General features: G+C 53.3%; 449 protein-coding genes, 9 tRNA genes, 1 other RNA gene, 4 pseudogenes, 1 riboswitch and 1 other annotated feature (1 of these 465 only partly in view). Of the genes and pseudogenes, 207 read left to right on the top strand and 256 right to left on the bottom strand.

Annotated features, from left to right (window positions below):
• Window positions 1–1767, top strand: the 3' portion of a protein-coding gene (locus KE671_RS14980) for an alkyl/aryl-sulfatase (protein ID WP_206163581.1). The gene continues 210 nt to the left of window position 1, outside the view; only the last 1767 of its 1977 coding nucleotides appear in the window; its start codon lies beyond the left edge, outside the window; it ends in the stop codon at window positions 1765–1767.
• Between the two features lie 40 nt (window positions 1768–1807).
• On the opposite strand, the gene pptA is transcribed toward KE671_RS14980, so the two are convergent.
• Together pptA and KE671_RS14970 are read right to left on the bottom strand one after the other, a co-directional pair.
• Window positions 1808–2035, bottom strand: coding sequence for a tautomerase PptA (gene pptA / locus KE671_RS14975; protein WP_206163580.1), 228 nt, complete (start codon window positions 2033–2035; stop codon window positions 1808–1810).
• Between the two features lie 65 nt (window positions 2036–2100).
• Window positions 2101–3105 (bottom strand): LacI family DNA-binding transcriptional regulator, encoded by a 1005-nt coding sequence (locus tag KE671_RS14970; RefSeq protein WP_206163579.1) that lies wholly within the window; start codon window positions 3103–3105, stop codon window positions 2101–2103.
• A gap of 317 nt (window positions 3106–3422) precedes the next feature.
• Between KE671_RS14970 and KE671_RS14965 the strand changes: the two genes are divergently transcribed.
• Both KE671_RS14965 and KE671_RS14960 read left to right on the top strand, forming a co-directional pair.
• Window positions 3423–4619, top strand: a complete 1197-nt coding sequence (locus KE671_RS14965) for an L-talarate/galactarate dehydratase (protein WP_042318970.1) — start codon at window positions 3423–3425, stop codon at window positions 4617–4619.
• 72 nt (window positions 4620–4691) lie between these two features.
• Window positions 4692–6002, top strand: a complete 1311-nt coding sequence (locus KE671_RS14960; RefSeq protein WP_206163578.1) for an MFS transporter — start codon at window positions 4692–4694, stop codon at window positions 6000–6002.
• A 102-nt stretch (window positions 6003–6104) separates the two neighbouring features.
• Here KE671_RS14960 and KE671_RS14955 read toward each other — a convergent pair whose 3' ends face one another.
• Window positions 6105–6722, bottom strand: coding sequence for a glutathione S-transferase family protein (locus KE671_RS14955; RefSeq protein WP_206163577.1), 618 nt, complete (start codon window positions 6720–6722; stop codon window positions 6105–6107).
• 402 nt (window positions 6723–7124) lie between these two features.
• On the opposite strand from KE671_RS14955, the gene KE671_RS14950 reads away from it, so the two are divergent.
• A complete protein-coding gene (locus KE671_RS14950; RefSeq protein WP_206163576.1) occupies window positions 7125–8666 on the top strand; it encodes a methyl-accepting chemotaxis protein in 1542 nt (513 codons plus the stop codon).
• Between the two features lie 226 nt (window positions 8667–8892).
• Complete coding sequence (gene ansP, locus KE671_RS14945) at window positions 8893–10335, top strand: L-asparagine permease (RefSeq protein ID WP_206163575.1); 1443 nt, start codon at window positions 8893–8895, stop codon at window positions 10333–10335.
• 120 nt (window positions 10336–10455) lie between these two features.
• Here ansP and KE671_RS14940 read toward each other — a convergent pair whose 3' ends face one another.
• Window positions 10456–11517, bottom strand: coding sequence for a YncE family protein (locus KE671_RS14940; RefSeq protein ID WP_206163574.1), 1062 nt, complete (start codon window positions 11515–11517; stop codon window positions 10456–10458).
• Window positions 11518–11780: 263 nt separating this feature from the next.
• Between KE671_RS14940 and pqqU the strand changes: the two genes are divergently transcribed.
• Window positions 11781–13901, top strand: coding sequence for a TonB-dependent receptor PqqU (gene pqqU, locus KE671_RS14935; RefSeq protein WP_206163573.1), 2121 nt, complete (start codon window positions 11781–11783; stop codon window positions 13899–13901).
• 56 nt (window positions 13902–13957) lie between these two features.
• Here pqqU and KE671_RS14930 read toward each other — a convergent pair whose 3' ends face one another.
• The 3 genes from KE671_RS14930 to KE671_RS14920 all read right to left on the bottom strand — a co-directional run bounded on the left by KE671_RS14930 (window position 13958) and on the right by KE671_RS14920 (window position 16521).
• On the bottom strand, window positions 13958–14623 hold the full coding sequence (locus KE671_RS14930; RefSeq protein ID WP_206163572.1) for a GntR family transcriptional regulator: 666 nt from the start codon (window positions 14621–14623) through the stop codon (window positions 13958–13960).
• Window positions 14624–14850: 227 nt separating this feature from the next.
• The gene (locus tag KE671_RS14925; RefSeq protein WP_206163571.1) at window positions 14851–15888 is read right to left on the bottom strand and encodes an NADP-dependent oxidoreductase; all 1038 of its coding nucleotides are present in this window, start codon (window positions 15886–15888) and stop codon (window positions 14851–14853) included.
• Window positions 15889–15945: 57 nt separating this feature from the next.
• On the bottom strand, window positions 15946–16521 hold the full coding sequence (locus KE671_RS14920) for a helix-turn-helix domain-containing protein (protein ID WP_206163570.1): 576 nt from the start codon (window positions 16519–16521) through the stop codon (window positions 15946–15948).
• A gap of 37 nt (window positions 16522–16558) precedes the next feature.
• On the opposite strand from KE671_RS14920, the gene KE671_RS14915 reads away from it, so the two are divergent.
• Together KE671_RS14915 and KE671_RS14910 are read left to right on the top strand one after the other, a co-directional pair.
• Window positions 16559–17077, top strand: a complete 519-nt coding sequence (locus KE671_RS14915) for a GNAT family N-acetyltransferase (protein WP_206163569.1) — start codon at window positions 16559–16561, stop codon at window positions 17075–17077.
• A complete protein-coding gene (locus KE671_RS14910; RefSeq protein WP_206163568.1) occupies window positions 17074–17523 on the top strand; it encodes a DMT family transporter in 450 nt (149 codons plus the stop codon). Before KE671_RS14915 ends, KE671_RS14910 begins: the two co-directional genes overlap by 4 nt.
• Window positions 17524–17595: 72 nt before the next feature.
• On the opposite strand, the gene KE671_RS14905 is transcribed toward KE671_RS14910, so the two are convergent.
• Together KE671_RS14905 and KE671_RS14900 are read right to left on the bottom strand one after the other, a co-directional pair.
• A complete protein-coding gene (locus tag KE671_RS14905; protein WP_206163567.1) occupies window positions 17596–17829 on the bottom strand; it encodes a YdcY family protein in 234 nt (77 codons plus the stop codon).
• 9 nt (window positions 17830–17838) lie between these two features.
• Window positions 17839–19437, bottom strand: coding sequence for an ABC transporter substrate-binding protein (locus KE671_RS14900; RefSeq protein WP_206163566.1), 1599 nt, complete (start codon window positions 19435–19437; stop codon window positions 17839–17841).
• Between the two features lie 259 nt (window positions 19438–19696).
• Here KE671_RS14900 and KE671_RS14895 point away from each other — a divergent pair, with 259 nt between their 5' ends.
• The 3 genes from KE671_RS14895 to KE671_RS14885 are packed head-to-tail and all read left to right on the top strand — an operon-like array spanning window position 19697 to window position 26131.
• Window positions 19697–20998, top strand: coding sequence for an SrfA family protein (locus KE671_RS14895; protein ID WP_206163565.1), 1302 nt, complete (start codon window positions 19697–19699; stop codon window positions 20996–20998).
• A 4-nt stretch (window positions 20999–21002) separates the two neighbouring features.
• On the top strand, window positions 21003–23984 hold the full coding sequence (locus KE671_RS14890; protein ID WP_206163711.1) for a virulence factor SrfB: 2982 nt from the start codon (window positions 21003–21005) through the stop codon (window positions 23982–23984).
• Window positions 23981–26131, top strand: a complete 2151-nt coding sequence (locus tag KE671_RS14885; RefSeq protein WP_206163564.1) for a virulence factor SrfC family protein — start codon at window positions 23981–23983, stop codon at window positions 26129–26131. Before KE671_RS14890 ends, KE671_RS14885 begins: the two co-directional genes overlap by 4 nt.
• A 34-nt stretch (window positions 26132–26165) precedes the next feature.
• On the opposite strand, the gene ortT is transcribed toward KE671_RS14885, so the two are convergent.
• The gene (gene ortT / locus KE671_RS14880; RefSeq protein ID WP_042318948.1) at window positions 26166–26339 is read right to left on the bottom strand and encodes an orphan toxin OrtT; all 174 of its coding nucleotides are present in this window, start codon (window positions 26337–26339) and stop codon (window positions 26166–26168) included.
• Window positions 26340–26532: 193 nt separating this feature from the next.
• Here ortT and yncL point away from each other — a divergent pair, with 193 nt between their 5' ends.
• Window positions 26533–26628 carry a stress response membrane protein YncL gene (yncL, locus tag KE671_RS14875; RefSeq protein WP_071887673.1) on the top strand — a complete coding sequence of 32 codons (96 nt, stop codon included), beginning with the start codon at window positions 26533–26535 and terminating at the stop codon, window positions 26626–26628.
• 120 nt (window positions 26629–26748) lie between these two features.
• Here the strand turns inward: yncL and KE671_RS14870 are convergent, their stop codons facing one another.
• The 7 genes from KE671_RS14870 to KE671_RS14840 all read right to left on the bottom strand — a co-directional run bounded on the left by KE671_RS14870 (window position 26749) and on the right by KE671_RS14840 (window position 34286).
• Window positions 26749–27060: a hypothetical protein gene (locus KE671_RS14870; RefSeq protein ID WP_206163563.1), complete on the bottom strand. Its 312-nt coding sequence runs from the start codon at window positions 27058–27060 to the stop codon at window positions 26749–26751.
• Window positions 27061–27188: 128 nt separating this feature from the next.
• Window positions 27189–28613 carry an aminobutyraldehyde dehydrogenase gene (gene patD / locus KE671_RS14865; RefSeq protein ID WP_206163562.1) on the bottom strand — a complete coding sequence of 475 codons (1425 nt, stop codon included), beginning with the start codon at window positions 28611–28613 and terminating at the stop codon, window positions 27189–27191.
• Window positions 28614–28634: 21 nt separating this feature from the next.
• Window positions 28635–29441 (bottom strand): ABC transporter permease, encoded by an 807-nt coding sequence (locus KE671_RS14860; protein WP_206163561.1) that lies wholly within the window; start codon window positions 29439–29441, stop codon window positions 28635–28637.
• Window positions 29431–30375, bottom strand: coding sequence for an ABC transporter permease (locus KE671_RS14855; protein ID WP_206163560.1), 945 nt, complete (start codon window positions 30373–30375; stop codon window positions 29431–29433). The genes KE671_RS14860 and KE671_RS14855 overlap by 11 nt, the downstream gene beginning before the upstream one ends.
• Window positions 30376–31389, bottom strand: a complete 1014-nt coding sequence (locus KE671_RS14850) for an ABC transporter ATP-binding protein (protein WP_206163559.1) — start codon at window positions 31387–31389, stop codon at window positions 30376–30378.
• Between the two features lie 17 nt (window positions 31390–31406).
• Window positions 31407–32552, bottom strand: a complete 1146-nt coding sequence (gene ydcS, locus KE671_RS14845) for a putative ABC transporter substrate-binding protein YdcS (RefSeq protein ID WP_206163558.1) — start codon at window positions 32550–32552, stop codon at window positions 31407–31409.
• A 324-nt stretch (window positions 32553–32876) separates the two neighbouring features.
• The gene (locus tag KE671_RS14840; RefSeq protein ID WP_206163557.1) at window positions 32877–34286 is read right to left on the bottom strand and encodes a PLP-dependent aminotransferase family protein; all 1410 of its coding nucleotides are present in this window, start codon (window positions 34284–34286) and stop codon (window positions 32877–32879) included.
• A gap of 170 nt (window positions 34287–34456) precedes the next feature.
• Here KE671_RS14840 and KE671_RS14835 point away from each other — a divergent pair, with 170 nt between their 5' ends.
• From KE671_RS14835 to KE671_RS14820, 4 genes are all read left to right on the top strand, one after another.
• Window positions 34457–35860 (top strand): cytochrome ubiquinol oxidase subunit I, encoded by a 1404-nt coding sequence (locus tag KE671_RS14835; protein WP_206163556.1) that lies wholly within the window; start codon window positions 34457–34459, stop codon window positions 35858–35860.
• Window positions 35860–36870 carry a cytochrome d ubiquinol oxidase subunit II gene (gene cydB, locus KE671_RS14830; RefSeq protein ID WP_206163555.1) on the top strand — a complete coding sequence of 337 codons (1011 nt, stop codon included), beginning with the start codon at window positions 35860–35862 and terminating at the stop codon, window positions 36868–36870. The genes KE671_RS14835 and cydB (KE671_RS14830) overlap by 1 nt, the downstream gene beginning before the upstream one ends.
• Window positions 36870–36998, top strand: coding sequence for a DUF2474 domain-containing protein (locus KE671_RS14825; RefSeq protein WP_206163554.1), 129 nt, complete (start codon window positions 36870–36872; stop codon window positions 36996–36998). Before cydB (KE671_RS14830) ends, KE671_RS14825 begins: the two co-directional genes overlap by 1 nt.
• A gap of 126 nt (window positions 36999–37124) precedes the next feature.
• Window positions 37125–37361, top strand: coding sequence for a DUF2554 family protein (locus KE671_RS14820; protein WP_206163553.1), 237 nt, complete (start codon window positions 37125–37127; stop codon window positions 37359–37361).
• Between the two features lies 1 nt (window position 37362).
• Here the strand turns inward: KE671_RS14820 and KE671_RS14815 are convergent, their stop codons facing one another.
• Window positions 37363–39324, bottom strand: coding sequence for a peptidase U32 family protein (locus KE671_RS14815; protein WP_206163552.1), 1962 nt, complete (start codon window positions 39322–39324; stop codon window positions 37363–37365).
• A 77-nt stretch (window positions 39325–39401) separates the two neighbouring features.
• Window positions 39402–39938, bottom strand: coding sequence for a helix-turn-helix domain-containing protein (locus KE671_RS14810; RefSeq protein ID WP_206163551.1), 537 nt, complete (start codon window positions 39936–39938; stop codon window positions 39402–39404).
• 91 nt (window positions 39939–40029) lie between these two features.
• Between KE671_RS14810 and KE671_RS14805 the strand changes: the two genes are divergently transcribed.
• Complete coding sequence (locus tag KE671_RS14805) at window positions 40030–41196, top strand: benzoate/H(+) symporter BenE family transporter (RefSeq protein ID WP_206163550.1); 1167 nt, start codon at window positions 40030–40032, stop codon at window positions 41194–41196.
• Here the strand turns inward: KE671_RS14805 and KE671_RS14800 are convergent.
• A complete protein-coding gene (locus KE671_RS14800; RefSeq protein WP_206163549.1) occupies window positions 41173–42048 on the bottom strand; it encodes a helix-turn-helix domain-containing protein in 876 nt (291 codons plus the stop codon). The genes KE671_RS14805 and KE671_RS14800 overlap by 24 nt on opposite strands.
• A 171-nt stretch (window positions 42049–42219) precedes the next feature.
• On the opposite strand from KE671_RS14800, the gene KE671_RS14795 reads away from it, so the two are divergent.
• Window positions 42220–43113: a DMT family transporter gene (locus KE671_RS14795; RefSeq protein WP_206163548.1), complete on the top strand. Its 894-nt coding sequence runs from the start codon at window positions 42220–42222 to the stop codon at window positions 43111–43113.
• A gap of 37 nt (window positions 43114–43150) precedes the next feature.
• Here KE671_RS14795 and KE671_RS14790 read toward each other — a convergent pair whose 3' ends face one another.
• The 3 genes from KE671_RS14790 to tehA form a co-directional block, all read right to left on the bottom strand.
• The gene (locus tag KE671_RS14790; protein ID WP_206163547.1) at window positions 43151–43819 is read right to left on the bottom strand and encodes a DUF3313 domain-containing protein; all 669 of its coding nucleotides are present in this window, start codon (window positions 43817–43819) and stop codon (window positions 43151–43153) included.
• Between the two features lie 156 nt (window positions 43820–43975).
• Window positions 43976–44572, bottom strand: coding sequence for a tellurite resistance methyltransferase TehB (tehB, locus tag KE671_RS14785; protein ID WP_206163546.1), 597 nt, complete (start codon window positions 44570–44572; stop codon window positions 43976–43978).
• Entirely contained in the window at window positions 44569–45573 is a 1005-nt protein-coding gene (gene tehA / locus KE671_RS14780) for a dicarboxylate transporter/tellurite-resistance protein TehA (RefSeq protein ID WP_206163545.1), read from the bottom strand. Before tehA ends, tehB begins: the two co-directional genes overlap by 4 nt.
• Before the next feature lie 112 nt (window positions 45574–45685).
• Between tehA and ydcK the strand changes: the two genes are divergently transcribed.
• Complete coding sequence (gene ydcK, locus KE671_RS14775; protein WP_206163544.1) at window positions 45686–46666, top strand: YdcK family protein; 981 nt, start codon at window positions 45686–45688, stop codon at window positions 46664–46666.
• Here the strand turns inward: ydcK and rimL are convergent.
• Window positions 46658–47203, bottom strand: a complete 546-nt coding sequence (gene rimL, locus KE671_RS14770; protein WP_206163543.1) for a 50S ribosomal protein L7/L12-serine acetyltransferase — start codon at window positions 47201–47203, stop codon at window positions 46658–46660. The genes ydcK and rimL overlap by 9 nt on opposite strands.
• A gap of 184 nt (window positions 47204–47387) precedes the next feature.
• Between rimL and KE671_RS14765 the strand changes: the two genes are divergently transcribed.
• From KE671_RS14765 to KE671_RS14735, 7 genes are all read left to right on the top strand, one after another.
• Window positions 47388–48509 (top strand): M42 family metallopeptidase, encoded by a 1122-nt coding sequence (locus KE671_RS14765; RefSeq protein WP_206163542.1) that lies wholly within the window; start codon window positions 47388–47390, stop codon window positions 48507–48509.
• Window positions 48506–48784, top strand: coding sequence for a PTS sugar transporter subunit IIB SgcB (gene sgcB, locus KE671_RS14760; protein ID WP_206163541.1), 279 nt, complete (start codon window positions 48506–48508; stop codon window positions 48782–48784). The genes KE671_RS14765 and sgcB overlap by 4 nt, the downstream gene beginning before the upstream one ends.
• 12 nt (window positions 48785–48796) lie before the next feature.
• Complete coding sequence (gene sgcC, locus KE671_RS14755) at window positions 48797–50110, top strand: PTS sugar transporter subunit IIC SgcC (protein ID WP_206163540.1); 1314 nt, start codon at window positions 48797–48799, stop codon at window positions 50108–50110.
• A gap of 11 nt (window positions 50111–50121) precedes the next feature.
• Window positions 50122–50928: a BtpA/SgcQ family protein gene (gene sgcQ, locus KE671_RS14750; RefSeq protein WP_206163539.1), complete on the top strand. Its 807-nt coding sequence runs from the start codon at window positions 50122–50124 to the stop codon at window positions 50926–50928.
• Between the two features lie 117 nt (window positions 50929–51045).
• A complete protein-coding gene (sgcA, locus tag KE671_RS14745; protein ID WP_206163538.1) occupies window positions 51046–51477 on the top strand; it encodes an SgcA family PTS sugar transporter subunit IIA in 432 nt (143 codons plus the stop codon).
• 11 nt (window positions 51478–51488) lie between these two features.
• Entirely contained in the window at window positions 51489–52121 is a 633-nt protein-coding gene (locus KE671_RS14740) for a ribulose-phosphate 3 epimerase family protein (RefSeq protein ID WP_206163710.1), read from the top strand.
• A gap of 15 nt (window positions 52122–52136) precedes the next feature.
• Window positions 52137–52913 carry a DeoR/GlpR family DNA-binding transcription regulator gene (locus KE671_RS14735; protein ID WP_206163537.1) on the top strand — a complete coding sequence of 259 codons (777 nt, stop codon included), beginning with the start codon at window positions 52137–52139 and terminating at the stop codon, window positions 52911–52913.
• Between the two features lie 48 nt (window positions 52914–52961).
• Here KE671_RS14735 and KE671_RS14730 read toward each other — a convergent pair whose 3' ends face one another.
• The 4 genes from KE671_RS14730 to hglS all read right to left on the bottom strand — a co-directional run bounded on the left by KE671_RS14730 (window position 52962) and on the right by hglS (window position 58126).
• Window positions 52962–53186 carry a YdcH family protein gene (locus tag KE671_RS14730; protein WP_042318909.1) on the bottom strand — a complete coding sequence of 75 codons (225 nt, stop codon included), beginning with the start codon at window positions 53184–53186 and terminating at the stop codon, window positions 52962–52964.
• Between the two features lie 166 nt (window positions 53187–53352).
• Entirely contained in the window at window positions 53353–55008 is a 1656-nt protein-coding gene (locus tag KE671_RS14725; RefSeq protein WP_206163536.1) for a glucan biosynthesis protein D, read from the bottom strand.
• 220 nt (window positions 55009–55228) lie between these two features.
• A complete protein-coding gene (locus KE671_RS14720; protein ID WP_206163709.1) occupies window positions 55229–56737 on the bottom strand; it encodes a carboxylesterase/lipase family protein in 1509 nt (502 codons plus the stop codon).
• A 45-nt stretch (window positions 56738–56782) separates the two neighbouring features.
• A complete protein-coding gene (gene hglS, locus KE671_RS14715; protein WP_206163535.1) occupies window positions 56783–58126 on the bottom strand; it encodes a 2-oxoadipate dioxygenase/decarboxylase HglS in 1344 nt (447 codons plus the stop codon).
• Between the two features lie 237 nt (window positions 58127–58363).
• Here hglS and pcaH point away from each other — a divergent pair, with 237 nt between their 5' ends.
• On the top strand, window positions 58364–59104 hold the full coding sequence (pcaH, locus tag KE671_RS14710; protein WP_206163534.1) for a protocatechuate 3,4-dioxygenase subunit beta: 741 nt from the start codon (window positions 58364–58366) through the stop codon (window positions 59102–59104).
• Window positions 59101–59721, top strand: a complete 621-nt coding sequence (gene pcaG, locus KE671_RS14705; RefSeq protein ID WP_206163533.1) for a protocatechuate 3,4-dioxygenase subunit alpha — start codon at window positions 59101–59103, stop codon at window positions 59719–59721. Before pcaH ends, pcaG begins: the two co-directional genes overlap by 4 nt.
• A gap of 18 nt (window positions 59722–59739) precedes the next feature.
• Here pcaG and KE671_RS14700 read toward each other — a convergent pair whose 3' ends face one another.
• Window positions 59740–60660 (bottom strand): manganese-dependent inorganic pyrophosphatase, encoded by a 921-nt coding sequence (locus tag KE671_RS14700; RefSeq protein ID WP_206163532.1) that lies wholly within the window; start codon window positions 60658–60660, stop codon window positions 59740–59742.
• A gap of 125 nt (window positions 60661–60785) precedes the next feature.
• Here KE671_RS14700 and KE671_RS14695 point away from each other — a divergent pair, with 125 nt between their 5' ends.
• Window positions 60786–61709, top strand: a complete 924-nt coding sequence (locus KE671_RS14695; protein WP_206163531.1) for a LysR substrate-binding domain-containing protein — start codon at window positions 60786–60788, stop codon at window positions 61707–61709.
• Window positions 61710–61762: 53 nt separating this feature from the next.
• Here KE671_RS14695 and KE671_RS14690 read toward each other — a convergent pair whose 3' ends face one another.
• The 4 genes from KE671_RS14690 to cybB all read right to left on the bottom strand — a co-directional run bounded on the left by KE671_RS14690 (window position 61763) and on the right by cybB (window position 65752).
• On the bottom strand, window positions 61763–63451 hold the full coding sequence (locus KE671_RS14690; protein ID WP_206163530.1) for a methyl-accepting chemotaxis protein: 1689 nt from the start codon (window positions 63449–63451) through the stop codon (window positions 61763–61765).
• Between the two features lie 165 nt (window positions 63452–63616).
• Window positions 63617–64735 (bottom strand): S-(hydroxymethyl)glutathione dehydrogenase/class III alcohol dehydrogenase, encoded by a 1119-nt coding sequence (locus tag KE671_RS14685; protein ID WP_206163529.1) that lies wholly within the window; start codon window positions 64733–64735, stop codon window positions 63617–63619.
• Between the two features lie 32 nt (window positions 64736–64767).
• Window positions 64768–65043, bottom strand: coding sequence for a metal/formaldehyde-sensitive transcriptional repressor (locus KE671_RS14680; RefSeq protein WP_003833178.1), 276 nt, complete (start codon window positions 65041–65043; stop codon window positions 64768–64770).
• A gap of 181 nt (window positions 65044–65224) precedes the next feature.
• Window positions 65225–65752 carry a cytochrome b561 gene (gene cybB, locus KE671_RS14675; protein ID WP_206163528.1) on the bottom strand — a complete coding sequence of 176 codons (528 nt, stop codon included), beginning with the start codon at window positions 65750–65752 and terminating at the stop codon, window positions 65225–65227.
• A gap of 187 nt (window positions 65753–65939) precedes the next feature.
• On the opposite strand from cybB, the gene gap (KE671_RS14670) reads away from it, so the two are divergent.
• Window positions 65940–66941, top strand: a complete 1002-nt coding sequence (gene gap / locus KE671_RS14670) for a type I glyceraldehyde-3-phosphate dehydrogenase (protein ID WP_206163527.1) — start codon at window positions 65940–65942, stop codon at window positions 66939–66941.
• 39 nt (window positions 66942–66980) lie between these two features.
• Here gap (KE671_RS14670) and aldA read toward each other — a convergent pair whose 3' ends face one another.
• Complete coding sequence (aldA, locus tag KE671_RS14665; RefSeq protein ID WP_206163526.1) at window positions 66981–68420, bottom strand: aldehyde dehydrogenase; 1440 nt, start codon at window positions 68418–68420, stop codon at window positions 66981–66983.
• 197 nt (window positions 68421–68617) lie between these two features.
• Window positions 68618–69412: a YdcF family protein gene (locus tag KE671_RS14660; RefSeq protein ID WP_206163708.1), complete on the bottom strand. Its 795-nt coding sequence runs from the start codon at window positions 69410–69412 to the stop codon at window positions 68618–68620.
• Window positions 69413–69801: 389 nt separating this feature from the next.
• Between KE671_RS14660 and KE671_RS14655 the strand changes: the two genes are divergently transcribed.
• Complete coding sequence (locus KE671_RS14655; protein ID WP_206163525.1) at window positions 69802–71121, top strand: MFS transporter; 1320 nt, start codon at window positions 69802–69804, stop codon at window positions 71119–71121.
• A 108-nt stretch (window positions 71122–71229) separates the two neighbouring features.
• Here KE671_RS14655 and hrpA read toward each other — a convergent pair whose 3' ends face one another.
• Window positions 71230–75132, bottom strand: coding sequence for an ATP-dependent RNA helicase HrpA (hrpA, locus tag KE671_RS14650; protein ID WP_206163524.1), 3903 nt, complete (start codon window positions 75130–75132; stop codon window positions 71230–71232).
• Between the two features lie 201 nt (window positions 75133–75333).
• On the opposite strand from hrpA, the gene azoR reads away from it, so the two are divergent.
• Entirely contained in the window at window positions 75334–75939 is a 606-nt protein-coding gene (gene azoR, locus KE671_RS14645; RefSeq protein WP_043000613.1) for an FMN-dependent NADH-azoreductase, read from the top strand.
• Here azoR and KE671_RS14640 read toward each other — a convergent pair.
• From KE671_RS14640 to KE671_RS14620, 5 genes and pseudogenes are all read right to left on the bottom strand, one after another.
• Window positions 75887–76382, bottom strand: a pseudogene (locus KE671_RS14640) (GFA family protein). The gene azoR and the pseudogene KE671_RS14640 overlap by 53 nt on opposite strands.
• Window positions 76383–76402: 20 nt before the next feature.
• Complete coding sequence (locus KE671_RS14635; RefSeq protein ID WP_206163522.1) at window positions 76403–77275, bottom strand: aldo/keto reductase family oxidoreductase; 873 nt, start codon at window positions 77273–77275, stop codon at window positions 76403–76405.
• Window positions 77276–77390: 115 nt separating this feature from the next.
• A complete protein-coding gene (locus KE671_RS14630) occupies window positions 77391–77714 on the bottom strand; it encodes a YdbL family protein (protein ID WP_206163707.1) in 324 nt (107 codons plus the stop codon).
• A gap of 7 nt (window positions 77715–77721) precedes the next feature.
• Window positions 77722–77913, bottom strand: coding sequence for a YnbE family lipoprotein (locus KE671_RS14625; protein ID WP_206163521.1), 192 nt, complete (start codon window positions 77911–77913; stop codon window positions 77722–77724).
• Window positions 77910–80549: a YdbH family protein gene (locus KE671_RS14620; RefSeq protein WP_206163520.1), complete on the bottom strand. Its 2640-nt coding sequence runs from the start codon at window positions 80547–80549 to the stop codon at window positions 77910–77912. The genes KE671_RS14625 and KE671_RS14620 overlap by 4 nt, the downstream gene beginning before the upstream one ends.
• 197 nt (window positions 80550–80746) lie before the next feature.
• Here KE671_RS14620 and KE671_RS14615 point away from each other — a divergent pair, with 197 nt between their 5' ends.
• Both KE671_RS14615 and hslJ read left to right on the top strand, forming a co-directional pair.
• The gene (locus KE671_RS14615; protein ID WP_206163519.1) at window positions 80747–81736 is read left to right on the top strand and encodes a 2-hydroxyacid dehydrogenase; all 990 of its coding nucleotides are present in this window, start codon (window positions 80747–80749) and stop codon (window positions 81734–81736) included.
• Window positions 81737–81845: 109 nt separating this feature from the next.
• Complete coding sequence (hslJ, locus tag KE671_RS14610) at window positions 81846–82265, top strand: heat shock protein HslJ (protein ID WP_206163518.1); 420 nt, start codon at window positions 81846–81848, stop codon at window positions 82263–82265.
• Window positions 82266–82275: 10 nt separating this feature from the next.
• Here the strand turns inward: hslJ and KE671_RS14605 are convergent, their stop codons facing one another.
• Window positions 82276–82548, bottom strand: coding sequence for a putative hemolysin (locus KE671_RS14605; RefSeq protein WP_206163517.1), 273 nt, complete (start codon window positions 82546–82548; stop codon window positions 82276–82278).
• Window positions 82549–82704: 156 nt separating this feature from the next.
• A complete protein-coding gene (locus KE671_RS14600; protein WP_241029873.1) occupies window positions 82705–83055 on the bottom strand; it encodes a C40 family peptidase in 351 nt (116 codons plus the stop codon).
• Between the two features lie 739 nt (window positions 83056–83794).
• Between KE671_RS14600 and nifJ the strand changes: the two genes are divergently transcribed.
• The 4 genes from nifJ (at window position 83795) to uspF (KE671_RS14580) (ending at window position 89691) form a co-directional block, all read left to right on the top strand.
• Window positions 83795–87319 (top strand): pyruvate:ferredoxin (flavodoxin) oxidoreductase, encoded by a 3525-nt coding sequence (nifJ, locus tag KE671_RS14595; RefSeq protein ID WP_206163515.1) that lies wholly within the window; start codon window positions 83795–83797, stop codon window positions 87317–87319.
• Window positions 87320–87681: 362 nt separating this feature from the next.
• Entirely contained in the window at window positions 87682–88806 is a 1125-nt protein-coding gene (ompC, locus tag KE671_RS14590) for a porin OmpC (protein ID WP_206163514.1), read from the top strand.
• Window positions 88807–88962: 156 nt separating this feature from the next.
• Complete coding sequence (locus KE671_RS14585) at window positions 88963–89175, top strand: KTSC domain-containing protein (protein WP_043000601.1); 213 nt, start codon at window positions 88963–88965, stop codon at window positions 89173–89175.
• An 81-nt stretch (window positions 89176–89256) separates the two neighbouring features.
• Window positions 89257–89691 carry a universal stress protein UspF gene (gene uspF, locus KE671_RS14580; protein WP_061077624.1) on the top strand — a complete coding sequence of 145 codons (435 nt, stop codon included), beginning with the start codon at window positions 89257–89259 and terminating at the stop codon, window positions 89689–89691.
• Between the two features lie 70 nt (window positions 89692–89761).
• Here uspF (KE671_RS14580) and KE671_RS14575 read toward each other — a convergent pair whose 3' ends face one another.
• Window positions 89762–90955, bottom strand: coding sequence for a zinc-dependent alcohol dehydrogenase (locus KE671_RS14575; RefSeq protein WP_206163513.1), 1194 nt, complete (start codon window positions 90953–90955; stop codon window positions 89762–89764).
• A 39-nt stretch (window positions 90956–90994) separates the two neighbouring features.
• A pseudogene (locus KE671_RS23085) lies at window positions 90995–91102 on the bottom strand (NAD(P)-dependent dehydrogenase); the annotation flags it as partial.
• Between the two features lie 615 nt (window positions 91103–91717).
• Here KE671_RS23085 and KE671_RS14570 point away from each other — a divergent pair.
• From KE671_RS14570 to ttcA, 6 genes and pseudogenes are all read left to right on the top strand, one after another.
• Complete coding sequence (locus tag KE671_RS14570) at window positions 91718–91903, top strand: general stress protein (protein WP_043000597.1); 186 nt, start codon at window positions 91718–91720, stop codon at window positions 91901–91903.
• 148 nt (window positions 91904–92051) lie between these two features.
• Window positions 92052–92156 (top strand): annotated as a pseudogene (locus KE671_RS23080) (hypothetical protein); the annotation flags it as partial.
• Window positions 92157–92241: 85 nt separating this feature from the next.
• Window positions 92242–93648: a cytochrome ubiquinol oxidase subunit I gene (locus KE671_RS14560; RefSeq protein WP_206163511.1), complete on the top strand. Its 1407-nt coding sequence runs from the start codon at window positions 92242–92244 to the stop codon at window positions 93646–93648.
• Window positions 93648–94658 carry a cytochrome d ubiquinol oxidase subunit II gene (cydB, locus tag KE671_RS14555; protein ID WP_206163510.1) on the top strand — a complete coding sequence of 337 codons (1011 nt, stop codon included), beginning with the start codon at window positions 93648–93650 and terminating at the stop codon, window positions 94656–94658. The genes KE671_RS14560 and cydB (KE671_RS14555) overlap by 1 nt, the downstream gene beginning before the upstream one ends.
• Window positions 94659–94819: 161 nt before the next feature.
• A pseudogene (locus tag KE671_RS22835) lies at window positions 94820–95029 on the top strand (site-specific integrase); the annotation flags it as partial.
• A 47-nt stretch (window positions 95030–95076) separates the two neighbouring features.
• The gene (gene ttcA, locus KE671_RS14550; RefSeq protein ID WP_206163509.1) at window positions 95077–96012 is read left to right on the top strand and encodes a tRNA 2-thiocytidine(32) synthetase TtcA; all 936 of its coding nucleotides are present in this window, start codon (window positions 95077–95079) and stop codon (window positions 96010–96012) included.
• 42 nt (window positions 96013–96054) lie between these two features.
• Here the strand turns inward: ttcA and dbpA are convergent, their stop codons facing one another.
• From dbpA to KE671_RS14535, 4 genes are all read right to left on the bottom strand, one after another.
• Window positions 96055–97428, bottom strand: coding sequence for an ATP-dependent RNA helicase DbpA (gene dbpA / locus KE671_RS14545; RefSeq protein ID WP_206163508.1), 1374 nt, complete (start codon window positions 97426–97428; stop codon window positions 96055–96057).
• A 23-nt stretch (window positions 97429–97451) separates the two neighbouring features.
• Window positions 97452–97640: a hypothetical protein gene (locus tag KE671_RS22830; RefSeq protein ID WP_241029872.1), complete on the bottom strand. Its 189-nt coding sequence runs from the start codon at window positions 97638–97640 to the stop codon at window positions 97452–97454.
• Between the two features lie 275 nt (window positions 97641–97915).
• Complete coding sequence (zntB, locus tag KE671_RS14540; protein WP_206163507.1) at window positions 97916–98899, bottom strand: zinc transporter ZntB; 984 nt, start codon at window positions 98897–98899, stop codon at window positions 97916–97918.
• An 89-nt stretch (window positions 98900–98988) separates the two neighbouring features.
• Entirely contained in the window at window positions 98989–100122 is a 1134-nt protein-coding gene (locus tag KE671_RS14535) for a methyl-accepting chemotaxis protein (RefSeq protein ID WP_206163506.1), read from the bottom strand.
• 435 nt (window positions 100123–100557) lie between these two features.
• Between KE671_RS14535 and KE671_RS14530 the strand changes: the two genes are divergently transcribed.
• Both KE671_RS14530 and KE671_RS14525 read left to right on the top strand, forming a co-directional pair.
• Window positions 100558–100863, top strand: a complete 306-nt coding sequence (locus tag KE671_RS14530; protein WP_349291238.1) for an MHYT domain-containing protein — start codon at window positions 100558–100560, stop codon at window positions 100861–100863.
• A 71-nt stretch (window positions 100864–100934) separates the two neighbouring features.
• Window positions 100935–102167 carry a sensor domain-containing diguanylate cyclase gene (locus KE671_RS14525; protein WP_206163505.1) on the top strand — a complete coding sequence of 411 codons (1233 nt, stop codon included), beginning with the start codon at window positions 100935–100937 and terminating at the stop codon, window positions 102165–102167.
• A 47-nt stretch (window positions 102168–102214) separates the two neighbouring features.
• Here the strand turns inward: KE671_RS14525 and pcaC are convergent, their stop codons facing one another.
• The 6 genes from pcaC to KE671_RS14495 are packed head-to-tail and all read right to left on the bottom strand — an operon-like array spanning window position 102215 to window position 107278.
• Complete coding sequence (pcaC, locus tag KE671_RS14520; RefSeq protein ID WP_206163504.1) at window positions 102215–102604, bottom strand: 4-carboxymuconolactone decarboxylase; 390 nt, start codon at window positions 102602–102604, stop codon at window positions 102215–102217.
• Entirely contained in the window at window positions 102594–103358 is a 765-nt protein-coding gene (gene pcaD / locus KE671_RS14515) for a 3-oxoadipate enol-lactonase (RefSeq protein ID WP_206163503.1), read from the bottom strand. Before pcaD ends, pcaC begins: the two co-directional genes overlap by 11 nt.
• Window positions 103336–104700 carry a 3-carboxy-cis,cis-muconate cycloisomerase gene (locus KE671_RS14510; protein WP_206163502.1) on the bottom strand — a complete coding sequence of 455 codons (1365 nt, stop codon included), beginning with the start codon at window positions 104698–104700 and terminating at the stop codon, window positions 103336–103338. Before KE671_RS14510 ends, pcaD begins: the two co-directional genes overlap by 23 nt.
• A gap of 9 nt (window positions 104701–104709) precedes the next feature.
• Window positions 104710–105912: a 3-oxoadipyl-CoA thiolase gene (gene pcaF / locus KE671_RS14505; RefSeq protein ID WP_206163706.1), complete on the bottom strand. Its 1203-nt coding sequence runs from the start codon at window positions 105910–105912 to the stop codon at window positions 104710–104712.
• 9 nt (window positions 105913–105921) lie between these two features.
• On the bottom strand, window positions 105922–106578 hold the full coding sequence (locus KE671_RS14500) for a 3-oxoacid CoA-transferase subunit B (RefSeq protein WP_206163705.1): 657 nt from the start codon (window positions 106576–106578) through the stop codon (window positions 105922–105924).
• A gap of 10 nt (window positions 106579–106588) precedes the next feature.
• Window positions 106589–107278, bottom strand: a complete 690-nt coding sequence (locus tag KE671_RS14495; RefSeq protein WP_206163501.1) for a 3-oxoacid CoA-transferase subunit A — start codon at window positions 107276–107278, stop codon at window positions 106589–106591.
• Window positions 107279–107448: 170 nt separating this feature from the next.
• Here KE671_RS14495 and KE671_RS14490 point away from each other — a divergent pair, with 170 nt between their 5' ends.
• Window positions 107449–108255, top strand: coding sequence for an IclR family transcriptional regulator domain-containing protein (locus KE671_RS14490; RefSeq protein WP_206163500.1), 807 nt, complete (start codon window positions 107449–107451; stop codon window positions 108253–108255).
• On the opposite strand, the gene smrA is transcribed toward KE671_RS14490, so the two are convergent.
• Window positions 108252–108815, bottom strand: a complete 564-nt coding sequence (gene smrA / locus KE671_RS14485; RefSeq protein ID WP_206163499.1) for a DNA endonuclease SmrA — start codon at window positions 108813–108815, stop codon at window positions 108252–108254. The genes KE671_RS14490 and smrA overlap by 4 nt on opposite strands.
• Window positions 108816–109240: 425 nt before the next feature.
• On the opposite strand from smrA, the gene ogt reads away from it, so the two are divergent.
• The 3 genes from ogt (at window position 109241) to uspE (ending at window position 111804) form a co-directional block, all read left to right on the top strand.
• Window positions 109241–109756, top strand: coding sequence for a methylated-DNA--[protein]-cysteine S-methyltransferase (ogt, locus tag KE671_RS14480; RefSeq protein ID WP_206163498.1), 516 nt, complete (start codon window positions 109241–109243; stop codon window positions 109754–109756).
• 194 nt (window positions 109757–109950) lie between these two features.
• Window positions 109951–110703, top strand: a complete 753-nt coding sequence (fnr, locus tag KE671_RS14475; RefSeq protein WP_003020397.1) for a fumarate/nitrate reduction transcriptional regulator Fnr — start codon at window positions 109951–109953, stop codon at window positions 110701–110703.
• Between the two features lie 150 nt (window positions 110704–110853).
• The gene (uspE, locus tag KE671_RS14470) at window positions 110854–111804 is read left to right on the top strand and encodes a universal stress protein UspE (protein ID WP_206163497.1); all 951 of its coding nucleotides are present in this window, start codon (window positions 110854–110856) and stop codon (window positions 111802–111804) included.
• A 47-nt stretch (window positions 111805–111851) separates the two neighbouring features.
• Here the strand turns inward: uspE and KE671_RS14465 are convergent, their stop codons facing one another.
• Entirely contained in the window at window positions 111852–112112 is a 261-nt protein-coding gene (locus KE671_RS14465; RefSeq protein ID WP_206163704.1) for a DUF2534 family protein, read from the bottom strand.
• Between the two features lie 242 nt (window positions 112113–112354).
• Here KE671_RS14465 and KE671_RS14460 point away from each other — a divergent pair, with 242 nt between their 5' ends.
• A complete protein-coding gene (locus KE671_RS14460; protein WP_206163496.1) occupies window positions 112355–113398 on the top strand; it encodes a mechanosensitive ion channel family protein in 1044 nt (347 codons plus the stop codon).
• Between the two features lie 122 nt (window positions 113399–113520).
• Window positions 113521–114078 (top strand): LuxR C-terminal-related transcriptional regulator, encoded by a 558-nt coding sequence (locus tag KE671_RS14455; RefSeq protein WP_206163495.1) that lies wholly within the window; start codon window positions 113521–113523, stop codon window positions 114076–114078.
• A gap of 59 nt (window positions 114079–114137) precedes the next feature.
• Here KE671_RS14455 and KE671_RS14450 read toward each other — a convergent pair whose 3' ends face one another.
• On the bottom strand, window positions 114138–114521 hold the full coding sequence (locus KE671_RS14450) for a VOC family protein (protein ID WP_206163494.1): 384 nt from the start codon (window positions 114519–114521) through the stop codon (window positions 114138–114140).
• A 98-nt stretch (window positions 114522–114619) separates the two neighbouring features.
• On the opposite strand from KE671_RS14450, the gene KE671_RS14445 reads away from it, so the two are divergent.
• On the top strand, window positions 114620–115390 hold the full coding sequence (locus tag KE671_RS14445; protein ID WP_206163493.1) for a DeoR/GlpR family DNA-binding transcription regulator: 771 nt from the start codon (window positions 114620–114622) through the stop codon (window positions 115388–115390).
• Between the two features lie 34 nt (window positions 115391–115424).
• Here the strand turns inward: KE671_RS14445 and KE671_RS14440 are convergent, their stop codons facing one another.
• Window positions 115425–117038: a peptide ABC transporter substrate-binding protein gene (locus KE671_RS14440; protein ID WP_206163492.1), complete on the bottom strand. Its 1614-nt coding sequence runs from the start codon at window positions 117036–117038 to the stop codon at window positions 115425–115427.
• 183 nt (window positions 117039–117221) lie between these two features.
• Here KE671_RS14440 and mpaA point away from each other — a divergent pair, with 183 nt between their 5' ends.
• The gene (mpaA, locus tag KE671_RS14435) at window positions 117222–117950 is read left to right on the top strand and encodes a murein tripeptide amidase MpaA (protein WP_206163491.1); all 729 of its coding nucleotides are present in this window, start codon (window positions 117222–117224) and stop codon (window positions 117948–117950) included.
• Here the strand turns inward: mpaA and ycjG are convergent.
• A complete protein-coding gene (gene ycjG, locus KE671_RS14430) occupies window positions 117925–118890 on the bottom strand; it encodes an L-Ala-D/L-Glu epimerase (RefSeq protein WP_206163490.1) in 966 nt (321 codons plus the stop codon). The two genes, mpaA and ycjG, sit on opposite strands and share 26 nt — an antisense overlap.
• A gap of 121 nt (window positions 118891–119011) precedes the next feature.
• Here ycjG and tpx point away from each other — a divergent pair, with 121 nt between their 5' ends.
• On the top strand, window positions 119012–119518 hold the full coding sequence (tpx, locus tag KE671_RS14425) for a thiol peroxidase (RefSeq protein ID WP_206163489.1): 507 nt from the start codon (window positions 119012–119014) through the stop codon (window positions 119516–119518).
• Between the two features lie 40 nt (window positions 119519–119558).
• On the opposite strand, the gene tyrR is transcribed toward tpx, so the two are convergent.
• The 3 genes from tyrR to KE671_RS14410 all read right to left on the bottom strand — a co-directional run bounded on the left by tyrR (window position 119559) and on the right by KE671_RS14410 (window position 123702).
• A complete protein-coding gene (gene tyrR / locus KE671_RS14420) occupies window positions 119559–121100 on the bottom strand; it encodes a transcriptional regulator TyrR (protein ID WP_206163488.1) in 1542 nt (513 codons plus the stop codon).
• A gap of 146 nt (window positions 121101–121246) precedes the next feature.
• A complete protein-coding gene (locus tag KE671_RS14415) occupies window positions 121247–122308 on the bottom strand; it encodes a YcjF family protein (protein ID WP_206163487.1) in 1062 nt (353 codons plus the stop codon).
• Window positions 122305–123702, bottom strand: a complete 1398-nt coding sequence (locus KE671_RS14410) for a YcjX family protein (protein WP_206163486.1) — start codon at window positions 123700–123702, stop codon at window positions 122305–122307. Before KE671_RS14410 ends, KE671_RS14415 begins: the two co-directional genes overlap by 4 nt.
• 212 nt (window positions 123703–123914) lie before the next feature.
• Here KE671_RS14410 and KE671_RS14405 point away from each other — a divergent pair, with 212 nt between their 5' ends.
• Window positions 123915–124925, top strand: coding sequence for a LacI family DNA-binding transcriptional regulator (locus tag KE671_RS14405; protein ID WP_206163485.1), 1011 nt, complete (start codon window positions 123915–123917; stop codon window positions 124923–124925).
• Window positions 124926–124955: 30 nt separating this feature from the next.
• Here the strand turns inward: KE671_RS14405 and KE671_RS14400 are convergent, their stop codons facing one another.
• The 15 genes from KE671_RS14400 to pspA form a co-directional block, all read right to left on the bottom strand.
• Entirely contained in the window at window positions 124956–125861 is a 906-nt protein-coding gene (locus tag KE671_RS14400; protein ID WP_206163484.1) for an OmpG family monomeric porin, read from the bottom strand.
• A gap of 73 nt (window positions 125862–125934) precedes the next feature.
• Window positions 125935–127014, bottom strand: coding sequence for an ABC transporter ATP-binding protein (locus KE671_RS14395; protein WP_206163483.1), 1080 nt, complete (start codon window positions 127012–127014; stop codon window positions 125935–125937).
• Window positions 127015–127024: 10 nt separating this feature from the next.
• Window positions 127025–127687 (bottom strand): beta-phosphoglucomutase, encoded by a 663-nt coding sequence (pgmB, locus tag KE671_RS14390; RefSeq protein WP_206163482.1) that lies wholly within the window; start codon window positions 127685–127687, stop codon window positions 127025–127027.
• Window positions 127684–129960: a glycoside hydrolase family 65 protein gene (locus tag KE671_RS14385; RefSeq protein ID WP_206163481.1), complete on the bottom strand. Its 2277-nt coding sequence runs from the start codon at window positions 129958–129960 to the stop codon at window positions 127684–127686. Before KE671_RS14385 ends, pgmB begins: the two co-directional genes overlap by 4 nt.
• Complete coding sequence (locus tag KE671_RS14380; protein WP_206163480.1) at window positions 129957–131012, bottom strand: Gfo/Idh/MocA family protein; 1056 nt, start codon at window positions 131010–131012, stop codon at window positions 129957–129959. Before KE671_RS14380 ends, KE671_RS14385 begins: the two co-directional genes overlap by 4 nt.
• A 9-nt stretch (window positions 131013–131021) precedes the next feature.
• Complete coding sequence (locus tag KE671_RS14375; protein ID WP_206163479.1) at window positions 131022–131810, bottom strand: sugar phosphate isomerase/epimerase family protein; 789 nt, start codon at window positions 131808–131810, stop codon at window positions 131022–131024.
• A 19-nt stretch (window positions 131811–131829) separates the two neighbouring features.
• Entirely contained in the window at window positions 131830–132882 is a 1053-nt protein-coding gene (locus tag KE671_RS14370; protein WP_206163478.1) for a zinc-dependent alcohol dehydrogenase, read from the bottom strand.
• Window positions 132883–132910: 28 nt separating this feature from the next.
• Window positions 132911–133753, bottom strand: coding sequence for a carbohydrate ABC transporter permease (locus KE671_RS14365; RefSeq protein ID WP_206163477.1), 843 nt, complete (start codon window positions 133751–133753; stop codon window positions 132911–132913).
• Complete coding sequence (locus tag KE671_RS14360) at window positions 133740–134621, bottom strand: carbohydrate ABC transporter permease (RefSeq protein ID WP_206163476.1); 882 nt, start codon at window positions 134619–134621, stop codon at window positions 133740–133742. The genes KE671_RS14365 and KE671_RS14360 overlap by 14 nt, the downstream gene beginning before the upstream one ends.
• A 20-nt stretch (window positions 134622–134641) precedes the next feature.
• On the bottom strand, window positions 134642–135934 hold the full coding sequence (locus tag KE671_RS14355) for an ABC transporter substrate-binding protein (RefSeq protein ID WP_206163475.1): 1293 nt from the start codon (window positions 135932–135934) through the stop codon (window positions 134642–134644).
• A gap of 12 nt (window positions 135935–135946) precedes the next feature.
• Entirely contained in the window at window positions 135947–137656 is a 1710-nt protein-coding gene (locus KE671_RS14350) for a sugar phosphorylase (RefSeq protein WP_241029870.1), read from the bottom strand.
• Between the two features lie 161 nt (window positions 137657–137817).
• Window positions 137818–138042 (bottom strand): phage shock protein PspD, encoded by a 225-nt coding sequence (pspD, locus tag KE671_RS14345; protein WP_206163473.1) that lies wholly within the window; start codon window positions 138040–138042, stop codon window positions 137818–137820.
• A gap of 19 nt (window positions 138043–138061) precedes the next feature.
• Window positions 138062–138421, bottom strand: a complete 360-nt coding sequence (gene pspC / locus KE671_RS14340) for an envelope stress response membrane protein PspC (RefSeq protein ID WP_206163472.1) — start codon at window positions 138419–138421, stop codon at window positions 138062–138064.
• On the bottom strand, window positions 138421–138645 hold the full coding sequence (pspB, locus tag KE671_RS14335) for an envelope stress response membrane protein PspB (protein ID WP_042318763.1): 225 nt from the start codon (window positions 138643–138645) through the stop codon (window positions 138421–138423). The genes pspC and pspB overlap by 1 nt, the downstream gene beginning before the upstream one ends.
• Before the next feature lie 54 nt (window positions 138646–138699).
• Window positions 138700–139368, bottom strand: a complete 669-nt coding sequence (pspA, locus tag KE671_RS14330; protein WP_102601724.1) for a phage shock protein PspA — start codon at window positions 139366–139368, stop codon at window positions 138700–138702.
• Window positions 139369–139536: 168 nt separating this feature from the next.
• Here pspA and pspF point away from each other — a divergent pair, with 168 nt between their 5' ends.
• The 13 genes from pspF to osmB all read left to right on the top strand — a co-directional run bounded on the left by pspF (window position 139537) and on the right by osmB (window position 154089).
• Complete coding sequence (gene pspF / locus KE671_RS14325) at window positions 139537–140511, top strand: phage shock protein operon transcriptional activator (RefSeq protein ID WP_206163471.1); 975 nt, start codon at window positions 139537–139539, stop codon at window positions 140509–140511.
• A gap of 112 nt (window positions 140512–140623) precedes the next feature.
• Window positions 140624–142267 carry an ABC transporter substrate-binding protein SapA gene (gene sapA / locus KE671_RS14320; RefSeq protein ID WP_206163470.1) on the top strand — a complete coding sequence of 548 codons (1644 nt, stop codon included), beginning with the start codon at window positions 140624–140626 and terminating at the stop codon, window positions 142265–142267.
• Complete coding sequence (gene sapB, locus KE671_RS14315; protein ID WP_061077654.1) at window positions 142264–143229, top strand: peptide ABC transporter permease SapB; 966 nt, start codon at window positions 142264–142266, stop codon at window positions 143227–143229. The genes sapA and sapB overlap by 4 nt, the downstream gene beginning before the upstream one ends.
• Window positions 143216–144106 carry a peptide ABC transporter permease SapC gene (gene sapC / locus KE671_RS14310; RefSeq protein WP_043000550.1) on the top strand — a complete coding sequence of 297 codons (891 nt, stop codon included), beginning with the start codon at window positions 143216–143218 and terminating at the stop codon, window positions 144104–144106. Before sapB ends, sapC begins: the two co-directional genes overlap by 14 nt.
• Entirely contained in the window at window positions 144106–145098 is a 993-nt protein-coding gene (gene sapD, locus KE671_RS14305) for a putrescine export ABC transporter ATP-binding protein SapD (RefSeq protein WP_206163469.1), read from the top strand. Before sapC ends, sapD begins: the two co-directional genes overlap by 1 nt.
• A gap of 1 nt (window position 145099) precedes the next feature.
• A complete protein-coding gene (gene sapF / locus KE671_RS14300) occupies window positions 145100–145906 on the top strand; it encodes a putrescine export ABC transporter ATP-binding protein SapF (protein WP_206163468.1) in 807 nt (268 codons plus the stop codon).
• Between the two features lie 122 nt (window positions 145907–146028).
• Window positions 146029–146817, top strand: a complete 789-nt coding sequence (fabI, locus tag KE671_RS14295) for an enoyl-ACP reductase FabI (RefSeq protein ID WP_206163467.1) — start codon at window positions 146029–146031, stop codon at window positions 146815–146817.
• A gap of 196 nt (window positions 146818–147013) precedes the next feature.
• Entirely contained in the window at window positions 147014–148153 is a 1140-nt protein-coding gene (locus KE671_RS14290) for a carboxymuconolactone decarboxylase family protein (protein ID WP_206163466.1), read from the top strand.
• 89 nt (window positions 148154–148242) lie between these two features.
• A complete protein-coding gene (locus KE671_RS14285; protein WP_206163465.1) occupies window positions 148243–150177 on the top strand; it encodes an exoribonuclease II in 1935 nt (644 codons plus the stop codon).
• Window positions 150178–150423: 246 nt separating this feature from the next.
• A complete protein-coding gene (gene pdeR, locus KE671_RS14280) occupies window positions 150424–152415 on the top strand; it encodes a cyclic di-GMP phosphodiesterase (protein WP_206163464.1) in 1992 nt (663 codons plus the stop codon).
• Between the two features lie 179 nt (window positions 152416–152594).
• Window positions 152595–152777 carry a YciZ family protein gene (locus tag KE671_RS14275; protein WP_206163463.1) on the top strand — a complete coding sequence of 61 codons (183 nt, stop codon included), beginning with the start codon at window positions 152595–152597 and terminating at the stop codon, window positions 152775–152777.
• A gap of 85 nt (window positions 152778–152862) precedes the next feature.
• Entirely contained in the window at window positions 152863–153612 is a 750-nt protein-coding gene (locus tag KE671_RS14270) for a DNA-binding transcriptional regulator YciT (RefSeq protein WP_206163462.1), read from the top strand.
• Window positions 153613–153870: 258 nt separating this feature from the next.
• Window positions 153871–154089 (top strand): osmotically-inducible lipoprotein OsmB, encoded by a 219-nt coding sequence (gene osmB / locus KE671_RS14265; protein WP_042318738.1) that lies wholly within the window; start codon window positions 153871–153873, stop codon window positions 154087–154089.
• A gap of 122 nt (window positions 154090–154211) precedes the next feature.
• Here the strand turns inward: osmB and yciH are convergent, their stop codons facing one another.
• The 5 genes from yciH to pgpB all read right to left on the bottom strand — a co-directional run bounded on the left by yciH (window position 154212) and on the right by pgpB (window position 157848).
• Window positions 154212–154538: a stress response translation initiation inhibitor YciH gene (gene yciH, locus KE671_RS14260; protein ID WP_206163461.1), complete on the bottom strand. Its 327-nt coding sequence runs from the start codon at window positions 154536–154538 to the stop codon at window positions 154212–154214.
• Window positions 154538–155275, bottom strand: a complete 738-nt coding sequence (gene pyrF / locus KE671_RS14255) for an orotidine-5'-phosphate decarboxylase (RefSeq protein WP_206163460.1) — start codon at window positions 155273–155275, stop codon at window positions 154538–154540. Before pyrF ends, yciH begins: the two co-directional genes overlap by 1 nt.
• Before the next feature lie 174 nt (window positions 155276–155449).
• Entirely contained in the window at window positions 155450–156619 is a 1170-nt protein-coding gene (gene lapB, locus KE671_RS14250) for a lipopolysaccharide assembly protein LapB (RefSeq protein WP_206163459.1), read from the bottom strand.
• Window positions 156620–156625: 6 nt separating this feature from the next.
• Window positions 156626–156934: a LapA family protein gene (locus KE671_RS14245; RefSeq protein ID WP_042318731.1), complete on the bottom strand. Its 309-nt coding sequence runs from the start codon at window positions 156932–156934 to the stop codon at window positions 156626–156628.
• Between the two features lie 140 nt (window positions 156935–157074).
• Window positions 157075–157848: a phosphatidylglycerophosphatase B gene (gene pgpB, locus KE671_RS14240; protein ID WP_206163458.1), complete on the bottom strand. Its 774-nt coding sequence runs from the start codon at window positions 157846–157848 to the stop codon at window positions 157075–157077.
• A gap of 196 nt (window positions 157849–158044) precedes the next feature.
• Between pgpB and ribA the strand changes: the two genes are divergently transcribed.
• Entirely contained in the window at window positions 158045–158635 is a 591-nt protein-coding gene (gene ribA, locus KE671_RS14235) for a GTP cyclohydrolase II (RefSeq protein WP_044257729.1), read from the top strand.
• Window positions 158636–158684: 49 nt separating this feature from the next.
• Here the strand turns inward: ribA and acnA are convergent, their stop codons facing one another.
• The 5 genes from acnA to topA all read right to left on the bottom strand — a co-directional run bounded on the left by acnA (window position 158685) and on the right by topA (window position 166212).
• Complete coding sequence (gene acnA, locus KE671_RS14230) at window positions 158685–161360, bottom strand: aconitate hydratase AcnA (protein WP_206163457.1); 2676 nt, start codon at window positions 161358–161360, stop codon at window positions 158685–158687.
• Between the two features lie 201 nt (window positions 161361–161561).
• A complete protein-coding gene (ymiC, locus tag KE671_RS22825) occupies window positions 161562–161657 on the bottom strand; it encodes a small membrane protein YmiC (RefSeq protein WP_241029869.1) in 96 nt (31 codons plus the stop codon).
• A 305-nt stretch (window positions 161658–161962) separates the two neighbouring features.
• On the bottom strand, window positions 161963–162103 hold the full coding sequence (locus KE671_RS14225) for a YmiA family putative membrane protein (protein ID WP_212807457.1): 141 nt from the start codon (window positions 162101–162103) through the stop codon (window positions 161963–161965).
• 321 nt (window positions 162104–162424) lie between these two features.
• Entirely contained in the window at window positions 162425–163399 is a 975-nt protein-coding gene (gene cysB / locus KE671_RS14220) for an HTH-type transcriptional regulator CysB (protein ID WP_206163456.1), read from the bottom strand.
• 215 nt (window positions 163400–163614) lie between these two features.
• The gene (gene topA / locus KE671_RS14215; protein ID WP_206163455.1) at window positions 163615–166212 is read right to left on the bottom strand and encodes a type I DNA topoisomerase; all 2598 of its coding nucleotides are present in this window, start codon (window positions 166210–166212) and stop codon (window positions 163615–163617) included.
• Between the two features lie 395 nt (window positions 166213–166607).
• On the opposite strand from topA, the gene KE671_RS14210 reads away from it, so the two are divergent.
• Window positions 166608–166859: a YciN family protein gene (locus tag KE671_RS14210; protein ID WP_042318668.1), complete on the top strand. Its 252-nt coding sequence runs from the start codon at window positions 166608–166610 to the stop codon at window positions 166857–166859.
• Between the two features lie 48 nt (window positions 166860–166907).
• On the opposite strand, the gene sohB is transcribed toward KE671_RS14210, so the two are convergent.
• Window positions 166908–167954 carry a protease SohB gene (gene sohB, locus KE671_RS14205; protein WP_206163454.1) on the bottom strand — a complete coding sequence of 349 codons (1047 nt, stop codon included), beginning with the start codon at window positions 167952–167954 and terminating at the stop codon, window positions 166908–166910.
• 214 nt (window positions 167955–168168) lie between these two features.
• Here sohB and KE671_RS14200 point away from each other — a divergent pair, with 214 nt between their 5' ends.
• The gene (locus KE671_RS14200) at window positions 168169–168930 is read left to right on the top strand and encodes a YciK family oxidoreductase (protein ID WP_206163453.1); all 762 of its coding nucleotides are present in this window, start codon (window positions 168169–168171) and stop codon (window positions 168928–168930) included.
• Window positions 168927–169517, top strand: coding sequence for a cob(I)yrinic acid a,c-diamide adenosyltransferase (gene cobO / locus KE671_RS14195; RefSeq protein ID WP_206163452.1), 591 nt, complete (start codon window positions 168927–168929; stop codon window positions 169515–169517). Before KE671_RS14200 ends, cobO begins: the two co-directional genes overlap by 4 nt.
• An 84-nt stretch (window positions 169518–169601) precedes the next feature.
• Here cobO and rluB read toward each other — a convergent pair whose 3' ends face one another.
• From rluB to rnm, 3 genes are all read right to left on the bottom strand, one after another.
• Window positions 169602–170477 (bottom strand): 23S rRNA pseudouridine(2605) synthase RluB, encoded by an 876-nt coding sequence (gene rluB, locus KE671_RS14190; protein WP_043000531.1) that lies wholly within the window; start codon window positions 170475–170477, stop codon window positions 169602–169604.
• A gap of 100 nt (window positions 170478–170577) precedes the next feature.
• Entirely contained in the window at window positions 170578–171198 is a 621-nt protein-coding gene (locus tag KE671_RS14185) for an L-threonylcarbamoyladenylate synthase (protein WP_061077676.1), read from the bottom strand.
• Window positions 171195–172076 carry an RNase RNM gene (gene rnm, locus KE671_RS14180; RefSeq protein WP_206163451.1) on the bottom strand — a complete coding sequence of 294 codons (882 nt, stop codon included), beginning with the start codon at window positions 172074–172076 and terminating at the stop codon, window positions 171195–171197. Before rnm ends, KE671_RS14185 begins: the two co-directional genes overlap by 4 nt.
• A gap of 158 nt (window positions 172077–172234) precedes the next feature.
• Window positions 172235–172329, top strand: a sequence feature (Trp leader region).
• A gap of 23 nt (window positions 172330–172352) precedes the next feature.
• On the opposite strand from rnm, the gene trpE reads away from it, so the two are divergent.
• The 5 genes from trpE to trpA are packed head-to-tail and all read left to right on the top strand — an operon-like array spanning window position 172353 to window position 178882.
• Window positions 172353–173915, top strand: coding sequence for an anthranilate synthase component I (trpE, locus tag KE671_RS14175; protein ID WP_206163450.1), 1563 nt, complete (start codon window positions 172353–172355; stop codon window positions 173913–173915).
• Window positions 173915–175510, top strand: coding sequence for a bifunctional anthranilate synthase glutamate amidotransferase component TrpG/anthranilate phosphoribosyltransferase TrpD (gene trpD, locus KE671_RS14170; RefSeq protein ID WP_206163449.1), 1596 nt, complete (start codon window positions 173915–173917; stop codon window positions 175508–175510). Before trpE ends, trpD begins: the two co-directional genes overlap by 1 nt.
• A 3-nt stretch (window positions 175511–175513) precedes the next feature.
• Window positions 175514–176872, top strand: a complete 1359-nt coding sequence (gene trpCF / locus KE671_RS14165) for a bifunctional indole-3-glycerol-phosphate synthase TrpC/phosphoribosylanthranilate isomerase TrpF (RefSeq protein WP_206163703.1) — start codon at window positions 175514–175516, stop codon at window positions 176870–176872.
• A 10-nt stretch (window positions 176873–176882) separates the two neighbouring features.
• Window positions 176883–178076, top strand: a complete 1194-nt coding sequence (trpB, locus tag KE671_RS14160) for a tryptophan synthase subunit beta (RefSeq protein WP_206163448.1) — start codon at window positions 176883–176885, stop codon at window positions 178074–178076.
• The gene (gene trpA / locus KE671_RS14155) at window positions 178076–178882 is read left to right on the top strand and encodes a tryptophan synthase subunit alpha (RefSeq protein ID WP_206163447.1); all 807 of its coding nucleotides are present in this window, start codon (window positions 178076–178078) and stop codon (window positions 178880–178882) included. The genes trpB and trpA overlap by 1 nt, the downstream gene beginning before the upstream one ends.
• Window positions 178883–178918: 36 nt before the next feature.
• On the opposite strand, the gene KE671_RS14150 is transcribed toward trpA, so the two are convergent.
• Window positions 178919–180382, bottom strand: a complete 1464-nt coding sequence (locus KE671_RS14150) for a GGDEF domain-containing protein (RefSeq protein WP_206163446.1) — start codon at window positions 180380–180382, stop codon at window positions 178919–178921.
• Window positions 180383–180962: 580 nt separating this feature from the next.
• Here KE671_RS14150 and KE671_RS14145 point away from each other — a divergent pair.
• From KE671_RS14145 to KE671_RS14130, 4 genes are all read left to right on the top strand, one after another.
• The gene (locus KE671_RS14145) at window positions 180963–181145 is read left to right on the top strand and encodes a general stress protein (protein WP_044257720.1); all 183 of its coding nucleotides are present in this window, start codon (window positions 180963–180965) and stop codon (window positions 181143–181145) included.
• A gap of 84 nt (window positions 181146–181229) precedes the next feature.
• Window positions 181230–181730: a ferritin-like domain-containing protein gene (locus KE671_RS14140; RefSeq protein WP_206163445.1), complete on the top strand. Its 501-nt coding sequence runs from the start codon at window positions 181230–181232 to the stop codon at window positions 181728–181730.
• A 64-nt stretch (window positions 181731–181794) separates the two neighbouring features.
• Window positions 181795–182301, top strand: coding sequence for a ferritin-like domain-containing protein (locus tag KE671_RS14135; RefSeq protein ID WP_043000521.1), 507 nt, complete (start codon window positions 181795–181797; stop codon window positions 182299–182301).
• Between the two features lie 20 nt (window positions 182302–182321).
• Window positions 182322–183200 (top strand): manganese catalase family protein, encoded by an 879-nt coding sequence (locus tag KE671_RS14130; RefSeq protein WP_206163444.1) that lies wholly within the window; start codon window positions 182322–182324, stop codon window positions 183198–183200.
• Between the two features lie 75 nt (window positions 183201–183275).
• Here the strand turns inward: KE671_RS14130 and ompW are convergent, their stop codons facing one another.
• Window positions 183276–183914: an outer membrane protein OmpW gene (ompW, locus tag KE671_RS14125; RefSeq protein WP_206163443.1), complete on the bottom strand. Its 639-nt coding sequence runs from the start codon at window positions 183912–183914 to the stop codon at window positions 183276–183278.
• A 358-nt stretch (window positions 183915–184272) separates the two neighbouring features.
• On the opposite strand from ompW, the gene KE671_RS14115 reads away from it, so the two are divergent.
• The 4 genes from KE671_RS14115 to yciA all read left to right on the top strand — a co-directional run bounded on the left by KE671_RS14115 (window position 184273) and on the right by yciA (window position 188471).
• A complete protein-coding gene (locus KE671_RS14115; protein ID WP_206163442.1) occupies window positions 184273–185016 on the top strand; it encodes a YciC family protein in 744 nt (247 codons plus the stop codon).
• A gap of 55 nt (window positions 185017–185071) precedes the next feature.
• On the top strand, window positions 185072–185611 hold the full coding sequence (locus KE671_RS14110; protein ID WP_046481035.1) for a septation protein A: 540 nt from the start codon (window positions 185072–185074) through the stop codon (window positions 185609–185611).
• 175 nt (window positions 185612–185786) lie between these two features.
• Complete coding sequence (locus tag KE671_RS14105; RefSeq protein WP_206163441.1) at window positions 185787–187973, top strand: TonB-dependent siderophore receptor; 2187 nt, start codon at window positions 185787–185789, stop codon at window positions 187971–187973.
• 99 nt (window positions 187974–188072) lie between these two features.
• Window positions 188073–188471, top strand: a complete 399-nt coding sequence (yciA, locus tag KE671_RS14100; RefSeq protein ID WP_206163440.1) for an acyl-CoA thioester hydrolase YciA — start codon at window positions 188073–188075, stop codon at window positions 188469–188471.
• Window positions 188472–188519: 48 nt separating this feature from the next.
• Here yciA and tonB read toward each other — a convergent pair whose 3' ends face one another.
• Window positions 188520–189236 (bottom strand): TonB system transport protein TonB, encoded by a 717-nt coding sequence (gene tonB / locus KE671_RS14095; protein WP_206163702.1) that lies wholly within the window; start codon window positions 189234–189236, stop codon window positions 188520–188522.
• 212 nt (window positions 189237–189448) lie between these two features.
• Between tonB and KE671_RS14090 the strand changes: the two genes are divergently transcribed.
• Complete coding sequence (locus tag KE671_RS14090) at window positions 189449–189745, top strand: YciI family protein (RefSeq protein WP_046481037.1); 297 nt, start codon at window positions 189449–189451, stop codon at window positions 189743–189745.
• 41 nt (window positions 189746–189786) lie between these two features.
• Here the strand turns inward: KE671_RS14090 and KE671_RS14085 are convergent, their stop codons facing one another.
• Window positions 189787–189960, bottom strand: coding sequence for a YciY family protein (locus KE671_RS14085; protein ID WP_086512586.1), 174 nt, complete (start codon window positions 189958–189960; stop codon window positions 189787–189789).
• Between the two features lie 141 nt (window positions 189961–190101).
• On the opposite strand from KE671_RS14085, the gene cls reads away from it, so the two are divergent.
• Window positions 190102–191562, top strand: a complete 1461-nt coding sequence (gene cls / locus KE671_RS14080) for a cardiolipin synthase (protein WP_206163439.1) — start codon at window positions 190102–190104, stop codon at window positions 191560–191562.
• 34 nt (window positions 191563–191596) lie between these two features.
• On the top strand, window positions 191597–191926 hold the full coding sequence (locus tag KE671_RS14075) for an HI1450 family dsDNA-mimic protein (RefSeq protein WP_061077689.1): 330 nt from the start codon (window positions 191597–191599) through the stop codon (window positions 191924–191926).
• A 37-nt stretch (window positions 191927–191963) separates the two neighbouring features.
• Here the strand turns inward: KE671_RS14075 and KE671_RS14070 are convergent, their stop codons facing one another.
• The 7 genes from KE671_RS14070 to ychE all read right to left on the bottom strand — a co-directional run bounded on the left by KE671_RS14070 (window position 191964) and on the right by ychE (window position 199864).
• Window positions 191964–192800: an ion transporter gene (locus KE671_RS14070; protein ID WP_206163438.1), complete on the bottom strand. Its 837-nt coding sequence runs from the start codon at window positions 192798–192800 to the stop codon at window positions 191964–191966.
• 47 nt (window positions 192801–192847) lie between these two features.
• The gene (gene oppF / locus KE671_RS14065) at window positions 192848–193852 is read right to left on the bottom strand and encodes a murein tripeptide/oligopeptide ABC transporter ATP-binding protein OppF (protein WP_061077691.1); all 1005 of its coding nucleotides are present in this window, start codon (window positions 193850–193852) and stop codon (window positions 192848–192850) included.
• Window positions 193849–194862 (bottom strand): ABC transporter ATP-binding protein, encoded by a 1014-nt coding sequence (gene oppD / locus KE671_RS14060; RefSeq protein ID WP_206163437.1) that lies wholly within the window; start codon window positions 194860–194862, stop codon window positions 193849–193851. Before oppD ends, oppF begins: the two co-directional genes overlap by 4 nt.
• A gap of 11 nt (window positions 194863–194873) precedes the next feature.
• Window positions 194874–195782, bottom strand: coding sequence for an oligopeptide ABC transporter permease OppC (gene oppC, locus KE671_RS14055; protein WP_206163436.1), 909 nt, complete (start codon window positions 195780–195782; stop codon window positions 194874–194876).
• A 14-nt stretch (window positions 195783–195796) separates the two neighbouring features.
• On the bottom strand, window positions 195797–196717 hold the full coding sequence (oppB, locus tag KE671_RS14050) for an oligopeptide ABC transporter permease OppB (protein ID WP_206163435.1): 921 nt from the start codon (window positions 196715–196717) through the stop codon (window positions 195797–195799).
• Window positions 196718–196836: 119 nt separating this feature from the next.
• On the bottom strand, window positions 196837–198465 hold the full coding sequence (gene oppA, locus KE671_RS14045; protein ID WP_206163434.1) for an oligopeptide ABC transporter substrate-binding protein OppA: 1629 nt from the start codon (window positions 198463–198465) through the stop codon (window positions 196837–196839).
• 751 nt (window positions 198466–199216) lie between these two features.
• Window positions 199217–199864, bottom strand: a complete 648-nt coding sequence (gene ychE, locus KE671_RS14040) for an NAAT family transporter YchE (RefSeq protein WP_042318631.1) — start codon at window positions 199862–199864, stop codon at window positions 199217–199219.
• Window positions 199865–200336: 472 nt separating this feature from the next.
• Here ychE and adhE point away from each other — a divergent pair, with 472 nt between their 5' ends.
• The gene (adhE, locus tag KE671_RS14035; RefSeq protein WP_206163433.1) at window positions 200337–203012 is read left to right on the top strand and encodes a bifunctional acetaldehyde-CoA/alcohol dehydrogenase; all 2676 of its coding nucleotides are present in this window, start codon (window positions 200337–200339) and stop codon (window positions 203010–203012) included.
• A gap of 135 nt (window positions 203013–203147) precedes the next feature.
• On the opposite strand, the gene tdk is transcribed toward adhE, so the two are convergent.
• On the bottom strand, window positions 203148–203765 hold the full coding sequence (gene tdk / locus KE671_RS14030) for a thymidine kinase (protein WP_044257707.1): 618 nt from the start codon (window positions 203763–203765) through the stop codon (window positions 203148–203150).
• Between the two features lie 603 nt (window positions 203766–204368).
• On the opposite strand from tdk, the gene hns reads away from it, so the two are divergent.
• Window positions 204369–204782 (top strand): histone-like nucleoid-structuring protein H-NS, encoded by a 414-nt coding sequence (hns, locus tag KE671_RS14025; protein ID WP_042318627.1) that lies wholly within the window; start codon window positions 204369–204371, stop codon window positions 204780–204782.
• A 139-nt stretch (window positions 204783–204921) separates the two neighbouring features.
• Here hns and galU read toward each other — a convergent pair whose 3' ends face one another.
• The 3 genes from galU to rssA form a co-directional block, all read right to left on the bottom strand.
• Window positions 204922–205830, bottom strand: a complete 909-nt coding sequence (gene galU / locus KE671_RS14020; protein ID WP_206163432.1) for a UTP--glucose-1-phosphate uridylyltransferase GalU — start codon at window positions 205828–205830, stop codon at window positions 204922–204924.
• Between the two features lie 200 nt (window positions 205831–206030).
• A complete protein-coding gene (gene rssB, locus KE671_RS14015) occupies window positions 206031–207044 on the bottom strand; it encodes a two-component system response regulator RssB (protein ID WP_206163431.1) in 1014 nt (337 codons plus the stop codon).
• Between the two features lie 92 nt (window positions 207045–207136).
• Complete coding sequence (gene rssA, locus KE671_RS14010; RefSeq protein ID WP_206163430.1) at window positions 207137–208045, bottom strand: patatin-like phospholipase RssA; 909 nt, start codon at window positions 208043–208045, stop codon at window positions 207137–207139.
• Between the two features lie 111 nt (window positions 208046–208156).
• Between rssA and KE671_RS14005 the strand changes: the two genes are divergently transcribed.
• The 6 genes from KE671_RS14005 to KE671_RS13980 all read left to right on the top strand — a co-directional run bounded on the left by KE671_RS14005 (window position 208157) and on the right by KE671_RS13980 (window position 210918).
• Window positions 208157–208612 (top strand): YchJ family protein, encoded by a 456-nt coding sequence (locus KE671_RS14005; protein WP_206163429.1) that lies wholly within the window; start codon window positions 208157–208159, stop codon window positions 208610–208612.
• A gap of 55 nt (window positions 208613–208667) precedes the next feature.
• On the top strand, window positions 208668–209510 hold the full coding sequence (purU, locus tag KE671_RS14000; protein ID WP_206163428.1) for a formyltetrahydrofolate deformylase: 843 nt from the start codon (window positions 208668–208670) through the stop codon (window positions 209508–209510).
• A gap of 297 nt (window positions 209511–209807) precedes the next feature.
• Window positions 209808–209892: transfer RNA gene (locus tag KE671_RS13995), tRNA-Tyr, on the top strand.
• Between the two features lie 35 nt (window positions 209893–209927).
• Window positions 209928–210012, top strand: a tRNA-Tyr gene (locus KE671_RS13990).
• A 43-nt stretch (window positions 210013–210055) separates the two neighbouring features.
• Window positions 210056–210186: non-coding RNA, RtT sRNA (locus tag KE671_RS13985), on the top strand.
• Between the two features lie 183 nt (window positions 210187–210369).
• Window positions 210370–210918, top strand: coding sequence for an AAA family ATPase (locus tag KE671_RS13980; protein ID WP_206163427.1), 549 nt, complete (start codon window positions 210370–210372; stop codon window positions 210916–210918).
• A 44-nt stretch (window positions 210919–210962) separates the two neighbouring features.
• On the opposite strand, the gene narI is transcribed toward KE671_RS13980, so the two are convergent.
• From narI to KE671_RS13955, 5 genes are all read right to left on the bottom strand, one after another.
• Window positions 210963–211640 carry a respiratory nitrate reductase subunit gamma gene (gene narI / locus KE671_RS13975; RefSeq protein WP_206163426.1) on the bottom strand — a complete coding sequence of 226 codons (678 nt, stop codon included), beginning with the start codon at window positions 211638–211640 and terminating at the stop codon, window positions 210963–210965.
• A complete protein-coding gene (narJ, locus tag KE671_RS13970; protein WP_206163425.1) occupies window positions 211640–212350 on the bottom strand; it encodes a nitrate reductase molybdenum cofactor assembly chaperone in 711 nt (236 codons plus the stop codon). The genes narI and narJ overlap by 1 nt, the downstream gene beginning before the upstream one ends.
• On the bottom strand, window positions 212347–213882 hold the full coding sequence (gene narH / locus KE671_RS13965; RefSeq protein WP_206163424.1) for a nitrate reductase subunit beta: 1536 nt from the start codon (window positions 213880–213882) through the stop codon (window positions 212347–212349). The genes narJ and narH overlap by 4 nt, the downstream gene beginning before the upstream one ends.
• A complete protein-coding gene (locus KE671_RS13960) occupies window positions 213879–217622 on the bottom strand; it encodes a nitrate reductase subunit alpha (RefSeq protein ID WP_206163423.1) in 3744 nt (1247 codons plus the stop codon). Before KE671_RS13960 ends, narH begins: the two co-directional genes overlap by 4 nt.
• A 391-nt stretch (window positions 217623–218013) precedes the next feature.
• Window positions 218014–219405: a NarK family nitrate/nitrite MFS transporter gene (locus KE671_RS13955; RefSeq protein WP_206163422.1), complete on the bottom strand. Its 1392-nt coding sequence runs from the start codon at window positions 219403–219405 to the stop codon at window positions 218014–218016.
• A 352-nt stretch (window positions 219406–219757) separates the two neighbouring features.
• Between KE671_RS13955 and narX the strand changes: the two genes are divergently transcribed.
• Together narX and narL are read left to right on the top strand one after the other, a co-directional pair.
• Entirely contained in the window at window positions 219758–221554 is a 1797-nt protein-coding gene (gene narX, locus KE671_RS13950) for a nitrate/nitrite two-component system sensor histidine kinase NarX (protein WP_206163421.1), read from the top strand.
• The gene (narL, locus tag KE671_RS13945) at window positions 221547–222197 is read left to right on the top strand and encodes a two-component system response regulator NarL (RefSeq protein ID WP_042318615.1); all 651 of its coding nucleotides are present in this window, start codon (window positions 221547–221549) and stop codon (window positions 222195–222197) included. Before narX ends, narL begins: the two co-directional genes overlap by 8 nt.
• On the opposite strand, the gene KE671_RS13940 is transcribed toward narL, so the two are convergent.
• Window positions 222198–223604 carry a YchO/YchP family invasin gene (locus tag KE671_RS13940; RefSeq protein ID WP_206163420.1) on the bottom strand — a complete coding sequence of 469 codons (1407 nt, stop codon included), beginning with the start codon at window positions 223602–223604 and terminating at the stop codon, window positions 222198–222200.
• Window positions 223605–223814: 210 nt separating this feature from the next.
• Here KE671_RS13940 and KE671_RS13935 point away from each other — a divergent pair, with 210 nt between their 5' ends.
• Window positions 223815–224168, top strand: a complete 354-nt coding sequence (locus KE671_RS13935; RefSeq protein WP_206163419.1) for a DsrE/DsrF/TusD sulfur relay family protein — start codon at window positions 223815–223817, stop codon at window positions 224166–224168.
• A 263-nt stretch (window positions 224169–224431) separates the two neighbouring features.
• Window positions 224432–224677 carry a DUF1883 domain-containing protein gene (locus tag KE671_RS13930; protein WP_205612099.1) on the top strand — a complete coding sequence of 82 codons (246 nt, stop codon included), beginning with the start codon at window positions 224432–224434 and terminating at the stop codon, window positions 224675–224677.
• A gap of 48 nt (window positions 224678–224725) precedes the next feature.
• On the opposite strand, the gene KE671_RS13925 is transcribed toward KE671_RS13930, so the two are convergent.
• Together KE671_RS13925 and chaB are read right to left on the bottom strand one after the other, a co-directional pair.
• Entirely contained in the window at window positions 224726–225421 is a 696-nt protein-coding gene (locus tag KE671_RS13925) for a gamma-glutamylcyclotransferase (RefSeq protein WP_206163418.1), read from the bottom strand.
• A gap of 196 nt (window positions 225422–225617) precedes the next feature.
• Window positions 225618–225848, bottom strand: coding sequence for a putative cation transport regulator ChaB (gene chaB, locus KE671_RS13920; protein ID WP_206163701.1), 231 nt, complete (start codon window positions 225846–225848; stop codon window positions 225618–225620).
• A 273-nt stretch (window positions 225849–226121) separates the two neighbouring features.
• Between chaB and chaA the strand changes: the two genes are divergently transcribed.
• A complete protein-coding gene (gene chaA, locus KE671_RS13915; protein WP_206163417.1) occupies window positions 226122–227222 on the top strand; it encodes a sodium-potassium/proton antiporter ChaA in 1101 nt (366 codons plus the stop codon).
• An 80-nt stretch (window positions 227223–227302) separates the two neighbouring features.
• On the opposite strand, the gene kdsA is transcribed toward chaA, so the two are convergent.
• The 6 genes from kdsA to hemA are packed head-to-tail and all read right to left on the bottom strand — an operon-like array spanning window position 227303 to window position 232605.
• Window positions 227303–228157, bottom strand: a complete 855-nt coding sequence (kdsA, locus tag KE671_RS13910) for a 3-deoxy-8-phosphooctulonate synthase (protein WP_206163416.1) — start codon at window positions 228155–228157, stop codon at window positions 227303–227305.
• 36 nt (window positions 228158–228193) lie between these two features.
• The gene (gene sirB1 / locus KE671_RS13905; RefSeq protein ID WP_206163415.1) at window positions 228194–229003 is read right to left on the bottom strand and encodes an invasion regulator SirB1; all 810 of its coding nucleotides are present in this window, start codon (window positions 229001–229003) and stop codon (window positions 228194–228196) included.
• Between the two features lie 3 nt (window positions 229004–229006).
• Complete coding sequence (sirB2, locus tag KE671_RS13900; protein ID WP_206163414.1) at window positions 229007–229399, bottom strand: invasion regulator SirB2; 393 nt, start codon at window positions 229397–229399, stop codon at window positions 229007–229009.
• Window positions 229396–230229: a peptide chain release factor N(5)-glutamine methyltransferase gene (gene prmC / locus KE671_RS13895; protein ID WP_206163413.1), complete on the bottom strand. Its 834-nt coding sequence runs from the start codon at window positions 230227–230229 to the stop codon at window positions 229396–229398. Before prmC ends, sirB2 begins: the two co-directional genes overlap by 4 nt.
• Window positions 230229–231311, bottom strand: coding sequence for a peptide chain release factor 1 (gene prfA, locus KE671_RS13890; protein WP_044257688.1), 1083 nt, complete (start codon window positions 231309–231311; stop codon window positions 230229–230231). The genes prmC and prfA overlap by 1 nt, the downstream gene beginning before the upstream one ends.
• Before the next feature lie 37 nt (window positions 231312–231348).
• Window positions 231349–232605 carry a glutamyl-tRNA reductase gene (hemA, locus tag KE671_RS13885; RefSeq protein ID WP_206163412.1) on the bottom strand — a complete coding sequence of 419 codons (1257 nt, stop codon included), beginning with the start codon at window positions 232603–232605 and terminating at the stop codon, window positions 231349–231351.
• A 201-nt stretch (window positions 232606–232806) separates the two neighbouring features.
• On the opposite strand from hemA, the gene lolB reads away from it, so the two are divergent.
• From lolB to KE671_RS13825, 12 genes are all read left to right on the top strand, one after another.
• Entirely contained in the window at window positions 232807–233430 is a 624-nt protein-coding gene (lolB, locus tag KE671_RS13880; protein WP_061077715.1) for a lipoprotein insertase outer membrane protein LolB, read from the top strand.
• The gene (ispE, locus tag KE671_RS13875; RefSeq protein WP_206163411.1) at window positions 233427–234278 is read left to right on the top strand and encodes a 4-(cytidine 5'-diphospho)-2-C-methyl-D-erythritol kinase; all 852 of its coding nucleotides are present in this window, start codon (window positions 233427–233429) and stop codon (window positions 234276–234278) included. Before lolB ends, ispE begins: the two co-directional genes overlap by 4 nt.
• Window positions 234279–234427: 149 nt before the next feature.
• Window positions 234428–235375 (top strand): ribose-phosphate diphosphokinase, encoded by a 948-nt coding sequence (gene prs / locus KE671_RS13870; protein ID WP_001518537.1) that lies wholly within the window; start codon window positions 234428–234430, stop codon window positions 235373–235375.
• A gap of 124 nt (window positions 235376–235499) precedes the next feature.
• Complete coding sequence (gene dauA / locus KE671_RS13865) at window positions 235500–237179, top strand: C4-dicarboxylic acid transporter DauA (RefSeq protein WP_206163410.1); 1680 nt, start codon at window positions 235500–235502, stop codon at window positions 237177–237179.
• 145 nt (window positions 237180–237324) lie between these two features.
• Complete coding sequence (locus KE671_RS13860) at window positions 237325–237816, top strand: GNAT family N-acetyltransferase (protein WP_206163700.1); 492 nt, start codon at window positions 237325–237327, stop codon at window positions 237814–237816.
• Window positions 237817–237994: 178 nt separating this feature from the next.
• Window positions 237995–238222: riboswitch (cobalamin riboswitch) on the top strand.
• A 219-nt stretch (window positions 238223–238441) separates the two neighbouring features.
• On the top strand, window positions 238442–239494 hold the full coding sequence (locus tag KE671_RS13855; RefSeq protein WP_206163409.1) for an ABC transporter substrate-binding protein: 1053 nt from the start codon (window positions 238442–238444) through the stop codon (window positions 239492–239494).
• Window positions 239495–239559: 65 nt separating this feature from the next.
• Window positions 239560–240627: a FecCD family ABC transporter permease gene (locus tag KE671_RS13850; protein WP_206163699.1), complete on the top strand. Its 1068-nt coding sequence runs from the start codon at window positions 239560–239562 to the stop codon at window positions 240625–240627.
• Window positions 240624–241439, top strand: a complete 816-nt coding sequence (locus KE671_RS13845) for an ABC transporter ATP-binding protein (protein WP_206163408.1) — start codon at window positions 240624–240626, stop codon at window positions 241437–241439. The genes KE671_RS13850 and KE671_RS13845 overlap by 4 nt, the downstream gene beginning before the upstream one ends.
• Window positions 241440–241450: 11 nt before the next feature.
• Window positions 241451–241891 (top strand): pseudoazurin, encoded by a 441-nt coding sequence (locus KE671_RS13840; RefSeq protein ID WP_206163407.1) that lies wholly within the window; start codon window positions 241451–241453, stop codon window positions 241889–241891.
• Window positions 241892–241905: 14 nt separating this feature from the next.
• Window positions 241906–242454: a ubiquinol-cytochrome c reductase iron-sulfur subunit gene (gene petA, locus KE671_RS13835; protein ID WP_206163406.1), complete on the top strand. Its 549-nt coding sequence runs from the start codon at window positions 241906–241908 to the stop codon at window positions 242452–242454.
• 1 nt (window position 242455) lies between these two features.
• Complete coding sequence (locus KE671_RS13830) at window positions 242456–243595, top strand: cytochrome b (RefSeq protein WP_206163405.1); 1140 nt, start codon at window positions 242456–242458, stop codon at window positions 243593–243595.
• Between the two features lie 5 nt (window positions 243596–243600).
• The gene (locus KE671_RS13825) at window positions 243601–244404 is read left to right on the top strand and encodes a cytochrome c1 (protein WP_206163698.1); all 804 of its coding nucleotides are present in this window, start codon (window positions 243601–243603) and stop codon (window positions 244402–244404) included.
• Between the two features lie 71 nt (window positions 244405–244475).
• Here the strand turns inward: KE671_RS13825 and ychH are convergent, their stop codons facing one another.
• Window positions 244476–244754, bottom strand: a complete 279-nt coding sequence (gene ychH / locus KE671_RS13820; RefSeq protein WP_012132144.1) for a stress-induced protein YchH — start codon at window positions 244752–244754, stop codon at window positions 244476–244478.
• 275 nt (window positions 244755–245029) lie between these two features.
• Here ychH and pth point away from each other — a divergent pair, with 275 nt between their 5' ends.
• Complete coding sequence (gene pth, locus KE671_RS13815; RefSeq protein ID WP_206163404.1) at window positions 245030–245614, top strand: aminoacyl-tRNA hydrolase; 585 nt, start codon at window positions 245030–245032, stop codon at window positions 245612–245614.
• Window positions 245615–245730: 116 nt separating this feature from the next.
• On the top strand, window positions 245731–246822 hold the full coding sequence (gene ychF, locus KE671_RS13810; RefSeq protein ID WP_043000470.1) for a redox-regulated ATPase YchF: 1092 nt from the start codon (window positions 245731–245733) through the stop codon (window positions 246820–246822).
• A 44-nt stretch (window positions 246823–246866) separates the two neighbouring features.
• Here ychF and KE671_RS13805 read toward each other — a convergent pair whose 3' ends face one another.
• On the bottom strand, window positions 246867–247013 hold the full coding sequence (locus tag KE671_RS13805; protein WP_211986789.1) for a hypothetical protein: 147 nt from the start codon (window positions 247011–247013) through the stop codon (window positions 246867–246869).
• A 99-nt stretch (window positions 247014–247112) separates the two neighbouring features.
• On the opposite strand from KE671_RS13805, the gene KE671_RS13800 reads away from it, so the two are divergent.
• Together KE671_RS13800 and gap (KE671_RS13795) are read left to right on the top strand one after the other, a co-directional pair.
• Window positions 247113–248093: a GlxA family transcriptional regulator gene (locus tag KE671_RS13800; RefSeq protein ID WP_206163403.1), complete on the top strand. Its 981-nt coding sequence runs from the start codon at window positions 247113–247115 to the stop codon at window positions 248091–248093.
• Between the two features lie 78 nt (window positions 248094–248171).
• Window positions 248172–249182: a type I glyceraldehyde-3-phosphate dehydrogenase gene (gene gap, locus KE671_RS13795; RefSeq protein WP_206163402.1), complete on the top strand. Its 1011-nt coding sequence runs from the start codon at window positions 248172–248174 to the stop codon at window positions 249180–249182.
• Window positions 249183–249322: 140 nt separating this feature from the next.
• Here the strand turns inward: gap (KE671_RS13795) and dhaR are convergent, their stop codons facing one another.
• Window positions 249323–251227: a dihydroxyacetone kinase operon transcriptional regulator DhaR gene (gene dhaR, locus KE671_RS13790; protein ID WP_206163697.1), complete on the bottom strand. Its 1905-nt coding sequence runs from the start codon at window positions 251225–251227 to the stop codon at window positions 249323–249325.
• A gap of 240 nt (window positions 251228–251467) precedes the next feature.
• Between dhaR and dhaK the strand changes: the two genes are divergently transcribed.
• The 4 genes from dhaK (at window position 251468) to KE671_RS13770 (ending at window position 256434) form a co-directional block, all read left to right on the top strand.
• Window positions 251468–252538, top strand: coding sequence for a dihydroxyacetone kinase subunit DhaK (gene dhaK / locus KE671_RS13785; RefSeq protein WP_206163401.1), 1071 nt, complete (start codon window positions 251468–251470; stop codon window positions 252536–252538).
• 10 nt (window positions 252539–252548) lie between these two features.
• Window positions 252549–253181 (top strand): dihydroxyacetone kinase subunit DhaL, encoded by a 633-nt coding sequence (gene dhaL, locus KE671_RS13780; RefSeq protein ID WP_206163400.1) that lies wholly within the window; start codon window positions 252549–252551, stop codon window positions 253179–253181.
• 10 nt (window positions 253182–253191) lie between these two features.
• Complete coding sequence (dhaM, locus tag KE671_RS13775; protein ID WP_206163399.1) at window positions 253192–254625, top strand: dihydroxyacetone kinase phosphoryl donor subunit DhaM; 1434 nt, start codon at window positions 253192–253194, stop codon at window positions 254623–254625.
• Between the two features lie 102 nt (window positions 254626–254727).
• Window positions 254728–256434: an alpha,alpha-trehalase gene (locus KE671_RS13770; RefSeq protein WP_206163398.1), complete on the top strand. Its 1707-nt coding sequence runs from the start codon at window positions 254728–254730 to the stop codon at window positions 256432–256434.
• A 53-nt stretch (window positions 256435–256487) separates the two neighbouring features.
• Here the strand turns inward: KE671_RS13770 and KE671_RS13765 are convergent, their stop codons facing one another.
• Window positions 256488–258599, bottom strand: coding sequence for a TonB-dependent siderophore receptor (locus KE671_RS13765; protein WP_206163397.1), 2112 nt, complete (start codon window positions 258597–258599; stop codon window positions 256488–256490).
• A 119-nt stretch (window positions 258600–258718) separates the two neighbouring features.
• The gene (locus tag KE671_RS13760) at window positions 258719–258973 is read right to left on the bottom strand and encodes a GlsB/YeaQ/YmgE family stress response membrane protein (protein ID WP_061077751.1); all 255 of its coding nucleotides are present in this window, start codon (window positions 258971–258973) and stop codon (window positions 258719–258721) included.
• A gap of 203 nt (window positions 258974–259176) precedes the next feature.
• Here KE671_RS13760 and ycgR point away from each other — a divergent pair, with 203 nt between their 5' ends.
• Window positions 259177–259911: a flagellar brake protein YcgR gene (gene ycgR, locus KE671_RS13755; RefSeq protein WP_206163396.1), complete on the top strand. Its 735-nt coding sequence runs from the start codon at window positions 259177–259179 to the stop codon at window positions 259909–259911.
• Here the strand turns inward: ycgR and emtA are convergent, their stop codons facing one another.
• Window positions 259912–260523 (bottom strand): membrane-bound lytic murein transglycosylase EmtA, encoded by a 612-nt coding sequence (gene emtA, locus KE671_RS13750; RefSeq protein WP_195293670.1) that lies wholly within the window; start codon window positions 260521–260523, stop codon window positions 259912–259914.
• A gap of 138 nt (window positions 260524–260661) precedes the next feature.
• Here emtA and ldcA point away from each other — a divergent pair, with 138 nt between their 5' ends.
• Together ldcA and KE671_RS13740 are read left to right on the top strand one after the other, a co-directional pair.
• Window positions 260662–261576 (top strand): muramoyltetrapeptide carboxypeptidase, encoded by a 915-nt coding sequence (ldcA, locus tag KE671_RS13745; protein ID WP_206163395.1) that lies wholly within the window; start codon window positions 260662–260664, stop codon window positions 261574–261576.
• Between the two features lie 98 nt (window positions 261577–261674).
• Window positions 261675–263408, top strand: coding sequence for a potassium/proton antiporter (locus KE671_RS13740; RefSeq protein WP_206163394.1), 1734 nt, complete (start codon window positions 261675–261677; stop codon window positions 263406–263408).
• Between the two features lie 105 nt (window positions 263409–263513).
• Here KE671_RS13740 and dadX read toward each other — a convergent pair whose 3' ends face one another.
• Window positions 263514–264584 carry a catabolic alanine racemase DadX gene (dadX, locus tag KE671_RS13735; protein ID WP_206163393.1) on the bottom strand — a complete coding sequence of 357 codons (1071 nt, stop codon included), beginning with the start codon at window positions 264582–264584 and terminating at the stop codon, window positions 263514–263516.
• Window positions 264585–264596: 12 nt separating this feature from the next.
• Window positions 264597–265895, bottom strand: coding sequence for a D-amino acid dehydrogenase (locus KE671_RS13730; protein WP_206163392.1), 1299 nt, complete (start codon window positions 265893–265895; stop codon window positions 264597–264599).
• 328 nt (window positions 265896–266223) lie between these two features.
• Here KE671_RS13730 and KE671_RS13725 point away from each other — a divergent pair, with 328 nt between their 5' ends.
• Window positions 266224–267756, top strand: coding sequence for a SpoVR family protein (locus tag KE671_RS13725; protein ID WP_061077757.1), 1533 nt, complete (start codon window positions 266224–266226; stop codon window positions 267754–267756).
• A 37-nt stretch (window positions 267757–267793) separates the two neighbouring features.
• Here KE671_RS13725 and fadR read toward each other — a convergent pair whose 3' ends face one another.
• Entirely contained in the window at window positions 267794–268513 is a 720-nt protein-coding gene (gene fadR, locus KE671_RS13720) for a fatty acid metabolism transcriptional regulator FadR (protein WP_042318544.1), read from the bottom strand.
• 222 nt (window positions 268514–268735) lie between these two features.
• On the opposite strand from fadR, the gene nhaB reads away from it, so the two are divergent.
• Both nhaB and dsbB read left to right on the top strand, forming a co-directional pair.
• On the top strand, window positions 268736–270280 hold the full coding sequence (gene nhaB, locus KE671_RS13715) for a Na(+)/H(+) antiporter NhaB (protein ID WP_206163391.1): 1545 nt from the start codon (window positions 268736–268738) through the stop codon (window positions 270278–270280).
• A gap of 141 nt (window positions 270281–270421) precedes the next feature.
• Window positions 270422–270952 (top strand): disulfide bond formation protein DsbB, encoded by a 531-nt coding sequence (gene dsbB, locus KE671_RS13710; RefSeq protein WP_206163390.1) that lies wholly within the window; start codon window positions 270422–270424, stop codon window positions 270950–270952.
• A 98-nt stretch (window positions 270953–271050) separates the two neighbouring features.
• Here the strand turns inward: dsbB and KE671_RS13705 are convergent, their stop codons facing one another.
• From KE671_RS13705 to KE671_RS13695, 3 genes are all read right to left on the bottom strand, one after another.
• A complete protein-coding gene (locus tag KE671_RS13705; protein WP_206163389.1) occupies window positions 271051–271497 on the bottom strand; it encodes a YcgN family cysteine cluster protein in 447 nt (148 codons plus the stop codon).
• A 92-nt stretch (window positions 271498–271589) separates the two neighbouring features.
• Window positions 271590–272249 (bottom strand): fumarylacetoacetate hydrolase family protein, encoded by a 660-nt coding sequence (locus KE671_RS13700; protein ID WP_206163388.1) that lies wholly within the window; start codon window positions 272247–272249, stop codon window positions 271590–271592.
• A 67-nt stretch (window positions 272250–272316) separates the two neighbouring features.
• A complete protein-coding gene (locus KE671_RS13695) occupies window positions 272317–272610 on the bottom strand; it encodes a YcgL domain-containing protein (protein WP_043000439.1) in 294 nt (97 codons plus the stop codon).
• A 126-nt stretch (window positions 272611–272736) separates the two neighbouring features.
• Between KE671_RS13695 and minC the strand changes: the two genes are divergently transcribed.
• From minC to minE, 3 genes are read left to right on the top strand one after another with little or no spacing between them, the layout of a single operon-like run.
• Complete coding sequence (gene minC / locus KE671_RS13690; protein WP_206163387.1) at window positions 272737–273444, top strand: septum site-determining protein MinC; 708 nt, start codon at window positions 272737–272739, stop codon at window positions 273442–273444.
• A 23-nt stretch (window positions 273445–273467) separates the two neighbouring features.
• Window positions 273468–274280 carry a septum site-determining protein MinD gene (gene minD, locus KE671_RS13685; protein WP_043000437.1) on the top strand — a complete coding sequence of 271 codons (813 nt, stop codon included), beginning with the start codon at window positions 273468–273470 and terminating at the stop codon, window positions 274278–274280.
• A gap of 3 nt (window positions 274281–274283) precedes the next feature.
• Entirely contained in the window at window positions 274284–274550 is a 267-nt protein-coding gene (gene minE / locus KE671_RS13680; protein WP_043000436.1) for a cell division topological specificity factor MinE, read from the top strand.
• Window positions 274551–274655: 105 nt separating this feature from the next.
• On the opposite strand, the gene KE671_RS13675 is transcribed toward minE, so the two are convergent.
• Together KE671_RS13675 and zinT are read right to left on the bottom strand one after the other, a co-directional pair.
• A complete protein-coding gene (locus KE671_RS13675; protein ID WP_206163386.1) occupies window positions 274656–275453 on the bottom strand; it encodes an aminoglycoside adenylyltransferase family protein in 798 nt (265 codons plus the stop codon).
• A gap of 86 nt (window positions 275454–275539) precedes the next feature.
• Window positions 275540–276187: a metal-binding protein ZinT gene (gene zinT, locus KE671_RS13670; RefSeq protein WP_206163385.1), complete on the bottom strand. Its 648-nt coding sequence runs from the start codon at window positions 276185–276187 to the stop codon at window positions 275540–275542.
• A 168-nt stretch (window positions 276188–276355) separates the two neighbouring features.
• Here zinT and uspF (KE671_RS13665) point away from each other — a divergent pair, with 168 nt between their 5' ends.
• On the top strand, window positions 276356–276784 hold the full coding sequence (uspF, locus tag KE671_RS13665) for a universal stress protein UspF (protein WP_206163696.1): 429 nt from the start codon (window positions 276356–276358) through the stop codon (window positions 276782–276784).
• Between the two features lie 29 nt (window positions 276785–276813).
• Here uspF (KE671_RS13665) and sedR read toward each other — a convergent pair whose 3' ends face one another.
• Window positions 276814–277674, bottom strand: a complete 861-nt coding sequence (sedR, locus tag KE671_RS13660) for a beta-lactamase transcriptional regulator SedR (RefSeq protein ID WP_241029862.1) — start codon at window positions 277672–277674, stop codon at window positions 276814–276816.
• A gap of 192 nt (window positions 277675–277866) precedes the next feature.
• Here sedR and cdiA point away from each other — a divergent pair, with 192 nt between their 5' ends.
• The gene (cdiA, locus tag KE671_RS13655) at window positions 277867–278751 is read left to right on the top strand and encodes a CdiA family class A beta-lactamase (RefSeq protein ID WP_206163384.1); all 885 of its coding nucleotides are present in this window, start codon (window positions 277867–277869) and stop codon (window positions 278749–278751) included.
• Window positions 278752–278810: 59 nt separating this feature from the next.
• On the opposite strand, the gene KE671_RS13650 is transcribed toward cdiA, so the two are convergent.
• A tRNA-OTHER gene (locus KE671_RS13650) sits at window positions 278811–278885 on the bottom strand.
• Window positions 278886–279085: 200 nt separating this feature from the next.
• On the opposite strand from KE671_RS13650, the gene KE671_RS13645 reads away from it, so the two are divergent.
• Window positions 279086–279544, top strand: coding sequence for a hypothetical protein (locus tag KE671_RS13645; protein ID WP_206163383.1), 459 nt, complete (start codon window positions 279086–279088; stop codon window positions 279542–279544).
• A gap of 5 nt (window positions 279545–279549) precedes the next feature.
• On the opposite strand, the gene alaE is transcribed toward KE671_RS13645, so the two are convergent.
• The 4 genes from alaE to KE671_RS13625 all read right to left on the bottom strand — a co-directional run bounded on the left by alaE (window position 279550) and on the right by KE671_RS13625 (window position 282176).
• A complete protein-coding gene (gene alaE, locus KE671_RS13640; protein WP_241029861.1) occupies window positions 279550–280014 on the bottom strand; it encodes an L-alanine exporter AlaE in 465 nt (154 codons plus the stop codon).
• A 79-nt stretch (window positions 280015–280093) separates the two neighbouring features.
• A complete protein-coding gene (locus KE671_RS13635; RefSeq protein ID WP_206163382.1) occupies window positions 280094–280723 on the bottom strand; it encodes a helix-turn-helix transcriptional regulator in 630 nt (209 codons plus the stop codon).
• Window positions 280724–280775: 52 nt separating this feature from the next.
• Entirely contained in the window at window positions 280776–281756 is a 981-nt protein-coding gene (locus KE671_RS13630; protein ID WP_206163381.1) for a threo-3-hydroxy-L-aspartate ammonia-lyase, read from the bottom strand.
• 30 nt (window positions 281757–281786) lie between these two features.
• A complete protein-coding gene (locus KE671_RS13625) occupies window positions 281787–282176 on the bottom strand; it encodes a RidA family protein (protein ID WP_206163380.1) in 390 nt (129 codons plus the stop codon).
• A gap of 228 nt (window positions 282177–282404) precedes the next feature.
• Here KE671_RS13625 and KE671_RS13620 point away from each other — a divergent pair, with 228 nt between their 5' ends.
• A complete protein-coding gene (locus tag KE671_RS13620) occupies window positions 282405–283241 on the top strand; it encodes an MBL fold metallo-hydrolase (RefSeq protein ID WP_206163693.1) in 837 nt (278 codons plus the stop codon).
• Window positions 283242–283304: 63 nt separating this feature from the next.
• Here KE671_RS13620 and KE671_RS13615 read toward each other — a convergent pair whose 3' ends face one another.
• From KE671_RS13615 to KE671_RS13590, 6 genes are all read right to left on the bottom strand, one after another.
• Window positions 283305–284570 (bottom strand): Y-family DNA polymerase, encoded by a 1266-nt coding sequence (locus KE671_RS13615; RefSeq protein WP_206163379.1) that lies wholly within the window; start codon window positions 284568–284570, stop codon window positions 283305–283307.
• Window positions 284571–284960: 390 nt separating this feature from the next.
• Complete coding sequence (locus KE671_RS13610) at window positions 284961–285380, bottom strand: translesion error-prone DNA polymerase V autoproteolytic subunit (RefSeq protein WP_206163378.1); 420 nt, start codon at window positions 285378–285380, stop codon at window positions 284961–284963.
• Window positions 285381–285635: 255 nt separating this feature from the next.
• Entirely contained in the window at window positions 285636–285818 is a 183-nt protein-coding gene (locus KE671_RS13605) for a DUF1869 domain-containing protein (RefSeq protein WP_012132688.1), read from the bottom strand.
• 2 nt (window positions 285819–285820) lie between these two features.
• Window positions 285821–286183 carry a DUF1971 domain-containing protein YeaR gene (gene yeaR / locus KE671_RS13600; protein ID WP_206163377.1) on the bottom strand — a complete coding sequence of 121 codons (363 nt, stop codon included), beginning with the start codon at window positions 286181–286183 and terminating at the stop codon, window positions 285821–285823.
• Window positions 286184–286359: 176 nt separating this feature from the next.
• Complete coding sequence (gene leuE / locus KE671_RS13595; protein ID WP_206163376.1) at window positions 286360–286998, bottom strand: leucine efflux protein LeuE; 639 nt, start codon at window positions 286996–286998, stop codon at window positions 286360–286362.
• Between the two features lie 96 nt (window positions 286999–287094).
• Window positions 287095–288012 (bottom strand): LysR family transcriptional regulator, encoded by a 918-nt coding sequence (locus KE671_RS13590; protein WP_206163375.1) that lies wholly within the window; start codon window positions 288010–288012, stop codon window positions 287095–287097.
• A 103-nt stretch (window positions 288013–288115) separates the two neighbouring features.
• Between KE671_RS13590 and KE671_RS13585 the strand changes: the two genes are divergently transcribed.
• Window positions 288116–289195, top strand: coding sequence for a tartrate dehydrogenase (locus KE671_RS13585; protein ID WP_206163374.1), 1080 nt, complete (start codon window positions 288116–288118; stop codon window positions 289193–289195).
• Between the two features lie 90 nt (window positions 289196–289285).
• Here the strand turns inward: KE671_RS13585 and rnd are convergent, their stop codons facing one another.
• The 5 genes from rnd to KE671_RS13560 form a co-directional block, all read right to left on the bottom strand.
• Window positions 289286–290413, bottom strand: coding sequence for a ribonuclease D (gene rnd / locus KE671_RS13580; protein ID WP_206163373.1), 1128 nt, complete (start codon window positions 290411–290413; stop codon window positions 289286–289288).
• 230 nt (window positions 290414–290643) lie between these two features.
• Window positions 290644–292329 carry a long-chain-fatty-acid--CoA ligase FadD gene (fadD, locus tag KE671_RS13575; protein ID WP_206163372.1) on the bottom strand — a complete coding sequence of 562 codons (1686 nt, stop codon included), beginning with the start codon at window positions 292327–292329 and terminating at the stop codon, window positions 290644–290646.
• A 204-nt stretch (window positions 292330–292533) separates the two neighbouring features.
• Window positions 292534–293118 (bottom strand): Slp family lipoprotein, encoded by a 585-nt coding sequence (locus KE671_RS13570; RefSeq protein WP_206163371.1) that lies wholly within the window; start codon window positions 293116–293118, stop codon window positions 292534–292536.
• 58 nt (window positions 293119–293176) lie between these two features.
• The gene (tsaB, locus tag KE671_RS13565; RefSeq protein ID WP_206163370.1) at window positions 293177–293872 is read right to left on the bottom strand and encodes a tRNA (adenosine(37)-N6)-threonylcarbamoyltransferase complex dimerization subunit type 1 TsaB; all 696 of its coding nucleotides are present in this window, start codon (window positions 293870–293872) and stop codon (window positions 293177–293179) included.
• A 57-nt stretch (window positions 293873–293929) separates the two neighbouring features.
• A complete protein-coding gene (locus KE671_RS13560) occupies window positions 293930–295840 on the bottom strand; it encodes an ATP-dependent DNA helicase (protein WP_206163369.1) in 1911 nt (636 codons plus the stop codon).
• Between the two features lie 128 nt (window positions 295841–295968).
• Between KE671_RS13560 and KE671_RS13555 the strand changes: the two genes are divergently transcribed.
• Window positions 295969–296313: a RidA family protein gene (locus KE671_RS13555; protein WP_206163368.1), complete on the top strand. Its 345-nt coding sequence runs from the start codon at window positions 295969–295971 to the stop codon at window positions 296311–296313.
• Window positions 296314–296320: 7 nt separating this feature from the next.
• Here KE671_RS13555 and KE671_RS13550 read toward each other — a convergent pair whose 3' ends face one another.
• On the bottom strand, window positions 296321–296500 hold the full coding sequence (locus KE671_RS13550; RefSeq protein ID WP_043000413.1) for a YoaH family protein: 180 nt from the start codon (window positions 296498–296500) through the stop codon (window positions 296321–296323).
• Between the two features lie 73 nt (window positions 296501–296573).
• Between KE671_RS13550 and pabB the strand changes: the two genes are divergently transcribed.
• The 4 genes from pabB to KE671_RS13530 all read left to right on the top strand — a co-directional run bounded on the left by pabB (window position 296574) and on the right by KE671_RS13530 (window position 301817).
• Window positions 296574–297935 (top strand): aminodeoxychorismate synthase component 1, encoded by a 1362-nt coding sequence (gene pabB / locus KE671_RS13545; RefSeq protein WP_206163367.1) that lies wholly within the window; start codon window positions 296574–296576, stop codon window positions 297933–297935.
• 3 nt (window positions 297936–297938) lie between these two features.
• On the top strand, window positions 297939–298517 hold the full coding sequence (locus KE671_RS13540; RefSeq protein WP_206163366.1) for a CoA pyrophosphatase: 579 nt from the start codon (window positions 297939–297941) through the stop codon (window positions 298515–298517).
• A 185-nt stretch (window positions 298518–298702) separates the two neighbouring features.
• Window positions 298703–300067: an L-serine ammonia-lyase gene (sdaA, locus tag KE671_RS13535; RefSeq protein WP_206163365.1), complete on the top strand. Its 1365-nt coding sequence runs from the start codon at window positions 298703–298705 to the stop codon at window positions 300065–300067.
• Between the two features lie 151 nt (window positions 300068–300218).
• A complete protein-coding gene (locus KE671_RS13530; RefSeq protein WP_206163364.1) occupies window positions 300219–301817 on the top strand; it encodes an EAL domain-containing protein in 1599 nt (532 codons plus the stop codon).
• Window positions 301818–301823: 6 nt separating this feature from the next.
• Here the strand turns inward: KE671_RS13530 and yoaE are convergent, their stop codons facing one another.
• On the bottom strand, window positions 301824–303383 hold the full coding sequence (gene yoaE / locus KE671_RS13525; RefSeq protein WP_192479141.1) for a CNNM family cation transport protein YoaE: 1560 nt from the start codon (window positions 303381–303383) through the stop codon (window positions 301824–301826).
• Entirely contained in the window at window positions 303371–303454 is an 84-nt protein-coding gene (locus KE671_RS23075) for a hypothetical protein (protein WP_404979085.1), read from the bottom strand. The genes yoaE and KE671_RS23075 overlap by 13 nt, the downstream gene beginning before the upstream one ends.
• A 371-nt stretch (window positions 303455–303825) precedes the next feature.
• Here KE671_RS23075 and manX point away from each other — a divergent pair, with 371 nt between their 5' ends.
• The 5 genes from manX to mntP all read left to right on the top strand — a co-directional run bounded on the left by manX (window position 303826) and on the right by mntP (window position 308182).
• Window positions 303826–304794 carry a PTS mannose transporter subunit IIAB gene (gene manX, locus KE671_RS13520; protein WP_206163363.1) on the top strand — a complete coding sequence of 323 codons (969 nt, stop codon included), beginning with the start codon at window positions 303826–303828 and terminating at the stop codon, window positions 304792–304794.
• Between the two features lie 58 nt (window positions 304795–304852).
• Window positions 304853–305653, top strand: a complete 801-nt coding sequence (locus tag KE671_RS13515; protein WP_042318487.1) for a PTS mannose/fructose/sorbose transporter subunit IIC — start codon at window positions 304853–304855, stop codon at window positions 305651–305653.
• Between the two features lie 12 nt (window positions 305654–305665).
• Entirely contained in the window at window positions 305666–306517 is an 852-nt protein-coding gene (locus tag KE671_RS13510) for a PTS mannose transporter subunit IID (protein WP_042318485.1), read from the top strand.
• A gap of 222 nt (window positions 306518–306739) precedes the next feature.
• Window positions 306740–307198: a DUF986 family protein gene (locus KE671_RS13505; RefSeq protein WP_206163362.1), complete on the top strand. Its 459-nt coding sequence runs from the start codon at window positions 306740–306742 to the stop codon at window positions 307196–307198.
• Between the two features lie 417 nt (window positions 307199–307615).
• Entirely contained in the window at window positions 307616–308182 is a 567-nt protein-coding gene (gene mntP / locus KE671_RS13500; RefSeq protein ID WP_206163361.1) for a manganese efflux pump MntP, read from the top strand.
• Here the strand turns inward: mntP and rlmA are convergent.
• The 6 genes from rlmA to mgrB form a co-directional block, all read right to left on the bottom strand.
• The gene (rlmA, locus tag KE671_RS13495; RefSeq protein ID WP_206163360.1) at window positions 308179–308988 is read right to left on the bottom strand and encodes a 23S rRNA (guanine(745)-N(1))-methyltransferase; all 810 of its coding nucleotides are present in this window, start codon (window positions 308986–308988) and stop codon (window positions 308179–308181) included. The genes mntP and rlmA overlap by 4 nt on opposite strands.
• A gap of 63 nt (window positions 308989–309051) precedes the next feature.
• On the bottom strand, window positions 309052–310797 hold the full coding sequence (ftsI, locus tag KE671_RS13490) for a peptidoglycan glycosyltransferase FtsI (protein WP_206163359.1): 1746 nt from the start codon (window positions 310795–310797) through the stop codon (window positions 309052–309054).
• A gap of 220 nt (window positions 310798–311017) precedes the next feature.
• Window positions 311018–311227, bottom strand: a complete 210-nt coding sequence (gene cspE, locus KE671_RS13485) for a transcription antiterminator/RNA stability regulator CspE (protein WP_001062678.1) — start codon at window positions 311225–311227, stop codon at window positions 311018–311020.
• A 12-nt stretch (window positions 311228–311239) separates the two neighbouring features.
• A complete protein-coding gene (locus KE671_RS13480) occupies window positions 311240–311383 on the bottom strand; it encodes a DUF2627 domain-containing protein (RefSeq protein ID WP_043000402.1) in 144 nt (47 codons plus the stop codon).
• Window positions 311384–312038: 655 nt separating this feature from the next.
• Window positions 312039–312326, bottom strand: coding sequence for a YebO family protein (locus KE671_RS13475; RefSeq protein WP_206163358.1), 288 nt, complete (start codon window positions 312324–312326; stop codon window positions 312039–312041).
• 74 nt (window positions 312327–312400) lie between these two features.
• Window positions 312401–312544, bottom strand: a complete 144-nt coding sequence (mgrB, locus tag KE671_RS13470; protein WP_042318479.1) for a PhoP/PhoQ regulator MgrB — start codon at window positions 312542–312544, stop codon at window positions 312401–312403.
• 160 nt (window positions 312545–312704) lie between these two features.
• On the opposite strand from mgrB, the gene KE671_RS13465 reads away from it, so the two are divergent.
• Window positions 312705–312944, top strand: coding sequence for a YobH family protein (locus KE671_RS13465; RefSeq protein WP_043001907.1), 240 nt, complete (start codon window positions 312705–312707; stop codon window positions 312942–312944).
• 109 nt (window positions 312945–313053) lie between these two features.
• Here KE671_RS13465 and kdgR read toward each other — a convergent pair whose 3' ends face one another.
• Window positions 313054–313845, bottom strand: coding sequence for a DNA-binding transcriptional regulator KdgR (gene kdgR, locus KE671_RS13460; RefSeq protein ID WP_206163357.1), 792 nt, complete (start codon window positions 313843–313845; stop codon window positions 313054–313056).
• A gap of 176 nt (window positions 313846–314021) precedes the next feature.
• Here kdgR and KE671_RS13455 point away from each other — a divergent pair, with 176 nt between their 5' ends.
• Entirely contained in the window at window positions 314022–315395 is a 1374-nt protein-coding gene (locus KE671_RS13455) for an MFS transporter (protein ID WP_206163356.1), read from the top strand.
• A gap of 44 nt (window positions 315396–315439) precedes the next feature.
• Here KE671_RS13455 and htpX read toward each other — a convergent pair whose 3' ends face one another.
• From htpX to KE671_RS13435, 4 genes are all read right to left on the bottom strand, one after another.
• Entirely contained in the window at window positions 315440–316321 is an 882-nt protein-coding gene (gene htpX, locus KE671_RS13450) for a protease HtpX (RefSeq protein ID WP_206163355.1), read from the bottom strand.
• A gap of 193 nt (window positions 316322–316514) precedes the next feature.
• A complete protein-coding gene (gene prc, locus KE671_RS13445; protein WP_206163354.1) occupies window positions 316515–318563 on the bottom strand; it encodes a carboxy terminal-processing peptidase in 2049 nt (682 codons plus the stop codon).
• Between the two features lie 19 nt (window positions 318564–318582).
• On the bottom strand, window positions 318583–319269 hold the full coding sequence (gene proQ / locus KE671_RS13440; protein ID WP_043000397.1) for an RNA chaperone ProQ: 687 nt from the start codon (window positions 319267–319269) through the stop codon (window positions 318583–318585).
• Between the two features lie 97 nt (window positions 319270–319366).
• Window positions 319367–319864, bottom strand: a complete 498-nt coding sequence (locus KE671_RS13435) for a GAF domain-containing protein (protein ID WP_206163353.1) — start codon at window positions 319862–319864, stop codon at window positions 319367–319369.
• A gap of 130 nt (window positions 319865–319994) precedes the next feature.
• Between KE671_RS13435 and yebS the strand changes: the two genes are divergently transcribed.
• From yebS to KE671_RS13410, 5 genes are all read left to right on the top strand, one after another.
• Window positions 319995–321278, top strand: coding sequence for a paraquat-inducible protein A (yebS, locus tag KE671_RS13430; RefSeq protein WP_206163352.1), 1284 nt, complete (start codon window positions 319995–319997; stop codon window positions 321276–321278).
• Window positions 321247–323880 (top strand): PqiB family protein, encoded by a 2634-nt coding sequence (locus tag KE671_RS13425; RefSeq protein ID WP_206163351.1) that lies wholly within the window; start codon window positions 321247–321249, stop codon window positions 323878–323880. The genes yebS and KE671_RS13425 overlap by 32 nt, the downstream gene beginning before the upstream one ends.
• Before the next feature lie 77 nt (window positions 323881–323957).
• Entirely contained in the window at window positions 323958–325397 is a 1440-nt protein-coding gene (rsmF, locus tag KE671_RS13420; protein ID WP_206163350.1) for a 16S rRNA (cytosine(1407)-C(5))-methyltransferase RsmF, read from the top strand.
• Between the two features lie 113 nt (window positions 325398–325510).
• Window positions 325511–325747, top strand: coding sequence for a YebV family protein (locus KE671_RS13415; RefSeq protein ID WP_167382411.1), 237 nt, complete (start codon window positions 325511–325513; stop codon window positions 325745–325747).
• 101 nt (window positions 325748–325848) lie between these two features.
• Window positions 325849–326040, top strand: coding sequence for a YebW family protein (locus tag KE671_RS13410; RefSeq protein WP_043000391.1), 192 nt, complete (start codon window positions 325849–325851; stop codon window positions 326038–326040).
• Here the strand turns inward: KE671_RS13410 and pphA are convergent, their stop codons facing one another.
• The 4 genes from pphA to yobA form a co-directional block, all read right to left on the bottom strand.
• Window positions 326041–326703, bottom strand: a complete 663-nt coding sequence (pphA, locus tag KE671_RS13405; RefSeq protein ID WP_206163349.1) for a protein-serine/threonine phosphatase — start codon at window positions 326701–326703, stop codon at window positions 326041–326043. It abuts the gene before it with no gap.
• Window positions 326704–327112: 409 nt separating this feature from the next.
• Window positions 327113–327451 carry a YebY family protein gene (locus KE671_RS13400; protein WP_206163348.1) on the bottom strand — a complete coding sequence of 113 codons (339 nt, stop codon included), beginning with the start codon at window positions 327449–327451 and terminating at the stop codon, window positions 327113–327115.
• A 16-nt stretch (window positions 327452–327467) separates the two neighbouring features.
• Window positions 327468–328340, bottom strand: coding sequence for a copper homeostasis membrane protein CopD (gene copD, locus KE671_RS13395; RefSeq protein ID WP_206163347.1), 873 nt, complete (start codon window positions 328338–328340; stop codon window positions 327468–327470).
• A gap of 2 nt (window positions 328341–328342) precedes the next feature.
• A complete protein-coding gene (yobA, locus tag KE671_RS13390; protein ID WP_206163346.1) occupies window positions 328343–328717 on the bottom strand; it encodes a CopC domain-containing protein YobA in 375 nt (124 codons plus the stop codon).
• Window positions 328718–328854: 137 nt separating this feature from the next.
• Here yobA and KE671_RS13385 point away from each other — a divergent pair, with 137 nt between their 5' ends.
• The 3 genes from KE671_RS13385 (at window position 328855) to exoX (ending at window position 330537) form a co-directional block, all read left to right on the top strand.
• Window positions 328855–329085 (top strand): DNA polymerase III subunit theta, encoded by a 231-nt coding sequence (locus tag KE671_RS13385; protein ID WP_042318454.1) that lies wholly within the window; start codon window positions 328855–328857, stop codon window positions 329083–329085.
• A 109-nt stretch (window positions 329086–329194) separates the two neighbouring features.
• A complete protein-coding gene (locus KE671_RS13380) occupies window positions 329195–329851 on the top strand; it encodes a carbon-nitrogen hydrolase family protein (RefSeq protein ID WP_206163345.1) in 657 nt (218 codons plus the stop codon).
• Window positions 329852–329874: 23 nt separating this feature from the next.
• The gene (exoX, locus tag KE671_RS13375; RefSeq protein ID WP_206163344.1) at window positions 329875–330537 is read left to right on the top strand and encodes an exodeoxyribonuclease X; all 663 of its coding nucleotides are present in this window, start codon (window positions 329875–329877) and stop codon (window positions 330535–330537) included.
• Here exoX and ptrB read toward each other — a convergent pair.
• From ptrB to yebG, 4 genes are all read right to left on the bottom strand, one after another.
• Complete coding sequence (gene ptrB, locus KE671_RS13370) at window positions 330519–332594, bottom strand: oligopeptidase B (RefSeq protein ID WP_206163343.1); 2076 nt, start codon at window positions 332592–332594, stop codon at window positions 330519–330521. The two genes, exoX and ptrB, sit on opposite strands and share 19 nt — an antisense overlap.
• 87 nt (window positions 332595–332681) lie before the next feature.
• Entirely contained in the window at window positions 332682–333341 is a 660-nt protein-coding gene (locus KE671_RS13365; RefSeq protein WP_206163342.1) for a tellurite resistance TerB family protein, read from the bottom strand.
• Between the two features lie 94 nt (window positions 333342–333435).
• Window positions 333436–333789 (bottom strand): protein YebF, encoded by a 354-nt coding sequence (gene yebF / locus KE671_RS13360; RefSeq protein WP_206163341.1) that lies wholly within the window; start codon window positions 333787–333789, stop codon window positions 333436–333438.
• A gap of 73 nt (window positions 333790–333862) precedes the next feature.
• On the bottom strand, window positions 333863–334153 hold the full coding sequence (gene yebG, locus KE671_RS13355; RefSeq protein ID WP_206163340.1) for a DNA damage-inducible protein YebG: 291 nt from the start codon (window positions 334151–334153) through the stop codon (window positions 333863–333865).
• Window positions 334154–334284: 131 nt separating this feature from the next.
• Here yebG and purT point away from each other — a divergent pair, with 131 nt between their 5' ends.
• Window positions 334285–335463, top strand: coding sequence for a formate-dependent phosphoribosylglycinamide formyltransferase (gene purT / locus KE671_RS13350; protein WP_206163339.1), 1179 nt, complete (start codon window positions 334285–334287; stop codon window positions 335461–335463).
• 105 nt (window positions 335464–335568) lie between these two features.
• On the opposite strand, the gene kdgA is transcribed toward purT, so the two are convergent.
• The 3 genes from kdgA to zwf form a co-directional block, all read right to left on the bottom strand.
• Window positions 335569–336210 carry a bifunctional 4-hydroxy-2-oxoglutarate aldolase/2-dehydro-3-deoxy-phosphogluconate aldolase gene (gene kdgA / locus KE671_RS13345; protein WP_042318438.1) on the bottom strand — a complete coding sequence of 214 codons (642 nt, stop codon included), beginning with the start codon at window positions 336208–336210 and terminating at the stop codon, window positions 335569–335571.
• 35 nt (window positions 336211–336245) lie between these two features.
• A complete protein-coding gene (gene edd / locus KE671_RS13340; RefSeq protein ID WP_206163338.1) occupies window positions 336246–338057 on the bottom strand; it encodes a phosphogluconate dehydratase in 1812 nt (603 codons plus the stop codon).
• Between the two features lie 233 nt (window positions 338058–338290).
• Window positions 338291–339766, bottom strand: coding sequence for a glucose-6-phosphate dehydrogenase (gene zwf, locus KE671_RS13335; RefSeq protein ID WP_206163337.1), 1476 nt, complete (start codon window positions 339764–339766; stop codon window positions 338291–338293).
• Window positions 339767–340096: 330 nt separating this feature from the next.
• Here zwf and KE671_RS13330 point away from each other — a divergent pair, with 330 nt between their 5' ends.
• Window positions 340097–340966 (top strand): MurR/RpiR family transcriptional regulator, encoded by an 870-nt coding sequence (locus KE671_RS13330; protein ID WP_206163336.1) that lies wholly within the window; start codon window positions 340097–340099, stop codon window positions 340964–340966.
• Window positions 340967–341089: 123 nt separating this feature from the next.
• Window positions 341090–342532 (top strand): pyruvate kinase, encoded by a 1443-nt coding sequence (pyk, locus tag KE671_RS13325; protein WP_206163335.1) that lies wholly within the window; start codon window positions 341090–341092, stop codon window positions 342530–342532.
• A gap of 43 nt (window positions 342533–342575) precedes the next feature.
• Here the strand turns inward: pyk and lpxM are convergent, their stop codons facing one another.
• From lpxM to znuA, 3 genes are all read right to left on the bottom strand, one after another.
• The gene (lpxM, locus tag KE671_RS13320; RefSeq protein WP_206163334.1) at window positions 342576–343547 is read right to left on the bottom strand and encodes a lauroyl-Kdo(2)-lipid IV(A) myristoyltransferase; all 972 of its coding nucleotides are present in this window, start codon (window positions 343545–343547) and stop codon (window positions 342576–342578) included.
• A gap of 121 nt (window positions 343548–343668) precedes the next feature.
• Window positions 343669–344991, bottom strand: coding sequence for a murein DD-endopeptidase MepM (gene mepM / locus KE671_RS13315; protein ID WP_206163333.1), 1323 nt, complete (start codon window positions 344989–344991; stop codon window positions 343669–343671).
• 15 nt (window positions 344992–345006) lie between these two features.
• On the bottom strand, window positions 345007–345951 hold the full coding sequence (gene znuA / locus KE671_RS13310; protein WP_206163332.1) for a zinc ABC transporter substrate-binding protein ZnuA: 945 nt from the start codon (window positions 345949–345951) through the stop codon (window positions 345007–345009).
• A 78-nt stretch (window positions 345952–346029) separates the two neighbouring features.
• Between znuA and znuC the strand changes: the two genes are divergently transcribed.
• A complete protein-coding gene (znuC, locus tag KE671_RS13305; protein WP_206163331.1) occupies window positions 346030–346785 on the top strand; it encodes a zinc ABC transporter ATP-binding protein ZnuC in 756 nt (251 codons plus the stop codon).
• Complete coding sequence (znuB, locus tag KE671_RS13300) at window positions 346782–347567, top strand: zinc ABC transporter permease subunit ZnuB (RefSeq protein ID WP_206163330.1); 786 nt, start codon at window positions 346782–346784, stop codon at window positions 347565–347567. The genes znuC and znuB overlap by 4 nt, the downstream gene beginning before the upstream one ends.
• A 124-nt stretch (window positions 347568–347691) precedes the next feature.
• Here znuB and ruvB read toward each other — a convergent pair whose 3' ends face one another.
• From ruvB to aspS, 6 genes are all read right to left on the bottom strand, one after another.
• Complete coding sequence (ruvB, locus tag KE671_RS13295; protein WP_206163329.1) at window positions 347692–348702, bottom strand: Holliday junction branch migration DNA helicase RuvB; 1011 nt, start codon at window positions 348700–348702, stop codon at window positions 347692–347694.
• 8 nt (window positions 348703–348710) lie between these two features.
• On the bottom strand, window positions 348711–349322 hold the full coding sequence (gene ruvA, locus KE671_RS13290; protein WP_043000358.1) for a Holliday junction branch migration protein RuvA: 612 nt from the start codon (window positions 349320–349322) through the stop codon (window positions 348711–348713).
• A gap of 77 nt (window positions 349323–349399) precedes the next feature.
• Complete coding sequence (ruvC, locus tag KE671_RS13285) at window positions 349400–349921, bottom strand: crossover junction endodeoxyribonuclease RuvC (RefSeq protein WP_000022509.1); 522 nt, start codon at window positions 349919–349921, stop codon at window positions 349400–349402.
• 34 nt (window positions 349922–349955) lie between these two features.
• Window positions 349956–350699: a YebC/PmpR family DNA-binding transcriptional regulator gene (locus tag KE671_RS13280; protein WP_206163328.1), complete on the bottom strand. Its 744-nt coding sequence runs from the start codon at window positions 350697–350699 to the stop codon at window positions 349956–349958.
• Window positions 350700–350727: 28 nt separating this feature from the next.
• A complete protein-coding gene (gene nudB / locus KE671_RS13275; protein ID WP_206163327.1) occupies window positions 350728–351171 on the bottom strand; it encodes a dihydroneopterin triphosphate diphosphatase in 444 nt (147 codons plus the stop codon).
• Between the two features lies 1 nt (window position 351172).
• A complete protein-coding gene (aspS, locus tag KE671_RS13270; RefSeq protein WP_206163326.1) occupies window positions 351173–352945 on the bottom strand; it encodes an aspartate--tRNA ligase in 1773 nt (590 codons plus the stop codon).
• Window positions 352946–353210: 265 nt separating this feature from the next.
• On the opposite strand from aspS, the gene KE671_RS13265 reads away from it, so the two are divergent.
• The 5 genes from KE671_RS13265 to cmoB are packed head-to-tail and all read left to right on the top strand — an operon-like array spanning window position 353211 to window position 356788.
• Window positions 353211–353777, top strand: coding sequence for a hydrolase (locus KE671_RS13265; protein ID WP_206163325.1), 567 nt, complete (start codon window positions 353211–353213; stop codon window positions 353775–353777).
• Window positions 353774–354592: a DUF72 domain-containing protein gene (locus KE671_RS13260; protein ID WP_206163324.1), complete on the top strand. Its 819-nt coding sequence runs from the start codon at window positions 353774–353776 to the stop codon at window positions 354590–354592. Before KE671_RS13265 ends, KE671_RS13260 begins: the two co-directional genes overlap by 4 nt.
• 51 nt (window positions 354593–354643) lie before the next feature.
• Window positions 354644–355039, top strand: coding sequence for an MAPEG family protein (locus tag KE671_RS13255; protein ID WP_206163323.1), 396 nt, complete (start codon window positions 354644–354646; stop codon window positions 355037–355039).
• A gap of 40 nt (window positions 355040–355079) precedes the next feature.
• Window positions 355080–355823 (top strand): carboxy-S-adenosyl-L-methionine synthase CmoA, encoded by a 744-nt coding sequence (cmoA, locus tag KE671_RS13250; RefSeq protein ID WP_206163322.1) that lies wholly within the window; start codon window positions 355080–355082, stop codon window positions 355821–355823.
• Window positions 355820–356788: a tRNA 5-methoxyuridine(34)/uridine 5-oxyacetic acid(34) synthase CmoB gene (cmoB, locus tag KE671_RS13245; protein ID WP_206163321.1), complete on the top strand. Its 969-nt coding sequence runs from the start codon at window positions 355820–355822 to the stop codon at window positions 356786–356788. The genes cmoA and cmoB overlap by 4 nt, the downstream gene beginning before the upstream one ends.
• A gap of 222 nt (window positions 356789–357010) precedes the next feature.
• Here cmoB and cutC read toward each other — a convergent pair whose 3' ends face one another.
• Together cutC and KE671_RS13235 are read right to left on the bottom strand one after the other, a co-directional pair.
• Entirely contained in the window at window positions 357011–357757 is a 747-nt protein-coding gene (gene cutC / locus KE671_RS13240; RefSeq protein ID WP_206163320.1) for a copper homeostasis protein CutC, read from the bottom strand.
• A gap of 2 nt (window positions 357758–357759) precedes the next feature.
• Window positions 357760–358329, bottom strand: coding sequence for a VOC family protein (locus tag KE671_RS13235; protein WP_206163319.1), 570 nt, complete (start codon window positions 358327–358329; stop codon window positions 357760–357762).
• Between the two features lie 238 nt (window positions 358330–358567).
• On the opposite strand from KE671_RS13235, the gene argS reads away from it, so the two are divergent.
• Window positions 358568–360301 (top strand): arginine--tRNA ligase, encoded by a 1734-nt coding sequence (gene argS, locus KE671_RS13230; protein WP_206163318.1) that lies wholly within the window; start codon window positions 358568–358570, stop codon window positions 360299–360301.
• A 231-nt stretch (window positions 360302–360532) separates the two neighbouring features.
• Window positions 360533–361102, top strand: coding sequence for a lysozyme (locus KE671_RS13225; RefSeq protein ID WP_206163317.1), 570 nt, complete (start codon window positions 360533–360535; stop codon window positions 361100–361102).
• Between the two features lie 441 nt (window positions 361103–361543).
• On the opposite strand, the gene KE671_RS13220 is transcribed toward KE671_RS13225, so the two are convergent.
• The 16 genes from KE671_RS13220 to KE671_RS13145 all read right to left on the bottom strand — a co-directional run bounded on the left by KE671_RS13220 (window position 361544) and on the right by KE671_RS13145 (window position 379896).
• Window positions 361544–362683 carry a glycoside hydrolase family 88/105 protein gene (locus tag KE671_RS13220; RefSeq protein ID WP_206163316.1) on the bottom strand — a complete coding sequence of 380 codons (1140 nt, stop codon included), beginning with the start codon at window positions 362681–362683 and terminating at the stop codon, window positions 361544–361546.
• Between the two features lie 4 nt (window positions 362684–362687).
• Entirely contained in the window at window positions 362688–364271 is a 1584-nt protein-coding gene (locus KE671_RS13215; protein ID WP_206163315.1) for an MFS transporter, read from the bottom strand.
• 262 nt (window positions 364272–364533) lie between these two features.
• Entirely contained in the window at window positions 364534–364926 is a 393-nt protein-coding gene (flhE, locus tag KE671_RS13210; protein WP_206163314.1) for a flagellar protein FlhE, read from the bottom strand.
• On the bottom strand, window positions 364926–367004 hold the full coding sequence (flhA, locus tag KE671_RS13205; RefSeq protein ID WP_206163313.1) for a flagellar biosynthesis protein FlhA: 2079 nt from the start codon (window positions 367002–367004) through the stop codon (window positions 364926–364928). Before flhA ends, flhE begins: the two co-directional genes overlap by 1 nt.
• Window positions 366997–368145 carry a flagellar biosynthesis protein FlhB gene (gene flhB, locus KE671_RS13200; protein WP_206163312.1) on the bottom strand — a complete coding sequence of 383 codons (1149 nt, stop codon included), beginning with the start codon at window positions 368143–368145 and terminating at the stop codon, window positions 366997–366999. The genes flhA and flhB overlap by 8 nt, the downstream gene beginning before the upstream one ends.
• A gap of 146 nt (window positions 368146–368291) precedes the next feature.
• Window positions 368292–368936 (bottom strand): protein phosphatase CheZ, encoded by a 645-nt coding sequence (gene cheZ, locus KE671_RS13195; RefSeq protein ID WP_206163311.1) that lies wholly within the window; start codon window positions 368934–368936, stop codon window positions 368292–368294.
• A gap of 10 nt (window positions 368937–368946) precedes the next feature.
• Window positions 368947–369336, bottom strand: coding sequence for a chemotaxis response regulator CheY (gene cheY / locus KE671_RS13190; protein WP_043000338.1), 390 nt, complete (start codon window positions 369334–369336; stop codon window positions 368947–368949).
• Window positions 369337–369353: 17 nt separating this feature from the next.
• A complete protein-coding gene (gene cheB, locus KE671_RS13185) occupies window positions 369354–370403 on the bottom strand; it encodes a protein-glutamate methylesterase/protein-glutamine glutaminase (RefSeq protein WP_206163310.1) in 1050 nt (349 codons plus the stop codon).
• On the bottom strand, window positions 370400–371266 hold the full coding sequence (cheR, locus tag KE671_RS13180; protein WP_042318377.1) for a protein-glutamate O-methyltransferase CheR: 867 nt from the start codon (window positions 371264–371266) through the stop codon (window positions 370400–370402). The genes cheB and cheR overlap by 4 nt, the downstream gene beginning before the upstream one ends.
• 19 nt (window positions 371267–371285) lie before the next feature.
• Window positions 371286–372887, bottom strand: coding sequence for a methyl-accepting chemotaxis protein IV (gene tap, locus KE671_RS13175; RefSeq protein WP_206163309.1), 1602 nt, complete (start codon window positions 372885–372887; stop codon window positions 371286–371288).
• Between the two features lie 44 nt (window positions 372888–372931).
• Window positions 372932–374593 carry a methyl-accepting chemotaxis protein II gene (gene tar, locus KE671_RS13170; protein WP_206163308.1) on the bottom strand — a complete coding sequence of 554 codons (1662 nt, stop codon included), beginning with the start codon at window positions 374591–374593 and terminating at the stop codon, window positions 372932–372934.
• 81 nt (window positions 374594–374674) lie between these two features.
• Window positions 374675–375634 carry a Csu type fimbrial protein gene (locus KE671_RS13165; RefSeq protein ID WP_206163692.1) on the bottom strand — a complete coding sequence of 320 codons (960 nt, stop codon included), beginning with the start codon at window positions 375632–375634 and terminating at the stop codon, window positions 374675–374677.
• On the bottom strand, window positions 375634–377988 hold the full coding sequence (locus tag KE671_RS13160; protein ID WP_432759335.1) for a fimbria/pilus outer membrane usher protein: 2355 nt from the start codon (window positions 377986–377988) through the stop codon (window positions 375634–375636). Before KE671_RS13160 ends, KE671_RS13165 begins: the two co-directional genes overlap by 1 nt.
• Window positions 377989–377999: 11 nt before the next feature.
• Window positions 378000–378755 (bottom strand): fimbrial biogenesis chaperone, encoded by a 756-nt coding sequence (locus KE671_RS13155; RefSeq protein WP_206163306.1) that lies wholly within the window; start codon window positions 378753–378755, stop codon window positions 378000–378002.
• Between the two features lie 16 nt (window positions 378756–378771).
• A complete protein-coding gene (locus tag KE671_RS13150) occupies window positions 378772–379314 on the bottom strand; it encodes a Csu type fimbrial protein (protein ID WP_206163305.1) in 543 nt (180 codons plus the stop codon).
• Between the two features lie 12 nt (window positions 379315–379326).
• The gene (locus KE671_RS13145) at window positions 379327–379896 is read right to left on the bottom strand and encodes a spore coat protein U domain-containing protein (protein WP_206163304.1); all 570 of its coding nucleotides are present in this window, start codon (window positions 379894–379896) and stop codon (window positions 379327–379329) included.
• A gap of 421 nt (window positions 379897–380317) precedes the next feature.
• Here KE671_RS13145 and KE671_RS13140 point away from each other — a divergent pair, with 421 nt between their 5' ends.
• Window positions 380318–381589, top strand: a complete 1272-nt coding sequence (locus KE671_RS13140; RefSeq protein ID WP_206163303.1) for a dicarboxylate/amino acid:cation symporter — start codon at window positions 380318–380320, stop codon at window positions 381587–381589.
• Window positions 381590–381747: 158 nt separating this feature from the next.
• Here the strand turns inward: KE671_RS13140 and cheW are convergent, their stop codons facing one another.
• The 6 genes from cheW to flhD form a co-directional block, all read right to left on the bottom strand.
• A complete protein-coding gene (gene cheW / locus KE671_RS13135) occupies window positions 381748–382251 on the bottom strand; it encodes a chemotaxis protein CheW (protein WP_061077846.1) in 504 nt (167 codons plus the stop codon).
• A 21-nt stretch (window positions 382252–382272) separates the two neighbouring features.
• Entirely contained in the window at window positions 382273–384285 is a 2013-nt protein-coding gene (gene cheA / locus KE671_RS13130; RefSeq protein ID WP_206163302.1) for a chemotaxis protein CheA, read from the bottom strand.
• A gap of 4 nt (window positions 384286–384289) precedes the next feature.
• Window positions 384290–385219 (bottom strand): flagellar motor protein MotB, encoded by a 930-nt coding sequence (motB, locus tag KE671_RS13125; RefSeq protein WP_206163301.1) that lies wholly within the window; start codon window positions 385217–385219, stop codon window positions 384290–384292.
• A complete protein-coding gene (gene motA / locus KE671_RS13120) occupies window positions 385216–386109 on the bottom strand; it encodes a flagellar motor stator protein MotA (protein ID WP_043000329.1) in 894 nt (297 codons plus the stop codon). The genes motB and motA overlap by 4 nt, the downstream gene beginning before the upstream one ends.
• A gap of 125 nt (window positions 386110–386234) precedes the next feature.
• The gene (flhC, locus tag KE671_RS13115; RefSeq protein ID WP_042318680.1) at window positions 386235–386813 is read right to left on the bottom strand and encodes a flagellar transcriptional regulator FlhC; all 579 of its coding nucleotides are present in this window, start codon (window positions 386811–386813) and stop codon (window positions 386235–386237) included.
• Between the two features lie 2 nt (window positions 386814–386815).
• Window positions 386816–387166, bottom strand: coding sequence for a flagellar transcriptional regulator FlhD (gene flhD / locus KE671_RS13110; protein WP_042318359.1), 351 nt, complete (start codon window positions 387164–387166; stop codon window positions 386816–386818).
• Between the two features lie 794 nt (window positions 387167–387960).
• On the opposite strand from flhD, the gene uspC reads away from it, so the two are divergent.
• On the top strand, window positions 387961–388389 hold the full coding sequence (gene uspC, locus KE671_RS13105) for a universal stress protein UspC (RefSeq protein WP_206163300.1): 429 nt from the start codon (window positions 387961–387963) through the stop codon (window positions 388387–388389).
• A gap of 13 nt (window positions 388390–388402) precedes the next feature.
• Here uspC and otsA read toward each other — a convergent pair whose 3' ends face one another.
• The 6 genes from otsA to KE671_RS13075 form a co-directional block, all read right to left on the bottom strand.
• A complete protein-coding gene (gene otsA, locus KE671_RS13100; protein ID WP_206163299.1) occupies window positions 388403–389824 on the bottom strand; it encodes an alpha,alpha-trehalose-phosphate synthase in 1422 nt (473 codons plus the stop codon).
• The gene (gene otsB, locus KE671_RS13095) at window positions 389799–390599 is read right to left on the bottom strand and encodes a trehalose-phosphatase (RefSeq protein WP_206163298.1); all 801 of its coding nucleotides are present in this window, start codon (window positions 390597–390599) and stop codon (window positions 389799–389801) included. The genes otsA and otsB overlap by 26 nt, the downstream gene beginning before the upstream one ends.
• A gap of 164 nt (window positions 390600–390763) precedes the next feature.
• Window positions 390764–391756 carry an L-arabinose ABC transporter permease AraH gene (gene araH, locus KE671_RS13090; protein WP_206163691.1) on the bottom strand — a complete coding sequence of 331 codons (993 nt, stop codon included), beginning with the start codon at window positions 391754–391756 and terminating at the stop codon, window positions 390764–390766.
• Window positions 391757–391770: 14 nt separating this feature from the next.
• A complete protein-coding gene (gene araG, locus KE671_RS13085) occupies window positions 391771–393285 on the bottom strand; it encodes an L-arabinose ABC transporter ATP-binding protein AraG (RefSeq protein ID WP_206163297.1) in 1515 nt (504 codons plus the stop codon).
• Window positions 393286–393370: 85 nt separating this feature from the next.
• Window positions 393371–394360, bottom strand: a complete 990-nt coding sequence (araF, locus tag KE671_RS13080) for an arabinose ABC transporter substrate-binding protein (RefSeq protein WP_206163296.1) — start codon at window positions 394358–394360, stop codon at window positions 393371–393373.
• Between the two features lie 317 nt (window positions 394361–394677).
• Complete coding sequence (locus KE671_RS13075) at window positions 394678–395235, bottom strand: DJ-1/PfpI family protein (RefSeq protein ID WP_206163295.1); 558 nt, start codon at window positions 395233–395235, stop codon at window positions 394678–394680.
• Between the two features lie 521 nt (window positions 395236–395756).
• Here KE671_RS13075 and KE671_RS13070 point away from each other — a divergent pair.
• Window positions 395757–396260, top strand: a complete 504-nt coding sequence (locus KE671_RS13070; RefSeq protein WP_206163294.1) for a non-heme ferritin-like protein — start codon at window positions 395757–395759, stop codon at window positions 396258–396260.
• A 127-nt stretch (window positions 396261–396387) separates the two neighbouring features.
• Here KE671_RS13070 and KE671_RS13065 read toward each other — a convergent pair whose 3' ends face one another.
• Both KE671_RS13065 and azuC read right to left on the bottom strand, forming a co-directional pair.
• Window positions 396388–396639, bottom strand: coding sequence for a DUF2766 family protein (locus KE671_RS13065; protein ID WP_206163293.1), 252 nt, complete (start codon window positions 396637–396639; stop codon window positions 396388–396390).
• Window positions 396640–396760: 121 nt separating this feature from the next.
• Window positions 396761–396844, bottom strand: a complete 84-nt coding sequence (azuC, locus tag KE671_RS13060) for a stress response protein AzuC (RefSeq protein ID WP_014229869.1) — start codon at window positions 396842–396844, stop codon at window positions 396761–396763.
• Window positions 396845–397057: 213 nt separating this feature from the next.
• Between azuC and KE671_RS13055 the strand changes: the two genes are divergently transcribed.
• The gene (locus KE671_RS13055; protein ID WP_206163292.1) at window positions 397058–398476 is read left to right on the top strand and encodes an MFS transporter; all 1419 of its coding nucleotides are present in this window, start codon (window positions 397058–397060) and stop codon (window positions 398474–398476) included.
• Window positions 398477–398522: 46 nt separating this feature from the next.
• Here the strand turns inward: KE671_RS13055 and KE671_RS13050 are convergent, their stop codons facing one another.
• Entirely contained in the window at window positions 398523–399161 is a 639-nt protein-coding gene (locus KE671_RS13050) for an RpiB/LacA/LacB family sugar-phosphate isomerase (protein WP_206163291.1), read from the bottom strand.
• Between the two features lie 259 nt (window positions 399162–399420).
• Here KE671_RS13050 and KE671_RS13045 point away from each other — a divergent pair, with 259 nt between their 5' ends.
• Complete coding sequence (locus tag KE671_RS13045) at window positions 399421–399756, top strand: YecR-like lipofamily protein (RefSeq protein WP_206163290.1); 336 nt, start codon at window positions 399421–399423, stop codon at window positions 399754–399756.
• A gap of 182 nt (window positions 399757–399938) precedes the next feature.
• A complete protein-coding gene (gene ftnA / locus KE671_RS13040; RefSeq protein WP_206163289.1) occupies window positions 399939–400436 on the top strand; it encodes a non-heme ferritin in 498 nt (165 codons plus the stop codon).
• 33 nt (window positions 400437–400469) lie between these two features.
• Here ftnA and KE671_RS13035 read toward each other — a convergent pair whose 3' ends face one another.
• On the bottom strand, window positions 400470–400709 hold the full coding sequence (locus tag KE671_RS13035) for a YecH family metal-binding protein (protein ID WP_206163690.1): 240 nt from the start codon (window positions 400707–400709) through the stop codon (window positions 400470–400472).
• A gap of 253 nt (window positions 400710–400962) precedes the next feature.
• On the opposite strand from KE671_RS13035, the gene tyrP reads away from it, so the two are divergent.
• Window positions 400963–402114, top strand: a complete 1152-nt coding sequence (tyrP, locus tag KE671_RS13030; protein ID WP_241029881.1) for a tyrosine transporter TyrP — start codon at window positions 400963–400965, stop codon at window positions 402112–402114.
• A 27-nt stretch (window positions 402115–402141) separates the two neighbouring features.
• Here the strand turns inward: tyrP and KE671_RS13025 are convergent, their stop codons facing one another.
• The 4 genes from KE671_RS13025 to KE671_RS13010 all read right to left on the bottom strand — a co-directional run bounded on the left by KE671_RS13025 (window position 402142) and on the right by KE671_RS13010 (window position 404958).
• Complete coding sequence (locus tag KE671_RS13025; RefSeq protein WP_206163689.1) at window positions 402142–402807, bottom strand: YecA family protein; 666 nt, start codon at window positions 402805–402807, stop codon at window positions 402142–402144.
• 111 nt (window positions 402808–402918) lie between these two features.
• The gene (locus tag KE671_RS13020) at window positions 402919–403383 is read right to left on the bottom strand and encodes a hypothetical protein (protein WP_206163287.1); all 465 of its coding nucleotides are present in this window, start codon (window positions 403381–403383) and stop codon (window positions 402919–402921) included.
• Complete coding sequence (locus tag KE671_RS13015) at window positions 403380–404153, bottom strand: winged helix-turn-helix domain-containing protein (protein WP_206163286.1); 774 nt, start codon at window positions 404151–404153, stop codon at window positions 403380–403382. Before KE671_RS13015 ends, KE671_RS13020 begins: the two co-directional genes overlap by 4 nt.
• A gap of 289 nt (window positions 404154–404442) precedes the next feature.
• Entirely contained in the window at window positions 404443–404958 is a 516-nt protein-coding gene (locus KE671_RS13010; protein WP_206163285.1) for a LuxR C-terminal-related transcriptional regulator, read from the bottom strand.
• Between the two features lie 565 nt (window positions 404959–405523).
• Between KE671_RS13010 and KE671_RS13005 the strand changes: the two genes are divergently transcribed.
• Complete coding sequence (locus tag KE671_RS13005; RefSeq protein WP_241029858.1) at window positions 405524–405934, top strand: RidA family protein; 411 nt, start codon at window positions 405524–405526, stop codon at window positions 405932–405934.
• 114 nt (window positions 405935–406048) lie between these two features.
• On the opposite strand, the gene KE671_RS13000 is transcribed toward KE671_RS13005, so the two are convergent.
• The 10 genes from KE671_RS13000 to uvrY form a co-directional block, all read right to left on the bottom strand.
• Window positions 406049–406669, bottom strand: coding sequence for a LysE family translocator (locus tag KE671_RS13000; RefSeq protein ID WP_241029857.1), 621 nt, complete (start codon window positions 406667–406669; stop codon window positions 406049–406051).
• Between the two features lie 83 nt (window positions 406670–406752).
• Window positions 406753–407559 carry an AraC family transcriptional regulator gene (locus KE671_RS12995; RefSeq protein WP_206163284.1) on the bottom strand — a complete coding sequence of 269 codons (807 nt, stop codon included), beginning with the start codon at window positions 407557–407559 and terminating at the stop codon, window positions 406753–406755.
• 182 nt (window positions 407560–407741) lie between these two features.
• A complete protein-coding gene (locus tag KE671_RS12990; RefSeq protein ID WP_241029856.1) occupies window positions 407742–410024 on the bottom strand; it encodes an autotransporter outer membrane beta-barrel domain-containing protein in 2283 nt (760 codons plus the stop codon).
• A 1424-nt stretch (window positions 410025–411448) separates the two neighbouring features.
• Entirely contained in the window at window positions 411449–412363 is a 915-nt protein-coding gene (locus tag KE671_RS12985; protein ID WP_206163283.1) for an alpha/beta hydrolase, read from the bottom strand.
• Window positions 412364–412571: 208 nt separating this feature from the next.
• Window positions 412572–412658 (bottom strand) — tRNA-Leu (locus tag KE671_RS12980).
• Between the two features lie 12 nt (window positions 412659–412670).
• Window positions 412671–412744 (bottom strand) — tRNA-Cys (locus tag KE671_RS12975).
• A gap of 49 nt (window positions 412745–412793) precedes the next feature.
• Window positions 412794–412869: transfer RNA gene (locus KE671_RS12970), tRNA-Gly, on the bottom strand.
• 150 nt (window positions 412870–413019) lie between these two features.
• Entirely contained in the window at window positions 413020–413568 is a 549-nt protein-coding gene (gene pgsA, locus KE671_RS12965; protein ID WP_042318323.1) for a CDP-diacylglycerol--glycerol-3-phosphate 3-phosphatidyltransferase, read from the bottom strand.
• 56 nt (window positions 413569–413624) lie between these two features.
• A complete protein-coding gene (uvrC, locus tag KE671_RS12960) occupies window positions 413625–415457 on the bottom strand; it encodes an excinuclease ABC subunit UvrC (protein WP_206163282.1) in 1833 nt (610 codons plus the stop codon).
• Window positions 415454–416110, bottom strand: a complete 657-nt coding sequence (gene uvrY, locus KE671_RS12955; RefSeq protein WP_178823572.1) for a UvrY/SirA/GacA family response regulator transcription factor — start codon at window positions 416108–416110, stop codon at window positions 415454–415456. Before uvrY ends, uvrC begins: the two co-directional genes overlap by 4 nt.
• A 393-nt stretch (window positions 416111–416503) precedes the next feature.
• On the opposite strand from uvrY, the gene KE671_RS23070 reads away from it, so the two are divergent.
• Window positions 416504–416551, top strand: coding sequence for a hypothetical protein (locus KE671_RS23070; RefSeq protein ID WP_418656714.1), 48 nt, complete (start codon window positions 416504–416506; stop codon window positions 416549–416551).
• A gap of 19 nt (window positions 416552–416570) precedes the next feature.
• Entirely contained in the window at window positions 416571–416795 is a 225-nt protein-coding gene (locus KE671_RS12945; protein WP_042318315.1) for a DUF2594 family protein, read from the top strand.
• A 66-nt stretch (window positions 416796–416861) separates the two neighbouring features.
• Here KE671_RS12945 and sdiA read toward each other — a convergent pair whose 3' ends face one another.
• The 8 genes from sdiA to KE671_RS12905 form a co-directional block, all read right to left on the bottom strand.
• Window positions 416862–417584, bottom strand: coding sequence for a transcriptional regulator SdiA (gene sdiA, locus KE671_RS12940; RefSeq protein WP_206163280.1), 723 nt, complete (start codon window positions 417582–417584; stop codon window positions 416862–416864).
• A gap of 234 nt (window positions 417585–417818) precedes the next feature.
• Window positions 417819–418571, bottom strand: coding sequence for an L-cystine ABC transporter ATP-binding protein TcyN (gene tcyN / locus KE671_RS12935; protein ID WP_206163279.1), 753 nt, complete (start codon window positions 418569–418571; stop codon window positions 417819–417821).
• The gene (gene tcyL, locus KE671_RS12930; RefSeq protein WP_206163278.1) at window positions 418568–419236 is read right to left on the bottom strand and encodes a cystine ABC transporter permease; all 669 of its coding nucleotides are present in this window, start codon (window positions 419234–419236) and stop codon (window positions 418568–418570) included. The genes tcyN and tcyL overlap by 4 nt, the downstream gene beginning before the upstream one ends.
• A 15-nt stretch (window positions 419237–419251) precedes the next feature.
• Window positions 419252–420238, bottom strand: a complete 987-nt coding sequence (gene dcyD / locus KE671_RS12925) for a D-cysteine desulfhydrase (protein WP_206163277.1) — start codon at window positions 420236–420238, stop codon at window positions 419252–419254.
• Between the two features lie 107 nt (window positions 420239–420345).
• Window positions 420346–421146, bottom strand: a complete 801-nt coding sequence (gene tcyJ / locus KE671_RS12920; RefSeq protein ID WP_206163276.1) for a cystine ABC transporter substrate-binding protein — start codon at window positions 421144–421146, stop codon at window positions 420346–420348.
• A gap of 87 nt (window positions 421147–421233) precedes the next feature.
• The gene (gene fliZ / locus KE671_RS12915) at window positions 421234–421785 is read right to left on the bottom strand and encodes a flagella biosynthesis regulatory protein FliZ (protein ID WP_206163275.1); all 552 of its coding nucleotides are present in this window, start codon (window positions 421783–421785) and stop codon (window positions 421234–421236) included.
• A gap of 59 nt (window positions 421786–421844) precedes the next feature.
• Window positions 421845–422564, bottom strand: a complete 720-nt coding sequence (locus tag KE671_RS12910; RefSeq protein WP_042318303.1) for an RNA polymerase sigma factor FliA — start codon at window positions 422562–422564, stop codon at window positions 421845–421847.
• A 162-nt stretch (window positions 422565–422726) separates the two neighbouring features.
• On the bottom strand, window positions 422727–424250 hold the full coding sequence (locus tag KE671_RS12905) for a flagellin (RefSeq protein WP_206163274.1): 1524 nt from the start codon (window positions 424248–424250) through the stop codon (window positions 422727–422729).
• 255 nt (window positions 424251–424505) lie between these two features.
• Here KE671_RS12905 and fliD point away from each other — a divergent pair, with 255 nt between their 5' ends.
• The 4 genes from fliD to amyA all read left to right on the top strand — a co-directional run bounded on the left by fliD (window position 424506) and on the right by amyA (window position 428262).
• Entirely contained in the window at window positions 424506–425912 is a 1407-nt protein-coding gene (fliD, locus tag KE671_RS12900) for a flagellar filament capping protein FliD (protein WP_206163273.1), read from the top strand.
• A gap of 15 nt (window positions 425913–425927) precedes the next feature.
• A complete protein-coding gene (fliS, locus tag KE671_RS12895; protein ID WP_206163272.1) occupies window positions 425928–426335 on the top strand; it encodes a flagellar export chaperone FliS in 408 nt (135 codons plus the stop codon).
• Window positions 426335–426706, top strand: coding sequence for a flagella biosynthesis regulatory protein FliT (gene fliT, locus KE671_RS12890; protein ID WP_206163271.1), 372 nt, complete (start codon window positions 426335–426337; stop codon window positions 426704–426706). The genes fliS and fliT overlap by 1 nt, the downstream gene beginning before the upstream one ends.
• A gap of 68 nt (window positions 426707–426774) precedes the next feature.
• Complete coding sequence (gene amyA, locus KE671_RS12885) at window positions 426775–428262, top strand: alpha-amylase (protein WP_206163270.1); 1488 nt, start codon at window positions 426775–426777, stop codon at window positions 428260–428262.
• 39 nt (window positions 428263–428301) lie between these two features.
• Here the strand turns inward: amyA and yedD are convergent, their stop codons facing one another.
• Complete coding sequence (gene yedD, locus KE671_RS12880; protein WP_206163685.1) at window positions 428302–428715, bottom strand: lipoprotein YedD; 414 nt, start codon at window positions 428713–428715, stop codon at window positions 428302–428304.
• A gap of 185 nt (window positions 428716–428900) precedes the next feature.
• On the opposite strand from yedD, the gene yedE reads away from it, so the two are divergent.
• On the top strand, window positions 428901–430106 hold the full coding sequence (gene yedE / locus KE671_RS12875; RefSeq protein ID WP_206163269.1) for a selenium metabolism membrane protein YedE/FdhT: 1206 nt from the start codon (window positions 428901–428903) through the stop codon (window positions 430104–430106).
• Window positions 430103–430336, top strand: coding sequence for a sulfurtransferase-like selenium metabolism protein YedF (gene yedF / locus KE671_RS12870; RefSeq protein WP_012906226.1), 234 nt, complete (start codon window positions 430103–430105; stop codon window positions 430334–430336). The genes yedE and yedF overlap by 4 nt, the downstream gene beginning before the upstream one ends.
• A 76-nt stretch (window positions 430337–430412) precedes the next feature.
• On the opposite strand, the gene fliE is transcribed toward yedF, so the two are convergent.
• Window positions 430413–430727 (bottom strand): flagellar hook-basal body complex protein FliE, encoded by a 315-nt coding sequence (fliE, locus tag KE671_RS12865; RefSeq protein ID WP_206163268.1) that lies wholly within the window; start codon window positions 430725–430727, stop codon window positions 430413–430415.
• A 216-nt stretch (window positions 430728–430943) separates the two neighbouring features.
• Between fliE and fliF the strand changes: the two genes are divergently transcribed.
• The 14 genes from fliF to rcsA all read left to right on the top strand — a co-directional run bounded on the left by fliF (window position 430944) and on the right by rcsA (window position 442456).
• The gene (gene fliF / locus KE671_RS12860; RefSeq protein ID WP_206163267.1) at window positions 430944–432638 is read left to right on the top strand and encodes a flagellar basal-body MS-ring/collar protein FliF; all 1695 of its coding nucleotides are present in this window, start codon (window positions 430944–430946) and stop codon (window positions 432636–432638) included.
• Window positions 432631–433629 (top strand): flagellar motor switch protein FliG, encoded by a 999-nt coding sequence (gene fliG / locus KE671_RS12855; RefSeq protein ID WP_042318283.1) that lies wholly within the window; start codon window positions 432631–432633, stop codon window positions 433627–433629. The genes fliF and fliG overlap by 8 nt, the downstream gene beginning before the upstream one ends.
• Window positions 433622–434326: a flagellar assembly protein FliH gene (gene fliH / locus KE671_RS12850; protein WP_206163266.1), complete on the top strand. Its 705-nt coding sequence runs from the start codon at window positions 433622–433624 to the stop codon at window positions 434324–434326. Before fliG ends, fliH begins: the two co-directional genes overlap by 8 nt.
• Entirely contained in the window at window positions 434326–435696 is a 1371-nt protein-coding gene (gene fliI, locus KE671_RS12845; protein WP_206163265.1) for a flagellar protein export ATPase FliI, read from the top strand. Before fliH ends, fliI begins: the two co-directional genes overlap by 1 nt.
• A gap of 21 nt (window positions 435697–435717) precedes the next feature.
• Window positions 435718–436161, top strand: a complete 444-nt coding sequence (fliJ, locus tag KE671_RS12840) for a flagellar export protein FliJ (RefSeq protein WP_061078061.1) — start codon at window positions 435718–435720, stop codon at window positions 436159–436161.
• On the top strand, window positions 436158–437369 hold the full coding sequence (fliK, locus tag KE671_RS12835) for a flagellar hook length control protein FliK (RefSeq protein WP_206163264.1): 1212 nt from the start codon (window positions 436158–436160) through the stop codon (window positions 437367–437369). The genes fliJ and fliK overlap by 4 nt, the downstream gene beginning before the upstream one ends.
• Before the next feature lie 104 nt (window positions 437370–437473).
• Window positions 437474–437938, top strand: coding sequence for a flagellar basal body-associated protein FliL (gene fliL, locus KE671_RS12830; protein ID WP_043000286.1), 465 nt, complete (start codon window positions 437474–437476; stop codon window positions 437936–437938).
• Window positions 437939–437942: 4 nt separating this feature from the next.
• Window positions 437943–438947, top strand: a complete 1005-nt coding sequence (gene fliM / locus KE671_RS12825; protein WP_206163263.1) for a flagellar motor switch protein FliM — start codon at window positions 437943–437945, stop codon at window positions 438945–438947.
• Window positions 438944–439357 carry a flagellar motor switch protein FliN gene (fliN, locus tag KE671_RS12820; protein ID WP_042318274.1) on the top strand — a complete coding sequence of 138 codons (414 nt, stop codon included), beginning with the start codon at window positions 438944–438946 and terminating at the stop codon, window positions 439355–439357. The genes fliM and fliN overlap by 4 nt, the downstream gene beginning before the upstream one ends.
• Before the next feature lie 2 nt (window positions 439358–439359).
• Window positions 439360–439734, top strand: coding sequence for a flagellar biosynthetic protein FliO (fliO, locus tag KE671_RS12815; protein WP_206163262.1), 375 nt, complete (start codon window positions 439360–439362; stop codon window positions 439732–439734).
• Window positions 439734–440471: a flagellar type III secretion system pore protein FliP gene (fliP, locus tag KE671_RS12810; RefSeq protein WP_043000284.1), complete on the top strand. Its 738-nt coding sequence runs from the start codon at window positions 439734–439736 to the stop codon at window positions 440469–440471. The genes fliO and fliP overlap by 1 nt, the downstream gene beginning before the upstream one ends.
• Window positions 440472–440479: 8 nt before the next feature.
• Window positions 440480–440749 carry a flagellar biosynthesis protein FliQ gene (fliQ, locus tag KE671_RS12805; RefSeq protein ID WP_044257593.1) on the top strand — a complete coding sequence of 90 codons (270 nt, stop codon included), beginning with the start codon at window positions 440480–440482 and terminating at the stop codon, window positions 440747–440749.
• 8 nt (window positions 440750–440757) lie between these two features.
• Window positions 440758–441552, top strand: coding sequence for a flagellar biosynthetic protein FliR (gene fliR, locus KE671_RS12800; RefSeq protein ID WP_206163261.1), 795 nt, complete (start codon window positions 440758–440760; stop codon window positions 441550–441552).
• A 280-nt stretch (window positions 441553–441832) separates the two neighbouring features.
• Window positions 441833–442456 carry a transcriptional regulator RcsA gene (gene rcsA / locus KE671_RS12795; RefSeq protein ID WP_046481259.1) on the top strand — a complete coding sequence of 208 codons (624 nt, stop codon included), beginning with the start codon at window positions 441833–441835 and terminating at the stop codon, window positions 442454–442456.
• A gap of 55 nt (window positions 442457–442511) precedes the next feature.
• Here rcsA and dsrB read toward each other — a convergent pair whose 3' ends face one another.
• Window positions 442512–442700: a protein DsrB gene (gene dsrB / locus KE671_RS12790; RefSeq protein WP_042318262.1), complete on the bottom strand. Its 189-nt coding sequence runs from the start codon at window positions 442698–442700 to the stop codon at window positions 442512–442514.
• 129 nt (window positions 442701–442829) lie between these two features.
• On the opposite strand from dsrB, the gene yodD reads away from it, so the two are divergent.
• Window positions 442830–443057, top strand: coding sequence for a YodD family peroxide/acid resistance protein (gene yodD, locus KE671_RS12785; RefSeq protein WP_042318260.1), 228 nt, complete (start codon window positions 442830–442832; stop codon window positions 443055–443057).
• A 290-nt stretch (window positions 443058–443347) separates the two neighbouring features.
• Complete coding sequence (locus KE671_RS12780) at window positions 443348–444163, top strand: mannosyl-3-phosphoglycerate phosphatase-related protein (protein ID WP_206163260.1); 816 nt, start codon at window positions 443348–443350, stop codon at window positions 444161–444163.
• Here the strand turns inward: KE671_RS12780 and dgcQ are convergent.
• The 3 genes from dgcQ to KE671_RS12765 all read right to left on the bottom strand — a co-directional run bounded on the left by dgcQ (window position 444160) and on the right by KE671_RS12765 (window position 447147).
• Window positions 444160–445854, bottom strand: a complete 1695-nt coding sequence (dgcQ, locus tag KE671_RS12775; RefSeq protein WP_206163259.1) for a cellulose biosynthesis regulator diguanylate cyclase DgcQ — start codon at window positions 445852–445854, stop codon at window positions 444160–444162. The two genes, KE671_RS12780 and dgcQ, sit on opposite strands and share 4 nt — an antisense overlap.
• A 117-nt stretch (window positions 445855–445971) precedes the next feature.
• Entirely contained in the window at window positions 445972–446154 is a 183-nt protein-coding gene (locus KE671_RS12770) for a YodC family protein (protein ID WP_206163258.1), read from the bottom strand.
• Between the two features lie 75 nt (window positions 446155–446229).
• Window positions 446230–447147 carry a DUF808 family protein gene (locus tag KE671_RS12765; RefSeq protein ID WP_206163684.1) on the bottom strand — a complete coding sequence of 306 codons (918 nt, stop codon included), beginning with the start codon at window positions 447145–447147 and terminating at the stop codon, window positions 446230–446232.
• Window positions 447148–447318: 171 nt separating this feature from the next.
• Between KE671_RS12765 and yedA the strand changes: the two genes are divergently transcribed.
• Window positions 447319–448239, top strand: coding sequence for a drug/metabolite exporter YedA (gene yedA / locus KE671_RS12760; protein ID WP_206163257.1), 921 nt, complete (start codon window positions 447319–447321; stop codon window positions 448237–448239).
• Here yedA and KE671_RS12755 read toward each other — a convergent pair.
• From KE671_RS12755 to drpB, 4 genes are read right to left on the bottom strand one after another with little or no spacing between them, the layout of a single operon-like run.
• Entirely contained in the window at window positions 448231–448698 is a 468-nt protein-coding gene (locus tag KE671_RS12755) for a very short patch repair endonuclease (protein WP_206163256.1), read from the bottom strand. The genes yedA and KE671_RS12755 overlap by 9 nt on opposite strands.
• The gene (locus KE671_RS12750; RefSeq protein ID WP_206163255.1) at window positions 448679–450112 is read right to left on the bottom strand and encodes a DNA cytosine methyltransferase; all 1434 of its coding nucleotides are present in this window, start codon (window positions 450110–450112) and stop codon (window positions 448679–448681) included. The genes KE671_RS12755 and KE671_RS12750 overlap by 20 nt, the downstream gene beginning before the upstream one ends.
• A 50-nt stretch (window positions 450113–450162) precedes the next feature.
• Complete coding sequence (locus KE671_RS12745; RefSeq protein WP_206163254.1) at window positions 450163–450861, bottom strand: phosphohydrolase; 699 nt, start codon at window positions 450859–450861, stop codon at window positions 450163–450165.
• Window positions 450862–450913: 52 nt separating this feature from the next.
• Window positions 450914–451183 carry a cell division protein DrpB gene (gene drpB / locus KE671_RS12740; protein ID WP_206163683.1) on the bottom strand — a complete coding sequence of 90 codons (270 nt, stop codon included), beginning with the start codon at window positions 451181–451183 and terminating at the stop codon, window positions 450914–450916.
• Between the two features lie 648 nt (window positions 451184–451831).
• Between drpB and ompC (KE671_RS12735) the strand changes: the two genes are divergently transcribed.
• Window positions 451832–453019, top strand: coding sequence for a porin OmpC (ompC, locus tag KE671_RS12735; RefSeq protein WP_206163253.1), 1188 nt, complete (start codon window positions 451832–451834; stop codon window positions 453017–453019).
• A gap of 52 nt (window positions 453020–453071) precedes the next feature.
• Here the strand turns inward: ompC (KE671_RS12735) and KE671_RS12730 are convergent, their stop codons facing one another.
• Window positions 453072–453434: a winged helix-turn-helix transcriptional regulator gene (locus KE671_RS12730; protein ID WP_206163252.1), complete on the bottom strand. Its 363-nt coding sequence runs from the start codon at window positions 453432–453434 to the stop codon at window positions 453072–453074.
• 101 nt (window positions 453435–453535) lie between these two features.
• On the opposite strand from KE671_RS12730, the gene KE671_RS12725 reads away from it, so the two are divergent.
• Complete coding sequence (locus KE671_RS12725) at window positions 453536–454285, top strand: SDR family oxidoreductase (protein ID WP_206163251.1); 750 nt, start codon at window positions 453536–453538, stop codon at window positions 454283–454285.
• Window positions 454286–454430: 145 nt separating this feature from the next.
• Here KE671_RS12725 and KE671_RS12720 read toward each other — a convergent pair.
• Window positions 454431–454520, bottom strand: a tRNA-Ser gene (locus KE671_RS12720).
• A gap of 93 nt (window positions 454521–454613) precedes the next feature.
• Here KE671_RS12720 and mtfA point away from each other — a divergent pair.
• Both mtfA and KE671_RS12710 read left to right on the top strand, forming a co-directional pair.
• The gene (gene mtfA, locus KE671_RS12715; protein WP_206163250.1) at window positions 454614–455411 is read left to right on the top strand and encodes a DgsA anti-repressor MtfA; all 798 of its coding nucleotides are present in this window, start codon (window positions 454614–454616) and stop codon (window positions 455409–455411) included.
• Window positions 455412–455511: 100 nt separating this feature from the next.
• A tRNA-Asn gene (locus KE671_RS12710) sits at window positions 455512–455587 on the top strand.
• Between the two features lie 36 nt (window positions 455588–455623).
• Here the strand turns inward: KE671_RS12710 and cbl are convergent.
• Complete coding sequence (cbl, locus tag KE671_RS12705; RefSeq protein WP_206163249.1) at window positions 455624–456574, bottom strand: HTH-type transcriptional regulator Cbl; 951 nt, start codon at window positions 456572–456574, stop codon at window positions 455624–455626.
• 101 nt (window positions 456575–456675) lie between these two features.
• Window positions 456676–457593, bottom strand: a complete 918-nt coding sequence (nac, locus tag KE671_RS12700) for a nitrogen assimilation transcriptional regulator NAC (RefSeq protein ID WP_061069981.1) — start codon at window positions 457591–457593, stop codon at window positions 456676–456678.
• A 327-nt stretch (window positions 457594–457920) separates the two neighbouring features.
• Here nac and KE671_RS12695 point away from each other — a divergent pair.
• Window positions 457921–457996, top strand: a tRNA-Asn gene (locus KE671_RS12695).
• Between the two features lie 1050 nt (window positions 457997–459046).
• On the top strand, window positions 459047–461373 hold a 2327-nt coding region (locus KE671_RS12690; protein ID WP_206163248.1), incomplete at its 3' end, for an Ig-like domain-containing protein.

The following is a 461373-nucleotide window of genomic DNA, read 5'->3' as shown; positions in this document are numbered from 1 at the left end:
ATTAAAGGTAAGCAAGGCAATGTTATCTGGGATCCTAAGCAATATGCGTTCATTAAAGAAGGCGATAAATCTCCCGACTCCGTAAACCCCAGCCTCTGGCGTCAGGCGCAGTTGATTAATATTAGCGGCCTGTTTGAGGTGACGGACGGGGTTTATCAGATCCGTAATCTTGACCTGTCAAATATGACGATTATCGAAGGTAAAGAAGGCATTACCGTTGTCGATCCGCTGGTTTCGGCAGAAACAGCGAAAGTGGGCATGGATTTGTACTTTACGAACCGGGGTAAGAAACCGGTTGTGGCGGTGATTTACACCCACAGCCATGTTGACCACTACGGTGGCGTTCGTGGTGTGGTCGATGAAGCTGATGTGAAGGCGGGTAAGGTGAAAATCTACGCCCCTGCCGGATTCCTGGAGGAAGCGGTATCTGAAAATATCATGGCCGGGAACGTGATGAGCCGTCGCGCCAGCTATATGTATGGCAATCTGCTGAAACCGGATGTTAAAGGCCAGGTCGGCGCGGGTCTGGGAACCACCACCTCCGCCGGTACGGTGACACTGATCGCGCCGACTCATTACATTACTCAAACCGGGCAGAAAGAGGTCATTGACGGATTGACCTATGATTTCCTGATGGCGCCGGGTTCTGAAGCCCCATCCGAAATGCTGTGGTATATCGAAGAGAAGAAAATTATTGAAACCGCAGAAGATGTCACCCACACCCTGCACAACACGTATTCGCTGCGCGGCGCGAAAATTCGCCAGCCGCTGCCGTGGTCCAAATACATTAACGAGGCGCTTAACCTGTGGGGTGATAAGGCCGAAATTATCCTCGCGCAGCATCACTGGCCGACCTGGGGCAATGATAAGGTGGTCAAGCTGCTGAAAAGTCAGCGTGATTTGTATCGTTATATCAACGATCAGACGCTGCGAATGGCCAACCAGGGGTTAACCCGTGATGAGATCGCGGCCAGTTTTACCCTGCCGCCCTCGCTTGCCAATACCTGGGCAAACCGCGGTTATTATGGTTCGGTCAGCCATGATGTGAAGGCAACCTATGTGCTGTATCTCGGCTGGTTCGACGGCAACCCGGCTACGCTGGATGAACTGCCGCCGGAAGAAGGCGCGAAGAAATTTGTGGAATACATGGGGGGTGCCGATGCCATTCTGCAAAAAGCGAAACAGGACTACGACCAGGGCAATTATCGTTGGGTTGCGCAAGTGGTCAGCAAGGTCGTGTTCGCCGATCCGAATAATCAGGCAGCGAGAAATCTGGAAGCGGACGCGCTGGAACAACTGGGATACCAGGCTGAATCCGGCCCGTGGCGTAACTTCTACCTGACCGGCGCGCAGGAGCTGCGTAACGGCGTCGTAAAAGGGCCTACGCCAAATACCGCCAGCGGTGATACCGTGCGTGCCATGACGCCGGAAATGTTCTTTGACTACCTCGCCGTCCATATAAATGGTCAAAAAGCAGCAGATGCCAAAGCGGTACTTAATTTTGACTTCGGTGACGACGGCGGCAAGTATAAAGTCGAGCTGGAAAATGGCGTACTGAACCACACCGCGAATGGAGAAGACGCCAACGCTGATGCCACGATCGGCCTGTCGCGCAATACGCTAAACCGCATTGTGTTGAAAGAAGAAACGCTGAAAGAAGCCACGGATAAAGGTGACGTAAAAATCACCGGCAATGCAGAAAAACTGAACGAACTGCTTGGCTATATGGATAAATTTGATTTCTGGTTCAACATCGTCACGCCGTAACCCGACACTGCCCGGTCAGTTTTCGTGACCGGGCGTTTTATTACATGCTGTAGCCTGGCTTTTTAATCAGTACATCCATCTGCGGTTCAATCTCGCTATCCCAAATCTCCTGCCACTTATCCTGCGGGATTTCGGTCAACGCCACGCTCACCGAACGCTCCTTGCTTTTCAGATGACGAATGATCACCTCAGTAATATCATCGGCCAGCGCCGCTTTTTGTTGATCGTTCAGATCGCGCGGAAAACATTTAATATCAATGTGTGGCATAGCAGGTTCCTTATTGTCAGTGTGACGTTAACGCCAGCACACGCGTCAACATGCGTGTGTCCGGTTTAGGCGGATTCGCGCTCAATCAGATGAAAACCGATATCGATGATGGCCTCTTCTACTGCCGTCTGTTCAATGCGATTTGCCAGCAGCGTGGCGGCACGCTGACCAATGGCGCGGCGGTCGACGCTGACGGTCGTTATCGACGGGCGATTGCTGGCGGCAAAATCGAGATCGCCAAAACCGATGACGGCCAAATCCTGCGGAATACGTAATCCACGGCTTTCCGCTTCCATCATTGCCCCCTGCGCCAGGGTATCGGAACTGCAAACAATCACGTCAAACTCCCCTTCACTGAAGAGTTGCGAAAGTCCACTTCTACCCAGCGACAGCGATGCAGGGAGCGGCACATCCACCTGCGGCACATCATGAATCTCGTGACGTGCCAGAACGTTGCACAACCCCTGCTTACGCTGACCGGCACGGCGATCGGCCGTCCACAGCAAACCGGGTCGATGATACCCTTTACGCAACAAATACTCGCCGGTGGCCTGCCCAACTTTTTCATGGGAGAAACCGACCAGCATATCGAGCGGCGTTGGCGTGAGATCCCAGATTTCCACCACCGGAATGGCCGCATTCAGAATCACTTTTTTCAGTTCACTGGTGTGATGGATCCCGGTTAATACCACGCCGTCAGGGCGTCGGGAGAGCAGCGTTGCCACCAGTTCCGCTTCCGTCTGTTCGGTATAACCGGCCACGCACAGGAGAATATGATAGCCGCGCCTCGCCAGCTCATCGCTCAGCGACTGGATCGTATCGACAAACATATTGTTGTTGATTTGCGGCACCACGATGGCAATCAATTTACTGCGCCGTGATGCCAGCCCCCCCGCCAGTGCGTTGGGAATATAGCCGGTCGCCCGCACCGCCTGCATCACTTTTTCAACCGTTTTGGGGCGTACAAGCTGTGGCGTATTAAGCGCCCGACTCACCGTCATGGGTGATAGTCCGGCACTACGGGCAACATCTTCCAGCGTCGGCGCGCGAGGTGGTTTTGTGCTCTTCACTGTGGATGCCCCTGCAAAATTCACTGATTTATCTGTGCATTATTCATCATGCGTGTGGCTATTGCCAGCTTCAGACCCGGAAACGCCGCAAATACAGCAGCTTACTTTTTCGTTCGCATCTTTAAATGTTAGCGCCATCATTTTGTGTTGTGCATTTTACCAGAATGTTTTGGATCGTGACCTGTTTTGCAGGAATTACCCTTTTTTATTCGCCATATGTGATCGATTGTTCAATTCAACACCAACTCGCTGGATTAATTCTCACCATAAGAATAGAAATGTTAGCGCAATCATTTTATATCAATCAGGAGAATCACATGTCTTTAAGCGCGAATTCTGACGCCGTAACCTATGCCAAAGCGGCCAATGCCAGAACGGCAGCGGAAACCGGCGATCGTATTGAATGGGTGAAGCTGTCACTGGCGTTTCTGCCGCTGGCAACCCCGGTGAGTGACGCCAAAGTGTTGACCGGTCGCCAGAAGCCGCTGACCGAGGTGGCGATTATCATTGCGGAGATCCGCAGTCGCGATGGATTTGAAGGCGTCGGTTTCAGCTATTCAAAACGCGCCGGTGGTCAGGGTATTTACGCTCATGCCAAAGAGATCGCCGACAACCTGCTGGGTGAAGACCCGAATGATATTGACAAAATCTACACTAAGCTGCTGTGGGCGGGCGCATCCGTTGGCCGCAGCGGAATGGCGGTGCAGGCCATCTCCCCTATCGACATCGCCCTCTGGGACATGAAGGCCAAACGCGCTGGCCTGCCATTGGCAAAACTGCTGGGCGCGCACCGGGATTCCGTGCAGTGCTACAACACCTCCGGCGGCTTCCTGCACACGCCGCTCGATCAGGTACTGAAGAATGTGGTGATTTCGCGTGAAAACGGTATTGGCGGGATCAAGCTGAAAGTCGGACAACCCAACTGCGCCGAGGATATCCGCCGTTTAACCGCCGTTCGCGAGGCGTTGGGTGATGACTTCCCGTTAATGGTTGATGCCAACCAGCAGTGGGATCGCGAAACAGCGATCCGCATGGGACGCAAAATGGAGCAATTTAACCTCATCTGGATTGAAGAACCGCTTGACGCCTATGATGTTGAAGGTCACGCCCAGCTTGCCGCCGCGCTGGATACGCCTATCGCCACCGGTGAAATGTTGACCAGTTTCCGCGAGCACGAACAGTTGATTCTGGGGAACGCCAGCGACTTCGTTCAGCCAGACGCCCCGCGCGTGGGCGGTATCTCTCCGTTCCTGAAAATTATGGATTTGGCCGCCAAACACGGCCGTAAACTGGCGCCGCATTTTGCCATGGAAGTTCACCTGCATCTGTCCGCCGCCTATCCGCTGGAGCCGTGGCTGGAACATTTCGAATGGCTGAACCCGTTATTTAACGAACAGCTTGAATTGCGCGATGGACGTATGTGGATTTCCGATCGTCATGGTCTGGGCTTCACCCTTAGCGAACAGGCGCGCCGCTGGACGCAGCTAAGCTGCGAGTTTGGCAAACGCCCCTGATCCCCGTTGGCGGGATTGCTTCCCGCCCTCTGGCCTTACAGAACGCTTTCTGCCCTTACCGAGGAGTGGAGAATGAACACAATGATAAAACGCACTAAAGTGCGTTACAGCATTCTTATCTTTTTATTTCTTGCCACCGTATTTAATTATGCCGACCGGGCAACGTTATCCGTCGTCGCGCCCATTATGAGTAAAGAATTAGGCTTTGACCCGGAAGCCATGGGGCTGGCTTTTTCCTCTTTTGGGATTGCATACGTGATTATGCAATTACCCGGCGGTTGGTTATTAGATCGCTACGGTTCGCGCCTGGTTTACGGCTGCGCGCTGATCGGCTGGTCACTGGTTACCATGTTTCAGGGCACCATTTATCTGTATGCAAGCCCACTGATCGTACTGATTATTCTGCGTTTATTGATGGGTGCAATCGAGGCTCCCGCCTTCCCGGCCAACAGCCGCTTAAGCGTACAGTGGTTTCCGAATAATGAACGCGGCTTTGTCACCTCGGTTTATCAGGCAGCACAATATATCTCGCTGGGGATTATTACCCCACTGATGACCATTATTCTGCATAACTTAAGCTGGCATTTTGTCTTTTATTATATCGGTGCCATCGGCGTGATTCTCGGTGTCTTCTGGTTAATTAAAATTAAAGATCCAATGCACCATCCCAAAGTGAATCAACAGGAAATCGACTATATTCGCGAGGGCGGTGGTGAACCGATGCTTGGCAGTAAAAAGGAGCCGCAGAAGGTCTCGTTCGCTCAGATCAAAAGCGTCTGCGTCAACCGGATGATGATCGGTGTCTACATCGGGCAGTTCTGCGTCACCTCTATCACCTGGTTCTTCCTGACCTGGTTTCCAACCTATCTCTACCAGGCCAAGGGGATGTCGATTCTGAAAGTGGGTTTTGTCGCCAGTATCCCGGCGATTGCCGGATTTATTGGCGGCCTGCTCGGTGGCGTCTTCTCCGACTGGTTACTTAAGCGCGGCTACAGCCTCACTACTGCGCGTAAACTGCCGGTGATTTGCGGCATGCTGCTCTCTTGCGTGATTGTTATTGCGAACTATACCTCTTCGGAGTTCGTGGTGATTGCCGCGATGAGCCTGGCCTTTTTTGCCAAAGGGTTTGGCAACCTTGGCTGGTGCGTCCTCAGCGATACCTCGCCGAAAGAGGTGTTGGGCATTGCAGGTGGCGTCTTCAATATGTGCGGCAACATGGCAAGTATCATCACCCCGCTGGTGATCGGCGTGATTCTGGCCAATACCCAGTCGTTTGATTTCGCCATTCTGTACGTCGGCTCAATGGGCCTTATTGGCCTTATTTCCTACCTGTTTATTGTTGGACCGTTGGATCGCATTACGCTAACCCCGTCTGCTGCCTGATCGTCCGTATGGCGACGCTTTCGCCCCGCTGTTCCGGGACTGCACTCCCCTGGAACAGCGTTTTTTTATTACGCGTTGGCCTGCGGCAATTGTCACCGTCTCTCAGATGATCTCATTGTTTTTCAGCACCCGACGTAATTCAGCTCGCTGACACACGGCGTCCGCTATCGCGCTGATATTCGGCGTATTATCCTGAAACCAGTCATGACCCGGCCCCCAGGTGCGCATGACGCACAGATAACAATCGATCAGCGTTAACTGCTCACCAAAAGCATAGGGTTCCGCGCTGAGCTGCTCGTTGAGCCAGAGATAGAGTGATTTACGGTATTCAATACAGTTCTTTTTCAACTGTACGGGAGCATCCGGAACCCAGCGCTCAGGGTAGTCGGCATACGTAAATGTCGGATAGATATTGGCCACCAGCCAGATCAACAGACGCTGAAACTGCTGACGCTCGGTACGTCCGATGGGGGGCGCCAGATCGGGACGACGATCGAGCACCATCAGCGCGATGGCTGCCGTTTCGGTCATCACCTCACCATTTTCAAGCATCAGGGTGGGAACCTGGCACAGCGGATTGATTTTTTGCAGCAGGTCGCGCTGTGGCCCCTCGCTGTTAAAACCGCTGACATCAACAAAACGGTAAGGAATGTCCGCCAGCGTAAGCATCAATTCGCTGATAGCAGACCCCCATCCAGGCGCACCATAGACCTTAATCATACTGCCTCCTGCAGGTTAAAACTCTAAGTGTAGAGTAACCTGCATTTCTGGCATGGCTTTCTGACCGTTCCTTGCGGCCGATCCCTACAAAAATTAATAGGTCTGTAAAACTTATGATGTTGACCGTAATAGCGCAGCCCTATTTTCTTTTTGTCATCGTTTTATCGGCCTGGTTTTACTTAAGAGAGTGCGCAATCCTTTTCAGGTTACACAATTGTATTTATTTTTCATTTTAATGGCATCGCGATTTAATTAAAGCAGGTAAATTTTATTTTAAATACTTTCGTCATTCTTATGTTTAGTAGAGAATGCAGCATTCTAAATACATCAATCTCTATTATCCGTCAGTTCAGGCTGATGGACTTTTGTGTTTATTCTGCGCAGCATCACCAGGAGTCTTTCATGAGAAGTAACATTCCAGTTACACAGAAAGAGTATTTACTTAACGAGAAAACGACGCTGTTATCGACAACGAATACGCAAAGCCATATTACTTATGCGAATTCAGCGTTTATCGACGCCAGCGGGTTTGGCGAAAATCAACTGATGGGCGAACCGCACAATATCATCCGTCACCCGGATATGCCGCCCGCCGCGTTTGCCGATATGTGGTTTACCCTGCAACAAGGCGACAGTTGGACCGGTATGGTTAAGAACCGCCGTCACAACGGCGATCATTACTGGGTTCGCGCCAACGTCACCCCCGTCTGGCATAACGAACGATTAACCGGATACATTTCGGTGCGCACCGTTCCTGCTCGTCAGGAAATTGAACAAAGTGAGCAGCTTTATCAGAAAATAACTAATAACAATTTCAAGGGGTACCGTTTATTTAAGGGGATTATTATTCGCCGTGGCGTGCTGGCTTGCTTATCGGCATTTAAATGGTTATCCATCCGTCAACGTGTCAATTATGCTATTGGCATCAGTCTGTTTCTCGCGTTGGGTATTATTTTATTAGTGATTAACCCGCTTATTCAGGCTGGTATGTTTACTCTTCTATTTTTGTTGCTGGCTATTTACCTTAAGTATCAAATTTGTCATCCGGTTAAACAGATCCTGGCCCAGATGCAGAAAGTGGTCGCCGGACGAAAACCCGATAGCATCCATTTAAATCGCGTCGATGAACTGGGGATGATGATGCGTCTGGTTAATCAGGCCGGATTAAATCTGAATTCACTGGTGGATGATGTGAGTACCCAAATTGCCGGCATTCAGGAAATCAGCAAACGCGTGAGTCAGGAAGGCTCGGCGCTGCATAAGCGTTCCGAAGAGACCTCGGCCAACCTGCAGCAAACTGCGGCAGCCATTGAAGAGATTGGCAGCGCAGTACAACAAACGGCGGATACCGCCGCACAAACCATGACGATGGCGGACAGAACCAGCGCTAACGCCAGCGAAGGCGGCGATTTTATGAAGCAGACGATCGGCATGATGCAGTCGATTTCCCGCGACAACGGGCAGATCGTCGATATCATCGGCGTGATCGACAGTATTGCTTTTCAGACCAATATCCTCGCGCTTAACGCTGCGGTCGAAGCCGCGCGCGCCGGTGAGTCCGGACGTGGATTTGCGGTCGTTGCCGCTGAAGTGCGGAATCTGGCGCAGCACTCCGCATCGGCTGCCAAAGAGATTGCGTCGTTGATTGAGAAGAACGTCGCCAACGTCAACGCCGGGGTGAGCATGGTTGAGCAGACGGAAACCCATCTGACCCGAATGATCGACGACGTTTTCCAGATGTCGAGCATGATTAAAGAAATTGGCCTTGCGACGCGTGAACAGACGCAGGCACTGGAACTGATTAACGATTCTATCTCCCGCATCGGTAACATGACCGATAACAACGCCACGATGGTGGAAAGCGTCAGAGACGCCGCCGGCAACCTTTCCGGGCGCTCCTCACGCCTGCAACAAGCGGTACATGTCTTCGGCACCTCCGCCTGATCCCTACCCGCTCTGATTTTCAGAGCGGGTTCTCACTTCAGCTTTGGTTGATTATTACGCAATCAGACCATTCCAAATGGACTATTTTGCACCGTTTATTATTTGCAGGTAGGATGCTCCGCCGGTGGTGTTATCCCTACCCAGAATGACGGGAAACAGCACCCGCGTCGCAGCAGGTAATTGCGGTGAAACGTTCGACTTATCAGACAGGCAAACAGGTAACGTAATGAATACACAAGAAACAACGGTGTCGGAGCAGCACGCGGCGAAGCGACGCTGGTTGAATGCCCATGAAGAGGGATATCACAAAGCGATGGGCAACCGTCAGGTCCAGATGATCGCCATTGGCGGCGCCATTGGGACCGGGTTATTTTTGGGGGCAGGCGCCCGTCTGCAGATGGCGGGGCCGGCGCTGGCGCTGGTCTATCTGGTCTGCGGGATCTTCTCATTCTTTATTCTGCGCGCATTGGGCGAACTGGTTCTACACCGCCCTTCCAGCGGCAGCTTCGTGTCGTACGCCCGTGAATTTCTCGGCGAGAAAGCCGCCTACGTCGCGGGATGGATGTACTTCATCAACTGGGCAATGACCGGTATTGTCGATATCACCGCTGTTGCACTGTATATGCACTACTGGGGCGCGTTTGGTGACGTTCCGCAATGGGTTTTTGCGCTCGGCGCGCTGGCAATTGTCGGCACCATGAACATGATTGGCGTGAAGTGGTTTGCGGAGATGGAATTCTGGTTCGCGCTGGTCAAAGTGCTGGCCATTGTCCTCTTTCTGGTGGTCGGGACAATTTTCCTCGGTTCGGGTAAACCGCTGGACGGTAACGCGACGGGCTTTCATCTGATTACTGATAACGGCGGATTCTTCCCCCACGGTCTTCTGCCAGCGCTGGTGCTGGTGCAAGGGGTGGTCTTTGCCTTTGCTTCTATTGAACTGGTGGGAACCGCCGCCGGCGAGTGTAAAGATCCGCAGACGATGGTACCTAAAGCCATCAACAGCGTGATCTGGCGTATCGGCCTGTTCTACGTTGGTTCTGTGGTGCTGCTGGTTTTGCTTTTACCATGGAACGCCTACCAGGCAGGACAAAGCCCGTTTGTTACCTTCTTTTCAAAGCTGGGCGTGCCTTACATTGGCAGCATCATGAACATCGTTGTGCTGACCGCCGCTCTCTCCAGCCTGAACTCCGGTCTGTATTGCACAGGACGGATTTTACGCTCGATGGCAATGGGCGGTTCAGCACCGAAGTTCATGAGCAAGATGAGCCGTCAGCATGTGCCTTATGCAGGGATTCTGGCGACGCTGGCGGTATACGTTGTCGGCGTCTTTCTCAACTATCTGGTGCCATCGCAGGTCTTCGAAATCGTACTGAACTTTGCATCGCTGGGGATCATCGCATCGTGGGGCTTTATCGTGGTCTGTCAGTTGCGTCTGCGTCAGGCAATCAAAGAAGGGAAAGCCGCCGATGTCAGCTTCAAACTGCCCGGTGCGCCGTTTACCTCATGGTTAACGCTGCTGTTCCTGTTGAGCGTGCTGGTGCTGATGGCGTTCGATTATCCGAACGGAACCTGGACCATTGCCTCCCTGCCGCTGATTGCCATTCTGCTGGTTGCCGGCTGGTATGGTGTGCGTAATCGCGTGGCGGAAATACACCGCAGCGCGCCATAAGCAACAAGGCCTACACACCGTGTAGGCCTTGTCAGATTGCACCTTCATGTATCTGCCGGGTGACGGCTTCGCCTTACCCGGCCTACGAGGCGGTACCCGACATCGCAGCCCTCTGACGTCTTACAGAGCGATGCGAATTACATCATCAGGCTGAGTGGCTTCTTTTTCACGTGTGGATTTCTGCTTCACACTCACATACAGCGTTTTGCCATCGGCTGACAGCGCCAGGCTGTTCGGGAAGGTGGGCGTATCAAACGTTTTCACCACTTTGTAGCTCTTCGCGTCAATTACGCTCACTTTACCCGCCTGACGGTGCGTGACATAGGCTTCGTTACGCGTTGGGTTGAACAGCACAGCCAGCGACTCCGGTGCCGCGACTTTCGCCAGTACGTTGCCGTTGCGGGTATCAACGACCAGCACTTCAGCCGCCTTTGAGTCGGTCACAAACGCGCGATGACCTGCCGTGTCGAGGCTCAGGTTAATAAAGAAGTGCTCTTTGCCGTCATCCAGCAGTTTTTTACGGCTGAGGATTTTATTGCTGGCGGTATCGATAGTAATGAATTCGCCATCGGCATTCGTGGTGTACAGACGTTTCGCCTGGCTGTCGATTGCCAGACCTGTGCTCATCTTACCGGTATTCTGGATAGTCTCTTTCAGCGCAATTTTTTCGCCATCCACCACCCAAATCACGCTCTCTTTGCCAAGACCGCTGATATAGACCGTGTTGGTGGCTTCATCGACAACCAGCTCACGCGGCTGCAACGGACGCACATCTTCTGAGCGCTTACGGGCATCGAGGACCAGTCGCCCTTTCACTTCACTCGTTTTCGCATCAATGGCCGTCACCGCACTGTTGACCGTATTACCGAACCACAGCGTCTGGGTTGTATTGTTAATGGTGGCGCCAAACGGTTTGAGATCGTTGTGGATAGCCTGCGTGACCTCCAGCGTCACCGGATCAAGCCGATAGACGATTCCCCCTTTGTCCAGCTTGCGGCTCTGCGAGGTCGCCAGCCACAGCGCGTTTTCCTGCTGGCTGTAAGCCATTTCATAGGCGCCTTTACCCACGCCCTTACGCAGCAATTCCTCTGCGGACTGCACGCTGAATGAAGAAGCAACCAGCAGTGAACCTAACAGCAATGAACCCCGCAGACGCGGCGAGAACAGATGACGAAAATGCATGACGACTCCCTTTGATAAATAGCTATTTTGCTGCTTCACATCGCTTCAACGAGCAACATCCTGGTATTGCTCCTTTTTATAGATGGGAATGGTAATCATTATTCATGTGAATGTGGAGCATTTATTCGCATTCTGGCTACAATCTTCTTAATTTCCCCATCAATTCTTAACACATCGTGCCATTAAAATTTTCAATTTTTTACAAACCATTTAACATAGAACTCACATACCCTTGGGTACGTTCAATTTAACTGGCCTTTTTCATGAAGATTATTTCCGCACGATATACCGCAGTTCCCGCACTTGTTCTTCCGCTTGTCCTTTCATCGCCGGTGATGGCGGATGAAGCGACCGATGCCCAGACCATGATCGTCAGCGCTTCGCCACAGGCGATTTCAGCGCTGGATACGCCCGCCGCCGTCAGCGTTGTCGACGGCGATGAGATGCGCCTGGCCGCGCCGCGCATCAACCTGTCCGAATCGCTGACCCGCGTGCCGGGACTTCAGGTGCAAAACCGGCAAAACTATGCGCAGGATTTGCAGATTTCGATGCGCGGATTCGGCTCGCGCTCCACCTATGGCATCCGCGGCATCCGTCTGTATGTTGACGGGATTCCGGCAACGATGCCGGACGGTCAGGGGCAGACATCAAACATCGATCTCAGCAGCGTGCAGAACGTCGAAGTCCTGCGCGGCCCCTTCTCCGCGCTCTACGGTAATGCTTCCGGCGGAGTGATGAATGTTACAACCCAAACTGGTCAGCAGCCGCCAACGATAGAAGCAAGTAGCTATTACGGCAGTTTCGGTAGCTGGCGTTATGGGTTGAAAGCCACAGGCGCGATGGGCGATGGCACGCAGGCGGGCGACGTGGATTACACGGCTTCCACCACCCGTTTCACCACCCACGGCTATCGCGATCGCAGCGGCGCGCAAAAAAATCTGGCCAATGCAAAACTGGGCGTACGCATTGATGACGCCAGCAAGCTGAGTCTGATTTTCAATAGTGTCGACATCAAAGCCGACGATCCGGGTGGGCTGACGGAAGCGGAATGGCAGGCCAATCCCCAACAATCCCCTCGCGCCGAACAATACCACACGCGAAAAACCATCAAACAGACTCAGGCCGGATTACGCTATGAGCGGCAGCTCAGCACGCAGGATGCGATGAGCGTCATGATGTACGCCGGAGAACGCGAGACCACGCAGTATCAGTCGATCCCTATGTCGCCACAGCTTCGCCCCTCTCATGCGGGCGGCGTGATCGCCTTGCAGCGCCATTATCAGGGTATCGACAGTCGCTGGACGCACCGTGGTGAGCTGGGTGTCCCCGTCACCTTCACCACCGGTTTGAACTACGAGAATATGAGCGAAAACCGCAAAGGTTATAACAACTATCGTCTGAACAACGGCGTGCCAGAGTATGGTCAGAAAGGCGAGTTGCGCCGCGATGAACGTAACCTGATGTGGAACGTGGATCCCTATCTGCAAACCCAATGGCAGTTGACGGACAAACTCTCGCTGGATGCGGGTGTGCGCTACAGTTCCGTGTGGTTCGATTCCAACGATCGTTACGTCACGCCTGGCAATGGTGATGACAGCGGTGATGCTAACTACCATCAGTGGCTGCCTGCCGGTTCGCTGAAATATGCATTAACCGACGCGTGGAACGTCTATCTCGCCGCAGGACGAGGCTTTGAAACACCGACCATCAATGAGCTTTCCTACCGTGCTGACGGACAAAGCGGGATGAATTTTGATCTCAAACCCTCAACCAACGATACGGTGGAAATTGGCAGTAAGACCCGAATCGGTGATGGTTTGCTGACGGCGGCCCTCTTCCAGACCGATACCGACAATGAACTGGTGGTGGATTCCAGCAATGGCGGTCGCACAACTTATAAAAACGCCGGTAAGACGCGTCGTCAGGGGGCGGAACTCGCCTGGGATCAACGGATTGCCGGAAACTGGCGGCTGAACGCGTCGTGGACCTGGCTTGATGCCACTTATCGCAGTAACGTGTGTAACGATCGGAACTGCAATGGCAACCGGATGCCAGGCATCGCGCGGAACATGGGGTTTGCTTCGCTGGCCTACGTGCCTGATGAAGGCTGGTACGCGGGCGCCGATGCGCGTTACATGGGCGATATCATGGCCGACGATGAAAACACCGCCAAAGCGCCGTCTTATACCGTCGTCGGTCTGAATACCGGGTATAAATTCAATCTCAGTAGTCTGACGGTGGACGTGTTTGGTCGAGTCGATAACCTGTTCGACAAAGAGTATGTCGGCTCGGTTATTGTGAACGAGTCAAATGGCCGCTATTACGAGCCTGCGCCAGGACGAAACTATGGCATTGGTGTCAATCTGGCCTGGCGTTTTGAGTAAACGAGATTATTCATGCCTTACTAGCGGGGATATTCCCCGCTATATTTAAGCCATGCTTAATGATGGTATTGCTGTTTAATTATTGCTACATTCTTATTGATGAGATCAATTAAACAATGACGGCTGGCGTCTTTATTTCCTGACGCCATCACATTAAACAATTCCTGATAATGTCCGACATTGTGTTGATAAGCGTCATGCTTCGCCCTGTCATAGAGAAAGTGCAGGCTCGGCCCCATGCGCACCCAAAGCTGTTCGATCATTTCGACCAGGGTGGGCATATTAGCAAACTGATAGATCTTGAAGCGCAACGCCCGGTTCGCCAGCAGGCGATCCTCTACCGTGCCGGTCTCGTGAGCCTGCTGATAGTCCGCCAGAAGCGCATGCAGAATGTCCATCCGCTCCGCCGTCATCTCGCCCGTCGCCCGCACTACCGCCATGCCTTCCAGCTCACAGCGGATGTGAATAATCTCGCTAAACCGCGCCATCGTAATATCCGGAACCATAAACGCCTGCGCGGGCGCGATAGCCAATGCGCTGGAGGAAACCAGGCGTAGCAACGCTTCCCGGACCGGGGTGATACTGATCCCCAGCTCCTGCGCGATATTTTTGGTGATAAGTCTGGCGCCGGGACGTAAAGCGCCAATGCTTAATTTGTCTTTTAGCCCTCTTTCAACCTGTGTGGTCAGACTTATATGTTGCGTTTTTTCCATACCAGGCATGCTATTTCTTCACCTCATGACATAACTAATCGCAATTAAGCTAAATGGCCTAATTGATATAAATATCGCCTGGTATGAAAAATGTAAAAAACGTAAAGACAAGTAATTTACCCACGTTATTTTAACTGCCCCGACAGATTATTCGTCGGTTACGCGGTGCTATAATTAAAGCTGGGATTTTAAAATTTGCCCATTTTTTTATGGCGGCTCTCGCCGCCAGGTTTTGTTTACGCGTCATCGGCGAGACGTATCACCACTTTGCCAAAGTTTTTACCGGTCAGCAGGCCGATGAAAGCCTGCGGCGCGTTCTCCAGGCCGTCGGTAACCTGCTCGCGGTAGTGGATTTTTCCCTCTTTCACCCAGCGGCCCATCTCCTGCTGGAACTCGTGAATGCGATGCCCATAGTCCTGACCGATGATAAAGCCCTGCATACGGATCCGTTTCTTCAGCAGCGTCGCCATCAGCAGCGGGAGTCGGTCAGGGCCCGCCGGCAAATTTGTTGCGTTATAGCCGCTGACCAGGCCACAAACCGGGACCCGCGCCGAAGTGTTCAGCAACGGCAGCACGGCATCAAACACTTTACCACCCACATTTTCGTAGTAGACATCAATGCCTTGCGGGCAGGCTTTCGCCAGTTGTTCAGCAAAATCGCTGGCATAGTGATCCAGACAAAGATCGAAGCCCAGCACCTCGGTAGCATGACGACATTTTTCCGCGCCACCGGCGACCCCCACTACGCGACAGCCCTTCAGCTTACCGATCTGTCCAACCGTGGCACCGACAGGACCGGTGGCGGCCGCGACGACCAGCGTCTCACCCTCTTTTGGCTGACCGATGTCCAGCAATCCCATATAGGCAGTGAATCCGGGCATCCCCAGCACGCCAAGCGCCCATGATGGATTCTCAGGATGATCGCCAAGCTTCACCAGTCCCGTACCATCGGAAATATCATAATCCTGCCAGCCGCTGTAGCTCAGAACCCATTCGCCCGGTTTATAATCAGGATGATTTGACGTGACAACCCGGCTAACGGTGCCGCCAACCATCACCCCGCCGATCTCAACCGGCGGCGAGTATGACGGCTCATCGCTCATCCGCCCGCGCATATACGGGTCGAGCGACAGAAAAATCGTACGCAGTAAAACCTGACCTTCGCCAGGGGTGGCGACTTCGTCCTCTTCCAGGCGGAAATTCTCCGCCACCGGCGCACCATGGGGGCGGGATGCTAACACCCAGCGACGGTTACGGTGTGTTTGTTGAGCCATGATGTTCTCCTCTGCTTTTGGCATGAATCCATCAATAGTAGCAGGCCGCAGCGGTCATTAACTCCCGGCCAGGTTTAAGCGCACAACGAGGTAAACGCAGGGTTGCGTCGTCTCATTGATAAAACGACAGTCATTCGGCGGCCCCAGTTCAAGGCAGTCTCCCGCCTTCATCTCGTGGCGCGTGTCGCCTTCCACAAATACCAGCTCGCCCTGTTGCAGCCAGATCAATTGACGGGCCTGAACGTAGGATGACGCGGGCATCGGGATATCGCTGCCCGCCGGTAATTCAATTTGCACCAGATCGATCGGCAAATCGCTGCGCGGTGATACATGGCGGCGCAGATAGTGACTCTGCGGGTCATGCCAGACAGGTTGATCGGCGAAACGCGACAGTTTGCCCTCCTGCATTTCAGCACGGGCAATCAGCGTGGACATACTGATACCGAACGCCCCGGAGAGTCTGCCAAGCAGCGTCGCCGTCGGACTGCTCTCACCGCGTTCAATTTTGTGGATCATCGCGCGTGACACGCCCGCCCGCTCAGCCAGATCGGTAAGCGACCAGCTGCGGGATTCTCGTTCAATACGAATTCTTGCACTGATCCGTTGATTTATGCTGTCTTCAATAGTATTCATATCGTAATACTATAGTGAACACCCCCTGAGGTTCAACATGTCAATTCGATTCGCCAGCAAAGAGGACTGCGCCGCCATCGCAGAGATCTATAACCATGCGGTGCTGCACACGGCAGCCATCTGGAACGACCAGACGGTCGACGCCGATAACCGCATCGCGTGGTATGAAGCACGACAGGCGCTGGGTTATCCGGTATTGGTAAGCGTAGAGGGTGATGTTGTCACGGGCTACGCTTCGTTTGGTGACTGGCGCAATTTTGATGGCTTCCGCCATACCGTCGAACATTCGGTTTATGTCCATCCGGATCACCAGGGAAAAGGTCTGGGACGCCAGTTACTGAGCCGGTTAATCGAGGAAGCTCGCCGGTGTGGAAAACATGTGATGGTCGCCGGTATTGAATCGCAGAACCACGCTTCATTGTATCTGCACGAAACGCTTGGTTTTAACACCACCGCGCAGATGCCGCAGGTAGGAACCAAATTTGGTCGCTGGCTGGACCTGACCTTTATGCAGTTACAGCTTGACGATCGCAGCGAACCGGACGCGCGCGGATGAACCAGTCGCTCACTCTCGCCTTTCTGATCGCCGCCGGTATCGGTCTGGTGGTACAAAACACCCTGATGGTGCGGATTACACAGACGTCGTCAACCATTCTGATTGCCATGCTGCTGAATTCGCTGGTCGGGATTGTGCTGTTTGTCAGCATTCTGTGGTTCAAACAGGGAATGGCCGGATTTGGTGAGCTGGTCGAAAGCGTGCGCTGGTGGACGCTGATTCCGGGTTTGCTGGGCTCGTTTTTCGTCTTCGCCAGCATCAGCGGCTATCAGTATGTGGGTGCTGCGACAACCATCGCGGTACTGGTCGCCAGCCAGTTGATTGGCGGTCTGGTGCTGGATATTTTACGCAGTCACGGCGTCTCGCTCAGAGCCTTGATCGGCCCGGTCTGCGGCGCTGTGATGCTGGTGATCGGCGCCTGGCTGGTCGCCAGACGCCAGTTTTGAACGCCTGATAACGCTACGCTTATCAGGCCTACACCCTATGCCAAATAAGCGCAGCGTCATCCGGCACCAAAATTAAAGGATCGTGCCGCCTTTCGTGAGCTGTTCGCGACGCGCTTCCATATCTTCCTTATGCTGACGACCGTGATGCGCAATCGCGGTTCTTAAGCGCTGCTGCTGCGTGTAGCGATCGTCACGGCTTAACTGCGCGTCATCGCTCAGGGCAACCAGCAGTTCGTTCATATGGGTAATGACGCCCTCCTCAATGGCGGCATCGACACGGGCGCTGACCTCATCCAGGTGCGACATAAAAACTCCTTAATTCAGTTTTGCTTTTGAAAAATCACTGCCCATCAGGCTAACGCTGTAGCCGGTCACGTTACTGCGCGTAGCGTAGAACGTTTTGCCGTTTGCCAGCGCAATCCATGGCGCCTGCTGATAATAGATCTCCTGCGCCTGCTGGTAGAGTTTCACACGCTCTTGCGGCTTACTGACCAGCTTCGCTTTCTGGACCAGTGAATCATACTCCTTATCGCACCAGCGTGCGGCATTCGATCCGGTTTTGATGCTGTTGCAACCCAGCAGCACATCGGCAAAGTTGTCCGGGTCGCCGTTATCCGACATCCAGCCAAACAGGGCGCTGTCGTGCTCACCTTTACGCATACCGGAAAGGTATTCACCCCACTCATAAGAGACGATCTTCGCCTTGACGCCGACTTTTGCCCAGTCGCTTTGAATCATCTCGGCAATGCGTCGCGAGTTAGGGTTATACGGACGCTGCACCGGCATGGACCACAGCGTCACTTCAAACCCTTTTTCCTGACCGGCCTGTTTCAGCAGCGCTTTCGCTTTCTCTGGGTCGTACGCGTAATCCTTCAGTTCCGGGTTAAAACCCATCATGTTTGGCGGGATCGGTGATTTTGCCACTTTCGCCGAGCCGAGGAAGACAGCTTTCACAATGGCCTGTTTATCGGTGGCGTAGTTTAGTGCCTGACGCACCTGTACATTATCAAACGGCTTTTTCTCGGTGTTAAAGGCCAGATAACCGACGTTGAGCGCCTCAACGGCATGAAGCGTCAGATCGCTGTTTTTCTTGATTTCGTCAAACTGCACCGGTGATGGCGCCGGGATAATCTGACATTCGTTGGTTTGCAGTTTCGCCATCCGCGTCTGAACGTTTGGCGTGATGGAGAAGATCAGATGTTTTGTCGGCACCTCGCCGTCCCAGTAATTCGGGTTCGCCAGATAGCGAATCTGCGAATCCTGCTTGTACTGTTGCAACACGTACGGACCGGTGCCAATCGGCCAGTTGTCGACATTTTCCGGCGTCCCTTTTTTCAGCATAGCGTCGGCGTATTCCGCCGAGAGAATCGAGGCAAAATCCATTCCCCAGTCGGCAAGAAACGCGGCGTTCGGCTCACTCAGCACAAACTGCACGTGATAGTCATCGACCTTTTTCACCTCTTTAATCAACTTATCGAAGCCGACGTCGTTGAAATACTCGTAGCTGCCCTGCGACACATTGTGGTACGGATGGGTGGCCTCTTTCTGGCGTAATACCGAGAAAATGACGTCATCGGCGTTAAAGTCGCGAGTCGGTTTGAAGAACTTGTTACTGTTGAACTTCACACCCTGACGCAGCGTAAAGGTATAGGTTTTGCCATCCTCTGAAATGGTCCAGTCTGTCGCCAGTGACGGCACCGGCGTATTTTTTACCGGGTCGAAGTTGATCAGCCGGTTGTACAGTACCTGTGAACTGGCGACAAACGACGGGCCTGAGCTGGCAATTTGTGGGTTAAAGGATTCTGGCGAGGCTTCCGAGCAATAAACAATCGTGTCGTTATTTGCCGCAAGCGCGGCTCCGGTTGGTAGCACCGCACTGAGCGCCAGTGCGAGCAGCGTTTTCCCTGTGGACATGATATGAACCTTCATCGTTATTATTGAGAGGGTTATAGGAGCATAGATTAAGAAAACTGAAAAATAACAAATCCGTCTCAGGTTATGCGAATCCGCGCCTTTTTGTTGGATCTTTCACCACAGAATTTACGTTAAGGCTTTTCGAAAACGTCAACGCATCTATGCCGGGAAAATTCACGCCTTTTTGCTTCTCTTCCACCGTTTGCCTGAGCCACGAATCCGTAAAGTAGATGCGTGAAAAAGTCTTAGGGACCTTATCGTGGCAAAAACACTCTTGCGCAGCGGCAATCTGGATGATTATCAGGCCGTCGGCGGCGGCGGCCAGGCCGTCTTTGATTCAGCACTACAAATTCGCGAAACGCTCCGCCTGCGTAAGCAGCAGGCAATGGTGGATTGTCTCGCCATTCCACAAATCAACGACAGCGGCGATCGGGTTGACTGGTATTCCCCCGTTGAAGGCTCATCCGTCGCGTGGAAAGCCGCCGATGAAGAGGCGCGCCTTCGTGCCCTGCGCTACCTCTGCGCAACGCTGGAAAGCGCCGCATCGCTGAGCCGCAAAAGTCTGCAATCCGGGAAAACGTCGCTGCAACTGTTTGGTTCGCTGCTGGAAAAGGCAGTCCAGTTTCCTGGTGAGAATCATGTTTTTCTGGTGGACGGCAAACCGGTCATCACCTTCTGGGGCTTTATCAATCTCAATGCGAACATCCGCGAGGATGTGCTGGAATGCCTGCGCACCCCTGAAGAACCTGAACCAGACATTCATATTGAACCAGAACCTGTCGATGAGGCGGTTCCTGAGGTGACATTTTCCCAGGCGGACGAACCGCTACTCTCCACGCCAATCGTCCCGGTCAGCGAGCCGGAGCCAGTGATCCCGCCGCAGCCGGTTCCTGTAGTGACAGAAGAAAAAGTGACGCCAGTCCCGGTCAAACCGTCGCGTCGCCTGCCGCTCTGGAGTTTGCCCATCGCCGCAGTGATCGTTGCCGCGGTTGCCGCCCCGCTGCTGTGGAAAGTGCAATCCCCCGCCATTGCGACGGACGTGGTCAATACGCCGCAGCCGGAAATGGCGCCTCTGCCCACGCTCGCCGTCGCGCTGCCGCTGCATCAGGCAGAGGTCATTACACCAGTGAAAAAAGACAAACCGATCGATGAGCCGGTGGTGATTGCCGCGATCCCGAAAGACGCGCTGGTGATGGATGCGAATCAGATGAAGGCCGGCACCACGCGTTTTCTCAACGGTAACTGGCGCGTCATGGTGGATGTGAAAGATCCCGTCACCGGTAAAGCGCCGTCTCTGCGCTACCAGATCCAGAACAATAAAGGCACGGCGCGTGTGGTTCATGGCGATAACATCGTTTGCCGCGCGGATCTCTTCTCGGGGCTACATCAGAGCGGGGAATTAATGATTAAGAGTCGCGGCAATGCGCGCTGCACCGACGGTTCGCGTTATCCGATGCCGGAAATCACCTGTAAAGCCGGGACCAATGATGTCGCCGTTTGTACCGCCCGTTTTGATGCGAAAGCCGCGATCCCGTTGACGTTCAAGAAGATAGGTGCCTGATTTTATGCTGGTGAATCTGTGTGATTACAAACAGAGCGTCACGCTCATCGCAAACAGCGGCGTTCAGTTTCTCGACTTTGGGCTGACACCGCAGGAATCTGCGCATCATGGTCGTTTTGTGCGTAAAACGGCCAATGGCCCCCTGCTGCGTCTGGATTACGATCTGGCAAACGATCGCTATACCCTGCCCGCGCGGTCAGGCTCGCAGCCGGAAGTCGTGAAACCGGAAAGTACGCAAACGTTGCATTATTCCCTGAATGTCCTCGACGGCATCTGGCTGCCGCTGCCGTTCCTGCGCTTTAATCCGCCGCGCACCTTCGTTGAAGGGCCTGACAACTGGGCGCGCGTTCAGGTACGCAAACTTGCTGAACCGGACAGCGCGGGCAATACCCATCGCGTCACACTCGCACTCGATAGCCAGTTAAGCGAAAATGCGCCCACCGCGCTTGCGCCCGGCGAAAACGATCTGCTGAACGGCACCCGTTTTGCCCTGGCCTGGCGTGACGATGAGATCGCGGATTTTCTCGATCAGACCTGGATTGACGGCTGGCTGCGCGAGGTGTTTCTCAACCACGTCAGCCAGCAGGAAAACCGCACTGAACAGGCTATCAGCCTGGCGCTGCGCAACTTTGAGTATCAGGCGCACTGGCTGAATCTGCTGGCGCTACTGGGGGAACAACTCGCCGTACCGGAAGTCAAACTGGTGACCCACACTCTCAGTACCCCGGCGATCCCGGTTGATTTGATTCTGGATGTCGGTAACACCCATACCTGCGGCGTATTGATTGAAGATCATGGCGACGCCAATGACGGACTGCGCCAGACGGCGGAGCTGCAGGTCCGATCGCTGAGCGAACCACAGTTTCTCAACGACCCACTGTTCACCAGTCGTCTTGAATTTTCAGAAGCTCGTTTTGGCAAACAGCATTTCTCAGTCGAAAGCGGCCGTGAAGATGCGTTCATCTGGCCGTCGATTGTGCGGGTCGGGGACGAAGCGCGTAAGCTGGCGATGCAGCGCACGGGCACGGACGGCAACAGCGGCATTTCCAGCCCGCGTCGCTATCTGTGGGATGAAACGCCGGTGCTGCACGACTGGCGCTTCAGCCAGATGAACAGCAAAACCCAGCGCGAACCGCTTGCCACCGCCTTTCCACTGATGAACCTGATGAACGACGACGGACAGCCGCTCTATTCGCTGCCACAGGATGATCGTCTGCCGGTGTTTTCGCCACAGTATAGCCGCAGTACGCTGATGACCCATATGCTGTGCGAGATCCTCGCTCAGGCACTGGGACAAATTAACAGCGTTGCGACCCGACTGCGTCTGGGTTTCCCGGCGTCGCCGCGTCAGTTGCGCTCGTTGATCCTTACACTTCCTTCGGCGATGCCAAAACAGGAACGAGAGATCTTCCGTCTGCGTATGTTCGAAGCGATAGCCCTTGTCTGGAAAGCGATGGGCTGGCACCCACAGGACGAAGACTTCAGCACCCGCAAGCAGCAGGAAAAAAGCGTAGTTCCGGTGCCTGAAATTCAGATGGAATGGGACGAAGCCAGCTGTGGCCAACTGGTCTGGCTGTATAACGAAGCCATTTCCCATTATGCCGGACGCAGCGAAGCGTTCTTCAACACCCTTGCCCGCCCGGATCGCTTACCCGAACCCGGCGAGACCAAAGGCCGGGCGCTGCGCGTGGCCTCGATTGATATTGGCGGCGGTACCACCGACATGGCGATTGTCCACTATCAACTGGACGATGGCGTCGGTGCCAATGTGAAAATCACACCGCATCTGCTGTTCCGCGAAGGCTTTAAGGTCGCGGGGGACGACATGCTGCTGGATGTGATCCAAAAATGTATTCTACCGGCCCTGCAAACCCGACTACAGCAGGCGGGCGTCACCGATGCCGCCGCCCTGCTCGCCACGCTGTTTGGTGATTCCGGCCGCATCGATACCCAGGCGGTGTTGCGGCAACAGACTGCGTTACAACTCTTTATGCCCCTGGGTCACGCGGTACTGTCAGCCTGGGAACAGAGCGACATTAACGATCCGCTGGCCGGACTGCACGCCACCTTTGGCGATCTGCTGAACCATCGTCCGACCCGCAATGTACTCAATTATATTCAGCAGGCGATTGATCACGCGCTGCCGTCGGGTTCGCCGACGTTTGATCTGTTTAGCGTCCCGCTACAGGTGCAGTTCAGCCAGTTACAGGAGGCGATGCTGGCAGGTCAGTTTACGTTGACCTCCCCACTGCATGCGGTCTGTGAAGCCATTTCGCATTATTGCTGCGATGTTCTGCTGGTCACCGGCAGACCGACCTGTATTCCGGCGGTTCAGGCGTTGATCCGCCATCTGCAGCCGGTTCCGGTCAACCGCATGGTGTGGATGGACAACTATCGCGTCCATGAATGGTATCCGTTCAGCCAGCAGGGGCGCATTGGCAATCCGAAATCCACCGCCGCCGTCGGCGCGATGCTGTGCAGCCTGGCGCTGGATCTGCGCCTGCCGCGCTTTAACTTTAAAGCCGCTGATATTGGCGCCTACTCCACCGTACGTTACCTCGGCGTACTCGACAATACGGTGAACACGTTGCGTGAGGAAAACGTCTGGTATCAGGATATCGATCTTGATAAACCCGGCGCGAAGCTCGACACCCGCGTGCATTTCCCGCTGCGCGGTAACGTCACGCTCGGTTTCCGCCAACTGGCGAACAGCCGCTGGCCCGCAACGCCGCTGTATACGCTGAGCATTAACTCCGCCGATCTGGCGAAGAATATTGCCGGTGACGGCGTGTTAAACGTGCGTCTGCAACTGCGTGGCGGCAACAAAGAGACCGGCCCCGAGTCGTTTGTGCTGAGCGATGCGTGGTTACAGGACGGCACGCCGGTGGCAGCAAATGCCCTGACCTTAAAACTGAATACCCTGGCTGACCGCCGACACAGCGGAAGTCATTACTGGATTGACAGCGGGAGCGTATACCTGAAATGAGCAAGATGTTGAATACCACTCAGGCTGCGATCGCGTGGGTTAACCGTACCCGTCAACACGCCATCATGCTGGACGACGACGCGGATGCGCTGCTGGCGCAACTCAATGGCGCTGCCGCCAATGAGGCCGCACTCAACGCTGCCCATCACGATCGCGCCTGCATTGGACTTTACGGCTACTCGCAGGCGGCAAAAGCGTATCTCCTCGCCGCGCTGTGTAGCAGCGGCAATGGAAAAGTCAGTGTTATCACCCCGGACCGCAGCTTTGACTATTTCAGCCATCTCAATCCCGGACACGCGCCAACCAACATGGCGCTGCGCTTTACGCGGTCAAAGAACCTGCCGGATGACGAATGGCCGCTGCGCTTGCGGCTGGTCACGGAAGCGGAACTGGTGCAGATCTTCATCGCCCAGGCCTGCACTCAGCCAGCGTACCGCCAGGTGGAAAAAGCGATAATCGAATCGCGTATCGAGAAATGGCAGTCGCTGCGTCAGTTGCATCCGGTTCAGGGCGTAACGGCGCAGGAAGTGGCAACCATTGCCCGCTTCTGGCAGCGCTGTGTCCCCGCCTCACAACAGCAGATTGATGACGCGCTTTGGCATCAGTTTGCCCTGCTGCTGCCAACGGTCGATCTCTCAACCCGTGCCAGCGCCTGGTCGCTGCTGTGGGGTGAACAGCCGGAACTGACGCAACAATGGCTGAAACTGGCGCAGGTCCTCCAGCAGACTGGTCATGCCCGCGAAGTCGCCGCGCCGCTGAGTCTGTTGGTCGATCAGTTTGGCTTACCGTCTGAGAGTTTTATCGCCCAGGCGTTTCTGGCCTCGCAGGAGGCGCAAAGCGATGTGGTTGTCCATCCGGTTGTGGATGAGAAATTACTTAACGCCGTCAGCCTGGCCCAGGAATCGCTGGCTCTGCTGACCCGTGAGCTGGTGCTGCGTGTGGAAGATGGCGTACTCGATAACGTCGATCTGCTGGATATTCCGCTTGCGCCGCTCACTCATCCGCAGCCGCTCTGGAAGGCCAAACTCGGCTGGTTGCTGGAGCATTATCGGCAGCAGCTTCAACCCGACGTACTGGTCGTCTGCAACGCCACCGCCACCCGTACACAAACGCCGTCTACGGCCAGAACGTTGCTCAACTGGGTGCACGATACGCAGCCAACGCGTGAGACCGCGTTGCCCGGCGTGGTGTGGGCCATTACGCCACAGGATACGCGCTTTACGACGCAGCAAAATCTGGACGAAGCGGTCCAGCATCTGATGGGAAAACCGGGCCAGCACTGGGGTACTCTGCAGGCGCTGGACAAACACAGTCTGCTGCGCTTGATCGAGTGGTTGTCGCACGCCACTTCAGCCCCACAACGTCAGGCACGCCTGCAGGCGCTGTGCGAACAGCATCAACAGCGTGTTCGTGAACTGATGCTGGCGCAACCCGCCGAAGCGCTCAGCGCAGAAGCGGTGGTTCGCCAGTTACAGCAGCATGCAGCGCATCACGGCGATCTGCTCGACGGTCTCTTGCCGGCGGTACAACAGTTTGAAACCCTGCTCCGCGTCCAGCAGCCGCGTGAAGAACAGGTCAGTGGATTATTCAATGAGGCCATTGACCTTTTCGCGGACGTCCGTGACGCCCCGCAGCAGGCAGAGAACAAAGAGACGGGTTTTCAGGCGCATCGCATGTGGCTCAACCATATTCGCCAGTGGAGCCGCGATGACAGTCAGGCGCCGCGTCTGGGATTGACGCCCGCCGCGCTGCGTCAGGTCGTCGACATTCTGGCAGTCGCCAGCTACCGTCTGCAACTGCCGCAGCAACTGCAACAGCTATTGCAGCGTGAAGAAGTTTGCGGTGCCCAGTTACACGCATGCATCGCTAACTTTATTGCCTGGCTGGGCTATGCCGACGTGGATGAGGCAGAGCGTCCCGCCAGTCGGATCGCCAAAGGAGCGGCAATTTTCAGCGCGGTTAAACGCCAGCCCATGGCGCGACTAACACAACTGGAAGAAAAACCAGTGCACGCCGCCAGCCGCTATGTCTATGACTGGCTGGTTGCGTTGTATACGCGAGCAACGGAGAACAAGGGTTATCAGCATCCGCAGGCTTTGACGGAAGCCGACAGAAAGGCGCTAAGCGCGCTGCTGTCAACGGACTGAGGATCCAGCCGGGAAGGATCCCGGCTGAGTCAGTTCAAAACAGCGAAAACAACAGTGCGACCGGAAAGCTCATCGGCCAGGTGGCTCCGACCAGAAAGGCGCTCAGAAAGCGGATGCGTTTTTTATCATGCGAGAGAAACCAGGTGATCAGAAAAGCAATCGCGGCCATCACCGCGTAGAACATCAACATTTTTTGGTACAAAGACATTTAAGCGCATCCGGCCAGAAGAATAAAACGCGCGCAATATGCTCCATTTTTTGACACACATCAAGTTTTATCACTTTTAGTCAAACACGTTACCGATTTTTATGACCGCTTACGTTAAGTCCACATTTTGTACTATTGCGGATCGCGAGATGACGAACTATACACAAAGGGGCACTAACAAAGGGTGGCAAAAATGAATGTTTCCAGTAGAACCGTAGTGTTGATCAATCTCTTTGCTGCTGTGGGTCTTTTTGCGCTTATCTCATTGAGATTTGGCTGGTTTATGTAAATTTTGAGTGCTTGCGGCGCAGACAGGCAGAGAGAGTCTCTCTCTGCCTTCGACTGCCGATCTTCCCACTTCCCCGTTATAGCGTAAATGATCCTTAATGTTTACTCATTCGGGATAACTTCAGAGCGGCACTTTCTCATTGACCTCAAACTGAAACACATAGGGATCGGAAAGTAGTTCAAACTGTTCGTCATCGGGATAAGTCACCGCGACGTGATAATCCTCGCCAGCAAAGGCTTTTATCGCCGACAGAGAGTGCCAGTACGTGGCAAGAAAGAAGTGATCCCATTCCCCCTGCCGCTCCCGTCTGACAAATGCTCCAGCATTTCCGTCAATGCTTTGAGAATGTTTCACGCCGGTCAGTTCTAAATGCGTTGCAAATCCATCGCCATGCTGCACGGGGACGCAGCCATGCCAGGTTCTGACAATCATGTTCACTCCATTTAAATTCATTTTTTTTGATTAAAAATTCACAATAGCATACTCTCTTCGTCTGCGGTAAATGAAACAAAAAGCCCCGCACGTGGCGGGGCTCAGCGCTTATTACCCGACATGAGCGGTCAGTGCTTCACCATGACGTGGCGGATCACGGTGTAGTCCTCCAGCCCATAAAGTGACATATCTTTGCCATAGCCCGACAGTTTCTGTCCGCCGTGCGGCATTTCGCTCACCAGCATGAAATGGGTGTTAACCCACGTACAACCGTACTGTAGACGCGCACTGACCCGGTGAGCGCGCCCGACGTCGCGCGTCCAGACCGACGAGGCGAGGCCATATTGCGAATCATTAGCCCATTCCAGCACCTGCTCCTCCTTCTCGAAGACGGTCACGCTGACCACCGGGCCAAATACTTCACGCTGGACAATTGCATCCTCCTGTTTAGCCCCTGCCAGCAGCGTCGGGGCAAAGTAATAACCCGGCCCCTCCACTTTTTTCCCACCGGTGACTACGCTGATATGTCCCAGCGCTTTGGCATCCTCAACGGCTTTGGTAACGCGCTCCAGATGCGCCAGCGAACTTAGCGGCCCCAGCTCGGTCGTTTCCTCCTCCGGCGCACCGATCTTCAGGCTGGCTACGGCCGCCCCCAGTTTCTCAACCAGCACATCGTAAACGCCCTTCTGCGCATAAATGCGACAAGCGGCGGTACAGTCCTGACCGGCATTGTAGAAGCCAAACGTACGCACGCCTTCCACCACGGCATCCACATCGGCATCGTCAAACACAATCACCGGCGCTTTACCGCCCAGTTCCATATGCGTGCGCTTAATCGACGGCGCGGTGTGACTGATAATGTGTTCACCGGTAGCGATGGATCCGGTCAACGAGACCATACGCACCTTCTTGTGACCGGTCAGCGGATCGCCGACCGTTTTGCCTCTGCCGAACAGCACGTTGAGCACACCCGGCGGGAAGATATCCCTGGCATATTGCGCCAGCTTCAGCGCGGTAAGTGGTGTGATTTCTGACGGTTTGAGCACCACACAGTTACCGGCCGCCAGTGCGGGCGCCAGTTTCCACGCCGCCATCATCAGCGGATAGTTCCACGGCGCGATAGAGGCGACAACACCCACCGGATCGCGGCGAATCATTGAGGTATGCCCCTCCAGATATTCCCCTGCCGCCAGACCGTTCAGGCAGCGTGCGGCACCGGCGAAAAAGCGAAACACATCAACAATCGCCGGGATCTCATCATTGAGCGCGCAGTGTAGCGGTTTACCACAGTTGCGCGATTCCAGTTCAGCAAACTCCTGTGCATTCTGCTCAATGACATCCGCCAGTTTTAGCAGCAGCTCGCTGCGTACTTTCGGGGTCGTCTGTCCCCATTCGCTAAACGCACGGTCGGCGGCGAGGACGGCCGCATCCACCTGCGCGGGAGACGCTTCTGCAATTTCCAGCAGCACCTCGCCGGTGGCAGGGTTATAGACGGGCTGCTTTTCACCTTCACCCTTGACCAGCTCGCCGTTAATCAGTAACAGATGTTGCATAGCATTTTCCCATGTTGTTGTTTATTTACCGTTTCCGGCGACGCTGTCGCCTTCACGCGTGAGCCACCACGCCCCCAGAATCGGAATGGTTGTGACCAGCATAACCAGCAGTGCCACGACGTTCGTCACCGGTACGTCGCGCGGTCGCCCTAACTGATTGAGTAACCACAGCGGCAGCGTCCGTTCATGACCGGCAGTAAAGGTCGTGACAATGATTTCATCGAATGACAGCGCGAACGCCAGCATTCCCCCGGCCAGCAACGCCGAGCCCAGATTTGGCAGCACGACATAGCGGAAGGTTTGCCAGCCGTTAGCGCCAAGATCCATAGAAGCCTCCACCAGGCTCCATGAAGTGCGACGAAAGCGGGCTATCACGTTGTTAAACACCACCACCACGCAGAACGTCGCGTGACCGACCACAATCGTGAAAAAACCCGGGTCAAGATTGACCGTCTTAAACGCGGTCAGTAGCGCCAGACCGGTGACAATCCCCGGTAAGGCAATCGGTAACAGCAGCAACAGCGAAATGGCATTTTTACCGAAGAAATCACGCCGCCAAAGCGCCGCTGCCGCCAGCGTGCCAAGCACCAGCGCAATCGCCGTCGACAACGCGGCAATTTTTAGTGACAACGTCACCGCATCCAGAATATCGCTACGCTGCGCGGCAACGCTAAACCAGCGTAGCGTCAGTCCCTGCGGTGGAAAGCTAAAGGCCGCGTCCTCGGTATTAAACGCATAGGCCGCGATGAGCAGAATCGGGAAGTGCAGGAAAATAACCCCGCCCCAGGCCGCCAGTTTGAGGAAAAACGGTGCGCGCTCAGAGTGCATCGAACGCTCCCAGGCGTTTCACGAACGCCAGATAAAGGGCAATCAGCACAATCGGTACCAGCGTAAACGCCGCCGCCATTGGCATGTTGCCAATCGCGCCCTGTTGGGAATAGACCATGTTGCCGATGAAATAGCCCGGCGGCCCCACCAGTTGCGGCACGATGAAATCACCCAGCGTCAGGGAAAAGGTGAAGATCGAACCGGCGGCGATACCAGGGATCGCCAGCGGCAGAACCACATGGCGGAAGGTCTGACGTGGACGAGCCCCCAGGTCGGCGGACGCCTGTAACAGCGACGGTGGCAACCGTTCCAGTGCGGCCTGAACCGGCAGGATCATAAACGGCAGCCAGATGTAGACGAACACCATAAAACGCCCCAACCCTGACGTTGAAAGTGTGTTACCCCCTATCGCCGGTAGCGTCAGCAGGCTGGTTAACAGAGGTTCTAAGCCGAGATGGACCAGAAACCACTGCGCCACACCATCTTTCGCCAACAGCAACGTCCAGGCATAGGCTTTGACAATATAACTCGCCCACATCGGCAGCATGACCGCAATATAGAAAAACGCTTTCATCTTACCGCTGGTATAACGCGCCATGTACCATGCCATCGGAAACGCCAGAATCGCGCTGGCTATCGTCACCGCGATCGCCATCATCAGCGTGCGAAAAATGATGTCGTAGTTGGCGGGATTAAACAGCGCGCGAAGATTGGCAAGCGTCAGGTCCGGCGTCACCGACATCGTGAAGTCGTCAAAGGTGTAAAACCCTTGCCACAGCAGCGTCAGCAGCGAGCCAAAGTAGACAATACCAAACCACATCAGCGGTCCAAGCAGCAGCAAAAACAGCCACAGTCCGGGATGACGCCAGAAAAAGCCGGTGATTTTACTCACACCGCCAGGCCGTGAAGGCGTGGAAAGCACGTTCATTGCCATTCACCTCTCCTCGACCAGTGGCACCATGACCTCGCGCGGCCATGACACCATCACCGGCTGGCCGGGTGCGAGCGTTGTTTCAAAAGGTTCTCCCGTCTGATTGGCCTGACTGACCAACAGCTTTTCGCCGCCGGTAAGCTTGAGCTCAAAACGGGTCGCGGCCCCTTGATACTGCACCGCCTGAATCACTCCCTGAGCCTGGATCTCGCCAGCCACATTGAGCCGGATATGCTCCGGACGTAGCGAGTAACTGCCCGTCATTCCGCAAACATTTGCGGCCATCGCCGGATCAAAGACGTTCGATGTCCCGACGAAGCCCGCCACAAACGGCGTGCGCGGACGCATGTATAGCTCACGCGGTGAATCCACCTGCTCAATGCGTCCGTTGTTAAAGACCGCCACACGATCGGACATCGACAGCGCTTCGCCCTGATCGTGAGTCACGAAGATGAACGTGATCCCCAGCGACTGCTGGAGTTTTTTCAGCTCCAGTTGCATCTGCTCGCGCAGCTTCAGATCCAGCGCGCCGAGCGGTTCATCCAGCAACAGCACACGCGGTTCGTTGACCAGCGCCCGGGCGATCGCCACCCGCTGACGCTGACCGCCGGAAAGCTGTGACGGCTTGCGCTCAAAGACAAACCCCAACGCCACCTTCTCCAGCGCCTCGCGAGCCCTGGCATGGCGCTGTTTCTTATCAACGCCTTTGACCATCAGGCCATAAGCGACATTGTCGAGGATCGACATGTGGGGAAACAGCGCGTAATCCTGGAAAACGGTATTCACATCCCGCTCCCAGGGCGGCAAATCGCGGGCCTGCTTGCCAAAGATGGCAATCGAACCGCCGGAAAGCTGTTCGAATCCGGCAATCAGCCGCAGGCAGGTGGTTTTGCCAGAGCCGGAGGGCCCCAGCATAGAGAAAAATTCACCGTCTTTAATCGCAATACTGACGCCATCGACCGCCCGCACGTCACCGTACAGGCGCGAGACGTTGTCAAACTCCACTGCGTACGTCATAAATCACCCCAGTGACGTTAACGACCACCCATGATGGCGATGTAATCCTGCGTCCAGCGACTGTACGGCACGAACTTACCCCCTTCCGCGACAGGCGTTTTCCAGAAGGCAATTTTGTCAAAATAGCGGTAGCCATTGGTTTCACAGCCTTTTTCGCCCAGCAACGTACTGGCTTTGCAGCCTTCAGCCACCACCGGTAGCGATCCAAACCACGCGGCCACATCGCCCTGTACTTTGGGTGTTAACGACCAGTTCATCCATTTGTAGGCACAAACAGGGTGTTTCGCTTCGCTGTGCAGCATGGTGGTATCGGCCCAGCCGGTGACGCCCTCTTTCGGGAACACGGTGCCGATGTGTTGTCCTTCGCCTTTCAGGGCGTTCGCCTGATACGGCCAGGCGCTCGAGGCCACGACGCCCTCATTTTTGAAATCGCTCATTTGTACCGTGGTGTCGTGCCAGTAACGGTGAATCAAACCATGCTGATCGCGCAGGACTTTCAATACCGCCTGATACTGTTCTTCGGTGAGTTGATACGGATCCGAGATCCCCAGTTGCGGCTGGGTGGCTTTCACAAACAGCGCCGCATCGGCAATGTAAATCGGTCCGTCATAGGCCTGAACGCGGCCTTTGTTGCTTTTTCCGTCCGGAAGGTTTTGTTCAACGAACACCACGTTCCAGCTGTCTGGTGGCGTCGGGAAGGTTTGCGTGTTGTACATCAGCAGGTTCGGCCCCCACTGATACGGCGTGCCGTAGACTTTTCCCGCCACGTTGAACCAGTCGCCGTTGACCACACGGGGATCGACGTTTTTCCAGCCAGGAATAAGCGCCGTATTAATCGGCTGCACGCGTTTTCCCATGATCAGACGTAACGAGGCATCGCCAGAGGCGGTTACCAGATCGTACCCGCCTTTCGCCATCAGACTGACCATTTCATCCGATGTCGCTGCCGTTTTAACGTTAACCGCACAACCGGTCTCTTTTTCGAATTGCGTCACCCAGTCGTACTGTTTATCGGTCTGACCGCGTTCGATATAACCCGGCCAGGCGATAATATCCAGGCGGCCTTCGCCCTCGCCTAAAGCGGTAGGCGGTTCGGCGGCGTGCGCGGTCATCAGCGTCATACTGAGCGCGCACAGGCTGCTGCGGGCAAATTTCTTGCTCATAAGATCTTACTCCTGTCGCAAAATATTGAGCGGCAGCCATGCCGTAAATATATGTCCTTTCCTAAAAATAGTCGGCGCGTCGTCAGCGCACCTCCCGGCACGAGGAAATTTAATCAGGTTGTGACATAACGCGCATTACGCCCCGGCGTGCGGTATTGCGCAGTTATCTTCTGGAGTATAGACAAGGGGTTAGCTGACGAGGAGGAAAAACAAAAGCTATTGATATTTCCTATGATGCTCTGCGGGAAATAAAATCGTACGGTTCTTGCTGATATTTTCTAAATAAGAACGCGCTATTCTTTTATATAGAATCGCGCGTATGTTTTATTTCATCAGGGCGCGAATAAGTTGCCCCAGTTGTTTTACCGCGGCTTCTTCACGTTCTCCCCAACCCCATGCGGTATTGAAGCGGAAAAAGCGTTTCCAGGTGTCTGAGGTCGAGAACATTTTCCCCGGTGCGATGCTGATATGGTGAGCCAATGCCTGCGCGGTCAGTTCACCCGCATCCAGAGATTCCGGCAGTTCGAGCCAGAGAAAATAGCCGCTGTTGTTGTGATGTATTTTGACTTCCGCAGGGAGATGACGCAAAAGCGTTTGCCATGCCAGCTGTTTACGTTCTGCCAGTTGCCGCCGCAGGCGGCGCAGATGGGCATCATAGCGGCGTGTGGAGAGATAATCGACCAGCGCCAGCTGCATCGGTGAACTGGTGGAGAGCGTACTCATCAGTTGTAAACGCTGGATCTGGCGGGCATGTTTGCCTGCGGCAACCCAGCCAATGCGAAAGCCTGGCACCAGACATTTGGAAAACGACGAGCAGTGCAGCACCTTGTCAGCCCGATCCCACGCTTTGGCTGGTAATGGTTTCTCCCGACCAAAATAGAGTTCGCTGTAGACGTCATCTTCAATCAACATCACGTTATGGCGATCGAGTATCTCAACCAGACGCGCCTTTTTCTCCGGACTGAGGGTAAAGCCGAGCGGGTTCTGGCTGTTGGTCATCAGCCAGCATGCTTTGACCGGATACGCCTGCAACGCCTGCTCCAGCGCCGCGAGGTCGATTCCCTCTTTCACGTCAGTGGCAACCGACAGCGCTTTAAGGCGAAGTCGTTCCAGCGCCTGTAACGCACCGTAGAAACAAGGGTTTTCGACAATCACCCAGTCACCCGGTTCAGTCACCGCCTGCAGGCTCAGGTTAAGCGCCTCCAGCGCCCCGGCGGTGATGACAATATCATCAGGCGAGACGGTAATGCCCTGTAAGGCGTAGCGACGGGCAATGGCGTGGCGCAATTCGGCGTTACCTGGCGGCAGATTCTCAATCACGCTCATCGCGGTTGCGGTTCTGCTCACCTGTGCCAGGGAACGGTTCAACTGCTGGAGGGGAAATAGACGCGGATCGGGAAATGCAGAGGCAAACGGCATCACCGACGCATCCCGGCTGGCCTGTAGCATCTCGAAGATATAGGTGTTGATATCTACCGCTTCGTCGCGTATCACCTGGGCCGGTTGCACCGTTGTCTGGTGAACCGGGCGCGGCGCAACATAGTAGCCGGACTGAGGGCGCGCGATGATCCGTCCCTGACTTTCCAGCAGCTGATAGGCGTGCCCGACGGTCATAAAACTCATCCCGCTGCTGACCACCTGCTCACGCAGAGACGGCAGACGATCGCCTGGTTGCCAGACGCCAGAAGCGATCTGCTCACAGAGTTGTTCAGCCAGTCTCTGATACTTTTTCATCGTTACTCTCTTGCGAGTCAAAACATGTGGACTCACGCAGTGTATATCAGTAAGTAAAATTCTCAACACTTTGGTAACTGTTATGGTTTTAAAAGCCCCTACTGTTTCTGATACTGAAATCGTCAAAGACTTAAAATTGCGCTGAATCAATTTTTGCTGTGGAGCACTGCATGTTCGGTCTTGATGCGTTTCATCTGGCAAGGATCCAGTTCGCCTTTACGGTTTCCTTCCACATTATTTTTCCGGCGATTACTATTGGCCTTGCCAGCTATCTTGCGGTGCTGGAAGGCCTTTGGCTTAAAAGCAAAAATCCCGTCTGGCGCTCGCTCTACCAGTTCTGGTCGAAAATATTCGCCGTTAACTTTGGTATGGGCGTGGTGTCCGGTCTGGTGATGGCCTACCAGTTTGGTACCAACTGGAGCGGGTTTTCCGAGTTCGCCGGCAGTATCACTGGGCCATTGCTGACCTACGAGGTGCTCACCGCGTTCTTCCTGGAAGCCGGGTTCCTCGGTGTGATGCTGTTTGGCTGGAACAAGGTTGGCCCCGGATTACACTTTTTCTCCACCTGTATGGTTGCGCTGGGCACCATTATTTCCACCTTCTGGATCCTCGCGTCCAACAGCTGGATGCAGACGCCGCAGGGCTATGAAATCGTCAACGGTCAGGTCGTGCCGGTGGACTGGTTTGCGGTTATTTTCAACCCTTCATTTCCTTACCGCTTGCTGCACATGTCGGTAGCGGCGTTTCTGAGTAGTGCGCTGTTTGTTGGCGCGTCGGCTGCCTGGCATTTGCTGCGCGGAAACAACACGCCTGCCATTCGCGCGATGTTCTCGATGGCGCTGTGGATGACGCTGATTATCGCTCCCCTTCAGGCGCTTATTGGCGACATGCATGGTCTGAATACGCTAAAACACCAGCCTGCCAAAATTGCCGCCATTGAGGGCCACTGGGAAAATCCACCGGGAGAACCGACTCCGCTGTTGCTGTTTGGCTGGCCGGACATGGAACAGGAACGTACCCGTTATGGACTGGAAATCCCGGCGCTGGGTAGCCTGATCCTGACGCACAGCCTGGATAAACAGGTTCCGGCGTTGAAAGAGTTTGCGAAGGAAGACCGCCCAAACTCGACGATAGTCTTCTGGTCGTTTCGTATTATGGCAGGCCTCGGCATGCTGATGATCCTGCTTGGCGTATGCGCCCTGTGGTTGCGCTATAAACAGCGCCTGTTTACCTCGCGTCCTTTCTTGCGCTTTGCCTTATGGATGGGGCCGTCCGGACTTATCGCGATTCTGGCCGGATGGGTAACAACCGAAGTAGGCCGTCAGCCGTGGGTTGTCTATGGCCTGCAACGCACTGCGGATGCGGTCTCCGCCCACGGCGACCTGCACATGAGTATTTCCCTGCTGGCGTTCTTTGTCGTCTATAGCGCCGTCTTCGGCGTGGGTTACAGCTACATGATCCGCCTTATCCGTAAAGGGCCGCAGGACATACTTTCTCCCACACCGCCAACCGGCACGCCTGCCAGACCGCTGTCTGCTGCCGTCCTCGATTCTCAACATGAGGCACACCGCTAATGGGTATTGATTTATCAGTCATCTGGTTCGTCATCATCGTCTTCGCCACACTGATGTACATCGTAATGGACGGATTTGATTTAGGTATTGGCATTTTGTTTCCCGCCATCCGCGATGCCCGCGATCGCGACGTGATGGTGAACAGCGTGGCCCCGGTCTGGGATGGTAATGAAACCTGGCTGGTTCTCGGCGGTGCCGGGCTGTTCGGCGCGTTTCCGCTGGCCTATGCGGTGATTATTGATGCCCTGACTATCCCACTGACGCTGATGCTTATTGGACTGATTTTTCGCGGCGTCGCCTTTGAATTTCGCTTCAACGCTACGCCCGCTCATCGTCCGTTCTGGGATAAAGCCTTTCTCTGCGGTTCGATTCTGGCGACATTCACTCAGGGCGTGGTAGTGGGTGCGGTGATCAACGGTTTTACCGTCACCGGTCGCCGTTTCAGCGGCGGACCATTTGACTGGTTCACCCCTTTCACCCTGTTCTGTGGTGCAGGACTGGTGGTCACTTACGCGCTGCTGGGTGCCACCTGGCTGGTGATGAAAAGTGAAAATCCGTTGCAGGATAAAATGCGCGTCGTGGCGAAAAAGTTGCTGCTGGTGATGCTACTGGTAATTGCGACGATCAGCCTGTGGACCCCACTGGCGCACCCGGCGATAGCGGAACGCTGGTTTGCGCTGCCTAATCTGTGGTTCCTGTTGCCGGTTCCGCTGCTGGTGGCGACGATTGGCTTCTGGCTATGGCGAACGCTTAACCAGCAACACAGCCACGCACGACCTTTTGTGTTGACCCTCGGACTGATTTTTCTCGGCTTCAGCGGACTGGGGATCAGTATCTGGCCGCATATTATTCCGCCATCCATTACGCTCTGGCAGGCGGCCGCTCCCGCGCAAAGTCAGGGCTTTATGCTGGTCGGCGCGCTACTGATCATCCCAATTATTCTGGTTTATACCTTCTGGAGTTACTACGTGTTTCGCGGCAAGGTTCAACATGGCGAGGGGTATCATTGATGCAACAATCTGTCTGGAAACGCCTGATGTGGCTGGTCATCCTCTGGGGCGGCAGTGTGCTTACGCTGGCGGTCACAGGAATGTTCTTTCGCCTGATCATGACGGCGGCGGGATTTAAATCTCACTAACTGCACCGGGTAAGCTCCAGGCTTACCCGGCGCTGACAAATCTTTTGCATTAACTTGAATAATTGAATAATAACCAAACGAAAGTGTTGGCATCATTCCCACAAACCGCAACCAGAGAGTGGCATCATGTTTCCAAAAACGTTATCGGTTATTTTGCTTACCTGCGCGTTGTTTTCCGGTCAACTCATGGCTGGACATAAAGGTCATGAATTCCTGTGGGTCAAAAATGTGGATCATCAGTTGCGACATGAAGCGGATAGCGATGAGCTGCGTTCCGTGGCAGAGGAGTCTGCTGAAAGCCTGCGCGAGCACCATGACTGGCAAAAATCACGCAGGCCGGAGAGCCACTTGCCCAGGCCTTAACTTAACCTCCGCGCTTCGGCAGCGTTTTCATCAGCTCTTCCGGGCTGACGGAAGCCACCACGCTGCCGGGTTGCGGCATCTTCAGAATGTGATGTTTGATTTTACCGATCACGTGCATTTCGCACGGGCGGCAATCAAATTTCAGCGTTAACACCTCATCGCCGTTGACCAGTTGCATCGGCGTCGCCTTCCAGCTCTTGATATTGCCTTTCGCCTGCTTCGGGCACAGATTAAAGGCAAAGCGCAGGCAGTGCTTGGTGATCATCACCGGCACATCGCCCTTTTCTTCATGTGCTTCATAGGCCGCATCAATTAACTGTACGCCATAGCGATGATAAAACGCCCGTGCCTTATGATTGTAAACGTTGGCCAGAAAACTCAGATGCGTTTGCGGGTAAACCGGTGCAGGTTCAGACACGGGCTTGCGAACGCCGCGCGAGTAGCTTGCAAGACGCGCGGCGTCCAGCATCTCCACGGCTTCCCGGCGGAACGCATTAAGCAGGCTGTTCGGTACAAACAGGGCACCGGGCAGATTCACTGCAATTTCGCGAGCGTAATAGATCGTCTGGCCCAGTTTTGCCAGTCCATCCTTCAGGCCGTTCAACGCTTTTTCAGCATTGTTGGCCTCATCAAAGAGTCCATCCAGCGTATGGGTGATACTGACGCCCTCTTCACTGGTCAACGTCAGGATCAGCTGTTCCTGCCAGCCGCCCAGTTCAATATCCACCGCCACCCGACGCTCGCTTGAGGTTTTGGTTAACGCCTGCTGCCAGTTGTGATCGAGATTGCGGTTCAGCGGATGGTGTGGGCGCAGTTTATGCAGATCGGCGGGCATCTCATTCGGCCAGACTCGGTAGCGATGATGTCCCGTTTTTTCGACCGTATTGGCGCGAAAGCCCACAACATCACGTTTGATCAGGACGTTAAGACCATCGCCGTTCGCCAGCGGTTCGCTGACCTCAACGTCGAGGTGATCTTTCGCCACATTCAGCACTTCACCGACCGGCAGGCCGATAAACTTTGGCGAATCAAACGCGCCGATATCCCCTTTACGTGCATTCACAAAGTAGTCGGTACTGCCGCGATGAAAGGTTTTATCCGTTGACGGGGTAAAGAAATGTTCCGTGCGTCCGGCGGAAGCCCGCGCCAGGTCATCGCGCTCTTCAATGATGGCATCCAGCATCTGCCGATAGTGGGCGGTGATATTCTTCACGTAGCTCATGTCTTTGTAACGCCCTTCAATCTTGAAGGAACGCACACCGGCGTCGATAAGCGCCCCCAGGTTAGCCGTTTGATCGTTATCTTTCATCGACAGCAGATGTTTTTCATACGACACCACCCGCCCCTGATCGTCTTTCAGGGTGTACGGTAAGCGGCATGCCTGCGAGCAGTCGCCACGGTTGGCGCTACGCCCCGTTTGCGCATGCGAAATATAGCACTGTCCCGAATACGCCACGCATAGCGCCCCGTGGACAAAAAATTCGATGGTGGCATCGGTTGACTGATGAATGGCCTGAATCTGCTCAAGACTCAGTTCACGCGCCAGCACGATCTGCGTGAATCCCACATCAGCGAGAAATTTGGCCTTCTCCACGCTGCGAATATCGCACTGGGTGCTGGCATGCAGTTCGATGGGCGGGATGTCGAGCTCCAGAATGCCCATATCCTGGACGATCAGTGCGTCAACGCCGGTCTGGTAGAGATCGGTAATCAGCCGCTGTGCGGGCTCCAGTTCATCATCGTGAAGAATTGTGTTTAGCGTGATAAAAATTTTTGCGCCATAGCGATGGGCAAACGGCACCAGTTCGGCGATATCTTTCAGGCTATTGCTGGCATTATGACGCGCTCCAAAGCCAGGACCACCAATATAGACGGCATCTGCACCATGCAAAATGGCTTCGCGGGCAATGGCGGTATCACGTGCCGGGCTTAACAATTCAAGGCGATGTGGAGACGGGCGCATAGCGTTGTTTTATCCAGTAGCAGCAAAATGGCGGCTATTGTAGTCAGAAGCGCCGCTTTGCGAAATAGTTTTCCCGCTTAACTGCGTGGGTAATGGATGAGCGAATGAAAATGCACGCTCTGTTCGCTGCGGTTGCGATAAGCATGCGCCTTGTCACCGGCAAAGCGAACCCCTTCTCCGGCCCTGACAACGCGCCATTGCTGATCAATACACATCTCCAGTTCGCCTGCGATCACCACCACATGTTCAATAACACCGGCTTCATGCGGCGTGGATTCACTGAGCGCGCCAGGCGCCAGCAAAATTGAAAAGTGATCAAAGCGCAGCACTGGATCCCACGGGAACAGTGGCGTCACGACCATCGCCTGCTCTTGCGGGTCAAACGTCGGCAGCGGCTCAGATTCCGGAGGCGAAATAAAGGTAGAGAACGGCACATTCAGCCCGGTAGCAATCTTCCATAACGTCGCAACCGTGGGACTGGATTCGTTGCGCTCAATTTGCCCGAGCATCGCTTTTGACACACCGGTAGCCTCGGCCAGGCGCGATAAGCTCCACTCACGCTGTTTACGTAATGTCTTTAAGGTGTTCGCCAGATAGTGCGTCAGGTTGTCCATTGATATCCTCCCAAAATATCAGCTTACCACTTGTACGTTATAACGCCCAGATGCTAAATTGAATGACCGTTATAACGCACAAGGAATGCTGATGCGTTCGTTTTCCATACCGTTACCCACACTGCTATCAGGCTTTGTCGCCGTACTGGTGGGCTATGCCAGCTCTGCGGCCATCATCTGGCAGGCCGCGATCGCGGCGGGTGCCAGTACGGCACAAATTGCCGGCTGGATGACCGCCCTTGGCATCGCGATGGGTGTCAGTACGCTGCTCTTAACGCTCTGGTATCGTGCGCCGGTATTAACGGCATGGTCAACGCCCGGCGCCGCGCTATTGGTGACAGGACTTCAGGGACTGACGCTGCCAGAAGCGATTGGCGTGTTCATCATCGCCAATGCGCTGATTGTGTTGTGCGGCGTGACGGGATTATTCGCTCGCCTGATGCAGGTCATCCCCCATTCGCTGGCGGCGGCCATGCTGGCCGGGATTTTGCTTCGCTTTGGCTTGCAGGCATTTACCAGTCTCCAAGACCAGTTTCTGCCTGGTGGCGGTATGCTGCTGGCATGGTTGATTCTGAAGAGAATTGCGCCGCGCTATGCGGTGATTGCAGCACTGATAGCTGGCGCGATCGTTGCGCCATTAAAAGGTGACGTTGTCACATCATCATTCGCGTTGGCCCCGGTATTCCCCACTTTTATTGCCCCGCAGTTTTCCCTGGCTCACAGTCTGGGCATTGCCGTACCGCTCTTTCTGGTGACAATGGCGTCGCAGAATGCGCCCGGCGTAGCGACCATGAAGGCCGCAGGCTACCATGTCCCGGTCTCACCCCTGATCATTGTCACCGGCGTGTTAGCGCTACTGTTTTCTCCCTTCGGCGTCTATTCCATCTGCATTGCCGCCATCACCGCCGCGATTTGTCAAAGTCAGGAGGCCCATCCGGATGCAGATAAACGCTGGCTGGCCGCTGCGGCCGCCGGTGTGTTCTACCTGTTGGCCGGCATTTTCGGTAGCTCAATTACCGGGATAATGGCTGCCCTACCGGCGAGCGGCATCCAGATGCTGGCGGGACTGGCGCTGCTGGGTACGATTTCGGGCAGTCTGTATCAGGCGTTGAATCATGAAGGTGAACGTGACGCCGCCGTGGTAACCTTTTTGGTGACCGCCAGTGGGCTAACGCTGTGTGGAATTGGTTCGGCATTCTGGGGGCTGATCGCAGGGGGGATCTGCTACACCGTGTTAAGGCTGGCGCGACGCGCGTAACTGCGATGGCGTTTTCCCGGTCACCTGCTTGAAACGATTACTGAAGTGACTTGGTGAACTGAATCCACAGGCCAACGCAATCTCCGTTAACGGACGCTGTGAATGACAGACCAGTTGCTTTGCCACTTCCATCCGGCGCTGCATCACATACTGATGCGGCGCCATTTTCATTGACTGGCGGAACATTCGGGCAAAATGAAATTCGCTCAGCGCGGCTTCATAGGCCAGATCGGCAAGCGTCAACGGCTCCGCGAGATGGGCGTCGATATAAGCCAGCACATTGCGCAACGTCGCTGGCGCGAGCCCACCCGTTACCGTCGGCAATCGCCACTGCACGTTGCTGTAGTGCTGAATCATGTGGGTCATCAGAAGCGACGACGCGGCGCTAAGCGTCAGATGATTCGCGGGCTGGTGCCAGTCGTTACCCAGTAAAAACTGTCGATAGACCGCCGTAATTCCTGGATCGTTGCCAAATGTCCGTTCATCCAGCGTAAAACGGTAAGGGCTTTTATCCCAGACTTTTTCTCCGACTTCACGCAGATGCGCGTCAGTACAGTAGAGATGTACGAACGAGAGGTCGTCCCGGATATCCCAGGTAGATTCACTCTCTTTAGGCAGCAGACAGAAGCGATCCGGGCCGCCACCATTTTTCCAGCCGGAAGGCGTTTTCTGATAACTCTCGTAGCCATCTGCCACATACAGACTGAGCGTGTGATGATCGCAATACTGCGTGATGGTATCGCGCTTGTTCGACCATGCCGCCAGTTGGACGCCCGAACGCAACTCGACCGACTCCTGTAACACGGCATTGTGTTGACTCAATTTTTCAAAAGCATCGTAAGACCGGGTCATACCACCACATTAACGCTGTTGTTCAGGCATTCAGTCTATCGCAGGTCACTGCGGTTACCACCCGCCCGACGGAAAAAAGCGCAAGATTTTGCAAGTATCCCGCAAACCGATGAAAGCGGGTCGCCCCTGTAATCTGCGACAGTCAGTCATTGAGTATGAAGGGAGAAAATAATGAATGTACTGTTATATTGTCTGGTCGTGGTGATCTGGGGAACCACGTGGATCGCCATTTATTTACAGCAAGGCCCGGTTGCCGCACCGGTCTCGATTTTCTGGCGTTTTGCGGTGGCAACAGCGTTAATGATGCTGATTATGCTGGTACGTGGAAAGCTACGAACGCTATCGTTTCGTGATCATCTGTTCTGCCTGCTGCAAGGGAGCTGTATCTTCTGCTTCAACTTCTGGTGTTTTTACACCGCAGCGGCCTGGATCAATACCGGCCTGGAGTCGGTGATTTTTTCCATGGCGGTGCTGTTTAACGCAGTGAATAGCTTCTTTTTCTTTGGACAAAAACCCCCGTTGCGTTTTTACTGCGCCGCCGCGTTGGGCCTTACCGGCATCGTCACCCTCTTCTGGCAGGATCTGATGAACAGCGGCTTTAGCGGATCGCTGCTGCTGGGCATCGGTCTGAGCGCGTTGGGGACCTTTGGTTTCTCACTGGGAAACATGATAAGCCTCCGGCATCAGAAAAAAGGTCTTGAGGTGATGACCACAAACAGTTGGGCCATGCTGTATGGCACGCTGCTCATTGCAACGATTGCGCTGCTGCGAGGGGATAATTTCACCCCAGAATGGACTTTCAGCTATCTGGGCGCCCTGCTGTATCTGGCGGTTTTCGGATCGGTCGTCGCCTTCGCTGCCTACTTTACGTTGGTGGGAAGAATTGGCCCGAGCAATGCCGCGTACAGTACGCTTCTGTTTCCATTGGTCGCGCTGTCATTTTCCACGGTTTACGAAGGCTATATCTGGCAGATGAATGCAGTGGCAGGACTGGTTCTGATTCTGGTGGGAAATCTGGTGATGTTTGCGCGTCCACCGGCACTTTTGCACCGCCGGACGGCGTAATTGCAAAACGCGCCATCGAAACGATGGCGCGTTGCCATTATTTCCTGTTGATATCAAACATGGTGGCGTCCGTCGCCATATCATCCACAACCTGTTTCAGGTTCTCGAATGCCATCGGCGTGTTCTGGTTGTTCAGATCTTTGCCTTCGCCCTGACGGACAACCTTAATCACCGGTTTATTGGTCGCCGCGTCGATTAACTCGCCTTCAAAGTAGAGATGGGTGTCCATGGAACGGTGACCGGTAGCCATCTGTGTTCCGGCAACGACCAGCGCCACCGGCACGACTTCATAGAACTGTAGCCCTTCTTTACTGGTATCGACACCGGTAATCGCACCGCGGAATATCAGACTGCGTGGGCCAGGCGTGGTCACCAGTGGCTTACGCTGACTGACCGCCGTTTTCAGTTTTGTATCGGTGTAACTCTGCAACTGATCTAACACCTTCTGCCCGACCTGGGTGGTTGGCTTCGGTGCGGGATAGTAAGTCACCGGATTCCAGACAATATTGTCATAGTTGCTTTCGCTATAGTTGGGGTCGACCCAACGCAGTACCGGATGCCCGGTTGCGGATTTTGTTTCCTGAAGACCGGAATAGTCTTTTAAAAACCCAGAGTATTTATCCGGCTGTGTGACTTTTGAGGCACAGCCTGATAAGGCCAGTAAACCAGTAAGCACTGCAACTTTAAATAAAGTATGAGTACGCATGAATCGATCCCTTAGAATTTGCAGATATGCAAATGGAATAATAGCAAAGGGAAATTATCTGCGTTGAATTAAAAATGGCACCTACAGCACATTTTGCTCGAGGCGCCCACATTTAAGAAAAATGCTGGGCGCAGAGGGGGTTAGCGGGATATCTACTTACGCTGTTTTACGCGCTAACAGCGTGGCAAAACGCAGTTTAATACGATTACCGTTTGCATCTGTACGATGCAATTCACCGACATCCTCATTATATTTGAGTAATTCCCAACCTTCGTAATAACGACGAAGCTCCCCTTCTTTAAACGCAAACGGGAAACCGACCGTGCACGGGAAATCGTCCGTATCCATCGCGGCGACAATCAGGTTATAACCGCCCGGCTTTGTGCAGCGCTGCATATTATCAATCAACCCAGGAATGGTTTTTGCTTCAAGGAACATCATTACCACGGTGGAAAGAATAAAATCATATTCCCCCTCAAACGTCAGCGCGTTGAGATCCACCACCTTCGCCTGGAGATTATCCAGCCCTTCAGCCGCTTTGATACGCTCGACGTTGGCGATGCTCATCGGGTTTTTATCCCACGCGGTCACGTCATAACCCTGCGCCGCCAGATACAGACTGTTACGCCCATTGCCACAACCTAGATCCAGCGTTTTTCCCGGTCTGACGATCTTCACCGCCTCAAGAACATCAGAATGCGTGCGGGTTAAATCGTATTTTTCAGTGAAGTAATTTTCGTCACGAAGGGTCATTTTTTATCCTCAGATTTCAGTAATGCCGCACGTTCGGTGCGAATGAGCAGTTTTCCCTGTACCAGCAGTGCGAACGTGCGTACCAGCAATAATGCGATGATAACATTGGTAAAGATGAACAGTGGCAATGCCAGCGTGTGAAAAAAACCTGACGTGTTGGCGTGGCCGAGATGCAATCCGGTGGTCGCCAGCGCCGACACGCCGAACGAGAAACTCCAGAATGAGGCGTTAAACGGTTGCGACAAATACCAGGGCATCAGCCGGAGCATAAACAGCAGTTGCAGCAGACCGTAGCCAAACAGCATTTTCGCCAGCGTGTCGCCCTCACCGCCATTGACGCTCAGCCAGGCGCTACAGGCCACCAGCGCAGGCGCAAGTTGGATCCCAAGCGAGGTCCGCATGGCTGCGGGTAATTCACCGGCACTGCGCAGACGTTGCAGGATGACCGGTTCCAGGCTCAGCCAGGAAAAAACACCAGCCCCTAAAAAGACCAGTCCGGCATCGGTATACCCTAATGCGCCGCAGGCCATCGCGCTGATAAAGTTGTTAGCGACCGTCGGTAAATAGAGTCCTGGCGTTGTTGCCTCTTGTGGATGCGACCCGCGCCACAGTCCGGCGGTCTGCCACGCAGCATAAAGCAGTTGAATGACGACCCCAATGCTGAACAGGCCAATCGCCAGCGGACGACTCCACGGCACAAAGCCGATCGCCACCAGCATGGTGGTGGCCGGGAACAGACTGACAAAACTGCTCATCACCGGATGGCGAATCTCGGCGATCACACTGTGCGGGAAACGAATCAGACGCGTGATAAACGACAGCGTTAATAGTCCCCATATTACCATCGCCAGAATCACCAGACCGTCGCCGAACCACTGGCTGACAGGCCAGATTTGACTGGCATAACGCCAGGCAAACCCCATTCCTATCGTCCCCAGGACCATGCCAAAGTAGCCGGCGGGAAGATTCAGCACACGATCGCCACGCTTACTGTTACTCATTTTGTTTATTCTTTAAAGTATATTTGAAATGCATTTTATGGAATTTCATCTGTTTTAGCCAGTGCCGCAGAATTTGCTACGGTTAGAGTAAGTGACTCAACGAGATATCTTCATGCGTAAATACCGACTCAGCGACGAACCGCGCGCGTTCAGCTACCAGGATAATGGCAATAAAAAGCGCGTTTTACTACGCCAGATAATCGCACTCAGAGACTTTAATGATGTTAAAACCGGTGACGCTGGCGGCTGGATTGATGATGAAAATGTGCTGGCCCACGATGGACACTGCTGGATTTATGACGAAAACTCGTTGGCCTTCGCCGGTTGCACGATTTCGGGGAATGCGCGTATCACGCAACCCTGTCTCCTGCGCGATAACGTTCGTATTAGCAATAACGTCTGGATTGACCATGCCGAGCTCAGTCACGGCGCCAGAATAAGTGACAACGTCACCATTCAGTCATCTACGGTTCGCGGCGACTGCCACCTCTTTGGCGACGCGCGTATCTTGCAACAATCGGAAATCATTGCGGCGCGTGGACTGACCGTCGAACGCGATCAGATCCTGCAAATCTACGACCGTGCGACGGTCAGCCATTCGCGCATTGTCCATCAGGCGCAAATCTATGGCGATGCCATCGTCAGTTATGCCTTCATTGAGCACCGTGCCGAAGTCTTCGATGACGCGCTGATTGAAGGTAATGACGAAAATAACGTCTGGATATGCGATTGCGCGAAAGTCTATGGTCGTGCACAGGTGATCGCCGGCACCGGGGACGATGCGATCCCTACCCTGCGCTACAGTTCACAGGTGGCGGAGCAGGCCCGGGTGGAAGGCAATTGCGTGCTTAAACACCACGTGTTGGTGGGCGGTAACGCCGTACTGCGCGGTGGTCCCATTTTGCTCGACGACCACATTCTGATTGAGGGCGAGGCACGTATTCTCGGTGAGGTGCTGATTGAAAATCACATCGACATCCGGGGGCGCACCATCGTTGAAGCCGCTACAGACGATGCCATTCACCTGCGCGGCCCAAAAGTGTTCAGTGGCGAACAGCACATTACCCGCACGCCGCTGATTGGTTCACTGTAACGACGAATCGATGATTCGTGCATACAGGTTAACATCGTCATAGCGACCGTTCAGGAACTCCGCCTGCTTCAGGCAGCCTTCCAGTTCAAAGCCATTGCGCAGTGCAACCTGATTACTTGCCAGATTTCTTACCCGGCATTTGATCACAAAGCGACGAATTTCGCCTCGCCCGGCATACCAATGAATAAACGCCTGCAGCGCGCGCGACAGGATCCCTTTCCCCTGCTGTGCTTCATCTATCCAGTAACCGATATAAGCCGCTTTGTTCAACGGCTCGATCTGATTAAACGACAGCACGCCCAGCATCTCCTCGCCGTCAAAAATCAGGAACATTTTGGCGTAGCCCCGCTGATGCAGCATCATGTTACCCTGCACCGTCTTGCGCGTATCCTCTTCCGTATTGACGTACTGCGGCCAGTCTAAGGACTGCTGTAGCCATGCGCTGTTCTTACGAACCAGTTGATGCAACCCGGCTACATGACATTCCTCTACCGCCCGTAGCTGTAGCGTGTCATTGATCTCAATAATTTCACTCACCCGTTTCCTTCCTCCCACGTTCAGACATTCATCAGCATTGAGCGTTTTTATTCCACTTACCTCACATTATTTTTTATTTCCTCTGCTTTCGCTATTTCCACGTGAAGTGGCTCACAATTATTCGCCCAGCCAGCGCCTATAAAACGCTCAACGAGTGATTGTTTTATCTTCAACGGAGATCGTTATGTCCTTTTCTGTGCAGGAAACACTGTTCTCGCTTTTGCATCTCAATGCCATTTCCGGACATGAAAACAGCGTCGCTGAAGTCATGCTACGCGAATTTAAACGTCAGGCAAAAGAGGTCTGGCGCGATCGTCTGGGAAATGTTGTCGCCCGCTACGGCAGTGATAGCCCAAACGCCTTGCGGCTGATGATATTCGCCCATATGGATGAAGTCGGCTTTATGGTACGCAAAATTGAGCCGTCGGGATTTTTGCGCTTTGAACGCGTGGGCGGCCCGGCGCAGGTCACTATGTCCGGTTCGGTCGTCACGCTCGTCGGGGATAACGGTCCGGTGATGGGATGCATCGGCATTAAGGCGTACCACTTCGCCAAGGGGGATGAGCGCACGCAGTCGCCTTCCGTCGATAAACTGTGGATTGATATCGGCGCGAAAGATAAAGCCGACGCCCAGCGGATGGGCATCCAGGTCGGCACGCCGGTTACGCTGTATAACCCACCGCAACGGCTGGCGAACGATCTCGTGTGCAGCAAAGCACTGGACGATCGGCTGGGGTGCACAGCGCTGCTGGGCGTTGCGGATGCCATCGGCGCCGCGTCGCTGGATATCTCGGTGTATCTGGTGGCCTCTGTGCAGGAAGAGTTCAACATCCGTGGTATTGTCCCGGTGTTACGTCGGGTTAAACCGGATCTCGCTATCGGCATTGATATCACGCCGTCATGCGATACGCCGGACCTACAAGACTACTCTGAAGTCCGAATCAATCAGGGTGTTGGCATCACCTGCCTGAACTACCACGGTCGTGGCACGCTGGCCGGATTAATCACGCCACCACGGCTTATCCAGATGCTCGAGCAAACGGCCCTTGCGCACCATATTCCCGTGCAGCGCGAAGTAGCGCCCGGCGTCATCACCGAAACGGGTTATATCCAGGTTGAGCAGGACGGCATTCCGTGCGCCAGTCTCTCTATCCCTTGTCGCTATACCCATTCTCCCGCGGAGGTCGCCAGTCTACGTGATTTGACTGACTGCATTCGCTTATTGACCGCCCTGGCTGGCCTGCCAGCCGAGCACTTCCCCGTTGAGCCTGATTCAGGCACTACACAAGAGGCAAATCCATTATGAAAAAGATCCTTGTGGCATGCGGTACTGGCATGTCGACGTCAACCATGATCGCGCACAAGTTGCAGGAGTTCCTTGCCGAGCAAGGCATTGCGGCAAGCACCGCCCAGTGCTGTCTCAATGAGATCCCGCTGAACTGTAACGGCATGGACCTGATTGTGACCTCCATGCGCACCAACAGCGATTACGGCGTTCCCACGTTAAACGGCGCCGCCCTGCTAACGGGAATTAACGACGACGCCTTAAAACAAGAAATCAAGGCACTGTTAACGCAATAACAAGGAGGCACTATGTTTGACTACATCCTGTCTCTCGGCGGTACTGTCTTTGTCCCCATCATCATGATTGTGATTGGATTGATCTTCCGTATTCCCTGGCTGCAGGCGATTAAGGCCGGGGTGACGGTAGGGATTGGTTTTGTCGGAATGGGGCTGGTCATCGTGATGGCGATCGACAGCCTCAGCCCGCCCATCAAAGTGATGATTGAACGCTTCGGTCTGACTCTGCATGTATTTGACGTTGGCGCAGGGCCAGCCTCTGGCGTCGGGTACGCCACCGCCATTGGCGCAATGATTATCCCCATCATTTTTCTGCTCAACGTCGCAATGCTGATCACCCGTCTGACCAAAACCATGAACGTCGATATCTATAACTACTGGCACTACGCCATTACCGGCACCGTGGTCCAGTTGATGACTGGCAGCCTGATTTATGGCGTGCTGGGGGCCATTTGCCACGCGGCGCTGTCGTTAAAAATGGCCGACTGGACGGCAAAACGCGTGCAGAGCATCGTCGGTCTGGAGGGGATCTCGATACCGCAAGGATATGGTTCCAGCTCCGTACCGCTGTTCGTTCTGCTGGATGCTGTCTACGAAAAAATCCCGTTCATGAAGGGGCGCAACATCGATGCCCAGGAGATCCAGAAACGCTACGGTATGGTCGGCGACCCGGTCATTATCGGCGTGGTGCTCGGCCTGATCTTTGGTCTCGCAGCGGGTGAAGGCTTTAAAGGCTGCGCCAGTCTGATGATCACCGTTGCGGCAATTATGGTGCTGTTCCCGCGCATGATCCGCCTGATTGTTGAAGGGTTACTCCCCATCTCCGACGGCGCCCGCAAATTTTTCCAGAAGCATTTCAAGGGGCGCGAGGTGTATATCGGTCTGGATACCGCCGTCACGCTGGGTCACCCCACCACTATCGCCGTTGGCCTGCTGCTGATCCCTATCATGTTGATTCTGGCCAGCATCTTACCCGGCAATAACGTGCTGCCGCTTGCCGACCTGCCCGTCGCGCCGTTCTTTATCTGTATGGCGACGGTGATCCATCGCGGCGACCTGATTCGTACCTTAATCAGCGGCGTGATTGTCATGATTACCGTCCTGTTGATCGCCACGCAGTTTGCCCCGTACTTCACCGACATGGCGCTTAAGGGCGGCTTCAGTTTTGCCAGTGAAAATGCGCAAATCTCCGCGCTGTCCGTGGGCAACATGTTTGGCTGGTCGATCTCGGAACTGATGTCGCTTGGCATCATTGGCGTCGTTGTGGCGGTGGGTCTCGTCGCCAGCGTCGTGCTGTTCTTACGTAAACGTGAACTATCGGAATAAGGAGTACCTTCATGAGTTGGCTGAAAGAAGTTATTGGAACGGAAAAAGCCGTCATTGCCATGTGTCATTTGCGCGCATTGCCCGGCGACCCGAGCTTTGATGCGCAGAAAGGGATGAACTGGGTGATCGACCGCGCCCGGGACGATCTGCTGGCGCTACAGAATGGCGGCGTGGATGCCGTGATGTTTTCCAACGAGTTTAGTCTTCCCTATCTCACGAAGGTTCGCCCGGAAACCACCGCGGCAATGGCGAGAGTGATTGGGCAGTTGATGGGCGAAATCCGCATTCCGTTTGGCGTCAATGTGTTGTGGGATCCGGTGGCGTCGTTCGATCTGGCGATGGCGACGGGCGCAAAATTCATTCGCGAGATTTTTACCGGCGCCTACGCCAGCGACTTCGGGGTCTGGGATACCAACGTCGGCGAGACCATTCGTCATCAGCACCGCATCGGCGCGGGCGAGGTCAAAACCCTGTTCAACATTGTCCCCGAAGCGGCGGTGTATCTGAGCAATCGCGATATTTGCTCCATTGCCAAATCCACTGTCTTTAACAACCATCCGGACGCCCTCTGCGTCTCTGGTCTGACAGCGGGCGCACGCACCGACAGTGCGCTGCTAAAGCGGGTCAAAGAAACCGTGCCTGATACCGTGGTACTGGCGAATACCGGCGTGTGTCTGGAAAACGTCGAGGAGCAACTTAGCATCGCCGATGGTTGCGTAACGGCCACCACCTTTAAAAAGGACGGCGTATTCGCCAATTTTGTCGATCAGGCGCGGGTCAGTCGCTTTATGGAAAAAGTGCATCACATACGGCAATAAAAAGGGGATAAGCAGAGCGCTTACCCCCGACAGAACAGCGATCCCTGCCGCCTTCGTCAAAAGTTTCGACGGGGATCGCTATCAGAGTAACGCTAACCGGTAAGGAGTCAACGACTGATGATAAACGATGTTAAGTGGGTGCAGGCGCAGCGCGAGGCCAAAGACTGGCGCCAGGCCGTCGAGATCGCCGCTCGCCCGCTGATTACCTTTGGCGCTGCGCAACCGGGATACGTGGACGGCATTATCGACAACACCCTGAACTGGGGACCGTACTATTTAATTGCCCCCGGCATCGCCTTGCCGCATGCGCGCCCCGAACAAGGCGCTAACTGTAATCAGATAAGCATTACGACGTTAAAAACGCCCGTCGTTTTTGGGCATGAGGAGTGTGACCCGGTCTGGTTGTTGTTGTGCGCCAGCGCGACGGATGCTGATGCGCATATCCTTACCATCCAGCGCATCAGCCAGTTCATTGATTCACCCGAAAGGCTCGCGGCGGTCCGGCGCGCGCAAACTGACGCCGCGCTGTTCGCACAGGTATCCGGTTGACGGAGGCGATGATGATTCTTCACCCTTCACTCGCGTCGGCAGATCCACTGCACTACGGGACGACGCTGACCGCGTTGGCCGATGCCGATATCGGATCGCTGCATCTGGATATCGAAGACAGCAGTTTTATTAACAACATCACCTTTGGCCTCAAGACCGTGCAGGCTGTCGCCCGACGGACGGCGCATCCCCTCTCGTTTCATTTTATGATTGCCCGCCCGCAGGGTTGGTTTCCGGTCCTGGCTGAGATCAAACCAGCGTGGATATTTGTTCATGCGGAAGCGCTGGCATATCCGTCTGAAACACTTGCAGAAATTCGCGAAATCGGCGCAAAAGCCGGGCTGGCGGTGAATCCAGCCACGCCGATTGACGGGTATCGTTATCTGGCTCCACACCTGGATGCGCTGATGGTGATGACCAGCGAACCCGACGGAGTGGGTCAACAGTTCATTCCCGCCCTGTGTGAGAAGGTCCGCCGTGTTCGCGAGTTTTTTCCGCACGCCGCGTGCTGGGCCGATGGCGGTATTACGCTTTCTGCCGCACAACACCTGGCGGCCGCGGGCGCACAGCATCTTGTCGTCGGTCGCGCCCTGTTCTCAACAGCGAATTATCATGCCACGTTATCCCGGTTTGCTGGATTGTAAGAGGAGATTGCTTCGATGAGTCAACAGCGCCCTGATCGTATCAAACAGATGCTGCGCTATCTGTGGCAGCATCGTCATCTCTCCACCCAACAGGCCATGGAACTGTTTGGATATGCGGAGGCTACCGTCCGCCGCGATTTCCAGTATATCGCCAGTCAGTATCCCGGCATGATTCGCGGCCACGGCAGTCTGGATTTTGACGACAGCATGGATGACAAAGAGTATGTTTTCGACGTCAAGCGGACGCTGCAGGCGGAGGCAAAAAAAGAGATTGCCGCGCTTGCCCGCACAATGATCAAAGACGGCGACTGCTTCTTTCTCGATTCCGGTTCAACCTGCCTGGAACTGGCAAAATGTCTGGCCGATGCGCGAGTGAAAGTCATCTGTAACGACATCAAAATCGCCAATGAACTGGGCAGTTTTCCGCACGTCGAAAGCTACATTATCGGCGGGCTTATTCGTCCGGGTTACTTTTCGGTGGGTGAGAGCCTGGCGCTGGAGATGATCAATGCGTTTTCGGTGGAACGGGCTTTTATCTCCTGCGATGCGCTGTCGCTGGCAACGGGGATCACCAACGCCACCCTGTTCGAAGTCGGCGTGAAAACGCGGATTATCCAGCGTTCACGAGACGTGATACTGATGGCCGATCATTCGAAGTTTGATGCAGTGGAACCCCATGCCGTCGCCACGCTTTCTTGCATTAAAACGATTATCAGCGACAGCGCGCTAGCGGATGATATTGTTCAGCGATACACGCTCGCGGGATGCCAGCTGGTTTTGCCGCATCGCTGAGTAACCGACACAAAAAAGCCGCCAGGTCTGGCGGCTTAGAAACGCGGATTATCCCGCGTCAACACTTTCTTTCTGCAGTATTTTGAGCATATCGTCCTTCAGCTGAAGTTTCTGTTTTTTCAGACGAACAACTTCGAGATTGTATCCCCGACCATCGGAACCTTCCAGCCTGGCAATTTCATGATCAAGGTTGTTGTGCTTTTCGAAAAGAGACAAAAAGCGAGGATTCTCGGATTTCAGTCGGGAAATCAGATCTCTGTATTCTGGAAACATACGCTCTCCCTGTTAGTGATAAACCATGTGTATAAGAAATACACATCTTCAGCTTACCTATTTGACTTAGGGAAAAATGCGAACAGGATCGTGTTTAATTCCTGAACAGATATTTCGCGTGCCTGACAGTTGACGCCCTTCGCATGACGAAGGGCGTTGGCGCAGATTAACGCATCACGCGATCGTCGACATAGGTGCGTTTATCCGGTGCCGGCGGGAAATACTGATACAGCCAGGTTTCACTGATCGCCTCCCCCTGGCAGCGCAGGAACATGCGCATGTCCACTGGTTCGGTCGAATCGGACGTGGGATACCAGTCGAACTGGATGCGGTAACCGTCAAATGGCTCAACGTAGAGGATCTCAATCTGCTTCGCTTCCCCGCTGGACAATGTAATCACCGGTTCAATGCCTTTCGGCGCGGCCGCTTTCAGATCGCCGCCGACGAAGTCGACAGCAAAACGCCGAGCCCATTTTTCCGGATAGTGCTCGCCCGGTGCCCAGCCTTCCGGGAACCCGCCCATACCGGTACGCGTGGCCATCACGCGCGCGAGTGGCGAACGGACTGGCGGTTGCGCGCTCCAGTACAGACGGTATTTGTATTCCAGCTCATCCCCCGCTTCGATGGCTTTTTCCGGCTGCCAGAAGCAGACCACGTTATCCAGCGTTTCGCCGGTTGTCGGGATCTCCATCAGGCCAATGGTGCCTTTGCCCCACTTGTTGCGTGGTTCAACCCACAGGCTTGGACGTTTGTTGTACCAGCCCATAATGTCCTGATAGTGGGTGAAATCGCGATCCAGTTGCAGCAGGCCAAACCCTTTCGGGTTGTTATCGGTATAGGCGTTAAATTGCAACTTCTGCGGGTTATTCAGCGGGCGGCAAATCCACTCGCCGTTGCCTCGCCACATTGCCAGACGATCGGAGTCATGGATTTGCGGGTGAATAGTATCGCACATGCGGCGTTCGTTGTTGCCGCAGCTGAACATACTGGTCATCGGCGCGATGCCCAACTGTTTGATGTCTTTGCGGGCATACAGACGGTTTTCAACGTCCATGATCACCTGGCTCTTCTCGCAGTGAATCACGAACTTATAGGCGCCAGTGATGCTCGGGCTATCCAGCAGCGCGTACACGGTAAAGGTGGTTGCACCGGGTTTGACCGTATCGAACCAGAAGGCAGTGAAATCCGGGAACTCTTCTTTGGTGTCTGTATAGGTGTCGATCGCCAGACCGCGCGCAGAGAGCCCGTACTGATAGGTATCATCAACCGCGCGAAAATAACTCGCGCCGAGGAAGGACACTACGTCGCGACGCGCCAGTTCAGGCGCTTTGAAGACACGAAAACCGGCGAAACCGAGATCGGTTTGCCCTTCCAGTTGTCTGGTATCAACACCGGCATCATTGTACTTAAACAGTTCCGGACGGAAGTGGATCTCACGCGCCAGATGGGTGCTGGAATCGACGGAGAACATGCGCACGCGACGACGGAAGCCCATCCCGACATGGAAGAACTGCGCGTCCAGCTGACGGCCTTCGACGTTGTTCCACAGCGATTGCGCGGCATCATACTGAATGCTGTTGTAGGCCTGCGGCGTCAGATTCGCCAGCGTATTGGGCAACGCGCGCGGCGCACCGCCCCACGGTTTTTGCGCGAGATCGTGCGCCATCGATTGCAGTACGGAAAAATCAAAGCGAACGGTTTGTCCATCCGCAATGTCGGATTCCGCCGCATAAGCCGCACGGCTGAAAAGTGAAGCAATACCGCTGGTACCGCACACGGCGGCCATTGCCATTGAACCTTTAATAAATCGTCTGCGATTCATACCTGAAAGTAAATCCTTCTGGTCATGTGTTGGGTCCCGCGCTGGCGCTCGACAGCGGCAAGAGGATGCATAATTCTGACCGCTCACTCTAGACAAAATTCATTAGAAATCCAATTGTTGGACGCTGATTATCTGAACAAAATTGAAAATAATCAGTGTCGATGAGAAGAGACTGATTCCCACGTAAATTTTCCCGCACAAACTTTCAACTTTTGCAAAGCTAGTCGAGACTGACGTGCTGGGTCATCACCCGTTTAAAGAGCGAAAGCCGCGCCCGCATAAACCGATTCTCAACCTTAAATCCGGCAAACTTATTCAGTCCAATGCGTAACAACCGGTCACGTCCCCGAATGCAGGCAGGCCAGCGCACAGGGCCATGAAGAACATCGCAGGTCCGACTGGCATGACGGGCAAAGTTGACCCAGTAATCCGCGACGTGGGCGGCAAAGGCGAGATCGTTTTCGTTCACGTAATTTCGTGAAGGTTCCGCGAGCGTTAAGGTATTAAATACATACGGCACTTCGTTGCCATGCCATGCGCCATTGGCGTAAGTGTGATGTTCCGATTCCGCAACGTAATCAAACCAGTAGCGCCAGCACGGTTCGCCAGCCCGCTGTTGCGCCTGCATCACCACATAACCCAGGGCTGTAAACGCCATATCCCGACACACCTGCCGCCCCAGCTCTTCATCGCCCTTGACGCCCGGATACAGCAGCTTAATCAGGCCGAGTCCCAGCCTGCGTTCACGGCGTAGTTTCTGAATCTGTCCGGCAAGATCGACGCCGAAAACCGCCATCACGCTGGCTTCATCGCTGTTAGAACCAATCATGAGGGGCATCGGATGCTGTCTGGCGGCGAAGAAGACCTCCAGCATTGGCTCTGGCAGCACCGCATCGCCGGAGATAGGGGTTGGCGCAATTTTGTACGGTGCCCCCAACGGCCAGAAAGCCTCGGCCGGGATCGCACGAAGCTGTTCCGCCGTCGCATTCTGCAAACCAAAGTGTTCGGCCAGTGAGACGCCGTTTTCCAGCGCTATTTCACGAGGCGTGTCCGGCAACGTGTAGCCGCTCTGGACAATCGCTTTATGAAACAGCCCTTTTCCTCGCGGCGAAGCTAACAGCGAGAGCACGCTGCGCGCCCCGGCCGATTCACCAAACAGCGTGACGTTTTGCGGATCGCCGCCAAACGCAGCGATGTTTTCCTGTACCCAGCGCAGTGCAGCAATCTGGTCGAGCAGCGCAAAGTTATTGATGCACTCACCCTCTTCGCCTTCCAGCGCAGGATGAGCAAAAAAGCCGAGATGGCCGAGGCGATAATTGACGGTAACGACAATCACGTCACGCTTCGCCAGGGAAACACCGTCATAAGGCGGCAGATTGCCGGCACCAATGGTGTAGCCGCCACCGTGCAGCCAGACCATCACCGGAAGCGGCTGCTGGCGCTCCGCCGGAGACCAGACGTTGAGATAGAGACAGTCTTCAGAAAATGCACCGGGATCGCCGCCACCCAACTCTTTGCAGTACTCAATGTCCTGCCAGCTCGCGCTGGAGAAGGTACTCGCGTCCCGAATCCCTGACCAGGGCGTGACAGGCTGTGGCGCGCGCCAGCGTCGTTCCCCTGTCGGTGGCGCGGCGTAGGGAATACCGCGCCAGAGGTGGATGTTGTCCTGCACGACACCCATCAACTGGCCCTGTATTGTTTCAATCAGTGGAATACCAGGATTGACCATATCCATATTTACCCGTTAATCGCAGATCCCTACAGGATACCTGGATTAAAGCAGGCCGCAACGCCGTTTGCTGCGTTCCTCCGCTTCCTGATACAACACAAACTCGTCGAACACCGGACACCCCAGCGCCTGTTCAAAGGCCTCTCGGCTGGCATTGCCATGACTGCGCGCCTGCGTTTCGTTACCCAAATTCGACTGGAAAATCCCCGCCGCGCTGACCGGCAGGAAGTCTTCATAAGTGATGGGCTGCGCCTGCACCCAACCGCGTTCAATGTGTGGTTGCGGATCGTCACCAGGATGAATCGCCTTGCGGTGCGCTTCGCCTGACGGCGTCAGGCGATAGCGAAACCAGGCCAGTCCCTGCTGGCGCAACAGGAACTCACTGTCCGGGAACGCGTTAAACACTTCCTGTAGATGCAGTTGGTGCGTCAGGTTATCTTTACCCGTACCGGCCTTGTGCAATAATTCATCGTATAACTGACGTCCTTTTATCGTCAGCGCCACGCCGCGTTGTTCGATTTCACCGAAACGGGCCGTGTGGGTCCCCTGCATTTCACCCGCAAACAGTACCGGTTCCTCCAGCGCTTTGAAGCTGGTCTGGCGCAGCAAAATCGGCACATCGCGACGCGGCGGACCTTCGATAAGGATTTTCGGTTCAATACCGCACTCCGGCATCATCGACTGCACCCGGTCAATATCCAGCGTTCTGGGCGTCAAATGATTTATATGACAGCCCGGGAAACAGACCACATCGGCGATCAGGCGATGTTCGTTATGCAACGCATGATACGTTTGTTCATCCACCGTGGCATGGCGATGCCAGCGGAAGGTCTCCAGCGCTTCTTTCACAAACTCGCGTGCCTGTACCGCGTTAAATCCGTTCTGCTGCTCCCAGACGTCGAGCAGTTCACGACAGCGTGGCGTAAAAATATCGCGCTGAGCGAGGATCTCCGCCGCGCGCTGGCGGAGCGATGCGTTTTCAATCAGTTCAAGACGCAGCAACGAGGTAAAAACGCGAAATGGATTTCGTGACAGTGAAGCGTCGTCAATGGGGCGAAATGCCGTTGAGTGTACCGGCACCCCGGCCTGAGAGAGATCGTAATAGCTGACCGGAAACATCCCCATGATCGCAAACATACGTCGCAGTGTGGACAGTTCGTCTGCCGTACCGACACGAATTGCGCCGTGGCGCTCTACGTTAAGGCGTGCCAGTTCATCTGCGTTGGCCAGTTTTTCATGCAGCGTAGGGTTATTCTCGAGGACTGCCAGATTCACATCAGCCACAAGTTCCAGCAACGTGCCGTACTGCGGAACTTCCTGCTGGTACATTGCTGACATTGCCTGCGAAAAGTGTTCCCGAATCTCATCTGCCGTGATGGTGTTCGCCATAATGTCATGCCTCCAGTGAATGTTACCTGGAGTGTAGGAAACGCCATTCACTCCGGGGGGAAGAATTTACAAAGTGTGATCTCACCTGAATTCGCTCCCGGTCAACGCCTGCTTCATTGCATAGCCACTGGTTATGTAATAAACGACATAAATTCACTTTTAATTAACATTGCATTTACACACACTCTCTGAGGCGACAGTAAAACAACAATTCTCATCCCTGTACTGGAGATCGCTATGTCAGAAAACGTGTTTCCACGCGAGGTGATCCATCGCGACTATAACAGCCATCCACCTGCCTTCGCCCCCGGCTACAAGACCAGCGTTTTGCGCTCGCCGCGTAATGCGCTGATCTCTTTGCAAAACTCATTGTCTGAAATCACCGGACCGGTATTCAGCGATAACGATCTTGGTCCGCTGGATAATGACCTGATTATGAATTACGCCAAAAACGGTTTGCCGATTGGCGAGCGGATTATCGTCCACGGTTACGTACGCGACGGCTTTGGTCGCCCGTTGAAAAATACGCTGGTCGAAGTCTGGCAGGCCAATGCCGGTGGTCGCTATCGACATAAAAAAGACCAGTATCTCGCGCCGATCGATCCTAACTTTGGTGGCTGTGGACGAGTGTTAACCGATGAAAACGGCTATTACTTTTTCCGCACCATCAAGCCGGGTCCTTACCCGTGGCGCAACCAGGCCAGCGACTGGCGGCCTTCGCACATTCACTTTTCTCTCTCTGGCGAGGCCTTTGCCCAACGTTTAATTACGCAAATGTATTTTGAAGGCGATCCGTTGATCAAGCAGTGTCCGATAGTGAAAACCATCAATAACGATGATGCGATCCGCACATTGATTGCCGAACTGGATACCCACGCCGCCGTACCGCTCGACTGCCTGGCGTATCGCTTCGATCTCGTGCTCCGCGGGCAGCGCGCGACCTTGTTTGAAAACCGCACTCAGGGAGGCGCACGATGAAAGGGTATTTGCAGGAAACGGCCTCGCAAACGGCAGGACCGTATGTGCACATAGGGCTTGCGCCTGACGCCGCAGGATTTCACATCTTTGAGAAAAACTTCAGTTCCACGCTGACCAACAGCCATACCGAAGGCGAGCGCATTGTGATTGAAGGCCGGGTGATTGACGGTTCCGGTACACCGGTGCGCGATGTCCTGCTGGAGATCTGGCAGGCCAACGCCCACGGACGCTACAACCATCCGGCGGACCGTCAGGAAGAGAAACCGCTCGACGCCGACTTTCGCGGCTGGGGACGAACCTGCTCAGACTTCGACAGCGGCGTGTGGCGTTTCGATACCATAAAGCCGGGCTGCGTTGTAGGACGCGATGGCCGCATAATGGCCCCGCACGTCAATTTGTGGATTGTCGCGCGCGGCATCAATATCGGCCTGAACACACGCATGTATTTTGCCGATGAACACGAAGCGAACCAGCGCGATCCGGTGCTTAATCTGATCGAATGGGAGGTTCGCCGTCAGACCCTGATTGCCCGCCGCGAGCAGCGTGGTAGCGAGACCGTCTATATCTTCGATATTCATCTGCAAGGTGAAAACGAAACTGTTTTTTTTGACGTCTGATGAAGAGAACGGGCTGAATCACTCAGCCCGTTTTGCCTGGTCTACTTTTGCGACATGGTTTTCCAGCCACGGCAGCATCTGTTTCTTGCGGCTCAACATCCCTTCCACCGTCACCGGTTGCGCCAGTTCCAGTTGGCGCGGGCCAGCAAACCAGAGTTGCGAATTGCCGGCGTTGATATCTGTCAACATCAGCACCACCAAATCCGCCCCGCTGCGAGAAGCGTAATCAGCCATCTCTTTACGCAGTGCATCCATCGCGTCAGCGACCTGGCTTAACGCATACAGCTCGATCTGAGCAACGCTCACCTGCTGACCATTGATGGTGAAACGCTTGATATCCTTTTGCAGCAGTTCACTGGCGCTCAATCCTTCGACGCTGGTTTTCGCACTCAGCAATTCAGCGCTGAACGCGGCGAGATCAACGCTGGCAAGGGGTGTCAGTTCTTCAACGGCCAGACGGTCATCCGCCGTTGCGGTGGGCGAACGTAGCGTGACAGTGTCACTCATTATTGCGCCCAGCAGCAATTGCGCCTGCGCCGAGGTTATCGAAGCTCTGTCCTCCGGGCTCATCAATTGCCATAGCAGCGTGGCGCTGCTGCCCACCGGTTTTATCCAGACTTCTGGCGGCAAACGGGTCACCAGTCCACCCAGACGGTGATGATCGATAATACCCACGATATTACTTGTCTGGAGAGTTTCGGGCCCCTGCGTGGGCTCGGTGAAATCCACTAACCAGACGTCAAGGTCTGTCAGCGGCATCGCCAGCAACGGCGGCATGGCCAGCCCCGCACGCTCAAACAGAAATTGGGTTTCGCGATTGGGTTCACCCAGCCGCCAGGCGGTGGCCTGACGTCCGCGCAGGTTCAACCAGCGCGCAGCCATATAGGCGGTACAGATGGCGTCACTGTCCGGATTAAGGTGGCCTACGACATGGATCATTTTTGCCTCCGAAGAGAAAGTGCTGTTACTTAAATAAGTTAAATGTTAATAATATTTTGCAATCAAGTTATCAAAAACAAACAACTTTACTTGTCACCGGCACCGCTCTGTTCTTAACATCGCTTATGGAAAAAAATAGTCTGTTCAGTCAGCGCATCCGATTGCGCCATCTTCATACATTTGTCGCTGTCGCTCAACAAGGAACCCTGGGGCGCGCAGCAGAAACCCTTAATCTCAGCCAGCCTGCGCTTTCCAAGACGCTTAACGAACTGGAGCAACTGACCGGTACCCGCCTCTTCGAGCGCGGACGACTCGGTGCGCAACTGACGTTGCCCGGCGAGCAGTTCTTAACCCATGCGGTGAAAGTCCTTGATGCGCTCAACACCGCCGGTCAGGCGCTGAATCGTAAAGAAGGTCTTAACAATGATGTGGTAAGAATCGGCGCGCTGCCGACCGCCGCGCTGGGTATTCTTCCGTCGGTCATCGGGCCATTTCATCAACAACAAAAAGAGACCACGCTACAGGTGGCGACGATGAACAACACCATGCTGCTGGCGGGCCTGAAATCCGGCGAGATCGACATCGGCATTGGCCGGATGTCCGATCCGGAATTGATGAGCGGCCTCAATTATGAGCTGCTGTTTCTTGAGTCGTTAAAGCTGGTCGTGCGTCCCAATCACCCGTTATTGCAGGAAAATGTGACGCTGAGTCGCGTGATGGAGTGGCCCGTTGTCGTTTCGCCAAAAGGCACGGTACCGCGACAAAATGCCGAGACCCTGTTGCAAAGTCAGGGCTGTAAGATGCCTGGCGGCTGCATTGAGACGCTCTCCGCGTCGCTGTCGCGCCAGTTAACGGTTGATTATAACTACGTCTGGTTTGTGCCGTCAGGCGCGGTAAAAGAGGATTTGCGCCAGGCGACGCTGGTCTCACTGCCTGTACCCACGCAGGGCGCAGGTGAGCCAATCGGTATCCTTACCCGCGTGGATTCACCGCTCTCTTCTGGCGCACAAAGTTTAATTGCCGCCATCCGTAAATCGATGCCGTTATAACCTGTCAGACAGGCCGGATGAGGCGCCTTTGCGCCTTCACCCGGCACTGGCGTTTAGAAAGTTTCCCAGTTATCCCCGTGATCGGTCACCGGCTGGGAAAGAGGCTGAACGGGCGTGTTTGCTGTCGACACGCGCTTGCTTGTCCGCCCACCCTGTAAGCGGAACGTGCCCACCGCTTCGGTCAGACGTGCCGCCTGCTCTTCCAGCGATGCCGCCGCCGCAGAGGCTTCTTCCACCAGCGAAGCGTTCTGCTGAGTCACTTTATCCATCTCAGAGATAGCCTGACTGACCTGCACGATCCCACGGCTCTGCTCGTCCGACGCTGCCGCAATTTCCAGCATGATATCGGTGACACGTTTTACCGCCTCCACGATATCGGTCATGGTGTTACCCGCCGCAACCACTTCACCGGAACCCTGATCGATAAGGCGTACGGATTCGCTGATCAGCCCTTCAATCTCTTTCGCCGCCTGGGCGCTGCGACTGGCCAGCGTGCGGACCTCACTGGCAACCACGGCGAATCCACGCCCTTGCTCACCGGCACGCGCCGCCTCTACCGCCGCGTTCAGCGCCAGAATATTGGTCTGGAAAGCGATGCTGTTAATCACCGCGGTGATCTCAGAGATTTTCTTCGAACTGGTCGAAATATTGCCCATCGTCTGGACCACGCCGGAGACCATCTGCCCGCCACGGCTGGCTTTACCAGACGCGTCTTCCGCCAGTTTACTGGCATGGTGCGCGTTATCGGCATTTTGCTTCACCGTCGCGGTCAACTCTTCCATGCTGGCCGCCGTCTGTTCGATCGCCGCAGCCTGCTCCTCGGTGCGTGAAGACAAGTCGGTATTCCCCGCCGAGATTTCGCTGGTGCCACGGTAAATCTCCTCTGCCCCCTGACGCACCGAGCCGACCGTTTGCACCAGCGATCGTTGCATCTGTTGCAGGTGGCGACTCAGACGCCCAATTTCACTGCGCCCGGTTGGCTCATCCTGCATGGTGAGATCGCCGGCAGCAATTTGTTCGATACGCTGCGCGGCATGCTGCAACGGCTGAATGACGGTACGGCGCAGAATAATAAAGGTTATCAGCGTCAGCACCAGCGCCAGACCAAAGGCGCCAATCATGAATATCATGCCCAGTTGAGTGCGCTGATGTGCCTGTTCGCTAAGCTGATTCGCGCGCGCCATGCGCAGCTCAATTGCCTTCAGTAGGACCTTGTTATAACTGTCATCCAGTAGCCTTGCCTGTTCGCTTTCATGGTTGATAATCGCTTCAAACATACCGTTTTTGGCGAACTTAAGCATCGGTTGCATTCCCGCAACATAGGCTTTGAAACTGCTCTCCAGTTCGCCATCCAGCGCTTCATCCGCAGGCGTTTTCACCTTGCGCGCCATGTAAACGTTAAACCCTTCCTCAGACTGTTTGATACGTTTTTCCGCTGCCGCAATATTGGCCTTCATGTCATCCATTTCGGCAATTCGACTCGCCGCGCCGGCATGAATCATGTTGATTCGCGCGGTACGCAGGTGGTTCGAACTGTTCGATAGTCCCATGCGGACCTGGATCTCATCCGTCACGTCCCGCTGATCGCGGTCAGCCTGCATGAGAAAGTAGCCCGCGAGACCGGAGCTCAGCGCGAACAGTAAAAGGATGCCACCGAGAATGGAGGAAAACAGCGGAACCAGCCTGATGTGATGCAGAAAGCCCAGCTTATGTGGTGCTTGCATCGATGATGTGTTGTCCATGACCGTCGACTCTCTTGTAGGATTAATGCGTAATACGCGCCCGTTAGATAGTCATCGGCATTTTGCGAGGTTTACTTACCGGCAAAAGCGCCGTTTTCGTCACAGTTTGACAACATTTATGTTAAAAAAAGAAAGCGCCAGCGGGAATTTCCGCTGGCGGATGAATCAGTTATCGCCGAAGTGGATAACGGTACGGATAGATTTACCTTCGTGCATCAGGTCAAACGCGTCGTTGATTTGCTCCAGCGGCAGACGATGGGTAATGAACGGATCCAACTGGATTTTCCCGGCCATCGCCTCTTCCACCATGCCCGGCAACTGAGTGCGTCCTTTGACGCCGCCAAACGCGGAACCGCGCCAGACACGGCCTGTCACCAACTGGAACGGACGGGTTTTGATCTCCTGACCCGCGCCGGCAACACCGATGATGATGCTTTCACCCCATCCTTTGTGACAACATTCCAGCGCCGCACGCATCACGTTGACATTACCGATACATTCGAAGCTAAAGTCAACGCCGCCGTCGGTGAGTTCAACAATCACGTCCTGGATCGGTTTGTCATAGTCTTTCGGGTTGATGAAGTCGGTTGCGCCCATTTCACCCGCCAGTTTGAATTTTTCCGGGTTGGTATCGACGGCAATAATACGCCCTGCTTTCGCCTGAACCGCCCCCTGAATCACCGCAAGACCGATCCCACCGAGACCAAACACGGCAACGGTATCGCCCGCTTTCACCTTTGCGGTATTGTGTACCGCGCCGATCCCCGTTGTTACGCCGCAGCCTAGCAGACACACTTTGTCCAGCGGTGCTTGCGGGTTCACTTTTGCCAGCGAAATCTCCGCGCAAACCGTGTATTCACTGAATGTACTGGTGCCCATGTAGTGATAGATGGGATCGCCGTTATAGGAGAAACGGGTGGTGCCATCCGGCATCAGACCTTTTCCCTGGGTGGCGCGTACCGCCTGACAAAGGTTGGTCTTTCCTGATTTACAGAATTTACATTCACCGCACTCAGCGGTGTACAGCGGAATAACATGGTCGCCCGGCTTCAGGCTGGTGACGCCTTCACCCACTTCCACGACGATACCGCCGCCTTCATGTCCCAGTACCGCCGGGAAAACCCCTTCCGGATCGTCACCGGAGAGGGTAAACGCATCGGTATGACACACGCCGGTGTGGGTAATTTTAACCAGAACCTCGCCCTTTTTCGGCGGTGCGACGTCAATCTCAACAATTTTGAGCGGCTGACCGGGACCAAAGGCGACTGCTGCACGTGATTTCATCTGTCTCTTCCCTTTATTGTGTGGTGATGGGTTTATTTTAGATAAGCGCGAAGAAGGTGGCCGATTTCAGCCATACGCACGGCGCGCTGGTCAGGGGTAGTTTCACCGCTCACCAGTTCATCTTTCAGGTGGATCTCAACCATTTCGCCCATTAAACCGTTGGACGCACCGCGGACTGCGGCGATTTGTTGCAGGATAGCCAGGCAAGGTTCGCCGGACTCCAGCGCACGCTCCAGGGCATCCACCTGCCCCCGAATGCGCCGGACGCGAGTCAGAATACGTTTTTTATCTTCGGGTGAATGCGGCATACGCTCTCCTTGATACTATAGGGGGGTATAGTAACAGCATTGTGATGCTAATGAAAAGGAGAGAGTCATGCCTGTAGAGAATGGGATTAAGGATAAGTGATAGAACAAAGACCGCTGCGACTTCAATAGCATCACATACAGAATCAGTGCGGGGATTGCTCCCCGCGCCTGATAAATCACGCTATCGCTTACGCGGCATCATGCGCAGCAATGTATTGTCTTTCCAGAAATAATGGTGCATCAACGCGGCAGCGGCGTGCAGCGCAATGACAACATAGCCGAGATTCGCCAGCGTGATATGCCAGGATTTCAGCGTATCCACCAGGTCAAAGTTCCCTTCCGCCGCATGCGGCATCACCAGCCCAAAGGCCATCCACGAATTCCCACGGTTGTACATCATCACCAGGCCGATTAATGGCAGCGCGATGAACAGCAGGTAAATCACAAGGTGCCCCAGATGCGCCAGTCCGGTCATCATCGGCTTCGGTTTGGGCACGATGGGAGGAGCAGGATATTTCAGTCTGATCAGTAAACGCGCTACCATCAGCACCAGAATCGCTATCCCGCTAGAAACGTGAATCATATTAATGAGGGGACGATCGCTGCGTGGGAAAAAACCCCGAAACTCCATCGCACAGTAAGCGACAATCACCAGTAAAAAGACCAACCAGTGGATGCCAATCTGCAGGCTTGAGTACTTATTGCCCATAACACTTCCTGAGTAAAAACAATAAAGCGACAACATAGCGATCTTTCCTTAAAAATTCATTAACTTTTCTGCGCTGCATTTCAGACAGTTAGGGTTAACGGCAAGAAGTGCGATTGCTCCCCTCGCCATCCTGGACTATGCCTGGTAGGGAAAAAGAATGTCCGCTACATCCTCACAGGAGTTAATCATGAGTAAAATTGGCATTAACGGTTTTGGTCGTATTGGTCGCCTGGTGTTGCGTCGGTTACTCGAAGTCAAAAGCAGTGTTGATGTGGTCGCGATCAACGACCTCACCTCCCCTAAAATCCTCGCCTATCTGCTTAAGCATGACTCAAACTACGGCCCGTTCCCGTGGAGCGTTGACTTTACCGAAGACGCACTGATTGTTGACGGGAAAACGATCGCGGTTTATGCAGAGAAAGACGCTAAAAATATCCCGTGGAAAGCGAAAGGAGCGGAAGTCATCATTGAATGCACTGGCTTCTATACCTCAACCGAGAAGTCTCAGGCGCATATCGATGCTGGGGCGAAAAAAGTACTGATCTCCGCGCCGGCGGGCGATATGAAGACCATTGTCTACAACGTTAACGATGACACGCTGAATGCCAGTGATGTGATTGTCTCGGTGGCCTCCTGCACCACTAACTGCCTGGCGCCGATGGCGAAAGCGCTACACGACAACTTCGGAATTAAAGCGGGTACCATGACCACGATTCACGCTTACACCGGCACGCAGTCGTTGGTGGATGGTCCGCGTGGCAAGGATCTGCGTGCATCGCGCGCGGCCGCTGAAAACATTATTCCGCACACGACGGGCGCGGCTAAAGCGATTGGTCTCGTTATCCCTGATCTCAGCGGCAAGCTGAAAGGTCATGCTCAGCGCGTACCGGTGAAAACCGGTTCTGTCACCGAACTGGTGTCGATTCTGGCTAAGAAAGTGACGGCAGAAGAGGTTAATAACGCGTTGAAGAAAGCGACGCACAACAATGAATCTTTTGGTTATACCGATGAAGAAATTGTTTCCTCTGACGTCATCGGTTCTCATTTTGGTTCCGTGTTTGATGCCACCCAGACCGAGATCACCGAGGTGGGCGATCTACAACTGGTGAAAACCGTAGCCTGGTACGACAACGAATACGGCTTCGTGACACAATTAATCCGTACCCTTGATAAGTTCGTCAAACTCTAAGCGTAGAGGCGGAGGAAAACCTCCGCCTTTCTCCGCCGATCAGGACTGTAGATAGACCACCTGAGTTTGCAGATATTCATTCAGCCCGTGCTTGCCGTCAGCACCGCCAATCCCGGATTTACGCCAGCCGGCGTGGAAACCTTGCATCGCTTCAAAGTTCTCGCGATTAATATAGGTCTCACCAAACTTCAGTCCTTTAATGGCTTTCATCGCTACATTGAGATTCTGGGTATAAATTGACGACGTCAGACCGTAATCACTGTCATTAGCCATCGCGATTGCCTCTTCCAGGGTATTGAAAACCACCACCGGCAGCACCGGTCCAAAAGTCTCTTCATGCATGATGGCCATCTCCTGGCGGACATCCAGCAGCAGCGTTGGCGGATAGTAGTAACCTTTGCCCTCAACGGCTTTGCCACCAAGCACCACTCGCGCCCCCTCCTGTACCGCCTTCGCCACTTTCTGTTCCACACGCTGCAGAGCGGCGGCGTTGATCAGCGGCCCCATGGCAATATCGTTACGTTCACCTGGGTTGCCGAACTGTACCGCTTTCAGGGCTTCGCCCAGACGGTTTACGAACTGGTCATAAATCCCTTTTTGTACGTATACGCGCTCAGCGCAGTTACAGACCTGCCCGGTATTGATAACGCGTGAATCCACAATCGCTTTGACCGCCAGTTCAAGATCGGCATCATCCATCACAATGGCCGGCGCCTTCCCTCCCAGTTCCAGGCACACTTTGGTGATATTCTTTGCCGCCGTCGCCATAATTTTCTCACCCGCCGCCACGCTGCCGGTCATGCTGACCATCGCCACTTTTGGGTTCCCCGCCAGTTCCTGGCCGACAGTTTCACCCCGCCCCAGCACCAGGTTAAAGACACCGCGAGGCAGGCCAATCTCATCGACGATTTTGGCAAACGCAATCGCGTTATTGGGCGTGAATTCGCTGGGCTTAATTACGATAGTATTCCCGGTCAGTAAGGCCGGAGCCAGCTTACGGGCTATCAGAAAGAACGGGAAATTCCATGGTAGGATCCCGGTGGTAACCCCCAGCGCACGCTTAAACAGTAAGATATTCTCGCCAGGACGGTCGCTTTGCAGTATTTCGCCTTCATAACGACGAGCCCATTCTGCCATGTAGTCGAGATAATCGGCAGTAAAAGAGACCTCCACCGCCGCCAGTTGCTGAATTTTGCCCCCTTCCGCAACAATTAAGGCGCTGATTTCCCCGGCACGTTCACGGATCCCGGCGGCAATTTTGCGCAGCCAGCCGGCACGAACGATCGCGGGCAGCGCTTCCCACTCCGCCTGCGCGCGGTCTGCGGCGTCAATGGCTTTACGCGCGTCTTCGGCACGACCATCAGGAATGCGCGAGATCACCTCTTCCGTCGCCGGGTTGACGACATCAATCCAGGCATCCTCGTGCCAGGTCACAAACTGTCCATCGATATACATAGGATGTTGTACGGGTACTGACATGCGCTACTCCTGTGATTGAATTGTTTTTAACAAGTAAAACTATTGTTAATAAATATCAATCATGCCTCAGCGATCCCGGCTGGCGTCGTGATTCTGTGAACTGCTTCATAAAAGAGAGGGGTCAGGCAAGGAAGAACAAAAATACAGGCTTTTTTGTTTTGCCCGTTTGAGAGAAAACACCCCCAAACGGGCAGACACTAACGTAACGAACGGTTGTTCATCGCCTCTTTCAGCGCCGCATCCTGTTGCAGGATCTGCCACGCGGTCTCGACCTCAGGCGGAAAATCCACATGCACAATGAAGTCGCGCCCACGAGGACCATAGCCGGTTTCATCATTGCGCAAGCGCGGGATTTCGCCCACCACCAGCGCTAAGTAACGATCGACGGTCCACAGACCGCCAGGGTCATTAGCGAACACGATGTCGTCCTCCTGTTGACTCAACACAGGCGTAAACCCCGGATGGCTCAGCCAGCGCGGGGCGTCCGGATCGTCACGAGTTACCCGACGGAAGGTTGCCACGGTACGCCGCTGCATCGTGGGATCCTGTACCACAATGGCCGTGTTAATCGGTGCTGCGGCCTGCGCGATGAGCTGCGCACTAAAACGGGCGTTCTCGCCACAGTTGGTTGACTGATCTTCCAGCCAGATTTTGTCTGCGGGAATGTGCCAGAACTGCCGGGCAATATCCGCCAGGATGGCGGCTTCCGCACGTCCGGTCGTCTGGATTGTGTTGTAGCGTGGATGTTGGGCAACGGCGGCATACAGGAAGGTCGTGGAATGACCAATCCCACCGGCGATCAGCAGCGGAACCTCTTGCTGTTGGGCAATCTGACAGGCCGCGTCAATGGTCGGGATGACGGCATTGCCCGCCAGTACCACGCAGTCTGCCGGGTAAGCGGGCCCTCCGCAGAAATCATCCTGCGCCAGCCACTGCCCTACCGTATTGATCGCCTCAAGAGCGGTGGCGGAAAGTCTTGGGAACGGTTGCATCATTAAGCTCCTCCTCTTATTTCAGCAGAGTACCGTACCCACGCTGAATAAACAGTAGATCTCTCTGAAAGGCTGATGACTGATATTTCGACGCTTTTTTGTCATCGTAGTGAAATAACACAAAACGTCTAAAAATCGGGCGGTTGCACCTTCATATTATCCTGTTTAATTGCCACCATATGAATGATTAACGTCATTTATTCTGCCATCTCAGAAAATCATCCTGACAAAATGCACTCTTTTTAGCCCATTACGGCGTATCTCCTCTTGTTAAATGTTACTAACACACCTAGCTTGATTAACAATTTCACAACCTTTTAACGTAACAGGTTGCACCTGCTGCACTGCCAGGTGACACCTTTTTGTTCTCTGGCGGAGGTTTTAAGTTAATGACAACCCATCAAAGCAGTACGGCTATTCTGAAGAAAAATAAGAAGGTGCTCGTCGCCAGTCTTACCGGCAGTGCGATTGAGTGGTTCGACTATTTCCTGTATGGCACCGCGGCAGCGCTGGTGTTTAACAAGATTTTCTTCCCGATGGTCGACCCGGTAATCGGTTTGATCCTCTCGTACCTCTCCTTCTCGTTAACCTTTTTCATTCGCCCGATCGGCGGAGTGATTTTCGCTCATATCGGCGATCGCATCGGGCGCAAGAAGACGCTGGTACTGACGCTTTCCCTGATGGGCGGCGCGACGGTGATGATCGGTCTGCTGCCCACCTATGAGATGATCGGTATCTGGGCCCCGATCCTGCTTATCCTGATGCGCATTATTCAGGGAATGGGGATTGGCGGCGAATGGGGTGGCGCACTGCTGCTGGCCTATGAGTACGCACCAGAAAAACGCAAAGGCTTCTTCGGCAGCATACCCCAGGCGGGGGTGACTATTGGCATGCTGATGGCGACGTTTATCGTCTCGCTGATGACGCTGTTTAGTGAAGAGGATTTCCTCTCCTGGGGCTGGCGTATTCCGTTCCTGCTGAGCTCCGTGCTGGTGCTGTTAGGATTGTGGATCCGTCGGGATATCGATGAAACGCCAGACTTCAAAAAAGTTAAAGCATCTGGTCAGGTCGCCAAAGCGCCGCTGCGCGATACGCTGACACATCACTGGCGTGAAGTACTGATTGCCGCTGGCCTGAAGGTGGTGGAAACCGCGCCGTTCTATATTTTCTCGACCTTTGTGGTCAGCTATGCCACCAGCACACTGAGCTACCAGAAGTCCCAGGTGCTGGAAGCTGTCACCGTTGGCGCACTGATCGCCACGGTAATGATCCCGCTGATGGGACTGTTGTCGGACAAAATGGGTCGTAAACGGATGTATGCCATCAGCGTCGCCCTGCTCGGCCTGTTTATCGTGCCGTGGTTCCTGCTGCTGAATACCGGTACCACCTGGGGCATTATGCTGGCGACAATCGTGATGTTCGGCGTGCTGTGGGCGCCTGTGACCGCGGTGCTGGGAACGCTGTGCTCAGAAATTTTCAGCGCTAACGTTCGTTACACCGGCATCACCCTCGGCTACCAGATTGGCGCAGCGCTGGCAGGCGGCACCGCTCCTCTTATCGCGACCGGATTGCTGGCGAAATATGACGGCGATTGGGTGCCGGTGGCGTGGTATCTGGCCACCACCGTGGCGATTTCACTGGTGGCGATTTTCTTTGCCAGCCGGGTAAAACGTGACCCGGCGATCAACGCCCAACCCAACGAGTTGTAATCCTTTCGCGGCCAGATCCTCTGGCCGCGTTGATGGGATACCAGGGTTTCCACCAGTCTGTATAGAACTTGTAGGCCGGATTAGGCGAAGCCGACATCCGGCGCTGAATTACCCGCTAATCTGTTCCATCGCCTGCAGGATCCGTTTATCCGAAATCGGATACGGCGTCCCCAGCTGTTGGGCAAAATAACTCACCCGTAGCTCCTCAATCATCCAGCGGATCGCTTTGACTTCCTCGTCTTCTCGACGTGCCGGCGGCAGTTTGTTAAACCACTGCTGCCATGCCTGCTGTACGCTTTCTACTTTCAGCATCTGCGCGCGATCGCGGTGGGGATCAATCGCCAGTTTCTCGAGACGTTTTTCAATGGCCTGTAAGTAACGAAGCGTATCGCCCAGACGCCGAAAGCCGTTGCCGGTGACAAATCCGCGATAGACCAGGCCGCTCATCTGCGCTTTGATATCCGAAAGCCCCAGCGCCATCGTCATGTCCACCCGCCCTTTCAGACGTTTATTGATGTTAAAGACCGCGGTCAGGATCTGTTCAACCTGCTTCGCAATCTCCACTACCGTCTCGTTCAGCTCGGCGCGAACCTTCTCATGCAGCGCGGCAAAGCCCTCTTCGGTCCACACCGGACCACCGTTGGCGTCAATCAGCTTATCCACGCCGCAGGAAATGCAGTCGTCAATCAGTTCCAGTACTTTCCCGTACGGGTTGAAGTACAGGCCCAGTTTGGCTTTGTTTGGCAGCTTCTCGTGCAGATATTTGATCGGTGACGGGATGTTCAACAACAGCAAACGGCGCAAACCTGACCACATTGCCTGCTGCTGTTCCAGCGGATTATCAAACAGTTTGATCGCCACGCTATCGCGTTCATCCACCAGCGCTGGCCACGCTTTGACTTTGTAGTTGCCGCGCTTTTGCTCGTAACTTTCCGGCAGTTGCCCAAAGCTCCAGATGTGCAGCCCGCTCTGTTCAATGCCGTCATCGGCCACCGCCGAGAGCGTTTCCTGCACTTTTCCTTTCAGCCGGTCTTTCAGTTCCTGCAAGGCGCGCCCTTCTTCCAGCTTCTTGTTTTTATCATCCACGACCCGGAAGGTGATTTTCAGATGATCGGGCACCTGATCCCAGTGCCAGTCCTCACGGTCAACCGTCACACCCGTCATCCGACGCAGCTCGCGCTCCAGCGCGTCCAGCAGCGGCAGCTCAAGCGGCGTCACGCGGCCTAAAAACGCGTCGGCATAGTTCGGAGCCGGAACAAAGTTACGCCGCACCGGCTTCGGCAGCGATTTAATCAGCGCAATCACCAGTTCACGACGCAAGCCCGGGATCTGCCATTCAAAACCGCTTTCGTCTACCTGATTAAGCAGCGGCAGTGGAATATGTACCGTCACCCCGTCCGCATCCGCCCCCGGTTCAAACTGATAGCTCAACCGCAGTTTGAGACTGCCCTGATGCCAGAAGTTCGGGTAGTCCAGCTTGCTGATGTTGTCCGCACCCGCTTTGATCAACATGCTCTTTTCAAAATTGAGCAGATCCGGCGTCTCACGGCTGGCCTTCTTCCACCAGTTATCAAAGTGGCGGGCGGAAATGACATCATGGCTGATGCGCTGATCGTAGAACTCAAACAGCGTCTCGTCGTCTACCAGGATGTCGCGGCGGCGAGATTTATGCTCCAGTTCCTCCACTTCGGCGCGCAGCTTGAGGTTTTCGCGAAAGAAGGCATGACGCGTCTGCCAGTCGCCCTCCACCAACGCATGGCGGATAAACAGTTCACGACATAGCGCCGGATCAATCTGGCTGTAGTTCACCTTACGCGCCGCGACGATCGGCAGACCGTAAACGGTCACCTTTTCTGTCGCCATTACTGCACCCTGCGCCCGTTCCCAGTGCGGTTCACTGTACGAACGTTTAATCAGATGCTGAGCGACCGGTTCGACCCACTCGGGATCGATCCGCGCGGCAATGCGCCCCCACAGGCGACTGGTTTCCACCAGTTCCGCCACCATTGCCCACTTCGGCGGCTTTTTGAACAAGCCGGAACCGGGGAAAATCGAAAAACGGGCGTTACGCGCACCGGTATACTCCTGCTTGTCAGCATCTTTCATGCCAATATGCGACAACAGCCCGGTCAGTAGCGCAATATGGATCTCGCGGTATTCCGCCGGTTCGCTGTTCACCGGAATACCCAGCTCTTTCACCACCTGACGCAGTTGGGTGTAGATATCCTGCCACTCGCGCACGCGCAGATAGTTCAAATAGTCGGTCCGGCACAGGCGACGAAACGCGTTTGACGACAGCGCTTTTTGCTGTTCGCCGAGGTAATTCCACAGATTCACGAACGCGAGGAAATCGGACTCTTTATCATGGAAGCGGCGGTGTTTTTCATCAGACGCCTGCTGCTTGTCCATCGGGCGTTCGCGCGGATCCTGAATCGACAGCGCCGAGGTAATGATCATCGCCTCGCGCACGCAGCCGTGTTTTTGCGCCTCCAGCACCATTCGCGCCAGACGCGGATCCACCGGCAACTGGCTCAACTGGCGCCCCAACGGCGTCAGTTTATAGGCCGTCGCCTGTTCATCGGTGGCGATCGCACCCAGTTCTTCCAACAGACGCACGCCGTCCTGAATGTTGCGTTTATCCGGCGCTTCGACAAACGGGAACGCGGTGATATCGCCCAGCCCCAGCGCGGTCATCTGCAAAATGACCGACGCCAGGTTGGTGCGCAGAATTTCCGGGTCGGTAAACGCCGGACGCGACAGGAAATCGTCTTCAGAATAGAGACGAATACAGATACCTTCGGATACGCGACCGCAGCGCCCTTTACGCTGATTGGCGGAGGCCTGCGATACCGGTTCAATCGGCAAACGCTGCACTTTGGTGCGATAGCTATAGCGGCTGATACGTGCGGTACCGGGATCGATAACATACTTGATACCCGGCACCGTCAGCGAGGTTTCCGCCACGTTGGTCGCCAGCACAATACGCCGCCCGCTGTGCGACTGGAAGACGCGATTTTGTTCGCTATTCGACAGGCGCGCATACAGCGGCAGCACTTCCGTATGGCGCAGATTGAGTTTATTCAACGCGTCGGCGGTATCACGGATCTCGCGCTCTCCGCTCATGAAGATCAGTATGTCGCCGGGGCTTTCGCGTCCCAGTTCATCTACCGCATCGAAAATCGCCTGCAACTGGTCACGCTCGGTGTCATCAGCCTCTTCAACAATCGGTCGATAGCGAACTTCCACCGGATACGTGCGCCCAGAGACCTCAATGATCGGCGCATTGTTGAAATGGCGCGAAAAACGCTCAGGGTCGATGGTCGCGGAGGTGATGATAATTTTCAGATCCGGACGGCGCGGCAGCAGTTCTTTCAGATAACCAAGCAAAAAGTCGATGTTCAGGCTACGTTCATGCGCTTCATCGATGATGATGGTGTCGTACTGCATCAACAGACGGTCCTGCTGAATTTCCGCCAGTAGGATACCGTCGGTCATCAGCTTCACCATGGTGTTATCGCTGACGTGATCGCTAAAGCGCACCTTATAGCCAATGCACCCGCCCGGCTCCGTCTGCAACTCTTCAGCAATACGGTTCGCCACCGTTCGCGCCGCCAGGCGACGCGGTTGGGTGTGACCGATCAGTCCTTTCACCCCGCGACCCAGTTCCATACAGATTTTCGGGAGCTGAGTGGTTTTTCCTGAACCGGTTTCCCCGGCCACGATCACCACCTGATGATCACGAACGGCGTCGAGGATCGCCTGTTTTTTCTGACTGACGGGCAGGTTTTCCGGGTAGGTAATCTCAGGTCGCGCCGCTTCGCGTAGCACAACTTTACCTGCCGCCTGTTCAATCTCTTTCGCCATCTCCTGGTAAATGGCCTGTTGTGCATCAGGATTTTTAACCTTCTTCACACCGTGCAGGCGGCGCGAAAAGCGCTGCCGATCGCGCAGCATCAGTGAATCCAACTGCTGCTGTAAGGCATGAAAGGATAATTTTTGCTGTTCTGTCATAACGTTATGAGGCAGTGCTCTGCCTGATTAAATCTCTTCTAAATGATAGGTATAGAGTACCACATCAGCACATTTTGTGTGTTGTTCAATAAATTCGAACATAGAATTCGATATATTGCGCTTTCTCTGCGACAGGATTGTGAATACAGTGTCAACAAGCAACGGGGCACAGCCCATTCAAACACCTATAAGGAAACACCCATGAGCAAGGTATTAGTTCTCAAATCCAGTATTCTGGCAGGGTACTCTCAGTCTGGTCAGTTGTCTGATTATTTTGTTGAACAGTGGCGTGAAAAGCACTCTGCTGACGAAATCACCGTTCGTGACCTGGCTGCTAATCCGATCCCGGTCCTGGATGGCGAACTGGTGGGTGCCCTGCGCCCAAGCGATGCGCCGTTGACGCCTCGTCAACAGGACGCACTGGCGCTGTCTGATGAACTGATCGCTGAACTGAAAGCGCATGATGTCATTGTGATCGCCGCGCCGATGTACAACTTCAACATCCCGACGCAGCTGAAAAACTACTTCGACCTGATTGCGCGTGCTGGCGTGACGTTCCGTTACACCGAGAAAGGTCCGGAAGGTCTGGTGACCGGTAAACGTGCGGTGATCCTCTCCAGCCGCGGCGGTATTCATAAAGACACCCCGACCGACCTGATTGCGCCGTACCTGAAAGTCTTCCTCGGCTTTATCGGCATCACCGACGTGAATTTCGTATTCGCTGAAGGGATTGCCTACGGTCCGGAAGTAGCGTCTAAAGCGCAGTCTGACGCCAAAGCCGCCATCGATAGCGTGGTTGCCGCGTAAGTTCTTCCCCTCCCGCTCCGGCGGGAGGTTTTTTATTTGCTCTGATAACGTAAATAACCCACCACTCCCTGACTCACACCATCACTCGGATGATTCACTCCGTCAGTCACTTCCACACAGGCAAAATCGAACGGCGACACATGCTCAATGCATGCGACGTTCACACCATACTGATCCGGGCTGGATCGGCGTTGATGGAAGGTATAAATCCCACACACTGAGCAAAAAAAATGCCTTGCTGTGCCGGTATTGAAACGATACTCCGTCAGTTTATCCTGACCCGCGAGCACCTCGATTCCCATGAGCGGTGCAGAAACCACTACCGCCCCCCGCATCCGACAAAATGAACAGTTGCAACGACGAATGGTATTGAATCCATCGCTGAGTTGAACCGTAAATTTGACAGCGCCGCAATGACACTGCGCATTCAGTTTTTCAGTCATTTTCAACCTCCGCCTTATGCCTACTTCTGCGCAATACTATCCAGCGTTGCCAGCACGTCAGTTGACAGAATCAGATCCCCTGCGGCCATATTTTCATGCAGATGCGTCACCGACGACGTACCTGGTATCAGTAACATATTCGGCGAACGGTGTAGCAACCATGCCAGAGCGACCTGCATCGGTGTCGCATTGAGGCTTGCGGCCACTTCCGAAAGCGTTGAGGACTGTAGCGGCGTAAACCCACCCAGCGGGAAAAAAGGAACATAAGCAATGCCATCTTCTGCCAGCGAGTCGATCAGTGCGTCATCCTGACGATGGGCGATATTGTACTCATTTTGCACACAGACCACGTCCGCGATGCGGCGCGCTTGCGCGACCTGACTGGCGGTTACATTACTCAGGCCGATGTGTTTGACCAGCCCCTGCTGCTGAAGCTCAGCCAGTACGGTAAAACTCTCTTCGATGGATCCTTCATGAGGGCCGTGGCCATCGCCCAGCATGATACGCAAGTTAACGACATCCAGGACATCCAGACCGAGATTGCGCAGATTATCGCGAACCGCCTGCCTGAGTTCCTCTGGCGAGAATGCCGGTAGCCAGGAGGCATCGTCTCCACGGCGGGCACCAATTTTAGTAACAATCACCAGATCGTCCGGATAAGGGTGAAGCGCTTCGCGAATGATTTGATTTGTGACGTGCGGACCGTAAAAATCGCTGGTATCAATGTGGTTGACTCCCAGCGCAATCGCCTCCCGAAGCACCGTCAGCGCAACATGACGATCGCGCGGTGGACCAAAAACCCCAGGTCCAGCCAGTTGCATGGCCCCATATCCTAAGCGTTTGACCTGCCGGGAACCGAGTGAAAACGTGTCAGATTTACCATGAGTTGCCATAACTGCCCCTTCTGCTGAATAGCACGTAAGAAAAGAGAGTATAGAAACTTACCCTGCAAATTATTACGCGCCAGCCAACAAAACGGAAAAGCCGCAGAACGCAGATAACGACGATTTACTTGCGTAACCACTTACCGTTGATACCCTGGACATATTCGCCAGGTTTAGCGCGTTCTATCAGTTTCTGTCCGGCCATTTTCGCCACTTCATCGACCGGGATGTTATGACTCTCAGCTAACCGCTGGTAACTGGCGCGGCGCGCGTTGTTGATTTCACTGACCAGCGCCTGCGTTTGCGCATCCTGTTTCAGCGCCACCAGATAGCCATTGAACGTTTCGCCGACCCGTCCCTGGGTTCTGGCCTCATTTAACGTCAGCGCAAAAGCGTGTCCACTCAGCAAACTCAAAATGAGCGTCGCCAGAATAAAGGTTCTTTTCATCATCGCCTCAGAACAAGTCGCTGCGGGATTTGAGCAGGCTTTCAACGTCCTTATCCACTTTGATATGGATCTCATGCTCAATTTTGACGTTCATATTGATGGTAATGGGCTCCTTTGGCGCCGCGACTTCAATGCGCGGCGTACAGCCCGTTACTAACCACAGCGGGAGAAGCGCCAGCATGACTGCCATTGTTTTCATTGGGGTTCCTCACATTCCTTGCCTTGTTGACAGGTTTTTTCCGGCAGCGCCGCGTTTTGTTCAAGCCATGCCTGTAGATTGTCGCCAAAGCGCAGACTGCGCCACAGCGTAAAAACATTCTCTTCGTGGGTGTAGTTGAGATTCACCGTGCCGACCTTGCCATCCACATGGCTGTTGCCACGGATTTGCGCCTGCATCGTCAACACGCCCAGATTATCTAAATTAATCCTGGTCCATGAGTGGGCAATCTCCATATACCGTAACCAGTTGATGGCCGCCCCTGCCGCCATGTTGTCTTTTACCACCGCATCGGCGGTATCTTTATCGATGCGCAGGGTCATCGGACCCGGATTGGTTAACCAGCCGTCTTTGATGATCCATTTCTCATCGTTCAGCCACAGAGGGAGCGCACCGCTCACCGGCCCGGACATCGCGAACTGTTTCGGGTTAACCGCGCTGATAAGTTCGCTTGACGAGATATTTTGCACCCGCACCAGCGCCGGATCGTGCTGCGGCATACGCAGTTGTTGCATGGAAACCTTACCGCCCAACACATCCACATTCACGTTAGTCAGTAGCAGCGGATCGGCTTCACTCCACGGATAAGCCCCTTCCAGATCGGCGGTGATATTGGTAGCGGTCACCTGGTTGATGACTTCGGCGATGCGCAGCGAAACCGGTCCACGTGTCCCCAATTGCCATGCGCCCGCACTAAAGCGGAACGGCAAGACGAAATCGACGCCGTTGATCTGGTTATCCGGCATCCAGGCGCTGCCGCCTTTTAAGACACCGTGACCGCCGGCCTCGAATCCCTGTTCCGCTGCCGCTGAAAACGCCACCTGGGCATACAGCTCTCCCTCGCGGAGTTTCATTTTCCACTCAGGCGGCACCAGCGGCTGGAACACGTCCAGCGACTGTTTCGGCCACCAGGCCTGGCCGCGTAAACGCAGGCCATCCCAACGGCCATTTAACCGCACAGGGCCGATCGCCCCGGCATGTAAATCGCCTTTAAACAGGAAAAAGGTCGGATCACGCCCCTCCACGCTGAACGTGAGGGTTGAGGGCGGTAAAACGCTGCCGGCGGAAAAATGTGTTTCTCCGGCATCAAGCAAAAGCGCCCCGCTGAACCGGGGGTGTGCCGCATCACGCACCCATTCAACGGGTTTAGCCATCATCAGACGAGGCGTATCCACCTTCATGGTGCCGTACTGAAGCTGGTCAAATCCGGTGGACAAATCGGTCAGCGTAATGGTGTTGTCATGCCACTCGCCTTTGCCTGCCACGTCCCATTTCGCGTGCATCGGGGTAAAACTGCCCTCGCCCCAGTAGCGCCACCGCCAGCGCCCCGCATCTGGCAAAAAATCATTCGCCAGACCGTCCAGATGCAGAACGAAATCTCCCATCTGGTTCTCATGGGCGCGCAGGATCGCCTGCAGTCGTCCATCTACGCCACGCTGAGTGACCTTTACGCCCGCCAGCGGCCAACGGATTTCGTCGATATCCAGCGAGTCGATGACCCGTCCGCGCGAGCGCAGCAGCGCGCCAGGTTCAAACGTCAGTTCCGGATCGGTCAGGCTGCCGGTCAACTGCGCCGGCAATCTGGCATAGAAAATCAGATCATCCTGCTTGGCTTCGCCGGTCAGTTGCAGCGGCATGGCGCTGTTGTCCATGCTCAGTTTTCCCGGCCCAAACGAAAGCACCGCGTTGCCTTTCCCTGCTTCCCCCTGGGTGAGCACGTTAAACCGGCCGCTGATCGCAGCTTTCTCGGTGCCTTCCTGCCAGTTGTCCACCTTCACGCCCAGGCGCCCACTGAGGGGAAAGCCCTGATAAGGCCATGACCAGCGCCCGTCGCTAATAATGAGCTGCTGGCGCGTGAGTTCCCACGGCAGATCGAGCAGCGGCTCGGCATTATCCCGCGCCATTACAATCAACTGTCCGGCATTCTCACGCCACTCCAGTTCCGCATCGACCAACGCCGGTTCCTGCGGCAGGCTGAGCGTGGCAACGGTGTGTCCACTTACCGGCAGTCCATCCGGCACCAGCGGCATCGTAAATTCACCAACCAGTTTAACCGGCGGTTGGCCGTCAAACGCCATGACATCAAGCTCACTTACCGTCAGCGTCTGACCGCGCAGTTGACCTTGAAATTTCACCTTGTCGCCCTGATAACGAAGTTGCTGGACCTCAGGCGTTAGCGAAACGTTCAGTTTGCCCTGCCACACCTGCCAGGGCGAAAGAATGACGTTGTCGATGGTGATCCAGGTATTGGGCAGCATCGACTGCCATTCGGCGAGAGTGCGCGGCGCGGCGGGAGACGGTTCCGTTTGCGGCAGTTTTGCCAGACAGGCAGAGTCGAGTTCAAGCGTATCGATGTCCAACTGCCAGCGACTGGGATGCGACAACCGGGCCTGACTGACACGGGCTAACGGGCAATCATCAACCAGATAGCGGAGTTCAGGAATCTGTAAACCGTGGCGCGTGAATCGGGGACTGTCATCCAGCGCAATGCGCGTTCCGACCGGCAGCCAGATGCCCGCCAGCGTGGGAACCCACAACCCCAGCGTCATCATCAGAGTCAGCGGCACGAGGATCACGAGCAACAGGAGCGCCAGAGCGGCTTTATATTTACCCTTCATGGGCAGTTAATATCCTGATTTAGCGAAAAATTAAGCCGAATTAGGCCTCTATTGTGTCATGTTTAGTTAAACATGCCCAGATTAAGAATAGATGCTCTAGAATTATTCATAATAGGTATTACTTTCAATGATATTTGATATTTTGTAAAATATTTTGAATTAGTTAACTGTGATTCGACTTCACTGGAGAAAGTCTTATGAAACTCGCCGTCTACAGTACAAAACAGTACGACAAGAAGTACCTGCAACAGGTTAACGAGGCTTTTGGCTTTGAGCTTGAATTCTTTGATTTTCTGTTGACGGAGAAAACGGCTAAAACCGCACATGGTTGCGAAGCCGTGTGTATCTTCGTTAACGATGATGGCAGTCGCCCTGTACTCGAAGAGCTTAAAAACCATGGTGTTAAGTATATTGCGCTGCGTTGCGCGGGTTTCAATAACGTCGATCTGGATGCGGCAAAAGAGTTAGGTTTGCAGGTCGTTCGTGTCCCGGCTTATTCTCCGGAAGCCGTTGCGGAACATGCGGTAGGGATGATGATGACTCTGAACCGCCGTATTCACCGTGCTTATCAACGTACCCGCGATGCCAACTTTTCACTGGAAGGGTTAACCGGCTTCACGATGCACGGCAAAACGGCGGGGGTGATTGGTACCGGGAAGATCGGCATCGCCGCCCTGCGTATCCTGAAAGGCTTTGGGATGCGTCTGCTGGCGTTTGATCCGTATCCCAGCGCGGCTGCGCTCGAACTCGGCGTCGAATATGTTGATCTCCCGACGCTGTTCGCTGAATCCGATGTGATTTCGCTGCACTGTCCGTTGACGCCGGAAAACTATCACCTGCTAAACCATGCCGCGTTTGATCAGATGAAGAATGGCGTAATGGTCATCAACACCAGTCGCGGCGCGTTGATCGATTCTCAGGCGGCGATTGAAGCGCTGAAAAATCAGAAAATTGGTTCACTGGGGATGGACGTTTACGAAAACGAGCGCGATCTGTTCTTCGAAGATAAGTCGAACGACGTTATCCAGGATGATGTTTTCCGTCGCCTGTCGGCCTGCCACAACGTCCTGTTTACCGGGCATCAGGCTTTCCTGACGGCTGAAGCGTTGACCAGCATTTCAGAGACTACGCTACAGAATTTACGACAGTTAGCGAATGGCGAGTCCTGCCCTAACGCCCTGTTCTGATCCGCCCCCCTCCTGGTTTCAGGAGGGCATTTCAGAATTTCCCCAAAGCCACTGGCGATAAGATCGGTATGCTGTCAGTGGCGATTACGTTTTAATGCAGAGAGTTAACATGAAGAAGGTCATAGCGCTGGCTGCGCTGAGCCTGCTGGTAGCAGGTTGTGTAAGCAATGGAAAAGTGTCAGTTACCCGTGAGCAATTGCAACATCACCGCTTTGTTCTGGAGAGTGTGGACGGTAAACCGGTCAATGCAGCGGGCCATCCGCTCGAATTAAGCTTTGGCGAAAAGATGACCATTTCCGGCAATATGTGTAATCGCTTTAACGGTCAGGCATCACTCTCTGACGGCGCATTGAAGGTAAAAGAGATGGCGATGACCCGTATGATGTGCGCCGATCCTCAGCTCAACGAGCTGGATAACACCCTCAGCACCATGCTGAAGCAAGGCGCACAGGTAGACCTGACCGCGAACCAGCTCACCCTGGCCACTGCGGAACACTCGTTAAGTTATAAACTTGCCGACTTAATGTAGTAATGAGCGCTTAATAGCTACCACAACTTCCCGCGGCGAGGGATTGTTCGCTGCAACGTTTGCCGTTGGGAAGCGCGCACATACCGATTGCCGAGCCATCCAGTTGACGAGCGACCGAAAGCGAACCGCCAATCATGGCGCAATTGGCCTCACCGGAACTGGTCATCGCCGCTTTTAAACCTGGCGCGACATGTGCTGCTGTCGCCTGCTGTACAGGTTCATTGTCACTGCTGCAAGCCGACAATACTAACGCGGCACATCCTACCCAAAACGCTGCACGCATTTGACTCCCCTCATATTCTGTAAGCGTAAACAAGCCGCACTAATAATAGGCATCCCAATCCGTCGCGTCGAGAGCCAGAACGCGCAATTATGCGGCCCCGCCGTATTTTATTGCGCTTATTCAACCGATGTTTGATCCCGCGCCCCTGTCCTGTCGTTATGCGCTTACCCGACGAGCGGTCAAATAGTGCGCCTGCCAGTAATGATTCGACAGATGTGACAGCGTCACGCCTTGCGAGCTGGATGCATGAATAAAGGCATCATTGCCGACATAGACGCCAACGTGATGTACGTTAGGCTCCGTCTTAAAGAACACCAGATCGCCGACGTTAAGCTCGCGCTGGCTGATTCGCTGCCCCATGTGACTTTGCTCCTGCGCGGTGCGCGGCAAGCGTCTATGGATTGTCGAAGCAATAATTCGGCGTGTGAATGCCGAGCAATCAATACCGTTGCGGCTGTCTCCCCCCCAGCGGTAATCGGTTCCTCTCCACGCTGCAAATTCACTCATAATACGACGCTTAAGTTGCGCGTTCTTATTCTGAACAGGCGCTTGTGAAAAGTACCTTTCAGAATAAGAGAGTGGTGAGAAAGTATTGAATCCCCAGTCTCTCGCCTGGTTTTTCACGAAAGCAAATGACGACGATGAAACGGTAATAAGTAAAGTAAGCAGTAATATTCGAAACATAACCTAATCAAAACAATTAAATACATGAACACATCCATACTTTTGGCGCACGAAAAAGGGTATCGATAACGATAAATAAAAGAGTCATTTTTGTTATAGCGCGTATTCGCGATGAAAAAGATTATCGACATTCAATAACGCGAGAGGTTAACTGCCCTTCCCGTTCTGAACGGCGCTCAGTATAGGTGCGGGCGACCTGATACCGAACTTAAAAAGTCTTATTAAGAAATTCACACCATGACGATAACGGTCAGGATAATAAATTCATTAAGGAAATCCTTAAAGGAGATATAAATCCATTTTTGGACAATGCGTTTTATATATTGTCTCTTTCCCGGGTGATAACCAGCTCATAACAAAAATGCACAATTAAATATACAACCCAATATTGAGCTTCGGGCGATAAGCATGTCGTTATTTTTGCGAGCATTGTGTCAATTTGTGCACTCGAAAGCGGCACAACTTCTAGGGAATACCGGAAAGTCCTATACTAAAGGAATAACTATCAGGGCGCTAAGTGGTTTCCTGCGTCTCTCTTTTTTGCGCAATGTAAGGGTGTCATATGCAAACAATTGACGGTAATGGTGCAGTCGCTTCGGTGGCGTTTCGTACCAGTGAAGTTATCGCCATCTACCCCATTACGCCCAGTTCCACAATGGCTGAACAGGCAGATGCCTGGGCGGGTAACGGGCTTAAAAATGTCTGGGGAGATACGCCGCGCGTTGTCGAAATGCAGTCGGAAGGCGGTGCGATCGCGACCGTTCACGGTGCGCTGCAAACCGGCGCGCTTGCCACTTCTTTTACCTCTTCACAGGGGTTACTGCTGATGATCCCCACGCTGTACAAACTGGCGGGACAATTAACCCCCTTTGTACTGCATGTCGCCGCCCGTACCGTAGCAACCCACGCGTTGTCTATTTTTGGCGACCATTCTGACGTCATGGCAGTCCGACAGACCGGATGCGCCATGTTGTGCGCCGCGAGCGTACAGGAAGCGCAGGACTTCGCGCTGATTTCGCAAATTGCTACCCTGAAAAGCCGGGTTCCCTTTATTCACTTCTTCGATGGTTTCCGCACCTCGCATGAAATCAACAAAATCACCCCGCTGACAGATGACACGATCCGCGGCCTGATGCCGCAGGCTGAAATTGATGCACACCGCGCCCGGGCGCTCAACCCGGAGCACCCGGTGATCCGCGGTACTTCTGCAAATCCGGATACGTACTTCCAGTCCCGCGAGGCGACCAACCCGTGGTATGACGCGGTATACAATCATGTCGAACAGGCGATGAATGATTTCGCTGCCGCAACCGGTCGTCAGTATCAGCCGTTCGAATATTACGGTCATCCGCAGGCCGAACGGGTCATGATTCTGATGGGCTCTGCTCTCGGCACCAGTGAAGAGGTGGTTGACGAACTGCTGACGCGCGGCGAGAAAGTTGGGGTGCTGAAAGTCCGCCTGTTCCGCCCCTTCTCAGCTAAACATATGCTACGGGCCTTGCCTGAATCCGTCCGTGCGATTGCCGTGCTCGATCGCACCAAAGAACCGGGCGCCCAGGCCGAACCCCTGTATCTCGACGTGATGACCGCGCTGGCGGAAGCCTTTAACAACGGTGAACGCGAAACGTTGCCGCGCGTGACAGGCGGCCGCTATGGCCTCTCCTCCAAAGAATTTGGGCCGGAATGCGTGCTGGCAGTCTTTAATGAACTGCGTCAGGCGAAACCCAAACCTCGCTTCACCGTTGGTATCTACGATGATGTCACCCACCTGTCGCTGCCGCTACCTGACAACACCTTACCGACGACGGCGAAGCTGGAGGCATTGTTTTACGGTCTCGGCAGCGACGGCAGCGTTTCAGCAACCAAGAACAACATCAAGATCATCGGTAATTCGACGCCATGGTATGCCCAGGGCTACTTTGTGTATGACTCTAAAAAGGCCGGCGGTCTGACAGTGTCCCACCTGCGCGTGAATGAAAAGCCAATCCGTTCTGCTTACCTGGTTTCACAGGCCGATTTTGTTGGCTGCCATCAGTTACAGTTTATCGACAAGTACCAGATGGCTGAGCGTCTGAAGCCCGGCGGTATTTTCCTGCTGAATACGCCATATCCCGCCGATAAAGTCTGGTCACGGTTGCCGCAGGAGGTACAGGCGGTGCTGAACCAGAAGAAAGCGCGTTTTTATGTCATTAATGCGGCGAAAATTGCCCGTGACTGTGGACTGGCGGCGCGAATTAACACCGTTATGCAGATGGCATTCTTTCATCTGACGCAAATTCTGCCGGGAGACAGCGCGCTGGCTGAACTTCAGGGTGCAATTGCCAAAAGCTATAGCAGCAAAGGGCAGGACCTGGTGGAACGTAACTGGCAGGCACTGGCGCTGGCGCGTGAATCTGTTGCTGAGGTGCCGTTGCAGGCAGTTGATCCACATAGCGCCAATCGTCCTCCAGTGGTGTCTGACGCCGCGCCTGATTTTGTGAAGACCGTGACCGCGGCAATGCTCGCAGGCCTCGGCGACGCCCTGCCCGTTTCGGCGCTGCCGCCCGACGGAACCTGGCCTATGGGCACAACACGCTGGGAAAAACGCAATATCGCCGAAGCAATCCCCATCTGGAAAGAGGAACTTTGCACCCAGTGTAACCACTGCGTTGCCGCCTGCCCGCACTCGGCCATTCGTGCCAAAGTGGTCTCGCCGGAAGCAATGGAAAACGCTCCCGCCAGCCTGCATTCGCTGGATGTGAAGTCTCGCGACATGCGCGGACAGAAATACGTTTTACAGGTCGCACCGGAAGACTGCACCGGTTGTAATCTGTGCGTAGAAGTGTGTCCGGCAAAAGACCGTCAGGATCCGGAAATCAAGGCCATCAACATGATGCCCCGCCTTGAACACGTTGAAGAAGAGAAAGTGAATTATGACTTCTTCCTCGATCTGCCTGAAATTGACCGCAGTAAACTTGAACGCATTGATATCCGCACCTCTCAGTTGATTACGCCGCTGTTTGAGTATTCCGGTGCCTGCTCCGGCTGTGGCGAAACGCCATATATCAAATTACTGACCCAACTCTACGGCGACAGAATGCTGATTGCCAACGCTACCGGGTGCTCGTCTATTTATGGCGGAAACCTGCCTTCCACGCCTTACACGACGGATGTTAATGGCCGTGGTCCCGCGTGGGCAAACTCGCTGTTTGAGGATAACGCAGAGTTCGGTTTGGGCTTCCGTCTGACCGTCGATCAGCATCGTGTACGCGTACTGCGTCTACTCGAACAGTTTGCCGACCAGATCCCGGCTGAACTGTATGATGCCTTACATGCAGAAGCGACCCCTGAGGTTCGTCGTGAGCAGGTGGCCGCGCTTCGTCAGCATCTGCACGGTGTCGTGGGTGCGCGCGAACTGCTCAACGACGCCGATGCGCTGGTCGAAAAATCCATCTGGCTGATTGGCGGCGACGGCTGGGCTTACGATATTGGCTTCGGTGGGCTGGATCATGTGATGAGCCTGACTGAAAACGTCAATATTCTGGTGCTGGATACGCAGTGCTATTCCAACACGGGCGGTCAGGCCTCAAAAGCCACCCCGCTTGGCGCGGTGACAAAATTTGGCGAGCACGGCAAACGGAAGGCGCGTAAAGATCTGGGCGTCAGCATGATGATGTACGGTCATGTCTATGTGGCGCAGATTTCGCTCGGGGCGCAACTCAACCAGACCGTGAAGGCTATTCAGGAAGCGGAAGCGTATCCGGGTCCGTCGTTAATTATTGCCTACAGTCCATGTGAGGAGCATGGTTATGACCTCGCGCTGAGTCACGATCAGATGCGTCAGTTGACGGCGACCGGCTTCTGGCCGCTTTACCGCTTTGACCCACGCCGTGCGGATGAAGGTAAATTACCGCTGGCGCTGGATTCTCGCCCGCCGTCAGATGCGCTGGCTGAAACATTGCTCAACGAGCAACGTTTCCGTCGCCTGAATGCACAGCAACCGGAAGTCGCCGGGCAGTTATGGAAAGATGCTGCGGCCGATTTGCAAAAGCGCTATGACTTCCTGGCACAGTTGGCTGGAAAAGCGGAAAAAACCAGTAGTGACTAATCGCGCCGACGCCACCCGCCGGCTCGAGGCAAAAAAAAAGCCCGAACATCCGTTCGGGCTTGTCATTTTGTTAGTTCGCAAATCAGTCGTTTTAGCAATGGACCAACAAAAAAGCAATCTTTGACAATAAAGGCATATAACGCGCGAAGAATATCGCATTCCAAATAGCTTGTATAATTTTAATTTTGTATGTTTCACATAAAAACATTCATGAAAATCATCATCATTTCAACAGAATTAATTATTAATGGTTTTATTTAGGGCGTAACAATTGAGACTTATCTCTTTGCGGAACTTCTCCTTTAGCATGTTTCAACTCCTCTCCTGGAGTCAAAGTCAAATAAAAATGAAAGGATTATTCCATGAAAAGAAAAGTACTGGCCCTTGTCATCCCTGCCCTGTTAACAGCAGGCGCAGTACACGCTGCTGAAGTTTATAATAAAGACGGCAACAAATTAGATCTTTATGGCAAAGTTGATGGCCTGCATTATTTCTCTGATAATGCCAACAGTGATGGCGATCAAACTTATGTTCGTATGGGTTTTAAAGGTGAAACGCAGATTAATGATCAACTGACCGGTTACGGACAGTGGGAATATCAGGTTAATGCCAACACCACCGAAAGCGACCATGGCAACAGCTTCACGCGTCTTGCTTTTGCTGGTCTGAAATTGGGTGAATACGGTTCATTCGACTACGGTCGTAACTACGGCGTCATGTATGACGTGGAAGGCTGGACCGATATGCTGCCTGAATTCGGCGGCGACTCCTACACCTATTCCGATAACTTTATGGTAGGTCGCACCAACGGTGTTGCCACTTACCGTAACACGGACTTCTTCGGTCTTGTTAACGGTCTGAACGTCGCGCTGCAGTATCAGGGTGCCAACGAAGATCAAATCACCAATGAACAGGAAGGCACCGGCAACGGCGGCGGCCGTACCGTCCAGAACTCTAATGGCGACGGTTTTGGTCTCTCTTCGACCTATGACTTCGGGATGGGGGTGAGTTTCGGTGCTGCCTACACTACCTCCGATCGTACTAACGAACAAGTCAATGCTGGCGGCCGCGTTGCGGGTGGCGATAAAGCGGATGCCTGGACGGCGGGTCTGAAATATGACGCCAACAGCATTTATCTGGCGACCATGTACTCTGAAACCCGTAACATGACCCCGTACGGTGATGACGGTGTTGCTAACAAAACCCAAAACTTTGAAGTGACGGCGCAATACCAGTTTGACTTCGGTCTGCGTCCGGCGGTGTCCTTCCTGATGTCAAAAGGTAAAGATCTGACCGGTCAGGGCAATGACGACAGCAAAGATCTGGTGAAATACGCGGATATTGGCGCGACCTACTACTTCAACAAAAATATGTCCACCTACGTTGATTATAAAATCAACCTGCTGGACAACGACGACAGCTTCTATTCTCGTAACAATATTAATACCGATGACGTCGTCGCACTCGGTATGGTCTATCAGTTCTAAGTCTCTCAGCCCGCTGGCAACGGCGGGCTTCTGTCATTTTCCTCGCCGTCATAACCCATTCATTTTGCCTATAACAAAATGCGATATCAGGAAGACTAAACTCCTCGTGGGTGAGATGATATATTCATCATATTACCTGTTGTCGAGGATGCCGCCATGAACCATCAGCCTGTAAAATCATCACGAATTGCATCCGTCGGCTATGACGAGAAATCCTCTACACTGGAAATCCGTTTCTACCAGACGGGGGTTCTGCAATATCGCGGCGTACCTGCACATATATACCGAAATTTTCTTTCAGTGGTCTCAAAAGGCCGGTTTTATGACGGGGTAATTAAGGGTAAATACCCGGAAATCAAAAGCAAATAATGTTGAATTGTGATCTTTGTCATTGTACTGAACCTGCGATAAGACGTTACACTTTCTATGGATACTCAAACAGGAGGTTTAATGAACAGAACAATTCTTGTACCCATCGATATTTCAGACTCAGAATTAACTCAACGTGTGATTAATCATGTCGAAGCCGAGGCGAAAATTGACGATGCACAGGTTCATTTCCTGACCGTCATCCCTTCTCTGCCTTACTATTCTGCACTGGGCCTGGCCTACTCCGCAGAGTTGCCAGCCATGGACGATCTGAAAGCCGAAGCGAAATCTCAACTGGAAGAGATTATCAAGAAGTTCACTATCCCGTCGGACAGAGTGCAGATCCATGTCGTTGAAGGCTCGCCAAAAGACAAGATTCTGGAAATGGCGAAAAAATTAGCGGTGGATATGGTGATTATTGCTTCACACCGCCCGGACATTACCACATATCTGTTGGGATCGAACGCCGCTGCCGTAGTACGCCACGCAGAGTGTTCCGTACTGGTCGTACGCTAACATTTTCAGCCCGCACATCGCTGCGGGCTTTTCGTTGTGCCATAACCGATGTTGCTGATAAATCCGCGCCTCAGAGGGTCGCCTTTTCTTGCGTCATACCAGGCACCAGAATCACTTTTCGACACGCCTCTTCACGCTTTTCAAATATCTCGTAACCCCGTGCGGCCTCTTCGAGTGGCATATGGTGAGTCACAATTTCTTCCGGTGTCAGTAGCCCCTGTTCAATGAGACTAAGCAGATCCGGCAGATAAGCATGCACGTGGGTCTGACCCATTTTGAAGGTCAGTCCTTTGTCAAAGGCATCACCAAACATGAATCCATGAATAAAACCGGCATAAACGCCTGGGACACTGACAACCCCACCACGGCGCACAGCGGCGATACATTGCCGGAGCGCTTTACCGCTACTGCCTTCAATTTTCAACGTGCTAAGTACGGTTTCGGTCAGGCTGCCCTTCGCCTCAAAACCGACAGCATCAATCACCGCATCCACACCGCGACGTCCGGGTGTGTTATCAATGATCCACTCGGCCGGATCGTCGTTTTTATCAAAATTAATCGGGATTGCGCCGTAACGCTGATGCGCAAACTCGAGCCGGTAATCGTTATGGTCAATGATAAAAATATGCTCCGCGCCGTTCAGCCTGGCACAGGCTGCACAGAGTAATCCCACCGGACCTGCGCCAAAGATTGCCACGCTTGAACCCTGCCTGATGTCGGCATTCTTCACCGCTTGCCACGCGGTTGGCAAAATATCTGACAGAAAAAGCACCTTTTCATCCGGCAATGTATCCGGCACTTTGAAGGGGCCGGCATTCGCCTTCGGGACGCGGACAAACTCTGCCTGCCCGCCAGGGATCCCACCATAGAGATCGCTGTAGCCAAACAGCGCGGCGGGAGGCGTAATGTTCTTACGATTCAGTGCAGCACCTTTGCCGCTGTTGGTATTTTCACAGGCAGCATATTGATGCAGATGACAGAAAAAGCATTCACCGCAGGCAATAACAAAGGGTATCACCACGCGATCGCCTTTACTGACTGCCGTCACCTCCGGACCGGTCTCCACCACTTCGCCCATAAACTCATGACCAAATATATCGCCATGATGCGTGCCAGGGATTTTGCCGCGATAAAGATGCAAATCCGATCCGCAAATGGCGGTGGCTGTCACGCGAAGAATTATATCGTCCGGCGCATCAAGACCCGGATCGGGCACAGAATCTACGCTAACGTGATGCGGGCCATGATAAGTGAGTGCTTTCATTCACATTTCTCCTGTGGTCATTGGCTGGCAAACAGCGCGTTAAAAGGTTCCGGTGCCACCGTCTGAACAGCAAACCTGACCGGACGTGTAGCTATTCTCTGGAGCAGCCAGCGTGACATACAGCGGCGCGATCTCCGCCGGTTGACCAGCGTCTGGCAGAAGGTTTCATCGCGGATATCCTCCGGAATCGCCTCTGGTGATTAAGACTTTCTTGCCGTTAAGCCTGCCGCTCCCTTGTTAGCTCTCTTCGCCGTGATCGGGACGGGGCTGCATTTTACCGGCAAGTCCTGGCAAAGGTTGTTTTCAGTACGGTAATGGCGGAGCCGAAAAATGCGCAGCATGCGTTTTATTGGTGATCAGCTTTTGATTATTCTGCTCAGCCATGCGTTTATCTCTCGTTATTTCCCCTAAGCCCCCTTAAGCGTAGAACAAAATTGGCGAGAAGGTTTTTAAAGCCGTCTGAGTGATTAATTTTCGGTCATTCAAACGCCGCCTCTTAATAAATACCGTTTTATTCTGAAGACTATTTTTTTAATCGCCATGCGCTCAGATAGTTACATGCCAACATTTACAAAACCCCCATAAAATAAGCGAGGCGGGTCTTTTCGATAATATATTGAAATGTAACCAGTCAATTTTTTCTGATTTTTTGTGGAAATTTGACTCCTCGCGAATACGCGCTAACTTTAAGCCCTGCACAACGACGGATACAAATTACACTTTTGTATCTGACTGACCTAACCGATATACAAGAGGTGAGATATGGCAGAGCATCGTGGTGGTTCCGGTAATTTCGCAGAAGACCGTGATAAAGCATCTGAAGCGGGTAAAAAAGGCGGTCAGCACAGCGGCGGGAACTTCAAAAACGATCCGCAGCGTGCATCTGAAGCAGGAAAAAAAGGCGGTCAGAACAGCCATAGTGGCGGACGTAAGTCTGATAACTCCTGATTGAAAGACGGCTTTAGCCTTTAATAAATAAAGTGTCCTGCGAGTCTATCTGTAGACTCGCAGCATTTTTTCTGAACCGGGAGAGAACCTTATGAATATGAAAACGCTTGAAGATGTTTTCATCCATTTACTTTCAGACACCTATAGCGCGGTAAAACTTCTGGCGGACACGCTTGAAGAAGAAAAAGAAACCGATCTGAAATTAACTAACCTGGCGGTCGGCAATATCAATAAAAGCGCGGAGAAACGATAACCGCGCCCGAGGTTATTGGTTGGTAAGAAAAAATAGTTTCGTCGCGCTCTGCTTACGGCAGCGCTTTGTCATGGGGTAGCATACCGTGCCTGAACTTGATGCTTTTCATCTGGCCCGTTTTCAGTTCGCCTTCACTGTCTCTTTTCACATTCTTTTCCCGGCAATTACCATCGGGCTGGCCAGCTATCTGGTGGTGCTGGAAGGAATGTGGTTGCGCACGCACAACAACCTCTGGCGTTCGCTTTATAACTTCTGGTTAAAAATCTTTGCCGTCAATTTTGGCATGGGCGTCGTTTCCGGTCTGGTAATGGCCTACCAGTTCGGCACAAACTGGAGCGGATTTTCCCAGTTTGCCGGCAGTATTACCGGCCCACTGCTGCTTTACGAAGTGCTCACAGCCTTCTTCCTGGAGGCGGGTTTCCTGGGCGTGATGCTGTTCGGCTGGAACAGAGTTTCTCCGGCGCTGCATTTTTTCACCACCTGCATGGTGGCGCTGGGAACGCTGATGTCCACCTTCTGGATCCTCGCGTCAAACAGCTGGATGCAGACGCCGCAAGGTTTCAGCATTGAAAACGGCCATGTGATCCCGCAGGACTGGATGGCGATCATTTTCAACCCCTCCTTTCCGTATCGTCTGTTCCATATGTCGATCGCCGCCTTCCTGAGTAGCGCGATGTTTGTGGGAGCCTCTGCCGCCTGGCACTTACTTCGCGGCAACCACACGCCGGCCATCCGCAAAATGTTTTCCATGGCGATGTGGATGGCGTTGATCGTCGCGCCGATTCAGGCGGTGGTCGGCGACATGCACGGTCTCAATACCCTTAAGCATCAGCCGGTAAAAATCGCGGCTATCGAAGGCCACTGGGAAAACCCGCCCGGCGAAGCAACGCCGCTCTTGCTGTTTGGGATGCCGGACATGGAAGAGGAGCGCACGAAATACGGTCTGGAGATCCCGGCGCTGGGTAGCCTGATCCTGACCCACAGTCTGGATAAACAGGTTCCTGCGCTGAAGGATTATCCCAAAGAAGATCGCCCTAACTCCCCTGTTGTCTTCTGGTCGTTTCGTATCATGGTGGGAATAGGATTACTAATGATTGCGCTAGGTCTTTGTAGCGTCTGGTTGCGCTGGCGCCAGCGCCTGTATCAGTCTCGCCCGTTCCTGTGGTTTGCGCTGGGGATGGGGCCTGCCGGGTTACTGGCACTGTTGGCGGGTTGGGTCACGACGGAAGCAGGACGTCAACCGTGGGTGATCTATGGATTTTTACGCACCCGCGATGCCGTGTCATTACACAGCACAACGCAAATGGTCATCAGCTTGCTGGTCTTTATCATCGTCTACTGTGCTGTTTTTGGCGTGGGCTATTACTACATTTTCAGGCTCATTCGCAAAGGTCCGCAACCTGTCAGTGAACTGACGTCAAAAACGGATGGCACACCGGCACGCCCACTCTCGGCGGCAGAACCGGTGACGGATGAAGAGGAGAAGGCGTAATGGGTATCGATATCACCGTAATGTGGTTTGTCATCATTATCTTTGCCACGCTGATGTACATCGTGATGGATGGTTTCGATCTGGGCATTGGGATGTTGTTCAGCGTGGTTCACGACGCCGGTGAGCGTGATGTGATGGTAAACAGCGTGGCGCCCGTCTGGGACGGCAATGAAACCTGGTTAGTGCTCGGCGGCGCGGGCCTTTTTGGCGCGTTCCCGCTGGCCTATGCGGTGATCACCGACGCACTGGCGATTCCGTTGACAATGATGCTCATCGGCCTGATTTTTCGTGGCGTGGCCTTTGAGTTTCGCTTTAAAGCGACACCTTCCCACCGACCGTTCTGGGATTACGCCTTTGCCAGCGGTTCGCTGCTCGCGACATTCAGCCAGGGCATTGTGGTGGGCGCGGTGATTAATGGCTTCGAGGTGACAGAACGCCGTTTTGCTGGTTCAGCACTGGACTGGCTCACCCCCTTCAACATGTTCTGCGGTCTCGGCCTGATCGTCGCCTATCTACTGCTTGGCACCAGTTGGCTAATCATGAAAAGCGAGGGTTCGCTGCAATCGCGAATGCGCGTCCTGACCCGCAAGGTGCTCCTTGCCCTGTTGGGAGTAATTGCGGTGGTGAGCGTCTGGACGCCGCTCGGCTGGCCCGCTATCGCCGAACGGTGGTTTACCCTGCCCAATTTCTTCTGGTTTGTCCCGGTGCCCATTCTCGTGCTGGTGTTGAGCCTGTGGATTTGGCGGCTAAGCGCAGAGGTGAACAGCCATGCGTGGCCATTTATTCTGACGCTGGGTTTGATTTTCCTCGGCTTCAGCGGGCTGGGCATCAGCTTATGGCCGCATATTATCCCACCGCATATCACGCTGTGGGAGGCGGCAGCACCGCCTGCCAGTCAACTGTTTATGCTGGTGGGAACCCTGCTGATTATCCCGGTCATTTTGATGTACACCGCCTGGAGCTACTTTATCTTCCGTGGCAAGGTCTCCGGGGGGGAAGGCTATCATTGAGCGTCAGATCGCAGAGCGTTATTGATCTCCGGGGTCAACGCCCCTCCCAGGCAGAGACCTTTTCCAGGAGTACTGCAAGGCTGAAACGGACTGCTTTTTCGATAACATCCTGACACTCGCCAGAATTCAGAAGTAAGTTTAAGCCGTTTACCGTCGGACGTGTAAAAGGTGCTGGTATTCGTCGCCGTAATCCGTACCATACGCGACATACTTTTGCCTGTAGGCTTCGCTCAACCGAAGCGTTCACGTCTTTTATAGCAAACCCGATGGGGCATGAAACGCGCGCAGGTGGTATATGAAATTGACGTAGCCTGAATCGACGTATTGACGACGAGCAGACTGCCAGGCGAAACGCAAAACTGGCACGGTGATACGCGTGTCGTGTCATGCCCCTTTCCGGTGTTCGAGACAGTAAATAATGTTAGAAAATCAACAAGCGACGAAGAAAGAACAGTACAACCTGAATAAATTGCAGAAACGTCTGCGCCGTAACGTCGGCGAGGCGATTGCCGATTTCAATATGATTGAAGATGGCGACCGGATCATGGTCTGCCTGTCCGGCGGCAAAGACAGCTATACCATGCTGGAAATTTTGCGCAATCTGCAGCAAAGCGCCCCGATTAGCTTTTCGCTGGTTGCCGTAAACCTGGATCAGAAACAGCCCGGGTTCCCTGAGCACATTCTGCCTGAATATCTTGAACAACTGGGCGTTGAGTACAAAATTGTCGAAGAGAATACCTATGGGATTGTGAAAGACAAGATCCCGGAAGGCAAAACCACCTGCTCTCTTTGTTCACGCCTGCGCCGCGGTATTCTCTATCGCACGGCGACGGAGCTGGGGGCGACAAAAATTGCGCTGGGTCACCATCGCGACGACATTCTGCAAACCCTGTTTCTGAATATGTTCTACGGCGGGAAAATGAAAGGTATGCCGCCGAAACTGATGAGTGATGATGGTAAACATATCGTGATCCGCCCGCTGGCCTACTGCCGTGAGAAGGATATCGAACGCTTTGCCGAAGCCAAAGGCTTCCCGATCATCCCGTGCAACCTGTGCGGTTCGCAACCAAACCTGCAACGTCAGGTGATTGCCGATATGCTGCGTGACTGGGATAAGCGCTATCCTGGCCGTATTGAGACGATGTTCAGCGCCATGCAGAACGTGGTCCCTTCGCACCTGAGCGACATTAACCTGTTCGACTTCAAAGGTATTAAGCACGGTTCTGACGTTGTCGATGGCGGCGATCTGGCATTTGATCGTGAAGCGATCCCGCTTCAGCCTGCTGGCTGGCAGCCGGAAGAAGACGACTATCAGCTCGATGAACGTCGCCTGAATGTTGTTGAGGTGAAGTAATCGCAACGGGCCGGATAGTTTTCATCTCCGGCCCGCCATGGGTTATTTCAGCAAACGAACCCGACAGGTTTTACCTTTGATCTTCCCATTCTGCAGTTGTTTCCACGCCTTATGCGCGACCGACTGGCGGACCGCCACATAAACATGCGCCGGATGGACGGTAATTTTGCCAATATCCGTACCGTCCAGACCCATATCTCCGGTTAACGCCCCCAGCACATCGCCTGGCCGCATTTTGGCTTTCTTGCCGCCATCAATACACAACGTCGCCATTTCAGCGACCAACGGCGCAACCGTGCGTTGAGTTGGCGCAGGGACCCAGTTAAGCGTGATCTGTAACATTTCAGAGAGAATGTTCGCCCGCTGAGCCTCTTCCGGCGCGCAAAAGCTGATAGCCAGACCGCTGTTCCCGGCGCGGGCGGTACGCCCAATGCGGTGAACGTGAACTTCCGGATCCCATGCCAGTTCGAAATTCACCACCAGTTCCAGCGATTTGATATCGAGCCCGCGTGCCGCAACGTCAGTCGCTACCAGCACCCGCGCGCTGCCGTTAGCAAAACGCACCAGCGTCTGATCGCGGTCGCGCTGTTCCAGGTCGCCATGAAGCGCCAGCGCGCTTTGTCCAACCGCATTGAGCGCATCGCACACCGCCTGACAATCCTTTTTGGTATTACAGAACACCACGCAGGAAGCCGGCTGATGCTGACTGAGCAACGTTTGCAGCAGCGGGATCTTACCGTGCGCAGAGGTTTCAAAGAACTGCTGTTCGATAGCAGGGAGGGCATCCACCGCATCAATTTCGATAGAGAGCGGATTTCGCTGAACGCGACCGCTGATGGCCGCAATCGCTTCCGGCCAGGTGGCAGAAAACAGCAGCGTCTGACGCGATGCAGGCGCGAAACGGATCACCTCGTCGATTGCCTCACTGAATCCCATATCCAGCATCCGGTCAGCTTCATCCATCACCAGAGTGGTCAGCGCGTCCAGCGAAACGGTGCCCTTTTGCAGGTGGTCGAGCAAACGACCGGGCGTGGCGACGATAATATGCGGCGCATGCTGAAGAGAATCGCGCTGTGCTCCGAAGGGTTGTCCACCGCAAAGCGTTAAGATTTTGGTATTCGCCAGGAAACGCGCCAGACGACGCAGTTCGCCGGCCACCTGATCCGCCAGTTCACGCGTCGGGCACAGAACCAGCGACTGCGTCCGAAACAGAGTGGCATCAATGTGCTGCAACACGCCGAGGCCAAATGCTGCCGTCTTACCGCTGCCGGTTTTCGCCTGCACCCGAACATCCTGCCCGGCAAGGATCGCTGGCAGCGCCGCCGCCTGGACGGGGGTCATGGACATATACCCCAACTCGTTCAGATTCTCGAGCTGGGCGGCGGGTAATACATTCAGGGTAGCAAAAGCAGTCACAATTTAATCTCACGGTAAACGACTCACAGTCGGCAGGCGCGTATCCTCGCAGATCTGCGCGTGCGATGCGACATTTTAATCGGCTCTTCATCCGGCGGCGGATCCGGCATCGGCTGCGGACGGGGAATCGGGTCAGGGATGGGGATGGGTTCAGTTGGCACAGAATCAGAGAAATGAATCGTCCGATCGTGCAGAGTTAACAATTGAAACATGGTTGCCTCCGGTCTGTCGTGGACTCCCTTTTAGGGTAGTCGCTGAAAACAGGCAGACAAAAAAAAGCCGACTTATTTAAGTCGGCGTCGTACGAATCAATTGTGCTATGCAGTAATTCAAAAAAGGAAGTAAGACAATATGGAGCGCAACGCCCATCGCTTGACGTTGCATTCACCTGCAAGAGTGATATTGCCCCGAACAGGCGTGCTATTTATTGACTTCGCTCAATCTTAAAGCCGTTTTTAGGCAGAGAAATCTCTTAAAACACCCGTTTTTACAACCATTTACTACGATGCAACCATAAAGTAACACCACCAATCAGAACCACTAACAGAATACAAAAGAGCGAAAAGCCAAATTGCCACCCTCCGCCGGGTATGCCGCCGAGATTGACGCCGAACAATCCGGTCAGAAACGTGCTGGGGAGGAAAACCATCGCCATCAATGACATGGTATAGGTACGTCTTGCCAGAGATTCCTGCATGACCTGGGCAATTTCATCCGCCATAACGCCGGTACGGGCGATACACGCATCAATTTCATCCAGCCCTCTTCCCAACCGATCGGCAATGTCCTGCATACGGCGTCGCTGATCGTCCGTCATCCAGGCCAGACGCTCGCTGGCCAGTCGCGAATAGACATCACGCTGCGGTGCCATATAACGGCGCATCACAATCAGTTGTTTTCGCAATAGCGCAAGGAATCCCCGTGGGGGGATTTGCTGATCGAGCAGATTGTCTTCGAGATCGATGATTTTATCATGCAACTCTTCGATAAATTCACTGGCGTGGTCGGTCAGCGCATCGCAGACGTCAACCAGCCAGCCGCCGCAGTCAGTCGGCCCGGTGCCTTCCTGGAGATCGCTGACCACATCGTCAAGCGCCAGTACCTTCCGCTGACGCGTGGAGACAATCAGCCGCTCATCCATATACAGACGCATCGCCACCAGCTGATCCGGACGCTCATCAGTACTGCCATTAATGCAGCGCAGCGTAATGAGCGTCCCTTCTCCCAGTCGGCTAACGCGTGGACGAAGACTTTCACCCGCCAGCGCATCCCTGACATTATTCGGCAGTAGCGGCGTCGTCGCCAGCCATTGTGCGCTGTCCGGATGGGTGTAGTTCAGATGCAGCCAGCACGGATGTTCACGGCTGATCACATCATCATCTTCCAGCGGTTTCACGCCACCTTTGCCGTCCAGCAACCAGGCAAACACCGCATCCGGCACACTGACTTCAGACCCTTTAATGGCTTCCATTTCGCCTCCCATACTTCGCGCTTTTCTGGTTAGTCTAGCCATCGACGTATGTTAAGCAATCCCTCATTCTCCCAATGTGTTGCCAGGGCTCATGAAAAGCCACGTGCGTAGCGCCTGGGCGCTGAGGTTGAAAGCTCTTCTGTCGAATCACTTAAACGGAACTGATGTGTTTTCGACTGGAGATCGACAACCTGTGATTTCAGCACATCCGACGATCCGGATAATTCATCCACCATCAAGGCGTTACTTTGGGTAACTTTTTCCAGTTCGTTCATTGCCTGGGTTATCTGATTTATTCCTTTTTCCTGTTCAGCCGTGGTGGTTGATATTTCATGCATCAACTGACTTAACTGCCCTGCACCCTGAACGATTTCCTGCATATTCTTTTCTGTTTCGCCCACGACCGTTGCGCCTTGCTGCACATTTTGATGGGTGACGTCGATAAGTCCCCGTATATTTTTTGCGGCTTCGGCACTTCTGTGCGCCAGATTTCGCACCTCCGTCGCCACGACGGAAAATCCTTTTCCCTGCTCACCGGCACGCGCCGCTTCAACTGCGGCATTGAGGGCCAGAATATTCGTCTGGAACGCAATATCATCTATCAGAGTAATTATTTCTGTCATTTGCTGTGTACACGTCGTAATCGAATGCATGTTGCTGGCAACCTGAACCATTAATTCGCTACCTTTGTACGCGCATTGCATCGCGCTATTGGCCTGCTGGTTAGCGAGTCGTGTGTGGTCAGCGTTGTTACGCGTACTGGCCGCCATCTGTTCCATGCTGGCAGCCGTCTGGATCAAAGAAGCAGACTGCTGTTCTGTTTTTACGGATAATTCAGCGCTACGAGCGGCCAGTTGCTCTGACAACTTCAGCGCCGTTTTCGAGGAAAGCCGGATCTCGCGCACCAGCGTCGAGATACTACCGGATAAACTGTTGATACCCGGAATCAGTCTCCCGGCACAGTTATTACCAAATTCAGGAATATGAACGGCGAGATTTCCCGCGGTCACTTGTTCAATACTTCTTTTTACGGTATTGATGGGCGTGACAAGGTATATTGTCATGTAGCACCATAATGCGAATAAGGCCAACAAAAATATTACATTCAATGAAATAATAACCGGCAGCCTGACCAGGTACATTATTTGCACAACGTTAATCAAGACAAAGATAAATAGTAGAAATACGATAATAAATGTTCTGACGCTAATGTGTTTTAACATTTCAGACCTGTTAAAGTTTACTATGGCAGGTGCTATTTATATAGCATCAGAAAAGCATATATTCTTCTCATTCAGCTCTCTGTCCAAACTTCACGTTGAGATCCACTAAATTTACCTTAAAGAAGGATAATGCCAATTAAGTTTGCCTTATGTTTACCGTTAATCATGAGCAGGGATCGCTTTCCCCTACACGCCCAAGCGATTCCACTGCTTAACAGTTAAGCGATACAACACTCTCTTTGATAAACGTTTAACCTGACTTAAATGATTAGATTTCATAACGTTTGTATAATCATCCCCCTGCTCTTGCCGCTTTTCGCTTTTGAAGCCTAATGAAGGCGGTAAAAATTTCGGTATTTGTCCTTTCATTTCTCATGCGAATGGATGAATCCCTGCTAAATTTAACTGCACGACAGATACTCGGTGGAAAGCCAGATGTTGTACGTATCATGGGATCCGGTTTTAATCGGCATCTCGTTTCTTGTTGCGTTCATAGCTGCATTTGTCTCACTCGATAGCGCGGGTAAAGTGGCTATTTCTGTGCGGCGAGAATCGACATTCTGGCGCTTATCGGGCGGTATTACGCTCGGTATGGGGATATGGTCTATGCATTTCATCGCAATCCTGGCGATGAAAATGGGCTGTGGCGTGCAACCTATACCGGCACAGCAAATACCGGCGCTATTACAAAGAGATTGTCGGTTAAAACAGTTAAACGCTGTGTCCTGCTTACCGCTATAACGTTCTGTCACACTCTAAAAACGATTTCCGCATGGTCGCAAAATAATGAATAAAAAATAACAGGATTACTGATGATTGCACACAACCTGAATGCACTGGACCTATTAACGCTCCCGGTCTGGATCGTCTCCCCCTGTACTGAAGAATTAGTTTTCGCCAATCGTGTTGCCAGAGAGATGATGCAGGGATACACCTTCAGCCAACTGCGTAAGGGGGTGTATTCCACCCATGCGCACAATGCCTTACCGAGCTATATTACCGATCTTCGCAACCAGCGGGATATTGTCGAAATTTTGACGGTGCCGCGTGAAAGTCATCAGGCCGCACTCACCTGCCGGTTGTCGGTAAAAGACCTGGCGGGAATGGAGGAAGTCATTCTCTTCGAAGGTATTGATACCCCGGCAGCGCAGGGGTTGAAGGCCAGTCGCTCTGCAACCTACCAGCGTAAGAAGCAGGGATTTTACGCGCGATTTTTTCTCACTAACTCCGCTCCCATGCTGCTGATCGATCCTTCGAGAGATGGCCTGATTGTCGATGCCAACCTGGCGGCGCTTAATTTCTACGGTTACAGCCTGGAGGTAATGTGCCAAAAACATACATGGGAAATTAATATGTTGGGTCGACAGGTTTTGCCGATTATGCATGAAATTGCGCGACTTCCTGGTGGGCATAAGCCATTAAATTTTGTACATAAAATTGCCGATGGCACGACCCGCCATGTGCAAACCTATGCCGGACCGATTGAAATCTACGGCGACAGACTGATGTTATGTATCATTCATGACATTACCGAGCAGAAACGTCTTGAGCAGGAACTGGAGCGCGCCGCCATGCATGACGCCCTGACCGGATTGCTCAATCGCCGCCAGTTCTATCAACTGACCGACCAGGGTCAGATGCAGCATCTCACCCTGACCCAGGACTACAGCCTGCTGCTTATTGATACCGACCGCTTCAAAAGCATTAATGACCTGTATGGTCACCTGAAAGGCGATGAGGTTCTCTGCGCGCTGGCGCGAACTCTGGGATCCTGCGCACGTCAAGGGGATTTAGTGTTTCGCTGGGGCGGCGAGGAGTTTGTTTTGTTGTTACCGCGTACTCCGCTGGAGACCGCATTGCAGTTAGCCGAATCCCTGCGCGCATCGGTAGCAAAAATCGGCCTCCCCGGTCTGCCGCGCTTTACCGTGAGTATTGGCGTGGCCCAACACGAGCCAAACGAAAGTATTGATGAACTTTTTAAACGGGTGGATGCTGCGCTCTACCGGGCCAAAAACGATGGCAGAAACCGGGTACTGGCAGCCTGAAAGACGAAGCACCCCGACGACACTCACCATCGCCGGGGAGTCCTGATTTACTTCCCGTCGGCGTCACGCTGGTCAAAAATTTGCTGCGCCAGATGCATCGTCGCATTGGCGGCAGGCAGGCCACAGTAAAGTGCCGAATGCATAATTAGCTCTTTCAGCTCCTCACGCGTTACGCCGTTGTTGAAGGCAGCATTGAGATGCATTTTTAACTCCGCCTCGCGGTTCAATGCAATCAGCATCGCAATGGTTATCATACTGCGCGTATGGCGATCCAGTCCGGGGCGGCTCCAGATATCCCCCCAGGCAAAACGAGTAATAAAGTGCTGAAATTCTTCGTTCAGTGGCGTCAGATTTTGCACCGTCCTGTCAACATGCGCATTACCCAGGACCCCTCTGCGCACTGCCATTCCCTGTTGATAGCGTTCTTCATCCTGCATGTTGCCCTCCCAGAAACGATAACAACGCCGTGTTCACTTCTCCCGGCGCTTCAATAGTGGATAAATGAGACGCCTTCACAACGGCCAGTATGGAACCGGCAATACGCTGGTGCATAAGCCGAGCATCGTCCACGGTGGTGACGGGGTCATGTTCTCCGGCGATCAGCAGCACCGGCCGTGTAATCCCAGCAATCTGCTCGCGCAAATCGGCCGTTGCCAGCGCCTCACAGCAGTCGGCATAGCCTTCGGCTGACGACCCGGCGAGTTGTTCACACAATGCAGTGACCGTTTGCGGTGACGACTGACGAAAAGCGGGGGTGAACCAGCGTTCGGGAGCGCTGGCAGCAATGTCGCGCAGCCCATTCTGACGAACGCTTTGCGCACGCGCTCGCCAGCTCGCCTCATCGCCTATACGTGCGGCGCTATTTATCACCGTTACGCTCAGCAGTCGTTGCGCCTGATGACAGGCCAGCCAGAGCCCTGTGAGTCCCCCCATCGAGATCCCGCAAAAGTGCGCTGCCGGAATATCCAGGCGATCGAGCAACGCAATCACATCCTGCCCCAGCCGGGCGAGATCGGTAGGTCCCGTTTTGCGCGTGGCGCCGTGCCCGTGGGTGTCATAACGCAGCACCCGATACTGCGTGCTTAGCGCCGCAAGCTGTGGCGCCCACATCGCAAGCGTCGTGCCCAGCGAATTAGAGAGCACCACCACTGGCGCGTCGTCCGGCCCCTCAATCTGGTAATTCAGTTCCATGCAGTTGTTCCTCATAACGTGCCAGCACGCGTTGCACAAATTGCGCCGCGCAGCCCGTTGCCGTACCTGGGTCCAGTAACGCTGCCAGCTCAGATTCATTTAGATGGGCCATCACCTGCGGCTCCTCAACGAGAACCGAATGCAGGGAATCGCCCTTTTCCACTGCGCGATGGCACAACCTTTCGATCAGATGATGGGCATCTTGTTTGCCGATAAACGCCGCCAATGCCACCGTGACCGCTTCTGCCATCATCAGCCCATGAGTGATATCCAGGTTGTCACGCATCGTTTGCGGGAAGACCTGCATATTCAGGACGAGCTGTTGCGTTTCCTCAATTGCATGCCCGACCAGCATAATAATCTCCGGCAGGACTTCCCATTCCGCCTGCCAGCCACCGAGAGCACGTTCATGCTGCTGTAACTGACTGCTGTAGAGCGTAGCCATCAGTCCTGGCGTTTTCTGCATGGCAGTGAGGATCGCCGCGCAGCTCACCGGATTTCGCTTGTGCGGCATTGCCGACGATCCGCCCCGACCCGCGACAACGGATTCGCTCACTTCCGCCACTTCAGTCTGCATCAGCAGCGCGAAGTCCTGAGCAAACTTGCCGAGAGTACCGCCAACACCGGCGTACCATGCCCCCACTTCCAGCAGTCGATCGCGTTGGGTATGCCAGGGCGTATCCGGCAACGTCAGCGCCAGTTCTTGCGCGAGTCGCTCTGCCACCGGTAAAGCATTCTGCCCGAGTGACGCCAGCGTTCCCGCCGCGCCGCCAAACTGCAACACCAGTACGCGTAACAGGAGCGGTTGCAGGCGCTCCTGCCAGCGCATCAGCGCATCAAGCGTACCGGCCAGTTTCAGTCCCCAGGTTACTGGCAACGCCTGCTGCATCCAGGTGCGTCCCGGCATGACGGTATGCTGATAACGCTGAGCCTGCTGAGCAAAGGCTTCTGTTAATTTGCTCAACGCACGTTGCGTGTTATTGAGCGCCGCACGCAGTTGCAGGACCAGCCCGGTATCGATCACATCCTGGCTGGTTGCGCCCCAGTGTACGTACCGCGCTGCGTCGGGATCCGCCTCCTTCACCCGCGCGGTTAAGTGTTTCACCAGCGGAATGGCCAGATTGCCTGCCGCCCGTGCCGATTCAGCCAGCGCCTGCCGATCAAACTCCTGTGCGCGACAGGCCAGAGTGACAGGCCCGACAGCCGTTGCGGGTATCACGCCACAGGCGGCCTGCGCGCGGACAAGCGCGGCCTCAAAATCGAGCATCCCCTGAAGAAGCTGTATGTCTGAAAATTCTGCCGTGAGCGCCGTTCCGCGCATCAACGGGGTTAGCAAGCTCATTGCTGCTCCTTACGCACGTTCAATAATCAATGCGATACCCTGACCGACGCCAATGCACATGGTACAGAGCGCATAACGTCCGCCGGTACGCTGCAACTGGTAAGCGGCAGTCATCGCCAGGCGCCCGCCCGATGCCCCCAACGGGTGGCCGAGGGCAATCGCACCGCCGTTAGGGTTGACCTGAGCGGCATCGTCGGGTAACCCTAAATCACGCATCACCGCCAGCGCCTGCGCGGCAAACGCTTCGTTAAGCTCAATGATATCCATCTGGTTAAGCGTTAATCCTGTCTGCGCCAGTACTTTACGAACCGCGGGTGCCGGGCCAAAGCCCATAATTCGCGGGGCAACGCCAGCCGTTGCCACGCCGACAATCCGCGCCAGCGGTTGCAGGCTCTGTTGCGCCATCGCCTGCTCGCTGGCGATAAGTAGCGCACAGGCGCCGTCGTTAACGCCAGACGCATTGCCCGCCGACACCGTTCCGTCAGGACGAACGACGCCCTTCAGCCTGGCGAGCGCCTCCAGCGACGTTGCACGCGGATGTTCATCTTCGCCAAAAATGAACGGCTCGCCTCTTTTTTGTGACACTGTCACTGGAATCAATTCTTGCGTGAACAGTCCCTGCTCCTGAGCAGCCGCGGTTCGTAACTGGCTGCGCAGTGCAAACGCATCCTGGTCAGCGCGCGATATGCCAAACTCTTGCGCCACGTTTTCCGCCGTTTCCGGCATAGAATCCACGCCATAGCGTGCTTTCATTTGCGCGTTGATAAAGCGCCAGCCGATTGTGGTGTCTTCGATTTTCATGTTTCGGCTGAAGGCGTTTTCCGCCTTGCCCATCACAAACGGCGCGCGCGACATGCTCTCCACGCCGCCGGCGATCATTAGCTGCGTTTCGCCACTTTTAATCGCTCTCGCGGCGATACCAATGGCATCGAGGCTGGAACCACACAGTCGGTTTACCGTACTGCCCGGCACGCTTTCCGGCAACCCGGCCAGCAGCAGCGCCATCCGCGCCACGTTGCGGTTATCTTCTCCCGCCTGATTCGCACAGCCGTAAATCACGTCGTCGATCAATGCCGGATCAAGACCCTGATTACGTTCAAGCAGCGCTTTCAGCGGAATAGCGGCCAGATCGTCGGCCCGGACGTTCGCCAGCGTGCCACCGAATCGACCAAACGGTGTCCGCACGGCATCACAGATAAATGCCTGATTCATCATAGTTCCTTATGCGCTTTGCGCCAGCGATTCACAGCTCAGCGTCACCGGCGTCAAACGTTGCAGTTCCTCAAAAGACAGACCGTTGAAGATTTCCCGCACAACCGGTCCCGTGTCAGTAATGTCAATCACCGCCAGATCGGTATAAATGCGGCTAACGCAGCCCATGCCGGTTAAGGGATAGGTACAGTGTTCAACCAATTTGCACTCACCGTCGCGGGTCAGATGATCCATCATCACAAATACCTGACGCGCGCCGATCGCCAGATCCATCGCTCCACCCACGGCGGGAATCGCATCCGGCGCGCCGGTGCTCCAGTTGGCGAGATCCCCGGAGGCTGAGACCTGATACGCTCCCAGCACGCAGATATCCAGATGCCCGCCGCGCATCATGGCGAAGGAGTCGCCATGATGGAAATAGCAACCGCCCTGCAACAGCGTGACGTACTCTTTCCCGGCATTAATCAGCTCCGGATCTTCTTCCCCTTCCGCCGGTTTTGGCCCCATTCCGAGCAGGCCATTTTCACTGTGCAGGAAAATCTCTTTTTCCGCTGGCAGGTAGTTGGCGATGCGGGTTGGCAAACCGATCCCCAGATTGACGTATGCCCCTTCCGGGATATCCTGCGCCACGCGTCTGGCCATTTCGTCACGGGATAATGTCTTCATCATTTACTCCTTAGGCGCGCAGCGCTGCGTGGGTGAGGTTTTCCAGAGAAAACACGCGCTGGACAAAAATCCCCGGCGTGATGACGTGCTCGGGATCAAGCTCGCCAAGAGGCACAATCTGATTCACCTCCACCACCGTGGTTTGCGCGGCGGTTGCCATGATCGGGCCAAAGTTACGCGCCGCTTTGCGGTATACCAGATTCCCCCAGCGATCGGCCTGATGCGCCTTTATCAGGGCAAAATCGGCGTTAATCGGGTATTCGAGCACATAGTTCTTCCCGTCGATGTGGCGGGTTTCTTTGCCTTCAGCCAGCGGCGTACCGTAGCCCGTTGGCGTATAGATGGCCCCCAGGCCCGCCCCGGCAGCCTGAATGCGCGCCGCCAGATTCCCCTGGGGTACCAGCTCCAGTTCAACCTCGCCACGACGGTACAGGGCGTCGAAAATCTGTGAATCCACCTGACGTGGAAAAGAGCAGATCATTTTACGTACGCGTCTGGCCTTCAACAGCGCCGCCAGACCGACTTCTCCGTTGCCCGCATTGTTATTGATGATGGTAAGGTCGCGAGCGCCCTGCGCGATGAGCGCATCGATCAACGTGGTGGGCTGCCCCGCAGTACCAAAGCCACCAATCATGATGGTGGCACCGTCCGGGATCCCGGCAATGGCCTCCTCCAACGAAGGCACACTTTTATCAATCATCAGCTCGCTCCTTGTGGTGCGGATTTCGCACGTTTTTGCGTTGTTCGCACAAAATGTGACCCACTTAACGAAGTCATTCAAGGGCGATAATCGAAATATGGTGCGATAATCGAACATCGTTTATGTTTGTACGAAGAATGTGATCCGTGGCGAACAACGAGAGGAAAACAGTGGAAAAACATCCTGATGACCGTCTGAACAATGAAACCGATCCGTTCAAGGGCGATCCAAACTACATGGCGTCACTGGCGCGCGGGCTGGAGGTGATTCAGGCGTTTACGCCGCAACGACGGGTTATGTCGATCTCGCAGATTAGCCAGAAAACCGGGATCCCGCGTGCGGCGGTCAGACGCTGTCTGTATACGCTGGGAAAACTGGGTTTTGTCTATGCCGAAGATGGGAAAAATTTCGAGCTGCGCCCGCGAATTCTGGCGCTGGGGCATGCCTATCTGGCCTCTACGCCGCTGGCCCGCGCCACGCAACCGGTGCTAAAACATCTGAGCGAAATGCTTAATGAGTCCTGTTCCATCGCCACCCTCGACGGTGACGATATTTTGTATATCGCCCGCGCCTCCAGTTCACGCATTATGACCATCGATCTGGACATCGGCAGTCGACTGCCGGCGTGGTCTACCTCAATGGGACGCGTTTTGCTTAGCCATCTTTCTGAGGACAAACTGAACGACATGCTCGGGCGTATCACCATGATCCGCTACACTTCGCAGACCGTGGATTCCGTCCCCGCCCTGCGCGCCGAACTGAAGAAAGTGCGGCAACAGGGTTATGCGCTTAACGACCAGGAACTGGAGATGGGGCTGCGGTCCATTGCCGTGCCGCTGATAAACAGCCAGGGTCAGGTTCAGGCGGCGCTTAACGTGGGCGTACATGCCGGACAGGTGACGGCGGACGAGTTACGCAGCCGCGTGCTACCCGAGCTGCAGAAAGCGGCACAGGAGCTGTCGCTTTTACTGCATTAACGGCTGCGCTTGGCGTGACGTTCCCAGTTTTCCAGCTTCGCCTGTGCGGTCTTGCGCAGTGCCACGTAGCACGCCCCGCTACCACCATGATGCGGCAGCGCCGTGCAGTAGGCCTGAACGTCGTCGAACTCGGTCAACCAGCGTGCCAGATAGCTGCGCACGATGTTGGCATGTGAGTTATCGTCTCGCCCTTTACCGTGAATGATCAGCACGTTGCGCAGTCCATCCTCTAACGACTGGAGAAGAAAACTAAACAGGTGTTGACGGCAGGCTTCCACCGGCTGTCGTAACAGATTGAGGCTCGCCTGCTGGCTGTATTTTCCCAAACGCAGCTTATCGAGCACGCCCTGCTGCAACCCCTCGCGGCGAAACTCCAGCGGTTGCGCCAGCGGAACGATCTCCAGAAAACCGGTGGTGAGAAAATTATCAAGCTGGAGGGTATCAATACGCTGCGGGGGACGCGTATTGCGCACGGGCTGCCAGTGTACGTCAGTGCAACGTTTCAGCGGCTGAACATCCTCCATGGCGTCAAGAAATAATGATTTGTCGTCAGGGTTCATGCTGCGTCCTCCCGCGCTTTAAAGACAGCCACTATCATAGCCGTCCCCCTGAAGGGCGACAACGATTTACAGATGTTTCCAGTAAACATCCACTTGTCACATACATTTGCTGTACTGATTCGCGCTGGTTTTACTCTGAGTAAAACAGTGCCGTAGTGTCGTTTAATCCGCTTGATTTAACTTAGATTTTCGTGAAATCAATCACTCCAGTTTGCTGGCATAGTTAAACGGTTCTTGCTATAAGACATTACCCGCCACCAGGAAAAATAACGGGCATAGATGAAGGATAAACTGCTGTGTGTACTGTAGAGTCTGGCGGATGTCGACAGGCTCTATTTTTTTATCCCAAATCAGGGGTATAGCACTGCTGGCAGTGACCATGATACGTTGACGCCCCCACCGACTGCATGCCAACGAGGCAACCGATGCTGGCACTACTGGAAGAGAAAATGATGACCCCGCTGGGTCCACTTTGGGTAATGTGCGACGAGCAGTTCAGGCTTCGCGCTATCGAGTGGGAACAGTACAGCGAACGCATGGTGCAACTGCTGGATATTCATTACCGCGCAGAAGGTTATACCCGCATCAGTGCGACCAATCCAGGCGGTCTGTGCGACAAACTTGCCGATTATTTTGCCGGTAATCTGAGCGCGATCGATGCGCTGCCGACCGCCACCGGCGGCACCCCTTTTCAGCGGGAAGTCTGGCAAACATTGCGAACCATTCCTTGTGGTCAGGTGATGCACTACGGTCAGTTGGCTGAGCAACTGGGACGCCCAGGCGCGGCACGAGCGGTTGGCGCGGCGAACGGTTCGAATCCGATCAGCATTGTGGTGCCCTGTCATCGCGTCATCGGACGCAACGGCACGATGACCGGTTATGCCGGTGGCGTGCAACGAAAAGAGTGGTTATTGCGTCATGAAGGTTATCTGCTGCTCTAAATTCCAGGCAATTCGTGCCTTCTTGCTCACACTTTTGCATAAAGATGTCACATCGAAAGTATGGGTTTTCAAAGAGATAGAAATAATTTACTCACACCTGTAGGAATTATCCGCTATTGGGGTTACCTCAGACTTACCTGGTCAGCAAAAAGATGTTAAAATTGACAAATATCAATTACGGCTTGAGCAGACCTATGATCCCGGAAAAGCGAATTATACGGCGCATTCAGTCTGGCGGTTGTGCTATCCATTGCCAGGATTGCAGTATCAGCCAGCTTTGCATCCCGTTCACACTTAACGAGCATGAGCTTGATCAGCTTGATAATATTATCGAGCGTAAAAAGCCGATCCAGAAAGGCCAGACGCTGTTTAAAGCGGGTGATGAGCTGAAATCGCTCTATGCCATTCGTTCCGGTACGATCAAGAGCTATACCATCACTGAACAAGGCGATGAGCAGATCACCGGCTTCCACCTCGCGGGCGACCTGGTCGGTTTCGACGCGATCGGTAGCGGTCATCATCCGAGTTTTGCGCAGGCACTGGAAACCTCAATGGTCTGTGAAATCCCGTTTGAGACACTTGATGATCTGTCCGGTAAAATGCCGAATCTACGCCAGCAGATGATGCGTCTGATGAGTGGTGAGATCAAAGGTGACCAGGATATGATCCTGTTGTTGTCGAAGAAAAACGCGGAAGAGCGTCTGGCGGCATTTATCTACAACCTGTCCCGTCGCTTTGCGCAGCGTGGCTTCTCTCCACGTGAATTCCGTCTGACCATGACCCGTGGCGATATCGGTAACTACCTGGGCCTGACCGTGGAAACGATCAGCCGTCTGTTGGGTCGTTTCCAGAAAAGTGGAATGTTGGCGGTGAAAGGGAAATACATCACTATCGAAAACAGTGATGCGCTGGCGGTTCTCGCCGGACACACCCGCAACGTTGCTTAATCTTTCCGCAACCCTTCTGAAACCCTTCTGTCGAATCGTTAAATTTTCCTGATTTATTGATCTGACAGAAGGTTCTTACCTGTTTCAATTCACATTCTTGGGTTACTCTTTTAGTTACAAACTGCGATGACAGTTGTAAGGAGACCCTGTATGGCTATGTATCAAAACATGCTGGTGGTTATCGATCCGAATCAGGACGATCAACCTGCGTTACGGCGTGCGGTTTATTTGCATCAACGGATTGGTGGCAAAATTAAAGCCTTTTTGCCGATCTATGACTTTTCCTACGAGATGACCACCCTGCTGTCGCCCGATGAGCGTACGGCAATGCGTCAGGGCGTCATTAGTCAACGGACGGCGTGGATACGCGAACAAGCAAAATACTACATCGAAGCAGGCGTTCCTGTTGAAATTAAAGTGGTCTGGCACAACCGTCCTTTTGAAGCCATTATTCAGGAAGTGATCGGCGCCGGACACGATCTGGTGCTGAAAATGGCGCACCAGCATGACCGGCTGGAAGCAGTGATCTTCACTCCCACCGACTGGCATCTGCTGCGTAAATGCCCAAGTCCGGTATGGATGGTGAAAGATCAGCCCTGGCCGGAAGGCGGTAAAGCACTGGTGGCCGTTAACCTCGCCAGCGAAGAACCGTATCACAATGCCCTGAACGAAAAGCTGGTTAAGGAAACGCTTCAGCTCGCCGAGCAGGTTAACCATACCGAAGTGCATCTGGTGGGTGCCTATCCTGTTACTCCCATCAATATTGCCATTGAGCTGCCGGAATTCGATCCCAGCGTCTACAACGATGCGATTCGCGGCCAGCACCTGCTGGCAATGAAAGCGCTGCGGCAAAAATTCAGTATTGATGAGAAAGTCACACACGTTGAGAAAGGGTTACCGGAAGAGGTAATCCCCGATTTAGCGGAACATTTGCAGGCGGGGATTGTAGTTCTGGGTACAGTGGGCCGCACAGGAATTTCCGCTGCCTTCCTGGGGAATACAGCAGAACAGGTCATCGACCACCTTCGTTGTGACCTGTTGGTCATTAAACCCGATCAGTACCAGACGCCCGTTGAACTGGACGACGAGGAAGACGACTAACGCGTTGCAGAAGAGACAAAAGGCCCGGTTTTTACGGGCCTTTTGTTTTAGTGTTTGTCCTCACCGCTAAGGAAATAAATCCCCAACGGGATGGCGAGCAGCACAGTGAAAACCAGGCTATAGACGAAAATCATTGATGACTGAATGACATACATCGACGTCGTCCAGTCAGAAAGCGGAATATCATACTGTTCAATTACCCCGCCAATCGTGGCGCGCGTGACAACCGAGGCGGCAATAATAAACACGCCCAACAGGCAGAGCAGAAACTTTTTGCCCTTCGCCGTCTTCAGCTTTTCCATTATCATCATAGTGTCCTTCTGTTACCGAAATCTTTGTTACTTACGCGTAACAATACCATGACAATATGAAAAAGTCTGCATCAATTTCCCTGACAAAACCGTCACATCGAAAGCTTCTTCACGTAAAAACGCTGATAACGCTATTTATCACTACTTTTTATTGATGACTTGAATGTATATCCTGAGTACCATTAGTAAATTACGGGTTATTTTGTCATTTCAGAGGCAGCGGAAAGCCGGGGATATATATGTTTGAAGAGCTGTTCGTAAAAAACATTTTCAATCTGACGGTTATTTTGAGTAGCGTCTTTAGCTTAATCCTGATGAATTTTTTCTTTCGTCACACACATATACGCAAGAAAGGGCTTGTTTTCCATACGGCTCAGTTTCTTATTTATGCTCTGATTATCAGTACATTAGGGCGCATCGCTAATACCATTATTACTCATTATAATATCAGCGCGGTTTCATCCAGTATTATCGACTTTGTGTGTACATCGTTGATCGCTCTGATTTTGACCATAAAATTATTTCTGGTCATTAATCAGTTCGAAAAATCACAAATCAAAAAAGGAAGAGATGTCACCCGTGCCCGAATCTTGTCGCGGATAATCAAAATCACGCTCATCATCGTCATCATTCTGCTTTATGGTGAACACTTCGGCATGAGTTTATCAGGGCTCCTTACCTTTGGTGGCATTGGCGGTATCGCCGTAGGGATGGCAGGTAAAGATATTTTAAGTAATTTTTTCTCTGGCATTATGCTCTATTTCGACCGTCCGTTTAGTATCGGTGACTGGGTGCGTTCCCCGGACAGAAATATTGAGGGAACAGTATCCGAAATAGGCTGGCGCATGACTAAAATTACGACCTTCGATCACCGGCCGTTATACGTGCCGAACTCCATTTTCTCTTCTATTAGTGTTGAAAACCCCGGCCGAATGAGTAACCGCCGCATCGATACGGTGATCGGTTTACGTTACGAGGATGCCAGTAAAATCGGGGCTATTGTTAGCGCAATACGACAGATGTTGCAAACCAACATTGATATTGATCAACAACAAACACTTTTGGTTTATTTTAACGGCTTTGGCGATTCGTCTTTAAATATCATGGTGTATTGCTTTACCCGAACCACGGTCTGGGAAGAGTGGCTGGCTGTTCAGCAACATGTGTTTCTTGAAATAATCGATATTGTTCAGGCTCATGGAGCAGACTTTGCCTTCCCGAGCCAGACACTTTATCTGAACAATAACCGCAGTGACTCAATAGCACTTAAAAAACAAGTCTAAAATGGGATAAAATTGCATTTGAAATAAGCAATCCAGTACTCGAGAATACGCAACATTGCCGTTATTATTGTCTTTGAAGCATTAACGGCAAGCTTATATTTTATTTTCTTAGGTGATACTGGATGGGAAACATTATTATTAAAGGCGATGATAACTACGCCATAATTGCAGTAAAGTGTATAGTTCAAAAAATAATGACAGGAAACACACAAAATAATAACTATCAATCTCCGATCGCAGTTTTTATATTTTCAAAAACATGGGTTAGCGTTTCCGAATTACTTTCATTAACATGCTGTAAGGCCGGGAAGATTTTAATTATTGGTAATGCGCAGCTATTGACATTTTTATCATTAAAAATTGATAACCGAAAAATATCTTACTGTGAAATTAACCGCAATTTAGCTGAAATTGAACTCAAATTAACGCAATTCCTTCTGAAGAAAAGAACAACTATGCGTTTATCTACGATAAAAACGCCCTTTGAGTCTCCAAAGCAACTTAACTGGAAAGAATTTATGATTATCTCTCTGTATATCAGTGGGAATTCGATCAGGGATATCGCCGGCGTTATGCATCTGGATTACAAGACGGTATATAACTATAAAAGTCAGGCAATGAGGAAAATGGGTCTCAGCGATAAATTGAGTCTGGTGAGACACTGGTGTCATTATCATTGATTTATGGCCTCAGGTATGGCACCTGAGGCTCTGCGTTACAGCAAAACATCCGCGTCCACTCACTGCACAATTTCGATGAAATTCCCATCCGGGTCTTTGATGACCGCTTCATAATAACCGTCCCCGGTGGTGCGAGGTGGCGAAACCAGAATCCCCTGCGCCTGTGCTTTTTTTGCCAGCGCATCCACTTTCTTAGCGCTGCCCACTGCGATCGCCAGATGTACCCAGCCGGTCGTCTGGTTATCCGGCCGCAAAGCTCGCAGTGCGGGTTTCGTCATCAGTTCAATCGCAATATCATCACCGATGCGCACAAAATAAGACTCGAATCCCGGATTGTTCTTGCTGATGTATTTCTCATTAAGCGTCCCGCCAAAAAACTCCGACCAGAAGCGTGCCTGTGTCTCCAGTTCCGTGGTCCACAGCGCCATATGTGCGATTTTCATGTTTCACCTCGTCCTAACCCTTCAGAATGTTGACAGCACAGACGGTTTTGCCCGATCATGCGCTATATTGCTCGATAATATGGTTTTCAGGATTCGTTATGCTCGATTATGCAGCTTTCCCGGAACAGCGACAAGCCCTCATTCAGCAGATCTTGCAAGAAAATGGCCGCGTGGTTTGCAGTGAACTCGCCTCGCGTTTGAACGTGTCAGAACACACCATCCGACGCGATCTGCATGAACTCAGTAAAGAAGGTATCTGCAAGAAAGTGTATGGCGGCGCGGTGTTGATGTTGCCAGAGTCGGTCGACTATTCGCTCCGTAAAACGAAGCAACCCGATCTAAAGAGCAACATCGCGCAAAAATGCGCAAGACTGGTCAAATCGGGAAGTTGCATTTTTATCGATACGGGCACCACGAACCTGGCGATGGCCGAGGCGCTTCCCTCGGAGCTTTCTCTGACCGTGGTTACGAATTCGCCTGAAATTGCCGCGGTTTTACTGAAGAAACCGCTCTACGACGTCATTATGCTTGGCGGACAACTGCAACGAACCTCGGGAGGTGCCGTCGGTGCGACTGCAATCGCCCAAATTCAGGGAATGTTATTCGACCAGGGGTTTATTGGCGGGTGCGCAATGGCTCCTGAATCGGGACTCACCGGCTTCGATTATGCCGACTGTGAATTTAAACGCGCCGTGATCGCACAATGCAACGAAACCATTGTGGCATTGACATCCGATAAAATCCCGGCCGTCGCGCGTTACATTGTCGCGAAGAGCAGTGAAATTGATGTCATTGTGGTGGAAGAAAATATAAGTAAGCAATATCGCGAAACATTTCGCGAACATGATATCCGCATTTATACCGTGTAGGCAGCAGGCGCGATAACGCGCCTGCAAAGAGATTTTAGTGCTTAATAATGTACATGGTCCGGCTGTAGGCCACATCTTCCGGGTTCATGATCGGATACCCTTTCAGCCACGGTTTAATTAAGCGTCCGTTGGTGTACTGATAAATTGGCGCGATAGGCGCCTGCTCCATGAGGATTTTTTCCGCCGCATTGTAGTCCGCGTTCCTCGCTTTATCGGTGTTTTCCATCGTCGCCTGAGTGATGACTTTGTCATACGCCGGGTCGTTAAAACGGGAAATATTACCTGAGTGCGTCGAGGTTAACAGCGACAGGAAAGTGGAAGGCTCGTTGTAATCCCCCACCCAGGACGCGCGAATCACATCGAAGTTCCCGGTATTGCGGCTGTCGATGTACGTTTTCCACTCCTGGTTTTGCAGCTTCACATCCACACCTAAGTTTTTCTTCCACATCGACGCCACCGCAATGGCGATTTTCTGGTGGTTCTCAGAGGTGTTGTACAACAGCGTCAGGTTAAGCGGCTTCTGCGGACCGTATCCCGCCGCACGCAACAGCGTTTTCGCCTGGGCATTCAGTTCTTCCTGACTCATTTGCTCAAACGGAGACGGTTCAGGTGTAAAACCGGCAGTGACGTCAGGCGTAAAATGCCAGGCCGGTTTTTCCCCGGTTCCCAACACTTTCTCCGCCATAATGCGACGATCAATGGTCATGCTCAGCGCCAGACGCACGCGGGAATCCGCCGTTGGACCTTTTTGCGTGTTAAAGGCGTAGTAATAGGTTCCCAGTTGCGGCGGCGTATAGACCTGCCCTGGGATGTCCTTTAACAGCTTCTGGTACATATTTTTCGGAAATGACTCTGTGATATCGATATCACCCGCGAGGTAACGCTTGGTGGCCGAGGACTCTTGATTAATCGGCAGGAAGGTCACTTTTTGCAGTACCGTTTTACCGTTATCCCAGTATTGCGTATTCGGCACCACCACCAGCTTTTCATTGACCACACGATCCTGCAATACATAGGCACCATTACCAATCAAATTGCCCGGTTTGGTCCAGTCTTTACCGCTGGCTACGTTGGCTTTTTGCACCGGATAAAACGCAAAACTGGCGGTGAGTTTGGCGAACCACGGCAACGGCTTATCAAGCTGAACTCTCAGGGTACGAGCGTCAACGGCAGTCACGCCGAGCTTATCGGGTGTCACTTTGCCATCAATGATTGCCTGGGCGTTATTGACCCCTGCCAGCGCGGCAAACCAGGCAAAAGGTGACAGCGTTTTGGGATCCACCAGACGCTGCCAGCTATAGACAAAATCCTGCGCGGTTACCGGCGTACCATCTGACCAGCGCGCATTGTCGCGCAGCGTAAACGTCCAGATCCGATTGTCGTTGCTTTTCCATTGTGTCGCGACGCCAGGCACGATTTCGCCCTTCTCGTTCTGGTTCACCAGTCCTTCAAACAGGTCGCGAATAACCTGAATTTCCGGCAGGCCAACCGCTTTAGCCGGATCAAGCGTCGCAGGTTCATCTTTTATATGACGAACCAGTTCCTGCTTCTCTGCCAGTACCGTTGTGCTGGGAACATCCGCAGCATATGACAGAGAAATGCTGCTAACCAACAGCGCACAACAGGTTACTGAAACAGCGTGCTTCATAGAGTCCCCTCAATCCGGCTTATTCGCAATGGCGTAATTATTTGTTTCGCCTGAAGGAAATGCAAACATCTTCCTGCAGAAAATTGATATTACGACTAAAAATCGGCGTATGCGAAAACGATTTGATTATCGACCCAATTTGCACAACACTGCGAGTAATAATCCCTGAATTCAGAGACGCTTATGACCGTTACCCGCCCTCGCGCCGAACGCGGCGCCTTTCCGCCAGGAACCGAACATTATGGACGTTCACTGTTGGGTGCACCGCTGATCTGGTTTCCGGCGGCCGTCGCCAGTCGTGACAGTGGCTTGATTATCGCGGGAACGCACGGCGACGAAAACGCCTCAGTGGTTACGCTCTCTTGCGCCCTGCGTACGCTGACACCTTCACTACGCCGCCATCATGTGATCCTCGCGGTGAACCCGGATGGCTGTCAGCTTGGTTTGCGGGCAAACGCTAACGGCGTCGATCTTAATCGCAATTTCCCGTCGGCCAACTGGAAGGCTGGAGAGACGGTTTATCGCTGGAACAGCGCAGCAGAAGCGCGTGATGTGGTGCTGTTGACGGGAGAACATCCGGGTTCGGAGCCGGAAACCCAGGCGTTATGTCAGTTGATTCACCGCATTCACCCCGCGTGGGTGGTCTCCTTCCATGATCCGCTGGCCTGTATTGAAGATCCCCGAAGCAGTGAGCTCGGTGGATGGCTGGCGCAGGCGTTTGAACTGCCGCTGGTGACAAGCGTAGGTTACGAAACGCCCGGCTCTTTTGGCAGTTGGTGTGCGGATCTGAATTTACACTGCATCACTGCGGAATTCCCACCGATCTCATCAGATGAAGCCAGCGAGAAATATCTACAGGCGATGTCCACACTCCTGCGCTGGCATCCTAAAGATGAAGTTGTCCGTTCGTAAAGTGCAGAGCGGGCTCCACATCGACCGCCAGCCAGGTAGGACCATCGAGATCGGCAAAGCTGACCTGCGGCGTCAGCGGTAATGCGGCAGAAATAGCCCGTGAAGTGCAAAGCATGCAGCCCAGCATCAGGGCAAACCCTTGTTCGCGCGCGTCGGTGGCCAGTGCCAGCGCCTCGGTCAGTCCGCCGGTTTTGTCCAGCTTGATATTGATCATTTCATAACGCCCATGCAGCGCCTTCAGGCTGCTACGGGTATGACAGCTCTCATCGGCGCAGACCGGCAGCGGATGGATAAAATTCTCCAGCGCGGCGTCATCCTGCGCCGGAAGCGGTTGTTCCAGCATCGCGACCCCCAGATCGGCTAACAGCTGGCAGCGCGCCGCCAGCCCTTCCGCCCGCCATGACTCATTGGCATCGACAATCAGGGTCGCCTCCGGTACCGCCGAGCGAATCGCCACCATTCGTTCGCTGATCAGCCGCTCGTCCAGTTTCACCTTCAGCAGTCGGGCTCCGGCTTCCCATAGCGCCGCCGCACTGGCCGCCATTTGTTCCGGGGTGCCAATCACCACGGTCTGTGCGGTAGCGATCGTCTCGGGTAATGCCACACCGAGGTTTTCTGCAAGTGTTTGTTGCTGCAGGCGGGCCTGTAAATCCCACAACGCGCAATCAACCGCGTTGCGTGCTGCGCCGGCAGGGAGTAGTTTCTGCAGCGCTTCCCGGGTCAGCCCCTTTTCCAGTTGCGGGATAATGCTCATGATCTGTGCCATTACGGATGCATCGCTTTCCCCGTAACGCGGATAGGGCGTGCACTCACCAACCCCTTTAACACCCTCTTCTTCCAGTTCAACCACCACGACACGCGCCTCACTGCGGCTGCCACGGGCAATCACAAAAGGGGTATGTAACGGCCAGGCTTCCTCGTATACCTTCACAGAACGCATTTTTTCTCCTTGAGCAGTAACGTGGTGGTTTGTGCGCTTCACCGAAATAGCGTTTGCCGTGTTATCGGCTGTTGGCATAAACTAGCTGCGACGTTAACTATATGTAAACAGGAAGATAACCATGTCACAAACCGTTCATTTCCAGGGCAACCCGGTTGCAGTCGCCAACTCCATTCCTCTAGCGGGTAGCAAAGCGCAGCCTTTTACCCTCGTGGCAAAAGATCTGTCTGACGTCGCGCTGAGCCAGTTTGCTGGCAAACGCAAAGTGCTGAACATTTTCCCGAGCATCGATACCGGCGTTTGCGCGGCATCGGTACGTAAGTTTAACCAACTGGCCACCGAAATCGACAATACCGTGGTGCTGTGTGTTTCTGCCGATCTGCCGTTTGCCCAGTCCCGCTTCTGTGGCGCTGAAGGTCTGAGCAACGTTATCACGCTGTCCACACTGCGTAACGCCGAATTCCTGAAAAACTACGGCGTTGAAATCTCCGAAGGCCCGCTGAAAGGTCTGGCCGCTCGTGCGGTCGTCGTTCTGGATGAAAATGACAATGTCATATTCAGCCAACTGGTGAATGAAATCACTAACGAACCGGACTATGCCGCCGCGCTGGAAGTCCTGAAAGCGTAAGGCCCCGTCCTAAAAAAGCCTCCATTTCTGGAGGCTTTTTTTACTCTTCACCCTTCTTCTGATTCAGGCCATATTCACGCAGCTTATTCGCAATCGCGGTATGGGAAACCCCGAGGCGTTTCGCCAGCTTGCGCGTACTGGGATAACTGCGGTAAAGCTGGGTTAAGACCGAGCGCTCAAAACGGCTGGTGATATCGTCCAGCGAACCTTCCATCGCATCTTCACCCACCGCGACCGTCGTTGCATCGTAGTCAGGCAGCAAGATATCCTGTGCCCGCAGTTCGTAACCCTCAAGCTGGGTCAGCGCCCGGTAGATGGCGTTTTTCAGCTGACGCACGTTGCCCGGCCAGCCGTAGCGGGTCAATACCGTGCTGAGATCGGCAGCCAGTTTGGGACGCGGCACGCCCTGCTCATCGGCGAAACGCGCCACAAACAGTTCGGTCAGCGGCATAATGTCCTGCGGACAATCGCGCAGCGGCGGCAGATTCAACGTCAACACGTTAAGACGATAGTAGAGATCTTCGCGGAACAGCCCTTTCTGCACCAGTTCAACGAGATTTTTTTGCGTCGCGCAGATCACACGCACATCGACATGCACCTCATGATCTTCCCCCACCCGACGAAACGTGCCGTCATTGAGGAAGCGCAGTAGCTTGGTCTGCATGCGCGGCGACATTTCACCAATCTCATCAAGCAGCACCGAACCGCCGTTTGCCTGCTCGAAGAAGCCTTTTTTACCTTCCGGCGCATGACCGAACAGTTCGCTTTCCACCGCATCTTCAGGGATCGAGGCGCAGTTGAGCGCCAGATAGGGTTTACCCGCGCGCGGGCTGGCCTGATGACATGCATGGGCAAACAGATCTTTACCGGTGCCGGTATCGCCGGTAATCAGCAGCGGCGCACTCAGCATCGCCAGTTTGCGCGCCTGCTCAACAACGTGTTTCATTTTGCCGCTCACGGCGATGATCTGGCTAAAAGCGCTAACATCCTGAGTTGCCAGATTCTGTAGCTGACGCCCCATCCGGATAGTTGAACGCAGCATAACCACCGCACCGGTGAGCATGGTCTCGTCAGTTTCCCCTTGCAGATAGACCGGCGTGATTTCCATCAGGAAATTCTGCCCGTTGATCACCACATGTTCATTATGGGAAGCCTGCGGATTGCCCTCCAGCCAGCGCTGAAAGTTGAAACCGTTGATCAGTTGCGCAGCGGTATGGTTGCGCATCCGCTCCGGATTAAGCGCAAACAGCTGGCAGCTTGCCGGGTTCGCCATCTCAATTTTACTTTTCAGATCCAGCGACAGAACAGGCTCAGGCAGCGCTTCAAGCAGCGCACTGAGCGCGAGGTGTTCACGTTCTGACGGCATCCACGGTACGGTGCGGACGTCGGTGACGCCCGCAATGCGGCGAATTTCCGCCATCAAACTGCTGAAGTTCGTGAACTCCAGCTCGGCAAAGTTAAGGTAGATTCGCCCGATGGGGTCAATCTCGATACCGCGCAAATCGATGCTGCGTAGCACCAGTAAATCGAGTAATTCGCGTGTCAGACCAAGTCGGTCTTCACAAAAGACTTCCAGACGCATGGGACCTTCACCTGAATAATGAGCTATAGATAAGATGATAAGCCAGGAATCGGGAAGCAGGAAGGATTCTGTCAACAAATATTGACAGCATGACGGAAAAACAGGCGTTTCGGCGTAAAGTTACGCGGTCAACGCCTGCGATAACGTTACTTTTCTCGCGTGGAGCCGTTTTTCTGCAACGTCTCTTTGAGCTGGCCAATCAGTTGACGTCGGAAATCGCCCAGACGGGGTTTGTCATCATCCATCCACGGCAACGGGCGGCACAGTTCCATCGCTTTGATCCCCAGTCGTGCGGTTAACAGCCCCGCCCCGATCCCCTGCGCAGCACGGGTTGACAGACGTGCGGCGAGATCCTGCGACATCCAGTCCATCCCCACTTCCCGCACCAGTTCGCTGGCTCCGGCGAAAGCGATGTTGAGCAACACCAGACGGAAGAGACGAAGACGGCTGTAATAGCCCAGTTCAATGCCGTACAGCGTGGCGATGCGGTTAATCAGGCGCAAGTTGCGCCAGGCAATAAATGCCATATCCACCAGCGCCAGCGGGCTGACCGCGATCATCAGCGTCGACTCCGCCGCTGAACGGCTGATTTCGCGCCGTGCCTGGGCATCCAGCACCGGCTGAACCAGATGCGCGTACAGGCTGACCACTTCGCGATCGTTCTGCGTTTCGTGAATCGAGGCATACCAGCGCTGCAACGCCGGATGCGACTGGTCGATTCCGGCCTGCTGCGCCAGTTTCTCGCAGAAGGCACGCCCTTTGCCGGCACCGTGGCTGTGCAGCAGGTCACGCGCTTCATCGCGCTCGTGAGCACGCTGACGCAAACGCCACAGACGTCGCCATTCGGTTGCCACCGATCCGACGCCCGCTCCAATAATCAGCGCCCCGGCCGCACAGCCCCCGAGTGCCACCCAGTCCTGGGTTTGCCAGGCGTTCATTGTCCATTGTACACCTTGTCCAACCACGCTTACGCCGAACAGCGCCAGGCCGCCCATCACCATCTTGCGCCACAGACTGCGCTTTGGGCGTAGCGCCGCGTCAATCACCGCTTCGGCCGGTCCCTCTTCTTCCAGCGGTTCATCAACGGTCGCCGGGGCAAAGGACTGGGCTTGCGTCTCGCTAAACGTTTGTTGCGCTTTAAAGGCCGGGTTCTGCTCGACGTCAAGCGGACCGGCGAAATCAATCCGCGGTTTTATCGGTTCGCTCATCGCAATTTATCTCCTATTAAAAACTCCAGCGCGGCATCCAGACGAATGTGCGGCAGTGGTTTATCGACGTCCATTTTTTGCGGTCGAAACGCTTCAAACTGAAACCCCTGGCTGTCCCAGAATGTCTGTCCAGGCAGTCGTGCCGGCACTTCACCAGGGTAGACCGTCAGCGGCGAGCCATCGCTCAAGCGATTTCCGCGCAATGCCGGGATCTTTTCACCGTTAACGTCAATCAACCCGCTGGTGGTTGCCTGGACAGAAGCCAGGCCCAGGCAATCCATGCTGATCCCTTCAAACGCTGCGTTCTGCCAGGCATCCTGAATCAATTGTTGCAACAGCGATACCATGTTGGCGTGCTGATCGATTGTCACATGGTCCGCCTTGGTGGCGGCAAACAGCAGTTTGTCGATCACCGGTGAGAACAGCCGACGGAATAGCGTACGCTGACCGTAGTGGAAACTTTGCATAAGCTGGGTTAAGGCGAGACGCATGTCGTTGAACGCCTGTGGTCCGCTGTTGAGCGGTTGCAGGCAATCCACCAGCACAATCTGGCGATCGAAGCGCAGAAAGTGATTCTTATAGAACCCCTTCACGACCTTTTCGCAGTAATAGTTAAAACGTTCGCGCAGCATCCCGGCGTTAGTGTGCTTATCCGCCTGAGCCAATTTTGATTCGCCCCATGCGTCCACATCCGGCCACGGAAAAAATTGTAACGCCGGTGCGCCGGCCATATCACCGGGCAGGACGAAGCGGCCAGGCTGGATGAAATGCAGCCCCTGCTGTTTACACTGATGCAAATAGTCCGTCCATGCCGCCGCAATATCGGCCAGGCGGTTCTCATCGGCGGGCGCCAGCGGATCCAGCCCTTGCGTTAGCTGTCGCCATGTCGCCGACCATTCCGCCCGCTGCCCGGTAAGCAAACCGGTCATCTGCCGCGACCAGCTCAGGTAATCCTGCGCCAGCATCGGCAGGTCGAGCAGCCATTCACCTGGATAATCAACAATTTCCAGATACAGGGTTGACGTCTCTTTAAAGTGACGCAGCAGGGAGTCATTGGATTTATAGCGCAGCGCCAGGCGAATTTCACTGACGCCCCGGGTGGGCGTCGGCCACGTTGGCGGATCGCCATACAACTGGGCCAGCCCTTCATCGTAGGTAAAGCGAGGTATACCAAAATCGCGTTGCGGAACGCGTTTTACCCCGAGCAAACGCTCTTCACGCACCGCGCTGAGCAGCGGCAGTCGCGCCCCGGCGTGAATATTCAGCAACTGGTTAACCATCGCAGTGATAAATGCGGTTTTTCCGCTCCGGCTCAGCCCGGTGACCGCGAGGCGCAAATGCCGGTCTACGCCGCGATTTACCAGCGCATTGAGTTCATTGGTGAGTCTCTTCATCGCCATCCCGTTATGCCTGAAGACCAGAAAAAGTATAACGCATACCCTGTAATATGGGGTCAGGTCGTTGATTATCAAGCACGTTGGTTTTTGTAGCCCTCCTGTACTCCACCTTTCTGGCTCAAGCTGCATAATCAACCGCGTTGTGTTGTCATCCGTGAACTAACTCCCTAAGATGTATGGCATTAACTCTCCGATGGAGTTGCAGGAGTATGTCCCCCACTATCTATGATATCGCTCGCGTGGCGGGTGTATCGAAATCTACAGTCTCACGCGTACTGAACAAGCAAACTAACATCTCCCCGGAAGCGCGGGAGAAAGTATTGCGCGCGATCGACGAGTTACAATACCAACCCAATAAACTGGCTCGTGCCCTGACCTCTTCGGGATTTGACGCCATTATGGTGATCTCAACCCGTTCCACTAAAACCACCGCCGGAAACCCGTTTTTCTCAGAAGTGCTGCACGCCATTACCGCAAAGGCAGAAGAAGAAGGTTTCGATGTGATCCTGCAAACGTCACACAGTACCGAAGATGACCTGCAAAAGTGCGAGAGCAAGATTAAGCAGAAGATGATCAAAGGGATTATTATGCTCAGCTCACCGGCGGATGAGTCATTTTTCGCGCGGCTGGATAACTATGATATTCCGGTCGTGGTGATCGGTAAGGTTGACGGGGAATACAAGCAGGTATACTCAGTCGATACAGATAATTATCGTGACAGTATTGCCCTCACGGATGCTCTAATTAACAGTGGTCATCACCGTATCGCCTGTTTGCACGCGCCGCTTGACTATCATGTTTCAGTCGATCGGGTGAACGGCTATAAAGCCAGTCTGAACGCACATAACATCGTTATTCGTGACGAGTGGATTATTGACGGTGGGTATACTCACGACAGCGCGCTATGTGCAGCCCGTAAATTATTAAGTCTCGCAGCATTGCCCGATGCTGTATTTGCTACAGACAGTTTAAAACTGATGAGCTTATATCGCGCAGCCGCTGAACTGAATATTCCCATTCCACAGCGACTTGCTGTCGTGGGATACAGTAATGAAATGTTGTCATTTATTTTAAATCCCGCCCCCGGTGGAATTGATGTGCCCACGCAGGCGTTAGGCGAAGAAAGTTGTACCCTGCTCTTTAACTTAATACGCGGCAAAAAGCGTATGCAGAATATTATTGTTAAGACGCAGATTTCCCTTACGGGATCGCTGGCGTAAAAAAGCGGGGCATTACTGCGCCCCGCATCCTTAAAATGCGTAATTAACGCCTACGCCCGCATAGTGAAATTTGTCACTGTCACCTTCATCATGATCTTGCCATTCGTAAGCATATTCTAAGCTCATCGACAGGCCATTCTGGAAGTCATATGCATACAACAATCCAAGTCGGTTAAAATCATGTCCTTCGCGTTCTGGATCATCCTGCCAGTCCCAGTTACTCCAGCGGTCCAGACCGATACGCGTATAAGGCGTTAATGTTGTATTGCCGAGGGAAAGCGGTAGGTACGCACGGATCTCCTGCGTCGAAAATTCACCGTTATTCCGGTGCTCCGCAAGGTTAAAACCGCGTTCGAGATAGTAATTTACTATTACGCCCACCGTGTCATTCACGGTATAGTGCAAACCGGTTTCGCTTTCGACACGACTGTCTGCATAGCCTGTGGTACTCAGATCGTTCACGAACTGGTACATCGACAGCCATCCGCTAAAACGCAAATCATCGGTGATTTTGACATCCCAGTCCGGTTGGACTTTCCAGCGCTGCATATTTGCCGTGTCTTTTCCCGGTTCATTGACATAGTGGTAGCCGTAATTACGCAGACCGCCGGTTAAGCCAAAACTAAAGTCATCGCTTTCCTGAATTTGGTAGTGTACTTCCAGTTCAGGGCGATCAAACCAGGTGCCTCGTTTACCTGCACTATAATCAACTAGCCCTTCCTGATAATAGGCCAGCGAGATTCTCCATGGGCCGTTTGTGGCATTAAAATAAACCGACGGTTCGGCAAGTCCGTCCATATCTTCGCCGTAGCCTTCGACGTTTTCAATTTCGTACATGGCGCCAATATTAAAATGCCAGTCACTTTTTTCGGCGGCCTGCACACAGGGTATGGCTGCACTCAGCAATAGTGCAGTAGAGGTCAGTAAGGTTTTCATTTTTATTCCTTGTTAAATCACTTAAAAATAAAAGATGTTAAAGCCAGGGGTTTCCCCCTGGATAAAGTGATGATCAAATAGCGAATTCTGTCTCCATATCAAAGAAATGGCATTTCGCCATATCAAAATGGATGGTAATATTATCTCCTGCCAAATAGTCATTTATTGCCCCGGCACGGACGACCAGCTCATGCCCCCCAATGGTGGTGTACAGCATAAACTCAGCGCCCGTCAGCTCTGCGACGCTAATTTTCGCAGTAACACTATTTATTTCTTTTGATTCAGGATGAATATCTTCTGGACGAATGCCCATGACAACGGCTTTATGTTCATACCCTTTCGTTTTTAATATTTTTAATTTATCTTCCGGGAGCGTTAATTTAAGGGTTTCAGTAACGAATTTATCACCATCAAGCGTGCCACGGATGAAATTCATTGCCGGAGATCCAATAAATCCCGCAACAAACATATTTGCGGGCTGGTTATAAACCTTTTTGGGCGCCCCCACCTGCTGAACAATACCGTCTTTCATGATCACAATCCGTGTGGCCATCGTCATGGCTTCCGTCTGGTCATGCGTCACGTAGATCATGGTGGTATTCAATTTCTGATGCAGTTTGCTGATCTCGGCGCGCATCTGTACGCGCAGTTTGGCATCCAGATTCGACAGCGGTTCATCCATCAGGAACACACCGGCTTCACGAACAATCGCACGTCCCAGAGCCACACGCTGGCGCTGTCCACCGGACAATGCACCGGGTTTGCGCTTCAGATAGTCCCGCAAACCGAGAATTTGCGCCGCCCAGTTGACGCGTTCATCAATGATGTTCGCGTCTATTTTCTGCATTTTCAGGCCAAACGCCATGTTGTCGTAAACCGTCATATGCGGATAAAGCGCGTAGTTCTGAAAAACCATCGCAATATTGCGGCCCTTTGCGGGAACGTCGTTCATCCGCTTGCCGTCTATCAAGAGTTCACCTGCGCTTATCTCCTCAAGTCCGGCAATCATGCGCAGGGTCGTCGATTTCCCGCAGCCTGACGGGCCGACAAAAACGATAAACTCTTTATCTTCAATCTCCAGGTTAAAATCTTTCACCACATGCACCTGGTTGTCATAGATTTTTTGAATATGCTGCAACGAAAGCTGTGCCATATTGATTCCTTTATTTGTCGTGTTGCCAGAAAGCCGATAATCGTGACCACGTCAGACAGTCCGTTGTCGGAAGCAGCAAATCAGCACCGGTTAAGTTGAAACCGATCCCCACGGAACGCATACCACAGGCGTTGATCGCGTCAATACCCGCCTGCGCATCCTCAATCCCAATACATTCATGCGGGTTAACGTCCAGGCCGCGGCACGCCGCCAGAAAAATTTCCGGATCCGGTTTTGAGCGTTGAACTCGTGCAGCATCGGCACAAAAATCAAAACAGCGCGTTAGCTGAAGCGCCTGTAAGATCGCCGGCGCATTAAGCGAGACTGACGCCAGTCCCGTTTTAACCTGTTCAGCACGCAACTCTCCCAGCAGTTCGCGGATGCCAGGCAATACCGCTTGTGGTGTCAGCGTCTGTAGTGAATCGACATATCGCGCATTTTTGCGGGCTGCGATTTGGTCGCACTCAGCCTGAGTGAAAGCATCCTCTTTTCCGCCGTGGCGCAAAATACGCCGCAGTGATTCGCCGCGACTGATGCCTTTCAACGTATCGTTGAACACCTCATCAATAGCTATCCCTAGCTCTGTGGCAATCTGTCGCCAGGCAAGAAAATGCAAATGTGCGGTATCGGTAATGACACCATCGAGATCAAACACAATTGCCTGGGGTTTCATTCACCCTCCTTGTGTGTGGTAGCGGTCCCATCAGCAGGCAAAATAAATTCAGTCAGTGAGGCACTGTAGTCGTTCGCCACGGTAACCGGCATCCCTTTCAGAAAGAGCGTCACCGGCGACGTGCTTTTGATATGAACACGCTGGTGGTTCAGACAAATCGTGATTTCACTTCCCTGCCAGTACAAAGGAAACGTAAGTTGCTGCCAGTCATCAGGCAACGCAGGATTGAGGTGCAACTCGCTGTTGCATACCGTTAACCCGGCAAAGCCTTGAATCGCTCCCAGCCAGATGGCCCCTGTTGCAGCAGCATGAATGCCGTCATCGCAACTGTGCGGATCATCGCCAAGATCAATCTTCGCCCCCTCTCGCCAGAACTGATAGCCCTGACGGGAATTGCCGCAACGTGTCGCCACAATCCCATGAATGGCTTTACTCAGAGAGGAGTCATGGATTGTGCGAGGCTCATAGAAATTCAGGTTGGCCTGGCAGACATCCGGGGTGAATAACGCCGGGAGCATGTACATCAGCATCACCACATCCGCCTGTTTCAGGATTTGCATCTCATTGACTTCCGCCCGTGAGTAATCCAGCAGGATCGTTTGCTTGCCGGCCTTTGCCTTGTACTTTGCCAGGTCAATGACGGGCTTACTGAGAAACCCGTCATCCTGGGGCAATATGCCGTCAGTCTGCACTTCGGGGCGCCAGAGATGCTGTAAAAAATGCTTCGCGCGCGCGGTAAATACGTCATCCGTACAGCCAAAGTGGTGAGCGAAATGCAGTGCCTGACTGACGTTGTAAGACGCCATGTAGTTAGTGAAGGCGTTATTATTCACATGTTCGGTATATTCATCAGGACCGATAACATCATGAATTTCAAGCCGGCCATTCACCTCAATGGCACGACTGATCCAGAACCGCGCCGTTTCCAGCAGCAACGTAAGCCCTTCACGGGACATGAAAGCCTCGTCACCTGTTGCCTGCCAGTAATTCACGACGGCCCAGGCGATATCCGCCACCAGGTGATGCTCCGCCTGTGCGGAAGCGACCTTCTGGCGTAAACCGGTACGGATATTGATGGCGGCAAACTCCGGCGTCTCTTCATTCCCGCTCCGCGCGCTTTCCCACGGGAACAACGCACCCTGCCAGCCATTCTTGCGCGCTTTTTCGCGTGCTCCCGCCAGGTTGTGCCAGCGATAACGCAATAAATTCCGTGCTATCGTCGGTTCCGTGAACAGATGAAACGGTAGCAGGAATACCTCGGTATCCCAGAAAACATGTCCCTTGTAACCTTCTCCGGTCAGTCCTTTCGCGCCGATACTGCAACGCTCATCATGAACAGGCGTCATGGTGCGCAGATGATAGAGCGCAAAATCCAGCGCGCGCTGATCGTCTGCGTTAACACTGCTCACCTGCACCCGATGATGTTGCCACCAGTTTTGCCAGTTAGCCGCAGATTGCGCCAACAGTGCCTGGTACCCCTGATCAGCACAGGCTTCAAGACGCCTGAGTTCGCGCTGTCCCCAGGTGTCGAGAGACACCTCGCGTCCCGTTGTCCACTCAAGCCAGGTCAGTTTTTCCAGCGTCAGTCGCTCACCCGCTTTCACCTGCGCGTGGGTATGCTGCATCAGTCGTCGTTCTTTTGCCGTGAAGCAGGGCTGCTCCTCCCCGTTGACAGCACAATGCGTCGAAACGGCGATATCGCTCACGCCATCCTGAGTGGTATAGAGCCCTTGTAAAAGATGTTGGCCAAAGACACGCACCTGCTTCTCATCCAGATGCTGGCGACCATGGTTGGTCATTGTCGCGTCGATCCCGGTAGAAAGCGCTATCGTGGCATCCCCATCAAGCGGCGTGATGGATAATGTCATCGCCAGCAACGGTAATTGGTCCGCCGAGGCGAAACGACGACTTTCAATCGCAAATCGCTCGCCGTCCGGCGCACGCCAGATAAGTGACCGCACCAGTTCGCCGGTCGCGAAATTGATGTCACGCTGCCAGCGTTCAAGCGTTCCACTGAGTAAAGAGAAAGGCTCGCCATTCAGGAAGATATCAATCCCCGTCACGTCAGGGAGATTCACCAGTTCCGTGATATCGTCCTTGCCCGCCCGATGATACAAACCCGCCAGATACATCCCCCGCGTTTGCAGGGTATAAGCTTCCTCGTGACTGGCACGGATCCCCATGTAACCGTTACCCAATGCCAGCAAAGAGGCGTATTTATTCAACTGGTGTGGGCTAAAACCCGGTTCTGATAAGGTAACTGGTTTGCTCATAGTTCCACACACATCCCTGTTTCGGCTGACTGATAAAGCGCCGCGACCAACTGCTGTATCACGAAGCCTTGCTCCGCATCCGCGATGGTGATCGCCTGACCCTGCACATGGTTTACAAAGGCTTCCATACTGCGGAAATGGCGCTGATCGTCAGCCTGCTCACGCGTAAAAAGCGTCTCCAGTTCGCCATTTCGATCGGTATACACCTGGGCGGGAAACAGTGTCGCTCCCGCTTTATCACCACAAAAATTCACATTCATGATGGATTGTTCAGGAATATTCAGCGCAAAGGCGGTTTCCAGACGCAGGATGCTGCCGTTATGAAACTCAATAGTGCCAAAGAGTGAATCCTCAACGGTATAGTTCGCAGGGTCCCACTCACCAAACTGACCACAATGCTTCTGTGTGCCGATTTTCTGGAAGCTATGCGCCCAAACCCGTTTCACCAGCGGAAAACCCAGGACATACATCGCCGCATCCAGCATATGAACGCCAAGATCGATTAGCGGTCCGCCGCCCTGTAAGGCTTTATTGGTGAAGACTCCCCAGCCGGGCACGCCGCAGCGACGCAACGCTCTGGCGTTGGTCACGTAAATCTCACCGAGCACACCCGTTGTGACCTGTTCACGCAGCAATTGGGTATCCAGGGCAAAACGATGGTGAAAATCATAGGCCAGCACTTTCCCCATCCGACGCGCGGTCTTGCACATGATCAGTGCCTGTTCCGCCGTCATGGCAGGCGGCTTTTCACACATCACATGGCAACCCGCCTCTAACGCCAACAGGGTATGTTCAAAGTGGAAGCGATTGGGCGAACAGATGCTTACGATATCGGGCTTCACCGCTTTCAGCATCAACTGGGGATCCTCCCAGGCCTGCGCCTGACCGTATTTTTCCGCCAGCGCTTGTGCCTGAGACAGGCGGCTGTCACAAACAGCCACCAGTTCCAGATCCTCACGCGTACAGTAATACGAAGCATGAACCTTATCCGCGACCTGTCCGGCGCCAATAATGGCGACGCGCAGCGGAGAGTGTGTCATTGCACTTTTCACGGCCACCTCTTAGCAGGTACGCAACCAGGCCAATGACTGACGGTAGGCTTCAGACAGATTTTCTGCGCGAACCCGGCCTTCATACACCACATAACCCTGATAATTGTCTTCACGCAATTGGTCAAACAGCCGACGGAAATTCAGCGTCCCCGTACCCGGCTGATAACGGTGGTTATCTGCGATATGCACATGACCCAGCAGATCCCGGTTATCGTGCAGCGCTTTTGCCATGTCATCTTCTTCAATATTCATGTGATAGAAATCGCCGATAATCTTCACATGCTTCAGCCCATTTTCGACGATGTAGCGACGGGCATCTGCCAGCGTGTTGATCATGTGATCCTGATAGCGGTTAAGCGGCTCCAGATAGACGGTGGTTCCGGTGCGTGCCGCCACCTTGTCGAGATAGCGTAACGAGTCGCTGACCGTGTTGCGATCGCCTTCGAGACTTCGCGGTGAGACCATCGGCGGCAGGCGGAACGTGAACATCCCCCATGCGGCAGGCACAATGATGCCTTGTCCCCCCACTTCCGCCAGGGCTTCGAGAATACGCTCAATCTGCTTCAGGCCATTCAGACGACGTTCTTCGATAAAATCGCCGATCCAACCGTCATAGCCGCCACAGGCGGTCGTCACCGGCAAGCCCGTTTCTTTGATGGCGGCTTTGACTTCATCGAGGTGATTGACCAGCAGTTTGCCGTCAATTTCAAAACCATCAAAGCCCATCTCCTTGATATAACGAAACTTCTCCAGGATGTTTTCCGGGAAAAATGCCTGATTCTGAGTACCAATCTTCATCTGTTTTCTTCCCTGTTAATTAAAAGGTGACGCCCATTTTGATGCTCTGTTCCGGATGTCTGTCGACATACTGCATATAGCTTTCCGGACTGTTGGCAAAGGTCACCACCGGGTCGATGAGATCGTCACAATTCAGATAACCGTTCATTAGCAATTCCCAGCAGGTTTCTTCGATGCGTTTTCGGTTCCAGCGCGGATAGTCCGGATTCGGTTCGCTACAGGCGCGGGAGAAAACAATTTTGGCGTTGTTGAAATGCGCTTCGCGTCCCAGGTTAAATCCCTCCGCAAACGGCTTGGCAAACGCGACGTAGGAGATGGTGCCGCCGTAGGCCAGCCCGCGTAACGCCGATTGCAATGCATCTGCAAAGCCACTGGTTTCGATAATCACATCCGCGCCCTGCTTACCGGTGAGCGCTTTGATCTCTTTACCGACATCGTTACCAATCGGGTTCAAACAGACGTCAGCGCCGTGACGACGGGCGATATCACAGCGATGGCTAATCGGGTCAATACCAATCACCATGGTTGCACCCGCTTTTTTCGCCAGCTGTACCGCGATTTGGCCAATCGCCCCGAGACCAACGACGACCACAAAATCCCCTACTCGCACGTTGGCATCACGCACGCCGCTCATCGCAAACTGAGCCGGGTCATAGCAGACGGCATTTTTCCATGAGCTTCCCTGCGGCATTTTGCGCAGTTTATAATTGTTCACGCCGTTAACAATGACCGTCTCGGCTAAAGGGCCGTAACCGCAAACGCTGTCGCCCACGGCGTAGTCAGTGACATCCTGCCCGCATTCGATAATGTCGCCGACCACCATATTACCGAGCTGAAACTTACCAAATTCGATGCCGCGCGGTGCGCCTTCCGCACGCGGCATAAACATCTGCCACTGGGCGTCAAAATCTTCATTGATAAACGGGCTGGCGGCTCGAAAATCCACCACTTCTGTACCGTGCTTCGGCGCGCCAAACCGTACGCGGATTTTCACTTCATTTGCCTGCACCGGGCGATCGTCATACTCCACAAGTGCCGCAACACGCGGTGCCGTCGCTACTAACTTTTTCATTTACAACTCCTTGATTAAACAGGCCGCTTTAGCCCTTCACGCCACCAGCGGTCAAACCACTCTTAATAAAACGTTCCGAAAGCGCATACATAATGACGACCGGTAACGCCGTCACCAGTGACGCCGCCATCATGCGTCCCCAGATATAATCCGGCGTGCTGAATAAGGCATTCAGGCCGACAGGTAAGGTGAAATTGCTGGCGTTGGAGAGGAAAATTGACGCAAACAGATAGTCGTTCCAGGCCACCATAAAGCAGTAGACAAACACCGAAACCAGCCCGGACATCGCCAGCGGCACGGTGATACGAAAGATAATTTGCAGACGATTCAGACCGTCCATCATCGCCGCTTCTTCTATCTCATCCGGGATGGTGTCGAAATAGCTTTTCAGCATGAATACCGCGGTGGGCAACGTCTGAGTCACCATGGTGACAATCAGCGCCATTTCCGTGTCGTAAATACCCAGCGCAGTGATGATTTTGAACAGCGGCACCACCAGTAAAATGCCAGAGAACATATATACGGTGTAGAAACTGGCATTAATGGTCATCCGCCCCTTAAAGCGCAAACGCGAGAGCGCATAGGCACCGAGCACGCCAAGGAACACGGCCACCACCGAAGAAACAACAGACACCACCAGGCTATTACGGAAATAATCGACAAAGGGAAAAATCAGCGGATTAAAAATGTCGATATAGTGTTCCAGCGTCCAGTCCTGCGGTAACAACGTGGGATGGAGCGATATCGCCTCTTTCGCACTCTTGAACGAGGTCATCAGCATCACGAAAAAGGGAAACAGCGTGATGATCAAAAAGACGATTAATCCGCAGTAAAAACCGACACGTTCTGACCTGCGCTTATTTGTTGCCATTGAGGTTCACCCGTTTTCTGGTTAGCAGGATGACTGCGAAAATAATGACGAAGAGCACCACGGAAATTGCCGCCGCTTTTCCTAAATCATTAAAGGCAAAGGCTGTTTTATAGAGATACACGCCGAGAATATCGACTTTGGTGGTCAACAGATAAACATCGGCGAACATGTAAAACATCCAGATGGTGCGTAACGTAATCACGGTCGCCAGTACCGGCATAATGGCGGGCAACGTCACGATCCGAAAACGTTGCCAGACATTCGCGCCATCCATTTCGGCGGCTTCGTACAGTGATTTATCGATGGTTTGTAAAATCGCCAGAAACGAAATAAAGGCATACGGGAAGTAACGCCAGATGGCGAACAACACCACCAGAACAAAGCTGCTGCCGGGGTTGTCGAACCACAGCGGTGCCTGATCGTACAGATGCAGGAGATCGACCCCGAGATAGTTCACGATGCCGTAACCGCTGTTGAACATGTACTTCCACGCGAAAACCAGCGAAATGGACGGCGTGACATAGGAGAGGATCACCAGTGAACGCGCCGTTTTACGCAGACGGAATTCGCGATTAAAAAACATCGCTACGCCAAGCCCGAGCGCGGTACTTCCCAGCACGACCAGCGCGGTATACCAGACGGTCATCCACAGCGAATGCCAGAAGCCGGGATCGGCTAAAATACGGGTGTAGTTGCTCAGTCCGACGAAGGTGGATTCAATGCGCGGGTTAAGCGGCAACCGCATAAAGCTGATTTCAATATTCGAAACCATCGGCCAGACCACCAGACCGCCCAGCAACAGCAGGCTGGGCGCCAGGAGGAGCATGGCAAACGGCATATCAGAGCGACCTGAAAAAAACCTTTTCATCACGGCGTTCCATTTCCCTGTTAGCGTTGCTCGATAAGGTCATCCAGCTTTTTCTGGCTTGCCATGAGGGTTGCAGGGAGATCGGCCTTTCCAACCGTGACGTTATGCACCATCGTACTCACCACGCCGGATCCGGTGACGTCCCCCATGCGGGTAAAGTTTTTATCGCCCACCGCCCCAAACACCTGAACGTTGGGCAATTCGGCAATGAGTTGATCAGGCAACGTACCTAATGCTTTGATGACAGGGTTATCCTTCCATGTCGCGGTTTCTACCACGGCTTTATTCACCGGCAGCGCCGCGCCAGGTGACATCATCACCCAGTCCGCAATGTTGTCTGCCTGCTCCATAAACGCCACAAACTTCTCAGCCGCTTCAGTCTCTTCAGACTTCTGGCCCGCCGTGATGGTAAGCGAGGTCAGCATGCCGTAAACCGCCGCGTTTTTTTCCGTCGGGACCACGAATCCGACATTTTGCGGATTGCCCTCTTTGATCACCGCAGGAAGGATATAGGTTGAATAGATTGCCATCGGCGCAGTACCGTTCATAAAGGCATCTTTCACTTCCATGATGTCGTTAGAACCGGGCATCGTGTTTTTGGCAAGCGAACGATAATATTCCAGCGCCTGTGCCATTTCTGGCGTGTCGAGGGTTATTTTTCCCTGTGCGTCAAAAACGTTGGCCTGATTGGAAAGCGCAAACTGTGAGAAGGACTGCTCGGTAAGCACACTCTCTGCCGTGGGCAGTGCGATGCCATATTTCTTGCTGGCGGGATCGTTTAGCTTTTGTGCGACATTCAGCAAGTCATGCCAGTTTTTGGGTTCAGGCAAGCTGGCTTTCGCAAGGATATCTTTGCGATACCAGATACCGCCTATCCAGGCGCTGACCGGTACACCTGTCCATGCCTCGCCATCTTCGGTACGCACTATGCGTAATACACCATCATAGAATGCTGTCTTACCCACCTCATGGATCACATTCGCCACCGCATCCCGGTCGATAAGCGATTCTTTGTCCATCACTTTGGCATAGTCATGACTGGTTTCGATCACTTCAGGTAACGAGCCGCTTCTCGCCAGGGTGATCACTTTTGTGTTGTAAGCATCTTCTTCCACTGGCACCTGTTTTACGCTGATCCCCGGGTTCGCTTTTTCAAAGCGTTCAATTAGTTTCGAAATGACAGCCTGGCGCTCTTGTTCCACCGAGGAGTGCATAAACTCAATTGAAACTGGAGCGGATTTATCGTCCTTACATCCTGAAATCAGGGCGCAGGAAACCAGTGCTGATAGCAGCACAATTTTCGTTTTGAGCATCAGACGTTCCTTTTATTTTTTAATCCACATAATCTGCCAGGGGTGCAGCGTTATTTCCTCATCAGAAATAGTTACTCTACTGATGAGGTCAAATCCCTCTTGACCGTTGTAAGTTATTTTTTGATTCTTATCACTGATGTTAAATAGCGCAGTAATGCGTTCACCCTGAATAGACTCACGCTTAATTTGCATCACAGCGGATGAGATCGCGGTTATCTCGAAATGACTACCCGGGTGAAAGGCTTTATTATTTCTGCGAAGTCTAATCAGTCGTGATAACTTATGATATACACCACTGCGAAAGTTATTTTCATCTTCCAGTTCTGCCGCCATCATTTCAGCGTTATATTTTTTACGATTAATCGCGCGATTATAGCCGAGCGTTTTCACCCCTTCATAATCATTTCTCGACCCCAGCATACTCTGAATATAGATCGCGGGCACACCAGGAAAAGAGAGTAATATGGCATGGGCAAGTAAAAATCGATTGAGGCGTTCATCATCACTGGCGCACTGAGGACTGAGCGCATCCATATATGTGACATTTATTTCATAGGGACTACGCGTGCCATCAGGATTATTTTTCCAGTTTACGAGCGCCCCTTCCTGTTGTAATTCTGTCACCAGTTTTAAAATTTCATCTTCCGGCAAAAGGCCGCGCAGCGGATTAAGCCCGATGCCGTCATGCGAAGCAAGAAAATTGAACCAGGTGGTCTGACGGGAGGGCAATTGCAATGACGCGCCCCAGCGACATAACGCTGATACATCCTGCCGATGAACGGCGTGAAGCACCAGCGGAGGAAGCGAAAATTGATACACCATTTGCGCCTCATCCAGGCCATTACCGAAATACGAAATGTTGTCCTGATGCGGTACGTTGGTTTCCGTAATAATCACCGTTCCCGGTGCGACGTCATCAGCAATAGCGCGAAACAGTTTGATTAGCTTGTGGGTTTTTGGCAAATGAATACACGATGTGCCAGGGTCTTTCCACATGAAGCCCACGGCGTCCAGTCGGACATAATCGGCCCCTTTTTCCAGATAGGTGAGTAACACATCAACCATCGCGATCAGCACGTCAGGATTCGCATAGTTCAGGTCTATCTGATCGTCACTGAAGGTGGTCCAGAGATGTCGAATTGTATTATCTGTCAGCGTGAATGGGGTCAACAGCGGGAGTGCGCGTGGACGCGTGACGGCGCTGAGATCAACCGCAGGGTCCATGGAAATAAAGAAATTGTCAAACTCAGGATTCTTATTTAAATAGCTTTTGAACCATTCGCTTTTCGCTGACATATGGTTGCAAACGAAATCAAACATCAGTTTACAGGACTGACCAAGTTCATCAATATCCTTCCACTCTCCTGTTTCCTTTGCGACCTGAAGATAATCAATTACTGAGAATCCATCATCAGATGACCACGGGTAAAAAGGTAATAAATGAACATGTGAAAATATCGTTTCCAGCCATTGCCGATAGAACAGATTAAACGTTGGCAGAGGCTTATGGTCATCACTTCGAAATTGATCGGCATAGGTAATCAGGACGACATCACTCTCATCCCAATGCAATTTGCGTTTTTTATTAATTAAATGACAAGATTTATCCATGCGAGCCTTCAGTACTTCGTAGTGCAATACTGTAAATGTCTCACCATAGATGTCATTCAGGTAACACTTTATTTTATGACTCACTTTACATTTCCGTGGTAGCGGTCCCATGGATAAGGAGACTACTCCCGCAAAAATTAGCTGTCAATGCAGTTAACGGTGTTTAAGGGGGAAATCAACAGGAAATGCGCAGCCCAACGATCGTATTTGTGAGCTGCCGCAAATTAATAATTCAGATGTGATTTAATTGTTACTGTAATAACGGGTTGCGGTTAACGCCCGGCGTAACGTTTTGAGAGTTTCGCCGCCATACGGCTCAAAACCGGTTCCAGGGCCAACGCCAGCAACATTTTCAGCGGACGTCGGGCGACGGATTTCACCGCCCACCCTGCTACCCCTGCCGGGCCATAGCGCAGCGCGGTCAGTAGCACCAGCTTACCTGCTATTTTCATACCGGGTTTTACCTTTTGCCCGGCGCGTTGCCAGCGATTGTTCATCTCAGCCCTCTTATATGACTTACAACTGACGGAAACGGCTACGCAAGGTAAACGTGTCGGAGGTGACATAACGCTCCATTTCACGTAAGCGTTTCTCCCCTGCCGCCAGTTCTCTATCGACAATATCTAATAGCTCACCGCTGGACGGTTGCTGCTCGTCTGCGGCAAGGTTGTCCGGCATGGGATCGAGCACAAACGCCAGAATGATGTAGACGACCAGAGTGAAAAACGCCAGCCCGAAAAAGATCGACAACACCACTAAAATGCGCACCAGTTTCACCGGCACATCAAGATACTGCGCGATCCCCGCGCACACGCCCCGCAGCATGCCCTGCTGTGGAATGCGCCATAATTTTTTGTTCAGATCAATACCGCCCATTAGCGATCCCTCCAGTTCGGATGTTCCGCATCGAGAATATCTTCCAGCGCCTGAATACGTTCACGCATGCGCTGCGCGTCGTCGGTCAACTGAACTAAACGTTGCTGTTCGCTTTGCGATAACTCCCCGCGGCTGGAACGGTTGCTGTAATGCAGCCATAACCAAATCGGTAACACAAACAGCACAAAGATGGTTAACGGAATGGCCAGAAATAGCGCGCTCATGAGTACTCCTTACAGGTAATGAGCGGCGGCGCGTTCGGGCACCGCCAGGTATTATTATTGCTTGTCTTGCTGCATTTTAGCTTTCAGCTGTGCCAGCTGTTCGCTGATTTCATCATCCGCTTTCAGGTCGGCAAACTGCTGGTCCAACGTTTTCTGTTTACCAAAGTTGTGGCTTTCAGCTTCTGCTTCCATGTGGTCAATGCGACGCTCGAAGGATTCAAAACGCGCCATCGCTTCATCCAGCTTACCGCTGTCCAGTTGACGACGCACGTCACGGGATGAGCTGGCGGCCTGATGACGCAGCGTCAGCGCCTGCTGACGGGCACGGGTTTCGCTGAGTTTATTCTCCAGCTCGCCAATCTCTTTCTTCATGCGCGTCAGCGTATCGTCGACCAGCGTCACTTCATGCTCCAGATTGCCAATCAGATCGGTCAGCTTCTGTTTTTCGATCAGCGCAGCGCGAGCCAGATCGTCTTTCTCTTTACGCAGCGCCAGTTCCGCCTTTTCCTGCCACTCTGACTGCTGAGCCGTCGCCTGTTCGATGCGGCGTGATAACTGTTTCTTTTCCGCCAGCGCACGTGCCGAATTGGAACGCACTTCAACCAGCGTATCTTCCATTTCCTGAATCATCAGACGAACCAGCTTCTGCGGATCTTCCGCTTTCTCAAGCAGCGCGTTGATGTTGGCATTCACGATGTCGGCGAAACGAGAAAAAATACCCATAATTCTATCCTCACATTTTTCTGATGTCGGGCGATGCCCTGCTGATTCTCTAATACAATCTGCGTGCCAAGTTTTCAACGTATTGATTTTTAACGAGATGGATAGTTTTACCTCGACAAGAAAACAGCGTAAAGTGGTGAAATACACTAACATATGGCGAAATTCATCATGGCAGAATACAAAGATAATTTGTTAGGAGAAGCCAACAGCTTTCTGGAGGTGCTGGAGCAGGTTTCCCGCCTCGCACCGCTGGACAAGCCGGTACTGATCATCGGCGAGCGCGGTACCGGTAAGGAGCTGATTGCCAATCGCCTGCATTACCTCTCCTCTCGTTGGCAGGGGCCGTTTATCTCGCTTAACTGCGCGGCGCTGAATGAAAACCTGCTCGACAGCGAACTGTTCGGTCATGAAGCTGGCGCGTTTACCGGCGCACAAAAGCGCCATCCCGGGCGTTTTGAACGGGCCGACGGCGGCACACTGTTTCTGGATGAGCTCGCCACTGCGCCAATGCTGGTGCAGGAAAAACTGCTCAGAGTGATTGAGTACGGCGAACTCGAGCGTGTCGGCGGAAGTCAACCGTTGCAGGTGAACGTGCGTCTGGTTTGCGCCACCAATGCGGATCTTCCGACGATGGTTAACGAAGGGTCCTTCCGGGCAGATTTGCTGGACCGCCTGGCGTTCGATGTAGTGCAACTGCCGCCGCTGCGTGAGCGTCAGGCGGATATCATGCTCATGGCGGAACACTTTGCCATTCAGATGTGCCGTGAAATTCGTCTGCCGCTGTTCCCCGGCTTTACGTCGCATGCCAGAGAGACGCTGTTGAACTATGGCTGGCCGGGAAATATCCGCGAACTAAAAAACGTCGTCGAGCGTTCGGTATACCGGCATGGTACCAGTGAGGAGCCGCTGGATGAGATTGTGATCGACCCCTTCAAACGCCACGCGCCGGCTCGCGCCGTTGCAGAAACCACGGCAACGGGTCCCTCACTGCCCCTCGATTTACGCGAATTTCAACAGCAACAGGAGAAAGCATTACTGCAAACCAGTCTGCAACAGGCAAAATTTAACCAGAAACGGGCGGCGGAGTTATTGGGGCTAACCTATCACCAGTTGCGCGCATTGCTCAAAAAACATCAGATTTAGCGCTTCCCGCCTCCTGATTGCGCATATTTACGCCAGTTGCCCGCAGACATTTGTACCTGGCGGGCGATAGTGCGATACACTTTGCAAATCGTACCTAAAAACCTTAAAAATTATGCGCCTGGTTTTATCGTCTCTGATCGTGATGGCTGGACTTCTGAGTGGTCAGGCTGCTGCTGCGCCTGAAACTGCCCCACAGGAAGATATCCGCGACAGTGGCTTTGTCTATTGCGTGAGTGGGCAGGTCAACACCTTTAATCCGCAGAAAGTGAGCAGCGGACTGATCGTTGACACCCTTGCCGCCCAGCTCTATGACCGGCTGCTGGATGTTGATCCCTATACCTATCGTCTGGTCCCGGAACTGGCGGAAAGCTGGGAGGTGTTGGATAACGGTGCAACCTACCGTTTCCATCTGCGTCGTGACGTCGCATTTCAAAAAACGGCGTGGTTTACACCAACGCGTAAACTGAATGCCGACGACGTGGTCTTTACCTTTCAGCGCATCTTCGATCGCAACCACCCGTGGCATAACATCAATGGCGGCAATTTCCCCTATTTCGACAGCCTGCAGTTCGCCGATAACGTACAGAGCGTGCGTAAGCTTGATAATAACACCGTTGAGTTTCGTCTGACGCAACCGGACGCGTCTTTCTTATGGCACCTGGCGACCCATTACGCCTCCGTAATGTCAGCCGAATATGCCGCGCAGTTAACAAAACAGGATCGTCAGGAGCAGCTCGACCGCCAGCCGGTCGGTACCGGTCCGTTCCAGCTTTCTGAGTATCGCGCCGGGCAATACATCCGCCTGCAACGTCATGAAAAATTCTGGCGGGGTAAGCCGCTGATGCCGCAGGTGGTGGTGGATCTGGGATCTGGCGGAACCGGGCGCTTGTCAAAGCTGCTTACCGGTGAATGTGATGTGCTGGCCTGGCCGGCCGCCAGCCAGTTAACGATCCTGCGTGACGATCCGCGTCTGCGTCTGACGCTGCGTCCTGGGATGAACATTGCCTACCTGGCGTTTAACACCGACAAACCCCCGTTGAATAATCCGGCGGTTCGCCACGCCCTGGCGCTGTCCATAAATAACCAGCGTCTGATGCAGTCTATCTATTACGGCACGGCGGAAACGGCGGCCTCTATTTTACCTCGCGCTTCGTGGGCGTATGACAACGAGGCTAAAATAACAGAATACAATCCGGCCAAATCCCGTGAGCAGCTCAAAGCGCTGGGGCTGGAGAATCTGACGCTACGACTGTGGGTGCCAACCAGTTCGCAGGCGTGGAACCCCAGTCCGCTGAAAACCGCTGAGCTTATCCAGGCGGATATGGCCCAGGTTGGGGTGAAAGTGGTGATTGTACCGGTTGAAGGTCGTTTCCAGGAGGCGCGGTTGATGGACATGAACCATGATCTGACGTTATCCGGCTGGGCAACCGACAGTAACGATCCGGACAGTTTCTTCCGTCCGTTGCTCAGCTGTGCGGCCATCAATTCACAGACTAACTTTGCCCACTGGTGCAATCCGGAGTTCGACAACATACTACGTAAAGCGCTCTCTTCTCAGCAGCTTTCTGCACGTATTGATGCGTATGATGAAGCGCAGAACATCCTCGCCAAAGAATTACCCATTCTGCCGCTCGCCTCGTCACTGCGACTGCAGGCTTATCGATATGATATTAAAGGCCTGGTGTTGAGCCCGTTTGGTAACGCCTCTTTCGCCGGCGTGTCGCGCGAAAAAAAAGATGAGGTGAAAAAGCCATGATTATCTTCACCTTGCGTCGTTTGCTGTTGCTGATGGTTACGCTGTTTTTTCTGACCTTTATCGGCTTCAGTCTGAGCTATTTTACACCGCATGCGCCGCTACAAGGCGCATCGCTATGGAATGCGTGGGTATTCTGGTTCAATGGCCTTATCCACTGGGACTTTGGCGTCTCCAGCATCAATGGACAGCTTATCTCTGAACAGCTTAAAGAGGTGTTCCCGGCCACGATGGAGCTATGCACGCTGGCGTTCGGCTTTGCGTTAATGGTGGGGATCCCGGTGGGTATGCTGGCGGGTATCACCCGCAACAAGTGGCAGGATCGCTTGATTAGCGCCCTCGCCCTGCTCGGCTTTTCAATCCCCGTGTTCTGGCTGGCGCTCCTGCTGACCCTTTTCTTTTCCCTGACCCTCGGCTGGCTGCCGGTGTCTGGACGATTCGATCTGCTCTATGAAGTGAAGCCGGTCACCGGTCTGGCCATTGTCGACGCCTGGATCTCTGATTCTCCCTGGCGCGATGAGATGGTGATGAGCGCCGTGCGGCACATGGTGTTGCCGGTGCTGACGCTGGCAGTTGCGCCGACCACGGAAGTGATTCGCCTGATGCGTATCAGTACCATCGAAGTGTTTGATCAGAACTACGTGAAGGCTGCAGCCACGCGTGGTCTGTCGCGGTTTACGATCCTGCGCCGCCATGTACTGCATAACGCCTTACCACCGGTGATCCCTCGTCTCGGCCTGCAGTTCTCAACCATGCTGACGCTGGCGATGATCACCGAAATGGTCTTTAGCTGGCCGGGCCTCGGTCGCTGGCTGATCAACGCCATCCGCCAGCAGGATTATGCGGCGATTTCCGCCGGCGTGATGGTGATTGGTTCGCTGGTCATCATCGTTAACGTGATTTCCGACATTTTGGGTGCTATGGCTAACCCTCTGAAACATAAGGAATGGTATGCCTTACGATAGCGTTTACAGCGAAAAGCGCCCGCCGGGTACGCTGCGCACCGCATGGCGCAAATTTTATGGCGATACCACGGCAATGGTGGGTCTGTACGGCTGCGCAGGACTGGTGGTGTTATGCCTGTTCGGCAACTGGTTTGCGCCGTACGGTATCGATCAGCAATTCCTCGGCTATCAGTTGCTGCCGCCCTCCTGGTCACGCTATGGCGAAGTCTCCTTCTTCCTCGGTACTGACGATCTGGGTCGCGATGTCCTGAGCCGTCTGCTCAGCGGCGCGGCCCCCACCGTAGGCGGCGCGTTTGTCGTTACCCTCGCCGCAACGCTGTGCGGGCTGTTTCTCGGCGTGGTCGCGGGAGCAACGCACGGTCTGCGTTCCGCCGTGCTGAACCATATTCTTGATACTCTGCTGTCGATCCCGTCGCTGCTGCTGGCGATTATCGTCGTCGCCTTCGCCGGGCCGCATTTGACCCACGCCATGTTTGCCGTCTGGCTGGCGCTGCTGCCACGCATGGTCCGTTCGGTCTACAGCATGGTGCATGACGAACTGGAAAAAGAGTATGTCATCGCGGCGCGTCTGGATGGCGCCTCAACGCTGAACATCCTCTGGTTCGCCATATTGCCCAACATTACCGCGGGATTGATCACCGAAATCACCCGTGCGCTGTCGATGGCGATCCTGGATATCGCCGCGCTCGGTTTTCTCGATCTTGGCGCGCAACTCCCCTCGCCGGAATGGGGTGCGATGCTGGGCGATGCGCTGGAGCTGATTTACGTTGCACCATGGACGGTGATGCTGCCCGGTGCCGCGATCATGATCAGCGTCCTGCTGGTGAATCTGTTAGGTGACGGAGTTCGCCGTGCCATTATCGCGGGGGTGGAATAATGCCATTACTGGATATTCGCAACCTGACTATTGAGTTCAAAACGGGCGAAGAGTGGGTCAAAGCCGTTGACCGCGTCAGTATGACCCTCAGCGAAGGCGAAATCCGTGGGCTGGTAGGTGAATCCGGTTCCGGTAAAAGTTTGATCGCCAAAGCCATCTGCGGTGTTGCCAAAGATAACTGGCGCGTCACCGCCGACCGGATGCGTTTTGACGATATCGACCTGCTACGTCTTTCACCGCGTGAACGACGCAAACTGGTGGGACATAACGTTTCGATGATCTTCCAGGAGCCGCAATCGTGTCTGGATCCATCCGAGCGCGTGGGGCGCCAATTGATGCAAAACATTCCCGCATGGACCTATAAAGGCCGCTGGTGGCAGCGTATTGGCTGGCGGAAACGTCGCGCCATTGAATTACTGCACCGGGTGGGGATTAAAGATCATAAAGACGCCATGCGCAGTTTTCCGTATGAACTGACCGACGGTGAATGCCAGAAAGTGATGATCGCCATCGCACTGGCGAATCAACCGCGACTGCTGATTGCGGACGAACCGACCAACGCGATGGAACCGACCACCCAGGCGCAGATCTTCCGCCTGCTAACGCGGCTGAATCAGAACAGCAATACCACCATTTTGCTGATCAGCCATGACCTGCAAATGCTCAGCCAGTGGGCGGATAAAATTAACGTGCTGTACTGTGGTCAGACGGTGGAAACCGCGCCGAGCAAAGAGCTGGTGACGACGCCACATCACCCATACACCCAGGCGCTGATCCGCGCCATTCCCGACTTTGGGAGCGCCATGCCGCACAAAAGTCGTCTGAATACCATGCCCGGAGCCATCCCGTTGCTGGAACAATTGCCTATCGGCTGCCGTCTGGGGCCACGCTGCCCGTATGCGCAGCGCGAATGTATTGAAACGCCGCGTTTGACCGGGGCGAAAAATCATCTCTACGCCTGTCATTTCCCGCTGAATATGGAGAGAGAGTGAGATGGTCGAGACCTTACTTGAAGTGCGTAATCTGAGTAAAACCTTCCGCTACCGCACGGGCTGGTTTCGTCGCCAGACGGTAGAGGCTGTAAAGCCGCTGAGCTTTACGCTGCGCGAGCGTCAGACGCTGGCCATCATCGGCGAGAACGGTTCGGGTAAATCGACGCTGGCAAAAATGCTGGCAGGCATGGTTGAGCCGACCGGCGGCGAACTGCTGATCGACGATCATCCGCTTGAGTTTGGTGATTATTCGTTTCGCAGTCAGCGTATCCGCATGATTTTCCAGGATCCGTCGACCTCACTGAACCCGCGTCAGCGCATTTCGCAAATCCTCGATTTTCCATTGCGACTGAATACCGAACTTGATCCGGAACAGCGGCGTAAACAGATTATTGCAACCATGCGCATGGTAGGACTGCTGCCCGATCACGTCAGCTATTACCCGCATATGCTGGCACCGGGGCAAAAACAACGACTTGGACTCGCCCGTGCGATGATTCTGCGCCCGAAAGTGATTATTGCCGATGAGGCGCTGGCGTCGCTCGATATGTCGATGCGCTCGCAGTTAATCAACCTGATGCTGGAATTGCAGGAGAAACAGGGTATCTCTTATATTTACGTCACCCAGCATCTTGGCATGATGAAGCACATTAGCGATCAGGTGCTGGTGATGCACCAGGGGGAAGTCGTTGAGCGCGGCAGTACCGCAGATGTGTTAGCCTCCCCGCTGCATGAACTGACGAAGCGATTAATCGCCGGTCACTTCGGTGAAGCATTAACGGCAGATGCCTGGCGAAAAGACCGATAACGGGTCTCCCGAAGTGGTCGGATTAACTCTCCCGGCGTCTCGTGATAGAATCGCCGCGTTTTAACGACGCCAGGCGCCTTAACGCAGCCTGACGCCACAACAATAACATAAGGATTTAAGCTATGGGTTTTCTTTCCGGTAAGCGCATTCTGGTGACCGGTCTTGCCAGCAAACTGTCCATCGCCTGGGGTATCGCGCAGGCGATGCATCGCGAAGGCGCAGAACTGGCATTCACCTACCAGAACGACAAACTGAAAGGCCGCGTGGAAGAATTTGCAGCTCAGCTGGGTTCAAACATCGTTCTGCAGTGCGATGTCGCAGAAGATGAAAGCATCGACACGATGTTTGCAGAACTGGCCAAAACCTGGTCGAAATTTGACGGTTTCGTTCACTCAATCGGTTTTGCCCCTGGCGATCAACTGGACGGCGACTACGTGAACGCAGTCACCCGCGAAGGCTTTAAAATCGCTCACGATATCAGCTCCTACAGCTTTGTGGCGATGGCAAAAGCCTGCCGTTCTATGCTGAATCCGGGCTCTGCCCTGCTGACGCTCTCCTACCTGGGCGCTGAGCGTGCGATCCCGAACTACAATGTGATGGGTCTGGCAAAAGCCTCTCTGGAAGCGAACGTTCGTTATATGGCGAACGCGATGGGGCCGGAAGGTGTTCGTGTTAACGCCATCTCTGCAGGTCCAATCCGTACTCTGGCTGCTTCTGGCATTAAAGATTTCCGTAAGATGCTGGCACACTGCGAAGCGGTAACCCCGATTCGTCGTACTGTGACTATCGAAGATGTGGGTAACTCTGCAGCCTTCCTGTGCTCCGATCTGTCCGGCGGTATCTCTGGTGAAGTGGTTCACGTTGACGGCGGTTTCAGCATCGCTGCAATGAACGAACTGGAACTGAAATAATCATTCCGACTTTCTATATGGGCGGCGCTCTGCCGCCCATACTCTCTCGTTTACCCCGCAATATAGCTTTTCGATCTTTGTTATCACGCAACAATCTTTCGTCCCTTCCCCGCTTACGCCAGGATTAAGCAGCGAAAACGATCCGGCGTGAATTGACGACGTGTCCGGGTCGCCACATACAGACCAAGGAACGCCCATGGAACAACGCCGATTCAGCGGTAAAAGCCACTGGTATCATGAAACGCAATCCAGTACCGGACCGCAGGACGTATTGCCGCTGGTACCGGAAGCCGCACACGTTGATGACCGATTTTTGCTGGATTTGGTAATCCCCGAAGCGTCGCTTTTACCCTTTCAGTCCTGGCTGCAACCGGCCCGCCTGCTTGCTCACGAATTATTCCCTGATGCCGTGTTACTGAACCGCCTGCATACCTTTAGCGCCTATGAACGCATGAGTACCGCGTTAACGGTCGCCCAGGTGTATGGCGTGCAGCGGCTTTGCAACCACTATGCCGCCCGCCTGACGCCGCTTCCCGGCCCGGATTCGTCACGTGAGAGTAATCACCGTCTGGCACAGATTACTCAGTACGCTCGCCAGCTTGCCAGTTCACCCTCGGTAATTGATAACCGCGCTCGCCAGCATTTATACGACGTTGGTCTCTCCGCCTGGGATATCGCATTGATGAACCAAATCATTGGCTATATCGGTTTTCAGGCGCGCGTCATCGCCACGTTTCAGGCATGGCTTGGACAACCGGTACGCTGGATGCCGGGGCTGGACATGCAGTCATTCGCCGATGCCTCTCTGTTCCAGCAGTCCGACACGGTCTGGCACTCGGCGCACGAACAGGTTGAACTGCGCTATGCAACGGCGGAACAGAGGGAGTGCCTGTCGTGTTATCAGCCGCTCGCCGCCCTTCAGCACATCGCGCCTAATCTGGTTCATCAACCGACGCTACTTACCCTGCTTGGCACCCTCCTTAAAAGCACATTGTCCATTGAGTCCCCTGCGCACCGTTTCACCACGCTGCTGACGTCACGAATTAACGGCAGTGCAAGCTGTTTTAACCAGCAGGCGGAGTCCTCGGACATCGCCGACTTACTGCGCCAGAGTGAACACGAAATAGAACGCCGGGAACGACAACAATCGGTTGAGCGCCCGCTGTTCCAGGCGATACAGCTGTTAACGCGCGCGCCCGATCGTTTCAGTGCCGCGCAGTTCATCCCTCTCAGCGAGTCCAGTGCCTCCGCTGAACAGGCTATCAACCTGCTGGCCTGGTCAGGGTTATGCGGATGGCTGAATCGTCTGAAAATCGCCCTGGGCGAGACATATTAACCCTTTCATTGCCATAAAGAGCGCTTGCCGCATCAGGTACTTTCGCGTAAAACTGTCAGCCGCTCTTATGGCCACGAAAATAGACAAATATGTTTCAGGACAACCCGCTGCTAGCGCAGCTTAAACAGCAACTGCATTCCCAGACGCCACGTGCCGAAGGGGTGGTAAAAGCCACGGAAAAAGGCTTTGGCTTCCTGGAAGTCGATGCGCAAAAAAGTTATTTCATTCCACCACCGCAGATGAAAAAAGTGATGCATGGCGACCGTATCATCGCCGTCATCCACACGGAAAAAGATCGTGAATCCGCGGAGCCGGAAGAGCTGGTTGAACCGTTCCTGACCCGCTTTGTCGGTAAGGTGCAGGGTAAGAACGATCGCCTGTCCATTGTGCCGGATCACCCGCTGTTGAAAGACGCCATTCCCTGCCGCGCTGCACGCGGTGTGGAGCATGAATTTAAAGAGGGTGACTGGGCCGTTGCTGAAATGCGCCGTCATCCGCTTAAAGGCGATCGCACCTTCTACGCCGAATTAACTCAGTTCATCACTTTCGCTGACGACCACTTCGTACCGTGGTGGGTCACCCTGGCGCGTCACAATCTTGAAAAAGAAGCGCCGGACGGCGTGGCGACAGAAATGCTGGATGAAGGACTGGAGCGCCAGGATCTTACCGCACTGAATTTTGTCACTATCGACAGTGCCAGTACGGAAGATATGGACGATGCACTGTATGCCGAAGAACTGGCAGATGGCAAATTGCAACTGACCGTGGCGATTGCCGATCCAACAGCCTGGATCGCCGAAGGCAGCAAACTGGATAACGCTGCGAAAATCAGGGCGTTTACCAACTATCTGCCGGGTTTCAACATTCCAATGTTGCCACGCGAACTGTCTGACGACCTCTGTTCACTGCGTGCCAATGAAGTACGCCCGGTGCTCGCCTGTCGCATGACCATTACCGCGGATGGCACCATTGAAGATGACATCACGTTTTTCGCCGCGACGATTGAGTCAAAAGCCAAGCTGGCTTACGACAATGTCTCTGACTGGCTGGAAAACAGCGGCAGCTGGCAGCCTGAGAGCGAAGCAATCGCCCAGCAGATTCGTCTGCTACAACGTATCTGCCTGAGCCGTGGCGAGTGGCGTCACCATCATGCGCTGGTATTTAAAGATCGCCCTGACTACCGTTTTATTCTCGGCGAAAAAGGCGAAGTGCTCGATATCGTTGCGGAACCGCGGCGGATCGCGAACCGGATTGTCGAAGAGTCAATGATTGCCGCCAACATCTGCGCTGCACGCATACTGCGCGACAAACTCGGCTTTGGCATTTACAACGTTCACATGGGCTTTGATCCGGCCAATGCTGATGCGCTGGCCGCGCTGCTGCAATCCCATGGGATGCATGTCAACGCCGAAGAAGTCCTGACCCTCGAAGGCTTCTGCAAACTGCGTCGTGAACTGGATGCGCAGCCGTCGGGCTTCCTCGACAGCCGCATTCGTCGTTTCCAGTCCTTTGCGGAAATCAGCATTGAACCGGGCCCGCATTTTGGCCTGGGCCTGGAGGCTTACGCCACCTGGACCTCGCCGATTCGTAAGTATGGGGATATGATCAACCATCGCCTGCTGAAAGCGGTCATTAAAGGTGAAAGCATTAATCGTCCACAGCAAGAGATCACCGTGCAGATGGCCGAACGCCGTCGCCTGAACCGCATGGCGGAGCGCGATGTCGGCGACTGGTTGTATGCCCGCTTCCTGAACGATAAAGTCGGTACGGATACCCGTTTCGCAGCGGAAATCATTGATGTTAGCCGTGGTGGGATGCGGGTACGCCTGGTGGATAACGGCGCGGTTGCCTTTATCCCAGCACCGTTCCTGCATGCGGTTCGCGACGAACTGGTTTGCAGTCAGGAGAGCGGCACCATCCAGATCAAAGGTGAAACCGTCTATAAAGTGACGGATGTGATTGATGTCACCATCGCCGAAGTACGGATGGAAACGCGCAGCATCATCGCTCGCCCTGCCGCCTGACGCCCCCTCACTGTAACGGTCTTTTCTTTTCAGGAAAGGCCGTTTTCTTTCCCATAATCGCCATTCTCTCACTACACTCTGACTGTCAGGCGGATATATTTTCAACCTCGCCTGGGCTTTTTCCTGATTCTGAATTACAAATAAATACATAAACAAAACAAGATGTTCAGCAGCATGAGTTTGACTGAACGGTAGCGATCCCTTCCATTAAGGGTTGTCAGAGCATTACACGGGAGGGAGTTCCTTATGAAAGACATTCTGGAGTCCGCAACGTTGTATAACTTTCTGGGTACTCACACGCCTTACTGGCGTTTGTCAGAAGATTCCAACACCCTGCATTTGTCCGTCACCGAAGCGACCGACCGGGCGGAGAGCGTTGAACTTTCCCCCGAGCAAGCCGAACGAATCCGCGAAATGACGGTCATCACCTCCAGTCTGATGATGACGCTCCCTTTTGAAGACAACGATGTCCCGGTGCATCTGGTGGGCCGCAAAATTAACAAGCATGAATGGGCTGGCAGCGCGTCGGCCTGGCACGATACCCCTTCCGTGGCGCGCGATCTGGTTAAAGGACTGTCGTTCGCTGAACAGGTGGTGACGGAAGCTAACTCTGCGATTGTGATCCTCGACAGCCGGGGTAACATTCAACGCTTCAATCGTCTGTGTGAAGAGTATACCGGGTTGAAAGAGCAGGAAGTGATTGGGCAGAGCGTATTTAAACTCTTTATGAGCCGCCGGGAGGCTGCCGCCTCACGTCGTAACATCAGCGGTTTATTTCGCAACGGTAATTCGTATGAAGTTGAACGCTGGGTAAAAACCCGTAAAGGACAGCGCCTGTTCCTGTTCCGCAATAAATTTGTCCACAGCGGCAGTGGGAAGAACGAAATCTACCTGATCTGTTCCGGTACGGACATCACTGAAGAGCGGCGCGCGCAGGAGCGGTTACGCGTCCTGGCAAATACCGACACCATCACCGGCCTGCCAAACCGCAACGCTATCCATGAGCTGATCAATGAGGCCATCGAGCAGGCAGGCGACAGCCAGGTCGGCATTGTTTATCTCGACCTTGATAACTTCAAAAAGGTGAACGACGCCTATGGCCATATGTTTGGCGACCAGCTTTTGCAGGCCGTGTCGTTAGCGCTCCTGAGCTGTCTGGAAGAGGATCAACTGCTGGCGCGGCTTGGTGGTGATGAGTTTATTGTACTGGCCAGTCAGACGTCCCAGAGCTCGCTTGAGGCTGTCGCCTCGCGGATCCTCACCCGATTACGCCAGCCCTTTCGTATCGGCCTGATAGAAGTCTACACGGGTTGTTCTGTGGGTATCGCGATGGCGCCTCAGCACGGTGAGGATAGCGGCAACCTGATCCGCAATGCCGATACCGCAATGTACACCGCCAAAGAAGGCGGACGCGGGCAGTTCTGTGTCTTCTCGCCGGAGATGAACGATCGGGTATTCGAATACCTGTGGCTGGACACCAACCTGCGCAAAGCACTGGAGAACGATCAGTTGCTGATTCACTATCAGCCAAAAGTCACCTGGCGGGGTGACGTTCGCGGCCTTGAGGCACTGGTACGCTGGCAGTCCCCTGAACGCGGGCTTATTCCACCGCTGGAGTTCATCTCGTACGCCGAAGAGTCCGGGCTGATTGTGCCGCTTGGTCGCTGGGTGATCCTCGACGTGGTACGCCAGGTCGCGAAATGGCGTGATAAAGGCATCAACCTGCGAGTGGCGGTTAACATCTCTGCCCGGCAACTGGCTGACCAGACCATTTTCACTGACCTGAAGCGCGTCCTGCACGAGCTCAATTTTGAATATTGTCCTATCGATGTCGAACTGACGGAAAGTTGCCTGATTGAGAACGAAGCGCTCGCGCTGTCCGTCATTCAACAGTTTAGCCAGCTTGGTGCTCAGGTTCACCTGGATGACTTTGGCACCGGTTATTCCTCGCTCTCGCAACTGACCCGTTTCCCAATCGATGCCATCAAACTGGACCAAATTTTCGTGCGCGACATTCACAAAAAATCAGTGTCGCAATCAATGGTGCGGGCCATCGTCGCCGTAGCGCAGGCGTTGAACCTACAGGTGATCGCCGAAGGTGTGGAGAGCGCCAAAGAGGATGCTTTTCTGACGAAAAACGGCGTTAATGAGCGGCAGGGTTTTCTATTTGCTAAACCGATGCCTGCAGCGGTGTTTGAGCGCTGGTACAAACGTTATCTCAACAGGAAAAAGCGATAAGCCAGCAAATGATCATCCGGGCGAAACGGAAAATTTCCCTTTTCGCCCTCTACCTATCTGTATGTAATCGCGGAATATAATATTCCCCAAAGGTACAGGGCTGGCTGAATTTTCCCTTCTCTTTTGCCGTCAATTTTTGCATCATTAAATTCTTTCTTACTTTGACCAAGGATCCCCCCATGTCTGATATCGATGCTAAACGGGTTGCCGAGCGTATTGATACCGTGCTTGATATCCTGGTGGCCGGTGATGTCCACTCCGCCATCCATAATCTCGAAATCCTGAAGGCGGAATTGTTGAGTAAGGTGCAGGATGACGCTGTATCATCGGCGAACAATCCCCGGACACCCTGGGAGATCTAATTTTTCGCACGCGGTGTGTCCTGGATAGCACGCCGCCGTATGTGTTTAATCTCGCGGTACAACTACCGCTATAAAAACGAACGATATGAACTCCCGACAACAAAAAATTTTGCAAATGGTCATTGATAAAGGCCAGATGAGCGTCTCTGAACTGGCTAAAATCACTGGCGTTTCTGAAGTGACCATTCGACAGGATCTGAATACCCTCGAGAAGCAGAGCTTTCTGCGCCGTGCGCACGGTTTCGCCGTTTCACTCGATAGTGAAGACGTGGAAACCAGGATGATGACCAACTACACCCTGAAGCGTCAGCTTGCCGAATTCGCGGCATCGCTGGTCAACCCTGGCGAGTCGGTGTTCATTGAAAATGGCAGCAGCAACGCCCTGTTGGCAAGAACGCTGGCGGAGCAGAAAGACATCACCATCATTACAGTCAGCAGTTACATTGCGCACCTGCTGAAAGAGACGCCCTGCGAAGTGATCCTGCTCGGCGGTATTTATCAGAAAAAAAGCGAAAGCATGGTGGGACCGCTTACCCGCCAGTTTATCCAGCAGGTGCATTTCAGCAAGGCGTTTATCGGTATTGATGGCTGGCAGAGCGAAACCGGCTTCACGGGTCGCGATATGATGCGCGCTGATGTGGTCAATGCTGTTCTGGAGAAAGGATCGGAAGCCATCGTGCTGACCGACAGTTCAAAATTCGGCGCACTCCATCCGTACACGCTTGGCCCTATCGAGCGGTTCAGTCGTGTGATCACCGATGCCAGAATCAGCGCCAGCGACCGCGCGCTGATGGAACAACGTGGTCTGACCGTTAATATCGTCGACGCTGAATAAAATATCCGCAAATGATTTGCGCATCGCAGATCATTTGCGCTCTGAGACTATTCTGACTCCCTAATTAAGACTATTTACCTGTTGTTCACAGAGGAAAGTCGTAAAATTACTATTAGCGATATAACAGGAAGTGACTATCACCTGCGTGATATTACCCTGCGCACTAAGGTTTCACGGATGCCTTCTTTAATGATCGATATTTTAACTATAGTTAAAGAGAGCGTGCTTTCGTGAATCGTTAATTCAGGAGAAAGTATTATGTTTGTAACGAGCAAAAAAATGACCGCCGCCGTGCTGGCGATTGCCCTGGCAATGTCTCTGAGCGCCTGTTCTAACTGGTCTAAACGTGACCGTAATACCGCTATTGGTGCGGGTGCTGGTGCATTAGGTGGTGCTGTCTTAACGGATGGTAGCACACTGGGTACGCTGGGTGGTGCCGCTGTCGGTGGTATTATCGGCCACCAGGTAGGTAAATAATCGTAAATAATCTACGGTTGTCCGGCTCGATATAATAATACGATTATTTTTTCTGGTCTGCACTACACAGTTTATTTAGCAGTAAACATGAAAGCCACGATATTTATATCGTGGCTTTTTCGTTAACCGCCGGCCAGTTTCACTTTAAGGCCTTTAGCTTCCAGCAGCGATTTAATTAGATCGCGCTTGTCGCCCTGAATTTCAATTACGCCGTCTTTGACTGCCCCACCGCAGCCACATTTTTTCTTCAGTTCCGCAGCCAGTTTGCTGAGCTCGCCGTCATCCATATCAATACCGGTAATCAGGCACACGCCCTTCCCCTTACGCCCGCTGGTCTGGCGCTGGATACGGACAATCCCGTCGCCCTTAGGACGTTCTGTCGCGGCCTTCGGCTCATCAATCCGCCCACTTTCCGTCGAATAAACCAGACGGCTGTTGGAATCGCTCATTACGCCTCCCGCTTCAGTGACGCATTGATGGTCTTCAGCGTCTGGGCCGGATCGTCAGACTGCGTCACCGGACGTCCGATGACCATATAATCAACACCTGCTGCCAGCGCCTGCTCAGGGGTCATAATTCGTCGCTGATCGCCCGCTGCGCTACCCTGCGGACGGATACCGGGCGTAACCAGTTTGAAATCACGGCCAAACGCCTGCTTAAAGCGAACCGCTTCCTGAGCTGAACAGACCACGCCATCCAGACCACATTTTTGCGTCAAAGCTGCCAGGCGCTCGGCGTGTTCAGCAGGTGACAGTGTCACACCGATATCTGCCAGATCGCTGGCTTCCATACTGGTCAACACGGTGACGGCGATTAACAACGGCGCATCCTTACCAAACGGCACCAGCGCTTCACGGGCGGCGGCCATCATTCTCGCCCCTCCCGACGCGTGGACGTTGACCATCCAGACGCCAAGATCCGCTGCGGCAGCCACCGCATGAGCCGCGGTGTTCGGGATATCATGGAATTTCAAATCAAGAAAGATATCAAAGCCACGCTGCTGAAGATCGCGAACCAGCTGAGGTCCGAACAGCGTGAACATCTCTTTGCCAACTTTCAGACGGCAATCACGCGGATCAATGCGGTCGACAAACGCCAGGGCGCTATCACGGTTATTATAATCGAGAGCAACGACGATGGGAGAATCGATAGCAACGCGGGGGGAAGAGGAAGCAGTTAACGTCATAACCAGGCCTTCTTGCTAAGGGGGCAAATGGGTAAACGGCGTGCATTCTACCTGTCAGGCGCAAAAATTAACAGACGCGATTACACCTCTGCCAGGCGATGTGGCACCGATGTTCATGTGTAGTAGTAAATAAAACCATTAGTATGTTGTAACTAAAGTGAGTTTTTTTAAAAATTACAATCCATCAAGTCCGCGAATGGGCTTAATCGTTGACCACGCACGGCAGGAAGGACAGTGCCAGTACAGGGTATAAGCGGTAAAACCACATTTAGAGCAACGGTAGCGCGGCTTGCTGCGCACCTGCTCACCCACCATATCACGCAGCACCATCAGGCTCTCTTTCGCCCGGCCTTCTTCGGCTTCGTTAAGGTGATAATCCATCAGCTTATGGAAAACGCGCATCGTCGGATGACGCTGGAGCTGACGGGTAATATACACCTGCGCGGTCTCCGTTCCTTCGCGGGCTTCAAGAATATCGGCCAGCATCAACTCTGCGGCCGCGCCGGTATTTTCTTCTACCGCACGACGCAGAAATTCTGCCCATTCATCATGTTTACCTAGTTGTTGATAGCAGGTCTGGAGCATTTCCAGCGTTTCGCTGACCAGTTCTTTATCCTGGTAAATCACCCGCTGGAGAGATTCAACGGCCTTCGCGTAATCCCCCTTCGCCATCCACACGCGGCCCATCATGATAGAGACCCTGGCGCTGTTTTTATCCGCCGCCGCCCCTTTTTTCAGCAGCGTCATTGCGCGATCCATGTCGTCACTGCCCATCTGCTGCAACGCCAGTTCGCAGTAAAAATGGGCGATTTCGATACGCTGTTTATCTTTACCCAGTTTGACCAGTCGTTCAGCAACCTCAATGGCCTTTTGCCAGTCGCTGGTCGCCTGATAGATCTGCAACAGTTGCTGCAACGCGCCTACGCGAAATTCCGTTTCATCGGTAAGCTGGTTGAACATATCCTCTGCCCGGTCATACAGCCCGGCAGCCATGTAATCACGGCCTAGCTGCTGAACCGCCAGCAGTCGCTGTTCATAAGTCAGCGAGGCGCTTTCCATGAGGGTCTGGTGAATACGGATGGCGCGGTCAACTTCGCCACGAGAACGGAACAGATTTCCGAGGGTGAGATGAGCCTCAACGGTGCCCGTGTCCTCTTTTAACATATCAAGGAACAGATCCACCGCTTTATCTTGTTGGTTGCTCAGGAGGAAGTTAACCCCCGCGACGTAATCGCGGGAAAGACGGTTAGCTTCATCCTGTTTTGTTTGTTGCGCACTTCTGCGACCCATATACCAGCCATAGGCGGCAGCAACAGGTAAAAGCAGAAACAACAACTCCAGCATAAATGATTATTCCTTCGCGACCGACGTACCAGACGTCACCACAACGTCTGTCGCAGGCGAGAGCTGGTTTTCCAGTCGTTTAATTTTACGCTCAGCACGCACCAGAGAAACACGAACCCGCAGCCAGAAAAGACCGCAGATCAACCAACCAATGGCGAAACCCGCAGCGAACAACACGGCCAGCAGGGTTGAGATACGATACTCCCCCTGAGCCAACAGGTAATTAAAGGTAACCTGTTGATCGTTCTGCGCACCCAATGTTACGGAGATAACAAATATCGCCAACACCAGTAAGAAAATGAGTAAATATTTCACATTACTTCCCGTTATGTGGTTTAAGCGAATAAATCGTGTTCAACTTACCGCATTTAGCCTTTTAAATTACCATTTTCACGGCGTCTGCGAAATGGGAAAGCAGTCGGCTACCGGATGATTTAAGGGCAAACCGGGTAAAATCAACCCTGGTCAGCGGTTTTGTCACGCTCAGCAATCTCCTGTCGTTCTTCTGGCGGCGGCGTGAGTGGCCCACAGAACCGCTGTGTAAGCCAGGTCGCCAGCGTCACCAGCGCCCATGAAATCAGCGTCGCGACCACCAGATCGCGTGGCCAGTGCATACCGAGCAGCAAACGACTACCCATAACGGCGACCGCCCATACCAGCAAAATAGCAATCGTCACCGTCCGGCGGCGCGGCCACAATAAGCCGACGGCGAGCAGCGCCCAGCTTGCCGCAAACATCGTGTGACCAGACGGAAACGCAAACCCGGTCTCTTTTTGCCAGTGCTGACGTAAGAAGTGCGGAATAGCCTGCTGGGTGGCAAGTTGTTCCTTCACCAGATCGCTGCGCTCCTTACGCTTTAAAGTGTAGAACTCATCAACCGGAATATGATGCGTTTTTTCCAGCCATATCACGAAAGGACGTGGTTCCTGAACCCGCTCTTTAACCCACGATTTGACACCCTGACCTATCAGGATCGCGCCCGCCAGGATGGTGAACAGCATTACCGCCGCTTTAAGACGAAAGCGTAAGCACCAGAAGAACCAGCCACAGAGAATGACATGTGTGATGATGCCCCACGGCTGAGTGACCGTTTCGGTTATCCAGTACATCGCTTTTAGCCATCCGGTGTCCTGACCCGGTTGCCAGCGCCAGCCGGATACCCACACGGCAACAGGCATAATAAGCAATAACCCCGCACCTGCCACAGTACGCTTTGCAATCGACAGCATGAACACCTCTTTGACGGTTAAGTGTCACAATCATAACCGAAAAATCTCCTGTCCGGGGAAATTGACAGATTTGTGCCATTCGCATGATGATTGCACGGCAGCGATTAGGTGAAGTCCGTCGCCTTATGGCAAAATAAGAAGATAAGCCAACAGGCAACGGCACAACATCGCGTGCCGGCAATATCTGGAGAAACACATGCAGCTTAAACGAGTGGCAGAAGCCAAACTGCCAACCCCATGGGGCGATTTCCTGATGGTGGGATTTGAAGAACTGGCAACCGGGCACGATCACGTCGCGTTAGTGTATGGTGATATTTCAGGTCAGACGCCGGTTCTGGCCCGTGTCCATTCAGAATGTCTGACGGGCGATGCCCTGTTCAGCCTGCGCTGCGACTGTGGTTTTCAGCTGGAAGCCGCCCTGACACATATCGCGGAAGAAGGACGCGGTATTCTGCTTTATCATCGTCAGGAAGGACGCAATATCGGCCTGCTCAATAAAATTCGCGCCTACGCGTTGCAGGACCAGGGCTATGACACCGTAGAGGCTAATCACCAGTTAGGGTTTGCCGCGGATGAACGTGATTTCACCCTCTGCGCGGATATGTTCAAACTGCTGGGCGTTGACGAAGTGCGTCTGCTCACTAATAACCCGAAGAAAGTCGAGATTCTCACTGAAGCGGGGATCAATATCGTGGAGCGGGTTCCGCTGATTGTGGGCCGTAATCCCAATAATGAACATTATCTGGATACCAAAGCGGCCAAGATGGGCCATTTGTTGAGTAAGTAAGCACTGCGTTGAAAAAGCCTGCATCATGTCATGCAGGCTTTTTTTACTATTACTTCAGCATATTACGAATGACGTAATGCAAAATACCGTCGTTCTGGTAGTAAGTTAACTCGGTCGCGGTATCGATGCGACAGCGGCACTGCACCACCTCTTTGCTCCCGTCAGCCCGTGTTAACGTCACCGCCACCGTCATGCCAGGTTTCAGTTTTTGCAGATCGACAATGTCGATCGCCTCTTCCCCGGTCAGGCCCAGCGTTTTGCGCGTCACGCCCTGTGGGAACTCCAGTGGCAGGATCCCCATCCCTATCAGGTTGGAGCGGTGGATACGTTCAAACGACTCCGCAATGACGACGCGAATCCCCAGCAATCGCGGCCCTTTCGCCGCCCAGTCACGGCTGGAACCCGACCCGTACTCTTTGCCGGCAATCACCGCCAGCGGGATATTCGCCTGCTTATAGTGCATAGCCGCATCATAGATAGACAACACCTCAGTGCCAGGCAGATATCGCGTCATCCCGCCTTCCACTCCCGGCACCATTTCGTTGCGGATACGGATGTTGGCAAACGTCCCACGCATCATCACCTCATGGTTCCCACGCCGTGAACCATAAGAGTTAAAGTCCTTGCGTTCCACGCCGTGATTTTGCAGATATCGCCCTGCGGGACTGTCGGCTTTAATACTTCCGGCTGGCGAAATATGGTCAGTGGTTACCGAATCCCCCAGCATCGCCAGAATGCGCGCACCGTGAATATCGGTCACTGGTGCTGGCTGCGCCTGCATCTCGTCAAAGAACGGCGACAGGCGAATGTAGGTTGAGTCATTTTGCCAGCCGTAGGTGTCTGAGCGGTCAACATTGATCGCTTTCCACTCCGGCGTCCCTTCGAACACTTCCGCATATTCTTTGTTGAACATTTCTGAAGAGACCAGAGCGACGGCGCGGGCAATTTCCTGCGCTGACGGCCAGATATCTTTCAGATAAACCGGGTCGCCTTTACGATCGTGACCGAGCGGATCTTTCTCAAGATTGATGTTCATATTGCCCGCGAGCGCGTAGGCAACGACCAACGGCGGTGACGCCAGCCAGTTGGTTTTCACCAGCGGGTGAATACGGCCTTCAAAGTTACGGTTGCCCGACAGCACCGCGCCTACGGTCAGATCGCCCTTCTTAATCGCGGTTTCGATAGGCTCCGGTAGCGGTCCTGAGTTACCAATACAGGTCGTACAGCCATATCCCACCAGGTTAAAACCCAGTTCATCAAGATACGGCGTCAGTTTCGCCTTTGCCAGATAATCTGACACCACTTTCGACCCCGGCGCCAGCGAGGCTTTCACCCACGGCTGACGCTTCAGTCCCAGCGTAACGGCTTTTTTCGCCAGCAGGCCAGCCGCCATTAGCACGCTGGGGTTAGAAGTGTTGGTACAGGAAGTGATGGCCGAGATCACCACCGCCCCGTCAGGGAGCTGACAGGACTGCCCGTTCAGCACATATTCTACCGGCTGACGGTCTTTCTGCGCAGTATTCAGTTCCAGTTCGCTGCTGGCGGCAAAGGCTTTCGGCACATCGCCCAGTGCGACGCGATCCTGGGGACGTTTCGGTCCTGCGAGGCTCGCCTCCACATCATTCATATCCAGCGCCAGGGTGCTGGTGAAGACCGGTTCATCGCCGGGATTGCGCCACATGCCCTGTACTTTAGCGTATTTTTCAACCAGATCGATTTGATCTTCACTGCGTCCGCTCAAACGCATGTAGTCCAGCGTCACGCTGTCGATCGGGAAGAAGCCGCAGGTCGCGCCATACTCCGGCGCCATATTGGCGATGGTGGCACGGTCTGCCAGCGGCAGGGAATCCAGTCCGTCGCCATAAAATTCGACAAATTTACCGACCACACCGTGCTTGCGCAGCATCTGGGTGACGGTTAATACAAGATCCGTTGCGGTGATCCCCTCACGCAGTTTTCCGGTCAGTTTGAAACCCACCACATCCGGGATCAGCATTGAGACAGGCTGTCCCAACATTGCCGCTTCAGCTTCGATACCGCCCACGCCCCAGCCGAGAACGCCAAGGCCGTTAATCATGGTGGTGTGTGAATCCGTGCCGACCAGCGTGTCCGGATAAGCAACCCATTCACCGTCCTGCAATTCGCTCCATACCGCCTTGCCGAGGTACTCCAGGTTTACCTGGTGGCAGATACCGGTTCCTGGCGGCACAACGCTGAATCGACTGAAAGCCTGTTGCCCCCATTTCAGAAATACATAGCGTTCATGGTTACGTTCCATTTCAAGGCGCACGTTCTCCTCAAACGCTTCGTCATCACCAAAATGGTCAACGGTAACAGAGTGGTCAATCACCAGATCCACCGGCGAGAGAGGATTGACTTTCGCAGTATCGCCGCCCAGGCGTTTTACTGCTTCACGCATTGCAGCGAGATCCACCACCGCCGGGACGCCGGTAAAGTCCTGCATTAACACGCGTGCCGGACGATAAGCGATTTCGCGATCGGCATGGGCGTTTTTAAGCCACCCTGCCAGCGCCTGGATATCCTCATGCGTAACGGAATCACCGTCCTGCCAGCGCAACAGGTTTTCCAGTAAAACTTTCAGTGATTTGGGCAGACGGGTGATATCGCCCAGAGATTTTGCAGCCAGCGGCAGACTGTAATAGTGGTAGGTTTTGTCTTTGGCCTGTAGTGTGTCCTTACTGGCTTCTCGTAGGGTTGACGACATAGCTCCTCCTTAATGACAGGGTTGCGATGCCCTGATTCTCCTCAGGGTGAATATTAAAGATAACACAAACAGACTGTAACGTTTTGATAACAACCCAAATTGATAAAAGAGGAGAAACCGAACAATGTGTGCCCAGGGAAGGACAAACACGTGGTGTATGAGGGAGTGAAAACGAAAACCTCGCCGTAGCGAGGTTTGAGATTAATTCATCATGATCCAGAGCAATTCAGCCCAAAAAAGCAGCGAGACGGAAAATGCGCCCATCCAGGACCAGTATTTCATATTTGCAGTCATCATCGGCTATACCCGTTTTGTTTAATACATTGTGTTGAGACTTTCTCAACGCTTTATTGCTGCGGTGTATAGGTAAAAGCGTACTGCGATAATCTATCGCAACAAAAGGAACGGTAATAAGAATGGTGACGATTATTGTTTCTGTTGTTCGTCTTCTTCGAACAGTTCGATAAATTCTTTCTGTTGCTGAGTCAGCTTCCAGGATTCGGGAACAGTTAACACGCACGCGCCTTTTTTCGCTTCTCGCACCGTGTCACCAGAGTGACATGTGGGTAACGACGTCTGTTGTGAGTCGTGAACCCCCATTTTTACCCCCAGGCATTCCAGATCAACAGTGCAATCACGACCCAAAACAGCGCTGAGCCCAGGAAAACCGCAAGCCATGCCTTGCGTTTCATCTCAGGGTCCCGACGTGGTTCCTGGTTTTCAGACGGCATTGCTAACCTCATACAATCGATATCACTTATCATTTAAGCACCAACAATCGGTACAATTAATCACCAGATGAGACAAATCCTAATGAAACTTTAGTCAAAAATCCAGTGAATTTACGAATCGTTTCCAGTGAATAAATCAATCTTTTGATCGAAAATAAATATTTGGAATGGGAAATTTGCGAGGCGGGGAATAAGACACTACTTTATGGCTGATTATCCATAATTGTTATACGGATATTATTATTACGCCAGCCTTAATAAAACCAATGGCGACTTAATTAAAACGTTCGGTATCCCCGGCGGACAAAAGATACCGACCGTTTTCAGTGACGATTACTTTTCAGGTAATTTTATATCTTTAAACATCTCTTCAATTTCTTCATTCGAGCGTAACGCCACGGCGGTATCCACTACGTCACGCGTCAAATGCGGCGCGAAACGTTGAATGAAATCATACATGTAACTGCGCAGGAAGGTGCTGCGACGAAAACCGATCTTCGTCGTGCTGTGGCTGAAAATATCGTGTGCATCTACGCGAACCAGATCCGGGTCAGACAACGGATCGACGGCCATGCTGGCAATCACACCCACACCTAAGCCTAAACGCACGTAGGTTTTGATCACATCCGCGTCGGTCGCCGTGAAGACAATACGTGGCGTCAAACCTGCGCGGTTAAACGCGGTATCCAGTTCAGAACGCCCCGTAAAGCCAAAGGTGTACGTCACCAGTGGATACTGTGCCAGCTCTTCAATCGTCACCGACGCTTTATTGGCCAGCGGATGCTCGGGCGTCACCACAATCGAGCGATTCCAGTGATAGCATGGCAGCATGACCAGATCGTCATACAGATGCAGTGCCTCGGTAGCGATGGCAAAATCCGCATTACCTTTTGAAACCGCCTCGGCAATCTGCGTGGGCGACCCCTGGTGCATATGCAACGACACGCGCGGATAGCGCTCAATAAAACCTTTAATCACATTCGGTAGCGCATAACGCGCCTGGGTGTGCGTCGTCGCAATATAGAGAGAGCCTTTATCCGGCCAGGTATGCTCACCGGCAACCGACTTTATCGCATCCACTTTGGAGAGCACTTCGCGGGCAATGCGGATAATCTCCTGACCTGCCGGCGTCACCTGGGTCAGATGCTTACCGCTACGGGCAAAAATCTGGATACCAAGTTCATCTTCCAGCATACGGACCTGCTTGCTGATTCCTGGTTGTGAGGTATAAAGGCCTTCCGCAGTGGAGGAGACGTTAAGGTTGTGATTCACCACCTCAACAATGTAGCGAAGCTGCTGTAATTTCATGTTAAACCATCCAGATTAGCGCCATCAGGTCATCGTTTCAGAGCAGCAATGATGCGCTGCTAATACGATTTAATAATAAAAAAGCCGTTAACTATAACCACTATATCATTAATAACCCGGCTGTATAGCGGCGATTAAAAAATAATAAGCCCGCTATAAAGACAAAAAAAGGGTCGCTTACGCGACCCTTTTGAGAAAGACAGAACCGTAGGCAGTTACTTCTTGCCTTCGACCCATTTGCCGTCAACAAAGAAAGCGGACCAACCGGTCGCCTTCCCGTCTTTTTCAGCGGCAACATACTGCTGTTTGGTCTTACGGCTAAAACGCACCAGCGTTTTATTACCTTCCGGATCCTGCTGCGGCGCATCGGCCAGATAACGCAGTTTCTCTGGTAGACGGTCACGGAAGCGGAACAGTTCTTCCACCAGCGGCGCGCGCGTCTCTCGGGATTTCGGGAAAGTATTAGCGGCCAGGAATACCCCGGCAGCGCCATCACGCAATACGAAATACGCATCCGATTTTTCACACGGCAACTCGGGCAGTGGAACCGGATCTTCTTTCGGCGGCGCGACGTCACCGTTACGCAGGATCTTACGCGTGTTTTTACACTCGTCGTTGGTGCACGCCATGTACTTGCCGAAACGCCCCATTTTCAGGTGCATCTCAGAACCACATTTTTCGCACTCGACGATCGGGCCGTCATACCCTTTGATACGGAATTCACCTTCTTCGATCTCATAGCCGTCGCAGGTCGGGTTATTACCACAAACATGCAGCTTGCGCTTCGGATCGATCAGGTAGCTGTCCATCGCCGTACCGCACTTCTGACAACGACGTTTGGCGCGCAGGGCGTTGGTTTCCGCGTCATCACCTTCCAGCACGTTCAGGACTTCGTTTTCCGGCACCAGGTTGATAGTGGTTTTGCAGCGCTCTTTTGGCGACAACGCGTAACCAGAGCAGCCAAGGAACACGCCGGTACTGGCGGTACGAATTCCCATTTTGCGTCCGCAGGTTGGGCAGTCGATGCTGGTCAACACCATCTGGTTCGGGCGCATCCCGCCCTCTTCCGGATCTTTCTCCGCTTTATCCAGTTGCTGAGTAAAATCGCTGAAAAAGTTATCGAGCACGCCTTTCCACTCGGTTTCATGATTCGCGACCTGGTCGAGGCTGTTTTCCATCTGTGCGGTGAAATCGTAGTTCATCAGCTCGCGGAAATTCTCTTCCAGGCGGTCGGTGACAATCTCACCCATTTTTTCCGCATAGAAGCGACGGTTTTCCACCCGCACGTAGCCACGATCCTGAATGGTCGAGATGATCGACGCATAGGTCGACGGACGGCCAATTCCGCGTTTTTCCAGCTCTTTCACCAGCGAGGCTTCGCTGAAGCGCGCCGGCGGCTTGGTGAAGTGCTGAGCCGGGGTCAGTTCAACCAGAGACAGCTCATCGCCTTTATTTACCGCCGGCAGCGTCCGGTCTTCATCACCTTTACGCAACGCCGGCATCACTTTCGTCCAGCCGTCGAAGCGCAAAATACGGCCGCGCGCCTTCAGACGGAAATCGCCTGCGCCCACGGTCAGCGTCGTAGAGTCGTACTGCGCCGGGGTCATCTGGCAGGCGACAAACTGACGCCAGATCAGTTGATACAGTTTCTGCGCATCAGCTTCCATATCCTTGAGCGTTTCTGCCAGCACCGAGACGTCGGAAGGACGAATCGCTTCGTGCGCTTCCTGTGAGTTTTCTTTACTGGCGTACTGATTCGGACTTTCAGGCAGGTATTTTTTACCGAAATTGTCACCGATGTAACCGCGAACCATGTTCACAGCATCCTGACTCAGGTTGGTCGAGTCGGTACGCATATAGGTGATGTAGCCCGCTTCGTACAAACGCTGCGCCATCATCATGGTTTTTTTCACACCAAAACCGAGACGCGTGCTGGCGGCCTGTTGCAGTGTAGAGGTGATAAACGGTGCACCAGGCTTGCTGCTGGTCGGCTTGTCTTCACGCTCCAGAACGCTGTAGCGCGCTTTCTCCAGCAAACTTACCGCTGCAAGCGTCTGCTCGCGGCTCTCCGGACGGAACGGCTTGTCGTTCTGATGGGTCACCTGCAAAGGCAGCGCATCACCGGAAGACGTGGTGGTATTGGCATCAATTTCCCAAAACTCTTCTGGCACAAACGCTTTAATTTCACGTTCACGCTCAACGACCAGACGCACAGCCACGGACTGGACGCGACCGGCTGACAGCCCGCGAGCAATCTTTTTCCACAACAGCGGCGAGACCATATAGCCCACCACGCGATCCATAAAGCGACGCGCCTGCTGAGCGTTAACCCGATCAATGTTCAGTTCGCCCGGCTTTTCAAATGCCTGACGAATCGCATTCTTGGTAATTTCGTTAAACACCACGCGACTGTAACGCGTGTCATCACCCCCGATCACTTCCCGCAGGTGCCATGCAATGGCTTCCCCTTCGCGGTCAAGGTCGGTTGCGAGATAGATGTGGTCGGCTTTTTCAGCCAGTTGTTTCAGTTCAGAGACGACCTTCTCTTTACCGGGCAGCACCTCATAGTGCGCGTCCCAGTTGTGCCACGGGTCAACACCCATACGGTTGACGAGCGCGCCACGTTCATCCTTTTTGGGCTTTTTAGCCGTTTTGGTGGAGGTAGAGTCGGCGCTCTTTTTAGCTGCTGAGCCACTGGTCGGCAAATCACGGATATGACCAACGCTGGACTTAACCACGTAGTCATTACCCAGATACTTGTTGATCGTTTTGGCTTTTGCCGGGGACTCAACGATGACAAGAGCTTTACCCATATTCACCTTTACCTAATTTGATTCTTCCAGGAATGCGTCGCACGTTGATACACCATCCACTGGCGACGAGCCACGGATATGGTCCCTGCGTCTGCGGATATCAACCCCTTGTACTGACTCTGTACACAAAATAGCCAGGTGACTGAGTTAACAGGTTTTTTCGCACAGAGGCGCTATAGCACGACGGAATTTCGGTCGAATGTCAAGCAAATCTGTTGCCTGGTTGACGAAAGCGTCACACTGTACCTGATAAAATTCGTTACGCAACTTTATTAGCATGCAAAACCAAATCCTGCCAGTCAGCAAAGGTTGACAAACCCCTGTACACGCTCAGGGAATATTTGCCCAAAAGAGTCGGTCGGCGTAGACTAATGTCCTTGTTTAAGGAGTAAAAAATGCGCAAAGAGACACAACCTATCGATCGCGAAACGCTGCTGATTGAAGCCAACAAAATCATTCGTGAGCATGAAGATACGCTGGCCGGCATTGTTGCCACCGGTGTGACCCAGCGAAATGGGGTGTTGGTGTTCAGTGGCGATTACTTTTTAGACGAGCAAGGTTTACCCACGCCAAAGAGCACAGCCGTGTTCAACATGTTTAAACATCTGGCGCATGTACTTTCTGAAAAGTATCATCTGATCGATTAAAGCAAAAACGCGAGGCCTCAGTGCCTCGCGTTTTTCGTTAATACCTTTTTACATCAGCGGTTTTTGTCCACGCTGCCACCAGCGCAGCAGCAGACGGTCGGCACTTTCAGCGGCACTCCCTGTCACTCGATCCACTAACTTTTTACGCTGTAGATAACGAACGTTCAGCACCTCACGCCCTTCCATCAGCCCCAGGATCACCTCATCGCTGGTGTTGACCTCATCAATGAGGCCTTTCTCCAGCGCCTGCTGCCCATACCAGTGTTCACCGGTTGCAACCTGCTCAATGTCCAGAGAGGGACGCATGCGATGCACGAAATCCTTAAACAGATGATGGGTTTCGTTCAAATCTTCGCGAAACTTCTGCCGCCCTTCTTCGGTGTTCTCACCCAGCAGCGTCAATGTCCGCTTGTACTGTCCGGCAGTATGCAACTCGATATCGATATCCTTTCCTTTCAGGAAACGATTAAAGTTGGGGATCTGCGCGACCACGCCAATCGAACCAACAATCGCAAAGGGGGCGGCGACAATTTTGTCCGCCACGCAGGCCATCATATAGCCGCCACTCGCCGCGACTTTATCCACCGTTACGATCAACGGGATTTTCTTATCGCGTAAGCGTTGCAGTTGTGATGCGGCAAGGCCGTAGCCGTGGACAACACCACCAGGGCTTTCCAGACGCACCACCACCTGGTCCTGCGGTTTTACAACCGCCAGTACAGCCGTCACCTCTTCACGCAGCGAACTGACCTCGTGGGCATCCATACTGCCTTTAAAATCCAGTACCCAGACATTCGGCTTGTCTGATGTACCGCTGTCGCCCTGTCTGGCTTTCACTTTCGCGGCTTTCGCTTCCAGCTTGTGCTTTTTCTTTTGCGCTTTATGCCAGAGTTTCTGTTGATGGCTATCCAACAGCGCCATCGCCAGTTCATCCTTCATCTCTTTATATTGTTCGCTGAGGTTGGTAACCCGCAGTTCGCCACGCTGGCGCTTACGTTGGGCAACATTCACGATAATGATGGCAATCACCGCGATAGCCAGCACAACGGTGACGATTTTTGCTAAAAACAACCCATATTCAGACAACAATTCCACACGTCCCACCTTGGTTAAACAACTTAGCATCGGCTCAGTGTACATCAGGCGTAATGCGTCGTCTTGCGAGATATGCGGATGAACAAAAGTATGACAAAGTGTTCATTTTAGGGCGTTATCGCCGTTGGCTGATTGAAATTGGCTCCTGTTTCAGGCATAAACCCGACACACTAACGAGAAGCAGAGCGACCAGGCATGTCGCCGAGGAGTCCCCATGCATTATCAACCGAAACAAGACCTCCTGCAGGATCGCAATATTCTGGTGACCGGCGCCAGTGACGGCATTGGCCGCGAAGCAGCCCTGACCTATGCGCGCTTCGGCGCCAACGTTATTTTACTTGGCCGTAATGATGAGAAACTGCGTCACGTCGCCGACATCATTGCCCGGCAAACGGATCGACAGTCACCGTGGTTTACTCTCGATCTGCTAACCTGCACCGCCAATGACTGTCATCAACTGGCGCAGCGCATCGCCGCACAGTATCCGCGTCTGGACGGCGTCTTGCATAATGCCGGTTTACTGGGCGAGGTCTGTCCGATGATCGAGCAAGACCCGCAGGTCTGGCAACAGGTGATGCAGGTCAATGTCAATGCGACGTTTATGCTGACCCAGGCATTGCTTCCTTTATTACTTAAGTCAGATTCCGGATCGCTGGTGTTCACCTCCTCCAGCGTGGGCCAACAGGGTCGTGCTAACTGGGGCGCCTACGCAGTCTCAAAATTTGCCACCGAAGGCATGATGCAGGTGCTGGCAGATGAGTACCAAAACCATCCGCTGCGCGTGAATTGCATCAATCCAGGCGGTACCCGCACCGGCATGCGCGCCAACGCCTTTCCGACGGAAGATCCGCAAAAGCTCAAAACACCCGCCGATATTATGCCGCTGTACCTGTGGCTAATGGGCGATGACAGCCGCCGTAAAACCGGCATGACCTTCGACGCCCAACCGGGCCGCAAACCAGGAATCGCCCAATGAGTGAAGAACGCTATCAACAGCGCCAGCAGCGCGTGAAGGACCGGGTTGACGCCCGGGTAGCCCAGGCCCAGGACGAGCGCGGCATCGTGATTGTCTTTACCGGCAACGGAAAAGGTAAAACCACCGCCGCCTTCGGTACCGCCACTCGCGCAGTAGGACACGGCAAAAAGGTCGGCGTGGTGCAGTTTATCAAGGGAACCTGGCCCAACGGCGAGCGTAACCTGCTGGAGCCACACGGCGTAGAATTTCAGGTGATGGCGACCGGCTTTACCTGGGAGACGCAAAATCGCGAAGCCGACACCGCAGCCTGTCTGGCAGTATGGGAGCACGGCAAACGCATGCTTGCCGATCCGCAACTGGACATGGTGGTGCTTGACGAGCTGACTTATATGGTGGCGTATGACTATCTGCCCCTTGAAGAGGTGATTAGCGCGTTGAATGCGCGCCCGTCTTACCAGACGGTGATCATTACCGGTCGCGGCTGCCATCGGGACATTCTTGAGCTGGCCGATACCGTCAGTGAACTGCGCCCGGTCAAGCATGCCTTTGAGGCAGGGGTTAAAGCCCAAATGGGTATCGATTACTGAAGCAGGGCGGATAAGGCGTTTGCGGTGCCATCCGGCACCGCGCAATTGCCTGATGGCGCTACGCTTATCAGGCCTACAAAAGCGTTAACCGTTGTTGTTACGTCCGCCAGCACGACGACCGCCGCTCACCTGGCTATGGCGTTTCACCGCACGGCGAATCTGATTTGCCTTCATGCGGCGACGATCTTTCTCTACCGCCACTTTTGAGGTAGTTTCCGGTTCCAGTTCCACCAGCTCACGCAGATAGTTGGTCTGTGCGAGATCCAGTTCTGTCCAGCCGCCGCGTGGCAGACCTTTCGGCAATGGAATATCACCGTAGCGCACGCGGATCAGACGGCTTACCTGCACGCCAACGGCTTCCCACAGTCGACGGACTTCACGGTTTCGCCCTTCGGTCAGGGTGACGTTGTACCACTGGTTGATCCCTTCGCCACCGCTAAACTTGATGGTTTTGAATGCCGCCGGTCCGTCTTCCAGTTGCACGCCACGGCTCAAATCGCGCAGTTTGGCATCGTCAACCTGGCCGAAGACGCGCACCGCGTATTCACGTTCAACTTCACGGCTCGGGTGCATCAGACGGTTTGCCAGTTCACCATCGGTGGTGAACAGCAGCAGACCACAGGTATTAACGTCCAGACGCCCTACCGCAATCCAGCGCGCACCGCGCAGTTTCGGTAAGCGATCAAAGACCGTGGGACGACCTTCCGGGTCGTTACGCGTACACAATTCGCCTTCCGGCTTGTAATACGCCAGAACGCGACAAATTTGTTCCGCCGACTCTTTCACCGATATCAAGTGGCCGTCGATACGAATTTTCAGACCGGGAGTCACTTCAACGCGATCGCCCAGCGTGGCAATTTTGCCGTCAACGCTGACACGACCTGCTGCAATGATAGATTCAATTTCACGGCGGGAGCCGTGGCCAGCACGCGCCAGCACTTTCTGTAACTTTTCGCTCATAGAGCTTCCTTCAGGTGTCGCCTTCACAGGCGTCGAACAGGAGAATCAACGGCGCTTCTCAGCGCCATTTTAAGGCCGCGTAGTATACCGAGTTGCGTCCTTATAAGAAAGGTTTAACGTCTCCGACGCCTTCGCGCAAGACAACCGGGGAGTCATCGGTTAAATCAATCACCGTTGTGGGCTGCTGGCCCAGATAACCGCCATGGATAATCAGATCGACCTGTTTTTCCAGACGATCTTTAATTTCCTCCGGATCGGACTCGGTAAATTCACTGCCTGGCAGCATCAGCGAGGTAGAGAGCATTGGCTCGCCCAGCGCCTGCAGCAGTTCGAGCGCGATCGGGTTTGACGGCACGCGCAGGCCAATGGTCTTACGTTTTTCCTGCAACAACCGGCGCGGCACCTCTTTCGTGCCTTTCAGGATGAAGGTGTAGTTACCCGGCGTATTGTTCTTGATCAGACGAAAGGCCACGTTATCGACAAACGAATAGGTCGACAACTCGGACAGGTCGCGGCACATCAGCGTGAAGTTGTGCCCATCCGGCAACTGGCGAATACGGCAAATCCGTTCCATCGCGCCTTTATCTTCAATTTTACAACCGAGCGCGTAGCCGGAATCGGTTGGATACACAATCACCCCGCCCTTACGCACAATCTCAACCGCCTGGTTGATCAGGCGCTGTTGTGGGTTATCAGGATGAATATAAAAAAACTGGCTCATACTTCCCTCACTGTGGTGTTTTGCGGCTGCTCCCACGTCTGCCAGACGCCTTCAACGCCAGCAGGCAGCCAGAGCTTGCGTCCCAACTCGATCCACGGACAAGGTTGATGAAAGTCAGAACCTTGCGATGCCCACAGCTGGTGCTGGCGGGCGAGCGTGGCCAGTTGCGTGCGCTCATTGGGAGACTGTTGACACTGCGCGACTTCCATCGCATCACCACGATGTTGCGCAAAATACGCCACCAGCCTTTTCAGCCACTTAGCGCTAAGGTCATACCGCCCTGGATGAGCCAGTACCGCCTTACCGCCAGAATGATGAATGACATCAATAGCTTGTTCTATTGTACACCACTGTGGCGGAACATATCCTGTTTTCCCACGCGCGAGATACTTTTTAAACACATCCGCCAGAGTGGTCGCTTTGCCGCACTCCACCAGATAACGGGCAAAATGCCCGCGAGTCACCGCACCACCATCGGCCAGGCGCAATGCCCCTTCCCATGCGCCGGTGATATGCGCTTTTTCCAGTCGGTCAGCGATGAGTCGCGCCCGTTGCTGTCGACGTTCCGTCTGTTGCGCCAGAAACGCACACATCGCCGGATTTTCAATGTCGATGTTCAGACCCACAATATGGATTTCGTGATTCTCCCAGACCGTTGAGATCTCAACGCCGGGGATCAGATTCAGCGCAAGGCCAGAACGTGAAATTTCTTCGCTTGCCGCAGGAATCGCGGCTGTGGTGTCATGGTCAGTAATCGCCAGCGTGCCAACACGCATTTCGACGGCGCGGTGGACCAGCGCTTCTGGCGTCAGTCGTCCATCGGATGCCGTAGTGTGACTGTGCAGATCGTAAATCACTGCATAATTCGTGTCGCTCAAGGCGAACTCCCGTCTCTCAAAAATAGTCTTTCCTGTGCATCATAACGGTTCCGACAAATTTACTGAAATCAGGTGTTGACAATAACCCACCGAACTAGTTAACTAGTACGAAAGTTCACAAGCAAAAGGGTATCGAAATGAAAGCAACGTTTGTTCTGCACGGTGGGTGGCGCACTTCCTGATTTAGGGCAGTGTATTTCGCGTGTAGATCGCCACCAGATACCCGGCCCGCCAACAGAGCGGGCTTTTTTTTGAACAAAATTAATGAGAATAACCATGCAGACATCAAAACCGACACTCGAACTCCTTACCTGCGATGCCGCCTATCGCAAAAACCCGACGGAGTTATTCCATCAGGTTTGTGGCGACCGTCCGGCAACGCTGCTGCTGGAATCGGCGGATATCGACAGCAAAGACGACCTCAAAAGCCTGTTACTGGTGGATAGCGCACTGCGTATTACCGCTATCGGTGACACTGTCACTATTCAGGCCTTAACCGACAATGGCGCGGTACTGCTGCCGCTGCTGGACGCCGCACTGCCTGCGGGCGTTGAGAATACGCAGCAGGACGCGGGTCGCGTGCTACGTTTCCCGCCGGTTAGCCCATTATTAGACGAAGACGCGCGTTTGTGCGCACTCTCGGTCTTTGACGCCTTCCGCCTGTTACAGGAACTGGTTACCGTTCCGGCACAAGAGCGCGAAGCGATGTTCTTTGGCGGCCTGTTTGCCTACGATCTGGTTGCTGGCTTTGAAGATTTACCCCAGCTTGAGGCTGGAAACCGCTGCCCGGATTACTGTTTCTATCTGGCGGAAACGCTAATGGTGATCGACCACCAGAAACAAAGTACCCGCATTCAGGCCAGTCTGTTCAGCGATAACGACGCTGAGAAGCAACGCCTCACTGCACGTCTGGCGCGTCTGAGCCAGCAACTGACGGAACCCGCGCCGCCGCTGCCGGTCGTTTCCGTACCGCAGATGCGTTGCGAATGTAATCAGAGCGATGAAGAATTTGGGGCGGTGGTTCGCTCGATGCAGAAAGCGATTCGCGCCGGTGAAATTTTCCAGGTCGTCCCCTCCCGCCGCTTCTCGCTGCCCTGCCCGTCGCCGCTGGCTGCCTATTATGTACTGAAGAAAAGTAATCCCAGCCCGTACATGTTTTTCATGCAGGACAACGACTTCACCCTGTTTGGCGCGTCACCGGAAAGTTCGCTGAAATATGATGCCACCAGCCGTCAGATTGAAATTTACCCGATCGCCGGTACGCGCCCTCGTGGCCGTCACGCTGACGGTTCGCTGGACCGCGATCTCGACAGCCGCATTGAACTGGAAATGCGCACCGACCATAAAGAGCTTTCTGAACACCTGATGCTGGTTGACCTGGCGCGTAACGATCTCGCCCGCATCTGTACGCCGGGCAGTCGCTATGTCGCAGACTTGACCAAAGTTGACCGTTACTCCTACGTGATGCACCTGGTCTCTCGCGTCGTCGGCGAATTACGTAGCGATCTCGACGTGCTGCACGCCTACCGAGCCTGCATGAACATGGGTACCCTGAGCGGCGCGCCGAAAGTACGGGCGATGCAGTTAATTGCCGAAGCCGAGGGCCGTCGACGCGGCAGCTACGGCGGCGCCGTCGGTTACTTCACCGCACACGGCGATCTGGATACCTGCATCGTGATCCGTTCCGCGCTGGTGGAAGACGGTATTGCCACCGTTCAGGCAGGCGCCGGAATTGTGCTCGACTCTGTTCCCCAGTCAGAAGCCGATGAAACCCGTAATAAAGCGCGCGCGGTTCTGCGTGCCATTGCCACTGCGCACCACGCACAGGAGACTTTCTGATGGCTGACATTCTGCTGCTCGACAACATCGACTCATTTACCTATAACCTGGCAGATCAGCTGCGTACCAACGGTCATAACGTGGTGATTTACCGTAACCATATTCCGGCTCAGACCCTGATTGAACGTCTGGCTACCATGAAGAACCCGGTGCTGGTGCTGTCTCCTGGCCCAGGCGTCCCCAGCGAAGCAGGCTGTATGCCAGAACTGCTGACCCGTCTGCGCGGCAAACTGCCGATTATCGGCATCTGTCTGGGTCACCAGGCGATTGTCGAAGCTTACGGCGGCTATGTTGGCCAGGCCGGCGAGATCCTGCACGGCAAGGCGTCCAGCATTGAACACGACGGACAGGCAATGTTTGCCGGTCTGACAAATCCGTTGCCGGTTGCCCGCTATCACTCGCTGATCGGCAGTAACATTCCCGCAGGCCTGACCATTAACGCCCATTTTAACGGCATGGTGATGGCAGTACGTCACGACGCCGATCGCGTGTGTGGTTTACAGTTCCACCCGGAATCCATTCTGACCACCCAGGGTGCGCGTCTGCTCGAACAGACGCTGGCCTGGGCGCAGCAGAAGCTGGAGCCGACCAATACGCTGCAGCCGATCCTCGAAAAACTGTATCAGGCACAGACCCTGAGCCAGCAGGAAAGCCATCAGCTGTTCTCCGCCGTCGTACGCGGCGAGCTGAAACCGGAACAGCTGGCGGCTGCGCTGGTCAGCATGAAGATTCGCGGCGAGCATCCGAATGAGATTGCGGGTGCGGCAACCGCCTTACTGGAAAACGCCGCACCGTTCCCGCGCCCTGACTATCTGTTCGCCGATATTGTCGGTACCGGCGGCGACGGCAGTAACAGCATTAATATTTCTACCGCCAGCGCATTTGTCGCGGCGGCCTGCGGCCTGAAGGTGGCAAAGCACGGCAACCGCAGCGTTTCCAGTAAATCCGGTTCGTCGGACCTGCTGGCCGCCTTTGGGATTAACCTCGACATGAATGCCGACAGATCGCGTCAGGCGCTGGACGACCTGGGCGTTTGTTTCCTGTTTGCCCCGAAATATCACACCGGTTTCCGCCACGCAATGCCGGTACGCCAGCAGTTGAAGACCCGCACGTTGTTCAATGTGCTGGGGCCGCTGATTAACCCGGCGCATCCGCCGCTGGCGCTGATTGGCGTCTACAGCCCTGAGCTGGTTCTGCCGATTGCCGAAACCTTGCGAGTACTGGGTTACCAGCGCGCTGCGGTCGTACACAGCGGCGGAATGGATGAAGTCTCCCTGCATGCGCCGACCATTGTGGCGGAACTGCATAACGGCGAGATCAAAAGCTATCAGCTGACGGCGGACGACTTTGGCCTGACCCCCTACCACCAGGAACAGCTGGCAGGCGGTACGCCGGAAGAAAATCGTGACATTCTGACACGCTTACTACAAGGTAAAGGTGACGCCGCCCATGAGGCAGCCGTTGCCGCAAACGTCGCAATGTTAATGCGACTGCATGGTGAAGAAGATCTCAAGGCTAATGCGCAAACCGTTCTCGAGGTATTGCACAGTGGTTCCGCTTATGACCGAGTCACCGCTCTGGCGGCAAGAGGGTAAATGATGCAAACCGTTTTAGCGAAAATCGTCGCAGACAAGGCGATTTGGGTGGAAGCCCGCAAACAGCAACAGCCGTTGGCCAGTTTTCAGAACGATGTTCAGCCCAGCACGCGTCACTTTTACGACGCTCTACAGGGCGCACGTACGGCCTTTATTCTGGAGTGTAAGAAAGCCTCCCCGTCTAAAGGCGTGATCCGCGATGATTTCGATCCGGCGCGGATTGCCGGCGTGTATAAGCATTACGCTTCCGCCATTTCCGTTCTGACCGATGAGAAATATTTCCAGGGCAGCTTTGATTTCCTGCCAATCGTGAGCCGCAATGCGCCGCAGCCGATCTTGTGTAAGGACTTTATTATCGACCCTTACCAGATTTACCTTGCGCGCCATTATCAGGCCGACGCCTGCCTGCTGATGCTTTCGGTACTCGACGACGAGCAGTATCGCCAGCTTTCTGCCGTGGCGCACAGTCTGAACATGGGCGTGCTGACGGAAGTCAGTAATGAAGCCGAACTGGAGCGCGCCATAGCGCTCGGCGCGAAAGTGGTCGGGATTAACAACCGCGACCTGCGCGACCTGTCGATTGACTTAAATCGTACGCGTCAACTGGCACCAAAACTGGGTCAGGGGGTAACGGTGATTAGCGAATCGGGGATCAACACCTACGCCCAGGTCCGTGAACTGAGCCATTTTGCCAATGGTTTCCTGATTGGTTCGGCACTTATGGCGCATGACGATCTTAACGCCGCCGTACGTCGTGTTCTGCTTGGCGAAAATAAAGTCTGTGGCCTGACGCGTCCGGAAGATGCCAAAGCCGCCTGCGAGTCTGGCGCGATCTATGGTGGACTCATTTTTGTCCCTTCTTCACCCCGTTTTGTCAGCATTGAACAGGCCCGCGATGTACAGTCCGCCGCTCCACTACAGTATGTTGGCGTATTCCGTAATCACGACATCGCCGACGTCTGTGAAAAAGCGACACAGCTTTCGTTGAAAGCCGTACAGCTCCATGGCCGCGAAGACCAGACGTATGTTGATGCGCTGCGCGCCTCGCTGCCTGAAAACGTACAGATTTGGAAAGCGCTGAGCGTCGGTGACACCCTCCCGGCCCGCGATTATCAGCATGTCGACAAATACGTGCTGGATAACGGCCAGGGCGGCAGCGGTCAGCGTTTCGACTGGTCGTTACTGCAAGGACAGTCGCTGGATAACGTGTTGCTGGCGGGTGGTCTTGGTGCGGATAACTGCGTCGATGCGGCTAAAACCGGCTGTGCCGGTCTCGATTTTAATTCTGGTGTAGAGTCACAGCCGGGCATCAAAGATGCACGCCTTCTGGCCTCGGTATTTCAGACACTGCGCGCATATTAAGGAAAAGGACATGACAACATTACTCAATCCCTATTTTGGTGAATTCGGTGGCATGTATGTGCCGCAGATTCTGATGCCCGCTCTGCGTCAACTGGAAGACGCGTTTGTCAGTGCGCAAAAAGATCCCGAGTTTCAGGCCCAGTTCACCGACCTGCTGAAGAACTACGCGGGGCGTCCCACCGCGCTGACTAAATGTCAGAACATTACCGCCGGGACCAATACCACGCTGTACCTGAAGCGTGAAGATCTGCTGCACGGTGGCGCGCATAAGACCAACCAGGTGCTAGGTCAGGCGCTGCTGGCAAAACGGATGGGCAAAACCGAGATTATCGCGGAAACTGGCGCCGGCCAGCACGGGGTGGCTTCGGCACTCGCCAGTGCCCTGCTCGGCCTGAAATGCCGTATCTACATGGGGGCGAAGGATGTTGAACGCCAGTCGCCGAACGTCTTCCGTATGCGCCTGATGGGTGCCGAAGTGATCCCGGTACACAGTGGCTCTGCCACGCTGAAAGATGCCTGTAACGAGGCGTTGCGTGACTGGTCTGGTAGCTACGAAACCGCGCACTACATGCTCGGCACCGCAGCAGGCCCGCACCCGTTCCCGACCATTGTACGTGAATTTCAGCGCATGATTGGCGAAGAAACCAAAGCGCAGATCCTCGAAAAAGAGGGTCGCCTGCCGGATGCGGTGATCGCCTGCGTTGGCGGCGGTTCCAACGCCATCGGGATGTTTGCCGATTTTATTAATGAGCCAGACGTTGGGCTAATTGGTGTAGAACCGGGTGGCCACGGGATTGAAACCGGTGAACACGGCGCGCCGCTGAAGCACGGTCGCGTCGGGATCTATTTCGGCATGAAAGCGCCAATGATGCAGACCGAAGAGGGGCAGATCGAGGAGTCCTACTCCATCTCTGCGGGTCTCGACTTCCCGTCAGTCGGGCCCCAGCATGCGTATCTGAACAGCATCGGTCGCGCCGATTACGTGTCGATTACCGATGATGAAGCGCTGGACGCCTTTAAAACGCTCTGTCTGCACGAAGGCATTATTCCGGCGCTCGAGTCGTCACACGCCCTGGCCCACGCGCTGAAAATGATGCGTGAAGATCCGGAAAAAGAGCAACTGCTGGTGGTTAACCTTTCCGGTCGCGGTGACAAAGACATCTTCACGGTACACGATATTCTGAAAGCGCGAGGGGAAATCTGATGGAACGCTATGAAAGCCTGTTTGCACAACTGAACGATCGCAAGGAAGGTGCCTTTGTCCCCTTCGTCACACTCGGCGACCCGGGCGTAGAGCAGTCGCTGAAAATCATCGATGCTTTGATTGAAGCGGGTGCGGATGCGCTGGAGTTAGGCATCCCCTTCTCCGATCCGCTCGCGGATGGTCCGACCATTCAGAGCGCCACGCTGCGTGCGTTTGCCGCTGGCGTCACGCCGACCCGTTGCTTTGAGATGCTGGCCGCCATCCGTGAAAAGCACCCAACCATTCCTGTTGGTCTGTTGATGTACGCGAATCTGGTGTTCAGCAAAGGTATTGACGCGTTTTACGCACAGTGTGAAAAGGTCGGCGTCGACTCCGTGCTGGTTGCCGACGTGCCGGTAGAAGAATCTGCGCCATTTCGCCAGGCCGCACTACGCCACAACATTGCACCGATCTTTATTTGTCCGCCAAATGCCGATGATGATCTGCTGCGCCAGATTGCCTCTTATGGCCGGGGTTATACCTATCTGTTGTCGCGCGCGGGCGTGACAGGCGTAGAAAACCGCGCCGCGCTGCCATTGCATCATCTGGTGGAAAAACTGAAAGAGTACAACGCCGCGCCTTCTTTGCAGGGCTTTGGTATTTCGGCGCCGGACCAGGTTTCGGCCGCCATTGAGGCAGGCGCTGCCGGTGCAATCTCCGGTTCCGCAATCGTCAAAATCATTGAAAAGAATGTTGGGCACCCCGAGCAGATGCTCACAGAGTTGAAGGCTTTCGTTAGCGGACTCAAGGCCGCGACCCGCCGGTAAGACAGCTGGACCGCCAGACTCCCGCTGGCGGTCTTATTACCTGGCCTGCTTCATTTTGTACATCTCGCCATCCGCATACTGAATGGCATCATCAATTCCTTCGGTCACTTCGGCAACGCCCCAGGAGATGGAGAGCGGCACAAGTGTATCCTGCACGATAAACTGATACGCATTGATTTGGCTGGCAATACGCTCCGCGATAGCAACCGCATCGGCCGTTCTCGCGTGATACAGGACTATCACAAATTCATCTCCACCCGTGCGAATCACCAGATCGTCACTGGTGCGGGTGTTAGACAACATCCGGTTGGCAATGATCTGTAACGCCCGGTCGCCCGCAACGTGCCCCCAGGTATCGTTAATTGCCTTGAATTTATTGCAATCAACCAGCACCACCGCGCTTTTCGAGAGATCCCGTCGTTTGATAATGTCGAGAATTTTACGGTTGAAGCACCCCGTCAGCGAGTCAATGTAGATTTTTAGATCGCTCTCATTCAGCCAGGACTTTAGCCCCATCATGATCAGCACAAAGAAGAACGGCGCCATCAAAATCAGCAGCCCCGCCTGAGTATCATGCATTGCAAAACCACTGAGCGAGATAGCGTAGTGAATGACATACTTCTCGGAGAGCACCTTGAAGGCGATTTCCGGGCGTTCCTTACACTCCCCCGACAGGCAAAGCGACTGCTGATTCAGGGTATTAACCAGCGAAACGTTTAGCCCGTGCGGCACCTGTCCATCAAAGGCGTCGCGTAATGCCTCCTGAAGTTCTGGCTTCGCATGATCGTAAACCAGGTAGCCCACAATATGGTCGGAAATCTCATTGCCAGAAAGGTCATAAATATAGCTCACAACACTGAAGGCTTTATCATCAGTGATTTTATCGTCATAAAAATCCGTGGAGCTTAGGGCTTTCGTTTTGACGCTCTTTTCAAGCAGACGGGTATAAAAATCGACGGGAGGGAGAAAGAAACTGGAAATATTTCTCGCCATTTCAGACGTACGATAATCAAACGCTTTGGCATCAGCGGGGGTAAACCAGTAAAAATAGCTCGCATCATCGGCAATAATATAGCGATGAGCATCGAAATTCCCTGGATTGAGCGCATTCACCCTGCTGCGAATAAATTCTGCGGCCGCAAACATGCACAGGGCATCAAGCCTCGGTTGGCGAGCCACCATCGCCCCTGATGCCGAATGAATACGTTTGCTGTCGGCGTTAATTCCCCAGGCCTCTCCACGGGGGATAAATTGCTTCATTTCACCACACTGTCTGGCGGTTTTAATCTGTCTAAAACGCACACCGGTGGCATCCGCGATCATTTCATTATCATTAAAGATATCAAGCATCCGCGTTTGCAGGCGGTTCATCCCTTCATTGACCGCCGCCAGTCGCTGTTCATAAATAATAAACAGGAAAAGCGACGTAAAAAGCAGCGTGATTAGCGCTGAGATCATAAGTGCCTGTCTGTTTCTTAAACTGTCCTGCACAATTTTCACCAAGGCACCCTGAGCATCAACACGCTGTTATCACTACGGTATTCGATTTTACCTGTACAGTACAGGTCATAGGGGAGAATCTCGCCCTTCTGCCTGACGACTAATGGGTAGAACGGCCCACCACAAACAATTTTAGTCTACCTGCACCGTTTTACGTGTTGCCAGTCACTCAGCGTTAACCTGTCATCAGGTTAAATGAGCGGTTTTTGCTGCTTTCGTCCTCAGAACGATCTTTCAGATCTGCGACCAGGAATATTCTTAAAGGGACATTCTCATGATTATTGACAATGTCAACCCACCCATATAAACGTAAATTTACGTCAATATCATTAACGTTATTAATATAACCACACATTATGATACCCTATGTTATTAATAGAAAAGTGAACTATAAAGCGTTAACTCGCTCATTTTTAAAGAACAGTATTATTATTTTTGATGGCTGCAACACATTATATTCCTCCCCGCATGACAAATCCGTAAAAATTTGACTATCTCGTGATAGCAACTAATTTTAGAAAGGTACCGACACCGGTCACAAATTAACACTTATGTTTACTAACGAAACAGGAGAAATAACATGGCCGAACATCGTGGTGGTTCTGGAAATTTCGCCGAGAATCGTGAGAAAGCATCAGAAGCAGGCCGTAAAGGTGGTCAGCATAGCGGTGGTAATTTTAAAAACGATCCGCAACGTGCTTCTGAAGCAGGTAAAAAAGGCGGCCAAAACAGTCGCGGCGGAAATAAGTCCGATAAATCGTAATGACCTTCTTATTAATGATTTTTAAGATTTATCGTTAACGCTGCGAGTCTTTTGACTCGCAGTATCATCCCGAGGAGAATAGAGATGAATATTAAAACTGTTGAAGATGTTTTTATCCACCTGCTTTCAGACACCTACAGCGCAGAAAAACAATTAACTCGGGCGCTATCTAAATTAGCCAGAGCCGCCTCCAGTGAAAAATTAAGCCAGGCATTTCAGTCCCATCTTGAAGAGACGCAGGGGCAAATTGACCGTATTGATCAGATCGTTGAATCCGAAGCGGGTATTAAAGTAAAACGCATGAAGTGCGTGGCTATGGAAGGGCTGATCGAAGAGGCGAATGAAGTCATTGAGAGCACCGAGAAAAACGAAGTGCGGGATGCTGCGCTTATTGCCGCCGCACAGAAAGTTGAACACTACGAGATTGCCAGCTACGGCACCCTTGCCACTCTCGCAGAGCAACTGGGCTATCGCAAAGCAGTGAAACTGCTGAACGAAACCCTGGAAGAAGAGAAAGCAACCGATATTAAATTGACCGATTTAGCCGTCGGCAATGTTAATCAGAAAGCACAAAACAAACCCTGACTTATTTTTATTTCCGCTATTCAATCTTCACTTTTAATTAATTCATTCCCAGAGGACATTACAAATGAATGCTATCGAACATTATCATGACTGGCTTCGTGACGCCCATGCTATGGAAAAACAAGCCGAATCAATGCTGGAATCCATGGCGGGTCGTATCGATAACTATCCTGATCTTCGCTCAAGAATTGAGCAGCATATTAGCGAAACCAAACATCAAATTACGATTCTGGAAGAGATTCTCGACCGCAATAATATCTCACGTTCTGTAATTAAAGACTCTATGAGTAAAATGGCCGCGCTGGGTCAATCCATTGGTGGTATTTTTCCATCTGATGAAATCGTAAAAGGTTCAATTAGTGGTTATGTTTTTGAACAATTCGAAATTGCCTGCTATACCTCCCTGCTTGCTGCGGCGCAAAAAGCAGGCGATACCGCCTCAATCCCGGCCATTGAATCTATTCTCAATGAAGAGAAACAAATGGCTGACTGGCTTATTAAGCATATTCCGCAAACAACAGAACAATTTTTACTGCGTTCTGAAACTGACGGCGTAGAAGCCAAAAAATAACAAATACATCAGGAGGCATAATGTTTCGACACGTTAAACAACTTCAATATACGGTGCGAGTCAGCGAGCCTAACCCTGGTTTAGCGAATCTTTTGCTGGAGCAATTTGGTGGCCCACAGGGCGAACTGGCTGCGGCATGTCGTTACTTCACTCAGGGCCTGAGTGATGATGATGCAGGACGCAAAGAGATGCTGATGGATATTGCGACCGAAGAACTCAGCCACCTTGAAATTATCGGCTCCCTTGTCGGGATGCTGAATAAAGGGGCAAAAGGCGCCTTGGCCGAGGGGACGGAAAATGAAGCCGAACTCTACCGATCTTTAACGGCAAATGGTAATGACAGCCATATTACCTCGCTGCTGTATGGCGGCGGTCCGGCCCTGACTAACTCCGCCGGCGTACCCTGGACTGCGGCGTATATCGATACGATTGGCGAAGTGACAGCTGATTTACGCTCCAATATCGCGGCTGAAGCCCGCGCTAAAATCATCTACGAGCGCCTGATCAACGTAACGGACGATCCCGGTGTTAAGGATGCACTGGCATTTTTGATGACGCGCGAAGCGGCACACCAGCTCTCCTTTGAAAAAGCGCTCTACTCCATTCGTAATAACTTCCCGCCGGGCAAACTGCCTCCGGTCGAACAATACACAAATGTGTATTACAACATGTCGCAAGGCGACGATCCGCGTGGAAGCTGGAACAGCGATGACTATTTCGATTACGTTGCCGATCCACAGCCTGCCGTGGATGGAGGAGATGGCCTGGCGACCGTCAAACTGACTAAAGAGCAACAGGCGATGGTCAAAGCCATGGCAAAACGAACCCAGTCCGATCCGAACGTAGACCCCTTAACCGGCGCTGAGCTGGGCGATGGCGAACCAAAGGATAAAGCATAAGCAGGTGTAACGATAAAACCGTGTGTGTCATGTCCCTGTTGACCCCGTAAATACGGGGTCTTTTTTTTAGGACAATCAGAAACGGTAACCGGCAGAGAACATAAATACCCACGGATCGAGGCGGATATCGTCATGTTGCTTAACACCACCAAGCTTGTAGTCCGCGGTGGTATCGATATCCATATACCAGACTGACATGTTAATCAGCCAGTCACGGTTGATCAGATAGTCCATCCCAACCTGACCTGCTGCCCCCCAGGAATCTTTAAGACTCAAATCGGAAACGCCGGTCTCTTTGCCATTCTTATTGACGTCAGTATTAAAGAAGGTCGTGTAGTTAACCCCAACACCGACATACGGCCGCAGCTTGCTGCTGGAATCACCGAAATACCACTGCGCCATCAGGGTTGGCGGCAGGTGATGAACGGTGGCGATATCACCGGTCGCCTGCGTGCCCACTTTATGGCGGAATGGTGTTGCCGCCAGCAGTTCAACACCGATGTTTTCGGTCGCCATGTAAGTGAATGTCAGACCCAGTTGCGTGTCGTTACTGACGTTAAAGCCACCTAAATGACCTAAGGTGCCGTCGGCGCCTTCCGTCGGTCTTACCGTCGCCGAACCGGCGCGAATAAAGAACTCGCCAGCTTCATGCGCATAAACGCTGCCGGAGAGAAGAGTACTTACTGCCAATGCCGCCACTGTTAACTTTTTCATACCCGCTCCATCGTTATGGTTATAAATGCGTCACGAATATACCTACATTGGAGTAATAAGTGATCTAACCTGGATCACATTAGGCCGTGTAATTTAACATTTATTGATCCAGATTAAGTTAGAAGTAGCATTCAAAATCCTGGTTATTCGTATTCAGATCAATTTTGTAATATTTACTGTGTGAAAGTATTTTCTTGTTTTTTGTGGTGGCAACGTCATCACGCAGTGGATTTGTTGTTCAAATTACTCTGGCTTTACAAAGATATGCTTTTCCATACACCCCTTGATGCTGCCACTGCGCGGTTATCCAGGGTACAATTGTTCGCTTAACAACACCTGCAGAACTCAAGGAGAGTGCATGTCTATCACGGCGCAGTCCGTATACCGTGACACCGGGAATTTTTTCCGTAATCAATTTTTAACCATCCTGCTGATCTCGCTGCTGTGCGCGTTCATCACGGTGGTATTAGGGCATGCCTTCTCACCCAGCGATGCGCAGATTGCGCAACTGAGTGAAGGGGATAATATTGCGGGAAGCGTGGGCTTGTTCGAACTGGTACAAAACATGACGCCGGAGCAGCAGCAGATCCTGTTGCGCGCCTCGGCAGCGTCCACCTTTTCAGGATTGATTGGTAATGCCGTCCTGGCCGGTGGTGTACTGCTGATGATTCAGTTAATTTCAGCCGGTCATCGCGTTAGCGCCCTGCGCGCTATCGGTGCCAGTGCGCCGATCCTGCCGCGTCTGTTTCTCCTGATTTTACTGACGACCCTACTGGTACAACTCGGCATTATGCTGGTGGTGGTGCCTGGCATCCTGTTGGCTATCCTGCTGGCGCTAGCGCCGATTATGCTGGTGCAGGATAAAATGGGTGTATTCACCGCAATGCGCAACAGCATGCGTCTGGCGTGGTCTAATATGCGGCTGGTCGCCCCGGCGGTAATGGGCTGGTTGCTGGCAAAAACGCTACTGTTGCTGTTTGCTTCGAGCTTTGCTGCACTTGACCCTAACGTTGGCGCCGTTATCGCGAATACGTTGAGCAATCTGATTTCCGCCATATTGCTCATCTACCTGTTCCGTCTGTATATGTTGATTCGCCAATAACCCTGTCTGCGTCGCCGGCAGAAATGCCCGACGCGTTTGATTACGGAATCGAAGAATGAAGCAGTTTCTTGATTTTTTACCGCTGGTTGTCTTCTTTGTTTTTTACAAAGTGTATGACATCTATGCGGCCACCTCAGCGCTCATTGTCGCAACGGCTATCGTGCTCATCTACAGCTGGGTTCGCTATCGCAAAGTTGAGAAAATGGCGCTGATCACCTTTGTTCTGGTTGCCGTGTTCGGCGGATTGACCATCTTCTTCCATAACGATGAATTTATTAAGTGGAAGGTAACGGTGATTTACGGCCTGTTTGCCGGTGCGCTACTGGTTAGCCAGTGGATCATGAAAAAACCGCTGATCCAGCGCATGTTGGGTAAAGAACTGACCCTGCCACAGCCCGTCTGGTCGAAGCTCAATCTCGCGTGGGCCATCTTCTTTATTCTGTGTGGGCTTGCCAATATCTACATCGCCTTCTGGCTGCCGCAAAATATCTGGGTGAACTTTAAGGTGTTCGGCCTCACTGCACTGACGCTGATCTTTACCCTGCTGAGCGGCGTCTATATTTATCGTCATCTCCCGCAAGAAGATAAATCATAAACCTACATCAAACCAGGCCTATAGGCCTGGTTTTTCTTTCTGCACATTCTCTGACGTACCTGCCCTAAATTGCATGAATCATGAAGATATTGTGGAGATTGCCTTCACAATATTGTAATGAGAATAATTATCATTGATATTCCGTATCGCATTTTAACAATATGGATGTCAGTTGATGAATACGATAACAAAAATCTCGCCGCGCCCTCTGGCGCTTTTGATTGCCACGGCATTAAGCGCAAATGCATTCGCCGCAGACGAGGTCATGAATGACGGTGAAACGATGGTCGTCCAGGCCACCGCAGAAGAAGCCCTCAAGCAACAGCCCGGTGTTTCAATTATCACCGCCAAAGACATTGAAAAATCCCCGCCGGTCAACGATCTCTCCGATATCATTCGCACCATGCCCGGTGTCAATCTTACGGGCAACAGCGCCAGCGGCAGTCGGGGAAATAACCGTCAGATTGATATTCGCGGCATGGGGCCAGAGAACACGCTGATCCTGATTGACGGCGTACCGGTCACCTCGCGAAACTCGGTGCGCTATAGCTGGCGCGGCGAGCGTGATACCCGTGGTGACACAAACTGGGTACCGGCAGAGATGGTCGAACGTATTGAGGTTCTGCGCGGCCCGGCAGCAGCGCGTTACGGTTCCGGCGCGGCAGGAGGCGTAGTCAATATCATCACCAAACAACCCACGAACGACTGGCATGGCTCGCTGTCTCTTTATACCAATCAGCCTGAGAACAACAAAGAAGGTGCCACTAAACGTGCGAACATCAATCTGAGTGGCCCGCTCATTGACGATGTTCTCACCATGCGCCTGTACGGCAACATCAACAAAACCGACGCCGATGCGGCGGATATCAATACCCAGCAAAATGGATCCTATGCCGCCGGGCGCGAAGGGGTACGCAATAAAGACATCAATGCCCTGCTCTCCTGGAAACTGACGCCACAGCAAATTGTGGATTTTGACTACAGCTACAGCCGTCAGGGCAATATCTACGCCGGAGATACTCAGTACAGCAACAGCAACGTCAGTCCTGACGGATTAATCAGTTCTCTCTATGGTGATGAAACTAACCGGATGTATCGCCAGTCATGGGGGCTGACGCATAACGGCATCTGGGACTGGGGGCAGTCCAGATTTGGCGTCTATTACGAAAAAACCAACAACACCCGGATGCAGGAAGGCTCGACCGGCAAAGTGGAAGGTATGATCAATAACACCGAATACGCCACCAGCCGCCTGGAATCGTATCGTTCTTCCGGAGAGCTCAACATCCCTGTCTTCTGGCTGGTTGATCACACCCTGACGCTAGGTGCGGAGTGGAACCGTGACGAACTCAATGATCCGGCGTCCATGCAGGCCACCAGCGCATCTGGCGTGCAAATTGGCAATGTCTCCGGTGACGCGTCCAGCCGCAGTACCAAAAATAGCGCCACGCTCACCGGTATCTATCTGGAAGATAATATCGAAGCGCATCCTGGCACGGATATTATTCCGGGGATCCGTTTTGACTATCACGATGAATTTGGCAGCAACTGGAGCCCCAGTCTGAATATGTCGCAGGAACTGGGCGATCTGTTCAAGCTGAAAGCCGGGATTGCGCGGGTCTTTAAAGCGCCAAACCTGTATCAGTCCAGCGAAGGTTATTTGCTCTCAACGCGTGGCAATGGTTGTCCGAATACTATCGCCACCGGCAGCTGTTATCTGCTGGGCAATCCGGATCTCGACCCGGAAATCAGTATCAACAAAGAGATTGGCCTGGAATTTAATTACGCCGGCTGGGATGCGGGAATCACCTGGTTTCGTAACGACTATAAAAACAAAATCGTCGCCGGGACCGATATTATCGGTTATGCCTCTAATGGGAATAACATCCTGCAATGGGAAAATGGCGGCAAAGCGATTGTCGAAGGTCTGGAAGGTAACGTGGTGATCCCTCTGCTACCAGAGACGTTAAGCTGGCGCACAAACGCGACGTATATGATCAAATCCGAGAACAAGGACACCGGTAACCCGCTCTCGGTGATCCCGAAATACACCATTAATACTCTGCTCGACTGGCAGGTGAACGACAAACTCTCCACGCAGCTACAGTGGACGCAGTACGGTCGACAAAAGCCGCGCGAGTATGCTGAAACACGCAACGAAACGGGTGCGATGTCGGATAAGGAGATTGGAGCCTATGCGGTTGTCGGACTTGGTGCTAATTACCAGATGACGAAAAATCTGCGCCTGAACGCCGGGATCAGCAACCTGTTCGACAAGCAGATCTATCGTGAAAACGATGGCGCCTCGACCTATAACGAACCCGGACGCGCTTACTATGCCGGCGTAACAATGTCATTCTAACCACCCAAACGCCCGTCTCGCGGGCGTTTCCCCTCTGTTCTCCGTGTTAAAATCATAGTAGCATCGCGCCTGAAATTTTTATCTACAGTCGGTTTTACAATGACAACAACAACTCACGCCCCACAGGGCGAACTGGTTTTACGCACACTGGCTATGCCTGCCGATACCAATGCCAACGGTGATATTTTTGGCGGCTGGCTGATGTCGCAGATGGATATTGGCGGAGCCATTCAGGCCAAAGAGATTGCCCATGGTCGCGTGGTGACCGTCCGTGTGGAAGGAATGAGTTTTCTGCGCCCGGTCGCCGTCGGCGACGTAGTGTGCTGTTACGCGCGCTGCGTGAAACGCGGAACCACTTCCATCAGCATCAATATTGAAGTCTGGGTGAAGAAAGTGGCGTCAGAGCCGATTGGCCAGCGCTACAAAGCGACAGAAGCGCTGTTTATCTATGTCGCCGTGGATCCGGAAGGTAAACCCCGCCCGCTTCCGGCGCAATAAACACAAAAAAGCCTCCGTAACGGAGGCTTTTCTCTTAGCACGTCACGATCACTCGATTTGCGTGGTGCCATTCAGGCGGAAGACAATATTCACGACCAGACCTGACCCCGGTTTACCGGCTTCATAGCGCCATCTGCGCATCGCATTCTTCACTTCACGTTCAAACATGTTGGCCGGTTGCGCTGACACAATTTGTACGTTATCCACCCGTCCATCGGACGTGACATCAAACTTTACTTTTACCCGCCCCTCAATGCGCAATGCCTGAGCACGTGCCGGATACTGTGGCTGGTTACGCGTCAACGCTCGCGGACCTGCCGGGACGCTCACCGTCGGTTTGCTGGTTGCCGGCGCGGTGCTGGTGGCCGGACGCGAAGGTGCGGTATTCTCAAATGGCGACGCCTGGCGCGGTTCAACGGGCTTAACATCACGCTTCGGTTGTTCCTGCACCTTTTTCACCGGTTTCGGTTTTGGCTTCGGTTTGGGTTTCGGCTTCTCGATAACAACCGGCGCCTCTTTGGGCGGCTCGGGAATCGGCTCCGGCTCGGGTTCAGGTTCGACAATCGGTTCCGGCGGCGGCTGGACAGCCTGTGGCGGTTCCAGATCGGCCGGCGAAACCATTGTTACAGAGATGGGCTGCGCAGGGGCAGGCAATTCAATAACCTGATGTACCGAGGTATACAAGAGTCCCGCCACTAAAGCGCCATGGATGCCAACGGAGAGCAGCGTCGGCCAGGGAAAGCGACGAGGTAAATCAAGGGTCATTGAAGTCATAATCGTTTCAGTTGAAAAACCAGGTCTCGATTTTAAATGCAAATAGCAATCATATTCAATAAGCCATCACCATAAGCCCCATTTTTATCCCAAAAACACCCGGACAACCGTACGGCCTTAACAAGGCTGTCATCTTTGCGTTGCAGTAATGAGACCTTTCAAATAACGTATTTAGCACTTTTACCGAACAAGGAGCCCTATCCGTGCTTTATGTCATCTACGCGCAAGATAATCAGAATTCACTTGAAAAGCGTCTTTCCGTCCGCCCCGCGCATCTGGCACGACTACAGTTGCTTCACGACGAAGGACGCCTCCTGACTGCAGGCCCCATGCCAGCGGTGGATAGCAACGATCCGGGTGCGGCAGGTTTTACCGGCTCAACGGTGATTGCTGAATTTGATTCACTGGAAGAAGCGAAATCCTGGGCCGAGGCTGACCCGTATGTTGCCGCTGGGGTTTACGCGCAGGTGTCGGTGAAACCTTTTAAGAAAACGTTCTGAAAGATAGGTTCATTGGGCACCGCATGCGGTGCCCTGTTCACTCAGAGGCTATGGATCGCAAACAGCAGCGAATTACGTTGCTGATTCAGGACACACTTTCTGATTGAGTGGATCCGCATATTCCGACGCGATTGCCCTTCAAGCCAACGCGCTTTACGGCGACTGGCCTGACGCAGCATCCGCCAGCGTCCCACTTCCGTTCTACTCCGCTTCATGATACCTACTCTTACAGTGCAAGAATGGGCATTATACCCCCCGCGGACAGGCAGGCTAGCGCTTTTGCCGTGTTTTTATTTGCCAGATTAATCATGACGCGTAAACTCATAACAATACGCTTTCAAAAGGATTTTTAATCTATGACAACCTTCTACACGGTGGTGAGTTGGCTGGTCATTCTGGGCTACTGGGTGCTCATTGCCGGTGTAACATTACGTATTTTGATGAAACGTCGCGCGGTTCCTTCTGCGATGGCCTGGCTGCTGATCATTTATATTCTGCCGTTGGTCGGCATTATTGCTTATTTATCCTTCGGGGAACTGCATTTAGGTAAGCGCCGGGCCGAACGCGCTCGCGCAATGTGGCCGTCCACCGCGAAGTGGCTGAACGATCTCAAGGCCTGCAAGCATATCTTCGCCGAGGAGAACAGCAGCGTCGCCGCTTCGCTGTTCAAGCTCTGTGAGCGTCGCCAGGGCATCGCGGGGGTAAAAGGTAACCAACTTCAGTTGCTCACCGATTCTGACGATGTGATGCAGGCGCTGATCCGCGATATCCAGTTGGCGCGACATAACATCGAGATGGTTTTCTATATCTGGCAACCCGGCGGTATGGCCGATCAGGTGGCAGAATCACTGATGGCTGCCGCACGGCGTGGGATCCACTGCCGGTTGATGCTCGACTCAGCCGGTAGCGTCGCTTTCTTCCGCAGCCCCTGGGCGGCGATGATGCGCAACGCCGGTATCGAAGTGGTAGAAGCGCTGAAGGTTAATCTGTTCCGTGTGTTCCTGCGTCGCATGGACCTGCGGCAGCACCGCAAAATGGTGATGATTGATAACTATATTGCCTACACCGGCAGTATGAACATGGTGGATCCGCGCTTTTTCAAACAGGATGCGGGCGTCGGTCAGTGGGTGGATCTGATGGCGCGAATGGAAGGTCCGGTCGCCACCGCGATGGGCATCGTCTATTCCTGCGACTGGGAGATTGAAACCGGCAAACGTATCCTGCCTCCACCGCCGGACGTCAACATAATGCCATTCGAAGAGGCCAGCGGACACACCATTCACACCATCGCCTCTGGGCCGGGCTTTCCGGAAGATCTGATACACCAGGCGCTACTTACAGCAGCCTATTCGGCGCGTGAATATCTGATTATGACCACCCCCTACTTCGTCCCGAGCGACGATTTACTGCATGCCATCTGTACGGCGGCGCAGCGCGGCGTGGACGTCAGTATCATTCTGCCGCGCAAGAATGACTCGCTGCTGGTTGGCTGGGCCAGCCGGGCCTTCTTTACCGAACTGCTGGCGGCCGGAGTGAAAATCTATCAGTTTGAAGGCGGCCTGTTACATACCAAGAGTGTACTGGTCGATGGTGAACTCAGTCTGGTCGGGACCGTGAATCTGGATATGCGTAGCCTGTGGCTCAATTTTGAGATCACGCTGGTTATTGATGACGTCGGATTCGGCGGCGATCTGGCTGCCGTGCAGGACGATTATATTTCCCGTTCTCGCCTGCTGGACGCGAGTTTGTGGGTAAAACGACCACTCTGGCAGCGGATCGCAGAGCGACTGTTTTACTTCTTCAGTCCGTTGCTGTAAAACGTGCCCAAGAGACGGTAAACAGGTAGTCATTATGGATATGGATCTGAACAATCGCCTGACTGAAGACGAAACGCTTGAGCAGGCTTATGATATTTTTCTCGAACTGGCGGCCGATAACCTCGACCCGGCGGACATTATTCTGTTCAACCTGCAGTTTGAGGAGCGCGGCGGCGCGGAGTTATTTGACCCGTCGGAAGACTGGCAGGATCACGTGGACTATGACCTGAACCCGGACTTCTTTGCCGAAGTGGTGATTGGTCTGGCGGACAGTGAAGACGGCGAGATCAATGATATTTTTGCCCGCGTGTTGCTGTGTCGCGAAAAAGATCACAAGCTCTGCCATATTCTCTGGCGCGAGTAATGACAAAATGAAGAGCCGCCAGCGCGGCTCTTTTTATTTAGTCCGGCAATTTACAGCCGCAGTGGTTACAAAATTTCGCGCTAAGCTCATGTTGACTCTGCTGACACTGCGGGCATTGCCGTTGCTGATTCCGCTTTTGAAAGGCCATGCTCATATGGGTGGTAATCAATCCGGTCGGTATGGCAATTACCGAATAGCCAATCAGAATCAGTACTGACGCCACGACTCGCCCCAACGGCGTATGAGGCGTAATATCACCATATCCGACCGTCGTGACGGTCACAATCGCCCAGTAAACCGATGCATTCAGCGTGGTGAATCCATATTCTGGCCCTTCGATGAGATACATCAGCGTGCCGAAAATAATCATCAAAATGCCAATAAACGAATAAAACAGAATCAGTTGATGCCGGGCACTCAGAATCGCCTGCCAGAATACCCGTAGTGAGGGCATAAAACGCAGCAGTTTCAGGATCCGCAGGATACGAACGGCCCGCATGGCCCGCCAGGCAAAAACATAATCAAGGCTGATTTCCGGCCACAGCCACATGACATACAAAGGCAGAATAGTGGCTAAATCAATTAAGCCCCAGAAGCTGAAGACATATTTCGCCGGATTCGGCCAGCTCACTAAACGCAGTAAATATTCCAGCGTAAAGACCAGCGTGACGATCAATTCAAGCCAGACAAAAATATGCCATTCGTCATACGTCAGGTGATATTGCGTTCCAATACCTGATTCAATAAAAATAACCAGTACGCTAAGCAACGCAAACAATGCACAGAATATCTCACCCTGTCGGCCAGAAGGCGTATTCAGGTCGAACAAACGGCGATAAATCTGCCTGCGTAGCGATGACAAAGAAAACGACACGATTACCTCGGCAAAAAGAAGGGCTGACAGTTTGTCAGCCCTTGCGATTATAGCGGGTCTACTTTCAGGCAGGAAACCGCATGCCGGAAACTGCCTTCCAGTACTGGACGCGTTTTCGCACACTCAGGCCCGGCTATTGGGCAGCGGGTACGGAATACGCAGCCTGATGGCGGGTTAATCGGCGACGGTAACTCCCCTTCCAGTAGCTGAATCGTCTTGTTCTTTTCCAGATCGGGATCGGGAATCGGTACCGCCGACATCAGCGCTTTGGTGTAGGGATGCAATGGATTGTGATAGACCTCATCATAGGTTCCCAGCTCTACGGCATGACCCAGATACATCACCAGCACGCGGTCAGAGATATGTTTAACGACCGCCAGGTCATGAGCGATGAAGATCAGTGACAGCCCCATCTCCCGCTGAAGCTGCTGCAACAGGTTGACGACCTGCGCCTGAATTGACACATCCAGCGCGGAGACCGGCTCATCGCAGATGATCAGCTTCGGCTCCAGAATCAACGCCCGGGCAATCCCGATACGCTGACACTGGCCGCCCGAAAACTCATGCGGATAGCGGTTAATCAGGTTTGGCAACAAGCCTACCTTCATCATCATCGCTTTCACTCTGTCACGCACTTCCTGACGCGGCAGTTTCGGATGATAGGTTCGCAGCGGTTCAGCAATGATTTCGCCAATGGTCATACGCGGGTTCAGCGACGCCAGCGGATCCTGAAAAATCATCTGGATATCGCTACGCACGTCGCGCCACTCATCGGGTTTCATCCCCAGCAGGTCTTTACCCAACCATGCCACCCGACCATCGGTCGCTTTCACCAGCCCGATAATCGCCCGGGCAAAGGTTGATTTCCCGCAGCCCGATTCGCCAACAACCCCCAGCGTCTCCCCTTCATACAATCGCAGCGTTACGCCATCGACCGCCTTCAGCGTTTTCGAGGGCTGCCAGAACCACTGTTTGCCATCTTTAATGTCGAAATGCACCTTCAGATCGGCGATTTCGAGGAGGACTTTACGTTTTTCATCTACGGCGTTCATGCCAGATCCTCCACCGGTTTAAAGCAGGCGCGCAGGCGTCCTGGACTGAACTCCTCCAGCGGTGGAGTGGTGCTACAAATCTCCATCGCATGCGGACAGCGCGGCTGGAACGGACAGCCTTTCGGCAAACGCAGTAAGTTGGGCGGGTTCCCCGGAATAGTCAGCATCTCGTCACCTTCGCCATCCAGTCGCGGCACTGCATTCAGCAGACCAATCGAATATGGATGAACGGGCTGATAAAAGACATCGCGAGCATTACCATATTCCATAGTCCGCCCGGCGTACATCACCAGCACTTTGTCGCAAATCCCGGCCACAACCCCGAGATCGTGGGTAATCATGATGATGGCGGTGTTGAATTCACGTTTCAGTTCATTGAGAAGCGTCATGATTTGCGCCTGCACGGTGACATCCAGCGCGGTCGTCGGTTCATCGGCAATCAGTAACTTCGGCCTGCACAATAGCGCCATGGCGATCATCACGCGCTGACGCATACCGCCGGAAAACTCATGCGGGAACATCTTCATCCGCTTACGCGCTTCCGGCATTTTGACCGCATCCAGCATTCTGACCGACTCGTCAAACGCCTCCGCTTTGCTCATGCTTTTATGTAGCATCAGCACTTCCATCAGTTGTTCACCGACACGCATGTAGGGGTTCAGCGAGGTCATCGGGTCCTGGAAAATCATCGAGATCTGTTCGGCGCGCAGCTTATTCAGCTCACGCTCTGGCAGATTGAGGATCTCACGGCCGCTGAAGGTCGCCGAGCCGTCAATCCGGCCATTCGCGGCCAGCAGCCCCATCAGTGCAAACGCGGTCTGCGATTTACCTGACCCCGACTCGCCCACGATGCCAAGGGTTTCACCGGCGCGCAGCGTAAAGTTCAAATCATTCACCGCGGTAACATCACCGTCCGGGGTACTGAACGTCACACGAAGATCTTTTACGTCCAGCAGTGCGTTAGCCCTTTGCTGCGCGAACGGCACGTTTGCAGTTTCAATTACGCTCATGGCTGCACTCCTTAACGGTCTTTCGGGTCGAGGGCATCACGCAGGCCATCGCCAATAAAGTTAAAACAAAACAACGTCACCACCAGGAAGCCTGCCGGAAACAGCAGTAGCCACGGCGACACTTCCATCGAGTTGGCGCCATCACTCAGCAACGCGCCCCAACTGCTCAACGGCTCCTGCGTCCCTAGCCCCAGGAAGCTGAGGAAGGATTCGAACAGGATCATGCTTGGCACCAGCAGGGAGGCGTACACCACCACCACGCCCAGCACGTTAGGGACAATATGACGCAGTACGATGTTACCTGTCGACACGCCGCCCACCTGCGCGGCTTCAATAAACTCTTTCCGCTTCAGGCTCAGAGTCTGCCCACGCACAATACGCGCCATATCCAGCCAGGAGACCATCCCGATCGCCACAAAAATCAGCAGAATGTTTTGTCCGAAGAAGGTGACCAGCAGAATGACGAAGAACATAAACGGGAAGGAGTTGAGGATTTCCAGCAGGCGCATCATCACCGAGTCGATTTTGCCGCCCAGATAGCCAGAAAGCGAGCCGTACAGCGTGCCCACCACCACCGCCACCAGCGCAGCAGCGATGCCGACCATCAACGAGATCCGCCCGCCAATCGCCACGCGCACCAGCAGGTCGCGTCCGGAGGAGTCGGTACCGAAATAGTGGCCTGATTCACTATCCGGCGCGCTGGACATCATTCCCCAGTCGGTATCGAAGTAGGTGAACGGCGATAGCATCGGCGCCAGCGTAACGAACAGCGCAATCATCACCAGCACAATCAGACTGGCAACCGCAGCGCGGTTATGCATAAAACGACGGCGCGCATCCTGCCACAGGCTGCGCCCTTCGACCTCCAGCTTCTCACTGAAATTCTCCAGCGCTTCGCTGTTTTTCTTACCTAACATCATCGCGAGCTCCAGTATCAGTAACGAATTTTCGGGTCGATGACGGCGTAGAGCACGTCAACAATTGCATTAAAGACAATAGTCAATGTCCCCACGAGGATCGTCAGGCTGAGCACCAGCGAGTAATCACGGTTCAGCGCGCCGTTAACAAACAACTGACCGATCCCCGGCAAACCATAGATTGTCTCAATGACCATTGAGCCTGTGATGATCCCGACAAATGCAGGTCCCATATAGGAAAGTACAGGGAGTAACGCCGGTTTCAACGCATGGCGGAAAATGATACGGCGCATCGGCAGCCCTTTGGCTCGCGCGGTGCGGATGAAGTTTGAGTGCAGCACCTCAATCATCGAGCCACGGGTGATACGCGCAATACTGGCAATATAGGCCAGTGATAACGCCACCATCGGCAGGATCATAAATTTCAGCGCCCCGCCGTTCCAGCCCCCACCCGGCAGCCATTTGAGGGTGATCGCAAATATCATGACCAGCAGAGGTGCGACCACAAAACTCGGTATCACCACCCCGGTCATGGCCACCCCCATGACCGCATAGTCCCATCGCGAGTTTTGTTTTAACGCGGCAATCACGCCAGCGCTCACGCCAAGGATCACGGCTAGCAGAAAGGCGGCAAGACCCAATTTGGCCGATACCGGAAAGCTCGAGGCGACCAGATCGTTGACGGTATAATCTTTGTATTTAAAAGAAGGACCGAAATCACCGTGCGCCAGTTGCTTCAGATAGCTGAAATACTGGGTCATGATGGGGTCGTTAAGATGGTATTTCGCTTCAATGTTTGCCAGGACTTCTGCCGGCAGCGCGCGTTCACCGGTGAAAGGACTTCCCGGCGCAAGACGCATCATAAAGAACGAAATGGTAATAAGAATAAACAGCGTCGGAATTGCTTCCAGACAGCGGCGTAGAATAAATTTCAACATTGCCCGTACCTTCTGGCGAGTGCCTTTACACCTCTTCATGCAGAACTGTTGATGAGAGGTGTTGAGAGTCGACGAAAAAAGACACTGTGGGGCAACGCATGCTGCCCCACCCTTTGCCATTAATGCTTGATAATATACAAGTCTTTGACGTGGATATTATCCATCGGGTCTTTACCGGTATAGCCCCCCACCCACGGTTTCACCAGACGGGCGTTGACGTAGTAGAACACCGGCACGATCGCAGAATCTTTATCAAGCTGCTGCTCAGCTTTACCGTAGAGCTCAGTACGCTGTTCTTCATTCGTTGCTTTCAGCGCATCGGCAAGGATCTTGTCAAACGTTGGGCTCTTATAATGCGTCGTGTTGTTTGAGCTGTCAGACAACACCATGTTCAGGAAGGACGTTGGCTCATTGTAATCCGCACACCATGCCGCACGAGAGACATCATAGTTACCCTGATGACGCGTATCGAGGAAGGTTTTCCATTCCTGGTTTTCCAGCTTGACGTTCACACCCAAGTTTTTCTTCCAGATGGACGCCGCAGCGATAGCCAGTTTTTTGTGCAGATCGGAGGTGTTATACAGCAAGTTGAAGGTCAACGGCTTATCAGCGGTATATCCGGCTTCGGCCAGTAATTTTTTCGCTTCTTCGTTACGTTTTTCCTGCGTCCAGCCAAACCATTCTGGTTCAGACAGTTTTGCACCGTCGGTATACGGAGGCGTGAAGCTGTATGCCGGCAGGTCACCCTGGTTTTTCACTTTATTAACAATAATATCGCGATCCAGCGCAAGCTTAAGCGCGGTACGCACGCGGACATCCGTAAACGGTGCTTTCTGGTTATTGATTTCGTAATAGTAGGTGCACAGATACGGGTCAACGTGGACTTCGTTCGGGATCTCTTTTTTCAGCTTCTGGAACAGTTCGATCGGCATGTTGTTATAGGTCATGTCGATTTCCCCGCTGCGATAGCGGTTAACATCTGTCACTTCTGAAGCAATCGGCAGGTACGTCACCTGATTAATGACCGTTTTGGCATTGTCCCAGTAATTAGGATTACGCTCGAGCACAATATGCTCGTTAACAACCCAGTCTTTAAGCTTATACGCACCGTTGGTGATGATATTGGCTGGCTGAGTCCACTTCTCTCCGTATTTTTCTACGGCAGCTTTAGGAACCGGGGAAACGGATGAGTGCACCAACAGTTTGTAGAAATAAGGAACCGGCTCGCTGAGGGTTACTTCAAAGGTATTATCATCGATGGCTTTAACACCAAGATCGGTTGGCGGTTTCTTGCCGGCAACAATGTCATCAATATTGACGATATGACCATACTGCAGATAACTGGCGTACGGGGATGCGGTATTCGGATTTGCCAGACGCTGCCAGCTATAAACAAAATCGTGGGCCGTCACCGGTGAGCCATCAGACCATTTTGCGTCTTTGCGCAGATGGAATGTCCAGACTTTAAAATCTTTATTTTCCCATTTTTCAGCCACGCCCGGAGACGGTTTACCGTCGACGTCACTGATGATTAACCCTTCAAACAGATCGCGGCTGATATTGGATTCCGGTACCCCTTCGATTTTATGCGGATCGAGGGACTGAACCTCTGAACCATTATTTCGCACCAGCGTCTGCTTTTCTGCCAGTTGAACACCTGCGGGGACGACTGCAGCCGTCGCCACGTTTCCGGCGATGAGCGCAGTTAAAATTCCTGCCGCCACTAAACTTTTCTTCGTGTTGGTCATTGTGTTTGTACTCCCTCATTATAATTACTGGTTTTATCACCAGCCTGTTAATCCCGTCTGGGATCTCTGAGCAGCTCCGGAGACTTTCAGCTGTCAGGTCGTTTACTGCTTGCTATCACCGACTTTATTTATTCTGGCGATTCGAATGATCACCTTACGTCGATTCGTATGCATCTCCCCTGCCAGGGACGCATGAATAGTGGGCTAAACTGCTTATTGATATTTATTCTCATCAACGAGCAATCCGCTGCAATATGAACTGTCGGAAAGTAACAAAAGCATTAATTAACCGCCAATACAATTTACAGATTTGTTAAGCAATTCTCTTTTAGAGAAAAAATAACGTTTCGGCGGAACGTTACGAAACAGCTAAAATAGAAATAATCAGTTATTAATCATGCAATTACTAACACCCCATCTACCTGAGAGCGTAAATTACTGCAAAAGGCGTTAAAATGTACGAAAATTTAACAATTGGTTATTTTTTAGCACATTCCTCTGCAAGTTCATTGAATTAACTAATATCATCTCAATTATCCGTCATCAAGCCCCGGATTGTGATGTGAGCAAAATAACAATGCAGAGCCTCGTAAAGGGAATAAAAACACCGTTAAATCAAGGGGCTTAATACATACAGAGGAATCAGTGATTCCCGGTGGCCGGGACTGAAAGTCAGAAAGGTGACGAGACGGGATGATAAAGACAGACGGAGCCGCGAACAGCCCCGTAGGTTATTTCACCTGTAAGCGAATTAGCTTAACAACCCTGGAAATATGGCCTTTATACCTGTGACAATAAACTCAATGCCCAGCGCCATTAAGAGTAGGCCCATAATTCGGGTAATCACGTTGATACCCGTCTGGCCCAGAACACGCACCAGCCACGGCGCCATGCGGAAAAGTCCCCAACAGCACAGGGCAAAAATCGCAATAGCCACAAAGAAGCCGAGCAGGTACATCACGCTGTGATAGCGCGTTCCCCACACGATGGTCGAACTGATCGCCCCAGGGCCAGCCATCAGCGGCAGCGCCAGAGGAACCACCCCTACACTTTCGCGGATCGCCGTTTCCGATTTTTCCTGTTTGTTTTGTTTATCCTCACCCAGTTTGCCGCTAATCATCGACATCGCAATGGTGACTACGAGGATCCCACCCGCGATACGGAACGAATCAATCGAGATACCAAACAGTTGCAGAATGCCGTCACCAAGGAAAAGCGAGGTCCACAGAATAATCGCGACGGACAGATTGGCAGTCAGGTTCGTTTTATTGCGCGCCGCCGCTGTCTGGTAGCTGGTCATACTGATAAAGACAGGAATAATCCCAACCGGGTTCACTAACGCGAACAACCCGATGAAAAATTTGAAATATACAGGAAAATCAAACAGCGTTTGGATCACGGTTAGCTCCGAAGCGTTAGCCGTATGAAGTTAAAATAATCGGGTAAAAACCGCGCTGAAGATACGCCTTTTCACAGCACATTTCACCAGGGCAAACGTAAAATTTCTACCATTCCTGAGTGTTATTAATATGTTTTAATTATGATAATTTAAGACTCATTCACCACTACAATTAAACAACACTTAGCGTTTAGGGCTAAAACGGCCTGCTGAAAGGTGTCAGCTTTGCTAAATCTTGATCCAGATCACGTAATCACTACTCAGAAGTGAGTAACCTTGCTTACGCCACCTGGAAGTAACGCGTTAGAGTTAAATGACGCTAACGCATAAGCTCTTTTAGTAAATCAGAGCCAACTGAACGTTAAGTAACCAATTGATTTTCTGGCTGTTATACAAAATAACGCCCGCTGTCTATACTCACGTATCGAGCAGATGATTTACTAAAAAAGTTTAACATTATCAGGAGAGCATTATGGCTGTTACTAATGTCGCTGAACTTAACGCACTCGTCGAGCGCGTCAAAAAAGCCCAGCGTGAATATGCCAGTTTCACTCAAGAACAAGTCGATAAAATCTTCCGCGCCGCCGCTCTGGCTGCTGCAGATGCTCGAATTCCTCTCGCGAAGATGGCCGTTGCCGAATCCGGCATGGGCATCGTCGAAGATAAAGTGATTAAAAACCACTTTGCTTCTGAATACATCTATAACGCTTACAAAGATGAAAAAACCTGTGGCGTCCTGTCAGAAGACGACACTTTCGGGACCATCACCATTGCTGAACCAATCGGCATCATCTGCGGTATCGTTCCAACCACTAACCCAACCTCGACGGCAATCTTTAAGTCCCTGATTAGCCTGAAAACCCGTAACGCCATCATCTTCTCTCCACATCCACGTGCAAAAGATGCAACTAACAAAGCGGCAGATATCGTGCTGCAGGCTGCTATCGCTGCCGGTGCACCGAAGGACCTGATTGGCTGGATCGATCAACCTTCCGTAGAACTGTCTAATGCCCTGATGCACCACCCGGATATCAACCTGATTCTGGCAACCGGTGGTCCGGGCATGGTTAAAGCGGCATACAGCTCCGGTAAACCAGCAATCGGTGTTGGTGCAGGTAACACGCCGGTGGTGATTGATGAAACCGCTGATATTAAACGTGCTGTTGCCTCTGTACTGATGTCTAAAACCTTCGACAACGGTGTTATCTGTGCTTCTGAACAGTCTGTTGTTGTGGTGGATTCTGTTTATGATGCTGTTCGCGAACGTTTCGCTAGCCATGGCGGCTATCTGCTGCAGGGCAAAGAGCTGAAAGCAGTTCAGGACGTCATCCTGAAAAATGGTGCACTGAACGCGGCTATCGTAGGTCAGCCTGCGTACAAAATTGCCGAACTGGCAGGCTTCTCTGTACCAGAAACCACGAAGATTCTGATCGGTGAAGTGAAAGTCGTTGATGAAAGCGAACCGTTCGCTCACGAAAAACTGTCCCCGACGCTGGCGATGTACCGTGCGAAAGATTTCGAAGATGCGGTTATTAAAGCGGAGAAACTGGTGGCGATGGGCGGTATCGGTCATACCTCTTGCCTGTATACCGACCAGGACAACCAGCCTGAGCGCGTAGCTTACTTCGGCCAGATGATGAAAACCGCACGTATCCTGATCAACACCCCGGCATCTCAGGGTGGTATCGGTGACCTGTATAACTTCAAACTCGCACCTTCCCTGACTCTGGGTTGTGGTTCCTGGGGTGGTAACTCCATCTCTGAAAACGTTGGTCCGAAACACCTGATCAACAAGAAAACCGTTGCTAAGCGAGCTGAAAACATGTTGTGGCACAAACTTCCGAAATCTATCTACTTCCGCCGTGGCTCACTGCCAATCGCGCTGGATGAAGTGATTACTGATGGCCACAAACGTGCGCTCATCGTGACTGACCGCTTCCTGTTCAACAACGGTTACGCTGACCAGATCACCTCTGTGCTGAAAGCGGCCGGCGTTGAAACTGAAGTGTTCTTTGAAGTGGAAGCTGACCCTACTCTGTCCGTCGTGCGTAAAGGCGCAGAGCTGGCGAACTCCTTCAAACCAGACGTGATCATCGCGCTGGGTGGCGGTTCCCCGATGGACGCCGCGAAAATTATGTGGGTGATGTACGAACATCCGGAAACTCATTTCGAAGAACTGGCGCTGCGCTTTATGGATATCCGTAAACGTATCTACAAGTTCCCGAAAATGGGCGTGAAAGCGAAAATGGTTGCGGTCACCACCACCTCCGGTACCGGTTCTGAAGTGACTCCGTTTGCCGTTGTTACCGACGACGCAACAGGTCAGAAATACCCGCTGGCTGACTATGCCCTGACCCCGGATATGGCGATTGTCGATGCTAACCTGGTCATGGACATGCCGAAGTCCCTGTGTGCTTTTGGTGGTCTGGATGCGGTCACTCACGCCCTGGAAGCTTACGTTTCCGTACTGGCTTCTGAGTTCTCCGATGGTCAGGCACTGCAGGCGCTGAAACTGCTGAAAGAAAACCTGCCGGCGTCTTACAACGAAGGGTCTAAAAACCCGGTTGCCCGTGAACGTGTTCACAGTGCAGCCACCATCGCCGGTATTGCGTTTGCAAACGCCTTCCTTGGCGTGTGTCACTCCATGGCGCATAAACTGGGTTCACAGTTCCACATTCCTCACGGTCTGGCGAACGCCCTGCTGATCAGCAACGTTATTCGTTACAACGCGAACGATAACCCGACCAAGCAAACTGCATTCAGCCAGTACGACCGTCCGCAGGCACGCCGTCGTTATGCTGAAATCGCAGACCATCTGGGTCTGAGCGCACCGGGCGACCGTACTGCTGCGAAGATCGAGAAACTGCTGGCATGGCTGGAAAGCCTGAAAGCTGAACTGGGTATTCCGAAGTCAATCCGCGAAGCCGGCGTTCAGGAAGCAGACTTCCTGGCTCACGTAGACAAGCTGTCTGAAGATGCATTCGATGACCAGTGCACCGGCGCTAACCCGCGCTACCCGCTGATCTCCGAACTGAAACAGATCCTGCTGGATACCTTCTACGGTCGTGAGTTCTCTGAAGGAACTCCGGCGGCGAAAGAGGTTGCCGCTGCACCGAAAGCAGAGAAAAAAGCGAAGAAATCTGCCTAATTCTCGCTGAACAGTTGTAACGTAAAAGCGGCCTCTGATGAGGCCGCTTTTTTGTCTCCGAAATCCGTCTTTGCTGCTCCACGGTCGGGCCTGTAAACGGTTCAGCGCGACGCTAACCGTTTATCAGGAGAGAGATTAGTCGTGGCTATGGCGTTCCTGTATCGCCGTCAGAGAGCCCTCTTCCAGCGCCTCCTTATAATGCTTACGACAGACTGAGACATATCGCTCGTTGCCGCCAATGACCACCTGCTCGCCTTCATTATAGGGTCTACCCGCCTGATCAAGGCGCAGCACCATACTTGCCTTACGCCCACAGAAGCAGATCGTTTTTAATTCCACCAGCTTATCTGACCATGCCAACAGGTATTGGCTGCCGACAAACAGTTCACCGCGAAAATCAGTGCGTAATCCATAGCACAACACCGGAATATCCAGTTGATCAACCACTTCCGATAATTCATACACCTGCTGCCGGGTTAAAAACTGACATTCATCCACCAGCACGCAATGAATAGGTTGCCGTGCATTATCGGCTGCGATCTCTTCATACAACGATGAATTCTGGTTAAACAATTTGGCTGGCGAAGACAACCCAATACGCGAACTCACTTTCCCCGCGCCATAACGGTCGTCTATTTCCGCAGTATATACCACAGTACGCATCCCGCGTTCCTGGTAATTGTATGAAGATTGCAGTAAGGCAGTCGACTTACCTGCATTCATTGCTGAATAGTAGAAATATAGCTGTGCCATCGGCCACAGACCCTCACCAAAGTGAAATAAAGACGCGGCGCAGTGTAGCATAATTTCAATCGTTATCGGTGCCAGGTTCTGCTCCCGCTGGCTATATCTTTCGCTTAACGCTCGTGGCGCGAGAAAAATCTGTAGGGGCGACTGTACGGAAAATACGAATTAACAATTGAACAAACAACGCGCGATGGATCCCATTCTTGTCGTAATGTGCGTTTGATATTCATCAACGCTGCTTATCAACGCTGCCCTAATGGAAACCCTGAACTTATTGTTACTGTTCTACATAACTGTTGCGAAGTAATAGACTGCGCCCATCGACAAAACTAATACAAAAGGTTGAAATCACTACAATGAGTGTCTATTTCATCATGCGAAAATGTGACCTGAATCCGGATGTTCTCGCCTGAAAAAAGGAGTAACCGCTCAGCCAATAAGCCCTTTTTTGTGCGTTCCTTCAAGAAAAATTTAAGTTCGGATATTTATAGCGGGCAAAAAATAAAGGGCAATTTTGAATTCCTTACATTCCTGGCTATTGCACATCTGAATTTAACGCTCTATTATTAGCTCAACAAACCACCCCAATATAAGTTTGAGATTACTACAATGAGCGAAGCACTTAAAATTCTGAACAACATCCGTACTCTTCGTGCGCAGGCAAGAGAATGTACCCTTGAAACGCTGGAAGAAATGCTGGAAAAATTAGAAGTTGTTGTTAACGAACGTCGTGAAGAAGAAAGCGCGGCAGCCGCTGAAGTTGAAGAGCGTACTCGTAAACTGCAACAATATCGTGAAATGCTGATTGCTGACGGTATTGATCCGAATGAACTGCTGAATAGCATGGCGGCGGTTAAATCCGGCACCAAAGCTAAACGTGCAGCGCGTCCGGCTAAATATAGCTACGTTGACGAAAACGGTGAAACTAAAACCTGGACTGGTCAGGGTCGTACTCCGGCAGTGATCAAGAAAGCAATGGAAGAGCAAGGTAAACAACTGGATGATTTCCTGATCAAGGAATAATCCGTAATCACCCTGTTTAAAATCCCGCACCCTGCGGGATTTTTTATGCCTGTAATCTGCCGATTTCCCATAACGCGTTGGTATAAAAAAACGGCGCTGAATGTCAGCGCCGTCTCCGTTCGTTAATTATAACGTCTGGTTACTTTTTAATACCCATCTCTTCTTCAAGCCAGGCCTTAAATTCGCTACCAAGCGAATTATGCCGAATGCCATATTCCACAAATGCCTGCATATAACCTAATTTATTGCCGCAATCGTGGCTCTTCCCTTTCATATGATAGGCTTCGACAGTCTCTTTTTCGATCAGCATGTCGATCGCGTCAGTCAACTGAATTTCGTCACCCGCTCCCGGAGGCGTTTTCGCCAGTAGAGGCCAGATATCCGCGCTCAGCACGTAACGACCAACAATCGCCAGGTTAGACGGGGCAACATCGGCTTTCGGTTTCTCAACTACGCCCACCATTGGCACGCTTTCACCCGCTGCCAGCGGCACGCCTTTGCAATCAACCACACCGTACGCGGTTACATCCTCGACCGGCTCAACCATAATCTGGCTATTTCCGGTTTCATCAAACCGACGAATCATTTCAGCCAGATTATCCTGGGATAAATCGGACTCATACTCATCAAGAATAACGTCAGGCAAAATAACCGCGACAGGTTCATTACCGACGACCGGATGGGCGCACAATACCGCATGGCCCAGGCCTTTTGCCAACCCCTGACGAACCTGCATTATCGTGACGTGTGGAGGACAAATAGACTGCACTTCTTCGAGTAACTGGCGCTTAACGCGTTTTTCCAGCATCGCTTCCAGTTCAAAACTGGTATCAAAGTGGTTTTCGATCGAATTTTTCGAGGAGTGCGTCACCAGTACAATTTCAGTGATGCCAGCCGCAATACACTCATTTACGACATACTGAATTAATGGCTTATCAACCAGCGGCAACATCTCTTTCGGGATCGCTTTCGTCGCCGGTAACATCCTGGTTCCTAATCCCGCTACCGGGATAACGGCTTTTTTGACTTTCGTGTTAATGGCAGCCATTTAAATTCTCCTGGACTGTTCATGTATTGAACGTGTTCATCAATCTGTATCGCATCGAGTATATCAGGACTGACTCAAGCCTCAGGTCCGAAAAGGATGCGTGTTCGTATAATTAAGATAAATACGTATAAGACTGGCGCAGATAGTAGCACCCACAGAGAAAGGCAGATACGGCAATTTGCATCCGCCCTCTCGATTGTTCATTCCGCAGACAACATAAGACGCAGCCGACCTCCCGCTCCCCAAATTTGACATTGCCAGGCGTCGCAGCGTTGGCTAATTTGGTTGAGATAAGTATTACCCAACGTTCCCAGTGGAACGCCGTTGCTGATCTGTACATTATGCGATCCGGTATTTAATGTCGCATTAAGTCCGGCAGAGACCAGAATCAGATTTTTAAGCCCACTATGATAATAGCCGACTAATAGCGGAAACTGTCCGGGTAAATTGGCCTGACGAAGCAGATGGTTAACCTGTTTCAATAATGCCCCCAGTTCCGGCAGACGCTGATTCTGATGCGCAAGTTGATCCTGCAACAAGCCATTAAATAACGCCCGCAGGAGTAACGCTGCCAGCACGCCGTTGTCGCCTGCCCGGGTAACGTCCAGACAATAAAATGCGAGATCGTTATCTGAAAGCGGCGCGATATCCAGAACCAGTCCAGGCTTATCCGCCGAAACCAGTTGTCGATAATTGACCCGGCAATGCGAAATAACCTGCTGTACCGGCGGCTGAAGTTCCTGAAGCAATTTCGCGGCGGCAGCAGGATTGTCCACCATCGCATCCCAGTCTCGAAACAGGCGCTCTTCTTCTTCAACGCGGGAATTAAACATGTTCGGATAAAGGCAGGCAAACACGGTTTCCCGCAGCCGGGTCAAGTCCTTTACCGGTTTCAGCAGGACATCATCCACGCCAAGGCGTAAGGCTTTGGCAATATCCGCCATATTTTCTGTCGCCGAGATCACCAGAATCGGCGTCTGGTCACCACGGTTACGCAAATGCTCCACCAGGCTGAGACCATTCATTCTTGGCATGGCGAGATCGCAAATCATGAGATCGGGCGTGAAATCGGTTAAACGGTCCAGAGCCTCTAAGCCATCGCCCGCCAGTGCCGTTGTCGCTCCCAAAGAGGAAAACCAGGAATCCAGAAGCGAGCGGAAAACCGGCTCATCCTCAACGATTAGAATCTGTTTTCCGACCAATGGCTGCGTCATGTTCTCTCCCCTGACTGGCTTTACTCAATAGTGGCATGCAATTGCCACAGACGCCTGTCAGAATATGCTTAAGTGTAGTTAAAAATGGTGCGTCAAACGCCAGCACGCACCAGAGGCAAAAGCTCGTCCATCTTTTTCTCTACCGCTAACCGCCCTGCTTCTATGGCAGCGCTGGCACGATGAAAATCCAGGGTAGAGATTTGTGGACAGAACGGTTGGATCAAGATGTCTGGGGGGTCGCCCGCCATACGATTACGCTTCAGGCGATTTTCCAGCACCTGAATCGAGGTGGTCATGATTTCCATTGCTGTTGGCGCCGTCACCACGCGGCGCGCGGTAATATTGCCCAACCGCTCTTTCAGGCGCGCATGCCAGGAAAGCCCATCATCGCCCCCCTCCGGACTATCATCACTGACGTTCAACGACAGTAAATCCTGCTGCATCAGATGCGCGTCGTGTTGCAGATCGACAGCAATCACGATATCTGCGCCCAGTGCGCGAGTCAAAGAGATGGGAACCGGGTTAACAACGCCGCCGTCCACCAGCCAGTAGCCATTGTGGGCGACGGGAGACATCAGGCCAGGAATACTACAGGAGGCGCGAACGGCAAGATGGAGATCGCCTTCAGTAAACCATAATTCACGCCCCGTACTGAGATTGGTCGCCACCGTTGCGAAACGACGATGACACTGCTCAATTTCGGCCACAGGCATGACGTTGCGGTATTGATTGAAGACGCGCTCGCCCCGCAGCAGTCCGCCCCTTCGCCAGGAAAGATCCATTAGACGCAGGACATCCCAATAGCTGAACGAGCAAACCCACTCTTCAAGCGCGGGCAATTTATTGCAGGCATAGGCGGCACCGACCAACGAACCGATGGAACACCCTGCGACGATATCAATATCAATGCCCATGTGTTTGAGGGCTTTGATGACACCAATATGCGACCAGCCTCGCGCTGCACCTGAGCCTAGCGCCAGACCTATTTTCATTTTTCTCATTTGACCAACAGACTTCCCCTGGCTTACGGGCGTAGCAACATCTCCAACGCTCAGTTAACATAGTGCTACCCAGGCTTTTTAATACGCCGTTTTTTTATCAGGGAGTTTTTTGTGTCTCAACTTTGTCCCTGTGGTAGCGCAGTCGAGTATAGCCTATGTTGCCACCGATATCTGTCTGGTGAGCAAGTCGCACCCGATCCATCGCGCCTCATGCGTTCGCGCTACTGCGCTTTTGTGATGAAAGACGCAGATTATTTAATCAGGACCTGGCATCCGACATGTCACGCAGCCCGTTTTCGGGATGAGATCGGTGCCGGATTTGCCACGACCGAATGGCTGGGGCTAACTGTTTTCGAGCACACCGTCTCTGAGGCCGACAACACCGGTTACGTCAGTTTTGTCGCCCGTTTTCGCGAACGCGGAAAACCGGGGGCGATCATTGAACGTTCTCGTTTTTTAAAAGAAAACGGTCAGTGGTACTATATCGATGGCACACGCCCGCAATTTGGACGCAACGACCCCTGCCCTTGTGGCTCAGGTAAAAAATTTAAAAAATGCTGCGGCTAGTCAACTGCCCGACAGTATTCACTCAGCAAACATCATCAACAGGATTACCGCTGCAATGCATTCTTTACAACGAAAAGTGCTTCGTACCATCTGCCCTGACCAGAAGGGGCTTATCGCGCGTATTACGAATATTTGCTACAAGCATGAACTGAATATCGTGCAGAACAATGAGTTTGTAGACCACCGTACCGGGCGCTTCTTCATGCGTACCGAGCTGGAAGGGATTTTTAACGACTCCACGCTGCTGGCCGATCTGGACAGCGCCTTGCCGGAAGGCTCCATTCGTGAGTTGAATCCCGCCGGACGTCGTCGCGTAGTGATTCTGGTCACCAAAGAAGCGCATTGTCTGGGCGATCTGTTAATGAAAGCCAACTATGGTGGTCTGGATGTGGATATCGCCGCCGTGATTGGCAATCATGAAACGCTGCGTTCGCTGGTCGAGCGTTTTGAAATTCCTTTCGAACTGGTCAGCCACGAAGGCTTAACCCGCGAAGCGCACGACCAAAAGATGGCGGACGCGATTGATGCGCACCAGCCGGATTACGTGGTGCTGGCGAAATATATGCGCGTGCTGACGCCGGAATTTGTGGCGCGCTTCCCGAACAAGATTATCAATATTCACCACTCGTTCCTGCCAGCATTTATTGGCGCACGTCCTTACCACCAGGCCTATGAGCGCGGGGTGAAGATCATCGGCGCAACGGCGCACTATGTGAATGACAATCTGGACGAAGGTCCGATCATCATGCAGGACGTCATCCATGTGGATCACACCTACACGGCGGAAGATATGATGCGAGCCGGGCGCGACGTCGAAAAGAACGTTCTGAGCCGCGCGTTGTATCAGGTGCTTGCCCAGCGCGTATTTGTCTACGGCAACCGAACGATTATTCTTTAATCGACAGAAAAATGAATTGGTTAGCTTTACGCCCTTGCGGGTAAAAATCAGGCAACCAGTTTATTTTTCTCGTCGGAATGCTTTACAGGGGCGCATCATTTGATATGATGCGCCCCGCTTCCCGAAATGGAAGCAGGCCAGTAAAGCGCATTACCCCGTGGTGGGGTTCCCGAGCGATCATAAGGGAGCTGACTGCAAATCTGCCGTCATCGACTTATAAGGTTCGACTCGAGCATAGCGAGAGAGCGTTACCGCAGGTAACGATAATCCTTCAAGCTATGAAACACCAGACCCTGTGGTGGGGTTCCCGAGCGGCCAAAGGGAGCAGACTGTAAATCTGCCGTCATCGACTTCGAAGGTTCGAATCCTTCCCCCACCACCATTCACGCTGTAAGTTCTGACAATATGTTTACCCCTGGTGGGGTTCCCGAGCGGCCAAAGGGAGCAGACTGTAAATCTGCCGTCATCGACTTCGAAGGTTCGAATCCTTCCCCCACCACCATTATTCGCTACAGTAATGTAGCAACCCCGATAAGCTATGCATAAGTTTGCACTTACCGGGAAGGGTGAGAACCTTCGATTAGGTTCGACTCGAGCGAAAGCGAGAGAACGTTACCGCAGGTAACGGCCCAAAGGGTGAGGAGCGAAGCGACGAATAATCCTTCCCCCACCACCATTACTTCCCTGTCGTATCCATTTAAATCCAAACTCCAGAGCCCTGTATTCTGCCCGCGCAGAAAACATCGCCTTTGCCCGGTGGCACTCCGTTTACCGGGCCTACAAACCACAAAATCCCCATGTCCGATCGTAGGCAGGATAAGGCGCAAGCCGCCATCCGGCAAAGCTACATGTATCCAGAATGACAAACATAACCAATCCTCGAATTATCCTTACAGGCGGTCCCTGTGCAGGAAAAACAACCTTAATCAACGCCCTGAAAGCGCGTAGCTTCACGTGCCGCGAAGAGTCCGGACGGGCTATCATAGAGGATCAGACCCGTATCAACGGGAATGCCTTACCCTGGAAATCCCCGCTCCTGTTTGCTGAAATGATGCTAACAATGGATATGCACGCCTGGCATCGCTCCGGGGATAACGACATAGCGGTATTTTATGACCGTGGGATCCCTGATATCGCTGGCTATCTCTCACTCACCGGAGAGGAAATCCCTGTGTATCTCATTAATGCCATTGACCATTTCCGTTACGCCCCGAAGGTCATCCTCCTACCGCCCTGGAAAGCTATCTATCAACAGGATACTGAACGTAGACAATCCTGGGGTGAAGCGGTAAGAACCTATGAGGCGATGTGCACAACCTATGAACAGTACGGCTACCAGCTTCTCGAACTTCCTCCGGCCCCTGTGGCCATAAGGCTGGAGCAGTTGATTCAGCTGTCTGAGGTATAAAAAAACCCCGCCGAAGCAGGGCTTACCCTTACATCATTCACCAATCAGCGGCGCGCTCGCACCACCTGGTATTTGCGCGTCAAATACTCGACCGGCGCGCTCCAGATGTGCACCAGGCGGGAGAACGGGAACAGCAGGAACAGCGTCATCCCCAGTACCAGATGCAGACGGAAGATAAAGGCCACACCTTCCAGATGCGCAGAAGCGCCCCCGTGGAACGTCACCACAGACTGCGCCCAGCCAACCAGTTTCATCATTTCGCTACCGTCCATATGTTGGGCGGAGAACGGAATGGTCGACAGGCCCAGCGCACACTGGATCACCAGCAGCGAAAGGATCAGGATATCCGCGCCGGTGGTGGTTGCCCGCACGCGTGCGCTAAAAAGTCGACGCTTAAGCAACAGCACGCCGCCGACAAGGCACATCAGACCCGCCGCACCACCGCCGATCATCGCCATCTTCTGCTTCACTTCAATGGGTAACCAGGCTTCATACATCCAGTGCGGCGTCAGCATGCCGAGGAAGTGGCCGGCGAAGATCCCCAGAATCCCGAAGTGGAACAGGTTTGATGCCATGTTCATCCCCTTGCGATCCAGCATCTGGCTGGACGCAGCGCGCCAGGTATACTGGCCGTAGTCGTAACGCAGCCAGCTACCAATCAAAAAAACCGATCCGGCGATGTACGGGTAGATGTCAAAGAAGAACATATTCAGGAAGTGCATTATTGCTGTCCTCCGGTGGTGATATTCAGATATTGCGGTGCGACGGCACCGGCAAAACGACGCTGATGAGCGGAGATTTCAGACTCGCCGCAGCCCTGATCGGCAAAGAATTTCACCTGCTCTTCTTCCCAGACGGCATCCAGCGCTTGCGGCGTATCGTCACGTACTTCATCCGCAATTTTTTCTGCGACTTTATCGCTGTCGATCGTTGCATTTGCCAACTTCAGCAGCAGATCGAACAGCACCGCATAGTGGCTTTCACGCTGTTGCAGGCGTGCGCTCAACAGGGCCAGTATCGGGGCGATATCCTGCAACCCGCCCAGTGCTTCACTCTTCGGTAACTGCGCCAGATATTCCAGATACAACGGGAGATGATCCGGCAGTTCACGACTGTCGAGCTGTAGGCCATGCTGCTCATACTGCGCCATCAGATCTACCATCGCCTGACCACGATCGCGGGATTCACCATGAACATGTTCGAACAACAGCAGCGAGGTTGCCCGACCGCGGTCAAACAGTTCGCTGTAGTTGGCCTGCACATCCAGCATCTCCTGCGCGGTTAAATCACGCAGAAAAACGCTGAGCGTATGCGCGTCCTCTTTATCAAGATTTTCAGATGACGCGAGTGCATCGTACAGTTCCTGCTGATGCTGCCACAGGGCAGCATCCGGGTACTCAAGCAGACGCGAAACAATGACGAGTTCAATCATTGGTGCGGCTCCGTTTTGCTGGTCACATCGACGGCGTCAATGCGGCGACTGTTGAACAGGTTGAATTTGGTGTCTGAACCATGGCAACCGTCACCGAAGGTAAAGCCACAGCCACTTTTCTCCGGGAAGGCATCACGAGCCAGTTCACGATGGCTGCTCGGCACCACAAAGCGATCTTCGTAGTTGGCAATCGCCAGGTAACGGTACATTTCCTGCGCCTGTGCTTCGCTTAAGCCCACCTCTTCCAGCGCACGGGTGTCCACTTTACCGTCAACGGTTTCCGCACGTTTGTAGTGGCGCATCGCCAGCATACGTTTCAGCGCTAACAGTACCGGCTGAGTATCGCCTGCGGTAAGCAGATTGGCGAGGTACTGCACCGGAATACGCAGGCTGTCTACGTCCGGCAGAATGCCATTGCTACCCAGTTCGCCCGCATCCGCCGCTGACTGAATCGGCGACAGCGGCGGCACATACCACACCATCGGCAGCGTGCGATATTCCGGATGCAGCGGCAGCGCCAACTTCCAGTCCATCGCCATTTTATAAACCGGCGACTGCTGTGCGGCATCAATAACGCTCAGCGGAATACCGTCTTTCAGCGCCTGTTCGATGACCGCCGGGTCGTTCGGATCGAGGAACACATCCAGTTGGCGCTGATAGAGATCTTTTTCATTTTCGGTGCTCGCCGCGCTCTCAATCGCATCCGCGTCATACAGCAATACGCCGAGATAACGGATACGGCCCACGCAGGTTTCGGAACAGACGGTCGGTTGACCGGCTTCAATACGCGGATAACAGAAGATGCACTTCTCGGATTTTCCGCTCTTCCAGTTGAAGTAGATCTTTTTGTACGGACAGCCGGTGATGCACATCCGCCAACCGCGGCACTTATCCTGGTCGATCAGCACGATGCCATCTTCTTCACGCTTGTAGATGGCGCCGCTCGGGCAGGTCGCCACGCACGCCGGGTTGAGGCAGTGCTCGCACAGGCGCGGCAGATACATCATGAAGGTGTTTTCAAACTGGCCATACATCGCCTTCTGCATGTTGTCGAAGTTCTGGTCTTTGGCGCGTTTTTCAAATTCGCCACCCAGAATTTCTTCCCAGTTCGGACCGCTGGTGATTTTGTCCATCCGCTTGCCGGTAATCAGCGAGCGTGGACGGGCGATCGGCTGATGCTTACTTTCCGGCGCGTTGTGCAGGTTCTGGTAATCGTAATCAAACGGCTCGTAATAATCGTCAATCCCCGGCAAATGCGGGTTCGCGAAGATTTTACCGAGCAGCATCGCGCGGTTCCCCATCCGCGGCTGCAGTTTGCCGTTGATTTTACGGATCCAGCCGCCCTTCCATTTCTCCTGGTTTTCCCAGTCGTTCGGGAAGCCAACGCCAGGTTTGCTTTCGACATTGTTGAACCAGGCATATTCCATCCCTTCGCGGCTGGTCCAGACGTTTTTACAGGTCACGGAACAGGTGTGGCAACCGATGCACTTATCGAGATTCAGCACCATGCCGACTTGTGAACGAATTTTCATTTTACGCTCTCCTGTACCTGGTCATTGCCTTCGCCATCCAACCAGTTAATGTTCTTCATCTTACGTACCACTACAAACTCATCACGGTTCGAACCGACGGTGCCGTAGTAGTTAAAGCCGTAGGCCAACTGTGCATAGCCGCCGATCATGTGGGTCGGTTTCGGCGTTATACGGGTCACCGAGTTATGAATACCGCCGCGCTGCTGGGTAATTTCAGACCCCGGCAGGTTCACGATACGTTCCTGCGCGTGATACATCATGGTCATCCCGGCCGGTACGCGCTGGCTTACCACCGCACGCGCCGTTAAGGCACCGTTGCTGTTGAACACTTCGATCCAGTCGTTGTCCTCAATACCCAGATCGTTGGCGTCAGTTTCACTCATCCACACAATCGGACCGCCGCGTGACAGGGTCAGCATTAACAGGTTGTCGCTATAGGTGGAGTGGATCCCCCACTTCTGGTGCGGCGTCAGGAAGTTGAGCGCCTTCTCCGGGTTACCGTTGGATTTCTCGCCCATCACCGATTTCACCGAACGGGTGTCGATGGGCGGACGATACACCAGCAGGCTTTCGCCGAAATCACGCATCCACTGGTGATCCTGATACAGCGACTGACGCCCGGTCAGCGTGCGCCACGGAATCAGCTCATGAACGTTGGTATAGCCCGCGTTATACGAAACGTGTTCGTCTTCCAGGCCGGACCAGGTTGGGCTGGAGATGATCTTACGCGGCTGCGCCTGGATATCGCGGAAGCGAATTTTTTCCTCTTCTTTGTTCGTCGCCAGATGCGTATGGTCGCGCCCGGTAAACTCGCTGAGCGCCGCCCAGGCTTTCACCGCCACGTGGCCGTTCGTTTCCGGTGCCAGCGTCAGGATCATTTCCGCTGCGTCAATGGCGGTGTTGAGCATCGGCTGACCTTTCGCCGGGCCGTCCGCCTTGGTGTAGTTAAGCTTGCGTAGCAGATCCATTTCGCTCTGGGTATTCCAGGCAATCCCTTTCCCGCCGTTGCCGATTTTTTCCATCAATGGGCCGATAGAGGTGAAGCGCTCATAGGTTGCGGGATAGTCGCGCTCGACGGTCAGAATGTGTGGCGCGGTTACGCCAGGAATCAGGTCGCATTCACCTTTTTTCCAGTCCTTCACGTCCAGCGGCTGTGCCAGTTCGGCGGCGGAGTCGTGCTGAATGGGCAGCGTGACAACGTCTGTTTCTTTACCAAGATGTCCGACGCAAACTTCCGAGAATTTCTTCGCGATAGCTTTGTAGATTTCCCAGTCGCTTTTCGATTCCCAGGCAGGATCCACCGCGGCGGACAGCGGATGAATAAACGGATGCATATCCGAGGTATTCATGTCGTCTTTTTCATACCAGGTCGCCGTCGGCAGCACGATATCGGAGTACAGACAAGTGCTCGACAGACGGAAGTCCAGTGTCACCACCAGATCCAGTTTGCCGTCGAGACCGTTGTCCTGCCATTCCACTTCTTCGGGCTTCACGCCGCCCTGCTGACCCAGATCTTTCCCCTGAATCCCGTTTTCGGTCCCCAGCAGGTATTTCAGCATGTACTCATGGCCCTTACCGGAAGAACCCAGCAGGTTGGATCGCCAGATGAACAGGTTACGTGGATGGTTTTTCCCGTTTTCCGGCTGCTCGGCCGCGAAACGAATCGAACCTTCTTTCAGTGACCTGACGGTGTAATCCACCGGCGTCATTCCGGCTTTCTTCGCCTCTTCTGCGATAGTCAGCGGGTTAGTGCCAAGCTGCGGCGCGGACGGCAGCCAGCCCATGCGCTCAGCACGCACGTTGAAATCAATCAGATGACCGCTGTAGCGCGATTTGTCCGCCAGCGGTGACAGCAGTTCCTGCGCGGTAACCGTCTCATAGCGCCACTGGCTGGAGTGGTTGTAGAAGTACGACGTACTGTTCATGTGGCGGGCCGGACGCTGCCAGTCAAGAGCAAACGCCAGCGGTTGCCAGCCGGTCTGCGGACGCAGTTTTTCCTGGCCGACATAGTGTGCCCAGCCGCCGCCGCTCTGGCCGATACAGCCACAGAACACCAGCATGTTGATCAGGCCGCGGTAGTTCATATCGAGGTGATACCAATGGTTCAGACCGGCACCAACGATGATCATCGAACGACCGTGCGTCTTATCCGCGTTGTCGGCAAATTCACGCGCGATGCGGATGATCTGCGCCCGCGGCACGCCGGTAATCTGCTCTGCCCATGCCGGAGTATACGCTTTGATGTCGTCATAACTGGTGGCGCAGTTGGCATCATTCAGACCGCGTTCAAGGCCATAGTTCGCCATCGTCAGGTCATATACGGTGGTAACCAGCGCGGTGGTGCCATCTGCCAGTTGCAGGCGTTTAGCCGGCAGTTTGTGCAGCAGTACGTTTTCCAGTTCGACTTTATTGAAGTGTTCGGTGCCTTCACCGCCGAAGTACGGGAAGCCCACCTCGGCGATCTCGTCCTGGCTGCCCAGCAGACTCAGTTGTAGTTCTGTCTCGGCACCGGTCGTACCATCGCGCTGCTCGAGGTTCCATTTGCCTTTCTCACCCCAGCGAAAACCAATCGAGCCGTTCGGCGCAACCATGTCGCCATTGCTGTTAATGGCAACGGTTTTCCATTCCGGGTTATTTTCCTGACCCAGTGAATCCACAAGATCAGCGGCGCGCAGCATACGCCCCGCGGCATAATAACCGTCGCGCGCTTCCAGCATGACCAGCATCGGCATGTCGGTGTAGCGGCGTACATAATCGGTAAAGTACTGGCTCGGATTGTCGAGGTGGAATTCACGCAGCATGACGTGACCCATTGCCAGCGCCATCGCCGCATCGGTACCCTGCTTCGGCGCCAGCCAGAGGTCGCACAGCTTGGCGATTTCAGCGTAGTCCGGCGTTACCGCAACGGTTTTGGTGCCTTTATAGCGGACTTCGGTAAAGAAGTGCGCATCCGGCGTGCGGGTCTGCGGAACGTTAGACCCCCAGGCAATGATGTAGCTGGAGTTGTACCAGTCAGCGGATTCCGGTACGTCGGTCTGCTCACCCCATGTCTGCGGAGACGCCGGTGGCAGGTCGCAGTACCAGTCGTAGAAGCTCAGGCAAGTGCCGCCAATAAGGGAGAGATAACGCGCGCCGGACGCATAGGAGACCATCGACATCGCCGGGATCGGCGAGAAACCCGCCACGCGGTCCGGGCCGTAGGTTTTCACGGTATAAACGTTAGAGGCGGCAATCAGCTCATTGACTTCCTGCCAGGAGGAGCGGACGAAACCACCACGACCACGCGCCTGCTTAAAGCTTTTTGCTTTATCGGCGTCTTCGATGATGGAAGCCCAGGCGTCAACCGGATCGCTGTGCAGTTTCTTCGCTTCACGCCACATCTTCATCAGACGTTTGCGCATCAGCGGGTATTTCAGTCGGTTAGCACTGTAGAGATACCAGGAGTAGCTGGCACCACGCGGACAGCCACGAGGCTCGTGATTTGGCATGTCCGGACGGGTACGTGGGTAGTCGGTTTGTTGGGTTTCCCAGGTGACCAGACCGTTTTTAACGTAGATTTTCCAGCTACATGAGCCGGTGCAGTTAACCCCGTGGGTTGAGCGCACAACTTTATCGTGCTGCCAGCGCTGGCGATATCCATCCTCCCAGTCCCGGTTGGTTTCGAGAAGCTGGCCGTGCCCATTGGCAAAGGTTTCACCCTTCTGTTTGAAGTAGCGAAACCGGTCCAGGAATTTACTCATCGGTTCTCTCCTGTGGAGCCTGACGGCTCTCTGATAAATCGACATTGCTTGATTGAGAGCGAAGGTAACGCCCTGAAAGGTCGTGAGAATTGATAACGATCAAGGCGGACAGGGATGAAAACGGGGGGTAATTTTTGAAATACCCCTTTCGGGGGATTGGACATTTAATTATATCCATATGTTTTTAAATATTATTTTTTCAATCGTATTTTCCGTAAATGTTAAATTCTTAACGGGTGGGTATTAAGGGGTATGCCCTTCTGGTTGACCTCTTTTCGCAACGAACTGACAGGACGGCGCAACAATACAACCAACAGTATGTTGTAACTAATTAGAGGCATAAAAAAAGCGCGGTCTAACGCCGCGCAATGGGTAATACATGACTGCTTTTTTATTTTTTCGAATGTCGTCCGTATACCAACCAGGTGATAGCCACACAGGCGATATAGAAGATCAGGAAGACTTTCATCGCGTCAACCGGCGAGCCGGTTAAGCCCAGTGAGGTACCAAACGCTTTCGGGATAAAGAAGCCGCCAATTGCGCCAATCGCAGAGATAAAGCCTAACGCTGCCGCCGTATCGGTCGCCGCTTCGCGCATCGCTTTCTCTTCAGAGCCACCTTCCGCCTTCACGCGATCCATCGTCAGCTTACGGAAGATAACGGAGATCATCTGGAAGGTGGAACCGCTGCCCAGTCCGGCCGTCATAAATAAAGCAAGGAAGACCGCGAAGAAGGCGATGAAACTGCCGCCCGTGCCGTTGGTCGGTAAGGTCAGGAACAACAGGCCGCTGAATATCGCCATCAGCACGAAGTTCACCAGCGTGACACGGGTTCCGCCTAAGCGGTCAGAGATCGCCCCACCTGCGGAACGCGCCAGCGCGCCGACCAGGGGACCAAAGAACGCATAATGCAGAATCTGAATCTCCGGAAATTGCGTTTTGGACAGCATGGCAAAGCCCGCTGAGAATCCGATGAACGAGCCGAACGTCGCCAGATAGAGCAGACTCATGATCCACAGATGTCCGCGCCTTAGCACCGGGAGTTGCTCTTTTAGTGAGGCTTTCGAGGTCGCCAGTTCGTTCATGCCAAACCAGGCTGCCAGCGTGAAGAAGGCGAGGAACGGTACCCAGATCCAGGCGGCATTTGCCAGATACAGTTGCGACCCATCCGGCTGTTCAACACCGTGGCTGCCAAACGCAGCGAAGATCGACAGCGAGACCACCAGCGGAGCAACCAGTTGCATCACGCTGACGCCCATATTCCCCAGACCGCCGTTCAGCCCCAGCGCACCGCCCTGCTTCTGTTTTGGAAAGAAGAAGCTGATGTTCGCCATACTGGAGGCAAAGTTCGCGCCAGCAAATCCGCAAAGCAAAGAGATCAGAATAAAGGTGCTGAATGGTGTGGACGTATCCTGCACTGCAAATCCTAACCAGACACATGGAATAATCAGGATCCCGGTACTGAACGCGGTCCAGCGACGTCCGCCGAAGACCGGTACCATAAAGGAGTAAGGCACACGTAATAACGCGCCGGAGACCGACGGTAACGCCGTCAGCATAAACAACTGTTCAGTGGTAAAGTTGAAACCGACTTTCGGCAGATTCACCGCAACAGCACTGAACAACATCCAGACGCAAAACGCCAGCAGCAGACAGGGGACAGAAATCCACAGGTTGCGACTGGCGATACGATGACCCCGCTGTGCCCAGAATGCCGGATCTTCCGGTCGCCATTCTGTGATTACAGCTCCAGATGCCCTTTCCGGGGCGGATGAGTGACTCATAGACACCTCTGATACTCGATTCGATGCCTGCAACATTAGGGTTTATAGCGCGAGGTAAGTTGATATAAATCAAAGGAAAAGTTGTCGATATCACAACGAAAAAATCATGATCATCCTAAGTGAGTAGGATAATTCGCCAAAAAATACGTGGTTTTTCACGGTGCTGCCTGTCGCCGCTCCCCCCTTCCTCAAGCCCCCTCCCGACACGGCAATTAAGAGGTAACTCGCTTTAGGTATGGGTATACTCCAGGGGATGGTCGAGAATAACGCCACTGCCTGATTCTGCCGGCACTCTCGTCATTCATTGAGGTTTCCCCATTCGCAGTCCGGAGACCTGAAGGAAGAAGGTTTTATGCTAAAACGTTGTCTCTCTCCGCTCACGCTGGTTAACCAGGTGGCGCTCATTGTGATGCTCTCTACCGCGATCGGCGTGGCGGGTATGGCTGTCTCTGGCTGGCTGGTTCAGGGCGTCCAGGGTAGCGCACATGCCATTAATAAAGCCGGATCGCTGCGGATGCAAAGCTATCGACTGCTTGCCGCAGTACCACTGAGCGCTGACGACCAGAAATGGGTTGATGAGATGGAGCAGACCGCGTTTAGTCCTGAACTGACCCGCGCCGCAGAACGCGACGGTCAGCAGGAACAACTACGCGCACTCCAGGATTACTGGCATCGCGAACTCTCCCCCGGCCTGCAACAGGCCAGCAGCAGAGACACCGTCGCCGCCGACGTCAACCGGTTTGTCGCGGGCCTTGATCGGCTCGTCTCTGCGTTTGACCATACCACCGAAATGCGCATCGAACGCGTGGTGATGGTGCACCGGGTGATGGCGATTTTTATGGCGCTGCTACTGGTCTTTACCATTATCTGGCTGCGGGCGCGTCTGCTTCAGCCGTGGAAGCAACTGCTGTCGATGGCCCGCGCCGTCAGCCAGCGCGACTTTACCCAGCGTGCGCAGATCGGCGGGCGTAATGAGATGGCGATGCTCGGCGACGCGCTTAACAACATGTCCGACGAACTGGCGGAAAGCTATTCGGTACTTGAACAGCGCGTCAAAGAAAAAACGGCCGTGCTGGAGCAAAAAAATCAGATCCTCTCTTTTCTCTGGCAGGCCAACCGCCGTCTGCACTCGCCGGTGCCACTTTGTGAACGCCTTTCCCCGGTGCTGAACGGTCTGCAAAACCTGACCCAAATGCATGACATCGAACTGCGGGTTTATGACCAGGAAGATGAAGAGAATCATCAGGAATTTACCTGCCAGTCCAATATCAGCTGTGATGATAAAGGGTGCTATCTCTGCCCACGCGAGTCGCTGCCGCCGATTGAAGGCGGCATGACGCTAAAATGGCGCTTGACGGACACCCATAGCCAGTACGGCATTTTGCTGGCGACCCTGCCGCAGGGGCGTCACCTCAGTCACGATCAACAGCAACTGGTAGATACACTCGTGGAACAACTCACCGCCACGCTGGCGCTGGATCGCAACCAGGAACGTCAACAGCAGTTGATCGTCATGGAAGAGCGTGCAACCATTGCGCGCGAACTACATGATTCTATTGCACAATCACTGTCCTGTATGAAGATGCAGGTCAGTTGCCTGCAAATGCAGGGAGAGACGTTGCCGGACAGCAGTCGTGACCTGCTCGGCCAGATCCGCAATGAGCTGAATGCGTCATGGGCGCAACTGCGCGAACTGTTGACGACGTTCCGCTTACGGTTGACCGAACCCGGTCTGCGCCCCGCGCTGGAAGCCAGCTGCCAGGAGTACAGCGCTCGTTTTGGTTTTACGGTGAAACTGGATTACCAGTTACCTCCGCGTCTGGTGCCTTCGCATCAGGCGATTCACCTGCTGCAAATCGCCCGTGAAGCCTTAAGCAATGCGCTTAAGCATTCTCATGCTGATGACGTGGTGGTCACCGTGGCGCAAAAAGGCAAGCAGGTAAAATTGACTGTCCAGGACAACGGCTGCGGCGTTCCTGAGAACGCCGAACGCAGTAACCACTACGGCATGATCATTATGCGTGACCGGGCACAGAGCCTGCGCGGAGATTGCCAGGTACGCCGTCGCGAGACGGGAGGCACTGAAGTCGCTGTCACGTTTATTCCCGAAAAATACTTCACCGAAGTTCAAGGAGATACCCATGAATAATCAGGAACCGGCAACTATCCTGCTCATCGACGATCATCCGATGTTGCGGACCGGCGTCAAACAGCTTGTCAGCATGGCGCCCGATATCACCGTAGTCGGTGAAGCCAGCAACGGCGAGCAGGGTATCGAACTGGCCGAATCGCTTGACCCGGATCTGATCCTGCTCGATCTGAACATGCCGGGGATGAACGGCCTGGAAACTCTCGACAAGTTACGTGAGAAAGCGCTGTCCGGACGGATCGTGGTGTTCAGCGTGTCGAATCATGAAGAAGATGTCGTGACGGCGCTCAAGCGTGGGGCCGATGGTTATCTGCTGAAGGATATGGAACCGGAAGATCTGCTTAAGTCATTACAGCAGGCTGCCGCCGGAGAGATGGTCTTAAGCGAAGCGTTAACGCCGGTGCTGGCTGCCAGCCTGCGCGCCAACCGCGCCACCTCCGATCGCGATGTCACGCAACTGACGCCACGTGAACGCGACATTCTGAAGCTTATCGCCCAGGGCCTACCAAATAAAATGATTGCCCGCCGCCTGGATATCACCGAGAGCACGGTGAAAGTCCACGTGAAGCATATGCTGAAAAAAATGAAGCTTAAATCACGCGTTGAAGCGGCGGTGTGGGTGCATCAGGAACGTATCTTCTGATTACTCCTCCGGGAGCAACCTCCAGCGCGGATCGTCCCCTGGCATTGCCATAAAGGGTTCTGTTAGCGTGAGCGTGATCTCATTGGAAGAGACACGCTGCCCCTTCTCATCTTCCACCACTACCGAGAGTCGCCAGCGGTTACTCGCGCCTTCACTGCTGTCCCAGGCCGGCATGATGACCGTCCAGCCCTCAATACTTTCTGCGTTTGCCCCCGCCGTCAGGCTCAGCACCTGCATGTCCCCTTGCCAGGTGATACGACGAATGCCATGCAGACTGCGCACCTGCAATTTCAACGGCACCGTTTCGCCCGAATGCAGATCCCACGGCGGGGTGGCCAGAAATACGCTCAGGGTTTTGCGCTGACGATACTCCATCGTCGGCAGGTTATTGCGCTGCGGCTGATCATAGCGGCTTCCTCGCAGCGACCGACTTTCCGCCACCTCGCTGGCAGCCAGTTGTTTTTTCAGCGGCACGCCGAAGCGGTAATTAAGATTCAATCCGAGGTTGTTCTGGCTAAGACCGCTCTCCCCCTGTTTGTGCTGGGCGGTGACCGTTACCAGCGGGACCGGGGTATAGTTCAGCCCCAGCTTCACCGCCACCGGATTGTGATAGCCCGTCCCGGAATCAAACAGATCGACGCTGTCGCCAAAGTATTGCTCCACGCTGACGCTGGTATTGAGATATTCGTAGAACGGCATGCGCATTTCAGCCGTGACGTCGTAACCGCGCGCCATTCGTTGCTCCAGCGTCGGCGTATGGGTACGCCATGAGGCAAACGGCTGATAGTAATTGGCCGACAGTCGCAGGTATTCCCCCCATGCTTCAGCGCCCAGTCCACCGCGCTGGAGGTTCTCATCAAGCAGATTATCGTAGAAGGTGTTATAGCCAAGCAGCCAGCCGTCGCGCGCCCAACGTTGGCCGATACCTACATTACTCACCAGCCCATCATCCTGCTGGGTGAGTCCCAGTTGACTCCAGGTGAGGTAGCGCGAGTTATCCTGCCAGGGGACAAACCAGCTTCCGCGGCTACCGTTGAAATTGCCTTCGTTATCAACCTGCACATTAACGCTGGCCTTACCCCACGGCGACAGCCAGGATTCCAGTTGCTGATTCACCTGCTCGCTCACCGCATCGCGTACCTGGCCAAAGGCAAACTGCTTTGCCTGCTCGCCAGTGTCCAGACCGTTGTCAGTCATACTCGCTTCGCCAAAGGCTTTTACCATTTCGGCAAAATGCTTTTCACCCTCGTGAGTTTCCGGGGCCATGCCCAGATCGGGCAGTCCATCCTGGTTATTGTCAAAGGGATTTTCCGCCTGATGCATGAATGAGGATTGCGCGCGGACATTACCGCCTGCCAGCAGCAAGAGTAAATAAAGCGGGACGGGATGAGAGGCAAAGCGGATCAAATCGGTGATGACTTCTTACGTCGGACAGTTAACTTAACACCCATAAAGCTTACCTGACTCACCTGCGTTTTGCAGGCTTTCTCGCACTTTCAGGAATATCCTTACGGTCAGCAGGCACGCAGTTTATGCAGACTTTCATTGGTAACCCTCCGCGCGCGGAGTAACATAACGGGCTGACCAATACCACATTCCCCGTTTACAGGAGTCAACATGCAAAAGATTGTGATCATCGCCAACGGTGCGGCCTACGGTAGCGAATCGTTATTCAACAGCCTGCGGCTGGCTATTGCGCTGCGCGAGCAGGCGACGGATCTCGACCTGCGTCTGTTTCTGATGTCGGATGCCGTCACAGCAGGTTTACGCGGTCAGAAACCGGCGGAAGGCTACAATATTCAGCAGATGCTGGAAATCCTTACCGCCCAGGACGTGCCGGTCAAACTGTGCAAAACCTGCACCGATGGTCGAGGGATCACAGCTCTGCCGCTGATTGACGGTGTGGAAGTCGGTACGCTGGTGGAACTGGCGCAATGGACGCTGACCGCCGACAAAGTTCTGACCTTCTAATTCCCCTTTTCAGGCAAGCTTGCTGAAACAGCCGGTTATTTCCGAATTTAATCTTATTAGGGCGTATCTTTACCAAAAGTTAGTGCGCCCGATCACGCTTTTCTCAGGGATTTTGTCACTATTGTTTAATCGTTATGCCATTTTTTGATCAAAATCAGCATTCAAAACCTAACTCTTTGGTGTTATGCCTCATGGGTAAAATGTGAACAACATCACGCAGCACTTCCGAAAGGAAGTACGTTGTTTTCAATACGGGGTGAGAAATGGCATTAGTAAAGGCAAGTTTGAAGTTATTTGGTGGGGATACCGTGGTCGTGCGCTGTTCGGAGCGTTGCCACATCCATCTGATGAGCGAAAAAAAACACGTTAAAGACACGCAGACCGACATATTAAGCGTGCAGAATCGTGATAACGCATGGTTGACCGTACCCTATACCGGCGTCTGGAATGTCCTGATCGACAGCCATAGCCAGTCGCTTGAACATTCCATCAGTTATATCGCCGCCTGACAGGTAAACAGCCCGGTAGCGCTTGCGCCTGCCGGGCTGACATCGGCCTCACGCGAAACCCGGTCGCAAAACGCCTTCCGGCAGAGATTCCCCTAACAAACCGCGCACGTTAGCCACCAGATCGTTAAGACACTCATCCTGCATTCCCAGTTTCTGTAACTCTTGTTCGAGCGAAAACAGATATTGCGCGTTGGTGCCAAGCGGCCCGCTGGCGGCTGCAATTAATGGGGCGATAATTTGCGCTCGCGTGTCTGACTCATACAGCGGATGGCGCGGATCCATAATGAACACCAGCGCATTGACCGTTCGCCCGTCGTCCAGCGCCAGTTGGCACCAGGTCGGCAGATAGCAACCGGTGATCATTTCGCGCTTCCACAACAGCGTTAATTCCTGTTCAAGCGAGGGATCCGGGAGACGATAGGCCACGCCGGTGGTGCGCCCGCCCTCTTTCAGTGCAAGCATTCGACCCGGCTGACACGCGGTTCCGCGTCCTGCGGTGAGACGCAGGCAAAATGCCCGGTGCCATCCCACCAGTGTACCGGTACATGACTCCTCAAATTCTAACGCCGGGTTCCACATCAACGATCCATAACCGAAGATCCACACCGGTCCATCATCTGGTCGGCAGGCCAGCGTCGCCGCAAGGGACGCGGCACGTTGTTCTGCTGACCATAAGAGTGATTCTTCAATAGCACCAAATGCCGTTTTACAATCGGCATTCATCAAGAAATCACGCGTTAACACCTTACACCTCCGCCACTGCATACTTCCCTGCGACAACTTTTTGACGCCTTCCGGGCATTTTAACTGCTCATTTTGAAACCAATATCACGACAATATGCAATTCACGGGCCGCTTGCAAGGCAGCAACGGTTGTGGGTAGCACGAATCGCCTACGTATACGCAGGGGCTGTAGCATGAGACCTTACAATTGAAGTAGTTAGGTTTTCTTATGCCACTTATCATCCTCGCCTTTTGCATACTCTTTTTTCACTGCCGCCCATGCGACTTTATGTGCCGTCTCTTCCCGACTGGCATCATCGCGGCGATCGGCTTTGTCCTTGTACTGCTCCCAGGCACTGTTGAACGCCTCTTTGTAGATCTCCTGGGCATGGGCGGGTAAGACGTGTTGTACGCTGTCTGGCAGATCTTTTTTCGCTTGATAGGGCATCATTGTCTCCATTTTTTGGCTAAACCTTAAGTGTGGTCAACCCTGACTGCCTCTGCCACTACAATAAGGTTTATTATTTCTACAACCCGCATAAGTTTCTGTTATTTAAATACTCTCTAAACAAGACTTTCTCTTTCTGTCGTTTTAGGGGTGAAAGGCCGAAATGCAGTAAAATTTCGTAAAATATCACCGTAAAGCCTGCGTTTTCTGTTATTTTTTACACTCTTTATTACATTTATAATTAAAATTGACCTGCAGAGATGGAGAGCATTCATGACACATGCACATGAGGCGGTGAAAACCCGCCATAAGGAGACATCGCTTATTTTCCCGGTTGTGGCGCTGGTAGTGCTGTTTCTTTGGGGAGGCAGCCATTCACTACCAGCGGTAATCGGCATTAATCTTCTTGCCCTGATTGGTATTTTAAGCAGCGCCTTTAGCGTTGTTCGTCACGCCGACGTACTGGCTCATCGACTCGGCGAACCCTACGGCTCACTCATTCTGAGTCTGTCAGTGGTCATTCTTGAAGTCAGTCTGATTTCAGCGCTGATGGCGACCGGCGATGCGGCGCCCACGCTGATGCGCGATACGCTCTATTCCATCATCATGATTGTCACTGGTGGCCTGGTCGGCTTTTCGTTGTTACTGGGCGGACGTAAATTTGCCACTCAGTATATGAACCTGTTCGGTATTAAACAGTATCTGATTGCCCTGTTTCCGTTAGCAATTATCGTACTGGTGTTTCCGATGGCGCTTCCCGGCGCGAATTTCACCACCGGCCAGGCGCTGCTGGTGGCTTTGATTTCCGCCGCGATGTACGGAGTGTTTCTGCTCATTCAGACCAAAACGCACCAGAGCCTGTTTGTTTATGAGCACGAAGATGACAGCGACGACGACGACCCGCACCACGGTAAACCCTCTGCTCACAGCAATCTATGGCATGCCGTCTGGCTGGTGATTCATCTGATTGCGGTCATTGCCGTCACCAAAATGAACGCAAACCCTCTGGAAACGCTGTTGACCGAACTGAATGCCCCGGTCGCCTTTACCGGCTTCCTTGTGGCGCTGCTGATCCTCTCACCGGAAGGGCTGGGGGCGCTGAAGGCGGTACTGAATAACCAGGTGCAACGCGCAATGAACCTGTTCTTTGGCTCAGTACTGGCGACTATCTCCCTGACGGTGCCAGTGGTAACGCTGATTGCGTGGGCAACGGGGAATGACCTGGTGTTCGGCTTAGGCTCACCTGAAATGGTGGTGATGGTGGCGTCACTGGTGCTGTGCCATATTTCGTTCTCAACGGGGCGCACTAACGTGCTGAACGGTGCGGCGCATCTGGCGCTGTTTGCCGCCTATCTGATGACCATCTTTGCCTGATATAAAAAAGCCCGATGGCGCTAACACGCTTATCGGGCCTACATCTTGCCCGATGCAATATCGGGCACACAATCTTTCAATTAGTTCTCGGTATCAAGCTCGTCGAAGCTTTTCACCAGATCGTCAATCGCTTTCATCTGCACCAGGAACGGTTCCAGCTTCGCCAGCGGCAACGCGGACGGACCGTCACATTTCGCGTTGGCCGGATCCGGATGCGCTTCGATGAACAGACCGGCCAGACCGACCGCCATACCGGCACGCGCCAGCTCAGTCACCTGACCGCGACGACCGCCAGACGCGGCACCGAACGGGTCGCGACACTGCAGCGCGTGGGTTACGTCGAAAATCACCGGGCTGTTACCGGACACTTTTTTCATCACGCTGAAGCCCAGCATATCGACAACCAGGTTGTCATAACCGAAGTTTGCCCCACGGTCGCACAGGATCACCTTGTCATTACCGCCTTCATGGAATTTATCCACAATGTTGCCCATCTGACCCGGGCTCACGAACTGCGGTTTCTTCACGTTGATGACCGCGCCGGTTTTCGCCATCGCTTCCACCAGATCGGTCTGACGAGCGAGGAACGCCGGTAACTGAATCACATCCACAACGTCAGCGACAGGCTGCGCCTGGCTGGCTTCATGGACGTCGGTGATCACTTTCACGCCAAAGGTCTGCTTCAGTTCCTGGAAGATTTTCATCCCTTCTTCCAGGCCCGGTCCACGGTAGGAGTGGATTGAGGAACGGTTGGCTTTATCAAAAGAGGCCTTGAACACGTAAGGGATACCCAGTTTTTGGGTAACGGTCACGTAGTGCTCACAAATGCGCATCGCCAGATCGCGCGATTCCAGCACGTTCATCCCGCCAAACAGCACGAACGGCAGATCGTTTGCTACCTTGATGTCGCCAATGCTAACCACTTTTTGTTTCATAGGATCGCCTTAATGATGAGTAAGAATGTCGATAAATTAATGCAGGACAATTTGCTTATGCGAGATGTTATTAATCTGCGCACGAATCATTTCGCTGATTGGGTCTTCCGGACACTGCTCAACGAAATAGCTTAAATCGGTTAGCGCGACATGTTCACATTCCAGTTGCGCATAAATTAAACCCCGGTCACGTATTTCGTACGGATCTTCCGGGTTAAATTGCAGTAACGCCTCGCTCGCTCGCAGCGCCAGCTCCATCTGCTGTTCTTCCATTAAGGAAGATTTCAGCGTGTCCAGCAGCTTGCGAATCACCTCCGCGTTATCCGCTTCATCCAGATCCTCGTTAAATAACTCAGCGACCGGGCTGATGTTCCCCTTCAGCCACACTTCCAGCGTATGCTCATTCAACGTTTCACCGTTAAACGGGTTGATGAGCCACATTTCGCCTTCCAGCGACTCAATACGTAAAATAAGCTGCGTCGGGAATATCACCGGCACCAGCGGCAATGACAGCCGGTTGGCAATCCACAATAAAATTGCCCCCAGTGATACCGCACTGCCCTGGCGGTTCTTCAGTACCTGGTCAAGCCATAGCGCGTCAGACAAACGGTAAACGCCGCGGGTGTCAGTAAAGCCCCACTCGCCATAGAAAAGTGCCAACAATTTTTCCAGTTGTTCATCCTGAGACAAAAGCTGGCTAATTTCTTCTTGCGCCTGGCGGACCAGACGTTCCAGCTCGTCATAGACAGTTTGCGAAGGGAAATCCAGACGGATCGATTCCGATGCCAGGATCATCCCGTCGCACAATGGCGCTTTATTAAATTCGAAATCAGCTAACGACTTCATGACTTACCCCAGTAACGGTATTTTTGTGGTGGCGAGTTTAATGATGATGTACAGCACCACCAGCGCCAGCGGGAACGCGATTAATCGCGCCTGCCGACTGCGCGCCCGACGGTAATCGAGCGCAATAAAACCCAAAACGATGTAAATGATAACTCCAAACAGCTTCTCAGTCAGCCATGTCCCCTGTTCCGTGAATGGCAGGATGTGCGTTTTAGCGATCAACCCCACACCACTGAGCAACAAAACGGTGTCAACCATTGGCGGAACGACGCGCGTCCAGCGTGCGTGAGCCCACGCAGAATGACATTCACGCCATCCATAGCGCAACACAAACAGACCAATGGAAAGCGCAATGCTGATGAGATGAACACCGAGCAGGAGCGTAACGCTGTTCATACAGGCATATGTCCAAGCGTGAGGCGCTCGTTGCCGCCATAATCGCGACAGGTTTCTACCGCCTGGTAGCCCGCGCGAATAAAGGCGTCACGCACCGCGGCGCCCTGCTGCCAGCCATGCTCGATCAGCAGAAAACCGCCCGCTTCCAGCCGCGTGCGAGATTGCCCGATGATGTGCACAATGTCGGCCATTCCGCAGTCACCGGCGACCAGGGCGCTCAGTGGTTCGAAGCGGACATCCCCCTGCGCCAGATGCGGATCCTGCGCGTCAATATAGGGCGGGTTGCTGATAATCATCGCAAACTGCTGCCCCGATAAGGCGCTAAACCAGTCGCTTTGCAGAATCTTGATGTTGTTGATAGCCAGATGGGTCGCATTACGCTGCGCCAGCGCAACGGCTTCCGGCATCCTGTCAACCGCCGTGACCTCGCAGTCAGGACGCTCAGACGCCAGCGCCAGCGCAATCGCGCCGGTGCCAGTCCCCAGATCGAGAATACGGCACGGGTGTGATGGCAATCGCGTTAGCGCCTGTTCCACCAGGCATTCAGTATCCGGACGCGGGATCAACGTGGCCGGTGAAACAAACAGCGGCAACGACCAGAATTCCCGCACGCCGGTTAAGTGCGCGATCGGTTCACCCCGTTGACGGCGAGCCAGCAGCGTCGCCAGCTGTGCCTGCTGGGCGTCGGTTAACTGCGTTTCACCAAACGCCAGTATCCAGGTGCGCCCTTTTCCGGTCACGAATTCGAGTAAGATCTCGGCATCGCGACGCGGACTTTCACTTTCCTGTAGCTGGCTTATCGCCTCACGTAACCAGTGCTGAAAATCCATTATTCCTGCTCGGACAGCGCCGCCAGTTGATCGGCCTGGTATTCCTGCACGATCGGCTCAATCAGCATATCCAGTTTGCCTTCCATCGCTTCATCCAGACGGTAAAGCGTCAGGTTGATGCGGTGATCGGTCACACGTCCCTGCGGGAAGTTGTAGGTCCGGTTGCGATCGCTACGGTCGCCGCTGCCCAGCAGGTTACGACGCGTCGAGGCTTCTGCCTGCTGGCGCTTCGCCACTTCTGCCGCGCGAATACGCGCGCCGAGCACCGAAAGCGCTTTGGCTTTGTTCTTGTGCTGCGAACGTTCATCCTGACACTCCACCACTATGCCGGTCGGCAGGTGGGTAATACGGATGGCGGAGTCGGTGGTGTTAACGTGCTGACCACCCGCCCCGGAGGAGCGGAAGGTATCAATGCGCAGATCGGCCGGGTTGATATCCGGCAGTTCGGCTTCCGGCAGCTCCGGCATCACCGCCACGGTGCAGGCAGAGGTGTGGATACGCCCCTGCGATTCCGTTGCCGGTACGCGCTGCACGCGATGCCCGCCGGACTCAAACTTCAGCCGCCCATAGACACCGTCGCCGCTGATCTTAGCGATAATCTCTTTATAGCCGCCGTGCTCACCTTCGCTGGCGCTCATGATCTCCACGCGCCAGCGGCGCGTTTCGGCATAGCGGCTGTACATGCGGAACAGATCGCCGGCAAACAAGGCAGCTTCATCACCGCCGGTCCCGGCGCGAACTTCCAGAAACGCATTGCGTTCATCGTCCGGATCTTTCGGCAGCAGCAGCACCTGTAGCTGCTGTTCCAGTTGTTCACTCTTGTCTTTCGCTTCGCGCAGTTCTTCCTGCGCCATTTCACGCATTTCAGGATCGTCGAGCATCATTTGTGCTGTTTCGATATCGTCCTGAATCTGTTGCCAGTCCGTAAAACAGCGAGAAACATCGCTTAGCTGTGCATACTCGCGCGACAGTGCGCGAAAACGTTCCTGGTCTGCGATGGTTCCCGCATCACCCAGCAGCGCCTGAACTTCTTCATGGCGTTCATGCAGGGCTTCCAGTTTAGCAACGATAGAAGGCTTCATAGGCGTAAATGCACCTTGTAAAAAGAAGGGTGTGTTGCTACTCCAGCCCGAGGCTGTCGCGCAAGATATTCAGGCGTTCGTCATCCCCGTCACGGGCGGCCTGCTGAAGAGATTTGGTTGGCGCATGGATCAGGCGGTTGGTCAGTTTCCACGCCAGATCCTGCATAATGGCCTGCGCGTCGCCGCCCTGTTCCAGAGCAGCAAGCGCTTTTGCGGTCAGTTCATCCCGTACGTGCTCAGACTGACTCCGGTATTCACGAATGGTTTCACTGGCGCCCTGAGCACGCAGCCAGGCCATAAACTCGCTGGTTTCCTGTGCGACAATCGTTTCGGCTTCCACTGCCGCGGCTTTGCGCTGCGCCAGGTTGTGCGAAATGATGCTTTGCAGATCGTCAACGCTATAAAGATAGGCGTTAGCCAGTTTACCGACTTCCGGTTCGACATCTCGCGGAACGGCGATATCCACCAGCAGCATCGGCTGATTGCGGCGGCTTTTCAGCGCACGCTCCACCATCCCTTTGCCAATGATAGGCAGCGGGCTGGCGGTTGAACTGATGATAATGTCCGCTTCCCGCAGACGTTCGTCGATGTCGCTGAGTGCAATCACTTCGGCACCCACTTCATCGGCCAGAACCTGAGCCCGCTCGCGGGTGCGGTTGGCGATGATCATCTTCTGCACGTGGTGTTCGCGCAGATGGCGCGCCACCAGCTCGATGGTTTCGCCTGCGCCGACCAGCAGCACGGTAACCGTCGAAAGCGACTCAAAGATTTGGCGTGCCAGCGTACAGGCGGCAAACGCAACGGACACGGCGCTGGCGCCGATATCGGTTTCGGTACGGACCCGTTTGGCGACCGAGAACGATTTCTGGAACATACGTTCCAGCGCGCTGGCGTTCAGGTGGCCCTTTTGCGAATCCGCAAAGGCTTTTTTCACCTGACCAAGAATCTGCGGCTCACCGAGCACCAGCGAATCCAGACCGCTGGCGACACGCATCAGATGGCTGACCGCGTCGTTATCCTGGTGCCAGTAGAGGCTGCTGCGCAGATCCTCTTCCTCAAGATTGTGGTAATCACATAACCAACGAATCAGCGCTTCCTGCAGGTTGTCCTGCTCTTCCACGCTGAGATACAGCTCCGTGCGGTTACACGTCGACAACACCACGCCGCCCTGCACCATTGGCTGCGCAAGCAGGCTTTCCAGCGCCTGATCGAGCGTATCCGGCGAAAACGTGACGCGTTCTCGCAGCGATACAGGTGCCGTCTTATGGTTAATGCCGAGCGCTAAAAGGGTCATGTCTGCGGGAGTAGTACCAGCGTTGATATGGTTAGTCTGCTCGCATCATACAGGATGCGCGGAATCAATAAAAGAGAGCGCCCCCTTTTGGAGTAATAGCTTACTGCTTAAATTAAGATAACGTGAACGTAGACGATATACCCGCGTGGCGCTAGCATTAAGGGTTATTATTGCAACGTATCACAAGGATTCGTCATCATTATGACCCTGCCTGATTTTCGCCTGATCCGCCTGCTTCCGCTGGCAACCCTGGTTCTGACCGCCTGTACGATCAACGCACCGAAAGGCCCGGGGAAAAGTCCGGACTCTCCTCAATGGCGGCAGCATCAGCAGGAAGTCCGTCAATTAAATCAGTATCAGACACGCGGCGCGTTTGCTTATATTTCCGACGAACAGAAGGTCTATGCACGCTTTTTCTGGCAGCAGACCGGCCAGGATCGCTATCGCCTGTTATTGACCAACCCGCTTGGCAGCACCGAGCTTGAACTGAATGCACAGCCGGGTAACGTGCAGTTAATGGACAATAAAGGCCAGCGCTATACCGCAGACGATGCCGAAGAGATGATCGGCAAGTTGACCGGTATGCCGATCCCGCTGAACAGCCTGCGTCAGTGGATCCTTGGCCTGCCGGGCGACGCGACCGACTATAAACTCGACGACCAGTACCGTCTGAGTGAAGTGAACTACCGCCAGGACGGAAAAAACTGGAAGGTGGTCTACAGCGCGTATGACAGTAAAACCACCCCGGCGATGCCGGCCAATATGGAGCTCTCCGACGGCGCTCAGCGTATCAAGCTGAAAATGGATAACTGGATTGTAAAATGATGACCCAGTGGCCCTCTCCGGCAAAACTGAATCTGTTTTTATACATCACCGGACGACGTGCGGACGGTTATCACACGCTGCAAACGCTGTTTCAGTTCCTCGACTATGGCGACACCCTCAGCCTGGAACCGCGCAGCGACGGAGAAATTCGTCTCCTGACGCCGGTTGACGGTGTGGCAGATGAAGACAACCTGATCGTTCGCGCCGCGCGACTGCTAATGAAAGCAGCCGCAGAGCGCGGTCGGCTGCCAGCCGGTTGCGGTGCGGATATCCGTATCGAAAAGCGTCTGCCGATGGGCGGAGGACTTGGCGGAGGATCGTCGAACGCGGCAACCGTACTGGTCGCGCTAAACCACATCTGGCAGTGTGGTCTGTCGCTGGACGAACTGGCCGCGCTCGGATTAACGCTCGGGGCTGACGTTCCGGTGTTTGTTCGCGGACACGCCGCCTTTGCCGAAGGCATTGGAGAGATTCTGACCCCTGTGGAACCGGCTGAAAAATGGTACCTGGTGGTGCATCCGGGCGTCAGCATTCCTACGCCGATGATTTTTAACGATCCCGACCTCCCCCGTAATACGCCAAAAAGGTCAATAGAAACGTTATTAAAATGTGAATTCAGCAATGATTGCGAGGTTATCGCAAGAAAACGTTTTCGCGAGGTTGATGCGGCGCTTTCCTGGCTGTTAGAATACGCGCCGTCGCGCCTGACTGGTACAGGGGCCTGTGTCTTTGCTGAATTTGATACAGAGTCTCATGCCCGGCAGGTGCTTGAGCAAGCCCCGGAATGGTTTAATGGCTTTGTGGCTAAAGGTGTCAACCTTTCTCCACTTCATCAATCCATGCTTTAGCCGGGCAAGCTGAGTTTCGGTGACAACGTCACCCTGTTCCAGACGTTGCATCGCGCTCGTTAATACACCGCATGGAGAGAGTCCTGCCTGGCCCGCACAGTTTTTGGCAAACTCTTTCCACCAATGGACGCATGCCTGAGGTTCTTCTCGTGCCTGATATGAAGCTTTTTGCTGGTAACGCCACCCCGGAACTAGCACAACGTATTGCCAACCGCCTGTACACTTCTCTCGGCGACGCCGCTGTAGGTCGCTTTAGCGACGGCGAAGTCAGCGTACAAATTAACGAAAATGTACGCGGTGGTGATATTTTCATCATCCAGTCCACTTGTGCTCCAACGAACGACAACCTGATGGAATTGGTCGTTATGGTTGATGCCCTGCGCCGTGCTTCCGCAGGCCGTATCACCGCCGTTATCCCTTACTTTGGCTATGCGCGTCAGGATCGTCGTGTACGTTCCGCCCGTGTGCCGATTACGGCAAAAGTTGTCGCTGACTTCTTATCCAGCGTCGGCGTTGACCGCGTTCTGACCGTTGACCTGCATGCTGAACAGATCCAGGGCTTCTTCGACGTTCCGGTTGATAACGTATTTGGTAGCCCCATTCTGTTAGAAGATATGCTGCAGCTGAATCTGGATAACCCGATTGTGGTTTCTCCGGATATCGGTGGCGTCGTGCGTGCCCGCGCTATCGCTAAGCTGCTCAATGACACCGATATGGCGATCATCGACAAGCGCCGTCCGCGTGCAAACGTCTCTCAGGTGATGCACATCATCGGTGACGTTGCAGGTCGTGACTGCGTTCTGGTTGACGATATGATCGACACCGGTGGTACGTTGTGTAAAGCAGCTGAAGCGCTGAAAGAACGTGGTGCAAAACGCGTATTCGCTTACGCCACTCACCCAATCTTCTCAGGCAATGCGGCAAACAACCTGCGTAACTCTGTAATTGATGAAGTTGTTGTCTGCGATACCATTCCGCTGACCGATGAAATCAAAGCACTGCCGAACGTGCGTACGTTGACCCTGTCGGGTATGCTGGCCGAAGCGATTCGTCGTATCAGCAACGAAGAATCGATTTCTGCTATGTTCGAGCATTAATCGAACCCGGCTCAAAGACCCGCTGCGGCGGGTTTTTTTGTCTGTAACCTTTATTTGTATGACTTATGCCTCCTTCACCTGCCATTTAGTTGACAGATGATGCGCTCATGGATGAAACATTATTGTGAACAGAATTTTTTCCTCACATGTGATGCCTTTCCGCGCCCTCATCGACGCTTGCTGGAAAGAAAAATATACCGCCTCACGGTTTACCCGTGATGTGATTGCCGGGATCACCGTCGGGATTATTGCTATCCCGCTGGCGATGGCGCTGGCTATCGGGAGTGGTGTTGCGCCGCAGTACGGACTTTATACCTCCGCTGTGGCCGGGATTGTTATTGCCCTAACCGGGGGCTCGCGTTTTAGCGTCTCAGGCCCGACCGCCGCGTTTGTGGTGATCCTCTATCCCGTTTCGCAACAGTTTGGACTGGCAGGCCTGCTTGTCGCGACGCTGATGTCCGGGGTTTTCCTGATCCTCTTTGGCCTGGCCCGCTTTGGCCGCCTGATTGAGTACATCCCGGTCTCGGTTACCTTAGGTTTTACCTCAGGGATTGGTATCACCATTGGTACCATGCAAATCAAAGACTTCCTCGGTCTGCAAATGGCTCACGTGCCGGAGCACTATCTGCAGAAAGTGGGGGCATTGTTTATGGCCCTGCCAACCATTAACCTGGGCGACGCCGCCATCGGGGTGGTCACGCTGGGCACTCTGATTATGTGGCCGCGTCTGGGTATTCGCCTGCCGGGCCACCTGCCCGCCCTGCTTGCTGGCTGCGCCGTCATGGGGATCGTCAACCTGCTGGGCGGCCACGTTGCCACCATTGGTTCTCAGTTCCACTATATTCTGGCCGACGGCTCACAGGGCAACGGGATCCCGCAACTGCTTCCGCAACTGGTGCTGCCGTGGAACCTGCCTGATTCTGATTTCACGCTGAGTTGGGATTCCCTGCGCGCTCTGCTTCCGGCGGCATTCTCAATGGCCATGCTGGGGGCAATTGAGTCCCTGCTCTGCGCCGTGGTGCTTGACGGAATGACCGGGACGAAACATAAAGCCAACAGCGAGCTGATTGGTCAGGGCCTGGGGAATATTGTCGCGCCCTTCTTTGGTGGGATTACCGCAACGGCGGCGATTGCCCGTTCGGCGGCAAACGTCCGCGCTGGCGCAACCTCCCCCATTTCCGCAGTGATCCACGCGCTTCTGGTGATTATGGCGCTGCTGGCGCTGGCACCGCTGCTCTCCTGGCTGCCGCTGTCGGCAATGGCTGCCCTGTTGCTGATGGTGGCATGGAACATGAGCGAAGCCCACAAAGTGGTGGATTTGCTACGCCATGCGCCTAAAGACGACATTATCGTGATGATGATGTGTATGTCGCTGACGGTACTGTTTGACATGGTCATCGCCATCAGCGTCGGGATTGTGCTGGCTTCGTTACTGTTTATGCGTCGTATTGCACGCATGACGCGACTGGCGGCGGTTAACGTTGAAGTGCCGGACGATGTGCTGGTGCTGCGCGTAATCGGCCCTCTGTTCTTTGCAGCAGCGGAAGGATTGTTTACCGATCTGGAGTCGCGCATCGAAGGCAAACGTATTGTCGTACTGAAATGGGATGCAGTACCGGTGCTGGATGCCGGCGGTCTGGATGCCTTCCAGCGCTTTGTGAAAAGATTGCCCGAAGGTTGCGAACTGCGGGTAAGTAACGTCGAGTTCCAGCCCCTGCGCACGATGGCGCGCGCAGGCATTAAGCCGATTCCGGGGCGTCTGGCCTTCTTCCCGAACCGCGACGCGGCGCTGGCTGATTTATAATCATTTACGGTTACCGGGCTGTTCCTGTGCAGGCCGGTAACTTTTCCACTCTGCACACTGTTTTTCCCTTCCCGGGTTGTTATTATCCGTCTTCTGTTAGCGCAAATAAAAGTGACAAATCGTGATTTCATATACGCTACGTGAAATGACCGGAGAGGATATTCCGGCGGTTCAGTTATTTCTGGTTCAACACCTGAACGAATTCTTTGCGGCTGGCAGGCCTGTCCCTGATGCCGGACAAGATGTTTTTAACCTGCAGGCACAGTATATTCAACAGCAGCGGAATACATTGCTTTGTGCCTGGAGCGAAAGGAATGAACTCATCGCTACCCTGGCCATCTGCCAATATGATGACCGTATAGCAGAACTTCGTGGACGTTATATTTTGACAGAAACGGCAGAAATTTGTCGCTGCTATGTGGACAAACGTTATCGCAGAAAAGGGATTGGTCGCCAGTTACTCGCTTTTGCTGAAACATACTGTGAGCGACAGCAGTACACGTTATTATACTTACATACTCACCATTTTTTACCGGGGGGGTATTCATTCTGGCGACGTAATCATTTCCAGGTTGTGATGGATATGCACGATGACTGGCAATTAGTGCATCTGGAGAGATCACATAAATTAACATGAAGAAGAATATTACTTGATCAACGTCAATCAATTCTCATTTAGCTTTTCATTACTACGCTGAGTTATCCAAAATTTCACCATTCAAAACTGCATAACTTATTGATATAGTTTAGGTAATTCACATCAAATTCAATTACCCTCCTCTTTTCCCCTGCAATTGATCTTGTTAACAAATGCCGATACAGTCCTTTTCGACAGCATTTCATTACACCAACATTGTAATGAATAGGAACATGGTGCGGATTATTTTAATCCCATGCCATGACTGCCCCCGCAACTGTAGACGGATGCAGAATATCCTCGTGCAGCATATTATGTTGCAGGTCACTGTAAAGCGAGTCTTTATGGGAAGGCCGATGTTCTGATTACCGTGAGTCAGGAGACCTGCTGTCAAATTTATGACCCATTGAGTGGACGGGATGGTCCATGGGATGATTTATTTGACATAAACCACCGTGAAAGGTGAATCAATTTGCTGACTGAAGTGCAGACTTTCTTTATTTGCATAACGTCATGCATAAATTTCACGATGTGCTGTCATCTATCGTCATGAACTCTCCCGATATATGGAACGATATAATCCATGACCAGACGTTCAGATTCTGGCATGAACGGGATGATAATAATGCACGCTAATTTTACCTCTTTGCCTTATAAAAAAATGCTTCTGGCTGTTGCCGGTACCGCGCTGTTTTTCACATCAGGTCTTTCTCATGCCGCCAAAACCCAATATCCATTGACGATAAAAAACTGTGGCCGGGATATCACGTTTAACGCAGCACCAAAACGCGTCGCCACCGTAGGACAAAACAGCACGGAGATCCTGTATGCGTTGGGTCTGGCCGACCGCATGGTAGGCACGTCGCTGTGGTTCGGGCCCGTGCCCGACGCGTATAAGGCAGCAAATGACAACATTGCGGTTATTGCGCAGAACATCCCCAGCTTCGAAGGCATCATTGCCAAAAAACCGGATCTGGTCGCCAGCCAGTTCGAATGGCAAATCGGCCCCGCCGGTACCGTGGCGTCTTATGAACAGTTCAGCGAACTGAAGGTCCCGGTCTATACCGCACCGGCAGACTGCGCGAAAGATAACGAAGATGGTGGTGATGGCGTGCGTAAAGGGATGTTTGATATCGCGATGGTCTATCAGGAAGTGGCCGACTTAGCGACGATCTTCGACGTTCAGGATAAGGGTAACGAACTGATCGCCAGCCTTAAAGCGCGCGAAGCGGCAGCGAAAAACAAAATCGCCGGGATGGATAACCGCGTCTCCGCCGTCTTCTGGTTCTCCAGCGCCGACCTGCAGTTGGATCCCTATGTTGCCGGGAAATTAGGACCTGCCGCCTGGATTGCGCAAACGCTGGGCATCAAGAACGTCATTGATTCCGCCGAAGAGTGGCCAACGGTCGGTTGGGAAACCATCGCCAAAGCCCAGCCGACGGTGATTGTGCTGGGGGAAATGAGTCGTCGGCGTTTCCCGGCCGATGACTGGCAGGTGAAAATGGATTACCTGAAATCCGATCCGGTCACCCAACTGATCCCCGCCGTAAAGGCCAATCATTTACCGGTGATTGACGTGCAGACCATGAATGCTGGTATCAGAACCATTGACGGTGTTGAAAAGCTGGCCGATACCCTGGTTGAGTACGGCTTAGCGCACCCTCAGGCCGCGCATTAATCCTCGTTTTGCGCCAGCTCCCGACGGGGCCGGCGCGTTTTATGCACTCCGAAACGCAGGTCACTATGAGCGATATACGCAGGACGCGTCACGCCGTCAGTCGGTTAACGGTTAATGTTTGCGGTCACGCCCTTTGGGTTAGCGTGCTGATGTGCGGCGTCCTGCTGGCAGGGATCGCCATTGGCGAGACGTTTATTCCCTGGCAGCACGTACTCAACACGCTGGCAAACCGTCTGTTTGATACCCATTATCCGGTTGATGCGCTGGATGCCGGGATCGTCTGGAACTATCGCCTGACCCGTGCGCTGGTCTCAGCCAGTTGTGGCGCCTGCCTGGCCGTATCGGGCGTGGTTTTACAGTCGTTACTGCGCAATGCGCTTGCCGAGCCGTATCTGCTGGGCATTTCCGCAGGCGCATCAACCGGCGCGGTGCTGGTTGCGCTGACCGGACTGGGCGCCGGAATGATCAGCATGTCGTTCGGCGCATTTTTCGGCGCCCTGACCGCCTTTTTGTTTGTGGCTCTGCTGGCGGTAGCGGCAGGCGGCAGACAAGGCGGCGGAGTCACCACGCATATTATTCTCGCCGGGATTGCCAGCTCTCAGTTATTCAATGCCCTGACCTCACTGATCATCACCCGCTCCGCCAACGCGGAACAGGCGCGCGGCATTATGTTCTGGTTACTCGGGAATCTGAGCGGCGTCCGCTGGCCAGACGTGGTACTGGCGATCCCCACCGCGCTGACTGGCGTCGCGATTTGCTTTTGTTATGCCCGTCATCTTGATGCCTTCTCTTTTGGCGCGGAGTCCGCCGCCTCACTGGGTATCCCGGTAAAACGCACCCGTGGCGTGCTGATTGCCGCCGTAACCGGTATGACGGCCATTATGGTCTCCATCGTCGGTGCAATTGGCTTTGTGGGACTGGTGATCCCTCACGCCGCCCGTCTGCTGGTCGGCAATCAGCACCATCGTCTGCTGCCTGTCAGCGCGCTGATCGGCGCCATTTTCCTGATCGTTGCCGATGTTATCTCCCGCACGCTGCTCCCCGGACAAGTTCTGCCCATCGGCGTGATCACCGCCCTGGTCGGCGCGCCCGCGTTTTCCATCATCCTGATCAGAGGAAACCCGACCAAATGACCGCCAACCCTGTATCGACCCCGGTTGCCTCCCGCGAGGCGATTATTCATGCGGAATGTCTGCACTGGCAGGTGAAAGGCAAAGTGATTGTCAATAACGTCTCACTCAGCGTGGCGCCAGGTGAGTTTGTCGGCATTATCGGTCCCAATGGCTCCGGAAAAACGTCGCTGATTTCGCTGCTGGCCGGTCTGCTGAAGCCTACTGCCGGTCACGTCCTGTTGCAGCAAAAAGCGCTGCATCGCTATTCGCGTCGTCAACTGGCGCAGCAGGTCGCACTGGTTGAGCAGCAGGCAGAAACCAGTGAGCGCCTGACTGCGTTACAGGCCGTCTCGCTGGGGAGAACCCCGTGGCTGAGCCTGCTGAATCCGTGGTCGGATAACGATGACCATATCGTCCAGACCATGCTGGAGAAAGTCGATCTTCAGCATCTTCGCCATCGCTGCTGGCACACCTTTTCCGGTGGTGAAAAACAGCGCCTGCATATTGCCCGCGCGCTCGCTCAGCAGCCACAACTGTTACTGATGGACGAACCCACTAACCATCTCGATATTCAACATCAGATTGGGATTCTGAGCCTGGTGAAACGCGAAAAGCTGACGGTTGTCGCCGCTCTCCACGATCTTAATCATGCTGCCATGTTCTGCGATCGCATCGTCGTGATGAACGCAGGTCGTCTGGAAATGCAGGGCTCTCCCTGCGCCATTTTCACCTGCGAGAATCTTCGCACCTGGTTTGGCATTGACGCCATCGTTGAGCGCGATCCCCAGGGTGCGAACTGTTTTATCCGTTATCAAAGACCTGAAGAAGCCTAAGGAAGCCCCACATGAACTATCTCAAACCGGTCCTGAACATATTATGTCTGCTGGCCCTCACCGCCTCTGCGGTTGCGCAAACCCACGAAGTGCTTATGAAGAATCGCGGTTCAGCTGGCCCCATGGTCTATGAGCCGGACTATCTGGAGATTCAACCCGGCGATACCGTGAAATTTATCCGCAAGCACAAGAGTCATAACGCAGCATCAATCGCTGAGCTGTCGCCTGCGGGCTACCCGGGATTTATCGGCAAAATCGATGAGGAGATCGCTGTGACGTATAACCATGCAGGCTTCTACGGCATTAAGTGCACCCCACATTATGCGCAAGGGATGGTCATGCTGATAAAAGTCGGCGACGCCACCCTGCCGGACAGTTATCGCGCGTTTACGGCCCCTGGGATTGCCGATAAGCGCTTCCAGGACATCTATTCGCGCATTGATAAACAGTAAGGGAGAGCGCGGGAGTGGAGAAAAAACAACCGGAGAAAGACATTTTGCAACAACGACGCCGTTGCCTGTGCAAATTGACAAAATTTGTCGGCGCGGCGGGAGTGACTGCCGCCGTCTGGCCGTTAATCTCCGCATTAGGGCCTGACGAGAACGCGCGCGGGGAAAATGAGCCGATAGACGTCTCGCTGGCGGGGATCGCCGCAGGGCAAACCGTCAGACGCATCTGGCAAGGAAAACTGATCCTCATCCATCATCGCACACCGGCGGAGATCGCCGCAGCCCGTGCGGGTGACCACAGCACGCTTATCGACCCGCAAACGGACAGCGAACGGGTCGCATCTGACTATCCGCAGTGGCTGGTCGTTCAGGGATATTGCCCACATGCCGGCTGTGTTCCCAATACCAGACCCGGTGGACAGGGCTGGATTTGCCCGTGTCACGGTTCGGAGTTTGATACTTCCGGGCGCGTCACCCGCGGCCCTGCAACCGCCAATCTGGCCGTTCCTGAATTTGCCTTTCATCCTGATGGTCTGACCGTGCGTATTGGCGCTAAGGACGTGTGAGATGATCCGCTGGCGCATTCCTTTCCCGCGCTCCATCGTCGGTGTATGGCTGTTCGCCATCGGCGCGATTCTTCTGGTGATGCTGGGAATACAGATACTGACCGGCATCGTGCTGGCGATGTTTTACGTCCCGACGACAGAACAGGCGTTTGATTCCATCATCCACATCATGCGCGCAGTGAGCCACGGCGAGTTGCTACGCAATATGCACGCCATCGGCGCATCGCTATTTTTCTTTGCCTGCTATCTGCATATTTTCCGTGGCATGTATTACAGCGTCTACCGCAGACCCTATGTGACGATGTGGATGATCAGCGTCACGCTGTACGTGCTGCTGATGATCACTGCGTTTCTCGGATACAGCCTGATTTGGGGGCAAAAGAGCTACTGGGCGGCAACGGTGATCGCCAGTTTCGCTCGCGCCATTCCGGTGGTGGGAGACGGGTTATATACCTTCCTGGTGGGCGGCTATACGCCAGGTACCCCCACGCTGGGACGCTTTTACGTTCTGCACTTTATTCTTCCCTTTGCTGTCGTGGTAATGACGATTTTCCACGTCCGTACGGTACAGTCAGCCTTTGCGCACGCGATGAAACGAGCCTTCAGCGAGAAAGCGTCTCGTAGTCTGCTCTTTGATTACCGAATCACGGATTCCGATGCTATTAAAATCACGTTATTCCTGATCCTGTTCACCTGGTTTTTGTTTTTCGCACCGCATTATCTGAGCAGCGCGGATAACTTCATCCCGGCGGATCCCACGGTGACGCCGGCGATTGTTGCCCCGGAGTGGTACTTTCTCCCCTTCTTTTCCATTTTGCGCTGCTTCCCGAACGAACTCGTCGGGCTGGCAGCGATGTGCGGCTCGGTGTTGATCTTCTATTTTCTCCCGTGGCTGGATACCTCCCGCGCGCGTTTTCGCCACTACAGCAACTGGGTGAAGTGGGGTTTCTGGCTGTGGGTGCTGAACGTCTTTTTTTTGGGCTGGCTGGGTTCAAAAGCACTGGTTGGCCCCGATCTGACGGAAGGCATTCGTAGTGAAGAGGGATGGATCCGCGCGGTCTCACAACTGTCGACAATAGGCTATTTCGCCTGGTTTTTGCTGGTGCTGCCCTGTCGTCGTTATCTGGAAAAGCAGGACTGAAGATGATGAGACAATTACTCAGATACAGCATGCTGTGGGTGGCACTCTGCACGATGGACCTCGCACTCGCGCAAGACGCCGTGCCGACGCGTCAGGAGTGGAGTTTCAGCGGTCTTTCTGGAGAATATGATAAGGAGCAGCTCCGACGCGGTTTGCAGGTCTATGAAGAGAAGTGTCGGGCCTGTCACGGCATGAAATACCTGACGTTTCGCTCGCTGACCAGACCCGGCGGCCCGGAACTGACGACAGAAGACGCGAAAAACCTCGCCAGCGGCTATGTCTTTGCGATTATTCAGGATGACGGTCAACCCGGCGAGCGGGAAGGCACCCTGAACGACAGCTTTATTTCGCCTTATCTCAACGATCAGGAGGCAAGATACCTGAATAATGGCGCCCTGCCCGTGGATTTGAGCTATATCGTTCGCGCCCGTACCTACGATCGCGGCTTTCCACAATTTCTGCTGGACGCGTTTATTCCCTACGCCGGGCAAGGGGCGGATTATCTTTTTGCACTCTTAACCGGTTATCTGCCCGATGATCCGCAACTGAAGGCGAATCGTTACTATCCGGGTGGGGTGATTAACATGCCAAAACCACTGGCGGATGGCGAAATAGAATGGCAGGCAGAAATGGATGTCGCGCAGACTGAAGAACAGTACGCACGTGACGTCACCGCCTTTCTGGCCTGGGCAGCCGATCCCGACCTGACGGCACGGAAACACCAGGGAATGTATGTCATGGGTTATCTTGCCATCATGCTGGCGTTATTATGGATACAGCGGCGAATGAAAAGACGCGCAAAACAGTAACCGCGAGAAAAAAATCGCTAACCGTGACCAGTCAGCCTGATGCTGGCTGGTCATTATCTTGCAGCGAAACGTTAACTGTGACGACGATTGTCGTTACGGCGGCAACGTTTGTCGTAGTGACGCACCCACCAGTAGCGGTCGCTGACTTGCTCATGTCCCCCTACTCGGGCACCCGCCAGCCACAGAATGGCACCGACGAAAATACTGAGCACTGCGCCATGTGCGAAAAATTGTGGCAGGTTAAATTGCGGCAACTGGTTTAAAATGGAGTAACCCACGCCAACCACCATAACCACTAACCCCAAACCCATGAGCACATTACCGAGTAACGAAGCGTTTTTGCGTTTCATATGTCACCTCCGGAACTTTTGGGTTGCTTCAGGGAATACCCCTAATCCTTATGTGTAAAGTATAGACAACACACCGCTTTGGTAGTGCGCCTGTGATCACAATTACAACCCATTATTCAACAAAACTTTACAAATAAGCCTCTGAACACCTTGACTTTACAATAATCAATATGGGCAATTATTCAGTTTTCGGCTGAAGTGATACGGTTCTTTGTCAAGCGGGACGACAGACAGTAAACTACGCGCCAGTTATTGGAACACTCAGGATAGAAAACGTGACGATTAAACTGATTGTCGGCCTGGCGAACCCCGGCGCTGAATATGCAGCCACCCGACATAATGCGGGCGCATGGTACGTCGATTTACTGGCAGAGCGGTTGCGTGCCCCTCTGCGCGAAGAGCCGAAATTCTTTGGCTACACCACCAGAGTCAGTCTGGAAGGTGAAGATGTCCGTTTATTAGTTCCTACCACGTTTATGAATCTAAGCGGCAAAGCGGTCGGTGCAATGGCGAGTTTTTATCGCATCAATCCCGACGAAATTTTAGTGGCTCACGATGAACTGGATCTTCCCCCCGGAGTGGCGAAATTTAAACTCGGTGGGGGCCATGGCGGGCATAACGGGCTGAAAGACATTATCAGCAAGCTCGGCAATAACCCTAACTTTCATCGCTTACGCGTCGGAATCGGCCATCCCGGTGATAAAAATAAAGTTGTCGGCTTTGTGTTAGGCAAACCGCCTGTTTCTGAACAGAAGTTAATTGACGACGCAATTGACGAAGCGGCACGTTGCACCGAATTGTGGTTCAAAGACGGTTTGACCAAAGCAACGAACCGATTGCACGCGTTTAAAGCGCAATAAGCAGTGATGTGCGGCATTTTTGCCGTACGCTGTGTATAATAGGCAAAGTTATTTCCATTTCTACAATCTGTTTTCTACAACAGGTTGATTATCAAGATATTAAGGTGATTTAAATCATGGGATTCAAATGCGGTATCGTCGGTTTGCCCAACGTCGGGAAATCCACCCTGTTCAACGCGCTGACCAAAGCCGGCATTGAAGCGGCAAACTTCCCATTCTGTACGATTGAGCCGAATACCGGCGTTGTGCCGATGCCCGACCCGCGTCTGGAACAGTTGGCTGAGATCGTCAAACCGCAGCGTATCCTGCCGACAACAATGGAATTTGTTGATATCGCTGGTCTGGTGAAAGGTGCGTCCAAAGGTGAAGGCCTGGGTAACCAGTTCCTGACCAACATTCGTGAAACTGAAGCGATCGGTCACGTGGTGCGCTGCTTTGAAAACGACAACATCATTCACGTTTCGGGCAAAGTGAACCCGGCGGAAGATATTGACGTGATTAACACCGAGCTGGCGCTGGCGGATCTCGATACCTGCGAACGCGCCATTCACCGCGTGCAGAAGAAAGCTAAAGGCGGCGATAAAGACGCAAAAGCCGAACTGGCCGCGCTGGAAAAATGCCTGCCGCAGCTCTCTGAAGCTGGCATGCTGCGTTCGCTGGACCTGACGGACGAAGACAAAGCGGCGATCCGCTACCTGAGCTTCCTGACCCTGAAGCCGACCATGTATATCGCCAACGTCAACGAAGACGGTTTCGAAAACAATCCGTATCTCGACCAGGTGCGTGAAATTGCCGCGAAAGAAGGTTCTGTCGTGGTTCCGGTGTGTGCGGCCGTTGAAGCAGATATTGCTGAACTCGACGATGACGAGCGCGACGAGTTCATGCAGGAACTGGGGCTGGAAGAACCGGGCCTGAACCGCGTGATCCGCGCTGGCTATAAACTCCTGAACCTGCAGACCTATTTCACAGCCGGTGTGAAAGAAGTGCGCGCATGGACCATCCCTGTCGGCGCAACGGCACCGCAGGCGGCAGGTAAAATCCATACCGACTTCGAGAAAGGCTTCATCCGCGCGCAGACTATCGCGTTTGACGACTTCATCACCTACAAAGGTGAACAGGGCGCGAAAGAAGCCGGTAAGATGCGTGCTGAAGGGAAAGATTACATCGTCAAAGATGGCGATGTGATGAACTTCCTGTTCAACGTCTAATCGTTTGTATTGATTCGTGAGGCACTTCGGAGGTCTCACGCGCATCAAAATGGCCATAAAATCCACGCCATGGCGTGGATTTTGCTTTTCAATAGCGACTGAAATTCCTCGTCTGACGCGAGTCCTTCGTCACCGAGTTCATCTTCCCCTTCTTCCCTGACCTCTTTATCCGCAAGGATTGCAGTAAACATCGGCGTCAGCAATGGCGGTGACGATGGAAGAAATGGAACCCGTTTTCCGTCTGCGTTTGTGCTGTTGACTTATTCTGTAAAAAGATTACTTTTCAGGACATGAAGAAAATACTTATCATTGTCCCCGATGGCGGCATGCTGTTTGAATCCGCTGGTATTGCCGACATTCTGATGCAGGCCAACCGCCTGCACCCAGAAGGCGCTACGGATATCTGTTACCAGGTTCAGTTAGCGACAACCCAGCCTCATCAAGTGATCCATGGCCAGTCCGGTTTAAATTTACTGGCAGATCATCGCCTGCATGAAATTGACCCTCGTGAGCCTCTTGATACCATCATTATCACCGGCAGAGGTCAAAACCCGCAGGAAGGGATTGCGGTGGTTGACTGGCTACGCCTTGCCGCTCCCCATGCCCGCCGCATTGCATCCATTTGCGGCGGCGCGATGCTGCTGGCGCAAAGCGGACTGCTGGACGGCAGACGGGCTACCACCCACTGGAAGCTACTGGAAACCATGCAGGCTGAATTTCCTCAGGTACATGTTGAAGGCGGTCCGCTCTACATTCAGGACGAACACATCTGGACATCAGGCGGAGTCAGTTCCGGCTTTGACCTGACGCTTGCGCTGGTGGAAGAAGACTACGGCTTCAGCCTGGCACGCGACATCGCTCAGGACTTCGTCATGTACCTGCGCCGCCCCGGTGGCCAGCTGCAGTTTAGTCGCTATAACCTTCAGCAGACCAGCACCCAGGGCCCCATTAACGATCTGCAGACCTGGTTGCTCGAAAACCTCACCGCCGACCTCAGTGTGGATAAACTGGCGGAAAAAGTCGCCATGAGTCCGCGAAATTTTACCCGCGTGTTTACCCGGGAAACCGGTGCTTCACCGGCGCGCTATGTCGCCGAAGCCCGTTTGGCTGCCGCCCGACAGCGGCTGGAGCAGACCAACGAGACGCTGGATCGTATCGCCGAACAAACTGGATTTGGCAGCAGCATTAACCTGCGGCGGTTGTTTGAAAAACAGCTTCAGCTCACGCCAGGAGAATATCGCCAGCGCTTTCATTGTCGTAAAATGGCGTAAAGTGATCCTTTTTTGTCATTTACGCCAATCAGTGACCGTCCTACATTACCTTTAGAGACAACAGATAAGGAGTTGATCATGGTAAAGGTCGGTATTAACGGTTTTGGTCGTATCGGACGCAACGTATTGCGTGCTGCCCTGGGTAACCCGGATATTCAGATTGTGGCAATCAACGATCTGACAGACAGTAAGACGCTGGCGCATCTGCTGAAATACGATTCGCTGCTCGGTAAACTCGACGCCGACGTCACCGCCAGTGAAGGACAGCTTGTGGTTGACGGTAAACCCATTACCGTGTTCAGCGAGCGAGACCCGGCCAACATCCCATGGCGTCAATGTGTCGTTGATATCGTCATTGAAGCAACGGGCTTCTTCACTGACCGTGACAAGGCTGCGGTGCATGTCCACAGCGGTGGCGCAAAGCGGGTGATTATCTCCGCCCCCGGTAAAAACGAAGATTTAACCATCGTGATGGGCGTTAACGATGGCCTCTACTCTCCGGATAAACACGTTGTAGTCAGCAACGGCAGTTGCACCACCAACGGTCTGGCACCTGCCGCGCAGGTTCTGCATCAGCATTTCGGTATTAAGCATGGCCTGATGAACACCACTCACGCCTATACCAACAGTCAGGCGCTGCATGACCAGCCGGAAAAAGATCTTCGCGGTGCCCGCGCCGCCGCACTGTCGATTGTGCCTTACTCCAGTGGTGCCGCAAAGGCGCTCGGCAAAGTCATTCCTGAACTGGAGGGTCGTTTGACCGGCTACTCGCTGCGCGTACCGGTTCCGGTGGTCTCCATTGTCGATCTCACCGTAACGCTTGAGCGGGATGTGACGACTGAAGAGGTCAATAATGCGTTTCGAGAAGCCGCCGCGACGGGACCGCTGAAAGGGATCCTCGGCTATAGTGATGAATCGCTGGTCTCAAGTGACTACCAGGGTGACCCGCGTTCTTCCATTATCGACGGCCTGTCAACGCTGGTGATTGGCGGCAATATGGTCAAAATTCTGGCGTGGTATGACAATGAATGGGGATTCTCTAATCGCCTCGTCGACCTGGCGCTGTTGATGGCAAGACACGAACGCTAACCCCCTGCTCCCGCACGCCCTCTAAAATCCACGCCAGGCGTGGATTTTTAATCTCTGCCGTTTGCTAACTGTCACCTGACGATGCTGCATGGGTGATCAGCCCATCGCATCCCATTCATTGTCTGCAACAATCCCACTTATCAGGGGCTCAACTTAAAATGCGCGGCGTTAATATTGTATTGCTTCATTTTTCGCCACAAGGTGGTACGGCCAATTTTCAGCAGGCTGGCCATCTCCTGAATACGCCCGCCGGTCACCCTTGCCGCATGAATGATGGCGTCTTTCTCAATATCGCTGAACGCGACGCTGGCAGAGAAGCGATCGGTCGTGGCTTCTGATGTCCGGTGCTCGTTAAAGAGATATTCCGGCAGATGGTTCAGGTGAATACGCCCGTCCTCACTTCTTAGCGCCGTATTTTCAATGACGCTGTTGAGTTCAAAGTCATTCCCCGGCCAGTTGCAGGCAATCAGCGGGGTCAGAACATCGTCATCCATAGACAGACGGGTCGAAAAGCGTTTTTCCAGCCGACGAAGACGGTGATTCACCAGAGAAGGTATGCTGTTACGCCGCTGTCGTAGCGGTGGAATCATGATTTCAAAGGCGTGCAGCGCGTAATAGAGCTGACGGCTAAAGCGGTTTTGTTCCACCAGTCGTGCCAGATCCACCGTTGTGGCGGCAATCACTTTCACATCAACAGGCACCACCCGCCGCGCGTCCAGACGGGTGATCACCCCTTGTTTGATCACCTGTAATAACGCCGATTGCAGTTCTGGCGCCAGATACTCAATTTTCTCCAGATACAGCGTACCACCGTGCGCCAGTTCCAGACGACTTAACCGCCCTTCGCTGTCGTCATCCGCTGTACTGGCGATAAAATCCCGCACCTGATCGGCATACAACTGACAGTTCACCGCAATATACGGGCCTTCCGCCCGTTCGCTGGCGTTATGGATTGCCTGACTGAGTAACTCCTTGCCGACTCCCTCTTCACCACATAACAATACCGGGAAACTGCCACGCGCCGCCTGACGACCAAAATGAACGATTCGCTGAGTCTGCGGATCGTCCTGCGCCATTTGCGCGAAGGTATAACTCACTTTACCCAACTGACTGGTCATCAGCTGACGCATCTTCTCTACCGGATGCAGCAGCAGAATAAAACTGGTGCCCTGCGCTTCGACAATCGGTTTGAGGGTAATCACCGTATCAACGAACTGATGCTGGCTTTCAAACGTCGTTTCAACATGATGAAGCGGGCGCTGATGGCGGATCGCCCGCACCAGAACGCTGGGCAGCGTCAGGAGTTCACTGAGGTTTTTGCCATGGGCAGCCGTCACGTCAAGATGCAGTAGCCGCGCCGCCTGGGCGTTGATAAATTGCAGACTTCCCTGCGCGTTCCAGGTCATCACGCCGTCATCCATGCTTTCCAGTAAACCATACAGTTGATTGAGATGGCGGTTCGATTCGGCAAGCAGGCTGTCAGTAAGCAGCGAATTCCCTACCTCACGCGCGATCGCCAGCGTCAATGACAGATCGGCCGGTGAGACGTCGTCTGCCGGACTGCCCAGCGCGATAGATCCCGAGAGGCGTCCGTGATTATCGAAAATAGGCGTAGAGCTAAAACTCCACGCCCCGAGCGCCTGTTTGAAATGGTGTTCGGGCCGCGTGGTTACCGGTTGCGCCAGCACAGAAGCCAGCGACAGTGCACAAGTGCCAATGATACTTTCGGCACAATACGTTCCATCAACAAAACCAAGTTCCGCCAGTTGCCGGAGCGTCTCTGGATCGCCACAACGACTCAGTACACACGCGCTTTCATCCAGAATCAACAGCGCACACTTTCGTGGCGCCATGTATTCCCATGCATCCTCCAGCGCCGCCTGTCCAAGCGTGAGCATCGCCGTCTTACGCCGACAAATCGAGTCAAACGTCAGTCCCTGTGCCCGATGCGGCTGCGCCCAGAAATCACGCTGCATTATTTTTCCGCAGCGCAGCCACGAGTCGCGGATAAATTCAGGGACATCCGGTTCATCGCTTATGTTCACACTATTGTTCACTGTCAGTTTTCCCTCGTTTCAGGGTGCGATCGCTCGCATTTTTGCTCTATCTCGTGCGTTGATGTTCCGTTATGGAACATTCATCAGAATAAACGTTCTCTTTTGGAACATAACATTGATGAATTTTCTTTTTCGCGCCCTGGGGCACAATTACAGTATCGGCAGCGAGCGGTCGCCGTGGCGTAGAACACCCTCGATCCCCTGAAGCTTAAGACCCGGAGCAAGAAAATGAAAAAGCTGATTAACCGTGTGGAAGACGTCCTGAGTGAACAACTGGCTGGCCTAGCAAAAGCGCACCCGTCGCTGACCCTACATCAGGATCCGGTGTATGTGACCCGTGCAGATGCTCCTGTTCAGGGCAAAGTCGCGCTACTTTCCGGCGGCGGCAGCGGTCATGAACCCATGCACTGCGGCTATATCGGTAAAGGCATGCTTTCTGGTGCCTGTCCCGGCGAAATTTTTACCTCCCCAACGCCCGATAAAATGTTTGAATGCGCCATGCAGATTGACGGCGGCGAAGGCGTGCTGCTGATCGTGAAAAACTACACCGGCGATATTCTTAACTTTGAAACCGCGACCGAGCTGCTGCACGAAAGCGGCGTGAAAGTCACCACCGTGGTGGTGGATGACGACGTGGCCGTCAAAGACAGTCTCTATACCGCCGGACGACGCGGCGTCGCCAATACCGTGCTGATTGAAAAACTGGTCGGGGCGGCGGCTGAACGCGGCGATTCCCTGGAAGCCTGTGCGGAACTGGGTCGAAAACTCAATAATCACGGTCATTCGATCGGTATCGCCCTCGCCGCCTGTACGGTACCGGCAGCCGGTCAGCCCTCTTTTACCCTTGCCGACAGTGAAATGGAGTTCGGTGTGGGGATCCACGGCGAACCCGGCATCGACCGTCGCGCTTTCGTCTCACTCGATCAGACCGTAGATGAGATGTTCGATACCCTGCTGGAAAACGGCACCTATAGCCGCACGCTGCGTCACTGGGATCCCGCTCAGGGCGTCTGGCAGGACGATAAGCAAAGCAAACAGCCTTTACAGCGTGGCGATCGCGTCATCGCGCTGGTCAATAACCTTGGCGCCACACCGCTTTCTGAACTGTATGGCGTCTATAACCGTCTTGACGAACGCTGCCAGCAGGCGGGTATCGTCATCGAACGTAATCTGATTGGTTCATACTGTACGTCACTGGATATGACCGGTTTTTCCATCACGCTGTTAAAAGTGGATGACGAGACGCTGGCATTGTGGGACGCACCGGTGCATACCCCAGGCCTGAACTGGGGCAACTAAGGAGAGAGTCATGTCACTCAACAGAGAACAGATTGTGAGTTGGCTTTATCGCTGCGGAGACATTTTCAGTAAAGAGAGTGATTATCTCACCGGTCTGGATCGCGAGATTGGCGATGCCGATCACGGTTTGAACATGCATCGCGGCTTTAGCAAAGTGGTCGAAAAATTACCGGCCATTGCGGATAAGGATATCGGTTTTATTTTAAAAAATACCGGGATGACGCTGCTGTCAAACGTCGGAGGAGCCAGCGGCCCGCTTTTTGGCACCTTTTTCATCCGCGCCGCGCAGGTCACTCAGGCGCATCAGAGTTTGTCGCTTAATGAACTCTATCAAATGATACGTGAAGGCGCTGATGGCGTGATTAGCCGGGGTAAAGCCGAGCCGGGTGATAAAACGATGTGCGATGTCTGGGTGCCGGTAGCGGAGTCACTGCGCCAGTCGTACGAGCAGAACCTCTCCGTCACTGCCGCGCTGGACGCCGCTGCCGCTCAGGCTGAAGCCGCCGCACAACGCACAATTACGATGCAGGCCCGCAAAGGTCGCGCCAGCTATCTGGGCGAGCGCAGCATCGGACATCAGGATCCGGGCGCAACCTCGGTGATGTTTATGATCCAGATGCTGGCAGCCGCAGCAAAAGAGTAAGGACAGTAAGATGGTAAACCTGGTGATAGTCTCTCACAGCGCCCGCCTCGGTGAGGGGGTGGGCGAACTGGCACAGCAGATGTTAATGGGCGGCAGTTGTAAAATAGCCATTGCCGCCGGTATCGACGATCCGCAAAACCCCATCGGTACCGACCCCATCAAGGTGATGGAAGCGATCGAGTCTGTTGCCGATACCGACCACGTGCTGGTAATGATGGACATCGGCAGCGCCCTGCTCAGTGCTGAAACAGCGCTGGATCTTCTCGACCCGGCGATTGCCGGGAAAGTGAGACTGTGCGCCGCGCCGCTGGTTGAAGGGACGCTGGCGGCAACGGTGAGTGCCGCCGCGGGTGCAGATGTCGAAAAGGTCATTGCCGATGCGACGAACGCCCTTGAGGCCAAGCGTGAACAACTGGGTTTACCCTCTTCTGCATCTGAGACCCGGATTACCCCGGCATTTAGCGCCCCCGACGCGGCGGCAAAATCGGTGTCCGTGGTGATCAAAAATCCCAACGGTTTGCATATCCGTCCGGCGTCCCGGCTTGTGGCAACGCTGTCGGTCTTTGACGCGGATCTGCTACTGGAAAAAAACGGTAAGTGCGTTACGCCAGATAGCCTTAATCAGATATCGCTATTGCAGGTTCGCTGTAATGACACGGTCCGTCTGCTGGCAAGCGGAGCGCAGGCGGATGAAGCGCTGGCCGCGTTTAGCCAACTGGCGTCGGAGAACTTTGGTGAATCGCTGGACGATGCAGCGACGACCACATTGTCGACGGCGCAGATTGCGGGTAGCGCATTCTGCTATACGCCAACGCTACCCCCGGTTCGACAAGCGTCCGATCTCAGTCCTGGCGCAGAGCAGGCACGACTGCGTAACGCGCTGGATCTCACCCTGCTCGACCTGATGACGCTGCTCACCCGTATGGAAGAAAACTGGCCTGCTGACCTGGCGGCCATTTTCTCTGGTCACCATATGTTACTCGACGATCCGGAACTGTTTGATACGGCCTGCGGGCTCCTGCGCAGCGAACACTGTACGGCGGAATATGCCTGGCAGCAGGTGTTGAGTAGCCTCAGCGCGCAGTATCGTCAGTTAGATGACGCCTATCTGCAGGCGCGTTACGTCGATATCGACGATCTCCTGCACCGCACGCTACGTCATTTGCTGCAAAGCCCGCAGACGTTACCTGACTTCACTGCGCCAGCCATACTCGTCGCCGACAATCTGTTTCCCTCGACGGTACCGGAACTCGACCCGAACGTGGTGAAAGGCATCTGCCTGCGTGAAGGCAGCCCGCTCGCGCATGGCGCCTTGCTCGCCCGCGAGATGGGTATCGCCTGGATATGCCAGCAGGGTGATGCGCTTAACGAAGTACAGACGGGCGAGCGGCTATCCCTGAATGTGGCGCAAAATTGCGTCGTCAGAGAAAGGAAACCGCTGTAACGTCGCAAAAAAAGGGGGGTAACAACGCGCCGGGGGCGATCCTGGACTACGATTTTCTCATGGTAGATACCGTTTTTCGGTACGCACTAAGGAGATGAATCAATGCATACCCCTGCTTTTTGCACGTCTGGTTCGCTGTCATGGGTCATAAAATTAGCGGTTTCCGGCACCCTTCTGTCCTTCTCTTCACTGTCAGTGCACGCAGAAGAATCGCCGGTTACCCCACCGCAACCGCCGGATATTTTGCTCGGCCCGCTGTTTAACGATGTGCAGAATGCCAGACTGTTCCCCGACCAAAAGACCTTTGCCGATGCCGTGCCTAACAGCGATCCGCTGATGATCCTCGCGGATTATCGGATGCAAAAAAATCAGTCCAGTTTCGATTTACGCCACTTTGTGAGCGTCAACTTCACGTTGCCAAAAGAGGGAGAAAAATATGTTCCGCCGGAAGGACAATCGCTGCGTGAACATATCGACGGGCTGTGGCCAGTCTTAACCCGCTCTACCGAAAGCGCGGAAAAATGGGATTCGTTGCTGCCGCTGCCTGAACCTTACGTGGTGCCCGGCGGGCGCTTCCGGGAAGTCTATTACTGGGATAGCTACTTCACCATGCTGGGACTTGCCGAAAGCGATTACTGGGACAAAATTGCCGACATGGTGGCGAACTTTGCCTGGGAGATTGATGCCTTCGGTCATATCCCCAACGGCAACCGCACCTACTATCTGAGCCGTTCCCAGCCGCCCTTTTTCTCCCTGATGGTGGAGCTGCTGGCGCAGCATGACGGCGACGATGCGCTGAAAAAGTATCTGCCGCAACTGCAAAAAGAGTACATCTACTGGATGGAAGGCGTCGAAACGCTGCAGGCAGGTCAACAGAACAAACGGGTGGTGAAACTGGATGACGGCACCATTTTGAATCGCTACTGGGATGAGCGGGATACGCCACGACCGGAATCCTGGGTTGAAGATATCGCCACGGCAAAAAGCAATCCAAACCGTCCGGCCACCGATATTTATCGCGATCTGCGCGCCGCGGCGGCATCCGGCTGGGATTTCAGTTCGCGCTGGATGGATAACCCGCAGCAGCTTGGCACGCTACGGACCACCAGCATCGTTCCGGTCGATCTTAATGCGCTGCTGTACAAGATGGAAAAAATCCTCGCGCGCGCCAGCAAAGCCGCGGGGGACGAAGCAAAAGCCAGCCAGTACGACAAGCTGGCGAACGCCAGACAGAAAGCCATAGAACACTACCTGTGGAATGACAAAGAAGGCTGGTATGCGGATTACGATCTGAAGAGCAAACAGGTGCGTAATCAGCTGACTGCGGCCGCCCTGTTCCCGCTCTATGTCAACGCGGCCTCGAAAGATCGCGCCAGCAAAATGGCTGCCGCCACTCGCGCACATCTGCTACAGCCGGGCGGGCTTGCCACCACTTCGGTGAAAAGCGGACAGCAATGGGATGCGCCAAACGGCTGGGCGCCGCTGCAATGGGTCGCCACCGAGGGCTTACAGAACTATGGACAGAGCGATGTGGCGATGGAGGTGAGCTGGCGATTTCTGACCAACGTGCAGCACACCTACGATCGCGAGCAAAAGCTGGTGGAAAAATATGACGTCAGCAGCACCGGAACCGGCGGTGGTGGCGGTGAGTATCCTTTACAGGATGGTTTTGGCTGGAGCAACGGCGTCACGCTGAAGATGCTCGACCTGATCTGTCCGAAGGAAAAACCGTGCGATAGCGTGCCGGAAAAACGCCCTGTCGCCAGCCAGACGTCCGCTGAATCGCCACAAAAACAGGCAACGCCATAATAGCCTGCGTCTGACCGGCCGGGGATCACCAGGCCGGTTTTCGCTTCATACAATCAGAAACGGTAGCTTGCCCCGACCTGAACCGTGCGGTCACGACCAATCCAGCAGTTAGTGCTGTCGTAGCAACTGAAGGTTTCTTTATTGGTGATATTCTGCGCGCTGGCTTTTAACGTCACGCCGCTCAACGAAGGTAACACCTCGCCTAAACGATATGACACGGCGAGATCGTACTGCGTTGTCCCTCCCAGCTTGCCGCCCTTGTTATCCGGCGTGATTTCCATCGGTCCGGTATAGCGCGCCCCTGCGCCCATCGTCAGCCCGCGCAGTGCGGTTGTATCGAAGGTATAATCGCCCCACAAATTGAACGCATTCTCTGGCACCTGCGTCGGTCGTTTGCCTTCCCAGGTTTCGTCTTCGGTATTGATCGCATGAGTGTAGGCGTAGTTGGCAATCAACGTGACGTTGTCACCTGGCCGGCTAATCACTGAAAGCTCAGCCCCTTTTGATTCGATCTCTCCGGTCTGCCGATAATCCCAGGTTGGCGTGGCGGAAAGCACATTCTTCTGACGAATGTTGAACACCGATGCCGTCAGCGTGGTCGCGTAATCGGCCAGCAGATATTTCACCCCGCCTTCCAGCTGTTTGCTGGTAGTCGGCTTCACGTCTTTCGACGTTAGCGTGCCCTGCGGTGAAATCGGTTTGAACCCTTCGGAATAACTGATAAACGGTGAAATACCGTTTTTAAAAGCATAGAGCGCGCCAAAACGTTTGGTCACTCTGTCCTGTGAGATCCAGGTTTTCTCATCATTTTGCAGCGCGTCGGTGGTCGTTGACCGGTAATCGTCATAACGAAGGCTGGCCAACAGATTTAAGCCGCCAAACGCCACCTGATCCTGCAGATAGTAGCCATTTTGCTGATAAGAAAGACGGTTTTTCTGTGCGGTGTACAGCCCCAGGTCAGCAGTATGCACCTGATGAAAATCCGGGTCGCGCATGTCGATTCCCGGCGTAGCGCTGGCGTAGCGGTAGAAGTAATGACTGTCGAGTTTCTGATAGTCAAAACCGGCCAGCAGATGGTGCTGCCAGTCGCCCAACACGATCGTTTTCGTCACCTGGTTGTCGATGTTGAAACTCTTTAGATCTTCATCAGTGGTATAGGCAAAGCGGTCCAGCATCCAGACCGGGTTTGTGCCATTACCAGTTGAATAGACGCTGCGCTGGTGCGTATCGACATCAAAATAGCGCGCCTGCTGACTGAATCCCCAACCGCTGTCAAATTCATGCTCGAAATGATAACCCACCATCCACTGACGCTGCTTAAAGCCACTCCACTTATCTCCGGCATAATCGCGACGATCGGCATAACCCGAGCGCAAATAGGCAATCGGTAACGGGTTCGACGGCGACAACGACGGGGTATTTTGCACCAGCGCATCCAGCGTCAGGCGCGTTTTGCTGTCGGGTTGCCAGGTGACGGACGGTGCCAGCAGATAGTCTTCATTACGGGTGGTGTGCGGCTGGTCGTCCCCCTCCGTTGCCTTACCCAGCAGACGGTAATTCCAGTCGCTGTCGCTAATTTTACCGGTGGAATCCAGATAGCCCTCTTTCAGATTTCGCGTACCGGTATTAAAGCCGATTTCCGTTGTTTGCTCAGCCTGCGGTTTTTTGCCCTGAATATTCACCAACCCTCCCGGCGAACCGTTCCCATACAGCACTGAGGAAGGCCCTTTCAGAATATCGACGCTTTCCACCAGCAGCGGGTCGATACGGGCTTTGGTATTGCCGGTGACGTTGTACGGCAACTGCAGGCCGTTGTAGTACTCCTGATCGACAGCGAAACCACGGATCTTGTACTCGCTCATATAGGAAGTATTGCCGCGCATTTCTGTCGATACGCCCGGCGCATAGCGCAGGATCTCGTTAACGGAATTCGCGTGGCGCAAGGCGATCTCATGATTATCAATGGTATTAATCACCTGCGGCGTTTTACTTTCCGGGACAGCGGATTTGGTGGCGCTGTTGGTCCAGGCAGGCAGCAGGCTCTCCTGACCTGTCGCCGAAACGACAATGGTCGATTCACTGGTGTCAGCCGCATGCGACAGTGTGGTTAGAGCCAGAGAAATACAGCCAGAAAGCGCGCAAAGTCGAAAGCAAGAAGTTGTCATAGTGAGAATAATTATCAGCTTAAATTGGAATGCTAATTATTCTCATTTCAATGGGTAAATCAAGAGAGGAATTGAAGGGAAATACGGATAAAAACGCGGCTCCCGCAGGAGCCGTGTTGTTAATCGCGGCGTACGAGCCGGAATACCACCAGCACCACAATGGCACCTACTACAGCGACCAGGAAGCTGTGTAGGTTAAAGCCGCTGATCGTGCCGCCTATACCAAACATGGTCGCCAGCCATCCGCCCACTACGGCACCGACGATGCCGAGAATACAGGTCAGGATGAATCCGCCGCCGTCACGTCCCGGCATGATCAATTTGGCAATAACACCGGCAATCAAACCAAACACAATCCAGGCAATAATTCCCATGTTCAGACCCTCTTTTCAGGGAAACCACACGCAACAAATTCTTGCGCTTGTTCGTTAAGTATAGGCAACCCCTTGATTCTCGCTGTTTCCACGGGCCTGAATTATTTGTCTTTGGTAAAAAAAATCACGCGTTTGTATTAAGTTCTCCTACGTCTTGCCGATAACCGTTCGATAGACTGTCAGGCATCCAGGAGTCATTCCGCGTGAGTCATTACAATGAGCAGTTCCTGAAGCAAAATCCGTTGGCGGTGTTGGGCGTTCTTCGCGACTTAAACAGCAACCAGGTGCCTTTGCGCGTCTCCTGGTCCGGCGGGCAATTTATCAGCAAGATCCTTGACGTCTCGGCCGAAAGACTGGTGATGGACTTTGGCAGTCAGCAACACGAAAACCTCGCCGTACAGAAGGCACGCAATATTACCTTTACCGCCGAAACCCAGGGCGCAAAGGTCGAGTTTACCCTGGAACAATTGCACAGCGGTGAGTATCAGCAGCTTCCGGCCTTTATCACCGCGCTCCCTCCGGCGCTGTGGTTTGTGCAACGGCGGGAATACTTCCGCATCTGCGCGCCGCTCCATCCTCCCTACGGTTGTACGGCGCAGATGCCGGATAACAGCACCCTACGTTTTCGGCTGTACGATCTTTCCCTCGGCGGAATGGGCGCTCTGCTGGAAGGCCCGAAGCCGTCAGGTCTTACCGAAGGGATGCGTTTTTCGCAGGTGGCGTTGGATATGGGGAAATGGGGAATGTTTCACTTTGATGCGCAACTGATCTCCGTTACCGAGCGCAAAGTGATTGATGGGAAAAACGAGACCATTTCCACTCCCCGCCTGAGCTTTCGTTTTCTTAACGTCGGTCCGGCGGTGGAGCGGGAACTACAGCGGATTATCTTTTCCCTTGAGCGCGAAGCGCGCGAGAAATCAAACAAAGTGCGCGACTAATTACATCGCATCCAGCGCGCGCTGCAATTTATAGATGTAGCGCGGTGCCTGAGGCGCAGGATGGTTATCCGCGACGTGTTCAACGAACTCATCGGCGCTGAGATCGTTGATTTTGTTGATGGCCTTTTTCCGGTCGGAGGAGAACGTGCGTAGCAGCGCACCTGCGCCGTTGGCATAGGAAACTACCAGCGCGTATTGCATTACCTGCGGATCCTCAATGCCGGCGAGCGGGCCGGTCTCCAGAATACTCAGGTAGGCGGCGCCCATTGAGATATTCCGTTCCGGGTTTTTCAGTTCACTGGTTGAAGGCTCGCCACTCCAGCCCATCCGGCGATAGACATCGCGTCCGGAGGTCGACGCTTTCAGCTGCATCAGCCCTATCGCATTCGATTTACTGACCGCATTGGGGTTACCGCCCGACTCAATTGCGATAATCGCCGTTATCAATTGTGGGCTAACGCCCCACGCCGCACCGGCTTTTTCGCTGATTGGCATCCATTGCATGGCGCGTTTTACCGGCACTTCCGCGTTCCACGGGGGATTTTTATAATCTTGTTTTGAACTACAGCCTGCAAGCAGCACAATCAAAAAAGCAAACCATCTCAATTTCACGTCTTCTGTCCTTATCGCCGGAACGCTTCGTTACGAAAACCACCGTTATAGACCGGATTAACAAAGCGCTATCCGGCAAAACGTTCTACTATAAGCGGCATGATATACATTTGGTTTCTGTTGTAGCAAGGAATTGCCATGTCCCGGTTTCACTTAATTGCCCCCTCGGGCTATTGCATCAATCAGCACGCGGCTTTGCTTGGAATCCGGCGCCTTAAGGAGGCCGGGCATCAGGTCGATAATACGGCGGTGGTCAGTCGTCGCCATCAACGCTTTGCGGGTACGGATTCGGAGCGTCTGGCGGACGTGAACGGACTTGCGCATCTCACCGCGGCGGACACCATCGTCATGCCGGTGCGCGGCGGCTATGGGGCGAGCCGGCTACTGGCGCACATCGACTGGCAGGCCCTTACTGTCCGGCAACAGCGGGATCCGCTGCTCATTTGCGGACACAGTGATTTTACGGCGATCCAGTGCGGTCTGCTGGCGTTGGGCAATGTCATCACCTTCAGTGGCCCGATGCTGGCGGCGAACGTTGGCGCGCCGGAGCTGAATACCTTTACGCAAACCCATTTCTGGCAGGCGCTGCGTCACGCGCAGTATACGGTGGAATGGCAAGGTGACGGTCCGGCCTGTCACGCGCAAGGAACGCTATGGGGCGGCAATCTGGCGATGCTGATTTCGCTTATTGGCACCCCGTGGATGCCCAAAATTGAACGCGGCATTCTGGTGCTGGAAGACATCAATGAGCACCCTTTTCGTGTCGAGCGTATGCTGTTGCAATTGTTTGACGCCGGCATTTTAAATCGCCAGAGCGCCATTGTGCTGGGCAGTTTTAGCGGCAGCGCCCCGAATGAGTACGATGCCGGTTACGATCTCAATACGGTGTATGCGTTTTTACGTGAACGCCTCTCGATTCCCCTGATCACCGGACTCGATTTTGGTCATGAGCAGCGGACCGTTACGCTGGCGTTAGGTGCGCATGCCGTGCTGCAAAACGATCAACACGGCACGCAACTGACGATCTCCGGTCATCCCTTTCTGAAATCATAAAAAAAAACGGTTGCAGGGCTAAGTAACGCCCGGTTGCAGCCGTTAATATGGTAATGTCAATGTAGAAAAAAAATGGCTAATTGAGGAGTAAACCAACGTTGGACGCCGCAGCAATAATCAGTCTTTTCATTTTGGGGTCCGTCCTCGTTACCAGCAGTATCTTACTCAGTTCATTTTCATCACGCCTTGGCATTCCGATTCTGGTTATCTTCCTGGCGATTGGCATGCTGGCTGGCGTCGATGGCGTCGGCGGCATCCCGTTCGATAACTACCCCTTTGCCTATATGGTCAGTAACCTTGCGCTGGCAATTATCCTGCTTGATGGAGGAATGCGCACACAGGCCAGCTCGTTTCGCGTCGCGCTGGGGCCGGCGCTTTCGCTGGCGACCGTTGGCGTCCTGATCACCTCCGGTTTAACCGGCATGATCGCTGCCTGGCTGTTTAATCTCGATCTGATTCAGGGGCTGTTGATTGGCGCCATTGTCGGTTCAACGGATGCGGCGGCGGTTTTTTCCCTGCTGGGCGGCAAAGGGCTGAACGAGCGTGTCGGCGCGACGCTGGAAATTGAATCCGGCAGTAATGACCCGATGGCCGTGTTTCTGACCATTACGCTGATCGAGATGATTCAGCAGCACGAAACCGGCTTAAGCTGGATGTTCGCGGTCCACATTATTCAGCAGTTTGGTCTGGGCATCCTGCTTGGGCTGGGCGGCGGCTATCTGCTACAGCAGATGATTAATCGTATCTCCCTGCCCGCCGGACTCTACCCGCTATTAGCCCTGAGCGGCGGGATTCTGGTGTTTGCCCTGACCACGGCGCTGGAAGGCAGCGGGATCCTGGCGGTCTATCTGTGCGGCTTCTTGCTGGGTAATCGCCCGATTCGCAACCGTTTTGGTATTCTGCAAAACTTCGATGGCCTGGCCTGGCTGGCGCAGATTGGCATGTTCCTGGTGCTCGGACTGCTGGTGAATCCTTCTGACCTGTTGCCGATTGCTATTCCAGCGCTAATCCTTTCCGCCGGGATGATTTTCATTGCCCGTCCGCTCTCCGTCTTTATCGGGCTGTTGCCGTTCCGCGGGTTTAATCTGCGTGAACGCGTGTTTATTAGCTGGGTGGGTCTGCGCGGTGCAGTACCGATCATTCTTGCCGTCTTTCCGATGATGGCAGGTCTGGAAAATGCCCGTCTGTTCTTTAACGTCGCCTTCTTCGTGGTGCTGGTATCACTGGTCTTTCAGGGCACCTCGCTCTCCTGGGCGGCGAAAAAGGCGAAGGTGGTGGTACCACCGGTCGGCTGGCCGGTCTCACGCGTCGGTCTGGATATTCATCCGGACAATCCGTGGGAGCAGTTTGTCTATCAACTCAGTGCCGATAAATGGTGTGTCGGCGCGGCGCTGCGCGATCTGCATATGCCTCAGGAAACGCGCATTGCGGCGCTGTTCCGTGACAATGTGCTGTTTCATCCCACCGGCAGCACCCGTCTGCGTGAAGGCGATGTGCTGTGTGTCATCGGGCGTGAGCGCGATCTCCCGGCACTGGGTAAACTGTTTAGCCAGTCACCACCGGTGGCGCTGGATCAGCGCTTCTTTGGCGATTTTATCCTCGAAGCCAGCGCCAAGTATGCCGATGTGGCGCTGATATATGGTCTGGATGACGGAACGGAGTACCGCGATAAGCAGCAAACGCTGGGCGAAATTGTACAGCAACTGCTGGGGGCCGCCCCGGTTGTCGGTGACCAGGTTGAATTTGCTGGCATGATCTGGACCGTGGCGGAGAAGGAAGATAATGCGGTGCTGAAGGTTGGTGTTCGCGTGGCGGAAGATGAGGATGAGTAGCGTAGATTTTTTTTGCCGGGTGACGGCTGCGCCTTCCCCGGCCTACAAAATGCACTGACTCACCAGGCCTGATAAGCGCAGCGCCATCAGGCAACTCTATAGAAGTTACACTGTCACTACAGGAACGCGCAGCGCCAGCGAACACATCAGCTCATAGCCCACCGTTCCCGCTGATTTCGCCACGTCGTCAATTTTGATCTCCTTGCCCCACAACTCCACCGGCGTCCCAATGCCCGCCTGTGGGCATGGCGTCAAATCCACCGCCAGCATATCCATCGACACGGTTCCAACGGTCGTGGTCCGGACACCGTCTACCAGCACCGGCGTTCCACTCGGCGCATGGCGCGGATAGCCATCCGCGTACCCCGCCGCCACAATGCCAATGCGTTGTTCGCCTCTGGCGGTATAGCGGCCGCCATAACCGACGCGATCCCCGGCTTTCAGCGTCTGCACGCCAATGATTTCACTACTCAGCGTCATCACCGGTTTCAGTCCGGTATTGGCAATATCGCGCCACTGGCCTGACGGCGAAGCGCCGTACAGAATAATGCCCGGACGTACCCAGTCGAAATGCGCATCTGGGTGCCACAGCGTGGCCGCGGAGTTTGACAGCGAACGGCGGCATTCGAGCCCTTCTGTCGCCAGCGCAATACGTTCCATCGCATTGCGGATCCCATCAGGATGCTCAGCGTCGGCAAAGTGTGACATTAGCGTCATTTCGCCGACGTTCGGCATCGCCCGCAGTTGCTGCCAGACCGTTTGCAACCGTTCCGGCTGGAACCCCAGACGGTTCATGCCGCTGTTAACCTTCACATAGACATCCAGCGGCGCCTTAAGCTTCGCATTCTGAATCGCTTTCAACTGCCAGTTGCTGTGAACGCAGGTGGTCAATCGCCAGGTGTCGTACTGTTCCAGATCCCCTGCGTGGAAAAAGCCTTCCAGCATCAGGATCGGCCCTTTCCAGCCGCGCTCACGCAGGGTGACTGCTTCTTCCAGATTCAAAAGAGCAAAACCGTCGGTGCTGCCCAGCGCACTCCAGATACGTTCTATGCCGTGTCCATAAGCATTGGCCTTCACCACTGACCAGACGCGAGCGTCCGGTGCGGCCTGACGCACAATGCTCAGGTTTTGTTTCATCGCCTGCAAATCAAGGCTGGCCAGTATAGGGCGGGTCATTTCGCATCCTTCTTAGTGATGTGCGCCGTGTAAATGCTGTGGACGGGCCGGCGTAAATCCTGCGTGGTAACGTGCCACGCTCAAATCGTCATACGGAATGGCCGGTGTGCGACCTGACAAAATATCGCTCAGTAACTGCCCTGAACCGCAGGCCATCGTCCATCCCAGCGTACCGTGTCCGGTGTTCAACAACAGATTTTTGAAGCGGGTACGTCCCACGACGGGCGTACCGTCCGGCGTCATCGGACGCAGCCCGGTCCAGAATGTCGCCTGTTCAATATGCCCCCCACGCGGGTAGAGATCGCGCACCACCATCTCAAGCGTTTCCCGACGCGGCTGGAGTAGTTCGGTATTGAAACCGACAATTTCCGCCATGCCGCCCACGCGGATGCGCTGGTCAAAACGGGTAATGGCGATTTTGTAGGTTTCATCAAGAATAGTCGAAACCGGCGCGCCGTCCTCTTCCGCCACCGGAATTGTCAGCGAATAGCCTTTCAACGGATAGACCGGAATATCGACAATCCCTTTCAACATCGCCGTGGAGTAGGAGCCCATCGCCATGACGTACGCATCCGCTTTAACGATCTCATCACCACATTTCACGCCGTAAATCTGTTCGCCTTCGCAAAGCAGTTTATCCACCGGCGTATTGAAGCGGAATTTGACCCCTGCCTGCTCGGCCATCTGCGCCAGACGCTGGGTAAAGAGCTGGCAGTCGCCGGTTTCGTCATTCGGCAAGCGTAAGCCACCGGTCAGTTTGTGCGCCACTTCAGCCAGCGCTGGCTCGACGTCCGCCAGTCGACTGGCTTCCAGCAACTGATAGGGCACGCCCGCGTCTTCCAGCACGGCGATGTCGCGCGTGGCGTTCTCATACTGCTGCGCGGTACGGAACAGTTGCAGCGTGCCACCCTGCCGCCCTTCATACTGGATACCGGTCGATGCACGCAGTGCTTTCAGGCAGTCACGACTGTATTCCGCCAGACGCACCATCCGCCCTTTGTTTTCCATGTAGTGACTGGTGTCGCAGTTGCGCAGCATCTGCCACATCCACTTCAACTGGAACGGTGTGCCGTCCAGACGGACTGCCAGCGGCGCATGGCGCTGGAACATCCATTTAATCGCCTTCAGCGGGACACCCGGCGCTGCCCAGGGGGCGGCATAGCCCGGAGAGATCTGCCCGGCATTCGCCGCGCTGGTTTCCAGCGCCGGACCGGGTTCACGATCGATGACGGTGACATCATGTCCTGCCTGACTCAGATACCAGGCGCTGGTCACGCCAACGACGCCACTTCCCAGTATGACAACTCGCATAGCCACTCCGTTAACAGTAACTGTAAAAGAACAATCATCTAATTACATCTTGATAACTCAGATGAAAATATTATTCAACATATGGCTTTTTTATGGTGACACATCTCACATATAGCAGGCAGCACAGTGAGCCGTTTGCTTTGGCATCTCCTGCTGCGGGCTATTTTTATCCAGCATAAAATATCGCAACCACCCTGCAATCTGGCGAGTCGACCAGCGGAAATCGCAAAGAAAATATTTCTTCGCTGACACGGTTTTTAACCGGGTGTTCTATGCTTGAAATGAGGTGCTCCACACAGAGAGTGCCGCCAACAATGAGGGTGCGCGAATGGCTACGATTGATTCCATGAACAAGGACACCACACGCTTGAGCGATGGACCCGACTGGACGTTTGATCTGCTGGATGTCTATCTGGCAGAAATAGACCGGGTGGCGAAACTCTACAGACTGGATACCTACCCGCACCAGATTGAAGTCATCACCTCCGAGCAGATGATGGATGCTTACTCCAGCGTCGGGATGCCGATTAACTATCCTCACTGGTCGTTTGGCAAAAAATTTATCGAGACCGAACGACTGTATAAGCACGGTCAGCAAGGACTGGCCTATGAGATTGTGATCAACTCCAACCCGTGTATCGCATACCTGATGGAGGAGAACACCATTACTATGCAGGCGTTGGTGATGGCGCACGCCTGTTATGGACATAACTCCTTCTTCAAAAATAACTATCTGTTCCGCAGTTGGACCGATGCCAGTTCCATTGTCGATTACCTGATCTTTGCGCGTAATTACATTACCCAGTGCGAAGAGCGATACGGCGTAGACGAGGTTGAGCGATTGCTCGACTCTTGCCACGCGCTAATGAACTACGGCGTTGACCGCTATAAACGCCCGCAGAAAATCTCCCTTCAGGAGGAGAAAGCCCGCCAGCAGAGCCGTGAAGAGTATCTGCAAAGCCAGGTAAACATGCTGTGGCGAACCCTGCCGAAGAAAGAGGAAGAGAAGACGATTGCCGAAGCGCGGCGTTACCCCTCAGAACCGCAGGAGAACCTGCTCTACTTTATGGAAAAAAATGCCCCGCTGCTGGAGTCCTGGCAGCGCGAGATCCTGCGCATTGTACGCAAAGTCAGCCAGTATTTTTATCCGCAAAAACAGACGCAGGTGATGAACGAAGGCTGGGCCACGTTCTGGCATTACACCATTCTGAACCACCTATATGACGAGGGGAAAGTCACCGAACGTTTTATGCTGGAGTTTTTACACAGTCATACCAACGTGGTGTTCCAGCCGCCTTATAACAGCCCGTGGTACAGCGGCATAAACCCTTACGCGCTGGGGTTCGCCATGTTCCAGGACATCAAGCGCATCTGCCAGTCGCCAACGGAAGAAGATAAATACTGGTTCCCGGATATCGCCGGTTCCGACTGGCTGGAAACGCTGCATTTTGCCATGCGCGATTTCAAAGATGAGAGCTTCATCAGCCAGTTCCTGTCACCGAAGGTAATGCGCGATTTTCGCCTCTTTACGGTGCTGGATGATGACCGACATAACTATCTGGAGATCTCTGCCATCCATAACGAAGAAGGCTACCGCGAAATCCGCAACCGCCTTTCGTCACAATATAATCTGAGCAACGTTGAACCGAATATTCAGGTCTGGAATGTGGATCTGCGGGGCGATCGCTCCCTCACTCTGCGCTATATTCCGCATAATCGCGCGCCGCTGGATAAAGGCCGCAAAGAGGTGCTCAAGCATGTGCATCGGCTGTGGGGATTTGATGTGATGCTGGAACAGCAAAACGAGGACGGAAGCGTCGAACTACTGGAGCGCTGTCCCCCCAGGATGAACAGCCTGTAAAACAAAAACCCCCTCTTCTTCGTGAGGGGGTTCGTTTTTAGCGGCCCTGAATGGCTAAATCGCCAGGCAGGTTTTTCTGCATCCGGTGCCAGATTTCGCCACTGTCATGACCATAACGACGCACCGTTTCGTACACCTGGTCATGCGCACCCTGCAGGCACAGCTGCGACAGCTTATGATAGAAACCGAGCGCCAGGCTGCGTGCTTCCGGATTGGCAAAATAGTGACGACCAATGCGGGTATACAGCCCTTTCATACCGTTCAGGATCAGGCCATAAATCGGGTTGCCGGAGGCAAATGCCAGACCACGGAAAATGTTGTAATCGAGATCGGCAAACGCGTCGGCGTGATCGGCCACTTCCTGCGCGGTCGCCAGCACTTCCTGCGCTTTGTCAGGATGCTGACGAAACGCGGTGCGAATGAAGATAGTGGAGATGTTGGTCCGGACCGACAGCAGATTGTCGATCAACTGCGGGACACTTTCGTGATCGAGACGCGCCAGCGTTTCAAGAATATTCAGTCCGGAGGTTTCCCAGAAATTATTCACCTTCGTCGGTTTACCATGCTGAATGGTCAACCAACCGTCTCGCGCCAGACGCTGCAGTACTTCACGTAAAGTGGTACGAGTCACCCCGATAAGTTCTGAGAGTTCTCGTTCTGCAGGCAAAATAGTACCAGGTGGGAAGCGGTTATTCCAGATGCTTTCAATGATGTACTCTTCCGCGAAACCCGCCGGGCTCTGCGCCTTAATGACCATAGTGAGATTTCCATTACACAGCAAAACATAGTTACACTCATCATACCAGACGGGTTACACGCCCGATAGCAGACACGACGAAGAAAAAGGGGATCAAGGCTTCATTTTCTTGATAACACGGGCGGTCGGGGGTTAAAGGCTTGCCTGCTTTCCGGCTGACCGTTACTCTTTGTGGCTAACCATAAAAACATCATTTCAATAAATAAGGTAAGGGAAACCATAATGGAACTCTCATGGGGCCGCGCGTTCTGGCGTAACTTTTTAGGCCAGTCGCCAGACTGGTACAAGCTTGCACTACTGACCTTCCTGATAGTGAATCCACTGATTTTCATCATCAACCCATTTATTGCGGGCTGGTTGCTGGTGGCGGAATTCATTTTCACGCTGGCGATGGCCCTGAAGTGTTACCCTCTGCTGCCGGGCGGTTTGTTGGCCATTGAAGCGGTTATGATTGGGATGACCAGCGCCGCGCATGTTCGCGAGGAGGTGGCAAACAATCTGGAAGTCTTGCTGCTGTTGATGTTCATGGTTGCTGGCATCTATTTTATGAAGCAGTTGCTGCTGTTTATTTTCACTCGTCTGCTGCTGAGCATTCGCTCCAAGACGCTGTTGTCACTCGCATTTTGTATCGCGGCGGCCTTCCTTTCCGCCTTCCTTGATGCGCTGACCGTGGTGGCGGTAGTCATCAGCGTCGCTGTCGGGTTCTATGGTATCTATCACCGCGTGGCCTCTTCCCGTAGTGACGATCATGACATTCTTGACGACAGCCATATCGATCAGCACTACAAAGCGGTACTCGAACAATTCCGTGGATTCCTGCGCAGCCTGATGATGCATGCCGGGGTGGGAACCGCGTTGGGCGGCGTAATGACGATGGTGGGTGAACCGCAGAACCTGATTATCGCCAAAGCCGCTGGCTGGCATTTTGGTGACTTCTTTCTGCGGATGTCACCGGTCACGGTTCCGGTACTGATTTGCGGCCTGCTTACCTGCGTGCTGGTTGAGAAGCTGCGCTGGTTTGGCTATGGTGAAACGCTGCCGGAGAAAGTGCGTGACATATTGCAGCAGTTTGACGATCAAAGCCGCCAGCAGCGCAATCGTCAGGATCGATTAAAGCTGATCGTTCAGGCCATTATCGGCGTCTGGCTGGTTATCGCCCTGGCGCTGCATCTCGCGGAAGTGGGACTGATCGGCCTGTCCGTCATTATCTTCGCCACCTCACTGACCGGCGTGACCGATGAGCATGCTATTGGCAAGGCGTTCACCGAGTCCCTGCCTTTCACCGCGTTGTTGACGGTCTTTTTCTCGATTGTGGCAGTGATCATCGATCAGCAACTCTTCTCCCCGATTATCCAGTATGTGTTGCAGGCCTCAGAGCACGCGCAACTGACGCTGTTCTATCTCTTCAACGGCCTGCTCTCGTCGATCTCCGATAATGTCTTCGTTGGTACGATCTACATTAACGAAGCCAAAGCGGCCATGGAAAACGGCGCCATCTCGCTGCAACAGTACGAACTGTTAGCGGTGGCGATCAACACCGGGACTAACCTGCCGTCCGTGGCGACGCCAAACGGTCAGGCAGCGTTCCTGTTCCTGCTCACCTCCGCGTTGGCACCGCTGATTCGCCTTTCCTATGGTCGGATGGTCTGGATGGCGCTGCCATATACCATCGTGCTGACGCTGGTCGGTCTGCTGTGCGTTGAGTTTACCCTGACGCCGATGACCGAATGGATGACGCAAACCGGCTGGTTAGCTACACTTTCATAACAACTTACCGGGCATTTCACTGCCCGGTTTGCCTTTTTGCATGATTTTTATCCGATTACACAATATTTAAGTTTCTCCTGGTGGCGCTGTGATCGAATTGGTTTACACTGCCGTGTCTACGCATGTTGCAGGGAAATTATTATGTTGCGATATTTAAACCAGTGCTCACGGGGTCGGGGCGCCTGGTTATTGATGGCTTTTACTGCCCTGGCGCTTGAACTGGTCGCGCTGTGGTTTCAGCATGTTATGCTGCTTAAGCCATGTGTGCTGTGCATCTATGAGCGCTGCGCACTGTTTGGCATTATGGGGGCCGGACTGGTCGGGGCTATTGCGCCTAAAACCCCCTTACGCTTTGTAGCGCTGATTATCTGGATCTACAGTGCCTGGCGTGGTGTGCAATTGGCCTGGGAACATACCATGATCCAGTTACACCCTTCTCCGTTCATGACCTGTGATTTCATGGCTCGCTTCCCCAGTTGGTTGCCGTTGGATAAGTGGTTGCCGCAGGTGTTTGTCGCCTCCGGGGATTGCGCTGAGCGTCAGTGGGAATTTTTATCGTTGGAAATGCCACAATGGTTACTGGGCATTTTTGCGGCCTATCTGGTCATCGCGGTTCTGGTCCTGCTTGTCCAGCCGCTTAAACCGAAAAGACGCGATCTGTTCGGTCGTTAATCTCAGACGCTCCCGGCCGGGAGCGTTTTTTTTGCCTTAACGTCATTGCAGAAACGAAGAGGCAAAAAAGCGTAACACCTGAAATCAGAGCAAGCGGCTCAGTCCGCCCATGACGGTTTGTTGAGAATATGGTCCTGCCAGTCATGCACTTCTGACTCTCTGACCGCAATGTGGCGCACTGAAATTCGCTCACCGTGCATTGCCGCTTTCGACCCCGTCAGTAACGGGTGCCATTCCGGCAGCCCTTTCCCTTCCGCCAGCAGACGATAGGCGCAGGTCATCGGCAACCATTCAAAAGTAGGCAGGTTGTCACGCGTTAACTTGATACAGTCAGGCTCGTACTCGAACCGACGTTCGTAATTGCGGCACTGGCAGGTTTTGATATTGAGCTGACGACAGGCGACGTTGGTGAAATAGATCTCGTCGGTATCTTCGTCCATCAGCTTATGCAGACAGCACTGACCGCAGCCATCACATAACGACTCCCATTCGGCATCAGTCATTTCATCGAGAGTTTTACGTTGCCAGAAAGGTATATCGCTCATCAGGGTATCCGCCATTGCTATAAAGCTGCACCTTATAACCAGTCTGGCACGCTGATGCAAGTTTTGCCGCCTGAAAAGGCGGCAAATCGGCGTTACAGAACGCGGGTCGTCAGGGAGTGGCCGTTAAAATTGACCACCAGCTCGTCGCCGCTGGCAAGCGGTCCGACGCCTTCCGGGGTGCCGGTCAGCACAACATCACCGGCTTTGAGAGTAAAGAATTTGCTCATATAGGCGATTAAGGGGACGATTTTGTGGATCATATCTGCCGTTGTACCCTGCTGGCGAACCTCGCCATTGACCGTCAGACCCAGCGGCGTCGCCTGCGGATCGCCATTAAATTCCGCAGCCGGAATGAAGCCGGACAACGGGCAGGCGTTATCGAACCCTTTTGCCTTCTCCCAGGGCTGTCCGGCCTTCTTCATTTTGCCCTGAACGTCACGTAGCGTCAGATCGAGTGCGACGCCATATCCGGCGATCGCCTTACGAACATGCTCTTCAGTCGCCTGACGCAGCGTCGCGCCGATTAATACCGCCAGTTCGACTTCATGGTGCACCGACCCCATATCCGTCGGAATGACCAGTGGCTGGCGCAAATCGCACAGAGCGGTTTCCGGCTTGATAAACAGCACCGGTTCATCCGGCGTGACGCTACCCATTTCCTTAATGTGATTGGCGTAGTTGCTGCCCACGCACACCACTTTGCTTACCGGGTAGTCAAGCAGCGCACCCTGCCAGTTATGATGTTGATACATTCATTTTCCCCTAATTTGTCAGCGTTGACTTCAGGAATGGCACCGACAGGCATGACGCCGGTACCGTTTATTTATCGGTTTCTGGATTGTTTTGTGAGGCGTTGAAACGATGTTGTTTCAATAAATCTTCTGGAGGCGGAGGCAGTTGTAAATAATATCCTTGTTCCGTTAAGGCTTGTTTTACTTTATCCAGCGAGGCGTTGACTAACTTTTTGCTGCCATCTAATGGCAATATCATTGCCAACTGTGGTTGACCAAATCCTTTCATCAGTTCTTCAGGCACACGTGAGAAATCGTCTTTTTTTTCGACATACAAATAGGTCTGGTCACGCTTAGCACTTCTGTAGATCACACAAAACATACATTTTACTCTGAATTAAACGGATGGCGACTTGCCTCAATATAATAGTGACTATAACATGCCTTCTGGACTTCGGAATATCACTCCACATCGGGGATGATAAATAGCAAATTGAGTAAGGCCAGGATGTCAAACACGCCCATCGAACTTAAAGGCAGTAGCTTCACCTTATCAGTGGTTCATTTACATGAAGCAGAACCCGAGGTTATTCGTCAGGCGTTAGAAGACAAAATCGCTCAGGCTCCTGCTTTTTTAAAACATGCTCCTGTGGTAGTGAATGTCAGTAGCCTTGACGCGCCGGTAAACTGGCCGCAGTTGCAGAAGGTGGTGGCGTCGACGGGATTGCGTATTGTGGGCGTCAGCGGTTGTAAAGATGCCCGGCTCAAAGCCGAAATCGACCAAATGGGTCTTCCTTTACTCACTGAAGGTAAAGAGAAAGTGGCGCGTTCCGCTCCGGCAGAACCCGTTGCTCCCGCCGCTGTAGAGCAAAACGCTACTCCCGTCACAAAAACACGATTTATTGATATACCCGTTCGTTCCGGTCAACGCATTTATGCACCACAATGTGATCTGATTGTTACAAGTCACGTCAGCGCTGGCGCTGAGCTTATCGCCGATGGCAATATTCATGTCTATGGCATGATGAGAGGCCGTGCGCTGGCAGGGGCAAGTGGCGACCGGGAAGCGCAAATTTTCTGTACCCATCTGACGGCAGAACTGGTGTCTATCGCAGGTGTTTACTGGCTGAGTGATAAAATCCCAGCAGAATTTTATGGCAAAGCGGCACGTCTACAGTTGGCAGATAACGCTTTGACAGTTCAACCGTTGAATTGATCCCTTTTTAACAAGGAATTTCTATGGCACGCATTATTGTAGTTACTTCGGGTAAAGGGGGCGTTGGCAAAACCACCTCCAGCGCGGCCATCGCTACTGGTTTGGCCCAGAAGGGAAAGAAAACTGTCGTTATTGATTTTGATATCGGCCTGCGTAACCTCGATCTGATCATGGGGTGTGAGCGTCGGGTTGTTTATGATTTCGTCAACGTCATTCAGGGCGATGCGTCGCTCAATCAGGCGCTCATCAAGGACAAGCGCACTGAGAATCTCTTTATTCTTCCGGCCTCTCAGACGCGCGATAAAGACGCATTAACGCGTGAAGGCGTTGCAAAAGTTCTCGACGATCTGAAAGCAATGGATTTCGAGTTTATCGTCTGCGACTCCCCTGCGGGAATCGAAACCGGCGCGCTGATGGCGCTCTATTTCGCCGACGAAGCGATTATTACCACTAACCCGGAAGTCTCCTCGGTACGCGACTCTGACCGTATCCTGGGTATTCTGGCATCTAAATCGCGCCGCGCCGAAAACGGTGAAGATCCGATTAAAGAACATCTGCTGTTGACGCGCTACAACCCGGGCCGTGTTAACCGTGGCGACATGCTCAGTATGGAAGATGTGCTGGAGATCCTGCGCATTAAACTCGTCGGAGTTATCCCGGAAGATCAGTCTGTGCTGCGCGCCTCTAACCAGGGCGAACCGGTCATTCTGGACATCAACGCAGACGCAGGTAAAGCGTATGCCGATACGGTAGACCGTCTGTTGGGAGAAGAACGTCCTTTCCGCTTCATTGACGAAGAGAAGAAAGGTTTCCTCAAACGCCTGTTCGGAGGATAAGTTATGGCATTACTGGATTTTTTTCTCTCGCGGAAAAAGAGTACAGCGAACATCGCGAAAGAGCGATTACAGATTATCGTTGCCGAGCGTCGTCGTAGCGACGCCGAACCGCATTATTTACCGCAGTTGCGTAAAGATATTCTTGAGGTCATTTGTAAGTATGTACAAATTGATCCGGAAATGGTCACCGTTCAACTTGAGCAAAAGGACGGCGATATTTCCATTCTTGAACTTAACGTGACATTGCCGGAAGCTGAAGAGTTGAAATAAACGCTTTACTACGATAATTCCTGGAAAAAAGGCAGAGCGATCTGCCTTTTTTATTATCAGCCATTCTTCTGTTGCAACAATCATAGTGCCTGAAAACAGGCACCACTAATCCACGAGCGATAACTGTTCGGCTATTTTCGCTTTTGCATAGCCGACAAAGCGCGAGACGGCGGGCATGGCCTCTGCCCAGTCAACGCTTGCCTGCCCCAGATAGTCGAGGCGTGCGGTCACAAGAAGAGAAGCGTGTTCCTCCGGGAGATAAGGCATTAACCAGTCTGCCGCGCTGTCTTTCGCGGTAAAACCGCCTGTCGCCACGCTGTACCAGATGCGCGCCAGTGTCAAAATGATATTGCGCTCGTCGCCGTGCAAATCACGACTGTCCTGCCAGAGCGTCAGCGTCTGACGGAACGTCTCCCGAATGTCGTTTTCCGGCACAGGCTCAAAAAGCCGGTCCGCACGCTCCCCGGATAAGGCAATACTGGCGCTACGCGCCTGAGTCAATAAAATCGTCAGATCGCTATCCTGCTGCACAGGTTCATATTTCCCCGCCTGAATATCCTCGCGCAACCATTCGCCAAACTGCATTTCCCGTTGGGGAGGAAAACGCCAGGGCACTACATCGGTATGCACCACCACCGTCACTTCAAGCGCCCGCCAGCGCGTCGACGTGCCAGGACAGGCCGACACCGACAGGAGTTCCTGCATTAGCGCTTCCCGCTGTACCGTCGCCAGCGGCGCACGCACGGTGACCAGCAGATCAATATCGCTGTGGGGTTTTAACCCACCTTCAACGGCAGATCCGTACAGGTGAATGGCCAGCAGATCCTCTCCAAGGATCCGTTCAATGATGATCTTCGCCTTTTCCAGTTGCTCGCGAAGGATATCCGGAATCCTCAATGTCATCGTCTCACCGTCATCGTGTCATTTCTGCCTGGTGTCACCTTAGCGCAACGGTCAGCCCGTCGACAAGCAACGGGCTGAGGCTCAATTTAGTGATGCAGCATTTCGTCCACCACGGCCTGCGCTTTGAGTTGATAAGGATAATAGGTTGGCCAGTTGTCCATCTCTTCCAGTAGCGCTTGCTGTGAGGTATTGCCCATAAAAATATGGAAGTGGCTCGACGTGCGTGGCGCAATAATATGATCGCTGAACTGCACAAACTTCGGCGCTTTACTGTTTGCGTCTTTGCATTCAAACAGATAGCGCACCCCTTTTTTACCTGACGTATAGGTCAGGATCTTGTATCCGGCATAGTCATACTGACAGGAGGCCACCTGCTTACCGGTATGAAACTCCATCACGCCATTTTCGATACCAATGGTATCGACTTCGGTCTCATAGCCTTTCCGGTAATAGGCTTTCACCTCTTCCACCGTTTTACTCTTCTCTTTTGCCGCTTTCTGTTTAAAAACCGGATCCAGTTCGCCGCTGACCAGATAAGGATAAACGGATTGCCACATGCCATCCCAGTCGGTAAGCGCCCTGTCCTTGACATGACTATCCGCAAATTCGCCTTTCGCCGCTTTCTGCTCCATCTCCGTCAACGGCACACCGTGCGCGTGATCGCCGTGGGCGAAGGCATAACTGCTAAACCACAGCATGCCCAGAGAAACGGCTATTTTTTTCCAATGAATCACCAATGTCTTACCCTCAATGTTATGAACAAGATGCAATGTTATATTATAACAATTCATTTTATTCAACACCGTTGCGCATAAATGAAGGAAAGTTGATCTGGTTACTTTTTATGCAAAAACCAGATTCGATATACTAAATCCGGAGACAAAAAACAGGAGGTAATGACTATGTATCGTTCTGTTCTGGTGCCCATTGATATCTCTGAAGCCGATCTCACCCGGCAGCTTATTCCTCAGGTCAAAATCCACGCCAAAACGGCAAAAGTCCATTTTTTGTCGGTCATTCCTTCAGTCCCCTTTTATGCCTCCCTGGGGCTCGCCTACTCTGGTGAACTCCCGGATAAAAATGGACTGCAGACGAAGGCATTACAGAAACTCGACGAGATTGTGAAACAATTTGATATCCCTGAAGGCCGGGTAGAGAAGCATGTGGTATACGGTCCCCCGAAGGATCAGATCCTGAAGCTGGCAGAGGCTATCAGCGCTGATCTGGTGATCATCGCTTCACACCAGCCCGGTATTTCAACGTATCTGTTGGGTTCTACCGCCGCCGCCGTCGTGCGTCACGCACACTGTCCAGTGCTGGTGGTTCGCTGAGCTGCAAGCGGGAGCCTGCTGGCTCCCGTTCATGCCATTTTTACGATCCAGTCGCGGAAGATTTCCATCGCGGAGGTCATTGGTTTCGACTTCAGGTGGGTGAGCCAGTAACCGCCCATGCGGATCTCAATGTCGAAGGGACGAACGAGCTGTCCGGCCGCCAGTTCTCTGGCAAACATCATTGCCGGAACCAGTGCCGCACCGCCGGTATGGATAACCGTTTCAATCATCAGGCGCGAGGAATCAAAAACGGCACCATTGATCCGCTCTGCCGTCACGCCTGCCGCAGCAAACCAGTTATCCCACTCATCTGCCCGGTATGAACGCAGAAGATTCTCTTGCAGCAGATCGGCTGGCTGCCTGAGCCGTTGTGCGGTTTCTGGCGAGCACAGGACAGTCAGCGGAGCCTCACACAGCATTTCATTATGGGTGGCGGGCCACAGGCCGTTGCCGAAGCGGATGGCAAAATCCAGCCCTTCAGCCGCCAGATTCACGACGTTATTATTTGTGCGCAGGCGTAATTCAACGAACGGATGCGCCTGCTGGAATTGTTCAATGCGCGGCAATAACCAGCCGACGGCAAAGGTACCGACCGCGGCGACCGTGAGCACTTCACGATACTCACCCCCCTCAAACTGGCGAAAAATAGTGTCGATTTGGTCAAAGGCGTCGGCCAGGACGGCAAACAGTGCCTGTGCTTCATCCGTCATCTCTAGTCCTCTGGGGAGACGTTTAAACAGCACTCTGTTCAGACGATCTTCCAGGATACGTACCTGCTGGCTGACGGCGGCCTGCGTGACACAGAGTTCCAGTGCCGCACGAGTAAAACTCAAATGGCGAGCCGAAGCCTCAAAGGCGCGTAGTGCATTGAGCGGGAGATTAGCGCGCATAATAAAGACTCATAAGATTTTCTTTATCCCAGGGTAAATTCTTCTCGCTTGTTAAGCAAGCACGGAGAGCGGATAGTTCTGGCACCGCAGAAACCTCATGCGCCTTTAATTCTCTTTCTTCTTTTGTCTGTCTGTGCAGATAAAAAGAAAGCGCGTGCATCTTCAATATATTGATTCTCAAGGATGTCATTTATGTTTAAAAAACGTTTTCATCAGACGCTACTTATCGCCGCCGTGCTCGCTTTCTTTACCGCCAGTTCACCGCTTTTAGCACGCACGCAGGTCGATCCCGCACAGGTTCAACAAAAGCTGGCAGCATTAGAAAAACAATCGGGTGGCCGCCTGGGCGTTGCGCTGATTAATACCGCCGATCGTTCACAAATCCTCTATCGCGGTGACGAACGCTTTGCCATGTGCAGCACCAGTAAGATGATGGTCGCTGCCGCGGTATTAAAACAGAGTGAAACTCAGCACGGTATTTTGCAGCAGAAAATGGTCATCAAAAAAGACGATCTGACGAACTGGAATCCGGTGACGGAAAAAAATGTTAACAAAGAGATGACATTAGCGGAGCTAAGTGCTGCCGCTCTGCAATACAGCGATAATACGGCAATGAATAAATTACTTGAGCACCTGGGCGGTACCGGCAACGTCACGGCCTTTGCCCGCTCGATTGGCGACACCACGTTTCGTCTCGACCGGACGGAACCCGAACTGAACACCGCCATCCCTGGCGATGAGCGCGACACTACGTCGCCGCTGGCGATGGCGAAAAGCCTGCACAAACTGGCGCTGGGCGATGCGCTGGCTGGCGCACAGCGTGCACAACTTGTTGAATGGTTGAAAGGCAATACGACCGGCGGCCAGAGCATTCGTGCCGGTCTGCCTGAAAACTGGGTGGTTGGCGATAAAACCGGAAGCGGTGAGTATGGCACGACCAATGATATCGCGGTGATCTGGCCTGAAGGTCATGCGCCGCTGATCCTCGTCACCTACTTTACCCAGCCACAACAGGATGCTAAGGGACGTAAAGATATTCTGGCCGCTGCCGCGAAGATTGTGACGGAAGGGCTTTGAACCAGGCGGGTAAGTAAAGAAAGCAAAAAGGCCCAGACAAACGTCCGGGCCTTCAAATTTGGGCCGCCATCGAGGCCTCGAACCCCGTTCCCTACAACTAAAGTCGTTCGCTCTTCCAGATGAGCTAATGGCGGTCTACTGGTTATTATTTCTGATTGAAAATCTACTCATCATCAGAACCGGCCGTGATAATACATAACTCAAATTACCCCTGCAATAGCTATGGAAAACTTTATTTTCACTTATGTGCTCATTATTCAGGCAAAGCAATATGTTAAAGATGATATATTGCACAATAACGTGCTTTTCTTTTCCAGCATACTGAGACAAGTTAATGAAACATTGTTTTATCGCACTCTGTTTGTTACTGACGGGATTTTTAAACATCACGGATGCCATTGCAGATACATTAAACACACCAGAGGAAATCGTTGTCAGTTTTCAACGGGACTACAAAGAGTGGAACGATCGCTCTTTTGCATTGCATCAAACGCTGGATGACCATAACGTGATGAAATATGCTCAACAACGCTGGGATGACTTGTTGAAAAAATATACGCTTCCCAACTTTAAAGGTGAGCCTGTCGCGTTTGGTTCAGACACTTCGCATGACCCGAATCTGGAAAAAATTCTGTCGGTGGTGGTGGAGAATAATTCAGCCATTGTAAAAACCCGTTTTCCGCAGCCCTATTATTCCCCCAAGTATGAATATCACTTAATAAAGCAAAATCAGCGTTGGTATCTGACGCAGCTCTATCTGGTCGATGATGACGGGAAATACCCTGGTCTGTAGCGGATTCAGCTATTCAGGGACATGGGTTTGTCTCCCCCCGGCGGTAAGCCAAACAGTTTACGTATCCCGTTAAGAAACGCCCCATAAGGCCGTCCCAGCAAGAGCATCATTAAGGCTGCGCCCAGCGTCCCCTGGATCAAGCCGCTCCCCGAGGCCCCGCTAAACGCAATGATCGCAGCATAAAGTGGCACCTGGAAACTGACCAGCGCCATACTGTCCCATAGTAGTTGGGAAATCCGACTCTCTCCGGCTCGCTTCATCAACCAGTCCCGCCATATGCCGTAAGGTCTGGCCACCGGCACCATCAGGATCGCGCCCAGAAGGCGAGCGTATAGCACCTGTTCCCACGTCATACCCGCTATCACGCGTTCATTAATAATGCCTGTTGTCGTGAAGAACAGGAGCAACGCGGTGGTGTCGGCGAAAAATGCTGTCCGACGTGTTGGTTGTGGTGGGCGTTGAGACATCATACCGTTCCTGTCGTGGTGCAGTGACAAAGCGTCTGTTCACCCGAAGAGAAACCAAAAACTATAGCACACCGGGCCGGATTCACCCGGCCTGGCGTGCATAGAGGTAGGCTGTCGCCCGTGATACGCCTAAATGTTGCGCCACCGTATCCATGGATTTACGCACATTCAGCAATCCCTCTTTTCGTAACTGTTGGATAAGAACCTTTCTGTCTTCTGGTTTAAGCGCGCGAGCCGTGGTGGCGCGTTTCGCGGCAAAATCATCGATTCGCTGGCGAATCACTTCAGTACTGCCGGGATCAAGATGTTCACGCACCGGTGAACTCTCTGTTTCGGTAAAGCGCGCCAGCGCGCTCTGCATCCCCCGAAAAAGCGTCATATCGACATTAAGGCATAATGCCGCCACGTATTTGCCTTGTTCATCCTTAATGCCAATCGACGTACTTTTTACCGGACGGCCATCGGCAAACTGATTGCCGTAGTTCGCAATAATTTCAGGGAAATCCGGTGACGCAATCCTTGCAAGCCCAAGTTCCGTAGCCGGTTGCCCAGCCTGACGTCCGGACAAATTATTATGTATCGACATAATCGCATGCTCAGGATCCTTGAGGTCATGTACAACCACTTCGCAAAAGGGAGAAAACGTTTCGCTTAGTCCCTTCGCAATAGTGTCAAGTTGGCTGAGAAGCGAATTCTCGTCGTTTTTTGGCATGCCGGTCTCCCACAGTGATGCCCGTTGTCATTATTGCTCTTCGTTTACAGCCTCACGAGACGGATTTCCCGGCCAGAAACTCACCGTAGCGCGCGATATCCACATTGCCGCCGCTGATGATAATGCCGACTTTTTTCCCGCTGAGTTCTGCTTTTCTCGCCCTTGCCGCCGCAAAGCCAAGACAGCCCGTGGGTTCTGCGACAATTTTCATACGCTCTGCCATAAATTTCATCGAGGCAATTAATTCATCGTCTGAAACGGTCAGAATATCATTAACGTATTGTTGAATCAGAGGGAACGTATAGTGCCCCAGATGCTGCGTCTGTGCACCATCAGCAATCGTTTTTGGCGTATCGATGTGAACGATTTTTCCGCTTCGAAATGACTGCTGTCCGTCGTTACCCGCTTCAGGCTCCACGCCATAAATAATGCAATCCGGCGACAGTTGCCGGGCTGCCAGGGCTGAACCTGAAAGTAAACCACCGCCTCCCAGACAGACAAAAAGAACATCCAGTGGGCCAACCTCCTCAATCAACTCTTTGGTTGCGGTGCCCTGACCGGCGATAACATGGGGATGATCGTAGGGAGGGATGAGCGTCAGCCCGTGTTTTTCCGCCAGTTCACGGCCAATCTGTTCACGATCTTCCGTATAGCGATCGTACATGACGACATTGCCACCATACCCTTTGGTCGCCGCCACTTTCGCGGCTGGCGCATCATGAGGCATGATGATTGTCGCCGGAATACCCAACAATTTTGCTGACAGCGCTATCGCCTGGGCATGATTTCCGGAAGAAAATGTCACCACGCCAGCAGCACGTTGTTGCGGCGTAAACTGGCGTAACGCATTCATCGCCCCACGAAACTTGAAGGCTCCCATACGCTGGAGGTTTTCACATTTAAAAAAAACGTCAGCGCTAAACTCCGCATTGACGGTCCGGGATGTCATTACCGGCGTCTTGTTTGCATAGCCTGCAATACGCTCGGCAGCGGCGGCAACATCAGCATATTCCGGACGTGTAATATCAGTCATTTTTCACCTCTATAGCGTTAAGCGTCGGGCTTATTGCGCCAGCGCGATAGCTTCCACTTCTAAAGCAGAACCATAATGCAGTTCTGCAACCCCAGCAACGACGCGTGATGGGCGGAAATCGCCAATCCATTCGGCGTAAATCTCATTAAACGTCGGCCATTGATTGATATCTGTCACATAGACACGCACAGAAACTAAATGCTGACGGGATACACCGGCTCCCTTCAGACAGGCATCCACATTTTCCAGAACGAGTCTGGTCTGTTCCGCAAAAGACGCTCCCGCCTTTTTCTCACCGTGCTGGTTGACCGGTAGTTGCCCTGAGATAAAAACAAATCCCCCTGCAGTCACGCTCGCTGAGTAGTGTCCGGCGGGAGGAAGCCCATGGGATGTTGTGTTCAGTGTGATATCCGGGTGCATGTGCGCCTCTCCTGTGTTTCTTGATTAATACATAATGTATTAATTCATACTTTTTGTATGATCAATTTATACACCACATTGTGCTGTGCGACTACCCCTTGTTTTGATGTCCGCTGTTTTTGCCCCTCACTTATGTGACAGAGATCGCGGTTATGATTTGCTTCAGAAATTTAAAAGGTTCAATAATGACGTCAATCGACATACTGAATCCGAATGGGATGCGGAGTGATGAAATTAACCATACTGGTAGATAATAATACTTACATTGACAGGTATTTGACTGGAGAACCTGGTGTTTGCTATTTCATTGAATGCTCTGGGTTAAAACTTCTTTTTGATGTTGGCTACTCTGATATTTTTTTGAAAAATGCACAGATCCTGGGTCTCGATCTTACGCACATTGATAAAATTGTATTATCACATGGACATAATGATCATACCTGGGGGTTAAACCATTTGTTCCAGCATTACGACAGACTGCCATCACCTCCCCCAAAGAAAGTCGATATCGTCGCCCACCCCGCCGCATTCCTGCCTAAATTTTATGCGTCAAAACCCATTGGGATGAACCATAATGCCCTTTGTTTTGATTACTTCTTTAATGTCATCAGTTCCACGCAGCCTCTGAAATTATCAGAAGAGATCACTTTTTTAGGGCAAATCCCCCGTCTTAACCATTATGAAGCGCAAAATCCGGTAGGCCACACACACGATCATGATAATAAGTTAACGGCTGATTACGTGATTGACGATAGCGCGATGGCAATTAAGACAAAGGATGGACTGGTGATTGTAACCGGATGCTCCCATGCCGGGATTTGTAATATTATCGAGTACGCAAAATCAGTCACAGGAGAATCGAAAATTGCGTCCGTTATAGGCGGTTTTCATCTCCTTAATGCCGATGAATCGTTACTCTCAGAAACCGGGAAATATCTCAGCGCATTGTCGGCTAATACGTTTTACCCCAGCCATTGCACCGATCTTGCCGCAAAAATCCATCTGTCGCGCTATGTGGATCTTAAAGAAACAGGCGTGGGGCTCACGCTGACTTTCCCCATGTAGTATCAGATGGCGTGAAGGGAGACCCTGTTTTCGTCTCCCGATTATTCATACCTGATGCGGCGATCACCTGACCACCGGCAGATCGGAAAAACGCGTGGTGTAGCGCGGAGAAAGCATCTGCCGTTTCAACTGCCACGGTGGCTGGATCCCCTGCCCGACAAAATACAGCGTTCCTCTTCCCTGTTTGGCATTGAGCGTATCCAGAACGTCCATTAACTTCTCACTGTTGGGACGTGGCGCGTTATCATCGAACAGATTGAGTTGCGCCACGCCCTGACTGAAAAAATCACCGAGCATGACGCCCGCCTTCTGATAACGATGCCCCTCTTTCCAGATAGCATCCAGGCATCGCATGGCCGCGCTGATGATGTCCCGGCTGTCCTGTGTCGGTGTCAGCAGTTTCACAGATGCGCTATTGCCGTACCAGGTTTCATTCGGCGCAAACGGCGACGTTTTCACAAATGCCGAAATGAACCGGCAATACTGATGCTCACTCCTGAGTTTCTCCGCCGCCCGGGTCGCATAAGCACAAATCGCCTGGCGCATCTGTTCGTATTCCGTAATACGCTCGCCAAATGATCGACTGAAAACGATCTCCTGCTTCGCAGGCGTAAACTCCTCAAGCGCCAGACAAGGTTCACCGCGTAGCTCCCGCACGGTCCTTTCCAGTACGACATTGAAGTGCTTGCGTATCACCGAGATGTGCGTATCCGCCAGATCGAGTACCGTTTTTATGCCCATCGCGGTCAGTTTTTTACTGATACGCCGACCAACGCCCCACACCTCATCCACTGGCAGGGCCGCCATCAGTTTTCGCTGCCGTTCGAGATTCGACAGATCCACGACGCCCCCCGTCTGCTGCGGCCACTTCTTCGCCGCGTGGTTAGCCAGCTTGGCCAGCGTTTTTGTTTGCGCAATTCCCACACCGAGCGTCAGATGTGTCCGCTTTAAGACCGTGTCGCGGATCTCTTTGCCAAAGTCCCTGAGATCCCGACAGTTGCTGATCCCCGTCAGATCGCAAAAGGCCTCGTCAATACTGTAAATTTCAACACGCGGTGACAGCGCTTCGAGCGTCGTCATGACCCGATGGCTCATGTCGCCGTAGAGTTCATAATTCGAACTGAAACACACCACCCCATGACGCCGGAACACCTCTTTTTGTTTGAAATAGGGCGCCCCCATGACTACCCACGGTTTCGCTTCGGGACTGCGGGAAATCACGCAACCATCGTTGTTCGACAGCACAACCACCGGTTTGCCTTTCAGATCGGGCCGAAATACGGTCTCACAGGACGCATAAAAGGAATTTACATCGCATAACGCAAACATGGTACACCCCACAAATACTGTATTCATATACAGTATTATTTAAGTTATTTTTTAACTTGCAAGCAAAATCCTGGCGCTTTTTCTTAGTGGATTGTTCTGCCTGAAAAAGTCGTCGGTTATCCACAGAAACGGTGCATAACCCTGTGGGTGAGTGACATGACGTTGTGAATCAGGTTGGTTCGCATGCCGTATCCCTACGTCAGCCGGACAGCTCCGTCCCTCTCCTCAACGGCGAAAACCGAAATTTGCATGTCTGCTCACAAAACAGGCAGGTTAATTAGCAATCAGCCTGCCTGTCATTGGTATACCCCTCAAGACCACTGGGGAATCACAAGGAAACCAGGCGTGTATTGTTTGCAACGTAGGGGGACGAACAATACGCAGCAATAGTCAGTTCACTGCCTTCACAATAAATGTCACCACACCAAAAATCGCCAGGGCGTCCTCACTGCCGATGATGATGGGTGAATAGGCGCTGTTCATGGGATTGAGCTGGACGGTGGGCCGCAGCTGCAACCGCTTCACCGTGAACTCTCCCTCCACCGCCGCAATCACGATATCTCCGTGGCTGGCAGTGCATGAACTGTCCACCACTAGCAGATCGCCATCGCCGATCCCCGCATCGATCATCGAGTCGCCAGCAGCCCTGACGAAGTAAGTCGAACTGGGATGCTGAACAAGTAACTTGTTAAGATCGATACTCTGCTCAACGTAATCGGCTGCCGGACTGGGGAATCCGCACGGAACCCGATCGCTGAAAAGAGGAATGGCAATGACTTCACGCCATTCCGCAGGTCTGTACAACGTCATAATGCACGCCCTTAATACTGTTTTTATATACAGTAATCGCAGCTCAGGTAGGGATCAAGTCATTGGCAACACGCCGTTGCGCAAAGCTTCGCCGTATTTCGCCTAAGCATTTATTGATCCTGCAAATATGCGGTTTGTAAATTTTAGCGCGGGATAACAACGCTCGTCCGTTTTAGGGCAGATATTGGGGAACGTTTCCGGAAGGCGAGAAAAAACCGGCTGATGATAGCCGGTTTCCTCTCTGCGTGGTGTCGCTTACCAGCCGCAGACGTCGTGCTCATTTTCCGTATCGTAGGAGCGCACGGTATTGACGAGATCTTTCACTACTTCGGCGGCGACGTCAGGCACCAGTAAGGTCATTGGCGCTTCGGTTTCGTAATCGACAGAGACGCCATTGCTGTTATTCGTCACAGTGACGGTATAGGTTGCTTTGCCCATGATTATTTCTTCCCGGTATGAATGACTTTTCGTTGATTCGCGCTTTCCATCAGTACCTCTGGCGCGACGAAAAAGTCGATATTGAAATAAGTGTCATCGCTCATCACTTCGATGTTGTGCCACTTTTCCGGTGGGAACACACCAAACTGACCCGCGTCGATGATCATCACTGTGTCGGCTTCAGGGCTGTGTTCATCCGCATATCCGAGATATTTGACCGCCCCCTGCATCACTGACAGACGGGGATAAACTCCCGGTCGGGTTCCTTTATCAAGGTGGCGTTCGAAAATTCCGGCAGGTGCAGTTTCTTTGTTCCAGAACGGTGTGGCGCGTGTGTGAATATAATTCTGTGGAATCTGAAGCATATCCTTTCCTCTTCCAGTCGGCAGGATGCGATTGTGAGTAAACCGCTGTTCCAGAAAGGTTACGCTTCATAACTGGCATTTTAAATACCATTTATTAGTTATTTTTTGACGAATAGCAAGATGGATTATTCATAGGGATAAAGGAATTAAAAGCCCGCCTGTAGGCGGGCCCTGGCTTACGACTGCAGCGTCGCCAGCCGCGCGGCGAAACCGACAAAAATCAAGCCTATCAGCGAATTTCCGACCTTCGCCAGTTTCTTTTTGGTACGAATATACTGCGTGACAAAGGCACCGGAGATAATCAGGAAGCTCAAATAACAAAAGCTCACCACTTCAAGCGTGATCGCTAAAATAAAGAATGACAGTCCCGCGTGCGGCGCATTCACATCAATAAACTGCACAAAAAAGGAGACGTAGAACAGAATGGCTTTTGGATTCGTCAGGCTCAGCACCAGCGCACGTTTAAAAATGGCGCCAAAGGGAACCGCGTCTTCAGCCGTCTCACCGCCTTTTGCTTTAAGCGTGGCATAAAGGATTTTTGCGCCCAGATAAAGCAGGTAAAAGGCACCGAGATAACGGACAATATTAAACAATACTGGCGTGGTTTTAATCAGCGTCGCCACCCCGGCATATGCCAAAAACATAAGCACGGCATCGCCAATAAATACGCCGCTTGCCGCAAGGTAACCGCCCTTCATTCCACGTCCGACGCTATTTTTCAGCACAAATATCGTGTTCGGTCCCGGAACAAGAACAATAAAAATAGCCCCGACCAGATAAGTCCAATAATTCAGTACGCCATACTCTGCAAACACGTTAACCTCTTCTTCCTGAAACCACTTTTTCGCTTAACTGCGGAACAATATGCTAACGGATGCACCTGCCCAAGGGAAGCGCTGATACCCGCCTCTTCATTGCAAAGAGAATGTCGGATAGCGCTCGGCAAAATAGTGGCGTAAGAATTCCACCGTAATACGCACTTTGGCCGATGTCGCCAGCCGTGAAACATACACCGCCCAGATATTGGCCGGTTGGTAATACTCTGGCAGGATATGCACCAGATGACCGCTGGCGATGTTATCGCAGACATCCCACCAGGAGCGCAGCGCAATTCCCTGCCCGTCCAGGCACCATTGATGCACAATCTCGCCATGATTCGATGACAGCGGCCCGGTCACCTTAATGGCGTGTTCCCCCTCTTTATTCTGCAATTGCCAGATCCCGAAGGGACGATCGCGCTCTTTGATCACCAGGCAAGAACAGGTCGCAAGATCGGCAAGCTGTTTTGGCGTACCGTGCTGTGCCAGGAATGAGGGCGATGCACAAAGGATTCGATAGTTCGTTCCCAGCTTGCAGGCGATCAAATTCGGCGCTATGTCATCGCCAATGCGGATATCGAGATCAACACCTTCATTGGCCAAATCCACCAGGCGATCTTCCACATCAAAGCGCAACTCCAGTTGCGGATACTGTCTTGCCAGGGCGGATAGTGCTGGCGCCACCACCTGTCGGCCAAAACCAAAGCTACTGATGATTCGCAGCATCCCTTGCGGAACCTGCCGGGCATCAGAGAGTTCATCCATCATCTGATCGACATCATGCAGAATACGCTGTGCCCACTCATAGATGCGCTCGCCCTCTTCCGTAATGGTGACCCGGCGTGTGGTACGGTGCAGCAGAACCACATTCAGGTTCTGTTCAAGCAGCGCAATGCGTTTACTGACATATGCCGGTGAAACGCCCAATTCCTGGGCAACGGTGGCGAATCCCGCCCGACGGGCGACCAGAATGAAGACGCGTAAATCAGTCAGTAAAGGAGGATTGTTCATGATCTGTGTTTTATGTTTCACCAGTTGGAGAGATTAACTGTCGATCAGTCAATTATAGGATAAGAAGGAAGTCAATTTCGCTACCCTACAAGTGAGAGCTGATATGAAAAAAACCTGTCGTATTGCCGCCATTCCCGGCGATGGCATCGGTAAGGAAGTACTGCCAGAAGGCATTCGCGTTTTACAGGCCGCCGCCAGACGCTGGGACCTGTCGCTCAGCATTGAGACGTTCGAATGGGCCAGTTGCGATTATTATCTTGAGCACGGAAAAATGATGCCGGATGACTGGCGTGAACAGTTATCCGCCTTTGACGCCATTTACTTTGGCGCCGTTGGCTGGCCGGAGACGGTTCCGGACCATATTTCTCTCTGGGGGTCGCTGCTGAAATTTCGCCGGGAATTCGATCAGTATGTGAATCTTCGCCCGGTCCGCCTCTTCCCCGGCGTGCCCTGTCCGCTGGCTGGCAAGAAGCCGGGCGACATTGATTTCTACGTCGTGCGTGAAAACACCGAGGGGGAATACTCTTCGCTGGGCGGGCATATTAACCCGGGCACTGAGCACGAGGTGGTCATCCAGGAGTCCGTTTTCACTCGTCGGGGCGTGGATCGTATTCTGCGCTATGCGTTTGAATTAGCCCAAAGCCGCCCGCGTAAGACGCTGACGTCGGCAACTAAATCCAATGGTCTGGCGATCAGTATGCCGTTCTGGGATACACGCGTAGAGGCCATGGCGCAGCACTATCCCGATATCCGCTGGGACAAGCAGCATATTGATATTCTTTGCGCCCGTTTTGTGATGCAGCCGGAGCGCTTCGATGTGGTGGTCGCCTCGAATCTGTTTGGCGATATTCTTTCCGATCTCGGTCCGGCATGCACCGGCACCATCGGCATTGCCCCCTCGGCTAACCTGAATCCTGAGCGTACCTTCCCGTCGTTGTTCGAACCGGTACATGGTTCAGCCCCTGATATTTATGGCAAAAATCTCGCCAATCCGATTGCGACCATCTGGGCAGGGGCAATGATGCTGGATTTCTTAGGAGAGGGTGATACCCATTACACTGCGGCACATGACGGGATTCTGGCCGCCATTGAGCAGGTGATTGCCAGCGGACCTAAAACACCGGATTTGCAGGGGAGTGCCTCAACACAACAGGTCGGTGAAGCGATCTGCGCGAGAATATAATGACTCAATGCCTGATGGCGCTGCGCTTATCAGGCCTACGGTTGAGAGTCTGTAGGCCGGATCAGGCGTAGCCGCCATCCGGCTAAAACATTAAAGCGGATACTCAGCCAGCAACGTGTTCAGCTTTGTCGCCATCAACGCCGCCCGCCAGCCAGAAATCAACTCGGGTTCCGTACTCTGCGGTTTTAATTTCCAGTGCCAGTTGAGCAACTGATTAATCTGACGACGCGACGCCAGCAGCTCCGCACTGACGTTATGCTCTGCACTCACTTCCGCCACCAGCGCCTTAATCGCCTTAAACGCTTTGCGATAGCCCGGCATATCCATCAGATTCAGCAGCGGTTCCGGCAATGCCTCTTCCGGCAACGCCTGCGCTTTGGCAACCAGCGAGAGCAGCGTCTTGCCGTGGAAGCGGATCTCAGTGCCAGAAAGACCGAGACTATCCAGTTCCCCCATGCTACCCGGCATATAGCGCGCCACGGACCACAGGTGCTCTTCGCGTACCACGAAGTTAACCGCCAGATCGCGCTCACGCGCTTTACGCAGACGCCAGTCGGCAAGCAGTTGCAGACAGGCCAGTTGACGTGTGCGCAACTGCCAGGCGTTGGTGATATCGCGCCAGGCGTCTTCGGGCGCCAGGATCTCCTGCCGACGGGTTTGCATCAGGCGGCACTCGTCCAGCGCCGCAGGCAACCAGCCCGCAGCCTCGGTTTCCGCCATCAGCTTCCCGGCAATCGGTAACAGATACCAGACGTCTGCCGCCGCGTATTCGCACTGGCGTTCAGTCAGCGGACGCGCCAGCCAGTCGGTACGTGACTCGCTCTTATCCAGCGCTACGCCGGTGTACTCTTCCACCATTGACGCAAACCCCCACGACAGTGGACGGCCGCAAAATGCTGCCAGGATTTGTGTGTCGATCAGCGGCTGCGGCAGTTCGCCAAACGCATTCAGAAAGACTTCCAGATCTTCACTACCCGCATGCAGAAACTTGGTGATGGCGGTATCGCGCAAAATTGCCTTCAGCGGCGACCAGTCGCGAATGCCATGCGGATCGATCAGCGCGACATGTTCGCCGTCAAACAGCTGGATCAGGCCCAGTTGCGGATAATAGGTGCGGGTACGAACAAATTCGGTATCCAGGGCAATGGCAGGAAACGCACGAACCGCTTCGCACAACGTCGCCAGCGCGTCGTCGGTGGTGATCATTTGGTAATTCAAATTGCATTCTCTTCGGTTTACGCCAAAAAAAACGCCGGATTCACCCGGCGTCAGATTGCTGACAAAGCAAGAAAAAACGTGGTTTTTCCTGCTTTGTGGTTATCAGCCGAAAATCAATAAATTGATTTTCCTGGTTTTAATGAGGCGATCTCTGCCTGTCCGATATCGGAATAAGGCTTGCGATCGCTCTCACGCCGGATTCACCCGGCGTTTGACGTGTTGCTTAACGCTCAACCCTTATTGTCCACTTTGGCACGGGCTTCGTCACGTAATTCTCGACGTAAAATTTTGCCGACGTTTGATTTCGGCAGTTCATCGCGGAATTCAACCAGTTTCGGGACTTTATAGCCCGTGAGCTGACGGCGGCAGAAAGTGACCAGCGCCTCCTCGGTGAGCGACGCCTCTTTTTTTACCACAAAAATCTTCACCGCTTCGCCGCTGCTGCCGGACGGAACGCCGACGGCAGCCACTTCCAGCACCCCCGGATGCTGCATCACCACATCTTCGATCTCATTGGGATAAACGTTAAAACCGGAAACCAGAATCATATCTTTCTTGCGGTCGACAATGCGCAGGAAGCCTTCATCATCCATCACCGCGATATCGCCGGTGTGCAGCCAGCCGTCTTTGATGATCTCATCCGTCGCATCAGGACGCTGCCAGTAACCCAGCATCACCTGCGGCCCTTTCACACACAGTTCACCCGGCTGATCCGGAGAAACTTCGTTATCGTCGTCATCCACCAGTTTGGCTTCGGTCGATGGCACCGGCAGGCCGATGCTACCGCTGTGGTAATCAATATCGTGCGGGTTAACGCTGACCAGTGGCGCGCATTCCGTCAGACCATACCCTTCGAGCAGATACTGTCCGGTCAGCTTCACCCACCTTTCAGCCACCGCCTGCTGTACCGGCATACCGCCCCCCGCAGAAAGATGCAAAGAGGAGAAATCCAGTTGCTGGAACTCTTTATTGTTCAACAAGGCGTTAAACAAGGTATTCACGCCGGTCATGGCGGTAAACGGATACTTCGCCAGCTCTTTTACCAGACCCGGAATATCGCGCGGGTTGGTGATCAGCAGGTTCTGCCCGCCCAGCTCGATAAACAGCAGGCAGTTCATGGTCAGGGCAAAAATGTGATACAGCGGCAGCGCGGTCACCACCAGCTCCTTACCCGGATGCAAAAGCGGCCCATAAGTGGCCTTCACCTGCTCCAGATTGGCCAGCATGTTGCGGTGCGTCAGCATCGCCCCTTTCGCTACCCCGGTCGTTCCGCCGGTGTACTGTAAAAACGCCAGATCCGCAGAAACCACTTCCGGTTTAACATACTGCATACGGTAACCGGCATGCAGCGCACTGCGGAAAGAGATCGCATCCGGCAGATGATATTTCGGCACCAGCCGTTTGATGTACTTCACCACGAAGTTCACCAGCGTACCTTTGGCCGTGGAGAGCTGGTCGCCCATACGGGTCAAAATAACGTGCTTAACGCTGGTTTTATCAACCACTTTTTCCAGGGTATGAGCGAAGTTGGAGACAATCACAATCGCCGCAGCCCCGCTGTCGTTTAACTGATGCTCCAGCTCACGCGGAGTATAAAGCGGGTTGACGTTCACCACGATCATCCCGGCACGCAGAATGCCAAACAACGCCACTGGATACTGCAGCAGGTTTGGCATCATCAGCGCGACGCGATCGCCCTTTTTCAGCCCCAGCCCCTGTTGCAGGTAAGCTGAGAAGGCGCGGCTGCGTTCCTCCAGCTTGCGGAAGGTCATCACCTCCCCCATATTCACGAACGCAGGCTGATCGGCGTAACGCGCGACAGCCTGTTCAAACAGTTCCACCAGGGATTGATAACGGTCAGGGTTGATCTCCGCAGGCACATCTGCGGGATAACGGTTTAGCCAAACCTTCTTCACTGCTTCACCTCTAAAATGCGTGTTCGTCGTCATCACAACCCCAGATAATAAACAAGCCGTTAACATAATATTAACTCAGCGTACCAGTTTATTAATCACACAACTGAAAGGTTGCGAAGCGCGTCACTATTTATTTTTCTTATGACGTTAATAAAACAGAAACAGCGGACCAGCCGCTGTTTCTTTTACTGATAATACAACGTGTTACTCTGTGACGATCGTTTGAACCTGTGCTGGACCCGGGTTATACCATCCCCAACCGCCATAGCCATACGGCCAGCCTCTTCTCCCGCCGTAGAACCACGGGTCGATCGGTTGTGGTGGCATCACCACCTGCTGAGCAAGCCGCCAGCGCTTGTAACCCGACACGTCCATTGTCATGAATTTATACGGCGTATTACCCACTTTGCCTTCAACGGTGCCGGTAATTGGCCCAACGACGGTCACCAGTTGCCCCCGGAAATCGACCGGATCGAGGAAACCATTCACATTAGCGTAAATCCGCCCGCGTGATGGTTCGCCCAGAATGGGGCGCGCTCCGCTATCGAGTGGAACGGTGGCAATTTCCAGTCGGGTTTTCCCCTGTTGGTTTTGAATGTCCACCACTTTGCCGCCAAAGCGCGCTTCCTGACCCACGTACAGTTGCGGGGCGTTCATCACGCGTACCAGATCGTCTTGCGGCGTCGGGCTGGCGCCCTTAATCGCATCCGGAACCGTGACGCACCCGCTCAACATAAGCGCAATCGCTCCCGCGAGCAGGCCTTTAACAACTTGTTTTTGAACCGCCATACTGCGACTCCTTTTCTCAGCGCATTGACCTGGTTTTTACTGGTCATACTACTGAGATTCATTCTTTTCCGGGAAGTTTCTTCCAGGCTACGTTGTTACGTAAATAAACCGGCTCAGCGTGCTCGACCGCCACGGTTTTGCCATCAGCAAACATCTGACAGGCGATCGGCAGCATATCTTCCGCCGCTGGCAGCAGGACGTCACCGTCACGCAGCGTCAGTTTGCTCTCTTTACCGAGTTCAGGCCAGGCCGGCCAACCCGTCCCGACGGTTACCCAGTCACCGGAAAGCTGTTGTAAACGCTCGGACACCTGCTCAGGTTTCAACACGGCCTCCGTCTCTTCACCGTGCCAGACGCCGTGTTCATCACGCTGATATTCGGCCCAGTAGACCTCGCCCATTCGCGCGTCAATGGCCGCCAGGACACGGGTTGCACCGGTTTTACGCCACGCGCCCTGCGCCATCGTCGCCAGCGTGGAGACGCCAATCATCGGCAGGTCTGCACCTAACGCCAACCCCTGGGCAATGCCAATTCCAATGCGCACACCGGTGAAACTACCCGGTCCACGTCCGTAGGCCAGCGCATTAAGTTCCGTCAGAGAGGTGCCGTTAGCGGCAAGAATATCCTGCACCATCGGCAGGATGCGTTGAGTATGTTCTCGTGGGCAAAGCTCAAAATGAGCAGAGTGAGTACCGTCGTTCCACAGCGCCACTGAACAGGCTTCTGTGGCGGTATCGATAGCCAGAATTCGCATGAGTCTTCGTGCTTAGATCAATAAAATGGCCCGCATCTTACCATACTCCGTAACAAATTACTCGGAGGATGGTATGGCGAGGAATCGCACGGCACGGGCGATATCCCGGGTGCGCGGCGCTGGCGGCAGACTGGCAAGAAACGTCGCGCCGTAAGGTCGCATCACCAGTCGGTTGTCACAAATCACCAGCACCCCACGGTCATCAGCATCACGGATCAAACGGCCAACACCCTGTTTCAGCGTAATCACCGCATCAGGCAGTTGCACCTCATCAAACGGATCGCCGCCACGTAAACGGCAGTCTTCCATTCGCGCCTTCAGCAGCGGATCGTCCGGCGACGTAAACGGCAGTTTGTCGATGATCACCAGCGACAGTGTATCGCCGCGCACGTCCACCCCTTCCCAGAAACTGCTGGTCGCCACCAACAAGGCGTTACCCGCGCTGACGAACTGTTGCAGCAGTTGCCCTTTGCTGGTTTCCCCCTGCAACAGCACCGGAAGCGTCATGGTAGCGCGGAACTGCTCCGCCAGATCGCGCATCATCGCGTGCGACGTACAGAGCATAAAACAGCGCCCGTTGTTCGCTTCGATGATCGGTCTTAACATTGCCGCCAGCTGTCGCGCCGCACCCGGTTGATTGGTTTGTGGCAGATTGCGCGGCACGCAGAGCAGGGCCTGGCGGGTGTAATCAAACGGACTCGGCAACAGCATTGATTCCGCCTCCTCAATCCCCAGACGCGCTGTAAAGTGATGCAGGTCATCATTCACCGACAGCGTTGCGGAGGTGAAAATCCAGCTTCCTGGCTTCTGCGCCATCACCTCTTTGAACTTATCCGCCACCGTCAGCGGGGTCAGCGCGAGGGTGAAATTGCGCGAGGTACATTCATACCAGTAGCTGTAGCCGGGCTGGTTGATCTCTTTCAACCGTTTGAGACGCGCGCGATACAACGTAGCGCGCTCAAACGCGGCATCAAGCAACGCCGAACGTCCGAGAGACAATTTCGCCACGTCGTAACACAGCTCCAGTGTGTCATCGAGCAGTAAAAACGCGCGCTGCACCCGCTGGTCGGCCAACAGTTCACGCAGGTTGCCGCGATATCCCGGTTCGCCCAGTTGCAGACGGAAGTCCTGCGCGCTTTGCGCCAGACGGTCGGCGCATTTCTGTAACTGCTGGGTGTCTTTCAGCTCGGTACGATAGGCAATGGTGATGTCCTTCGCCAGATCCATCAACTGACGACTGGAGAGCGACTGACCAAAATACTGGCTGGCGATATCCGGTAGCTGATGGGCTTCATCGAAAATCATCACCTCCGCCTCCGGGATCAACTCACCGAAACCGCTCTCTTTGACCACCATATCGGCCAGAAAAAGATGGTGGTTCACCACCACTACGTCCGCGTCCATCGCCTTTTTACGCGCTTTCACTACAAAGCAGTCTTTATACAGTGGGCAGTCGCTGCCGAGACAGTTGTCGTTGGTGCTGGTGACCAGAGGCCAGGCCTGTGAATCCTCGGGCACGCTGACACATGTACTGATGTCGCCATCTTCGGTCTGATTCGACCACGAGCGCAGCAGAATCACATCGCTTAAGGTCTGAACAGGCAGATCGCCGCCCGCGAGTGCCTGTTGTTCAAGGCGCTCCAGGCATAAATAGTTTGAACGACCTTTTAACAGGGCCAGCCTTCCGGTGTACTTCAGCGCATTGGCGACCGTCGGCAGATCGCGGCTGTATAGCTGATCCTGCAACGCCTTCGATCCGGTCGAGATAATCACTTTCTTTTTTGCGCGCAGCGCCGGTGCCAGATAGGCGTAGGTTTTCCCCGTCCCCGTTCCGGCTTCTACCACCAGAGGCTGTGATTTTTGAATGGACTGAGCGACGGCCATCGCCATCTGCCGCTGTGGTTCGCGCGGTTTGAAACCCGGTATCGCTTTAGCCAGTTGACCTTCTGGTGCAAAATCGTCCGTCACACTACCCCCTGTTGATTTGAACAGGGATTATGTCAGGCCACAGCGGCTTACGCCAGTTGAAGAGGTGACGCCGTGCTGACAATATGGCAGTCTTGCCATTTTATGCAGAACGTAAAGAGGAAGGCTTTATGACTATCATCCGTATTGATGCCGAAGATCGTTGGTCTGACGTGGTGATCCACAACAATACGCTCTACTACACTGGCGTGCCGGCAAACCTTGATGCCGATGCCTTCGAGCAGACTGCCAACACGCTGGCACAGATTGACGCCGCGCTGGAACAGCAAGGCAGCAACAAATCACGCATTCTTGATGCCACCATTTTCCTTGCTGATAAGAGTGATTTCGCGGCGATGAACAAAGCCTGGGACGCCTGGGTTGTGGCCGGTCACGCGCCGGTACGCTGCACTGTCCAGGCCGGGTTAATGAACCCGAAATACAAAGTTGAGATTAAGGTAGTCGCCGCGGTGTAAGCCGGGGCTACTCGTCTTCATCCTCAAAACGCGCCACAATCCGCTCGCCGGTATGGGTGGCGCGCAGTTCTTCGGCTACCAGCGCAATCGCCTGACCGCTGCTCATTCCCTGTGACATCAGTTCCTGAATACGCTCAACGGCTTTCTGTTGCTGCTCGTGACTGAGTGAAGGTAAACCTGCAAACATCGTTAACTCCTGCTAAATTGTCTGCGCTAATTATTCCATGCAACCCGAAACATAGCCAGTACAGTCAGGATCAATGAAGACGTTATCTCCCGCAATTATCACACTCCCCTGGCATCAGGACGCCGCCGAACACTATTTCGCGCCGATAAGCCATCTGCCATGGGCGATGCTGCTGCATTCCGGTCACGCGGAACACCCGCATAGCCGTTTTGACATCGTGGTTGCCGACCCGCTTTGCACCGTGAAAACGCACGGCGAAGCGACGCAGATTTGTGATGCGCAGGGCTGTCGTCTTACGCATGACGATCCGCTAACGGTCTTGCAAAATGCGCTGACCTCGCTGAACCTTCAGCCGCCAGTGAACACCGATTTACCGTTCCAGGGCGGTGCGCTGGGGTTATTTGGCTACGATCTGGGACGCCGCTTCGAATCGTTACCCAGCCATGCCCGGCAGGATATCGCGCTGGCTGACATGGCGATGGGTCTCTACGACTGGGCGCTGATTGTCGATCACCAGCGCCAGGCCGTGAGCCTGCTCAGCCACACGGATGCACGGGCCAGGCTCGCCTGGCTGGAAAGCCAGCAGCCCCCTACGCGTACGCCGTTCAGATTAACCGCTGACTGGCACTCGAATATGACGCGTGAGCAATATGGCGAGAAATTCCGCCAGGTGCAGGCATATCTGCACAGCGGCGACTGCTATCAGGTCAATCTGGCCCAGCGTTTTCAGGCGTCTTATCAGGGCGATGAGTGGCTGGCCTTCGAACGGCTTAATCAGGCGAACCGCGCCCCGTTCAGCGCGTTTTTACGCCTGGATGATGGCGCCATTCTGAGCCTGTCGCCAGAACGGTTTATTCTTCTGGCTGACGGCGACATTCAGACCCGCCCCATTAAAGGCACCCTGCCGCGATTGCCACTGGAAAAGGCAGACCGGGAACAGGCGCAGAAACTGGCGAACTCAGCGAAGGATCGGGCGGAAAATTTAATGATTGTCGATCTGATGCGCAATGACATTGGCCGCGTGGCGGTACCGGGTTCGGTGAAAGTGCCGGAGTTGTTCGTGGTCGAACCCTTCCCGGCGGTGCATCATCTGGTCAGCACCGTAACCGCACGATTACCCACCACACGGCATGCCTGCGACCTGCTCCGCGCCGCGTTTCCGGGTGGCTCGATTACCGGGGCACCGAAAGTGCGAGCGATGGAAATTATTGATGAGCTGGAACCCCACCGGCGCAACGCCTGGTGCGGCAGTATCGGTTACCTGAGCGTCTGCGGCAATATGGATACCAGCATTACCATCCGCACCCTGACCGCCGTCGATGGTCAACTGTACTGTTCCGCTGGCGGCGGTATTGTCGCTGATAGCGAGGAACAGGCGGAATATCAGGAAACCTTTGATAAAGTTAATCGTATCCTGCAACAACTGGAGAACTGAGACGTGGAGAACAAAAGCCTGACGCTGGATGATTTTTTATCGCGCTTCCAACTTTTGCGCCCACAGATTAATCGCGAGTCGCTGAACCTGCGCCAGGCCGCTGTGCTCATTCCCGTGGTTCGCCGCCCGCAGCCAGGGCTGCTGTTGACCCAGCGGTCAGTGCATTTACGCAAACACGCCGGACAGGTAGCTTTCCCCGGCGGTGCCGTTGACAACACCGATGCTTCGCTCATCGCCGCCGCGCTACGTGAAGCCGAAGAAGAAGTGGCGATCCCCCCCGAGGCCGTGGAGGTGATCGGCGTGCTGCCGCCGGTCGATAGCGTGACCGGTTTCCAGGTCACGCCGGTGGTTGGCATTATTCCGCCAAATCTGCCTTACCGCGCCAGCGAAGACGAGGTTTCCGCCGTCTTTGAAATGCCGCTGGCGCAGGCGCTGCAATTAGGCCGCTATCATCCGCTTGATGTGTGGCGTCGCGGTGATTCACATCGCGTATGGCTTTCGTGGTATGAACATTATTTCGTCTGGGGCATGACCGCCGGAATTATTCGTGAACTGGCGCTACAAATTGGTGTGAAGCCCTGACTATACTTATCTTTACGCACAGAAGACACAACCTGAAACTCCCGTCACAACATTAGTAAAAACGCGGTTAGTCATTAGTTTAATTCATGTGAATAGTTAAGCCGATCCCCGCGTTCCCTCTTACACTATGCGCAGTTATTACATCGTTTCTGGAAGTTTCCAGTCACCCTGTCAGGAGTATTATCGTGATTAGTCTATTCGACATGTTTAAGGTGGGGATTGGTCCCTCATCTTCCCATACTGTAGGGCCTATGAAGGCGGGTAAACAGTTCGTCGATGACCTGGTCGAAAAAGGATTACTGGATAGCGTTACTCGTGTTGCGGTCGACGTGTATGGTTCACTGTCGCTCACGGGTAAAGGTCACCACACCGATATCGCCATTATTATGGGTCTGGCAGGCAATGAGCCCGCCACCGTGGATATTGACAGTATCCCCGGCTTCATCCGCGATGTAGAGACGCGCGGTCGTTTGCTGCTGGCACACGGTCAGCACGAAGTAGATTTCCCCCAAAACGACGGTATGCGTTTTCATAATGGCAACCTGCCGCTGCACGAAAACGGTATGCAAATCCATGCGTATAACGGCGATGCCGTCGTTTACAGCAAAACCTACTACTCCATCGGCGGCGGTTTTATCGTCGATGAAGAGCACTTTGGTCAGGATGCGGCAAATGAGGTGAGCGTTCCTTACCCGTTTAAATCCGCTACTGAGTTGCTGGAGTACTGTAACAGCACCGGTTTGTCCCTGTCCGGACTGGCAATGCAGAACGAACTGGCCTTGCACGACAAAAAAGAGATTGAAGACTATTTCGGTCACGTCTGGCAGACCATGCAGGCCTGTATCGATCGCGGTATGAATACCGAAGGCGTGTTGCCGGGCCCACTGCGCGTTCCGCGTCGCGCCTCTGCGCTGCGTCGGATGCTGGTTTCCAGCGATAAGCTCTCTAACGACCCGATGAATGTGATCGACTGGGTGAACATGTTCGCCCTCGCGGTTAACGAAGAGAACGCGGCAGGCGGTCGGGTGGTCACCGCGCCAACCAACGGCGCGTGCGGTATCGTGCCTGCCGTTCTGGCCTACTACGATCACTTTATTGAGTCCGTCAGCCCGGATATCTATACCCGCTACTTCCTGGCGGCAGGCGCTATCGGCGCGTTGTACAAGATGAATGCCTCGATTTCGGGAGCGGAAGTCGGCTGTCAGGGCGAAGTCGGTGTGGCCTGTTCAATGGCGGCGGCCGGTCTTGCAGAACTGCTGGGTGCGAGCCCGGAGCAGGTGTGCGTTGCCGCTGAAATCGGCATGGAACATAACCTGGGGCTGACCTGCGACCCGGTTGCCGGTCAGGTGCAGGTGCCGTGCATTGAACGTAATGCGATTGCCTCTGTGAAAGCGATCAACGCCGCTCGGATGGCGATGCGTCGTACCAGCGCGCCGCGCGTCTCACTGGATAAGGTCATCGAAACGATGTACGAAACCGGTAAGGATATGAACGCCAAATACCGCGAAACATCGCGCGGTGGCCTGGCGATCAAAGTTCAGTGCGACTAAAAATGTGAGTAAGTAACACTAATACTTCTTCCTCGCCCATCTGCAACGGATGGGCGAAATTTTGCCCTCTTTCTCGTCTGCCTGATGTTTCCCCACTACACTTGCTCTGTTACGGTTGGCTTTTGGGGCTGACGATTATCAGGTGGCCCGCATGCAGACAGCACAACGGATCATAAAAAAATATCGTCGCAAACGCTTTATCCTGTGCGTACTTTGTGCGCTCATTACGCTCATCCTGACCCTGGGCGGCCGATTTATTTCACAGCGGAATTTAAATCACCACCACACCGTGACCTTTGCCTCCAGGGCGGTCGCCACGCTCGACGAAGTGCTGCGACCGTTGCAGAATGGCCGCGATGCCCTGTTACCATTGATTGGCCTTCCCTGTTCCGCAACGCACCTCCCGCTGCGCAAACAGGCCGCCAGACTGCAAACGGTACGCGCAATCGCTCTGGTCCAGCGCGGCATACTCTACTGCTCCAGCGTTTTTGGCTATCGCAATATCCCGATTCATCAGCTTCAGCCCGATCTCCCCACTGCGAATGCGCAACTGCTGTTGTCCACCGATCCGCTGCTCATTAAAGGCAGCCCGATTCTTATCCAGTGGTACCCGGCGTCTCCTGACGGTCAGGACGGCATACTGGAAATAGTCAACATCGACCTGCTTACCGCGCTGCTCCTGGAACCGCGTAAACCGCTGATTACCGGAGCCAGTCTGACCGTCGGCAACCGCCATTTGATTTACGGGAATGGCGTGGTGGAGAGCCTGCCCGAACTGAACAATGAACAACGCTATCAACTCGCCTCACAGCACTACCCTTTTACCATTGGCGTGACCGGGCCTGCCGCAGAAGCACTGGCGCTCAAAGCCCTGCCCGCACAGTTGCCGCTGGCGTTGCTGCTCAGTCTGCTGGTGGGGTATCTGGCGTGGCTGGGCACCGCTAACCGAATGAGTTTTTCCTGGGAGATTAATCTCGCACTGGCACAGCGTGAATTTGAGCTTTTTTGTCAACCGCTGCTGAACGCGCGAACCAGGCAGTGCATGGGGGTGGAGATCCTGCTGCGTTGGAATAATCCTCGCCAGGGATGGATTTCACCGGACGTATTTATCCCCATTGCCGAAGAGCATCACCAGATCGCGCCGCTGACGCGTTATGTGTTAGCAGAAACCATTCGGCAACGTCATTTTTTCCCCATGAGCAGCCAGTTTCATATTGGCATTAATGTCGCCGCCAGCCATTTTCAGCAAGGAGAATTGCTGAAAGATCTCGATCAGTACTGGTTCAGTCAGCAGCCCATTCAGCAACTGGTGATTGAACTTACCGAGCGGGATGCGCTGCGGGATGTCGATTATCGCATCGCTCATGAGTTGCAGCGGAAAAACATCAAGCTGGCGATCGATGATTTCGGAACCGGTAACAGTTCGCTGTCATGGCTGGAAAAGCTGCGCCCTGACATTCTGAAAATTGATAAGTCTTTTACCAATGCAATTGGTACTGACGCGGTCAATTCAACGGTGACAGACATCATCATCGCCCTTGGGCAGCGCCTGCATATCGAACTGATCGCGGAAGGGGTTGAAACTCAGGAGCAGGCGCAGCATCTGCGTCGGCACGGGGTGGATTTACTGCAAGGATTTTTATTCGCAAAGCCAATGCCGCTACGTGATTTTCCGCAGTGGCTGGCGGACAGTCGCCCGCCACCACCCAGGCATAACGGACGCATCGCGCCCGTGATACCCCTGCGTTAGAGAAGATTATTCCTCTTCTTCTTGCGCAGGTTGTTCTTTAACAATGCGCACCAGATCCACGCGGTAGTCATTAGCGTCGACAATGGTAATGCTCAGCGGAGGAACCTCGATCACATCGCCCGTGCGGGGAATGTGACCATTAGCCGCGATCACCAGTCCTGCAACCGTGGCGATATCTTCGTCTTCATCAACCAGGTTATCCACCGCCAGCGCCTGTTGCAGGGCATGCAGATCGGTACCGCCTTTGACTAACCAGCCTTCGCCGTCAACGGTAATTTCCGGTGTTTCATCGGCATCCGGGAACTCACCGGCAATGGCCTCAAGAACATCCAGCGGCGTAACGAGGCCCTGCACCACACCAAATTCGTTGGTGACGATAACAAAACTACCACGTGCACGACGCAGGACACCCAGCAGGTTGATAGGATCCAGCGTTTCCGGCACCACGATAGCCGGTGAAGCCGACGCGATTGCCGCGACGTCGACGCCCTCTTCCAGCGCCACCAGCAGCTCTTTCGCCCGCACGATACCGATGATCTCATCCAGTTCACCACGGCACACCGGGAACAGGCTGTGTGGCGAGGAGAGCAACTGCTCGCGGATCTCATCGACGCTCAGATTGGCATCCACCCAGCTGATTTCACCGCGCGGAGTCATGATGCCACGCAGCGAGCGTTGTGCCAGCGTCAGTACGCCGTTAATCATATAGCGTTCCTCTTCCGCAAAAGCCCCTTCCGGAATCGGAACGGCAGCCTGACTGTCGGATTCATGCGCCACCGCCGCCTGGCGTTTTCCGCCCATCAGACGCAGGATAGCGTCAGCCGTACGCGCACGCAGCGGCAACGTTGACTGATGGCGAATAAAGTTGCGACGCGCAATCTGGTTAAACACTTCGATAATGATCGAGAAGCCAATCGCGGCGTACAGGTAACCCTTAGGAATATGGAAACCAAAACCTTCGGCGACCAGACTCAAACCAATCATCAACAGGAAGCTCAGACAGAGCACCACCACCGTCGGATGTTGGTTGACGAAACGCGTCAGCGGCTTGGACGCCAGCAGCATCACCGCCATCGCGATCACTACCGCCGCCATCATCACAGGCAGATGGTTCACCATACCGACGGCCGTAATCACTGCATCCAGCGAGAATACCGCATCCAGGATAACGATCTGCGTCACGACCACCCAGAAGCTGGCATACCCTTTACCATGCCCGGAGTCGTGTTCGCGGTTTTCCAGCCGTTCATGAAGTTCCGTCGTGGCTTTAAACAACAGGAATATCCCCCCCAGCAGCATGATCAGATCGCGACCGGAGAAGGTGAAATCCATGACGGTGAACAGCGGTTGGGTCAGAGTGACCATCCACGAAATAATGGACAACAGGGCCAGACGCATCACGAGCGCCAGGGATAAACCAATCAGACGTGCTTTGTCACGCTGCTTCGGCGGCAGCTTATCCGCAAGGATCGCAATAAAAACCAGGTTATCGATGCCCAAGACAATTTCCAGGACGACAAGCGTGAGCAAACCCGCCCAAATCGAGGGGTCCATTAAGAATTCCATGACAAGCTCCTGCTTAAGGAATGGTTAACAGGCGATAAAACACAGTGCAGACAAAACGTGTGGCAAGACATGCCAGACTGGCAGGCGCGATACGGCCTGAAGGTGAAATGACGTCGGTGACGATCCATACAGCGGGCTAGTGCCCTATACTCCTGGTAAGTTAAACAGAACGTAAACATAACAGAGGAAACGTGTTTTTGGCAAAGATTTACCTTCCTTTGCAAAGAGTTGTAACAGGGATATTTTACTCTACGAAATTTCTCATTGGCGAAAACTAAATTACGGATCTTCATCACATAAAATATTTTTTTCGATATCTAAAATAATTCGCGGACATCATATGTTTTTCATTGTAACCCTTATCTGAATCGATTCTGTTGCGGACGGCGATTCAAATACATCTCTTACGTTGATGTGTTAACGATAATAAAGGAGGTAGCAAGTGACCATTGCTATTGTTATAGGCACACATGGTTGGGCTGCAGAGCAGTTACTCAAGACAGCAGAAATGCTGTTAGGCGAGCAGGAAAACGTCGGCTGGATCGATTTCGTGCCCGGCGAGAATGCTGAAACGCTGATTGAAAAGTACAACGCTCAGTTGGCAAAACTCGATACCCGTAACGGCGTGCTGTTTCTCGTCGATACATGGGGAGGCAGTCCGTTCAACGCTGCCAGCCGCATTGTCGTCGACAAAGAACAGTATGAAGTGATTGCCGGGGTAAACATCCCTATGCTGGTCGAAACGCTGATGGCGCGTGACGACAACCCAGGCTTCGACGAACTGGTCGCGCTGGCTGTTGAAACCGGTCGCGAAGGCGTGAAAGCGCTGAAAGCGAAACCGGTGGACAAGGCCGCCCCTGCCCCCGTCGCAGCGGCTCCCAAAGCCGTGGATCCGGCAAAACCGATGGGACCGAACGATTATATGCAAATCGGTCTTGCACGTATTGATGACCGTTTAATCCACGGTCAGGTAGCTACCCGCTGGACCAAAGAAACCAACGTAACCCGCATTATCGTCGTCAGCGATGAAGTGGCTGCAGACACTGTGCGCAAAACGCTGTTGACGCAGGTGGCGCCTCCTGGCGTGACCGCTCACGTAGTGGATGTGGCCAAGATGATTCGCGTTTACAACAACCCGAAATACGCTGGCGAACGTGTGATGCTGCTGTTCACCAATCCAACCGATGTTGAGCGCATTGTCGAGGGCGGCGTAAAAATCACCTCCGTAAACATTGGCGGTATGGCTTTCCGTCAGGGGAAAACGCAGGTTAACAACGCCATCTCTGTCGATGAGAAAGACATCGAGGCCTTTAACAAACTTAATGCCCGCGGTATTGAGCTTGAGGCGCGTAAAGTGTCGACCGATCAGAAACTGAAAATGATGGATTTGATTGCCAAAGTGGGTAAGTAACCCCTGGCATTGAATGAGCTTTCACACTTAAGGCTGTTATAGCAATAGGAGAAGTACAATGGAGATTACCACTCTTCAGATTGTGCTGGTGTTCATCGTCGCATGTATCGCGGGTATGGAGTCGGTACTCGATGAATTTCAGTTCCACCGCCCACTGGTGGCCTGTACGCTGATTGGCGCCGTTCTCGGGGATATGAAAACCGGTATTATCATCGGTGGTACCCTGGAAATGATCGCCCTGGGCTGGATGAACATCGGTGCTGCCGTTGCACCTGATGCCGCACTGGCGTCCATTATTTCTACCGTTCTGGTTATTGCGGGCCACCAAAGCATCGGTGCCGGTATCGCGCTGGCGATTCCGCTGGCTGCAGCAGGCCAGGTTCTGACCATCATCGTTCGTACTATCACCGTGGCATTCCAGCACGCGGCGGATAAAGCGGCGGAAAACGGTAACCTGACGGCGCTCTCCTGGCTGCATGTCTCTTCCCTGTTCCTGCAGGCGATGCGTATCGCTATCCCGGCGGTTATCGTTGCGATTTCCGTAGGGACCAGCGAAGTTCAGGGCATGCTGAATGCGATTCCGGAAGTGGTGACTGGCGGTCTGAACATCGCCGGCGGCATGATCGTTGTGGTTGGTTACGCGATGGTTATCAATATGATGCGTGCAGGCTACCTGATGCCGTTCTTCTACCTCGGCTTCGTGACGGCGGCATTTACTAACTTCAACCTGGTTGCTCTGGGTGTGATTGGTGCGGTAATGGCTATCCTCTACATCCAACTGAGCCCGAAATATAACCGCGTGGCGGGTGCTCCAGCGCAGGCTGCGGGTGACAACTCCCTCGATAACGAACTGGACTAGCAGGTGAGCGAAATGGTTGATATGACTAAAACTACCACTGAGAAAAAACTCACACAGAGTGACATTCGTGGCGTGTTCATTCGTTCTAACCTGTTTCAGGGTTCATGGAACTTCGAACGTATGCAGGCGCTGGGTTTCTGCTTCTCCATGGTACCGGCAATTCGTCGCCTGTATCCGGAGAACAACGATGCGCGTAAACAAGCTATCAAGCGTCACCTGGAATTTTTTAACACCCATCCGTACGTTGCGGCACCGGTTCTCGGCGTAACGCTGGCGATGGAAGAACAGCGTGCTAACGGCGCAGAGATTGACGATGGTGCCATCAACGGTATCAAAGTTGGTCTGATGGGTCCGCTGGCTGGCGTGGGCGACCCGATTTTCTGGGGTACTGTACGTCCGGTATTCGCCGCGTTGGGTGCGGGCATCGCCATGAGCGGCAGCCTGCTCGGCCCACTGCTGTTCTTCATTCTGTTTAACGCTGTCCGTCTGCTGACCCGTTACTACGGCGTCGCTTACGGTTATCGCAAAGGTGTCGATATCGTTAAGGATATGGGCGGCGGCTTCCTGCAAAAACTGACCGAGGGGGCGTCAATCCTCGGCCTGTTTGTCATGGGGGCGTTGGTGAACAAGTGGACACACGTTAACATCCCGCTGGTGGTTTCAACCATCACCGGTCAGGATGGGCAGACACGTGTCACCACTGTACAGACCATTCTCGACCAGTTGATGCCGGGTCTGGTTCCGCTGCTGCTGACCTTCGCCTGTATGTGGCTGCTGCGTAAGAAAGTGAACCCACTGTGGATTATCGTTGGCTTCTTCGTCATCGGTATTGCGGGTTACGCCGTTGGCCTGTTGGGTCTGTAAGACTGTTGTACACTGCCGGGGCCTATAAGGCCCCGTCAGACCGCTGACAAAGAAAGAAAAACGTGGTTTTTCCTTCTTTGTGGTTATCTGCCGAAAATCAATGAATTGATTTTCCTGTTTTTAATAAGGTGATCTCTGCTTGTCCGGTATCGGGATAAAGTTTGTCATCACTCTCCCGGGGCCTATAAGGCCCCGTTTTTTTATCTGGAGGAACAAGGCTCAATGACTATCACGGACCTGGTGCTGGTTTTGTTTATTGCCGCGTTACTGGCTTACGCCATTTACGATCAGTTCATCATGCCACGCCGCAATGGCCCGACTCTGCTTGCTATCCCGCTGTTGCGTCGAAGCCGCGTAGACAGCGTCATCTTCATTGGACTCATCGCGATTCTTATCTACAACAATGTCACCAGCCATGGGGCTGTCGTGACCACCTGGTTATTATGTGCCCTGGCGTTAATGGGGTTTTATATTTTCTGGATCCGGGTACCGAAAATCCTCTTCAAACAGGGTGGCTTTTTCTTCGCCAACGTATGGATAGAATATAACCGCATTAAAGAGATGAATTTATCGGAAGATGGTGTTCTGGTGATGCAATTAGAACAACGGCGCCTGCTTATTCGTGTGCGTAATATCGACGATCTGGAAAGAATATATAAACTTCTCGTTTCATCTCAGTAAGTTATAGATATAGCCTGAGCTTTGTTTTTCGCAATTTAATTGTAGTTAAAAACATAGCTAAGGCTATAATGCACCTGCGTAAATGTTATTTATTTTAACGTTCTATCTACCAATAAATCTAAATGAAAATCGTTTTCAACTAAAGGTCAAATAATATTTCTCCGTTGTTGTTTTATATTCTCAAAATATGTTAAGGTTGCGCCGTCATTTGGGGAGTAGCCGATTTCCAGACTCCGGAAATGTACGTGTCAACATACTCGTTGCAAAACGTGGCACGTACGGACTGAAATCTCTTTCAGTCAGGCGAGACCATAGGCACATCAACTGCTATGCATACGGTATGAGCCCTGAGTTCAGGTGTGCATGTTTACTGGGGGCAGTGGTGTGTTTTATGGAAACCCCGGTCAGGACGCTGTTATGAATATCACCGCCACTCTCATTCTCGCTTTCGGCATGTCGATGGATGCTTTTGCTGCATCAATTGGCAAAGGCGCGGCCCTGCATAAACCCAAATTCTCTGAAGCCCTGCGTACCGGTTTGATCTTCGGCGCAGTGGAAACATTGACGCCGCTTATCGGCTGGGCGCTGGGTATGTTAGCCAGTAAATTCGTGCTGGAATGGAATCACTGGATTGCCTTCATCCTGCTGGCCTTTCTGGGCGGACGGATGATTATTGAAGGATGTCGTGGGACGGATGACGATGACGATGAACCGCTGCGCCGTCACGGTTTCTGGTTACTGGTCACTACGGCTATCGCCACTAGCCTCGATGCCATGGCTGTCGGCGTGGGACTGGCGTTCCTGCAGGTTAACATTGTCGCTACTGCACTGGCTATCGGCTGCGCCACGCTTATCATGTCCACACTGGGAATGATGGTTGGTCGCTTCATTGGCCCGCTGCTTGGCAAACGGGCTGAAATTCTGGGTGGGGCCGTACTGATCGGTATCGGCGTCCAGATCCTCTGGACGCACTTCCACGGTTAATCTGCACGCTGCCAGAGGTGAAGACGAAAATCCGTCTGGCAGTCAAACATTTCGCTGTCCGACAGCTGTTCCCAAACCTCCGGTTTCGCCCGCCAGGCAAAAGGCGTCATCTGCAGTAGCGCCACGGCTTCCTTGCCACTCAGGCGCATCGGATACGCCAGTGTGATATCCTCTCGCAGAGTGAATCCTTCCAGTTGCTCGGTATGCGGAGCATGGAGTCGGACCTCATCGTAAATCAACCCTTTCAACTCCATTAAATGCCGCGGTCCCGGCGTTGCCGTAAAAACCCATCCGTTCGGCTTGACTACGCGCGCCAGTTCTTGCGCTTTACACGGCGCGTAAATCCGCACAATCGCATCCTGACTGGCATCAGCAAACGGCAAACGATGGCTCGAGGCGACACAGAATGTCACCTGTGGATAGCGTCTGGCCGCCGCTTTGATCGCCACTTTCGCCACATCCAGTCCACAGGTGGTCGCCGTCGGCAACGCATCGGCAAAGGCGTGAGTGTAATACCCTTCCCCACACCCGATATCAAGAATCGAGCTCGCTGTCGCGTCGAGGTGCGAGGAAAGTTGATCAACAATGGCATCACGCAGTGGCTGATAGTGTCCGGCATCGAGAAACGCACGCCGCGCCTGCATCATCTCCGCGCTGTCGCCTGGATCGCGCGAACGCTTATGCTGTACCGGCAACAGGTTAACGTACCCCTCTTTTGCCACATCAAACTGATGCCGCTGCGGACAGATGAAACTGTTATTGACGTGCGCAAGGGGCTGGTGACAAAGTGGGCAGGAAAACGACATAACAACTCCGGCAGGTGAATTCAGGGCGCAAGTGTAACGCGATTTACGCCCCGGGAGAATCACTTAGCGCATGGAGAGCGTCCGCGGATTACCCTGTAGTACCAGCAAATGACTGGAGTCGGCGGGCATTCCATCCGGTTTGACGTTTTCCAGCCGCAGCACATCGCCCATGATCTGGCTGAAAACCGGTGCAGACACCGCGCCACCGTAATAGGCCCCGTTCTGCGGATCGTTGATCACCACCACCAGCGCAAACTTCGGGTTACTTGCCGGTGCCACCCCTGCGGTATATGCCACATATTTATCGATATATTGACCGTTATCGCCGATCTTCTTCGCCGTCCCGGTTTTAACCGCCACGCGATAATCCCTAACCGCCGCCTTCGTCCCGCCTCCCCCCGGCAGGGCGACGCTTTCCATCATATGCTCCACCTGTCTGACCAATGCTTCCGACATCACGCGCTTACCGATGACGGGCGGATCGATTCGCGTGATAGAAAGCGGTCGATACAGGCCAAAACTACCAATCGTGGCATACACGTGCGCCAGCTGTAGCGGTGTCACCATCAGGCCGTAACCAAAGGCAAAGGTCGCACGATCCAGATCGCTCCAGTAACGACGTTGCGGCATCAACCCCTGACTCTCGCCGGTGAGTCCCAACCCCGTCGGTTGCCCAAAACCAAAACGCTTATAGGTATCCACTACTCGCTGGATCGGCATCGCTAAGGAAAGATGCGACACGCCGGTGTCGCTCGATTTCTGCAAAATGCCGGTCAGCGTCAGTTCCGGATAAAAGCCCACGTCGCGGATCCGATGCCCGTCAAGGTAAAACGGATGGGTGTCGATCACGCTATCAGGCTGGACGATCCCCTGCTCAAGCGCCGTCATGATGACCAGCGGTTTCACCGTCGAACCCGGCTCGAAGGTATCGCTAATCGCCCGGTTACGAAAATCATCAAGCACCGCACCATCACGGTTGTTTGGGTTAAAATCGGGAAAACTGGCCATCGCCATAATCTCGCCAGTAGCAATGTTCACCAGCACAGCAGCGCCTGATTGCGCTTTATTCCAGCGTACCGCATTGTCCAGCGCGTCCTCGGTGACCGTCTGCAACCGCTCATCGATGCTAAGCTGCAGTTGATGCGCCGGCACAGGTTTAACTTCCGTGATGTTTTCAATCACATGACCAAACTTATCTTTGCGAACCAGGCGGGAGCCCGGCTTTCCCATTAACTGTGCATTGAAGCTTTTCTCAACCCCTTCAATACCCTGCCCGTCGATATTGGTGAAACCAATCAGATTCGCCGCGACATGACCTGCCGGGTAAAACCGACGGGATTCCTCACGCAAATTGATCCCGGGTAGATTCAGCTTATCAATCCACTTCGCCTGTTGAGGAGAAACCTGGCGCGCAAGGTAGATGAACCGCGCCGACGGATCGTGGTTAACGCGTGCTGCCAGGGTTGTGAGTGAAAGATGCAGCGTGTTGGCTAGCGCCTGCCAGCGTTCGTTGACACCAACGCCCCCTTTGCTCAACAACGTCCTGGGATCAGCCCAGACGGCATTCACCGGTACGCTGACCGCCAGTGGTCGTCCCTGCCGGTCAGTGATCATTCCACGCGGAGATGCCGTGGTAACGTCGCGCAGTGAGCGCATATTTTCTTGCCTGACCAGACGTTCGGGGTCGACAATCTGCAACCAGGCGACGCGCCCCAGCAACAGCCCCAGACTCAGCAATATGGCGATACAAAGCAGCGCAAATCGTAACGGTGTAAAACTGCGCGCCGTACTATCACTTTTCTTTTTCACCTGTTCTCCGGCAAACATGATATTCAGGTGACTGATTTAACGGGAATAACGGCGTGAAAGCGGTGAAAACTATGCTAATAACATCACGGCTTTGCAACAAAGCGCTAACGGAGGAGGCATTCAGACATACTTTGAAGGAAGATGAATGAAAAAGCCCCGCATCAGCGAGGCTTTAAATCTGAGGTTGATGCGCAGATGCGCTTCAAATCAGTGGTGTCGATCAGATAGCTGTAACGTTAACAGCAGCCGGACCTTTCTGGCCGTCCTGAATTTCGAACTCAACGTTCTGGCCTTCAGCCAGAGTTTTGAAGCCATTACCCTGGATAGCGGAGAAGTGTACGAACACATCTTTGCTGCCATCAGCCGGAGTAATAAAGCCAAAACCTTTAGACTCGTTGAACCACTTAACTTGACCTTTAATCTTTGCCATTTGCAAAATTCCTTAGAGTGTTTTCTTCGCCCGCAGGCATAACATAGATAAAACTGAGACATTACTGCTTGAGGCACTAATATAAGGTTCGGCAGAGAAGCGGTATTCAACGACAACGTGTTTACTCAGGACTTCTTTACTGAAAATGCCACACATAAACAGAACTGTACCTCGTTTAACCCAAAACGTGTTATCACATACAACGTTAATTATGGCAAGCCATTTTTAAACGTGTCTCGATCGGTCGCACAAATCTCGCCAGTCGACACAGAGTATCTGCACAGTTATGCGTCAATTCTCAAGCCGATATATTCCCGCGTGCTTGCTGGGCCCTTGTCAGACCCGCAGCGCAGCGGGGACTTTTCAACCATAGCTCAATAACTTCGCGACTTCCAGATCATCGCGATGTCGAAACATGGAGATCCACCGTTATCACAAATGCTGCTTTGTTATGCATAATTTGTTTCAACGCAAAATGACCCGTTATCATAATAACGCCGCATTTCGTTCCATCTTGATATCCTCTGTTCTTATGCACTCATTTAATGAAAGAATGATGACAATGCACAAAAATAGGGAAAGAAACGTTTCGCTTATTATAAAGACGATCATTCTCACAAAACGCGGAAGATCACATTATTAACGTATGGAAAAATATAATTAAGTATGGACCGGCAATAACAGACGCAACGGCACGGAAGGAACGGATATAGCGAAGCGACATGCGATTGCACTAATAGCGTGCAGGATAACAAAACAGGAAGGAAAGTCTGGCGAGACGCCAGCCCATTCGCTTCCTGTTACACGAGGATTAACGCTCTGCGACCAGACGGATGATATCCTCATCCTCTTGCGGGTCATTGGCCTTAGGTGACGCCTCTGTCACTTTCTCCGGCTCGTTCGCTTCACAGAGACGACGCAATAATGCATTTTGTCGCTTCTGCTGATCTAACAACGCCTCAAGCAGCTCAATCTGCTCATTGGTTCGCGAGCTCGCACGGTTGATAAAGAACCACAGCACCAGCCCAACAACCAGAACCCCCACCGATACAATCAACGGCGCAAAATTAAGCACGCCGGAATTCACTACTTCGTTCATTTCACCACCTCAATGTAGACGCGCTATTTTACCACCGCGCCACAGGAAGGAAATCAACGGATGAAAAAATGTTCTCACCAGGGGATAAATTTATTGATGGCGCAAATTCCGCTGAAAAATTGTACATCCTGGTCACACATGATGTTGAACACCTGGGCCCACAACAGCAGGCACACAAGCACTACCACCACCAGAATTATCCATCGAAACTTTTTCACTCCACTCTCCGCATCAACATCTTATGCCACCAAATTATCATGCGTTTCTTAAACCAGGACTAACTACAGAAGACATTAGCGATTTTTTAAGAATCATTTACTTGTATCAGTGAGCGTAAACGCTAAGCTCAGTCTAACGTATAGAAGAAAAGAGGTCATAATGCGTTTGATTATTCGCGCTATCGTGTTGTTTGCGCTTGTCTGGATTGGATTATTACTCAGTGGATATGGAGTGTTGATAGGCAGTCAGGAGAATGCGGCCGGACTGGGTTTGCAATGCAAGTATCTCACCGCGCGAGGAACCGCCACCGCGCAATATGTTCATACCGATAGTGGTATCATCGGATTAACGGATTGTCCGATATTGCGTAAAAGTACCGTGGTCGTCGATAACGGTTAATATCCCACCAACGCGATCAGCACCTACGTATTGCTTAAGCAGAATGTCACAGGTTTAAAGTGGCCGGCAAAGAGCCGGCCATTTCTTTCATACAGACAGCATGACATCATCAGAACGGATAATCGTTGTAACCCATCTGCTCAGAGATTTTACGCGCCGCAGTATGCAGCATCGAAACGTAGTCATGCAGGTTCTCTTCGGAAAAACGCAGCGTTGGGAAGGAGATACTCAGGCCGGCAATCACCACGCCGAAACGATCGAATACCGGTACGCCAATGCAACGCAAACCTTCTTCTTGTTCTTCGTTATCTTCGCCATAACCCTGTTCACGGACTTTATCCAGCACCGGCAGCAAGGCTTCCGTAGTGGTGATGGTGCGCCCGGTACTGCGCTTGTACTCCACGCCGTCCAGAATCTGCTTCACTTCATCACGATCGCGCCAGGCCAGCAGCACTTTACCAATCGCGGTACTGTAAAGCGGGTTGCGGCGACCCACACGCGAATACATGCGCAGGTTGTACATCGAATCAATCTTATGAATGTAGACGATGCTGTCTTCGTCCAGCGCGCCAAGGTGCACGGTTTCTTTCGTCAGACGAGAGAGTTCGCGCATCTGGATGTCCGCACTGCGGATAAGGTCAACATTCTGTAGCGCGCGAGCGCCCAGTTCAAACAGTTTCAGCGTCAGAGAATACTTCTCGGATTCACCTTCCTGTGACACATATCCCAGTGTTTTCATGGTCTGTAAAAAGCGATAAACGGTGCTTTTTGACATCATGACGCGTTGTGATAACTCGGTAATCCCTATTTCGCGCTCTTCACCCAGCGCCTGCAGAATGCCAAAGACTTTCAGCACGGAAGATACAGAATCAGGCTGTTTATCCAGATCTGCGTTAGCCATTTATCACCTCATTACGAGTGTTTTATAAAAATCAGAACAATTTTTTATTATAATTTCATGACCAGGCGCCCGCAATCCATCTTTGCTTACTTCGTTACAAATCTGCGAGATAAAGCCTGAATATCAATGCTAAAATCACAACCCTGATCATATTCTTCGCAGAAACTATCAATCACATGAATAACTCCCAGGCCGACGGCCTGCCGCTTCCACAACGATATGGTGCTATTTTAACCATCGTTATAGGTATTTCGATGGCCGTACTGGACGGCGCCATTGCCAACGTGGCGCTCCCCACCATCGCCGCCGATTTGCACGCTTCAGCCGCCAGCTCAATCTGGGTTGTTAACGCCTATCAGATTGCCATTGTCGTCTCGTTACTATCGCTGTCGTTTCTGGGCGATATGTTTGGCTATCGCCGCATCTACAAATGCGGACTGGTAGTTTTTTTGCTGGCCTCACTGTTTTGCGCACTTGCGGACTCGCTACAGATGTTGACGATGGCGCGCGTCGTTCAGGGGTTTGGCGGCGCAGCGCTAATGAGCGTCAACACGGCGTTGATTCGTCTGATTTATCCTCAGCACCACCTGGGACGAGGAATGGGGATAAACTCCTTTATCGTCGCCGTCTCCGCTGCCGCCGGCCCAACCATTGCCGCAGCGATCCTCTCGATTTCCTCCTGGAAGTGGCTGTTTCTGATCAATGTGCCGTTAGGAATCATTGCGTTGATGCTGGCAATACGCTTTCTTCCGCCCAATGGCTCACGCAGCAATAAACCGCGTTTTGATATCCCCAGCGCCGTGATGAACGCGCTAACGTTTGGTCTGCTGATCACGGCACTGAGCGGTTTCGCACAGGGACAGTCCCTGACGCTGATCGGTGCTGAACTGGTGGCGCTGGTCGTCGTGGGCTACTTTTTTATCCGCCGTCAGCTCGCACTACCGGTACCGTTATTGCCGATCGACCTGCTGCGTATTCCCCTTTTCTCACTATCGATAGGCACATCCATCTGCTCTTTTTGCGCACAGATGCTGGCGATGGTCTCCCTCCCCTTCTATCTGCAAACGGTACTCGGACGCAGCGAAGTGGAAACCGGTTTGCTGCTCACACCCTGGCCATTGGCGACCATGGTCATGGCCCCGCTGGCCGGGTATCTGATTGAACGCGTTCATGCCGGTTTGCTGGGAGCGCTGGGCCTGCTGGTGATGGCAAGTGGGTTGTTTGCCCTGGTGTGGCTTCCTGTCGTGCCGTCCGATCTGAATATCATCTGGCCAATGATCCTCTGCGGTGCCGGGTTTGGTTTATTTCAGTCTCCCAATAACCACACGATCATCAGCTCAGCGCCACGCGAACGCAGCGGCGGCGCCAGCGGCATGCTGGGAACCGCTCGTCTGCTCGGACAAAGCTCAGGCGCGGCGCTGGTCGCGCTGCTGTTGAACCAGTTTGGGGATAACGGCACGCATGTTTCTCTGCTGGCGGCAGGAATTCTGGCGACCGTGGCCGCGGTGGTGAGCGCTCTGCGCATCACACAGCCTCGGGCGCAGGCGTAAAAAAAGCGCGTCCATGGACGCGCTTTCTCTTCTTGCCGGCAGGCTTACTTCAGGTATTCCCCACTGCGCAGCGCTTCGATACGTTTATCCAGCGGCGGGTGAGTCATAAACAGTTCGCTCAGCGATTTACCTTTACCATTAATGCAGAAGGCCATCATGCTGGATGCTTCCTGCGGTTCATAGCTGGTTTTCAGACGCTGCAACGCAGCAATCATCTTTTCACGACCAACCAGTTTGGCGGATCCCGCATCGGCGTGGAATTCACGGTGACGAGAGAACCACATGGTAATAATGCTCGCCAGGATGCCGAAGACCAGCTCAAGTACCATTGCGACCGCAAAATAGATCATCGGATTGCCATTGCTCCCTTCACCTTCATCACGGTTGCCACCGAGAAAACCGGCAGCGATCTGCGCCAGAATACGCGAGATGAAGATAACAAAGGTGTTCACAACCCCCTGAATCAGCGTCATGGTAACCATGTCACCGTTCGCAATATGGCTGATTTCATGGGCAATAACGGCCTCAGCTTCATCCGGGCTCATGTTTTGCAGCAAACCGGTGCTGACTGCAACCAGAGACGCATCACGGCGCGCCCCGGTAGCAAAGGCGTTAATGTCCGGCGCATGGTAGATAGCGACCTGCGGCATGGCGATACCGGCCTGACGCGCCTGCGTGGCGACCGTATTCACCAACCAGCGCTCTCTTTCGTTACGCGGTTGCTCGATCACTTCCCCACCGACGGAGCGTAACGCCATCCATTTGGACATCAGCAGTGAAACGAAGGAACCACCAAAACCGAACAGCAGCGCCATAATCATCAGGCCCTGAACGCTGCTCGACTGAATCCCTGTCAGGCTCAGCACCAGCCCGAAAACGACCATGACGGCCAGGTTCGTCAACAGGAAAAGCGCGATTCGCATCATAATTTTCTTTTAACCTCAACTTAACAAAACGCACTATGCGATTACCCACATCGTATGGGTCGTACCGCTATTTTCAAGCATCCATGCCCGGTAAGTCACCAGAAAGACACAACTTTACATTTTTCTGCACCAGGCTGACGACTTCCTGCGCTTGTTAAAAAAAACAGGCACAATTTCTTGTGCCTGTTTGAAGTTACTTCGTCGCGGTGGGTTGTTCCGCGGGCTTCGCTTTCTCAAGCGTCGCCAGATCCAGCGCAATCTTCACCGTTTCATCAAGATACGGATCCGGTTCCTGGTAATCTTTTGGCAGGTCGTCCAGTTTCTTCAGAACCGGTTTTCCTTCTCGTTTAAACCGGTCATTGATTCTCGCCAGGCGCAACGCATCATCTTCGTTATTCTCTTTTTCACGCTGCGCGTAGTTCAGAGACGCGATGTTACGTTTGTCTTTCATCGCATTGAAACGGGCGATATCCTTCATGATGTACTGGAACTCTGGATCCTGCGCGATACGCGCGTTGTGATCTTTGAGGAGTTCAGGACCGAACGGCGTCAGATCGTTTGATTTCACATACGTCGCGGCATCAATGCTATCCCAAGGCAACGCGTTATCTTCAAACTTTTCACCGGTTTCAGTCTCTTCATTCCCTGTCGGCATGATGATATCCGGCGTGACGCCCTTACGCTGAGTACTGCCGCCGTTTACACGATAGAACTTCTGGATCGTGTACTGGACGGAACCCAGTGCAGGCCATTCAGGACGCAGCATCTGATCGTAAATACGGTTTAACGAACGATATTGCTGCACGGTGCCTTTACCGAAGGTCGGCTCACCGACGATCAGCGCACGACCGTAATCCTGCATGGCCGCGGCGAAAATTTCCGATGCCGATGCACTGAAGCGATCGACCAGCACCACCAGCGGGCCCTTGTAATAAACAACGCCGTCAGTATCGCTGTCCTCACGGACTTTACCGTTATTGTCGCGAACCTGAACCACCGGACCGGAAGGAATAAACAGACCGGACAGCGAAACCGCTTCCGTTAACGCCCCGCCGCCGTTCGTTCGCAGATCGATGACGATACTGCTGACATTCTGTTTTTCCAGTTTCTGCAACTGAACTTTGACATCGTCAGTCAGACCAACGTAGAAACCCGGGATATCCAGGACGCCGACTTTCTCTTTACCCACCGTCTTCACTGACATCTTAACGGCACGGTCTTCCAGACGAATGCGTTCACGTGTCAGTGTGACAATACGGGTTTTTGTTCCTTTGCCAGCAGGCAGAACTTCAAGACGAACCTTGCTGCCTTTTGGCCCTTTAATGAGCGCTACGACGTCATCCAGGCGCCAGCCGATCACATCTACCATGCTCTTACCGGTCTGCCCCACGCCGACAATGCGATCGCCGACGCTAATCGCCTTGCTCTTCGCCGCTGGTCCGCCTGCCACCATGGAGTTGATGACCGTATAGTCATCATCCATTTGCAACACGGCGCCAATCCCTTCAAGGGACAGGCTCATCTCGGTATTAAACTGCTCAGTATTGCGTGGTGAGAGATAGTTGGTATGCGGATCAATTTCGCGGGCAAACGCCGTCATCGCCAGTGAAAAAACGTCTTCACTGTTGGTTTGCGTCAGACGACGGATGGCGGATTTATAACGACGCGTGAGCGTCTCGCGAATTTCTTTATCGTCTTTGCCGGTTAGTTTCAGACTTAACTCATCGAACTTCACCTTGCCGTCCCACAGCGCATTCAGCTCAGCCTCATCTTTCGGCCAGGGCGCTTTGCTGCGATCAAGATTGAAGGTGTCAGTCCCGGTGAAGTCCATCGGACGTTCCAGCACTTTCAGTGCGTACTGAAAACGCTCGAAGCGGCGTTTTTGCGCAAGATTATAGAGATCGTAAAAAACGTCGAGCTTACCCGAACGCAATTCATCACCCAGTTGCCCTTTCTTCTTCGCAAACTGTTCGACATCGCCCGCCAACAGCACATTGTGGCTGTAGTCGAGTAAATTCAGATAGCGGTCGAAAATTTTGGCGGAAAAGGCCGAATCGAGATCGAACTGACGGTAGTGAGAACGCGTAAAACGCGACGTGACGCGTTCACTCACCGTCGCGTGCTGTGTCTCTTCCTTAAGGACAGGAATCTGATCGGCACGCGTAATGTCGTCCACTGCGAAGGTCTGGCCTGCTATTGCAAGCAGGCCAGCTAACGCGGTAAGCCTAAAAAATGTGTTCATGCCAGGCCTGGCCTCCGTTTCAGAACACCAGGTGTTCTGCGCGTACAATCAAAGACATACCCGAATTCAGCTGTACACGGACGCCATCTTTGGTGATTTCTAATACGGTGGCATCCATCGCATCGTTGCCCGCTTTCACCTTCAGAGACTGTCCAACGCTCAGCGCTGAAATATCCGAAACCGGAGTCAATTTCTCTTCACGAGGTGCGCGTGGTGCTTTCGCGGCTGGTTTTTCAGCACGCGGTTTACGCTCAGTCGCTTCTTTGCGGCGTGGTGCAGGACGCGGCTTACGTTCACGGCGCGGTGCGTCTTCCGTTTCTCCCGCAGCGGCGGCAGCTTCGCGTTTTTTCGCTTGCTGTTCTGCACGCTGCGCCTGAACGCGAGCTTTCGCTTCTTCAAGCTGCTTACGCGCATGTTCAACGTGCTGCTCATCCAGCTCACCGCACGGGTTGCCGTCGAGATCGACACGCGTTGCGCCCGGCTTAACGCCGTACAGGTAACGCCAGCTTGAAGTATAAAGACGTAAAGCGGAACGAAGTTGCGTTTTGCTGAGGTTCATTTCGCCCTCAATACGCTCTACCAGATCCTGAAAAATGCCAATTTTCAGTGGGCGCGCTTCGCCTTCCGCACTAAAACACTGCGGAAAACGCTCGGCCAAAAACGCGATGACTTCTTTACTGCTATTCAACTTAGGTTGATTTTCCATGAAATTTCCTGATTACAACGGACGTAGCCAACAAGCAGCAGGCATGAACAGGCGACATTATAATGACGCCATCAGTAATTGCTACGTTATCCGTTGATTATCCTGCGACGCTCGCAAAGAATTTTTTGTAATCCGTCATTGCAAGCACGGTTTCAAGCTGAGCGACGAGTCGGCGAAGCCCCTCTTCATCCTCAGCGGTGAAGCGCCCAAACGCCGTACTGTCGATGTCCAACACGCCAAGAATATGACCATTGACGGTTAATGGCAGAACAATCTCCGCATTACTGGCCGCATCGCAGGCGATATGACCATCAAAGGCGTGAACATCGTCAATCCGCTGCACCTGGTTGTTGGCAACAGCGGTGCCGCACACGCCACGTCCCACCGGGATCCGCACACAGGCAATTTTGCCCTGAAACGGACCTAATACCAGCGTATCGCCCTCAAGCAGGTAAAACCCTGCCCAGTTAACTTGCGAAAGACGTTCGTACAACAGTGCGCTGGTATTCGCCAGCGTGGCCAGAAAACTGGTCTCTCCTGCCATTAATGCCTGAAAATCGCGGTTCAGCTCCGCGTATAGCTCTGTCTTGTTCATTATATAATCACTTAGTTGTCTTACTCTGATACTGCCAGCCTATTAAAATAAGCATTAAATGCGTTAATGCTCAAGATCATTCCCGTCATGAGTTAAGATTACATAATTCTAACACTTTGATTCGCGATACATGGCTCTCAAGACACCCCAGATCACGCCAACGAAAAAGATAGCGATCCGATCCATCAGCGAAGCACTGCCTCGTGCGCACTATCAGCGCTGCCCTCAGTGCGACCTGCTGTTTAGTCTGCCGAAGATGCGTTCACACCAGAGCGCGTATTGTCCCCGCTGCCAGGCGAAAATTCGCGATGGCCGTGACTGGTCGCTGACGCGTCTGGGAGCAATGGCGGTCACCATGCTGTTGCTGATGCCCTTCGCCTGGGGCGAGCCGCTGCTGCACATCTATCTGCTGGGCATCCGTATCGATGCCAACGTGATGCAGGGGATTTGGCAGATGACAAAGCAAGGCGATCCCATTACCGCGGCGATGGTACTGTTTTGCGTCGCGGGCGCGCCGCTTATCCTCGTTACCGCGATTGCGTACCTGTGGTTCGGCAATATTCTCGGGATGAATTTGCGCCCGGTACTGCTGATGCTGGAAAGGCTCAAAGAGTGGGTGATGCTGGACATCTATCTGGTGGGCATCGGCGTGGCGTCGATCAAAGTTCAGGATTACGCCTTTTTGCAGCCCGGCGTGGGGCTTTACGCGTTTATTGCGCTGGTGATTCTGAGCATCCTGACGCTGTCGCACCTGAACATCGAACAACTGTGGGAACGTTTTTATCCGCAGCGACCGGCAAAGCGCCCGGATGAGCAGTTGCGCGTTTGTCTTGGCTGTCATTTTACCGGCTACCCGGATCCGCGAGGCCGCTGCCCGCGTTGCCATATCCCCTTACGCGAGCGCCGAAACCAGAGTATTCAAAAATGCTGGGCGGCGTTGTTGGCATCGATTGTTTTGCTGCTGCCTGCTAACCTGTTGCCTATCTCGGTAATCTACGTGAACGGCGGTCGGCAGGAAGATACGATCATGTCTGGTATCCTGTCGCTGGCAAACAGCAATGTCGCCGTGGCCGCCGTAGTTTTTATTGCCAGTATTCTGGTGCCATTCACCAAAGTGATCGTCATGTTTACGCTGCTGCTCAGCATTCAGTTCAAGTGCGAACAGGGTTTACGCACGCGGATGCAACTCTTGCGCCTGGTCACGTGGATCGGTCGCTGGTCGATGCTGGATCTTTTCGTTATCGCTTTAACCATGTCGCTGATTAACCGCGACCAGATTCTTGCTTTTACTATGGGACCGGCTGCGTTTTATTTCGGCTCAGCGGTCATTTTGACTATTCTTGCAGTGGAATGGCTGGACAGCCGCTTACTTTGGGATGCACATGAGTCAGGAAACGCCCGCTTCGCAGACTGAAGCGCAGATTAAAACAAAACGCCGTATCTCACCATTCTGGCTACTCCCGCTGATTGCATTACTGATTGCGGGATGGCTGATATGGAACAGCTATGAAGATCGTGGAAACACGGTGACCATCGACTTCATGTCTGCGGATGGTATTGTCCCCGGCCGCACACCTGTTCGCTATCAGGGCGTTGAGGTGGGTACCGTTCAGGACATCCGCCTGAGCAAGGATTTGCGCAAAATTGAGGTGCGGGTCAGCATTAAATCCGACATGAAAGACGCCCTGCGCGAAGAGACGCAGTTCTGGCTGGTGACGCCTAAAGCGTCGCTCGCGGGTGTCTCTGGCCTTGATGCGCTGGTTGGCGGTAATTATATCGGCATGATGCCCGGTAAAGGTAAAGAACAAGATCATTTCGTCGCCCTCGACACCCAACCAAAATATCGACTGGATAACGGCGATCTGATGATTCATCTTAATGCGCCCGATTTGGGATCGCTGAACAGCGGTTCGCTGGTCTATTTCCGCAAGATCCCGGTCGGTAAAGTTTACGATTACAGCATTAACCCGAACAAACAGGGCGTCACCATCGACGTGCTGGTTGAACGCCGCTTTACCAGTCTGGTGAAGAAAGGCAGTCGCTTCTGGAATGTTTCAGGGGTCAACGCCGATATCAGCCTGAGCGGGGCGAAGGTTAAGCTGGAGAGTCTGGCCGCGCTAGTAAACGGAGCCATCGCCTTTGACTCTCCGGAGGACTCAAAGATCGCGGATCAGGATGATACCTTTGGCCTGTACGCCGACCTGGCGCACAGCCAGCGCGGTGTTATTGTTAAGCTCGAATTGCCCAGCGGCGAAGGGCTGCAAGCAAATACCACACCGCTGATGTATCAGGGTCTGGAAGTAGGTGAGCTCACCAAACTGACTTTACAGCCTGGCGGTAAAGTCACCGGTGAAATGACCGTTGACCCCAGCGTTGTGACGCTGTTACGAGACGGCACGCGCATTGAACTTCGCAGTCCCAAACTCTCGCTAAGTGATGCCAACATCAGTTCGTTGCTGACGGGCAAAACCTTTGAACTGGTACCCGGCACCGGTGAACCGCGCAGCGAATTCGTGGTTGTCCCCGGAGAAAAAGCGCTGCTCCACGAACCGGATGTCCTGACCTTTACGCTGACCGCGCCTGAAAGCTACGGCATCGATGCGGGCCAACCGTTGATCCTTCACGGTGTGCAGGTCGGCCAGGTAATTGAGCGCAAGCTGACCAGCAAAGGTGTCGAGTTTACTGCGGCAGTCGATCCGCAACATCGTGACCTGGTGCAGGGTGACAGTAAATTTGTGGTCAACAGCCGTGTGGATGTCAAAGTCGGTCTGGATGGCGTTGAGTTCCTTGGGGCCAGCGCCAGCGAATGGATCAGCGGCGGTATTCGCATATTACCAGGCAGTAAAGGGGAAATGAAGTCCAGCTATCCGCTGTACGCCAACCTCGAAAAAGCGGTCGAGAATAGCTTAAGCGATCTGCCAACCACCACCCTGAGTTTGCGTGCGGAAACGCTGCCTGACGTACAGGCGGGTTCCGTGGTGCTGTATCGTAAATTTGAGGTGGGCGAAGTGATCACTGTCCGCCCACGCGCAGATGCCTTTGATATCGATCTGCACATCAAGCCGGAGTACCGCAACCTGCTCACCAGCAACAGCGTCTTTTGGGCTGAAGGCGGGGCGAAAGTGCAACTCAACGGCAGCGGTCTGACCGTGCAGGCCTCTCCCCTCTCGCGCGCGCTGAAAGGGGCTATCAGCTTTGATAACCTCAGCGGTGCCAGCGCCAGCCAGCGCAAAGGCGACAAGCGCATTTTGTATGCCTCCGAAACCGCCGCACGTGCGGTGGGAGGGCAAATTACCCTTCACGCCTTTGATGCCGGGAAACTGGCGGCCGGGATGCCCATCCGCTACCTCGGTATTGATATCGGACAGATTCAGACGCTTGAACTGCTCACTTCACGCAACGAGGTACAAGCGAAAGCGGTACTGTATCCGGAATATGTGCAGACGTTCGCACGGGGCGGGACGCGTTTCTCCGTGATTACGCCGCAAATTTCTGCCGCCGGCGTGGAGCATCTCGACACGATCTTACAACCCTATATCAACGTTGAACCGGGTCGGGGTAATCCGCGCCGCGACTTTGAACTGCAGGAAGCGACCATTACCGACTCCCGCTACCTTGACGGGCTGAGTATTGTGCTCGAAGTCCCGGAAGCGGGATCGCTGGCGATCGGTACGCCTGTGTTGTTCCGTGGGATTGAAGTTGGTACTGTCACCGGCATGACGCTCGGCACACTGTCCGACCGCGTGATGATCGCCTTACGCATCAGTCAACGCTACCAGCACCTGGTCCGCAACAACTCCGTCTTCTGGCTTGCGTCCGGATACAGTCTGGACTTTGGCCTGACTGGCGGCGTGGTGAAGACCGGTACCTTTAATCAGTTCATTCGCGGCGGCATTGCCTTCGCCACGCCGCCTGGCACCCCGCTGGCGCCGAAAGCGCAGGCGGGTAAACACTTTCTGTTACTGGAAAGTGAGCCAAAAGAGTGGCGTGAGTGGGGCACGGCGCTGCCACGTTAATATCAGGCGCCGGCGTGCTCGCGCCGGCGCCTTTATGCTACACTGCGTGCTTGTTTTTCTGCCGGTGGTACTCCCCCGTGACCCAACACGCTGTTTATTTTCCTGACGCCTTTTTGAAGCAAATGCGCGAAGCGATGCCTGCGCATCTCTCTTTTGACGATTTTCTCGCCGCCTGCCAGCGACCGTTACGCCGCAGTATTCGCGTTAATACGCTTAAGATTTCGGTGGCCGATTTTCTCACTTTAACGGCCCCGTATGGCTGGTCGTTGACGCCCGTTCCGTGGTGCGAAGAAGGTTTCTGGATTGAGCGCGATGATGAAGATACGCTGCCGCTCGGCAGTACCGCCGAGCATCTGAGCGGTCTGTTTTATATTCAGGAAGCCAGTTCCATGCTGCCGGTTACCGCCCTGTTTGCCGACGATAACTCACCATGCCGCGTGATGGACGTTGCCGCCGCGCCAGGCTCAAAAACCACGCAGATCGCGGCACGCATGAATAATCAGGGCGCGATCCTCGCGAACGAATACTCCGCCAGTCGGGTGAAAGTGCTGCATGCCAATATCAGTCGCTGCGGGATCAATAACGTAGCGTTGACCCATTTTGACGGCCGCGTGTTCGGTGCGGCACTGCCGGAAATGTTCGACGCTATTTTGCTTGATGCGCCCTGCTCAGGTGAAGGGGTGGTACGTAAAGATCCGGATGCGCTGAAAAACTGGTCCGTTGAAAGCAATCTTGAGATTGCCGCAACCCAGCGCGAACTGATCGAAAGTGCGTTTCACGCCCTGCGCCCCGGCGGTACGCTGGTCTATTCAACCTGTACGTTGAATCGCGAAGAAAACGAATCGGTGCTGGCCTGGCTGAAGGAGACCTGGCCCGAGGCGGTGGAGTTTTTACCGTTAGACAGTCTTTTTCCTGAGGCAAATCAGGCGCTGACGGCAGAAGGTTTCCTGCATGTCTTCCCGCAGATTTATGATTGCGAAGGATTCTTCGTCGCCCGCCTGCGTAAAACGGCATCTATTCCCGCGCTGCCCGTACCGAAATACAAAGTGGGCAACTTTCCTTTTACCCCTGTCAACGGTCGCAACGCCGCGAGTATAGGCCAGGCGGCTAACGCCCTCGGCCTGTACTGGGGTGAAAACCTGCACCTCTGGCAGCGTGACAAAGAGGTCTGGCTTTTCCCGGCAGAGATTGAACCGCTGATCGGCAAAGTCCGTTTCTCTCGCCTCGGCATTAAGCTGGCTGAAATCCATAACAAAGGTTATCGCTGGCAGCACGAAGCGGTCATCGCGCTGGCTGATGTGAATCATCGCGGTGCGTTTGAACTGTCGCGCCAGGAAGCCGAAGAGTGGTATCGCGGTCGCGATGTTTACCCGCAGACCGTACCCGCTACCGACGATGTGCTGGTGACCTTCCAGCATCAGCCGATTGGACTTGCCAAACGGATCGGCTCGCGTCTGAAAAACAGTTATCCGCGTGAACTGGTTCGTGATGGGAAATTGTTTACCGGTAACGTCTGAAAGCGGAAAATTTGCGCATTTTTTACTGGCGCTTTTGCCTGCGTTGACTACGCTGAAAAATGGACGGCCTAACTGGTCGTACCACAATTAGCGAATCAACGGAGAGCACGATGATGAAAACCAGTGTGCGCATTGGCGCCTTTGAAATTGACGATGCCGAGTTACACGGCGAGTCCCCGGGAGACCGAACGTTAACCATTCCGTGTAAATCCGATCCGGATTTATGCATGCAACTGGATGCCTGGGACGATGAGACCAGCATTCCAGCCCTCCTCAACGGAGAACATTCGGTCCTCTTCCGCAACCATTACGATCGTAAGTCCGATGCCTGGATCATGCGTCTTGCCTGATTCAAAAAGAACCCGTCTGACGGCGGGTTATTTATTTCCCCCTTCCCGCTTGCGTTAATTCCTCCTACACTTTTGTTACGGCTGTACAAAATGAGGATAGGATGTTCGCACTGGTTCTGTTTGTCTGTTATCTGGATGGCGGTTGCGAAGATATCGTGGTGGATGTTTACGATACGGAGCGACAGTGCCTGTATTATATGGACGATCAGCGGATTCGTCAGGGCGGCTGTTTTCCGGTTGAGGATTTTATCGATGGTTTCTGGGCGCCCGCGCAGCAATACAGCGACTTTTAATTACTGCAGTTGTACCAGCGTTAGTTCACCGCCGAATACCGCTCCCGTATCGATGTAGTGCAGATTTTCGCTGTCAACGCGTTGGCGCAGCGGCGTATGACCAAACCAGAAATGATCAGCGCCGGTGATGGCGCTCCCTTCTCCCGCAAGATGCGCACTCAGGCGCGCGCGTCGCCACAACACCTCCGTCAGGTTAACCGGCTTTTGCCACTGGTAAACGTCTTCCGGGTAATCGGCGTGAGCGACCACATGCGTCGCCTCACGACAATGCAGCTCCATGATCCACGGCAAATGGTGACAATATTCCAGTGCAAGCGTTGCCTGATGCCGTTTGTGCTCAGGCAACGCCGTAAACCAGCCGCCGCCATTCATCGTCCACAACGACCACTGTGACGTACGCAGCGCCTCTAACGCCATCTGTTCATGATTTCCTCTGACGGCCACCATCCAGCGTTTATGCAGCAGCTGCAGACAGCGCAAGCTGTCAGGACCACGATCGATGAGATCGCCCACCGAGACCAGTAAATCCTGCCAGGGATCAAAGTGACAGGCCCGCAACTTTGCCATCAGCAGCGCAAAACAGCCGTGGATATCCCCGACGACCCAGATATGCCGCCACTGCGCCCCTTCGATCATTTGGTAGCTTTTTTCAGGCTGTTTCATGAGCATCTTTGCCCTCAATCACGCCCTAACACAAATTTAACAATAGCAGCAAAAAACGCTGGACGTTTATGCCCGGGTGTGGGTATGGTTTACTCAGAAGGATAAGTGCAAGACGCCATTAGGCTCAGGAAAAGCACCCGTTCTACAGATAAAAAGAGACCGAATACGATTCCTGTATTCGGTCCAGGGAAATGGCTCTTGGGAGAGAGCCGTGCGCTAAAAGTTGGCATTAATGCAGGCTAAGTCGCCTTGCCTTTTAAGAATAGATGACGACGCCAGGTTTTCCAGTCCACGGCTTATGCGGCTGGAAAAAAACGGCGATGGTCACTGACGGAAATGTCAAAACCGCAAAACCTTTTTCAGAAGGTTTGCGGTTTTTTATTGGAAATCAGAAAGATACTTTTGGCAACTAACAGAGCTTTTCCGCTCGTTCGATAAACGGTGCCAGGCTCATTTTTTCACCCGGTTTTGCCGGATCGTCAATCTGAATCACCGACAGGGGTTGTGCATTGGTTTTGCCGCTTGCCACCTGCTCTTGTGCAACATCGTTCAACGGATACTGAACAAGCGTGCTGGGGTTAATCACATACAGTGCGTGTCCGGGCCGACAGGTCAGCATCACCTCTTCACGATTGAACGCCCACTTATCTTTACCGATTTCAAAACGGCTCACGGTGATAACCTGCGGTGCCGCCAGCGCAACCCCTGAACTGGTCAGAAGCAGCAAAGAGAGAATCATTTTTTTCATGAATTTTGCCTGTCCTTCAGAACGGTTCCAGCGTCGCAAACACGCTGACAATTACCAGCACGACGGCGCCAAGCCCCCATTCGATCTTCGTCATCCAAATAAAATACCGATTGATGCGTCGACTATCCTGCCGCATTCGTGGTACGAGAAGATACCGATTCGCCAGTGCGATTGCCACCATTAGCAGGACGAGTGCACATTTTAGCAAAAGCAACTGCCCCCATGCGGTCTGCCACTGCAGTGAAAAGCCCTGGATAAACAGCACATTGGCGATACCGGAGAGCAATACCCCCGCCACGGCAAGATGACCATAGCGGGAAAAGCGCATCATGGTATAAACCGCCTGCTGTTGCCAGCGTCCTTTTGCCATGTGCATGCAGTAAAGCACCGGAAGCAGTCCCCCAAACCAGGCCGCGGCACAAATCAGATGTAGCGCCTGGTTTGTCTGCTGCAGCGCACCGGTAACCCCCGAGTGCAATGTGGCATGCCCAACTCCTGTCAACAGCGCAAACTGCGCGAGGGTTAAGAGCAGCAACAGCCGCGCTAAATTACGCGGCACAATCAGCGCGGCAACCAGCGTCACCAGCGCCAGAACGATCTGCCAGAGCCACACCCCGCCAAACTGGGTTTGTAATACTGCAACCCAGACCGGCACAGAGATAACATCCTGCCAGCCGGAGCCCATGAGCCCGCCCTGGATCGCCATCATCAATAGCGCACTCAGAAAACTCCACCACGCGGCATGCTGTTGCAGACCCAGAAATCGTCGGTTCATCAGACGGCGGATAGAGAGCGGTGCCAGCCAAGCGCCGTAAAGCGCAGAGCCAAACACCAGCATCAGGGCGGTAAAATGGATGAAGCGGAGTGTAACCCAGGTCAGCGTCAGCATGTTTATTTCACGCTAAAAGTGTACTGTCCTTTGGTTTTGTGTCCATCAACGGAAACCACGTGCCAGTTCACCGTGTATTGACCCGGTTTCAGGGTTTCATCGAGCGGAACGATTAACTGTTTCTTATCCTGTTCATTACGCTTTGCCGGACGGGTTTTGATTCCCTCTTGTTTTGGACCGGTAATCGTCGCCCCGCTGAATCCGGGCTCGATACCTTCAGAAAAATTGAGCGTCAGCGCCTGCGGCGCAGCGGTCACCTCGGCATCTGCCGCCGGATACTGATGTGTCAGATGCGCATGCGCCCACACGGTTGGGGTTGCCAGAACGGAAGCCAAAAAAAGAAGTGTACAGCGGAAAGTACGTGCAGGAGAGACCATATCAACTATTCCCTTTTGTAATGCCTTATCCTGAGAGGATAACCTCCTATAATGTTCACGTCGACAATCTTCAATTGCGACTTGCCATTATGATCGACTCTTAGTAACTTTTGCGCGCAGAACTGAAGGAGAAGCCCATGCACAAAAATCTGGCTCAGCTTGAACAGGCTGAAATGGACAAAGTAAACGTTGATCTGGCCGCCGCCGGCGTCGCGTTTAAAGAGCGTTACAATATGCCCGTGGTCGCCGAAGTGGTAGAGCGTGAACAGCCTGCTCATCTGCGTGACTGGTTTCGCGAACGTCTGATCGCACACCGTCTGGCGTCCGTTTCGTTGTCACGCTTGCCGTATGAGCCCAAGCCTAAATAATATCTTTGATGTAAAGTTACATATCCTTACATATTGCCTGCTACAGTATAAGTACATTCTTATTCTACTATTTAAGGATGATTGTAGACACTATGAAAAGGAAATCATTATGTCACCCTGGAAAATAGCTGCTGCACAGTATGAACCACTAAAAACATCTCTTCGCGAACATATCGCTCATCACCTGAATTTTATTAACGCAGCAGCCCGACAGCAGTGTGAACTGTTGGTGTTCCCCTCCCTCTCTCTACTCGGCTGCATGGACGAATCACAGTCGCTACCTGCGCCGCCGGATATCAGTCTGCTACAGCCGCTCTCTCAGGCCGCCCATGCGCACCGTATGACGATCATTGCCGGTCTTCCGGTCGAGCATAACAACCGCTTTGTCAAAGGGATTGCCGTCTTTGTCCCGGGGATGGCCGTACCGCGCATGTTTCATCAAAGCCACGGCGCGTGTCTGTGTGAGGATCTGAAAACGATCAACGTGGTGGATGCACAGCCGGAGGGCGTCGATATGGATCCGACGTGTTCTTTGTTCACCAGCAGTCAATGCGTCAGTGAACCCGAGTTATTAACCTCAACGTCGCGTTTACAGCGCTTCTCGCATCAATTCTCGATTGCCGTACTGATGGCTAACGCGCGGGGAAGTAGCGCATTATGGGATGAAAATGGGCAATTAATTGTTCGCGCCGACCGCGGTTCACTCTTATTAACGGGGCAACGCACAGCGCAGGGTTGGCAAGGTGATATCATTCCATTACGCTAAGCGTTTTCGGTCAGGAGTTTTACATGCTGCGCATCATCGATACTGAGACCTGTGGCCTGCAGGGCGGGATTGTAGAGATCGCTTCTGTCGACGTGGTTGACGGTAAGATCGTGAACCCTGTGAGCCACCTGGTGCGCCCTGACCGACCGATCACACCGCAGGCCATGGCGATTCATCGTATTACTGAAGCGATGGTAGCGGATAAACCGTGGATTGAAGAGGTCATCCCCCACTATTACGGCAGCAAATGGTATGTGGCACACAATGCCAGCTTTGACCGTCGTGTGCTGCCAGACATGCCTGGCGAGTGGATTTGCACCATGAAACTTTCCCGTCGCCTCTGGCCTGGCATCAAGTACAGCAATATGGCGCTCTACAAATCACGTAAACTGAACGTGCAAACGCCTGCAGGACTGCATCACCACCGGGCGCTCTATGACTGTTATATCACCGCCGCGCTGCTCATCGATATTATGAATACCTCCGGCTGGACGGCGGAGCAGATGGTCGACATCACCGGACGACCGGGTCTGCTGACCACGTTTACTTTCGGCAAGTATCGCGGCAAAGCCGTTTCAGATATCGCGGAGCGCGATCCGGGCTATCTGCGCTGGCTGTTTAACAACCTCGACAGCATGAGCCCGGAATTGCGTTTAACCCTCAAACACTATCTGGATGACGCCTGAACCGCGCCGTCACCGGGCAATGTTCCCTGTGCCAGCCCAATCAGAAAAGCGAATTCCAGCGCCACGCCTTCCCAGGATTTATAACGGCCTGATTTTCCGCCGTGTCCGGAATCCATATCCGTGCACAGCAACAGCAGATGGTCATCGGTTTTCAGTTCACGCAGTTTCGCCACCCATTTTGCCGGTTCCCAGTACTGGACCTGCGAATCATGCAGCCCGGTGGTGACCAACAGATGCGGATAAGCCTGTGCCCTGACGTTATCGTACGGGCTGTAGCTTTTCATATAGGCGTAATACTGCGGATCTTTCGGATTCCCCCACTCTTCAAACTCCCCGGTCGTCAGGGGAATCGACTCATCCAGCATCGTCGTCACCACATCAACAAACGGCACCTGAGCAATCACGCCATGAAAGCGTTCGGGACGCTCGTTGATCGCCACGCCCATCAGCATTCCACCCGCGCTACCGCCCATGCCATAACAGAGAGAGGGCGAGCCGTAGCCCTGGGCAATCAGCGCATCGCAGGCATCGAGATAGTCATTGAAGGTGTTGCGCTTTTTCAGGAACTTACCGTCTTCATACCACTGCTGTCCCAGTTCGCCTCCGCCTCGCACGTGGACGATGGCATAGACGAATCCACGATCCAGCAGGCTTAAACGACTGCTGCTGAAGTCGGCATCCATACTGGCGCCATAGGAACCGTAACCGTAAACCAGCAGCGGATTTTGCCCTTTGCGAAAATGCTTCTGATGATAAACGAGTGAGACCGGCACCTCGACGCCATCACGCGCGGTGATCCACAGGTGTTCGCTGCGATAATTGGCGGCGTCAAATCCCGGAACCTCCGTCTGTTTAATCACCCGGCGCTCGCCGGTGTCCATGTCCAGTTCAAACAGCGTGTCCGGCGTGGTCATCGAGGAGTAGCCATAACGCAGGCGTGAGGTTTCCGGTTCCGGATTATAAGCAAGCCAGGTGACATAGGCCGGATCGTCAAAGGCGATCCCCACCACCTCGCGAGTTTTACGATTGATCTGCCGCAGGCTGGTTAAGCCACGCTGACGCTCTTCCACCACCAGCCAGTCGGTAAAGAGCGTAAACCCTTCCAGCATGATCGCTTCACGGGCCGGGATCAGCGTTTCCCACTGTTTCTCATCGCGCACACGGGTGCGATAAAGACCAAAATTTTTACCCTCGCGGTTCGAACGCAGATAAAACTTATGTTGATAGTGATCGAGGCTGTATTCGTGGTCCTTGCGACGCGGCAGGAAGATGAACGGTTCAGCATCAGCCAGTTCAGCGTCCAGCAGTAAAACCTCGCTGGTCGTCGCGCTGGCCAAATGTATGACGATGTAATGTTGCGATGTCGTTTTGTGCAGGCTGACGTAGAAGGTGTCGTCTTTTTCTTCGTAAATCAGTTCGTCCTGTGTCGACGGGGTGCCGACAGTGTGCCGCCAGACCTGCCAGGGCAGTAGCGTCGTCGCATGTTTACGAACGTAGTAAAACGTCAGAGAATCATTTGCCCAGACAAATTCGGGAGCCACGTTATCCAGCATCTCCGGATACCAGTTATCGTTTTGCAGATTGCGAAAACGGATCCCGTACTGACGACGCGAAAGATAATCTTCCGCCAGTGCCATAATGGTGTTATCCGGCGTTATCGCCAGTCCCCCCAGAGTGTAGAACTCGCTGTGCGCCGCCCGTTTGTTGCCATCAAGCAGCGTTTCCCAGTCATCCCATTCCTCACTCAGCGCAGACTGGCGCTGATAAATGGCGTACTCGCATCCGGGTTCATAGAGATGGCGATAGCGATACCCGTTCTTCACCCAGGGTGCTGAGGTATCACGAGGCGGAATACGATCGATAATTTCTTTCAGTACACGGTCCTGCAACGCCTGTTGCGTGGACATTACCTGATGTCCGTAGTGGTTTTCCTGTTTCAGGTACGCCAGCACATCCGGTTGCGAACGGGTGTCGTCCCGCAGCCAGTAGTAATTATCGATGCGAGTGTCGCCATGGAGAGTCATGGCGCGGGGAATGCGATTGGCTTTCGGCAGCATGTCGTTGTTCTTTCGTCTTTATACATCCTCTAAGGGTGGCAAAACTGACGAATGATGCAAGCGAAACATGCCGCCGGAGGTTGTTTGCTACTCGGGTAACGCCTGTTTTTGCTGTTGCAGATCCTGCTCAATGCCGTCACGGACATCCTGCGGGATCTTCAGCGCATCACCCAACGCGTTCAGGTAGCTGCGTTCCATAAAGTGGTCGATATCAATGGCCGCGCAACTGAGGAAATAAATTTCCAGCGCCTCTTCTTCGTTGCGTATCCCCTGCGCCAGGCGCTGCGGATCCAGCGGTTGTTCAATCGCCTGCTCAATGAGCGCACGCCCTTGCTCTTCAACACCCGCTTCACGCAGTTGCCGATCGATTGCCGCCCGCTCTTTGGCGTCGATATGACCGTCACTTTTTGCCGCGAAGACCAGCGCCAGGATCAGCCTTTCGGTGCGCACATCCAGCGGCGTGCTTTGCGCGCCAAACTGCGGTTCATCCTGATGCGCCGCGCGAACTTTATCCTTGTACTTGTTCCACAGCACCGTGCCTGCTACCGCGCCACCGCCGACCAGTAATGCACTGGTGCCGTATTTGCTGAGCAGTTTACGGGAGGATTTACTGGCGACCAGTAGCCCTGCCAGACCACCCAGTGCGCCGGGTACCAGCAGCTTACTTAATCCCTGTTCACCTGAAGAAGAGGAGGACGATCCGTTTTGCCCGAGAAGAGAGTGTAATTGATTAAGCCAGTTAGCCATTTTATCCCTCAAGTACTGACAATGAATTTTCAAAGCGTACCCGAGGGGATGTCAGGAAATGTCTGCCGGCGCTAAAGATGCGCAAATATTCGCGCTATTGCGAATGATATTCCGCCGTACCGGCCTTACAGTCGACCTTCACCTGATAATGAATATCTGCACTTTTCCCGCGCACGGTCAGCGGCACCGTCCATTTCCCGTCCTGTCCGGTCATCTCTTTCGGATTGACCCAGGCTACCGGGTCAGCTTGCCCTACCCGTTTTTGATCGTCAGCCCAGCGCACCACGCGATTTTGCTGATAATCACGTTTCACACTTGCGGCAACACCTGCCGCATCGAGGCCATCACAATTGGGGAATTTGACGGTTTTACTGTCAGTGTCCGCCGCCGACACCGACAGACTGGCGCCTAATAACAGCAGGCTGATTAACGCACCTTTTCTTTTCATACTTTTCCTTTACCTGATAGCACATTGATTCAGGAAAAAGCATGGTACAAAACGTCAGGAGCGCAAGTCAGATTCAGGCCGCCTGCGTATCGTCCCCGACAGAGGCGTCATTCTCAACCACCTGCGGAGAAGGCAACTTACCGGTTTTGAGGATGGTGCTCAGCACCTCTTTTTGTTCTGCCAGCCACAGCGACAGCGCTTCACGCTGTTCGTCTTCCAGCGCTAACGGAGACTGTTCAAGCCAGGTATCGAGCAGATCCGCCGTATCCAGCATCTTGTCATACGCATCGGCTTCCTTTTTGCTGGTAAATGACATTTTTTCCTCACCTTCCCGAATGACTACGTATTTAACTTCAACCGCCATATTGCAGCCTCTTAATATTACTGTAATTATGTACAGTATATTCTATTTCTCCGCTGAAATCAACCTGGCAATAAAGACAGACGCAAACGTTTTCGTATATACTGCGGCCAAATTTGTTGGGGGATATTTTCATGACGGTATTAGGCACAGCGCTGCGTCCGGCAGCGACTCGGGTGATGTTATTGGGTTCAGGTGAACTGGGTAAAGAAGTGGCCATCGAGTGCCAGCGTCTCGGCGTGGAAGTGATCGCGGTTGACCGATATGCCGACGCACCGGCCATGCATGTCGCACATCGTTCTCACGTCATTAATATGCTGGATGGCGACGCGCTACGCCGCATAGTAGCGCTGGAAAAACCGCACTATATCGTGCCGGAAATTGAAGCCATTGCCACGGATACGCTGGTAACGCTGGAACAAGAAGGGTTGAACGTCGTACCCTGCGCACGCGCGACAAAGCTGACGATGAACCGTGAAGGCATCCGCCGTCTGGCGGCAGAAGAACTGGCGCTGCCCACGTCGACTTTCCGTTTTGCCGACAGTGAAGCCACCTTCCGCGACGCCGTGGCTGAAATGGGTTATCCCTGCATTGTCAAACCGGTGATGAGTTCGTCCGGCAAGGGGCAGAGTTTTATTCGTTCCGAATCGCAACTGGCGCAAGCCTGGGACTACGCCCAACAGGGCGGTCGTGCGGGCGCCGGTCGGGTCATCGTCGAAGGGGTCGTCAAGTTCGATTTTGAAATCACCCTGCTCACCGTCAGCGCCGTTGATGGCGTTCATTTCTGCGCGCCGGTGGGGCATCGCCAGGAAGATGGCGATTATCGTGAATCCTGGCAGCCACAACAGATGAGCGCGCTGGCGCTGGAACGCGCCCAGGAGATTGCCCGAAAAGTGGTGTTAGCCCTGGGCGGCTACGGGTTGTTTGGCGTGGAACTGTTTGTTTGTGGGGATGAGGTCATCTTCAGCGAGGTCTCCCCTCGCCCACATGATACCGGCATGGTGACGCTGATCTCTCAGGATCTGTCAGAGTTTGCCCTACACGTGCGCGCTTTCCTCGGATTGCCTGTTGGCGCCATTCGTCAGTATGGTCCGGCAGCCTCTGCCGTGATTCTACCGAAACTGACCAGTCAGGACGTGACGTTTGGCAATGTCCAGGCCGCCGTCGGTGCCGGTTTGCAGGTCCGTTTCTTCGGTAAACCGGAAATTGATGGATCGCGTCGTCTGGGTGTGGCGCTGGCAACGGCTGACAACGTTGATGAAGCGGTTGAACGCGCGAAGAACGCCGCCGCGCAGGTGCAAGTGACAGGTTAAACAACAGCAGCCGTAGGCCGGATAAGGCAGTCATGCCACCATCCGGCAAAGCCCGATAATGGCACGAACGCGTCTTATCGGGCCTACGGTTTATACATTGATAGCTTACTGTTTCGCGCCTTCAACTGCTTCGCGAGCCAGTTTAGTGATGCGATCGTAGTCACCCGCTTCCAGCGCGTCATTCGGCACCAGCCAGGAACCGCCGATGCACAGCACGCTTTTCAGAGCCAGGTAATCACGGTAGTTGGCAGGCGAGATACCGCCCGTCGGGCAGAAACGCACCTGAGAGAACGGACCGGCAATGGCCTGCAATGCTTTGGTACCGCCATTCGCTTCTGCCGGGAAGAATTTAAACTCTTTCAGCCCGTAGTCCATGCCCAGCATCAGTTCAGAAACGGTGCTGATGCCAGGAATCAGCGGGATCGTGCCTTCAGTTGCTGCTTTCAGCAGCGGCTCGGTCAGACCCGGGCTGATAGCAAACTGCGCACCGGCAGCAGTGACCTCGGCCAGTTGCTGCGGATTCAGCACTGTACCGGCACCCACAATGGCTTCCGGGACTTCTTTGGCGATTGCACGGATAGCATCCATCGCGCAAGCGGTACGTAAAGTCACTTCCAGTACGCGCACCCCACCCGCAACCAGCGCTTTTGCCATCGGCACCGCGTGTTCCAGTTTATTCACTACGATCACCGGGACAACCGGGCCGGTGGTCAGGATTGCTTCTGCACTTGTTTTCCAGTTTTTCATCAGAGTTTTTCTCTCGCCTGATTACAGTAGATGCCTTAAAAATCGATACAGGTTGCGCCCTGTTCTGCGCCGGACAATTTCTCACGCAGCGCGCTGAACATTTCACGCCCCGTTCCAATACGCGATGCGCTCATATCCGGAATGTGTGGCTGACGAGCGGCAAGCTCCACCTCATCCACCAGCAGCGTCAATTCACCTGTCTGTCCGTTTACCCGAATAATGTCGCCATCGCGCACTTTTGCCAGCAGGCCGCCATCATAGGCCTCCGGGGTTACATGGATGGCTGAAGGTACTTTACCGGACGCACCGGAAAGTCGACCATCAGTAACCAACGCAATTTTGAAACGACGGTCCAATAATACACCAAGTGGCGGCATGAGTTTATGTAATTCTGGCATTCCGTTCGCTTTTGGTCCCTGATGACGCACAACCACCACGCAATCACGGTCCAGTAAACCCGCTTCAAAGGCCGGTAAGACATCATGCTGACTTTCAAAAACAACCGCTGGCGCTTCAATCACCTGATTCTCGACCGGTACGGCGGATGTTTTCATGACCGCACGACCCAGGTTGCCACTCAACACTTTGGTGCCGCCATGGTGAGAGAACGGCTGATCGAAGGAGGCAATCACATTGCTATCCAGCGATTTAACCGCACCTTCACGCCAGTCGAGTTCGCCATTGTTCAGCCACGGCTCCAGGGTATATCGCTTCAGACCGAAACCGGCCACGGTGTTGACATCTTCATGCAGCAGACCCGCATTCAACAGCTCGCGCATCAGGACCGGGACGCCGCCCGCAGCCTGGAAGTGGTTAATATCCGCCGGGCCGTTAGGATAGAGACGCGCCATCAGCGGCACGATGTCGGAAAGGTCAGAGAAGTCATCCCAGTTAATCTGGATACCTGCAGCGCGCGCCATCGCCACCAGGTGCATGGTATGGTTTGTTGAACCGCCGGTCGCCAACAGCGCGACAATCCCGTTCACCACCACTTTCTCATCAATCATTTTACCGATCGGCATCCACTCGTTGCCGTTACCGGTCAGGCGCGTCACCTGGCGCGCCGCCGCCGCCGTCAACGCTTCACGCAGTGGTGCATCCGGGTGAACAAACGAGGAGCCTGGCAGTTGCATCCCCATGAACTCTATCACCATCTGGTTGGTATTCGCGGTACCGTAAAATGTGCAGGTACCCGGCGCATGATAAGAGGCCGCTTCGGATTCCAACAATGCCATACGGTCAACTTTACCTTCGGCATAAAGCTGACGAATGCGGACTTTCTCTTTGTTCGCCAGGCCGCTCGCCATCGGACCTGACGGCACGAAGATGGAAGGCAAGTGACCAAATGACAGTGCCGCCATCGCCAGACCCGGGACGATTTTGTCACAGACGCCAAGGAACAGCGCGCCATCGAACATGTTGTGTGAAAGTCCTACCGCGGCCGACATGGCGATCACTTCGCGGCTCAGCAGCGAAAGCTCCATGCCATCCTGCCCCTGCGTCACACCGTCACACATCGCCGGAACGCCACCCGCGACCTGTCCGACCGCGTTGGCCTGGTGCAGCGCTTTACGAATAATATCCGGGTAATGTTCGTAGGGTTGATGTGCGGAGAGCATATCGTTGTAGGAGGTGATGATCGCGATATTGTTACGCAACATGCTTTTCAGAGAGGCTTTATCGTCTGGCTGACAGGCAGCGAATCCGTGCGCCAGATTCCCGCAGGCCAGTTGTGAGCGGTGAACGGTCGAGGATTTCGCCTGTTCTATACGAGCGAGGTAGGCAGAACGGGTCTCACGGGAACGTTCAACAATACGTTGTGTTACGCGTAACAAATTCGGATTCATAGAGGCTCCTGAAATTTATCTGTCAGAGCTACTGGTTTGGCAAGTTCATTTACTATGGTTATAAACACAGGAAACGCTTGTTCACCGGAGCTCAGGGGCAAAATCGTTTCAGGCAGTGTAATAAAAAAAGCCTCGCGGGTGAATCCACACGAGGCCTAAAAGTGCAAAAATTGTTCAACAATCTGTGTTAGATCATGTTACCGGTAAAATAACACGGAAGTGTTAGCTGTTTTTTACTCGAATTCGTTCCAGGAACGACCGTCACGGGTGATCATCGCCACGGAGGCGACCGGTCCCCAGGTCCCGGCCTGATACGGTTTCGGCGCATCGTTGTCCATCGCCCACGCCTCGGTAATGGAGTCGACCCATTTCCACGCCTCTTCGACTTCATCACGACGCACAAACAGCGCCTGAATGCCGCGCATGGTTTCCAGTAGCAGACGCTCGTAAGCATCTGCCAGATGCGTTTGGTTGAAGGTCTCGGAGTAGCTCAGATCCAGCTTGGTGATTTGCAGGTTATGCTTGTGGTCAAGACCCGGAACTTTGTTCAGGACCTGAATATCCACACCTTCATCCGGCTGCAGACGGATGGTCAGCTTATTCTGCGGCAGATCCTGCCAGGATTCTTTAAACAGGTTCAGTTCTGGGGTTTTGAAGTAAACCACAACCTCAGAACATTTTGTCGGCAGACGCTTGCCGGTGCGCAGGTAGAACGGCACGCCCGCCCAGCGCCAGTTATCGATGTCCACGCGGATCGCCACAAACGTCTCGGTATTACTGCTCTTGTTCGCGCCCTCTTCTTCCAGATAGCCCGGGACTTTTTTGCCCTGAGCAAAGCCGGTGGTGTACTGGCCACGAACGGTTTTTTCACGCACATTTGAACGATCGATACGGCGCAGCGACTTCAGCACCTTCACCTTTTCATCACGAATGGCGTCCGCGGTCAGATCCGACGGCGGCGACATCGCAATCATGCACAGAATTTGCAGCAGGTGGTTCTGGATCATGTCGCGCATCTGACCGGCCTGATCGAAATAACCCCAGCGCCCTTCAATACCCACCTCTTCTGCCACGGTGATTTCCACATGATCGATGGTGCGGTTATCCCAGTTATTCACGAACAGGGCGTTGGCAAAGCGCAGCGCCAGCAGGTTCAGAACGGTCTCTTTCCCCAGATAGTGGTCGATACGGTAAACCTGGCACTCTTCAAAATACTCGCCAACCTGATCGTTGATTTCGCGTGAGGTCGCCAGCGAGGTACCCAGCGGTTTTTCCATCACCACGCGCGCCGGTTTGGCATTCAGTTTCGCTTCGCCCAGCCCCTTACAGATGGCGCCGAAGGTGCTTGGCGGCATGGCGAAGTAATTAATCGTGGTGCGATTTTTCTGATCAAGCATCGCTCCCAGCCGGGTAAAAGCCGCGGTATCGTTCACATCCAGATTACAGAAATCCAGGCGAGCGCTCAGGGTGTCCCACAATCCTTCATCAATCTTCTCTTTCATGAAGGTTTCGAGCGCTTCGCGCACCACCTTCGTATAGGCATCTTTATCCCAGTCGGCACGGCCTACCCCAATAATGCGGGTATCCGCGTTGAGCTGACCGGCTTTTTCAAGTTGATACAGGGAAGGCAGCAATTTACGACGCGCAAGGTCGCCTTTCGCGCCGAAAATGACCAGGTCACATGCCTGGGCTGTTTGCGTTACCGCCATGTCATTCTCCTTAGTTAGCTATCCTGGTACTTTGCCAGGCATTACTTGTAATTTTATTACAGTGCACTGTACTGCTTTTACGTGATTCCGGAAACCGTAAACGCTTAACCCAGCGTGCGGTTGGCGCTTAACGGCGCAAAATGGTCAAAATCGTCGTCTGTTTGCAACGCATAACGTTAAGTCAAAACACGATGTTGATCATGTTATGAAAAAAAACAACAACTATTCTGACCATTTTGCCCCCTTCTCTGGTTCGCAGGGGTACTATCTACCAAAATTGCCTCTCGATTTCTTGTATCACTGAAATCGTTATTTCCTTGAGTCTACATCATGAATATGCTGGAAAAAATCCAGTCTCAACTGGAACATTTGAGCAAATCTGAACGCAAAGTCGCCGATGTCATCATCGCCTCACCCGAGCGGACTATCCATTGCAGTATTGCCACGCTTGCACAGGAAGCCAACGTCAGCGAACCGACGGTAAACCGTTTTTGCCGCAGCATGGAAACCCGTGGCTTCCCTGATTTTAAACTGCATCTGGCACAAAGTCTGGCAAATGGTACCCCTTATGTTAATCGTAATGTGGATGAAGATGACAGTGTCGAGTCCTATACGGGCAAGATTTTCGAATCAGCGATGGCCAGTCTTGACCACGTTCGCCAGTCGCTGGACAAATCGGCGATTAATCGCGCGGTGGATCTGCTGACGCAGGCCAAGAAAATCGCTTTCTTTGGTCTGGGATCTTCCGCTGCCGTTGCCCATGATGCTATGAACAAATTTTTCCGTTTTAACGTCCCGGTCGTCTACTCCGATGATGTCGTTTTGCAACGGATGAGCTGTATGAATTGCAGTGACGATGACGTGGTCGTGCTGATTTCGCATACCGGTCGCACCAAGAGTCTGGTTGAACTGGCACAGATCGCACGTGAGAACGATGCCATGGTGATCGCATTAACCTCCGCCGATACGCCGCTGGCGCGCGAAGCCACACTGGCAATTACGCTCGATGTGCCGGAAGATACTGACATTTATATGCCCATGGTCTCTCGACTTGCGCAGTTGACCGTGATAGATGTGCTGGCTACGGGATTTACTTTGCGACGTGGGGCAAAATTCAGAGATAACTTGAAGCGTGTCAAAGAAGCGCTCAAGGAATCGCGTTTTGATAAAGAACTGCTCATCAAGAGTAACGACCGCTAATAGCAATAATAAGTACGACTTAAATTCGTCATCCGGTTTTGTTCGCTATGCTATGTAAGAGTTTCAGAACTGCCGGATCAATCTTCACGCAACACCTAGTTGTTTCAGTCAACGGAGTATTACATGTCCAGAAGGCTTCGCAGAACCAAAATCGTTACGACTTTAGGCCCGGCTACCGATCGCGATAACAATCTTGAAAAGATTATCGCCGCGGGCGCTAACGTCGTGCGAATGAATTTCTCTCACGGTTCGCCAGAAGATCATAAAATGCGTGCGGATAAAGTCCGTGAGATCGCTGCCAAACTGGGACGCCACGTGGCCATTCTGGGTGACCTCCAGGGGCCAAAAATTCGCGTCTCGACCTTTAAAGAAGGCAAAGTATTCCTCAATATCGGTGACAAATTTCTCCTGGATGCCAACCTGGGTAAAGGTGAAGGCGACAAAGAAAAAGTCGGCATTGACTACAAAGGTCTGCCGGCAGACGTGGTACCAGGCGACATTCTGTTGCTCGACGATGGCCGCGTGCAGTTAAAAGTGCTGGAAGTTCAGGGCATGAAAGTGTTCACAGAAGTGACCGTGGGCGGTCCGCTCTCCAACAACAAAGGCATCAACAAACTGGGCGGTGGTCTCTCCGCAGAAGCCCTGACCGAAAAAGACAAAGCTGACATCGTGACTGCCGCACAGATTGGCGTTGACTATCTGGCTGTCTCCTTCCCGCGCTGTGGGGAAGACCTCAACTACGCTCGCCGCCTGGCGCGTGATGCGGGCTGCGATGCCAAGATTGTGGCAAAAGTTGAGCGTGCCGAAGCGGTTTGCGATCAGAATGCGATGGATGACATCATTCTGGCTTCTGACGTGGTGATGGTCGCACGTGGCGACCTCGGCGTTGAGATTGGCGACCCGGAACTGGTCGGCATCCAGAAGACGCTGATTCGTCGTGCACGTAAGTTGAACCGCGCGGTGATTACCGCAACCCAGATGATGGAGTCGATGATCACCAACCCAATGCCAACCCGTGCGGAAGTGATGGACGTCGCGAACGCCGTGCTGGATGGTACCGATGCGGTGATGCTGTCAGCCGAAACGGCGGCAGGTCAGTACCCGGCGGAAACCGTCGCGGCGATGGCACGCGTCTGCCTGGGAGCAGAAAAAATCCCGAGCATTAATGTCTCTAAACACCGTCTGGACGTGCAGTTCGACAATGTTGAAGAAGCGATTGCGATGTCCGCCATGTATGCCGCTAACCACCTGAAAGGCGTGACCGCGATCATTACGATGACGGAATCCGGCCGTACTGCGCTGATGACCTCTCGTATCAGTTCCGGCCTGCCGATTTTCGCCATGTCGCGTCATGAGCGCACGTTGAATCTGACATCACTATACCGTGGCGTCACGCCGGTACATTTCGACAGCGCGGCGGAAGGTGTTGTCGCAGCAAGCGAAGCGGTAAATCTGCTGCGTGACAAAGGCTACCTGGTATCCGGCGATCTGGTTATTGTGACGCAGGGCGACGTAATGAGCACCATTGGCTCCACCAATACCACGCGTATTCTGACCGTCGAGTAACAGGCTGCCGATGCGAAAAAGCCTCTCGTATGAGAGGCTTTTTTTATTTGAGTGGGTAGAGTTCTTTGCGCTTATACGGCTGGATCTCACCCGGTTTTCGGGTCTTGAGCAGTTTCAGGATCCAGGTGTATTGCTCGGGATGGGGGCCAACAAAAATTTCCACCTCTTCGTTCATTCGGCGGGCAATGGTGTTGTCATCGGCGGTCAGCAGATCGTCCATTGGCGGGCGCACCTGAATCGTCAGCCGGTGGGTATCGCCGTTATACACCGGGAACAGTGGGATGACACGCGCCCGACATACTTTCATCAGTCGCCCAATCGCGGGTAGCGTGGCTTTATAGGTGGCAAAGAAATCAACAAATTCACTGTGCTCAGGGCCATGGTCCTGATCGGGCAGATAATATCCCCAGTAGCCCTGACGAACGGACTGAATGAAGGGTTTGATGCCATCATTACGCGCATGCAGACGGCCGCCAAAGCGACGACGGACCGTATTCCAGACGTAATCAAACACCGGGTTTCCCTGATTATGGAACATTGCCGCCATCTTCTGGCCCTGAGACGCCATTAGCATTGCCGGAATATCAACACCCCAGCCGTGTGGTACAAGGAAGATCACCTTCTCATTGTTTCGGTGCATCTCTTCAATGATCTCAAGCCCTTCCCAGTCAACGCGAGACTGAATTTTCTCCGGCCCACGAATCGCCAGTTCAGCCATCATCGCCATGGCTTGCGGCGCAGTAGAAAACATCTCATCGACGATCGCTTCGCGCTCGGCTTCGCTACGTTCAGGAAAGCACAATGACAGGTTAATCAACGCCCGGCGACGCGAGCTTTTACCCAGACGTCCAGCAAAACGGCCCAGTTTTGCCAGCAGCGGGTCGCGAAAGGATGCAGGCGTTAAGGCAATACCCGCCATCGCCGCGACGCCCAGCCATGCGCCCCAGTAGCGCGGATGGCGAAAGGATTTCTCAAACTCAGGGATATACTCACTATTATTTTTTTTTGTTTCCATGCTTATCCAGTGCCTGATGACGCAAAAGTAAATCTGATGATAGTGTAGCGGCGCACTCTGCCACGCACAAAATAAAAAAGCCGGCACACGCACTGCGTACCGGCTTTGATGTTATGAATGATTAATCGAAGCGTAACTGCGGCAGAACCTCTTTGACCTGCGCCAGGTAATCGGTACGATCTTTACCGGTCAGACCTTCAGTACGCGGCAGTTTCGCCGTCAGAGGGTTAACCGCCTGCTGGTTGATCCAGACTTCATAGTGTAGATGCGGGCCCGTAGAACGTCCGGTATTACCAGAGAGCGCGATACGATCGCCACGTTTAACTTTTTGTCCTGGTTTCACCAGCAGCTTACGCAGATGCATATAGCGCGTGGTATAGGTACGACCGTGACGCACCGCCACATAATAGCCAGCCGCCCCACTGCGCTTCGCCACGACAACTTCACCGTCACCGACGGACAGCACAGGCGTCCCCTGCGGCATCGCGAAGTCCACACCTCTGTGTGGCGCGACACGCCCGGTAACCGGGTTGGTGCGACGCGGGTTGAAGTTAGACGAAATGCGGAACTGTTTCGCCGTCGGGAAACGCAGGAAACCTTTCGCCAGCCCGGTACCGTTGCGGTCATAGAACTTACCGTCTTCGGCACGGATAGCGTAATAATCTTTACCTTCTGAACGCAAACGCACGCCCAGCAACTGGCTCTGCTCACGCTTGCCGTCCAGCATTTCGCGGGACATCAGAACAGAGAACTCATCGCCTTTTTTCAGTTTGCGGAAGTCCATTTGCCACTGCATCGCTTTGATCACCGCGCTAATTTCCGCGCTGGTCAACCCGGCAGTTTTCGCACTGGCGACGAAGCTATTACCAACAGTACCTTTCATCAGGCTGTTTACCCAGTCGCCTTGCTGCGTTTCCGAGCTCATTTTAAAGCCGTTTGCCGCAGTACGATCATAGGTACGGGTTTCACGACGCGACATTTCCCACGTCAGGCGCTGTAAATCACCGTCCGCGGTCAGTGTCCAGGAGAGCTGTTGCCCAATCTTCAGATTACGTAGCTCTTTGTCGGACGCGGCAAGCTGAGTGATATCACCCATATCAATGCCATACTGGTTCAGAATACTGCTGAGGGTATCGCCCGTCGAAACGACATATTCATGAACCCCCGCTTCTCCTGAGATTTTGTCGTCCAGCTCATCCTGAGGAATGGCTTCATCTTCCTGTGCCGCCTGATCGATAGGCTCGCTGGCCTCCGGGAGCAGTGAACGAATTTCGCTCTTCTCCAGCTCGATCGTTTTAACAATGGGAGTCGATTCCGGGTGATAAACGTAAGGCCGCCAGACAGCGACGGCCAATGTCAGAACGGTAAGCGACCCCAGCATAACGCGATGGGGTCTGGGCAGATTATTAAATGCCAGGGCGACAGAGCGGGCTATCTGTTGCACGTATTCACTTCCTCATTAATCTCCTTTCAGGCAGCTCGCATACTGGTTCGCTAGTTGGTTCAAGAACGCTGAATAGCTCGTTTTACCCAGTTTGATGTTTGTCCCGAGGGGATCCAACGTTCCCATTCGAACGGATGTCCCTCTCGCAACGGCTTCAACGACCGCTGGCCTGAACTGTGGCTCAGCAAAAACGCAGGTTGCTTTTTGCTCAACCAACTGTGTTCTTATTTCATGTAAACGCTGCGCACCAGGTTGTATCTCAGGGTTGACGGTAAAGTGCCCCAACGGAGTGAGCCCGTAATGTTTTTCGTAATAGCCATAGGCGTCATGAAAAACGAAATACCCTTTTCCCTTGAGCGGTGCGAGCTCGTTACCGACCTGCTTATCGGTTGCGGCTAATTGTGCCTCAAAATCCTTCAGGTTGGCGTCAAGTTTGGCTCGACTTTGCGGCATAAGTTCCACTAATTTTTCATGGATTGCAACCGCTGAGGCCCGCGCTATCTCTGGGGAGAGCCAAAGATGCATGTTGTAATCACCATGATGGTGATGTGCGTCACCTTTTTCGCCATGGTCTTGATCGTGGTCGTGCTCATCATCATCGTCGTCAGCCCCTTTCATGAGCAACGGTTTCACGTCGTTGAGCTGCGCAATCGTTACCTGTCTCGCTGAGGGAATGTTACTGACGGACTTTTCCATGAACGCTTCCATCTCAGGACCAATCCACACAACTAAGTCCGCGCCCTGTAAGCGTTTTACGTCAGATGGACGTAGTGAATAGTCATGCTCGGATGCCCCATCCGGCAGTAAGACTTGTGTATCCGTGACACCATCAGCAATGGCAGAAGCAATGAATCCTAGTGGCTTGAGAGATGCCACAACGGCGGCGTTTGCCGCCTGTGTTGCACTGCCCCAAAGAGCGGCGGATAATGCAGCGAAAAGAAGCGTATTTTTATGTAACATAATGCGACCAATCATCGTAATGTATGTGAGAAATGTGATATTATAACATTCTATAACTTCTGCAAGACTAAAATTGACATGACGACTTTGGTTTCACTGGAAAATGTCTCGGTCTCCTTCGGCCAGCGCAGCGTCCTTTCTGACGTTTCGCTTGAGCTGAGACCCGGAAAAATTTTAACGCTGCTCGGCCCCAATGGCGCCGGGAAGTCAACGCTGGTTCGGGTGGTTCTCGGACTGGTAGCCCCGGATGCAGGGGTGATCAAGCGTAACGGCAAGCTGCGAATTGGCTACGTTCCGCAGAAATTGTATCTTGATACCACCCTGCCGCTTACCGTCAGCCGTTTCTTACGCCTGCGCCCAGGTACGAAGAAAAACGACATTCTGCCAGCGCTGAAGCGCGTACAGGCCGGCCATCTGATTGACGCGCCGATGCAAAAGCTCTCCGGAGGAGAAACACAGCGCGTATTGTTAGCACGCGCGCTCCTCAACCAGCCACAGCTTCTGGTGCTTGATGAACCCACCCAAGGCGTGGATGTCAATGGCCAGGTTGCGCTGTACGACCTTATCGATCAGTTACGTCGAGAGCTGGACTGCGCCGTGCTGATGGTCTCCCATGACCTGCATCTGGTAATGGCAAAAACCGACGAAGTATTATGTCTGAACCATCACATTTGCTGTTCAGGCACGCCTGAAATCGTTTCCATGCACCCGGAATTTATCTCAATGTTCGGCCCTCGCGGCGCGGAACAACTGGGAATTTATCGTCATCATCATAATCATCGCCACGATCTGCAGGGTCGTATTGTGTTGCGCCGGGGAAATGGTCACTCATGATTGAATTATTACTGCCTGGCTGGTTAGCCGGGATCATGCTGGCCTGCGCGGCGGGTCCACTGGGTTCGTTTGTCGTCTGGCGTCGGATGTCTTATTTTGGTGATACGCTGGCGCATGCGTCACTGCTCGGCGTCGCCTTTGGCCTGTTGTTGGATGTAAACCCTTTCTATGCGGTCATTGCCGTGACGCTGATGCTCGCGGCAGGTCTGGTGTGGCTGGAGAAGCGTCCTCAGCTCGCCATCGATACGCTGCTTGGCATCATGGCGCACAGTGCGCTGTCGCTGGGTCTGGTCGTGGTCAGCCTGATGTCCAACATTCGCGTGGATCTGATGGCCTACCTGTTTGGCGATCTGCTGGCCGTTACGCCGGACGATTTAATGTCCATCGCCATTGGCGTGGTAATCGTGCTGACAATCCTCTTCTGGCAGTGGCGTAATCTGCTGTCGATGACCATCAGCCCCGATCTGGCGTTTGTGGACGGGGTGAAGCTGCAGCGCGTGAAGCTGCTGTTGATGTTGGTCACCGCTTTAACCATTGGCGTGGCGATGAAGTTTGTCGGGGCGCTGATCATTACCTCGTTACTGATTATCCCTGCGGCCACGGCGCGTCGCTTCGCACGTACGCCGGAGCAGATGGCGGGCGTTGCGGTGGGCGTTGGGATGATAGCGGTTACAGGCGGGCTGACCTTCTCGGCCTTCTACGATACTCCTGCGGGCCCGTCAGTGGTACTTTGCGCGGCACTGCTGTTTATTTTCAGTATGATGAAGCAGCAGGCAAGCTGACGGGTGGCGCCGGATGGCGGCGCTATCGCGACTTATCCGGCCTGCGTGGTTTGTAGGCCTGATAAGCGCAGCGTCATCAGGCTTACGGGTTTTGTAGGCCTGATAAGCGTAGCGCCATCAGGCATCAAGGCATTTCCGGCGGCGTAATGCCAAAGTGGTTCCAGGCGCGCACTGTCGCCATTCTTCCGCGCGGCGTACGCTGCAAAAAGCCTTGCTGAATCAGATACGGCTCCAGCACATCTTCAATTGTTTCACGCTCTTCACCGATGGCTGCCGCCAGGTTATCCAGCCCGACCGGTCCGCCAAAGAATTTATCGATCACCGCCAGCAGCAGCTTGCGGTCCATATAATCGAATCCTTCAGCATCAACGTTCAGCATATCCAGCGCCTGCGCGGCAATCTCAGCGGAAATGGAGCCATCATGCTTCACTTCGGCAAAATCCCGCACGCGTCTGAGCAGACGGTTCGCGATACGCGGCGTACCCCGTGCGCGACGCGCCACTTCCAGCGCCCCTTCATCGCTCATCTCCAGCCCCATAAAGCGCGCGCTGCGCCCAACGATATGCTGGAGATCCGGCACCTGATAAAACTCCAGACGCTGTACAATGCCAAAGCGATCGCGCAGCGGAGAAGTCAGTGAACCCGCGCGGGTCGTTGCGCCAATCAGGGTAAACGGCGGCAGATCGATTTTAATCGAGCGCGCCGCCGGTCCTTCGCCAATCATAATATCCAGTTGGTAATCTTCCATCGCTGGATAGAGCACCTCTTCCACCACCGGTGACAGTCGATGGATCTCATCGATAAACAGTACGTCGTGCGGCTCAAGGTTGGTCAGCATCGCGGCCAGATCGCCCGCTTTTTCCAGCACCGGGCCGGAGGTGGTGCGCAGGTTGACGCCCATTTCATTGGCAACAATGTTGGCAAGCGTGGTTTTCCCCAGTCCGGGAGGACCAAAAATCAGCAGGTGGTCGAGCGCATCCCCCCTTAGTTTTGCCGCCTGGATGAAAATCTCCATCTGCGATCGCACCTGCGGTTGACCGATATACTCTTCGAGTAATTTCGGACGAATGGCGCGATCGGCGACCTCTTCAGTGAGAGTGGCGCCTGCCGAAATCAGGCGATCTGCTTCTATCATCCTTTACCTCATAACGCGGCGCGCAGGGCTTCGCGGATCAGTGTTTCACTGCTGGCATCCGGGCGAGCGATTTTGCTCACCATGCGGCTGGCTTCCTGTGGTTTATAGCCCAGTGCCACCAGCGCCGCAACGGCTTCTTGTTCAGCATCGTCCGTCGCCGGGCTTGCTGGCGAGGTCAGCACCAGATCGGCGGCTGGCGTAAAGAGATCGCCATGCAGGCCTTTGAAACGGTCCTTCATTTCAACAATTAATCGTTCAGCCGTTTTCTTACCGATGCCTGGCAGCTTGACCAGCGCGCCCAGCTCTTCTCGTTCGACGGCGTTGACGAACTGCTGCGCGGACATTCCGGACAGGATCGCCAGCGCCAGTTTAGGCCCAACGCCGTTGGTTTTGATGAGTTCTTTAAACAACGTACGTTCTTGTTTGTTATTAAAGCCGTACAGCAGCTGCGCGTCTTCGCGTACCACGAAGTGGGTAAAGACAACAGCTTCTTTACCGGATTCCGGGAGCTCATAAAAACAGGTCATTGGCATATGCACTTCATAGCCGACGCCGCCCACTTCGAGTAACACCAGCGGGGGTTGTTTTTCCAGAATGATGCCTCTGAGTCTGCCTATCACGTTACGCTCCTGCGTTGGGCCGAAAGTAAAGCTGTATCATAAAAAAAGGCTGGATAGATATCCAGCCTCATTTGTCGTTATCGCAAGCGACCTCGAGCAAGATTAAGGCGCGACTCGCTCATTTGCATTGCATTCTGACTGACGTGGCAGTGGGTAATGGCGATGGCCAGCGCATCCGCCGCATCCGCCTGCGGATTAGCCGGCAGTTTCAGCAAGGTCCGCACCATGTGCTGCACCTGGCTTTTCTCTGCGCTACCGATGCCAACCACCGTCTGCTTAACCTGACGCGCCGCGTACTCAAATACCGGCAGTTCCTGGTTGACTGCCGCCACAATCGCCACCCCGCGTGCCTGCCCCAGTTTAAGCGCAGAATCGGCGTTCTTCGCCATAAACACCTGCTCGATGGCAAAGTAGTCGGGCTGAAACTGGGTGATAATTTCCGTCACACCGGCATAAATCAGCTTAAGGCGCGACGGAAGATCGTCGACTTTGGTGCGAATGCAGCCGCTGCCGAGATACGTCAGCTGTCTGCCCACCTGACGTATCACGCCATAACCGGTGATGCGGGAGCCCGGATCAATACCGAGAATGATGGACATCACGCGCCTCCGGTTGTAACGGGATTAAGCCACATCATTCTAATGTAGCGGCAACCTCATCAGAGATTTCACCGTTGTGGTAAACTTCCTGCACGTCGTCACAGTCTTCCAGCATGTCGATCAGACGCATCAGTTTCGGTGCGGTTTCCGCATCCATGTCCGCTTTGGTTGACGGGATCATAGAGACTTCAGCGCTGTCGGCTTTCAGACCGGCGGCTTCCAGTGCGTCACGCACTTTACCCATCTCTTCCCATGCCGTGTAGACGTCAATCGCGCCATCATCAAAGGTCACAACGTCTTCCGCCCCCGCTTCCAGCGCCGCTTCCATGATTACATCTTCATCCCCTTTTTCGAAGGAGATGACGCCTTTTTTGCTGAACAGGTAGGAAACAGAACCATCCGTCCCCAGGTTACCGCCGCATTTGCTGAACGCATGACGCACTTCTGCCACCGTACGGTTACGGTTATCAGACAGGCATTCAATCATCACCGCAGTGCCGCCAGGACCGTAACCTTCATAGATGATGGTTTCCATGTTCGCATCATCATCACCGCCCACGCCGCGGGCGATTGCACGGTTCAGCGTATCACGGGTCATGTTGTTCGCCAGTGCTTTATCGACCGCCGCACGCAAACGCGGGTTCGCATCCGGATCGCCGCCGCCCAGTTTGGCTGCGGTCACCAGCTCACGAATGATCTTGGTGAAGATTTTTCCGCGCTTCGCATCCTGCGCCGCTTTACGGTGTCTGGTGTTGGCCCATTTACTATGACCTGCCATAAATATTTCCTCAAAAAAGCACGCCCTTTCAGGCGATGTTAATCACAAATTCTTCAATCGCCTGCCGGTTGCTCCATGACTTGGTGAGCGCCGCCGCAGTTGGCGCATCAAGCCACTGGTAAGCCAGATGTTCACTGAACACGATCTGACGTTCGTGTGGCAACGCAAGGCAGAACCAGGATTCTGTATTGCGCACCACACCCGGCGCATAGCGATGACGTAAATGAGAAAAAATCTCAAATTCCACCGTGCGCTGACAGTCAATTAAGGTCAGTTGCTCAGCCGCAACGTCAATGGCGACCTCTTCCTTTACTTCGCGCATGGCGGCTTGCGATGCCGTCTCTCCCTCTTCGACACTGCCGGTAACCGACTGCCAGAATTCAGGATCGTCGCGTCGCTGCAACATCAGCACCCGTTTCGTCTCTTGGGCAAAAATGACCACCAGAACCGAAACGGGACGCTTATAAGCCATATCAGTTCTTCTCTTCCTTTTTCACCACGTCGATACCCAGTTCAGCCAGTGCTGCTGGGTTAGCGACGCTCGGCGCTTCGGTCATCAGACACGCCGCCGCGGTGGTTTTCGGGAAGGCAATAACATCACGAATATTATCAGTGCCGGTCAGCAGCATGGTCAAACGGTCAAGACCGAATGCCAGGCCCGCGTGCGGCGGCGTACCGTATTTCAGCGCATCGAGCAGGAAGCCAAATTTCTCACGCTGTTCCTGTTCATTGATGCCCAGAATGCCAAACACGGTCTGCTGCATATCACCGCTGTGAATACGCACGGAACCACCACCGACTTCGTAGCCATTGATAACCATATCGTAAGCATTCGCCACCGCGTCTTCCGGCGCCGCTTTCAGTTCGCTCGCGGTCATGTCTTTCGGTGACGTGAACGGGTGGTGCATCGCGGTCAGGCCGCCTTCGCCGTCGTCTTCAAACATCGGGAAGTCGATGACCCACAGCGGCGCCCATTTCGTTTCGTCAGTCAGCCCCAGGTCTTTACCCAGCTTCAGACGCAGTGCGCCCAGCGCGTCGGCAACCACTTTCTTGTTGTCCGCGCCGAAGAAAATCATATCGCCGTCTTGCGCGCCCGTGCGCTCAAGAATCGCTTCCACGATTTCCGCGTTAAGGAACTTCGCCACCGGGCTATTGATGCCTTCCAGACCTTTCGCCCGCTCGGTGACTTTGATATAAGCCAGACCTTTCGCGCCGTAGATCTTAATGAAGTTACCGTAGTCGTCGATCTGCTTACGGCTTAAGCTCGCCCCACCCGGTACGCGCAGCGCAGCGACGCGTCCTTTCGGATCGTTCGCCGGGCCAGAGAACACCGCAAACTCAACGGCCTTCAGCAGATCGGCAACGTCCACCAGTTCCATCGGGTTACGCAGGTCCGGCTTGTCAGAGCCGTAACGACGTTCGGCTTCGGCAAAGGTCATGACCGGGAAATCACCCAGGTCCACGCCTTTCACCTCATTCCACAGGCTACGCACCAGCGCTTCCATCACTTCACGCACCTGTTCAGCGGTCATGAAGGAGGTTTCCACATCGATCTGGGTAAATTCTGGCTGACGGTCAGCACGCAGGTCTTCGTCGCGGAAGCATTTGACGATCTGGTAGTAACGATCAAAACCGGACATCATCAGCAGCTGTTTGAACAGCTGCGGAGATTGCGGCAGAGCGTAGAATTTTCCTTTGTGCACACGTGAAGGAACCAGATAGTCACGCGCACCTTCCGGCGTGGCTTTGGTCAGCATCGGGGTTTCGATGTCGAGGAAACCGTGATCGTCCATAAAGCGACGTACCAGGCTTGTGATCTTCGCGCGGGTTTTCAGGCGCTGAGCCATTTCCGGGCGACGCAGATCCAGATAACGGTACTTCAGGCGCGCTTCTTCGGTGTTCACGTGGTTAGAGTCAAGCGGCAGAGATTCTGCACGGTTGATGATCGTCAGCGAGGAGGCCAGCACTTCAATTTCACCGGTTGCCATTTCGCTGTTGACGTTTTTCTCGTCACGCGCACGCACGGTGCCCGTTACCTGGATGCAGAACTCATTACGCAGTTCAGAGGCCAGCTTTAACGCGTCCGCACGATCCGGATCGAAAAACACCTGCACGATACCTTCGCGATCGCGCATGTCGATGAAGATCAGGCTACCAAGATCACGACGACGGTTGACCCAACCACACAGAGTCACCTGCTGCCCCACGTGGGACAGACGCAGCTGTCCGCAATATTCTGTACGCATGAGATATCCCTTAATTAGCCGCAGGCGGATTGTCGCCTGCCTTGCAGGCCACGATGTCGCAGCTTTAACTGTATGTCACAACTGAATGAAAAAAGGCGGCTATTATACTGGAAATTCGGCCGCACGATAAGTCCGCTACTGACTGTACGCCTGTTTCCTGGACGGGCATTGCGTATTCTCACAAAAAATAACAAAAATTGTCGCTCCTTACACACCCATTCGCGATTAAGGTGTAACGGAATTTTGATTTTTGACGGGAGTTACCATGTTACAACTGAACGCTAAAACCACAGCTCTGGTCATTATTGACCTGCAGGAAGGGATCCTGCCCTTCGCCGGCGGCCCTCATTCAGCCAATGATGTGGTGGCGCGCTCCGCCCGGCTGGCACAGACGTTTCGTGCTAACGGCTCTCCGGTGGTGATGGTTCGTGTGGGCTGGTCTGATAATTACGCCGACGCACTCAAACAACCCGTTGATGCACAGGCTCCGGCCAAAGCACTGCCGGAAAACTGGTGGTCATATCCGCAGGCGCTGGGTAAAGCCGACAGCGATCTGGAAGTCACCAAACGCCAGTGGGGCGCATTTTATGGCACTGACCTCGAGCTTCAGCTACGCCGTCGCGGTATCGACACCATCGTCCTGTGCGGCATTTCGACCAATATCGGCGTCGAGTCCACCGCACGTAACGCCTGGGAGCTGGGGTTCAGCCTGGTGATTGCCGAAGACGCCTGTAGCGCCGCCAGCACAGACCAGCATCAGAACAGCCTGACGCACATCTTCCCCCGCATTGCGCGTGTGCGCAGCACCGAAGAGATCGTCAACGCCTTATGATCTACATTGGCCTGCCGCAATGGTCGCACCCGAAATGGGTGCGTCTTGGCATCACCAGTCTTGAAGAGTATGCCCGCCACTTTAACTGTGTGGAAGGCAACACCACGCTGTACGCGCTGCCCAAAGCGGAGATTGTGGCGCGCTGGTACGCACAAACGACAGATGCGTTTCGTTTCTGTTTTAAATTTCCGGCAACCATTTCCCATCAGGCGGCCCTGCGCAATTGCGATGATCTGCTCTATGAATTTCTGACCCGACTGTCGCCGCTGGAAAGCCGCATCGGCCAGTACTGGCTGCAATTACCCGCCACCTTTGGCCCACGCGATCTCCCTGCTCTCTGGCATTTTCTCGATGCCCTACCGCAGACGTTTACCTACGGCGTCGAAGTCCGCCATCCGGAGTTTTTCGCTAAAGGCGAGGCGGAGCAGCAGCTCAATAGCGGATTACATCAGCGCGGGGTGAATCGGGTTATCCTCGACAGCCGTCCGGTACACGCGGCCCATGCGCATAATGAAGCCATCCGCGACGCCCAGCGCAAGAAACCGAAACTGCCGGTTCATGCCGTCGTCACCGCGAACCATCCGCTGGTGCGCTTTATCGGCAGCGATAATATGCGACAAAACCGGGAATTCTTTGCTGCCTGGCTTAAAAAATTACCGCTCTGGGAGCAGACCACTACGCCGTATCTCTTTTTGCATACCCCGGATATCGCGCAGGCTCCGGAACTGGTCGATACCCTGTGGCAGGACTTGCGCGATGTCTTACCCGACATCGGAACTGCTCCGTCCATTCCACAGCAATCTTCTCTTTTCTGAAATTGCCACCTATCATAGACAGTGCCATCAGCCATTTTAAAGGGAGTTTGTATGGTAAGCGCGCTGTATGCCGTCCTGGGTGCGTTGTTGTTGATGAAGTTTTCTTTTGACGTTGTCCGTCTGCGGATGCAATACCGCGTTGCCTATGGCGATGGCGGCTTCAGTGAACTCCAGTCCGCCATCCGTATTCATGGTAATGCGGTGGAATATATTCCCGTCGCGTTAGTGCTGCTGCTGTTTATGGAAATGAACGGCGCAGAAACCTGGATGGTGCATCTCTGCGGCATTATTCTGCTCGTGGGGCGGCTGATGCATTATTACGGTTTCCACCACCGTCTGTTCCGCTGGCGCCGCTCCGGTATGAGCGCCACCTGGTGTGCCTTGTTGCTGATGGTGTTGGCGAACCTTTGGTATATGCCGTGGGAGTTGGTTTTCTCCCTGCATTAGCGCACAATACGCCACTTTATTTTTCCCGGATTTTTACGTTATGTCTCACCGCGACACGCTTTTTTCTGCGCCAATCGCCAGCCTGGGCGACTGGACCTTCGATGAACGGGTAGCCGAAGTCTTCCCGGATATGATCCAGCGTTCTGTTCCCGGCTATTCCAATATCATTTCAATGATTGGCATGCTTGCCGAGCGCTTTGTGCAGCCGGATACCCAGGTTTACGATCTGGGCTGTTCGTTGGGCGCGGCGACGCTCTCAGTGCGTCGCAATATTCATCATGACAACTGCAAAATTATCGCCGTCGATAACTCCCCGGCGATGATCGAACGCTGCCGCCGTCATATCGACGCTTACAAGGCGCCGACGCCGGTTGAGGTTGTGGAAGGCGACATCCGCACCATTACCATTGAGAATGCCTCAATGGTGGTACTGAATTTTACCCTGCAATTCCTTGAGCCGCCGGAGCGCCAGGCGTTGTTGGATAAGATTTATCAGGGGCTGAATCCTGGCGGCGCGCTGGTGCTGTCGGAAAAATTCAGCTTCGAAGATGCGAAAGTCGGCGAACTGCTGTTCAACATGCACCACGACTTCAAGCGTGCCAACGGTTACAGCGAGCTGGAGATCAGCCAGAAGCGCAGCATGCTGGAAAACGTGATGTTAACCGATTCAGTCGAAACCCATAAAGCGCGCCTGCGTCAGGCCGGTTTTGAACACAGCGAGCTATGGTTTCAGTGCTTTAACTTTGGCTCTCTGGTGGCGTTGAAAGCAGAGGCGAGCGCATGATCGACTTTGGTAACTTCTATCAGCTGATTGCCAAAAATCATCTTGCCCACTGGCTGGAAACGTTGCCCGCGCAGATTGCCGCCTGGCAACGCGATCAGCACGGTCTGTTTAAGCAGTGGTCAAACGCGGTGGAATTTCTGCCGGAACTCACGCCGTATCGTCTGGATTTATTGCACAGTGTATCGGCGGAAAGCGAAGAACCGTTGAGCCCGGGGCAGATCAAGCGTATCGATACCCTGATGCGGAATCTGATGCCGTGGCGTAAAGGGCCGTACTCACTTTATGGCGTAAACATCGATACCGAATGGCGCTCCGACTGGAAATGGGATCGCGTGCTGCCACATCTGTCAGATCTGACCGGTCGCACGATTCTGGATGTGGGCTGCGGCAGCGGCTACCACATGTGGCGCATGATTGGCGCAGGTGCGCATCTGGCCGTCGGCATTGACCCGACGCAGTTGTTCCTGTGCCAGTTTGAAGCCGTGCGTAAACTGTTGGGTAACGATCAGCGCGCGCATCTGCTGCCTCTGGGTATAGAACAGCTTCCGGCCCTTAATGCGTTTGATACCGTCTTTTCGATGGGCGTGCTTTACCATCGCCGCTCCCCGCTGGAGCATCTCTGGCAATTGAAAGATCAACTGGTCAAAGATGGCGAACTGGTGCTTGAAACGCTGGTGGTGGAAGGCGATGAAAACACCGTGCTGGTGCCAGGCGATCGCTACGCGCAGATGCGTAACGTCTATTTTATTCCTTCCGCGCTGGCGCTGAAAAACTGGCTGGAGAAGTGCGGCTTTGTCGATGTTCGCATTGCGGACGTCTGTGTGACGTCAACGGAAGAGCAACGTCGTACCGAATGGATGGTCACCGAGTCGCTGGCCGATTTCCTCGACCCGAACGATCGCAGCAAAACCCTCGAAGGCTACCCTGCCCCATTACGTGCCGTATTAATTGCGCGTAAACCGTGATGGAATGAGGTCCTTTCTCCAAAATAGTTCGGTCTGCAACAAGGCGGCGACACAGCGAATCCCCGGGAGCTTACATAAGTAAGTGACCGGGGTGAGCGAGGAAAGCCAACACAGTTGCAGGCCGAAATATGCAGGAGAAAGATAAAAAAAGGCCCCTGTTGAATGGGCAGGGGCCTGGTACGAGCAAGCATCATATTGGGCGACATGATGCAACGGTAAAAATCATTTGGCCTGATGGCGAACAATGATTCCTTTCATTTCAGCAACCGACTTACCGTCTACCGCATAGCGGGAATATTCATCCGCCTGCTTGTCTGTCGACATCGACAGACCCTGATTGCGATAGCGCATGGGTGAAGCCAGCAAGGTTCCGGCGGAGCTGTGTACTTCCCGTACCCCGGCATCCAGGAAACGCGGCAGATTTTCTGCGCGAACCCCCGCTCCGGCCATAATGATTGGAGCACCGGGGTGAGTAATTAGTTCAATAATATTTGCTAAACCTTGCACTGCATCGGATTTTTGACCCGACGTCAGCACTCTGGCGACACCTAATTCCGCAAGATTATTTAGCGCATTTAATGGATTAGCGCACATATCGAATGCGCGATGAAAGGTCACCGCCAGAGGACCCGCCGCGTTCATAATCTGCCGCATGCGTGGCATATCGACATGACCATCAGGATCAAGAATGCCCGTCACCAGTCCGGGAAAACCCAGTTCTCGCACGGTCCGGATATCGTCCAGCATCGCCGCGAACTCACCGTCGGTATAACAAAAATCGCCACCGCGTGGGCGGATGATCGGATGCACCGGAATGGTTACCGCCTGACGAACCGAGCGCAACACGCCCAGTGATGGCGTTAAGCCCCCTTCTTTTGGCGCGGCGCACAGTTCAATGCGGTCCGCGCCGTTTTGCTGCGCCGTAAGCGCGCACTCCATGCTGTAACAACAGATTTCCAGCAATGTCATATTCACTCCTGTTGCTGTTCGCTGGCGACGATCGCCTCAATCGACCACGGGTGGAATTTGACGGTGACCTTCCCGTCAGTGACCGCCAGCGTCGGGTTCGGCAGACGTTCGTGTTCCCCTTTCGGTGAACTGGTTTTCACAAAAATGCCCGGCTGGCTCAGTCCATCATCCGAAAGCAGCGCCAGCGCGCGGGCATTCAGGGTTTCAGGGGTACCCGGCAGGACAATCTCAATGTGTTCCCATCCTTCATGAGGATACCGCTTTTCCCCAGGCCACGGCAGTTCCACAATGCGAAAGCGCCAGTGCGCGACGCACACCGGCTCATGCAGTTTGAACAGACAAATCGGTCTGCCGTTGATGGTATTTTCCGACAGCAACTCGCCGCATTGTTCAAATCCGCGACGCCAGCGTTCGGCTGTGGCGTTCTGATGACAGCGCAAAGAAATGTGATCGGCCTCAAGCGGTGCAATATCCAGGGCGAGGCGAGTGGAAAGTTCTGTGAACGCCTGAGTGAATCGCGGTAAATCTGCGGAAATATCATGCAGTTCGTCAATGGTCTGCCAGTTCGCCATAATATGAGCTCTTATCAGTGTTCAAAGCCGCTAATTTACTCCGTTGACCTCCCGCAACCAACCGTAGATTGCAGGATTTGCGCTATGCATGCTTATGCACTCCTTTAACGCTTATTTTCTGTACGCGCTGGCGGCGGTGCAGTGCTGACGCAGGAGGGCATTTGCAGTATACTCCCGCCCTTAATTCTTAAACTGGTGCGGGAAACATCTACCCGCTTCATCAACGTAAGGTATTCCGGTGAATATTCAGGCTCTTCTCTCAGAAAAAGTCAGTCAGGCCATGATTGCTGCAGGTGCGCCTGCAGATTGCGAACCGCAGGTTCGTCAGTCAGCAAAAGTACAGTTCGGCGACTATCAGGCCAACGGCATGATGGCAGTTGCTAAAAAACTGGGTATGGCTCCGCGACAACTGGCTGAGCAGGTGCTGACTCATCTGGATCTGAACGGTATCGCCAGCAAAGTTGAAATTGCGGGCCCTGGTTTTATCAATATTTTCCTCGACCCGGCCTTCCTTGCTGAACACGTGGAACAGGCGCTGGCCTCTGACCGTCTCGGTGTGGCAAAACCCGCGAAGCAGACGGTGGTTGTCGATTACTCCGCGCCGAACGTGGCAAAAGAGATGCACGTTGGCCACCTGCGTTCCACCATTATCGGTGATGCCGCCGTGCGTACCCTTGAATTTCTCGGTCACCATGTTATTCGCGCCAACCACGTCGGCGACTGGGGCACCCAGTTCGGTATGCTGATCGCTTATCTGGAAAAACAGCAGCAGGAAAACGCTGGTGAAATGGCGCTGGCGGATCTTGAAGGTTTCTACCGTGAAGCCAAGAAACATTACGATGAAGACGAAGCCTTCGCCGAGCGCGCACGGAGCTACGTGGTCAAACTGCAGGGTGGCGACGAGTACTTCCTGCAGATGTGGCGCAAACTGGTCGACATCACCATGTCCCAGAACCAGATCACCTATGACCGTCTGAACGTCACCCTGACCCGCGACGATGTGATGGGCGAAAGCCTGTACAACCCGATGCTGCCAGGGATCGTGGCCGACCTTAAAGCCAAAGGTCTGGCCGTCGAGAGCGAAGGCGCTACCGTGGTATTCCTTGATGAATATAAAAACAAGGAAGGCGAACCGATGGGCGTCATCATTCAGAAGAAAGATGGCGGTTATCTGTACACCACCACCGATATTGCCTGCGCCAAATACCGTTATGAGACGTTACATGCCGATCGCGTGCTCTATTACATCGACTCCCGTCAGCACCAGCACCTGATGCAAGCGTGGACCATCGTGCGTAAAGCCGGTTACGTGCCGGACTCCGTGCCGTTGGAACATCACATGTTCGGCATGATGCTGGGCAAAGACGGTAAGCCTTTCAAAACCCGTGCGGGCGGTACGGTAAAACTGGCAGACCTGCTGGACGAAGCGCTGGAACGCGCCCGTCGCCTGGTAAGCGAGAAGAACCCGGAGATGCCGGCGGACGAACTGGAAAAACTGGCCAACGCCGTCGGAATTGGCGCGGTAAAATACGCCGATTTGTCCAAGAACCGCACCACCGACTACATCTTCGACTGGGACAACATGCTGGCCTTCGAAGGCAACACCGCGCCTTACATGCAGTACGCCTACACCCGCGTGCTGTCGGTATTCCGTAAGTCTGGTCTGGATGAAAATGATCTGGCGAACGCGAAAATACAGCTCAGCGAAGATCGCGAAGCACAGCTGGCAGCCCGTCTGCTGCAGTTCGAAGAAACGCTGACCGTTGTCGCCCGTGAAGGGACGCCGCACGTAATGTGTGCATACCTGTATGATGTCGCCGGTCTGTTCTCTGGCTTCTACGAGCACTGCCCAATCCTGAGCGCAGAAAACAAAGACGTCCGTAACAGCCGCCTGAAACTGGCGCTGCTGACGGCGAAAACGTTGAAGCTCGGTCTGGATACATTAGGTATCGAAACCGTAGAACGGATGTAAGTTCTCCTTATAAAATCATGGCCTGAGTCGGTAATCCAGACTCAGGCTTTTTTATATCCGTGATACGCTCTCTTTACGAGACTGATTAATTTGTTTCTATTCGTCAAAAGACGAAACGATAACGCCTCTGATAACATCACCAACCTGACCATCTCTCTTGCAACTTTCTTTTTATCTCTTTTCAATTTTACAAAAAAGCATAAAATTTAATCGCAAAAATCAGGAGGAAACATGTTATTAAAAAATGAACTGGCGACATTCAGGTTGCATGGTCGGTATACAACAACGCAATGTGTAAAATTGTCCCCCCCCAGGATAATGCAGCCAAGTTACCGCTGCGTTGCGTTGATGAAATCTTATGAAAAGCTGTCACTATTACCTTATGACGATCAGACAGGGAAAATAATCACTGCATATTGTCAAGGGGCAACCATAGGGTATGGACATTTAATTGAAAATAGTAATGAATTCAAAAAATACATAAATGGAATTGATATCGCCACGGCTAACTCACTGTTTAATGCTGATTTATACCAATTTATACAAGTCGTTAAAAACAAAGTAATTGTGGATTTAACACAGAATGAGTTTGATGCGCTGGTTATACTGGCTTTCAATACTGGTGTTCGTGGATTTTCCCAGTCTACGGTTCTGAGTATCATTAATGGGCGTTATACGCATGATCTACGATCCGCATGGTACGCATTTCGTTACTCTCAGGGGCACGTAATGAAAGGATTAATTAACAGGAGAACAAGTGAGATGAAGGTTTTCTTTCATGGAGTCTATATAAAAATATGAAGCTTATACTCATTTTCACCCTCTTTTTATTCCCGTCGATTTCATTCGCCAGCGATAATTACGCTCTTGTTTTTGAAAATGATGAACTGTTGCTTATCTTAAATCTAACGTGCTCTCCGTGTGATATAAGCTGTGCTAACATCCAGTATCAATTGTTCAATAAAGAGAAGCAATCAACCGTCTCCGGGAGGGCCAGGACCGTCACAGCGGGTCTCAACCATAACTTCCGGGGTTATATTATTCATGATAAAAATACATTCTACACATTAACTGAATCCGATTATGAAAATATGTGGAACATCACTATCGAAGAGAAAGATGTTCAGCATCCACTGAAAACTGTAAAAATAGATCAATATCAGATCAAGTCTATATTTGATAACGGTACATGCTGATCGTAATGTTATTTCGGGGATACGACAGTATCCCCGGCTATTGTCATCAGAAGTACTTCCGCAAATATTCTGTCAGACACAGCATTGCCATTGCCTGTCCGTAAGGCATGGACGTCAGCGGAATCGCCCGGTAGAAGTCGAGATCGTGGCCCATTCCCGTACCGAAAGAGGTCTGTAGTAATTCCCCTTGCGAAGAAATGTTCCGTACAATTCCACGAATCGCTTTTTCCGCCACGTCGGCATACTCCGCACTGACATAGCGCTTGCGCACCGCTTTTAAAATTCCGTAGGCGAACCCTGCGGTGGCGGAGGCTTCCAGGTAAGAGTGCGGATCGTCAAGCAGCGTGTGCCACAGTCCGCTCTCATCCTGGCAATTCGCCAGCGCAGCAATCTGCGCATTCAGCACCTGAGCCAGATAGCGGCGCACAGCGTTGTTTTCCGGCAGATCCACCAGCTCAAGGAAATCCGGGATCACGATGGTCAGCCAGCTATTGCCGCGCGCCCAACGGGCATTGGCAAAGTTATGATGTCCGTCGTAATTCCAGCCGTGGAACCACAGACCGGTCTCCCGGTCCATCAGATTCTGTACGTGCAGCAGAAACTGATAGGTCGCTTCTTCCACATATTCAGGACGGTTAAGCAACTTACCGATTTTCGCCAGCGGCAGCACCGTCATCATCAGCGTATCATCCCACATCTGCTGATGATTCTCTTCCGCCAACGTGATGTGCTGCATACCGCCGTGCTCGGTACGCGGCATCTCATACATCGCCCATTCCGCCCACGCGTCGAGCCACGGCAGATAAGCCGGATTACGCGTCTCCTCGTAGCGATACGCCAGCGTCAGGAACGGCGCCATCGTGTTAACGTTTTTAGTGGTAGTCCCTTCGGCAAAACGGTCAGCAAACCAGTTGTCGATGATATCACGCATCGTCTCGTCACCGGTCTGCTGGTAGTATTGATACATTCCATACAGCCCGACGCCGTGTGTCCATTCCCACCCTGCCCAGCCTTTGGTGTCAATCACACGGCCGTCGTCCAGACGCAGCAGAAATTGCCCCGTCTCGTCCTTGATGTTCACCAGATTGGTCGTCACTGTCTGAATTAACGCTTTCAACTCTTCCCGTGAAATAAACCGTTCCGGCTGACGCAGTAGCGAGCTATGTTTGACAGGCCAAACCTTCATATCCTTAACCTCTGTTGTAAGTCGAATTCAATATCGCAGCCTGCTTCAGTGAAGGGGCCGCTGGTTTATTACGATTCAGGTAACCAATGTTGTTGTTACCCCAAAGTGATTCATACGGCAGTCCGGCAAGCATCTCGACGGTGGCACGTGCCTGAGGGGTAATGCTTTCCGGCATTACGCGACCGGATTCGCGCATTTTCACCGTTTCTTCGCGCAGCGTGCTGTGGGTCTGCAAATTCAGTTTGAAACGAAGAGAGACGAGGAATCCGCAGGCCAGCACCAGCAACGTACCACAGCTGAGGATCAACAGAATGGTATGGCTGACCGCGGCGGGCTGTGTGCTTTGCCCTGAAACAAAGCCCGACATTTGCATCACAATCCCAACCAGCATCACCGCCCCTGCCTGTGACGCTTTACGCGTCAGGGTCATAATCCCGGCGAAGATCCCTTCCCGACGCTGACCGGTGATGACTTCATCCACATCCGCAATGTAGGTGTAGGTGTTCCACGGAACGTAGTTGATACCGCCGCGCCCCAGCCCCGCCACCGCAGAAACCAACAGCAACAGCGAGTAGATGTCGCTCAATCCGGCGTAGTAAAGCACCGCGTAAGAGAGAGAGCTCAGACCGAACAGCACCACAACCATCCGGTAGGACGGTGCGGGCCCAAAGCGGATACACAGCGGGATCATGGCAATAACCGCAATGAACTGGAAGACAGCCATTGTGCCGAGCAAATTCGACGCTATTGACGCTTCCTGCATCAGGACAAACACCACGTAGTAGGTGAAGACGGCGTTGAACACATCCTGTGCGATGTACCCACCGAGATACATTCCCAGATGCTGACGGAAAATCTTGATCCGCAGTGTCGAACTCAATTCCACGAACAGGCGGTTCATACTCTGGTTGAAGGTCAGGCTCTTTTTCTCTTCTTCCGCGCGTAACGCCGCTTCAGTCCACTCTTCACGCGGGCGTTCCCAGGTAAAGAACCAGACAAACGTCAACATTAATGCGCACAGTACCGAGAACACCAGGCTGGCATAAAAGAAGGAGATCGGGTTGTCCTTACCGAAAGCGGTCAACAAGATACCGGGCAGGAAAGAGGCTAAAATCGCGGACATTTGCGCCATGCCGATACGCGCGCCGGAAAACTTGGTTTTTTGTTTAAAATCATCGGTCATCTCCGGTACCAGCGTCTCATAAGGCACCAGAATCATGGTATAGACGATGTCAAACAGCAGATAGGTCAGCAGGTAATACCAGAACCCCATATCCCCTACCCACATCAATGAGTAGCTGAATACGCATGGGATCCCCAGCAAAATAAAGAATTTACGGCGGCCAAAGTGCTTACCGAGCCAGGTCGAACCGAAGTTATCGGTCAAAAATCCCATCAGCGGACTGACGACAGCATCAAGCACCCTTGCTGCTGCAAAGATGAAGGTCGCTTCAATGGGGGACAGCCCGCAAAAGGTCGTATAGAAATAGAGCAACCAGGCCGCCGTAAGCGCCGTGGTACCTGCACCCAGAAAATCGCCTGAACCATAGGCGAAGTAATTCACCAATCCAATTTTACGTGTTTTCATTGCCGTTAACCCTGCAAATGGTTGGGGGACTCCCGGCCGGTTGGCTGCGCCACAGGAGTACTTACACGGCTACAGTAAAAGCTTACAAAATGGGATACCTTTTCGTTTTTGCCACCTGCGGCAGTGAAATGGCAAAAACGCAAAGAGACCGGCAACGCGTGTCACCGATTTATAAAACAGCGTTTCTTTTCAATCAAAAGGCAAGGTCAAAAATGCGAGTCAGGCAGCAATTCAGCGTGCTGCCTGATGAGGAGAATAGCCGTTAACGATAGTTCACAATCACCTGATTGCTCTGAACTTTTAAGGCGGGAATTAAGCGACCGCCACCGGGGACTTCCCAGATGAAACGCAGCGGTTCAACGGCAGGCACATTGTTAAATGCCTGCGTTGTGCCGCTCTGTCCTTCTATCTCCACGCAGCGGGATTGCGAGCATAAGCGAACGCGTAAGCCAGCAGGCGTCGGGCCATTAAGCTCATATCGCCAGGCGACCAGCGTCATCAGCCCGGAGACAGGCTGACTGGACGAAAGCGGTGCCGACGAGGCCGACACGCCGCGATGGTTCAGAGTAATACCAATACTACTGGCCTGCCACGCCCCTTCCCCGGCAGCCTGTACCGCCAGCGGGAAGAATAAGAGCCAAAGCAGTTTACGCATTATTTACCTCCGATGGTTGCCGTCATGCGGATGTTACGATTATCGGACAGCTCCATATTCGACAGCACCACCAGTTGCGGCAAACTACGACGCAGGAAGCGCGACAGTAGTGGACGCAATGCATGGTTAACCAGCAGCACCGGCGGCGCACCCAGCATCTCCTGGCGGGACAGCGCCTCCTGGGTTTGCGCCAGCAGCCGGTCTGCAAGGCCTGGTTCCAGTCCCCCTCCACCCTGGAGTGCCTGCAGCAGCAGACGTTCGAGCGCCGTGTCGAGGCCAATCACGTTGACTTCATGATTACCCGGGAACCACTGTTGCGTGATGGCGCGCCCCAGCGCCACACGAACCACCGCCGTGAGTTCATGCGGATCGCTCTGCAACGGCGCATGCTCTGCCAGCGTTTCCAGAATGGTGCGCATATCGCGAATTGGCACTTTTTCGTCCAGCAGGTTCTGCAACACTTTATGCAATGTGGTCAGGGTCACTACGCCTGGCACTAAATCTTCGGTCAGCTTCGGCATCTCCTGCGATACACGATCTAACAGTTGCTGCGCCTCCTGACGACCGAACAGTTCAGCCGCGAACTGACCAATCAGGTGGTTAAGGTGGGTGGCGACCACGGTACTGGCTTCCACTACGGTGAAGCCCTGTATCTGCGCCTGTTCTTTTAAGGCACTCTCAATCCAGATCGCGTCCAGACCAAATGCCGGATCCACCGTCTGTTCGCCCGGTAAGGTACCTGCCGCCGTGCCGGGGTTGATCGCCAGCCAGCGCCCCGGATAGGCGTCGCCGCTGCCAATCTCTACCCCTTTCATCAGAATGCGGTAATGCGCTGGCTGCAGATCCATATTGTCGCGAATGTGCACCACCGGGGGCAGAAAGCCCATGTCCTGGGCGAACTTCTTACGGATACTGCGGATGCGGCCCAGCAGCTCACCGTCCTGTTGAAAATCGACCATCGGGATCAGACGATAGCCCACCTCCATGCCGAGAGAATCTTCCAGTTGCACATCGTTCCAGGTCGCTTCAACCACTGAGTTATTTTCCGGAACTTTAATCGGCTGTGGCTCCGCAGGTGCCTTCTGTTCGCGGCCCCGGATCCACCATGCCAGTCCCAGCAACGCGGCGGTAAACATCAGGAACACGAGGTTCGGCATGCCCGGCACCAGACCCAGCAGACCCAGGACCGCGGCACTCAGCAACATCACTCGGGGATTACTGAACAACTGCCCGACCATCTGCTCGCCAACGTCCTGATCGGTACTGACGCGGGTGACAATCACGCCCGCAGCGGTGGAAATCACCAGCGCCGGGATCTGCGCCACCAGACCATCACCGATAGTCAGCAGGGTATAGCTTTCCGCTGCGTGCCCCATGGACATACCGTGTTGCAGCACGCCCACCAGCAGACCGCCCACGACGTTGATCACCATGATCAGAATCCCGGCGATGGCGTCGCCGCGAACAAACTTACTCGCACCGTCCATCGACCCGTAGAAATCGGCTTCCTGGGTCACTTCAGACCGACGCTTTTTCGCTTCATCTTCGCCGATAAGACCCGCATTAAGGTCAGCGTCAATCGCCATCTGTTTACCCGGCATTCCGTCAAGGACAAAGCGCGCGCCGACTTCAGCAATACGTCCGGCACCTTTGGTGATGACCATGAAGTTGATGATGACAAGGATGACGAACACCACGATACCGATAGCGAAGTTACCACCGACCAGGAAGTGGCCAAAGGCTTCAACCACCTTGCCCGCCGCCGCCGCACCGGTATGCCCTTCCATCAGAATGATACGGGTTGAGGCCACGTTCAGCGCCAGACGCAGCAGCGTTGTAAACAGTAATATAGTCGGAAACGCAGCGAACTCCAGCGTACGCTGGGTGAACATCGCGACCAGCAGCACCATGATCGACAACGCAATATTAAAGGTAAACAACAGGTCGAGGATGAACGCGGGTAGCGGCAGGACCATCATCGACAGGATCAGCAGGATGAGGATTGGCCCGGCAAGGATCTGCCACTGCGTGGATTTCATGTTGTTGGGCAGGCGCAACATCGCGACCAGATTAGCCATCGGTAGTCTTCTCGTTCATAAAATCCAGGGCTTCAGGCACTGGAAGATTTGCAGGTTGTGGTGGACGTTCCCCACCGGCGAGGCGCCAGCGTTTAAGCTGCCACACCCAGGCCAGCACTTCCGCGACGGCGGCGTACAGTTGTCCAGGGATCTGCTGACCAATTTCAGCGTGGCGATAAAGCGCACGCGCCAGCGGCGGCGCTTCAAGCGTGGGAATTTTGTTCTCGGCACCGATCTCGCGAATGCGCAGGGCCACGAGTCCGGCCCCTTTTGCCACCACTTTCGGCGCGCTCATCTTGTTCTCATCGTATTGCAGCGCCACCGAATAGTGGGTCGGGTTGGTGACGATGACATCGGCATTGGGGACATCACTCATCATGCGTCGACTCGCCGCCTGGCGCTGCATCTGCCGGATACGCCCCTTCACATGAGGGTCGCCTTCGTTCTGTTTAAATTCGTCCCGGATATCCTGGCGTGACATACGCAATTTTTTCATATGGCTCATGATCTGGAAAATCACATCGAATCCGACCATCGGGATCACCCCCAGCACCACCAGCAGCGCGCACAGTCCAACAAGATCCAGCGCATTACCCATCGCTGTGCGCGGGGACTCCGCCATCAGGCGCATCATCTCGGGCCAGTTATGCCACAGATAAAGCGCGGTCACGCTCCCTACCAACGTCGATTTCAGAACCGCCTTCAGCAACTCCGCGCCGGTCTGCGCCGAAAACATACGCTTAATCCCGGGTAGCGGATTGAGTTTCGAAAATTTGGGTTGTAGCGATTTGCCGCTAAAGACCAGACCGCCGAGCAGTACCGGTGAAATCAGTGCCACCAGCACAACGCCGGTGATCAACGGTAACAGCGCGATCATCGCTTCTTTAATCAACAGTATGATTTGCCCAAGAATCAGATTGGGGTCATTGACCATGCTGTGGTCAAAACGCAGTCCTGCCGACAGCATGCCCGATAACCGTCTGGCCAGCGACTCACCGCCAATCCAGATAATGCAGACGCCTACCAGCAAAATCAGCAGTGAAGTCAGTTCTCTGGAACGCGGGATCTGCCCCTCTTCCCGCGCTTTTTCGAGTCGGTGGGGGGTGGGGGCTTCTGTTTTGTCGTCGCTCTCTTCAGACACGCATCAGATCCTGGATGGGTTTATGAGCGAAAATGATGCCAGAACGGTATTGAGTTAATGGCAAGAGTAAGCAGCAAAAAGGGCGGGGTTTATGGCCTTAAGCCAGATAGCCGGATGAGAATGCCCACCATCCGGCCAGAGAGGAATCAGAACCCGAGACTATCCAGCAGATCGTCAACCTGGTCCTGACTGGCGACCACGCCCGCTTTGGTGGTATCTACCTGTGGGCCGTTGAGCAGGCTCTCGCTTTCGCGTTTAGGGCGAGCGCCCTGCTCAGGAATGTTTTCCAGCAGTACCATCAGCAGCTGACGTTCGATCTCCTGAATCACATCCATCATGCGTTTGATGACCTGACCGGTCAGGTCCTGAAAGTCCTGCGCCATCATGATGTCGAGCAACTGCGCGTTAGTAAAACTGGTATGCCCGGGCACATCGCCGAGGTATTTTCGGGTGTCCGTCACCAACTCGCGGGCGTCAGAAAGCTCAATCGGGTTTTCAAACCACTCGTCCCAGCGCTTGCTCAGCGCCTTCGCCCCTTTTTCCATTTCGTCCTGATGCGGCTGAGAGGCTTCAACGCTGTTCAGGGCGCGTTCAGCCGCCTGCGCGGTCATCTGTACCACATAGTCCAGACGATCACGGGCATCGGGAATGGCCTCTGCCGCTTCGGCGATGGCCTGGTCCAGACCCAGTTCGCGCAGGCTGTCACGCAGCATACGGGTCAGGCTACCAATGCGGGCAATGATATCCCCGGCAGAATGTTCATCTACGGGTTTAATCTGTGGTTGCATCATAATCAGCCCCTTACATGCCCAGTTTCTCAAAGATTTTATTGAGTTTTTCTTCCAGCGTCGCCGCAGTGAACGGTTTCACCACGTAGCCGCTGGCGCCGGCCTGCGCCGCGGCAATGATGTTCTCTTTCTTCGCTTCTGCCGTTACCATCAGCACCGGCAGTGAGGACATTCCGCTGTCCGCACGAATGGTTTTCAGCAACTCGAGACCGTCGATGTTCGGCATGTTCCAGTCGGAAATCACAAAGCCAAATCCACCAGCCTGCAGTTTATTCAACGCGTCCGCGCCATCTTCAGCCTCTTCCACGTTGTTAAAGCCCAATTCCTTAAGCAGGTTACGCACGATGCGACGCATGGTGGAAAAGTCATCCACAACCAAAAACTTAAGCTCTTTATCCGCCATAAAAAATTACTCCTGATTCAAATACGTATTGCCTGTCCGGCACTGATTTTCGCCAGCATCTGCTGGCTTACCTGACTAAGATCGACCACTTCGCTGACGCCACCCATATTGATGGCTTCGCGCGGCATGCCGAACACCACACAACTTGCTTCATTTTGTGCAATCGTCCAGGCGCCTGCCTGGTGCATCGCTAACATTCCGGCGGCGCCGTCGTTGCCCATTCCCGTCAGGATCACCCCGACGGCGTTGCGCCCCGCATGAATCGCTACCGAATGAAACAGTACATCCACCGACGGCCGGTGCCGGTTAACCGGCGGACCGTCATGAATTTTGATTTGGTAGTTAGCCCCACTGCGCGCCAGCTCCATGTGTTTATCACCGGGCGCAATGTAGGCGTGCCCCGGTAAAACACGCTCGCCGTCCTCCGCCTCTTTCACGACTATCTGACACAGTTTGTTCAGACGCTCGGCAAACGAACGGGTAAAGCCTGGGGGCATATGCTGCGTAATAATGACCGCCGGGCTGGAGAGCGGCAGCGGCTGCAGCACATGGCGAATGGCCTCGGTGCCGCCCGTTGAAGCACCAATCGCAATCAACTTTTCCGAGCTGAGCAGCGGTCCCGCCTTTAAGGTCGCTGGCGCCGCGAGCGGTTTATGAGCCGTCAGACGTGCACGTGACGCCGTTCGCACTTTCTCCGCAATCATCTCGCTGTATGCCAGCATCCCTTCGCGGATCCCCAACTGCGGTTTAGTAACAAAATCGATCGCCCCCAGTTCCAGCGCCCGTAGCGTCACTTCCGATCCTTTCCCCGTCAGCGACGACACCATCACCACCGGCATCGGACGTAATCGCATCAGCTTTTCGAGAAAATCGAGACCATCCATCCGCGGCATTTCGACGTCCAGCGTCAGCACGTCAGGGTTATATTTCTTGATCAAGTCCCGGGCGACGAGCGGATCGGGCGCGGTGGCCACCATCTCCATGTCGCTATGGCTATTAATAATTTCGGTCATGATTTGACGCATCAATGCAGAATCATCGACCGACAACACCCTGATTTTACTCATGCTTTACCCTTACTCAGCGCATAAACCGTTTGCCCGCGCAGGCTAAAGTCGCGCACGAGGTTACTAAAGTTCTCTGAATGTCCGGCAAACAGCAGACCATCAGGCTTAAGAAGAGGGACAAAACGGCGCAGGATGTCCTGCTGCGTCGTTTTATCGAAATAGATCATGACATTGCGGCAGAAAATGGCGTCGAACGGCCCCGGCACGTTGTACTGCTTATCGAGCAGGTTAATCACAGAAAACTCGACATGGCTTGCCAGCTCCTGACGCACACGCACCAGCCCGTCATGCGGGCCCGTTCCGCGCATGAAATAGCGCTGGAGCTGCTGCGGCGACAGGGTCTTCAGTTCATCCAGCCGATAAATCCCGCTGCGGGCCTTTTCCAGCACTTCGGTATCGATATCGCTGGCAAAAACCTTCCAGCGCCCCGGTGCCGTACCCAACGTATCGGCCAGCGTAATGGCGATACTGTACGGCTCTTCACCGGTCGATGCCGCAGCGCTCCAGACCCGATATTCGCCACTGTGGCGACGGGCACTTTCCGCTAATACCGGAAAGTGGTGCCCTTCGCGGAAGAAGGCTGTCAGGTTGGTGGTCAACGAGTTGATAAAAGCCTGCCACTCTGCGCTGCTTTGATTTGCTTCCAACACGCTGAGATAGTCGCCAAAATCATCCAGCCCCAGCGTACGCAGTCGACGAACCAGGCGGTTATAAACCATATCCCGCTTGTGGTCCGCCAGCACGATCCCCGCGCGCTGGTAGATTAATTGACATATCCGACGAAAGTGCGCGTCGGACAGCGCAAGGCGCTGGGTCATCTGTAACAATAATGACGTTTGCCCATTGGGCAGAGATGATGTCATAGCGCCTTCTCAATCACATTCAGGATACAACGGGCACAGCCTGCGGCGGTGCCGATTCTTGGTGTGTTACAACCTGTTCTTCAAGTTTGAATACCGCCACACGGGCGGACAGCGTGTCGGCCTGATGCGCGAGTTGATCAGTCGCCGCGGCGGCTTCTTCCACCAGCGCGGCGTTCTGTTGCGTCACCTGATCCATCTGGGTGACTGCCTGCGCTACCTGCTCAATCCCTCTGCGCTGTTCGTCTGACGCCGAGGCAATCTCGCCCATGATGTCGTTAACCCGGGTAACTGAACTCACGATTTCCGTCATGGTGTGGGCTGCGGTATTGACGAGTTGCGATCCCTGGTGGACGCGGTTCACCGACTCTTCAATCAACCCTTTAATCTCTTTCGCTGCCTGAGCGCTACGACTCGCCAGGTTGCGCACTTCTCCGGCAACCACGGCAAATCCACGTCCTTGCTCACCGGCCCGCGCCGCTTCAACCGCTGCGTTGAGCGCCAGAATATTGGTCTGGAAGGCAATTCCGTCGATCACGCCGATGATGTCGCCAATCTTTTGCGAACTGGCGGCAATCGCCTGCATCGTACTGGCGACATTTGTGGCCTGTTCGCCACCGGTTTTCGCCGTATCGGCCGCGCTTTTTGCAAGCCCGGAGGCCTGGCGCGCATTGTCGGCGTTCTGACCGACGGTGGCGGTTAACTGCTCCATGCTGGCCGCGGTCTGCGCCAGCGACGCCGCCTGCTGTTCGGTGCGTGAAGAGAGATCGTTATTGCCCATCGCGATTTCCGAAATCCCGGTGTGCATTGCCAGACTGCCCTGGCGCACGTCGCTGACGGTTTCCCGCAGCGCCTGTTGCATCGCCTTCAGACTGGCGAAAATCGCCGAAATCTCATTACGCCCGTAAACCGCAATCGGACGCGCCAGGTTACCCTCGGCAATGCTGTCAAAATGGCTGCCGATAATCGCCAGCGGCTGGACGATCATTTTGCGCGACCAGAACAGCGCCCCGGTGGTTAACAGTGCAGCAATTATCACCATGCTGATAAAGATTGCCGCCGACATGTGATAGTTGTTCTTGCTCTGTTGCCCCGCCACCACCAGCACATGATTAATGTTCTGCTGCCAGGCGTTAAAGTTAACGTCAAAGGCGTCCTGCGAAGCCTGCACCGGCGCGGTCAGAAAGTCTGACAGTTGGTTATTCTCAAGCCAGGTGGCCTGATGCTCCAGATCGCTGTGCCACTGGGTGAAGCTTTTCTCCGTTGCCTCCTGCAAGGCTTTCCCCTCTGGGGTATTCGCCTCTATCGCCCTGAAGCTGTTAAACAGCGAGCCGGACTGCGCCAGGCTCTCGCGCGCGATGGCCATCAGGCTTTTGATGTCATCGGGCGGATAGCTCAGCGCCGTTAATGTCCCGGCCTTGTTCAGGGCGGTACTCGCCTGTAATAAAACGGCGCGCGTTTGTGCCAGCGCCGCGCGTTGCTGATTACTCTGCTCGACCTGATTCAGGCTCTGAAAACCGTCCCGAAATGCCCAGAAAGACAAGCCATTACTGCCAATCTGCAATACACCGCAGAGGATCAAAATCAAAAACAGCGTGGTCGAGATTCGAATACGATTAAACATCAACGCTCCCATCAGGCGGCAACGGCCGCAGTGTTAAAGTTCAGTCAAAATGTTTCCCAGTTAGTATCGTGCTCCATGCTTAACGAGGACTTCTGCGCCGTGCGGGGCACGTCAGCAGAAGTCCGTTCTTCTTTGGCTTTTACCGCATAAGGACGCGCGGCAAGGCGAAAGGCGGATACCGCCATCGTCAGACGGCTGGCCTGTTCTTCGAGTGCCGCTGCGGCAGCAGCAGATTCCTGGACCAGCGCGGCGTTTTGCTGCGTCACACGGTCCATCTCGGAAACCGCCAGCGCCACCTGATCGATGCCGCGGCTTTGTTCATCAGAAGCCGAGGCGATTTCGCCCATAATGTCGGTCACGCGGGTCACCGCATTGACGATATCGTTCATGGTCTCGCCCGCGCTTTCGACCAGTACGGAGCCGGTATCCACGCGTGAAACGGAATCTTCAATCAGCGCTTTGATCTCTTTTGCCGCCTGTGCACTGCGGCTGGCCAGGTTACGTACCTCACCGGCGACCACCGCAAAGCCACGCCCCTGCTCACCTGCTCGCGCAGCTTCTACCGCCGCGTTCAGTGCCAGGATGTTGGTCTGGAAGGCAATACCGTCGATGACGCTAATGATGTCGGCAATTTTCTTCGAGCTGCCGGCAATTTCGTGCATCGTTTTGACGACGTTATCCACCACTTTGCCGCCGTGCTGCGCGGTTTCCGACGCGCTCTGCGCCAGTTGCGATGCCTGTCGGGCATTGTCGGCGTTCTGTTTCACCGTCGCGGTCAACTCTTCCATGCTGGCCGCCGTCTCTTCCAGCGCCGATGCCTGTTGTTCGGTCCGCGATGAAAGATCGGTGTTGCCAGTAGCGATTTCCGTCGTGCCGGAGTAAATGGCATCGGAACCTTCGCGCACCTGAGTGACGGTTTCTACCAGCGAACGTTGCATGTGATCGACGCTGCCAGCCAGTTCGCCAATCTCATTACGTCCGGCGACGGTCAGGGTGTTAGTCAGATTACCGCCAGCAATTTCACGAATATGGGCGATAACTCTGGAAAGCGGGTTAAGCAAGGTATGACGAATGCCGTACCACACCACCACCAGGATCAGCACCAACACTACCGCCAGAATGCCAAGTTGCCACTGCGCAAACTGGTAATCGCGCGCGCTTTCATCAAACGCCTGACGATAAAGTTTTTCGCTGACGCTGGCGTATTTGCTCTTGGCGTCGCCAAGGCCGTTTTGCATCCCCTGCGTAGGTTGCGCGAAGAAGGCATCCATGTTGCCGCTTTCCAGGAACTGCACCAGTTCGGTTAAACCGGCAAAATATTTCTGGTATTTTTCGTCCACATTGCTACTGACTTCAGCCATCTCTGGCAGCGGATCGATAGATTTAAACCTGGCGTAGTGCTCTGCCGCCTGAGCCAGTGAATTTTTCGCGCTCTTCAGCAGATCGTTTTTTGCGCTGCTCTGCTGATTGTTCGCATCCATCATCATGCGTGCAGAGGAACGGCTGAGGTTAATACGCGTTTGCAGCATCAGATCCCATGTCGAGGTCAGTTCACTCTGCTGTTGGCGTAGATCGTTGGAAATAACAAAACTTTTTTGATTCTGCTGTAATGACGAAAACAGCAAACCACCAGAGACAAGCTGTAGCAGTGCGAAAACCCCCAGCACCATCATCAGCATTGTGACAACGCGGATACGGTTAAACATAAGGCACCTTCCTGAAAACGAGTTAACAACGTTATCGGCACCCTTGATAAGAACTTTACGTTTGCGAAAGGGAAATCCAGGTCAGAAGGCGATATCGACTACCACCGTGTCGGTGTAAGTCCCGGCGGGAGGCGTCGATTGGGTGGGTAATACTCTGGCGGTGTAATTGTAGGTTCGCAACAGACCGTCGCTACTGGCGGAAGAGGAGGCGCTGCTGGCCCAGCGTTCCGTACCGACACTCCCCCAGCGGTTGGTGGTGCTCGCTTTGTAAATTTCGTAGCTCAGGCGGTTGTTGCCGCTCGCCATATTGCGCACATTACCGTTGGCATAGCTGCCGTTATTAATGCCTACCGTGTAGGTACTGCCCTTGGTACAGGTAATAGAAACCGTCTGCGAAATGGCGGGAAAGTTGTTCACCAGCGGCGCACTGCCGAAATTGACGTTCGGCGCGTTGAGGGTGATGCAGTCATTGGTCACCGTCAGGTTAAGTTGCATCGTAGTCGCGACCGTATTGGTTTGCGTGGTGACGCACAGCCCCAGCGCGCCCACCTGACAGATGTTGTAATAGACGTTGAAATTGAGCGTCACCTGATACGGCCCGGCGCTGACGTTCTGTCCGGTACTGGTGCGAAAGAAAAGCGGTAACGTAAAGCGGGTGGAACCTAACAGCGCTAACAGCGTGCTGCCACTCCAGGTATAGCTGCCGCCGATGGCGATCTCGCTGTTACTGGCGCAGCCGGACTGACCGCACAGGCGCACCGGCACCACGTCCGTCACGGTGGTATTGTCCGTGCGCTTGAGGCTGGCGCGGGTACCTGTTGACACCGTCGCTCCGGTATAGGTGAGCGTCACCATATCGTTATTCAGTAACCCCAACACCACGTCGCATTGCACCAGCAGATTGGCGCTGGTCGCCTGTTCCGCACTGTTGACGGTAAAGGAGGAGACGCTGCCGAAGGCCCCCGTCGTGGTGCTCACGCTACAGGCAGCCCAGGCCCCCGGCGCAGCCGTCAGTAATAGCAACAACAGCACCCGTCCGATCATCCGGCCCCCTGGCGGCAGATCAACGGCCCGTAAGTCTGAAGTTTATGTTCGGGATTCGCGGTCAGCGAGAAGGTGCTTTCGCAACGTTTCCCGTCGGGCGTGACGACCCGCAGAGGATTCACGCCGTCGAGATTCTCCAGCCAGACGATCCCGTCATAGCCGACCACGGCGGGCGATTTATTATCCCGCATGACCTGGCTTGCCACCGGCAGCGCCTGCCCGTTCTCATCATGCAAAATGACGCTTGCCACCCGCTCCTGCTCCATCGGGAAATCGATCAGATATCCGCTCTGGCGACGCAGCGCTACTTTACGTTCGGTCTCTTTCAGGCGGGTATCGGCAGGCAGATTGAGCGTGTTAATGCTGTAACTCGCCGTGTAATAGGCGGAGACGCCGCTGATCAGCAAAAAGCCCTGATCGTTAGTGTGACCGACCGGCTGGTTTTCGTAATTGACCGGCACATCAGGATGCCCGTCGGTGCTGACCACCACAAAAGCATCGTTGATTTTATTGGCGGCAAACAGCTGGTTTTCCATAAAGACCAGCGATCCCATCGCTTCGCCCCACCAGGTCATGGCATTACCTACGCCGTAGGTTCCCCCCTGTAATTCGATATTCCGGTTACGCCAGCCCAGCGTCGCCTGCTGGTAATCCCGCGCCTGAGACTGTCGCGCCCATGCCAGGTTCCAGCTAAACCCACCGTCGGTCGGCATCGAGTGATTGTAATTAATGCGCTGGGTTTGACCGGCATCGGGGGTTTTCTCCATCGACACCGCCGCGCTGTCCCGTTCGCCCAGTGGAGTTTGTAGCGACATCGCCAGCGTCCAGTCCCCTTGCTGATTATCACGACTTGCGGACAGGTAAAGACTGCTGCTTCCCCACAGATTCCGGCTCCAGGAGAGATTCAGCAGTTCTGTTTTCTGTGAGTCAAAACTGCGGATGCCAATCCAGGCCGCACCGACATTGCCAAATTCGCCCATATTGAACGTCAGCGAATACTGGTCGCTGCGCTGGCTTAACGAGGCCAGCGGCTGGTTATCGTTATCCACCCGCGGCGTCTGATCGTACAGCGCCAGGTTGCCAAAGCCGCGCTCACGCCGCGAGTGCTGGGTGGCCACGCTGAATTCGGCCGTACTGTACTGATAACCCCAGTTAAGCTGATTACCGCTGTTGCCGCGCATTCGGCTTTCCGTCCATGCGCCATTCACCACGCCAAGTCGCCCCAGTTTGACCAGCGAACCCACCCCACCCAGCGCCAGTTCTTCCGCGCCCTCGGCATGCCCTTCAAGCGTCAGATAATCGTTCATCCCGTAACGGTAGCTTGCGCTGCCGACCGCCGGTCCGTAGTCAAAATTGTCGATGCCGTAATTGCGGCGCAGGCTGCCCAAAGTCACTGCACCGTCGCTGACGCCTGTTTTGAGCAGATTACTGGCGACGTAAAACGGTAAAGTCGTGCTCACCTGGCGACCCAGCGCGTCGCGAGTGACCACCACCGCGTCACCGGCGCCATTAATATAGGGCAGATTGGTGAGCGTAAACGGCCCCGGCTGAAGCTCCGTTGAACCAGCCCGGTAACCGTTGATGAAAAGATCCACCGCGGTGGGCATCGCCGCTTCACCGGAGAATTCCGGCAAGGGCCAGGTCACCAGATCCGGCCGCAACGAGAAATCGCGCCCCCACGAGACGCCGCCCACCCGCACGCTATTACTCCAGCTCAGGGCATCGCTTACCACATCGCCTACCCGCCATTGCGTCGCATCGGTCTCACGGGTCGCGGTGAATACCGTATCGTAGCGCACGTATCCGTCCTGCTGATCGTCGTCCCCGGCCAGATTTTGCCGCACGTAGCCCGTTGACGAGAGCGAACCGGCATCGTTAAAGAAGCGCAACTCATGCCAGACAGAGGCCTGGCTGTCGCCGTTTTGTGTATGGCTGCTGTAGAAATCGTAATTGAGCAGCGCGCCGCTGCCGTTGTGCGCGTCGTTTGCCGTAGCCTCACCGCCAAACGGCGTTGCGCGTTCGGGTAGCCAGTCCTGCGGTACGCCGAGCAGCAACCGCTGTCCACTGCTGTCGTATTGCGTCGTGACCTGCGGTAAGCGCGAAACATTCACCTCACCCTGAGGAAGGTATTCGCCGGGAAGTCCGGCCTGTTGTAGATCGTCCCGGCTGACGTAAAACTCCCCTGCCCGCTGCATCACTGGCACCACCCGCTGCGTATCGTAATGGTTGACGATCAGCGCCAGATGAAAAACCGCTTGCTGATCGATAGCACGCGCATCGGGTGGTGGCGGGAGCGCATCATCACCTGGCTCTGCACGACAGATCCCGCTAATGATAAGAGAGGTTGTCATCAGTAAGCCGCTTAGTCGGCGGGACCAGACAACCATTTGCCACCCTGTGCGTTGATTGCGGCGCTAACGCTGTCCGGATGGGGAGCACCTGCGGGGAGCGGCCAGCGACGCGTACTGCCTGGCAGGACATAGCCCAGCAAGCCTTGCGCCATCGTGTGCTGCGCACCGTTCTGACGCAGCATGACCTTGCTTAAGCGAAGATGCACGTCGTTGTCATTACGCACTTCCAGCTGTGGCTGTCCGTCGCCGCGCACCACCCGCCAGCGCAGTTTCGCTGGATCCACCCGCGCATGATGTTCCCCCTGCGCCCAGGTCTGGATCCCCTGACCGTAGACAAACAGCGGTAGCGAATAGCGCATTTGCACCTTCAACCCCATTTGCGGTTTATCGCCGCTGTCGGGCTGTGGGATCTCATCGACGATAATACGGTAAGCCTGCTCAACCCCGGCGGGAACCGGAGACTGTTTAATCAGACGAATCAGCTGCTTGCTGCCCTTTTCGATCCGGACAATCGGCGGACTGGCGACCACATCCTGCTGCGGCTGATAGCGTTCGAAACCATCATCCTGCCGCCAGCGGACAATACGCACCTGCATCGTCGTTGGGGTATTTCCCTGATTCTGGATCCACAATTCAGTGGCATTGCTCTCAGCCGCCAGCCAGGGATCGATCGGCCACAGCAGGATGGTTGCGGCACTGTTTGCACCGGCGGAAACCAGCGCTGCCGTAAAGCCAAACAGCAATCCCAAAGACGTTCGCATGCGCATATCACTTCTCCCTTTGCTACCATGACAGGGTCACCGTAAGCTGATCTGAATAGTTGCCTGCGGGGCTAAACCCCGTCAGCATCGCCGCGCCAAACAGCGGTAACGCGATATTGTTGCTGTCGGTGTAAGCAACTGAAACCGGCTGATTGACACCAATTTCGCTGTTCGCCGCCAGTGATGACGAACTGTAGAGCCGGTAAGCCACCCGCTCCGTTCCCCCTGAGCGTTGCATATTGCGCACCGAGGTATAATTGCGCCCGCTGTCAATTGTCATGCTCAGCGCCACGCCCGGCGTGCAGGCCAGCGACAGCGCGGCGTTGGGGACAAACTGCGCGCTCACCCGCCGGTTTTCTACACCGCTATACGTGCCGAAGTTCAGGGTTCCCAGCGCCGCGCCGCTGCCGGTGGTCACCGAGCAGCCTGGCGTGATGGTGGCGTTCAACTGAAAGGACTGCGTGGTGACGGCCATAGCCGACACGGCGACCAGACCGAGCATCGCCAGAAAAAGGCGTAGCCAACCCCTGCCTCCGCGCGGGAAGCCCACTCTCAGGATCCTCATGTCATGGACGAATCAATAGATGACGCTGACGTTAATCGTATCGGTATAGGTACCCGGCACTACGGTGACGCTGTTTCCGCCGCCCTGGATCCGGCCATACAACGTATAGTTGTCAACGCCGCCCGTCGTCGAGGCTTTCGGAATGGGGGTGTTATTACTGACAACGTTATTAAAACCGCTGTCGCTGTAGAGGCTGTAAGCCACCCCCTGAGTGGTATTGGCAGCATTGACGAGGTAGCGGGCTGGCGTTCCCGGAGTACCTACAACCGTGCCGGGCGCCGACGAGTTGGTATTGCCGGTGATTTGCACGGTGTAATCCGTGGTGGTGCACTGAATGCCAAAGCTGTTCCCGCCTGCGGCTCCCGTCAACTGTGTGGTTAATTCCGAGAACGTCGCAGGATGGGTACCGAAATCCAGCGTACCAAAGTTAATGCCGTTCTGACTGGGTGAGCCGTTGATCAGGCAACCGTTGGTCAGGGTTAATGTCGCCCCGACGGTCCCACTACTGGTTACCGCCATAGCGCCTGGCAGCGGCAGAAGGAAAAAGCCAGCCATACCCAGGAACCGGGATATTTTGTTCATCAACACCTCCGAAAAATCGCCACGTTTAACGAAATCACAACTCATATGGCGGGAAAGGTCAGGCAGATTCGTAAAACAAACTGATAATCAGAAATTTAGTTTACGGATGAGAAAACAACCACTGCCGTCAGGCTTCGTCATACGAACGGGTGATTGACGGGGAAATTGCTTATCCATCAATTCATTAACATTATTAGCATTCTGTTTTCCTCTCAATTCGAGAGGATATATTCATTCTTATGCGATCCAGTTCACAAAACCGCTCTGGTTAGAACACAACAAAATGAGTAAATAATAAAAAATAGTTGTATCCCCCGACGGATTACTCCAGGTTAGGTAGAAAATGATTCAGCGTCATTAAATACATAAAACATATGTATCGCTGATAAAAAATTGTTAAATTCAGCCCGAGGGATTTGTAGTGGCAAATGCAAATAAACTCACGATATTTATCGTGATTTTCATGCTGGCAGGTATCGTGTCAGGTGCGGTTATTCACTCGTATACATCCGAAAGCGTCATTGCCGCATGGTCGGATAACATTACCCTTCTCACTGACATCTTCTTACGTCTGATTAAGATGGTCATCGCCCCACTGGTATTCAGCACTCTGACCGTGGGCATTATGCGTCTTGGCGAGACGTCCACCATCGGGCGCGTGGGTGGCAAAGCAATGATCTGGTTTATCAGTTCCTCCATCCTTTCCATTCTGGTAGGTCTGTTTATTGTCACGCTGGAGCAACCCGGCAGCGGACTCAATCTGGCTATCCCGAAAGAAGCGGTAGAGACCGGTCTCGCCGTCGGTGGGATGAGCCTGAAAGGTTTTCTGTCACATACCATTCCAACCAGCATTGCCGGTGCGATGGCTAATAACGAAATTTTGCAGATTGTGGTGTTCTCGATGTTCTTTGGGATCGGTGGCGCGTCGTTGGGCGAAAAGTTCAATACCCCTCTGGTGGCGGCGCTGGACGTGGTTTCCCACATTATGCTGAAAGTGACCGGCTACGTGATGTACGTCGCCCCGCTGGCCATTTTTGCCGCCATCTCCTCAGTGATCGCCACCGAAGGGTTGGGCATTTTGCTCAACTACGCCTCATTCATTGGCGGCTATTACGTGGCAATTCTGATGACCTGTCTGGTGTTGCTGGCGGTGGGGTTTCTGGTACTCAAGAAAGAGGTGTTTCGCCTGCTCGGCATGCTCAAAGATCCCGTGCTCGTGGCCTTTACCACCAGCAGTTCTGAAGCAGCCTATCCGAAAACGCTGGAACAACTGACGAAATTTGGCTGCTCGCGCAACATCGTCTCGTTCGTGCTGCCGATTGGCTACTCGTTCAATCTGGTCGGCTCAATGGTTTACTGCTCTTTTGCGTCGATGTTTATCGCGCAGGCCTACAACATTCACCTGTCTTTTGCCGAGATTAGCGTCCTGATGCTAACGCTGATGCTGGCGTCAAAAGGCATTGCCGGCGTCCCGCGTTCCGCGTTAGTGGTGCTGGCGGCAACGATTCCGAGTTTTAACATTCCGGTCGCCGGCATTTTGCTACTGATGGGGATCGATCATTTTCTTGATATGGGTCGTTCCGCGATTAACGTGTTAGGTAACGGCATTGCGACGGCGATGCTGGCGCAAAATGAAGGGCTGCTGGATGAGGGCCATGAGAAAGAAGACGTGACGCAGCAGGTAGAAGCATAACGGAGACGGTAAATGCCGGATGGCGGTGTAAACACCTTATCCGGCCTACAACACATTCAAACCGTAGGCCGGATAAGCAAAGCGCCATCCGGCGTTACGTGACGGTAACCACATTCGAACCGTAGGCCGGATAAGCAAAGCGCCATCCGGCAGTCAGTTTATGCGACGTGTGACGCTGCCATATCCAACAACGCCATTTCGTCACTGTTCAGCAGTTTCTCAATGTTCACCAGGATCAGCATCCGGTCGCCCAACGCGCCGAGTCCGGTCAGGTATTCTGTTGACAGCGTCACGGCAAATTCCGGTGCCGGACGGATTTGCTCCGCGGTCAGCGACAGCACATCCGACACGCCATCCACGACGATCCCCACCACGCGCTGTCCCAGATTCAATACAATCACCACGGTGTTATCATTGTACTCAACATCACCCTGGCAAAACTTCACGCGCAGATCGACAATCGGCACAATTACACCGCGCAGGTTGGTTACCCCTTTGATAAAAGCAGGCGTATTGGCAATACGCGTGACCTGATCGTAACCACGAATCTCCTGTACTTTCAGGATGTCGATGCCGTACTCTTCATCTCCCAGTGTAAACACCAGGAATTCCTGACCTGACGGCTCGCCGGCCAGTTTGCTTACATTAGTCATACCGGTCATATTTTACCCTTTCTTACTCAATCAGGCGGCGGTGATCGCCATACGTTGTTCGCGATTTAAACCCTGCAGGGCGGAGACATCTACAATCAGCGCGACGCTGCCATCACCCAGAATAGTGGCGGCTGAAATACCCGGCACTTTGCGATAATTGCTCTCCAGGTTTTTAACCACAACCTGGTGCTGTCCGATCAACTGATCCACCAGCAGCGCGTAACGGCGACCGCCGCTTTGCAGGATCACCACGATGCCCTGGGTGGCTTCGGTTTTCGCCCCTTCCACTTCAAAGACTTTCCACAACTCAACCAGCGGCAGATATTCGCCGCGTACTTCCAGCACGCGCTCGCCCCCGGCCAGCGGATGCAGATCGTCATCGCGCGGTTGCAGGGATTCCATCACCGCATTCAGCGGCAGAATGAAGACTTCGTCGGCGACGCGCACGGACATGCCGTCGAGGATAGCCAGCGTCAGCGGCAGTAAAATACGGATAGTGGTACCTGTCCCTTGCTTCGACTGGATTTCGACGTGGCCGCCCATCTCCTGAATATTCCGTTTCACCACGTCCATGCCCACGCCGCGTCCGGAAACGTCGGTCACCTGCTCGGCCGTCGAGAAGCCAGGGGCGAAAATCAGCATCCCCACTTCGTCATCGGTCATGTTTTCATTGACCGCCATCCCCTGGGAAATTGCCTTCGCCAGAATGCGCTCGCGGTTCAGTCCAGCCCCATCATCGGTCACTTCAATGCAGATATTGCCGCCCTGATGCTCCGCCGACAAAATCAGATTACCCACCACATTCTTACCGGATTCCATGCGTTTTTCCGGCAGTTCGATACCGTGGTCGAGGCTGTTACGCACCAGGTGCGTCAGCGGGTCGATAATGCGTTCAATCAGACTCTTGTCGAGTTCTGTCGAACTGCCGACCAGCGTCAGTTCAACCTGTTTACCAAGCTTGCCCGCCAGGTCACGCACCAGACGCGGGAAGCGGCTGAATACGTACTCCATCGGCATCATACGAATCGACATCACCGACTCCTGCAGATCGCGGGCGTTACGTTGTAACTGCCCCATGCTGGTGATGAGATCGCCATGATTCACCGGGTCGAGTTCATTCGAACGCTGTGCCAGCATCGACTGGGTGATCACCAGTTCACCGACGAGGTTGATCAATTGATCGACCTTCTCCACTGCCACGCGAATGCTGGTCGACTCACTGACGCGCGCCGGTTTTTCCCGCTCTACGCGTCCGGTGTGCGCTTCTCCGGTGGCCGCTTTTACCGCCGGGACAGCGACGACAGGCTGTTCAACAGCAACCACTTCTGCCACTTCCGCCGGAACCGTCGTGGCCGCTACTTTCTCAAAGGCAATCTGGTCGGCTTCAATCACAAAGCACAGCACAGCAATGACGTCATCCTCTGCAATGTCGCCATCAAGCGTAGCCGCCAGGCTGTCTTCGCCCTTCACGACATCGGACAGGACGGACAGATTGCCCAGTTCTTCTTCCAGCAGGGCCACTTCACTGGCTTTCAGGCGCGAAAGAACGATGCGCAACTTCGTCTCGTCTGCCACAGGCTCGTCGTCGGGTGCCGTGTTGTCGACCACGCTCAGTCGGGCATTTGCCACTACTGCTGGCGCGGTTTCACCTTTTGCTTCCAGCGCTAACTGGCGTAATGCCGTACAGATATATTCGAAGCTGGCGGCATCCGGTTCTTCTGAACTTTTATAGGCATCGAGCTGTTCCTGCATAATATCTTTCGTTTCCAAAAACAGGTTGATAATGGCGGTATTGAGCTGCATCTCACCGCGACGCGCATCATCCAGCAGGTTCTCCATCAGGTGGGTGGTTTCCTGCAAAACGGTAAAGCCAAATGTGCCGGCGCCCCCTTTGATAGAGTGCGCGGCACGAAATATGGCATTCAGTTGCTCTGCATCCGGCGCTTCGGGCGCCAGATCGAGCAGATGCTGCTCCATGTCAGCCAACAACTCGTCAGCTTCATCAAAAAAAGTCTGATAAAAATCGCTTATATCCATGCTCACGCTATCACCTCGGATTGGCTGGTGGCGATGTGGGAACGCTTACCTGCGGACTGGCCTCAGGCTGTTGTAATACACTTACCGGCTCGTTCTGGCTTTCAGCGTTTTCATGCAAAATGGCCTGCTCGGACTGTTTGTTCAGCACCAGCAGACTGATTCGGCGGTTGATGGCGTCATCCGGACCGCGATCGCTCATACGCATCGTGGCGGCCATGCCGACCACCCGTAATACTTTTCCATCATCCAGACCGCCCTGTACCAGTTCACGCCGCGACGCATTGGCGCGATCGGCAGAGAGCTCCCAGTTGCTGTAGCCCTTTTCACCGTTCGCATAAGGGAAATCATCCGTGTGCCCGGACAGGCTGATACGGTTTGGAATGCCATTCAGCACTGGCGCGATCGCCCGCAGGATGTCACGCATATAAGGCTCAACGTCGGCGCTGCCGGTTTTAAACATCGGCCGATTCTGGCTGTCGATAATCTGAATACGCAGCCCTTCCTGCACCAGGTCTATCTTCAGATGTGGACGCAGCGCACGCAGTTTAGGATCCGATTCGATAAGCTGATCGAGGTCGCCACGCAGTTTACTCAGGCGATTTTGTTCCATGCGCTTTTTCAGTTCATCGAGGTTTGGCTGCTTATTCACTTCACCCTGTTGCTGGGTAAAGTCATCGCCGCCACCGGGAATCGGGCTCTGGCTATTAGATATTCGATTCCCTCCCGTCACCGCCGTTGCCAGCGGCGTACGGAAGTATTCGGCAATCTGAATCAGTTCTTTAGGGCTGGAGATAGAAATGAGCCACATCACCAGAAAAAAGGCCATCATGGCGGTCATAAAGTCAGCGTAAGCAATCTTCCACGATCCGTGTGCGCCGCCGCCGTGCCCCTTATGTTTGCGCCGTTTAACAACGACGATCGGATGAGAGCGATTCTTCATGCGCCCTCAGTCGTTGTCTGCTGTTGCTGGTTCGGATTTTTCACTGCACGAACATGTTCTTCCAGTTCAATAAACGATGGACGCTCGCTGGAATACAGTGTTTTACGCCCAAACTCGACGGCGATCGGCGGAGCATAGCCGTTCAGATTCGACAGTAGTGTAATTTTCACACACTGCATCATTTTGCTGGTTTCCGCGCTTTTCTGCCGCAGGACGCTGGCGAGTGGTGAAATAAAACCGTAGGCCAGCAAAATGCCGAGGAACGTCCCGACCATTGCGTGAGCAATCAGTGAACCCAGCTCTGCGGCGGGTCGGTCAGCGGACGCCAGTGCATGCACCACCCCCATCACTGCCGCAACGATACCAAACGCCGGCAATGAATCTCCCATCAGCGCCAGACTGTTAGCCGGCACTTCCGATTCGCTTTCGTGCGTTTCAATCTCTTCGTCCATCAACGCTTCGATCTCAAAGGTATTCATGTTGCCGCTGATGATCAGGCGCAGGTAATCAACGATGAATTCCAGCATCACCGAGTCGGCCAGAATGCGCGGGTAGCTGGCAAAAATTTCGCTCTCTTTCGGATTCTCGATATCGCGTTCAAGCGAGAACATCCCCTGCTGGCGAGACTTGGCCATCAGGCGATAGAGCAACGCCAGCAGATCCATATACATCGCTTTGGTATATTTCGAACGGCGAAACAGTAACGGCAGCGCTTTCAGCGTCCCCTTAATGGCTTTACCGTTGTTACCTACGATAAATGCCCCTATGCCCGCGCCTCCGATGATGACAAATTCAGCCGGTTGATAGAGTGCCCCCAGGTTTCCACCGGTCATCATGTAACCGCCGAAAACTGTACCAATAACCACCAGGTAACCTAATAAGATAAGCACGACATCATCCTTCTGCTGTTGACTATGACAGGATGCGCAGTCGGGGCGTTAACGCGTCGGCGAGGCAAAAAAAAGCAGCGGTATTGACTTACCGCTGCTGGAGTGTTCTGTCCACACCGTATCCGTTAAACAGCCTGTTCGATCTGTTCATCCAGCAGTTGTGGAATAATATCGGCAGCATCCTGGGAAAGTTTACGTCTTTTTACCGCACGAGAAGGCGGCTGGCATAAACTGCAGGCGAAACTGCCCGCAGGCTGATGAGCATGAGTAATGAAATTACCGCCACAGCAGTTACAGCTTGATAGCTGAAGCAAACCACTTTCAACAAAACGCACCAGCGTCCACGCACGCGTCAACGCCAGCAGTGGCCCGTCTTCACCCTGCGGGCACTGTTCGAGATACAGTCTGTAGGCTTTAATGACCGCATCAACACCACTACACAGGCCCGTTTTAAGCAGAAACTGCCAGGCATTACAGAACATGGAAGCATGAATATTTTGCTCCCAGGTCATAAACCAGTCAGTGGAAAACGGCAGCATGCCTTTTGGCGGCGGGCTACCGCGAAGTTCTTTGTACAGCTTGATGAGGCGACCACGACTTAACTGCGTTTCGCTTTCCAGCATTTGCAAACGGGCACCCAGGGTGATCAATTCCATCGCTAACTGGATATCACGAGCTTCCTGAACAATGCTTTTTTCACTCATCATCAGGCCCTTTTCTTACGCGCGGTTTCATCAGCCTGATTGACATCACTTAACAGACGAGTGGACAGCATGATACCGGTGTGAATTTGCTGGAGATCGTCCACCCTGGAATCCTGAGTGAGACGAGTAATGGTTTGATGACTGTCGAAACGGAAATGACACACAAGCTGATTCGTTTCTGCCAGTTTTACCATTTGCGGAAGGGTCAGCGCCCCCAGTGAGACCGCCATTTCCTCATTGATCCCGAGACGAAACATGGCGGACGCTTTGTCCTGAACGATTAGACGCTGTGCAAGGAGTAAATATGACAAATTGATGTCATAAATGTGTTTCAGCAACTCGGATGTATGCATTATTCCCATCCAGAATAACCAACTTTTATTTTTATGCGGAAAAACCGCACCCCGTGATGTCGCCGGGAATTCCCGGTAAAAAAAGCAAATAGGTCAAGTACATACCTTCGACTCAGGCGCTTAAACATCAACGCACACGTCACGCTGACACCGTGCCAGGTTGTAACGCGAGCACATGAATTCTTACAAATGCCTAAGATTTTTCCTAATTCGACGCAACTGTACTCGTCACACCCGAGACATACAACAAAGCCACGCTGCGAATTTAGAAAATATGTGATACCCATCACATAAATTAACTTAATCGTTAACATAAATCCATCAGTTGAGCTTTTATTTTGCTGGGAAATTAACCAGCAAAACTCCATTTTATTCTCATGGGTATTAAATTGAGCATTGGACGATGCGGAGGATTTTGTGCAACGCCCGTTAAAATCACGCATGGGAAATAATTGAATTGAATTTATCAAGGCGAGAAAGCAAATCTGTTTTTATCTTTTCCAAACAACAGGTTAATTGTTATTTCTTTTTTATTAATACATAGCATTGATGATTACATTGCAATTAATCACAAATGTGAATTTGTTAAACCAAATAGTGATTGACTCGCCGATTTAATTTAAGTCAATCGTTTTGGTTAACACTTTTGGTTATTCCTTAGATCCATTTATAAGGAATATTAATGAATAATTATGATTGCCTTCACACTATTGTCATGTGGAAGCATTGCAGTTATCCGCAAATCGGAGTAATGCTGAAGAACCATCTCATATTCTTGCAATAAGGAGCGAGTTATGAGCTACACCCACATTCTAGTCGCCGTGGCGGTCACCCCGGAAAGCCAACAGCTCCTGGCAAAAGCCGTCTCCATTGCTCGTCCTGTCAACGCACGAATAAGTCTTATCACCCTTGCCTCTGACCCAGAGTTATACAATCAATTTGCCGCCCCCATGCTGGAAGATTTGCGCGCGGTGATGCATGAGGAAACTACTGATTTTCTTGAAAAACTGGGGAAAGACGCGGGTTACCCGATCGCGCAGACTTTTATTACCTACGGCGAGTTAAGCGAACATATTCTGGACGTGTGCCGCAAACACGACGTGGATCTGGTCATCTGCGGCAACCACAACCATAGCTTCTTTTCGCGAGCCTCCTGCTCGGCGAAAAGTGTGGTGAGCTCAAGTCAGGTGGACGTTCTGCTGGTCCCGCTTGAAGGCGATTGATCCCTTACCTCGCTCAGGCTAGCTTCGGAAACGTCGCAACTTTGCGCTGCTGAAGAGTTTCAGCGCTACGAGGGGTTATCGTCTTTAGATCGCTGATAAACTGCTCCTGCCAGTGATTGATGTCGTTTTTCACAATCACCTCCAGCATCTCAGCATGACGTGAAATTCGTTCAGCCAGCGGCATAGTGAGTGCGCGATCCAGCGCCGCCGCCACTTCATCACGATCGTAAGGATTGACGATCAGCGCTGAGGTTAGCTCATTTGCCGCACCGGCGAACTGAGACAGCACCAGAACGCCAGGATTGGCGGGATCCTGGGCAGCAACAAATTCCTTCGCGACCAGATTCATGCCATCGCGCAGCGGCGTGACCAGCCCCACATCCGAAGCACGAAACACTTTCATCAACAGTTTGCGTTCAAAATGCTGATTAAGATAAAACAGCGGCGTCCAGCCCAGTTGCCCATATTTGCCGTTAATGCGCCCGGCCTCCGTCTCGAGTTGATGACGGATGTCCTGATACGCCTGAACATCGCCACGTGAAGTAGGCGCAATCTGCGTATAACGTATTTTTCCGTGATGCTGAGGGTACTTCTCCAGCAGCGCCTCGTAAGCCTGAAAACGCTCCGGAAGCCCTTTTGAGTAATCGAGTCGCTCTACGGAAAAGATATTTTTAAGATTTTTAAGCTCGGCCTTCAGCTGAGCCAGCTTCGGCGGTAACGGCCCCGACGCCTGTCGGGTAATCTCCTCCGGTTCGATACCGATAGGATAGACCGCGCTTTGAAAATGCTTCCCCCACGCCGTGTGGTTCTGCGGATCGCGTGAACTGACTCTTGTCAGACTGGAAAGGTTGTCGAGGAAAGCCTGACGGTCGTTTTCCGTTTGAAAACCCAGTAGATCAAAATCACACATCTGCTCAAGGAGAGTGTCTGATGACGGTAGCGCGTTAAAAATCTCCGGTGTAGGAAAAGGAATATGCAGGAAGAAACCAATCCTGTTGTTCACACCGCGCTTACGCAGTTCGCTGGCAAACGGCAGCAGGTGATAATCATGGATCCAGAGGATGTCATCCTCTTTTAATAGCGGCAGGAGTTTATCTGCCAGGTGCGCATTTACACGCTGATAGCCTTCCCAGGCGGTGCGCTGGAAATTCACCAGGTCTAACCGGTAGTGAAAAGCCGGCCATAACACCGCGTTAGAAAACTGGTTGTAATACTCTTCGTGATCTTTTTCGCTCAGGTTAAACGATGCCCAGGTGATGTTACCCCGGGTAACCTCTTTTAATGGCTGATCCTCGTTACCCAGTTCGCCACTCCAACCGAACCACAGCCCTCCAGCGCCTTTGAGCGCCCCCAGTATCCCAACGGCCAGGCCGCCCGCACTGGTTTTATTATCCGGAGGCGCTATTCGATTAGATACTACGACTAAACGACTCATTGCCATCTCTCCTGTCATTCATGTTTTTTTCTTGTTGTGCAGTGTAAACAGACTCCAGCCAGCGCCACACGTCTGGCACCCCGGCTAATCGCCATTGCGCCTGCGTCTCCCCCTCTCCTACCTTCACTGAAATGCCGCCCGCCTCGTTCACCACGCGAAACCCAGCTTCATCGGTCAGATCGTCACCCAGAAAAACAGGGACCCGCCCGGCAAACGGCGCTTCACGCATAAACGCGGCTATCGCTTCACCTTTGTTGGTACCTTTCGGCTTAATTTCGACAACGCACTTGCCTTGCTGAAGCGCAAGCTGCGGCCAGGTTTGCGTTATGCGCAGCGCCAGCGCCTGCAGCGCAGCTTCATGCTGTGGCGCTTGTCGGTAGTGCAACGCAAACGCCATGCCTTTGGTCTCTACCTCCGTTCCCGGCAGATTCGCCAGCGCTGTATGTAACTGTACGCTGATATCGCGTTCTATTGCCGAAGGGAGATGCACGATATGCATTTTACCATTGATGTCACGGCGTTCAGCCCCATGCACACCTGCCAACGGAAAGCGCCAGGGGTTGGCCAATGCGTCAAGTTCCACCATTGAGCGCCCTGAAATCAATGCCAGAGCCCCTGCGTTGCATTCTGCAAGATGGTGGAGCATCTGAAGTATCGTGGGAGGAATCTCCACCTGGTCTGGATGCGGCTTTAACTCCGCAAGGGTTCCATCGAGATCAAAAAAATAAGCATATTGTACGGACTGTTCAGGGGTTACGGTTAACGGTTCTGCCACCCGGTACTCCTCCTTATTGTTATATCTGAGCCGCGCGGTTCGCGGCTCATAAGCAACCGTAAGTATAGACAGTGTGACAATGCTCGCCATTTGGAAAGACAATTGCCAGCCGGGTAGCGGCTGGCAAAGAAGAGGAACTAGACTAAAAAGTTAGCGTTTTATTATCAAACTGAACGCTTCGCTTTTTGTTTGTAACGGTCAAAGATCACCGCTGCCAGCAGGATCAAGCCGCGTACAACGTACTGGGCGAAAGGTGAAATGTTCAGCAGGTTCATTGCATTCTCCACGGTCCCCAGGATCAGGACACCCGCCACCACATATGAGATTTTTCCGATGCCTCCCTTCAGGGAAACGCCACCTAACACGCAGGCGGAGATGACAATCAGTTCATAGCCAATGGAGGTCATCGGCTGTCCACTTGTCATACGTGAGGCGAGAATAATCCCGGCAGCCGCAGAGACCAGACCTGAGAGCACGAAAATAATAATTTTGGTACGTACCACCGGCACACCAGCCAGACGCGCCGCTTCTTCATTTCCCCCAATCGCCAGCGTATTGCGCCCGAAGGTGGTTTTATTTAACAGCAAGCCAAAGATAATCAGGCAGCCTACCGTCAGCCAGATGGGTGCCGGTAAGCCGAACCAGTTGGCGTAACCGAGAGTAAAGAAACGCTCGTCCTCAATTCCCACCGCTTTACCGTCGGAAATGATATACGCCAGGCCACGGACGATTTGCATCGTAGCCAGCGTGGTGATCAGCGCGTTGATCTTGAGTTGTGCAATCACGAAGCCGTTCACCAGCCCGCAGAGCACCCCCAGCAACAGGCCCGCTCCCACACCAATCCACAGACTTTCGGTCATGTTGATGACCACCGCCGTGGTCACCCCGGCGCAGGCAATCACCGACGCCACGGACAGGTCGAAATCCCCTGACGCCAGGCAAAATAACATGCCGCAGGCCACCATGCCCGACATAGAGATCGCCAACCCCAATCCTTTCATATTGATGAATGTCGCGAAGTTTGGCACAAAAATGGCGCAGGCCAGGAACAGGACGGCGAAGACCACCAGCATGCCATACTGGTCCCAGATACGTCCCAGGCTAAAAGACGACGGCGACTTTGGCGCACCCGATCCGGAAGTAGTTACGGAAGACATCATTCTCTCCTTTCTCAGGCAACAGCCTGGCTGACTTTAGGCATTGCGAGGCTCAGCGCCTGGCGCTCATCCGCCTGCTCGTGAAGTAATTCCCCGGCGATCTCCCCTTCCCGCATCACCACAATGCGGTCTGCCACGCCGAGGACTTCCGGCAGGTCACTGGAGGCGAATAGCACGGCAACGCCGCGCGCGGCCAGGGCATAAATAACGTTATAAATTTCGTGCTTCGCGCCAACGTCAATCCCACGCGTCGGTTCGTCGAGCAAAATCACCTTCATCTCTTCCGAAAGCCAGCGGCCAAGAATCGCCTTTTGCTGGTTACCACCGGAAAGGTTCATGATCAGTTGTTCGGCTCCAGGGGTTTTGATGTTCAGCGAACGAATATGATGGTCGGCATTGGTCTCCTCCCATCCGTTGTTAATCACACATCCGCCCAGCACATGCTTACGCCGGGCGCTGATGTTGATGTTGTCGCGTACCGAATGCACCGGGATGATCCCTTCGACTTTCCGGTCTTCCGGGCACAGCATCATTCCTGCCGCGATGGCATTCGCCGGTTTGCGGATATCGACTGGTTGTTCATCGATATACACCTGCCCTTCGCTGATGCGGGTACCGCCAAATAAGCCTTTCATCAGCTCACTACGGCCCGCGCCGACCAGCCCAAACAGCCCGACGATTTCCCCGCTGCGAACGGTCAGGCTTACAGGTTTGCGTACCCCCAGCGCTTTGACTTCCTGCAGGCGCAGACGCTCTGCGCCATAGGGGCGTGACTGCCAGCCGTAGATATCACCCAGATCGCGCCCCACCATCGCCTGTACCAGCGCATCGTGGTTGACCTGTTGCATGTCGGTAAAGGTTTTCACGTATCGCCCATCTTTAAACACGGTGATCGCATCGCTAAGCGCGAAGATCTCCTCCATACGGTGCGAAACGTACAGAATGACGCGCCCTTCTTTTCGCAGTTCACGGATCACCCGGAACAAGTTTTCGATCTCCCTTGCAGAGAGCGAACTGGTTGGTTCGTCGAAAGCAATAATCTTGGCATTACGCGCCAGCGCTTTGGCGATTTCCACCATCTGCCACTGACCGATTGAGAGATACTTCAGGGGCGTCGCAGGATCGATATCCATCCCCAGATGTTTGAGTTGCAGGCCCGCTTCATAATTGAGCAGAGTGCGATTCACAATCCCGCCTTTGTGCGGAAGTTGACCAAGATAGATGTTCTCGGCAACGGTCATCTCCGGTACGAGATGCAGTTCCTGGTAGATAATGGCAACGCCGGCATTCAGCGCGGCAGTGGTATCAGCGAAGCTCATTTCCTGTTCGCGAATCGCCAAAGAGCCCGTGGTTGGCGCATAGTTACCGCTGAGAATTTTTAAGAGGGTTGATTTCCCGGCGCCATTTTCACCCATCAGCGCATGCACCTGACCGGCGTAACAGTCAAAACTAATGTCCGTAAGCGCTTTGACGCCAGGGAAGGTTTTACCAATGCCGCGAAATGAGAGATACGGGGTAGACTGTTGCATAACGTCTCCGTGAGTCAGTATCGTTCTAACCGATTGCCGGATGGCCACATGAGCGATGCCATCCGGCCTTTCACTTGCTGTCGTCTTACTTGCCGCCCAACCCTTTTTTCGCCAGCTCTTCTTTGAAGTTGTCACGGGTGATCAGTACCACGTCAGTCACTTCAGTGAATGCCGGTGGTTCTGCGCCTTTAGTCACCCAGTTGTAGAGCATTTCGCTGGATTTATAGCCGTGAACGTCCGGGCTTGGCAGCAGTGAGCCGTAGAAGCCGGTCGCCTGCGCTTTAGACAGTTCGCTTACTGCGTCAACGCCATTAATACCAATACCGATCACGTCCGCCGCCTTAAAGCCCTGACCTTCGGTGGCACGCACCCCACCCAGCACGGTGTTATCGTTCATGCCGACAATCAGCCAATGTTTCACTTCAGGGTGTTGAACCAGCATGGAGTTGGCGGCATCAAATGCCCCAGGGATATCATTAGATTTGGTGGGAACCTGGTAGATCTGTTTTTCCGGGAAGCCCGCGGCTTTTAATGCTTCCATCGAACCGGAAGTACGGCGACGCGCGGTATCCAGTTCGTTAGCGGTAATCGCCATCACCGCACTCTCTTTCACGTCCCAACCGCGTTTCTGCATCTCTTTATACAGTTCCTGCCCCTGACGTTCGCCGATTTTGGTTGCCGCCATCATCACCAGCGGAACGGTATCCATCGGTTTGCCTTTGGCATTGACGAACTGATCGTCCACGGCGATCACTTTCATGTCGTAGCCGCGCGCCTTCGCGACAATGGCGGAACCCAGTTTCGGATCCGGGGTACAAATAACAAATCCCTTCGCCCCGCTTGCCGCCAGGCTGTCGATCGCATTCAGGGTCTTCTCGCCGTCCGGCACCGCAATCTTAATCACTTCAAAGCCTAAATCTTTCCCGGCTTTATCGGCAAATTTCCACTCCGTCTGGAACCAGGGTTCTTCCGGTTGTTTTACCAGAAAACCCAGCTTCATCGATTCTGCGATAGCGGATTGTGACATAACGGCAGCCAGACCGATGGCTGCAAGCGCTTTAGTGAATTTGTGCATGGTTAACTCCAGCTTTAGCGTCATTTTATGTAGGGTGATATTCAACGAATTTATGTAATTAAGACGAAAAACAAGGCATTACCAAAACAGCTCAAGATAAGTGCCAGTGCTGGAATAGTTGTAGCGGGAAATTGATTCTCCATAGGAGAGCGGCATCACACCGCAGAATTACAGTAATTGCGTACATAAATTCAGCGGAAAATGACATAAGAAAGGGGGAAATTGTCAGACAAAAAAAAGTGGTGTAGCACATTAATCCATAAGGTCAGCTCGCAAATCCTTGTACCCGAATACACCTGTATTCGGGTACAAACGAATTACCACTGATAATAGATATGTTCAGCATGTTCACGAACGGGTTTGTCATCACCTGACAAACGGGCTGACAGCGTCAGGGCAAAATCAAAAATATGGCCTAATCCTTTCCCACTCATAAGGTTACCATCTTCCACAACGGGCGAATTAACATAGATGCCATCGGTCACCGTTTCATAGAGATCGCCTGAACAGACATAACGACGCCCCTTAAGTAAGCCATTACCGCCTAATACACGTGCAGCCGCTGAGCAAATGGGACAAATTAATTTTCCGGCGTCATCATGGCGAGAGATAAACTCGATAACCAATGGATTTGCTGCAAGGTTCACGCTCCCCTGCGGCCCTCCCGGCAGCACCACGGCGTCATACAGGGTTTCTCGTTGTCCTGCCAGGGTGTCATCAGCCACCATCGGAACATCGTGGTAGCTCACCACGGCACGAGACTCCGCGCAGGCCAGGGTATCTACATCAATATTCAGACGACGCAGGATATCAATGGTAACGATCGCTTCCGCTTCCTCGAAACCCGATGCCAGTAAGACGGCCACTCTTTTCATTCATCTTTCCTCAATTTATTACAGGCTGATAACACCGAAAATGACGAATTAATCATTCGGTTATAATTGAACGAGATGTCGCTGCCCTGATTTTCAGCAAGAAAAAGACCGGCATTATTTCTGCGAGAACGGTTTCACAGGATTATTATCGCGGCAGGGACGGCAGAGATTATCAATATTCTGATATTATCATGCTAAACCATTCACTTTTGTGACTTGAAACACCATTTCAAAATCAAATAAACCATTCACAGACTAGTAAAATCAATCAGATATATAATTTCACATTATGTTTACTAAATATGGCTTGATGTATTACCTTCAGTAATATGTAAAAAATCATAAACAATGCCATTTAAGGATTTTCTTATTCCAGTTATGAAGGTATGCTTATTTTCGATTCGCGATGAAATTGACTCTTCGATCACATAATGGACTGGCAGAATGGACTTATTCTGCTAACAGTAAGTTGTGCAGATTAGCGCTGCACATCCCTTCTATCAGGAAATAAGGATATTGATATGGCTGCAGTTGGAATGGTACACAAACTCAATAATCAAATGAATCTTGAGTTTTATGCTTCCAATCTCTACCTCCATCTGAGTGAGTGGTGTTCTGAACACCGTCTGATGGGTACTGCCACTTTCTTACGAACTCAGGCCCAGAGTAACGTCACCCAAATGATGCGCGTGTTTAACTTCATGAAAAATGCCGGGGCGAATCCGGTCGTTAAGGCCATCGACGTACCGGGCGAGGATTTACATTCGCTGGAAGAACTGTTTCAGAAAACGATGGATGATTATGAACAGCGCGCCAGTACGCTTTCGCAGCTCACCGACGAAGCGCAAGCCCTGAACGATGCGCCTACCCTTGATTTTCTCCACGCTCTGGAAAAAGAACAACAGCAAGACGGGCTGTTGTTACAAACGATTCTTGAAGAAGTGCGTAGCGCCAAACGCGCGGGACTGTGTCCGGCGCAGACCGATCAGCACGTGCTCAACGTGGTCAATTACCAACAGCATTAATTGACCACATTATTGGCCTGCGTTTTACTCCAGCGGCAGGCCAATTCGCAAAACCCTTTCAGCCTGATGCCCCTACTTTTGGGGGCATTGCAAAAAGTAGTTCTAAAATATAAAACAACGGTTTATTTTAATGAGCTTCGCCCTGCGGCGTGAATTTCAGTTCAATCAGCGCGATCGCTTTCTGGATAGCACGACGCGTCACGGGATCGGCAGCTGCGGGATGCGTTGAAAAATCAATGCTTTTCAGCTGATTGGTCATTTTTTCGCGAACCTCAACGGGAGCAATTACGTCGAGAACATCGAGAATCTGTTTGATGACGAGCTGGCAGGCGACAACGTCAGAGACCAGTTCCTGATCGGCATTCAGCGGTTGGGACATAGTATGCGTTCCTGATAGTGTTGAAAGGCCGTCATAGTACCGATTCACAGGACGAAACGATAGCCAGACCTGCAAGCACAAATCACAGGCACAAAAAAACCTGCCGAAGCAGGTTTTTTTATCAGAACATAGCGCCAGGCGGTACGTCTTTGAAAGTTTTGCAATAATTTTCGAACATACTTTTCAGGATTTTGCGCAGTTTCATGGCATGACTCCAACTGTGTTGTTATGCAGGTGTTATCGTCTATGCGCTTATAATATGACCGCCATCACAAAAATCAAGCATTTTGTGATACGCATCACCTTTTGCAATTAACATGTTCTTTGCATTTATATCTGTTTAACTGATAAATCAATCATCTACAGCACTCTTAGTTTCGGTAATTTTTTATACTGTTTTTTGAATGGCAAGCTCAACATGCAAGAAGATCGAATCATAGAAGACACACGGGGTATCTCACCTGCCGCTCTGCTTGTCGCCGGCGCGTTTTTCATGGAGTTTATTGATGGCACGGTGATCGCAACTGCCCTGCCTGATATGGCCAAAAGTTTCGGTGTTCAGGCTGTTGATTTAAATATAGGGATCAGCGCCTACCTGATTACCCTGGCGGTACTCATCCCGGCCAGCGGCTGGATAGCCGACCGTTTTGGCGCACGCAAAATCTTTACGCTTGCCCTCGCCATTTTCACCCTCGCCTCTGTGCTGTGCGGTCTTTCCACAACGCTGGAGAGCTTCCTGGCGATGCGCATTCTGCAGGGCGTAGGAGGCGCGTTAATGGTTCCGGTGGGGCGCTTAGCGGTCTTGCGCACCACGCCGAAACATCAGTTGATTACCGCGATCGCCACCTTAACCTGGCCCGCGCTGGTCGCCCCCATTATTGGCCCACCGCTCGGCGGTTTTATTACCAGCTACGCCAACTGGCGCTGGATCTTCTTTATCAACGTGCCGCTGGGTCTGCTGGCGATAATACTGGCGCTGCGATTTATACCTAATATCCGTGATGACCATCGGCGCCCCTTTGATCTTCCCGGCTTTGTCGCCACCGCCATTGCGATGGTCAGTCTGGTCTATGCGATGGAGCTGTTGGGCGCGCAGCATCCCGAAAGCGGATTGACGATAGCCCTGCTGGCGCTTGGTGTGGGGACATTTGCCTTTGCGCTGCGCCACTTCCGGCGAGCCGCCTGGCCGATGATTCGCCTCGACGCCATGCAGATACCGACGTTTCGCGTCACCATGTACGGAGGGTCGTTGTTCCGGGCCTCAATCAGCGCCGTGCCTTTTCTCCTGCCGCTCATGTTTCAGGTAGGATTTGGCATGAATGCCTTCCAGGCCGGTTCACTGGTGCTTGCGGTGTTTGTCGGCAATCTGACCATTAAGCCCGCGACCACGCCGCTCATCCGCTGGCTCGGCTTTAAAAAGCTGCTGTTGATTAACGGGGCGCTCAATGTGCTGGCACTGCTCGCCTGCGCGCTGATCACCCCCACCACGCCTGTCTGGCTTATATTACTGGTACTGTACCTCGGCGGTGTGTTCCGTTCGATTCAGTTTACTGGCATCAGCACGCTAGCCTTCGCCGACGTTCCTTCTGCCCAGATGAGTTATGCGAATACCTTGTTCAGCACCGCCACACAGCTCGCCGTTGGGCTGGGAATTTCACTGGGAGCGATCGGTATTCGTATTGGTGTAAATGTGAGTGAATGGTTGGGAATGAGCACAATTCCTGGCATCAGCTTTCGTCTGGCGTTTGTGGTCATCGCGCTTATCTGCCTGATTGGCATGGTTGATACGCTACGTCTGGTGAAAGATGCTGGCAACGCGGTGTCTGCAAGGAAGTGAGAAGAAAGCCGGATGCACACCGTACACGCCGGCTTATCAGCAACAATTAGCCGAGGATTTCGCGAACAAACGCTTCGATCTCTTTGCTCTGACCATTTTCAAAGAAGCATTGCTGGAAACGCTGACCAGAAACCGCCGTCTTCACCAGTTCCGGATCGATCGCACGCAGCGTATCAAGATAGTTATCTTTAACGACCGCTGCTTTGACCTGGTTAAGGATCCCGGCGTTACGCACCTGCGGTTCTTTACGTTCTGGCGGATACCCTTCACCGTTACGCCCCGTGAAGGCTTTCTCAAAGATAAAGCGCACGTTCAGTTCCGCGCCCCAGCCAAATCCTTTAGCAAACGGCAGAGACAGCGCGTTACCGTTGTTAATCTGGGCAAACAAAAATGCATCCGCCGGATCGATGCAGTAGCCACACACCACGCCCGGATGAATATTCAGCGACATCAGCGCGCCCTGGCCGGTACCGCAGCCGGTCACCACAAAATCAACCGCTTTTGAATTCAGCAGAATGCTCGCCATGATGCCAAGATGGATGTAGGTCAGGTGATGGTCATTCTCGTCGCTCATCCCAACGTTGAATACCGGAAAACCTTTTTCATCCGCCACCGCTTTGAGTTCGCGGTGAATGACGGCGTTTTTACCCGCCTGGCTGTTTTCCATCATCAGTGCAATTTTCATTCTGTCTTCTCCTGAATGCGATGCGGGAAGTCCCGCCTTGAATCATCACGATACCGCACAGTACTACTTAGCAAACATACTTTCAAATTTTATGAAAGATGGTTTTAAAAATGAGGAGCAGTTTCACATTTTCCTCAGTTGACCGCGAAACGTCCATCGTCGTGTGGATTAGTCGTTGCTGATCTATAAGTTATTCAGGCCATTGAAACGCCGATGTGTGAATTAGGATAGCGTATCACCGAACATTCAGAGCGATACCATGAAGACTCTTTTTATTGCCCTCTCACTGATACTCCTGACGGGGTGCTCGATCAACAGACAGGCACAGGTGAGTGATGTCAGCGCAACGACCGGCGTAGTACGGTTGAGTTACGATCAGGCGATGCTGCAAAACGCCCATACCGATGACTATATTGCCCAGGGCACCGCCACGCGCGCGTGTCAGCAACTCGGCTATGCCGGCGCCCAGTCATTCGGTCAACCCGTCAGTACCTGTAGCGTTTATGCAGGCTCCCTGTGTATGAACACGAAAATCACCCTTTCCTGGCAATGTCAGGGCATCGCCATTTCGCAAGCGGTACCTCATTATTATTAATTTACGGGCCAGTATTGGCTGGCCTGTATTATTTCGCGTTAATTATTTTATAGCGCAAATGCGTTTTATTCCCATTCGTATTTTTAATAATTAAATTTATTATTTTACCTTTTGCAAATAATTAAATAACAAATTATAGTGACGCCACATCAACATATTTATGAATTTTGTGGAGCGAAGCCATGCTGAAAACAGAAATGATCGACAAACTGAATGAGCAAATGAACCTGGAATTATATTCCTCCCTGCTCTATCAGCAGATGAGTGCCTGGTGCAGCTACCACAGTTTTGAAGGGGCCGCCGCGTTCCTGCGTCGCCACGCACAGGAAGAGATGACGCACATGCAGCGTCTGTTTGACTATCTGACCGATACCGGCAGCCTGCCACGCATTAAAACCGTCTCATCGCCTTTTGCTGAATATACATCGCTGGATGAGTTGTTCCGTGTGACTTACGAACACGAACAATTGATCACCCAGAAAATTAACGAACTGGCGCATGCCGCGATGACCAGTCAGGATTATCCAACTTTTAACTTCCTGCAATGGTATGTTGCCGAACAGCATGAAGAAGAGAAATTGTTTAAATCGGTGATTGATAAATTAACGCTGGCAGGAAAAAGCGGCGAAGGTTTGTATTTTATCGATAAAGAGCTGTCTACACTCGATACCGCAAATTAATCGTCAACGGTGAGGACATTCCTCACCGTTTTCTTAATGACGGCAGATCTTGCTTTCGTGCGTAGAGAAACCGTCATCCTGAGCGATAAATTTCCCTTTCGCTGCCAGAAACGCTACCAGTTCACCCGCCGTCATGTCCGACGCTGAACAGGTATGAAAACGCGCCGCTTCACCAAACCGCGCCTTAATCGCGGCTTCGAGGCTAGCCGTAGAATAGCGCTCACCTGACTCAATCATCATATTCAGCACTTCGTGACCGTGTACAGAATCCATCATTCCTCCTCAATAAAGTGTGTAGCCTACGGCGATACGCCATCCACTGCTTTGCGCTAACGCAGGTTGTGCGCATTCAGCCATCGTAAACATTTTTATACAGTCTATGTAACGGTCATTTGACGAAAATAACGTTTTGTCTTACCCTGCGCCGCAGATTTAACCGTTGTTTATCTCTGGGACAGTGTAAAGCGTGAAGAATAGAACTCTGGGAAGTGTTTTCATCGTAGCGGGCACCACGATTGGCGCAGGGATGCTGGCGATGCCTTTGGCGGCTGCCGGGGTCGGTTTTGGCGTCACTTTTGCGTTATTGATTGGGTTGTGGGCATTGATGTGTTACACCGCGCTGTTGCTGCTTGAAGTGTATCAGCATGTCCCGGCAGACACAGGACTAGGCACGCTGGCCAAACGCTATCTGGGACGCTACGGACAATGGATAACCGGTTTTAGTATGATGTTCCTGATGTACGCGCTGACCGCAGCCTACATCAGCGGCGCAGGTGAATTGCTCGCCTCCAGTATCAGCGACTGGACCGGCGCGCAGATGTCGCCCACGGTTGGCGTCCTGCTGTTCACCTTTGTTGCCGGCGGCGTCGTCTGTGTCGGCACTTCGCTGGTCGATCTGTTCAATCGCTTTCTGTTCAGCGCCAAGATCATCTTCCTGGTGGTAATGCTGGCGCTTCTGATGCCGCACATTCATAAAGTCAATCTTCTGACCCTGCCGCTTGAGCAAGGGCTGGCACTTTCAGCTATCCCGGTCATTTTCACCTCTTTCGGCTTTCACGGCAGCGTTCCCAGCATCGTGAGCTACATGGAAGGTAACATTCGCAAACTGCGATGGGTGTTTATTATCGGCAGCGCGATTCCGTTAGTGGCCTATATTTTCTGGCAACTGGCGACGCTCGGCAGCATCAACTCAACGACGTTTATGGGGCTGCTGGCCAATCATGCCGGGTTGAATGGTTTATTGCAGGCGCTACGGGAAGTTGTTGCCTCGCCGCACGTTGAGCTGGCAGTGCACCTTTTTGCTGACTTAGCGCTGGCGACCTCCTTCCTTGGCGTGGCACTGGGGCTGTTCGATTATCTGGCCGATCTGTTTCAGCGCCGCAATACAGCCGCTGGCCGGATGCAAACGGGCGCGATTACCTTTCTGCCGCCGCTGGCCTTCGCCCTCTTCTATCCGCGTGGTTTTGTGATGGCGCTGGGCTATGCCGGTGTCGCGCTGGCGATACTGGCGCTGATTATCCCTTCGCTGTTGGCATGGCAGAGTCGTAAACAGAATCCGCAGGCGGGCTACCGTGTACTGGGCGGACGTCCCGCTCTGGTGCTGGTGTTTATGTGCGGTATTGTGGTGATTGGCGTGCAATTTTTAATAGCCGCCGGGCTGCTGCCCGAAGTGGGATAAAGAAAAGGGGCGTTGGCCCCTTTCTCATTAGTGCAGACAGCACTGCTTATATTTTTTGCCGCTGCCACACGGACACGGATCGTTGCGACCTACTTTTACTTCCGCTTTCACTGGTACCTGCGCCGGCGTTTCCTGCGGGTGCGCCATCCAGTAAGCATGGAGATCCAGCGCCGCGAGGCGAATCGCCTCCACGCTCTCTTCAAAGGCTTCCGGGGTCATTTTCTCAACCACCTCGAAATTCTCTTCTGTACCATGCAGCGCAATAGCATCCAGCGCCGGTTTAAGGGTGTCAGGTAGCGCAGACCAATCGGAAAGCGCGACGCCGCGCATATAGCCGAAACACCACTCTTCCACAATCGTGATCTCACGCCCTTCAATTTCGCGAAGACCAAACAGTGGCTCAAACTGTTCAGGAAAATCATTTAACCGGTCAGCCGTGTCCGCCATATGCTGGAAAGCGAGATTCATAAAACGCGTCATCTCTTTTTCAGAGGACCAGCGCGGCACATATTGCGCCCCACCCCATACGGCAACCAGCCACTGCTCTGGCTCAATTTCACGTGGTGAACTGAGTACAGCCGTCAGCAGTCCATCCAGTTCTGCCACGTCCAGAATGGCATGTTCAGTGTTGTACTTGGTCAGCACATCATCCAGCCACTCCAGTTCACTTTCGTTCAACGGTCCCGTTTTCATCATACTTGTCCTCGGTAAACACTCTCGCCAGCGGCTATCTTACATGGCGAACGAGGAAACGGATACTGATTGCCGCGTGGGGTACCTCACATGTGGCTGCAATTCTACTCATCATTTCTTCCTGCAAAACAGATATGGCACATTGGCGTTTGAAAAGACATATGCGGATTGATACTCATCCACGGTAAGGGTCAATTCTCCACCTTTCTTCAGAAAGAATTGAGATAATATCTTTTCGAGCTTTTCATCAGTCACGGTATCGGAAAAGGTTTTGACTATGCGCACTGTATGTAGAATCCGCGTTCTGAACTGCTGGGTATAGTTAAAATAGACCAGTCGATTGACATTAATCTTTGTCTCGCCATCGACTTTACCCGTAATGACGGCCAGTCCTTCTCGCTTGTACATCTGATAGGAAACCACGCCCACGAAACGTGCATCACCAACATTCCAGTCAGCATCGCCAATACAATCCAGGTAGGACGGTTTAAATAGCATATATAACAGATAAGCACCGGTAATCGCTGTTGTGCTGAAAAAACAAACCAGGAGTAATACAGCCGTATTTTTACTCATTGGCTAAGATTCCAGAAAAAATGAGATGAACAAAATGCCGCAGTGTCAGATCGAACATCTTTGCTACACACAAATACCACAGAACGTCCGGTTTTAGCGTAGTCAGAGAGAAAAATATAATTGTTGTCCTGGCAAAAATGCGGATGCTTTTTTATTAGCGTAGTGTAATTATCTATCACCGACTGCGTCACTCCATAATAAACATGGCAGCGATTGTCGTTTTTCTTACCCATGGGCAGCGTCACATAATTCTGAAATGGCATGTTTAATCGATTCTGATACATGAACATGCAGTTTATTAACGTCATAATAAAGAAAAAGGATATTCCAATATGTAGCCAACGGGATTTGTTAGGTAGAATATTTTCGGAAAATTCTTTTTCACTGGTTACCGTTTTGATTGCTGAGCTTTCAGAAACAGCAAGACCGGGAAGAGAAAGCGGTTCGATCACAATGTCTGATGACAATATTAATCCTTGCCGGGAAATGGTTTTTACCATATGTCTTGGTAATCCAATCTCTTCCAGTGCCTTACGCAATGTTAAAATAGTCTGATAAAACGTATTTGGCATGGTCACAACATCACGTGCTTTCCAGCCTTCGTTTACCAGTTCTTTTTGCGCGATAACCCTACCCTGATTCAAAATAAGATAAAGGAAACATGCCGTGGCAGGCTGTTGCAGATAAACAACCTCTCCAGTTAATTGATTTTTCAGGCTTCGGGTCTGTGGATGGAACTCTACCGTGCCATTAATTAAGTACAATTTCATCGCCATGTCCTTTGGATACGTCCTGTTCCCCCTCCCAAAAAAACAGTTTTTGATCACGAGTATCGTTCGCACGATCTCAGCGTCGTTTTTCAAGGCATGATTAAATTTGGGGTATCAATGATGTCTTTTTTTTGAATGTTGCTTTAATTGCTTTCATCCTCAAAGATATCCTGATTGATGACATAACATCCCGCTTTTGTCACTACTTTTCACTGAATACACAGCGTTGTCATCACCATGTCGACCTCTGAGCATGGTGCCTAATGGAATAATCGATAATTCTTAAGTCCTAGGGCAGAAAGGTGATATTGCATTCACAAGAATATTGCGTTCTGAATGCGCACCAGTTACGTATAACCTGCAGAAACAATGGCATATTTTTCATATTCATTTTCCGGAGTGCTCTTAACTGGCTATTGCTGATAGCCCCTTCGCTGAGCAGCATCATTCGTGCAATTGCACGCTTTCCGAACCCCGCCAGATAATATTCAATGATTATCCGTTCTCTGTTCGACAATGACCGGGTATGCAAAGGGATTTGCTTATTCTGTTTTAGCTTATCCAGCACGTAAAAGTACTCAGTCAAAGGTGCGTTCCGGGTCAAGGAATAGCATCGTATTTGTGTAAAATGAGCTAATGTATCGGTTGTTTCCGCTCGAAGGCATTCAGCGCTATTTGTAATATAAATGGTGCCTCCGCCCGGATCAAAAACAACAATATCATGTGATTTGTCAAATCCGGTAAAAAACAGTATTTGCTGCAAACCGGCAATAAAATACTGATCATATGAGAATATATGCATCATTGATTTACTCCATTCGTAATAGCGACATTCCTGAGAATCTAAGCTGAAAGAATAGACAAACACATCACAAAGACACTTACTGTCTTTGTGATAGCGATTATTGCTGTAAATATCTTAAATTGTCATTTTAAATAGCCTTAAACAACCTTAAATGAAAAACATCAGCCATCTCAAGGAAAAGTGAGACGCTCAAGCGACTGATTTGTAAGAAACATATTAATGACACAAACCATCAATACACAAAAAATAAAAATGCGCAGAGAACTGCTTAGAGATATTTTTCTGAGATAGCTTCTTTTCAGTAGCGGTACCGGGACAAAAACCAGGCTATTACTTTTGATAATAAGAAACTTAAATACGTTACCTTTTCTTAACAGCTAACCCGCTTGCTAAAAAATAATTTTAATTTATTACCAAAATTGAGAAGTACACTATCAGGCGCAGTGGAATGACAACGTCAACGCATTCAAAATGTATAAAAAAAACAACATTTTCAAGATCATTTGAATTTTCTTATTTTTCCTTCACAAAATATTCATTTATTGCGACATAGCAGGAAGATAGTATGATGACAGGGATGAATCATGTAAAACCAAGGATGATGGTGAACATTATGGCCATAATAACAAGGCATGAAATTAATGAAGACTGGGCACTTGCCGGGCTGGTTGAGGCTGGCGATATTGTCTATGTGAGTTACTGTATTGGAAATATCGGACAACCCATTGAGGCGCAAATCAATGGCGCATTTGATAACTTGAGTGAAAGGCTTAACACGATTGGCCTGACGCTGGAGTCAGTAGTGAAAATTGACGCACTGTTCCGCGATGTGTGGGATATTCCTGTCATGGAGAAAGTCATGAAGCAACGCTTTAATGGTCAATTTCCGGCCAGAAAATCCATTCAGACTGAATTTGCGCATCGCGGTGGCGTATCAGGAATGTTGTTTCAACTTGACGCCATTGCTTGCCGATAATGTTCCTTATCGTGTTACCGACTGTTCTTGCAGCATGATGAGAGATCACACTGCAAGAACGTTTCCAACAACTAACCCTGCTAAAGAAATAGCATGCCATTGACATTACTGACACTAGCCACGCTGGGTTAGTAATAAATTAATCGCCAGACTTACGAAGCCACACGCAAACAGGATCCGTAGTCCCGACAAAATCGTCGGGTGGTTTAATACTTTCCTGCGCATGAAGGATGAAAATATGCCATAAGCCATGAACACAAGCAGCGTCATTAGCATGAAGATCAGGCTCAATATCAACATATCGGTTGCCGGTGTGGAAGACGTGGTTTGAATAAACTGGGGCAGGAAAGCCAAAAAGAACAGTGATAACTTAGGATTTAACAGATTGATAAATATGGCATGCAGAATGACTTGCGCGCCTGACTGAGAAACTTCGCAATCATCAGGTTGTAATGTTGATTTTTCTTTTATGATATTCCACGCCATGTACAACAGCCACACGACCCCGGCATATTTGATAAGAGTGAATGCCATTTCACTGGAATAGAAAATGGCGGCTAATCCTGTTATAGCAGCCAACATATGTGGCACTATCCCTAATGTACACCCTACGGCCGCCAGCAAGCTCATTGCTGCACCTCGCGATAATCCCATCGCAATGGTATAAATCGCACCGGTTCCTGGTGAAATAATCACAATAAATGAGGTTAAGATGAACTCAATACTGATTTGCATAATATAATCTCTGGTAAACACATCATAAGAGCGCCAGTGTTTATCAGGATAAGCCTGCAGATCTTGTAGAAAATTGCAGATGGTTAATTCACCACGGCGCAGCGGTATTGCCCCGGTGTTAAGCCCGTCTGTTTCTGAAACGCATGAGTGAGATGGCTCTGATCGGAAAAACCGGCCATCGCCGCAACATCAGCCGTCCTCTTGCCTTGTGACAAGAGTTTTTTTGCCAGCCGAACCCGGGACTGCAGAAGATAAGCATGTGGTGTAATCCCCACTTCCCGGGAAAAATAGCGAATGAGCTGGAAACGGGTGATATCGCACAGGTTGGCGAGTCCCGCGAGGGTAATGTTTTCTTCCGGGGCATCATCGATGAACTCTTTTACCAGCCGAACCGTCGGAGAATACGGGATACGCTGCGCGGCAGATAGCGTATGGTGTTGCCCGGCCTGCATCAGACATCGCATGAGCATCTCTTCAATCGCCATGGTGTCCGGCTCAACAGCAGTCGACTGGCTAAAAAACTGCCGAATCATCAAACCAAGTGCGGGATCGTGAGCCACCGGTTTCAGGGTCAAATCGCCTGTCGATAAGTTGGTATTCCATTCTTTTATAAAGACGTCAGGATTGATATACAGCATGTGCCAACCCCGCGGACCCGTAGCGGGGATCCCGTCGTGAATTTCACCGGGATTGACCATGATGATATCCCCTGTTACCGCATTGACATTGCCGATATTACTCCATGAGCGATGGCTTCCCTGGCTAAAAAGCCCGATGCCGAATTGATCATGAGAATGACGCGGGAAAGCGCGCTCTGAATATAACGACAGTGTTTCAACATCACGGATCACACAACGGTGCTGTTTTACCTGATGAACGTCTTTTTTCATGGTCTTTCTCTCGTGACAACGGATGCAGGGAATTCCAGGTTCCCTCTAAAGATACCCTTTGAAACGGAGACAGACGACCGATCTTTTACTGTTTACTGGAACAGATCGCTGGTCAGGCCGAAATAAATAAGGAGCAGGTTTACCCTGCCCCTCCTCCCTTCGCATGAAATGTTGGACCACACTTACCAGTTGTATTTCACACCCACCATGCCCTGGGCACTGCTGTAACGGTCACTCCCTACTTGCCCGGAGACATTTCCCCAGACGGTTATTCGAGAAGTGAGTTGTCCTTCCACACCAATTTTCAGTTCAGCCAGGTCTTTCACTCCCTGTACATCATTTTGCACCTCACCCATGGTCACTCGCGGGCTGTGTGAGTTGTGGATCCAGTTTGCTTCAACAAAGGGCTGGATGCCTGCCATTTTGTCTTCTTCGCCTGTGGGTTTCCGATTGAAGTATGCTCTGGCACCCAGACTGGTCATCAGATTACCGGTGCTATCCACCTTAACCTGCGTGCCATTACGTTCCCGATGATCGTCCGCCTGCACATCCATCCAGACGACCTGCGCTTTGGGCTGGATCCAGTAGGTCAATTGCTGACTTTCTCCGACCTTCAGGCTGTAACCCGCCTCAACCGCAGCCGTGATGCCTTTGGATTTATACGCTTCACTTGCCTGATACTGACCATTGACGGTGTTATCAAACCAGTTATAGAGCATCCAGGTGTCCACATAGCTTCCGGACTTATCAAGCTCATTGGCATACCACGTGCCATAAACGCCTACGCTGTAACCATCAACCTTGCCACGGGAATCATGGTTGTTTAACGCTGACGTAGTGCGGCTACGGCTATTGGCATAGCCCGCCATGAGCCCAAGATGCCAGCGGTCCAGGCCATCTGTACTCCATTGCGCCAGATCGCCCCCCATCTGCAGCACATAGTGATTGCTTTGAGTCTTTAACTGTTCGCTGACATCGTTAAACCGCGTATGACTTCCTATGTTACGCATCCACATACTGATGGTTTTCTTCTCACCCGTCAGCGCGTCGGTATACTGCGTTTCGCCCAGACGATCGTGCAGTCGCGAGATAAACAGCGTATTTGCGGCCAGGTGGTTTGCCAGATAGCTGCCGAATTCCGGGCGAATCTGTGACGGGCTTCCTGGGTGTACCGGCGTTTGCGGTGTTTCTGGCGAAGCAGGCGCACCTGGATCGGTCGGATTCGTGGGATTCGTGGGATTCGTGGGATTCGTGGGATTCGTGGGATTCGTGGGATTCGTGGGATTCGTTGGGTCAACGGTATCCACTGCACTGCTTAAATACCAGTTGCTACCACGCCTGATTACATTGTAATCATACGCTCCGGCAACAATGCGACTCTCTTTCTCGAAAGTCCCATTGGAGGTTCCTGCAACATTAACAATTTCAATTCCTTCGATCGTCTGCGCTCCCATCCCCCCTATATTGTTGATTGCCACCAGCGTGTGGCCGGAAGTATTCCCCTCTACGATGAGTTTGTCCGTCGCGGCGTTATCCCCTCCGAGTACCGTGTTCATTGTCAGGGTACCACCGCCGGTATAATTGCCTTCGACAGTCAATGTCTTAAATGCGCCAGCGCTGCCCGGCGCAAGCATATTCACACGCCCTCCCTGTAACAACAGATTAGTGACATGCGAATTGCCGGTTACCTCCCACACTGCACCATTGGAAATATTCATGTTCAGGGTGCCGGCCCTTGCCGTATCGCGGGCGGTATAACTGGTCGCCTTTAACCATGAGTCTGCGTTGTTGAGTGTCATCTCCAGCGTACCATTGTCAGCCGCGCCGATATTACCTTCGACCTGTACGATCCCGGTTCCCGATGAGTTTGCGTCGATCCGACTGCCGGCACCCGTTGAAAAAAGAGACCAGTCAATCGATGGGTTATCATAAATAAACAACCCTTTCTGGATATCTACTGTGCCCGCAGAAAGAACTTCGATCCCGGTAATTTTTGCCGCATGTGAACCCGCTGTTGAAATCGCCAGGTCACCCTGAAATTTTGCGTGAGTGGTCATTCCAGGCTGGCCATCAACATAAATCGCGGTAGCCGATTCAACGCCATTTAACATGGCAATCTGCGTTTGCCCATTGAACTCGGCCTGACTTTCCAATATCCGTAAACCCGTGTTCTGATGGCCACCATTGCTTCGGAGACTAAGATCCCCATTGGCGACGAGTAATGACCTGTTCACCAGCGTAATGCCTTTAAGTTCATGCCCAGGACTCGTGCCAAGTGGCGTCAGATCTTCCCCCGTCAATGTCACGTCGCCATCGAATTCGAAGTCTGTCGCGTTGCCCGCAATAATGTGCCCCCCCACATAATCACCGGAGAAAGCCCATGGGCCTGTATTGGCAATGGCTTCAATGACTGTCCTGCCGGTGAACGTGAAACTAGTGCGGCTTCGGAGGTTGTCGTTCAACATGGATATTATTCCCTGAGAACCTTTCAGATAAATTGAATCTGCCTCGAAGTTCACTTCATTGTAAACACCATAGGGTGCGGCAGGACGGCTCGAGCCAGTGCTACCCGTTACCCCAATAGCCGTTTGATTGGTTTCAATATGAATGCTATCAGCTTTGACATTCATATTACTCTCAGCTGCTATGGTTATTCCGTTGCGTCCGTCGATAGAATAACTTCCAGGGGCACCATCTACGTAAACCTCAAACCGACCACCATCAAAATTCAGTTCACCATTATGAAGGGCAATGCCCGTTCGATGGGTTCCGGCCCCCTCTTCCGCTGACATATCCACTTTGAGATTGATCTTGTTATCTCCATCACTGAGGAAATTCAATTTCCCACCCGGACCAGCGTAGATGGCATAGATGTCAGAGGAAGATCCCGGAACAGAATTGCTGACAACGACATTGCCCCCCGTAAAAAATATAGAGCTACCGGGATATGTGTCCCTTTGCCAGGCATATAATGCGGAACTGTTTTCGACAGTAGAATTATTATTGTGTCCTATAACCGTCAAGGTTTTACCCTGAGAGATAGCAATCCTTACCGTACCATTCAGGGTACTAATAAGCGCACGCTGGGATGCGACTGAGGAGGTTACCCCACTGGCATCTAACGTAACGTTGTCATCGTCTCCACTTACGGTGTGACTCCCGGAATTAATGGGGGATACTCCAGCAATGAACTCCCGGTCCACTAATTCCGCTGCATCAACAGGGAAAGCGCCTATTGCGGCACAGCCTGATGCAGCTAATAATAATTGTTTCAATTTCCTTTGCGTCACTTGTCAGTCCTCCAGATCAAGCGTGTTTATTTCCGGAGTCGCGGCAATATTCCTTTCGAGGCTCCTGAAATAACATTTCCCTGCTAATGATTCCCGACAGAACCATTACACAATCTTTTTATTAAGTGATATTTAACGAATACTAAGCCATCAAAATGGAGTACCGCCTTACCAATTAAGATAATTGGAATATAAATCCCATTATTCCGATTTATTTAAAATAAATTTAATCAGCCAGTAACTCCCTTTATTTTCAACGAGAAACACTATCTCCTTACGTCATGCAAAAGACGCAGAGCATAAAATTAAATGTACAGCCCCCCCTGAAACTGTAAGATTCAGATTAATGGTCATACATTAAAGGCTTAAACACTATCGAAACAGTAAATGATTCCATTACCTCAGAAAAAGAAGCAGAAATCAATCTCGCTAAATATAGTAGGGAAAATGTAAAATGTATATATATTTTTTATTTGTAACGGCACTATTTAGTTTTTATATTTTACTTGTTAAATAAGGCAGAGATAATTCTTATATCTCTACTGAGCTTAAATTAATACTGACTTTGCACTATATTGATTGTTTGCATTAAGCCGCACCTACAGCATTTCAAGCGTCTGCGAATGGATAAAGGATGCGATTCGGCTTATCGCCCGGCTTGCTTCCGGTATTTTTCCGGCGGATGACTGGAATACGTGCCACAAACCTTCCCACACTTCAATTTGAACGTTGACACCCGACTCTGTCGCCTGTATTGCCAGGCGCTTCGAGTCATCAAGAAGTAGTTCATCGCTTCCCGTCTGTATCAGTAGGGGAGGAAGTCCTGTCAGATCGCCATAAAGGGGGGAAACCAGGGGATTCGATGTTTCATCTTCAGAACAATAATATGCGACGGTTTGCCGCAAATCCTCAATAAAAATCAGCGGGTCCTTATCTGCACAGGAAGAAATGCTGTTACCCGATAAGGTGTAATCAAGCATAGGAGATAACAAGAAACCTGAATTCGGTAACGGAGAATTTTCTTGTTTCAGGAGCAAAAGCAGAGATAAAACCAGACCACCGCCGCTTGAATCACCGCCGAGAATGATCTCATCAGGCCGATACCCTCGCGCTAATAGCCATTGCCAGGCATATTTGACATCCATCAAACCAGTGGGAAAGGGATTTTCAGGCGCTAATGAATAGTTGAGCGTGAGGGCATTCACTTTTGAACAACAGACAATATGTCCAACCAGTTTCCTGTGTGTGATATTGGATCCCTGACTGTTACCTCCACCATGAAGATACAGAATGACTTTCTTTTTTTCAGCCTGCGAATGTCGCACCCATTCCGCTGATATTCCCTCTTCATTGATAGGATCTGTGCTGACATTTTTGGGTAACGGAACATTCACCGCCCCTTCTTCCCAGATTCTTCTTTGCTCATGAAGCGGCGTGTTAAGCACAAAATCTACATTACTCGCGTAATTCCTGAAAAGTGCTTCTCTTTTGCGCTTAGCTTCAATGCTTAACATTATTCCCTCACTACGAATCAGTAGACTGGAGATCAGTATACAGAAAACGCGTTCGGTTTCAGCGCAACACACCAAGAACTCTCGTCCATGAAATGACGACCCACAGAGGGTTACAAGACAATCTGGAGGCAAATTTCAGGCACAAAAAAACCACCCGTAGGTGGTTTCACGACACTGCTTATTGCTTTGATTATTCTGTCTTTTCCCATGGTACCCGGAGCGGGACTTGAACCCGCACAGCGCGAACGCCGAGGGATTTTAAATCCCTTGTGTCTACCGATTCCACCATCCGGGCTCGGGAAGAAAGTGGAGGCGCGTTCCGGAGTCGAACCGGACTAGACGGATTTGCAATCCGCTACATAACCGCTTTGCTAACGCGCCTTAAATCTTAGTCTTACGACTGACATCCGCAATTGCCGATGTCTTAATCTGGAGCGGGAAACGAGACTCGAACTCGCGACCCCGACCTTGGCAAGGTCGTGCTCTACCAACTGAGCTATTCCCGCATCATCAAGTAAATCGTTAATCACTTGATTTTATTATCGTCTGGCAATTCGTGCTGCCGTTCGATGCGTTGCATTCTACTTACCTGACGCAATGAGTCAACGATATTTTTCGCCACTTAGGCTCGTTTGCTGAAATTTACGGCGAAACGATCACTGATCAAGCAAATCCCCGCGAGCGGCGTTCAAATACTGGAACATTGACCACAGTGTCAGGACCGCAGCGACAAAGAACAGCGCAATACCCGCGTACTCCACCCAGATATTCGGACGCCACAGCAGCCAGGCCAGCGCCGCCATTTGCGAGGTGGTTTTGACCTTGCCAATCCAGGAGACCGCCACGCTGCTGCGCTTACCCAGTTCCGCCATCCATTCACGCAGCGCAGAAATGATAATTTCTCGTGCGATCATCGTGGCCGCTGGCAGCGTCACCCACCAACTGTGATAGTGCTCGGTCACCAATACCATCGCAATTGCCACCAGCACTTTATCTGCAACCGGGTCGAGAAACGCGCCAAAACGCGTACTCTGGTTCCAGCGACGCGCCAGAAAGCCGTCAAACCAGTCGGTCACCGCAGCGATACAGAAGATCAGCGCAGCGACGAACGGCGCCCAGGTGAAGGGCAGATAAAACACCACGACAAAGAATGGGATAAGTATGACGCGAAACAGCGTAAGCAACGTTGGAATATTAAATTGCATAGTGACGGGTAACTATCTGTTGTCAGAGAATTTACCCCTATGTTGCTACAGCGGACTCAATGTTTCAACGACCAGAAGATCTTTTCTGCCAGTCCTTGCGAAATACCCGGCACTTTTGCAATTTCTTCAACGCTGGCGTTACGTAATCCTTGCAAACCGCCCATATATTTCAACAACATTTGGCGACGCTTCGGTCCAACGCCTTCGATGGTCTCCAGCGTACTGGTGTTTTTCACTTTCGCCCGTTTTTTACGATGACCGCCAATAGCATGATCGTGTGATTCATCGCGGATATGCTGGATCACATGCAGGGCCGGTGAATCCGGCGGCAGGCTAAATCCCTCACCTTCGGGTTCAAAGAACAGCGTTTCCAGACCGGCTTTACGATCAGCGCCTTTTGCAACCCCTAACAGCAGAGGGTGATTTTTATCCCAGGGGACTTCCAGCTCAGCGAAAACGGCCTTCGCCTGCCCCAGTTGCCCTTTTCCGCCATCGATCAGAATCACATCCGGAATCTTACTTTCTTCGATGGCTTTACCATACCGGCGACGCAGTACCTGATTCATTGCCGCATAGTCATCGCCCGGCGTGATGTCAGTGATATTGTAGCGTCGGTATTCTGCACGCAACGGCCCGTTCGCATCAAAGACCACGCAGGATGCTACCGTCTGCTCGCCCATCGTGTGGCTGATATCGAAACATTCCATCCGTTTTACTGCTGGCAGTTTCAGTACGGTTGCCAGCGCCGTCAACCGTTGGGTAATGGTCGACTGCTGAGAGAGTTTCGTGGTCAACGCCGTGGCGGCGTTGGTTCGCGCCAGTTTCAGATAACGCGCGCGATCGCCGCGGGGTTTGGTCTGCACATTGATACGACGCCCCGCCAGTTCAGAGAGCGAATCTGCCAGCAGCGTTTTGTCGTCCAGATTGAAATCCAGCAGGATCTCGCCAGGCAATGTGCGCATCTGGCTGCCCTGGAGATAAAATTGCCCGACGAAGGTCTCAACCACTTCGCCCAGTTCAGTCCCTCCCGGCACTTTCGGGAAATAACTGCGGCTACCCAGCACTTTCCCCTGGCGAATAAAGAGTACGTGTACACAGGCCATTCCGGCATCGAACGCGACGCCGATCACATCCAGATCGTCGCCCGCGTTGGAAACAAACTGTTTCTCCGTTACCCGTCGCACGGCCTGGATCTGATCGCGTATACGCGCGGCCTCTTCAAACGCCAGATTTTGGCTGGCTTTCTCCATCCGAGCGATCAGTTGGGTTAAGACCTGGTCATCTTTGCCGGATAAAAACAACCGGACGTAGTCAACCTGCTGGGCGTACTCTTCTTCGCTCACCAGGCCTTCAACACAAGGGCCCAGGCAACGGCCGATCTGGTATTGCAGGCACGGGCGGGAGCGATTGCGATAGACGCTGTTTTCACACTGACGAATCGGGAAAATTTTCTGCAACAGCGCCAGCGTTTCACGAACGGCATAGCCGTTGGGAAACGGGCCGAAATATTCACCCCTGGTATGTTTAGCCCCACGATGCATCGCCAGCCGGGGATGCGTATCCGCGCTGAGAAAGATAAAGGGATAGGATTTGTCATCACGCAGCAGCACGTTGTACCGCGGCTGATACAGCTTGATGTAGTTGTGCTCAAGCAGCAACGCTTCCGTTTCGGTGTGCGTCACCGTCACATCAATTTGCCGAATGAGCGCAACCAGTGCTTCGGTTTTACGCGAAGCCAGGTTGCTGCGGAAATAACTGGAAAGCCGTTTTTTCAGGTCTTTCGCTTTGCCCACATAGATTACCGTACCACCAGCATCGTACATGCGATAAACGCCGGGTTGACTGGTTACGGTTTTTAAGAACGCTTTCGCGTCAAACTGATCGCTCACTGGCTTGTTAACGTCTCCGCATTACACAGGCCATGGCGAATTGCCAGGTGAGTCAGCTCAACATCACCATGAATGTTTAGTTTACTGAACATACGATAGCGATAACTGTTCACCGTTTTAGGACTGAGATTCAATTGCTCTGAAATCTCATTTACCTTCTGACCTTTGGTGATCATCAGCATAATCTGCAATTCACGCTCAGACAAACTGGCAAACGGGGTTTCCGTTTTTTCTGGTTCAATCTGGCTTAATGCCATTTGCTGGGCGATGTCAGAAGCGATGTATCGCTGCCCGGAATAAACCGAGCGGATAGCATTTACCACTTCCTGAGGCGCAGCGCCCTTACTCAGGTAGCCTGCGGCACCGGCCTGCATCACTTTTGCAGGCAACGGGTTTTCCGTGTGAACGGTCAACATAATCACTTTAATATCGGCGGTTGAACGCGCAATTTTGCGCGTGGCCTCAAGGCCACCAATACCGGGCATGTTCATGTCCATCAACACGACGTCGACGGTGTTGGCGCGACACCATTTTACGGCATCCTCACCGCAACCTGCTTCACCGACAACTTTTATACCCTTTATATCTTCAAGAATGCGTCGTATCCCTGCGCGCACCAGTTCGTGGTCATCAACAAGAAGAACGTTGATCAAAGGAATATCTCCAGAATAGGGATAACGCTACTGATAGTGGATCGTCACTATATTAGCGGGTTTTATCTCAACTTTAAAACGTAAAAAACGTCCGGTTCCCGATTTTGCTCTCGTTTTTGGAAATTAGTCTGTACGCTTCGTGGAAACTCACGCTAAGAACAGCCAGTTACAACCGCTATTTCGGGAACGAGGTTTCACAATAGTGACAAAAACTCGCTTTCTCTCGCCTAAATGCTAAATAGACGGGCAAGTTTGTAACAATAATTAACGAGTAAAATACTCGGAATAAACAATAAATGAGGAAAATAGAGACTTCTTATGCTGTTGTTTAATTTAACTGCTCTGGTGTGATTTCCGATCAAAAAACAACCACTGCTATTTTTTCCTCAGCTTATGGTATACTCCGCGGCCTTAACATTTACCATCGCACATTTTTACTGAAACATTACGAGGAAAATAAATGAGTACGCCTGATTTTTCCACTGCCGAGAATAATCAAGAACTGGCTAATGAAGTCACCTGCCTGAAGGCGCTGTTAACGCTGATGCTGCAAGCAATGGGCCAGGCCGACGCGGGCCGCGTGATTCTAAAAATGGAAAAACAGATCGCGCTGGTCGAAGACGACGCGCAGGCTGCAGTATTTTCCAGCACCGTTAAGCAAATTAAACAAGCTTACCGTCAGTAAAGAAAAACCGGCTGAGAGCAACGCTTTCAGCCGGTTTATCGTCTGCCACGCAGAACGTTTATTGTTTCAGATAAGCCCGGTCGCCGCGGCATAGCACGCAATCTGCGTCTTATTCGGCGCGTTGAACTTCTTCTGCATATTCTTCTGATGAAAGTTAACGGTGTTTTCAGATATCGACAGAATCATCGCGATTTCAGATGAGGTCTTCCCCTCAGCCGTCCATTTCAGAATCTCTTTTTCTCTTTTACTAAAGCGCATTTCCGGCGCCATCACCATTTCATCTTCGAGTCGGGAAAGAACCGTTAAGCTTTCACGCACCAGTAACTGCAGTTTCAATTCCACCTCGTCGCCCGCAAGCGACGTATTTCGCAGGCTCGACCGTGATACCGAGAGAAAACCCAGCGCGCGATTCGGCAGCATGAGACATTGCGTGACCCCTTTGCGTAGTCCATGCGAACGGGCAGCATCCCACATCGTTTGGGCGTCACTGAATAAGGCGTCATTCCAGGGCAGATGTCCCTGAATGAAGTTTTCTGGCTTCAGTACCGGATCAATCGCGAAATAGTTTTCCGCCTGATATTGCGAAACCCACGCATCGGGATAAGTGGTATGAAGGGAAATTTTAGGACGCGTGAACGGAACCGGATGCCTGACACAGAGCGCGTAATAATCAAATTCCAGCAATTGCGTCTGCTGTTGTAATTCGCTGTAAACGTCCTGTGCACGTGTCATTTCGTGAAAGCGTGACAACATCGTCCGTCGCCAGGTAAAGAAATCTAAATCCTGCATACTCAGTATTCGCGCCCTTGAGAGTGATAATCATTTTTAATGTAAGAAATAACCTATCACATAAGCATACGATAGATATATAAAATATCGGTCAGGGAACCAATTACTTGAGCGTTGTTTCAAGAAGCATATTTTACCCAGGGAATTGAGCTCATCATCATGCATAAGATATTACTATTTATGCATCTCACTCGCCCGAAATGGGATAATCCCGGGCGAGTGAAAGCAAACCGATTATTGCAGCAGAAACTTCTCAAGGAACTGACGCGTTCTCGGCTGCTGAGGATTGGCAAATAGCGCTTTGGCCGGCCCCTGCTCCACAATGCGTCCCTGATCCATAAATATCGCCCGGTCCGCAACATCACGGGCAAAGCTCATTTCATGGGTCACAATCACCATGGTGCGTTTTTCCTGCGCCAGTTGGCGAATAGTACTCAACACCTCACCTACCAGTTCAGGATCGAGCGCAGAGGTCGGTTCATCGAACAGAATCACTTCCGGACGCATCGCCAGCGCACGGGCGATCGCTACGCGTTGCTGCTGACCGCCTGACAAGCGCCGCGGATAGCTGGTTTCCTTCCCGGCAAGACCCACTTTCGTCAGCAGTTCCCGCGCCCGTGTTATCGCCTCTTCTTTGCCTTCGCCCTTCACGATAACCGGACCTTCAATGATGTTCTCCAGTACCGTGCGGTGGGGAAAGAGATTGAAGCTTTGAAACACGAAGCCAACATGCTGACGCAACTGGCGGATAAGCGTCCGTTGCTGACTCAGTGAACGTGCCGTATCAATGGTGATGTCACCCACGGTGATTGTACCCGCTTCCGGTTGTTCCAGCAGGTTAATACTGCGCAGCAGCGTCGTTTTTCCCGACCCGCTGGGACCGATGATCGCAACCACCTCCCCCGCCTGCACTTGTAAATCGATGCCGTGCAGCACCGTCTGCCCATGGAATTTCTTGACCAGGTTTTTTACGTCGATCGCACTCATTTCGGCTCTCTCTCCTGGCGGTTCAGTTGATTTTCAAAGTGGTTTTGCAAGGTTGACAACACCGTTGCCATGATCCAGTAGATCAACGATGCCGCCAGATACATAGTGAAAACCTCCAGCGTGCGCGACGTGATCAGCTGCGCCTGACGGAACAGTTCTGGCACCTGAATGGTGGCCGCAAGCGACGTGTCTTTCACCAGACTGATAAAGCTGTTGCTCAGCGGCGGCAGCGCCACCCGGGCAGCCTGCGGTAAAATCGCGCGACGCATTGTCTGCCACGGCGTCATCCCGATACTGGCAGCCGCTTCCCACTGTCCTTTGTCAATCGATGAAATCGCCGCACGCAGCGTCTCCGCGGCATAGGCTGCCGTATTGAGCGACAGGCCAATCATTGCGGACGGCACCGGATCCAGCTCAATACCAAACTGCGGCAGACCGTAGTAGATCATAAACAGTTGGGCGATAAGCGGCGTACCGCGAAAAATAGAGATATAGAAACGCGCCAGCCAGCGCAGAGGCAGCAGCGGCGACAGGCGCATCAGCGCGAGGATAAACCCCAGCAGCAGACCGAAGAACATCCCGCCAATACTTAGCTGCAGCGTAAACACCGCCCCTTTGAGCAAATACGGCAGGGAATCAATAACCAGTTGGATACTTTCTTGCATGAGCTTATCCGAAAATTACACGTGTGGATGGTAGGCAAACAGCGCGGGCGCCCCACCAGTATGGATAAAGAGAATCGGGCCTTCGTCTTTAAAGCGTTTCTGACTGATGCCGTCAATCAGTCCGGCCATCGCTTTTCCGGTATAGACCGGGTCGAGAAGGATCCCCTCCAGACGCGCCAGCAGCTTCACAGCTTCCATCCCCTCGTCATTTGGCGTGCCGTAGCCCGGGGCATAGTAATCATCCCACAGCAAAATCTCCGCCGCCGCTGTCAGCTCCAGTTCGCTGGCGATAGCCTGTTGCAGCGCCACGACTTTCGGTTTTTGATCGGCTACGCTGCGCGAAACGGTTACACCAATCAGATCCACATTCGGCATCAGTTGTTCCAGGCCAATCGCCAGCCCGGCGTGCGTTCCCGCGCTGCCAGACGCCACCACCACGGAAGAGAGTTGCACCGCGCCTTCACACTGTTGAGCAATCTCCAGTGCGCTTTCGACATAGCCTAATGCGCCCAGCACGTTTGAACCGCCAACCGGTATAACGTAGGGGCGAAACCCCTGCGCTTCGACGCGGGTCGCCAGTTCCTGCAACTGCGCGTCCGGCTGGTTTAGCGCATCACACATTTCGACCTGCACGTTGAACAAGTCCAGCAGCAGCCTGTTACCGTTCGTGAGATAGTTTTCCGCCGTGGTGCCAATGGGGTTCTCCAGCAGCGCCACGCAGTGCAGACCCAGCTTCGCGGCGACCGCTGCCGTCTGACGCATGTGGTTAGACTGAATCGCGCCAGCCGTGATCAGCGTATCAGCGCCTTCACGCAGGGCATCTGCGGCCAGGAACTCGAGCTTGCGCAGCTTGTTGCCGCCCATCGCCATGGGGGTGACGTCATCGCGCTTGATGAAAATATCCCGTCCCAGGTAGTCAGAAAAGCGCGGCAGGTATTCCAGCGGCGTTGGCGCGCCGATAAATTCCAGGCGCGGAAAGCGTGTCAGGTTGTGCAGTGGCATAAAGCCTCCGGTTATTCATTGTTGTGATGTTCTTTTTATTATGCACGTTCAAACGTATGAAATAAAAAAGGCGCTGATTAAAGCGCCTTTTTTTCTTATCGTTCGGACTATTTCGTTACGTCTGCGCCAAACCACTTCTCAGATAGCGCCTTCAGCGAGCCGTCTTTCTGCATTTCGGCAATCGCTGCGTCCACTGCCTTCAGCAGGTCTCCGTTGCCTTTACGCACCGCAACGCCAGCCTCCTGGCGGGAGAACGCTTCACCAGTGACCGCCAGCGTGTCTTTGGTTTTTTTGACCAGATCCAGCGCCGCCAGACGATCCACCAGAATGGCGTCGATACGTCCTACGCGCAGATCCTGATATTTTGTCGGATCATCATCATAAGTCCGGATGTCAACGCCCTGCACGTTCTGACGCAACCACTCTTCATAGTTGGTACCCAGACCCACGCCCACTTTCTTATCTTTCAGATCGGCTGCGGTTTTAATCGCGCCTTCATTGCCTTTTTTCACCAGCGCCTGGATACCGGAAACGGTATAAGGGGTAGAGAAATCATATTTCTTCTTACGCTCGTCAGAGATGGTGACCTGGTTTATCACCACATCGATGCGTTTAGAGTCCAGGGAGGCCAGCATCCCGTCCCATTTGGTCGGTTTCAGCGTGGCTTTAACCCCCAGATGCTTCGCCAGCTCTTCGGCAAACTCCACTTCAAAGCCGGTTAATTTACCGTCATCGCCCTGGAAACTGAACGGCGGATAGGTGCCTTCCAGCCCCACCAGCAACGTGCCGCGATCTTTTACCTTCTTCAGCAGACCTTCATCTGCAAACGTTTTGGCGCTCATTCCCGCGACAAGAGCCACTGCCATCACGCCCATCAGCGCCTGGCGTCCCAGAAGTGCTAATTTCATATTTACCCCGAATGTTGTTATGAATGCCCGTAGTGTAGAGCGTTTATGGGTAACGACATAAACCACTCTGCTACATCTTATTCATTTTTAATATATATCAGAAGTCATCCGGAGGGAGGAATTCTGTTGCTGCTCGGGGCGAGCATGCGCTTTGTATTGCGCGTACTTACGCAGTGCGATGCGATAGTTGTTGGTGCTGGTCTCCGGCAGCCACGGCGCCAGATTTTCATCAAGGTAACCGTCCTTAAGCAGATCGTGAGAAATTTTCTGCTCGCTGAGATGATTACCGAGACGACGCAGACGAACGACATACTCGCGTACGGTCCCGTGGCTCATTTCGGTTTGTTCAAACAAAAATTGTTTAAAACCAATGATGTCGAAGAAATCGCTCTGCGTCTTGCAGTGTAGATCGCCGCAGAAACGGCATAGTGCCACCCACTCTTTCTGCTCCTGCTGCCAGGCGGCTTCATCCATGAGGGTGTCGAGGCGGGAAATGGCGATTTTATTGACGATCTGCCCTTTACGCACCAGCGTGATGCGATCAAGCAACTTGTGGCAATGGGCGCAATGCGTCTGGCTGTGTTTAAAGTCTTTGAGGTAGCGGCTTAGAGGCCGTCTTTTTGATTGCTGCACCGTCATGAGAACTCCTGGTAGTCAATACGTTGTGCGGCATTTTTCAGCGCCGACAACGTCGTTCGCTATAACTTACCCAGCTTCGTGCGTAACCGTTTTATGGCCTGACTGTGCAACTGGCTGACCCGTGACTCCCCGACATCCAGAACCGCGCCAATCTCTTTGAGATTGAGTTCTTCCTGGTAATAGAGCGTGAGCACCAGTTGTTCACGTTCCGGAAGTGCTTCAATGGCATCCATCACGCGCTGGCGCAAATTGCTCTCAAGGAGCTGTTGTAACGGGTTTTCCTGCTGGTGTTCTTCTGTCACCAGCTCGATACTATCGCCATGCTCTTCCCGCCACTCGTCATAGGAGAAGAGTTGGCTGTTGTTGGTATCAAGCAACATCTGACGATATTCTTCTACAGGAATCGCCAGTCGCTCCGCGACCTCGGTTTCCGTCGCGTTGCGTCCTAATTCCTGTTCCAGTTGCCCCATCGCCTGTGCCACTTCGCGGGCATTACGCCGGACACTACGCGGCACCCAGTCACGGCTGCGTAGTTCATCCAGCATCGCCCCACGAATACGCTGCACTGCGTAAGTGGTAAATGCCGTTCCTTGCAGAGCGTCATATCGGTCAACTGCATTCAATAACCCGATACCGCCCGCCTGTAGCAGATCGTCCAGTTCTACGCTCGCGGGCAAACGCACCTGCAGGCGCAACGCTTCGTGACGCACCAGCGGTACATAACGCTGCCACAGCGAGTGTTTATCCATTACACCTTCAGCGGTATACAGTGAATTCACGATAAACAGCCCTGCGTTAAATGAGTTATCGGCATGATTATCCGTTTCTGCAGGGGTTTTAATCGGATGAATAGTGGGTGAAATGAGGGGTTATTTAGGGGTTACCGGTAAAGCCAGAACGAAAAAACCCCGCCAGAGCGGGGTTTATAAGAGAAGCGTGAATTAACGCAGCAGAGACAGGACGTTCTGCGGAACCTGGTTAGCCTGTGCCAGGACAGAAGTACCTGCTTGTTGCAGGATCTGTGCTTTGGACATGTTGGACACTTCGGTCGCGTAGTCAGCATCTTCGATACGGCTACGTGCAGAAGTCAGGTTGTTAACGGTGTTGCCAAGGTTGGTGATGGTAGAATCGAAACGGTTCTGTACCGCACCCAGGTCAGAACGCAGGGCGTCAACCTGTGCCAGCGCAGCGTCGATCACCGCCAGCGGATCTTCAGTGCTGGTGCTGGCTTTCGCCACGTCTTCGTTAACCAGTTTAGCGCTACCTTTGGTATCGGTAGTGATATACATGGTTTTCTTATTAACACCTGTACCGTTAGTTACATTACCATCAATATCAACGTCATAAGTCGCACCGCTTGATTTCAGCGTGCTACCTGTTTTGGTTGCATTTGCATTCTGCAGGTCAGTCAACGTAGCCGCTTTGTTAGCTGTTGTTGCGCTAGTCGTTAATGTTCCGTTCTGAGAGGCGTACAGAGCAACATCTGTCTGAACTGTTGCATCAGCACCAGCATCATCACTCGCAGCAGCGATGGTGAAAGTAACGGTTTTACCATCAACTTTCGCGGTGTAAGTACCGTTACCAAATTCCGGACCGGCTGCACCTTCGGTTTTTTTGGTGAATTCCATGCCGTCGAAAGTGAACGTATCGCCCACTTTCGCATTCGCACCTAATACCGCCAGGCTCTCAGCGCTGTCATTCTGGAGCGCACCCGCAGTATAAACAGCAGAAGCAGTGTTCGCTGTTGTAGCCGTTGTTACCAGGCTACCATCCGCAGCACTGACATACAGAGCATTAGCACCCGCTTTAACTGCCTGGGATTTAATATCAACAGTAACGTCTGTATCGGCAGCACCGCCAACGGTGGCTTTATAGTTATCAGTACCGGTCGCGCCGAACTTAGAGATCAGATCGCTGGCAGTAGCTTTCTGCGCGCCATTCACACGGAAGTCAGACACGCCCAGGCTCTGGGTGTCGATTTTTTTCAGGTCGATGGAGATGGTTTCGCCGTCGTTAGCGCCAACCTGGATTTTCAGGGTGTTGTCCTGAGCCAGTACTTTCACGCCGTTGAACTGAGTCTGACCAGAAACGCGGTCAATTTCGTTCAGACGCTGGGTGATTTCGTTCTGGATAGAGGTCAGGTCACTATCGGAGTTCGTGCCGTTAGTTGCCTGAACAGTCAGTTCACGAACACGCTGCAGGTTGTTATTGATTTCGTTCAGTGCGCCTTCCGTCGTCTGCGCAATGGAGATACCGTCGTTAGCGTTACGAGAAGCCTGAGTCAGACCCTTGATGTTAGATGTAAAGCGGTTAGCAATCGCCTGACCCGCAGCGTCATCTTTCGCGCTGTTGATACGCAGACCGGAAGACAGACGCTCAATAGCAGAACTCAGGGTAGACTGAGATTTGTTCAGGTTGTTCTGGGTCAACAGCGACAGGCTGTTTGTATTAATGACTTGTGCCATGATCTTTTCCTTATCAATTACAACTTGATGTTATTGGGCTGTTGCCCACGGTTTCTCACCGTAACCCTTGTATCGGCACCTGAATTTCGAACTTTAGAAAATTTTGAGTTTCCCAATCATTTTTTCTTAGCCATTGAAATACCCTCTTTATACGCCATTATTCCGGGCATTATTTTTCTAAAACTATTATTAAACTTTGCCCCGGGATTGCCGATAACGCGTTTAACTACTGTTTGCAATCAAAAGGAATAAGGCATGGCTTCGTTTACATCATTGGGCGTAGGCTCAAACTTACCACTGGACACATTGCTGACGAACCTGACCACTGCAGAGAAAAAACGCTTAACGCCTATCACACAGCAACAGAGCGCGAATACCGCGCGCTTAACGGCTTATGGCACGCTAAAAAGCGCACTGGAAAAGTTTCAGACAGCCAACACCACGCTGAACAGTGCCGATCTTTTTAAGAGCACAACCATCACCAGCAGCACGGAAGATTTAACCGCGACGACGACCGCGGGCGCAGCAGCAGGAACATACACCATCAGCGTCACAAAGCTGGCGCAAGCACAGTCACTAAGCACCACCGCTGACATCAGTTCCACGAAAGATGCGCTGGGTGATACCTCTTCTGATACTCGTACCATCAAAATTGAACAAGCCGGGCGTAAAGAGCCACTGGAAATTAAACTTTCTAAAGACCAGACGTCTCTGGAAGGTATTCGTGATGCCATTAACGACGCCGATAGCGGTATTTCAGCCAGTATCGTCAAAGTAAAAGAAGGCGATTACCAGTTAGTACTCACCGCAGACTCTGGTACAGAAAACCAGATGACCATTTCGGTTGAAGGCGACAGTAAACTCAACGAGTTATTGGCCTATGACAGTACCGCTGGCAGTGGCCAGATGAAACAGCTGGTTAGCGCGCAGAATGCGCAACTTACCGTTAATGGTATCAATATTGAACGCCCCAGCAACACGATTACCGATGCGCCGCAGGGCGTCACGCTGAATCTGACCAAAGAAGTCACCGACGCACGCCTGACGGTTACTAAAGACAACAGCAAAGCAACAGATGCGATTAAGGGCTGGGTGGATGCCTATAACTCCTTGCTTGATACCTTCTCGTCACTGACCAAGTACACAGAAGTGGATCCTGGCGCAGAAGAACAGGATCAAAATAACGGTGCACTGCTCGGCGATAGCGTTGTGCGTACTATTCAGACGGGAATTCGCGCTCAGTTTTCTAATGCCGGCAGCACCGGAGCCTTTAAAACCCTGAGCGAAATTGGCATCACATCCGACGGCACGACCGGTAAATTAAAAATTGACGATGCCAAACTGAAAAAAGCGCTGGATGAAAATACCGCTGGCACACGCGAATTACTGGTTGGTGATGGTAAAGAAACCGGAATCACCAGCAAAATTGCAGAGCAAGTTAAAGATTATCTGGCCGACGACGGCATTATTGATAGCGCACAAGACAATATTAACGCCACACTGAAAAAGCTGACCAAACAGTATCTGGCCGTCAGCACCAGTATCGACGATACCATCGCACGCTATAAAGCTCAGTTTACGCAACTGGATACGATGATGAGTAAACTCAACAGCACCAGTAGCTACTTAAGTCAGCAGTTTACTGCCATGACCAGTTCCTGATAACCCGAGGTAAACATGTATACCGCGAGCGGTACCAAAGCTTATGCGCAAGTCAGCGTGGAAAGCGGCGTGATGAGTGCGAGTCCGCACCAGTTGATCGAAATGTTGTTTGATGGCGCAAACAGTGCTCTGGTGCGCGCTCGTCTGTTTTTAGAGCAAGGTGATATTATCGCCAAAGGAGAAGCGCTCAGTAAGGCTATCAACATCATTGATAACGGTCTGAAAGCAGGGCTGGATCAGGAGAACGGCGGCGAGATTGCCGCCAATCTTGCCGCGTTGTATGACTATATGATTCGTCGTTTATTACTCGCTAATTTACGCAATGACAGTCAAGCCATTGAAGAAGTGGAAGGGTTACTCGGCAACATTGCGGAAGCCTGGAAACAGATTTCACCAAAAGCATCTTCCCAGGAGTCTCGTTAATGACCTCAGCCGTGGAGTTTATCAACCGTTGGCAGCGCATTGCGCTGCTCAGTCAGTCGCTGCTCGAACTTGCGCAGCGGGGTGAATGGGACCTTTTACTGGAACAGGAAGTCACCTATCTGCAAAGTATTGAAGCGGTCGTTGAAACGCAAACTCCACCGGGCATAACACGCAGTGTTCAGGATATCGTGGCCAGTCATATCAAACAGACGCTGGATAACGAAGAACTCCTGAAAGGTTTACTGCGCCAACGGCTCGATGAGCTCAGTGGCCTGATCGGTCAGTCAACGCGTCAACAGTCGCTCAACAATGCGTATGGTCGGCTTTCTGGCATGCTCCTGGTACCCGACGCCCCCACTGCCCCACAATAATTCCCGCTACGTTAGCAAAAATCTTCCATACTCCAGAGGTCGTCCAAAAGACATCTGGAGCACGGAAGATGAAAAACCCCACGTTATTGCAGTTCTTCCACTGGTATTACCCCGAAGGCGGCAAACTCTGGCAAGAGGTAACAGAGCGCGCAGACAGCCTCAATGATATCGGTATCAACATGGTCTGGTTACCGCCCGCCTATAAAGGCGCGTCAGGCGGCTACTCCGTCGGCTATGACTCTTACGATCTGTTTGATCTCGGCGAGTTTGACCAAAAAGGCACCCTTGCCACCAAATATGGTGATAAGGCACAGCTACTGGCGGCTATCGCCGCGCTGAAGAAAAATGACATCGCGGTGCTGCTCGACGTGGTGGTGAATCACAAAATGGGAGCGGACGAAAAAGAGGCCATCCGTGTACAGCGCGTCAACGAAGAGGATCGCACACAGATTGCGGATGAGATCATCGAATGCGAAGGCTGGACCCGTTACACCTTCCCGGCGCGGGGCGGTCAGTACTCTCAGTTCATCTGGGATTTCAAATGCTTCAGCGGCATCGACCACATCGAAAATCCTGACGAAGACGGCATCTTTAAAATCGTCAACGATTATACCGGCGAGGGCTGGAACGACCAGGTTGATGACGAGCTGGGCAATTTTGATTACCTGATGGGCGAAAATATCGACTTTCGTAATCACGCCGTCACCGAAGAGATTAAATACTGGGCGCGCTGGGTGATGGAACAAACTCAGTGTGACGGCTTTCGTCTCGATGCGGTAAAGCACATTCCGGCCTGGTTCTATAAAGAGTGGATTGAACATGTTCAGGAGGTGGCGCCGAAGCCGCTGTTTATTGTCGCCGAATACTGGTCGCATGAAGTAGATAAGCTACAAACCTATATCGACCAGGTGGAAGGCAAAACGATGCTGTTCGACGCCCCGTTACAGCTCAATTTTCATGAAGCGTCGCGCCAGGGACGTGATTACGACATGAGTCAGATCTTCAACGGCACGCTGGTAGAAGCCGATCCGTTTCACGCCGTGACGCTGGTCGCCAACCATGACACCCAGCCGTTGCAGGCGCTGGAAGCACCCGTTGAAGCGTGGTTTAAACCGCTGGCCTATGCGCTTATCCTGCTGCGGGAAAATGGCGTACCGTCGGTTTTCTATCCCGATCTGTATGGTGCGCACTATGAAGATACCGGAGGAGACGGAGAAACCTATGCCATCGACATGCCAGTCATTGAGCAACTCCCCGAACTCATTCTTGCCCGCCAGCGTTTCGCCCACGGCATTCAGACGCTTTGGTTTGATCACCCCAACTGCATTGCTTTCAGCCGTAGCGGAACGGACGACGATCCCGGATGCGTAGTGGTGTTATCCAATGGCGACGACGGTGAAAAAACGCTTACGCTGGGTGAAAACTACGGCAATAAAACCTGGCGAGACTATCTGGGAAACCGCGAGGAAAGCGTCGTCACTGACGAAAATGGCGAGGCCACGTTTTACTGCAATGGCGGCAGCGTCAGCGTGTGGGTCATTGAAGAGGTGATCTGATGAAGCGCCCCGACAGGGAGGACTGTCGGGGTCAACTGATTACGGTAATGGCGTTGGCAGCGGGGATTTTTCCAGCGCGGCGGCACATTCCACCGTTGGGCGATCCACGCGTTGCAGGGTCATCCCGTCATATTCCAGGGTGTTCCCTTCCCGCTCGATCTCATAAAGTTCACGTTTGACCGTCACGTTGGTTAAGTCACCTGACAACATCATTAGCTTACCCGGCAGCGCAATAACCCTCTGCCACTGGCGACAATCGAGCGTATCGCCCTCTTTGGTCACCACCAGACTGGCAATGGCTTCTGGGCTCACCAGTTTGCGCTGCGGCCCGTTAGTCTGCCAGTACCCTTCCAGCCCGGCGGGCGCAGGCGTTTTGACCACATCATTGTAGTTTTCCACCTCGGCGCATCCCGCTAACATCAGTAATGCCCCAACGATTGCACATTTTTTCATCATTCATCCTGCATGCGAAGAAAAGAGGATTGTGGCATTAAAGGCCTGCGGTCGCCAGCCTTTCGCGGTGCCAGCAGAACTTTGATCCATTTGGGATTACCGCGTAATAGTACCAGGCAAAATTGCCGCCGTGGTGTACTATCCGCTTTCTTGTTTCACACCTTCTGAGTTCAGAGGCAAAACACATGTCATGGCAACAATTCAAACAAGCCTGGTTAGTTAAATTCTGGGCGCCCATCCCTGCGGTCATCGCAGCGGGTATTCTCTCTACTTATTATTTTGGCATCACCGGCACCTTCTGGGCCGTCACGGGTGAATTTACCCGCTGGGGCGGACAAATCCTGCAACTGTTTGGCGTCCATGCGGAAGAATGGGGTTATTACAAGCTGATCCACCTGGAAGGCAGTCCGCTCACCCGCATCGACGGGATGATGATCCTCGGGATGTTCGGCGGCTGCTTCGCGGCAGCGTTGTGGGCCAACAACGTCAAACTACGCCTGCCGCGCAGTCGCATCCGCATCATGCAGGCGGTGCTGGGTGGGATCATCGCCGGGTTTGGCGCACGTATGGCGATGGGGTGTAATCTGGCGGCATTCTTTACCGGTATTCCTCAGTTTTCCCTGCACGCCTGGTTCTTTGCCCTGGCAACCGCCATCGGCTCCTGGTTCGGCGCACGATTCACCCTGCTGCCGCTATTTCGCATCCCGGTCAAAATGCAGAAAGTCTCCGCCGCGTCACCGCTAACGCAGAAGCCGGAACAGGCGCGCCGTCGATTCCGTCTCGGCATGCTGGTGTTTATCGGTATGGTAGGTTGGGCGCTGCTGACCGCCATGAATCAACCAAAACTGGGACTGGCGATGCTGTTCGGCGTTGGCTTTGGGCTGTTAATCGAACGCGCACAGATTTGCTTCACCTCCGCCTTCCGCGATCTGTGGATCACCGGACGCACCCATATGGCAAAGGCAATTATCTTTGGGATGGGCGTCAGTGCGATCGGGATTTTCAGCTACGTACAGCTTGGTGTGGAAGCCAAAATCATGTGGGCGGGCCCGAATGCGGTAATCGGCGGGCTGTTGTTTGGTTTTGGTATTGTGCTGGCGGGCGGCTGTGAAACCGGCTGGATGTATCGTGCGGTAGAAGGCCAGGTACACTACTGGTGGGTGGGTCTCGGTAACGTCATCGGCTCAACGATTCTGGCCTACTACTGGGATGACTTCGCCCCTGCACTTGCCACCAACTGGGATAAAATCAACCTGCTCAATACCTTCGGTCCGCTCGGTGGCCTGCTGGTGACCTATCTGCTGCTGTTTGCGGCCTTGATGTTTATCATCGGCTGGGAAAAACGTTTCTTTCGTCGCGCCGGGCTGACCCCTGCTAAGGAATCCGCATGAAAAATATCGTTCCTGATTATCGCCTTGATATGGTCGGCGAGCCCTGCCCTTACCCTGCCGTGGCGACGCTGGAAGCGATGCCGCAACTGCAAAAAGGGGAAATTCTGGAAGTGGTCAGCGACTGCCCGCAGTCCATTAACAACATTCCGCTGGATGCGCGCAACCACGGCTACACCGTGCTGGATATTCAGCAGGATGGACCGACGATTCGCTATTTGATTCAAAAATAGAGGTTACCCGATTAATCCGGCCTACGTTGCAGCGCCCGTAGGCCGGATAAGCATAAGCGTCATCCGGCATTAAAATTTACACCTGCATGGACATCACTTCCTGATAGGCCGATACCAGTTTGTTGCGCACCTGAATACCCATCTGCATCGAAACTGACGCTTTTTGCATATCGGTCATCACATCGTTGAGCGCAACCCCCGGCTCACCCAGCGTGAATTTTTCCGCCTGTACGCGGGCGGCGGTTTGCGTATCGCTGATACGGTCCAGCGCCGCGTGCAGTTGACCGGCAAAACTCACGGTCGACTGCGGCACGGTCTCCTGCGCCCGGGCACTCATCGCCGTCGCCTGGAGCTGGCTGATAACCCCTTCAATCCCCTGTATCGCTGACATGATAATCCTCTGGATGGTTTTCTACGCTGCAGAGATTACCAGTTTGTCAATAAGATAAAGGCGCTAAATAACGATAAAAAACCCCGGTTTTTGCCGCATAGAAAAAAACGAAACCGCAAATAATGAGACCGTCAATTTTTCGATTTTGCTGACCCGGGAGTGAGTCTTGTTCCACTTTGCAAATAAAGCCGTCCACGAACAGTCACGAGGTGCGAGATGAACGCGACTGCATCGGCTGCAACCCCATCTAAACCTCTCGAGTGGCTTAATCGCCTGCGTGCGAATCCCAAAATTCCTCTGATTGTTGCGAGCTCTGCGGCCGTCGCCATTATTGTGGCGATGGTGCTGTGGGCCAAAGCGCCTGATTATCGTACGTTATTCAGCAATTTATCCGATCAGGATGGTGGCGCGATCGTCACCCAGTTGACCCAGATGAACATCCCGTACCGCTTCTCCGAAGGCAGCGGCGCGATTGAAGTTCCAGCGGACAAAGTTCATGAACTGCGCCTGCGTCTGGCTCAGCAAGGGCTGCCGAAAGGCGGTGCGGTGGGCTTTGAACTGTTGGATCAGGAAAAGTTCGGCATCAGCCAGTTTAGCGAGCAAGTGAACTACCAGCGTGCGCTGGAAGGCGAACTGGCACGCACCATCGAAACCCTTGGCCCGGTTAAGCGCGCCCGCGTGCATCTGGCAATGCCTAAGCCGTCGCTGTTCGTGCGTGAACAGAAATCCCCTTCAGCCTCAGTGACCGTCAATCTGGAACCGGGGCGTGCGCTGGATGAAGGTCAAATCACTGCGGTCGTGCATCTGGTTTCCAGCGCGGTAGCAGGTCTGCCGCCAGGTAACGTGACGCTGGTCGATCAGGCCGGCCATCTGCTTACCCAGTCAAACACCAGCAGTCGCGATCTGAACGATGCACAGTTGAAATACGCCAGCGACGTGGAAGGCCGCGTCCAGCGACGTATCGAATCGATACTCTCACCGATTGTCGGCAACGGCAATGTCCACGCGCAGGTCACCGCGCAACTGGATTTCGCCAATAAAGAGCAGACAGAAGAACAATATCGGCCAAACGGCGATGCGTCTCAGGCCGCGCTGCGTTCACGTCAACTGAATGAAAGCGAGCAAATTGGCTCAGGTCTACCGGGTGGCGTACCGGGTGCGCTGTCCAACCAGCCTGCGCCAGCCAATACGGCCCCCATCAGCACGCCGCCGGCGAATCAGCAGAATGCGCAGAATGCACAAAACGGACAAAACGCGCAGCAGCAGACGGCCACCAGCGCCAGCGCCGGTCCGCGTAATACCCAGCGTAACGAAACGAGCAACTATGAAGTTGACCGTACCATTCGTCATACCAAAATGAACGTCGGCGACATACAGCGTCTGTCCGTGGCCGTCGTGGTCAACTACAAAACGTTGCCGGATGGTAAACCGCTGCCGCTCACTGCCGACCAAATGAAGCAGATCGAAGATCTGACCCGCGAAGCAATGGGCTTCTCGGACAAGCGTGGCGATACCCTGAACGTCGTTAACTCACCGTTCAGCGCCACAGATGACAACGCAGGCGAGCTGCCGTTCTGGAAACAGCCGTTGTTTATCGAACAGTTGATCTCGGCCGGGCGTTGGCTGCTGGTGCTGTTGGTGGCATGGATCCTGTGGCGTAAAGCGATTCGTCCGCAGCTGACCCGTCGCGCGGAAGAGGCGAAAGCCGCCCAGGAACGTGAGCAGATCCGTCAGGAGACCGAAGAAGCCGTTGAGGTTCGCCTCAGTAAAGATGAGCAGACTCAGCAGCGTCGGGCGAATCAGCGTCTGGGCGCAGAAGTGATGAGCCAGCGCATTCGCGAAATGTCAGATAACGATCCGCGCGTCGTGGCGCTGGTCATTCGCCAGTGGATGAATAACGATCATGAGTAATGCCCTTTCCGGTACCGATAAAAGCGTCATCCTGCTGATGACCATTGGCGAAGATCGCGCGGCGGAGGTGTTCAAGCACCTCTCTCAGCGCGAAGTGCAGACCCTGAGCGCAGCAATGGCGAACGTCCGCCAGATCTCTAACAAACAGTTGACCGACGTGCTGGCGGAATTTGAGCAGGAAGCCGAGCAGTTCGCCGCCCTGAACATCAATGCCAACGAATATCTGCGTTCGGTGCTGGTAAAAGCGCTGGGCGAAGAGCGGGCCTCCAGCCTGCTGGAAGATATTCTTGAAACCCGCGATACCGCCAGCGGTATTGAAACGCTCAACTTTATGGAACCGCAAAGCGCCGCCGACCTTATTCGCGACGAACACCCGCAGATCATCGCTACCATCCTTGTGCATCTCAAACGCGGTCAGGCGGCGGATATTCTGGCCCTGTTCGACGAGCGTCTGCGTCATGATGTCATGCTGCGTATCGCCACTTTTGGCGGCGTACAGCCTGCCGCGCTGGCGGAGCTGACCGAGGTACTTAACGGCCTGCTCGATGGTCAGAACCTCAAGCGCAGCAAAATGGGCGGCGTGAGAACGGCGGCAGAAATTATCAACCTGATGAAAACGCAGCAGGAAGAAGCGGTTATTACCGCCGTGCGCGAATTCGACGGCGAGCTGGCGCAAAAAATTATCGACGAGATGTTCCTGTTCGAAAACCTGGTCGATGTGGACGACCGCAGCATCCAGCGTTTGCTACAGGAAGTGGATTCCGAGTCGTTGCTGATCGCCTTGAAAGGCGCGGAACAGCCGCTGCGCGAGAAATTCCTGCGCAACATGTCGCAACGTGCGGCAGACATTCTGCGCGACGACCTCGCCAACCGTGGCCCGGTGCGTTTGTCGCAGGTGGAAAACGAGCAGAAGGCCATTCTGTTGATTGTACGTCGTCTGGCCGAGACTGGCGAGATGATGATTGGCAGCGGCGAGGATACCTATGTCTAACGAGCTGCCGTGGAAAATCTGGACCCCGGACGATCTCGCGCCACCGCTGGCTGAGTTTGTGCCCATGGAGCACAACGAGGAGCCCGTGTCCGAAGAGGATGAGCCAGAGATCAGTGCGGAACAACAGCTTGAGCAGCAGTTAGCGCAGCTGAAAATTCAGGCCCACGAGCAAGGCTACAATGCGGGCCTCGCGGAAGGACGGAAGGCCGGTCACGACCAGGGCTATCAGGAGGGGCTGACGCAAGGGCTGGAACAGGGCCAGACACAGGCACGCTCTCAGCAGGCCCCCCTTCACGCGCGGATGCAGCAACTGGTTAGCGAATTTCAGAACACGCTGGACGCGCTGGACAGCGTGATCGCTTCACGTCTGATGCAGATGGCGCTGGAAGCCGCGCGTCAGGTCATTGGTCAGACGCCCGCAGTAGATAATTCCGCCTTAATCAAGCAGATCCAGCAGCTCTTACAGCAGGAGCCCCTGTTCAGCGGCAAACCGCAGCTGCGCGTCCACCCGGATGATTTGCAGCGCGTCGAAGAGATGCTCGGCGCCACTCTCAGCCTGCACGGCTGGCGTTTGCGTGGCGATCCGACCCTGCACCACGGCGGCTGCAAAGTCTCTGCGGATGAAGGCGATCTCGATGCCAGCGTGGCGACCCGCTGGCAGGAACTGTGTCGTCTGGCCGCGCCGGGAGTGATCTGATGACCTCACGCCTGACCCGCTGGTTGACAACGCTGGATAACTTCGAAGCCAAAATGGCGCAGCTTCCGGCCGTTCGTCGCTACGGACGACTGACCCGCGCCACCGGCCTGGTGCTGGAGGCCACCGGGTTGCAGTTGCCGCTCGGCGCGACCTGCGTGATTGAACGCCAGGACGGAACGGAAACCCGCGAAGTGGAAAGTGAAGTGGTGGGCTTTAACGGTCAGCGCCTGTTTCTGATGCCGCTTGAAGAGGTCGAAGGCATTCTGCCCGGCGCACGTGTCTATGCCAAAAACATCGCCGGTGAAGGATTGCAAAGCGGTAAACAACTGCCGCTGGGTCCGGCACTGTTAGGTCGTGTGCTCGACGGCAGCGGCAAACCGCTCGACGGTCTGCCCTCCCCCGACACCACGGAAACCGGAGCGCTGATTACCCAGCCGTTTAACCCGTTGCAGCGTACGCCAATTGAGCATGTGCTGGATACCGGCGTGCGACCGATCAACGCCCTGTTAACCGTCGGCCGCGGCCAGCGTATGGGCCTGTTCGCCGGTTCCGGCGTTGGGAAAAGCGTGCTGCTTGGCATGATGGCGCGCTATACCCGAGCCGACGTCATCGTCGTCGGGCTGATTGGCGAACGTGGCCGTGAAGTGAAAGATTTTATCGAGAATATTCTCGGTGCCGACGGGCGGGCGCGTTCGGTCGTGATCGCCGCGCCAGCGGACGTGTCGCCCTTACTGCGCATGCAGGGTGCGGCTTATGCCACCCGCATCGCCGAAGATTTCCGCGATCGCGGTCAGCACGTGTTGCTGATCATGGATTCCCTGACCCGTTATGCCATGGCTCAGCGTGAAATCGCGCTGGCGATCGGTGAACCACCGGCCACTAAAGGCTATCCGCCGTCGGTATTCGCCAAACTTCCGGCGTTGGTTGAACGTGCGGGAAACGGGATCCACGGCGGCGGTTCTATCACCGCCTTTTATACGGTGCTGACCGAAGGTGACGATCAGCAGGACCCGATTGCCGACTCGGCGCGCGCCATCCTTGATGGTCACATTGTGCTGTCGCGCCGTCTGGCGGAGGCCGGACACTACCCCGCTATCGACATTGAAGCGTCGATCAGCCGTGCGATGACGGCGCTGATAACGGAACAACACTACGCCAAAGTGCGTCACTTCAAGCAACTGCTGTCGAGCTTCCAGCGCAACCGCGATCTCGTCAGCGTCGGCGCCTATGCCAAAGGCAGCGATCCGATGCTCGATAAAGCCATCGCACTATGGCCACAGCTGGAGGCGTTTTTGCAGCAAGGTATTTTCGAACGCGCTGACTGGGAAGATTCCCTGTCGGCGCTCGATCTGATTTTCCCGGCGGTGTGATAAAGCAGGAGGGTAATGGTCATGGCTGAACATGGTGCACTGGCAACGCTCAAAGATCTCGCCGAAAAAGAGGTAGATGACGCCGCGCTGCTGTTAGGTGAAATGCGCCGCGGTTTTCAACAGGCGGAAGAACAGCTCACGATGCTGCTCGACTACCAGAACGAATACCGCAGCAACCTCAACAGCGATATGAGTCAGGGGATTGCCAGTAATCGCTGGATTAACTACCAGCAATTTATTCAAACCCTGGAAAAAGCGGTGGAACAGCACCGCCAGCAGTTAACGCAGTGGACGCAAAAAGTGGATGTGGCGCTGAACAGCTGGCGTGAAAAAAAACAGCGACTTCAGGCCTGGCAAACCTTACAAGACAGACAGAACGCGGCAGCTTTACTGGCTGAAAACCGCCTGGATCAGAAAAAAATGGATGAATTTGCGCAGCGTGCAGCAATGAGGAAACCAGAATGATCACCTTACCCCAAGCGCTCACCACAGACACAGACCTTATCACCGGCTTGTCGTCCGGGAAGACGGCGGATTCCGCCCAGGATTTTCTGGCCCTGCTGGCAGGCGCGTTAGGCGCAGGCGACGCACAGGGCAAAGACGCGCCGCTGACGTTAGCCGATTTACAGGCCGCCAGCGGTAAGCTGCAAAAAGGTCTGCTGGCGCAAGAGGGTGACGCTTCGCAAGCCATGAAACTGGCCGACCTGTTAGCGGCCAAAGGGGGTCAGGCTGAAGAATTGCAAAAAGGGCTGAGCGATGCGCAAGCCCTGTTGTCTGCCCTGACGCCCACACAAAAGAACAGCGCGCTGGCGGCCCTTCGCCAGTCTGGGCAACAGGATGAAGGCGCCGTTGACCTCAGCGATGACGATCTCGCCAACCTTAGCGCCCTTTTCGCCATGCTGCCGGGTCAACCGGGGCTCTCGACACCACCGGTGCCCACCGGTGAAAAAGTGAGTGCGCTGAGCACTTCGCTGAGCACCGACCCCCGTTCACTCGCGCAGGGTGCAGGCAATCCGTTGACCCGTGACGATGCGAAAAAGAGCAAAACAGACAGTGCGACGCCGGCAATCGCTGCGGAAAGCGCTAAAGGTCAGGCGGTCACCACCCCTGTGCTGGCCGCCGCTGCCGCCAACGCGGAGCTCGACAGTACGTCTTCCCCCGTGACGCCAGGCATCGCGATGACCACAGCTACGCACTCCGCCTCACAGCCGCCCCCCACCAGCACCGCACCGGTTCTGAGCGCGCCGCTGGGCAGCCATGAGTGGCAGCAATCCCTGAGTCAGCACATCACGCTGTTTACCCGTCAGGGGCAGCAAAGTGCGGAACTGCGTCTGCATCCGGAAGATCTGGGGCAGGTACAAATCTCGCTTAAGCTTGACGATAACCAGGCGCAATTGCAGATGGTCTCCGCGCATAGCCACGTTCGCGCAGCGCTGGAAGCCGCCCTGCCGACGCTGCGCACGCAGTTGGCGGAAAGTGGCATTCAACTGGGACAAAGCAGCATTAGCAGCGAGAGTTTCGCCGGCCAGCAGCACTCCTCAACCCAACAGCAGCAGACGGCTCGCACGCAGGGACAGGATCGACTTATGGCCGATGACGAGAGCGAGCTGGCGGTTCCCGCTTCGCTTGGGTCCGCCGCGCGCGGTAATGGCGCCGTCGATATCTTCGCCTAACGCCAGAGGTAGCACGATTATCCGCGTCTTTTCCACGCTTTGCCGTGGTCAGGACACGGGATAATCAGCCGATAAGCTGTACCGAAACAGGAAGCCCGTATCAGATGACTGATTCCGCGATTAGCAAAAAGAGCAAACGCTCAATTTGGATCCCGCTGCTGGTAATCATTACCCTTGCCGCCTGCGCAACCGCAGGCTATAGCTACTGGCGTATGCAGCAGCATCCCACTCCGGCGGCCAATGAGCCACCGCCGCCGCCTGCACCGGTGTTCTTCGCTCTGGATACGTTCACCGTCAATCTGGGCGATGCGGATCGCGTTCTGTATATCGGCGTAACGTTGCGTCTGAAAGATGAAGCCACGCGCACGCGCCTGAACGAATATTTGCCCGAAGTCCGTAGCCGTCTGCTGCTGCTGTTCTCTCGTCAGGACGCCAACGCGCTGTCTACCGAAGAGGGTAAGCAGAAATTGATCGCGGCGATTAAAGAGACGCTTTCCCCTCCGCTCGTTGCCGGACAACCCAAACAGGACGTCACCGACGTGCTGTATACAGCTTTCATTCTGCGGTAAAGACATGGGCGACAGTATTCTCTCTCAGGCTGAAATCGATGCGCTGTTGAATGGCGACAGCGAGACGAAAGACGAGCCGACTCCGGGTATCGCGGGCGAAAGTGAAATTCGCCCCTACGATCCCAACACCCAGCGTCGCGTGGTGCGCGAGCGTCTGCAGGCGCTGGAGATCATCAACGAACGTTTTGCCCGTCAGTTCCGGATGGGGCTGTTTAACCTGCTGCGTCGTAGCCCGGATATCACCGTCGGCGCGATCCGCATTCAGCCGTATCACGAGTTTGCCCGTAACCTGCCGGTGCCGACTAACCTGAACCTTATCCACCTGAAGCCGCTGCGCGGTACGGGTCTGGTGGTGTTCTCGCCGAGCCTGGTATTTATCGCTGTCGACAACCTGTTTGGCGGTGACGGGCGTTTCCCGACGAAAGTGGAAGGCCGCGAGTTTACCCACACCGAACAGCGTGTCATCAATCGCATGTTAAAACTGGCGCTGGAAGGCTATAGCGACGCGTGGAAGGCCATTAATCCGCTGGAAGTGGAGTATGTGCGTTCGGAGATGCAGGTGAAGTTTACCAACATTACCACGTCACCGAACGATATCGTGGTCAACACCCCTTTCCACGTTGAGATTGGCAACCTGACCGGTGAGTTCAACATCTGCCTGCCGTTCAGCATGATTGAACCGTTGCGCGAACTGCTGGTGAACCCGCCGCTGGAGAACTCCCGTAACGAAGATCAAAACTGGCGCGACAACCTGGTGCGTCAGGTCCAGCACTCCGAGCTGGAACTGGTGGCGAATTTTGCTGATATTCCGCTACGCCTTTCTCAGATATTAAAACTGCAACCCGGCGATGTCCTGCCGATAGAAAAACCAGACCGCATTATTGCTCATGTGGACGGTGTACCTGTACTGACCAGCCAATACGGCACGGTTAACGGCCAGTATGCGTTGCGCGTGGAACATTTGATTAACCCGATTTTGAATTCGCTGAATGAGGAACAGCCCAAATGAGTGACATGAATAATCCGTCTGATGAGAACACTGGCGCATTGGACGATCTGTGGGCTGACGCGTTGAACGAGCAAAAAACGACTACCAGCAAAAGCGCTGCCGACGCCGTTTTTCAGCAGCTTGGCGGTGGCGATGTCAGCGGCACGCTGCAGGATATTGACCTGATCATGGATATTCCGGTCAAACTGACCGTCGAATTAGGTCGCACACGCATGACCATTAAAGAGCTGCTGCGCCTGACGCAGGGTTCCGTCGTGGCGCTGGACGGCCTGGCGGGTGAACCGCTGGATATCCTGATCAACGGCTATTTGATTGCCCAGGGTGAAGTGGTGGTCGTGGCTGATAAATACGGTGTACGTATTACCGATATCATTACTCCGTCCGAGCGTATGCGTCGTCTGAGTCGTTAACGATGAAAACCCAGACCACTGTTCAACCGCCTTCTGCCGTACCGGGTTCACCGCTGATGCAGGTAAGCGGCGCGCTGTTGGGCATTATCCTGTTGATCCTGGCGGCCGCCTGGGTCATCAAACGTCTGGGTTTTGCGCCGAAAGGCGGCAATACGCGCGAACTGAAAGTTTCCGCCAGTACCTCGTTGGGTCCACGCGAGCGGGTGGTGATTGTTGATGTCGAGGATGCACGTCTGGTGCTTGGCGTCACGGCATCAAACATCAATGTGCTGCATACCCTCCCCCCGGCCCCTGTCGTGCCAGAAAAGACGCCGTCTGTTCCTGCCGATTTTCAGGCCATGATGAAGAATTTGCTTAAGCGTTCCGGGAGATCCTGATGCGCCGTTTGTTATCCCTTACGCTGACCGGTCTCTGGCTTATCAGCCCCGCCGCGCTGGCGCAACTTCCCGGTCTGGTGAGCCAACCGCTGCCCGGCGGCGGACAAAGCTGGTCGCTTCCCGTACAGACGCTGGTCTTCATCACCTCGCTGACTTTTATTCCGGCTATTTTGCTGATGATGACCAGCTTCACCCGCATCATCATCGTCTTCGGCCTGCTGCGTAATGCGCTTGGTACGCCGTCCGCGCCGCCAAACCAAGTGCTGCTGGGACTGGCGCTGTTCCTGACCTTTTTCATCATGTCGCCGGTTATCGATAAGATTTATGTCGAGGCCTATCAACCGTTCAGCGAAGAGAAAATCTCGATGCAGGAGGCGCTGGACAAAGGCGCTCAGCCGCTGCGTGAATTCATGCTGCGCCAGACTCGCGAAGCCGATCTGGCCCTGTTCGCCCGTCTGGCAAATAGCGGTCCGCTTCAGGGACCAGAAGCCGTGCCGATGCGCATTTTACTGCCCGCCTATGTGACCAGCGAGCTGAAAACCGCGTTCCAGATCGGCTTTACGATATTCATCCCTTTCCTGATTATCGACCTGGTGATCGCCAGCGTGCTGATGGCGCTGGGGATGATGATGGTTCCCCCGGCAACCATTGCTCTCCCGTTCAAACTGATGCTGTTCGTGCTGGTTGATGGCTGGCAACTGTTGGTGGGTTCGCTTGCACAAAGTTTCTACAGTTAGAGGCAAAAATGACACCCGAATCGGTCATGATGATTGGCACCGAGGCCATGAAAGTTGCCCTCGCGCTTGCCGCTCCCCTGCTACTTGTCGCGCTGGTGACGGGGCTTATCATCAGTATCTTACAGGCCGCCACGCAGATAAATGAAATGACGCTGTCGTTCATCCCAAAAATCGTGGCCGTGTTTACGGCGATTATCGTGGCCGGGCCGTGGATGCTGAACTTACTGCTGGATTACGTGCGCACGCTGTTCACCAATCTGCCGTATATCATCGGGTAAGACGACGAATGTTGCAGGTCACCAGCGATCAATGGCTGCAGTGGTTAAGCCTCTATTTCTGGCCGCTACTGCGCGTACTGGCGCTGATTACCACCGCCCCGATCCTCAGTGAACGAGCCGTCCCCAAACGGGTGAAACTGGGACTGGGGATCATCATTACCCTCATCATTGCGCCTTCTTTACCCCCAAACGACGTGCCGATTTTTTCGTTTAATGCGTTATGGCTGGCGATGCAGCAAATTCTGATCGGCATCGCGCTCGGCTTTACCATGCAGTTTGCCTTTGCGGCAGTGCGTACGGCAGGTGAGATTATCGGTCTGCAAATGGGGCTTTCTTTCGCCACCTTTGTTGATCCGGCCAGCCATCTGAATATGCCGGTACTTGCCAGAATCATTGATATGCTGGCGATGCTGTTGTTCCTGACTTTTGATGGTCATCTGTGGCTGATTTCACTTTTGGTCGACACCTTCCACACCCTGCCTATTGGCGGTAATCCGGTGAACAGCAACGCCTTTCTGGCGCTGGCCAGAGCGGGTAGTCTGATCTTCCTCAACGGGATGATGCTGGCGCTACCGGTCATCACTATGCTGCTAACGCTGAACCTGGCGCTGGGATTGCTCAATCGTATGGCACCGCAATTATCCGTATTTGTGATTGGTTTTCCGCTTACCCTGACCGTAGGCATCGCGTTAATCGCCGCATTAATGCCGTTGATTGCGCCGTTTTGTGAACACTTATTTAGCGAAATTTTCAATTTATTAGCTGATATTGTTAGTGAATTGCCAGTTAATAATAGTCCATAATGTTTGTCTTGTTTTTCTAAGGATTATCCTAAAGTCATTCAGTAAAAACATCTACCAGGATAACTCTCACGCGCTTTATTTGTTTTTATCTCACTCACATAACGCAACATTTACTTTACTTTAAGACAATTCCAGGCAAATTATACGTAACTTTACGGGATAGTAAGTCCGCCTGAAAACCGCAAACGCGTCTCATTAGGTGAAACATTCGGTTCCGTTAAGTTGTGATGAGATATTCAGGTAAGGGGAATTATCGTTACGCATTGAGTGAGGGTAAGCCATGTCAACGATTATTATGGATCTATGCAGTTACACCCGGCTAGGTTTGACCGGGTATCTGGTAAGCAGAGGGGTGAAAAAAAGGGAAATCAACGACATCGAAACCGTTGACGAACTCGACATCGCTTGTGATACACACCAACCTTCTGTGGTGTTTATTAATGAAGACTGTTTTATCCATGATCCAGCCAACAGTCAGCATATAAAGCAAATCATTAATCAGCATCCCAATACGCTATTTATTGTTTTTATGGCAATTGCCAATGTGCATTTTGATGAATATCTGTTAGTCAGAAAAAACTTATTGATCAGTTCAAAATCAATAAAACCAGAATCACTGGACGATCTTCTTGGCGATATTCTGAAAAAAGAGACGGATTCCGCCGGGGTTATAAATTTACCGACGTTATCATTAAGTCGTACCGAGTCCAGCATGCTACGCATGTGGATGGAAGGCCAGGGAACAATTCAAATTTCAGATCAAATGAATATCAAGGCGAAAACGGTGTCATCCCATAAGGGGAATATAAAACGAAAGATAAAGACGCATAACAAACAGGTTATCTATCATGTCGTCAGACTGACCGATAATGTGACCAACGGTATCTTTGTTAACATGCGATAAGACGTCCCGACTGGTGGATGTCCCACCAGCCGGGTTTACATCGGCCGTCGCACTCCTACTCTGCCTTCTCCACAAAGATACCATCCTGATGCCCTGATTCATTGAAGAACCAGATGCCGAGCGGGTAGTCTTCCAGCGAAACCAGGTACATTGTGCCTTCACTAAACTCTTCCACTGCCAGTACCACGCCAGGACGACGAGAACCGCCGTCCGTTTTGACTGTGACCCGATCATTCACCTTCATCATTATCCTCCTGTGGCTTTGTGCCAGTGTAGAACAAAAACCACTGCCTGACAGCGTCTGAGCGGTTCGATTGCGGGTTTTCTCAACGGTCTATACTTAGTCTGTGGCACGGCTAATGACGAGGTTGAAATGAAGACCGCGAAAGAGTACAGCGATACCGCAAAACGTGAAGTCAGCGTGGATGTTGACGCGTTGCTGGCGGCGATTAATGAAATCAGCGAGAGCGAGATCCATCGTAGCGGAAACGACCCGGACAGAGTCAGCGTGGATGGCCGCGAATATCATACATGGCATGAACTGGCCGAGGCGTTTGAACTCGATATCCATGACTTTAGCGTAACGGAAATTAATCGCTGAGCTGTAGCGAAAAAAATCCCGACCCAGGCGGGTCGGGATGAAACTTGCTTATGCAAGAAGCACTTGAAAATTCGTTACACCAGGAAATCTGATGTACGCTAAACCTTATCCGCAATTTTTTTGCATGACAAGCAAATATTTTTCAGACAAATGATTAATCCCTCTAATGGTTATGGCGAACCGGTTGCCAGTGCGCATGATGACGGGATCGATCCCATTTGCCCTTCGGATAAAAAAACTTTTTTTAGGATTTATCCAGGACAATGCCGACTGACGTGACAGGAATAAAAATGCTTTCACTCAATGACCCACTGCTCATTTTTACCGATCTGGATGGCACGCTACTGGACAGCCACACCCAGGACTGGCAACCTGCCGCCGCCTGGCTCGCCCGTCTGCGTGAAAAAGATATTCCCGTGATCCTGAGCAGCAGTAAAACCGCTGCAGAAATGCTGCACATCCAGAAGTTACTGGGCTTACAAGGACTCCCATTGATTGCTGAGAATGGCGCAGTGGTTGAACTGGACAGCCGCTGGCAGACGCATCCTGGCTTTCCGCGCCAGATTTTCGGTGCTTCGCATGCTGAAATTAGCGCGGTGCTGAATAAACTTCGTGCCCAATCCTCGTTTAAATTCACAACGTTTGATGATGTCGATGAGTCCGCAATTGCCGAGTGGACCGGCCTGACGCATGCCCAGGCCAGCTTAACGCGCTTACATGAAGCATCAGTCACCCTGATCTGGCGCGACTCTGACGAACGCATGGACGAGTTCACCCGACGGCTAAACGACCTGGGATTACAGTTTGTTCACGGCGCTCGCTTCTGGCATGTACTGGATGTCGCCTCAGGGAAAGACCATGCGGCAAACGGGCTGATTGATCTCTATCAGCACCAGTGGAAGCGGCGTCCGGTCACTATTGGACTGGGCGATGGGCCAAATGACGCTCCCCTGCTTGAGGCCATGGATTATGCGGTGATCGTCAAAGGACTGAGTCGTGAAGGGGTGGTTTTACATCCCGACTGCAGCGCGCAGGTTTACCGCACGCTGCGTGAAGGACCAGAAGGTTGGCAGGAAGGCATGACCCACCTGTTCGCCGCGACTTAATTCTTGTCTGCGGCGCATACCCGGTTACGTCCCGCCTGTTTAGCCTGGTAGAGCCTGCGGTCCGACAGCGACTGGAGTTGCTCAAAATCGTAGTCTCCGGTTTCCTGGGTACTGCTCACCCCGAGTGAAGCGCTGATCCGCAACGTGGCGCTTTTCGCTACCAGAATCTCTTTTTCATTCAGCCGCTGGCGAATGCGCTCCGCTATCTGTTCCGCTTGTGCCAGCGTGGTTTCCGGCAGGACCACGCAAAACTCCTCCCCGCCTACGCGACCCGCAACATCATAAGTACGCAATGTGCCGCTGATTAGACCTGCGGCATGCGTCAGCACCCGATCCCCGGCCTGGTGACCGAAGCGATCGTTGATACTTTTGAAGTGGTCCAGATCGATCTGAATAACCGACAGCGGTTGTTTTTGCGTTCGGCAACGCTGGGTCAGCTGTTTTGCTTTTTCAAACAGCGCCCCGCGGTTATATAAGCGGGTCAGCGTATCGTGCCAGGCCTGCCACTGAAGTGAACTTTGCAGCACAAACATATTGCTGACCATATGGCGGATAACCACCCAGGAGATGATTAGCATCGCGGTGAATAGCGCCCACAGTAATGCCAGCGCAATACTGATGCTGCCGAAATCGCCCTGCACCCCTTCGCTTAAGGTATGTACCCGCACCAGTACGCCATCGAAATGGTCCAGACGTTGCCAACTGATGTAACGGCTGCCCATGCGCAAGCCGCCTACGGTATCCTGCTCGATATCGTGCGCAAGCATTGCCAGTTCGCGCTCATCAAAGGTGTTCGCGTTTCTCAGTTCCGGCGTGGAGCCGGCCAGCAGCTTCAGTTTGCTGTCATAGAGCTGATACTCCCCTTCCACGTCCTTGTCGATGGCGTCATCCATAAACCGCTCGACTACCGAAACAGGAATGGTCATCGCCAGCACGCCAAGCCAGTAAAAGTTGTTGTCCAGCGGCACGCTGACCGTCACGCGCTGCTGTGCGTAAGTGAGGTCGGGAGACGGAGAGGTGAACCAGCGCACGCCGCGCATCCGGTTATTTCGCTGCGACTGCCCGGTAAACCAGGGTTGAATCACGTAGTCGTAGTAACGAGTGGTAATGTCGCTGGACAGCGAGGTCGGCAGCGTGGAGACGTAAAATCCCGCGCGCGATACGTACATCGCCTGTTGCAATTGCGATGTGTGGGTGATCGCTAAACGCAGCAAATAGCCCACTTCCAGCGCGGCGGTCAGCTCGTTATCCAGCGATTGATCGTCGCGCGAGAGCAGGAGGGTTTGATTTACAAACGAATCAGAAACGCCATTTAACGGCAGCGTGCGTCGCTTATCCAGTTCAAGCTGCCAGACGCGCGTGTGGCGCAACTGTTCAAAATGGGTAACCGCATCTTTTAAGGCCGAAAATCCCAGCGGCGTAATCAACGCCTCATGCATCCCGTCACGCAGAAACAGCAGCTTATCGACGTTGAATTGCAATTGCTTGTCGAGCGCGTTGGCGACATTTTCCAGATGATTGCGCTGGCTGGAGATATAGGCCTCTTCAAGGACAACCACTTCCCGCCAGGTCAACAGGGTTGAAAAGAACATGACGATCAGAAAACAGAGATTTACGACATGGCCAGGGCCGAGTCGCCGCGCCAACTTTTTCAGCCAGCCCCAGTTTTCCATCGTTGTTTCGTGCGGCACTCTGACCACTCCCTACTCTCTATTGCTTTCCTAATCCTGGCATAACGCTGTGTGTTACGTATTGTTGCCGTCACGTTTTTTTAAGAAAACGCCCGACATTCGCCGGGCGTTTTATCATCAGGCTTCTTCGCACTGTCTACAGGTATCACCAGAAACGAGTTCAGACTCATGGAATGCTTCTCGCTTGACGCCGAACCCATCATACCACCGACACTCCACCATTCCGCTGGAATAGCCGGTGACAATCATGCGCGGACCGCCCTCTTTCACAGTCACTTCCTCACTGATCAAAAAAACCATGTTACCTCCTGTATACGGTGAACGTTTTCACCTTAGACGAGGATGCCCGGTTTTGCCTCATTCTGAGGACGACTTTTAATGCGCAACCCCGCGCATTCTGGCAACGGCTTTCACCAGCAGCACGACGATGGCACCGATAATAAACCCCAGTACCAGATTCAGAAGCGTTGGTAGCATCAACGCCACCGCGGCATTTTGCTGCTGGGCAAACTGTTCAATAGCATGATGCAACGGCGCAACGCCATGTACCACTATTCCACCACCCACCAGGAACATGGCCAGCGTCCCCACCACCGACAGTGATTTCATCAGCCACGGCGCGACAACCAGCAGTCCTTTCCCTAATGCCTGCGCCAGCATGCTGGTTTTTTCTGCCAGCCAGTAGCCCATATCATCCAGTTTAACGATAAGCCCGACCAGACCATAAACGCCAATGGTCACCACCAGCGCGATCCCCGATAAAACCAGCACCTGGTTGAGCAACGGCGCCTCGGCCACAATCCCGAGCGTGATCGCCACGATCTCTGCAGAGAGTATAAAGTCGGTTCGCACTGCGCCTTTGATTTTATCTTTCTCAAACGCCAGCGGATCCTGTGCCGCCAGCGCTTCCAGACGCCGTTGTCGCTCGGCGGGATCTTCTTTGTGTTTCCGCGATTCGAGGGTATGCAGAACTTTCTCCACGCCTTCAAAGCAGAGGAAAGCGCCGCCAATCATCAACAACGGCGTAATCGCCCAGGGAATAAAGGCGCTGATAAGTAACGCCAGCGGCACCAGAATCACTTTGTTGACCAGCGAGCCTTTTGCTACGCTCCAGACCACCGGCAATTCGCGATTCGCTCTTACCCCCGTCACCTGCTGCGCGTTAAGCGACAGATCATCTCCCAGTACGCCAGCGGTTTTCTTCGCGGCCAGTTTGCCCATCATCGAAATGTCATCCAACAGCGTGGCGATATCATCGAGTAAGGTCAGTAAGCTACTTCCTGCCAAAATTATTCCCTCATTTTTTTCTTCTTGAAGCGTTAAGTATGGAGTAAAACGCGCGAGGCTGAAACTGACGTTATTCGTCAACATTTTTCTAACAATACAGGTGAATTATATCGCTCGCCAGCCCGATAGTTTTCGCGTTTACTATGTGGCTGGTTAGCGTTTCTTACGTGAGGGATTATGCGTTTCAGGCAGTTATTACCGCTTTTCAGCGCGCTTTTCGCGCTGTATATCATCTGGGGTTCCACCTATTTCGTCATCCGTATTGGTGTGGAGAGTTGGCCGCCGCTGATGATGGCTGGCGTCCGCTTTCTCGCCGCCGGGGGACTGTTAACCGCCTTTTTACTGCTACGCGGCCATAAATTGCCGCCGCTTCGTCTTCTGCTTAACGCGGCGCTGATTGGTATTTTACTACTGGCCGTCGGCAATGGTCTGGTCACCGTGGCGGAACATCAAAACGTACCTTCCGGCATCGCCGCGGTGGTGGTGGCGACGGTGCCGCTGTTCACCCTGTGCTTCAGCCATTTCTTTGGTATTAAAACCCGCAAGCTCGAATGGCTCGGGATTGCCATTGGACTGGCGGGGATCGTGATGCTTAACAGCGGCGGTAATCTCAGCGGCAATCCGTGGGGAGCGATCCTCATTCTGATTGGATCGATCAGTTGGGCGTTTGGCTCCGTTTACGGTTCTCGTATTACGCTGCCGGTGGGGATGATGGCAGGCGCAATAGAGATGCTCGCCGCCGGGATTGTGCTGATGTGCGCCTCGCTGCTCAGCGGTGAAAAGCTGACCGTCCTGCCCTCGTTTTCAGGCTTCCTGGCGGTCGGTTACCTGGCGTTGTTTGGTTCCATCATCGCTATCAATGCCTATATGTATTTGATCCGTAACGTTAGCCCCGCGCTGGCAACCAGTTATGCCTATGTGAACCCGGTTGTTGCAGTATTACTGGGGACAGGGCTGGGTGGTGAACGTCTGGCGCCGATTGAATGGCTGGCGCTGGGGGTCATTGTCTTTGCGGTGGTTCTGGTAACGCTGGGAAAATATCTTTTCCCGGCCAAACCGGCGCCTGAACCGGTGGAAAACAAAAAGACGTTACAGTAAATGTATCCCTTGAGTGTCGATCTGCGCGGGTGCGCCATCGCCGCAGATCCACTCTTCAAGACGTTCTGACAGCGCGGCGTCACTAAGTTTCTCCCGTCCGCGTAGCGCACATTCCCAGACGATCAGTACCCGCCAGCCCAGTTCCCGCAAATGCTGGATATCGCGGCGATCGCGCGCCACGTTTTTACCAATCTTATCCAGCCAGAAATCGGTGCGCGTAGCTGGCACTTTAAACAGGTAACAGTGATGGTGGTGCCAGAAACAGCCGTGGGTAAAAATGACGCAGCGATACTCATCCAGTACAAAATCGGGACGTCCGGGTAGCGAAGCATCCTGAACGCGATAGTCCAGCCCCTGCTCCGCCAGCAGACCCGCAAGCCGTTTTTCAATAGCCGTATCGCGGGTCGCGATGGCCCGCATGTTTTTACTGCGCGTCGCCTTATCGTGAACGTCCGCCATGCGCATTCTCTTTCTGGCGCAATGCAACCGCCGCGTTAATTCTCTCTTCCAGTAATTTTGCCACGGCGGCGAACGCCGGTACCACCACCGAGTTACCAAACTGGCGATAGGCCTGGGTGTCAGAAACGGGGATACGGAACTGGTATCCCTGCGGCGACTCGAAGCCCATCAGTCGCGCGCATTCTCTTGGTGTCAGGCGACGCGGACGATACTGCTGATTTTGCGGATCGTCGAAATTTACTTCCCCGACGGCAAAATCCCAGCCGCGGTCGATCAGAATTTCAGCGCCATCTTTGTAATAGCGCGCGGAAAGCGTACGCGTCACGCTATCCGGATTCGCGGGATCGACCATGCCGTAGCCAAAACCGTTCCCCTTCGCCTGATGCTTTTTCGCGTAACGGTAGAGATATTTCCACAGTACAGGCGTCAGTACATATTTGGCTTCGACCACGGGTTCCAGTAATTCCGCCAGAGTCGTCCGCCGTGGCGGATAACGCGTGCTGATATTACGCAGGGTAAAATCGCGCTTCAGATTCAGATCGCGACGAAACCCAACCAGCACGATGCGTTCCCGGTGCTGTGGCAAAAAATGTTTGCCATCGATGATTTTTGGATCGTCCGGGCCATTATCCTCTGCATCGGCGACGTCATATCCCAGCTCATCCAGCGTTTGCATAATAATGCGGAACGTTTTGCCCTGATCGTGACTCTTCAGGTTTTTCACGTTTTCCAGAACAAAGATCGGCGGACGGCGGGCGTCGATGATACGCACAACGTCAAAAAACAGTGTGCCTTGGGTATCACAAGCAAAACCGTGGGCGCGTCCTAGCGCATTTTTCTTCGACACCCCGGCAAGGGAAAACGGCTGGCACGGGAAGCCTGCCAACAGAACATCATGTTGCGGCACATGCTGGCGAATATGATCGGCTGCCTGACTGTCGCTGACGCCTTCGCGGTGGCTGAGCGTGATATCGCGAATGTCTTCATTAAAATGGTGGCTGGTCGGATCGCAGTAATAGTTGGCTTTATAGGTGCGTACCGCATGTTTGTTCCATTCGCTGGTAAATACGCACTGCCCGCCTATCGCCTCAAATCCGCGACGAATACCGCCAATACCGGCAAAGAGATCGATAAACCGGAAGGCATAGTGCGGATGGTGCGCTGGCGGCGTGGGCAACAGGGTGCGCAAAAACGCCGACTCTTGCTCGCTTAATCGGTGCCATGCCGAGGCATTCGCCACCACGCGCTTTAAAATGGCCGGACTCCAGTGGTTCTCACCGATTCCATTCAGATGAGCCACCAGCGTTTTAACATCATATATTTCCAACAATTTCGCCAATAACGCCTGCACAACGTCTGCATTGTTGTCTGTTGCGGGAACCAGCGAACCTGTTACTGAAAGATTTTGCTGCATATCGTTAACCGACCAAAAAAGAGTGTCGTCAGGTTAACATAAAATTGGCCTCACGAGTGGCCGGGACTAAACGTGCGAATCACCGCTGGATCGACAGATTCGTACTCCCCTTTTAGCTCCGCGCTTAGTTTTGCCATGTAGTTCACCAGGAACCCGGCATTATGTCGGGCCAGTTCGCGGCCGCGCTCGGTTTGCATGGTATCGGGCAACGCCAGTAATTTGGTCTGGAAGTGATCGAGGGCGAACTGTTTATCGTTGAGCGCTCGCCGCTCGGCGAAGGGATCTTCACCATCAAAGAGCGCCACGCCTAGCGCACCGGAAACCGCAAAGACGCGCGCCAGTCCAATCGCTCCCAGCGCTTCAAGCCTGTCGGCATCCTGAACGATTTTCGCTTCCAGCGTGAGGGGGGCAATATTTGCGCTAAAACTGTGGGCTTCAATCGCATGGCAAACCGACGCCAGTCGCGACTCGGGGAATGCGGGAAAATCACGGATGAGGATACGGCGGGTTTCTGCGGCAGCCAGGACTGACGAGCGGTGACGGTCCGGATGATTTTTGGCAAGGCTGACAATGTCATGAAAATAACACGCGGCCAGTACGACCAGCCCATCGATCTCCTGCCCGTCCATCAACTGCCGGGATGTCGCCCAGACGCGGCGGAAGTGAAAAATATCATGCGCGGCGTCCTGCCGGGTGTGATGACTGCATAACCATGCTTCAAATTGTGATTGCCAGTGCTGAAGATCCACAGTGCCTCCCGTACGTTAAGAGAGGCTACAGTAGCAAGTTTCTCCGGCGTCTTCACGTTGACTGACGACGTGGCCGTGTGTACCAGGCAATACCGCCAAGAATCAGTCCCACCAGCCCGAGCACCAGAGAACCCAGCAGAGCCCCTATCCATTTTCCACTGGTTGAGCCAAGCGAACTTTCAAATCCGGCTACCGGAATTGACTGGATGTGGCTGATCACCCATACATAGCGAAGCATGGCCCAGGCAAAATAGACGCAAAAAGCGTAAAACACCCACAATGCCAGTTTACCGCCCAGACTCCGCGTTGCTCTTACTTCCATACTGCTCAAAGGAAACTCCATTTTTGTGATGTAACTCAAAAGATGCCGCCGCTCATTTTTTGTGATTATAATCACATTTTTCTGTTATGTGTGTCACAGTACCACCGCCAGTCATGGATTTTGTATATGTATTGATCCAGGGCAATTTTAGTTATGTCGCACTCCCTCTTGTTTTTTCTGTTTATCATCAGAACGTCCCGTCCTCCCGTTTATTTACTCATATCGTAAACAAATAAAACATCACCCCATCATCCTGGTTTCAACCTTATATCATCCATCCCATCGCAAACGTGTCATTATCCTTTTTAACGTTTAATCACTCCATTTTTACAATCGACATTTGCGATGATTTTTTGATTATTACATCAGGTAAAACGATACGCTTTTACGTGATAAACATTCAAATTATCAATATCACCATAAGAAACCATAACCACATAATATAAAACAATAAAAAATATGAATATTATTTAAATGAAACATATAAACTGAATTATAAATATCGCAAAAGAAACATTTAGAAATATTTAAAATACAATTGTTACAGGTTATTTTTAAAATAAAATGAACTCCTGGAATAGTATCCAAACGTGCTCTTCTGGGAAGCAGCACTTATTCATGAAGATTATTATCATAAGGGAATACATAATGAAAAGAAAAGTACTGGCAATGCTTATTCCAGTGTTACTTGTTGCTGGCGCGGCAAATGCAGCTGAAGTCTATAATAAAGATGGCAATAAATTAGATCTCTATGGGAAAGTGGACGGTCTGCACTATTTCTCAGACGATTCCAGCAGTGATGGTGATATGTCCTATGCACGTCTGGGTTTCAAGGGCGAAACGCAGATCATGGATCAACTGACCGGATACGGCCAGTGGGAATACAATATCCAGGCAAATACAACCGAAAGCGACCACGGTAACTCCTGGACACGTCTGGGCTTTGCCGGTTTAGGTTTTGGCCAGAACGGTACCTTTGATTATGGCCGTAACTACGGCGTTGTTTACGACGTCGAAGCGTGGACCGATATGCTGCCAGAATTTGGCGGCGATACCTACACCCAGACCGACGTCTATATGCTGGGTCGTACTAACGGCGTTGCCACCTACCGTAACAAAGGCTTCTTCGGCCAGGTTGATGGCCTGAATTTTGCCTTGCAGTATCAGGGTAATAATGAGAATGGCGGATTAGCCGGACAGGAAGGCACGGGTAATGGTAACAAAGCCCGTAGCATGGCGAAAGAAAACGGTGACGGTTTCGGTATGTCCACCTCCTATGACTTTGATTTCGGTCTGAGCCTGGGTGCGGCCTACTCCTCTTCTGACCGTACAGACAATCAGGTCTCTCGTGGATATGGCGATCGTTCCCACGCCAATAACTACGCCGGTGGCGAAACGGCTGAAGCCTGGACCATTGGCGCGAAATATGACGCGAACAATCTCTATCTGGCCACAATGTATGCCGAAACTCGCAATATGACCTATTACGGCGGCGGTAATGGTGAAACAACCGGTGGTATCGCCAACCAGACCAAAAACTTTGAAGCGGTCGCCCAATACCAGTTCGATTTCGGTCTGCGCCCATCCATCGCTTACCTGGTATCTAAAGGTACAGACCTGGGTGGTCAGGATCATGATGGCGATGGTAATCCACGTTACACCGACAAAGATCTGGTGAAATACGTTGATGTGGGTATGACTTACTACTTCAACAAAAACATGTCCACCTACGTTGATTACAAAATCAACCTGCTGGATAACGATGACCACTTCTATGCGGACAACGGCATCGCGACCGATGACATCGTAGCTCTGGGCTTAGTGTATCAGTTCTAATTTCCAGAATGTTTCAGGCCCGCTTCTGGCGGGCTTTTTTGTACCTGAAGTGTCACTCAGTATTGAGCTTGTCGCCATTTTCCCGCATCCAGTCAGCCAGAGGTGCCAGCGCGCTATGCATGGTCAGTCCCAATGGCGTTATCTGATACTCAACGCGCGGCGGAATTTCCGGATAGACCGTACGTGATACCAGTCCGCGTAATTCAAATAAACGCAGTTGTTTTGTCAGCTCTTTTTGGGTGATAGGGGCAGCAGCCCGTAATAACTCGCCGAATCGCACCGGGGCGTTCAGTACGATCAGACGATACAAAATCGGTATTGCCCACTTCCCGGAGACCAGACTGACGAAACGAGTCATTGGACAGGGTTGATGTTGAAAATTATTCTCCGTTACACCGTCGGCTGATTCCGCCATCGCACACCTCTTGCCTCTTTAGTATCCATTTGGTACCTGGTTTCCTTTAGATACTAACGCTTCTATAGTGCATTCTCCACAAACAATTCAGGAGAAGCAAAATGGGGCGTTTAACAGGTAAATACACGCTTATTACGGGCGGGACCAGCGGCATTGGTCTGGCAACTGCGCAGGAGTTTATTGCTGAAGGCGCGCATGTCGCCGTTACGGGACGTAATCCCGATACGCTCACCCAGGCCCAACGCATTCTGGGTGACAGCGCATGGGTGATTGCTACCGATGCCGGGGATACCCAGGCACAAAAGGCGCTGGCAGAAACCCTCGCCTCGCGGTGGCCGGAGCTGGATGCTGTTTTCATCAATGCCGGTGACGTCACGCACGCACCGTTCGAGGAGTGGGATGAGGCAAAGTGGGATCGACTGATGCACATCAATCTGAAGGGACCTTTCTTTTTGCTGCAGGCGCTGCTGCCGCTTCTTAATAACCCCTCTTCCGTCATTCTTTGCGGCTCGGTCAGCGCCCATATCGGTCTGCCAACCAGCAGCGTTTACGCAGCCAGTAAGGCCGGATTGTTATCGCTCGCACGCACGCTGTCGGCAGAACTCTTACCTCGAGGAATACGGGTTAATGGCTTAAGTCCTGGCCCGGTTGCCACCCCCGCACTCAATAAGCTGGGACTCAGCGAAGAAGCACAGCGCACCCTGCAAAGTGATATTGCCAGTCTGGTGCCTCTGGGGCGCATGGGAACACCAACGGAACTGGCGAAGGCCGCGCTCTATCTGGCATCGGATGAGTCGGGTTATACCGTAGGTACGGAATTACTGGTAGATGGTGGAACTGGCAATCTGTAATTCCGGGCTGCTTATTGATGGGTGAGCATCATTGAAAATGTGACGAAAGTGATGGCGCTGAAGAGAACTTCGGCGTTATATCTCTATTCGTTTTTCTCAACGGGATGTGTGTCACTGACAACAGGAAGGGTAAGTGCTTGAATAGTGGCGGAGAGAGGGGGATTTGAACCCCCGGTAGAGTTGCCCCTACTCCGGTTTTCGAGACCGGTCCGTTCAGCCGCTCCGGCATCTCTCCGTTTTGATGGTTGCCATCATGCCAGGTAATTTGGCATTTTAACAGACCCTGTCCCTTCAATTTTGTTCAAGTGACGAGTTTGCGAGCAAATCGATGATTAAGTGGCCCTGGAAAGCACAAGACACCGCGCAAAATGAGTCTGCTCAGTGGGAGGAAGCACTTGCCATCCCCCTGCTTGTGACCCTGACCGCGCAAGAACAAGCCAGACTCATTGCGCTGGCAGAGCGATTCCTGCAGCAAAAGAGGCTGGTTGCGCTTCAGGGGTTCGAACTCGACTCGCTGAAGAGCGCGCGCATCGCCCTGCTTTTCTGTCTGCCGGTTCTGGAACTGGGTATCGAATGGCTGGATGGCTTCCATGAGGTGCTGATCTACCCTGCTCCCTTTGTCGTCGATGACGAATGGGAAGATGATATTGGTCTGGTCCACAACCAGCGCGTTATTCAGTCCGGGCAAAGCTGGCAGCAAGGGCCCATCATCCTGAACTGGCTGGATATTCAGGACTCCTTCGATGCCTCTGGGTTTAACCTGATTATTCACGAAGTTGCCCATAAGCTGGACATGCGTAATGGCGATCGCGCCAGCGGCATCCCACTGATCCCCCTACGGGAAGTCGCCAGTTGGGAACATGACCTGCACGCAGCAATGAACAATATTCAGGATGAAATTGACCTGGTAGGTGAAACGGCATCGAGCATTGATGCTTATGCGGCAAGCGATCCGGCAGAATGTTTTGCCGTACTGTCAGAGTATTTTTTCAGCGCCCCAGAGCTCTTTGCCCCTCGGTTCCCCGCGCTGTGGCAGCGTTTCTGCCAGTTCTATCAGCAGGACCCTCTGCAACGCCTTCGCGGTAGCGAAGACGATGACCCATTGACCCCCACGCAGGTTCATTGATCATCTATTTTGGGGATTAATTAACCACTTGAAAAGGCGTGCTAATTTTACTGTTGACACACCGTAGCGAGGTCAGTATTATGCGCCTCGTTCACACGATTCCTCTGTAGTTCAGTCGGTAGAACGGCGGACTGTTAATCCGTATGTCACTGGTTCGAGTCCAGTCAGAGGAGCCAAATTTAAGAAGCCCGCTTTTTAGCGGGCTTCTTGCTTTATATCTGATAATCAATCGCGACGTCATCAGACTCCATCACCTGCCGCTTGATATCCTCCACGGACAATCCCGCATTACAGAGTTCGATGAAACGCCAGACATAGTTGCGCTGGAGTTGCCCGCGCTTCAGTCCCAGCCAGACGGTGTTGGCGTCAAACAGATGCCGGGTATCCAGACGTGTCAACGCCCCTTCTTCCTGCTCACCGCTGGACTGTTCCGCCACCAGACCAATTCCCAGTCCTAGCGCGACATAGGTTTTAATCACATCGGAATCCTGCGCGCTAAGAACAATATCAGGCAGCAGACCTTTACGGGCAAAAGCTTCATCAATGCGGGAACGCCCGGTGATCCCCTGACGATAGGTGATCAGCGGCCAGTGGGCGATCGACTCCAACGTGAGCGGTGAAACCAGGGTCAACGGATGATTATTCGGTACTAACAGGCTGTGATGCCAGCGGAACCAGGGAAAGGCGACCAACAGAGGATCGTTGCTCAGGCGTTCACTGGCAATGCCAATATCCGCCCCGCCATTTTGCAATAACGTCTCTATCTCCTGCGGCGTTCCCTGGATTAACTCCAGACGGACTTCCGGGAATAATTCGCGGAAGGCTTTGATTACAACAGGCAAACTATATCGCGCCTGCGTATGCGTCGTGGCGATGGTTAACACGCCCGAGGTGTCATTGGTGAACAAATCCGCCAGTCGCCGTACGTTACTGGCTTCGTTTAAGATACGCTCGGCGATCACCAACAGCGCCTTACCGGGCTCGGTCATGCCAAGCAAACGCTTGCCTCGACGGATAAATATCTCGATCCCGAGCTCATCTTCTAACTCGCGAATATGCCGGCTTACCCCCGACTGCGAGGTAAAGAGCATATTGGCGACTTCCGTCAGGTTGAAATCCTGACGGGCTGCCTCACGGATAATTTTTAGCTGCTGGAAATTCACTTATCGCTCCGGATACATCAGACATGTCGCTATTGTTAAAGTCTGATGTCCGGCATAACAAATAATAAAAACCTGCATCTTATTCCATCATGGAATAACGCTTAGCTAACCAACTGCAACTCGCGGTTATCCAACGCCGGACTGCTGACCAGCGACATCAGGATCTCTTTTACCGCCTGTGCCTGCGGTGACAAACTCCCTCTGGCCGACATATTCAGCGACAACGAAAGGCTCATCGACGGCGACGTAATTCGCGCCATCCAACCATTTGCCGCACCACACAAGGAACGTGCGGCGGATTCCGGCAAGACCGTCACGCCCATGCCGCTGGCAATCGCCGCGGTCAGCGTAGCGATCGATTCAATCTCACCAATGACTTTCGCCGTTAAACGACGCAGCGAGAAGGCTTCATCGACCCGCAAACGAACGGCGCTGTAGTCACGAGGGAGAAATAGATTCATCTGTGCAACCGCGGTAAGGTCCACACTCTGCCCTGGGCAATCGCGGGTCCCAACAAGAAAGAGGTCTTCTTTGAGCAGTGGTTGGCTGGTAATGCCTGCCTGCGGGGAACGCTCGTAGAGTACCGCCATATCCAGGTGACCACTCAACAATTTATCGTTCAGTACGGCGCCACTATTTTCATGCAGATACACCAGCACCTCGGGCAGTTCTGCGCGCACCGCCTGTAACAGCGGCATGGTAACCGACGAGGCAGCAGTCCCTGGCGCAAGACCGATCGACACCTGCCCCGTTAAGGTTTGTCCGACGTTACAGACAGCTAACTGCGCCTGTTCGCACTGACGAAGGATCGTCCGCGCATGGGTGTAGAGAATTTTTCCCGCTTCCGTGGGGGTTACCCCCCGTTTGGTGCGAATTAACAATTGCTGATTAAGCTCACCTTCCAGAGTGGCAACCTGCTGACTCAGCGCGGGCTGTGCGATATGCAATACTTCAGCGGCCTGCGTCAGGCTACCGATATCGACAATTTTCACGAAATATTTCAATCGTCTGAAGTTCATTTTGCCTCCTGTCCGGGATGCCAGACCCCATGCTGGCAGTGATGTCAGGAGAGAATTGCAAGATGCTTGCCAGTTTCGGATAAAGCGTAAAACAGGAGTTAACCACCCGTAAAATAAGCATTTATTATTGTTTGCGGTAATATTGGTTCCCGTCAGCGTTTTCCGATCTGCCCCATCCGGGGTAGAGTTGCACCAGAATGGGGCAAAACCGGGCGGAGACCGAAAGTTCGCCGCTTTGCTGGTTTTGTCAGCAAACAGACATACAATCGCGTTTCCCCCTTTGACAACCCCAATCACCGTCGCTAATATGCGCCTCGTTCACACGATTCCTCTGTAGTTCAGTCGGTAGAACGGCGGACTGTTAATCCGTATGTCACTGGTTCGAGTCCAGTCAGAGGAGCCAAACTCTTTTTTTGTGCATTCCTGTCTTCGCTGATGCGATCGGCAATATTTAAGACCAGGATGGACATCCCTCACATTACATCTCTTATTTCCAGGTACTTCACTAGTTCCGTTTGTTGACATTGCCGTCGTTGTCAGAACGGCTGATGAATTGTTCTGTTGCTAAAGATCTCATCGATTTCAGATTGCTCAAAACCATGAAAGATCATTTCTATTTAGAGAGAAAATACAGTAATTCAAAAATCTGAAAGCATGACAGTGATAGTCCTTGTTACCGTATTAGTAAGTAAAGGGCTGCCAGTGATGGTTACGTTTACCGCCTTTATTATTGATTTTTAGCCAGACGTCTTTCCAGGAAATAGCACAAATTTTCACATATCATTTCAACAGCATTTGTATTGATTGAACGCTTAATAATAGTTATGACATACGTTATTTTTGTTTACATGGCCTTTTCGAATATTATAAAATCCGAAAGCATGCATTACAGTTTATAATTAACAATCATTTTATAAATAAATAACAGCATTAACAATGTATAAATCCATCTCGAAAGTGCTCCAGAAATTCAAAGCCTCCTGACCATGAATTTCTCAAGTCAGCCTGACATTTTACCCGTAAGAACAACTGCAAATAAATTTAATAAAATTCAATATGTTACATCAAACACATAGAGGTTACACAGAAAATTGCGACCTGTATTCCTAAATGTACAAGTTATAGTTTAAATAAAATTATCTTAATTTATAATCCCTCCTGTCAAAACCGCTGCTATATAATATATACTCATAGAGCAAAAGCCCTCCAATTATTTATGAGCGTTATATAAATATAATATTATATTTATATTTTTTATCAATGATAAGGGAATTATCATTTAGCTTTCTGTTCCGCGCTCGCTTTCTGATTCTGAACAGGAATGGGCTATTGCTGTATAAAATTCATAAAAATACTTACTGCTGCCACGCTATTACACACGTAGCGCCTGACATATTTAGAACTCGAATGGTTACCTCGGGCCATTTACACAGATGTACGGGATATATATATCATGAAAACTGATTCATTCATTGCAAAACATAACGTTGATGTTGTCCTTCGCGATGGTACTAAAGCCGCCCATTTTACAGGGGCAGAAAAGCTGACAGTGCCTGTCAATGGGAATGATATTGTCGTTATCCATGCTTCTCCGAAGTCTGTGGTTCGTTACGTGCGAGCCGGAAACGATCTGCTGATTTATCTTGATGACGGTTCAGTGATCGAATGTGACGGTTATTTTGCCACTGAGAATAACGCCCTGGCGTTTGAATCTGCACCAGGTGAATTCGAGCACATCACATTCGGCCTTGCAAAGATACCTGAAGCTGGCGAATCAGTTATGTTGGCATCTGAAGCACATTCCATCCCCAGCCTGTTTCCATTAATGGAACCCACCACAACCGTCATCAGCCCCGGATTGTTATGGGGCGGGCTTGGCGCACTTGCTGGGGGCGTTGCGGGTATTGCTGCCAGCGGTGGTGGCTCCGGCGGTGGTAATGGCGGCAATAGCAATAACGGAGATAACGGCGGTAACGGAGATAACGGCGGTAATGGCGGTAATGGCGGTAATGGCGGTAATGGCGGTAATGCAACCGCTTATCATATTACTGTCAACCCTCCAGAAAATAGCGGCACAATTAACGACGAATTGTCCCGCCAGCCACTCATATTAAGTGGTAGCAGCGATCTGCCCGCCGGTACCTCGGTGATTGTTTCTGTGAATGGTTCCGATTATGCCTGTGCGACGCAGGCAGATGGTTCATGGAGCGTGACCTTGTCAGCGACAGAGGTCAGTGCCCTTGCGGAGGGTATCTGCTCTGTGACTGTTCGGGCGTACAGCAGTCAGGAGCCAACAACGGCCATTGCGCAAACCGGAACGGCGTTGGTTGTCGATACTCTTTTACCCGTTATCTCGTTTAATACTCTTGGCGATAACATTCTGAACGCCACTGAGGTGCAGCAGAACCAGACGCTATCAGGCACAGTGGCGAATGCTCATCCCGGCGATATCCTTGTTCTGACTTTGAACGGCTGTACCTGGCAGACCGTTATACTCGCCGATATGAGCTGGCAGATCACCCTGCCTGCAGCCGATCTTTCCGCTCTGACTGAGGGACGCCAGACCTATTCTGCCTGCGTTATCAATTACTGCGGCAATACCGGTTCTGCGAATGGCAGCTTCATGGTTGATATTCAGGCCCCTTCCATCAGCATCAATAATGTCACCGCTGACGATATTCTGAATAAAAACGAACACGAGCAATCGCAAATCATTAGCGGTACCACATCGGGTGCCATGCCAGGCGATAAAATAACGATCACAATGGATGGTAAAAGCTGGACCACCGTAGTTGACGCTGATGGTAACTGGCAGGTTGGCATTTCGTCTAAAGACGTACAAGCGCTGGCTGAAGGCTCCATCACAATCAGTGCAACCATTATGGATAGTGCAGGAAACACCCGGACAGTCGCACATGATTTGCTGGTTGATACCACAGGTCCGGGGCTAACCATCGATCCCGTCGCAGTTGACGACACCATTGACGCACTCGAAAAACAGCAACCCCTCACCATAACCGGCACCTGCGACGCAAACGTCACCACCGTTACCGTTTTAATCGGCGGTAATCTCTATACAGCCACAGTTTCGGGTACCACATGGTCGGTAACGCTCAGCGCGGCACAAACGGCGGCATTGCCTTCAGGTGACCTGAAGCTTGTCGTATCGTCCACAGACAATATCGCCAACACCACGACCCTTACTCACCCAGTGCGAGTTGATAGCACAAGTGCCCCAGCAATCAGCATCGATGTGGTTGCCAACGACAATATTCTTAATGCCGCCGAAGTAGGTACCAGCCAGGCTATTTCAGGTAAAGTCGTTAATGCTGAGGTTGGTGATGCTGTCACAGTTAAACTAGGTTCAGTGACCTACAACACGACCGTTGTTGCCAATAACAACGGTGATCTCATCTGGAAAGTCACCGTGCCTGCCACTGATCTGGCAGCACTGACAGATGGCGTCTGTTCCTTGAGCGTGGAAGTCACCAGCAGCAGCAATGCCACGGCACAGAACTCCCGTCTCATCACCATTGACATCACCGCCCCGGTGATCACCATCAGCACCGTGGCAACCGATGACATCATCAACAGCGCCGAACACGGTGTGGCGCAGATTATCAGCGGCACCGCCACCGGCGTGAACGCCGGCGCCACCGTCACCGTAACGCTGAACGGTAAAACGTACACCACCACCACTGACGCAGACGGCAAGTGGAGCGTGGGCGTCCCGGCAGCCGATGTGACGGCGCTGGAAGCCGGCACCGCCACCATTAAAGC

The organism is Citrobacter amalonaticus (genome assembly GCF_018252635.1).
In the GTDB taxonomy this organism is placed as follows: Bacteria; Pseudomonadota; Gammaproteobacteria; order Enterobacterales; family Enterobacteriaceae; genus Citrobacter_A; species Citrobacter_A amalonaticus_E.
The sequence above is the reverse complement of the archived record's forward strand: the minus strand, read 5'-3'. Positions and strand labels throughout refer to the sequence as shown.

Excerpts from the sequence above, each read along its gene's own strand:
- pptA (WP_206163580.1), bottom strand. The coding sequence starts at position 2,035 with ATGCCACACATTGATATTAAATGTTTTCCGCGCGATCTGAACGATCAA.
- KE671_RS14965 (WP_042318970.1), top strand. The coding sequence starts at position 3,423 with ATGTCTTTAAGCGCGAATTCTGACGCCGTAACCTATGCCAAAGCGGCC.
- KE671_RS14960 (WP_206163578.1), top strand. The coding sequence starts at position 4,692 with ATGAACACAATGATAAAACGCACTAAAGTGCGTTACAGCATTCTTATC.
- KE671_RS14955 (WP_206163577.1), bottom strand. The coding sequence starts at position 6,722 with ATGATTAAGGTCTATGGTGCGCCTGGATGGGGGTCTGCTATCAGCGAA.
- KE671_RS14950 (WP_206163576.1), top strand. The coding sequence starts at position 7,125 with ATGAGAAGTAACATTCCAGTTACACAGAAAGAGTATTTACTTAACGAG.
- ansP (WP_206163575.1), top strand. The coding sequence starts at position 8,893 with ATGAATACACAAGAAACAACGGTGTCGGAGCAGCACGCGGCGAAGCGA.
- KE671_RS14940 (WP_206163574.1), bottom strand. The coding sequence starts at position 11,517 with ATGCATTTTCGTCATCTGTTCTCGCCGCGTCTGCGGGGTTCATTGCTG.
- pqqU (WP_206163573.1), top strand. The coding sequence starts at position 11,781 with ATGAAGATTATTTCCGCACGATATACCGCAGTTCCCGCACTTGTTCTT.
- KE671_RS14930 (WP_206163572.1), bottom strand. The coding sequence starts at position 14,623 with ATGCCTGGTATGGAAAAAACGCAACATATAAGTCTGACCACACAGGTT.
- KE671_RS14925 (WP_206163571.1), bottom strand. The coding sequence starts at position 15,888 with ATGGCTCAACAAACACACCGTAACCGTCGCTGGGTGTTAGCATCCCGC.
- KE671_RS14920 (WP_206163570.1), bottom strand. The coding sequence starts at position 16,521 with ATGAATACTATTGAAGACAGCATAAATCAACGGATCAGTGCAAGAATT.
- KE671_RS14915 (WP_206163569.1), top strand. The coding sequence starts at position 16,559 with ATGTCAATTCGATTCGCCAGCAAAGAGGACTGCGCCGCCATCGCAGAG.
- KE671_RS14910 (WP_206163568.1), top strand. The coding sequence starts at position 17,074 with ATGAACCAGTCGCTCACTCTCGCCTTTCTGATCGCCGCCGGTATCGGT.
- KE671_RS14905 (WP_206163567.1), bottom strand. The coding sequence starts at position 17,829 with ATGTCGCACCTGGATGAGGTCAGCGCCCGTGTCGATGCCGCCATTGAG.
- KE671_RS14900 (WP_206163566.1), bottom strand. The coding sequence starts at position 19,437 with ATGTCCACAGGGAAAACGCTGCTCGCACTGGCGCTCAGTGCGGTGCTA.
- KE671_RS14890 (WP_206163711.1), top strand. The coding sequence starts at position 21,003 with ATGCTGGTGAATCTGTGTGATTACAAACAGAGCGTCACGCTCATCGCA.
- KE671_RS14885 (WP_206163564.1), top strand. The coding sequence starts at position 23,981 with ATGAGCAAGATGTTGAATACCACTCAGGCTGCGATCGCGTGGGTTAAC.
- ortT (WP_042318948.1), bottom strand. The coding sequence starts at position 26,339 with ATGTCTTTGTACCAAAAAATGTTGATGTTCTACGCGGTGATGGCCGCG.
- yncL (WP_071887673.1), top strand. The coding sequence starts at position 26,533 with ATGAATGTTTCCAGTAGAACCGTAGTGTTGATCAATCTCTTTGCTGCT.
- KE671_RS14870 (WP_206163563.1), bottom strand. The coding sequence starts at position 27,060 with ATGATTGTCAGAACCTGGCATGGCTGCGTCCCCGTGCAGCATGGCGAT.
- patD (WP_206163562.1), bottom strand. The coding sequence starts at position 28,613 with ATGCAACATCTGTTACTGATTAACGGCGAGCTGGTCAAGGGTGAAGGT.
- KE671_RS14860 (WP_206163561.1), bottom strand. The coding sequence starts at position 29,441 with ATGCACTCTGAGCGCGCACCGTTTTTCCTCAAACTGGCGGCCTGGGGC.
- KE671_RS14855 (WP_206163560.1), bottom strand. The coding sequence starts at position 30,375 with ATGGCAATGAACGTGCTTTCCACGCCTTCACGGCCTGGCGGTGTGAGT.
- KE671_RS14850 (WP_206163559.1), bottom strand. The coding sequence starts at position 31,389 with ATGACGTACGCAGTGGAGTTTGACAACGTCTCGCGCCTGTACGGTGAC.
- ydcS (WP_206163558.1), bottom strand. The coding sequence starts at position 32,552 with ATGAGCAAGAAATTTGCCCGCAGCAGCCTGTGCGCGCTCAGTATGACG.
- KE671_RS14840 (WP_206163557.1), bottom strand. The coding sequence starts at position 34,286 with ATGAAAAAGTATCAGAGACTGGCTGAACAACTCTGTGAGCAGATCGCT.
- KE671_RS14835 (WP_206163556.1), top strand. The coding sequence starts at position 34,457 with ATGTTCGGTCTTGATGCGTTTCATCTGGCAAGGATCCAGTTCGCCTTT.
- cydB (WP_206163555.1), top strand. The coding sequence starts at position 35,860 with ATGGGTATTGATTTATCAGTCATCTGGTTCGTCATCATCGTCTTCGCC.
- KE671_RS14825 (WP_206163554.1), top strand. The coding sequence starts at position 36,870 with ATGCAACAATCTGTCTGGAAACGCCTGATGTGGCTGGTCATCCTCTGG.
- KE671_RS14820 (WP_206163553.1), top strand. The coding sequence starts at position 37,125 with ATGTTTCCAAAAACGTTATCGGTTATTTTGCTTACCTGCGCGTTGTTT.
- KE671_RS14815 (WP_206163552.1), bottom strand. The coding sequence starts at position 39,324 with ATGCGCCCGTCTCCACATCGCCTTGAATTGTTAAGCCCGGCACGTGAT.
- KE671_RS14810 (WP_206163551.1), bottom strand. The coding sequence starts at position 39,938 with ATGGACAACCTGACGCACTATCTGGCGAACACCTTAAAGACATTACGT.
- KE671_RS14805 (WP_206163550.1), top strand. The coding sequence starts at position 40,030 with ATGCGTTCGTTTTCCATACCGTTACCCACACTGCTATCAGGCTTTGTC.
- KE671_RS14800 (WP_206163549.1), bottom strand. The coding sequence starts at position 42,048 with ATGACCCGGTCTTACGATGCTTTTGAAAAATTGAGTCAACACAATGCC.
- KE671_RS14795 (WP_206163548.1), top strand. The coding sequence starts at position 42,220 with ATGAATGTACTGTTATATTGTCTGGTCGTGGTGATCTGGGGAACCACG.
- KE671_RS14790 (WP_206163547.1), bottom strand. The coding sequence starts at position 43,819 with ATGCGTACTCATACTTTATTTAAAGTTGCAGTGCTTACTGGTTTACTG.
- tehB (WP_206163546.1), bottom strand. The coding sequence starts at position 44,572 with ATGACCCTTCGTGACGAAAATTACTTCACTGAAAAATACGATTTAACC.
- tehA (WP_206163545.1), bottom strand. The coding sequence starts at position 45,573 with ATGAGTAACAGTAAGCGTGGCGATCGTGTGCTGAATCTTCCCGCCGGC.
- ydcK (WP_206163544.1), top strand. The coding sequence starts at position 45,686 with ATGCGTAAATACCGACTCAGCGACGAACCGCGCGCGTTCAGCTACCAG.
- KE671_RS14765 (WP_206163542.1), top strand. The coding sequence starts at position 47,388 with ATGTCCTTTTCTGTGCAGGAAACACTGTTCTCGCTTTTGCATCTCAAT.
- sgcB (WP_206163541.1), top strand. The coding sequence starts at position 48,506 with ATGAAAAAGATCCTTGTGGCATGCGGTACTGGCATGTCGACGTCAACC.
- sgcC (WP_206163540.1), top strand. The coding sequence starts at position 48,797 with ATGTTTGACTACATCCTGTCTCTCGGCGGTACTGTCTTTGTCCCCATC.
- sgcQ (WP_206163539.1), top strand. The coding sequence starts at position 50,122 with ATGAGTTGGCTGAAAGAAGTTATTGGAACGGAAAAAGCCGTCATTGCC.
- sgcA (WP_206163538.1), top strand. The coding sequence starts at position 51,046 with ATGATAAACGATGTTAAGTGGGTGCAGGCGCAGCGCGAGGCCAAAGAC.
- KE671_RS14740 (WP_206163710.1), top strand. The coding sequence starts at position 51,489 with ATGATTCTTCACCCTTCACTCGCGTCGGCAGATCCACTGCACTACGGG.
- KE671_RS14735 (WP_206163537.1), top strand. The coding sequence starts at position 52,137 with ATGAGTCAACAGCGCCCTGATCGTATCAAACAGATGCTGCGCTATCTG.
- KE671_RS14730 (WP_042318909.1), bottom strand. The coding sequence starts at position 53,186 with ATGTTTCCAGAATACAGAGATCTGATTTCCCGACTGAAATCCGAGAAT.
- KE671_RS14725 (WP_206163536.1), bottom strand. The coding sequence starts at position 55,008 with ATGAATCGCAGACGATTTATTAAAGGTTCAATGGCAATGGCCGCCGTG.
- KE671_RS14720 (WP_206163709.1), bottom strand. The coding sequence starts at position 56,737 with ATGGTCAATCCTGGTATTCCACTGATTGAAACAATACAGGGCCAGTTG.
- hglS (WP_206163535.1), bottom strand. The coding sequence starts at position 58,126 with ATGGCGAACACCATCACGGCAGATGAGATTCGGGAACACTTTTCGCAG.
- pcaH (WP_206163534.1), top strand. The coding sequence starts at position 58,364 with ATGTCAGAAAACGTGTTTCCACGCGAGGTGATCCATCGCGACTATAAC.
- pcaG (WP_206163533.1), top strand. The coding sequence starts at position 59,101 with ATGAAAGGGTATTTGCAGGAAACGGCCTCGCAAACGGCAGGACCGTAT.
- KE671_RS14700 (WP_206163532.1), bottom strand. The coding sequence starts at position 60,660 with ATGATCCATGTCGTAGGCCACCTTAATCCGGACAGTGACGCCATCTGT.
- KE671_RS14695 (WP_206163531.1), top strand. The coding sequence starts at position 60,786 with ATGGAAAAAAATAGTCTGTTCAGTCAGCGCATCCGATTGCGCCATCTT.
- KE671_RS14690 (WP_206163530.1), bottom strand. The coding sequence starts at position 63,451 with ATGGACAACACATCATCGATGCAAGCACCACATAAGCTGGGCTTTCTG.
- KE671_RS14685 (WP_206163529.1), bottom strand. The coding sequence starts at position 64,735 with ATGAAATCACGTGCAGCAGTCGCCTTTGGTCCCGGTCAGCCGCTCAAA.
- KE671_RS14680 (WP_003833178.1), bottom strand. The coding sequence starts at position 65,043 with ATGCCGCATTCACCCGAAGATAAAAAACGTATTCTGACTCGCGTCCGG.
- cybB (WP_206163528.1), bottom strand. The coding sequence starts at position 65,752 with ATGGGCAATAAGTACTCAAGCCTGCAGATTGGCATCCACTGGTTGGTC.
- gap (WP_206163527.1), top strand. The coding sequence starts at position 65,940 with ATGAGTAAAATTGGCATTAACGGTTTTGGTCGTATTGGTCGCCTGGTG.
- aldA (WP_206163526.1), bottom strand. The coding sequence starts at position 68,420 with ATGTCAGTACCCGTACAACATCCTATGTATATCGATGGACAGTTTGTG.
- KE671_RS14660 (WP_206163708.1), bottom strand. The coding sequence starts at position 69,412 with ATGCAACCGTTCCCAAGACTTTCCGCCACCGCTCTTGAGGCGATCAAT.
- KE671_RS14655 (WP_206163525.1), top strand. The coding sequence starts at position 69,802 with ATGACAACCCATCAAAGCAGTACGGCTATTCTGAAGAAAAATAAGAAG.
- hrpA (WP_206163524.1), bottom strand. The coding sequence starts at position 75,132 with ATGACAGAACAGCAAAAATTATCCTTTCATGCCTTACAGCAGCAGTTG.
- azoR (WP_043000613.1), top strand. The coding sequence starts at position 75,334 with ATGAGCAAGGTATTAGTTCTCAAATCCAGTATTCTGGCAGGGTACTCT.
- KE671_RS14635 (WP_206163522.1), bottom strand. The coding sequence starts at position 77,275 with ATGGCAACTCATGGTAAATCTGACACGTTTTCACTCGGTTCCCGGCAG.
- KE671_RS14630 (WP_206163707.1), bottom strand. The coding sequence starts at position 77,714 with ATGAAAAGAACCTTTATTCTGGCGACGCTCATTTTGAGTTTGCTGAGT.
- KE671_RS14625 (WP_206163521.1), bottom strand. The coding sequence starts at position 77,913 with ATGAAAACAATGGCAGTCATGCTGGCGCTTCTCCCGCTGTGGTTAGTA.
- KE671_RS14620 (WP_206163520.1), bottom strand. The coding sequence starts at position 80,549 with ATGAAGGGTAAATATAAAGCCGCTCTGGCGCTCCTGTTGCTCGTGATC.
- KE671_RS14615 (WP_206163519.1), top strand. The coding sequence starts at position 80,747 with ATGAAACTCGCCGTCTACAGTACAAAACAGTACGACAAGAAGTACCTG.
- hslJ (WP_206163518.1), top strand. The coding sequence starts at position 81,846 with ATGAAGAAGGTCATAGCGCTGGCTGCGCTGAGCCTGCTGGTAGCAGGT.
- KE671_RS14605 (WP_206163517.1), bottom strand. The coding sequence starts at position 82,548 with ATGCGTGCAGCGTTTTGGGTAGGATGTGCCGCGTTAGTATTGTCGGCT.
- KE671_RS14600 (WP_241029873.1), bottom strand. The coding sequence starts at position 83,055 with ATGAGTGAATTTGCAGCGTGGAGAGGAACCGATTACCGCTGGGGGGGA.
- nifJ (WP_206163515.1), top strand. The coding sequence starts at position 83,795 with ATGCAAACAATTGACGGTAATGGTGCAGTCGCTTCGGTGGCGTTTCGT.
- ompC (WP_206163514.1), top strand. The coding sequence starts at position 87,682 with ATGAAAAGAAAAGTACTGGCCCTTGTCATCCCTGCCCTGTTAACAGCA.
- KE671_RS14585 (WP_043000601.1), top strand. The coding sequence starts at position 88,963 with ATGAACCATCAGCCTGTAAAATCATCACGAATTGCATCCGTCGGCTAT.
- uspF (WP_061077624.1), top strand. The coding sequence starts at position 89,257 with ATGAACAGAACAATTCTTGTACCCATCGATATTTCAGACTCAGAATTA.
- KE671_RS14575 (WP_206163513.1), bottom strand. The coding sequence starts at position 90,955 with ATGAAAGCACTCACTTATCATGGCCCGCATCACGTTAGCGTAGATTCT.
- KE671_RS14570 (WP_043000597.1), top strand. The coding sequence starts at position 91,718 with ATGGCAGAGCATCGTGGTGGTTCCGGTAATTTCGCAGAAGACCGTGAT.
- cydB (WP_206163510.1), top strand. The coding sequence starts at position 93,648 with ATGGGTATCGATATCACCGTAATGTGGTTTGTCATCATTATCTTTGCC.
- ttcA (WP_206163509.1), top strand. The coding sequence starts at position 95,077 with ATGTTAGAAAATCAACAAGCGACGAAGAAAGAACAGTACAACCTGAAT.
- KE671_RS22830 (WP_241029872.1), bottom strand. The coding sequence starts at position 97,640 with ATGTTTCAATTGTTAACTCTGCACGATCGGACGATTCATTTCTCTGAT.
- zntB (WP_206163507.1), bottom strand. The coding sequence starts at position 98,899 with ATGGAAGCCATTAAAGGGTCTGAAGTCAGTGTGCCGGATGCGGTGTTT.
- KE671_RS14535 (WP_206163506.1), bottom strand. The coding sequence starts at position 100,122 with ATGTTAAAACACATTAGCGTCAGAACATTTATTATCGTATTTCTACTA.
- KE671_RS14530 (WP_349291238.1), top strand. The coding sequence starts at position 100,558 with ATGTTGTACGTATCATGGGATCCGGTTTTAATCGGCATCTCGTTTCTT.
- KE671_RS14525 (WP_206163505.1), top strand. The coding sequence starts at position 100,935 with ATGATTGCACACAACCTGAATGCACTGGACCTATTAACGCTCCCGGTC.
- pcaC (WP_206163504.1), bottom strand. The coding sequence starts at position 102,604 with ATGCAGGATGAAGAACGCTATCAACAGGGAATGGCAGTGCGCAGAGGG.
- pcaD (WP_206163503.1), bottom strand. The coding sequence starts at position 103,358 with ATGGAACTGAATTACCAGATTGAGGGGCCGGACGACGCGCCAGTGGTG.
- KE671_RS14510 (WP_206163502.1), bottom strand. The coding sequence starts at position 104,700 with ATGAGCTTGCTAACCCCGTTGATGCGCGGAACGGCGCTCACGGCAGAA.
- pcaF (WP_206163706.1), bottom strand. The coding sequence starts at position 105,912 with ATGAATCAGGCATTTATCTGTGATGCCGTGCGGACACCGTTTGGTCGA.
- KE671_RS14500 (WP_206163705.1), bottom strand. The coding sequence starts at position 106,578 with ATGAAGACATTATCCCGTGACGAAATGGCCAGACGCGTGGCGCAGGAT.
- KE671_RS14495 (WP_206163501.1), bottom strand. The coding sequence starts at position 107,278 with ATGATTGATAAAAGTGTGCCTTCGTTGGAGGAGGCCATTGCCGGGATC.
- smrA (WP_206163499.1), bottom strand. The coding sequence starts at position 108,815 with ATGAACCCTGACGACAAATCATTATTTCTTGACGCCATGGAGGATGTT.
- ogt (WP_206163498.1), top strand. The coding sequence starts at position 109,241 with ATGCTGGCACTACTGGAAGAGAAAATGATGACCCCGCTGGGTCCACTT.
- fnr (WP_003020397.1), top strand. The coding sequence starts at position 109,951 with ATGATCCCGGAAAAGCGAATTATACGGCGCATTCAGTCTGGCGGTTGT.
- uspE (WP_206163497.1), top strand. The coding sequence starts at position 110,854 with ATGGCTATGTATCAAAACATGCTGGTGGTTATCGATCCGAATCAGGAC.
- KE671_RS14465 (WP_206163704.1), bottom strand. The coding sequence starts at position 112,112 with ATGATAATGGAAAAGCTGAAGACGGCGAAGGGCAAAAAGTTTCTGCTC.
- KE671_RS14460 (WP_206163496.1), top strand. The coding sequence starts at position 112,355 with ATGTTTGAAGAGCTGTTCGTAAAAAACATTTTCAATCTGACGGTTATT.
- KE671_RS14455 (WP_206163495.1), top strand. The coding sequence starts at position 113,521 with ATGGGAAACATTATTATTAAAGGCGATGATAACTACGCCATAATTGCA.
- KE671_RS14450 (WP_206163494.1), bottom strand. The coding sequence starts at position 114,521 with ATGAAAATCGCACATATGGCGCTGTGGACCACGGAACTGGAGACACAG.
- KE671_RS14445 (WP_206163493.1), top strand. The coding sequence starts at position 114,620 with ATGCTCGATTATGCAGCTTTCCCGGAACAGCGACAAGCCCTCATTCAG.
- KE671_RS14440 (WP_206163492.1), bottom strand. The coding sequence starts at position 117,038 with ATGAAGCACGCTGTTTCAGTAACCTGTTGTGCGCTGTTGGTTAGCAGC.
- mpaA (WP_206163491.1), top strand. The coding sequence starts at position 117,222 with ATGACCGTTACCCGCCCTCGCGCCGAACGCGGCGCCTTTCCGCCAGGA.
- ycjG (WP_206163490.1), bottom strand. The coding sequence starts at position 118,890 with ATGCGTTCTGTGAAGGTATACGAGGAAGCCTGGCCGTTACATACCCCT.
- tpx (WP_206163489.1), top strand. The coding sequence starts at position 119,012 with ATGTCACAAACCGTTCATTTCCAGGGCAACCCGGTTGCAGTCGCCAAC.
- tyrR (WP_206163488.1), bottom strand. The coding sequence starts at position 121,100 with ATGCGTCTGGAAGTCTTTTGTGAAGACCGACTTGGTCTGACACGCGAA.
- KE671_RS14415 (WP_206163487.1), bottom strand. The coding sequence starts at position 122,308 with ATGAGCGAACCGATAAAACCGCGGATTGATTTCGCCGGTCCGCTTGAC.
- KE671_RS14410 (WP_206163486.1), bottom strand. The coding sequence starts at position 123,702 with ATGAAGAGACTCACCAATGAACTCAATGCGCTGGTAAATCGCGGCGTA.
- KE671_RS14405 (WP_206163485.1), top strand. The coding sequence starts at position 123,915 with ATGTCCCCCACTATCTATGATATCGCTCGCGTGGCGGGTGTATCGAAA.
- KE671_RS14400 (WP_206163484.1), bottom strand. The coding sequence starts at position 125,861 with ATGAAAACCTTACTGACCTCTACTGCACTATTGCTGAGTGCAGCCATA.
- KE671_RS14395 (WP_206163483.1), bottom strand. The coding sequence starts at position 127,014 with ATGGCACAGCTTTCGTTGCAGCATATTCAAAAAATCTATGACAACCAG.
- pgmB (WP_206163482.1), bottom strand. The coding sequence starts at position 127,687 with ATGAAACCCCAGGCAATTGTGTTTGATCTCGATGGTGTCATTACCGAT.
- KE671_RS14385 (WP_206163481.1), bottom strand. The coding sequence starts at position 129,960 with ATGAGCAAACCAGTTACCTTATCAGAACCGGGTTTTAGCCCACACCAG.
- KE671_RS14375 (WP_206163479.1), bottom strand. The coding sequence starts at position 131,810 with ATGAAGATTGGTACTCAGAATCAGGCATTTTTCCCGGAAAACATCCTG.
- KE671_RS14370 (WP_206163478.1), bottom strand. The coding sequence starts at position 132,882 with ATGAAAAAGTTAGTAGCGACGGCACCGCGTGTTGCGGCACTTGTGGAG.
- KE671_RS14365 (WP_206163477.1), bottom strand. The coding sequence starts at position 133,753 with ATGGCAACAAATAAGCGCAGGTCAGAACGTGTCGGTTTTTACTGCGGA.
- KE671_RS14360 (WP_206163476.1), bottom strand. The coding sequence starts at position 134,621 with ATGAAAAGGTTTTTTTCAGGTCGCTCTGATATGCCGTTTGCCATGCTC.
- KE671_RS14355 (WP_206163475.1), bottom strand. The coding sequence starts at position 135,934 with ATGCTCAAAACGAAAATTGTGCTGCTATCAGCACTGGTTTCCTGCGCC.
- KE671_RS14350 (WP_241029870.1), bottom strand. The coding sequence starts at position 137,656 with ATGGGACCGCTACCACGGAAATGTAAAGTGAGTCATAAAATAAAGTGT.
- pspD (WP_206163473.1), bottom strand. The coding sequence starts at position 138,042 with ATGAACAATCGCTGGCAACGCGCCGGGCAAAAGGTAAAACCCGGTATG.
- pspC (WP_206163472.1), bottom strand. The coding sequence starts at position 138,421 with ATGGGCGGTATTGATCTGAACAAAAAATTATGGCGCATTCCACAGCAG.
- pspB (WP_042318763.1), bottom strand. The coding sequence starts at position 138,645 with ATGAGCGCGCTATTTCTGGCCATTCCGTTAACCATCTTTGTGCTGTTT.
- pspA (WP_102601724.1), bottom strand. The coding sequence starts at position 139,368 with ATGGGTATTTTTTCTCGTTTCGCCGACATCGTGAATGCCAACATCAAC.
- pspF (WP_206163471.1), top strand. The coding sequence starts at position 139,537 with ATGGCAGAATACAAAGATAATTTGTTAGGAGAAGCCAACAGCTTTCTG.
- sapA (WP_206163470.1), top strand. The coding sequence starts at position 140,624 with ATGCGCCTGGTTTTATCGTCTCTGATCGTGATGGCTGGACTTCTGAGT.
- sapB (WP_061077654.1), top strand. The coding sequence starts at position 142,264 with ATGATTATCTTCACCTTGCGTCGTTTGCTGTTGCTGATGGTTACGCTG.
- sapC (WP_043000550.1), top strand. The coding sequence starts at position 143,216 with ATGCCTTACGATAGCGTTTACAGCGAAAAGCGCCCGCCGGGTACGCTG.
- sapD (WP_206163469.1), top strand. The coding sequence starts at position 144,106 with ATGCCATTACTGGATATTCGCAACCTGACTATTGAGTTCAAAACGGGC.
- sapF (WP_206163468.1), top strand. The coding sequence starts at position 145,100 with ATGGTCGAGACCTTACTTGAAGTGCGTAATCTGAGTAAAACCTTCCGC.
- fabI (WP_206163467.1), top strand. The coding sequence starts at position 146,029 with ATGGGTTTTCTTTCCGGTAAGCGCATTCTGGTGACCGGTCTTGCCAGC.
- KE671_RS14290 (WP_206163466.1), top strand. The coding sequence starts at position 147,014 with ATGGAACAACGCCGATTCAGCGGTAAAAGCCACTGGTATCATGAAACG.
- KE671_RS14285 (WP_206163465.1), top strand. The coding sequence starts at position 148,243 with ATGTTTCAGGACAACCCGCTGCTAGCGCAGCTTAAACAGCAACTGCAT.
- pdeR (WP_206163464.1), top strand. The coding sequence starts at position 150,424 with ATGAAAGACATTCTGGAGTCCGCAACGTTGTATAACTTTCTGGGTACT.
- KE671_RS14275 (WP_206163463.1), top strand. The coding sequence starts at position 152,595 with ATGTCTGATATCGATGCTAAACGGGTTGCCGAGCGTATTGATACCGTG.
- KE671_RS14270 (WP_206163462.1), top strand. The coding sequence starts at position 152,863 with ATGAACTCCCGACAACAAAAAATTTTGCAAATGGTCATTGATAAAGGC.
- osmB (WP_042318738.1), top strand. The coding sequence starts at position 153,871 with ATGTTTGTAACGAGCAAAAAAATGACCGCCGCCGTGCTGGCGATTGCC.
- yciH (WP_206163461.1), bottom strand. The coding sequence starts at position 154,538 with ATGAGCGATTCCAACAGCCGTCTGGTTTATTCGACGGAAAGTGGGCGG.
- pyrF (WP_206163460.1), bottom strand. The coding sequence starts at position 155,275 with ATGACGTTAACTGCTTCCTCTTCCCCCCGCGTTGCTATCGATTCTCCC.
- lapB (WP_206163459.1), bottom strand. The coding sequence starts at position 156,619 with ATGCTGGAGTTGTTGTTTCTGCTTTTACCTGTTGCTGCCGCCTATGGC.
- pgpB (WP_206163458.1), bottom strand. The coding sequence starts at position 157,848 with ATGCTGTCGATTGCAAAGCGTACTGTGGCAGGTGCGGGGTTATTGCTT.
- ribA (WP_044257729.1), top strand. The coding sequence starts at position 158,045 with ATGCAGCTTAAACGAGTGGCAGAAGCCAAACTGCCAACCCCATGGGGC.
- acnA (WP_206163457.1), bottom strand. The coding sequence starts at position 161,360 with ATGTCGTCAACCCTACGAGAAGCCAGTAAGGACACACTACAGGCCAAA.
- ymiC (WP_241029869.1), bottom strand. The coding sequence starts at position 161,657 with ATGATGACTGCAAATATGAAATACTGGTCCTGGATGGGCGCATTTTCC.
- KE671_RS14225 (WP_212807457.1), bottom strand. The coding sequence starts at position 162,103 with ATGAGGTTAGCAATGCCGTCTGAAAACCAGGAACCACGTCGGGACCCT.
- cysB (WP_206163456.1), bottom strand. The coding sequence starts at position 163,399 with ATGAAATTACAGCAGCTTCGCTACATTGTTGAGGTGGTGAATCACAAC.
- topA (WP_206163455.1), bottom strand. The coding sequence starts at position 166,212 with ATGGGTAAAGCTCTTGTCATCGTTGAGTCCCCGGCAAAAGCCAAAACG.
- KE671_RS14210 (WP_042318668.1), top strand. The coding sequence starts at position 166,608 with ATGCGCAAAGAGACACAACCTATCGATCGCGAAACGCTGCTGATTGAA.
- KE671_RS14200 (WP_206163453.1), top strand. The coding sequence starts at position 168,169 with ATGCATTATCAACCGAAACAAGACCTCCTGCAGGATCGCAATATTCTG.
- cobO (WP_206163452.1), top strand. The coding sequence starts at position 168,927 with ATGAGTGAAGAACGCTATCAACAGCGCCAGCAGCGCGTGAAGGACCGG.
- rluB (WP_043000531.1), bottom strand. The coding sequence starts at position 170,477 with ATGAGCGAAAAGTTACAGAAAGTGCTGGCGCGTGCTGGCCACGGCTCC.
- KE671_RS14185 (WP_061077676.1), bottom strand. The coding sequence starts at position 171,198 with ATGAGCCAGTTTTTTTATATTCATCCTGATAACCCACAACAGCGCCTG.
- trpE (WP_206163450.1), top strand. The coding sequence starts at position 172,353 with ATGCAGACATCAAAACCGACACTCGAACTCCTTACCTGCGATGCCGCC.
- trpD (WP_206163449.1), top strand. The coding sequence starts at position 173,915 with ATGGCTGACATTCTGCTGCTCGACAACATCGACTCATTTACCTATAAC.
- trpCF (WP_206163703.1), top strand. The coding sequence starts at position 175,514 with ATGCAAACCGTTTTAGCGAAAATCGTCGCAGACAAGGCGATTTGGGTG.
- trpB (WP_206163448.1), top strand. The coding sequence starts at position 176,883 with ATGACAACATTACTCAATCCCTATTTTGGTGAATTCGGTGGCATGTAT.
- trpA (WP_206163447.1), top strand. The coding sequence starts at position 178,076 with ATGGAACGCTATGAAAGCCTGTTTGCACAACTGAACGATCGCAAGGAA.
- KE671_RS14145 (WP_044257720.1), top strand. The coding sequence starts at position 180,963 with ATGGCCGAACATCGTGGTGGTTCTGGAAATTTCGCCGAGAATCGTGAG.
- KE671_RS14140 (WP_206163445.1), top strand. The coding sequence starts at position 181,230 with ATGAATATTAAAACTGTTGAAGATGTTTTTATCCACCTGCTTTCAGAC.
- KE671_RS14135 (WP_043000521.1), top strand. The coding sequence starts at position 181,795 with ATGAATGCTATCGAACATTATCATGACTGGCTTCGTGACGCCCATGCT.
- KE671_RS14130 (WP_206163444.1), top strand. The coding sequence starts at position 182,322 with ATGTTTCGACACGTTAAACAACTTCAATATACGGTGCGAGTCAGCGAG.
- ompW (WP_206163443.1), bottom strand. The coding sequence starts at position 183,914 with ATGAAAAAGTTAACAGTGGCGGCATTGGCAGTAAGTACTCTTCTCTCC.
- KE671_RS14115 (WP_206163442.1), top strand. The coding sequence starts at position 184,273 with ATGTCTATCACGGCGCAGTCCGTATACCGTGACACCGGGAATTTTTTC.
- KE671_RS14110 (WP_046481035.1), top strand. The coding sequence starts at position 185,072 with ATGAAGCAGTTTCTTGATTTTTTACCGCTGGTTGTCTTCTTTGTTTTT.
- KE671_RS14105 (WP_206163441.1), top strand. The coding sequence starts at position 185,787 with ATGAATACGATAACAAAAATCTCGCCGCGCCCTCTGGCGCTTTTGATT.
- yciA (WP_206163440.1), top strand. The coding sequence starts at position 188,073 with ATGACAACAACAACTCACGCCCCACAGGGCGAACTGGTTTTACGCACA.
- tonB (WP_206163702.1), bottom strand. The coding sequence starts at position 189,236 with ATGACCCTTGATTTACCTCGTCGCTTTCCCTGGCCGACGCTGCTCTCC.
- KE671_RS14085 (WP_086512586.1), bottom strand. The coding sequence starts at position 189,960 with ATGAAGCGGAGTAGAACGGAAGTGGGACGCTGGCGGATGCTGCGTCAG.
- cls (WP_206163439.1), top strand. The coding sequence starts at position 190,102 with ATGACAACCTTCTACACGGTGGTGAGTTGGCTGGTCATTCTGGGCTAC.
- KE671_RS14075 (WP_061077689.1), top strand. The coding sequence starts at position 191,597 with ATGGATATGGATCTGAACAATCGCCTGACTGAAGACGAAACGCTTGAG.
- oppF (WP_061077691.1), bottom strand. The coding sequence starts at position 193,852 with ATGAACGCCGTAGATGAAAAACGTAAAGTCCTCCTCGAAATCGCCGAT.
- oppD (WP_206163437.1), bottom strand. The coding sequence starts at position 194,862 with ATGAGCGTAATTGAAACTGCAAACGTGCCGTTCGCGCAGCAAAGGGCT.
- oppC (WP_206163436.1), bottom strand. The coding sequence starts at position 195,782 with ATGATGTTAGGTAAGAAAAACAGCGAAGCGCTGGAGAATTTCAGTGAG.
- oppB (WP_206163435.1), bottom strand. The coding sequence starts at position 196,717 with ATGTTGAAATTTATTCTACGCCGCTGTCTGGAAGCAATTCCGACGCTG.
- oppA (WP_206163434.1), bottom strand. The coding sequence starts at position 198,465 with ATGACCAACACGAAGAAAAGTTTAGTGGCGGCAGGAATTTTAACTGCG.
- adhE (WP_206163433.1), top strand. The coding sequence starts at position 200,337 with ATGGCTGTTACTAATGTCGCTGAACTTAACGCACTCGTCGAGCGCGTC.
- tdk (WP_044257707.1), bottom strand. The coding sequence starts at position 203,765 with ATGGCACAGCTATATTTCTACTATTCAGCAATGAATGCAGGTAAGTCG.
- hns (WP_042318627.1), top strand. The coding sequence starts at position 204,369 with ATGAGCGAAGCACTTAAAATTCTGAACAACATCCGTACTCTTCGTGCG.
- galU (WP_206163432.1), bottom strand. The coding sequence starts at position 205,830 with ATGGCTGCCATTAACACGAAAGTCAAAAAAGCCGTTATCCCGGTAGCG.
- rssB (WP_206163431.1), bottom strand. The coding sequence starts at position 207,044 with ATGACGCAGCCATTGGTCGGAAAACAGATTCTAATCGTTGAGGATGAG.
- rssA (WP_206163430.1), bottom strand. The coding sequence starts at position 208,045 with ATGAGAAAAATGAAAATAGGTCTGGCGCTAGGCTCAGGTGCAGCGCGA.
- purU (WP_206163428.1), top strand. The coding sequence starts at position 208,668 with ATGCATTCTTTACAACGAAAAGTGCTTCGTACCATCTGCCCTGACCAG.
- KE671_RS13980 (WP_206163427.1), top strand. The coding sequence starts at position 210,370 with ATGACAAACATAACCAATCCTCGAATTATCCTTACAGGCGGTCCCTGT.
- narI (WP_206163426.1), bottom strand. The coding sequence starts at position 211,640 with ATGCACTTCCTGAATATGTTCTTCTTTGACATCTACCCGTACATCGCC.
- narJ (WP_206163425.1), bottom strand. The coding sequence starts at position 212,350 with ATGATTGAACTCGTCATTGTTTCGCGTCTGCTTGAGTACCCGGATGCT.
- narH (WP_206163424.1), bottom strand. The coding sequence starts at position 213,882 with ATGAAAATTCGTTCACAAGTCGGCATGGTGCTGAATCTCGATAAGTGC.
- KE671_RS13960 (WP_206163423.1), bottom strand. The coding sequence starts at position 217,622 with ATGAGTAAATTCCTGGACCGGTTTCGCTACTTCAAACAGAAGGGTGAA.
- KE671_RS13955 (WP_206163422.1), bottom strand. The coding sequence starts at position 219,405 with ATGAGTCACTCATCCGCCCCGGAAAGGGCATCTGGAGCTGTAATCACA.
- narX (WP_206163421.1), top strand. The coding sequence starts at position 219,758 with ATGCTAAAACGTTGTCTCTCTCCGCTCACGCTGGTTAACCAGGTGGCG.
- narL (WP_042318615.1), top strand. The coding sequence starts at position 221,547 with ATGAATAATCAGGAACCGGCAACTATCCTGCTCATCGACGATCATCCG.
- KE671_RS13935 (WP_206163419.1), top strand. The coding sequence starts at position 223,815 with ATGCAAAAGATTGTGATCATCGCCAACGGTGCGGCCTACGGTAGCGAA.
- KE671_RS13930 (WP_205612099.1), top strand. The coding sequence starts at position 224,432 with ATGGCATTAGTAAAGGCAAGTTTGAAGTTATTTGGTGGGGATACCGTG.
- chaB (WP_206163701.1), bottom strand. The coding sequence starts at position 225,848 with ATGCCCTATCAAGCGAAAAAAGATCTGCCAGACAGCGTACAACACGTC.
- chaA (WP_206163417.1), top strand. The coding sequence starts at position 226,122 with ATGACACATGCACATGAGGCGGTGAAAACCCGCCATAAGGAGACATCG.
- kdsA (WP_206163416.1), bottom strand. The coding sequence starts at position 228,157 with ATGAAACAAAAAGTGGTTAGCATTGGCGACATCAAGGTAGCAAACGAT.
- sirB1 (WP_206163415.1), bottom strand. The coding sequence starts at position 229,003 with ATGAAGTCGTTAGCTGATTTCGAATTTAATAAAGCGCCATTGTGCGAC.
- sirB2 (WP_206163414.1), bottom strand. The coding sequence starts at position 229,399 with ATGAACAGCGTTACGCTCCTGCTCGGTGTTCATCTCATCAGCATTGCG.
- prmC (WP_206163413.1), bottom strand. The coding sequence starts at position 230,229 with ATGGATTTTCAGCACTGGTTACGTGAGGCGATAAGCCAGCTACAGGAA.
- prfA (WP_044257688.1), bottom strand. The coding sequence starts at position 231,311 with ATGAAGCCTTCTATCGTTGCTAAACTGGAAGCCCTGCATGAACGCCAT.
- hemA (WP_206163412.1), bottom strand. The coding sequence starts at position 232,605 with ATGACCCTTTTAGCGCTCGGCATTAACCATAAGACGGCACCTGTATCG.
- lolB (WP_061077715.1), top strand. The coding sequence starts at position 232,807 with ATGACCCTGCCTGATTTTCGCCTGATCCGCCTGCTTCCGCTGGCAACC.
- ispE (WP_206163411.1), top strand. The coding sequence starts at position 233,427 with ATGATGACCCAGTGGCCCTCTCCGGCAAAACTGAATCTGTTTTTATAC.
- KE671_RS13860 (WP_206163700.1), top strand. The coding sequence starts at position 237,325 with ATGACCGGAGAGGATATTCCGGCGGTTCAGTTATTTCTGGTTCAACAC.
- KE671_RS13855 (WP_206163409.1), top strand. The coding sequence starts at position 238,442 with ATGCACGCTAATTTTACCTCTTTGCCTTATAAAAAAATGCTTCTGGCT.
- KE671_RS13850 (WP_206163699.1), top strand. The coding sequence starts at position 239,560 with ATGAGCGATATACGCAGGACGCGTCACGCCGTCAGTCGGTTAACGGTT.
- KE671_RS13845 (WP_206163408.1), top strand. The coding sequence starts at position 240,624 with ATGACCGCCAACCCTGTATCGACCCCGGTTGCCTCCCGCGAGGCGATT.
- KE671_RS13840 (WP_206163407.1), top strand. The coding sequence starts at position 241,451 with ATGAACTATCTCAAACCGGTCCTGAACATATTATGTCTGCTGGCCCTC.
- KE671_RS13830 (WP_206163405.1), top strand. The coding sequence starts at position 242,456 with ATGATCCGCTGGCGCATTCCTTTCCCGCGCTCCATCGTCGGTGTATGG.
- KE671_RS13825 (WP_206163698.1), top strand. The coding sequence starts at position 243,601 with ATGAGACAATTACTCAGATACAGCATGCTGTGGGTGGCACTCTGCACG.
- ychH (WP_012132144.1), bottom strand. The coding sequence starts at position 244,754 with ATGAAACGCAAAAACGCTTCGTTACTCGGTAATGTGCTCATGGGTTTG.
- ychF (WP_043000470.1), top strand. The coding sequence starts at position 245,731 with ATGGGATTCAAATGCGGTATCGTCGGTTTGCCCAACGTCGGGAAATCC.
- KE671_RS13805 (WP_211986789.1), bottom strand. The coding sequence starts at position 247,013 with ATGTTTACTGCAATCCTTGCGGATAAAGAGGTCAGGGAAGAAGGGGAA.
- KE671_RS13800 (WP_206163403.1), top strand. The coding sequence starts at position 247,113 with ATGAAGAAAATACTTATCATTGTCCCCGATGGCGGCATGCTGTTTGAA.
- gap (WP_206163402.1), top strand. The coding sequence starts at position 248,172 with ATGGTAAAGGTCGGTATTAACGGTTTTGGTCGTATCGGACGCAACGTA.
- dhaK (WP_206163401.1), top strand. The coding sequence starts at position 251,468 with ATGAAAAAGCTGATTAACCGTGTGGAAGACGTCCTGAGTGAACAACTG.
- dhaL (WP_206163400.1), top strand. The coding sequence starts at position 252,549 with ATGTCACTCAACAGAGAACAGATTGTGAGTTGGCTTTATCGCTGCGGA.
- dhaM (WP_206163399.1), top strand. The coding sequence starts at position 253,192 with ATGGTAAACCTGGTGATAGTCTCTCACAGCGCCCGCCTCGGTGAGGGG.
- KE671_RS13770 (WP_206163398.1), top strand. The coding sequence starts at position 254,728 with ATGCATACCCCTGCTTTTTGCACGTCTGGTTCGCTGTCATGGGTCATA.
- KE671_RS13765 (WP_206163397.1), bottom strand. The coding sequence starts at position 258,599 with ATGACAACTTCTTGCTTTCGACTTTGCGCGCTTTCTGGCTGTATTTCT.
- KE671_RS13760 (WP_061077751.1), bottom strand. The coding sequence starts at position 258,973 with ATGGGAATTATTGCCTGGATTGTGTTTGGTTTGATTGCCGGTGTTATT.
- ldcA (WP_206163395.1), top strand. The coding sequence starts at position 260,662 with ATGTCCCGGTTTCACTTAATTGCCCCCTCGGGCTATTGCATCAATCAG.
- dadX (WP_206163393.1), bottom strand. The coding sequence starts at position 264,584 with ATGACCCGCCCTATACTGGCCAGCCTTGATTTGCAGGCGATGAAACAA.
- KE671_RS13730 (WP_206163392.1), bottom strand. The coding sequence starts at position 265,895 with ATGCGAGTTGTCATACTGGGAAGTGGCGTCGTTGGCGTGACCAGCGCC.
- KE671_RS13725 (WP_061077757.1), top strand. The coding sequence starts at position 266,224 with ATGGCTACGATTGATTCCATGAACAAGGACACCACACGCTTGAGCGAT.
- fadR (WP_042318544.1), bottom strand. The coding sequence starts at position 268,513 with ATGGTCATTAAGGCGCAGAGCCCGGCGGGTTTCGCGGAAGAGTACATC.
- nhaB (WP_206163391.1), top strand. The coding sequence starts at position 268,736 with ATGGAACTCTCATGGGGCCGCGCGTTCTGGCGTAACTTTTTAGGCCAG.
- dsbB (WP_206163390.1), top strand. The coding sequence starts at position 270,422 with ATGTTGCGATATTTAAACCAGTGCTCACGGGGTCGGGGCGCCTGGTTA.
- KE671_RS13705 (WP_206163389.1), bottom strand. The coding sequence starts at position 271,497 with ATGAGCGATATACCTTTCTGGCAACGTAAAACTCTCGATGAAATGACT.
- KE671_RS13700 (WP_206163388.1), bottom strand. The coding sequence starts at position 272,249 with ATGTATCAACATCATAACTGGCAGGGTGCGCTGCTTGACTACCCGGTA.
- KE671_RS13695 (WP_043000439.1), bottom strand. The coding sequence starts at position 272,610 with ATGTTTTGTGTGATCTACAGAAGTGCTAAGCGTGACCAGACCTATTTG.
- minC (WP_206163387.1), top strand. The coding sequence starts at position 272,737 with ATGTCAAACACGCCCATCGAACTTAAAGGCAGTAGCTTCACCTTATCA.
- minD (WP_043000437.1), top strand. The coding sequence starts at position 273,468 with ATGGCACGCATTATTGTAGTTACTTCGGGTAAAGGGGGCGTTGGCAAA.
- minE (WP_043000436.1), top strand. The coding sequence starts at position 274,284 with ATGGCATTACTGGATTTTTTTCTCTCGCGGAAAAAGAGTACAGCGAAC.
- KE671_RS13675 (WP_206163386.1), bottom strand. The coding sequence starts at position 275,453 with ATGACATTGAGGATTCCGGATATCCTTCGCGAGCAACTGGAAAAGGCG.
- uspF (WP_206163696.1), top strand. The coding sequence starts at position 276,356 with ATGTATCGTTCTGTTCTGGTGCCCATTGATATCTCTGAAGCCGATCTC.
- sedR (WP_241029862.1), bottom strand. The coding sequence starts at position 277,674 with ATGCGCGCTAATCTCCCGCTCAATGCACTACGCGCCTTTGAGGCTTCG.
- cdiA (WP_206163384.1), top strand. The coding sequence starts at position 277,867 with ATGTTTAAAAAACGTTTTCATCAGACGCTACTTATCGCCGCCGTGCTC.
- KE671_RS13645 (WP_206163383.1), top strand. The coding sequence starts at position 279,086 with ATGAAACATTGTTTTATCGCACTCTGTTTGTTACTGACGGGATTTTTA.
- alaE (WP_241029861.1), bottom strand. The coding sequence starts at position 280,014 with ATGATGTCTCAACGCCCACCACAACCAACACGTCGGACAGCATTTTTC.
- KE671_RS13635 (WP_206163382.1), bottom strand. The coding sequence starts at position 280,723 with ATGCCAAAAAACGACGAGAATTCGCTTCTCAGCCAACTTGACACTATT.
- KE671_RS13630 (WP_206163381.1), bottom strand. The coding sequence starts at position 281,756 with ATGACTGATATTACACGTCCGGAATATGCTGATGTTGCCGCCGCTGCC.
- KE671_RS13625 (WP_206163380.1), bottom strand. The coding sequence starts at position 282,176 with ATGCACCCGGATATCACACTGAACACAACATCCCATGGGCTTCCTCCC.
- KE671_RS13620 (WP_206163693.1), top strand. The coding sequence starts at position 282,405 with ATGAAATTAACCATACTGGTAGATAATAATACTTACATTGACAGGTAT.
- KE671_RS13615 (WP_206163379.1), bottom strand. The coding sequence starts at position 284,570 with ATGTTTGCGTTATGCGATGTAAATTCCTTTTATGCGTCCTGTGAGACC.
- KE671_RS13610 (WP_206163378.1), bottom strand. The coding sequence starts at position 285,380 with ATGACGTTGTACAGACCTGCGGAATGGCGTGAAGTCATTGCCATTCCT.
- KE671_RS13605 (WP_012132688.1), bottom strand. The coding sequence starts at position 285,818 with ATGGGCAAAGCAACCTATACCGTCACTGTGACGAATAACAGCAATGGC.
- yeaR (WP_206163377.1), bottom strand. The coding sequence starts at position 286,183 with ATGCTTCAGATTCCACAGAATTATATTCACACACGCGCCACACCGTTC.
- KE671_RS13590 (WP_206163375.1), bottom strand. The coding sequence starts at position 288,012 with ATGAACAATCCTCCTTTACTGACTGATTTACGCGTCTTCATTCTGGTC.
- KE671_RS13585 (WP_206163374.1), top strand. The coding sequence starts at position 288,116 with ATGAAAAAAACCTGTCGTATTGCCGCCATTCCCGGCGATGGCATCGGT.
- KE671_RS13570 (WP_206163371.1), bottom strand. The coding sequence starts at position 293,118 with ATGGCGGTTCAAAAACAAGTTGTTAAAGGCCTGCTCGCGGGAGCGATT.
- tsaB (WP_206163370.1), bottom strand. The coding sequence starts at position 293,872 with ATGCGAATTCTGGCTATCGATACCGCCACAGAAGCCTGTTCAGTGGCG.
- KE671_RS13555 (WP_206163368.1), top strand. The coding sequence starts at position 295,969 with ATGACTATCATCCGTATTGATGCCGAAGATCGTTGGTCTGACGTGGTG.
- KE671_RS13550 (WP_043000413.1), bottom strand. The coding sequence starts at position 296,500 with ATGTTTGCAGGTTTACCTTCACTCAGTCACGAGCAGCAACAGAAAGCC.
- pabB (WP_206163367.1), top strand. The coding sequence starts at position 296,574 with ATGAAGACGTTATCTCCCGCAATTATCACACTCCCCTGGCATCAGGAC.
- KE671_RS13530 (WP_206163364.1), top strand. The coding sequence starts at position 300,219 with ATGCAGACAGCACAACGGATCATAAAAAAATATCGTCGCAAACGCTTT.
- yoaE (WP_192479141.1), bottom strand. The coding sequence starts at position 303,383 with ATGGAATTCTTAATGGACCCCTCGATTTGGGCGGGTTTGCTCACGCTT.
- KE671_RS23075 (WP_404979085.1), bottom strand. The coding sequence starts at position 303,454 with ATGTCTTGCCACACGTTTTGTCTGCACTGTGTTTTATCGCCTGTTAAC.
- KE671_RS13515 (WP_042318487.1), top strand. The coding sequence starts at position 304,853 with ATGGAGATTACCACTCTTCAGATTGTGCTGGTGTTCATCGTCGCATGT.
- KE671_RS13510 (WP_042318485.1), top strand. The coding sequence starts at position 305,666 with ATGGTTGATATGACTAAAACTACCACTGAGAAAAAACTCACACAGAGT.
- KE671_RS13505 (WP_206163362.1), top strand. The coding sequence starts at position 306,740 with ATGACTATCACGGACCTGGTGCTGGTTTTGTTTATTGCCGCGTTACTG.
- mntP (WP_206163361.1), top strand. The coding sequence starts at position 307,616 with ATGAATATCACCGCCACTCTCATTCTCGCTTTCGGCATGTCGATGGAT.
- rlmA (WP_206163360.1), bottom strand. The coding sequence starts at position 308,988 with ATGTCGTTTTCCTGCCCACTTTGTCACCAGCCCCTTGCGCACGTCAAT.
- cspE (WP_001062678.1), bottom strand. The coding sequence starts at position 311,227 with ATGGCAAAGATTAAAGGTCAAGTTAAGTGGTTCAACGAGTCTAAAGGT.
- KE671_RS13480 (WP_043000402.1), bottom strand. The coding sequence starts at position 311,383 with ATGTGTGGCATTTTCAGTAAAGAAGTCCTGAGTAAACACGTTGTCGTT.
- KE671_RS13475 (WP_206163358.1), bottom strand. The coding sequence starts at position 312,326 with ATGAACGAAGTAGTGAATTCCGGCGTGCTTAATTTTGCGCCGTTGATT.
- KE671_RS13465 (WP_043001907.1), top strand. The coding sequence starts at position 312,705 with ATGCGTTTGATTATTCGCGCTATCGTGTTGTTTGCGCTTGTCTGGATT.
- kdgR (WP_206163357.1), bottom strand. The coding sequence starts at position 313,845 with ATGGCTAACGCAGATCTGGATAAACAGCCTGATTCTGTATCTTCCGTG.
- KE671_RS13455 (WP_206163356.1), top strand. The coding sequence starts at position 314,022 with ATGAATAACTCCCAGGCCGACGGCCTGCCGCTTCCACAACGATATGGT.
- htpX (WP_206163355.1), bottom strand. The coding sequence starts at position 316,321 with ATGATGCGAATCGCGCTTTTCCTGTTGACGAACCTGGCCGTCATGGTC.
- prc (WP_206163354.1), bottom strand. The coding sequence starts at position 318,563 with ATGAACACATTTTTTAGGCTTACCGCGTTAGCTGGCCTGCTTGCAATA.
- proQ (WP_043000397.1), bottom strand. The coding sequence starts at position 319,269 with ATGGAAAATCAACCTAAGTTGAATAGCAGTAAAGAAGTCATCGCGTTT.
- KE671_RS13435 (WP_206163353.1), bottom strand. The coding sequence starts at position 319,864 with ATGAACAAGACAGAGCTATACGCGGAGCTGAACCGCGATTTTCAGGCA.
- yebS (WP_206163352.1), top strand. The coding sequence starts at position 319,995 with ATGGCTCTCAAGACACCCCAGATCACGCCAACGAAAAAGATAGCGATC.
- KE671_RS13425 (WP_206163351.1), top strand. The coding sequence starts at position 321,247 with ATGAGTCAGGAAACGCCCGCTTCGCAGACTGAAGCGCAGATTAAAACA.
- KE671_RS13415 (WP_167382411.1), top strand. The coding sequence starts at position 325,511 with ATGAAAACCAGTGTGCGCATTGGCGCCTTTGAAATTGACGATGCCGAG.
- KE671_RS13410 (WP_043000391.1), top strand. The coding sequence starts at position 325,849 with ATGTTCGCACTGGTTCTGTTTGTCTGTTATCTGGATGGCGGTTGCGAA.
- pphA (WP_206163349.1), bottom strand. The coding sequence starts at position 326,703 with ATGAAACAGCCTGAAAAAAGCTACCAAATGATCGAAGGGGCGCAGTGG.
- KE671_RS13400 (WP_206163348.1), bottom strand. The coding sequence starts at position 327,451 with ATGAAAAAAATGATTCTCTCTTTGCTGCTTCTGACCAGTTCAGGGGTT.
- copD (WP_206163347.1), bottom strand. The coding sequence starts at position 328,340 with ATGCTGACGCTGACCTGGGTTACACTCCGCTTCATCCATTTTACCGCC.
- yobA (WP_206163346.1), bottom strand. The coding sequence starts at position 328,717 with ATGGTCTCTCCTGCACGTACTTTCCGCTGTACACTTCTTTTTTTGGCT.
- KE671_RS13385 (WP_042318454.1), top strand. The coding sequence starts at position 328,855 with ATGCACAAAAATCTGGCTCAGCTTGAACAGGCTGAAATGGACAAAGTA.
- KE671_RS13380 (WP_206163345.1), top strand. The coding sequence starts at position 329,195 with ATGTCACCCTGGAAAATAGCTGCTGCACAGTATGAACCACTAAAAACA.
- exoX (WP_206163344.1), top strand. The coding sequence starts at position 329,875 with ATGCTGCGCATCATCGATACTGAGACCTGTGGCCTGCAGGGCGGGATT.
- ptrB (WP_206163343.1), bottom strand. The coding sequence starts at position 332,594 with ATGCTGCCGAAAGCCAATCGCATTCCCCGCGCCATGACTCTCCATGGC.
- KE671_RS13365 (WP_206163342.1), bottom strand. The coding sequence starts at position 333,341 with ATGGCTAACTGGCTTAATCAATTACACTCTCTTCTCGGGCAAAACGGA.
- yebF (WP_206163341.1), bottom strand. The coding sequence starts at position 333,789 with ATGAAAAGAAAAGGTGCGTTAATCAGCCTGCTGTTATTAGGCGCCAGT.
- yebG (WP_206163340.1), bottom strand. The coding sequence starts at position 334,153 with ATGGCGGTTGAAGTTAAATACGTAGTCATTCGGGAAGGTGAGGAAAAA.
- purT (WP_206163339.1), top strand. The coding sequence starts at position 334,285 with ATGACGGTATTAGGCACAGCGCTGCGTCCGGCAGCGACTCGGGTGATG.
- kdgA (WP_042318438.1), bottom strand. The coding sequence starts at position 336,210 with ATGAAAAACTGGAAAACAAGTGCAGAAGCAATCCTGACCACCGGCCCG.
- edd (WP_206163338.1), bottom strand. The coding sequence starts at position 338,057 with ATGAATCCGAATTTGTTACGCGTAACACAACGTATTGTTGAACGTTCC.
- zwf (WP_206163337.1), bottom strand. The coding sequence starts at position 339,766 with ATGGCGGTAACGCAAACAGCCCAGGCATGTGACCTGGTCATTTTCGGC.
- KE671_RS13330 (WP_206163336.1), top strand. The coding sequence starts at position 340,097 with ATGAATATGCTGGAAAAAATCCAGTCTCAACTGGAACATTTGAGCAAA.
- pyk (WP_206163335.1), top strand. The coding sequence starts at position 341,090 with ATGTCCAGAAGGCTTCGCAGAACCAAAATCGTTACGACTTTAGGCCCG.
- lpxM (WP_206163334.1), bottom strand. The coding sequence starts at position 343,547 with ATGGAAACAAAAAAAAATAATAGTGAGTATATCCCTGAGTTTGAGAAA.
- znuA (WP_206163332.1), bottom strand. The coding sequence starts at position 345,951 with ATGTTACATAAAAATACGCTTCTTTTCGCTGCATTATCCGCCGCTCTT.
- znuC (WP_206163331.1), top strand. The coding sequence starts at position 346,030 with ATGACGACTTTGGTTTCACTGGAAAATGTCTCGGTCTCCTTCGGCCAG.
- znuB (WP_206163330.1), top strand. The coding sequence starts at position 346,782 with ATGATTGAATTATTACTGCCTGGCTGGTTAGCCGGGATCATGCTGGCC.
- ruvB (WP_206163329.1), bottom strand. The coding sequence starts at position 348,702 with ATGATAGAAGCAGATCGCCTGATTTCGGCAGGCGCCACTCTCACTGAA.
- ruvC (WP_000022509.1), bottom strand. The coding sequence starts at position 349,921 with ATGTCCATCATTCTCGGTATTGATCCGGGCTCCCGCATCACCGGTTAT.
- KE671_RS13280 (WP_206163328.1), bottom strand. The coding sequence starts at position 350,699 with ATGGCAGGTCATAGTAAATGGGCCAACACCAGACACCGTAAAGCGGCG.
- nudB (WP_206163327.1), bottom strand. The coding sequence starts at position 351,171 with ATGGCTTATAAGCGTCCCGTTTCGGTTCTGGTGGTCATTTTTGCCCAA.
- aspS (WP_206163326.1), bottom strand. The coding sequence starts at position 352,945 with ATGCGTACAGAATATTGCGGACAGCTGCGTCTGTCCCACGTGGGGCAG.
- KE671_RS13265 (WP_206163325.1), top strand. The coding sequence starts at position 353,211 with ATGTTACAACTGAACGCTAAAACCACAGCTCTGGTCATTATTGACCTG.
- KE671_RS13260 (WP_206163324.1), top strand. The coding sequence starts at position 353,774 with ATGATCTACATTGGCCTGCCGCAATGGTCGCACCCGAAATGGGTGCGT.
- KE671_RS13255 (WP_206163323.1), top strand. The coding sequence starts at position 354,644 with ATGGTAAGCGCGCTGTATGCCGTCCTGGGTGCGTTGTTGTTGATGAAG.
- cmoA (WP_206163322.1), top strand. The coding sequence starts at position 355,080 with ATGTCTCACCGCGACACGCTTTTTTCTGCGCCAATCGCCAGCCTGGGC.
- cmoB (WP_206163321.1), top strand. The coding sequence starts at position 355,820 with ATGATCGACTTTGGTAACTTCTATCAGCTGATTGCCAAAAATCATCTT.
- cutC (WP_206163320.1), bottom strand. The coding sequence starts at position 357,757 with ATGACATTGCTGGAAATCTGTTGTTACAGCATGGAGTGCGCGCTTACG.
- KE671_RS13235 (WP_206163319.1), bottom strand. The coding sequence starts at position 358,329 with ATGGCGAACTGGCAGACCATTGACGAACTGCATGATATTTCCGCAGAT.
- KE671_RS13225 (WP_206163317.1), top strand. The coding sequence starts at position 360,533 with ATGTTATTAAAAAATGAACTGGCGACATTCAGGTTGCATGGTCGGTAT.
- KE671_RS13220 (WP_206163316.1), bottom strand. The coding sequence starts at position 362,683 with ATGAAGGTTTGGCCTGTCAAACATAGCTCGCTACTGCGTCAGCCGGAA.
- KE671_RS13215 (WP_206163315.1), bottom strand. The coding sequence starts at position 364,271 with ATGAAAACACGTAAAATTGGATTGGTGAATTACTTCGCCTATGGTTCA.
- flhE (WP_206163314.1), bottom strand. The coding sequence starts at position 364,926 with ATGCGTAAACTGCTTTGGCTCTTATTCTTCCCGCTGGCGGTACAGGCT.
- flhA (WP_206163313.1), bottom strand. The coding sequence starts at position 367,004 with ATGGCTAATCTGGTCGCGATGTTGCGCCTGCCCAACAACATGAAATCC.
- cheZ (WP_206163311.1), bottom strand. The coding sequence starts at position 368,936 with ATGATGCAACCACAGATTAAACCCGTAGATGAACATTCTGCCGGGGAT.
- cheY (WP_043000338.1), bottom strand. The coding sequence starts at position 369,336 with ATGGCGGATAAAGAGCTTAAGTTTTTGGTTGTGGATGACTTTTCCACC.
- cheB (WP_206163310.1), bottom strand. The coding sequence starts at position 370,403 with ATGAGTAAAATCAGGGTGTTGTCGGTCGATGATTCTGCATTGATGCGT.
- cheR (WP_042318377.1), bottom strand. The coding sequence starts at position 371,266 with ATGACATCATCTCTGCCCAATGGGCAAACGTCATTATTGTTACAGATG.
- tap (WP_206163309.1), bottom strand. The coding sequence starts at position 372,887 with ATGTTTAATCGTATTCGAATCTCGACCACGCTGTTTTTGATTTTGATC.
- tar (WP_206163308.1), bottom strand. The coding sequence starts at position 374,593 with ATGTTTAACCGTATCCGCGTTGTCACAATGCTGATGATGGTGCTGGGG.
- KE671_RS13160 (WP_432759335.1), bottom strand. The coding sequence starts at position 377,988 with ATGACAACCTCTCTTATCATTAGCGGGATCTGTCGTGCAGAGCCAGGT.
- KE671_RS13155 (WP_206163306.1), bottom strand. The coding sequence starts at position 378,755 with ATGCGCATGCGAACGTCTTTGGGATTGCTGTTTGGCTTTACGGCAGCG.
- KE671_RS13150 (WP_206163305.1), bottom strand. The coding sequence starts at position 379,314 with ATGAGGATCCTGAGAGTGGGCTTCCCGCGCGGAGGCAGGGGTTGGCTA.
- KE671_RS13145 (WP_206163304.1), bottom strand. The coding sequence starts at position 379,896 with ATGAACAAAATATCCCGGTTCCTGGGTATGGCTGGCTTTTTCCTTCTG.
- cheW (WP_061077846.1), bottom strand. The coding sequence starts at position 382,251 with ATGACCGGTATGACTAATGTAAGCAAACTGGCCGGCGAGCCGTCAGGT.
- motB (WP_206163301.1), bottom strand. The coding sequence starts at position 385,219 with ATGAAGAATCGCTCTCATCCGATCGTCGTTGTTAAACGGCGCAAACAT.
- flhC (WP_042318680.1), bottom strand. The coding sequence starts at position 386,813 with ATGAGTGAAAAAAGCATTGTTCAGGAAGCTCGTGATATCCAGTTAGCG.
- flhD (WP_042318359.1), bottom strand. The coding sequence starts at position 387,166 with ATGCATACATCCGAGTTGCTGAAACACATTTATGACATCAATTTGTCA.
- uspC (WP_206163300.1), top strand. The coding sequence starts at position 387,961 with ATGAGCTACACCCACATTCTAGTCGCCGTGGCGGTCACCCCGGAAAGC.
- otsA (WP_206163299.1), bottom strand. The coding sequence starts at position 389,824 with ATGAGTCGTTTAGTCGTAGTATCTAATCGAATAGCGCCTCCGGATAAT.
- araH (WP_206163691.1), bottom strand. The coding sequence starts at position 391,756 with ATGTCTTCCGTAACTACTTCCGGATCGGGTGCGCCAAAGTCGCCGTCG.
- araG (WP_206163297.1), bottom strand. The coding sequence starts at position 393,285 with ATGCAACAGTCTACCCCGTATCTCTCATTTCGCGGCATTGGTAAAACC.
- araF (WP_206163296.1), bottom strand. The coding sequence starts at position 394,360 with ATGCACAAATTCACTAAAGCGCTTGCAGCCATCGGTCTGGCTGCCGTT.
- KE671_RS13075 (WP_206163295.1), bottom strand. The coding sequence starts at position 395,235 with ATGAAAAGAGTGGCCGTCTTACTGGCATCGGGTTTCGAGGAAGCGGAA.
- KE671_RS13070 (WP_206163294.1), top strand. The coding sequence starts at position 395,757 with ATGGCTGCAGTTGGAATGGTACACAAACTCAATAATCAAATGAATCTT.
- KE671_RS13065 (WP_206163293.1), bottom strand. The coding sequence starts at position 396,639 with ATGTCCCAACCGCTGAATGCCGATCAGGAACTGGTCTCTGACGTTGTC.
- azuC (WP_014229869.1), bottom strand. The coding sequence starts at position 396,844 with ATGAAACTGCGCAAAATCCTGAAAAGTATGTTCGAAAATTATTGCAAA.
- KE671_RS13055 (WP_206163292.1), top strand. The coding sequence starts at position 397,058 with ATGCAAGAAGATCGAATCATAGAAGACACACGGGGTATCTCACCTGCC.
- KE671_RS13050 (WP_206163291.1), bottom strand. The coding sequence starts at position 399,161 with ATGAAAATTGCACTGATGATGGAAAACAGCCAGGCGGGTAAAAACGCC.
- KE671_RS13045 (WP_206163290.1), top strand. The coding sequence starts at position 399,421 with ATGAAGACTCTTTTTATTGCCCTCTCACTGATACTCCTGACGGGGTGC.
- ftnA (WP_206163289.1), top strand. The coding sequence starts at position 399,939 with ATGCTGAAAACAGAAATGATCGACAAACTGAATGAGCAAATGAACCTG.
- KE671_RS13035 (WP_206163690.1), bottom strand. The coding sequence starts at position 400,709 with ATGGATTCTGTACACGGTCACGAAGTGCTGAATATGATGATTGAGTCA.
- tyrP (WP_241029881.1), top strand. The coding sequence starts at position 400,963 with ATGCTGGCGATGCCTTTGGCGGCTGCCGGGGTCGGTTTTGGCGTCACT.
- KE671_RS13025 (WP_206163689.1), bottom strand. The coding sequence starts at position 402,807 with ATGAAAACGGGACCGTTGAACGAAAGTGAACTGGAGTGGCTGGATGAT.
- KE671_RS13020 (WP_206163287.1), bottom strand. The coding sequence starts at position 403,383 with ATGAGTAAAAATACGGCTGTATTACTCCTGGTTTGTTTTTTCAGCACA.
- KE671_RS13015 (WP_206163286.1), bottom strand. The coding sequence starts at position 404,153 with ATGAAATTGTACTTAATTAATGGCACGGTAGAGTTCCATCCACAGACC.
- KE671_RS13010 (WP_206163285.1), bottom strand. The coding sequence starts at position 404,958 with ATGATGCATATATTCTCATATGATCAGTATTTTATTGCCGGTTTGCAG.
- KE671_RS13005 (WP_241029858.1), top strand. The coding sequence starts at position 405,524 with ATGATGACAGGGATGAATCATGTAAAACCAAGGATGATGGTGAACATT.
- KE671_RS13000 (WP_241029857.1), bottom strand. The coding sequence starts at position 406,669 with ATGCAAATCAGTATTGAGTTCATCTTAACCTCATTTATTGTGATTATT.
- KE671_RS12995 (WP_206163284.1), bottom strand. The coding sequence starts at position 407,559 with ATGAAAAAAGACGTTCATCAGGTAAAACAGCACCGTTGTGTGATCCGT.
- KE671_RS12990 (WP_241029856.1), bottom strand. The coding sequence starts at position 410,024 with ATGTTGAACGACAACCTCCGAAGCCGCACTAGTTTCACGTTCACCGGC.
- KE671_RS12985 (WP_206163283.1), bottom strand. The coding sequence starts at position 412,363 with ATGTTAAGCATTGAAGCTAAGCGCAAAAGAGAAGCACTTTTCAGGAAT.
- pgsA (WP_042318323.1), bottom strand. The coding sequence starts at position 413,568 with ATGCAATTTAATATTCCAACGTTGCTTACGCTGTTTCGCGTCATACTT.
- KE671_RS12945 (WP_042318315.1), top strand. The coding sequence starts at position 416,571 with ATGAGTACGCCTGATTTTTCCACTGCCGAGAATAATCAAGAACTGGCT.
- sdiA (WP_206163280.1), bottom strand. The coding sequence starts at position 417,584 with ATGCAGGATTTAGATTTCTTTACCTGGCGACGGACGATGTTGTCACGC.
- tcyN (WP_206163279.1), bottom strand. The coding sequence starts at position 418,571 with ATGAGTGCGATCGACGTAAAAAACCTGGTCAAGAAATTCCATGGGCAG.
- tcyL (WP_206163278.1), bottom strand. The coding sequence starts at position 419,236 with ATGCAAGAAAGTATCCAACTGGTTATTGATTCCCTGCCGTATTTGCTC.
- dcyD (WP_206163277.1), bottom strand. The coding sequence starts at position 420,238 with ATGCCACTGCACAACCTGACACGCTTTCCGCGCCTGGAATTTATCGGC.
- tcyJ (WP_206163276.1), bottom strand. The coding sequence starts at position 421,146 with ATGAAATTAGCACTTCTGGGACGCCAGGCGCTGATGGGCGTGATGGCA.
- fliZ (WP_206163275.1), bottom strand. The coding sequence starts at position 421,785 with ATGACGGTGCAGCAATCAAAAAGACGGCCTCTAAGCCGCTACCTCAAA.
- KE671_RS12905 (WP_206163274.1), bottom strand. The coding sequence starts at position 424,250 with ATGGCACAAGTCATTAATACAAACAGCCTGTCGCTGTTGACCCAGAAC.
- fliD (WP_206163273.1), top strand. The coding sequence starts at position 424,506 with ATGGCTTCGTTTACATCATTGGGCGTAGGCTCAAACTTACCACTGGAC.
- fliS (WP_206163272.1), top strand. The coding sequence starts at position 425,928 with ATGTATACCGCGAGCGGTACCAAAGCTTATGCGCAAGTCAGCGTGGAA.
- fliT (WP_206163271.1), top strand. The coding sequence starts at position 426,335 with ATGACCTCAGCCGTGGAGTTTATCAACCGTTGGCAGCGCATTGCGCTG.
- amyA (WP_206163270.1), top strand. The coding sequence starts at position 426,775 with ATGAAAAACCCCACGTTATTGCAGTTCTTCCACTGGTATTACCCCGAA.
- yedD (WP_206163685.1), bottom strand. The coding sequence starts at position 428,715 with ATGAAAAAATGTGCAATCGTTGGGGCATTACTGATGTTAGCGGGATGC.
- yedE (WP_206163269.1), top strand. The coding sequence starts at position 428,901 with ATGTCATGGCAACAATTCAAACAAGCCTGGTTAGTTAAATTCTGGGCG.
- yedF (WP_012906226.1), top strand. The coding sequence starts at position 430,103 with ATGAAAAATATCGTTCCTGATTATCGCCTTGATATGGTCGGCGAGCCC.
- fliE (WP_206163268.1), bottom strand. The coding sequence starts at position 430,727 with ATGTCAGCGATACAGGGGATTGAAGGGGTTATCAGCCAGCTCCAGGCG.
- fliF (WP_206163267.1), top strand. The coding sequence starts at position 430,944 with ATGAACGCGACTGCATCGGCTGCAACCCCATCTAAACCTCTCGAGTGG.
- fliG (WP_042318283.1), top strand. The coding sequence starts at position 432,631 with ATGAGTAATGCCCTTTCCGGTACCGATAAAAGCGTCATCCTGCTGATG.
- fliH (WP_206163266.1), top strand. The coding sequence starts at position 433,622 with ATGTCTAACGAGCTGCCGTGGAAAATCTGGACCCCGGACGATCTCGCG.
- fliI (WP_206163265.1), top strand. The coding sequence starts at position 434,326 with ATGACCTCACGCCTGACCCGCTGGTTGACAACGCTGGATAACTTCGAA.
- fliJ (WP_061078061.1), top strand. The coding sequence starts at position 435,718 with ATGGCTGAACATGGTGCACTGGCAACGCTCAAAGATCTCGCCGAAAAA.
- fliK (WP_206163264.1), top strand. The coding sequence starts at position 436,158 with ATGATCACCTTACCCCAAGCGCTCACCACAGACACAGACCTTATCACC.
- fliL (WP_043000286.1), top strand. The coding sequence starts at position 437,474 with ATGACTGATTCCGCGATTAGCAAAAAGAGCAAACGCTCAATTTGGATC.
- fliM (WP_206163263.1), top strand. The coding sequence starts at position 437,943 with ATGGGCGACAGTATTCTCTCTCAGGCTGAAATCGATGCGCTGTTGAAT.
- fliN (WP_042318274.1), top strand. The coding sequence starts at position 438,944 with ATGAGTGACATGAATAATCCGTCTGATGAGAACACTGGCGCATTGGAC.
- fliO (WP_206163262.1), top strand. The coding sequence starts at position 439,360 with ATGAAAACCCAGACCACTGTTCAACCGCCTTCTGCCGTACCGGGTTCA.
- fliP (WP_043000284.1), top strand. The coding sequence starts at position 439,734 with ATGCGCCGTTTGTTATCCCTTACGCTGACCGGTCTCTGGCTTATCAGC.
- fliQ (WP_044257593.1), top strand. The coding sequence starts at position 440,480 with ATGACACCCGAATCGGTCATGATGATTGGCACCGAGGCCATGAAAGTT.
- fliR (WP_206163261.1), top strand. The coding sequence starts at position 440,758 with ATGTTGCAGGTCACCAGCGATCAATGGCTGCAGTGGTTAAGCCTCTAT.
- rcsA (WP_046481259.1), top strand. The coding sequence starts at position 441,833 with ATGTCAACGATTATTATGGATCTATGCAGTTACACCCGGCTAGGTTTG.
- dsrB (WP_042318262.1), bottom strand. The coding sequence starts at position 442,700 with ATGAAGGTGAATGATCGGGTCACAGTCAAAACGGACGGCGGTTCTCGT.
- yodD (WP_042318260.1), top strand. The coding sequence starts at position 442,830 with ATGAAGACCGCGAAAGAGTACAGCGATACCGCAAAACGTGAAGTCAGC.
- KE671_RS12780 (WP_206163260.1), top strand. The coding sequence starts at position 443,348 with ATGCTTTCACTCAATGACCCACTGCTCATTTTTACCGATCTGGATGGC.
- KE671_RS12770 (WP_206163258.1), bottom strand. The coding sequence starts at position 446,154 with ATGGTTTTTTTGATCAGTGAGGAAGTGACTGTGAAAGAGGGCGGTCCG.
- yedA (WP_206163257.1), top strand. The coding sequence starts at position 447,319 with ATGCGTTTCAGGCAGTTATTACCGCTTTTCAGCGCGCTTTTCGCGCTG.
- KE671_RS12755 (WP_206163256.1), bottom strand. The coding sequence starts at position 448,698 with ATGGCGGACGTTCACGATAAGGCGACGCGCAGTAAAAACATGCGGGCC.
- KE671_RS12750 (WP_206163255.1), bottom strand. The coding sequence starts at position 450,112 with ATGCAGCAAAATCTTTCAGTAACAGGTTCGCTGGTTCCCGCAACAGAC.
- drpB (WP_206163683.1), bottom strand. The coding sequence starts at position 451,183 with ATGGAAGTAAGAGCAACGCGGAGTCTGGGCGGTAAACTGGCATTGTGG.
- ompC (WP_206163253.1), top strand. The coding sequence starts at position 451,832 with ATGAAAAGAAAAGTACTGGCAATGCTTATTCCAGTGTTACTTGTTGCT.
- KE671_RS12730 (WP_206163252.1), bottom strand. The coding sequence starts at position 453,434 with ATGGCGGAATCAGCCGACGGTGTAACGGAGAATAATTTTCAACATCAA.
- KE671_RS12725 (WP_206163251.1), top strand. The coding sequence starts at position 453,536 with ATGGGGCGTTTAACAGGTAAATACACGCTTATTACGGGCGGGACCAGC.
- mtfA (WP_206163250.1), top strand. The coding sequence starts at position 454,614 with ATGATTAAGTGGCCCTGGAAAGCACAAGACACCGCGCAAAATGAGTCT.
- nac (WP_061069981.1), bottom strand. The coding sequence starts at position 457,593 with ATGAACTTCAGACGATTGAAATATTTCGTGAAAATTGTCGATATCGGT.